The organism is Streptomyces hesseae (genome assembly GCF_031845785.1).
Lineage (GTDB): Bacteria > Actinomycetota > Actinomycetes > Streptomycetales > Streptomycetaceae > Streptomyces > Streptomyces hesseae.
The window spans coordinates 1-447620 of sequence record NZ_JAVRFI010000004.1 but is presented as its reverse complement, the minus strand read 5'-3'; the positions used below and the strand labels follow the sequence as shown (position 1 = coordinate 447620).

General features: G+C 72.5%; 365 protein-coding genes, 2 tRNA genes, 9 pseudogenes and 2 riboswitches. Of the genes and pseudogenes, 178 read left to right on the top strand and 198 right to left on the bottom strand.

Annotated features, from left to right (window positions below):
* Positions 1 to 2: 2 nt before the first annotated feature.
* Genes RM609_RS10045 through RM609_RS10035 form a run of 3 tightly spaced genes read right to left on the bottom strand, consistent with a single transcriptional unit; the run spans position 3 to position 2601 of the window.
* Entirely contained in the window at positions 3 to 1160 is a 1158-nt protein-coding gene (locus RM609_RS10045; protein WP_311609687.1) for an acetyl-CoA C-acetyltransferase, read from the bottom strand.
* Between the two features lie 8 nt (positions 1161 to 1168).
* Entirely contained in the window at positions 1169 to 1786 is a 618-nt protein-coding gene (locus tag RM609_RS10040; RefSeq protein WP_438828411.1) for a TetR/AcrR family transcriptional regulator, read from the bottom strand.
* Between the two features lie 14 nt (positions 1787 to 1800).
* Entirely contained in the window at positions 1801 to 2601 is an 801-nt protein-coding gene (locus RM609_RS10035; RefSeq protein WP_311609685.1) for an SDR family oxidoreductase, read from the bottom strand.
* Positions 2602 to 2646: 45 nt separating this feature from the next.
* On the opposite strand from RM609_RS10035, the gene RM609_RS10030 reads away from it, so the two are divergent.
* The 8 genes from RM609_RS10030 (at position 2647) to RM609_RS09995 (ending at position 9717) form a co-directional block, all read left to right on the top strand.
* Entirely contained in the window at positions 2647 to 3486 is an 840-nt protein-coding gene (locus tag RM609_RS10030; protein WP_311609684.1) for an enoyl-CoA hydratase, read from the top strand.
* A gap of 1 nt (position 3487) precedes the next feature.
* Complete coding sequence (locus tag RM609_RS10025) at positions 3488 to 4630, top strand: acyl-CoA dehydrogenase family protein (RefSeq protein ID WP_311609683.1); 1143 nt, start codon at positions 3488 to 3490, stop codon at positions 4628 to 4630.
* Complete coding sequence (locus RM609_RS10020; protein ID WP_311609682.1) at positions 4627 to 5646, top strand: acyl-CoA dehydrogenase family protein; 1020 nt, start codon at positions 4627 to 4629, stop codon at positions 5644 to 5646. Before RM609_RS10025 ends, RM609_RS10020 begins: the two co-directional genes overlap by 4 nt.
* 21 nt (positions 5647 to 5667) lie before the next feature.
* Positions 5668 to 7203 (top strand): FUSC family protein, encoded by a 1536-nt coding sequence (locus tag RM609_RS10015; protein ID WP_311609681.1) that lies wholly within the window; start codon positions 5668 to 5670, stop codon positions 7201 to 7203.
* 94 nt (positions 7204 to 7297) lie between these two features.
* The gene (locus tag RM609_RS10010; RefSeq protein ID WP_311609680.1) at positions 7298 to 7813 is read left to right on the top strand and encodes a MarR family winged helix-turn-helix transcriptional regulator; all 516 of its coding nucleotides are present in this window, start codon (positions 7298 to 7300) and stop codon (positions 7811 to 7813) included.
* 42 nt (positions 7814 to 7855) lie between these two features.
* On the top strand, positions 7856 to 8638 hold the full coding sequence (locus RM609_RS10005; RefSeq protein WP_311609679.1) for an AraC family transcriptional regulator: 783 nt from the start codon (positions 7856 to 7858) through the stop codon (positions 8636 to 8638).
* A gap of 55 nt (positions 8639 to 8693) precedes the next feature.
* Complete coding sequence (locus tag RM609_RS10000; RefSeq protein WP_311609677.1) at positions 8694 to 9029, top strand: FAD-dependent monooxygenase; 336 nt, start codon at positions 8694 to 8696, stop codon at positions 9027 to 9029.
* Positions 8992 to 9717 carry an FAD-dependent monooxygenase gene (locus tag RM609_RS09995; protein ID WP_311609675.1) on the top strand — a complete coding sequence of 242 codons (726 nt, stop codon included), beginning with the start codon at positions 8992 to 8994 and terminating at the stop codon, positions 9715 to 9717. Before RM609_RS10000 ends, RM609_RS09995 begins: the two co-directional genes overlap by 38 nt.
* Before the next feature lie 48 nt (positions 9718 to 9765).
* Here RM609_RS09995 and RM609_RS09990 read toward each other — a convergent pair whose 3' ends face one another.
* Both RM609_RS09990 and RM609_RS09985 read right to left on the bottom strand, forming a co-directional pair.
* On the bottom strand, positions 9766 to 10182 hold the full coding sequence (locus RM609_RS09990; protein WP_311609674.1) for a VOC family protein: 417 nt from the start codon (positions 10180 to 10182) through the stop codon (positions 9766 to 9768).
* Positions 10183 to 10192: 10 nt separating this feature from the next.
* A complete protein-coding gene (locus tag RM609_RS09985) occupies positions 10193 to 10669 on the bottom strand; it encodes a helix-turn-helix transcriptional regulator (protein WP_311609672.1) in 477 nt (158 codons plus the stop codon).
* A 121-nt stretch (positions 10670 to 10790) separates the two neighbouring features.
* Between RM609_RS09985 and RM609_RS09980 the strand changes: the two genes are divergently transcribed.
* On the top strand, positions 10791 to 13064 hold the full coding sequence (locus tag RM609_RS09980) for a heavy metal translocating P-type ATPase (RefSeq protein ID WP_311609669.1): 2274 nt from the start codon (positions 10791 to 10793) through the stop codon (positions 13062 to 13064).
* A 57-nt stretch (positions 13065 to 13121) separates the two neighbouring features.
* Here the strand turns inward: RM609_RS09980 and RM609_RS09975 are convergent, their stop codons facing one another.
* From RM609_RS09975 to RM609_RS09960, 4 genes are all read right to left on the bottom strand, one after another.
* Complete coding sequence (locus RM609_RS09975; protein ID WP_311609667.1) at positions 13122 to 13706, bottom strand: hypothetical protein; 585 nt, start codon at positions 13704 to 13706, stop codon at positions 13122 to 13124.
* Positions 13703 to 15217 (bottom strand): ATP-binding protein, encoded by a 1515-nt coding sequence (locus RM609_RS09970; RefSeq protein WP_311609666.1) that lies wholly within the window; start codon positions 15215 to 15217, stop codon positions 13703 to 13705. Before RM609_RS09970 ends, RM609_RS09975 begins: the two co-directional genes overlap by 4 nt.
* Positions 15218 to 15237: 20 nt before the next feature.
* A complete protein-coding gene (locus RM609_RS09965; protein WP_311609664.1) occupies positions 15238 to 15942 on the bottom strand; it encodes a response regulator in 705 nt (234 codons plus the stop codon).
* A 106-nt stretch (positions 15943 to 16048) separates the two neighbouring features.
* A complete protein-coding gene (locus tag RM609_RS09960; protein WP_311609663.1) occupies positions 16049 to 16789 on the bottom strand; it encodes a PaaX family transcriptional regulator C-terminal domain-containing protein in 741 nt (246 codons plus the stop codon).
* Positions 16790 to 16875: 86 nt separating this feature from the next.
* Between RM609_RS09960 and RM609_RS09955 the strand changes: the two genes are divergently transcribed.
* The 3 genes from RM609_RS09955 to RM609_RS09945 all read left to right on the top strand — a co-directional run bounded on the left by RM609_RS09955 (position 16876) and on the right by RM609_RS09945 (position 20851).
* Entirely contained in the window at positions 16876 to 18522 is a 1647-nt protein-coding gene (locus RM609_RS09955) for an acyl-CoA dehydrogenase family protein (RefSeq protein WP_311609716.1), read from the top strand.
* 14 nt (positions 18523 to 18536) lie between these two features.
* The gene (locus tag RM609_RS09950; RefSeq protein WP_311609715.1) at positions 18537 to 19307 is read left to right on the top strand and encodes a crotonase/enoyl-CoA hydratase family protein; all 771 of its coding nucleotides are present in this window, start codon (positions 18537 to 18539) and stop codon (positions 19305 to 19307) included.
* Between the two features lie 62 nt (positions 19308 to 19369).
* A complete protein-coding gene (locus RM609_RS09945; protein ID WP_311609662.1) occupies positions 19370 to 20851 on the top strand; it encodes a M20/M25/M40 family metallo-hydrolase in 1482 nt (493 codons plus the stop codon).
* Between the two features lie 4 nt (positions 20852 to 20855).
* Here the strand turns inward: RM609_RS09945 and RM609_RS09940 are convergent, their stop codons facing one another.
* Complete coding sequence (locus tag RM609_RS09940) at positions 20856 to 21974, bottom strand: M14 family metallopeptidase (RefSeq protein ID WP_311609660.1); 1119 nt, start codon at positions 21972 to 21974, stop codon at positions 20856 to 20858.
* 1 nt (position 21975) lies between these two features.
* The gene (locus RM609_RS09935) at positions 21976 to 25782 is read right to left on the bottom strand and encodes an NACHT domain-containing protein (protein WP_311609658.1); all 3807 of its coding nucleotides are present in this window, start codon (positions 25780 to 25782) and stop codon (positions 21976 to 21978) included.
* 190 nt (positions 25783 to 25972) lie between these two features.
* Here RM609_RS09935 and RM609_RS09930 point away from each other — a divergent pair, with 190 nt between their 5' ends.
* Positions 25973 to 26596, top strand: coding sequence for a hypothetical protein (locus tag RM609_RS09930; RefSeq protein WP_311609657.1), 624 nt, complete (start codon positions 25973 to 25975; stop codon positions 26594 to 26596).
* Between the two features lie 52 nt (positions 26597 to 26648).
* Positions 26649 to 27404: a bestrophin-like domain gene (locus tag RM609_RS09925; RefSeq protein WP_311609655.1), complete on the top strand. Its 756-nt coding sequence runs from the start codon at positions 26649 to 26651 to the stop codon at positions 27402 to 27404.
* Here the strand turns inward: RM609_RS09925 and RM609_RS09920 are convergent.
* A complete protein-coding gene (locus tag RM609_RS09920) occupies positions 27382 to 28704 on the bottom strand; it encodes a cytochrome P450 (protein WP_311609653.1) in 1323 nt (440 codons plus the stop codon). The genes RM609_RS09925 and RM609_RS09920 overlap by 23 nt on opposite strands.
* A gap of 182 nt (positions 28705 to 28886) precedes the next feature.
* Here RM609_RS09920 and egtA point away from each other — a divergent pair, with 182 nt between their 5' ends.
* From egtA to RM609_RS09870, 10 genes are all read left to right on the top strand, one after another.
* Positions 28887 to 30170 (top strand): ergothioneine biosynthesis glutamate--cysteine ligase EgtA, encoded by a 1284-nt coding sequence (gene egtA / locus RM609_RS09915; RefSeq protein WP_311609651.1) that lies wholly within the window; start codon positions 28887 to 28889, stop codon positions 30168 to 30170.
* Positions 30167 to 31498 (top strand): ergothioneine biosynthesis protein EgtB, encoded by a 1332-nt coding sequence (gene egtB / locus RM609_RS09910; protein WP_311609649.1) that lies wholly within the window; start codon positions 30167 to 30169, stop codon positions 31496 to 31498. Before egtA ends, egtB begins: the two co-directional genes overlap by 4 nt.
* Complete coding sequence (egtC, locus tag RM609_RS09905; protein ID WP_311609648.1) at positions 31498 to 32298, top strand: ergothioneine biosynthesis protein EgtC; 801 nt, start codon at positions 31498 to 31500, stop codon at positions 32296 to 32298. Before egtB ends, egtC begins: the two co-directional genes overlap by 1 nt.
* Positions 32295 to 33257: an L-histidine N(alpha)-methyltransferase gene (gene egtD / locus RM609_RS09900; protein ID WP_311609646.1), complete on the top strand. Its 963-nt coding sequence runs from the start codon at positions 32295 to 32297 to the stop codon at positions 33255 to 33257. The genes egtC and egtD overlap by 4 nt, the downstream gene beginning before the upstream one ends.
* Before the next feature lie 121 nt (positions 33258 to 33378).
* Positions 33379 to 35367 carry a WD40 repeat domain-containing serine/threonine protein kinase gene (locus tag RM609_RS09895; protein WP_311609644.1) on the top strand — a complete coding sequence of 663 codons (1989 nt, stop codon included), beginning with the start codon at positions 33379 to 33381 and terminating at the stop codon, positions 35365 to 35367.
* 26 nt (positions 35368 to 35393) lie between these two features.
* Positions 35394 to 37646 carry a WD40 repeat domain-containing serine/threonine protein kinase gene (locus RM609_RS09890; RefSeq protein ID WP_311609643.1) on the top strand — a complete coding sequence of 751 codons (2253 nt, stop codon included), beginning with the start codon at positions 35394 to 35396 and terminating at the stop codon, positions 37644 to 37646.
* A gap of 91 nt (positions 37647 to 37737) precedes the next feature.
* The gene (locus tag RM609_RS09885; RefSeq protein WP_311609714.1) at positions 37738 to 38187 is read left to right on the top strand and encodes a universal stress protein; all 450 of its coding nucleotides are present in this window, start codon (positions 37738 to 37740) and stop codon (positions 38185 to 38187) included.
* A gap of 89 nt (positions 38188 to 38276) precedes the next feature.
* Entirely contained in the window at positions 38277 to 38762 is a 486-nt protein-coding gene (locus RM609_RS09880) for an SgcJ/EcaC family oxidoreductase (protein WP_311609642.1), read from the top strand.
* 119 nt (positions 38763 to 38881) lie between these two features.
* Positions 38882 to 39259, top strand: coding sequence for a hypothetical protein (locus RM609_RS09875; RefSeq protein ID WP_311609641.1), 378 nt, complete (start codon positions 38882 to 38884; stop codon positions 39257 to 39259).
* A gap of 52 nt (positions 39260 to 39311) precedes the next feature.
* A complete protein-coding gene (locus RM609_RS09870) occupies positions 39312 to 39917 on the top strand; it encodes a cysteine hydrolase family protein (RefSeq protein ID WP_311609640.1) in 606 nt (201 codons plus the stop codon).
* Here RM609_RS09870 and RM609_RS09865 read toward each other — a convergent pair.
* Entirely contained in the window at positions 39867 to 40820 is a 954-nt protein-coding gene (locus RM609_RS09865) for an SDR family NAD(P)-dependent oxidoreductase (protein WP_311609639.1), read from the bottom strand. The two genes, RM609_RS09870 and RM609_RS09865, sit on opposite strands and share 51 nt — an antisense overlap.
* Positions 40821 to 40942: 122 nt before the next feature.
* On the opposite strand from RM609_RS09865, the gene RM609_RS09860 reads away from it, so the two are divergent.
* Positions 40943 to 41155, top strand: a complete 213-nt coding sequence (locus RM609_RS09860) for a dodecin (RefSeq protein WP_311609637.1) — start codon at positions 40943 to 40945, stop codon at positions 41153 to 41155.
* An 18-nt stretch (positions 41156 to 41173) separates the two neighbouring features.
* Here the strand turns inward: RM609_RS09860 and RM609_RS09855 are convergent, their stop codons facing one another.
* The 3 genes from RM609_RS09855 to RM609_RS09845 all read right to left on the bottom strand — a co-directional run bounded on the left by RM609_RS09855 (position 41174) and on the right by RM609_RS09845 (position 43426).
* On the bottom strand, positions 41174 to 42073 hold the full coding sequence (locus tag RM609_RS09855; RefSeq protein ID WP_311609636.1) for a phytoene/squalene synthase family protein: 900 nt from the start codon (positions 42071 to 42073) through the stop codon (positions 41174 to 41176).
* 161 nt (positions 42074 to 42234) lie between these two features.
* Positions 42235 to 42996, bottom strand: a complete 762-nt coding sequence (locus RM609_RS09850; protein ID WP_311609633.1) for a lysophospholipid acyltransferase family protein — start codon at positions 42994 to 42996, stop codon at positions 42235 to 42237.
* Positions 42997 to 43111: 115 nt separating this feature from the next.
* Positions 43112 to 43426, bottom strand: coding sequence for a hypothetical protein (locus RM609_RS09845; RefSeq protein ID WP_311609720.1), 315 nt, complete (start codon positions 43424 to 43426; stop codon positions 43112 to 43114).
* A gap of 121 nt (positions 43427 to 43547) precedes the next feature.
* On the opposite strand from RM609_RS09845, the gene RM609_RS09840 reads away from it, so the two are divergent.
* Together RM609_RS09840 and RM609_RS09835 are read left to right on the top strand one after the other, a co-directional pair.
* Positions 43548 to 44906 (top strand): NsdA family TPR-like regulatory protein, encoded by a 1359-nt coding sequence (locus tag RM609_RS09840; protein ID WP_438828409.1) that lies wholly within the window; start codon positions 43548 to 43550, stop codon positions 44904 to 44906.
* Positions 44907 to 44930: 24 nt separating this feature from the next.
* Positions 44931 to 45611 carry a (2Fe-2S)-binding protein gene (locus RM609_RS09835; RefSeq protein ID WP_311609629.1) on the top strand — a complete coding sequence of 227 codons (681 nt, stop codon included), beginning with the start codon at positions 44931 to 44933 and terminating at the stop codon, positions 45609 to 45611.
* On the opposite strand, the gene RM609_RS09830 is transcribed toward RM609_RS09835, so the two are convergent.
* Positions 45593 to 46198 carry a PAS domain-containing protein gene (locus RM609_RS09830; protein ID WP_311609712.1) on the bottom strand — a complete coding sequence of 202 codons (606 nt, stop codon included), beginning with the start codon at positions 46196 to 46198 and terminating at the stop codon, positions 45593 to 45595. The two genes, RM609_RS09835 and RM609_RS09830, sit on opposite strands and share 19 nt — an antisense overlap.
* A gap of 178 nt (positions 46199 to 46376) precedes the next feature.
* On the opposite strand from RM609_RS09830, the gene RM609_RS09825 reads away from it, so the two are divergent.
* From RM609_RS09825 to RM609_RS09805, 5 genes are all read left to right on the top strand, one after another.
* Entirely contained in the window at positions 46377 to 49586 is a 3210-nt protein-coding gene (locus RM609_RS09825) for a bifunctional cytochrome P450/NADPH--P450 reductase (RefSeq protein ID WP_311609628.1), read from the top strand.
* A 123-nt stretch (positions 49587 to 49709) separates the two neighbouring features.
* A complete protein-coding gene (locus tag RM609_RS09820; protein WP_311609626.1) occupies positions 49710 to 50462 on the top strand; it encodes a histidine phosphatase family protein in 753 nt (250 codons plus the stop codon).
* A gap of 83 nt (positions 50463 to 50545) precedes the next feature.
* Positions 50546 to 51565 (top strand): phosphatidylinositol-specific phospholipase C domain-containing protein, encoded by a 1020-nt coding sequence (locus RM609_RS09815; protein ID WP_311609710.1) that lies wholly within the window; start codon positions 50546 to 50548, stop codon positions 51563 to 51565.
* Between the two features lie 239 nt (positions 51566 to 51804).
* Positions 51805 to 54129 (top strand): GH92 family glycosyl hydrolase, encoded by a 2325-nt coding sequence (locus RM609_RS09810; RefSeq protein WP_311609625.1) that lies wholly within the window; start codon positions 51805 to 51807, stop codon positions 54127 to 54129.
* A gap of 133 nt (positions 54130 to 54262) precedes the next feature.
* On the top strand, positions 54263 to 55705 hold the full coding sequence (locus tag RM609_RS09805) for an amino acid permease (protein WP_311609624.1): 1443 nt from the start codon (positions 54263 to 54265) through the stop codon (positions 55703 to 55705).
* 18 nt (positions 55706 to 55723) lie between these two features.
* On the opposite strand, the gene RM609_RS09800 is transcribed toward RM609_RS09805, so the two are convergent.
* The 4 genes from RM609_RS09800 to uvrA form a co-directional block, all read right to left on the bottom strand.
* Positions 55724 to 56941 (bottom strand): MFS transporter, encoded by a 1218-nt coding sequence (locus tag RM609_RS09800; protein ID WP_311609623.1) that lies wholly within the window; start codon positions 56939 to 56941, stop codon positions 55724 to 55726.
* Positions 56942 to 57057: 116 nt separating this feature from the next.
* Positions 57058 to 57930, bottom strand: coding sequence for an Fpg/Nei family DNA glycosylase (locus RM609_RS09795; protein ID WP_311609622.1), 873 nt, complete (start codon positions 57928 to 57930; stop codon positions 57058 to 57060).
* Positions 57931 to 58370: 440 nt separating this feature from the next.
* Positions 58371 to 59573, bottom strand: coding sequence for an FAD-dependent monooxygenase (locus RM609_RS09790; RefSeq protein WP_311609620.1), 1203 nt, complete (start codon positions 59571 to 59573; stop codon positions 58371 to 58373).
* A 113-nt stretch (positions 59574 to 59686) separates the two neighbouring features.
* Positions 59687 to 62074, bottom strand: a complete 2388-nt coding sequence (uvrA, locus tag RM609_RS09785; protein ID WP_311609619.1) for an excinuclease ABC subunit UvrA — start codon at positions 62072 to 62074, stop codon at positions 59687 to 59689.
* Between the two features lie 151 nt (positions 62075 to 62225).
* Here uvrA and RM609_RS09780 point away from each other — a divergent pair, with 151 nt between their 5' ends.
* The 3 genes and pseudogenes from RM609_RS09780 to RM609_RS09770 all read left to right on the top strand — a co-directional run bounded on the left by RM609_RS09780 (position 62226) and on the right by RM609_RS09770 (position 64374).
* Complete coding sequence (locus tag RM609_RS09780) at positions 62226 to 62936, top strand: response regulator transcription factor (protein WP_311609618.1); 711 nt, start codon at positions 62226 to 62228, stop codon at positions 62934 to 62936.
* Positions 62929 to 64087: pseudogene (locus RM609_RS09775) on the top strand (sensor histidine kinase). The gene RM609_RS09780 and the pseudogene RM609_RS09775 overlap by 8 nt, the downstream one beginning before the upstream one ends.
* Positions 64088 to 64161: 74 nt before the next feature.
* On the top strand, positions 64162 to 64374 hold the full coding sequence (locus RM609_RS09770; protein WP_311609617.1) for a hypothetical protein: 213 nt from the start codon (positions 64162 to 64164) through the stop codon (positions 64372 to 64374).
* Positions 64375 to 64390: 16 nt separating this feature from the next.
* Here the strand turns inward: RM609_RS09770 and nicT are convergent, their stop codons facing one another.
* A complete protein-coding gene (gene nicT, locus RM609_RS09765) occupies positions 64391 to 65515 on the bottom strand; it encodes a Nickel transporter NicT (RefSeq protein ID WP_311609616.1) in 1125 nt (374 codons plus the stop codon).
* 30 nt (positions 65516 to 65545) lie between these two features.
* Positions 65546 to 65758, bottom strand: a riboswitch (cobalamin riboswitch).
* A gap of 149 nt (positions 65759 to 65907) precedes the next feature.
* Here nicT and RM609_RS09760 point away from each other — a divergent pair.
* Complete coding sequence (locus RM609_RS09760) at positions 65908 to 67500, top strand: APC family permease (protein ID WP_311609614.1); 1593 nt, start codon at positions 65908 to 65910, stop codon at positions 67498 to 67500.
* Positions 67501 to 67572: 72 nt separating this feature from the next.
* Positions 67573 to 68163: a YIP1 family protein gene (locus RM609_RS09755; protein WP_311609612.1), complete on the top strand. Its 591-nt coding sequence runs from the start codon at positions 67573 to 67575 to the stop codon at positions 68161 to 68163.
* A gap of 131 nt (positions 68164 to 68294) precedes the next feature.
* Here the strand turns inward: RM609_RS09755 and RM609_RS09750 are convergent, their stop codons facing one another.
* From RM609_RS09750 to RM609_RS09730, 5 genes are all read right to left on the bottom strand, one after another.
* Complete coding sequence (locus RM609_RS09750) at positions 68295 to 69494, bottom strand: cytochrome P450 family protein (RefSeq protein ID WP_311609611.1); 1200 nt, start codon at positions 69492 to 69494, stop codon at positions 68295 to 68297.
* Between the two features lie 215 nt (positions 69495 to 69709).
* Positions 69710 to 70921, bottom strand: coding sequence for an MAB_1171c family putative transporter (locus RM609_RS09745; RefSeq protein ID WP_311609610.1), 1212 nt, complete (start codon positions 70919 to 70921; stop codon positions 69710 to 69712).
* The gene (locus tag RM609_RS09740; protein ID WP_311609607.1) at positions 70914 to 71564 is read right to left on the bottom strand and encodes a hypothetical protein; all 651 of its coding nucleotides are present in this window, start codon (positions 71562 to 71564) and stop codon (positions 70914 to 70916) included. Before RM609_RS09740 ends, RM609_RS09745 begins: the two co-directional genes overlap by 8 nt.
* Positions 71561 to 72049: a helix-turn-helix domain-containing protein gene (locus RM609_RS09735; protein WP_311609606.1), complete on the bottom strand. Its 489-nt coding sequence runs from the start codon at positions 72047 to 72049 to the stop codon at positions 71561 to 71563. The genes RM609_RS09740 and RM609_RS09735 overlap by 4 nt, the downstream gene beginning before the upstream one ends.
* Before the next feature lie 327 nt (positions 72050 to 72376).
* Positions 72377 to 73882: an RICIN domain-containing protein gene (locus RM609_RS09730; protein WP_311609605.1), complete on the bottom strand. Its 1506-nt coding sequence runs from the start codon at positions 73880 to 73882 to the stop codon at positions 72377 to 72379.
* A gap of 290 nt (positions 73883 to 74172) precedes the next feature.
* On the opposite strand from RM609_RS09730, the gene RM609_RS09725 reads away from it, so the two are divergent.
* The 5 genes from RM609_RS09725 (at position 74173) to RM609_RS09705 (ending at position 81140) form a co-directional block, all read left to right on the top strand.
* Positions 74173 to 75057: a DUF4190 domain-containing protein gene (locus RM609_RS09725; RefSeq protein WP_311609604.1), complete on the top strand. Its 885-nt coding sequence runs from the start codon at positions 74173 to 74175 to the stop codon at positions 75055 to 75057.
* Positions 75058 to 75162: 105 nt separating this feature from the next.
* Positions 75163 to 76905 carry a CDP-glycerol glycerophosphotransferase family protein gene (locus RM609_RS09720; protein ID WP_311609603.1) on the top strand — a complete coding sequence of 581 codons (1743 nt, stop codon included), beginning with the start codon at positions 75163 to 75165 and terminating at the stop codon, positions 76903 to 76905.
* A gap of 30 nt (positions 76906 to 76935) precedes the next feature.
* Positions 76936 to 78234, top strand: coding sequence for an MFS transporter (locus RM609_RS09715; RefSeq protein ID WP_311609601.1), 1299 nt, complete (start codon positions 76936 to 76938; stop codon positions 78232 to 78234).
* A complete protein-coding gene (locus tag RM609_RS09710) occupies positions 78231 to 80639 on the top strand; it encodes a hydroxymethylglutaryl-coenzyme A reductase family protein (RefSeq protein WP_311609599.1) in 2409 nt (802 codons plus the stop codon). Before RM609_RS09715 ends, RM609_RS09710 begins: the two co-directional genes overlap by 4 nt.
* A 123-nt stretch (positions 80640 to 80762) precedes the next feature.
* The gene (locus RM609_RS09705) at positions 80763 to 81140 is read left to right on the top strand and encodes a hypothetical protein (RefSeq protein ID WP_311609598.1); all 378 of its coding nucleotides are present in this window, start codon (positions 80763 to 80765) and stop codon (positions 81138 to 81140) included.
* Between the two features lie 67 nt (positions 81141 to 81207).
* Here RM609_RS09705 and RM609_RS09700 read toward each other — a convergent pair whose 3' ends face one another.
* Both RM609_RS09700 and RM609_RS09695 read right to left on the bottom strand, forming a co-directional pair.
* Entirely contained in the window at positions 81208 to 83313 is a 2106-nt protein-coding gene (locus tag RM609_RS09700) for a hypothetical protein (RefSeq protein WP_311609597.1), read from the bottom strand.
* Entirely contained in the window at positions 83303 to 83689 is a 387-nt protein-coding gene (locus tag RM609_RS09695) for a hypothetical protein (RefSeq protein WP_311609595.1), read from the bottom strand. Before RM609_RS09695 ends, RM609_RS09700 begins: the two co-directional genes overlap by 11 nt.
* 242 nt (positions 83690 to 83931) lie before the next feature.
* On the opposite strand from RM609_RS09695, the gene RM609_RS09690 reads away from it, so the two are divergent.
* A complete protein-coding gene (locus tag RM609_RS09690; protein WP_311609593.1) occupies positions 83932 to 84948 on the top strand; it encodes a trypsin-like serine peptidase in 1017 nt (338 codons plus the stop codon).
* 27 nt (positions 84949 to 84975) lie between these two features.
* Here the strand turns inward: RM609_RS09690 and RM609_RS09685 are convergent, their stop codons facing one another.
* Positions 84976 to 85692 carry a hypothetical protein gene (locus tag RM609_RS09685; protein WP_311609591.1) on the bottom strand — a complete coding sequence of 239 codons (717 nt, stop codon included), beginning with the start codon at positions 85690 to 85692 and terminating at the stop codon, positions 84976 to 84978.
* On the bottom strand, positions 85692 to 86945 hold the full coding sequence (locus tag RM609_RS09680; RefSeq protein WP_311609589.1) for a VWA domain-containing protein: 1254 nt from the start codon (positions 86943 to 86945) through the stop codon (positions 85692 to 85694). The genes RM609_RS09685 and RM609_RS09680 overlap by 1 nt, the downstream gene beginning before the upstream one ends.
* A gap of 182 nt (positions 86946 to 87127) precedes the next feature.
* Here RM609_RS09680 and rox point away from each other — a divergent pair, with 182 nt between their 5' ends.
* On the top strand, positions 87128 to 88558 hold the full coding sequence (gene rox / locus RM609_RS09675; protein WP_311609587.1) for a rifampin monooxygenase: 1431 nt from the start codon (positions 87128 to 87130) through the stop codon (positions 88556 to 88558).
* A 53-nt stretch (positions 88559 to 88611) separates the two neighbouring features.
* Here rox and cobN read toward each other — a convergent pair whose 3' ends face one another.
* Positions 88612 to 92256: a cobaltochelatase subunit CobN gene (cobN, locus tag RM609_RS09670; protein ID WP_311609585.1), complete on the bottom strand. Its 3645-nt coding sequence runs from the start codon at positions 92254 to 92256 to the stop codon at positions 88612 to 88614.
* Positions 92257 to 92285: 29 nt separating this feature from the next.
* Positions 92286 to 92418: riboswitch (cobalamin riboswitch) on the bottom strand.
* 162 nt (positions 92419 to 92580) lie between these two features.
* On the opposite strand from cobN, the gene cobG reads away from it, so the two are divergent.
* From cobG to RM609_RS09655, 3 genes are read left to right on the top strand one after another with little or no spacing between them, the layout of a single operon-like run.
* Positions 92581 to 93969, top strand: coding sequence for a precorrin-3B synthase (cobG, locus tag RM609_RS09665; protein WP_311609584.1), 1389 nt, complete (start codon positions 92581 to 92583; stop codon positions 93967 to 93969).
* A 52-nt stretch (positions 93970 to 94021) separates the two neighbouring features.
* Positions 94022 to 94675 (top strand): precorrin-8X methylmutase, encoded by a 654-nt coding sequence (locus RM609_RS09660; protein ID WP_311609583.1) that lies wholly within the window; start codon positions 94022 to 94024, stop codon positions 94673 to 94675.
* An 11-nt stretch (positions 94676 to 94686) separates the two neighbouring features.
* Positions 94687 to 96264, top strand: coding sequence for a precorrin-2 C(20)-methyltransferase (locus RM609_RS09655; protein WP_311609708.1), 1578 nt, complete (start codon positions 94687 to 94689; stop codon positions 96262 to 96264).
* Between the two features lie 348 nt (positions 96265 to 96612).
* Here the strand turns inward: RM609_RS09655 and RM609_RS09650 are convergent, their stop codons facing one another.
* Positions 96613 to 97377: a cobalt-precorrin-6A reductase gene (locus RM609_RS09650; protein ID WP_311609582.1), complete on the bottom strand. Its 765-nt coding sequence runs from the start codon at positions 97375 to 97377 to the stop codon at positions 96613 to 96615.
* Between the two features lie 59 nt (positions 97378 to 97436).
* Here RM609_RS09650 and RM609_RS09645 point away from each other — a divergent pair, with 59 nt between their 5' ends.
* Positions 97437 to 98570 carry a cobalt-precorrin-5B (C(1))-methyltransferase gene (locus RM609_RS09645; protein ID WP_311609580.1) on the top strand — a complete coding sequence of 378 codons (1134 nt, stop codon included), beginning with the start codon at positions 97437 to 97439 and terminating at the stop codon, positions 98568 to 98570.
* Between the two features lie 27 nt (positions 98571 to 98597).
* On the opposite strand, the gene RM609_RS09640 is transcribed toward RM609_RS09645, so the two are convergent.
* The 4 genes from RM609_RS09640 to cbiE all read right to left on the bottom strand — a co-directional run bounded on the left by RM609_RS09640 (position 98598) and on the right by cbiE (position 102843).
* A complete protein-coding gene (locus tag RM609_RS09640) occupies positions 98598 to 99782 on the bottom strand; it encodes a serine hydrolase domain-containing protein (protein ID WP_311609579.1) in 1185 nt (394 codons plus the stop codon).
* A gap of 103 nt (positions 99783 to 99885) precedes the next feature.
* Positions 99886 to 100713, bottom strand: coding sequence for a MerR family transcriptional regulator (locus RM609_RS09635; RefSeq protein WP_311609578.1), 828 nt, complete (start codon positions 100711 to 100713; stop codon positions 99886 to 99888).
* Positions 100714 to 100757: 44 nt separating this feature from the next.
* Positions 100758 to 101552 carry a precorrin-4 C(11)-methyltransferase gene (gene cobM, locus RM609_RS09630; protein ID WP_311609577.1) on the bottom strand — a complete coding sequence of 265 codons (795 nt, stop codon included), beginning with the start codon at positions 101550 to 101552 and terminating at the stop codon, positions 100758 to 100760.
* A gap of 73 nt (positions 101553 to 101625) precedes the next feature.
* Positions 101626 to 102843 (bottom strand): precorrin-6y C5,15-methyltransferase (decarboxylating) subunit CbiE, encoded by a 1218-nt coding sequence (gene cbiE / locus RM609_RS09625; protein WP_311609576.1) that lies wholly within the window; start codon positions 102841 to 102843, stop codon positions 101626 to 101628.
* A gap of 142 nt (positions 102844 to 102985) precedes the next feature.
* Between cbiE and tsaD the strand changes: the two genes are divergently transcribed.
* The 8 genes from tsaD to RM609_RS09585 all read left to right on the top strand — a co-directional run bounded on the left by tsaD (position 102986) and on the right by RM609_RS09585 (position 113333).
* Complete coding sequence (gene tsaD, locus RM609_RS09620; protein WP_311609574.1) at positions 102986 to 104074, top strand: tRNA (adenosine(37)-N6)-threonylcarbamoyltransferase complex transferase subunit TsaD; 1089 nt, start codon at positions 102986 to 102988, stop codon at positions 104072 to 104074.
* 17 nt (positions 104075 to 104091) lie between these two features.
* A complete protein-coding gene (gene alaS / locus RM609_RS09615; protein WP_311609572.1) occupies positions 104092 to 106740 on the top strand; it encodes an alanine--tRNA ligase in 2649 nt (882 codons plus the stop codon).
* Between the two features lie 129 nt (positions 106741 to 106869).
* Positions 106870 to 107607: a helix-turn-helix domain-containing protein gene (locus RM609_RS09610; protein WP_311609570.1), complete on the top strand. Its 738-nt coding sequence runs from the start codon at positions 106870 to 106872 to the stop codon at positions 107605 to 107607.
* Positions 107608 to 107676: 69 nt separating this feature from the next.
* Positions 107677 to 109098, top strand: a complete 1422-nt coding sequence (locus RM609_RS09605) for a CoA transferase (RefSeq protein ID WP_311609569.1) — start codon at positions 107677 to 107679, stop codon at positions 109096 to 109098.
* Between the two features lie 47 nt (positions 109099 to 109145).
* A complete protein-coding gene (locus tag RM609_RS09600; protein WP_311609567.1) occupies positions 109146 to 110339 on the top strand; it encodes a CaiB/BaiF CoA transferase family protein in 1194 nt (397 codons plus the stop codon).
* Positions 110340 to 110354: 15 nt separating this feature from the next.
* Entirely contained in the window at positions 110355 to 111530 is a 1176-nt protein-coding gene (locus tag RM609_RS09595; protein ID WP_311609566.1) for an acyl-CoA dehydrogenase family protein, read from the top strand.
* Positions 111530 to 112600 carry an acyl-CoA dehydrogenase family protein gene (locus RM609_RS09590; RefSeq protein ID WP_311609564.1) on the top strand — a complete coding sequence of 357 codons (1071 nt, stop codon included), beginning with the start codon at positions 111530 to 111532 and terminating at the stop codon, positions 112598 to 112600. Before RM609_RS09595 ends, RM609_RS09590 begins: the two co-directional genes overlap by 1 nt.
* Before the next feature lie 166 nt (positions 112601 to 112766).
* Positions 112767 to 113333: a hypothetical protein gene (locus tag RM609_RS09585; RefSeq protein ID WP_311609562.1), complete on the top strand. Its 567-nt coding sequence runs from the start codon at positions 112767 to 112769 to the stop codon at positions 113331 to 113333.
* A gap of 28 nt (positions 113334 to 113361) precedes the next feature.
* Here the strand turns inward: RM609_RS09585 and RM609_RS09580 are convergent, their stop codons facing one another.
* Positions 113362 to 114915, bottom strand: a complete 1554-nt coding sequence (locus RM609_RS09580) for an SDR family NAD(P)-dependent oxidoreductase (RefSeq protein WP_438828408.1) — start codon at positions 114913 to 114915, stop codon at positions 113362 to 113364.
* Positions 114916 to 115260: 345 nt separating this feature from the next.
* Here RM609_RS09580 and RM609_RS09575 point away from each other — a divergent pair, with 345 nt between their 5' ends.
* Entirely contained in the window at positions 115261 to 115500 is a 240-nt protein-coding gene (locus tag RM609_RS09575) for a chaplin (RefSeq protein WP_311609561.1), read from the top strand.
* A gap of 63 nt (positions 115501 to 115563) precedes the next feature.
* Here RM609_RS09575 and RM609_RS09570 read toward each other — a convergent pair whose 3' ends face one another.
* On the bottom strand, positions 115564 to 115743 hold the full coding sequence (locus RM609_RS09570; protein WP_311609560.1) for a hypothetical protein: 180 nt from the start codon (positions 115741 to 115743) through the stop codon (positions 115564 to 115566).
* 66 nt (positions 115744 to 115809) lie between these two features.
* The gene (locus tag RM609_RS09565; protein ID WP_311609557.1) at positions 115810 to 116598 is read right to left on the bottom strand and encodes a sigma-70 family RNA polymerase sigma factor; all 789 of its coding nucleotides are present in this window, start codon (positions 116596 to 116598) and stop codon (positions 115810 to 115812) included.
* 413 nt (positions 116599 to 117011) lie between these two features.
* On the opposite strand from RM609_RS09565, the gene RM609_RS09560 reads away from it, so the two are divergent.
* The 4 genes and pseudogenes from RM609_RS09560 (at position 117012) to rbsK (ending at position 122481) form a co-directional block, all read left to right on the top strand.
* Entirely contained in the window at positions 117012 to 118001 is a 990-nt protein-coding gene (locus RM609_RS09560; protein ID WP_311609556.1) for a LacI family DNA-binding transcriptional regulator, read from the top strand.
* 31 nt (positions 118002 to 118032) lie between these two features.
* The gene (locus RM609_RS09555) at positions 118033 to 119661 is read left to right on the top strand and encodes a sugar ABC transporter ATP-binding protein (RefSeq protein WP_311609555.1); all 1629 of its coding nucleotides are present in this window, start codon (positions 118033 to 118035) and stop codon (positions 119659 to 119661) included.
* Positions 119651 to 121539 (top strand): annotated as a pseudogene (locus RM609_RS09550) (ABC transporter permease/substrate-binding protein). Before RM609_RS09555 ends, RM609_RS09550 begins: the two are co-directional and overlap by 11 nt.
* Positions 121540 to 121566: 27 nt before the next feature.
* On the top strand, positions 121567 to 122481 hold the full coding sequence (rbsK, locus tag RM609_RS09545; RefSeq protein ID WP_311609553.1) for a ribokinase: 915 nt from the start codon (positions 121567 to 121569) through the stop codon (positions 122479 to 122481).
* 26 nt (positions 122482 to 122507) lie between these two features.
* Here rbsK and RM609_RS09540 read toward each other — a convergent pair whose 3' ends face one another.
* Together RM609_RS09540 and RM609_RS09535 are read right to left on the bottom strand one after the other, a co-directional pair.
* A complete protein-coding gene (locus tag RM609_RS09540; protein WP_311609551.1) occupies positions 122508 to 123404 on the bottom strand; it encodes an AfsR/SARP family transcriptional regulator in 897 nt (298 codons plus the stop codon).
* A 97-nt stretch (positions 123405 to 123501) separates the two neighbouring features.
* The gene (locus RM609_RS09535) at positions 123502 to 124500 is read right to left on the bottom strand and encodes a ParB/RepB/Spo0J family partition protein (RefSeq protein WP_311609550.1); all 999 of its coding nucleotides are present in this window, start codon (positions 124498 to 124500) and stop codon (positions 123502 to 123504) included.
* A gap of 265 nt (positions 124501 to 124765) precedes the next feature.
* Here RM609_RS09535 and RM609_RS09530 point away from each other — a divergent pair, with 265 nt between their 5' ends.
* Together RM609_RS09530 and RM609_RS09525 are read left to right on the top strand one after the other, a co-directional pair.
* Positions 124766 to 125215 carry a helix-turn-helix domain-containing protein gene (locus RM609_RS09530; RefSeq protein WP_311609549.1) on the top strand — a complete coding sequence of 150 codons (450 nt, stop codon included), beginning with the start codon at positions 124766 to 124768 and terminating at the stop codon, positions 125213 to 125215.
* A gap of 48 nt (positions 125216 to 125263) precedes the next feature.
* Positions 125264 to 126025 (top strand): alpha/beta hydrolase, encoded by a 762-nt coding sequence (locus tag RM609_RS09525; RefSeq protein ID WP_311609547.1) that lies wholly within the window; start codon positions 125264 to 125266, stop codon positions 126023 to 126025.
* A 3-nt stretch (positions 126026 to 126028) separates the two neighbouring features.
* On the opposite strand, the gene panD is transcribed toward RM609_RS09525, so the two are convergent.
* The 4 genes from panD to RM609_RS09505 form a co-directional block, all read right to left on the bottom strand.
* Positions 126029 to 126445 (bottom strand): aspartate 1-decarboxylase, encoded by a 417-nt coding sequence (gene panD, locus RM609_RS09520; protein WP_311609705.1) that lies wholly within the window; start codon positions 126443 to 126445, stop codon positions 126029 to 126031.
* Between the two features lie 72 nt (positions 126446 to 126517).
* Positions 126518 to 128602 (bottom strand): SpoIIE family protein phosphatase, encoded by a 2085-nt coding sequence (locus tag RM609_RS09515; protein ID WP_311609546.1) that lies wholly within the window; start codon positions 128600 to 128602, stop codon positions 126518 to 126520.
* Positions 128603 to 128811: 209 nt separating this feature from the next.
* Entirely contained in the window at positions 128812 to 129375 is a 564-nt protein-coding gene (locus tag RM609_RS09510; RefSeq protein WP_311609545.1) for an ATP-binding protein, read from the bottom strand.
* A gap of 337 nt (positions 129376 to 129712) precedes the next feature.
* Positions 129713 to 130369 (bottom strand): DUF4360 domain-containing protein, encoded by a 657-nt coding sequence (locus RM609_RS09505; RefSeq protein ID WP_311609544.1) that lies wholly within the window; start codon positions 130367 to 130369, stop codon positions 129713 to 129715.
* 449 nt (positions 130370 to 130818) lie between these two features.
* Here RM609_RS09505 and RM609_RS09500 point away from each other — a divergent pair, with 449 nt between their 5' ends.
* A complete protein-coding gene (locus RM609_RS09500) occupies positions 130819 to 131169 on the top strand; it encodes a helix-turn-helix transcriptional regulator (RefSeq protein WP_311609542.1) in 351 nt (116 codons plus the stop codon).
* 40 nt (positions 131170 to 131209) lie between these two features.
* On the opposite strand, the gene RM609_RS09495 is transcribed toward RM609_RS09500, so the two are convergent.
* Together RM609_RS09495 and RM609_RS09490 are read right to left on the bottom strand one after the other, a co-directional pair.
* Positions 131210 to 132040: a hypothetical protein gene (locus tag RM609_RS09495; RefSeq protein ID WP_311609540.1), complete on the bottom strand. Its 831-nt coding sequence runs from the start codon at positions 132038 to 132040 to the stop codon at positions 131210 to 131212.
* Between the two features lie 310 nt (positions 132041 to 132350).
* Complete coding sequence (locus tag RM609_RS09490; RefSeq protein WP_311609539.1) at positions 132351 to 132911, bottom strand: NADPH-dependent FMN reductase; 561 nt, start codon at positions 132909 to 132911, stop codon at positions 132351 to 132353.
* A gap of 198 nt (positions 132912 to 133109) precedes the next feature.
* Between RM609_RS09490 and RM609_RS09485 the strand changes: the two genes are divergently transcribed.
* Entirely contained in the window at positions 133110 to 133916 is an 807-nt protein-coding gene (locus tag RM609_RS09485) for an alpha/beta hydrolase family protein (RefSeq protein ID WP_311609537.1), read from the top strand.
* A gap of 70 nt (positions 133917 to 133986) precedes the next feature.
* Here RM609_RS09485 and RM609_RS09480 read toward each other — a convergent pair whose 3' ends face one another.
* Positions 133987 to 134955 (bottom strand): LysR family transcriptional regulator, encoded by a 969-nt coding sequence (locus RM609_RS09480; protein ID WP_311609536.1) that lies wholly within the window; start codon positions 134953 to 134955, stop codon positions 133987 to 133989.
* A gap of 100 nt (positions 134956 to 135055) precedes the next feature.
* Between RM609_RS09480 and RM609_RS09475 the strand changes: the two genes are divergently transcribed.
* Both RM609_RS09475 and RM609_RS09470 read left to right on the top strand, forming a co-directional pair.
* Positions 135056 to 136024 carry an L-tyrosine/L-tryptophan isonitrile synthase family protein gene (locus RM609_RS09475; protein WP_311609534.1) on the top strand — a complete coding sequence of 323 codons (969 nt, stop codon included), beginning with the start codon at positions 135056 to 135058 and terminating at the stop codon, positions 136022 to 136024.
* Positions 136025 to 136063: 39 nt separating this feature from the next.
* Positions 136064 to 136927, top strand: a complete 864-nt coding sequence (locus RM609_RS09470) for a TauD/TfdA dioxygenase family protein (protein ID WP_311609533.1) — start codon at positions 136064 to 136066, stop codon at positions 136925 to 136927.
* A gap of 19 nt (positions 136928 to 136946) precedes the next feature.
* Here RM609_RS09470 and RM609_RS09465 read toward each other — a convergent pair whose 3' ends face one another.
* A complete protein-coding gene (locus RM609_RS09465; protein ID WP_311609531.1) occupies positions 136947 to 139562 on the bottom strand; it encodes a SpoIIE family protein phosphatase in 2616 nt (871 codons plus the stop codon).
* 285 nt (positions 139563 to 139847) lie between these two features.
* Here RM609_RS09465 and RM609_RS09460 point away from each other — a divergent pair, with 285 nt between their 5' ends.
* Complete coding sequence (locus RM609_RS09460; RefSeq protein ID WP_311609529.1) at positions 139848 to 140165, top strand: hypothetical protein; 318 nt, start codon at positions 139848 to 139850, stop codon at positions 140163 to 140165.
* Positions 140166 to 140371: 206 nt separating this feature from the next.
* On the opposite strand, the gene RM609_RS09455 is transcribed toward RM609_RS09460, so the two are convergent.
* Positions 140372 to 142591 carry an NADP-dependent isocitrate dehydrogenase gene (locus RM609_RS09455; protein ID WP_311609527.1) on the bottom strand — a complete coding sequence of 740 codons (2220 nt, stop codon included), beginning with the start codon at positions 142589 to 142591 and terminating at the stop codon, positions 140372 to 140374.
* 112 nt (positions 142592 to 142703) lie between these two features.
* Here RM609_RS09455 and RM609_RS09450 point away from each other — a divergent pair.
* Positions 142704 to 142961: pseudogene (locus tag RM609_RS09450) on the top strand (phosphotransferase); the annotation flags it as partial.
* A 125-nt stretch (positions 142962 to 143086) separates the two neighbouring features.
* Here the strand turns inward: RM609_RS09450 and RM609_RS09445 are convergent.
* Positions 143087 to 143707: a 2'-5' RNA ligase family protein gene (locus RM609_RS09445; RefSeq protein WP_311609525.1), complete on the bottom strand. Its 621-nt coding sequence runs from the start codon at positions 143705 to 143707 to the stop codon at positions 143087 to 143089.
* A gap of 347 nt (positions 143708 to 144054) precedes the next feature.
* Between RM609_RS09445 and RM609_RS09440 the strand changes: the two genes are divergently transcribed.
* The 12 genes from RM609_RS09440 to RM609_RS09385 all read left to right on the top strand — a co-directional run bounded on the left by RM609_RS09440 (position 144055) and on the right by RM609_RS09385 (position 155769).
* Entirely contained in the window at positions 144055 to 145299 is a 1245-nt protein-coding gene (locus RM609_RS09440) for a DegT/DnrJ/EryC1/StrS family aminotransferase (RefSeq protein ID WP_311609524.1), read from the top strand.
* Between the two features lie 55 nt (positions 145300 to 145354).
* Positions 145355 to 146200, top strand: a complete 846-nt coding sequence (locus RM609_RS09435; protein WP_311609523.1) for a DNA methyltransferase — start codon at positions 145355 to 145357, stop codon at positions 146198 to 146200.
* Between the two features lie 5 nt (positions 146201 to 146205).
* The gene (locus RM609_RS09430) at positions 146206 to 147441 is read left to right on the top strand and encodes a 2-deoxy-scyllo-inosose synthase (RefSeq protein WP_311609522.1); all 1236 of its coding nucleotides are present in this window, start codon (positions 146206 to 146208) and stop codon (positions 147439 to 147441) included.
* Entirely contained in the window at positions 147434 to 148444 is a 1011-nt protein-coding gene (locus RM609_RS09425; protein WP_311609521.1) for a GHMP family kinase ATP-binding protein, read from the top strand. Before RM609_RS09430 ends, RM609_RS09425 begins: the two co-directional genes overlap by 8 nt.
* Positions 148445 to 148489: 45 nt before the next feature.
* Entirely contained in the window at positions 148490 to 149320 is an 831-nt protein-coding gene (locus RM609_RS09420; protein ID WP_311609519.1) for a glycosyltransferase family 2 protein, read from the top strand.
* Positions 149317 to 150300 (top strand): radical SAM protein, encoded by a 984-nt coding sequence (locus tag RM609_RS09415; RefSeq protein WP_311609518.1) that lies wholly within the window; start codon positions 149317 to 149319, stop codon positions 150298 to 150300. The genes RM609_RS09420 and RM609_RS09415 overlap by 4 nt, the downstream gene beginning before the upstream one ends.
* A complete protein-coding gene (locus RM609_RS09410; protein WP_311609516.1) occupies positions 150300 to 151241 on the top strand; it encodes an NAD-dependent epimerase/dehydratase family protein in 942 nt (313 codons plus the stop codon). Before RM609_RS09415 ends, RM609_RS09410 begins: the two co-directional genes overlap by 1 nt.
* Positions 151238 to 152389: a DegT/DnrJ/EryC1/StrS family aminotransferase gene (locus RM609_RS09405; RefSeq protein ID WP_311609515.1), complete on the top strand. Its 1152-nt coding sequence runs from the start codon at positions 151238 to 151240 to the stop codon at positions 152387 to 152389. Before RM609_RS09410 ends, RM609_RS09405 begins: the two co-directional genes overlap by 4 nt.
* Before the next feature lie 16 nt (positions 152390 to 152405).
* Entirely contained in the window at positions 152406 to 153182 is a 777-nt protein-coding gene (locus tag RM609_RS09400; RefSeq protein ID WP_311609513.1) for a phytanoyl-CoA dioxygenase family protein, read from the top strand.
* Positions 153183 to 153246: 64 nt separating this feature from the next.
* Entirely contained in the window at positions 153247 to 153861 is a 615-nt protein-coding gene (locus tag RM609_RS09395; RefSeq protein WP_311609512.1) for an SIS domain-containing protein, read from the top strand.
* Between the two features lie 10 nt (positions 153862 to 153871).
* The gene (locus RM609_RS09390) at positions 153872 to 154888 is read left to right on the top strand and encodes a zinc-dependent alcohol dehydrogenase (protein ID WP_311609511.1); all 1017 of its coding nucleotides are present in this window, start codon (positions 153872 to 153874) and stop codon (positions 154886 to 154888) included.
* 20 nt (positions 154889 to 154908) lie between these two features.
* The gene (locus tag RM609_RS09385) at positions 154909 to 155769 is read left to right on the top strand and encodes a galactose-1-phosphate uridylyltransferase (protein ID WP_311609509.1); all 861 of its coding nucleotides are present in this window, start codon (positions 154909 to 154911) and stop codon (positions 155767 to 155769) included.
* Positions 155770 to 155843: 74 nt separating this feature from the next.
* Here the strand turns inward: RM609_RS09385 and RM609_RS09380 are convergent, their stop codons facing one another.
* Positions 155844 to 156980: a glycosyltransferase family 4 protein gene (locus RM609_RS09380; RefSeq protein ID WP_311609508.1), complete on the bottom strand. Its 1137-nt coding sequence runs from the start codon at positions 156978 to 156980 to the stop codon at positions 155844 to 155846.
* Positions 156981 to 157051: 71 nt separating this feature from the next.
* Between RM609_RS09380 and RM609_RS09375 the strand changes: the two genes are divergently transcribed.
* Entirely contained in the window at positions 157052 to 157597 is a 546-nt protein-coding gene (locus RM609_RS09375) for a D-glycero-alpha-D-manno-heptose-1,7-bisphosphate 7-phosphatase (protein WP_311609507.1), read from the top strand.
* Positions 157588 to 158556: a UDP-glucose 4-epimerase GalE gene (gene galE, locus RM609_RS09370; protein ID WP_311609505.1), complete on the top strand. Its 969-nt coding sequence runs from the start codon at positions 157588 to 157590 to the stop codon at positions 158554 to 158556. Before RM609_RS09375 ends, galE (RM609_RS09370) begins: the two co-directional genes overlap by 10 nt.
* Before the next feature lie 34 nt (positions 158557 to 158590).
* Here galE (RM609_RS09370) and RM609_RS09365 read toward each other — a convergent pair whose 3' ends face one another.
* Positions 158591 to 159583, bottom strand: coding sequence for a phosphotransferase family protein (locus RM609_RS09365; protein ID WP_311609504.1), 993 nt, complete (start codon positions 159581 to 159583; stop codon positions 158591 to 158593).
* Between the two features lie 113 nt (positions 159584 to 159696).
* Here RM609_RS09365 and RM609_RS09360 point away from each other — a divergent pair, with 113 nt between their 5' ends.
* The 3 genes from RM609_RS09360 to RM609_RS09350 are packed head-to-tail and all read left to right on the top strand — an operon-like array spanning position 159697 to position 163973.
* Positions 159697 to 161535, top strand: coding sequence for an ABC transporter ATP-binding protein (locus tag RM609_RS09360; RefSeq protein ID WP_438828407.1), 1839 nt, complete (start codon positions 159697 to 159699; stop codon positions 161533 to 161535).
* Positions 161532 to 163424: an ABC transporter ATP-binding protein gene (locus RM609_RS09355; protein WP_311609499.1), complete on the top strand. Its 1893-nt coding sequence runs from the start codon at positions 161532 to 161534 to the stop codon at positions 163422 to 163424. Before RM609_RS09360 ends, RM609_RS09355 begins: the two co-directional genes overlap by 4 nt.
* A 48-nt stretch (positions 163425 to 163472) precedes the next feature.
* On the top strand, positions 163473 to 163973 hold the full coding sequence (locus tag RM609_RS09350) for an AAA family ATPase (protein ID WP_311609498.1): 501 nt from the start codon (positions 163473 to 163475) through the stop codon (positions 163971 to 163973).
* Here the strand turns inward: RM609_RS09350 and RM609_RS09345 are convergent.
* Both RM609_RS09345 and RM609_RS09340 read right to left on the bottom strand, forming a co-directional pair.
* Positions 163970 to 165181, bottom strand: coding sequence for a glycosyltransferase (locus RM609_RS09345; protein ID WP_311609497.1), 1212 nt, complete (start codon positions 165179 to 165181; stop codon positions 163970 to 163972). The genes RM609_RS09350 and RM609_RS09345 overlap by 4 nt on opposite strands.
* The gene (locus tag RM609_RS09340; RefSeq protein WP_311609495.1) at positions 165178 to 165984 is read right to left on the bottom strand and encodes a MerR family transcriptional regulator; all 807 of its coding nucleotides are present in this window, start codon (positions 165982 to 165984) and stop codon (positions 165178 to 165180) included. The genes RM609_RS09345 and RM609_RS09340 overlap by 4 nt, the downstream gene beginning before the upstream one ends.
* A 158-nt stretch (positions 165985 to 166142) precedes the next feature.
* Between RM609_RS09340 and RM609_RS09335 the strand changes: the two genes are divergently transcribed.
* A complete protein-coding gene (locus tag RM609_RS09335) occupies positions 166143 to 166631 on the top strand; it encodes a hypothetical protein (protein ID WP_311609494.1) in 489 nt (162 codons plus the stop codon).
* A 3-nt stretch (positions 166632 to 166634) separates the two neighbouring features.
* Here RM609_RS09335 and RM609_RS09330 read toward each other — a convergent pair whose 3' ends face one another.
* On the bottom strand, positions 166635 to 169535 hold the full coding sequence (locus tag RM609_RS09330; RefSeq protein WP_311609492.1) for an AfsR/SARP family transcriptional regulator: 2901 nt from the start codon (positions 169533 to 169535) through the stop codon (positions 166635 to 166637).
* Entirely contained in the window at positions 169532 to 170002 is a 471-nt protein-coding gene (locus RM609_RS09325) for a hypothetical protein (protein ID WP_311609491.1), read from the bottom strand. Before RM609_RS09325 ends, RM609_RS09330 begins: the two co-directional genes overlap by 4 nt.
* 179 nt (positions 170003 to 170181) lie before the next feature.
* Between RM609_RS09325 and RM609_RS09320 the strand changes: the two genes are divergently transcribed.
* From RM609_RS09320 to RM609_RS09300, 5 genes are all read left to right on the top strand, one after another.
* Entirely contained in the window at positions 170182 to 171738 is a 1557-nt protein-coding gene (locus RM609_RS09320) for an MFS transporter (RefSeq protein ID WP_311609489.1), read from the top strand.
* 236 nt (positions 171739 to 171974) lie between these two features.
* Entirely contained in the window at positions 171975 to 172442 is a 468-nt protein-coding gene (locus tag RM609_RS09315) for a pyridoxamine 5'-phosphate oxidase family protein (RefSeq protein ID WP_311609488.1), read from the top strand.
* Positions 172443 to 172517: 75 nt separating this feature from the next.
* Positions 172518 to 175634 carry an amino acid adenylation domain-containing protein gene (locus tag RM609_RS09310; RefSeq protein ID WP_311609487.1) on the top strand — a complete coding sequence of 1039 codons (3117 nt, stop codon included), beginning with the start codon at positions 172518 to 172520 and terminating at the stop codon, positions 175632 to 175634.
* Positions 175631 to 176851, top strand: coding sequence for a cytochrome P450 family protein (locus RM609_RS09305; RefSeq protein WP_311609485.1), 1221 nt, complete (start codon positions 175631 to 175633; stop codon positions 176849 to 176851). Before RM609_RS09310 ends, RM609_RS09305 begins: the two co-directional genes overlap by 4 nt.
* A gap of 50 nt (positions 176852 to 176901) precedes the next feature.
* Positions 176902 to 178113, top strand: a complete 1212-nt coding sequence (locus RM609_RS09300; protein ID WP_311609483.1) for a cytochrome P450 — start codon at positions 176902 to 176904, stop codon at positions 178111 to 178113.
* A gap of 7 nt (positions 178114 to 178120) precedes the next feature.
* On the opposite strand, the gene abc-f is transcribed toward RM609_RS09300, so the two are convergent.
* The 3 genes from abc-f to RM609_RS09285 all read right to left on the bottom strand — a co-directional run bounded on the left by abc-f (position 178121) and on the right by RM609_RS09285 (position 181324).
* Complete coding sequence (abc-f, locus tag RM609_RS09295; RefSeq protein ID WP_311609482.1) at positions 178121 to 179773, bottom strand: ribosomal protection-like ABC-F family protein; 1653 nt, start codon at positions 179771 to 179773, stop codon at positions 178121 to 178123.
* A gap of 232 nt (positions 179774 to 180005) precedes the next feature.
* Positions 180006 to 180401: an MDR/zinc-dependent alcohol dehydrogenase-like family protein gene (locus RM609_RS09290; protein WP_311609481.1), complete on the bottom strand. Its 396-nt coding sequence runs from the start codon at positions 180399 to 180401 to the stop codon at positions 180006 to 180008.
* A gap of 35 nt (positions 180402 to 180436) precedes the next feature.
* A complete protein-coding gene (locus tag RM609_RS09285) occupies positions 180437 to 181324 on the bottom strand; it encodes an SDR family NAD(P)-dependent oxidoreductase (protein WP_311609479.1) in 888 nt (295 codons plus the stop codon).
* 71 nt (positions 181325 to 181395) lie between these two features.
* Between RM609_RS09285 and RM609_RS09280 the strand changes: the two genes are divergently transcribed.
* Together RM609_RS09280 and RM609_RS09275 are read left to right on the top strand one after the other, a co-directional pair.
* Positions 181396 to 182334 (top strand): LysR family transcriptional regulator, encoded by a 939-nt coding sequence (locus RM609_RS09280; RefSeq protein ID WP_311609478.1) that lies wholly within the window; start codon positions 181396 to 181398, stop codon positions 182332 to 182334.
* Positions 182335 to 182462: 128 nt separating this feature from the next.
* The gene (locus RM609_RS09275) at positions 182463 to 183488 is read left to right on the top strand and encodes an alcohol dehydrogenase (protein ID WP_311609476.1); all 1026 of its coding nucleotides are present in this window, start codon (positions 182463 to 182465) and stop codon (positions 183486 to 183488) included.
* A gap of 26 nt (positions 183489 to 183514) precedes the next feature.
* Here the strand turns inward: RM609_RS09275 and RM609_RS09270 are convergent, their stop codons facing one another.
* From RM609_RS09270 to RM609_RS09235, 8 genes are all read right to left on the bottom strand, one after another.
* Positions 183515 to 184699 (bottom strand): acyl-CoA dehydrogenase family protein, encoded by a 1185-nt coding sequence (locus RM609_RS09270; protein WP_311609474.1) that lies wholly within the window; start codon positions 184697 to 184699, stop codon positions 183515 to 183517.
* A gap of 18 nt (positions 184700 to 184717) precedes the next feature.
* On the bottom strand, positions 184718 to 185647 hold the full coding sequence (locus RM609_RS09265; protein ID WP_311609473.1) for a 3-hydroxyacyl-CoA dehydrogenase NAD-binding domain-containing protein: 930 nt from the start codon (positions 185645 to 185647) through the stop codon (positions 184718 to 184720).
* On the bottom strand, positions 185644 to 186399 hold the full coding sequence (locus RM609_RS09260) for an acetoacetate decarboxylase (protein WP_311609472.1): 756 nt from the start codon (positions 186397 to 186399) through the stop codon (positions 185644 to 185646). The genes RM609_RS09265 and RM609_RS09260 overlap by 4 nt, the downstream gene beginning before the upstream one ends.
* On the bottom strand, positions 186396 to 187160 hold the full coding sequence (locus tag RM609_RS09255) for a crotonase/enoyl-CoA hydratase family protein (RefSeq protein ID WP_311609471.1): 765 nt from the start codon (positions 187158 to 187160) through the stop codon (positions 186396 to 186398). The genes RM609_RS09260 and RM609_RS09255 overlap by 4 nt, the downstream gene beginning before the upstream one ends.
* Complete coding sequence (locus RM609_RS09250; RefSeq protein ID WP_311609470.1) at positions 187157 to 188368, bottom strand: CaiB/BaiF CoA transferase family protein; 1212 nt, start codon at positions 188366 to 188368, stop codon at positions 187157 to 187159. The genes RM609_RS09255 and RM609_RS09250 overlap by 4 nt, the downstream gene beginning before the upstream one ends.
* 157 nt (positions 188369 to 188525) lie before the next feature.
* Positions 188526 to 189434: a LysR family transcriptional regulator gene (locus RM609_RS09245; protein ID WP_311609469.1), complete on the bottom strand. Its 909-nt coding sequence runs from the start codon at positions 189432 to 189434 to the stop codon at positions 188526 to 188528.
* A gap of 95 nt (positions 189435 to 189529) precedes the next feature.
* Positions 189530 to 190330, bottom strand: coding sequence for a GNAT family N-acetyltransferase (locus tag RM609_RS09240; protein WP_311609703.1), 801 nt, complete (start codon positions 190328 to 190330; stop codon positions 189530 to 189532).
* A gap of 204 nt (positions 190331 to 190534) precedes the next feature.
* Positions 190535 to 191119, bottom strand: a complete 585-nt coding sequence (locus tag RM609_RS09235) for a TetR/AcrR family transcriptional regulator (protein ID WP_311609467.1) — start codon at positions 191117 to 191119, stop codon at positions 190535 to 190537.
* Positions 191120 to 191306: 187 nt separating this feature from the next.
* Here RM609_RS09235 and RM609_RS09230 point away from each other — a divergent pair, with 187 nt between their 5' ends.
* Positions 191307 to 192524, top strand: a complete 1218-nt coding sequence (locus RM609_RS09230) for a Cmx/CmrA family chloramphenicol efflux MFS transporter (protein WP_311609465.1) — start codon at positions 191307 to 191309, stop codon at positions 192522 to 192524.
* Positions 192525 to 192849: 325 nt separating this feature from the next.
* Here the strand turns inward: RM609_RS09230 and RM609_RS09225 are convergent, their stop codons facing one another.
* The 8 genes from RM609_RS09225 to RM609_RS09185 all read right to left on the bottom strand — a co-directional run bounded on the left by RM609_RS09225 (position 192850) and on the right by RM609_RS09185 (position 200404).
* Positions 192850 to 193197, bottom strand: coding sequence for a hypothetical protein (locus RM609_RS09225; RefSeq protein WP_311609463.1), 348 nt, complete (start codon positions 193195 to 193197; stop codon positions 192850 to 192852).
* Between the two features lie 158 nt (positions 193198 to 193355).
* Positions 193356 to 194747 carry an amidase gene (locus tag RM609_RS09220; protein ID WP_311609462.1) on the bottom strand — a complete coding sequence of 464 codons (1392 nt, stop codon included), beginning with the start codon at positions 194745 to 194747 and terminating at the stop codon, positions 193356 to 193358.
* Complete coding sequence (locus tag RM609_RS09215) at positions 194734 to 194943, bottom strand: hypothetical protein (RefSeq protein WP_235486446.1); 210 nt, start codon at positions 194941 to 194943, stop codon at positions 194734 to 194736. Before RM609_RS09215 ends, RM609_RS09220 begins: the two co-directional genes overlap by 14 nt.
* A 142-nt stretch (positions 194944 to 195085) precedes the next feature.
* Positions 195086 to 196018, bottom strand: a complete 933-nt coding sequence (locus RM609_RS09210; protein ID WP_311609460.1) for an MBL fold metallo-hydrolase — start codon at positions 196016 to 196018, stop codon at positions 195086 to 195088.
* Positions 196019 to 196068: 50 nt separating this feature from the next.
* Positions 196069 to 197289 carry an MFS transporter gene (locus RM609_RS09205; RefSeq protein WP_311609459.1) on the bottom strand — a complete coding sequence of 407 codons (1221 nt, stop codon included), beginning with the start codon at positions 197287 to 197289 and terminating at the stop codon, positions 196069 to 196071.
* Between the two features lie 83 nt (positions 197290 to 197372).
* Positions 197373 to 197951, bottom strand: a complete 579-nt coding sequence (locus RM609_RS09200) for a TetR/AcrR family transcriptional regulator (protein WP_311609457.1) — start codon at positions 197949 to 197951, stop codon at positions 197373 to 197375.
* Positions 197952 to 198437: 486 nt separating this feature from the next.
* Positions 198438 to 199910: an FAD-dependent monooxygenase gene (locus RM609_RS09190; RefSeq protein ID WP_311609456.1), complete on the bottom strand. Its 1473-nt coding sequence runs from the start codon at positions 199908 to 199910 to the stop codon at positions 198438 to 198440.
* A 101-nt stretch (positions 199911 to 200011) separates the two neighbouring features.
* Complete coding sequence (locus RM609_RS09185) at positions 200012 to 200404, bottom strand: nuclear transport factor 2 family protein (protein ID WP_311609455.1); 393 nt, start codon at positions 200402 to 200404, stop codon at positions 200012 to 200014.
* 118 nt (positions 200405 to 200522) lie between these two features.
* Between RM609_RS09185 and RM609_RS09180 the strand changes: the two genes are divergently transcribed.
* Both RM609_RS09180 and RM609_RS09175 read left to right on the top strand, forming a co-directional pair.
* The gene (locus tag RM609_RS09180; RefSeq protein WP_311609453.1) at positions 200523 to 200978 is read left to right on the top strand and encodes a MarR family winged helix-turn-helix transcriptional regulator; all 456 of its coding nucleotides are present in this window, start codon (positions 200523 to 200525) and stop codon (positions 200976 to 200978) included.
* A 479-nt stretch (positions 200979 to 201457) separates the two neighbouring features.
* A complete protein-coding gene (locus RM609_RS09175) occupies positions 201458 to 201691 on the top strand; it encodes a hypothetical protein (RefSeq protein ID WP_311609451.1) in 234 nt (77 codons plus the stop codon).
* A 299-nt stretch (positions 201692 to 201990) separates the two neighbouring features.
* Here RM609_RS09175 and RM609_RS09170 read toward each other — a convergent pair whose 3' ends face one another.
* The 4 genes from RM609_RS09170 to RM609_RS09155 all read right to left on the bottom strand — a co-directional run bounded on the left by RM609_RS09170 (position 201991) and on the right by RM609_RS09155 (position 206289).
* Positions 201991 to 202431, bottom strand: coding sequence for a hypothetical protein (locus tag RM609_RS09170; protein ID WP_311609449.1), 441 nt, complete (start codon positions 202429 to 202431; stop codon positions 201991 to 201993).
* Between the two features lie 404 nt (positions 202432 to 202835).
* A complete protein-coding gene (locus RM609_RS09165) occupies positions 202836 to 203336 on the bottom strand; it encodes a type 2 periplasmic-binding domain-containing protein (protein ID WP_311609446.1) in 501 nt (166 codons plus the stop codon).
* Positions 203337 to 203873: 537 nt separating this feature from the next.
* The gene (locus RM609_RS09160; RefSeq protein ID WP_311609445.1) at positions 203874 to 204674 is read right to left on the bottom strand and encodes a HisA/HisF-related TIM barrel protein; all 801 of its coding nucleotides are present in this window, start codon (positions 204672 to 204674) and stop codon (positions 203874 to 203876) included.
* Positions 204675 to 204966: 292 nt separating this feature from the next.
* The gene (locus RM609_RS09155) at positions 204967 to 206289 is read right to left on the bottom strand and encodes an FAD-dependent monooxygenase (protein ID WP_311609443.1); all 1323 of its coding nucleotides are present in this window, start codon (positions 206287 to 206289) and stop codon (positions 204967 to 204969) included.
* A 119-nt stretch (positions 206290 to 206408) separates the two neighbouring features.
* Here RM609_RS09155 and RM609_RS09150 point away from each other — a divergent pair, with 119 nt between their 5' ends.
* From RM609_RS09150 to RM609_RS09140, 3 genes are read left to right on the top strand one after another with little or no spacing between them, the layout of a single operon-like run.
* Positions 206409 to 207458 carry an NAD-dependent epimerase/dehydratase family protein gene (locus tag RM609_RS09150; RefSeq protein ID WP_311609442.1) on the top strand — a complete coding sequence of 350 codons (1050 nt, stop codon included), beginning with the start codon at positions 206409 to 206411 and terminating at the stop codon, positions 207456 to 207458.
* 59 nt (positions 207459 to 207517) lie between these two features.
* Positions 207518 to 208597 carry a Rieske 2Fe-2S domain-containing protein gene (locus RM609_RS09145; RefSeq protein ID WP_311609440.1) on the top strand — a complete coding sequence of 360 codons (1080 nt, stop codon included), beginning with the start codon at positions 207518 to 207520 and terminating at the stop codon, positions 208595 to 208597.
* Complete coding sequence (locus RM609_RS09140) at positions 208515 to 210542, top strand: prenyltransferase/squalene oxidase repeat-containing protein (RefSeq protein ID WP_311609439.1); 2028 nt, start codon at positions 208515 to 208517, stop codon at positions 210540 to 210542. The genes RM609_RS09145 and RM609_RS09140 overlap by 83 nt, the downstream gene beginning before the upstream one ends.
* An 18-nt stretch (positions 210543 to 210560) precedes the next feature.
* Here RM609_RS09140 and RM609_RS09135 read toward each other — a convergent pair whose 3' ends face one another.
* Both RM609_RS09135 and RM609_RS09130 read right to left on the bottom strand, forming a co-directional pair.
* On the bottom strand, positions 210561 to 211619 hold the full coding sequence (locus RM609_RS09135) for a glycosyltransferase (RefSeq protein WP_311609438.1): 1059 nt from the start codon (positions 211617 to 211619) through the stop codon (positions 210561 to 210563).
* Positions 211620 to 211666: 47 nt separating this feature from the next.
* Positions 211667 to 212842, bottom strand: coding sequence for a wax ester/triacylglycerol synthase domain-containing protein (locus RM609_RS09130; RefSeq protein WP_311609437.1), 1176 nt, complete (start codon positions 212840 to 212842; stop codon positions 211667 to 211669).
* A gap of 1110 nt (positions 212843 to 213952) precedes the next feature.
* On the opposite strand from RM609_RS09130, the gene RM609_RS09120 reads away from it, so the two are divergent.
* From RM609_RS09120 to RM609_RS09095, 6 genes and pseudogenes are all read left to right on the top strand, one after another.
* A complete protein-coding gene (locus tag RM609_RS09120) occupies positions 213953 to 214171 on the top strand; it encodes a hypothetical protein (protein ID WP_311609434.1) in 219 nt (72 codons plus the stop codon).
* A gap of 186 nt (positions 214172 to 214357) precedes the next feature.
* Positions 214358 to 215164 carry a biotin/lipoyl-containing protein gene (locus tag RM609_RS09115; protein WP_311609433.1) on the top strand — a complete coding sequence of 269 codons (807 nt, stop codon included), beginning with the start codon at positions 214358 to 214360 and terminating at the stop codon, positions 215162 to 215164.
* A complete protein-coding gene (locus RM609_RS09110) occupies positions 215161 to 217407 on the top strand; it encodes an NHLP family bacteriocin export ABC transporter peptidase/permease/ATPase subunit (RefSeq protein ID WP_311609431.1) in 2247 nt (748 codons plus the stop codon). Before RM609_RS09115 ends, RM609_RS09110 begins: the two co-directional genes overlap by 4 nt.
* Positions 217407 to 220286: an NHLP bacteriocin export ABC transporter permease/ATPase subunit gene (locus RM609_RS09105; RefSeq protein ID WP_311609429.1), complete on the top strand. Its 2880-nt coding sequence runs from the start codon at positions 217407 to 217409 to the stop codon at positions 220284 to 220286. The genes RM609_RS09110 and RM609_RS09105 overlap by 1 nt, the downstream gene beginning before the upstream one ends.
* Positions 220287 to 220313: 27 nt before the next feature.
* A pseudogene (locus RM609_RS09100) lies at positions 220314 to 220796 on the top strand (transposase); the annotation flags it as partial.
* Positions 220797 to 221459: 663 nt separating this feature from the next.
* Positions 221460 to 222146 carry a tyrosine-type recombinase/integrase gene (locus tag RM609_RS09095; protein ID WP_311609428.1) on the top strand — a complete coding sequence of 229 codons (687 nt, stop codon included), beginning with the start codon at positions 221460 to 221462 and terminating at the stop codon, positions 222144 to 222146.
* 430 nt (positions 222147 to 222576) lie between these two features.
* Here the strand turns inward: RM609_RS09095 and RM609_RS09090 are convergent, their stop codons facing one another.
* From RM609_RS09090 to RM609_RS09030, 15 genes and pseudogenes are all read right to left on the bottom strand, one after another.
* Complete coding sequence (locus RM609_RS09090) at positions 222577 to 223485, bottom strand: transposase family protein (protein ID WP_311609427.1); 909 nt, start codon at positions 223483 to 223485, stop codon at positions 222577 to 222579.
* Between the two features lie 38 nt (positions 223486 to 223523).
* Entirely contained in the window at positions 223524 to 224003 is a 480-nt protein-coding gene (locus RM609_RS09085) for a hypothetical protein (RefSeq protein WP_311609426.1), read from the bottom strand.
* A 177-nt stretch (positions 224004 to 224180) separates the two neighbouring features.
* Positions 224181 to 224519 (bottom strand): annotated as a pseudogene (locus tag RM609_RS09080) (transposase); the annotation flags it as partial.
* A gap of 169 nt (positions 224520 to 224688) precedes the next feature.
* On the bottom strand, positions 224689 to 225510 hold the full coding sequence (locus tag RM609_RS09075) for a carbon-nitrogen hydrolase family protein (RefSeq protein WP_311609424.1): 822 nt from the start codon (positions 225508 to 225510) through the stop codon (positions 224689 to 224691).
* A 227-nt stretch (positions 225511 to 225737) separates the two neighbouring features.
* Positions 225738 to 225869, bottom strand: a complete 132-nt coding sequence (locus tag RM609_RS09070) for a hypothetical protein (protein WP_311609423.1) — start codon at positions 225867 to 225869, stop codon at positions 225738 to 225740.
* Positions 225870 to 225974: 105 nt separating this feature from the next.
* Entirely contained in the window at positions 225975 to 226529 is a 555-nt protein-coding gene (locus RM609_RS34460; protein ID WP_369016229.1) for a transposase, read from the bottom strand.
* 18 nt (positions 226530 to 226547) lie between these two features.
* Complete coding sequence (locus tag RM609_RS09065; RefSeq protein WP_311609421.1) at positions 226548 to 227294, bottom strand: hypothetical protein; 747 nt, start codon at positions 227292 to 227294, stop codon at positions 226548 to 226550.
* Positions 227270 to 227458 (bottom strand): hypothetical protein, encoded by a 189-nt coding sequence (locus RM609_RS09060; RefSeq protein WP_311609420.1) that lies wholly within the window; start codon positions 227456 to 227458, stop codon positions 227270 to 227272. The genes RM609_RS09065 and RM609_RS09060 overlap by 25 nt, the downstream gene beginning before the upstream one ends.
* Positions 227406 to 227654, bottom strand: a complete 249-nt coding sequence (locus RM609_RS34455; RefSeq protein ID WP_369016230.1) for a transposase — start codon at positions 227652 to 227654, stop codon at positions 227406 to 227408. The genes RM609_RS09060 and RM609_RS34455 overlap by 53 nt, the downstream gene beginning before the upstream one ends.
* A 418-nt stretch (positions 227655 to 228072) precedes the next feature.
* A complete protein-coding gene (locus RM609_RS09055) occupies positions 228073 to 229488 on the bottom strand; it encodes a hypothetical protein (RefSeq protein WP_311609419.1) in 1416 nt (471 codons plus the stop codon).
* Entirely contained in the window at positions 229485 to 233357 is a 3873-nt protein-coding gene (locus RM609_RS09050) for a hypothetical protein (protein WP_311609418.1), read from the bottom strand. The genes RM609_RS09055 and RM609_RS09050 overlap by 4 nt, the downstream gene beginning before the upstream one ends.
* Entirely contained in the window at positions 233354 to 235711 is a 2358-nt protein-coding gene (locus RM609_RS09045; RefSeq protein WP_311609416.1) for a hypothetical protein, read from the bottom strand. Before RM609_RS09045 ends, RM609_RS09050 begins: the two co-directional genes overlap by 4 nt.
* Entirely contained in the window at positions 235708 to 241095 is a 5388-nt protein-coding gene (locus tag RM609_RS09040; RefSeq protein ID WP_311609415.1) for a DUF6603 domain-containing protein, read from the bottom strand. The genes RM609_RS09045 and RM609_RS09040 overlap by 4 nt, the downstream gene beginning before the upstream one ends.
* 10 nt (positions 241096 to 241105) lie before the next feature.
* Positions 241106 to 242326 (bottom strand): ComEC/Rec2 family competence protein, encoded by a 1221-nt coding sequence (locus RM609_RS09035; RefSeq protein WP_311609414.1) that lies wholly within the window; start codon positions 242324 to 242326, stop codon positions 241106 to 241108.
* Positions 242327 to 243783: 1457 nt separating this feature from the next.
* Positions 243784 to 244755 carry a hypothetical protein gene (locus RM609_RS09030; protein ID WP_311609412.1) on the bottom strand — a complete coding sequence of 324 codons (972 nt, stop codon included), beginning with the start codon at positions 244753 to 244755 and terminating at the stop codon, positions 243784 to 243786.
* 29 nt (positions 244756 to 244784) lie between these two features.
* On the opposite strand from RM609_RS09030, the gene RM609_RS09025 reads away from it, so the two are divergent.
* Positions 244785 to 245258, top strand: a complete 474-nt coding sequence (locus tag RM609_RS09025; RefSeq protein ID WP_311609702.1) for a tyrosine-type recombinase/integrase — start codon at positions 244785 to 244787, stop codon at positions 245256 to 245258.
* A gap of 562 nt (positions 245259 to 245820) precedes the next feature.
* Here RM609_RS09025 and RM609_RS09020 read toward each other — a convergent pair.
* On the bottom strand, positions 245821 to 246813 hold the full coding sequence (locus RM609_RS09020; RefSeq protein WP_311609411.1) for a helix-turn-helix transcriptional regulator: 993 nt from the start codon (positions 246811 to 246813) through the stop codon (positions 245821 to 245823).
* Between the two features lie 116 nt (positions 246814 to 246929).
* Here RM609_RS09020 and RM609_RS09015 point away from each other — a divergent pair, with 116 nt between their 5' ends.
* Together RM609_RS09015 and RM609_RS09010 are read left to right on the top strand one after the other, a co-directional pair.
* Positions 246930 to 247874 carry a Gfo/Idh/MocA family protein gene (locus tag RM609_RS09015; protein ID WP_311609409.1) on the top strand — a complete coding sequence of 315 codons (945 nt, stop codon included), beginning with the start codon at positions 246930 to 246932 and terminating at the stop codon, positions 247872 to 247874.
* A gap of 81 nt (positions 247875 to 247955) precedes the next feature.
* Positions 247956 to 250244 (top strand): excinuclease ABC subunit UvrA, encoded by a 2289-nt coding sequence (locus RM609_RS09010; protein ID WP_311609407.1) that lies wholly within the window; start codon positions 247956 to 247958, stop codon positions 250242 to 250244.
* Between the two features lie 44 nt (positions 250245 to 250288).
* On the opposite strand, the gene RM609_RS09005 is transcribed toward RM609_RS09010, so the two are convergent.
* The 3 genes from RM609_RS09005 to RM609_RS08995 are packed head-to-tail and all read right to left on the bottom strand — an operon-like array spanning position 250289 to position 253326.
* Positions 250289 to 251107, bottom strand: coding sequence for a VOC family protein (locus RM609_RS09005; protein ID WP_311609406.1), 819 nt, complete (start codon positions 251105 to 251107; stop codon positions 250289 to 250291).
* A 21-nt stretch (positions 251108 to 251128) separates the two neighbouring features.
* Complete coding sequence (locus RM609_RS09000; protein ID WP_311609404.1) at positions 251129 to 252832, bottom strand: MFS transporter; 1704 nt, start codon at positions 252830 to 252832, stop codon at positions 251129 to 251131.
* Positions 252833 to 252882: 50 nt separating this feature from the next.
* Positions 252883 to 253326 (bottom strand): VOC family protein, encoded by a 444-nt coding sequence (locus RM609_RS08995; RefSeq protein WP_311609403.1) that lies wholly within the window; start codon positions 253324 to 253326, stop codon positions 252883 to 252885.
* Between the two features lie 211 nt (positions 253327 to 253537).
* On the opposite strand from RM609_RS08995, the gene RM609_RS08990 reads away from it, so the two are divergent.
* Both RM609_RS08990 and RM609_RS08985 read left to right on the top strand, forming a co-directional pair.
* Positions 253538 to 254515: a helix-turn-helix transcriptional regulator gene (locus RM609_RS08990; protein ID WP_311609402.1), complete on the top strand. Its 978-nt coding sequence runs from the start codon at positions 253538 to 253540 to the stop codon at positions 254513 to 254515.
* The gene (locus tag RM609_RS08985; RefSeq protein ID WP_311609400.1) at positions 254512 to 255507 is read left to right on the top strand and encodes a radical SAM protein; all 996 of its coding nucleotides are present in this window, start codon (positions 254512 to 254514) and stop codon (positions 255505 to 255507) included. The genes RM609_RS08990 and RM609_RS08985 overlap by 4 nt, the downstream gene beginning before the upstream one ends.
* 29 nt (positions 255508 to 255536) lie before the next feature.
* Here RM609_RS08985 and RM609_RS08980 read toward each other — a convergent pair whose 3' ends face one another.
* Positions 255537 to 255992 carry a VOC family protein gene (locus RM609_RS08980; protein ID WP_311609398.1) on the bottom strand — a complete coding sequence of 152 codons (456 nt, stop codon included), beginning with the start codon at positions 255990 to 255992 and terminating at the stop codon, positions 255537 to 255539.
* 766 nt (positions 255993 to 256758) lie between these two features.
* On the opposite strand from RM609_RS08980, the gene RM609_RS08975 reads away from it, so the two are divergent.
* Positions 256759 to 257982 (top strand): tyrosine-type recombinase/integrase, encoded by a 1224-nt coding sequence (locus RM609_RS08975; protein WP_311609396.1) that lies wholly within the window; start codon positions 256759 to 256761, stop codon positions 257980 to 257982.
* Here RM609_RS08975 and RM609_RS08970 read toward each other — a convergent pair.
* Positions 257961 to 258037 (bottom strand) — tRNA-Pro (locus tag RM609_RS08970). The genes RM609_RS08975 and RM609_RS08970 overlap by 22 nt on opposite strands.
* A gap of 312 nt (positions 258038 to 258349) precedes the next feature.
* Here RM609_RS08970 and RM609_RS08965 point away from each other — a divergent pair.
* Positions 258350 to 261673 carry an amidohydrolase family protein gene (locus tag RM609_RS08965; protein ID WP_311609395.1) on the top strand — a complete coding sequence of 1108 codons (3324 nt, stop codon included), beginning with the start codon at positions 258350 to 258352 and terminating at the stop codon, positions 261671 to 261673.
* 65 nt (positions 261674 to 261738) lie between these two features.
* Here RM609_RS08965 and RM609_RS08960 read toward each other — a convergent pair whose 3' ends face one another.
* From RM609_RS08960 to RM609_RS08950, 3 genes are all read right to left on the bottom strand, one after another.
* Positions 261739 to 262614, bottom strand: coding sequence for a chitosanase (locus RM609_RS08960; RefSeq protein ID WP_311609394.1), 876 nt, complete (start codon positions 262612 to 262614; stop codon positions 261739 to 261741).
* 165 nt (positions 262615 to 262779) lie between these two features.
* Positions 262780 to 263952 carry an MBL fold metallo-hydrolase gene (locus tag RM609_RS08955; RefSeq protein ID WP_311609393.1) on the bottom strand — a complete coding sequence of 391 codons (1173 nt, stop codon included), beginning with the start codon at positions 263950 to 263952 and terminating at the stop codon, positions 262780 to 262782.
* 48 nt (positions 263953 to 264000) lie between these two features.
* The gene (locus RM609_RS08950) at positions 264001 to 264654 is read right to left on the bottom strand and encodes an alpha-ketoglutarate-dependent dioxygenase AlkB family protein (RefSeq protein ID WP_311609701.1); all 654 of its coding nucleotides are present in this window, start codon (positions 264652 to 264654) and stop codon (positions 264001 to 264003) included.
* Between the two features lie 166 nt (positions 264655 to 264820).
* Between RM609_RS08950 and RM609_RS08945 the strand changes: the two genes are divergently transcribed.
* Positions 264821 to 265381, top strand: coding sequence for a carboxymuconolactone decarboxylase family protein (locus RM609_RS08945; protein ID WP_311609391.1), 561 nt, complete (start codon positions 264821 to 264823; stop codon positions 265379 to 265381).
* Position 265382: 1 nt separating this feature from the next.
* On the opposite strand, the gene RM609_RS08940 is transcribed toward RM609_RS08945, so the two are convergent.
* The 3 genes from RM609_RS08940 to RM609_RS08930 all read right to left on the bottom strand — a co-directional run bounded on the left by RM609_RS08940 (position 265383) and on the right by RM609_RS08930 (position 267437).
* Complete coding sequence (locus RM609_RS08940; protein ID WP_311609389.1) at positions 265383 to 266234, bottom strand: SAM-dependent methyltransferase; 852 nt, start codon at positions 266232 to 266234, stop codon at positions 265383 to 265385.
* Positions 266235 to 266300: 66 nt separating this feature from the next.
* A complete protein-coding gene (locus RM609_RS08935) occupies positions 266301 to 266567 on the bottom strand; it encodes a DUF397 domain-containing protein (RefSeq protein WP_311609388.1) in 267 nt (88 codons plus the stop codon).
* 3 nt (positions 266568 to 266570) lie between these two features.
* The gene (locus tag RM609_RS08930; protein WP_311609387.1) at positions 266571 to 267437 is read right to left on the bottom strand and encodes a Sco1979 family transcriptional regulator; all 867 of its coding nucleotides are present in this window, start codon (positions 267435 to 267437) and stop codon (positions 266571 to 266573) included.
* A 136-nt stretch (positions 267438 to 267573) separates the two neighbouring features.
* Here RM609_RS08930 and RM609_RS08925 point away from each other — a divergent pair, with 136 nt between their 5' ends.
* Positions 267574 to 268035, top strand: coding sequence for an ATP-binding protein (locus RM609_RS08925; RefSeq protein ID WP_311609386.1), 462 nt, complete (start codon positions 267574 to 267576; stop codon positions 268033 to 268035).
* Positions 268036 to 268079: 44 nt separating this feature from the next.
* Here RM609_RS08925 and RM609_RS08920 read toward each other — a convergent pair whose 3' ends face one another.
* A complete protein-coding gene (locus RM609_RS08920; RefSeq protein ID WP_311609385.1) occupies positions 268080 to 268871 on the bottom strand; it encodes an SGNH/GDSL hydrolase family protein in 792 nt (263 codons plus the stop codon).
* A 142-nt stretch (positions 268872 to 269013) separates the two neighbouring features.
* Here RM609_RS08920 and RM609_RS08915 point away from each other — a divergent pair, with 142 nt between their 5' ends.
* Complete coding sequence (locus tag RM609_RS08915; protein WP_311609383.1) at positions 269014 to 269805, top strand: tyrosine-protein phosphatase; 792 nt, start codon at positions 269014 to 269016, stop codon at positions 269803 to 269805.
* A gap of 18 nt (positions 269806 to 269823) precedes the next feature.
* Here the strand turns inward: RM609_RS08915 and RM609_RS08910 are convergent, their stop codons facing one another.
* The 18 genes from RM609_RS08910 to RM609_RS08825 form a co-directional block, all read right to left on the bottom strand.
* Entirely contained in the window at positions 269824 to 271218 is a 1395-nt protein-coding gene (locus RM609_RS08910; RefSeq protein ID WP_311609382.1) for an aspartate aminotransferase family protein, read from the bottom strand.
* Positions 271215 to 273149, bottom strand: a complete 1935-nt coding sequence (gene dxs / locus RM609_RS08905) for a 1-deoxy-D-xylulose-5-phosphate synthase (protein ID WP_311609381.1) — start codon at positions 273147 to 273149, stop codon at positions 271215 to 271217. The genes RM609_RS08910 and dxs overlap by 4 nt, the downstream gene beginning before the upstream one ends.
* Before the next feature lie 68 nt (positions 273150 to 273217).
* A complete protein-coding gene (gene ispG / locus RM609_RS08900) occupies positions 273218 to 274384 on the bottom strand; it encodes a flavodoxin-dependent (E)-4-hydroxy-3-methylbut-2-enyl-diphosphate synthase (protein ID WP_311609380.1) in 1167 nt (388 codons plus the stop codon).
* A gap of 5 nt (positions 274385 to 274389) precedes the next feature.
* Positions 274390 to 275412 (bottom strand): adenosyl-hopene transferase HpnH, encoded by a 1023-nt coding sequence (gene hpnH, locus RM609_RS08895; protein WP_311609379.1) that lies wholly within the window; start codon positions 275410 to 275412, stop codon positions 274390 to 274392.
* A 5-nt stretch (positions 275413 to 275417) separates the two neighbouring features.
* The gene (locus RM609_RS08890; RefSeq protein ID WP_311609378.1) at positions 275418 to 276077 is read right to left on the bottom strand and encodes a phosphorylase family protein; all 660 of its coding nucleotides are present in this window, start codon (positions 276075 to 276077) and stop codon (positions 275418 to 275420) included.
* On the bottom strand, positions 276077 to 278095 hold the full coding sequence (shc, locus tag RM609_RS08885; RefSeq protein WP_311609377.1) for a squalene--hopene cyclase: 2019 nt from the start codon (positions 278093 to 278095) through the stop codon (positions 276077 to 276079). Before shc ends, RM609_RS08890 begins: the two co-directional genes overlap by 1 nt.
* 133 nt (positions 278096 to 278228) lie before the next feature.
* Entirely contained in the window at positions 278229 to 279323 is a 1095-nt protein-coding gene (locus tag RM609_RS08880; protein WP_311609699.1) for a polyprenyl synthetase family protein, read from the bottom strand.
* A 44-nt stretch (positions 279324 to 279367) separates the two neighbouring features.
* Positions 279368 to 280828: a hydroxysqualene dehydroxylase HpnE gene (gene hpnE / locus RM609_RS08875; RefSeq protein WP_311609375.1), complete on the bottom strand. Its 1461-nt coding sequence runs from the start codon at positions 280826 to 280828 to the stop codon at positions 279368 to 279370.
* A complete protein-coding gene (locus tag RM609_RS08870) occupies positions 280825 to 280959 on the bottom strand; it encodes a hypothetical protein (RefSeq protein WP_311609373.1) in 135 nt (44 codons plus the stop codon). Before RM609_RS08870 ends, hpnE begins: the two co-directional genes overlap by 4 nt.
* A complete protein-coding gene (gene hpnD, locus RM609_RS08865) occupies positions 280959 to 281897 on the bottom strand; it encodes a presqualene diphosphate synthase HpnD (RefSeq protein ID WP_311609372.1) in 939 nt (312 codons plus the stop codon). The genes RM609_RS08870 and hpnD overlap by 1 nt, the downstream gene beginning before the upstream one ends.
* A gap of 8 nt (positions 281898 to 281905) precedes the next feature.
* A complete protein-coding gene (hpnC, locus tag RM609_RS08860) occupies positions 281906 to 282805 on the bottom strand; it encodes a squalene synthase HpnC (RefSeq protein ID WP_311609371.1) in 900 nt (299 codons plus the stop codon).
* Positions 282806 to 283211: 406 nt separating this feature from the next.
* Positions 283212 to 284000: an ABC transporter ATP-binding protein gene (locus RM609_RS08855; RefSeq protein ID WP_311609370.1), complete on the bottom strand. Its 789-nt coding sequence runs from the start codon at positions 283998 to 284000 to the stop codon at positions 283212 to 283214.
* On the bottom strand, positions 283993 to 284928 hold the full coding sequence (locus RM609_RS08850) for an ABC transporter permease (protein WP_311609368.1): 936 nt from the start codon (positions 284926 to 284928) through the stop codon (positions 283993 to 283995). Before RM609_RS08850 ends, RM609_RS08855 begins: the two co-directional genes overlap by 8 nt.
* A 92-nt stretch (positions 284929 to 285020) precedes the next feature.
* A complete protein-coding gene (locus tag RM609_RS08845; RefSeq protein ID WP_311609367.1) occupies positions 285021 to 285917 on the bottom strand; it encodes a glycosyltransferase family 2 protein in 897 nt (298 codons plus the stop codon).
* Positions 285918 to 285928: 11 nt separating this feature from the next.
* Positions 285929 to 286708, bottom strand: a complete 780-nt coding sequence (locus RM609_RS08840; RefSeq protein ID WP_311609366.1) for a CDP-alcohol phosphatidyltransferase family protein — start codon at positions 286706 to 286708, stop codon at positions 285929 to 285931.
* Positions 286686 to 287747 (bottom strand): iron-containing alcohol dehydrogenase family protein, encoded by a 1062-nt coding sequence (locus RM609_RS08835; protein ID WP_311609365.1) that lies wholly within the window; start codon positions 287745 to 287747, stop codon positions 286686 to 286688. Before RM609_RS08835 ends, RM609_RS08840 begins: the two co-directional genes overlap by 23 nt.
* The gene (locus RM609_RS08830; protein ID WP_311609364.1) at positions 287735 to 288487 is read right to left on the bottom strand and encodes a phosphocholine cytidylyltransferase family protein; all 753 of its coding nucleotides are present in this window, start codon (positions 288485 to 288487) and stop codon (positions 287735 to 287737) included. Before RM609_RS08830 ends, RM609_RS08835 begins: the two co-directional genes overlap by 13 nt.
* Positions 288484 to 290310: a DUF5941 domain-containing protein gene (locus tag RM609_RS08825; protein WP_311609698.1), complete on the bottom strand. Its 1827-nt coding sequence runs from the start codon at positions 290308 to 290310 to the stop codon at positions 288484 to 288486. Before RM609_RS08825 ends, RM609_RS08830 begins: the two co-directional genes overlap by 4 nt.
* Positions 290311 to 290590: 280 nt before the next feature.
* Here RM609_RS08825 and galE (RM609_RS08820) point away from each other — a divergent pair, with 280 nt between their 5' ends.
* The 3 genes from galE (RM609_RS08820) (at position 290591) to idi (ending at position 293379) form a co-directional block, all read left to right on the top strand.
* Entirely contained in the window at positions 290591 to 291577 is a 987-nt protein-coding gene (gene galE / locus RM609_RS08820; RefSeq protein WP_311609363.1) for a UDP-glucose 4-epimerase GalE, read from the top strand.
* Positions 291578 to 291671: 94 nt separating this feature from the next.
* The gene (locus RM609_RS08815; RefSeq protein ID WP_311609362.1) at positions 291672 to 292646 is read left to right on the top strand and encodes a cation diffusion facilitator family transporter; all 975 of its coding nucleotides are present in this window, start codon (positions 291672 to 291674) and stop codon (positions 292644 to 292646) included.
* Between the two features lie 121 nt (positions 292647 to 292767).
* A complete protein-coding gene (idi, locus tag RM609_RS08810; protein ID WP_311609360.1) occupies positions 292768 to 293379 on the top strand; it encodes an isopentenyl-diphosphate Delta-isomerase in 612 nt (203 codons plus the stop codon).
* Here idi and RM609_RS08805 read toward each other — a convergent pair.
* Entirely contained in the window at positions 293354 to 293866 is a 513-nt protein-coding gene (locus RM609_RS08805; protein WP_438828406.1) for an ATP-binding protein, read from the bottom strand. The two genes, idi and RM609_RS08805, sit on opposite strands and share 26 nt — an antisense overlap.
* 192 nt (positions 293867 to 294058) lie before the next feature.
* Here RM609_RS08805 and RM609_RS08800 point away from each other — a divergent pair, with 192 nt between their 5' ends.
* Entirely contained in the window at positions 294059 to 294811 is a 753-nt protein-coding gene (locus RM609_RS08800) for an enoyl-CoA hydratase/isomerase family protein (RefSeq protein WP_311609358.1), read from the top strand.
* Between the two features lie 28 nt (positions 294812 to 294839).
* On the opposite strand, the gene RM609_RS08795 is transcribed toward RM609_RS08800, so the two are convergent.
* Entirely contained in the window at positions 294840 to 295469 is a 630-nt protein-coding gene (locus tag RM609_RS08795) for a DJ-1/PfpI family protein (RefSeq protein ID WP_311609356.1), read from the bottom strand.
* A gap of 54 nt (positions 295470 to 295523) precedes the next feature.
* A complete protein-coding gene (locus RM609_RS08790) occupies positions 295524 to 296504 on the bottom strand; it encodes a GlxA family transcriptional regulator (protein WP_311609355.1) in 981 nt (326 codons plus the stop codon).
* Positions 296505 to 296629: 125 nt separating this feature from the next.
* Between RM609_RS08790 and RM609_RS08785 the strand changes: the two genes are divergently transcribed.
* Both RM609_RS08785 and RM609_RS08780 read left to right on the top strand, forming a co-directional pair.
* Positions 296630 to 297496 (top strand): SCO6745 family protein, encoded by an 867-nt coding sequence (locus tag RM609_RS08785; protein ID WP_311609354.1) that lies wholly within the window; start codon positions 296630 to 296632, stop codon positions 297494 to 297496.
* A 96-nt stretch (positions 297497 to 297592) separates the two neighbouring features.
* Positions 297593 to 299992 (top strand): Tex family protein, encoded by a 2400-nt coding sequence (locus tag RM609_RS08780; RefSeq protein ID WP_438828410.1) that lies wholly within the window; start codon positions 297593 to 297595, stop codon positions 299990 to 299992.
* 97 nt (positions 299993 to 300089) lie between these two features.
* Here the strand turns inward: RM609_RS08780 and RM609_RS08775 are convergent, their stop codons facing one another.
* Positions 300090 to 301625: an FAD-dependent monooxygenase gene (locus RM609_RS08775; protein ID WP_311609352.1), complete on the bottom strand. Its 1536-nt coding sequence runs from the start codon at positions 301623 to 301625 to the stop codon at positions 300090 to 300092.
* A gap of 337 nt (positions 301626 to 301962) precedes the next feature.
* On the opposite strand from RM609_RS08775, the gene RM609_RS08770 reads away from it, so the two are divergent.
* Complete coding sequence (locus RM609_RS08770; protein WP_311609351.1) at positions 301963 to 303561, top strand: AMP-binding protein; 1599 nt, start codon at positions 301963 to 301965, stop codon at positions 303559 to 303561.
* Here RM609_RS08770 and RM609_RS08765 read toward each other — a convergent pair.
* The 3 genes from RM609_RS08765 to RM609_RS08755 are packed head-to-tail and all read right to left on the bottom strand — an operon-like array spanning position 303522 to position 306870.
* Positions 303522 to 304874 (bottom strand): hypothetical protein, encoded by a 1353-nt coding sequence (locus tag RM609_RS08765; protein WP_311609350.1) that lies wholly within the window; start codon positions 304872 to 304874, stop codon positions 303522 to 303524. The genes RM609_RS08770 and RM609_RS08765 overlap by 40 nt on opposite strands.
* Before the next feature lie 57 nt (positions 304875 to 304931).
* Positions 304932 to 305885 carry a dihydrodipicolinate synthase family protein gene (locus RM609_RS08760; RefSeq protein WP_311609349.1) on the bottom strand — a complete coding sequence of 318 codons (954 nt, stop codon included), beginning with the start codon at positions 305883 to 305885 and terminating at the stop codon, positions 304932 to 304934.
* A 19-nt stretch (positions 305886 to 305904) separates the two neighbouring features.
* A complete protein-coding gene (locus tag RM609_RS08755; RefSeq protein ID WP_311609346.1) occupies positions 305905 to 306870 on the bottom strand; it encodes an NAD(P)/FAD-dependent oxidoreductase in 966 nt (321 codons plus the stop codon).
* A gap of 144 nt (positions 306871 to 307014) precedes the next feature.
* Here RM609_RS08755 and RM609_RS08750 point away from each other — a divergent pair, with 144 nt between their 5' ends.
* From RM609_RS08750 to RM609_RS08730, 5 genes are all read left to right on the top strand, one after another.
* Positions 307015 to 307626 carry a hypothetical protein gene (locus RM609_RS08750; protein WP_311609344.1) on the top strand — a complete coding sequence of 204 codons (612 nt, stop codon included), beginning with the start codon at positions 307015 to 307017 and terminating at the stop codon, positions 307624 to 307626.
* Between the two features lie 29 nt (positions 307627 to 307655).
* On the top strand, positions 307656 to 309293 hold the full coding sequence (locus RM609_RS08745; RefSeq protein ID WP_311609342.1) for an ABC-F family ATP-binding cassette domain-containing protein: 1638 nt from the start codon (positions 307656 to 307658) through the stop codon (positions 309291 to 309293).
* Positions 309294 to 309627: 334 nt separating this feature from the next.
* Positions 309628 to 313827, top strand: a complete 4200-nt coding sequence (locus RM609_RS08740) for a Pls/PosA family non-ribosomal peptide synthetase (RefSeq protein ID WP_438828405.1) — start codon at positions 309628 to 309630, stop codon at positions 313825 to 313827.
* The gene (locus tag RM609_RS08735) at positions 313824 to 315230 is read left to right on the top strand and encodes a M1 family metallopeptidase (RefSeq protein WP_311609338.1); all 1407 of its coding nucleotides are present in this window, start codon (positions 313824 to 313826) and stop codon (positions 315228 to 315230) included. The genes RM609_RS08740 and RM609_RS08735 overlap by 4 nt, the downstream gene beginning before the upstream one ends.
* A gap of 100 nt (positions 315231 to 315330) precedes the next feature.
* Complete coding sequence (locus tag RM609_RS08730) at positions 315331 to 315699, top strand: MmcQ/YjbR family DNA-binding protein (RefSeq protein WP_311609337.1); 369 nt, start codon at positions 315331 to 315333, stop codon at positions 315697 to 315699.
* Between the two features lie 7 nt (positions 315700 to 315706).
* Here RM609_RS08730 and RM609_RS08725 read toward each other — a convergent pair.
* Positions 315707 to 317240, bottom strand: a pseudogene (locus RM609_RS08725) (alpha/beta hydrolase).
* A 180-nt stretch (positions 317241 to 317420) separates the two neighbouring features.
* Here RM609_RS08725 and RM609_RS08720 point away from each other — a divergent pair.
* From RM609_RS08720 to RM609_RS08705, 4 genes are all read left to right on the top strand, one after another.
* Positions 317421 to 318596: a CaiB/BaiF CoA transferase family protein gene (locus tag RM609_RS08720; protein WP_311609336.1), complete on the top strand. Its 1176-nt coding sequence runs from the start codon at positions 317421 to 317423 to the stop codon at positions 318594 to 318596.
* Positions 318593 to 319735 (top strand): acyl-CoA dehydrogenase family protein, encoded by a 1143-nt coding sequence (locus RM609_RS08715; RefSeq protein WP_311609335.1) that lies wholly within the window; start codon positions 318593 to 318595, stop codon positions 319733 to 319735. The genes RM609_RS08720 and RM609_RS08715 overlap by 4 nt, the downstream gene beginning before the upstream one ends.
* A gap of 48 nt (positions 319736 to 319783) precedes the next feature.
* Positions 319784 to 320998 carry an acetyl-CoA C-acetyltransferase gene (locus RM609_RS08710; protein WP_311609333.1) on the top strand — a complete coding sequence of 405 codons (1215 nt, stop codon included), beginning with the start codon at positions 319784 to 319786 and terminating at the stop codon, positions 320996 to 320998.
* 77 nt (positions 320999 to 321075) lie between these two features.
* Positions 321076 to 323247, top strand: a complete 2172-nt coding sequence (locus tag RM609_RS08705; protein WP_311609332.1) for a 3-hydroxyacyl-CoA dehydrogenase NAD-binding domain-containing protein — start codon at positions 321076 to 321078, stop codon at positions 323245 to 323247.
* A gap of 44 nt (positions 323248 to 323291) precedes the next feature.
* Here the strand turns inward: RM609_RS08705 and RM609_RS08700 are convergent, their stop codons facing one another.
* Positions 323292 to 324026, bottom strand: coding sequence for a MerR family transcriptional regulator (locus RM609_RS08700; RefSeq protein WP_311609331.1), 735 nt, complete (start codon positions 324024 to 324026; stop codon positions 323292 to 323294).
* 144 nt (positions 324027 to 324170) lie between these two features.
* Positions 324171 to 325703 (bottom strand): M1 family metallopeptidase, encoded by a 1533-nt coding sequence (locus RM609_RS08695; RefSeq protein WP_311609330.1) that lies wholly within the window; start codon positions 325701 to 325703, stop codon positions 324171 to 324173.
* Between the two features lie 168 nt (positions 325704 to 325871).
* Between RM609_RS08695 and RM609_RS08690 the strand changes: the two genes are divergently transcribed.
* Positions 325872 to 327857: a Xaa-Pro dipeptidyl-peptidase gene (locus RM609_RS08690; protein WP_311609328.1), complete on the top strand. Its 1986-nt coding sequence runs from the start codon at positions 325872 to 325874 to the stop codon at positions 327855 to 327857.
* A 31-nt stretch (positions 327858 to 327888) separates the two neighbouring features.
* Here RM609_RS08690 and RM609_RS08685 read toward each other — a convergent pair whose 3' ends face one another.
* From RM609_RS08685 to RM609_RS08675, 3 genes are all read right to left on the bottom strand, one after another.
* A complete protein-coding gene (locus RM609_RS08685; protein WP_311609327.1) occupies positions 327889 to 328236 on the bottom strand; it encodes a VOC family protein in 348 nt (115 codons plus the stop codon).
* Positions 328237 to 328340: 104 nt separating this feature from the next.
* The gene (locus tag RM609_RS08680) at positions 328341 to 329234 is read right to left on the bottom strand and encodes a dihydrodipicolinate synthase family protein (RefSeq protein ID WP_311609325.1); all 894 of its coding nucleotides are present in this window, start codon (positions 329232 to 329234) and stop codon (positions 328341 to 328343) included.
* Entirely contained in the window at positions 329234 to 330043 is an 810-nt protein-coding gene (locus RM609_RS08675; RefSeq protein ID WP_311609324.1) for an aldolase, read from the bottom strand. The genes RM609_RS08680 and RM609_RS08675 overlap by 1 nt, the downstream gene beginning before the upstream one ends.
* Positions 330044 to 330140: 97 nt before the next feature.
* Here RM609_RS08675 and RM609_RS08670 point away from each other — a divergent pair, with 97 nt between their 5' ends.
* A complete protein-coding gene (locus tag RM609_RS08670) occupies positions 330141 to 330722 on the top strand; it encodes a helix-turn-helix domain-containing protein (protein WP_311609323.1) in 582 nt (193 codons plus the stop codon).
* 185 nt (positions 330723 to 330907) lie between these two features.
* Here RM609_RS08670 and RM609_RS08665 read toward each other — a convergent pair whose 3' ends face one another.
* Entirely contained in the window at positions 330908 to 331267 is a 360-nt protein-coding gene (locus RM609_RS08665; RefSeq protein WP_311609697.1) for a DUF397 domain-containing protein, read from the bottom strand.
* A complete protein-coding gene (locus RM609_RS08660) occupies positions 331167 to 332108 on the bottom strand; it encodes a helix-turn-helix domain-containing protein (protein ID WP_311609322.1) in 942 nt (313 codons plus the stop codon). Before RM609_RS08660 ends, RM609_RS08665 begins: the two co-directional genes overlap by 101 nt.
* 120 nt (positions 332109 to 332228) lie before the next feature.
* On the opposite strand from RM609_RS08660, the gene RM609_RS08655 reads away from it, so the two are divergent.
* Together RM609_RS08655 and RM609_RS08650 are read left to right on the top strand one after the other, a co-directional pair.
* Positions 332229 to 332435, top strand: a complete 207-nt coding sequence (locus RM609_RS08655; protein ID WP_311609321.1) for a hypothetical protein — start codon at positions 332229 to 332231, stop codon at positions 332433 to 332435.
* Complete coding sequence (locus RM609_RS08650) at positions 332432 to 332620, top strand: hypothetical protein (RefSeq protein ID WP_311609320.1); 189 nt, start codon at positions 332432 to 332434, stop codon at positions 332618 to 332620. Before RM609_RS08655 ends, RM609_RS08650 begins: the two co-directional genes overlap by 4 nt.
* A gap of 12 nt (positions 332621 to 332632) precedes the next feature.
* Here the strand turns inward: RM609_RS08650 and RM609_RS08645 are convergent, their stop codons facing one another.
* Entirely contained in the window at positions 332633 to 333331 is a 699-nt protein-coding gene (locus tag RM609_RS08645; protein ID WP_311609318.1) for an endonuclease V, read from the bottom strand.
* Between the two features lie 80 nt (positions 333332 to 333411).
* On the opposite strand from RM609_RS08645, the gene RM609_RS08640 reads away from it, so the two are divergent.
* Positions 333412 to 333711, top strand: coding sequence for a YciI family protein (locus RM609_RS08640; protein ID WP_311609317.1), 300 nt, complete (start codon positions 333412 to 333414; stop codon positions 333709 to 333711).
* Here the strand turns inward: RM609_RS08640 and RM609_RS08635 are convergent.
* Positions 333708 to 334796 carry a WD40/YVTN/BNR-like repeat-containing protein gene (locus tag RM609_RS08635; RefSeq protein ID WP_311609696.1) on the bottom strand — a complete coding sequence of 363 codons (1089 nt, stop codon included), beginning with the start codon at positions 334794 to 334796 and terminating at the stop codon, positions 333708 to 333710. The genes RM609_RS08640 and RM609_RS08635 overlap by 4 nt on opposite strands.
* Positions 334797 to 334962: 166 nt before the next feature.
* On the opposite strand from RM609_RS08635, the gene RM609_RS08630 reads away from it, so the two are divergent.
* Positions 334963 to 336168, top strand: coding sequence for a sensor histidine kinase (locus RM609_RS08630; protein ID WP_311609316.1), 1206 nt, complete (start codon positions 334963 to 334965; stop codon positions 336166 to 336168).
* 269 nt (positions 336169 to 336437) lie between these two features.
* Positions 336438 to 336845, top strand: a complete 408-nt coding sequence (gene ssgD, locus RM609_RS08625; protein ID WP_311609315.1) for a spore wall synthesis regulator SsgD — start codon at positions 336438 to 336440, stop codon at positions 336843 to 336845.
* Between the two features lie 5 nt (positions 336846 to 336850).
* Here ssgD and RM609_RS08620 read toward each other — a convergent pair whose 3' ends face one another.
* From RM609_RS08620 to RM609_RS08610, 3 genes are all read right to left on the bottom strand, one after another.
* A complete protein-coding gene (locus RM609_RS08620) occupies positions 336851 to 338362 on the bottom strand; it encodes a hypothetical protein (RefSeq protein WP_311609314.1) in 1512 nt (503 codons plus the stop codon).
* A gap of 40 nt (positions 338363 to 338402) precedes the next feature.
* Entirely contained in the window at positions 338403 to 338903 is a 501-nt protein-coding gene (locus RM609_RS08615) for an inorganic diphosphatase (protein ID WP_311609312.1), read from the bottom strand.
* 181 nt (positions 338904 to 339084) lie between these two features.
* Positions 339085 to 340005 carry a DMT family transporter gene (locus RM609_RS08610; RefSeq protein ID WP_311609310.1) on the bottom strand — a complete coding sequence of 307 codons (921 nt, stop codon included), beginning with the start codon at positions 340003 to 340005 and terminating at the stop codon, positions 339085 to 339087.
* A gap of 385 nt (positions 340006 to 340390) precedes the next feature.
* Here RM609_RS08610 and RM609_RS08605 point away from each other — a divergent pair, with 385 nt between their 5' ends.
* From RM609_RS08605 to RM609_RS08595, 3 genes are read left to right on the top strand one after another with little or no spacing between them, the layout of a single operon-like run.
* Positions 340391 to 341914: a flavin monoamine oxidase family protein gene (locus RM609_RS08605; protein ID WP_311609308.1), complete on the top strand. Its 1524-nt coding sequence runs from the start codon at positions 340391 to 340393 to the stop codon at positions 341912 to 341914.
* Positions 341914 to 345231: a ferritin-like domain-containing protein gene (locus tag RM609_RS08600; protein ID WP_311609306.1), complete on the top strand. Its 3318-nt coding sequence runs from the start codon at positions 341914 to 341916 to the stop codon at positions 345229 to 345231. Before RM609_RS08605 ends, RM609_RS08600 begins: the two co-directional genes overlap by 1 nt.
* Entirely contained in the window at positions 345228 to 346490 is a 1263-nt protein-coding gene (locus RM609_RS08595; protein WP_311609305.1) for a cytochrome P450, read from the top strand. Before RM609_RS08600 ends, RM609_RS08595 begins: the two co-directional genes overlap by 4 nt.
* Positions 346491 to 346502: 12 nt before the next feature.
* Here the strand turns inward: RM609_RS08595 and RM609_RS08590 are convergent, their stop codons facing one another.
* The 7 genes from RM609_RS08590 to RM609_RS08560 form a co-directional block, all read right to left on the bottom strand.
* The gene (locus RM609_RS08590; protein ID WP_311609303.1) at positions 346503 to 348086 is read right to left on the bottom strand and encodes an FAD-dependent oxidoreductase; all 1584 of its coding nucleotides are present in this window, start codon (positions 348084 to 348086) and stop codon (positions 346503 to 346505) included.
* A 129-nt stretch (positions 348087 to 348215) separates the two neighbouring features.
* Positions 348216 to 349667, bottom strand: coding sequence for a uridine transporter UriT (gene uriT / locus RM609_RS08585; RefSeq protein ID WP_311609301.1), 1452 nt, complete (start codon positions 349665 to 349667; stop codon positions 348216 to 348218).
* A 249-nt stretch (positions 349668 to 349916) separates the two neighbouring features.
* Positions 349917 to 351101 carry a helix-turn-helix domain-containing protein gene (locus RM609_RS08580; protein ID WP_311609299.1) on the bottom strand — a complete coding sequence of 395 codons (1185 nt, stop codon included), beginning with the start codon at positions 351099 to 351101 and terminating at the stop codon, positions 349917 to 349919.
* 556 nt (positions 351102 to 351657) lie between these two features.
* Entirely contained in the window at positions 351658 to 353265 is a 1608-nt protein-coding gene (locus RM609_RS08575; protein WP_311609298.1) for an FAD-dependent monooxygenase, read from the bottom strand.
* 72 nt (positions 353266 to 353337) lie between these two features.
* Positions 353338 to 355713 carry an ATP-binding cassette domain-containing protein gene (locus RM609_RS08570; protein ID WP_311609297.1) on the bottom strand — a complete coding sequence of 792 codons (2376 nt, stop codon included), beginning with the start codon at positions 355711 to 355713 and terminating at the stop codon, positions 353338 to 353340.
* Positions 355714 to 355806: 93 nt separating this feature from the next.
* Positions 355807 to 356079 (bottom strand): hypothetical protein, encoded by a 273-nt coding sequence (locus RM609_RS08565; protein ID WP_311609296.1) that lies wholly within the window; start codon positions 356077 to 356079, stop codon positions 355807 to 355809.
* A 188-nt stretch (positions 356080 to 356267) separates the two neighbouring features.
* Positions 356268 to 356352, bottom strand: a tRNA-Leu gene (locus RM609_RS08560).
* Between the two features lie 106 nt (positions 356353 to 356458).
* Here RM609_RS08560 and RM609_RS08555 point away from each other — a divergent pair.
* Both RM609_RS08555 and fdhD read left to right on the top strand, forming a co-directional pair.
* The gene (locus RM609_RS08555) at positions 356459 to 357820 is read left to right on the top strand and encodes a DUF2254 domain-containing protein (RefSeq protein WP_311609294.1); all 1362 of its coding nucleotides are present in this window, start codon (positions 356459 to 356461) and stop codon (positions 357818 to 357820) included.
* Positions 357821 to 357875: 55 nt separating this feature from the next.
* Positions 357876 to 358706: a formate dehydrogenase accessory sulfurtransferase FdhD gene (fdhD, locus tag RM609_RS08550; RefSeq protein WP_311609293.1), complete on the top strand. Its 831-nt coding sequence runs from the start codon at positions 357876 to 357878 to the stop codon at positions 358704 to 358706.
* A gap of 34 nt (positions 358707 to 358740) precedes the next feature.
* Here the strand turns inward: fdhD and RM609_RS08545 are convergent, their stop codons facing one another.
* Both RM609_RS08545 and RM609_RS08540 read right to left on the bottom strand, forming a co-directional pair.
* Positions 358741 to 361218 carry a GTPase-associated protein 1-related protein gene (locus tag RM609_RS08545; RefSeq protein WP_311609292.1) on the bottom strand — a complete coding sequence of 826 codons (2478 nt, stop codon included), beginning with the start codon at positions 361216 to 361218 and terminating at the stop codon, positions 358741 to 358743.
* Positions 361219 to 361417: 199 nt separating this feature from the next.
* The gene (locus RM609_RS08540) at positions 361418 to 361897 is read right to left on the bottom strand and encodes a MarR family winged helix-turn-helix transcriptional regulator (protein ID WP_311609291.1); all 480 of its coding nucleotides are present in this window, start codon (positions 361895 to 361897) and stop codon (positions 361418 to 361420) included.
* A gap of 158 nt (positions 361898 to 362055) precedes the next feature.
* Between RM609_RS08540 and RM609_RS08535 the strand changes: the two genes are divergently transcribed.
* Together RM609_RS08535 and RM609_RS08530 are read left to right on the top strand one after the other, a co-directional pair.
* Positions 362056 to 362988, top strand: a complete 933-nt coding sequence (locus RM609_RS08535; protein WP_311609290.1) for a quinone oxidoreductase family protein — start codon at positions 362056 to 362058, stop codon at positions 362986 to 362988.
* A gap of 101 nt (positions 362989 to 363089) precedes the next feature.
* Entirely contained in the window at positions 363090 to 365072 is a 1983-nt protein-coding gene (locus tag RM609_RS08530) for an exo-alpha-sialidase (protein ID WP_438828404.1), read from the top strand.
* Between the two features lie 75 nt (positions 365073 to 365147).
* Here RM609_RS08530 and RM609_RS08525 read toward each other — a convergent pair whose 3' ends face one another.
* Complete coding sequence (locus RM609_RS08525; RefSeq protein WP_311609288.1) at positions 365148 to 366206, bottom strand: bile acid:sodium symporter family protein; 1059 nt, start codon at positions 366204 to 366206, stop codon at positions 365148 to 365150.
* 87 nt (positions 366207 to 366293) lie between these two features.
* On the opposite strand from RM609_RS08525, the gene RM609_RS08520 reads away from it, so the two are divergent.
* The 3 genes from RM609_RS08520 to RM609_RS08510 all read left to right on the top strand — a co-directional run bounded on the left by RM609_RS08520 (position 366294) and on the right by RM609_RS08510 (position 370087).
* Positions 366294 to 367226 carry a LysR family transcriptional regulator gene (locus tag RM609_RS08520; protein ID WP_311609287.1) on the top strand — a complete coding sequence of 311 codons (933 nt, stop codon included), beginning with the start codon at positions 366294 to 366296 and terminating at the stop codon, positions 367224 to 367226.
* 103 nt (positions 367227 to 367329) lie between these two features.
* Entirely contained in the window at positions 367330 to 369156 is a 1827-nt protein-coding gene (locus tag RM609_RS08515; RefSeq protein ID WP_311609286.1) for an AMP-dependent synthetase/ligase, read from the top strand.
* Between the two features lie 88 nt (positions 369157 to 369244).
* The gene (locus RM609_RS08510; RefSeq protein ID WP_311609285.1) at positions 369245 to 370087 is read left to right on the top strand and encodes an aldo/keto reductase; all 843 of its coding nucleotides are present in this window, start codon (positions 369245 to 369247) and stop codon (positions 370085 to 370087) included.
* A 48-nt stretch (positions 370088 to 370135) separates the two neighbouring features.
* On the opposite strand, the gene RM609_RS08505 is transcribed toward RM609_RS08510, so the two are convergent.
* Positions 370136 to 370441, bottom strand: a complete 306-nt coding sequence (locus RM609_RS08505) for a 4a-hydroxytetrahydrobiopterin dehydratase (protein ID WP_311609284.1) — start codon at positions 370439 to 370441, stop codon at positions 370136 to 370138.
* 175 nt (positions 370442 to 370616) lie between these two features.
* On the opposite strand from RM609_RS08505, the gene RM609_RS08500 reads away from it, so the two are divergent.
* From RM609_RS08500 to RM609_RS08485, 4 genes are all read left to right on the top strand, one after another.
* Positions 370617 to 372413 (top strand): hydroxysqualene dehydroxylase, encoded by a 1797-nt coding sequence (locus tag RM609_RS08500; protein ID WP_311609283.1) that lies wholly within the window; start codon positions 370617 to 370619, stop codon positions 372411 to 372413.
* 91 nt (positions 372414 to 372504) lie between these two features.
* Positions 372505 to 374049 (top strand): alpha/beta fold hydrolase, encoded by a 1545-nt coding sequence (locus RM609_RS08495; RefSeq protein ID WP_311609282.1) that lies wholly within the window; start codon positions 372505 to 372507, stop codon positions 374047 to 374049.
* Positions 374050 to 374114: 65 nt separating this feature from the next.
* A complete protein-coding gene (locus RM609_RS08490; RefSeq protein ID WP_311609281.1) occupies positions 374115 to 374813 on the top strand; it encodes a response regulator transcription factor in 699 nt (232 codons plus the stop codon).
* Positions 374813 to 376213, top strand: a complete 1401-nt coding sequence (locus RM609_RS08485) for a HAMP domain-containing sensor histidine kinase (RefSeq protein ID WP_311609694.1) — start codon at positions 374813 to 374815, stop codon at positions 376211 to 376213. The genes RM609_RS08490 and RM609_RS08485 overlap by 1 nt, the downstream gene beginning before the upstream one ends.
* Positions 376214 to 376339: 126 nt before the next feature.
* On the opposite strand, the gene RM609_RS08480 is transcribed toward RM609_RS08485, so the two are convergent.
* Positions 376340 to 378706: a collagenase gene (locus RM609_RS08480; RefSeq protein WP_311609278.1), complete on the bottom strand. Its 2367-nt coding sequence runs from the start codon at positions 378704 to 378706 to the stop codon at positions 376340 to 376342.
* A gap of 164 nt (positions 378707 to 378870) precedes the next feature.
* Here RM609_RS08480 and RM609_RS08475 point away from each other — a divergent pair, with 164 nt between their 5' ends.
* Both RM609_RS08475 and RM609_RS08470 read left to right on the top strand, forming a co-directional pair.
* A complete protein-coding gene (locus tag RM609_RS08475; RefSeq protein ID WP_311609277.1) occupies positions 378871 to 379452 on the top strand; it encodes a TetR/AcrR family transcriptional regulator in 582 nt (193 codons plus the stop codon).
* Positions 379453 to 379556: 104 nt separating this feature from the next.
* Positions 379557 to 380318 carry an SDR family NAD(P)-dependent oxidoreductase gene (locus RM609_RS08470; RefSeq protein WP_311609276.1) on the top strand — a complete coding sequence of 254 codons (762 nt, stop codon included), beginning with the start codon at positions 379557 to 379559 and terminating at the stop codon, positions 380316 to 380318.
* A 79-nt stretch (positions 380319 to 380397) separates the two neighbouring features.
* Here the strand turns inward: RM609_RS08470 and RM609_RS08465 are convergent, their stop codons facing one another.
* Both RM609_RS08465 and RM609_RS08460 read right to left on the bottom strand, forming a co-directional pair.
* Complete coding sequence (locus RM609_RS08465) at positions 380398 to 381798, bottom strand: amino acid permease (protein WP_311609275.1); 1401 nt, start codon at positions 381796 to 381798, stop codon at positions 380398 to 380400.
* A 281-nt stretch (positions 381799 to 382079) separates the two neighbouring features.
* Complete coding sequence (locus RM609_RS08460) at positions 382080 to 382337, bottom strand: hypothetical protein (RefSeq protein WP_311609274.1); 258 nt, start codon at positions 382335 to 382337, stop codon at positions 382080 to 382082.
* Between the two features lie 221 nt (positions 382338 to 382558).
* Here RM609_RS08460 and RM609_RS08455 point away from each other — a divergent pair, with 221 nt between their 5' ends.
* Both RM609_RS08455 and RM609_RS08450 read left to right on the top strand, forming a co-directional pair.
* Entirely contained in the window at positions 382559 to 383974 is a 1416-nt protein-coding gene (locus tag RM609_RS08455; RefSeq protein ID WP_311609273.1) for a CoA transferase, read from the top strand.
* Positions 383975 to 384032: 58 nt separating this feature from the next.
* The gene (locus RM609_RS08450; protein WP_311609271.1) at positions 384033 to 385916 is read left to right on the top strand and encodes a DUF5107 domain-containing protein; all 1884 of its coding nucleotides are present in this window, start codon (positions 384033 to 384035) and stop codon (positions 385914 to 385916) included.
* 62 nt (positions 385917 to 385978) lie between these two features.
* On the opposite strand, the gene RM609_RS08445 is transcribed toward RM609_RS08450, so the two are convergent.
* Positions 385979 to 386329, bottom strand: a complete 351-nt coding sequence (locus RM609_RS08445; protein ID WP_311609270.1) for a VOC family protein — start codon at positions 386327 to 386329, stop codon at positions 385979 to 385981.
* 10 nt (positions 386330 to 386339) lie between these two features.
* Complete coding sequence (locus tag RM609_RS08440; protein ID WP_311609269.1) at positions 386340 to 387152, bottom strand: class I SAM-dependent methyltransferase; 813 nt, start codon at positions 387150 to 387152, stop codon at positions 386340 to 386342.
* Between the two features lie 161 nt (positions 387153 to 387313).
* On the opposite strand from RM609_RS08440, the gene RM609_RS08435 reads away from it, so the two are divergent.
* The gene (locus RM609_RS08435; protein ID WP_311609267.1) at positions 387314 to 388513 is read left to right on the top strand and encodes an aminotransferase class I/II-fold pyridoxal phosphate-dependent enzyme; all 1200 of its coding nucleotides are present in this window, start codon (positions 387314 to 387316) and stop codon (positions 388511 to 388513) included.
* A gap of 85 nt (positions 388514 to 388598) precedes the next feature.
* The gene (locus RM609_RS08430; protein WP_311609264.1) at positions 388599 to 389627 is read left to right on the top strand and encodes an MBL fold metallo-hydrolase; all 1029 of its coding nucleotides are present in this window, start codon (positions 388599 to 388601) and stop codon (positions 389625 to 389627) included.
* A gap of 12 nt (positions 389628 to 389639) precedes the next feature.
* Here the strand turns inward: RM609_RS08430 and RM609_RS08425 are convergent, their stop codons facing one another.
* The 9 genes from RM609_RS08425 to RM609_RS08385 all read right to left on the bottom strand — a co-directional run bounded on the left by RM609_RS08425 (position 389640) and on the right by RM609_RS08385 (position 399709).
* A complete protein-coding gene (locus tag RM609_RS08425; RefSeq protein WP_311609263.1) occupies positions 389640 to 390905 on the bottom strand; it encodes an RCC1 domain-containing protein in 1266 nt (421 codons plus the stop codon).
* Between the two features lie 138 nt (positions 390906 to 391043).
* Entirely contained in the window at positions 391044 to 391592 is a 549-nt protein-coding gene (locus RM609_RS08420; RefSeq protein ID WP_311609262.1) for a GNAT family N-acetyltransferase, read from the bottom strand.
* Between the two features lie 105 nt (positions 391593 to 391697).
* Positions 391698 to 392384, bottom strand: coding sequence for a 4'-phosphopantetheinyl transferase family protein (locus RM609_RS08415; protein ID WP_311609260.1), 687 nt, complete (start codon positions 392382 to 392384; stop codon positions 391698 to 391700).
* Positions 392381 to 394951: a condensation domain-containing protein gene (locus RM609_RS08410; RefSeq protein WP_311609258.1), complete on the bottom strand. Its 2571-nt coding sequence runs from the start codon at positions 394949 to 394951 to the stop codon at positions 392381 to 392383. Before RM609_RS08410 ends, RM609_RS08415 begins: the two co-directional genes overlap by 4 nt.
* Positions 394948 to 395178 (bottom strand): phosphopantetheine-binding protein, encoded by a 231-nt coding sequence (locus RM609_RS08405; protein ID WP_311609257.1) that lies wholly within the window; start codon positions 395176 to 395178, stop codon positions 394948 to 394950. Before RM609_RS08405 ends, RM609_RS08410 begins: the two co-directional genes overlap by 4 nt.
* A 5-nt stretch (positions 395179 to 395183) precedes the next feature.
* Entirely contained in the window at positions 395184 to 395816 is a 633-nt protein-coding gene (locus tag RM609_RS08400) for an isochorismatase family protein (protein ID WP_311609256.1), read from the bottom strand.
* Between the two features lie 50 nt (positions 395817 to 395866).
* Entirely contained in the window at positions 395867 to 397516 is a 1650-nt protein-coding gene (locus tag RM609_RS08395; protein WP_311609253.1) for a (2,3-dihydroxybenzoyl)adenylate synthase, read from the bottom strand.
* A gap of 23 nt (positions 397517 to 397539) precedes the next feature.
* Positions 397540 to 398670, bottom strand: coding sequence for an isochorismate synthase DhbC (gene dhbC / locus RM609_RS08390; RefSeq protein WP_311609693.1), 1131 nt, complete (start codon positions 398668 to 398670; stop codon positions 397540 to 397542).
* Between the two features lie 244 nt (positions 398671 to 398914).
* Positions 398915 to 399709, bottom strand: coding sequence for a 2,3-dihydro-2,3-dihydroxybenzoate dehydrogenase (locus tag RM609_RS08385; RefSeq protein ID WP_311609252.1), 795 nt, complete (start codon positions 399707 to 399709; stop codon positions 398915 to 398917).
* A 153-nt stretch (positions 399710 to 399862) separates the two neighbouring features.
* Between RM609_RS08385 and RM609_RS08380 the strand changes: the two genes are divergently transcribed.
* Entirely contained in the window at positions 399863 to 400669 is an 807-nt protein-coding gene (locus tag RM609_RS08380; RefSeq protein WP_311609250.1) for an ABC transporter ATP-binding protein, read from the top strand.
* Positions 400670 to 400711: 42 nt separating this feature from the next.
* On the opposite strand, the gene RM609_RS08375 is transcribed toward RM609_RS08380, so the two are convergent.
* The 7 genes from RM609_RS08375 to RM609_RS08345 all read right to left on the bottom strand — a co-directional run bounded on the left by RM609_RS08375 (position 400712) and on the right by RM609_RS08345 (position 410831).
* Positions 400712 to 402709, bottom strand: coding sequence for a S9 family peptidase (locus RM609_RS08375; protein WP_311609249.1), 1998 nt, complete (start codon positions 402707 to 402709; stop codon positions 400712 to 400714).
* Positions 402710 to 402740: 31 nt separating this feature from the next.
* Positions 402741 to 404126 carry a M20/M25/M40 family metallo-hydrolase gene (locus tag RM609_RS08370; protein ID WP_311609248.1) on the bottom strand — a complete coding sequence of 462 codons (1386 nt, stop codon included), beginning with the start codon at positions 404124 to 404126 and terminating at the stop codon, positions 402741 to 402743.
* Entirely contained in the window at positions 404126 to 404335 is a 210-nt protein-coding gene (locus RM609_RS08365) for a hypothetical protein (protein WP_311609247.1), read from the bottom strand. The genes RM609_RS08370 and RM609_RS08365 overlap by 1 nt, the downstream gene beginning before the upstream one ends.
* Positions 404336 to 404423: 88 nt before the next feature.
* A complete protein-coding gene (locus RM609_RS08360) occupies positions 404424 to 405167 on the bottom strand; it encodes a methyltransferase domain-containing protein (protein ID WP_311609245.1) in 744 nt (247 codons plus the stop codon).
* Positions 405164 to 407563 (bottom strand): ATP-binding SpoIIE family protein phosphatase, encoded by a 2400-nt coding sequence (locus RM609_RS08355; protein ID WP_311609243.1) that lies wholly within the window; start codon positions 407561 to 407563, stop codon positions 405164 to 405166. Before RM609_RS08355 ends, RM609_RS08360 begins: the two co-directional genes overlap by 4 nt.
* A gap of 204 nt (positions 407564 to 407767) precedes the next feature.
* The gene (locus tag RM609_RS08350) at positions 407768 to 410161 is read right to left on the bottom strand and encodes an MFS transporter (protein ID WP_438828403.1); all 2394 of its coding nucleotides are present in this window, start codon (positions 410159 to 410161) and stop codon (positions 407768 to 407770) included.
* A gap of 211 nt (positions 410162 to 410372) precedes the next feature.
* Positions 410373 to 410831, bottom strand: coding sequence for an SRPBCC family protein (locus tag RM609_RS08345; RefSeq protein ID WP_311609242.1), 459 nt, complete (start codon positions 410829 to 410831; stop codon positions 410373 to 410375).
* 131 nt (positions 410832 to 410962) lie between these two features.
* Between RM609_RS08345 and RM609_RS08340 the strand changes: the two genes are divergently transcribed.
* Positions 410963 to 411496, top strand: a complete 534-nt coding sequence (locus tag RM609_RS08340) for a GNAT family N-acetyltransferase (protein ID WP_311609241.1) — start codon at positions 410963 to 410965, stop codon at positions 411494 to 411496.
* Here the strand turns inward: RM609_RS08340 and RM609_RS08335 are convergent.
* Positions 411466 to 412104, bottom strand: a complete 639-nt coding sequence (locus RM609_RS08335; protein ID WP_311609240.1) for a HEAT repeat domain-containing protein — start codon at positions 412102 to 412104, stop codon at positions 411466 to 411468. The genes RM609_RS08340 and RM609_RS08335 overlap by 31 nt on opposite strands.
* 325 nt (positions 412105 to 412429) lie before the next feature.
* On the opposite strand from RM609_RS08335, the gene RM609_RS08330 reads away from it, so the two are divergent.
* From RM609_RS08330 to pssA, 9 genes are all read left to right on the top strand, one after another.
* Positions 412430 to 414259, top strand: coding sequence for a 3-hydroxyacyl-CoA dehydrogenase family protein (locus RM609_RS08330; RefSeq protein ID WP_311609239.1), 1830 nt, complete (start codon positions 412430 to 412432; stop codon positions 414257 to 414259).
* A 100-nt stretch (positions 414260 to 414359) separates the two neighbouring features.
* Entirely contained in the window at positions 414360 to 415220 is an 861-nt protein-coding gene (locus tag RM609_RS08325) for a TetR family transcriptional regulator (RefSeq protein WP_311609237.1), read from the top strand.
* A gap of 371 nt (positions 415221 to 415591) precedes the next feature.
* Positions 415592 to 416929 carry a crotonyl-CoA carboxylase/reductase gene (gene ccrA, locus RM609_RS08320; RefSeq protein WP_311609235.1) on the top strand — a complete coding sequence of 446 codons (1338 nt, stop codon included), beginning with the start codon at positions 415592 to 415594 and terminating at the stop codon, positions 416927 to 416929.
* Positions 416930 to 416947: 18 nt separating this feature from the next.
* The gene (locus RM609_RS08315) at positions 416948 to 418960 is read left to right on the top strand and encodes a protein meaA (RefSeq protein WP_311609233.1); all 2013 of its coding nucleotides are present in this window, start codon (positions 416948 to 416950) and stop codon (positions 418958 to 418960) included.
* On the top strand, positions 418957 to 419934 hold the full coding sequence (locus RM609_RS08310) for an HpcH/HpaI aldolase/citrate lyase family protein (RefSeq protein WP_311609231.1): 978 nt from the start codon (positions 418957 to 418959) through the stop codon (positions 419932 to 419934). Before RM609_RS08315 ends, RM609_RS08310 begins: the two co-directional genes overlap by 4 nt.
* 3 nt (positions 419935 to 419937) lie before the next feature.
* Positions 419938 to 420450: a MaoC family dehydratase gene (locus tag RM609_RS08305; protein ID WP_311609226.1), complete on the top strand. Its 513-nt coding sequence runs from the start codon at positions 419938 to 419940 to the stop codon at positions 420448 to 420450.
* A gap of 1 nt (position 420451) precedes the next feature.
* Positions 420452 to 421657, top strand: a complete 1206-nt coding sequence (locus tag RM609_RS08300; protein WP_311609221.1) for an acyl-CoA dehydrogenase family protein — start codon at positions 420452 to 420454, stop codon at positions 421655 to 421657.
* Positions 421658 to 421858: 201 nt separating this feature from the next.
* Positions 421859 to 422515, top strand: coding sequence for a phosphatidylserine decarboxylase (locus RM609_RS08295; protein WP_311609211.1), 657 nt, complete (start codon positions 421859 to 421861; stop codon positions 422513 to 422515).
* Positions 422502 to 423356 (top strand): CDP-diacylglycerol--serine O-phosphatidyltransferase, encoded by an 855-nt coding sequence (gene pssA, locus RM609_RS08290; RefSeq protein WP_311609209.1) that lies wholly within the window; start codon positions 422502 to 422504, stop codon positions 423354 to 423356. The genes RM609_RS08295 and pssA overlap by 14 nt, the downstream gene beginning before the upstream one ends.
* 79 nt (positions 423357 to 423435) lie before the next feature.
* Here the strand turns inward: pssA and RM609_RS08285 are convergent, their stop codons facing one another.
* From RM609_RS08285 to uppS, 4 genes are read right to left on the bottom strand one after another with little or no spacing between them, the layout of a single operon-like run.
* Positions 423436 to 424554, bottom strand: a complete 1119-nt coding sequence (locus RM609_RS08285; RefSeq protein ID WP_311609207.1) for a glycerate kinase — start codon at positions 424552 to 424554, stop codon at positions 423436 to 423438.
* Between the two features lie 58 nt (positions 424555 to 424612).
* Positions 424613 to 425947, bottom strand: a complete 1335-nt coding sequence (locus RM609_RS08280; protein WP_311609205.1) for a cytochrome P450 — start codon at positions 425945 to 425947, stop codon at positions 424613 to 424615.
* Positions 425944 to 426957, bottom strand: coding sequence for a terpene synthase family protein (locus RM609_RS08275; RefSeq protein ID WP_311609690.1), 1014 nt, complete (start codon positions 426955 to 426957; stop codon positions 425944 to 425946). The genes RM609_RS08280 and RM609_RS08275 overlap by 4 nt, the downstream gene beginning before the upstream one ends.
* A gap of 2 nt (positions 426958 to 426959) precedes the next feature.
* A complete protein-coding gene (uppS, locus tag RM609_RS08270; protein ID WP_311609197.1) occupies positions 426960 to 427694 on the bottom strand; it encodes a polyprenyl diphosphate synthase in 735 nt (244 codons plus the stop codon).
* A gap of 253 nt (positions 427695 to 427947) precedes the next feature.
* Between uppS and RM609_RS08265 the strand changes: the two genes are divergently transcribed.
* Positions 427948 to 429633: a BCCT family transporter gene (locus RM609_RS08265; RefSeq protein WP_311609195.1), complete on the top strand. Its 1686-nt coding sequence runs from the start codon at positions 427948 to 427950 to the stop codon at positions 429631 to 429633.
* A gap of 79 nt (positions 429634 to 429712) precedes the next feature.
* Positions 429713 to 430453, top strand: a complete 741-nt coding sequence (locus RM609_RS08260) for an SIR2 family NAD-dependent protein deacylase (RefSeq protein ID WP_311609194.1) — start codon at positions 429713 to 429715, stop codon at positions 430451 to 430453.
* Positions 430454 to 430563: 110 nt separating this feature from the next.
* Here RM609_RS08260 and RM609_RS08255 read toward each other — a convergent pair whose 3' ends face one another.
* Positions 430564 to 431082 (bottom strand): methylated-DNA--[protein]-cysteine S-methyltransferase, encoded by a 519-nt coding sequence (locus tag RM609_RS08255; protein ID WP_311609192.1) that lies wholly within the window; start codon positions 431080 to 431082, stop codon positions 430564 to 430566.
* Between the two features lie 25 nt (positions 431083 to 431107).
* Positions 431108 to 432589, bottom strand: a complete 1482-nt coding sequence (locus tag RM609_RS08250) for a DNA-3-methyladenine glycosylase 2 family protein (protein ID WP_311609190.1) — start codon at positions 432587 to 432589, stop codon at positions 431108 to 431110.
* A gap of 124 nt (positions 432590 to 432713) precedes the next feature.
* On the opposite strand from RM609_RS08250, the gene RM609_RS08245 reads away from it, so the two are divergent.
* The 4 genes and pseudogenes from RM609_RS08245 (at position 432714) to RM609_RS34725 (ending at position 433565) form a co-directional block, all read left to right on the top strand.
* Positions 432714 to 432947 carry a hypothetical protein gene (locus tag RM609_RS08245; protein WP_311609717.1) on the top strand — a complete coding sequence of 78 codons (234 nt, stop codon included), beginning with the start codon at positions 432714 to 432716 and terminating at the stop codon, positions 432945 to 432947.
* Between the two features lie 6 nt (positions 432948 to 432953).
* Positions 432954 to 433130 (top strand): annotated as a pseudogene (locus RM609_RS08240) (Clp protease N-terminal domain-containing protein); the annotation flags it as partial.
* Between the two features lie 213 nt (positions 433131 to 433343).
* Positions 433344 to 433461: pseudogene (locus RM609_RS34730) on the top strand (hypothetical protein); the annotation flags it as partial.
* Positions 433458 to 433565, top strand: coding sequence for a hypothetical protein (locus RM609_RS34725; protein ID WP_498073163.1), 108 nt, complete (start codon positions 433458 to 433460; stop codon positions 433563 to 433565). The pseudogene RM609_RS34730 and the gene RM609_RS34725, both read left to right, overlap by 4 nt.
* A gap of 54 nt (positions 433566 to 433619) precedes the next feature.
* Here the strand turns inward: RM609_RS34725 and RM609_RS08230 are convergent, their stop codons facing one another.
* The 3 genes from RM609_RS08230 to RM609_RS08220 all read right to left on the bottom strand — a co-directional run bounded on the left by RM609_RS08230 (position 433620) and on the right by RM609_RS08220 (position 437776).
* On the bottom strand, positions 433620 to 435026 hold the full coding sequence (locus tag RM609_RS08230; RefSeq protein ID WP_311609689.1) for a phytoene desaturase family protein: 1407 nt from the start codon (positions 435024 to 435026) through the stop codon (positions 433620 to 433622).
* Positions 435027 to 435074: 48 nt separating this feature from the next.
* The gene (locus RM609_RS08225; protein ID WP_311609188.1) at positions 435075 to 435923 is read right to left on the bottom strand and encodes an inositol monophosphatase family protein; all 849 of its coding nucleotides are present in this window, start codon (positions 435921 to 435923) and stop codon (positions 435075 to 435077) included.
* A gap of 113 nt (positions 435924 to 436036) precedes the next feature.
* Entirely contained in the window at positions 436037 to 437776 is a 1740-nt protein-coding gene (locus RM609_RS08220) for a gamma-glutamyltransferase family protein (RefSeq protein ID WP_311609688.1), read from the bottom strand.
* A 159-nt stretch (positions 437777 to 437935) separates the two neighbouring features.
* Here RM609_RS08220 and lplAB point away from each other — a divergent pair, with 159 nt between their 5' ends.
* Entirely contained in the window at positions 437936 to 438991 is a 1056-nt protein-coding gene (lplAB, locus tag RM609_RS08215; RefSeq protein WP_311609187.1) for a lipoate-protein ligase LplAB, read from the top strand.
* A gap of 59 nt (positions 438992 to 439050) precedes the next feature.
* Here lplAB and RM609_RS08210 read toward each other — a convergent pair whose 3' ends face one another.
* Genes RM609_RS08210 through RM609_RS08195 form a run of 4 tightly spaced genes read right to left on the bottom strand, consistent with a single transcriptional unit; the run spans position 439051 to position 443619 of the window.
* Positions 439051 to 440052, bottom strand: a complete 1002-nt coding sequence (locus RM609_RS08210) for a TIGR03842 family LLM class F420-dependent oxidoreductase (protein WP_311609184.1) — start codon at positions 440050 to 440052, stop codon at positions 439051 to 439053.
* 14 nt (positions 440053 to 440066) lie between these two features.
* The gene (gene hydA / locus RM609_RS08205; protein WP_311609182.1) at positions 440067 to 441467 is read right to left on the bottom strand and encodes a dihydropyrimidinase; all 1401 of its coding nucleotides are present in this window, start codon (positions 441465 to 441467) and stop codon (positions 440067 to 440069) included.
* The gene (locus tag RM609_RS08200; RefSeq protein WP_311609181.1) at positions 441464 to 442780 is read right to left on the bottom strand and encodes an aspartate aminotransferase family protein; all 1317 of its coding nucleotides are present in this window, start codon (positions 442778 to 442780) and stop codon (positions 441464 to 441466) included. The genes hydA and RM609_RS08200 overlap by 4 nt, the downstream gene beginning before the upstream one ends.
* Positions 442777 to 443619 (bottom strand): nitrilase-related carbon-nitrogen hydrolase, encoded by an 843-nt coding sequence (locus tag RM609_RS08195; protein ID WP_311609179.1) that lies wholly within the window; start codon positions 443617 to 443619, stop codon positions 442777 to 442779. Before RM609_RS08195 ends, RM609_RS08200 begins: the two co-directional genes overlap by 4 nt.
* 173 nt (positions 443620 to 443792) lie before the next feature.
* Between RM609_RS08195 and RM609_RS08190 the strand changes: the two genes are divergently transcribed.
* On the top strand, positions 443793 to 444356 hold the full coding sequence (locus RM609_RS08190) for an isochorismatase family protein (protein WP_311609177.1): 564 nt from the start codon (positions 443793 to 443795) through the stop codon (positions 444354 to 444356).
* A gap of 18 nt (positions 444357 to 444374) precedes the next feature.
* Here RM609_RS08190 and RM609_RS08185 read toward each other — a convergent pair whose 3' ends face one another.
* From RM609_RS08185 to RM609_RS08175, 3 genes and pseudogenes are all read right to left on the bottom strand, one after another.
* Positions 444375 to 445418, bottom strand: a complete 1044-nt coding sequence (locus tag RM609_RS08185; RefSeq protein ID WP_311609175.1) for a ligand-gated ion channel — start codon at positions 445416 to 445418, stop codon at positions 444375 to 444377.
* An 88-nt stretch (positions 445419 to 445506) separates the two neighbouring features.
* Positions 445507 to 447375, bottom strand: a complete 1869-nt coding sequence (ggt, locus tag RM609_RS08180) for a gamma-glutamyltransferase (protein ID WP_311609172.1) — start codon at positions 447373 to 447375, stop codon at positions 445507 to 445509.
* Positions 447376 to 447520: 145 nt separating this feature from the next.
* A pseudogene (locus RM609_RS08175) lies at positions 447521 to 447620 on the bottom strand (SGNH/GDSL hydrolase family protein); the annotation flags it as partial.

The window sequence follows — 447620 nt, the reverse complement described above, 5'->3', positions numbered from 1 at the left end:
CCTCACACCCGCTCCACCACCGTCACGTTCGCCTGCCCGCCCCCCTCGCACATCACCTGCAACCCAAATCGCCCGCCCACCCGCTCCAGCTCCCCCACCAGCGTCGTCATCAGCCTCGCCCCCGTCGCCCCCAGCGGATGACCGAGCGCTATCGCGCCGCCGTTGACGTTGACGCGGTCCGGGTCGGCGCCGGTCTCCTTGAGCCAGGCGAGGACGACGGGGGCGAAGGCCTCGTTGACCTCGAAGAGGTCGATGTCGGCCACGCTCAGGCCCGCCCGGCGCAGCGCGTGGGCCGTCGCCGGGATGGGGGCGGTGAGCATGCGGATGGGGTCCTCGCCGCGGGCGGAGAGGTGGTGGATGCGGGCGCGGGGGGTCAGCCCGTGGTCGTGGACGGCGCGTTCGTTCGCGATCAGCAGGGCCGCCGCGCCGTCCGAGACCTGGGAGGAGACGGCGGCGGTGAGCCGCCCGCCGGGGACGACGGGCTTGAGGTCGGCCATGCGGGCGAGGGACGTGTCGCGGCGCGGGCCCTCGTCGGCGGTCATGTCCCCGTACGGCACGGTCTCCCGGGTGAAGCGGCCCTCGTCGGCGGCGCGTACCGCCCGTTCGTGGGAGCGGAGCGCGTACTCCTCCATCATCTCGCGGGTGATGCCCCACTGGTCGGCTATGAGCTCCGCGCCGTGGAACTGGTTGACGGGCCGGTCGCCGTAGCGGGCCCGCCAGCCGTGGGAGCCGGCGAAGGGGCCGTGCGTGAGGCCGAGGGGTTCGGCGGCGCGGTGGAAGGCGTAGCCGATGGGGATCTGCGACATGCTCTGGGTGCCGCCCGCCACGACGAGGTCCTGGGTGCCGGAGAGCACGGCCTGGGCGGCGAAGTGGACGGCCTGCTGGCCGGAGCCGCACTGCCGGTCGACGGTGACGCCGGGGACCTCCTCGGGCAGGCCGGCGGCGAGCCAGCTGGTGCGGGCGATGTCCCCGGCCTGTGGCCCGACGGTGTCGAGGCAGCCGAGGACGACGTCGTCGACGGCCGCCGGGTCGACACCCGTGCGCCGGATGAGTTCGGCGATGACGTGGGCGCCCAGGTCGGCGGGGTGGGCGGTGGCGAGGGCGCCGCCGCGGCGGCCTACGGGGGTGCGTACCGCTTCGACGATGAACGCTTCGGCCATGACGACTCCTAGGGTCGCGGGGCTCGTGGGGCTCGTGGGGTGATGCCGTCCAGGACCATGGACAGGTACTGCCCGGCGATCTCCTCCGGGCTGTGCGTCCCGCCGGGCCGGTACCAGGACGCGGCCACCCAGACGGTGTCGCGCAGGAAGCGGTAGGCGAGGCGGATGTCGAGGTCGGCGCGGAAGGACCGGTCGGCCATGCCGCGCCGGAGGACGCCCAGCCACATCTCCTCGAACTTCCGCCGGGAGTCGGCGAGGTAGGAGAAGCGGGGGTGTCCGGCGAGGTGCGGGGTCTCCTTCTGGTAGAGGGCGACCGCCGCGCGGTGCTGGTCGATCTCGCGGAAGGACTCGGTGACGAGCTCCGTGACGGTCTCGCGGGGGCCGAGCCCGGCGGCGAGGACGGCGTCGTAGCGGGCCCACAGGTCGTCGAGGAAGCCGGTGAGGATCTCGTCGAGCATCGACTCCTTGGAGTCGAAGTGGTAGTAGAGGCTTCCGGCGAGCATGCCCGCCTCGTCGGCGATCCGGCGGACGGTGGTGGCCCGGTAGCCGTGCTCGGCGAACACCTCGGCGGCCAGGGCGAGCAGTTCGGCGCGGCGTGCGGGAGTGGTCTTCTTGCTGGTCGGCACGGTGTCATTCTCGTTCACGCGCGCTGGCTGCTGACGGCGACGGTCTCCCCGGTCATGTACGAGGAGTAGTCGCTGGCGAGGAAGACGATGACGTTGGCGACCTCCCAGGGCTGGGCCGCCCGCCCGAACGCCTCCCGTTCCGCCAGCCGTTCCAGTAGTTCCGGGGTGGTGACCCGGGCGAGGTGGGGGTGGGCGGCGAGGCTCGGGGCGACGGCGTTGACGCGTACGCCGTGGTCGGCGGCCTCCAGGGCCGCGCAGCGGGTGAGGGCCATGACGCCAGCCTTGGCGGCGGCGTAGTGGGCCTGGCCGCGCTGGGCGCGCCAGCCGAGGACGGAGGCGTTGTTGACGACGGCGCCGCCGGTGCCGCGCGCCCGCATGCGGCGCAGGGCGGCGCGGGTGCAGCGGAAGGTGCCGGTGAGGGTGGTGTCGAGGACCCGGTGCCACTGGTCGTCGGTCATGTCGGCGAGTTCGGCGGTGCCGCCGAGGCCCGCGTTGTTGACGAGGACGTCGAGGGTTCCATGGCGTTCCTCGGCGAGGTCGAGGAGGGCGGCGATGCGGGCCTCGTCGGTGACGTCGCAGGGCGTCCCGGCGACGCGGTCCGCGCCGAACTCCTCGGCGAGCTCCGCCACCACGTGTGCGAGGCGGGGCGCGTGGGCGTCGCCCAGGACCACGCTCGCGCCCTCCTCCAGGAAGCGGCGGGCGGTGGCGCCGCCGATGCCGGTACCCGCGGCGGCGGTGATGACGGCGGTACGGCCGGTCAGCAGGTCGTGGCCGGGTGGCGGGGGCGGCGGGCCGGAGCTCTCGACGCTGCTCATGGCCCCACGCTAACCTACCAAACACTTGTTAGGGAAGGATGGTTGATGACCACTGACCCTGTGGTGCGTTACGAGAGCGACGGCTCTGTCGCGACCGTCACCATGAACCGGCCCGCGTACCGCAACGCGCAGAACTCCGCGATGACCTACGCCCTGGACACGGCCTTCTCCGAGGCGGCGGCCGACGACGGCGTCCGGGTCGTCGTCCTGGCCGGGGCGGGCGAGCACTTCTCGGCGGGGCACGACATCGGGTCGCCCGGCCGTGACGCGCATCTGCCGTTCCCCCGCCGGGCCGGGCTGTGGTGGGACCACTCCGGCAAGTCCGGCGCCGAGCAGCGCTTCGCCCGGGAGTCCGAGGTGTATCTCGGGATGTGCCGGCGCTGGCGCGAGCTGCCCAAGCCGCTCATCGCGAGCGTGCAAGGGGCGTGCGTGGCGGGCGGGTTGATGCTGGCCTGGGTGTGCGACCTGATCGTGGCGAGCGAGGACGCGTTCTTCGCCGACCCGGTCGTACGGATGGGTATCCCCGGCGTCGAGTACTTCGCCCACCCGTGGGTGATGCCGCCCCGGATCGCCAAGGAACTCCTCTACACCGGCGACCGGATGAGCGCGCGGCGCGCGTACGAGGTGGGGATGGTCAACCGTGTGGTGCCACGGGACGATCTGGCCGCCGAGACCCTCGCCCTGGCCGGGCGGATCGCCCGGATGCCCCGGATGGGCCTGGCGCTGACGAAACGGGCGGTCAATCAGGCCGAGGACCTCCAGGGGCTGCACAGCGGCCTGGACTCGGCCTTCGCCCTCCACCACCTCGCGCACGCGCACAACGCGGAGACGTCCGGCGATCAGCTCGCCGGGATGGACGCCAGAAGCATGAGAGCGGAGTCCTGAAGTGGACCTCGACTTCACCCCCGGGGAGTCCGCCTTCCGCGCGGAGGCGCGGGCCTGGCTGGCGGAGCACGTGCCCGCCGCGCCGCTCGCCCCGCCGGAGACCGCGCGGGGCTTCGCCGAGCACCGGGCGTGGGAGCGGACGCTGTACGAGGGCCGCTGGTCGGCGGTCTCCTGGCCGGACGCCTACGGGGGCCGGAACGGTTCACCGGTGGAGTCGCTGGTCTTCGAGGAGGAGTACCACGCGGCGGGCGCGCCCGCCCGGATCTCCCAGAACGGCGTCGCCCTGCTCGCCCCCACCCTCCTCGCGCACGGCACCGAGGAGCAGCGGACCCGGATCCTGCCGCCGATGGCGCGCGGCGAGACGGTCTGGGCCCAGGCGTGGTCCGAGCCGGAGGCGGGCTCCGACCTCGCCGCGCTGCGCTCGGTCGCCGTCCGTACGGACGGCGGGTGGCTGCTCAGCGGGAACAAGACATGGTCCTCGCGTGCGGTGTTCGCGGACCGGGCCTTCGGGCTGTTCCGCAGCCATCCCGGCGCGGACCGTCCGCACCGGGGGCTGACGTACGCACTGTTCCCGCTGGACGCGCCCGGGGTGACCGTACGGCCCGTCGGGCGTCTCGACGGGAAGCCCGTCTTCGCCGAGATCTTCCTGGACGAGGTCTTCGTGCCCGACGAGGACGTCGTCGGGGAGCCGGGGCAGGGCTGGCGCGTCGCGATGAGCACGGCGGGCAGCGAGCGCGGCACGGCGCTGCGCGCCCCGGGCCGGTTCACGGCGGCGGCCGGACGCCTGGTGGAGCTGTGGCGTTCGGCGGCCGGTCCCGGTGACGCGGCGCTGCGGGACCGGGTGGCGGACGCGGTGATCCGGGCGCGGGCGTACCGGCTGTACGCCTACGCGCAGGCGTCGCGGCCGGATCCGCCGTCGGGGGCGGAGGCGAGCCTGACGAAGGTGTTCTGGTCGGAGCTGGATCTCGCGCTGCACGAGACGGCCCTCGATCTGCTGGGCGCGGAGGGCGAACTCGCCGACGCCGCCTGGGCCCAGGGCTGGCTGTTCGCCCTGGCCGGGCCGGTCTACGCCGGGACGAACGAGATCCAGCGGGATGTGATCGCGGAGCGGCTGCTGGGACTGCCGAAGGGACGCCGGGGATGAGGTTCGCGCTGGACGCCGAGCAGATGACCTTCGGGCGCTCGCTGGATCGGATGTTCGCGGCGGCGGACACGCCCTCGGCGGTACGGGCGTGGGCGCGCGGCGAGCATGGGCCGGGGCGGGTGCTGTGGCGCCGGGCGGCGGACGCGGGTGTGTTCACGCTGGCGGCACCCGGGGCGTTCGGCGGGGTGGGGCCGCTGCCGGTGGAACTGGGTGTCGCCTTCGTCGAGTTCGGCCGGCACTGCGTGCCCGGCCCGCTGGTGGAGACGGTCGCGGCGACGGCCTTGCTGACACGCCTGGCGGCGGCCGGGGAGGCGGCGCCCGCGAAGGAGTGGGTGCCGAGGGTGTGCGCGGGCCAGGCACGGGTGACCCTGGCGGCGCCGGCGGCGGGTCCGTACGCGCTGGACGCGGACGCGGCGGACGCGGTGTTCGTGGTGACGGGCGGCGAGGAGAGTGCGGTTTTGCGGTTGGCGTCCGGCCATGGTCCCGTCCGGCCGTCCGTCGACCCCGCGCGGCGCCTGGCCCTTCCGGCGGTGGACGGGGAGCCGCTGGCGGCCGGGCCGGCCGTGCGGGAGGCGGCCGCGCATGCCGGTCTGTGGGCGGCATTCGCGACCGCCGCGCAGGCGCTCGGGGTGGGGCACGCGCTTCTCGACCGGACGGTGGCGCATGCCGGGCGGCGCGTCCAGTTCGGCGCGGTGATCGGTTCGTTCCAGGCGGTCAAGCACCGGCTGGCGGACGCGTTGATCGGCCTGGAGTTCGCGCGGCCGCTGCTGTACGGCGCGGCCGTGGCCCTGGCGGCGGACTCCCCGGGGGCCCGGGCGGAGGTGGCGGCGGCCAAGGCGGCCGCCTGCGACGCGGCGTACGCGGCGGCGCGCACGGCGCTCCAGGTGCACGGCGCGATCGGCTACACGTCCGAGTACGACCTGTCGTTGTGGCTGGGCAAGGCGCGGGCGTTGCGGCAGGCGTGGGGGGCGCCGGAGGACTGCCGCCGGGCAGCCCTGGAACTCTTTCACCAGTAAAACACCTGTTAATGTATTTGTATGGCGAAGCTCCCTCCCCTGCCCGTGCGCGGTCTGGTCCGGCTGAAGCCGGCAGCTGACATCTGGACCTGGCCCGCGCTGAGCGCGGCCGCCGCGATGGCCGTCCCCGACGTGACGCTCCTCGCACTCGGCCGCCTCGACCTCGCCCTCTACACCGCCGCCGGCGCGCTCTGCGCGCTGTACGGGCACGACCGGCCCTACGCCCGGCGCGCCCGGACGCTGGCCTGGCTGGTCCTGGGCGCGGTCGCGGGCATGGGCGTGGCCCTGACCAGCGCTGCCCTCGTCCATTCGGCCCCGCTGCTGGTCCTGCTCGCGGCGCTCGTCGCGGCGGTCCACAAGGCCGTGTGCGACGCGGCGCGGATCGGGCCGCCGGGGAACGTGGTGCTGACGTTCCTCACGTCGACGGCGTTCTTCGTGCCGCAACGGGCGGCGGAGGTGCCCGGGCATCTGGGGCTGGTCGCGGCGAGCGGGGCACTGGCCTGGCTGATCTGCATGGCCCCGGGCCTCGTCCGGCGGCACGGTCCGGAGCGGATCGCCGTGGCGCGGGCCCTGGAGGCGGCGGCCCGGGGCGACCGGCACGCGGTGCTGGTGACGGCGGAGGCGGCGCGCCGGGCGTGCGCGGGCCGGCCTGATCTGGAGGCGCTCGTGGCGTGGGCCGAGAGGGCGTCGTCGGAGGCGGAGGGGGAGGCAGAGGCGGGGCGACTGCGGGAGGTGGCGCGGGGACTGCGCGGGCGTTCCCCGGTCCCGGCCCTTCCCCCGGCCGGGGGCTTCGCCCCCGCACCCCCCTACCGCGTGCGGAACGGGCTGATCACCCTGGCCGCGACCCGCGTCGCGCTCGGCGCCGCCCTGGCCGGGTGGGCCTCCCTCGCACTGGGCAGCTCCCACCCCCACTGGGCCGTCGTCTCGGCCGCGTCCGTCGTCCAGGCCCACGCCTCCGCGTCGTGGCAGCGCGGCGCCCAGCGTGTGATCGGCAATGTGGTGGGGCTGGCGCTGTTCGCCGCGCTGCTTCCCATCGCCCGGACGGGCGAGGTCGTCATGGTGGCGGTCGCGCTCGCGCTCCAGGTGGCGGCGGAGGCGACCATGGCCCGGAACTACTGGCTGGGCAGCGTGTTCGTGACGCCGATGGCGCTGCTGCTGGGCGAGTTCGCCGGGGCGCACCCGGCGGGCGGGACCATGGCGGACCGGGGCGCCGACACGGTGGCGGGCGCCGCGATCGGAGTGCTGGTGTGCCTGCTGGTCGCCGACGGGCGGGCCGTGGAGCGGGTCGAGGCCGCCCTCGGCCGGGTCCGCGAGGCCCGGAACGACGCCGCGCGTGACGGCACTCAGGAGACCGCCCGCGTCCGGGAGCGGCTCGGGGCGGCGCTGCTGGAGCTGCGCGCGGCGGTGGACGTCGCGGCCGGGGAGCGACGGCGACACGCGCCGCCCGGGGAGCGGATCGCCGCACGGGTCGCCCACGAGGAACGCGAGGGGCACCGGGCCCTGGCCGCCCTCCACGCCCTGGCCCCCGCGCCGGCCCCCACGCCGGCCGGCGGCTGACAGCACACGGCCCTCCGGCGGGCCTCGGCTGATCCGCCCGCGCCCGTCGCGGCAGAATCTACCGGGGAACACCGACTGGAGAGGATCGAGAACTGTGGCCGAGGACGCCGAGGACATCGTCGCGCGCGTGCTGCGCCAGTGGCAGGAGGTCCACCCCGGACTCGACACCGCGCCGATGGCCGTGATCGGCAGGCTCAACAGGTGCGCCGCCCTGCTTCAGCAGGCCACGGACGCCCCGCTGGTGCGCGAGGGGCTGACGCGGGCGGAGTTCGACATCCTGGGCACCCTGCGGCGCACGGGCCGGGAGCTGACGCCCGGGCAGATCGCCCGGGAGACGTTCGCCTCGGGCGCGGCCGTCACCAAGCGGCTGCGGGTACTGGAGGAGCGCGGCCTGGTCGCGCGCCGCCCGGACGACCGCGACCGGCGGGTGGCCCATCTGTCGCTGACCGGCTCCGGCCGGGAGCTCATCGACATACTGATCCCGCGCCAGCTGGAGTACGAGCAGGCGCTGCTCGCGGGCCTCGGCAAGGACCGGCAGGACGAGCTCGCCGGCACCCTCGCCGAGCTCCTCGTCCACCTCGAAGGGCGGCTCGGCGGCCTCCAGCCGTAATGCGTCCGCCACCGGCGGCGGACAGGTCCTAGGCTCGAAACCGTGCCTGCCATCCGTCGGAAGCCTCACCTCGTCACCGCGATCGAGGACAAGCGCGGGCTACTCGCTCATGGAGACGGTGTGGCACCCCACCGTCATACCGACGGGCAGTTGCTGTATCCCTCGGCGGGCGTCCTTGCCACCACGACGGAGCGGGGCACGTGGGTCGCCCCGCCCAACCGTGTCGCGTGGACGCCGCCGGGTTTCGAGCATTACCACCGCGCTTACGGGCGGACGGAGGTCCGGGTGGTGGAGGTCTCCGGCGCGTTGTGCGCTTCGTTACCGGACCGGCCCACGGTCTTCGCCGTGTCACCGCTGCTGCGGGAAGCGTTGCTGGTCCTCACCGACGGGCGCGAGCTGCGGCCGGACGCGCGGAACCGGCTTCGGGAGGTGGTCGTCGACGAGCTCGTCGACGTTCCCGAAGAGGCCCTGTACCTTCCGGAGCCGGCCGATGACCGTCTTCGCGCGGTCACGGACCTTCTCCACGCCGACCCCGCGACCCCTTCGACGCTGGCGGAGCTCGGGCGGACGGTCGGGGCGAGCGAACGGACTCTGAGCCGCCTGTTCCGGAGCGAGCTGGGGATGAGCTTCCATCGGTGGCGGAGCCTGCTGCGCGTCCAGCATGCGCTGGTCAGGTTGGTCGAGGGGGACGCGGTCATCGACACGGCCACCCGGCTGGGTTGGGCCAATCCCGCCAGTCTCATCGAAGCGTTCACAGCGATCGTCGGCCAGACACCAGGGCGATATCAGATGGAGCTCCGTCGTCGACTGTTGATGGAGGCATGACAACGGCCCGACCGAAGTGCCCCGGTCAGCACCCGAAGCGCACGAGAACACCACCATGGTGATCGCGGGAGCGGGAGTCGCCGGACTCACCCTCGGAAACTTCCTCCTGCGCAGCGGGATCGACTGCGTCATCCTGGAAAAGCGCAGCCGTGAGTACGTCGAACAGCGACAGCGTGCCGGGGTCATCGACACCCGGGCGGCACGCATGTTCCGGGAGTGGGGACTCGAAGACCGGGTGATCGAAGGGGCCCCGGTCAAACCGGTGCTGAACTTCCGGATCGACGGCGTATGGGGGTGCCTCGTCGGCGATGTTGTGCAACGTTCGCTATCGGGACGGCACCGGATCGACAAAGGTGATCGGCTGCGAGTTCGTCGCCGGCTGCGACGGTGACCGCGGTGCGAGCAGGGCAGCCATCCCCGGCGAGAGCCTCACCCGGTACTCCCACGAATTCGGGTACGCATGGCTGACCGTTCTGGCGGAGGTGCCCGCCAACCACCAGTCCATGATGGCGCTGCACCCACGTGGATTCGCCGGGCAGTTCGCCCGCGGCCCACACGCGAGCCGGTTCTATCTGCAGTGCCCGCTCGACAGTTCCATGCCGCAGTGGACGGACGAACGGATCTGGGACGAGCTCGAGACCCGCTTCGGCGAACCCATGGCCACCAGGGGGCGGATCACCAGCACACAACTGGTGCCACTGCGAAGCCTGGTGCACAGCCCGATGAGCCACGGCCGACTGTATCTGCTCGGGGACGCCGCCCACATCGTTCCTCCGATGAGCGCGAAAGGAATGAGCCTGGCCCTGTACGACGCCGAGACATTCGCGAACGCCGTCATCCATTACCAGGCCAACAATCACGACTCGGCCCTGCTCGACGGTTACTCGTCGACGTGTCTTCATCGCGTGTGGAACTACCAGGCGTTCGCGACATGGTGGACCGAATTGATACACGACGCCGGTGGCGGCTCGCACCGAGACGAGTTCCGCCACCAGGTCGCCCGGGCAGATCTTGCACGCCTGTTCGAGTCCGGCTCGGCGAACCGTCTGCTGAGCGAGTTCATCGCCGGACTGAACTAGGGCCCGAGCCTCCCGGAGCCGACCGGTCCCGAGCAGACCGGTCCGGGGCTAGCCGGTACGCCGCTGGGTGAAGCGGAGCATATTGCCGGACGGGTCGCGGAAGGCGCAGTCGCGGACGCCGTAGGGCTGGTCGACCGGCTCCTGGAGGACCTCGCCGCCGGCGGACCGGATCCGCTCGAAGGTGGCGTCGCAGTCGTCGGTGGAGAAGATCACGCCGCGCAGCAGGCCCTTGGCCAGCAGTTCCGCCATGGCCTGCCGGTCGGCGGGCGAGGCGTTGGGGTCGGCGAGCGGCGGTTCGAGGACGACCTCCACGTCCGGCTGTGCGGGCGACCCGACGGTCACCCAGCGCATCCCCTCGAACCCGACGTCGTTGCGGACCTCCAGGCCGAGGATGTCGCGGTAGAAGGCGAGGGCCTTGTCATGGTCGTCGACTGCGATGAAGCACTGTGAAAGCTTGATGGTCATGCCCTCGACGCTACGAGGCGGCGGCCGGATCCGCTTCTCCGATCCTGACCGGTCCGCCGGCTCCGGCGGCTCCGGCCACTCCCCCGGTTCTGAGCGGCCGTGTGTAGATCTTGGCCACGCACGCCGGGATCGCGGCACCCGACTCGTGGCGGCGGGCCCGGTACGCGCTCGGGCTCTCGCCGACCAGCTCGGTGAAGCGTGAGCTGAACGAGCCCAGTGAGGTGCACCCGACCGCGAAGCAGACGTCCGTCACGCTCAGGTCGCCCCGCCGCAGCAGCGCCTTGGCCCGCTCGATACGGCGGGTCATCAGGTAGTTGTACGGCGTCTCGCCGTACGCGGCGCGGAAGCTGCGGGAGAAGTGCCCGGACGACATGAGCGCGACGCGGGCCAGCGCCGGGACGTCCAGCGGCAGCGCATAGTCGCGGTCGATCACGTCCCGCGCGCGGCGCAGCCTCACGAGGTCCTCGAGTGTCACGCGCTCCAGCATCGCACGACGGTCCGACAGAACGGCCTTGCGGCGGATACACCCCGGGGGTATAACTGGAGACCTGGATACCCCCAGGGGGTATAGATCAGCCCACGTCGCCCGGCGAGGAGCAGCGAAGACCATGACCATCGCGACGACCGGCAGCACCGGCAGCGCCCAGGTGGAGCTCGCCATCGGCGGCATGACGTGCGCCTCGTGCGCCGCCCGTGTCGAGAAGAAGCTCAACCGCATGGCAGGCGTGGCGGCGACGGTCAACTACGCCACCGAGAAGGCGAAGGTCACCTTCGACGAGGCCGTCACCGTGGCCGACCTGATCGCCACGGTCGAGGCCACGGGATACACCGCCGCGCCCCCGGCGCCCGTCCGCGCGCCCTCGACGGCCGTCGAGGGCGCGGGCGAGGACGAAGGCGCCGACGACGAGCTGCGGCCCCTGCGGCAGCGGCTGATCACCGCCGTCGTGCTGTCCGTCCCCGTGATCGCGATGGCGATGGTCCCCGCCTGGCAGTTCATGTACTGGCAGTGGCTGTCCCTGACCCTGGCGGCGCCGGTCGTCACCTACGCGGCGTGGCCCTTCCACCGGGCCGCCTTCACCAACGCGCGGCACGGCGCGGCCACCATGGACACCCTGATATCGGTGGGCACGTCCGCCGCGTTCCTGTGGTCGCTGTGGGCGCTGTTCTTCGGCACCGCGGGCATGCCCGGTATGCCCCACGCCTTCGAGCTGACGATCGAGCGCACCGACGGCGCGGGCAACATCTATCTGGAGGCGGCGGCCGGAGTGACCGCCTTCATCCTGGCGGGGCGCTATTTCGAGGCCCGCTCCAAGCGCCGTGCGGGGGCGGCGCTGCGCGCGCTGCTGGAGCTGGGCGCGAAGGAGGTCACGGTGCTGCGCGGCGGTCGGGAGGAGCTGATCCGCACGGAGGACCTGGCCGTGGGCGATCTGTTCGTGGTCCGGCCCGGCGAGAAGATCGCCACGGACGGCACGGTCGTCGAGGGAAGCTCGGCCGTGGACGCCTCGCTGCTCACCGGTGAGTCGGTGCCCGTGGAGGTCGGGGTGGGCGACGCGGTCGCGGGCGCCACGATCAACGCGGGCGGCCGGCTGGTCGTCGAGGCCTCCCGGGTCGGCGCCGACACCCAGCTGTCGCGCATGGCGAAGCTGGTGGAGGACGCCCAGAACGGCAAGGCGGCCGCGCAGCGGCTCGCCGACCGGATCTCGGCGGTCTTCGTCCCGGTCGTCATCCTCCTCGCGCTGGGCACGCTGGGCTTCTGGCTGGCGACGGGCGCGGGGCTGACCGCGGCGTTCACGGCCGCCGTGGCCGTGCTGATCATCGCCTGCCCGTGCGCCCTGGGCCTGGCCACCCCGACGGCCCTGCTGGTCGGTACGGGCCGGGGCGCGCAGCTCGGCATCCTGATCAAGGGCCCCGAGGTGCTGGAGACGACGCGCGCGGTCGACACGATCGTGCTGGACAAGACCGGCACCGTGACCACCGGCCGGATGACGCTGCTGGACGTCCGTACCGCCGAGGGCGTGAGCGAGGCCGAGGCGCTGCGGCTGGCGGGCGCGCTGGAGCACGCCTCGGAGCACCCGGTGGCGCGGGCGGTGGCCGCCGGTGCCGCCGAGCGGGTGGGTGAGCTGCCCTCCCCCACGGACTTCGCCAACCTCCCCGGCCTGGGTGTCCAGGGCATGGTCGACGGGCACGCGGTGCTCGTCGGCCGGGAGAAGCTCCTCGCGGAGTGGGCGTTGACGCTGCCGGAGGAGCTGGCGCGGGCCCTGCGGGCGGCCGAGGCGGCCGGGCGTACGGCGGTCGTGGTGGCCTGGGACGGCGCGGCGCGGGCGGTGCTGGAGGTCGCCGACGCGGTCAAGGAGACCAGCCCCGAGGCGATCCGGCGGCTGCGGGCGCTCGGGCTGACGCCGATCCTGCTCACGGGCGACAACAAGGCCGTGGCGGAGGCGGTGGCCGCCGAGGTCGGCATCGCCGAGGTGATCGCCGAGGTCATGCCGCAGGACAAGGTGGACGTGGTCAAGCGGCTCCAGGCCGAGGGCCGTTCGGTGGCGATGGTCGGCGACGGCGTCAACGACGCCGCGGCCCTGGCCCAGGCCGATCTGGGGCTGGCGATGGGCACGGGCACCGACGCGGCGATCGAGGCGGGCGACCTGACGCTCGTCCGGGGCGACCTGCGGGCGGCGGCCGACGCGATCCGGCTCTCCCGGCGGACGCTCGGCACCATCAAGTCGAACCTGTTCTGGGCCTTCGCCTACAACGTGGCGGCCCTGCCGCTGGCCGCCGCCGGGCTGCTCAACCCGATGATCGCCGGGGCCGCGATGGCGTTCTCCTCGGTCTTCGTCGTCGGCAACAGCCTGCGTCTGCGCCGCTTCCGGGCGACGGCGAGCTGACGACGGCGGATGTCACCGGGCCCGTACGAGCATCCCGCTCGTACGGGCCCTCGTGCGTCAGGGCGACGGCGAGATCGAAGGGGCCGGGGCGCCGGTGCCGACCCGGGGGGTGAGGAGGTCGTTGTCGCAGACCAGGTTCTTCATCGACTTGCCGTTGCCGAGGAGGTCGACCTTGACGTCCTCGGGCCGGCGGTCGTCGGGCACGCCGTTGTGGGAGGCCGTACAGACGAGCTGGTTGCGGGCGATGGGGCTGAACCGGGTGGGGTCCAGCGGCAGCCGGATGGTCACGGTGCCGGGGAGCGGGATGACGGTGACGGCGCCCTGCGGCAGCTTCGGCAGTTCCGTGAACAGGCCCTGCATCCGCTCGGCCTCGTTGGGGCCCTGGAGCAGCAGAACCACCGCCTCCTCCGCGCCGACCTCGCCGGCGGCGGGGCGGGAGCGGGGTTCGAGGCCACCGGGGAAGCCGAAGTACAGCCGGGCCTCCCGTACGGGGGCGCCGGGCTGCTTCGCGCCCTGCGCCGGCTGCCCCACCTCGATGACGTCGGTGGGCTCGACGCCGCACCCCGCCAGGACGCCCGCGAGGGCGCCGCACAGCGCCGCGGCGGCGACCACGCGCCGCTTCTCCGTATGTCGCCGCCTCATGATTCGTCACCTCCGCGCCGCAGCGGGAGGTCGACGGTGAACACCGCGCCTCCCCCGGGCCCGTTGGCGGCCCGTACGGTTCCGTCGTGCAGTCGTACGTTCTCCAGGGTGATGGCGAGTCCGAGGCCGCTGCCCTCGGAGCGGACCCGGGCCGCGTCGGCCTTGAAGAACCGGTCGAAGACGTGCGGCAGGACATCCGGGTCGATGCCCTCGCCCCGGTCGGCGACCTCGATCAGCAGCCGCTCCCCGCTGTGCTCCCCGCCGTCGTACCGGACCTCCGTGCGGACGGCGACGGCGACCGGCTCGCCGCCGTGCTTCAGCGCGTTGCCGACGAGGTTGGCGACGACCACGTCGACGCGGCGCGGGTCCAGCCGCGCCCGTACGTCCTCGGGGAGGTCGGCGGTGACCTTGTCCTGCCAGCCGCGGGCCTGGAGGGTCTTGCGGACCGTCTCGGCCACGTCGACCTCGTCGAGGTGGAGGGCGGCGGCGCCGGCGTCGAAGCGGGAGATCTCCATCAGGTCCTCGACCATGCGGGCGAGCTTGCCGGTCTCGCCGGCGATGAGCCGGACCGCGTGGGCGGTGTCGGCGTCCAGCGTGGCGGCGTCCTCGTCGAGGACGTCGACGACGGCGGTCATCGCGGCCAGCGGGGTGCGCAGCTCGTGGGAGACGTCGGCGGCGAAGCGGCGGGAGTTGGCCTCCATGCGGCGCAGTTCGGCGACGTTCTTCTCCAGGGTGGCGGCCATGTCGTTGAAGGTCCGTGAGAGGTCGGCGAGTTCGTCGCTGCCGGTGACCTTCAGCCGGGTGTCCAGCTCGCCCTCGGTGATCCGCTGGGTGGCGCGGCGCAGTTCGCGCACGGGCCGCAGCACGCCGCGCGCGGCGAGGAGGGCGGGCACGATGGCCAGCGCGGCGGCGGGCAGGGCGCCGCTCTGGGCCGCGTCGACCAGCGCCTGGACGTTCGCCTCGTCCTCGCGGAGCGGCACCTGGGCGTAGACCTCCAGGCCGGACAGCCGGCCGTCCTCGCCGCTGAAGGCGACGGGCAGGCCGATGGCGAGCCAGGGCTCGCCGTTTATGTCGACGCGCTGGAAGGCGGCGATGCCGTCCCGGACCTTCTGCTGCACGCCGTCGGGGATTCCCTTGGCGCCGGGGCGGGCCGGGGGGACCATGGCGCCGCCCTGGTAGCGGGCGTAGATGTTCCAGTGCTGCGCCTGGCCGGCCCGGGCGAGGTTGGTGGTGAATCTGACCAGGTCGCCGTGGTTGGGCGGGAAGCGCAGGTCGGGGACCTGGGAGTTGACCTGGGCGCGCAGCGCGGAGACGGACGTGTCCTGGGTGCGCTTGAGGATCGCGGTGCGCGCCTCGCGGAAGGTGAGCGCGGCCGTGGTGAGGGCGCTGAGCGCGGCGACGAGGAGGAACGCCACCACGAGCCGGGCCCGCAGGCCCCGGTAGAAGGTACGCAGGGCCGGCCGTCCCAGAGAGGGGCGGCGCAGGCGGACCGGGCGGTTCAGGAGGCTCATGAGGAGGGTTCTTCCACGGCTCACACGGGGCCGAAGCGGTAGCCGAAGCCCCGTACGGTCTGGATGTAGCGGGGGGAGCGGGTGGTCTCCTCGACCTTGGTGCGCAGTCGCATGACGCAGGCGTCCACGAGGCGGGCGTCGCCGTGGTAGCTGTGCTCCCAGACGTGCTCCAGGAGCTGCTGGCGGCTGAAGACCCGGCCGGGGGTGGCCGACAGGTAGAGCAGCAGCTTCATCTCGGAGGGGGCGAGCGGCAGGTCCTGGCCGTTCTTGGAGACGAGCAGCCCGGCGCGGTCGATGGTCAGGTCGCCGTGGGTCTCGGCGGTGGCCTGCGGGACGGCCGGGTCGGGGCCGCCGCCGTCGACGGGGGCGGCGCGGCGCAGGACGGCCCGGATACGGGCTTCCAGGACCTCGCCGCGGGCGGGCTTGACGATGTAGTCGTCGGCCCCGGCCTCCAGACCGAGCACGACGTCGATGTCGTCGCCGCGGGCGGTGAGCATGATGATGGGGATCTGCTGGATGACGCGGATGCGCCGGCAGACCTCGAAGCCGCTCATGTCGGGCAGCATCAGGTCCAGCAGCACCAGGTCGGGGCGGAAGTTCTCCAGCGCCGCCAGGCCGGCCCCGCCGGTCGGCGCGGCCTCGACCTCGTGGCCGCGGCGGCGCAGGGTGAGGGTGACCCCTTCCCTGACGGCCCGGTCGTCCTCGATCAGAAGCACGCGTGACATGAGGACCAGTATCGGTCGTTCGTATGCGCGAATGCGCCAGGGGGCTCGCCCGCGCCGGAACTGTCACCGACTCCTCATAAATCGACTCCTGTCACTTACACCCCGATTACACCCCGATGTACCGCAGCAGCAAGGACCGGAAGTCCCGGTCGAAGGCCTCGTAGCGCTGCCGCAGCCGCTCCCCCGGCCAGTCGGCGGGCAGCAGGGGCTCGGGCAGCACCGGGTCGGCCAGCAGGTGGCGCAGTACCGCCGCCGACACGGTGAACCGCTCCGCGAGGTTCCCGGGGCGGTCGCTGAGGGCCGCCTCCAGGGCCCGCGCCCGCCGGGCCCAGCCGGTGAGATCCCACAGAGTGGCCGCCAGCGCCGAGGGGTCCCCCTCCGGGGCGCCGGTGAGCAGTGTGCACTGTTCGGCCACGACCGGCGGCCGGACCGTCCGGACGAGGTTCGCCGGCCGCAGCCAGCAGCCCTCCCGCAGCTCCGCCAGGCGCAGCCCGGCCATCGCCTGGCGCAGCGCGGCCCGCTCCGGCGCGGCACGACGTTCGCCGGCGACGAGGGCGATCTCCCAGTCGCCGCGCCAGGGACGGGTGCGCGGGGCGCGGCTGTCGTCCTGCCGGGCCTGGCGCGCCAGCAGCCGCTCCGTGAGCCGGTAGGCGCCGTCGCGCTGTTCCACGTCCCCGGCGGCGAGCATCCGGGTCAGCGCCGTGCGGATCGTCCCCTCGGCGGTACCGAAGAGCTCGCCGACCCGGACCAGGGCGCGGGCGGGCAGGGCGGGCGGGTGGTGGCCGAGGAGCGTCGACAGCACGATCGAGCGCGCGGTCAGCGGCCGCAGCGAAAGCGTTTCATCCATGACCGGCCAAACCCTATCCATTACAGTCTTCCATCACGCATCATAAAAGTGTAATGCCCGATCCGACCGTGCCCCCGGAGGTCGCCGTGAGCGCCACACACGACGTGTTCAACCAGGCCCCGCCCCTGACCGGCTTCTCCACGGCGGAGGAGCCCGCGCTGCTGGAGGCGCTGCGCCGGGACGGCGGCGGCTGGGGCGAGGCCGAGGTCCGGGAGCTGGGGGCGCGGGCCGGCTCGGAGGAGGTACGGGAGTGGGCCCGGATGGCCGAGGCCAGCCCGCCGGTCCTGCGCACCCACGACCGCTACGGCCACCGGATCGACGAGGTCGAGTTCCACCCGGCGTGGCACCACCTGATGGCCGCCGCCGTCGGGAGCGGCCAGCACGCCGCCCCCTGGGCCGAGGCCAGGCCCGGCGCGCATCTGGTGCGGGCGGCGAAGTTCTACGCCTGGGCGCAGGCCGAGGCCGGTCACGGCTGCCCGGTGTCGATGACGTACGCCGCCGTGCCCGCCCTGCGCGCCCAGCCGGAGCTGGCCGCCGTGTACGAGCCGCTGCTGGCGTCCCGGACGTACGACTTCGGGCTGCGCCCGCCGCTCGGCAAGCGGGGCCTGATCGCGGGCATGTCGATGACGGAGAAGCAGGGCGGCTCGGACGTCCGGGCCAATACGACCCGGGCCGTGCCCACGGGCGACGGCTCGTACGCGATCACGGGCCACAAGTGGTTCACGTCGGCGCCGATGAGCGACGTCTTCCTGATGCTGGCGCAGGCGGAGGAGGGCCTGACCTGCTTCCTGATGCCGCGGGTGCTGCCCGACGGCACCCTCAACGCGATGCGCCTCCAGAGGCTGAAGGACAAGCTGGGCAACCGCTCCAACGCCTCGGCGGAGATCGAGTACGAGCAGGCGCTGGCCTGGCCCGTGGGCGAACCCGGGCGCGGGGTGCGCACGATCGTCGAGATGGTCAACATGACCCGCCTCGACTGCGTGATCGGCTCGGCCGCCGGGATGCGCGCCGGGCTGCGGGAGGCGCTCCACCACACCGCGCACCGGCGGGCGTTCGGCGCCGAGCTGATCGACCAGCCGCTGATGCGCAACGTCCTGGCCGACCTCGCCGTGGAGTCCGAGGCCGCGACGACGCTGGCCCTGCGGCTCGCGGCGGCGCTCGACCGCTCCGAGGCGGGCGACGAGGGCGAGGCGGCCCTGCGCCGGCTCGCGCTGGCCGCCGGCAAGTACTGGGTGTGCAAGCGCGGCAGCGCCCACGCCGCCGAGGCCCTGGAGTGCCTGGGCGGCAACGGCTACGTCGAGGAGTCCGGCATGCCCCGGCTCTACCGGGAGGCGCCGCTGCTGTCCATCTGGGAGGGCTCGGGCAATGTGGCCGCGCTCGACGTGCTGCGGGCGCTGACCCGGGAACCGGCCTCGCTGGACGCCTACTTCGCCGAGGTCGGCCTCGCCGCCGGCGCGGACGCCCGGCTGGACGCCGCCGCGGCCCGGCTGCGCGCCCTGCTCGGCGAGCTCTCCGACCCGCACCGCGCCCAGCTCCTCGCCCGCCGCGTCGCCGAACAGCTCACGCTCGTCCTCCAGGGCAGCCTGCTGGTGCGCCACAGCGCCCCACCCGTCGCCGACGCGTTCTGCGCCTCGCGGCTCGACGGCGAGTGGGGCAACGCCTTCGGCACCCTGCCGACGGGCACCGACCTCGGGCAGATCCTCGACCGGGCCCGGCCGAAGGACACCCCGTGACCCCCGTGACGCCCATGCCGACCGCTGTCCGCACCGAGCGCCGGGGTCCGGTGACCACCGTCGTCCTCTCCCGCCCGGACGCGCGCAACGCCGTGGACGGCCCCACGGCCGCCGCCCTCGCGGACGCCTTCCGGGCGTTCGACGCGGACCCGGCGGCGCGTGTCGCCGTGCTGTGGGGCGAGGGCGGCACGTTCTGCGCGGGCGCCGACCTCAAGGCCTTCGGCACCGGCCGCGCCAACCGCGTGGCGCCCGACGGCGACGGGCCGATGGGCCCCACCCGGCTGCGGCTGACCAAACCGGTGATCGCGGCGATCGCCGGGCACGCCGTCGCGGGCGGCCTGGAACTCGCGCTCTGGTGCGATCTACGGGTGGCTGAGGAGGGCGCCGTCCTCGGCGTCCTCTGCCGCCGCTGGGGCGTCCCCCTGATCGACGGCGGCACGGTCCGGCTCCCCCGGCTGATCGGCACCTCCCGGGCCATGGACCTGATCCTCACCGGCCGCCCGGTCCCGGCCGCCGAGGCGTACGTTATGGGGCTCGTCAACCGCCTGGTGCCGCCCGGGACTTCGCGGGCGGCGGCGGAGTCGCTCGCGGCGGAGATCGCACGGTTTCCGCAGACGTGCCTGCGGGGCGACCGGGCATCGGTGCTGGACCAGGAGGGGATCGAGGAGGAGCGGGCGCTGGCCGTCGAACTCACCCACGGGCTGGCTTCCCTCAAAGAGGCGGCCCGGGGCGTCGCCCGCTTCACCGCGGGAGAAGGGCGACACGGCACGTCTCCCGGTGCCTGAGTCCGCCACCGGGCCGAAACCGGACCTTGCGGGGGCGCTGAGGCGGGCGTGACGATGGCGGCATGACGCAGCCGGGCGAGGACGCAGGCAGCAGACACAGCGGTCACGACGGGAACAGCGCCAACAGCGGGCACAGCGGACGGGGTGCGGCGCGGCGTACCGTGCTCGGCGCGGCCACGGCCGGTGCGGCGGCCCTCGGGCTGCCGCCGGCGGCGGCGATGTCGTCGTCGGCGGCGGCCGGACCCGCCCGCCACCGGCCCACCGAACAGCCCCCTTCGCGCGAACTCCGCGCACTGCTGCGGGAGATCGACCCGCGCCGTATCGAGGCGACCGTCCGCAAACTGGCGTCCTTCGGCACCCGGCACACCCTGTCCGCCCAGGACGATCCCGTACGCGGCGTCGGCGCGGCCCGCGACTGGCTCCTGGCCGAGCTGCGCCACCGCGCGCGGGCCTCCGGGGGCCGGATGACCGTGGAGCTCCAGTCGTACGTACAGCAGCCCGCGCCCCGTGTGCCGGTGGCGACAAGGATCACCAACGTCGTGGCCACGCTGCGGGGTTCGGTCACGCCCGACCGGGTCTATGTGGTCTCGGGGCACTACGACTCGCGGAACAGCGACCCGATGGACGCGGCCGGCGACGCGCCCGGCGCCGACGACGACGCCTCCGGGGTGGCCGTCGCCCTGGAGCTGGCCCGGGTCTTCGCGACCCGGCGGCCGGCCGCGACCGTGGTGTTCGCGGCGGTGGCGGGCGAGGAGCAGGGGCTTTACGGGGCCGGGCACATGGCCCGGACGTACCGGGGCCGGCAGGCCGATGTGCAGGGCATGTTCACCAACGACATCGTGGGGAGCCCGACCGCCGAGGACGGTTCGCGCGACCCGTACACGATCCGGCTGTTCGCCGAGGGGGTACCGACCGCGGAGACGCCGGAGCAGGCCGAGGTGCGGCGCTCGGTGGGCGGCGAGAACGACTCGCCCTCGCGCCAGCTGGCCCGGTTCGTCCGGGACACCGCCGAGAACGACGCGACGGGGATGCGGGTGCGGGTGGTGTACCGCCGCGACCGCTATCTGCGCAGCGGCGACCACATCCCGTATCTCCAGCAGGGCTATCCGGCGGCACGGTTCACCGAGCCCGCCGAGAATTACGCGCACCAGCACCAGGACGTGCGGATGGTGGACGGCAAGCAGTACGGGGACCTGCCCGAGTTCTGCGACTTCGGCTTCATCGCCCGGGTGGCCCGGGTGAACGCCGCCGCCCTGTGGTCGCTCGCCCAGGCGCCCGGCACCCCGCGCGGCGCGAGGATCCGCACCGCCTCCCTCGGCAACTCCACCGAGCTGGCGTGGGAACGCGGCCCGGAGCCGGACCTCGCCGGGTACGAGGTGGTGTGGCGGGAGACCACCGAACCGGAGTGGACACATGTCATCCCGGCCGGGAACGAGACCCGGCACGTCGTCGACCTGTCCAAGGACAACGTGTTCTTCGGCATCCGCGCGCTCAACCGCTCCGGCCTGCGCAGCCCGGTCGCCTTCTGCGCACCCCAGCCGTGAGGCCTCACGGCTTCGCCTGATCAGGGGCCGGGACCTCCGCCGGCATGGCGGCCGCGTCGAGGCAGAATTGCAGGAGGCCCGCGCTCACATCCTTGATGACATGCTCCATCTCGTCCCACGGCGGCTGGAATTCCGTGCCCCATTCGACCGTGTAGGAGAGGATCTTCTCCTTGTCCTGGTCGGTGATGTGCCGGGAGAAGGCGTAGTCGTCGCTGGTACCGCACGTCGGGTAGAGGTCGAAGCCCGACTTCGGCGTGTACTTCGTGCCCCGTACGCCGCGCAGTGCCTCGCTGAAGCTCCGCGCCAGCGCGGTCGCGCTGTCGAGGTCGCTCTTGGGAATGTACTCGCGGTACTCGGTGTCGTCGGCCATGCCCCGGCGTCCGTTGTAGGCGGGGTTGAGGAAATTCATCGACTTGTCGTCGGACTGGTCCTCGTCGTCGCCCCATACGTAGAGCATGTCCTGGGAATAGCTGTGCACGTCCACGAACCAGCGCGTGCGCGGGAAGGCGTCGTCCAGGAGCCATCGCACGTTCCGGGTCTCGGGCTCGGAGAACGGATGCGGCCCCTGGTAGAGCTCCGGGTCGCACGGATCGCTCGATACGCGTACGCCCGCCGTGGGCGCGAACGCCGCGGCGACGTCGAACAGGAAGTCGTAATTACGGTTGATGTCGACGCCCACGCATTCGCCGTCTCCACCGGCGGGCGCGTGGGCGGGGTTGCGGTTCTTGCGCCACATCGGTTCGACGGTCTGGCTGTAGCGACGCCCGTCCGGATTGACCAGCGGGAAGACGACGATATTCAAGTGGTCCAGCAGTGTGCGTATGTCGTCGGCGGTAAAACTCTTGTTCCCGTAGCGGAGTCCGGATCCGGACTTGTACGCCTCCAGCAGATCGGCGGCGAAATCGACGAGGATCTCGCAGCTTCCCCACTCACGGGCGTGCACTCCTCCGATGAGTACGGCACAGTCATGGGCGCCGGCGTCGTGGTCGCCCATGCGCAGCGCGTGGCAGGTGACTCCCTCGACCGATGTCTCGGGGAGCTCGACGAGCTCGCAGAGATCCGGGTAGGCATGCGCCAGGTTCACCGACGCGGAGTCGACTTCGGCGATGTTGAGGTACGGCATCTCAGCGCTCCCGCTTCTCGTCCTTCGTCTTCTCCCCGAGCCCGTGCGGAACCGCGTCGGGGGCCGCGAACCGATTGCCGGTACCCACTTCCGCCTGACGGGCCCGGCCGGTGGCGGTCGCGTCCCGGAGCACGTGCACGGTGACTCCCTCCCGCCCGTCGATGTTCAGGGCTTTCTCTTCCGTGACATAGGCCTCGATGCTCACCTCGTCCCCGGGACCGCCGGTGCGGCGCGGGCCTCCGCCGATGTCCGGGCGCTCCTCCCGGAGCGTGGTGCGCAGGGTCTTCTCGTCCGCCGCCGTCACGCGTACGTGGAGCGTCTTCTCTCTGTCAGCCATGTCGATTCCTTTGCGCTGCAAGGAGAACGTGCTGCTCGAAGGAGTCCGGGATCTGATCGCCATGTCCTCCCAGAAACCCCGTAGCTCTTTGCACGTCATGCCCTGCCAGGGCGCTCGCTTGCGTCGCACCCAGGACAGGGGGTTCGCGTAGCTCAGCCGGCGGTACGGGCGCAGGAGCGCCTGCTGCTGCCGGCAGAACGTCTCGCGCACTTCCGCTCTCGGCAGGGACCCCATGGCGGGGTAGGGGCACAGCTCGAAGGGACAGTCGCGCAGACAGGCGCTGCCCGGTGGCGCGTTCTCGGCCATGCCGACGGTCTGTCTGGGGTCCAGGGTGCGGCGGTCCTTGGTGAGGCAGGGCGGCAGTACGGGCCTGTTCGCACGCTTGAGACGTACTTCCAGCTCGTCGACGTTCTCCCCGTCCCTCTCCGTGAGGTTGAGAAGGAGAATGACGTCGGCGAGCAGCTGCTGGGCGCGTGGGTGGAGGGTGGACCACCCCACCGAAGGCGGAATCCAGAGGTTGTGCTTGCGGTAGGCGCCGGGCTCGGCGGGCGAGGAGCCGATGTTGCCGACCGTCCCCATCTCGTCGATCCAGACGAACCGCTCGGGGTGACCGCTCTGCAGGGCGAGCACCGCCAGGCTCGCCGCTTCGGCCACGAAGGGATGCAGCCGGTCTCCTTCGGGGGTCCGGTCCTCGTCCTGGTTCCGCCCGTCCGTGTCCCGTTTGGTGCCCGACATCTCGAGCCAGCGCCGCACCGCCCGGACCGGATCGGCTTTCTTCCGCGAGTGGATACGGCCGGGCGTCCGGGGTCCGCTCCTTGTTGTGCTGTCCGGGAGTTCCCACAGGCACAGCGCCTGGATCAGTATCAGCTGTGCGGCCCAGGAGCGGGCATGGGCGAGCATGTCCTCCGCCTGCGCGATGAGGAATTCCCTGGCCTCCTCGTTCACATGCGGGTGCAACCTGCGGCGGTTGGCGGCGCTCTTGAAGCCCTGCGCCAGGGCGATCTCAAGGGAGAGCGGCAGATCCGCGTGATGGGAGTGGGTGCGTTCCGGCTCCAGATGGCCGAGCCAGAGCCGGACCCTCTCCTTCGCCTGGCTTCTGTGTGCCTCGCCGACGGATTCGGCCATCAGGGGCACCAGCCAGGCTCGTATGACGAACTTCCGCCAGATCTCGGCCCGGCGCTCGGCACTGTTCTTCTCGCACTTCGCGTACTGCTCACGGAGTTGGTCGTTGCCGGCCATCTGCCGGAGATAGAACTCCCTGGTCCGGTGCTCCCTGTACGACTCGTCCCGGGTCGCTCTTTCGTACTGAACCCAGGGGTCGTCGTCCAGGGACATCTCCTCCTTGGGCGGCAGGGGGAACATGATGCGAAGGGCGTCGAAAGCCTGGTCGCCCCCCGCACCCACCTCCTGTGCGATGGCGAGTCTGATGGGGTACGAGGGCTCGACGGTGGCTATGGAGAACAAGGAGTCGTAGCCCTTTCGGACCCGGTCGGCGATGTCGTCGCCGGGCTCGGCATCGGCGATCGCCCTCAGAACCTCGCCGAACCGGTGCACCAGCGTGAGCTTCGCCCCTTCGATGGTCCTCGGGTCGCCCGCCCTGATCCACTTCCAGCGCCGGAGGACGGACCGCGCGATGGCCTGGAGTTCGGCGCCTTTGCGGATCTGATCAATTTCGAGTGCGGCGGCGTACATCTCCAGCGCCTTGGGATCCGTACGCTCTTCGGCCGCGCGGAGAAGCCGCCGGATGACGTCCCTCCATTCGACGGCTCCCCACCGGGGGTCATCCCGGTCCGCCCGGGACCTGAGGACGAGCCCGATGAGCAGTTCCCGGCCCGGCCCCGGCTCTTCGAGCGCCTTGGCCAAGAGCTCACAGCGGGAGACGTCGAAATAGCCGGAACCGAGATACGCCTGGATGATGCTGTGCGGGAAGCGGACCCGATTGCCGTGCGCCTCCACCAGACCGAGTTGTTCGCCCTGGGTGGCACACAGGGCCAGAAGCACCCGGCACCGATGCAGATCCGTCTTCACGGGGCAACGTCCCCGCAGCCTCTCCGAGAGCCGCTCCCAGACTCCGGGGAATCTCGATTCCGCGTTGTCGTGGTCCTTCCCGATCAGTTCATCGAACCTGACCTCCAGCCGGTCCTGGAGCAGTCCTATCCCGGCCAGTGCGGAAATGACCTCGATGGTGGTCTCACGGTCCTCGGAGGACAGCGCGACATTGCCCCGGACGTGCCCTGATCTCAGGGCGCTCCGCCAGGTTTCCAGCAGCTGCAACCGCAGGCCCGCCCGGTCGGAGTCGCGGGTGTTCAGCTTCTCCGAACGCTTGGCTCCGCCCAGGTGGTCGAGCAGATGGCTGTCCCGTAGCTGCCGTGCGATCTGGAGGTACAAGGGGGATTCCGCCACGCACGCCGTTTCGACGATCCAGTCCAGTCGGTGGTCGTCCGGGTCGTCGCTGTCCTTCTCCAGATACTCCAGCGCCGCCTCCTCGCTGAGCGGCTCCAGATCGATGATCGCCGCCTGGGTGTTCTCCAGTGGCGAGTGGGGTCTGGAGGCGATGACCAGGGGGAGCTTCTGGCGCCGCGCCCGATCGATCGCGTGACGGATCTGGATGTCCCGTTCCTTCTGCTCCTCTCCTTCGGCGAAGGTCTCCTCAAGGCCGTCGGCCAGGATCACCACCTTGTCGTCGATGCACAGTTGCCGCCACACCCGCTCGCTCTGGTGGCTGGACAGCACACCGCGGTCCACCAGCTCGGCGAAGCGCTTCATGCCCATCTCATGGAAGTCCAGCCGTGACCCGTCCACCTCGGCGTCCCGCAGCCGTACCGGCACAGGAGTGACCCCTTTCCTGGCCAGCAGCTCCGTGAGCTGGACGAGCACCGACGTCTTTCCCGCCCCCACACCGCCGACCAGCAGGTAGGGCCGTCTGGTGCGCCGGTCGCGCAGTGCCCGCGCGATGACGAGGCACACTTCCTTCCGCCCGACCACATCCGCCATCGTCGGGCCGGCCGTCGGCACGAGTCGGCGGGGCTCCTTCTTGGCCGCCTTGTTCAGCGGTCTGCGCACCGAGAAGTACTGCACGACGAGAAAGAGGCCGGTCGCCAGCCCGATGCTCAGGAACGGTGCCAGGAACCCGTACACCACGGTGCAGCCGTTGCTTCCGCCCTGTTCGCAGAAGTTCTGCATGGGGGACTTCCGGTGGGTGAACATCCCGTACAGACCTTCCGCGACCCAGACGACGACGATCACGAAAGCGAGGTAGGAGAGACGCTGCACGAAGATCGCTGTCGACGGCTTCGCCCACCAGCGCCGGGCCGGTGCGACCATGCTGCGGGCGGCCATGCGCACGCGCAGCCTTCGGACGAACCGCTCGACGGCGCCGGTCGCTCGGAGCAGCCAGCGCCGGACACGGACCAGGGGCGGCCGACTCGGCGGGGCGACTTTTCCCTTGGGATGTCTGATGACGTAGTTCATGGTGTATCAGCCCTTGCCGATCGGCCCTGAACCCTCCGTCCCTTCCATCGTGCGCCGGGCCTCCGCCGCTGTCGAACGCTGCCGAACGCCGGGGTGTCACGGCAGCCGGGCCACCCCCGTGCTCACCCGATCGGAGTAATTCCGCCGTACAGGTGGAAATCAGGGCCACCGGCCCCGCAAGATCCACGTCGTGAATGCATGGCGCCGAGCGGGACGGACCGGATGCGCGACCTTGGTGGTCGCCTTCGCGACGGTGGGGGCCGGGGTGCTCCCGGAGTCGCCCGACGCGGCGGGGCCCGCGAGCGGGATCGTCGTCACCGACGAGCTCGTCGAATCCCGCACCGCCGAAACCTTCGTGCACGCCGGGCCCGGCTGTCTCATCGCCCGCGCGGAGGGCACACTCGGCGTGTCGTTCGCCGCGCTCTGCCCGGCGACCCCGGCACCCGCACCACCGCCGCCACCCCCTCCCCCGTCGCCGTCCCCGACGCCCGACCCCCCGCTCCCGCTGAAGGCCGCGCCCCCGCCCGCGCCGCTCGCGTCGCCCGAGCCGCCGCCGGCCAAGGAGCCCCCGCCGCCGGCCCCCGCGCCCCCGGCCCGGCCCGAGCCCGCGCCCACCCCGCCACCACCGGCTCCCACGCCCACGCCCACGCCGCACATCGCGCGGCGGCCGTACCACCAGGCCGTCGCCAAGCCGGCCCGGAACGGGGCCTCGCTCGTCACGCTCACGCTGGTGATCACCGCCCCCGCCGTGCTCGCCGCCGCCCTGCTGCGCCCGCGCGGCAGCGGTGGCGGGGGTGCCGGGGGCGGCAGCTGACCATCCGGTTCCCGGTTCCGACCCGCCGACCTACCCTCCTTGGAGGTATCCCTTGTCCGAGTGGCTGGTTCTGGCCCTCGCCATGGCCGCCGCGTGCGCGGTCGTCCTGTCGATCACCGTCCTCCGGCAGCGCCGGATCAGCGTGGACGACAACCCGCACGAGACCCCCGACGTCATCGAGTACATGACCATGATGGTCGGGGTGGTCTATGCCATCGTGCTCGGCCTGGCCATTGCCGGTGTCTGGGAGGCGCGCAACGGCGCGCAGGACACCGCCCGGGCCGAGGCACAGGCCCTCCACGAGGTGAGCGAGCGGGTCCAGGCGTACGCCCCGGCCGAGCGCGAGCAGGTGCGCGCGGACGTGAACTCCTATGTGAGCTACACGGTCAAGACGGAGTGGCCGTCGATGCTCAAGACGGGCGAGCTCACCGACAAGGGCGCCAAGATGCTCGACAAGGTGCGCGCCGAACTCACCTCGTACCAGCCGCGCGACGACCACGAGGGCCAGTCGTACCAGCCGCTGCTCGACCAGATCGGCGCGGCCGACGCGGCGCGCAACGCGCGGGCGGCCAACGCCGGGCCGTCGATGCCGGGCGTGGTCTGGTTCGGGCTGATCGCGGGGGCGCTGGTGGCGGTGGGGCTGATCTTCACGCTCCAGATCCGGCGGTCGCCGCGCGAACTGCTGCTCGCCGGGCTCTACAGCGCACTGATCGCCTTCCTCCTCTTCCTCATCTGGGACTTCAACTCGCCCTTCGGCCATCATGTGGCCGACGCCGCGGGCCCGTTCAGCGATCTGTTCTCCATCTGACGGGCAGGTACTTGAGGCCGTTCTGGAAGTTGGACGTCAGCCGGACCGGTTCGCCCGCCCGTTCGAGGCCGGGCAGCCGGTCCAGCGTCGCCCGCAGCATGGCCCGGATCTGGGTGCGGGCGAGGTGGGCGCCCAGGCAGAAGTGCGGGCCGAAGCCGAAACTGACGTGGTCGTTGGGGGTGCGGGTGATGTCGAAGCGGTCGGGGTCGGGGAAGACGCGCTCGTCGCGGTTGGCGGAGGCGTGGTAGACGACGACCTTCTCGCCGCGCCGGATCCGCTGCCCGCCGAGCTCGGTGTCACGGGCGGCGGTGCGCCGGATGTCCAGCACAGGCGGCCAGTGGCGCAGCACCTCCTCGACGGCGGAGTCGGTCAGCTCGGGCCGGCGGCGTAACGCCTCGTACTGTCCGGGGTTTTCGAGGAGCAAGTGGAGGCCGCCGGGGATGCCGTTGCGGAGCGTTTCGTTCCCGGCGACGGCCAGGAGGAAGAACATGGTCTCGAACTCGTCGCCGGTGAGCCCGCCCTCGCGCATCCGGGCCATGACGCTGCCGGGCCGGGGCGCGTCGGCGAGCGCGTGGGCGTAGGCGTACATGTCGGTGAGCGCCTCGGGCGAGCGCGGGTTCAGCGGGGTGCCGTCGGGTCTGACGAGGGTGGCGGGCCGGTGGGCGAGGGCGGCCCGGCCGAGGGGGCTGAGGGTGCCGGGGTCGGCGGTGCTGGAGCCGGCGTGGTCGGCGTCCTGGTAGCCGATCACCCGGTTGGACCAGTCGTAGAGCAGCCGCCGGTCCTCCTCGGGGACGCCGAGGATGTGGGCGAGGGTCCAGATCGGCAGGTCGGCGGCGAGTTCCACGTAGTCGGCCTCGCCCCGGCCGGCGACGCCCTCGACGAGGGCGCGGGCCCGGGCCTCGATGGCGGTCTCCAGTTCCCGGGTCGCGCGCGGGGTGAAGGCGGCGGCGACGATGCGGCGCAGCCGGACGTGGGCGGGCGGGTCCTGGTTGAGCATCATGGCCCGGACGAAGGCGAGGTCGCCCTCGGTATCCGGGTCCCGGATCTGGGTGGCGCCGAGGTGCGAGGAGAAGGTCCCGGTGTCGCGCAGGACCTGTTTGACGTCGGCGTGCCGGAAGACCGCCCAGTAGCCGGGGCCCGCCGGCCAAGGTCCGACGGCCGTCTCGGGCACCCGGCAGACGGGGGCGTGGTCGCGCAGCTCCCGGAAGAGGGCATAGGGGACGCCGCGGGCGTAGGTCGCCGGGTCGAACACGGCGGCGGGGCCGACGGGCGCCCCGGGGTGCGTCTGATGTGCGCTCACGGGCCGGACCGTACGTCTTCGGCTGGCGGGCCCGTCAAGGGGCCAACAGAATTGTCCGGATGCTCCTGGCTCCCACGCACCCCGGTCGTACCCCGGAATGACCGGTTCGGGGCTAGGTTCCCCGAGCGTCGACTGGTGCCGCCGGATTGGGGGTACTGAGGAACGGACGGGAGGTAGAGAGCGTGACTGACTGCTTTGCTGACAGGGAAGGCCTCACCCGGCCGGTCGGTGAATCGGAAGCCGACGCGTATGTGCGCGGCATCTCGTTCAAGACCGGACCGCCCCGCCTTCTCGGTGTCGAACTGGAATGGCTCGTCCACGATCTGCACGATCCCACCCGCCCCGTCGCCGCCCACCGGCTGGCGGAGGCCGCCGACCGGGTGGGCGCACTGCCGCTGAGGTCGCTTTTCACCGTCGAACCCGGCGGCCAGCTGGAGTTCAGCTCCCAGCCCGCGGAGTCCCTCGCCGCCTGTGTGACGGACGTATCCGCCGATCTCTCCCTCGCCCGCGCGGAGCTCCGCACGCTGGGCCTGACCCTGGCCGGGTACGGCAAGGAGCCGTGGTACGAGCCCCCGAGGGTCCGCAGCACCCCGCGCTACAACGCGATGGAGGTGTACTACGACCGCATCAACGGCGCCGGGCGCAATGTGATGTGCCGTACGGCGTCGGTGCAGGTCTGTGTGGACGCGGGGTACGAGGGGCCGGGGCCGATGGGGTATCTGCGGCGCTGGCGGCTCGCCCATCTGCTGGGCGCGGTGCTGTCCGCGGCGTTCGCCAACTCGCCGCTGGTGCACGGCCGTCCCAGCGGCTGGCGGTCGACCCGGCAGGCCTGCTACGCGCGGATGGATCCGGGCCGCACCCTGGCCCCGCCGGACTGGCACGACCCGCGGGCGGCCTGGGCGGCGTACGCGCTGGACGCGAAGGTGATGTTCGTACGGTCCGAGGACGAGCCGTGGGCCGTGCAGCGGGGGCTGCCGCTGCGGCAGTGGACGCGCACCGGCTCCCCCCGGCAGGTCACGGCCGACGACGTCGCCTACCACCTGACCACGCTGTTCCCGCCCATAAGGCCCCGGGGTCATCTTGAGCTGCGGATGATCGACGCGCAGCCGGGCGAGGACGGCTGGGTGGTGCCGCTGGCGGTGACGGCGGCGCTGTTCGACGACCCGTCGGCGGCGGAGACCGCCTACCGGGCGGTCAAGGGCCTGGCCGACGCCCCGGGCCGGCAGCCTCCGCCGAGGAACGCGCTGTGGCGGCGGGCGGCCCGGCACGGGCTGGCCGACCCCGAGCTCCACGCGGCGGCGGTCGGGTGTTTCGCCGCCGCGCGGGAGGCGCTGCCCCGGCTGGGGGCGCCGCCCCGGGTGCTGGACGCCGTCGAGGAGTTCACCGGCCGGTATGTCGAACGGGGCCGATGTCCCGCCGACGATCTGCTGGATCTGGTCGGGGCGCGGCAGGGGGGCGGGTCGTGAGGCCCGCCCCCGGGTCCGGCCCGGCCGCCCTGCGGGAGCGCGCCGCGAGTGCCCTGCTCGCCGCCCGCGCGCGCACCCGCACGCTGACGACCTGTGTGGACGAGCGCGAACTCGTCGCCCAGCACTCCCCGCTGATGTCCCCGCTGGTGTGGGATCTCGCCCACATCGGCAACCAGGAGGAGCTGTGGCTGTTGCGCGCCGTGGCCGGGCAGGAGGCGCTGCGCCCCGAGCTCGACCCGGTGTACGACGCCTTCGGGCATCCCCGGGCCGAGCGGCCGTCGCTGCCGCTGCTGCCCCCGCGCGAGGCGCACGCGTATGCGGCCGATGTGCGCGGCCGGGTGCTGGACGTGCTGGAGCGGGTGCCCATGGAGGGCGGGGGGCCGCTGCTCGCGGACGGCTTCGCCTTCGGCATGATCGCCCAGCATGAGCAGCAGCACGACGAGACGATGCTCATCACGCATCAGCTGCGGGCCGGCCCGGCGGCGCTGACGGCGCCCGAGCCGCCGGGCCCCGCGCCGGACGCCGCCCTGCTGCCGGCGGAAGTGCTGGTGGAGGGCGGCCCGTTCACCATGGGCACGTCCACGGAGCCCTGGGCGCTGGACAACGAGCGCCCGGCCCATCCCCGGCTGGTCGGGGCGTTCTTCATCGACACGCTGCCGGTGAGCAACGGCGCGTACACGCGTTTTATCGAGGACGGCGGTTACTCGGACCCGCGCTGGTGGCGTCCGGAGGGCTGGGAGCAGGTGCGCCGCCACTCCCTTTCCGCCCCGCTGTTCTGGCGGCGCGAGGGCGGCGCGTGGGTGCGGCGGCGGTTCGGGGTGACCGAGCCCGTGCCGCCCGACGAGCCGGTGGTGCATGTGAGCTGGTACGAGGCCGCGGCCTACGCGGAGTGGGCCGGGCGGCGGCTGCCCACGGAGGTCGAGTGGGAGAAGGCCGCCCGCCACGACCCGGCCTCGGGGCGCTCCCGGCGCTATCCGTGGGGCGATGACGATCCCACCCCCGAGCACGCCAACCTCGGCCAGCGCCATCTGCGTCCGGCACCGGTGGGCGCCTACGCGCGGGGCGCGTCCCCGCTGGGGGTGCGGCAGCTGATGGGGGACGTCTGGGAGTGGACGGCGAGCGACTTCCTGCCGTATCCGGGGTTCCGGGCGTTCCCGTACCGCGAGTACTCCGAGGTGTTCTTCGGCGACGGCCACAAGGTCCTGCGCGGTGGTTCCTTCGCCGTCGACCCGGTGGCCTGCCGGGGGACGTTCCGCAACTGGGACCTGCCCGTCCGCCGGCAGATCTTCTCCGGTTTCCGTACGGCGCGCGACGCGGAACCCGTCTGATGTGCCGCCACATCGCGGTTCTGGGCCCCGACGCCCCGATTGCCGAAAGCCTGGCCGATCCGCCGTACTCGCTGGTCCGCCAGTCGTGGGCGCCGCGTCACCAGCGCAACGGGACCGTCAACGCGGACGGCTTCGGCGTGGGCTGGTACGCGCCGGGCGACCCGCTGCCCGCGCGCTACCGGAGGGCCGGGCCCATCTGGGGCGACGAGTCGTTCGCCGACATCGCCCGGGTGGTACGCACCCGGGCGCTGCTCGCCGCCGTGCGCGACGCGACGTGCCCGGGCGGGGACGGGGAGGCCGCCGCGGCGCCCTTCGCGGGCGGCCCCTGGCTGTTCAGCCACAACGGGGCCGTCGTCGGCTGGCCGGACACGGCGGAGACGCTGATCCCCCTGCTGCCGCCGGGCGCGCTGCTGCGCCTCGTCGCCCGCTGCGACTCGGCGTTCGTCTGGGCGCTGGTGGAGCACCGGCTGCTGGGCGGTGAACCGCTGGGCCGGGCGCTGGCCGGGACGGTCACGGCCCTGGCGCGGGCCGCTCCCGGGTCGCGGCTCAATCTGCTGCTCACGGACGGCGCTTCGATCGCCGCCACGGCGTGGGGCGATTCGCTCTGGTACCGCGCCGGGCCCGGTGAGCGCACGGTCGTGGCCTCCGAGCCGTACGACGACGCCCCCGGCTGGACCGAGGTCCCCGACCGGTCCCTGCTGACGGCCGATCGCAGAGGCGTGTCCGTCTCTTCTCTCACCCCACCCACATCACGCACCGCACGCTTCCCGGATTCCGCGCGCAAGGAGCCCGTTCAGTGAGCCCGTTCGTCCTCACCCGTACCCTCCCCCTCGACGCGACGGCCGCCGCGCTGCGCGCGGACGTCTCCGAGGGACTGACCCGCTCACCGAAGGAGCTCCCGCCGAAGTGGTTCTACGACGCCCGGGGCAGTGAGCTGTTCGACGAGATCACCCTGCTGCCGGAGTACTACCCGACCCGTGCCGAGCGCGAGATCCTCATCGCCCGCTCCGGGGAGATCGCCGCCGCGACCCGGGCCCGTACGCTCGTCGAGCTCGGTTCGGGCTCCTCGGACAAGACCCGGCACCTCCTCGACGAACTGTCGGCGCTGGAGGTGTACGTCCCCGTCGACGTCAGCGAGTCCGCCCTGACCGGGGCGGCGGAGACGCTGCTGGCCGAGCACCCGTCGCTGACGGTGCACGCGCTGGTCGCCGACTTCCAGTACGGGCTCACGCTGCCGGACGCCCCGGGGCCGCGGCTGGTCGCGTTCCTCGGCGGCACGATCGGCAATCTGCTGCCGCCCGAGCGGGCGGTGTTCCTCGCGGGCATCCGCGCGGAGCTGGCCGAAGGCGACGCGCTGCTGCTGGGCACCGACCTGGTCAAGGACGAGAACGTGCTGGTGCCCGCCTACGACGACGCGCGCGGGGTGACCGCCGCGTTCAACAAGAACGTCCTCGCCGTCATCAACCGCGAACTCGAAGCCGACTTCGACCCCGACGACTTCGACCATGTGGCGCTGTGGGACGCGCGGCGGGAGTGGATCGAGATGCGGCTGCGCGCCCGCGGCCCGGTGGTGGCGAAGATCCAGGCGCTGGATCTGGCGGTCACCTTCGAGCCGGGCGAGGAGCTGCGGACGGAGGTGTCGGCGAAGTTCCGTCAGGAGGGCGTGCGAAGGGAACTGGCGGCGGCCGGCCTCGATCTCACCCACTGGTGGACGGACCGGGCGGGACGCTTCGCCCTGTCGCTGGCGGTACCCGTGTGACGGCAGGGGCTGCAGCACGCCGGTGCCGGTGAGATCACCATCTCATCGCACCGGCGCGCCGGGTCATGGTTCAATTCCGTGCGTGAAACCGCCCGTAGCCCCCCGCAGATTCGAGTAGCGCATGGTCGAGCCGCTGCGCCCCGGCGACCCCCGGCGTATTGGCCCGTACCGGCTGGAGGGCCGGCTGGGCGCGGGCGGCATGGGGCAGGTGTTCCTCGGCGCGTCGCAGTCGGGCCGGAAGGTCGCGGTGAAGCTGATCCTCCCGGAGCTGGCGGACGCCCCGCAGTTCCGGGCCCGTTTCAAACGCGAGGTCGACGCGGCACGGCAGGTCGGCGGCTTCCACACCGCCCAGGTCGTCGACGCCGACCCGGACGTGGCGTCGCCATGGCTGGTCACCGCGTTCATCCCCGGCCCCACCCTGCAACGGACCGTCACCGAACGCGGCCCGCTCGCCCCCGACGCCGTGCTCCGCCTCGGCGCCGGGCTCGCCGAGGGGCTCGCCGCCATCCACCGCTGCGGCCTCGTCCACCGCGACCTCAAACCCGGCAACGTCATCCTCGCCGACGACGGCCCCCGCATCATCGACTTCGGCGTGGCCCACACCCCGGGCGACACGATGACCCGCACGGGCTCGGTCATCGGCACCTACGCCTATATGTCGCCGGAACAGATACGCGCCGAGACCGTCACCCCCACCAGTGACGTGTTCGCGCTCGGCTCGGTCCTGGCCTTCGCCGCCACCGGGCGCAGCCCCTTCGACGCGACGTCCGTACCGGCCATCGTCCACCGGGTCACCAGCGGAGAGCCCCGGCTGGACGGCCTGGCGGGCGAGCTGTACGAGCTGGTGGCCGCCTGCCTGGCCAAGGAGCCGGCCGACCGGCCGTCCACGGAGGACGTCCTCAGGCTGCTGTCGGTCACGGGCGCAGGATTCGCGCCGCCCGGCGCGCCGCCGAGCACCGCGCCCGTCGTCCCCGTCAAGCCGCTCGCCCGGCGCTCGGTGCTGTTCGGCGGGGCGGCCGCCGCGGCGGCCGCGGTCGCCGTCCCCGCGTACCTCCTGTGGCCGGACTCCTGGACGGCGTCCGGTGGCGGCGGTGACGGCAGTGACGGCAGTGACGGCGGCGGCGCCAAGGACCCCACCCAGCCTGTCGCACGCCTCACCGGCCACACCAGCCAGGTGGAATGCCTCGCCTTCAGCCCGGACGGCAGGACCCTGGCCAGCGGCGACTTCAACGGGTCCGTGCGGCTGTGGGACGTCGCCACCAGCAGCGCGATCACCACGTTCAAGGGGCGGGCGCACACCGGGTGGGTCATGTCCCTGACCTTCAGCCGGGACGGGCAGACGCTGTTCTCCGGAAGCTTCGACAAGACGCTGAAGGGCTGGGACGTGCGCAGCGGCATACCGCGCGACGTCGTCTCGTACGACGGCCAGAACGACTACGTCGACTGTCTGACGCTCTCCCCCGACGGCACGACGCTCGCCGTGGGCGTGGGCGGCAGGGTCGAGCTGATGGACCCGTCCACCGGCCGTCGTACCGTCACGTACACCGGGCACCGCGGCAGCATTCGCGGCATCGCGTTCAGCCCCGACGGCAAGTCCGTGGCCAGCGTGGCCGCCAACAGCCTGGCGGAGACCTCGGTCCGGCTGTGGGACGCCGGCACCGGGCGTGATATCAAGAACTTCACCGGCACCGACGTCAAGAACTTCTCCTCGGTGATGTTCAGCGAGGACGGCAGCACCGTCATGGCCTCCGGGACGGGGGGCGTCCACGTGTGGAACGTCGGCACCGGCGGCCTCGCCGCGACGCTCACGGATGCCCACCCGGACCTGGAGACGGCGGCGTACCGCCCGGGCAAGGCGGTGATCGCGGGCGCGGGCGGTGTCCGAGCGCCCAACATCAAGGACGACACCGGCAAGACCGTCAGCCTCTGGGACGTGGCCACCAAGCAGGTGACCACGACGTTGAAGGCCGTCATGCCCGAGTCGCTGCACGACACCTCGATCTCGAAGCTGGCGTTCAGCCCGGACGGCAAGCTGCTGGCGGCCGGTGTCAGCCAGGTCGGCGCGGCCGACGAGAAGGCCACATCGGTCCAGCTCTGGAAACTCCCCTGACCAACCTCCCCCGACGGACGGTATTCATGGACGTGTTGTTGCCCGACGACCCCCGCTGGGTCGGCCCCTACCGGCTGGACGGCCGGCTGGGCGCGGGCGGCATGGGGCAGGTCTACGCCGGCACGTCGCCCGGCGGCCGCAAGGTCGCGGTGAAGCTGATCCGTCCGGAGCTCGCCGACACCCCGCAGTTCCGGGCCCGTTTCAAGCGCGAGGTCGACGCGGCACGGCAGGTCGGCGGCTTCCACACCGCCCAGGTCGTCGACGCGGACCCTGACGCGGCGTCGCCATGGCTGGTCACGGCGTTCATACCGGGGCCGACGCTCCACCAGGTCGTGAGGGAGCGGGGCCCGCTCACGCCGGACGCGGTCCTGCGGCTCGGCGCGGGGCTCGCGGAAGGGCTGGCCGCCATCCACGGGTGCGGCCTCGTCCACCGCGACCTCAAGCCCGGCAACGTCATCCTCGCGGACGACGGCCCGCGCATCATCGACTTCGGCATCGCCCGTGCGGTGGACGCCAGTTCGCTGACCGCCACCGGCGCGGTCATCGGCACGTACGCGTACATGTCCCCCGAGCAGATCCGCGCCGACCGCGCGGGCCCGGCCAGCGACGTCTTCGCGCTCGGCTCGGTACTGGGCTTCGCGGCCACGGGCCACAGCCCGTTCGACGCGCCGACGCTTCTGTCGGTCGTCCAGCGCATTCTGGACGACCCGCCCGCGCTCGACGGCATCGACGGCGAACTGCGCCGCCTGCTGACCGCGTGCCTCGCCAAGGAACCGACGGAACGCCCGCCGGTCACCGGCCTGCCCGAGCGCTTCGCCATCGCGGCGGACGGGGAGGCGGCCATGCCGCCGGCCACGGCGGCGCGGCCGGAGCGGACGATGACCTTGACGCCGGGGGAACGCGGCGTGCCGCCGACGCGGGCGGAGGGCGCGACGCCGGTGGCCCCGGCGGGGCAGGCCATTGCGGTGAACCCGCCGGGGCACAGCGCACCGTTGCGCCCGGGGGAACACACCACGCCGCTGACCCCGGGGGCCCAGGCGCGGCCCGCCGCCCCTGCGGGGCAGCCCCGGCCCGCGACGGTGGCGGACCCGGGCGCGACCCCGAGCGCAGGCCCAGGTGCGCCCCAGGGCGCGGGCGCGACCCCGGCCGCACCCGCCCACCCGTACGCCGCCACCCGGACGAGCCCGGCACAACCCGCGCACGCGTCCCCGGGCTCGGCGGCCCCCACGGCACCGGCGTCGGCCCCGGCCCCGGCCGTCCCCGCCCCGGCCGACGGCCGCAGGGTGTCCCGGCGCTCGCTGCTCATCGGCGGCCTCTCCGTCGTCGCGGCCGCCGCCGCCATCGCCGTCCCCGTCGTACTGCTGGACGACTCGGGCACCCCGTCCGACCCCGGGCCGGACGGCGCCACCCTCGACGGTGCCTCCAGCGTGTACGGGCTCGCCTACGGGCCCGACGGCAAGACGCTGCTCGTCTCCGCCGGGGACGGCACCGTCTGGCGATGGGACCTGGCCGCCGAGAGCCATACGACCGCGCAGATCGGCGTCCCCAAGTACGAGCAGGCCAACGTGTTCACCCGGGACCGCAAGACCCTCTTCCGGGCGGACGAGAACCGGATCCTGGCGTGGGACGTGACCTCCGGCCGTACGACCGGCACCTTCACCGGCCCCACGGACTACCGGCTCCAGGACGGCTTCATCAACTCCATGGACGTGAGCCCGGACGGCCGGACCCTGGTCGCGAGCACCGGGCAGGGCCTGTACCTGTGGGACGTGCCCTCGGGCCGCAGGCTCGCCGTCCACGACGACGTGAAGAACGGGCCGACGGCCTTCAGCTCCGACGGCAAGACGGTGGCGACCGGAAGCCCCGTCCAGCTGCGGCAGATGCCGGACGACCGGACGCTGCTCACCATCGACGGAACCGGCGGCGGGAGGGATGCGGTGTTCAGCCCGGACGGCCAGCTCCTCGCCGCGGTGAACGGGGGCTCCGTCCTGCTGTGGAACACCGCGTCCCGGCAGGAGGTCACCACCCTCAAGGGCGACGGGGAACTCATCCATGCCATCGCCTTCCACCCGGGCGGCCGGATCCTGGCCAGCGGCGCCATGGGCGGGAAGGTCGTCGTGTGGGACACGACATCGGGGCAGGTCACCACCACCTTCGACGCCCACGTCTCCGTCACGGCGCTGGCGTTCAGCCCGGACGGCAAGGCCCTGGCGGTGGGGCTCAGCCACGGCGCCGGCTCCGGTGGCAGAGACACCGTCCGTATCTGGCCGGTGCCCTGAGCACACCCGCGCGGCGCAGTATTAGCCTGCCTGTGTGAGCGAAAACGTGAGCGAGGGCACCGGGGGTACGAACGAGGGGCAGAGCGCCCCGCTGCCGGCCGGTTTCGAGCGCGGCACCGACGGCCCCAAGGTCATCGTCGTCGGCGTCGACGGCTCCGACACCTCCTGGCGCGCGGCCGCCTACGCGGCGGGCCTCGCCCGCCGGCAGAACGCCCTGCTGGCCGTCGTCTACATCCAGCCCCTCCTCGTGGGCGGCGCCGCCCTGGGCGCCCCGGTGGCCGAGACGACCGAGCGGGTCGCCGAGGAGCTGCTGGCCGAGATCCGCGAGACGACCGAGCGACTGCGCGGTGTCCACGAGGTCCGCTGGCAGTTCCACACCTTCCGCGGCGACCCCTACACCGGGCTGGTGGAGACGGCCGACCGGCTGAAGGCGGACGCGGTGGTCGTCGGGGCGTCGGAGCAGGCGGGCCATCGCTTCGTCGGCTCGGTGGCGGTCCGTCTGGTGAAGGCGGGGCGGTGGCCGGTGACGGTGGTGCCGTAAGCACCATCCCGATGTGCCGGATCGGCGGTGCCGGGTGAGGCTGAGGTGACACCCCCACCCGACCACCGACACCACACGGGAGGCGCCCCATGGGGCGACACACGTACACCGCCGGAGCAGCCGTCACCACCATCGCCGTCCTGTTCGCCGGAACGGGCACGGCACAGGCGAGCGGCCACCAGCCCCAGCGACCCACCGAGCGGCAGATCAGGGAATTGTTCGACCGGTGGAACGCCGCCCTGGCCACCCTCGACGCGAACCGCGTCGCCGACCTCTACGCCCCGGACGCCGTACTGCTGCCGACCGTCTCCGCCGAGATCCGCAAGACCCGGGCGGCGAGAGTCGACTACTTCAGGCACTTCCTGGAGAGCAAGCCCGTCGGCAGGATCCAGGAGCGGGTCGTCAACATCCTGAACCGCACCAGTGCCATCGACACGGGCCTCTACGAGTTCACGCTGACCGACGAACACGGCCACAAGTCCAAGGTCGACGCGCGCTACACCTTCGTCTACAAGCTGCGCGGCGGCAGGTGGCTCATCATCAACCACCACTCCTCGAAGGTCCCCACGGAGTAGTGCCGGCGGGACGCCGGTCGGGGGTGCCTCATCCCCGCTACCCTGCATGCTGCTGAGCGGCCCGGACGCCTGGGTGTCCCACGTCCTCCGGGTTGCTGCTCGAAGGAGGTCGTGCGCGGATGGAATCCGTTGGGGCTGCCTTGGAAAAGGCGTTGGCGATCGGCGGGGCCACCGGTGTCGCGATAGTCGATTTCAAGCAGCGCAGGGTCCTGGGCTCGCTGGACCACGGCAGTGGGCTGGACATGGACAAAGTCGCCTACGGGGACAGCGATGTCATGCGTGCCAAGCTCTATACGCTGGAGCTTCTCGGCTATGCGCCGGACAGCGTGGAAGACATTCTGATCACCCTGGCCGAAGAGTTGCACATGATCCGCCCGCTGCCCCGGCTACGCGAGGGCGGCATCTTCATCTACCTCGTCCTGGACCGCGACCGGACCCCGCCCCTGGACGAGATCCGCCGGCATCTGCGTTCCCTGGAGCCCCTTTTGACGCTATAGGCATCGTGCCCCGGTGCACCTGTGCGGTCACGGCACTGGCTAGGGTCGGGTGATGAACACCGCCCTTCTCGTGATGGACGTCCAACAGGCCATCGTCGACATCGCCGACGACGGCTCCGGTTACCTGCCCCGCGTGCGCAGGGCGATCGACGGGGCCCGGGCGGCGGACATCCCCGTGATCTACGTGGTCATCGCCCTGCGCCCCGGCTTCCCGGAAGTCGGCACGCGCAACAGGCCCCTCGCCGCCATCGCCCGGGCCGGCCTCTTCGTCGAGGGCGCCCCGGGCACCGAGATCCACCCCGACGTCGCGCCCCTGCCGGGCGACGTGGTGGTCACCAAGAGACGGGCGAGCGCGTTCTCGGGCAGCGACCTCGACGTGGTGCTGAGAGCACGCGGCATCGACAGCCTCGTGCTCACGGGCATCGCCACCAGCGCCGTGGTGCTGTCCACCCTGTGCCAGGGGAACGACCTGGACTTCGGCCTCACCGTCCTCTCCGACGGCTGTCTGGACACCGACCCGGAGCTGCACCGGGTCCTCACCGAGCGGCTGTTCCCGCAGTGGGCGGACGTCGTCACCGTCGACGAATGGCTCAAGACGATCGCGTCGTCAAAAGGCGCTCACCCCGGTGAGCTCGCAGGAGAGCTCCCACAGCCGTGACGCCGCCTCGGGGTCGACGGCCCAGGGCTTGACCCCGCCGACGAGCATGTCGTCGGACGCCGCCGGCCCGGCGATGTCGCAGTCCTGGCAGTAGGCGCCGCCGTGGGCGTCGAGCAGGGGCGAGGTCGCCGCCCATACGGCCGTCGCCGCGCCCTGTTCGGGTGTCTTGAAACCGTCGGCCGGGCGGCCGTCGGGGGTGATCCAGCCGAGCGACTGCCACTCGTCGCGGGGCACATGGCGCTGCAACGGCGTGAGGATGCTGCCCGGATGCGCGGAGAAGGCCCGTAGGCCGCTCGCGGCGCCGAGCCGGTCGAGGTGCGCCGCGAAGAGGGCGTTGGCGGTCTTGGACTGCGCGTACGCGAGCCAGCGGTCGTAGCCGGTGCGGAAGTGGATGTCGTCCCAGCGGATGTCCGACAGGAAGTGGCCCGCCGACGTCAGGGCCACCACCCGGGCGCCCGGAGCGAGCGCGGGGCGGAGCCTGCCCACGAGCGCGAAGTGCCCGAGGTGGTTGATGGCGAAGTGCGCCTCCCAGCCGGGGCCGACGCGGGTCTCCGGGCAGGCCATCACGCCCGCGTTGTTGATGACGACGTCGAGAGTGCGCCCGGAGTCCAGGAAGCGGTCGGAGAAGGTCCGTACGCTGTCCAGGTCGGCCAGGTCGAGCACGTGGACCTCCGCCCGTGGGAGGACGTCCGCCAGCGCCTCCTCGGCCGTCCCGGCCCGGCGGGCGGGCACGACGACCCGCGCTCCGGCCCGGACCAGGGCGCGCGTGGTCTCCAGCCCCAGCCCCGAATACCCGCCGGTGACCAGGGCGGTGGTGCCGGCCAGGTCGATGCCCGCGAGCACGTCGTCGGCCGTACTGTGCGCACCGAAGCCGGTGCCGAGCCTCTGCTGCTTGGTGATCATGCGGAGGACGCTAGAGGCTGGAGTGCGCTCCAGGTCAAGGCCCGGCTCCCCGTACCAGGGGCCCGTTCCCCCGATGGCCCACCCGCTTCGCGCCCGCACCGCCGCTGAGGCACGGTGGGGGCATGGGCAACCACACCTACCGGGTGACCGAGATCGTCGGCTCCTCGCCGGAGAGCGTGGACGCGGCGATCCGCAACGGAATCAGCCGCGCCGCGCAGACTCTCCGCGAACTCGACTGGTTCGTGGTGACCGAGGTTCGCGGTCATCTCGAGAATGGCGCGATCGCGCACTACCAGGTCGGGCTGAAGCTGGGCTTCCGGCTGGAGGACACCTGAGTCACCGGCCGCCGGCCCTCATCGGCGACCACGCCGCCGGTACTCGCGGATCAGGACGCCCAGAGCCGCGCGCGGAGACGGACCGGCCGATTCGTGCAGAACGCGGCCGCCCTTCGCCAGTGCCGCGTCGTTCGTGAGGAGCTCCAGCGCGACGAAGGCCCGGACGAAGGCACGGTGAGCGGGCGGCGCCAGCTCCGGCAGCGAGCGGCCGGCGAGAAGGTCGCGGCGGCTCTGTTCGAGGAGGTCCCGGAACAGGGCGCGGCAGTGCGGGGTGTCCCGCTTCCGTTCGAGATCGGAGCGGGAGACCTCGTGCCGCGTCAGGGTCTCCTCGGGAAGGGTGAGCCGGCCGTCCCCGAGGTCCTCGGCGAGGTCGTTGACGAAGTCCAGACGCTGGCTGCCGTCGATGTAGGAGCGGCACAGCGCACGGCTGTCATCGGCGTCGGCGTCGGGCGAGAGGACGAGGCACGCCACGAGCATGAAGGCCGGAAGCGAGTACGCGTCGACGTACCGCTGATAGCCCGCCTCGTCCGCGAAACCACTGAAGTCCCTGTCCATCGGCGCCCCGGCGAGAAACCGCTCGGCATGCTCGCGCAGGCCGGGGTGGACGGAGGCGGTGTGCAGCAGCGGGCGGAGCACGGGATGGGCGCTGTCACCGACAGCCAGCCCGTCGCGCACTTCCTTCTCCCAGGCCGCGAACCCGTCACCGCCGTCCGGCTGATCGGCGAGAAGATCGGTGTGATGCATGAACGCCGTGGCCGCGATGACGTGCGGAGCGAGCTCCGGGGGCAGCAGCAGCCGTACGGCGATGTAGGCGTTCCGCCTGTAGCCCGACACGAGTCTCCGCTGCCGGGTGTAGTCGTCACGCAGACGTGGGTCGTGGATGCCTGCGGTGGTGAGCGTCCTGCCCCACGTGTGCATGCTGATCGTTCTCTCCGGGAAACGGCGATGACAGCCGAGACTAACCTCCCGAGGATCCGGTGCCGGCCCGCCCCCGGAAGAGGCCGTCAGCCCGGGAACAGGCTGTGGGCCGTCTCTCGCGGGGGCGGGACGAGGAGGCGGTCGTTCTCCCGGAACCGGGCTCAGGCCGCCGCCGAACGGCCGACGGCCGCCTGCTCGCGCCCCGGAACCGAAACGGACGCCGGGCGCGCCCCGCCGCCGTCCACGGGCCGCAGGGCCGCCCTGGCCTCGGCCGCGTACGTGTCCACGTACTCCTGCTCGGACAGCCGCCAGATCGCGTACATGATCTCGTCCGTGACGGCCCGCAGAACGTCCCGGGAGTCCTCCATCCCCTCGTACCGCGAGAAGTCCAGCGGCGTCCCGAAGCGGATCGTGATGGGGACGACGCGCGGCAGCAGTTTCCCCGTCGGCTGGGCCTCGAACGTGCCGATCATCGCGCACGGGATCACCGGCGCCCCCGACTTGAGCGCCATCGCCGCCACGCCGACCTTGCCCTTGTACAGCCGCCCGTCGTGCGAGCGCGTCCCTTCGGGGTAGATGCCCAACAGCTCACCGGTGCCCAGCACGCCCAGCCCGGTGTCGAGGGCCGCCTGCGCCGCCTCCTTGCCGGAACGGTCCACCGGGATCGCCCCGATGCCCCGGAAGAACGCCGCGATGAGCTTGCCCTTGATACCCCGGCCGGTGAAGTACTCCATCTTGCCGAGAAACCGGATCCGGCGCTTCACCATCGTCGGCATCAGGAAGTGGTCGGAGAACGACAGATGGTTCCCCGCGATGATGGCCGCCCCCTGCTTCGGCAGGTGGTGGAGTCCCTCGACCTTCGGCCGGAAGACCCACCTCAACAGCGGTATCAACACCACGTTCTTGAAGAAGTAGTAGAACACCCAGCAAGCCCCTTGTCCGCTTGTTCGAGCGACCAGACCCCCGCGCCGACGCAGGCTAGTCGGCTGCGGGGATCATGGGGAGAGTGACTATTCAGCCACTCTCGGTTACCGCCGGTCAGTGCGCCTGGCGTTGATGGACGCCCATGCGCTCGGCCGCGTCGCGCATCCGCCGGGTGTCGCCCTGGGCCTCCGCCTCGCGCCGCTGATCCTTGATGCACGCGCAGACGGCGCAGCGCGGGGCGGGTGGCCCGGCGGGCGGGGCGAGCAGCTCGGCGGGCTCGGCGGCCCGGAGCGCATCCCTCGGGCAGTCCCATTCGATCCCGCCGCGAACGGGGCGGAGTTGATGGACGTCCGGCCCCTCACGCCCCATCAGCTGGCCGATCCTGCCGGTGCGCGTGTCCACGACGATGTCCCCGATACGGAAAGCCATGGCCAAGCCCTCATTCCCTGTCGCGTTCGGTGATCTTCCCTGCACACCAGGCAACCGGTTGTCAGTGGGCGGCGGTACTGTGGGCGACGGTGGCCGGACTTAAACCCTTTAAACGGGGGCCATGGGCGAGGAGTTGAGTGCCTTGACGAACCGAGAGCCGAACACGGGCCTGGTGCGGCTGCACCACGAGGCCGCGTGGACGCTGCGGCAGTTCGCCCGCGAGGTCAACCGCATAGGGACCGAGCGCGGCACCCCGCTCAGGTACCAGGAGCCCTCGGTCCACCAGTGGCTGAGGGGCTACGTGCCGAGGGAGGACGTCCGTCCGCTGATCCTGGAGGCGCTGTCCCGGCGTCTCGACCGCCCGGTCACGTACGCGGAGGCGGGGTTCCCGGCGCCGTCCCGGGACGACGTCGGCGACGGCACGGTGGAGGGGCTCGTCGACCTCGGCCGACAGGACATGGACCCGTCCCGCCGGAGCGTGCTCGGCTACAGCCTGTTCTCGGTGGCACTGACGGTGCCGGGTTGGCCGGATGTGGTGGGGCGGATGGAGGCCGTCCAGCACGGAATGATCGGTCGCATCGGAATGCCCGATGTGGAGATGGTCATCGCCATGACCGAGCGCGTCTCCGAGCTCGACGACCAGTTCGGCGGACGGCACGCCCGGCCGATGGCCGCGGCGTTCCTCGTGAATACGGTCGCGCCCTATCTGAAGGCCGACGGGCCCGAATCCGTGCGCAGAGCGATGATGTCCGCCGCTTCCGACCTCTGTTATCTCACGGGATATATGGCCGTGGATGAAGGACTTCACGGTCTCGCGCAGCAGTACTACCTCAAGGCCCTGCATCTGGCCGGTGCTTCGCAGGACCACCTGACGTTCTGCACGACTCTACGGGGAATGAGCGTCCAGGCCGTCGATCTGGGGCACGGTCCGCACGCCATGCGGCTGGCCGATGCCGCCGCAGCGGCGTCCCCGCAGGCCGGGCCGCGCATGCGGGCGTTCCTCGCCGGGCAGCAGGCGCATTCCGCCGCGCAGCTCGGGGATCGCAGCACGGCGCTGATGTATCTCAAGGAAGCGGAAATCGCCATGGACAAGGCCGAGTCCCAGGCGACGACTTTCGGCTCCTACAACCCGTCGTCTCTCACGTACCACGTCGGCCAAGTCCGTTATGAGCTCGGCGACCTGCGCGGGTCCATCGAAGCGTTGGAGGAGTCCGACCGGCTGCGCCACCATTCGCTCTGGCGCAATCGCGTGCGCTACCTCGCCATGCTCGCCGAGCGGCAGTGCCAGATCGGGCATCTGGAAGCCGCGTGCGACACCTGGGGCAGGGCCCTGGACATCTATCCACTGGTGCAGTCGGGGCAATGCGACGAGCGCATGACGGAGATGCTCACCCGGATTCGTCCCCACCTCAAGAACCCCCACGCCCGCCATCTCCACGAGCGTGCCCGGCTTGCCGTACCGGCCACGCTCAGCGCGTGACCAGGGGGGAGATAGGGTGCGCCCATGCGCCTGGACGAGCTCGCCGACGTGGGGCCGTTCTTCGCCCTGCGTACCGGCGAAGCCGGTCTCCCACTCCGCCACGAGGAGACGATCCGGCAGCGCATCACGACCGTAGCGGAGCGACTCCGCACCGACGACACTCGCGTCGCCGCGTCGATCGCCTTCCAGGGCATCGCCGGGCGGCTGTTGTCCATCGGGCTCGGCTCCGCCGTGCTGACCGGCGAGGTGCCCGACCTCGCCGCGGGCGGCCTCCGCTGGGACACCGCCCGTACCGCCCCCGACGACCTGTGGCTGCCCTCCCCCGCCGCGCTACCCGGCGAGGACATCCGCACGGCCGTCCTGCACGGGCTGCTCGTCCCGCTGCACGACCTCATCCGTACCGTCACCCCCATCTCCTCCCTCGTCCTCTGGGGCAACGCAGGCTCATCCCTCGCAGGCTCCCTGCGCGTCCTGCACACCTGGTGCCTCAGCCGGAACCGCACCGCTGAAGCCGCCCGTGCCGTCGCCCTCACCCGCGACCTCTTCACCGACCCGCTCCTCCACGGCACCGGCGAACTGAGCGACAGCGACAGCAACACCACCTTCATCCGCCGCACGTGCTGCCTCTACTACCGCGTGCCCGGCGGCGGCATGTGCGGCGACTGCGTGCTGCGGCACCCACCGCGTCACTCCGTCCGGCGCTGAGCCGGCGGCCACTGCCCCGGGGCGAGGACGCCGAGGACGTAGGCCTTGGCCACCAGCGCCGTACGGTTCGGTACCCGCCAGCGGCGGCTGAGGCGGGTGAGGTGGTAGTTGACGCCGTCGACGGTCAGGCCGACCGCCTTGCCGATCGCCGCCGTTGTGGCACCGGCGGCGGCCAGCTCCAGAATCCGCGCTTCCACAGCACTCACCTCCACCGCCGGGCCGGACGGCATCGAGGTTTCGGCCGGCCGAACGCGCAGCACGGTCAGCAGCGCCGGATACGCCGGGGACGCGTCCCCGACCGGTTCGACCACCAGCTCGCCCTCACGCCTCGCCCCTTCTCCCCCCGCCGCCGTCCAGCGCACGTCGATGGCGTAGCGGGACCGGCGGCCCAGGCGCAGTGCCTCGGTGAGCCGGTCGAGCTGAGGGGCCGCGGTGTCGCTGGGCCGGAAGAGGTCGAGGAGGTTGCGGCCGCGCACCTGGCCGGGGGCCAGACCCCACTCGGCGGCCATGGCCGGGTTGACGGCGGTCACCTCGCCGTTCGCACGGCAGATGGCGATGGGGGTGGGCAGCCGGTCCAGCAGCATCATGAAGTAGTTGCGCCAGGTGAAGTACGCCTCGTGCTCCGCGCTGCTCACGATTCCCGGTCCCCGTCCCCTCGTTCGTACGACGCCCGCCGTCGGCGCAAGAGCGACACGCCGCGAGTCACTGCACAATCATGCAGTGGCGCGTACCGACGGTTCGGTCCGGGGAGGTGACTCTGAAGACATGACAGCGACGTCTCTCACCACCGCCATCCCCCTGGTCGACATCACCGCCGTCGGGGCCGGCGACACCCCGCTTCAGCAGATCATGCGGCTGGCCCGGCACCACGGGCCGATATTCACTCGGCGGCTGCACGACTCGGACCGGCTCTTCGTCACCTCCCTCGATCTCGTCTCCGAGCTGGCGGACGAACAGCGGTTCACCAAGTCCGTGGGCCCGGCGCTGGAGAACGTCCGGGAGTTCACTGCCGACGGGCTGTTCACCGCCTACAACCACGAGGCGAACTGGGCGAAGGCGCACGACATCCTGATGCCCGCCTTCGCCCTCGGGTCGATGCGCGCCTACCACCCGGCCATGCTGCGCGTCGCCCGCCGGCTGATCGACGCGTGGGACGAGCGGCTGGTCCAAGGCGTGCCGGTCGATGTGCCCGAGGACATGACGCGGATGACCCTCGACACCATCGGGCTCGCGGGATTCGGCTACGACTTCGAGTCGTTCGCCCGGCCCGAGCCGCACCCGTTCGTCGGGGCGATGGTGCGCTGCCTGGACTGGGCGATGAACAAGCTGGGCCGCGATCCCGAGGGGGACTTCGCCGCCGAGGACGCGGCGTTCCGGGAGGACGCCGCGTTCCTGGCCGGTGTCGTCGACGAGGTCATCGCGGCCCGTACGGCGTCCGGTGACACCCGCACCGACGATCTGCTGGGGCTGATGCTGGGCGCCCCGCACCCGTCCGACGGAACCACCCTGGACGCCGCCAACATCCGCAACCAGGTCATCACCTTCCTGATCGCCGGGCACGAGACGACGTCCGGCGCCCTGTCCTTCGCCCTCCACCACCTCCTCAAGGACCCCGTCTCGCTGCGGCTGGCCCAGCGGGAGACGGACGAGCTGTGGGGGGACACCGAGAACCCCGAGCCGACGTTCGAGGACGTCGGGCGGCTGCGCTGGACCCGGCAGGTGCTGCTGGAGGCGCTGCGGCTGTGGCCGACGGCGGCGGCGTTCACGCGCGAGGCCCGGGAGGACACGGTGCTCGGCGGCCGCTACCCGCTGCGCGCCGGGGAGGGCGTCACCGTGCTCACGCCGATGCTGCACCGGGACCCGGTGTGGGGCGACAACCCCGAGCTGTTCGACCCCACGCGTTTCGACCCGGCGGTCGAGGCCGCTCGCTCGCCGCACGCGTACAAGCCGTTCGGCACCGGGGAACGGGCCTGCATCGGGCGGCAGTTCGCGCTGCACGAGGCGACGATGCTGCTGGGGATGCTGATCCACCGCTACCGGTTCGCCGACACCGCCGGCTACCGGCTGCGGGTCAAGGAGACCCTCACCCTCAAGCCGGACGGCTTCACCCTCACACTCGTCCGCCGTACGGCCGCCGACCGGGCCGTGAACCGGGCGGCGCTGCCGGCCTCGGCGCGGACGGAGGGTGTCCGCGCGGAGACGGGCGGCGGCAGTGCCACGACACCCACCCGCGCCCGCGCCGGCACCGGGCTCCTGGTCCTGCACGGTTCCAACTACGGTACGTGCCGCGAGCTGGCCCGGGATCTCGCCGACGAGGCCGCGCGCCTGGGCTTCGACGCCTCCGCCGCCCCGCTCGACGAACGCGCGGGCGAGCTGCCCACGGACACGCCGGTGGTACTCGTCGCCGCCTCGTACAACGGCCGGCCCACCGACGACGCGGCCCGTTTCATGGAGTGGGCCGAGCGTACGGCCGGGCCGGGTGCCGCCGACGGCGTCCACTACGCGGTCCTCGGCGTCGGCGACCGCAACTGGGCCGCCACCTACCAGCGCGTTCCCACCCTCCTCGACGAGCGGCTCGCCGCGCTCGGCGGCACCCGGCTGCTGCCGCGCGCCGAGGCCGACGCGTCCGGTGATCTCACCGGTGCCGTCGAGGGCTTCACCCGCTCCCTGCTCCGGACGCTGCTGGAACGCCACGGCGACCCGGAGAGCACGGGACCGGAGAGCACGGGAACAGCCGCGCCCCAGGACACGGACGGCCCCGCCTACGAGGTCGCCGAGGTCTCCGGCGGTCCGCTGACCGCCCTGGCCGAGCGTCACGGGATGCTGCCGATGACCGTCACCGAGGCGTACGAGCTCACCGACCCGGCCCATCCGCGCACCAAGCGTTTCCTGCGGCTGGCGCTGCCGGAGGGCGTCTCCTACCGCACCGCCGACCATCTGGCCGTGCTGCCCGCCAACGACCCGGAGCTCGTCGCACGCGCCGCCGCGCTCTTCGGCGCGGACCTCGACACGGTCCTGTCGCTGCGGCCGCGCCGCGCCGGCCGCGACACCCTGCCCGTCGACCGCCCGCTGACCGTACGGGAACTCCTCACCCACCACCTGGAACTGGCCCAACGCCCCACCCCTCGGCAGCTGGCGACGCTGGCGGAGCGCAACCCCTGCCCGCCCGAGCGGACGGCCTTGGAGTCCCTCTCCCCCGACGACCCTCGTACGCTCCTGGAGCTGATCGAGGACCACCCCGCCCTGCGCGGCGCCCTGGGTGCGGCGGCCCTGCCCGAGCTGCTGTCTCCGCTGCGCCCGCGCACCTATTCCATCTCCTCCTCCCCGGCCGTGGACGCCCGTCACGCCGACCTGATGGTGTCCGTGCTGGAGGCCCCGGCCCGTTCCGGCCGGGGTGTCTTCCGGGGGACGGGCTCGGGCCACCTCGCCGCGCTGCGGCCGGGTGACACGGTGCTCGCCCGGGTCCAGCCGTGCCGCGAGGCATTCCGGATCGCGGCGGACGAGCGGACGCCGGTGGTGATGGTCGCTGCCGGAACGGGGCTGGCCCCCTTCCGGGGGACGATCGCCGACCGCACCGCCCTCGCGGCGGCCGGCGCCGAACCGGCGCCCGCGCTGCTGTACTTCGGCTGTGACGCACCGGAAGCGGACTTCCTCCACTCGGCCGAGCTCCGCGCCGCCGAGGACGCGGGAGCCGTCTCCGTACGCCCGGCGTTCAGCGAACGCCCGGAGGCGGGCGGCGGCCCGTACGTCCAGCACCGGCTCGCCGCCGAGGGCGACGAGGTCTGGTCGCTGCTGGAGGCGGGGGCGCGGGTGTACGTCTGCGGTGACGGCGCCCGTATGGCGCCGGGCGTCCGGGCCGCGCTGCGCGACCTCTGCGCCCGCCGGACGGGCGCGGACGCCCGGGCCGCCGACGCGTGGCTGCGCGAGCTGACGGACGCGGGCCGGTATGTGGAGGACGTGTACGCGGCGGGGTGAGACCCGCGCGTCCGGCTCTGCCCCGAACTCCCCCGCGACGCGACAGGCCGCAGCGGCTACGCTGCGGCCTGGGCCGCGCGACATGCGCGGCCAAAAGCTGCTTCACGGGGGACAGGGGGTTCGGTGAGCGGTACGACCGAGACCACGGACACGACCACAAGCGGCGGCGGCCCGGCCCGTATCGGCCGCCGCCGGGTACTGGCCGTCCTGGCCGGCGCGACCCTGCTGCCGGTGACGGGCTGCGGGAGCGATTCCGGGCCCCGGGCGGCGGGGCCCTCGGAACCGCCGCCCGACGGCCGGTCCGGCCCCGACGCCACGATTATGATCATCCGGCATGGGGAGAAGCCGCGCGGCAGTACGCGCGGGATGGACGAGAACGGCGAGCCGGACAAGAAGTCGCTGACGCAGCGGGGCTGGGAGCGGGCCCGGGCCCTCCCGAAGCTGTTCGCCCCCGCGACGGGCACCTCCGGAGCGGACGCCTCCGGACGGACCGCGCTGCCCCGGCCCTCCACCCTCTTCGCCGCCGCCGACTACGGCCCCAACGCGGGCTCCCGCCGGATGCGGCAGACCGTCACACCGCTGGCCGAGGAGCTCAAGCTGCCGGTCAACACTTCCTTCTCCGAGACGGAGGAGGCGAAGCTGGCCACCGCCGCACTCATGTCTCCGCAGCCGGTACTCATCTGCTGGGAGCACTCCAGGATCGCGGACATCGTCAAGGCGCTGGGCGCGGCCAAGGCGCCCGGGGTGCCGAAGTCCTGGCCGGACCGTTTCGACCTGGTCTGGGTACTGACCCGGCACGGCGGCACCTGGTCCTTCCGGTCCGTACCGCAGCACCTGCTGGACGGCGACGCGGCGGCCACCCGGCCAAGTAGCTGACTCTTCGTCAGTTCCCGTACCCTACCGACCGTTCACATCGGCACATGGACGGGAACGAACGGAAGATGACCATACGCAGCGGAATGATCGCGTCCATAACGGCGGCGCTCCTGGCGGTACCGGCCGCGACGACGGACGCGGCCGCCGCGGAGCCCTCCGCGTCGTACGCGGCCACCACGTCCGTAGGAGTGCACAACGCCTACGACAAGGCCAAGTACCCCTACTTCGCCGACGCCCTCGACTCCGGGGCCGCCCTCCTCGAACTGGACGTGTGGTCCAACGGCTTCGGCGGCCGTGCCTTCCGCGTCTCCCACGCCAACCCGGTCGCGAACAACAACAACTGCGAAGGCGCCACCTCCGCCGCGCGGCTGCGCACCGGCTCCCGCAACCAGCCGCTGTCCGGCTGCCTAGCCGACATCCGCGCCTGGCACGACGCCAACCCGGGCCACCGGCCGGTACTGCTCAAGGTCGAGATGAAGGACGGCTTCAACGCCAACAGCGGGCGCGGCCCGGCCGAGCTCGACGCACTGCTGACGGCGAAGCTCGGCGACGCGCTCTACCGCCCGGGCGACCTGCTCGGCAAGCACGCGAACCTCGACGAGGCCGTACGGGCCGGCGGCTGGCCCGCGCGCTCGGCACTCGCGGGCAAGTTCATGGTCGAGCTCATCCCCGGCACGGTCGAGGAGGGCAACCCGGCGGACCGGCTGTGGACCGACCGTGAATACGCCACGCATCTGCGTGACCTGGCCGCCGCGGGGCGGATCGGGTCGGCGGCGGCGTTCCCTGCGGTGCACGGCGCTGCCGCCGGTGATCCGCGGACGCGGTACGCCGATCCGGCCATCCGGCCGTGGTTCGTCCTCTTCGACGGGGACGCGAGCGCGTATGTGAACGGCGGGATCGACACGGGGTGGTACGACGGGCGGCACTATCTCGTCGTGATGACGGACGCGCACAAGGTGGCGCCGGGGATCGATGGCACCCGGCCTACAGAGGCGCAGGCGCGGGAGCGGGTTGTGCTTATGGCGCGGGCGCATGCCAGTTTTGCCACCGCGGATTGGTATCCGCTGCCGCAGGTCTTGTCGACGGTGGTGTCGCGCGGCTGACCCGCCGCGGGGGTGCCCGCGCCTTCGGCGCGGGATTTCGCCCACCCTCCCCCAGCTACCGCTGGGAGGTGCCCCCAGCCCGATTGCCCGGAACGGACGGGGCACCCCCACGTCACCCGATCAGCCTGTCCGGAACACCACGCCCACCATCCGTCGCATCCTTGACTCCCCCACCCGCCCACGCGAGCCTCGGCGCTGACACCACTGTCACCTGAGGGGTCGTGGTCATGAGGGGTCACATGAGAGTGACGGCGGCGCTCGCCGTAGCGGCATTGCTGATCGCCGGCAACCCCCCGTCGGCCACGGCCACGGCCACCGCTCCCGACGGCGACCTCACCAGCCTCGTCAACCCCTTCATCGGCACGGAGAACGAAGGCAACACCTTCCCCGGCGCCGCCGTGCCCTTCGGGATGGTGCAGCTCTCCCCCGACACCGGTCACAACACCGGCTACGACTACAAGGACCACCAGATCCGTGGCTTCAGCACGGTCCACCTCTCAGGCGTCGGCTGCCGCATCGGCGGCGACCTCCCCGTGCTGCCGACCACGGGCGAGGTGACCCAGACCGACAACGCCCGCTACGCCGCAGAGTTCAGCCACCAAAACGAAACAGCCCGCCCGGGCTACTACCGGGTCCGGCTCGGCTCGTACGGCGGGATCACCGCCGAGCTGACGGCCACCGCCCGCACCGGCCGGCAGCGCTACACGTTCCCGGCCACCGAGCAGGCGAACGTCCTGCTCAACGCCGGCCAGTCGCTGCACCGGGCGGTCTCCAGCTCCGTCCAGGTCGTCGACAGCCGCACGGTGCGCACCACCGTCACCGGGCGCGGCTTCTGCCAGGACACCCGCCCGTACACCGTGTACACGGTCACCCGCTTCGACCGTCCGTTCCGCTCCTACGGGACCTGGAAGGACGACCGGGTGACGAAGGGGTCGCGGTCCTCGTCCGCCACCACCGGCCGCAACGGCGCGTGGGTGCGTTTCGACACCACCGACGACCGGGAGGTGGAGGCCACCACGGCGATCAGCTATGTGGACGCGGCGGGCGCGGAGCGCAATCTGCGTGCGGAGGAGGACGACTTCGACCGTACGGCGGACGCGGCGCAGGAGGCGTGGGAGCGGCGGCTGCGGGACGTCGAGACACAGGGCGGCACCCGGACACTGCGCCGCACCTTCTACTCCTCCCTCTACCGCTCCTTCCTCTCCCCCAACATCGGCAGTGACACGGACGGCCGCTACACCGGCTGGGACCAGAAGACGCACCGCACGCGGGGCTTCACCTACTACCAGAACTGGTCGCTGTGGGACACCTACCGCACGCAAGCCCAGCTACTGGCCCTGCTCGCTCCCCGCGAGGCGCGGGACATGGCCCTGTCGGTACTCCGCGTCGACGCCGAGGGCGGCTGGCTGCCGAAGTGGGGCTACGGGACGGTCGAGACGAACATCATGACCGGTGACCCGGTGACGCCGTACCTCACCAACGCCTTCCACCACGGGCTGCTGACGGGCCACGAGGAGGAGGCGTACCGCGTACTCAAGAGGAACGCGGACGGAGTGCCTCCGCCGGCGAACCCGGGAGTCGGCCGGGAGGGCAACGCCCAGTACCTCAAGAACGGTTACGTCCCGTACCTCCCGGACCGGCCGCGCAGCAAGCCGGGGGACTCGGACTTCCACGAGGGCGCCTCGGCGACGCTGGAGTACGCGCTGGCCGACGGGGCGCTGGCGAGGATGGCGCGGGCCATGGGCCATCGCGAGGACGCGCGCCGCTACACGGCCCGCTCCCGCAACTACCGCACCCTCTACGACCGGGAAACGGGCTTCTTCCGGCCGCGCGGGGCCGACGGGGCGTTCGCGGGGTCCGCCGACCCGGCGAAGAGCCCGGGCTTCCACGAGGGCACGGCCTGGCAGTACCAGTGGCTGGTGCCGCAGGACCTGCCGGGGCTGGTGGAGCTGATCGGCGGCAAGGACAGAACAGACCACCGGCTGGACTCCTTCTTCGCCTACGACAAGCTGCTGGCCGACCCCGCGCGCACGGCTCGCGAGGTGTGGGTGAACGGCCCGTACGACTACTACAACGCCGACAAGTACAACCCGCAGAACGAGCCGGACCTCATCGCGCCGTACACGTATCTGTCCACCGGGCGGCCGTGGAAGACGACGGACGTGGTGCACGCGGCGCTGACGCTCTTCACGGACACGCCGGACGGGATGACGGGCAACGACGACCTGGGGACGATGTCGGCGTGGATGGTGCTGTCGGCCATCGGGGTGTATCCGGTGCAGCCGGGGGCGGATGTGTGGGGCCTGAGCACACCGGTGTTCGAGCGGGTGGAGCTGCGGCTGGACCGGCGCTGGTATCCGAAGGGGCGGTTCACGGTGAGCGCGCCGGGCACCTCGCGCACGGACCGGTATGTGCGCTCGGTGCGGCTGGACGGGGAGGCGTACGACCGGACGTATGTGACGACGCAGGCGATTCGCGAGGGCGGGCGGCTGGACTTCCGGGTCGGGCCGCGGCCCGGTGACTGGGGCACGGGCGCGGCGGCGGTGCCGCCCGCCATCGGCTGATCCATCGGCTGATCCCCGGGCCCGGTGCGGGGCGGCGGCTTCCTTCGGCACCCGCGCTCGGCCATGATGACGGCGTTTCGCCGGAGGGCGAGCCGCCCCCGGGCCGACGAGAGGACGACGAGAGGACGAGACTATGGCCGGGCTCGGGATGGGGCGCGGTGTGCTGCGCCGCAAGCCGATCGAGACGATCGAGGAGGCGGAGGAAGCGGAGGCGCACGGCGAGCGGCTGTCCCGGACCCTGGGGTTGTGGCAGCTGACCGCGATCGGCGTCGGCGGCATCATCGGCGCGGGCATCTTCAGTCTGGCGGGCACCATCGCCAACGGTGTGGCGGGCCCGGCCGTGCTGGTCTCGTTCCTGATCGCGGGTGTCGCGAGCGCGGCGGCGGCGTTCTCGTACGCGGAGTTCGCGGGGCTCATCCCCCGGGCGGGCTCGGCCTATACGTACGGCTACGCGGTCCTGGGCGAGCTGGGCGGCTGGTTCATCGGCTGGGACCTGCTGCTGGAGTACACGGCGATCGTGGCGGTCGTGGCCATCGGCATCTCGGGGTACATCAACTTCCTGCTCGGGGAGACGAACGCCCAGTTGCCGCACTGGATGCTGGGGGCGCCGGGGACGGGGCACGGGCACCGGGTGGACCTGTTCGCGATGGTGCTGTGCCTGCTGATCGCCTATCTGCTGACCTTGGGCATCAAGAACGCGGCCCGGTTCGAGACCGTGGTGGTGGGCCTGAAGATCATCGTGGTGCTGCTGGTGGTCGTCGTGGGGTTCTTCCACGTCAAGAGCGCCAACTACCACCCCTTCTTCCCGTTCGGGCTGAGCGGCGCGTTCACGGGCGCGGCCACGGTCTTCTTCGCGGTCTTCGGCTATGACGCGATGTCCACGGCGGCCGAGGAGTCCAAGGACGCGCAGCGCCATATGCCGAGGGCGATCATCTATTCGCTGGTGATCTCGATGGTGCTGTACGTGCTGGCCTGCCTGGTGCTGACGGGCATGCAGAACTACAAGGACATCGACAAGGCGAGCGGTTTCTCCACGGCCTTCAAGTCGGTCGGGCTGCCGGGGCTCGCGGACGTGATCGCGGTGGGCGCGATCATCGGCATTCTCACGGTGATGTTCACCTTCATGCTGGGGGTCACCCGGGTCTGGTTCGCGATGAGCCGGGACGGGCTGCTGCCGAAGTGGTTCGCGCACACGCACCCGACGCGGCACGTACCGACGCGGGTGACGTGGATCGTGGGCGGCGCGTCGGCGCTGATCGCGGGGGTGATCCCGATCGGCGAGGCGGCGGAGCTCACCAACATCGGCATCCTGCTGGCCTTCGCGGTGGTGTGCACGGCGGTGATCGTGCTCCGCTACAAGCGGCCGGACCTGCCGCGGTCCTTCCGCTGCCCGGGGATGCCGGTGGTGCCGGCGATCGGGGTGGCGGCGTCGATCTGGCTGATCACCTATCTGGCGTGGCAGACGTGGGTGCGGTTCGCGGTGTGGTTCGTGATCGGGCTGGCGGTGTATTTCAGCTACTCGTACAAGCACTCGGAGCTGGCGCACGCCGACGAGCGCGGGATTCCGCAGGACTAGCCGGGGGGCGGGGCCGTCTCATACAGGTTCCGAGGCGGGAGCCCCTCGGCGCCGGCTGCCCGGGGCCGACAGTCCGACCGCCCCGGTGAGCAGGACCACCACGGTGCCGGCCGTGAGGAACGCGCCCGCAGGGGAGGCGTCGACGAGCGGTGGGAGAAGGAGTATCGCGGCCACGGTGCCCGCGCGCGTGGCGGTGTGTTCGACGGCCATCAGCCGCAGCCGTTCCGCCGGTGGGTACGCCCCCAGGCGCGCCCGCATGGTGACGGTCCCCACGGGCACCGCCAGTCCCGACAGCAGGCACAGCGACCCCAGCACCAGGTCGGAACGCGCCGCCGCCATACCGGCGGTCGCCAGGCCGTCGACCGCCCAGGCGGCGCAGCAGACGGTGAGCCAGGCGCGCGGCCGCAGGCCGCCGGCGACGGGGTTGCCGATGAGCGCGCCGATGCCGGAGACGGCGGTGATCAGCCCGTAGGCGCCCGCGCGGGTGTCGTGCCCGTGGGCGAGCAGCGCGGGCAGCCCGATGGTCGTCGCGGCGACGCACAGCGGCAGGGCGCCGTGCACTCCGATCGCCAGGCCGATGCCGGGCCGTTCCCGTACGAGCGCGGTGACGCGCACGGCCCGGAGCTGCTCGGCGGGGGCGGTGCGGGGCGGTGGGGGCAGCCGCCTGGCCATGCCGCCCAGGGCCACGGCGGAGACGGCGAACGCGGCGCCCACGCAGGTGAAGAGCTCGCTCTTGGAGATCACCAGCAGCAGCGCGCCCGCACAGGCGTGCCCGGTGGTACGGGCCACGCGGCTGGTGAGGTCGAACAGTCCGGTGAGGGACTGGATCTGCCCGGTCCGCCCGAGACCGGGCACCAGCGCCTCGAAGTTCGGGTCGAAGAGCGCCCCGAGTACCCCGAGGACGCATACTCCGCCCAGTACGAGGGCCGTGCCCCGTGCATCGGGCGACCAGACGAACGGCAGGGCCACGGCGACGCCCGCGCGCAGGGCGTCGACCGCGCACAGCGCTCCGTAGGAGGAGAAACGGGCGACGACGCGCCGGCCGATGACGCCGAGGACGACGTAGGGCAGCGACTCCAGGAGCGCCACGAGCCCGGTGAGCGAGGCCGATCCGGTGCCCGCCCAGACGCTCCACATCACCGCCATCGCGTACAGCCGGTCCCCCAGCGCGGACAGGCTGCGCGCCAGCCACAGGACCAGCACGGGGCGCTGTCGCAAGAGCCGCGCGTACTCCATGCCGTCCTCCCGCCCGGTCGTGACCACACCGTAGGAGGAGAGCGGAGGGACATGGCTGCTGGTATGCGACAGGTCACTCGACTACACGAGAAGTCATCACATGTGATGGAAGAGTGCTACTTGAGCAGCCGGGACAGTCTGCGGTCCGCCAGCGGTTTCCCGCCCGTCTGGCAGGTGGGGCAGTACTGGAGGGACGAGTCGCTGTAGGAGACCTCGCGGATGGTGTCCCCGCAGACGGGGCAGGGCTGCCCGGTGCGGCCGTGCACCCGCAGGCCGGTCTTCTTCTCCGCCTTGAGGTCGGCGGCGGCGTGGCCGCGCGAGCGCTCGACCGCCTCGCGAAGGGTGGTCTCCAGGGCCTCGTAGAGCGTGGCGCGTTCCTCGTCTGTCAGAGAGGCGGCGAGTTTGAACGGGGACATGCGGGCGGCGTGGAGGATTTCGTCGGAGTAGGCGTTGCCGATGCCGGCGATGACGTTCTGGTCGCGCAGGACGCCCTTGATCTGCCGGCGCTCGTCACGCAGCAGCCCGGCGAAGACTTCGGGGGTGAAGCCGGGCGCGAGCGGGTCGGGGCCGAGGCGGGCGACGCCGGGTACGTCCTCGGGGGCGTGGACGCAGTACACGGCGAGCCGTTTGCGGGTGCCCGCCTCGGTGAGGTCGAAGCCCGCGCCGTCGGCCAGCCGCACGCGCAGCGCCAGCGGCCCCTTGCCGGGGCGCGGCGGCGCGGCGGGGAGCGTGTCATGCCAGCGCAGCCAGCCCGCGCGGGCCAGGTGGACGACGAGGTGGGGGCCGTGGCCGCCGTCGCCGGTGGCCAGGGCGAGGAACTTGCCGTACCGGCGCACGGCCGTGACCGTACGGCCCTCCAGGGCGGACGGCGGCGGGTCGTAGGTCTTCAGGACGCTCACCGCGACCGGCAGGACCCGCTCGACCGTGCGGCCGACGAGCCTCTCGGCGAGGAAGCCCGCGAGGGCCTCGACCTCGGGCAGCTCCGGCATGGGTCCAGTCTGCCGCGACTTGCCTGGTCGGCAACTCCGCGACGGCCCGTGCGGGTCCGCGGCGGTGGGCGCGGACGGCGGGTCGGTGCCGCTACCGCGCACGGGTGGTGGGGCCACGACGCCCGGCGCACGGGCGGCGGCTTCCACGAGGGAGCCGCCACCGGGCGAGGACAGGGACCTGTCCCGGCGACGGGCCTCGGACAGCGGTTCCGCGACGGCGCGCACGGGCGGCGGAGCCACAACGCCCCGGCGCACGGGCGGCAGCTTCCGCGAGGGAGCCACCACCGGACGGGGACAGGAACCTGTCCGGGCGACGGGCCTCGAGCGGTGGCCCGTCAGGAAGAGCCTGCGGACGGGGTCGAGTCCGTGAGCGCGGGTACGGACGGGGTCGAGTCCGTGAGCGCGGGTACGGATGGCACCGGTCCGCGGCCGGCGCCGGGTCAGTGGACCGGTGCCGCCCAGTCGATGCGGTAGCCGGTGAGCCAGTCGCGGACCGGGCGGCCGGGCCTGGCCAGGCGGCGCTCCACCTCCGCGTCGCGGGCGCGGCGCTCCTCGGCGGTCACCGGTCTGCGGCGGGCGAGGGAGGCGCTCAGGGCGACGACGCGTTCGACGCGCTCGCGCCGCAGCCGCTCGTACCCCTCGAACGCCCGCCCCGTGCCCGGCAGGTCGCGCAGGCAGCGGGCGAGGACGACGCCGTCCTCGATGGCCAGGGAGGCGCCCTGGGCGGCGTTGGGCGCGGTGGCGTGGGCGGCGTCGCCGATGAGGACGGTCCGTTCGTCGTGCCACACGGGCGTGCTGGGCAGGTCGTAGCAGTTGACGCCGACGACGTCGTCGCCGGTGGCGGCCACGATGGCGGCGGCGGGGGTGTCGTCGGCGGCGAAGACCTCCCCGACGCGGCGGCGCCACCCGTCGGGGGTGGCGGCGGCGAGAACGGCCCGGGGCAGTTCCGGCCCGGGGACGTTGGCGAACCAGAAGGTGCTGCCGTCCGGGGCCGTGGTGCAGCCGAAGAAGCCGCCCCGCCCGTAGTACATCCGGAAGGTGCGCGGCGGGGCCGGTTCGGCGCCGTCGACGGTGGTGCGGGGCCCGGTGCGCCCGGACACGGTGAACTGGCCGGTGTGGCGGGGCGGCGGCGAGGCCGGGTCGAGGAGGGCGCGGACCCGGGAGCGGATGCCGTCGGCGCCGATCACCAGGGAGCCCTCGGCGTGGGTGCCGTCCGCGAAGGACGCCACCATCCGGCCGTGGGAGCGGGTGGTGAGGCCGACGAGCCGCTTGCCCTGCTCGACACGGATGCCCCGGCGGGCCGCCTCCTCCCGCAGCACCCGGCAGAGCACGGCCCGGGGGACGGTACGGGGGCTCAGCCCGGCCTCGCCCGAGCCGGACATGGGCCGCCGCCCGAGGAGCCGGCCGGTCTCGCTGTAGGACTCGACCGTGTCGGCCGCGCAGGAGACCGCGCGTACGGGCTCGTCGGCGCCGATGGCGCGCAGGGCCGAGAGCCCGTTGGCGAAGAGGGTGAGGAACGATCCGGACGGCCCGGCTCCGGCCGGGACCGCCTCGTAGACGGTCGCGTCGAGGCCGGCCCGGCGCAGGGCCATCGCGGCCACGGGTCCGGCGACGCCACCACCGATGATCAGGGCATGGGCCATGGTCCGGTTCAGTCCCCCCACATCGCGTCCGTTCGAACAAGTGACTAGGACGTGCTTGTGCCTAGGACGAAACCAGACGCGATGGGAGGCGTCCAGAGCGCGTGGCCCGCCCGTCAGCGCCCCAGGGCGGCGGCGAGATACGGCGCGGTGGCGCTCCCGGCGGCCCCCGCCACCTGTCCGGGGGTGCCGGCGGCGACGATCCGGCCGCCCTCCGCTCCCCCGCCGGGCCCGAGGTCCACGACGTGGTCGGCACCGGCCACCACGGCCATGTCGTGCTCGACGACCACCACCGAATGGCCCGCGTCCACCAGGCCGTGCAGCTGACGGAGCAGCACCTCGGTGTCGGCGGGGTGCAGCCCGGTCGTCGGCTCGTCCAGGACGTACAGGGTGTGGCCCCGGTGGGCGCGCTGGAGTTCGGTGGCGAGCTTGATGCGCTGCGCCTCGCCGCCGGAGAGCTCGGTCGCGGGCTGGCCCAGCCGCAGATAGCCCAGGCCGACGTCCTGGAGGGTACGCAGGCCGCGCCGGGCGGCCGGCACGTCGGCCAGGAACTCGGCGGCCGCGTCGACGGTCATGTCGAGGACGTCCGCGATGGTGGCGCCCCGGTGGGTGACCTCCAGCGTCTCGGGGTTGTAGCGGGCGCCCCGGCAGGCGGTGCACGGCGTGTAGGTGCCGGGCAGGAACAGCAGCTCGACGGCGACGAACCCCTCGCCCTGGCAGACCTCGCAGCGTCCCGCGACGACGTTGAAGGAGAACCGCCCGGCGGTGTAGCCACGGGCCCGGGCCTCGTCGGTGGCCGCGAAGACCTTCCGGACGGCGTCGAACAGCCCGGTGTAGGTGGCGAGGTTGGAGCGCGGGGTGCGGCCGATGGGCTTCTGGTCGACGCGTACGAGCCGGCTGACGGCCGCCGGCCCGTCGGCCTTCGCGACGACTTCGGTACCGTCGAGGTGCGCGGCGACGGTCTCCGCCAGCACCTGGCCGACGAGCGTCGACTTGCCCGAGCCGGACACGCCCGTGACGGCCGTGAAGACGCCGAGCGGGAAGTCCACGTCGAGGTCGCGGAGGTTGTGCCGGTTCACCCCGCGCAGCCGCAGCGCGCCGGACGGCTCCCGGGGCGTCCGGACGGGAGCGGGGGCGGCCTCGGGGAAGACGAACCGGCGGGTCGCCGACCCGGGTACGTCCGCGAGCCCCTCGACGGGCCCGCTGTAGAGCACCTGCCCGCCGTGCTCCCCGGCCCGGGGGCCGACGTCGACGATCCAGTCGGCGCGGCGCACGACGTCCATGTGGTGCTCGACGACGAACAGCGAGTTGCCCGCCGCCTTCAGCCGGTCCAGCACGGTCAGCAGGGCGGCGCTGTCGGCGGGGTGCAGCCCGGCGGACGGCTCGTCCAGGACGTACACCACCCCGAACAGCCCCGAGCGCAGCTGGGTGGCGAGCCGCAGCCGCTGGAGCTCGCCGGCGGAGAGGGTGGGGGTGGGGCGGTCGGTGCTGAGGTAGCCGAGGCCGAGCTCGGTGAGCACCTCGATACGGGCGATCAGGTCGCGGGCCAGGGCGGCGGCCACGCCGTCCCCTTGGAGGGTCGGGCGCAGCGTCTCCGCCAGCGCGGCCAGCGGCAGGGCGGCGAGCTCGGCGATGTCCCGTCCGGCGAAGGTGACGGCGAGCGCCTCGGGGCGCAGCCGCCGCCCCGCGCAGGCCGGGCAGTCCGCGCTCACCAGGTGCCGCTCGGCGCGGGCCCGCAGGGCGGCGCTCTTGGAGTCGGCGAAGGTGTGGAGGACATAGCGGCGGGCGCTCATGTAGGTGCCCTTGTAGGGCCGCTGGATACGCTCGGCCTCCCGGACGGGGTGCACGGTGACGACGGGCTGCTCGTCGGTGAAGAGGATCCAGTCGCGGTCGGCCCGCGGCAGCTCGCGCCAGGGCCGGTCGATGTCGTGGCCCAGCGTGTCGAGGATGTCGCGGAGGTTCTTGCCCTGCCAGGCGCCGGGCCAGGCGGCGATGGCGCCGTCGCGGACGGACAGCGACGGGTCGGGGACGAGGGAGTCCTCGGTGACGGTGTGGACCCGGCCCAGTCCGTGGCACTCGGGGCACGCGCCGGCGGGCGTGTTCGGCGAGAAGGCGTCGGAGTCGAGGCGCCCGGCGCCCTCGGGGTAGCTCCCGGCGCGGGAGAAGAGCATGCGCAGGGAGTTGGAGAGCGTGGTGACCGTGCCGACGGAGGACCGCGAGGTCGGCGCGGAGCGCCGCTGCTCCAGCGCGACGGCGGGCGGCAGCCCGCTGACCTCCTCCACCTTCGGCGCGCCGACCTGGTGGATCAGCCGGCGGGCGTAGGGCGCGACGGACTCGAAGTACCGCCGCTGGGCCTCGGCGTACAGCGTCCCGAAGGCGAGCGAGCTCTTCCCGGACCCGGAGACACCGGTGAAGACGACGAGGGCGTCGCGGGGGATGTCGACGTCGACGCCTTTGAGATTGTGCGTCTTCGCACCGCGGACGCGAACGTGGGGGTCGTGCATCAGCCCGATACTACGTCCCCGGAGGTTGTGGGCAATCGTCCCGCTGGGCTGGGGGCACCTCCCAGCGGTAGCTGGGGGAGGGTGGGCACAACCGGACCACCGGGCCGCACCCGACCCCGCACCCCCCTCGGCCGGCTGCGAAGCTGACCACATGCACCACATCCTCGTCGTGGAAGACGACCCCACCGTCGCCGAGGTCGTCACCGGCTACCTGCAAAAGGCAGGCCACACCGTCACCCGCACCGAGAACGGCGAAGCCGCCCTCACCGAAGCGGCGCGCCACCGCCCCGACCTGGTCGTCCTCGACCTCATGCTCCCCGGCGGCCTGGACGGCCTGGAGGTCTGCCGCGCCCTGCGCCGGACGCATGACCACCTCCCGGTCATCATGCTGACGGCCCGCGGCGACGAAGAGGACCGCATCCTGGGCCTGGAAGTCGGTGCGGATGACTACGTCACCAAACCGTTCAGCCCCCGCGAGCTCGTCCTGCGCGTGGAGTCCGTCCTCCGCCGTACCCATGCGGCGGCTGCGCCCACGAGCGCCCCGCCCCTGCGGGCCGCCGGGCTGGCCCTGGACACCACGGGCCGCCGCGCCACCAGGAACGGCACCGACCTCGCCCTCACCCTCCGCGAGTTCGACCTGCTCGCCTTCCTTCTGCGCCATCCGGGGCGTGCCTGTACCCGCGAGGAGCTGATGCGCGAGGTGTGGGGCTGGGACTTCGGGGACGTGTCGACGGTGACCGTGCACGTACGCCGGCTGCGCGCCAAGATCGAGGACGACCCGGCGAATCCCGTGCTGATCCGGACCGTATGGGGCGTCGGCTACCGCTTCGAGGCGCCCGGGGAGGCGGCCGGGAATGGGTGACACGCTGCTCATCGCCCTGTTCGCGTTCCTCGGCGCGGCCGCCGCCGGGCTGCTGGGGGCGCTGGCGCTGCGGCTCCTGCGGCACCGGTCGGTGACGGTCTCCCTCGCCGTGGTGGCCGCCGTGTCGGTGACGGCGATGCTGGCCGGGACGCTGGCCGTGGCCCAGGCGATGTTCCTGTCCGCGCACGACCTGACGGTCGTGACGACGGTGTGCGCGATGGCCGCCGTGGTCTCGCTCGCCACGGCCCTGCTGCTCGGCCGCTGGGTGGTGGCCCGTAGCGCCGCGCTGACCCGCGCGGCCCGGTCCTTCGGCGAGGGCGGCACCTTCGCCGCCCCCGGCGGCGGCGCCACGGCGGAACTCGACGCGCTCTCCCGGGAGCTCGCCGCCACCAGCGCCAAGCTGGCCGAGTCCCGGGATCGCGAACGCGCCCTCGACGCCTCGCGGCGCGAACTGGTGGCCTGGATCTCCCACGACCTGCGTACCCCGCTGGCGGGGCTGCGCGCCATGTCCGAGGCGCTGGAGGACGGCGTCGCCGAGGACCCCGCGCGCTACCACCGGCAGATCCGCACCGAGGTCGACCGGCTCAACACCATGGTGGGCGACCTCTTCGAGCTCTCCCGCATCCACGCGGGCGCCCTGCCGCTGCGCCCGAGCCGGATGTCGGTGTACGACCTGGTGGACGAGGCCCTGGCGGGTGCCGGGCCGCTGGCGCGGGAGCACGGGGTGCGGCTGGTGGGGGACGGTGTGGACGCCGCGCCGGTGGAGGTGGACGGCAAGGAGATGACCCGGGTCCTGGGGAACCTCCTGGTGAACGCGATCCGGCGGACCCCGCCCGACGGCACGGTCGCGGTGGCCGCGCGGCGCGAGGCGGACGCGGTGGTGGTGTCGGTGACGGACGGCTGCGGCGGCATCCCGGAGGAGGATCTTCCCCGGGTCTTCGAGACGGGCTGGCGGGGCTCGGCGGCCCGGACCCGGCCGGGGGGGCGCGGGGCTGGGCCTGGCGATCGTCCGCGGCATCGTCGAGGCCCACGCGGGCCGGGCGTCGGTCCACAACGTGCCCGGCGGCTGCCGGTTCGAGGTGACGCTCCCGACGGCCGTCAGCGCGGGGCCGCGCCACCCCGTGAAGGGGGATCACGGCCCAACACGCTGACGTGATCAGGGGTCGTGCGTCACGATGCACCCGCCGGCAGAGCGAGCAGCGACGACCGTGGAGCGGGATGGCCCATGTCCGACACCGGAGCCGAGTCAGATGTCGACGCCGACCCCCTGCGCAGGATCGCCGCGGCGATCGAGCGGGAGTGGGATCCCTCGACCCGGACGTGCCTGACCTGCGGCGGGCCGGCCCTGGTGGTCGTGCGGGAGGAGTCGGCCGGGAGCAGCCCCCCGGTGATCAGCGCCCGCAAGGCGTGCGCGAACCAGGGCTGCGAACGCCCCTGATCCCCCGGCCGGGGCCTCAGCCGTCCGCGCCCGCCCCGGCGGCAGCCGTCCGTGCCGCCCAGCGCTGTTCGACCTTGGCGAAGCGCCAGTAGCCGAGGGCGACGGCCCAGACCACCACGAACAGCCCGACGATGACGAAACCGACGTTGTCGAGGTTCAGCCCCGCGATCCAGCCGGTCACCGCGTCGTCCAGGCCGAGCTTCTCGTGGAGCACGCCCACCAGCTCGATGGTGCCGATGAGGAAGGCTACGGCGATGGACAGCCCGGTGATGGTGAGGTTGTAGTAGACCTTTCTGACGGGGTTGGAGAACGCCCACTGGTAGGCGAAGTTCATGAACGTGCCGTCGAGCGTGTCGAACAGGCTCATGCCGGCCGCGAACAGCAACGGCAGGCACAGGATCGCGTACCAGGGCAGCCCGGCGGCGGCGCCGCTGCCCGCCATGACCATCAGTGTGACCTCGGTGGCGGTGTCGAAGCCCAGGCCGAAGAGGAAGCCCAGCGGGTACATCTGGCCGGGGCGGCTGATGGAGCGGGTGAAACGGCCCAGGAGGCGGTTCATGAAGCCGCGCGAGTCGAGCTGCTTCTCCAGTTCGGCCTCGTCGTAGCGGCCCTCGCGCATGGCGCGGAAGACCCTCATGATGCCGGCGAGGGCGACGAGGTTGAGGATGGCGATGAGGTAGAGGAATCCGCCGGAGACCGAGGTGCCGACGACACCGAGGGCCTGATGGGTGGTGGAGTTCTCGTTCATCAGCGTCCCGGCCAGCCGGGTGCCGCCGGTGACCAGCAGCGTCAGCAGGACGACGACGCTGGAGTGGCCGAGGGCGAACCAGAAGCCGACGGAGACCGGGCGCTGCCCGTCCGCCATCAGCTTGCGGGTGGTGTTGTCGATGGCGGCGATGTGGTCGGCGTCGAAGGCGTGCCGCATGCCGAGGGTGTAGGCGGTGACGCCGAGGCCGACGCCGAAGGCCTTGGAGCCGACGGTGTAGTGGTTCGGCACGACCAGCAGGAAGAGCACGCCGAACGCGACGACGTGGAGGGCGACGACGACGGCCAGCAGGCCGGCGGTCCGCAGGGTGTCCTCACGCCGCCAGCGGAAGGCGGGCGGGGACGGTTCGGTGGATGTGGCTATGGATATGGACATCTTGGGGTGAACGCTCCAGCACCTCGTGGATCATTTCGAGATGCCGTGGCCGGTCTCCTGGCTTACGGGTGACTGGCGTTACCGTCCCGCCTTCCCGGCAGCCGGACGCTGCCAGTGGCTCCACGAGCCGGGGCGCGCGGAAGAGGACGGTCACTCCCCGATCACAGTGGCGAGGGCCGCTCCGGAATCGGCCCACGAGGGGCCTCACCGGTCTTCCCGAACACCACGGCCGGGCAACCATAACGTCCCGGCCGGGCTCCGGGGCGAGAATGTGGCACTTGCCATCTCCTCGCAGCAAGGTCCGACACTCCGCAGGTGATGGACGCGCCGGGCGGCCCGGTGTACGAGTGCAGGAAGACCTCGACGGACGGCCGAGAGAGGGCTGATCGCCAATGGCGGACACGGCAGGGGACATCGAGCGGGGGCCCGGGACACCGGAGCCCGGGGTTCCGGAAGAGCGGTCGGCGTTCGTCCGCCGTATCGGGCTGTTCCAGGCCACCGCCATCAATATGAGCCAGATGTGCGGCATAGGACCGTTCGTCACCATTCCGCTGATGGTGGCCTCCTTCGGCGGGCCACAGGCGGTCATCGGCTTTGTCGCCGGGGCGGTGCTGGCACTGGCCGACGGGCTGGTGTGGGCCGAGCTGGGCGCGGCGATGCCCGGCGCGGGCGGCAGCTATGTCTATCTGCGGCAGGCGTTCCAGTACCGGACCGGCAGATTGGTGCCGTTCCTGTTCGTGTGGACGGCGATGCTCTTCATCCCGCTGGCCATGGCCACGGGTGTGATCGGTTTCGTCCAGTACCTGGGCTATCTCTGGCCGGGCATGACGCAGACCCAGGGCGATCTGACGGGCCTGGCGTTCGTCGTGGTGGTCGTCGGGCTGCTGTGGCGGCGGGTGGAGAGCATCGCGCGGATCACGGCCGTGCTGTGGTGCGTGATGATCGCCTCCGTCGTCCTGGTCATCGTCGCCGCGTTCACCCACTTCAGCCCGGACCGGGCCTTCACCTACCCGGCGGGCGCCTTCGACCTCACGACCGGTCAGTTCTGGCTGGGCTTCGCGGCGGGCCTGACCATCGGCATCTACGACTACGGGGGCTACAGCACCGTCGCCTACATGGGCGCCGAGATCAAGGACCCCGGGCGTGTGATGCCACGTTCCATCATCTACTCGATCCTCGGCATCATGGCCATCTATCTGCTGCTCCAGATCGGCACCCTGGGCGTCGTCGACTGGCGGGAGATGCTGGACCCCGACTCCACGGCCGGGTCCTCCGTGGCCTCGGCGGTCATGGAGCAGACGTGGGGCAAGGGCGCGGCGGACGTCGTCACCGTGCTGATCCTCGTCACGGCCTTCGCGTCGGTCTTCACCGGGCTCCTGGGCGGCTCGCGCATCCCCGTGGACGCCGCGCGGGAGAACGTCTTCTTCCGCCGCTTCGGCGCCCTCCACCCGCGGCTGCGCTTCCCGGTGCTGCCCCTGACGACGATGGGACTGGTCTCGGCCGTCGGCTTCCTGATCGGCCGTCATACCGACCTGGCGACGATCATCCAGTTGCTGATGGCGGTCATGGTGATCCTTCAGGCGCTGTCGCAGGTACTGGCCTTGACCGTGCTGCGGCGCCGGCAACCGGGACTGCCGCGCCCGTACCGGACGTGGCTCTATCCGCTGCCGAGCCTGGTGGCGCTGGCGGGCTGGCTGGTGATCTACGGCTTCGCCGACCGGAACTCCCCCGGCCGCCATCCCATCGAGTGGTCGCTGGCCTGGGTGGGCGCGGGGTGCGTGGCCTTCGTGCTGTGGGCGGCGAGGGAGAAGGTGTGGCCGTTCGGGCCGCGGGAGATCAGTGAGGAGTACCTGCCCGGAGGGGTCTCCGCCATCGGGCTCGCCGAGCCCGTGACGGCCGTCTCCGGCGGGCCTGTCACCGACGCGGGGGACGACGATCCGGACCCCGGCACGGGCCCCGGCGGCGTGGCGCCCACCCCGGCCTGACGGGGCGTCCGCTCCACCGGCCGGGCCGCCCGGACTCCTGCGGTCCGGCCGAACGGTGATAAAACGGCACCCATGCCTGTGACCACTGCCCCTCCCCCACGCGCCCCCGGTGCCCAGCCGCGCAAGCTGCTCTGGCACCGCCTCATATTCGGGCTCTGGTACCGGCCCGTCGAGGTCCTCGACGAGGCGCGGGACCGGAGCGTCTGGGGAGCGGCGGCCTTCCTGTCCCTGCTGTGCGGGGCGCTGGGGACGCTGGCCAACGACTCCTTCTGGGTGCAGTGGGGGGTCAGCCCCCTGCTGGCGCTGGAGGCCATGGCCATCGGCTCGCTGGTGATGATGCTCGCCAGTCTGCTGCTGGGCGCCGCCACGCACGCCATCGCCCGCCGGCTCGGCGGCAACGGCAGGTTCGCCCCCACGGCGAGCCTGTTCGTCGTGCTGTTCTGGGCGAGCGATCTGCCCCGGCTGATCCTCGACACCTGGCTGCCGTCCGGTTCGGTGCCGGTGCGCGCCGCCGCGTCGGTGACGGCGGCCTTCGGCTACGCGCTCGCCACGCTGCTGATACGGGGTCAGCACCATCTGCCCACCCACAAGGCGGTGGCGGCGGTGAGCCTCCAGATGCTGGCGGCCGTGACGCTGCTCAAGTTCCCGCCCGGCAGCGCCTGAGCGAGCGGGCCCGAGCGATGGGGTGACGACGAAGGCCCGCCCGGTGCGACGGGGGATGCACACCGGGCGGGCTCGAGGACAGTTCTACCTCATCAAGGATGGGTTATGCATCAAAAACCTGTTCGGTCGTCCTAAGACCAACGAACGGGGAGCGAATTCAGGCCACGCGCCCGGATGGCCGGACGCCAGGTCAGCTCCTCCCTCGGAACGTCCAGTTCCAGATTTTCGAAGCGCTCCAGCAGCGCGGCGAGCGCGGTCTCCGTCTCCATCCGGCCCAGCGCGGCGCCCAGGCAGTAGTGGATGCCATGGCCCAGCGCGAGGTTCCCCGAGCGGTCCCGTCCCAGGTCGAAGCGGTCGGGGTCGGGGAATCGGGCCGGGTCGCGATTGGCCGAGGCCAGCGACAGCAGAACGGTCTCACCCGCCGGGACCGTCACTCCGCCGATCTCCACGTCCTCCACCGGGAAGCGCCGGATCGCCAGCGGAAGAGGTCCGTCCCACCGGCTGACCTCGTCCACGAGCGCCGCGAGACCGTCCGGATCCTTACGCACCGTCTGAAGCAGTTCAGGACGGTCCAGCAGGGCGAGAACCGTGTTGCCGATGAGGTGGGTCACGTTCTCGTATCCACCGAACACGATGAGGAACGCCAGGGACGTCAGCTCGTCCCGGGAGAGCGTGTCCCCGGCCTCCTGCACCGCGATCAGGTCCGAGAGCAGGTCGTCGCCGGGCTCGGCGCGCTTGGTCTCGATGAGTCCGGTGAAGAAGGCCATGAGGGAGCCGACCGCCTCCTTCATCAGATGAGGCCGCGTCCGGTCGGGGGTGATCATGGCGTCCGTCCAGGCCCGGAAGTCGACCCGGTCCGCCTGGGGAACGCCGAGCAGATGGCAGATCACGGCGACCGGCAGCGGGCCCGCGAAGGACTCCAGCAGATCCGCCCGCCCCACCGGCTCGACGGCGTCCAGCAGTTCGTCGGCGAACCTCCGCACCGGGCCGCGCAGCTTCTCCACCCGGCCCGGGGTGAACGCCTTCACCACCAGCCGGCGCAGCCGGGTGTGGTCGGGCGGGTCCATGTTCAGCAGGTTGGCGTCGAGCGCCGGGGGCAGCGAGAAGCCGCTGTAGTTGCCGGGCAGGGCGTTGCTCCGGTCGAGGGAGAGCCGGGGGTCGGCGAGGGCGGCCCGTACGTCGTCGTAACGGGTCACCAGCCAGGCATGCTTGCCGTCGGGGCCCTCGAACCGGTGCACGGGGCCGCTCTCACGGAGCCGGGCATAGGAGCCGTAGGGGTCGGATATCAGGTCCGCCGTCGTGGGTGGGGGTGGGGTGTCGGTCGATCGCATGGAATCCGACTCTAGACCGGACCGTCCGGTCCTTTTGTCCAGATCGGAGTGCCGGAGATCTCGATCGGGACACCGGAAAGAAGTAGGGGCGGAATCGCACAAGCGGCGCCGGATTCCGATGGATCGTCCGATCCGTCGGAATCCGGCGCCGGCCTGTGTCGTAGGCGGCCTTGACCCCCGTCCAGGGCCGCCTCGTCCATGGGCCGCACGCGCCGTCAGGGGCGGCGTGCCGCGCTGAGCTCCCGTAGTTCGGTGAGCACCGCGTCGACCAGCGGATCGTGGAAGACGTCGGCGACGCGCGCCAAGTGCTCGTGTTCCTCCGCCGGGTCGGCGCTCACGGTCATCACCACGCTGTCGGCGGACGGCCGTGCCACATGCCCCACGACCTGGTTGCCCAGGCCCCTGCGGAGCGCGGCGGCCTCCACCACCGCGGCGGTGCGGTGCTCGTCGAGGGCGGCGGCGCCGGCCTTCTCCCGGGCGATCTCCAGGGTGACGGGCTCGACATGGCGGCGGACGCCGCGCTGGATGTCCCGGATCTCGGCCATCTGACGGTTGGCCCGCCACTCCAGGTCCGCGAGCGGCCAGCGGGCCGTCCAGCGGGACTCGGGGATGGTGACCTCGGGGGCGTGGGCGGTGACCTCCCGCCACAGCGGCTCCAGTCGGCGCAGCCGGCGCCAGGCGGCGGCCCGGGGGCCGACGGCCGGCAGCGAGAAGCCGAGCAGGACCAGGAGCGCGGCCACCGAAGCGGTCATCGGGGCCACCCCGTTGGACAGCCAGTACTGCTCGTGCCCGGCCCAGCTCAGGGCGAACCCGGCGAGCTTGCAGGCGCAGTACACCAGACCCAGCCAGCAGCCCGCGGCCAGGGTTCGCAGCCCCCTGGCGAGCCAGGAGCGGCCCAGCTGGGCGGCGTAGCGCGGGCAGAGCGTACCGAGCCCGGCGAGGCTCACCCCGAAGATCAGCAGATAGATCACCAGGAAGGCGACGACGCCGGGGGCGTCGGCGTAGGCGGTGCTGAAGTCGCGCGGGTGCTCCACGTCGTCCGGGCGGCCGGCGAGGAAGCAGACGACGGCCACGGCCCAGGCCAGCCCGACCGCCCACACCGCGAGACGGCTGCGGGCCGCGGCACGAGCGTGGACGCCCTCGTCGCCCCGGCTGGTCCAGCGCAGCAGCAGGACGGTGGCGCCGGAGGCGAACAGCACGACGGCCGAGTAGAGGAAGACCATCGCCAGGTTCGCGACGCCCGTCAGCCGGTCGAAGGCGCGGTAGACGCTGGGCGCGGAGAACAGGAAGACGATCGGCACGCCGGAGGTCATCAGGGCGGTCAGGCCCAGGTCGACATTGCCCCGGTCGCGGAACCAGGCCCGGGCCTTGTAGCCGACGATGGCCCAGGTGACAGCGCTGAAGCTCAGATAGAGGGCGTCAAACACCGGCGCCCCTTCCGCCGGCCGACCCGTCCTGGATCTTCTGCCGGACGTGCTGGAGCGCGGGCCCCAGCGACGCGGCGAGCTCGGCGGCCTGACCCTCCAGCAGGACGTCCTGGCCCGGCGGCGGAGGCACCACCTTCGCCATGAGGAGGGTGCCGAGGATCTCCGTCTCGCGCTCGGTGAGGTTGTCGTAGCAGTGGTGCCGGGCGAGGCCCATGGTCAGGCCCATCCGCCGCATGGCGGTGGCCACGTCGACCGAGGGCGTCCACACCTTGAGGGCGTCCTCGGTGACGGCGGGGTCCTGGTCGTGGCCCAGCAGCAGATGGCCGATCTCGTGCAGCACGATGTGGACCTGGTGCCACGGGGAGGTCTTCTGCTCGTAGATGACCCAGTACGCGTCGTCCGTGGTGGCCGTCATACCGGAGACGACCCCGTCCAGACCCATGGGCACCAGATGGATGGGCCGGCCCACATGGCGCGCGACGGCGGCACACATACCCTGGAGATCGGTCGACGCGGGCAGGGCGAGCTCCTGGATGAGCTGCTTGCACCGGCGACGTATCCGTCCCACGCGCATGCTTGCACCGTCCTCGTCCTCGGTACGCCGCCAGTTGGTGAAGAGGCCGTCCTCCGCTGTCACGGTCACTGGCGCTCCACACCCCCCGCGTCGGGCGGGTCGGACGGAAGGTTCATCTGCTGCCGGAACTGACTGATGATCGTGGTCAGACTGTCCTGCACCTCGGGGGGCAGGCCCACCGAGCGCAGAGCGATGGCCCGGACGCGCTGGTCCCGCATCGCGACGAGGAAGCGGACCTCCTCCTCCACGCGCTCGGCCTGGGAGGCCGACAGATCGCCCATCAGATACCCCACCGGCACGGCGAAGAACTTCGCCAGCGCCCGCAGGACGTCCGGGCTGGGGTTGGCGCGCTTGCCGTTGCGCAGCATCGACAGATACTGCTCGGTGAGCGTGACGCCGCCGTACTCCTCCCCGCGGCCGATCTCCTCGGCCACGTGCCCGTTGGTGTACGGCGCGCCGGGCGGGTGCATGTTCGCGAACAGGTAGTTGAGCCGCTGCGCGAGCGGGCTGCCCGCGTCACCGGCCGATGCCGGCCTGTCCCCCCCGTTTGCCATCTGCCCCGTTCCTTCACACGCGCTGTGTCCCGCGGTCGCATGGCCTGGTACGACATACGACCAATTACTGCCTTTCACGGCCAGTTAAGTCCGTGGCGACTACGAGTGGCATCCTGCCATGACCGGAACTCCACGCACTAGTCCGCCGGGCATCACAAGCGGATGACGGGCTTAACCACGGGTTGAGCCGGGCCGGAGCGGCCGGATTCGCCTATGGCGGGGGCGGTGGCGGGGGTGGGGGCGCGGTGGCGCGAAAGGGTTGCGGGGAAAACACTGCGTCCCCCTGCCGGTCCATGGGCAGGGGGACGCGTCGTTCAGGTGGTCAGGTCACTTGTTTCTGCACATTACGACACCCTTGGCGATGCCCTTGAATGCGCCGGTCATCATACCGATGGCGACTCCTTCAGGTCCGCTTAGGGCGCCCACGAGACCACCCTTGACGATGCTGACGCCGATTTTCTCGGCCATGCACTTGTCGTGGTCGTCGCTGTTGCTGGAGGCGGGAGCGGCCATGAGGGAGTTCGCCGCTGCCATCGTCCGGACGGTCTTCATCGCGGTGGCGGGGGTGCCGTTGCCCAGGGAGAAGGTCGGGGGCGAGATCGTGCCGGTGACGGTGTCGTCGGTGACGCCTTCGATGGTCTGGGTGACGGTGTTGCCGTCCACCGCGAGATTGACCTTGTGGGTGGCGCCGTTGGCGTCCGTGACGGTGCCGGGCTGCACCGTCGCGATCGTGCTGCCGTCGGCGGCGTTGACCTGGACACCGCCCTTGTAGGCAGTCAGCTTGCCACCTTCGGGCACGTCCACGGTGGCCTTGGCGGTCTTCGCGATAGCAGCGGGCTTGACGTCGTCGCTGCCGGTGCCGGTGCCGGGCGGGGTCGTGCTGGTGTGGGCGACGTACATAGTGGAGCCGGCCGCCGAGTTGATGACGGGAACGGTCACGCTCGCGTCGGCGGTCCACGGCTGGTTGTCGGTGTCGAAGGTCCACGTGCCGGTGACCTTCTTGCCGACGGCCGCGAAGTCGACCCAACCGTAGTTCTTGGCCGGGACGTCGATCGCGATGCCGTTCACGGTGCTCTCGTCGGACTGGTAGGTCTGCGTCGCGGTGAGCTGACTGCTGATCATCGCCTGGACCGGGGTGGTGACACCGACGGAGGTCGACACGCCCGCGGAGTACGACTGTGCCCAGCCGGAGTGGTAGATCGTGGTGAAGACCTGCTTCATGCTGCCGCTGGTGTCGTTGTACCAGACCGACGAGGCGGGCTGACGCGGCAGGACTTCGGGCTGCCCTTCGGACTTCTGCGTCCACGAGCAGGTGGAGGTCTTCTTGGAGCACAGGTCGGCATAGAAGTCGAGGGCGAGCTTCCGCGCCTCGGCCGCCTTCGACGCGGGAACCGTCCATTCCTGGCTCGCGCTGCCGTTGCAGACGTTGGGCTGGGCGAGGATGCCCCACAGGTGGAGGCCGCCCCGGTTGTCCATGCACCACTCGGTGCCGCTGCGCTCGTCGCGGCGGACGATGCCGAACGTGTTGGGCTTGCCGTCGACGGGGCGGAAGTTCCACTGCTCGCCGTCCTTGCCACAGGACTGCTGAACGGCGGGCTGGGTGGCGTAGATGCACTTCCCGGAGGAGGTGCTGGCGATGTTGAACGTGCCGGGGGCGCCGAGCTTGATCAGGCGCCAGTTCCGGTAGTTGGTGCCGTCGGGGGTGACGGATATCTGGTTTCCGTCGTTGTTGCCTGTCGCGTTGAGGGTGCCGTCGGTGTTGGTGAACGTCCAGGCATCGGAGTCCGCGGCCTGCGCCGGGGCGGCGGTGGCGATGACGCCGGAGGTGAGCATGAGCAGGGCGAGAATCGGAGCCGTTAAGAGGCGTCTGACGCCCTTGGGGTGCCTATGTCTACGCATGTGACCTTCCGTGGTGAGTCCGTGAACCGTCAGTCGTCATTCCGTGAGTTTGTACGAGCCGATGAAATCGGACTGAAATACGGGAGTTCACTAGGAAGTGGGCCCAGCTGCCGGGGCAGGCCACCGCGCTCGCGCCCGAGCCACGCCCGCATTGGGCAATGAAATGGTAAAAGCGGCTGGTAGTGTCGTTGATCTGCCGATTCGACCTGCCTGAAGGACTTTGCATGACCATGCCCGCTCCGCCCGGCGACCAGAATCCTGTGGATCCTGTAGGCCAGGGGCCGGCCGGCCAGAATCCGTGGGGCCCCCGCCCGGCGGGCCCCGTCCCCTCGTACTGGCCGCCGTACCCGATACCGGTGCCGCAGCCACGCAACGGCATGGGCGTCACGGCCCTCGTCCTCGGCGTCACCGGCGTGGTCCTCGGCCTGTCCGTCATCCTGTTCTGGGTGTCCTGGCTGCCGGCCCTGCTGGCCGTGGTCTTCGGCTTCGTCGGACTGAGCTACGCGCGCAAGGGGCTGGCGACCAACAAGGCGATGGCACTGGCCGGGGTGATCCTGGGCGCGGCCGGTCTCCTGATCTCGGCCGGCGTCGGTGTGTTCTTCGCGGTGGTGGTGAAAGAGGTCGCCGACGACGCTCGTGCGAAGGACGAGAGGGTGAAGGCGTCGGCCGCCGCGGAGGAGGAGAAGGAGAAGGCGCGGGAGAAGGCCAGGCACCTGTCCTTCGGCCAGTCGTACACATTCGAGAACGGCTTGAAGGTCACAGTGGCCAAGCCGCAGCCGTTCACCCCGGACGACTATGCACACGGCCACGCGAAGGGGAACAAGGCCGTCGAGGTGACGGTCACCGTCGTCAACACCAGCACCAAGCGGCTCCCGGTCGAGACAGGGCTGCCCAATGTCAACGACGCCAACGGGGCCTCCACGGAGCTGGTGATCGACGGAAGCGGACGCCAGAAGGTCATCACCGGCTACGTCCTGCCCGGCAAGGAAGCCGTCGGCAAGTACGCCTTCTCGCTGCCGCCCGACGCGGCCGACAAGGCCGAGGTCGAGTTCAGCCCTGATGCCAAGCGGTGGCCGGACGCCTACTGGTCCGGCCCCACCTCTCCCTGACCACCCGGTCGAGAGGTGAGCCGGGCCGGACCGGCCGGATTCGCCTACGGTGGGGGGCGGCAGTGAAGCGGGGGCGCAGTGGCGCAAAAGGGTTGCGGGGGCGGCATGGCAGACGGTAAAGGCGGCGGGAGCATAGGGAGCCGGGAGCCGGGAGCCGGGAGCCGGGAGCCGGGCAGACCGGGTGAACCGGGCGATCTGCGCGTTCCGGTGGGGCCGGACGCCCGGCGGTGGCGGACGTTCCAGGGCGAACGGATCCTGGTCGCGGCGGCCCGTACCGTCACCTCCACCGTCCGGTTGCTGGACACCCTCCCCGCGCTGTGCCGCTCCGACCCGCGCGTCGACGTCGTCTTCGCCTTCGACCCCACCTCCGCCTTCAACGACGGCGTCCACGACCTCCTCCAGGCAGCGGGCGTCCGGGTCATGCCCTGGGGGCAGCTGGCCCGGACGGAGTGCCATCTCGTCGTCTCCGCCAGCGAGAACATCGATCTGACCCCCGTCCCCGCCGACTGCCCCGTCCTCGTCCTGCCGCACGGCGTCGGCTTCCACAAGTTGGTCCCGGACGCGCGCGGCACCGGCCGGCGGCTGTCGGGGGTCATGGACGACGAGCGCGCCTGGCACGCCGTCTCCCACCCCGACCAGATCACGCAACTCGCCGAGCACCACCCCGGACCGGCGGCCCGCGCCCGGCTGGTCGGGGACCCCTGTCACGACCAGCTCACGGCGTCCCGGCCGCTGCGCGACCGCTACCGCGCGGCGCTGGGGGTCCGGGACGGACAGCGGCTGGTGCTGCTGAGCTCCACCTGGGGTCCGCAGTCCCTGCTGGGCACCGACCCCGGGCTGCCCGCCCGGCTGACGGCCGAGCTCTCCCCCGACGACCACCGCGTCGCCGCGGTCGCCCACCCCAACGTCTGGTCCGCGCACGGCTCCTGGCAGGTCCGCCAGGTCCAGGCGGCGGCCCTGGACGCCGGGCTGCTGCTCGTCCCGCCGCAGCGCGGCTGGCAGGCCGCGCTCGTCGCGGCGGACGTCCTCGTCGGCGACCACGGCTCGGTGACCTTCTACGGCGCGGCGCTCGGCACGCCGCTGCTGTTCGCCGCGTTCGGCGAGGAGTCGGTGCCGGGGACGCCGATGGCGGAGCTGGGACGCGTCGTGCCGCGCCTCGACCCCCACGCACCGCTCGCCCCGCAACTGGAACGGGCCGTGGCCGAGCACGACGCCGAACGCGTGGTCAAGGTGGCGTCGGGCGCCTTCGTCGAGCCCGGGCGGGCGCTGGAGCGCCTGCGGTCGCTGATCTACAGCCTTTTGGCGCTCCCCGAGCCCGCCCTCGCCGGGCCCCCGCCTCTGTACGCGGCGCCCGAGCCCCGGACCGAGGGCCGGGAGGTGACGGCGCTGTGGGTCAGCGCGAGCGTGACCGCCGACGGCGCGGTGGAGGTGACCCGGCTGCCGGTCGTGACCGGGGGCGTCGAACCCGTCGAGGACGATGACGTGTTCGTCCACCTGGCGTGCGACGAGCGCGAGCGGGATCTGCGGCTGCTGGGCAGTGCGTCCGTGCTCACGTCCGACAGCGGGCACGGGTCGGTCACGGCGGCCGCGGCCCGGGCCCGCGAGACGCTCGCCCGGTGGCCGGGGTGCCGGCTGGCGACGGCGGGCTTTCCGGGTGGCTGCGTGACCGCGCTGCGGGACGGGCGGGTGGTGGAGTCCCGGGCGACCGGCCCCGTGAGCGAGCCGGGGCTTCATGCGGCCGTCGTGTACGGGCTGTTGCGGGCCGGGAGGGAGCCGGGTGGGGTGGTCGCGTTGCGGGTCGGGGTGCGGGAGGAGGACGTGGTGATTACCCCCTGGTCCCCGCCCTAACCCTTTCCCCTGCGGATCGTTGTCGTAGATATGACGGTACGACGCAGCCTCTGGCGGCATCCGGGCTTCGTCCGGTACTGGAGCGCGAACGCCGTCGACCTCGTGGGCAGCGGAGTCACGCAGGTGGCACTTCCGCTGATCGCGGTGGTGGCGCTCCACGCCTCCGTCTGGCAGGTCGCGCTGCTGTCGTGCGCGCAGAAACTCCCACCCTTGCTGGTGTCGCTCCCCGCCGGGGTACTCGCGGACCGGCACCGCAAGCGTCCCGTGATGGTGGGCGCGGCGCTGGCCAGTGGTGCCGCGTTCCTCGTCGTCCCGCTCGCCGATGCCTCGGGCCGGCTGTCCCTGGGGCTGCTGTACGGGGTGGCGATGGTGAGCGCGGTGTCGGAGGTGTTCAGCTCCACCGCCCGTATCAGCTTCCTTCCCTCCCTGTTGTCCCGTTCGCGGCTGCTGGAGGCCAACTCCAAGCTGAGCGGTGTCAATTCCCTGGCCGAAAGCGCCGGCTCCCAGCTCGGCGGCACCTTGGTCACCACCCTCGGCGCCACCCATGCCATCTATCTGGACGTCGCCTCCTACCTGGCCTGCGCCCTCCTCCTCACGCGCATCCGCGCCCACGAAGCGGCCGCCGCCCGGCCCGCGAGGAGCACGACCTTCCGGGCCGAGATGGCCGAGGGCATGCGCTATGTGTGGTCCCATCCCACGATCCGGCCGTTGGTGCTCGCCGCCACCGCGTACGTCGCCGTCACGGCTTTCCTCAACACGCTGTGGTCCGTTTACTTGCTGCGCCAACTGCACTATTCGAGTGCGGCACTGGGCACGACGCTCAGCGTGGGCGCGCTCGGCGGGTTGTGCGGCGCGCTCGTCGTCCGCCCGGTGGTCGCGCGCTACGGACCGGTGCGCGTGATGCTCACCTCCCTGGCCCTGGCCCCGTTCACCGAGGTGCCGCTCCTGTTCGCCATGCCCGGCCTCCCCTGGCAAGTGGCCGTCGATGTGGGGATGTTCGTGCAGTTGGGGTGTGCCGTCGTCCAGGGCTCCACCCAGCGCACCGTCCGTCAGGCCGTCTGCGACCCCGCGCTACAGGGCCGCATGCTCGCCACGAGCCGTTGGGTCATCTACGGCTCCCAGCCGGTGGCCGCACTCCTCGCCGGTGCCGTCGGGACCTGGCTCGGGCTGTGGAACGGCCTGGCCGTCGGCACCCTCGCCCTGGCCGTCCCGTTCCTCGTACTGCGCTCTTCCTCGCTCCCCGAGGTGCCCGAAATGCCCGAGGGCACCGCCGCCCCGAAGAAACCCGTCGGGCACGTGTGCCCGCAGAAGGAAAGTGATGCCGCATGAGCCCTGGAGGACTTCCGGGCCAGTCCCGTCAGTCCCGTCCCGTCGGACGGTACGTTCCCGCCAGGGGGATCTACACGGAGTCGGCACGCCTTCAGCGGCTCGGCTGGCTTCGCTCCATCACCCGGCTGGGGCTGGACTCCTTGCAGCACACACAGCTCGACGCCGGCAAACTCACCGGGAACGTCGAAGGATTCGTCGGCGCCGTCGAGATCCCGGTCGGTGTGGCCGGGCCCTTGCTGTTCCGCGGGGAGAACGTCCAGGGCGAGGTCTATGCCCCCATGGCGACCACGGAGGGCGCCCTCGTGTCGTCGGCGACGCGGGGAGCCCTGGCCGTCACCATGGCGGGTGGCGTCAGCACCCGCGCCGTCTCACAGGCGATGACGCGCGCACCCGTTTTCGCGTTTTCCCGGCTGTCGGCCGCCGGCCGTTTCGCCTCGGCGATTCCCCAGCACCTCGGCGACCTCCGCACGGCCGTCCGGCAAGTCTCCAACCATGCCGAACTCGTCTCGATCGAACCCGTGGTGCTGGGCAGGACCGTTCACCTGAGATTCAGGTACACCACCGGTGACGCGGCAGGACAGAACATGACCACCGCCTGTACCTGGCATGCCTGTCAGTGGATTCTGGAGCAGCGGCATCTGGTCGGGGACGGGGAACTCGAATCGTTCATCGTCGAGGGGAACACCTCGGGCGACAAGAAGGCATCGTCCCAGGCCATGGGGGAAGGCCGTGGAATCAGGGTGTCCGCCGACTGCCTCCTGCCAGGGGGCATTGTCGAGCGGGTCCTCAAGACCACCCCCGACGAACTGGTCAGGGGCTATCAGCACATCGCGGCCGGGGCTGTGCACAGCGGAGTGCTGGGCTCGAACGCGAACACCGCCAACATGGTGGCGGCCATTTTCACCGCGACGGGCCAGGACATCGCCTGCGTTCACGAGTCGAGCGTGGGACAGTTCATCCTCGAACGGACGCCGGACGGCGTCTACGCGAGCATGACCCTCCCCGGTCTGGCGGTCGGCACGGTCGGCGGCGGCACCCACCTCCCCACGCAGCACGAACTCCTGGAATCGATGGGCTGTACGGGCCGGGGAAGCGCGGCCCGGCTGGCGGAAATCATCGCCGGCTTCGCACTGGCCCTGGACCTCTCGACGGTCTCGGCAGCCGTCTCCGGGCAGTTCGCCAGCGCTCATGAACGCCTCGGGCGCAACAGGCCTGTGCGCTGGTTCCAGCTCGACGAGCTGGACGCCCAGTTCTTCGAGTCGGCGCTGGGCCATTCCGCAATGCCGGGCGTCAAGGTCACCGGTGTCGAGACCGTCCACATTCCCATGGGGCCCAGCGTCCTGTCGGAGCTGACGTCGCGGACGGTGAAGAAAGCCGTCGGGCTCTTTCCGATGCAGCTGAGGGTCGACCACGACGACGCGGAGCAGAAGCTCGACGTCATGGTCAAGGTCAAGCCCACCGACCGGGAGGTCATCAAGATGGCCGGGCTGGCAGCCGCCCTGTGCGGAGGCCCGGTGGCGACCCACTACCGCAGATTCGACCAACGCCTCGGATTCGTGGGATGCGATGTACGGGAACTGGCCCTGTACGAGCAGACCGACACCCGCTTCACCAGCCTGGTGCCGAAGCAGTACCGGACCTACCGCGATGACCGGCGAGAGGCGTATGTCATCGTCATGGAGTGTCTCGGCGGCATGGCGCGGATGGACACGTCGGATCAGGCGCTCGGCTGGTCACGCCGGCATCTCGAAATCGCCCTGCGCGACCTCGGGCAACTCCACTCCGTCTGGTACGGCAAGGAATCGGCGCTCCGCCGGATGCCATGGATCGGGCACGTTCCCAACGCCGGTGACATGGTGGAGATGAGGGACCTGTGGCTGGCCCTGGCCGACCACTCGGCGCAGGAGTTCCCCGAAGTCGTCGACGGACACCACCACGACCGGCTGGTTTCCTTTATCGGGACCATCGACCGCTGGTGGCCGCGGATCGAGGCGATGCCGAGGACCCTCGCGCACAACGATTTCAATCCCCGCAACCTCGCCATCCGGGCGGACGGAAGGCTGTGCGCCTACGACTGGGAACTCGCCACCCTGCACATTCCCCAGCACGACCTGGCGGAACTGCTCTGCACCGCCCTGGAACCCGCTGACATCAATGCCACGACGGTCGAGGAGCTTTCGGAAGTCCACCGGCGGTCGCTCGAGACGCATGCCCGGACCGTCATCGACAGGGACCGGTGGAAAACCGGGTACCGCCTCGCCCTCAGGGATCTGGCAGTCAACCGCTTCGGGCTCTACTTCGTGGCGCACACCGTTCGTCACTACGGCTTTCTCGAGCAGTGGTGGCGGAACCTCTGGGCCTTGATCGATCTGGCGGAAGCCAAAGCGGCCGGCGAAATCTCATAACACTGTCCATCTCGTCGGACCGTAACTCCGGTCACGCTGTCGCGTTGAGCCACGTGGGTGAGAGCCGGAAGCAGTGCTTCACCTCTCATCGTGCCGTATCCATCGAAAAGACAAGGCTGACCAGTGGGTTCTCTGAAGCGATTCGCAGTTCTGTCCGGCGTGGCCGTGGCCGTCCTGGCCTCCCCCGCCTGCATCGGGGCCGCGAGCGCCGACACGATCGACCTGGGGGCGGGCGGTCTGCTGTCCAACGTCGGAAGCAGGAACGCGGCGACGCACTCCAACCAGTGCGGCTCCAGCAGGGTCGGTCTCCTCAGCGACCGTACCTGTGTGGCCCGGTACGACTCCCACCACCGCCACAACGACAACCGTCAGGTGACCGGTCCGAGCGGCGGCCTGCTCTCCAACATCGACTCCCGCAACGCCTCCGGATTCAGTAACAACTGCGGGACGGACACCGTGGGAATCCTCAACCACACCACCTGCGTCACCGAAGAGAAGTAGGGCACACAGGCGGGCTTGCCGCACCCGGGACCGAGGGCCTTGCCCCCGGTCCCGGGAAGGGACGGGATCAGGACAGAGCCGACAGCCGTTCCCGAAGCTCCTCCGCCCTCGGGCCGCCCCCGGCGTCCAGCAGTTCGACGGCCCGCGCGAGGTGCGGCCGCGCACCCGCCCCGTCCCCAGCACGCTCCAGCAGCCCTGCCAGTTCCTCCCGTACCTCCGCCTCGTAATACGCGGCCCGCGTCTTCCGCAGCATCTCGGCCGCCCGGCCCAACGCCTCCGCGTTCTCCGCGAGCCGCCCCACGGCTGCCAGGGCGCGCCCCGCCATCCGTACGTCGCCGAGCGCGCTCAGCTGCTCGTACGCCTCCGTGAGGGCCGCGAGGCCCGCCTCGTGGTGGCCGGAGGCGGCGAGGGCGCCGCCCAGGAAGAGGCGGGCCAGGGCGGCGCCGCGCGGCTCGTCCGCCGCGAGGTTGAGGGCGAGGGAGTCCTCGTAGACCCGCACGGCGCGGGCGGGGTCGAAGCGGTCCCAGTAGCGGCCGGAGAACTCCCGGACGGACGCGCGGAGCACCGGGTGCCCCGAGGCATCGGCGAGGGCCACGGCGGCCTCCAGTTCCGCGCGGGCGCGGTCGTGTTGGCCCGTGTCCATCAGCGGGCGGGAGAGGAGGCTGCGCAGCCGGGCCTCGGCGGCGGTGTCGCCGGTACGGGCGGCGGCCGCGGCGCCGAGGGTGCCGGACTCGATCCAGTCGGCGAGGTGGCGGTGGTGGAGGTAGAGGGCGGTGAGGGACTCCGCGAGCTGCCAGACCCGGCGGTCCAGGCCGTGTTCGGCGGCGGCCCGCAGCACGGCCAGCGCGTCGGCGCGTTCGGCCTCCAGCCAGTCGAGGGCTGCGGCGCGGGCGTCCGGACCGGCGAACGGGTCGTCGTGGCCGGTCAGCAGCTCGTCGTGGTCGGTGAGGCGGAGCCGGGTACCCATCACGGCACGGTCGGCGAAGGCGGCGCGGACGGTGTAGTGGTCGACGATCCGGCGCAGGGCCGCCTCCCGTTCGGCCGCCGACTCGTCGGCCTCGGCCAGGTCGCGGGCGTGGCGCCGGACGAGGTCGTGGAGCCGGTGGCGGTCGGGCACGGTGTCCTCGTCGGGCACGGTGTCCTCCAGGAGGCTGGCCGTTTCCAGGACGTCGAGGAGCCGCCGCGCGGTGGCGGCGTCGCTGCCGTCGGCCGCGGCGGCGGTCTCCGCGTCGAAGCCGTGGCCGGGCAGCAGGCCGAGGCGCCGGTAGAGGCGCAGGGCGTCGGCGGGCAGGTCGCGGCAGGCGGCGCCGAGGAGCACGGACATGCCGTTCGCGGAGTCCAGGGACAGGGCGTCGAGTCCGCCGCTCTCCTTCTCCAGCTCGGCGACGAGCGCCGCGATGGTGAGCCGGCGGTGGGTCAGCAGCCGGGCGGCGGCGAGGTGCAGGGCGACGGGCAGGCCGCCGCAGCCCGCGACGAGCCGGGCGGCCGCCTCGGGTTCGGCGGCCACCCGTTTCGCGCCGCAGAGGTCCGCGAGGAGCCGGGCGCCGCTCTTGGCGCTGAGGGGTTCGAGGGGCAGTAAGCGGGCGCCGTCGAGGACCAGTTCGCCCAGGCGGCGGCCGCTGGTGGCGAGTACGGCGCTGCCGGGCGCGGCGGGGAGGAACGTGCTGACGTGGGCGGGGTGCGTGACGTTGTCCAGGACGACCAGGACACCGCGCTTCGCGGTGCGGGTGCGGTAGAGACCGGCCAGCTCGCCGAGGGACGTGGGGAGATAGCGGTCGTCCGTGCCGAGGCTGCGCAGCAGGCCGGTGAGCGCGGCGGAGACGTCGGCGCCGCCGCCCGTCGGGCCGCGCAGCTCGGCGAAGTCGACGTAGAGCTCGCCGCCGGGGTACCGGCCGCGGGTGTCCTCCACCCAGCGCCGTGCGGTGTTCCTCTTGCCGACGCCCGGTAATCCGGTGAGCAGGGCGATCCGGGGCGGTCCGCCCGCGTCCGGGTCCAGCCAGCCGCTGAGGCCGGCCAGGTCGTCGGTGCGGTTGACGAACCAGGGTGTACTCGGCGGCACTTGGTGCGGGTCCGGGACCGGGGGCGGCTCGGGTGCCTGGTGGTACGTCACGTCGCGGGCCTGGATGACGGTCTTCGCGCGGCCCGCGAAGTGATTGTTCGTCTCACCGGCCAATGTTGAAGTCCCTGCCCTGGTAGAGGTGGGTGGCGTGGCCGCCGGAGAAGGTGTTGTTGACCGTACTGTTGTCCACGGACACGCGTACGGCCTCGGCCTGCTCGGCCCACCGGCGGTACTCCTCGGCGAACGCGGTGTCCTGGTAGACCCGCCCGAAGATCAACGCGGCCAGCGACTGGACCTGCTGCTCGTCGCCCGGGTCGAGCGGCAGTACCGCCGTGCCCGTCTCGTCCTCGCCGGCGGGGCCCCGGCCGAACGCGCGGCGGGCCAGCTGCACCAGTGATCCCCAGACCTGGCGCCCCGCCTCCGTACCGACGGATCCCGCGGCGGCGGTGACCGCGCTCGTGATCGCCCCCAACGACACCGGATCAACCATCAGTCGACTCCCCCCTCGTGGGCCGGCGGACCGGACGTCCGCCCGTCCGCGACAGGCTACCGCCCACCTCCGACAGTCACGCCCCAAGTGCCCGGGGTCACTGTGCGGCGTCCCGGTGAATCCTGTCGCGTCGGCGACTCACCCCTCGCGCCTCCGCCGTAGGACGATGACACGCTCACCTCGTACGTGTCCCCCGCGCACCCGGCCCCCGCGGCCGTGCGCACACCAGGGAGGAACCGCTCATGGACAGACCCGGATCCAGACCGTTCGCCATACGCGGCGCCGTGGCGCTGCTGTCCGGCCTGATGGCGGTGGCGGCGTCCGTCGCCCTGCCGGGCCCGGCGCTGGCGGCGGGCGCCCCGCACGCCGGGCATCGCGCGTCGGCCGCGTCGGCCGACGCCTACTGGACGCCCGCGCGGATGCGGGCCGCCCTCCCCGCCGTGGCCGACGTCAAGCGGCAGGACGCGCCGGCCCCGGCCGCCGAGCCCGTGCCGCCCAGCCACCCCTTCGACGGACTGCCGCAGGTGGGGACGTTCTTCTGGACGGACGGGCACAACACCGGCCGGTTCTGCGGCGGTACGGTCGTCCGCAGCCCGCACCGCGACCTCGTGGTCAGCGCCGCCCACTGCCTGCGCTCGCCGGACCCGAAGAAGCAGTTCTCGTTCGTGCCGCAGTACCACGACGGCCTCAAGCCGCACGGCGTCTTCCCGGTCGAGGAGATCTACCTCGACCAGCGCTACTACGACCTGGGCACGAACGGCGGGGCGCGCTGGGACTACGCGGTGGTGCGGCTGGGCGACCGGGCGGACGGCACCCCGGTCCAGCGGGCCGTCGGCGGCTTCGGCCTGGGCATCCGGCCGGGGTACTCCCACGACGTGGTGCGGCTGATCGGCTACCCGGGCAACAGCGACGCCGTCTACCCCAAGCCGCTCGACTGCACCTCCTCCACGCACCGCTACACCAGTACGGATCCGGCCGCTCCCGGCGACTTCCTGGAGATCGCCTGCGCGGGGTACGTCGGCGGCACGTCGGGCGGGCCGTTCCTGGTGCGCGGCGAGGGCGGGTACGAGGTGATCGGTGTCATCGGCGGGTATCACACCGGCGGTGACACCCCCGACATCTCCTACAGCTCCTACTTCGGCGACGATTTGGTCGACCTGTACTCGGACGCGGTCGAGGGTGCGGCACCGCCGGGTGGGTACCTAAGCGATCCAGTCGCCGCAGGTCGGTGGGGGCTGGTCGCGCCCACGCGGCGGTAGCCGCATATCGACGCTGCCCCGCGCCCCTTACGAGCGCCGGTGCGGGTGGCGGGTCAGCTTGTAGCCGCCGATGGCCGCGAGCGCGCAGAGTACGGCGCCGCCGACCGTCCAGCCCCAACGGCCGGACCACCAGCTGCCGTTCCAGCCGCTGTCGGGCTCGGCGAGAGCCGCCGCGTGGAGCGGCTTGCCCAGTTCGCCGCCCTCGGCGTGGGCCCCGCCCATGTCCTCGGACGTGGCCTGGACCTCCGCCTTCACGGGCAGTCCGAGGTCGCGGTCGGGCGCGTCGGTGACGGTGAGCCGCACGTAGTACGCGCCGGGCAGCGGGTCGTTGGACCAGCGCTCGGACCAGGGGCGAACCGTGCGCAGCGTGCAGGTAAGGGCCACGGTGGCGGCCTGCTGCCCGGCGGTCGCGGCCTGCTCGCCCGCGGTGCAGGCCTGGCGGCGGCGCAGTCCGTCGTAGACGTCGAGGCGCCAGGTGGCGGCGCCGCTGCGGGTGGCCGCGTCGGGCAGGGTGACGGTGGCCTTCACCGTCGGCCGCTGCCCGGCGCCCGCCGGGAACTGCCAGTAGAGGTAGTCGCCCGTGGAGCCGTTGGCCGTGGCCTTCTGCCCCTGTTCGATGGCGACGGCGGTACGGAAGGCGGTACCGGCCTCATTGGGGGCGTCGTCGGCGACGGCCGTGGTGGCCGGGGCGAGCAGGGCCGCGCCCGCGAGCAGGACGGCGGTCAACGCGCGTTTCATCCGCATCAGTTCTCCCTCCACACAGCGATGCGCCAGCGGGCCAGCCAGCCCCACAGCAGGCCGGCGAGCAGTCCGGTCAGGCCCAGCACCAGCAGCAGCACCCAGCCGCGGCCGAGGCCGAAGGCGGCCAGGTCGGAGGGGTCGTCGGGCCCCTTGACCACGTCGACGGCCAGTTCCACCGGCAGTCCGGGGTCACGCTTGACGGAGGCGGGCGCGGAGAAGGAGTTGGAGACCTCCACGCAGACGGTTCTCGGCTGCTTGTCGTTCCCGTCCTCCGCTACGGGGTAGCGCAGTCCTGAGGCCATCACATCGGTGCGGCCGCTGCCCGCGTCGCTGCCGCGCACGAGTTCCTGCCCGTTCTCGCCCATCGCGCGGACCAGTACACCGTAGTCCCGGTCGACGGCGCGGTCGGCGCCCACGCTCGCCGCGAAGCGCAGCTCCTGGCCGGGCTTGACCTTGACCTTGTAGACGCGGTGCTGGGAGAAGGTCTCCCGGTCGGTCCAGATGCCGGCGCCGATCTCGGGCGCGGTCCGGCACTCCTCGGTGCCCGAGACGGGCTTGGGCGTCTCGACGGGCGTGTCCGCCCGCTTCACGAGCTGCTTGATGCGGCCGGAGAGCTCCTTGCGGTGCCGCACGGTGGTGTACGTGCCGCCGGTGGCCTCGGCGATGCAGCTCAGCTGCTCGCGGGTCTTGTCGTCGGAGGCGAGGCCGAGGGTGTCGATGGTCAAGTGCGTGCCCTTGGCGGCGAGTTCGCGGGCCACGTCACAGGGGTCGGGCAGGCCGCAGGAGTCCTCGCCGTCGGTGATGAGCACGATCCGGCGCGTTCCGCCGTCCGTCCCGAGGTCCTGGTCGGCGCCGCGCAGGGCGAGGCCGATGGGCGTCCAGCCGGTGGGCTGGAGCCCGGCCACGGACGCCTTGGCGTCGGCCTTGTCCACATTGCCGACGCGGTACAGCTGCTGGCTGTCGCGACAGCCGAGCGTCTTGTCCTCACCGGCGTAATTGGCACCGAGCGTGCGGATACCGAGCCGGACACCGGCCGGCACCGAGTCGATGACCTCGTTGAACGCCTCCTTGGCGGCCACCATGCGCGACTGCCCGTCGATGTCCGTCGCACGCATCGAGCCGCTGACGTCGAGGACCAGCTCGACCTTCGGCGAATCCTTCGAGGGCCCGTCCGCGGCGTTCGCCGGGGTGACGCCCAGGGCCAGGGCGGCGAGCAGGGCACAGGCCCCCGCCGCCAGCCGTTTTCTGATGATCATCCAAAGGATCCTAGTGCCCCCGAGGGGGGCCGTCGCCGGCGTACCGGCGCATGACAAAGGCGAGGAACGCAACCATTCCTCGCCATGTTCAACATATAGCGCACTGGGGGCCTTGCCGCAAGGCCCCGGTCATACCGCACAATCACCGACCGAAGCCCGGAACTGCGGAAATGAGATGTGTGATGATCGACGTGATCGTGGTCGGCGGCGGACCGACCGGCCTGATGCTGGCCAGTGAGCTGCGGCTGCACGGGGTACACGTGGTCGTTCTCGAGAAGGAGACGCAGCCCGCCAGGATGGTCCGCGCTCTGGGCCTGCACGTGCGCAGCATCGAGGTGATGGACCAGCGCGGCCTGCTGGACACCTTCCTCGCGAACGGCACGAAGTACGAACGGTTCCCCGGTTTCTTCGCCGGCATCGGCAAGCCGTGGCCCGAGCGGATGGACACGGCGCATTCGTACGTCCTCGGCATACCGCAGACCATCACCGACCGCCTGCTGGAGGAGCACGCCACCGCGGCCGGTACCGAGATCCGGCGCGGCTGCGAGGTGATCGGGCTGAGCCAGGACGAGGACGGGGTGACCGTCGAGCTGGCTGACAGCACACGACTGCGCTCGCGCTACCTCGTCGGCTGCGACGGCGGCCGCAGCACGGTCCGCAAGCTCGCCGGCGTCGCCTTCCCCGGCGAGCCCAGCAGGGTCGAGACGCTGCTGGGCGAGATGGAGGTGACCATGCCGCAGGAGGAACTGACCGCGGTGATGACCGAAGTCCGCAAGGTCCAGAAGCGGTTCGGCTTCATGCCCCTCGGGGACGGTACGTTCCGCGTCATCGTGCCCGCCGAGGGGGTGGCCGAGGACCGCGCGGTCCCGCCGGCCTTCGAGGAGTTCAAGCGGCAGCTGCGGGCGACCGCCGGGACCGACTTCGGCGTGCACTCGCCGCGCTGGCTCTCCCGGTTCGGCGACGCCACCCGGCAGGCCGAGCGCTACCGGGTCGGCCGGGTGCTGCTGGCCGGCGACGCCGCGCACATCCACCCGCCGACCGGCGGGCAGGGCCTCAACCTCGGTGTCCAGGACGCGTTCAACCTCGGCTGGAAGCTGGCCGCCGCGGTGGCCGGCTGGGCCCCCGAGGGCCTGCTGGACAGCTATCACGCCGAACGGCACCCGGTGGGCGCCGCCGTGCTGGACAACACGCGTGCGCAGATGCTGCTGATGTCCACCGAGGCGGGTCCCCAGTCCGTACGACGGCTGGTGTCGGAGCTGATGGACTTCGAGGAGGTGAACCGGTACCTGATCGAGAAGATCACCGCGATCGGCGTCCGCTACGACTTCGGCGACGGCCACGAGCTGCTCGGCAAGCGGATGCGGGACGTGCGGCTGAAGGGGGGACGCCTCTACGAGCTGACGCGCGGCGGCCGCGGACTGCTCCTCGACCAGACCGGCCGGCTCTCGGTGGAGGGCTGGGCGGACCGGGTCGACCACGTCGTCGACGTCAGCGAGGAACTGGATGTGCCCGCGGTGCTGCTGCGGCCGGACGGGCACGTGGCGTGGGCCGGTGAGGACCAGCAGGAGCTGATCGCTCACCTGCCGAAGTGGTTCGGCGCGCCCGTCGGCTGAAAGCGCGGCTCCGGGCCGGAGTGCTGGTGCGCTCCGGCCCGGAGCCGGCCGGCTCAGTCGTCCCCGCCCTCCAGGTTGCCCTCCGTCTCCAGGAAAAGCTGTCGCAGCGCTTCCAGCGTCTCCGCGTCCGGCTTGGCCCACATGCCGCGGCTCTCGGCCTCCAGGAGGCGCTCGGCGATGCCGTGCAGGGCCCAGGGGTTGGCCTCCTCCAGGAAGGCGCGGTTCTCCGGGTCCAGGGCGTAGGTCCGGGCGAGCTTGTCGTACATCCAGTCGGGGACGACGCCGGTGGTGGCGTCGTAGCCGAAGAGGTAGTCGACGGTGGCGGCGAGTTCGAAGGCGCCCTTGTAGCCGTGGCGGCGCATCGCCTCGATCCAGCGGGGGTTGACCACACGGGCCCGGAAGACGCGGGACGTCTCCTCGACGAGGGTGCGGGTGCGGACCGTCTCGGGGCGGGTGGAGTCGCCGATGTACGCGGCGGGTGCGGTGCCCTTGAGGGCCTTGACCGTGGCGACCATGCCGCCGTGGTACTGGAAGTAGTCGTCGGAGTCGGCGATGTCGTGTTCGCGGGTGTCGGTGTTCTTGGCCGCGACCGCGATGCGCTTGTAGGCCGTCTCCATGTCCTCGCGGGCCGGGCGGCCCTCCAGGCCCCGGCCGTAGGCGTAGCCGCCCCAGACCGTGTAGACCTCGGCCAGGTCGGCGTCGGTGCGCCAGTCACGGCTGTCGATGAGCTGGAGCAGACCGGCGCCGTACGTACCCGGGCGGGAGCCGAAGATACGGGTGGTGGCGCGCCGTTCGTCGCCGTGGGCGGCGAGGTCGGCCTGGGCGTGGGCACGGACGAAGTTCTGCTCGTCCGGCTCGTCGAGGGCGGCGACGAGCCGCACGGCGTCGTCCAGTAGGCCGATGACGTGCGGGAACGCGTCACGGAAGAAGCCGCTGATGCGCAGGGTGACATCGACGCGGGGACGGCCCAGCTCGGCCGGGGAGATCGGCTCCAGGCCCGTGACGCGGCGCGACGCCTCGTCCCAGACCGGGCGGACGCCCAGCAGCGCCATGGCCTCGGCCACGTCGTCGCCCGCCGTGCGCATGGCGCTCGTGCCCCACAGGGACAGGCCCACGGACTCGGGCCAGTCGCCGTTGTCCGTGCGGTAGCGCTCCAGGAGGGAATCGGCGAGGGCCTGGCCGGTCTCCCAGGCGAGCCGGCTGGGGACGGCCTTGGGGTCGACGGAGTAGAAGTTGCGGCCGGTCGGGAGGACGTTGACGAGGCCGCGCAGGGGGGACCCCGACGGGCCGGCGGGGACGCATCCGCCGTTCAACGCGTGGACGGCGTGGTCGAGTTCGTTCGTCGTCGCGGCCAGGCGAGGGACGACCTCGCGGGCGGCGAAGTCGAGGACGGCCGAGACAGCGTCGGTGCCCGGCACCGTGGGTTGTGCCCACCCGTCCCGCAGGGCGGGACGATTGCCCACAACGGTGGCCACCGCGGTCGGGTCCCAGCCCGCCGCCTCCATGGCCTCCACCAGGGCCCGGGCCTCCGCCTCCGCCTCGTCCGCCGTGGTGCGGGTGGCCGCCGACTCGTCGAGGCCGAGGGCCTCGCGCAGGCCCGGCAGGGCCGTCGTGCCGCCCCAGATCTGGCGGGCGCGCAGGATCGACAGGACCAGGTTGACGCGGTCGGCACCGGCCGGGGCGGCGCCCAGGACGTGGAGGCCGTCGCGGATCTGGGCGTCCTTCACCTCGCAGAGCCAGCCGTCGACGTGGAGGAGGAAGTCGTCGAAGCCGTCGTCGTCGGGGCGCTCCTCCATGCCCAGGTCGTGGTCGAGGCGGGCGGCCTGGATGAGGGTCCAGATCTGGGCGCGGATCGCGGGGAGCTTGGCCGGGTCCATCGAGGAGATCTGGGCGTATTCGTCGAGGAGCTGCTCCAGGCGCGCGATGTCGCCGTAGGAGTCGGCGCGGGCCATGGGCGGCACGAGGTGGTCGACGAGCGTGGCGTGGGCGCGGCGCTTGGCCTGGGTGCCCTCGCCGGGGTCGTTGACGAGGAACGGGTAGACCAGGGGCAGGTCGCCGAGGGCCGCGTCGGGGCCGCAGGCGGCGGACAGGCCGGCGTTCTTGCCGGGCAGCCACTCCAGGTTGCCGTGCTTGCCCAGGTGGACCATCGCGTCGGCGCCGAAGCCGCCGTCCTCCTGGGAGGCGGCGATCCAGCGGTAGGCGGCGAGGTAGTGGTGCGAGGGCGGCAGGTCGGGGTCGTGGTAGATGGCGATGGGGTTCTCGCCGAAGCCGCGCGGCGGCTGGATGAGGATCAGCAGATTGCCGCGGCGCAGGGCGGCGAGGACGATGTCGCCCTCGGGGTTGCGGCTGCGGTCGACGAACATCTCGCCGGGCGCCGGGCCCCAGTGCTCCTCGACGGCCTCGCGCAGCTCGGCGGGGAGCTGCTCGTACCAGCGCTTGTAGTCGGCGGCCGGGATGCGGACGGGGTTGCGGGCCAGCTGCTCCTCCGTCAGCCAGTCCTGGTCGTGGCCGCCCGCGTCGATGAGGGCGTAGATGAGCTCGTCGCCGTCGCCGGACGCGAGGCCGGGGACCTCTTCCGTGCCGAAGTCGTAGCCCTCCTCGCGCAGCCGGCGCAGCAGGGCGACGGCGCTGGCGGGGGTGTCGAGGCCGACGGCGTTGCCGATACGGGAGTGCTTGGTGGGGTACGCGGAGAGGACGAGCGCGAGCCGCTTCTCGGCGGCGGGGATGTGGCGGAGGCGGGCGTGGCGTACGGCGATGCCCGCGACGCGGGCGGCGCGCTCGGGGTCGGGGACGTAGGCGGGCAGGCCGTCCGCGTCGATCTCCTTGAAGGAGAAGGGGACGGTGATGATGCGGCCGTCGAACTCGGGCACGGCGACCTGGGTGGCGGAGTCGAGCGGGGAGAGTCCCTCGTCGTTCTCCTCCCAGGCCTTCCGGGTGCCGGTCAGGCAGAGGGCCTGGAGGATCGGCACGTCGAGGGCGGCGAGCGCGCCGGCGTCCCAGGACTCGTCGTCGCCCCCGGCGGAGGCGTCGGCGGGCCGGGTGCCGCCGGCGGCGAGGACGGTGGTGACGATGGCGTCGGCGTCGCGCAGGGCGTCGATCAGCTCGGGCTCGGGGGCGCGCAGCGAGGCGACGTAGAGCGGCAGGGCGCGGGCGCCCGCGTCCTCGACGGCGCCGCAGAGGGCCTCGACGAAGGCGGTGTTGCCGCTCATGTGGTGGGCGCGGTAGTAGAGCACGGCGACGAGCGGGCCGGACGCGCCGGGCTTGGGGGTGCGCTCCAGCGCGCCCCACGCGGGGGCGGGGGCCGGCGGCTCGAAGCCGTGGCCGGTGAGCAGCACGGTGTCGGAGAGGAAGCGGGCCAGCTGTTCGAGGTTGGCGGGGCCGCCGTGGGCGAGGTAGGCGTGGGCCTCGGCGGCGATGCCGACGGGGACGGTGGACGCCTCCATCAGCTGGGCGTCGGGGGCCTGTTCGCCGGTGAGGACGACGACGGGGCGGGGGCCGGCCAGGAGCTGGTCGAGGCCCTCCTGCCAGGCGCGCAGACCGCCGAGTAGGCGCACGACGACAAGGTCGGCGCCCTCCAGGAGCGCGGGGAGTTCCTCGAGCGCGAGCCGGGCGGGGTTGGCGAGCCGGTACGGGACCGGGCCGCCGGCCGAACGGGCGCTGAGCAGGTCGGTGTCGGACGTCGACAGAAGCAGGATCACGGCATGCCTTCCTCGGGGTCCGCGCCCCGGGCGGTGGGAGGACGGCAGGAGTTCCTGACTCACCTGGCATCGCTGCCGGGCACACAGTGGCGGGACCGTGCCGGGATCACACCGGCTTCCTCCCCTGTCGCCGTCGCTGGCGCTGCCATAGTAGCCATGCGGGGTGGGCCTCCAGGAGGGGAAGATGCCCCTGACCCGCCCTTTCGTCGTTTCCGAGCAGGGCTTCGCCCCCCGCGCGCCCCCTCCCGCCCCGTCCCGCCCCCTTGTCCGCGCTGACTCGCGTCGTCCTCAACGCCGGACGGGCCACTTCCACCCCCGGTCGGTATGCTCGCCGCCATGCCCACTCCCCCCGAACCCCCTGGTCGCGAGCGCGGCGATGCCTGTCCCGGCGCGCTGCGGCTGCACGCCGCGGACGACGGGGCACTGGCCCGCGTACGGCTGCCGGGCGGACTGCTGACGGACCGTCAGGCGAGCGCACTCGCCGACGCCGCCGACGACTTGGGCGACACCCGCCTCGACCTCACCTCCCGCGGCAACGTCCAGCTCCGCGGCCTCGCCGACGGCTGCGGCGCCGCCCTGGGCGCGCGGCTGCGGGAGGCAGGTCTGTTGCCGTCGGACCGGCACGACCGCATCCGGAATGTCGCGGCTTCTCCCCTGTCCGGCCTGGATGGAAAGGGCTTCTCGGACATCCTGCCCTGGGTGCGGGAACTCGACCGGCTGCTCTGCGCGTCGGACGATCTCACGGACCTCTCGGGCCGTTTCCTCTTCGGCCTCGACGACGGCCGGGGCGACATCACGGCCCTCGTACCCGATGTGACATTGATCGCAACCGGCGACGGCCGCCAGGCCCTCCTGTGTTTCGGCCCCGGCCCCGACGCCCTGCGCGTCGCCGCCCAGGACGCGCCGCGCGCGGCCGTTCTGGCGGCCCGTGAGTTCCTCGCGGTGCTGTGCGAGAGCGGCGGGAAGGCCTGGCGCGTCCGCGAACTGGCCCCCGGGCTGCGGCCGAGCACGGAGCGGCTCGCGGCCCGGCTGGCGGCGGCCGGCATCGGCTCCGCGCCCGTACCGCGCGCCGCGCTCCCCCTCGGCTCCCCGCCCGCGCCCGGCGCGGTCCAGGGGCCCGGCGGGCGGTGGGCCGTGTCGGTGGCCGCGCCCCTGGGCCGGTTCTCCTCCGCCCAGTGGCGGCTCCTCGCCCGTACCGCCGGCCAGGACGGCGACGGCGAACTCCGCGTCACCCCCTGGCGCGGCGTCGTCGTCCCGGGGCTCACCGCCCCGGTGGCCGCGGCGCGCCTCGCGGCGCTCGCGGACGCGGGTCTGGTCACCTCCGCCGCCTCCCCCTGGCACGGCGCGGGCGCCTGTACCGGCCGGCCGGGGTGCGTCAAGTCCCTCGCGGATGTACGGGCCGACGCGACCGCCTCCCTGGAGGCCGCGCGCCCTGGCAGCGCCGGGACGCTGCCCGTGTACTGGTCCGGGTGCGAACGGCGCTGCGGCCACCCCGGCGGCCGGTGGGTCGACGTCCTGGCGACCGGCGACGGCTACCGGATCGCCGTACGACGGGAGGCGGAGGACGAGACGGTCACGGCGCCCGCGGTGACGACCGTGACGACCGCCGCCGACCTGGCCGACGCGGTCACGGCGGCGCGAGACGCACGCCCCGACGCACACCCCGACACACACCCCACAGAGACGACGTCGCCCGACGGCCCCCGCGACTGAACGGGCCACGGCGGCGGCACCACGGCAGCAACACCCACGCAGAACCAGCGACATGCACCACCCAGCGAGCGAGGGCACAGTGTTCGACTACGACAAGGACGGCGCGTCCATCTACCGCCAGTCCTTCGCCACCATCCGCGCCGAGGCGGACCTCGGCGGGCTGCCGCCCGACGTCAGCAGGGTCGCGGTCCGCATGATCCACGCCTGTGGGATGACCGACCTGGTCCAGGACCTCGCGTACTCACCGGCGGTCGTGGCCCGCGCCCGGGAGGCGCTGCTCGCGGGCGCGCCGATCCTGTGCGACGCGAACATGGTCGCCAGCGGCGTCACCCGCAAGCGGCTGCCCGCCGGCAACGAGGTGGTGTGCACCCTCGCCGACCCGGCCGTGCCGGAGCTGGCGCGGCGCATGGGCACGACCCGCAGCGCGGCGGCGCTGGAACTGTGGCGCGACAGGATGGAGGGCGCGGTGGTCGCCGTGGGCAACGCCCCCACGGCGCTGTTCCGCCTCCTGGAGATGATCCAGGAGGGCGCGCCGCGCCCGGCCGCCGTGCTGGGCATCCCGGTCGGCTTCATCGGCGCGGCGGAGTCGAAGGACGCCCTGGCCGATAGCCCGCTGGGGCTGGAGTATCTGGTGGTGCGGGGCCGGCGCGGCGGCAGCGCCATGGCCGCGGCCGCGATCAACGCGATAGCGAGCGAGGAAGAGTGAACGAGAAGCCCATGCCCACCGGGCGGCTGTACGGGGTGGGGCTGGGGCCCGGCGACCCCTCGCTGCTGACCGTACGGGCCGTCGAGGTCATCGCGTCGGCGGACGTCGTCGCCTACCACAGCGCCCGGCACGGGCGGAGCATCGCGCGCTCCATCGCCGAACGCCATCTGCGCCCCGGCCAGATCGAGGAACCGCTGGTCTATCCGGTGACGACGGAGACCACCGACCACCCCGGCGGCTACCGGGGCGCGCTGGAGGAGTTCTACGAGGAGGCCGCGGCCCGGCTCGCCGCGCACCTGGACGCCGGGCGCGTGGTGGCGGTGCTCGCCGAGGGCGACCCGTTCTTCTACAGCTCGTACCAGCACATGCACAAGCGGCTCGCGCACCGCTATCCGACGGAGGTCGTACCGGGGGTGACGTCGTTCAGCGCGGCGTCCGCCCGGCTGGGCAGGCCGCTGGTGGAGGGCGAGGAGACGCTGACGATCCTGCCGGGCACGCTGCCCGAGGAGGAGCTGACCGCGCGGCTGGCCCAGGCCGACTCCGCCGTGGTGATGAAGCTCGGCCGGACGTTCCCCACGGTGCGGGGGGCGCTGGAGCGCTCGGGGCGGCTGGCGGAGGCGCGGTACGTCGAGCGCGCGACGATGAGCGGGGAGCGCACGGGCCGGGTGGCGGACATCGACCCGGAGTCGGTGCCGTACTTCTCGATGGCCGTGCTGCCGAGCCGGGTCGCGGGTGTCCCTTCGGACGCGCGTATGGATGCCGGTGCGGACGCCCGTACCGATGCCGAGACGGACGTCGCCGTCCAGGAGGCCGTCCTGGGGAACGACGCCGCCCCCGGCGAAGTCGTCGTCGTCGGCCTCGGCCCGGCCGGCCCGTTGTGGCTGACGCCCGAGGCCCGGGGCGCGCTGGCCGCGGCGGAGGACGTCGTCGGCTACACCACGTACGTGGACCGGGTGCCCGTACGGCCGGGGCAGCGCCGGCACGGCTCGGACAACAAGGTGGAGTCGGAACGCGCCGAGTTCGCCCTCGACCTGGCCCGGCAGGGCCACCGCGTCGCGGTGGTGTCCTCGGGCGACCCGGGTGTCTTCGCGATGGCCTCCGCCGTGCTGGAGGTCGCCGCCGAGGACCCCTATCGCGAGGTCCCGGTCCGGGTGGTCCCCGGGATGACCGCCGCCCACGCGGCCGCCGCCCGCGCGGGCGCCCCGCTGGGCCACGACTACGCCGTCGTCTCCCTCTCCGACCGGCTCAAGCCGTGGGAGGTCATCGCCGGCCGGCTGCGCGCGGCGGTCGCGGCCGACCTGGTGCTGGCCCTCTACAACCCCGGTTCCCGCAGCCGCCTCTGGCAGGTCGGCGCCACCCGCGATCTGCTCCTGGAACACCGCGCCCCGGACACCCCGGTGGTCGTGGCCCGTGACGTGGGCGGCCCCGAGGAGTCCGTGCGCGTCGTCCGCCTCGGCGAACTGGAGCCCGCCGAGGTCGACATGCGCACGCTCCTCATCGTCGGCTCCACCCAGACGCGCGTGGCGCAGCGGGGCGAGGGCGGCGCGGAGCGGATCGTCTGGACGCCGCGCCGCTACCCGGAGGGATGACGGTCGTGCCCGGGGCGGCGCACGCCGCGCCGGGCACGCCGCCCGCGCACCGGACGTTCGCCGTCTTCGCGCCCTGACGGCGCCGCTCCGCTCTCCCCGGCACCGGGACGGCCGCCGCCCTGGCCCACCTGCGGCGCGGCGGCCACGTCTCCCTCGGCGTACGGGCGGACGTGCAGGCCGCGTACAACGGCGCGGTCCAGGAGGCGCTGAGCACGACCGTCCACAACTCCGGCGGCTGATCCGCCGGCTGATCCGGTTCGACCCGGCGGCCTACGCGTGGTCCGCGCCCGCGCCGGCGGGTGGGCCACCGCCACCGTGTGCCGGACGGTCCCCTCCGCGCCGGCCGGGTCACCGTCCGCCGGGGGTCTCCCGCAGCCACGCCGCCGCCTCCGCCGGGCCCGGCACCTCCGGCACCCCCTCCGGTACCGGTGGCCGGCGGACCACCACCACCGGGACGCCCGCCTCGCGCGCGGCGGTCAGCTTCGCCGCCGTCGCCGCCGCGCCGCTGTCCTTCGTCACCAGCACGTCGATCGCATGGCGCCGCAGCAACTCCCGCTCGCCGTCGAGCGTGAACGGGCCCCGGTCGAGGAGGACCTCCATGCGCGGGGGCGCCGGCGGCTCGGGGGCGTCCACGGAGCGGACCAGGAACCACTTATCCTCAAGGTGCGCGAAGGCGCCCAGGCCCATCCGGCCCGTGGTCAGGAACACCCGCTCGCCCATCGCCGGCAGGGCCCGTGCCGCGTCGGCCAGGGAGGCGACGTCACGCCAGTCGTCGCCCGGCCCCGCCACCCAGCCGGGACGGCGGACGGCCAGCAGGGGCACCCCGACCGCGGCGGCGGCCCGCGCCGCGTTGAAACTGATCGTGCCGGCGAAAGGATGGGTGGCGTCGATGAGCGCGGCCACCTGCTGCTCACGCAGCCAGTGGGCGAGGCCCTCGGGGCCTCCGAACCCCCCGATCCGCACCTCCCCCGCCGGCAGCCGCGGCGCGGCGACCCGCCCCGCGAGCGAGCTGGTGACCCGGAGCGCCGGGTCGGCGGCCAGTTCTTCCGCGAGCCGTCGCGCCTCGGTCGTACCGCCCAGGATGAGGATGTGGCGCTCGGCGCCGGCGTTCACGATGCGATGCCCTTCCGTCGTCGTCCGGTCGTCGGCCCAGCCTACGGGCGGGGGCCGGCATGGCTGACGGCACGGCCACCGGAGGACGCGCCGCCCAGCTCCAGCACACCGGGATGCGGCACGGCTGGACGACGGGCGCCTGCGCCACCGCCGCCACCACGGCGGCGTACACAGCGCTGCTCACCGGCGATTTCCCCGACCCCGTGGGGATCACGCTGCCCAAGGGGCAGACCCCGGCCTTCGCACTCGCCGCGGAGCGGCTGGACGAGGACGGGCGCGCCGCCATGGCCGCGATAGTCAAGGACGCCGGTGACGATCCGGACGTCACCCACGGCGCGCTGATCCGGGCCACGGTACGGCTGCTGCCGGCCGGTTCGGGTGTGGTCTTCCGGGCCGGACCGGGCGTCGGCACGGTCACCCGGCCCGGGCTGCCGCTGGCCGTGGGCGAGCCTGCCATCAACCCCGTGCCCCGGCAGATGATGCGCGACCACGTCGCCGAGGTCGCCGCCCGGCACGGCGGCACGGGGGACGTCGAGATCGAGGTGTCCGTCGACCACGGCGAGGAGATCGCCCGGTCCACCTGGAACCCGCGCCTGGGCATCCTCGGCGGGATCTCCATCCTGGGCACGACCGGCATCGTCGTCCCCTACTCCTGCTCGGCGTGGATCGACAGCATCCGGCGCGGCGTGGACGTGGCCCGCGCGGCGGGCCGTACGCACGTGGCGGGGTGTACGGGATCGACGTCCGAGAAGGTCGCGGTGGCCGTGCACGGGCTGCCCGAGGACGCGCTGCTGGACATGGGCGACTTCGCGGGGGCGGTGCTCAAGTACATCCGCCGCCACCCGGTGGACCGGCTGACCGTCGCGGGCGGCTTCGCCAAGCTCTCCAAGCTGGCCGCCGGCCACCTCGATCTGCATTCGGCCCGCTCGCAGGTGAACAAGGAGTTCCTGGCGGAACTCGCCCGGCACGGCGGCGGTGACGACGCGCTCGCGGCCGCCGTCACCGGCGCCAATACGGGCCTGGAGGCGCTGCGTCTGTGCGAGGCCGCGGGCGTCCCCCTCGGCGATCTCGTCGCCGTGACCGCCCGCGACGAGGCGTTGGCCGTGCTGCGCGGGGCGCCCGTCGCGGTCGACGTCATCTGCATCGACCGCGCGGGCGAAATCGTGGGCCGAGCGGGCCCGAAGGGCCCGTAAGGGGCGCAGGGAACTGCGCGGCCCGGCCTACTTGGCCGCCGTACCGCAGAACGCCCCCTCAAACATGTTCTCGAACGGCGGCGACTGCTCCAGCCAGTCACCGTTGATGTTGAAGGCAAGCGCGTTCTTGCCGTCGCGAGTCACAGCCGCGCCGGACAGCGAGCCCCAGACCACCCCGTCGTGGCCCCAGACGGTCGTGCCGCAGGTGAGCGCGCGGGACATGATGCCCAGGCCGTAACGGAACTGCTGCCCCGTGTCCACGGTCGTGAGCATCTCGTCGAGCTGCTTGCGCGGCAGGAGCCTGCCCTGGAGCAGGGCGCTGTAGAAACGGTTGAGGTCGCCGCCGGTGCTGACCACCTCGCCCGTCGCCCCGGACCAGGAGGGGCGGTACTCGGTGGCGTCGTGGATCTCCGGGCCGGGGTTCTGGACGTAGAGCTTGGAGTAGCCCACCGGGTGCGGGGAGGGCAGCTTGGGGTCGGTGCCGGGGAAGGTGGTCTCCTTCAGACCCAGCGGCTTGACGATGCGGCGCTCGATCTCGCTCGCGTAGGGCTTCCCGGTGACCTTCTCGATGACCATTCCGGCGAGGACGAAGCCGGTGTTGGAGTAGGTCCAGCCCTGGCCCGGCGCGAAGTCGGGCTTGTGCCGGAGGCCGATCGCGACGATCTCCTGGGGCGTCTTGACGTCGTAGCGGTGCTGGAGGAAGCCGGGGCCGTTCATGGCCTTGTCCCACTCCTCGGTCGACACCATGTCGTGGACACCGCTGGTGTGGTTGAGGAGCTGACGGATCGTGATCTTGTTGCCGTCGTAGCCGTTGCCCTGGACGACGCCGGGCAGCCATCGTTCCACGGAGTCGTCCAGGCTCAGCCTGCCCTCGGCCTCCAGCTGGAGCAGGGTGGTGGCGACGAACGTCTTGGTGATGCTGCCCGCCCGGAAGTGGTCGGCGGCGGTCCGCTTCCGCTCGCTGCCGGTGTCGGCGTAGCCGGACGTACCGAACCAGGTCCCCTTGGGCGTACGGGTCTCGGCGGCGACGCCCGGCATCCCGGCCGCGACGAGGCCGTCGAGGGCGCGCTGCGTCGCGGCGCGGTTGTCGCCCCGCTCCCCCGCCGGGGCCGCGGCGCCGGCGGGCCCGGCCGCGACCGTGCCGCCGACGACGGCGACGGCCGCGGCGAGCGCGACGAGCCGGCCGCGCTTCTTCGTTGTGTGCTTCCGCATGGATTCCCCCCTTGGAATTGCGCGGTCCGGCCGACCGCCACATGATCATTCCAAGGTGAGCACACCATGCGATATGTGGCTATGACCGATCACACATCCGGTTTCACCCGGTTCGGGTGACCGGCTCCTGGAGCTCCGTGACCCATCCGGCCGGGTCGCCCTGGCCGTACGCGAGGTACACCTCGCGCGCGTAGCCCGTCGAGCGGTAGCCGTTGGCGTCGATCCAGCGGGCCAGGGCCTGGGCCGTGGGCATCACGTCGGCCATGGGCCCGTGGTGCACGACGGCCGCCACCATCGGCATGGCCGGCAGCTCGGTGATCTCGACTCCGCCGCCGCGCGCGGCGGCGGGAACGGGCAGCCCGGCGTGGACCATGACACCGTCGCCGTCGGGCGCGTCCTCGTACCACATGACCGACGGGCCACCCGTCGGCTCGATCCCCGCCGTCTCCAGCAGGCCGCACAGTTCCTCGAAGAGCCGGTCGGCGACCGGCCCGATCGCCTCCGGGCCGAAGCTCGCCACCCGTGCGCTCAGTTCCGCGACCCGGACGGCCGGCGTGCTCTTGACCACCACGTCGTCGGTGCTCATCTGTCCCTCGCTCTCGATCGTGCGGAGCCTCGCCTCGACCCGCGCCAGCCGGGCCGCTGCCGCCGCGGCGGCGGCCTCCAGCTCGGCACGGCGCAGTCTCAGCATCCCGCGCAGCTCCTCGGCGCTCACCTCGTCGTCCACGATCGCCTGGACCTGCTGGAGGGTGAATCCGAGGTCCTTGAGGGCGATGACGCGGTTGAGGCGGGCGAGCTGTCCGGCCTCGTAGAAGCGGTAGCCGCTGTACGGGTCGACACGGGCGGGGCGCAGCAGTCCGATGGCGTCGTAGTGGCGCAGCATGCGGATGGACACGCGGCCGTGGCGGGCGAAGTCTCCGATGGTGAACATGATGAGTTCAGTTACGGGCCTGACACTGTGGCAGGGTCAAGCGCTCAGTCGTTCAGCGGTCGGTCGTTCGCGTCGTCCAGGACCGTCCGGCCGCAGCGGTCCCGGTCCCGTTCGGCGGAGTACAGGAAGCTGTCGGGGAACTGGCCGGCGGCGAGGGCGCGGCCGACGAGGATGACGGCGGTGCGGACGACGCCGGCCTCCTTCATCTGTCCGGCGATGCCGGCGAGGGTGCCGCGCAGCACGATCTCGTCGGGGCGGCTGGCCATGGCGACGACGGCGGCCGGGCAGTCGGCGCCGTAGTGCGGGAGGAGTTCGGCCACGACGCGGTCGGCGTGGCGGGCGGCGAGGTGGAGGACGAGCAGGGCGCCGCTGCGGCCGAGGGTGGCGAGGTCCTCGCCGGGGGGCATGGGGGTGGCCCGCTGGGCGACGCGGGTGAGGATGACGGTCTGGCCGACGGTGGGCACGGTCAGCTCGCGGCCGAGGGCGGCCGCGGCGGCGGCGAAGGCGGGGACGCCGGGGACGATCTCGTAGGGGATGCCGTGGGCGTCGAGGCGGCGGATCTGCTCGGCGACGGCGCTGAAGACGGCGGGGTCGCCGGAGTGCAGCCGGGCCACGTCCTGGCCGGCCTCGTGGGCGCGGACGAACTCGGCGGTGATCTCGTCGAGGTCGAGGCGGGCGGTGTCGACGAGCCGGGTGCCGGGCGGGCACTCGGCGAGGAGCTCCGTGGGGACGAGGCTGCCGGCGTAGAGACACACGCCGCACCGGGCGAGGGTCCGGGCGCCGCGCACGGTGATGAGATCGGCGGCACCGGGCCCGGCACCGATGAAGTACACGGTCACAAGAGACCTCCTGACGTTTCGGGGTAATCGGGCGGGAGGGCGGGCGAAATCCGTGCCGAAGGCGCGGGCACCGTCACGGCCGTACGACGGCCCACTGCGTAACCGGCATAGCCGACCGCCACCCGGTGAACCCACCCACGGGCGCGGCACGCGAAACCGCCAGCCGCACGAGCTCTCCCCCATGGGCGCGGTACCACTCCCCCAGCAACGCCTCCGACTCGAGCGTCACCGTATTGGCCACCAGCCGCCCCCCGCGCGGGAGCGCCTCCCAGCAGGCTTCCAGCATCCCAGGAGCCGTGAGCCCGCCACCGATGAACACCGCGTCCGGCGTCGGCAGCCCGGCGAGCGCGTCCGGCGCGGCGCCGGTGACGACGCGCAGTCCGGGCACCCCGAGCGCCTCCGCGTTGCGCGCGACGCGCGCGGCCCGCACCGGATCGCGCTCGACGCTGACGGCCCGGCAGGAGGAGTGGGCGCGCATCCATTCGATGCCGATGGAGCCGGAGCCCCCGCCGACGTCCCAGAGGAGTTCGCCGGGCGAGGGGGCGAGCGCGGCGAGCGTCACGGCGCGTACGTGGCGCTTCGTCAGCTGGCCGTCGTGGTCGAAGGCGTCGTCGGGCAGACCGGGGGTGAGCGGCAGCCGGGGCGCGCCGGGGGCACGGCGGCAGTCGACGGCGATGACGTTGAGCGGGTCGCCGACGGGGTGCGGCCAGTCGTCCGCCGTGCCCTCGACGCGGCGTTCGCGGTCGCCGCCGAGTTGTTCGAGGACGGTGAGCGGGCTCGGCCCGTAGCCGCGCTCGCGCAGCAGCGCCGCGACCTCGGCGGGTGTTTCCGCGCCCGCGCTGAGGAGCAGCAGCCGGCGGCCGTCGTGGAGGGCGGCGGTGAGTGCCGCGAGCGGGCGGCCGACGAGGCTGACGACCTCTGTGTCATGCAGCGGCCAGCCGAGCCGGGCGCAGGCGTAGGAGGCGGAGGAGGGGTGCGGGAGGACGTTCAGCCGTTCCGCGCCGACGATTTCGGCGAGCGTGCGGCCGATGCCGAAGAACATGGGGTCGCCGCTGGCGAGGACGCAGACGCGCCGCCCCTCGTGCGCGGCGAGCAGGCCGGGGACGGCGGGGCGCAGGGGGGAGGGCCAGGCGACGCGTTCGCCGGGGCACTCCCCGGGCGGCAGCAGGCCGAGCTGGCGCGGGCCGCCGATGATCACCTCGGCGTGGCGCAGGGCCTCCCGGGAGGCGGGGGCGAGGCCGGGCCAGCCGTCCGCGCCGATGCCGACGACCGTCACGGGGGCTGGGGTCACAGGGCTTCTTCCCTCGGAGAGTCGGTGATCAGGAGCACCGGAACTCTACTGACCTGCGGTGACGGGGGGCACGGCCGGGGACCTTGCCGATCCTTGTTGCATAGACTATGCAATTACGAATCAGAAGCAGAAGGAGCAGGCCGTGGCGCGTTCGCCGGTGGTGCTGGGTATCGAGTCGTCCTGCGACGAGACCGGCGCCGGTCTCGTCCGGGACGGAAGGCTGCTGGGCCACGCGGTGGCGTCCAGCATGGACGAGCACGCGCGCTTCGGCGGCGTCGTGCCGGAGATCGCGGCCCGCGCGCATGTGCACGCCGCCGCGCCCGTGGTGCGGGCGGCGCTGGCGGACGCGGGGCTGGCCATGGGCGACATCGACGCGGTCGCGGTGACGACGGGCCCAGGGCTCTCCGGCGCCCTCCAGGTCGGGGTCGCGGCGGCGAAGGGCATCGCCTACTCGCTGGGCGTACCGCTCCACGGCGTGCACCACCTGGCCGGGCACGTGGCCGCCGACACCCTGGAGCACGGCCCGCTGCCGAACCCCTGCATGGTGCTGATCGTCTCCGGTGGTCACACCTCGCTGCTGCTGGTCCGGGACCTGGCCCGTGACCCGATCGTCCATCTCGGCGACACGCTCGACGACGCGGCCGGCGAGTGCTTCGACAAGGTCGCGCGGGTCTTCGGGCTGCCGTACCCGGGCGGCCCGGCCGTCGACCGGGCCGCGCGCGAGGGCGACCCGCGCGCGGTCCCCTTCCCCCGGCCCCTGACCGGGCCGCGCGACGATCCGTACGCGTTCTCCTTCTCGGGGCTGAAGACGGCCGCCGCCCGCTGGGCCGAGCAGCACCGGCAGGCGGGGCTGCCGCTGCCCGTCGCGGACGGCGCGGCCTCCCTCCAGGAGGCGATCGCCGACGTGCTCACCCGCAAGGCCGTCGCCGCGTGCGCCGGGCACGGCGTGGGCACGCTCGTCGTCGTCGGCGGCGTGGCCGCGAACTCCCGGGTGCGGGCGCTGGCGCAGTCGCGCTGCGATGCTGCGGGCATCGAGCTGCGCGTACCGCCGCTGCGGCTGTGCACCGACAACGGCGCGATGATCGCCGCCGTCGGCGATCTGCTGGTGCGGGCGGGGGCCGAGCCCGCGCCGCTCGATGTGTCCGTCGACCCGTCCGCGCCCCTCACATACGCGGCCCTCCACCCCGTGGCCCGGCCCGCCCGAGCCACCCGGTCCGTCCGAGCCGCCTGACCCGTCCGGAGCCCCCTGTGCGTACCGCCGACATCCGCAGCCGCTTCCTCGACTTCTTCGCCGGGCGTGGCCACACCGTCGTCCCCAGCGCGCCGCTGCCGACGCCCGACCCGACGCTGCTGTTCGTCAACGCGGGCATGGTGCCCTTCAAGCCGTATCTGACGGGCGAGGCGGCGCCGCCGTGGCCGCGCGCGACCAGCGTGCAGAAGTGCGTGCGGACGCTGGACATCGAGGAGGTCGGCAGGACCACCCGGCACGGCTCGTTCTTCCAGATGAACGGCAACTTCTCCTTCGGGGACTACTTCAAGGAGGAGGCCATCGGCTTCGCCTGGGAGCTGTCCACCGCGCCGGTGGCGGACGGGGGTTACGGCCTCGACCCGGACCGCGTCTGGGTCACCGTCCACCACTCCGACGACGAGGCCGCGGCGATCTGGCGGCGCGTGGCCGCGCTGCCCGAGGAGCGGATCGTCCGGCGGGGCGACGAGGACAACTTCTGGTCCATGGGCGTCCCCGGGCCCTGCGGCCCCTGCTCGGAGCTCTACTACGACCGGGGCCCCGCCCTGGGCCGCGCGGGCGGCCCGGCCGTGGACGAGGACCGGTACATGGAGTTCTGGAACCTCGTCTTCATGCAGTACGAGCGCGGCGAGGGCACCGGGAAGACCGGCTATCCGATCCTCGGCGAGCTTCCCCGCCGCAACATCGACACCGGCATGGGCCTGGAGCGCATGGCCACCCTCCTCCAGGGCGTCGACAACCTCTACGAGATCGACGAGACCCGGCCCGTCCTCGACCGCGCCGCCGAACTCACCGGCGTACGCTACGGCGCCGACCACCGGGCGGACGTACGGCTGCGCGTCGTCGCCGACCACGTCCGCACGGCCCTGATGCTGCTGGCCGACGGCACCGCCCCCGGCAACGAGGGGCGCGGCTATGTACTGCGGCGCGTCCTGCGCCGGGCCGTGCGCTCGGTACGGCTGCTGGGGTACCAGGACCCGGCGCTGCCGGAGCTGCTCCCCGCCGCGCGGGACTGCATGAGGCACAGCTATCCGGAGGTGGCCGAGGAGTTCGGCCGCATCTCCCAGCAGGCGTACGCCGAGGAGGACGCCTTCCGCGCCACCCTCCGGCAGGGCACGACCGTCCTCGACACGGCGGTCGCCGAGGTCAAGGCCGAGGGCGGCCGGCTGCTGCCGGGTCCGAAGGCGTTCCTGCTCCACGACACCTACGGCTTCCCCATCGACCTCACCCTGGAGATGGCCGAGGAACAGGGCGTCGAGGTCGACCGCGAGGGCTTCACCGCCCTGATGGCCGAACAGCGCGAGCGCGCCCGCGCCGACGCCCGCGCCCGCAAGTCGGGCGGCGCGCTCGACACCTCGGCGCTGCGGACGGTGCTGGACGCGCACGGGCCGACGGACTGGCGGGCGTACGACGGGCTGGAGACGGAATCCCGCGTCCTCGCCCTGCTGGGCCCGTCCGGCCCGCTGACGTCCGTACGCACCGGCGAGATCGCCACGGCCGTCCTGGACCGCACCCCCTTCTACGCCGAGTCGGGCGGCCAGGACAGCGACGCGGGCGCGCTGACGGGCGCGTCGGTCGAGACCGAGGTCCTCGACGTCCAGCGCCCCCTGCCGGGCCTGATCGTCCATCAGGTGCGGGTCACGGCGGGCGAGCTGGCGGTCGGCGACACCGTACGGGCCGCCGTGGACCCCGAGTGGCGGCTTGGCGCGCGGCAGGCGCACTCCGGCACCCACATCCTGCATGCGGCCCTGCGCCAGGTCCTCGGCCCGACGGCCCTCCAGTCCGGCTCGTACAACCGGCCCGGTTATCTGCGCCTGGACTTCCCCTGGCGCGGCCCCCTCGGCCCGGCCGCGCGGAGCGAGGTCGAGGAGGCGGCGAACCGCGCGCTGCGCCGGGACCTGCCGGTGGAGGTGCGCTGGATGCCGCTGCCCGAGGCCAAGGAGATCGGCGCCCTCGCCCTCTTCGGCGAGACCTACGGCGAGCGGGTACGGGTCGTGGAGATCGGCGGCCCGTGGTCGCGCGAGCTGTGCGGCGGCACCCACGTGGAGCACTCCTCGCAGGTCGGCGTCGTGGCCCTCACCGGCGAGTCCTCGGTGGGCGCGGGCATGCGCCGGCTGGAGGCGGCGGTCGGCTTCGAGGGCTTCGGCTACCTGGCCCGCGAACGCGACCTGGTCTCCCGGCTGGCCGAACAGCTCCAGGCACCCCGAGCACAACTGCCCGACCGTGTGGCGGTGTTGCTGGAGCGGCTGAAGTCCGCCGACCAGCGGGCGGAGGAACTGCGGCGGCGCGCCGCGCTGGAGCGCGCGGCGGAGCTCGCCGCGGCCGCGACCGATGCCCACGGCACGCTCGTGGTCACGGCGACGGCCGAGGGCGACGCGCGCGCCCTGGCCCTGGCGGTACGCGACCGCCTGCCCAAGGACCGCCCGGGCGTCGCCGCGATCGGCGCGCCGGCAGACGGCGGCCGAGCGGTCCTGACGATCGCCCTCAACGCCGCCGCCACGGCCGCCGGCCTGTCCGCCGCCACGCTGGTCAAGACCCTCCTCGGCGGCCGCGGCGGCGGCACGGCGGAGCTGGCCCAGGGCGGTGGCGTCCCGGCGGAGTCGCTACGGGCGACGCTCGACGGGGTGCCGGGGCTGCTGGCGGGGCGGTGACGTCCGCACGGGACCGGGGCCGGCTTGCTCGTCGGGGTGGCAAGGGAAAGGGTGGCAAGGGAAAGGATCGGCAGGCCGTGTCGGTACGAGCGGCCGGCGATGCGCGAGAAGGACAGAGTGGGGGGCGGAATGAGCGAGCACGGCCGGCGGCGGCGTCACCGCACGGTGGACCGGGTCGTCTGGATCCTGGAGGCCGCCGCGCGGGCGCCGGACGGGGTGACCGTGGCCGAGTTGGCGCGGACGGTCGGGGCGCCGGCCAGCTCGGTGCAGGATCTGGTCAACGGCCTTGTCGCCACCGGTTTCCTGCTGGAACAGCACCGGCGCTTCAGGCTCGGGCCCGCCCCGCACGTCCTCAACCTCATCGCCGGACGGGTCGTCCCGCGGATCAGTCAGGCCGAGCTCGGCGAAATGAGCCGCGTCGCGGGTACCCCGGTGCTGCTCACGGTGCGGGTCGGGCTCGACGCCGTGTACGTCGCGCGCGGCGGCGAGGACCACATTCCCCGCCTCGTGCCGCTCGCCGACCGGCACGTCGCCCGGCCGCTGCTGCGCACCGCCGCGGGCCGTCTGCTGCTGGCCTTCACCGACGAGGCGGAGCGCCGGGGGCTGCTCGACGAGCTCGCCCGCCACGATCCCGAGGCGGTCGCCGAGTTCCGCACCGCTCTTCCGGCGATCCGCGCGTCGCGGATCAGCCGTAGCGAGGGTCTCGCCGACCCCGAGGTCAGCGCGCTCGCGATCCCCGTCACCGACGGCCCCGTCGTCACGGGAGCCCTCGCCCTGATGCACCGACGCCGCGGCCGCTCGGAGCGGCTGCTCCTGGACCGTGCGGCGGCCCGGCTCCTCGCGCACATCCAGGAGAGCCGGATGTGACGTCCGCATCGATTCACGGATATCCGTGAATCCGGGCGCTCGTGCCGTACCGGGAACGAGCATCCCGGCATGACTTCGAACGCGCTGACCACGACCGGCGAGATCGTCTCCCGGCTGCTGCACACCCTCGGCGACCCCGATCCGGCCCGGGGGGCCGAGGACATCACCGTCGTCGGGGCCGACCCCCTGGTGCCCTCGGTGCACCGCCTCGCCGACGCCATGTCCGCCGCGATCGGTGTCTTCGGACGGCAGACGGCGGCACTCGGTGAACAGCGCGGTCACCGGCACCAGAAGGTGGAGGTGCAGGCCGGGGCCGCGATCGACCAGCTCATGGCGACGTATCACACGACGCTCTCGGGGCGCCCGATCGGTGTCCTGCTCGACGACCCGGCGCTGCTCGGCAACAACGACTTCTACCGGGCTCGCGACGGCCGGTGGATCTTCATCATCACCACCTATCCGCACCTGCGGGACGCGGTCCACTCCGTGCTGGGGTGCGGATCCGACAAGGTCGGGATCGCGCGGGCCACGGCCGGCTGGGACGCCTTCACGCTGGAGGAGGCCATCGGCGCACGGGGCGGCGTCGCCTGCGTGGTGCGCAGCCGGGACGAGTGGCTCGCGCACCCCGCGGGGCGGTATGTCGCGCGGCGCCCGGTCGTCGAGGTCGAACGCGTCGGTGACGGACCGGTCCGGCCCCTGGAGCCGATCGGTGAGGCCGACGAGGCCCTCGCGGGCGTACGGGTGCTCGATCTCACCCATGTCATCGCGGGTCCCGTATCGACGCGGCTCCTCGCCCAGTTCGGCGCCGACGTGCTGCACCTGACGCGTCCCGACCGGCCCGACCCGATCCCGATGATCGCCATGACCGGCGGCGGCAAGCGCAACGCCTACTGCGACCTGCGCGACGCCCACGACCGTGCGGCCTTCCACGAGGCGCTCCAGGACGCGGACGTCTTCGTGAGCGCCTACCGGGGACTCGCCCGGCACGGGGCATCGACCGAGGAACTCGTCCGGCGCCGCCCCGGACTCATCACCCTCGAATACCACGCCTGGGGCGCCGAAGGCCCCTGGGGCGAACGCGGCGGCTTCGACCAACTCGCCTGCTCGGCGACCGGATTCGCCGTCGCGGAGTGGACCGACCGGCCGTCGCTGCCACCGACGTACCTGCTCAACGACTACCTCGCCGCCTACCTCGGGGCCGCCGCCGTCGCAACGGTCCTGCGCCGGCGTGCGGTGGAGGGCGGCTCCTGGCGGATCCGCGTGACCTTGGCCGGGGTGTGTCACTGGGTGCAGGAACTCGGTCTCCTCGCGCGGGAGGACGTACTCGGCCTGCCCCGGCCCGGGCGCGCGCCGTTCGCCGCGCTGTCGACCACCGGGACCGACTTCGGCCCGCTCACCGAACCAGCGACGCCGTTCGCGTACAGCGGGCGCGCGGTCCCCCAGCCCGGCCGGCGCTCCCCGCTCGGGTCCGCCGCACTCCAGTGGCGCTAGGCCACTTCTTTCGTCCGTCCCATCAACTCCTCAGGAGGCACCGGAAGATGTCCGGGAGAACGAGCGGCCCGTCCGGCCGAGGACTCCTCGCCGGAGTCCGCGTCATCGAACTGGCCGGCGTGATCATGGCTCCGTACGCCGCCCAGCAACTCGGCGACCTGGGCGCCGACGTGATCAAGGTCGAGCCGCCCACCGGTGACATGACGCGCCACTACCCGCCGCGACGCCACCCCGGCATGGGCGGCGCGGCACTCAATCTGAACCGCAACAAGCGCAGCGCCGTCATCGACCTCAAGGCCCCGCACGGCCGCGACGCCCTGCTCGCCCTGCTGCGCACCGCCGACGTCTTCATCACCAACCTGCGCCCGCAGGCCCTGGAGAAGCTCCGCCTCGGCTACGACGACGTGGCGGCCGTCAACCCCGGCCTGATCTACGCAGGCGCCCAGGGCTTCCGCAGCGACAGCCGCTACGGCACCCGCGCCGCCTACGACGACATCATCCAGGCGGCCAGCGGCCTGGTCTGGCTCAACCACAAGGTCTCCGGCCGGCCGCACTACGTGCCCACCGTGCTGGCCGACAAGATCTGCGGCATGCAGATCGCGCAGTCGGTGCTCGCCGCGCTGCACTACCGGGAGCACGGCGGCACCGGCCAGCACATCGAGGTCCCGATGGCGGACACCATGCTCGCCTTCAACCTGGTCGAGCACCTGGGCGCGGCCGCCCTGGAGCCCGACGGCGAGTTCGGCTCGGCGCGCTCGCTCAGCCCGGAGCGCCGCGCCCAGCGCACCGCCGACGGCTGGATGTGCATCCTGCCGCACAGCGACCGCGACTGGCGGGAGTTCACCGCCTTCGTCGGCCGCCCCGAGCTGGCCGCCGACCCGCGCTTCGTCACCGGACCCGACCGGGCCCGCAACGCCGACCAGTTCTATCCGCTGCTCGCGGAGCTGACACCGCGGCACACCAGCGCCGAGTGGCAGGAGTTCTGCGACCGGGCGGGCATCGCCGCCGCCCCCGTGCTCGACCTGGAGTCCGCCGCCACCAGCGCCTACGCCCGGGAGGGCGGCCTGCTGTACGAGGCCGAACACCCCACCGAGGGCCCCTACCGGGTGATCGGCCGCCCCGTCCGCTACTCGGCCGACCCGGAGCCTGAGCTGCGGCCCTGCCCGGGCATCGGCCAGCACACCGACGAGGTGCTCCGCGAAGCCGGCTTCGACCCTTCCCTGCTGCACTCCACACACTGACGGAGCGAATCACTCATGTCTCCTTCGGCTTCGACGCTTTCACCGATCGCGTTCCCCGATGTCGCCCTGCCCGAATCGGCCCGTCTCCTGCGCGCCGAGGTCCGCGCCTTCCTCGACGAGGAGCGCGCCCGCGGCACCGTGCTCGGCCGTCCCGACTCCTGGCTGGCCGGCTGGGATCCCGGCTTCAGCCGCCGCCTCGCCGAGCGCGGCTGGGTCGGCATGGCCCTGCCCGCCGAGTACGGCGGAGCGGGCCGCGGCTTCCTGGAGCGCTACGTGGTGATCGAGGAACTGCTCGCCGCGGGCGCCCCGGTCAGCGCCCACTGGGTCTCCGACCGGCAGGCCGGCCCGTCCGTCCTCGGGCACGGCACCGAGGAGCAGCGCCGCTTCTTCCTGCCCCGGATCGCCGCCGGGCAGTGCTTCTTCTCCATCGGCATGAGCGAGAAGAGCAGCGGCTCCGACCTCGCCTCGGTGCGCACCCGCGCCGAACGCACCGCCGACGGCTGGCGGCTGACCGGCACCAAGATGTGGACCGGCGGCGCCCATGTCAACGACTACGCCATCGTGCTGGCGCGCACCGACGACACCGAGGACAAGCACGCCGGCCTCAGCCAGTTCATCGTCGACCTGCGCGCCCCGGGCGTACGGGTCGAGCCGATCAGGCTGATGAGCGGCGAGCACCGCTTCAACGCCTGCCACCTCGAAGGCGTCGACGTCCCCGACGGCATGCTGCTCGGGCGGCGGGGCGACGGCTGGAAGCAGGTCACCGGTGAACTCGCCTTCGAACGCAGCGGCCCGGAACGCTATCTGTCCACCTTCCCCCTGCTGGTCTCGCTGCTCCGCGAACTGGAGAAGCGCTCGACCACGGTCGAACAGCTCACTCAAGTCGGCATCCTGACGGCCCGCCTGCACGGCATCCGCCGGCTGTCCCTCGGCGTGGCCGCCGCACTGGACGCCGGTTCCTCGCCCGACGTTCAGGCCGCCCTGGTCAAGGACCTCGGCACCCGCCTGGAGGGCGCGCTGACCGACACCGTCCGCAGCGTCCTGCCGACCCCGGCCGACCCGCACGCCACCCCCGGCAGCCACTCCGAACTGCTCGCCTTCGCCCTGCTGCACAGTCCCGGCTACACCCTGCGCGGCGGCACCAACGAAATCCTTCGCGGCATCATCACTCGCGGTCTGGAGCAGCACTGATGAACAACACCCACACGATAGACACCAGCGCCCCCGTCATCTCCGCCGACGCCTACGACACCACCGCCTTCTACGCCGATCCGGACGCCATCGCCACCGTCGCCAACACCGCGACCGCCGACGCCGTGGCCCTCCCGTCCCCGGACGCCTCCACCGCCGAACTCCTCGCCGCCGCCCAGGAGGCGGGGCGCCGCGCCGTCCCCGCCCCGTTCGCCGAGACCGCCCTGGTGGCCCGCCCGCTGCTGCGCCGCGCCGGCCTCCCCGTCCCGGAAGGCCCGCTCAGCTACGCCATCGCCCCCGAGCTCACCTGCCATTACGCCCATCCGGCCGCCTCCCCCGTCGGCTCGGCCGGCTGCCTGGGCGACGACGACACCCTGCTGGTCACCGGCACCCTGCGCCGCGTCCCCTGGGCCCGCGCCGCCAGTGCCGTGGTCGTTCTGGCCACCGCCCCCTCCGGCCCCGTCCTGTTCACCCTCACCCCCGACCGGGCCGTCCTCACCCCCGGCGGCAACCTCGCCGGGGAACCCCGCGACGACCTGCACCTCGCCGCCCTTGAGATCCCCGCCTCGCGGGTCCGCCGGATCTCGCCCGAACTGCTCGACGAGGCCCGGCTCCGCGCGGCCCTGGCCCGCTCCGCCCTGATCGCCGGAGCCGCCGAACGCTGCGTCGAGCTGACGGTCGCCCACACCACCGCCCGCACCCAGTTCGGCCGTCCGCTCAGCCGGTTCCAGGCCGTCAAGCAGGAAGAGGCACGGCTGATCGAGGAGGCCGCCCTGGTGGGCGCCGCCGTCCAGGCCGCCGCAGCCCCGCTGGATGCCGGCGGCCCGGCCGCGCACTTCGCCGTCGCCGCCGCCAAGACCCAGGCGTCCGTCTCGGCCGCCGAGATCGCCCGGATCGCCCACCAGCTGCACGGCGCCATCGGCATCACCCTGCTCAGCCCGCTCCACCTCGCCACCACCCGCCTGTGGTCCTGGCGCGACGAGGACGGCGACGAGACCTATTGGGCACACCGCCTGGCCCGGTCTCTCACCGCCACGACCCTGTGGCCCACCCTCACCGCCGCACCCTGACCCCTGGACGGCGCCCGGCGACCCCGGCCCGCGCGAGGACCAGCGGAGCAGTGGGGTGCGGCGAGGCGCGCCCGGGCCGTGGTGGGCGCCGGACGGGCCACCGATGCCCCCGTGGGGGCGCCGTCGGCACTTCTCCGGGCGCGTGGCGGATTTCTGGACTGCCGCCATGGTTTCCGGGGGCTGGGGATGGTTCACGACCGTCGCGTCGATCCTGATCGGCCAGGCCACCGCGCTGACGATGGGCTTCGTCAACAACCGCTCCCAGACCAGGCGGGAAGCGCGGGCCAGGGCGGCGGAGCGGCGCAAGGTGGTCGCGGAGCGCCGTGAGACGTTCGAGCCGGCCCAGCTCGTCGAGGTGAACACGCTGCTGAGGGACGCCATGGCGTCCCTCCACGCCTTCGGCTCGGCCCGGCGGCAGTACAGGTCGCGCCTGCGCGAGGACCCGGCCGCGTCACCGGAGGCCTACCGGCAGCCGATGCGGGACGCGTCCGACGCGGCGGACGCCGCCCTCGACGCCCTGCGGTCGCGGATCGGCTTCATCCTCGCGGACGACGTCCGGGCACTGGCCGACGCCGCGGAGAAGGCACTGACGACGGCCGCGGCGGACATCCTGCGGGACGAGCCGGTCGACTCCGGTGCCCTGGGCGGCCATGCCAATGCGGCGTACGACGCTCTCTCCGCCCGGCTCCGGGACATCTACGCGACCCGGGAGCCGGCCGTGCCGACGGCTTAGCCGGCCGGCACGGCCGGTACGGACCGGCCTACCAGTTCGACTTGTGGTAGTCCTTCAGGAAGCACCCGTACAGGTCCTCCCCCTCCTCGCCGCGCACGACCGGGTCGTAGACCCGTGCCGCGCCGTCGATCAGGTCGAGGGGGGCGTGGAAGCCCTCCTGGGCCAGCCGCAGCTTGTCATAGTGCGGGCGCTCGTCGGTGATCCAACCGGTGTCGACCGAGGTCATGAGGATCTTGTCGGTCTGGAACATCTCCTGGCCGCTGGTCCGGGTCACCATGTTCATCGCGGCCTTGGCGGCGTTGGTGTTCGGGTGCCCCGCGCCCTTGTAGCCGCGGCTGAACACACCCTCCATGGCGGAGACGTTGACGATGTACGCGCGACCGCTGGCCGCCCGCCTGGCCGCCTCGGCCATCGCCGGGCGCAGCGCGCTGATCAGGATGAACGGCGAGGTGTAGTTGCACAGCTGGGTTTCGAGCAGCTCCACCGGGGAGATCTGGTCGATGGTCTGGACCCAGGTGTTGGTCTCGACGACGTCCGGCAGCAGGCCGCCGGCGTCGATGGCGGTGCCGTCGAGGTGCCGTTCGAGGCTGGCGTTGCCCGCGACCAGGGCGAGGTCGGCGACCTTCTGGGCGTCCAGGCCGCTCGCGCCCAGCGGCAGCGCCGCCAGGCCGTCGACCGCGCCGGAGTTGAAGGCGCCGATGACGTGGTGGGCGGGCAGCTCGCCGGCGGGCAGCGGGGCGCCCTCGCCCTCGACCAGTGCGGCGTACGCGCTGGGCAGCCGGCGCACGGTCTGGGTGGCGTTGTTGATCAGGATGTCCAGCGGGCCGGCCTCGGCGACCTGCTCGGCGAGCGCGACGGCCTGGGCCGGGTCGCGCAGGTCGATGCCGACGACCTCCAGGCGGTGCATCCAGTCCGCCGAGTCTTCCATCGCCTTGAAGCGGCGGATGGCGTCCTTGGGGAAGCGGGTGGTGATCGTGGTGTGGGCGCCGTCGCGCAGCAGCCGCAGCGCGATGTACATGCCGATCTTGGCCCGGCCGCCGGTGAGCAGCGCACGCTTGCCCGCGAGGTCGGCGCGGGCGTCGCGCTTGGCGCGGTTCTCGGTCGCGCAGCTCGGGCAGAGCTGGTGGTAGAAGTAGTCGACCTCGACGTACCGCGTCTTGCAGACGTAGCAGGAGCGCGGGCGCTGGAGAATCCCGGCGATCCGGCCGGCCTCGGTGATCGAGGACGGCAGGATGCCCTCGGTCTCGTCGTCGATGCGCTCGGCGGAGCCGGTGGCGGTGGCCTCGGTGACCTGGCGGTCGTTGGCGGTCTTGGCGGCGCGCCGCTCCTGGCGGCGGCGCTGCTTCACTGTGCGGTAGATGCCGGCGGTGGCGCGCCGGACGGCTATCGCGTCGGGGTGGTCGACGGGCAGCCGGTCGAGCTCCTCCAGCACGCTCAGGCAGGCGGCCATGCGCTCCGGGGCTATGCCCGGGACGTCGTCCAGGCCCGAGGCGTCATCCATGCCCGGGGCGTCCGTGATCTCCGGGAGATCGGTGATCGACAGGTGGCCTGCACCGTCGCGGTTCTCTTCAGTGACGGTCATGGCCGCTGTCGTATCCCAGTCCGCTTGTTCGACAAATCTTCCAGGAAACTGTACGTAGCCAAGCGCGGCAACGCCAAACCGCCGGCCGGGGGGCTTGTGGCCGGGCCGTGCGCCGGGCCTTCGCCGACGGCGCCCCCACCCCGGCCGGGCGCCGCCCGCCGTACCGCCGGGGGCGGGCCGGCCGCCTTCGCGAACTGCCGGGATCCGCACCCCCAACCACCGTGCATCACATACGACTTATTGATCTTTCCGGGTTAATTACTGACGTTCTTCAGCACATTTGCCCAATTCCCGCCGAAACGGCAGCCACAATCGTCTCTCAACACCCCTTAGAAAGGTTTAGCCATGTCGCGTATCGCCAAGGCTGCCGTCCTGACCGCCGCCGTGGGCACCGCCGTGACCGGCATCGCCGGCGTCGCCTCCGCCGACTCCGGCGCGCAGGGTGCGGCTGTGGGCTCCCCGGGCGTCGTCTCGGGCAACGTCATCCAGGTCCCGATCCACATCCCGATCAACCTCTGCGGGAACTCGATCGACATCATCGCCCTGCTGAACCCGACCTTCGGCAACACCTGCGTCGCCGACTGACGCGCCCCCCTTTCTGCGCGCGTCTCAGCCGGATCGCGCGCAGCGCCGGGGCCCGGGTCACAGTCAGCCGCCGGACCCGTCCCCCGCGCGTTCGTGGCGCCCATCTCCCTCCTGATGGGCGCCACTGCCGTGTCCGGACCCCGTCGGCACCGCGCCCTCGGCGCTGCCGGCGGCGCCGGGAAGGTCGGGGATCTCCACTATCGGCGGCAGGTCCGGGGTCAGCCGCGAGTGCTCTGACGTCATGGCGGTGCGCCTTCCCTCACGTCGGAAAGACCAGGTGGGAACGGGGGAACGGGGACCCCGGCGGGGTCAGGCGGCGGCGAGCAGTTGCCGGCGCAGCTGGGCGCAGGTGCGGCTGAGGATGCGGGAGATCTGCATCTGGGAGACGCCCAGGCGCGCCCCGATCTGCTTCTGGGTGAGATTGCCGAAGAAGCGCCAGTACAGGACGTACCGCTCGCGCTCGGGCAGCGCGTCCAGGAGGGGGCGCAGCGACTGCCGGTCGACGATCAGCTCCAGCGCCCGGTCGGCCCGGCCCAGGGTGTCGGCGAGGGGGAGGTCGTCGGTGCCGGCGACGGAATGGTCGAGCGAGAGCGTCTGGTGGACGCCGTCCGCGTCGAGCCCGCGCCGCACCTCCTCCTCCGACAGTCCGGTCTCGGCGGCGAGTTCGGCGGGGGTGACCCCGCTGCTCGCGCCCCGCTGTTCGAGCCGGGCGCGGGCGGCGCGGACGGCGGCCCGCAGCTCCTGGTCCCGGCGCGGGATGTGCAAGGACCACACATGGTCGCGGACGTGCCGTTTGAGTTCGCCGCTGATCGTGGGGATGGCGAAGGACTCGAAGGCGAAGCCGAGCCCCGGGTCGTAGCGGTCCACGGCGTGGACGAGGGCCAGCGCGGCCACCTGGCGCAGGTCCGCCGGGCTCTCCCCGCATTTTCGGAAGCGCAGGCTGACGCGTTCGGCCATGGGCAGCCAGGCGGCGATCACGTCGTTCCGGAGCCGGTCGCGCTCCGGGCCTGCGGGGAGGACCGCCAGCCGCCGGAAGGCGTCCTCGGTGCCGGGGGCGTCGGGGCGGCGCCTGCGGGGAGAGAGCTTGGGTTCGGCCATGGTCACACTTGTCCCCTCGCTCGTGCGTCAAGGAGTGCCTGCCGGCCGGGCGCCGTCGGGGGCGCGACCGCCCCAGGGGTCCGCCCGTGGCCGGGCCGGGTTCCGGGGGCCGGGCCGGCCGGTGTCGGCCACGGTCGTCCCAGCATGACCCCGGCCCGCGCCACTCGCGACTCGGAGCTCCCGTCCCGTCACTCAGAGCGAGACCGGCCACGAGACCGGCCGGGGCGCGGCGGGTGGCTGCCTTCCGGCGCACCGCGCCCGGTACGGACCCTGGGCCGGACGGGTGACGGACGGGTGACGGCGCCCCGGTGACGGGCGTCACACTCGCGGCGTCTTGACCGGTGATCCGTGCAATCGATTTCCTGTGGGCGCGAAATCGATTTCACGGATCGACTGCACAGACCGGGGGCAGTGTGGCGAACATCAAGGACGTCGCCCAGCGGGCCGGCGTGTCCGCGGCCACCGTCTCCCGCGTCCTGAACGGCCGCTCCCCCGTCGCCGAGACGCGCGAGCGCGTCCTGGCCGCCGTCGAGGAGCTCGGCTACCGCCCCAACGTCGTCGCCCGTGCCCTGCGCACCGCCCGGACCCGCACCCTCGGGCTCGTCGTCAGCGATCTGCGCAACCCGTTCTTCACCGAACTCGCCGACGCCGTCGAGCAGGAGGCCCGGCGGCTGGGCTACAGCCTGATCATCGGCAACGCGGGCGAGAGCCCCGAGCAGCAGGACGACTACATCCGCACCCTCCTGGACCGCCGTATCGACGGGCTGATGGTCAGCTCCGCCGGCACCGGCTCCCCCATGCTGAGCGAGGCGGTGGACGCCGGTACCCCGCTCGTCCTGCTCGACCGCGCCGTCCCCGGCATCGCCGCGCCCTGTGTCCGGGCCGAGGGCGGCGCCGCGCTCACCGAACTCGCCGCGCACCTGGCCGCGCTGGGCCGGCGCCGGCCCGCCGTGATCGTCGCCCCGGCGGGCACCCCGACCGGCGACGAACGGCTCGCCCGGTTCCGTACGGCCCTGGCGGCGCACGGCATCGCCCTGCCGCCCAGCCGCGTCGGGGCCTCGCCGGACCCGAGCCCCGCCGGGGGCCGGCAGGTGATGCGGCGGTTGCTGGCGACGGCCGAGCCGCCGGACGCCGTGCTCGCCACCGACAACCTGATGGCGCTCGGCGCCCTGGACGAACTCCGGGCGCGCGACCTGCGCGTCCCCGCCGACATGGCGCTCGTGGCCTTCGACGACGTGCCCTGGTTCGCCCACCTCGACCCGCCGCTCACGGCCGTCGCCCAGCCGACGGAGGCGCTCGGCCGGGCGGCCGTGCACACCCTGCTGGAACGGATCGCGGGACGCCCGGCGGGCTCGGTCCTGCTGCCGGCCCGGCTCGTACGCCGCCGCTCCTGCGGCGAGTGACCCACCCACCGCCGGCCGAGAGGGGCGACGCATGACCGGCGTCAACGACGACGCAGGCACAGACGCGGACGCAGACGCGCACGCAGACGCAGTCGACGCACCGGGCCGGGAGCTGCTGCGCGTGGAAGGCGTGGTGAAGACCTTCCCCGGCGTCCGCGCCCTCGACGGCGTGTCCTTGAGCGTGCGCGCGGGCGAGGTGCACGTACTGCTGGGCGAGAACGGCGCGGGCAAGAGCACGCTCATCAAACTCCTCGCCGGAGCCCACCGCCCGGACGCCGGCCGGATCCTGGCCGACGGCGAGGAGGTGACGATCCGCTCCGGGCGGGACGCCGAACGGCTCGGCATCGCCACCATCCACCAGGAGTTCACCCTCGTCCCCGGTCTCTCCGTCGCCGAGAACCTCTTCCTCGGCCGCCAGCCGCGCACCGCCCTCGGCCTGATCGACCGGCGCGCCCTGCGCGAGCGGGCCGCGGCGCTGCTGCGCCGGGTCCGCCTCGACGTGCCGCCCACCACGCCCGTGTCCGGGCTCGGGGTCGCCCAGCGGCAGATGGTGGAGATCGCCAAGGCCCTGAGCCTGGACGCCCGTGTCCTGATCATGGACGAGCCGACGGCGGTGCTCACCGCCGAGGAGACCGCCACGCTCTTCGGCATCGTGCGCGAGCTGCGCGCCGCGGGGACGGGCATCGTCTTCATCACCCACCATCTGGAGGAGATCACCGCCCTCGGCGACCGCGTGACCGTGCTGCGCGACGGCCGCTCGGTGGCCGAGGTGCCCGCGTCGACGCCCGAGGACGAGCTCATCCATCTGATGGTGGGCCGCGACATCACCGACCGCTACCCCCGCGAACGCCCCGGGGAGCCCGGCGCCCCACTGCTGCGCGTCCGGGGGCTGACCAGGCGCGGGGCCTTCGCGGACGTGGGCTTCGAGGTCCGGGCGGGCGAGGTCGTGGGCCTGGCCGGGCTGGTCGGCGCGGGCCGTACGGAGGTGGCGCGGGCGGTCTTCGGCGCGGACCGGTACGACGCCGGAACGGTCGAGGTCGACGGCGGGCGGCTGCCCCCGGGCGACGTCCGGGCGGCGATGCGGGCCGGGGTCGGGCTCGTCCCCGAGGACCGCAAGGGCCAGGGCCTGGTCCTCGGCGCCTCCCTGGACGACAACCTCACCCTGGCCCGGCTGGACCGCGACACCCGCCTGGGCCTGGTCGACCGGCGGGCGCAGCGACGGGCGGCGACCGCCGTCGCCGACCGGCTGAAGGTGCGGCACAGCGGCCTGGACCGCGAGGCCCGCACCCTCTCGGGCGGCAACCAGCAGAAGATCGTCATCGGCAAGTGGCTGCTGGCCGGGGCCCGGCTGCTGATCCTCGACGAGCCGACGCGCGGCATCGACGTCGGCGCGAAGGTCGAGATCTACCGGCTCGTCAACGAGCTGACGGCGGCGGGCCACGCCGTCCTGCTGATCTCCAGCGACCTGCCGGAGGTCCTGGGCATGAGCGACCGCGTACTGGTGATGGCCCAGGGCCGGCTCGTCGGCGAACTCCCGGCCGCGACGGCGACGCAGGACGCGGTCATGGAACTGGCGATCCGGCAGAACAACCACGACGAGCAGAACATCCAGGACAAGAGCTTGGACGAGAGCGCGATGGAGGGCTCCGATGTCGGCTGAGGTGCTTCGGGCGCCCGGGAGCACCCCCGGGCAGTGGTTCACACGGGCGGTGCTCCGCAACGGCCCACTGGGCGGGCTGCTCGCCCTGATCGCGACCATGACCGTCCTCTCCCGGGACTTCCTGAACGGACAGAACCTCCTCAATGTCGGGGTGCAGGCCTCCGTCACGGCGATCCTGGCCTTCGGCCTGACGTTTGTGATCGTGTCGGCGGGCATCGACCTGTCCGTCGGCTCGGTGGCCGCGCTGTCGGCGACCGTCGTCGCCTGGGCCGCCACCGGCCACGGCCTGCCCGTGTGGCTGGCCCTGCCACTCGGCCTCGCGGTCGGCGCGCTCGCGGGCCTGATCTCGGGCGCCCTGGTCGCGTACGGGAAGCTGCCCGCCTTCATCGCCACGCTCGCGATGCTGTCGGTCGCCCGGGGCCTCGCCCTGGTCGTCTCCGGCGGCTCCCCGATCGCCTTCCCGTCCTCGCTCGGCCACCTGGGCGACACGCTGGGCGGCCGGCTGCCGGTGCCCGTCCTGGTGATGGCCGCGGCGGGCCTGCTGACGACGCTGATCCTGACGCGTACCCCCACGGGCCGGGCGATGTTCGCGATCGGCGGCAACGAGGAGGCGGCCCGGCTGTCCGGCATCGCCGTACGCCGCCGCAAACTCGCCGTCTACGCGCTGTCCGGGCTCTTCGCCGCCGTCGCCGGCGTCGTCCTGGCCGCCCGGCTCACCTCGGCCCAGCCGCAGGCGGCCGCGGGGTACGAACTGGACGCGATCGCCGCCGTGGTGATCGGCGGGGCGAGCCTGTCGGGCGGCTCGGGGAAGGCGTCCGGAACGCTCGTCGGCGCGCTGATCCTGGCGGTGCTGCGCAACGGCCTCAACCTGCTGAGCGTGTCGGCGTTCTGGCAGCAGGTGGCCACGGGCGCGGTGATCGCGGTGGCGGTGCTGCTGGACACGCTGCGCCGCAGGAGCGCGCGATGAGGGTCCGGAAGAGCGTCCTCGTCGCGGCCGCGCTCCTCACGGCCACGACCGTGACCGGCTGCGACAGAGGTGGCCGCACGGACCTGGGCCTGGCCCTCTCCACCATGAACAACCCCTTCTTCGTGGGCATCAAGGAGGGCGCGCGGGCCGAGGCGAAGGCACGCGGCCTGAAGATCAACATCACGGACGCCCAGAACGACCCCGTGCAGCAGGTCAATCAGATGGAGACGTTCACCAGCCAGAACGTCAAGGCCGCCGTGCTCAACCCGGTGGACTCGGACGCGGCCGTCCCGGCCGTGGGCGTGGCGAACCGGGCCCGGGTGCCGGTGATCTCCATAGACCGGGGCGTCAACGGCGGCAAGGTCGGCACGACCATCGCCTCCGACAACGTCGAGGGCGGCAGACAGGCGGCGAAGGCTCTGGCCGACGCGCTGGGGGGCCGGGGCAAGGTGGCGTTCCTGGAGGGCCTGCCGGGCACATCGGCGGCCCGGGAACGCGCCAAGGGCTTCGAGGCGGGCATCAAGACCTACCCCGGCATCGAAGTCGTCGCCCGCCAGCCGGCCGACTTCGACCGCACCAAGGGCATGGACGTGATGGCCAACATGCTCCAGGCGCACCGGGACGTCACGGGGGTCTTCGCGGCCAACGACGAGATGGCGCTGGGCGCGGCGAAGGCCCTGGGCGCGGCCGCGGGGAAGAACGTCAGGATCGTGGCCTTCGACGGCACCCCGGACGGCGTCCGGGCCGTGCGCGAGGGGACGCTGACGGCGACGGTGGCCCAGCAGCCCAGGCTGCTGGGCCGACAGGCGGTGAAGTGGGCGGTCAGGGCCGCGCACGGCGAACGGCTGCCGGACCGGGTGAAGGTCCCGGTGGTACTGGTGACCCGCGGAAACGCGGCCGACTTCGAATGACGGCGGACTCCGGATGACGGTGAGGACATGAGCGACAGCCACCCCTACGACTACGAAGTCCTGGTGATCGGCTCGGCCAACGCGGACCTGACCGTCCGCGTGGACCGCCGGCCCGGCCCGGGCGAGACCGTGCTGGGCACCGACCTGGTGGAGTCCGCGGGCGGCAAGGGCGCCAACCAGGCAGCGGCGGCCGCCAGGCTCGGTGCCCGGACAGCGCTGCTCGCCCGGGTCGGTGACGACGCGTTCGGACAATTGCTGCTGGAGGCACAGCACGCGGCGGGCACGGAGCTACGGCACGTGCTGGTGGAGAAGGGCGCCCGAACAGGCACCGCGATGATCGTCGTAGGGCCGGACGGGGACAACACGATCGTGGTCTCCCCCGGCGCCAACGCCCGCCTCTCGCCCGCCGACGTAAGGGCCGCGCGGGAGGCCGTGGCCGCCTCGGCGGTGGTCTCGCTCCAACTGGAGATCGCCCCGGAGACGGTCCGCACAGCGGTGGAGACGGCGACCGAATCCGGAACGCGAGTCGTCCTCAACCCTTCCCCCGCCCCGGAGTCCCTTGATCCCGGACTCCTCGCGGCAGCCGACCCCCTGGTGGTCAACGAACACGAGGCCGGACTCCTCTCGGGCCTGCCCGACGGCACCCCGACGGACCAGGCCCACGCGTTGCGCGACCGAGGCGCCCGTTCAGTGGTGATCACCCTGGGCGCGGAGGGCGCACTGGTCCTGGACACGGGGGCACCCGTCCACGTCCCGGGCATCAAGGTCGAAGCCGTGGACACCACAGGCGCGGGCGACGCCTTCACCGGCGCCCTGGCCCTACGCCTGTCCCGAGGCGCCACCCTGGAGAACGCGGCCCGCTTCGCGGTCAGGGTGGGCGCGGCATCGGTAACGCGCCCGGGGGCACAGCCGTCGTACCCGACGGCGGAGGAGCTGGCGTAGGGAAACGGCGGCACCGGACCGACGGGCTAGGCCCGCCGCCCCTGACGAGGCACCAGGTCGACCGCCCCCGGTCCCTCCGCCTCGCACTCCGCCAGTGCCACGATCTCCGCCGAGGCCCTGCCCACCCCCGCCGCCGAGCCGAGCCGCAGGAAGGCGACGCGGGACGCCGTGAGGTGCCGTCCCGCGCGAGTCGTGCGCCGGAGCATCCGGCACAGCCGGCCGAGGGCCAGGGAGCCCTCGGCGATGAGCAGCAGATCGTCGAGGGCCTCGCCGACGCCCAACGCGTCCGCGAACGCCCCCTCCGCCTCGTCGAAGAGTCCGTCCGCCAGCAGCGTCTCGCCGACTTCGAGCAGCGCCCGCGCGGCCGCCGCGCGCCGGGTGTGGAGCCGGGCGGCCTCGCTCTCGGTGACGCGGCCGCCCACGCCGTCCAGCGCCGGGCCGCGCCACAGGGCGAGGGCCCGCCGGTACAGCTCGGCCGCCGGCTCGGACGCGCCCCGCCCGGCGGCCGAGGCCGCCGCGTCGGCCAGGGCGTCGAAGTCGTCGACGTCGACGCCGATGTGCGCGGTACGCAGCCGGTAGCCCGGTGAAGCGGCGACGATCAGCGGTTCCGTATGCCCGGCGGCCCGGAAGGCCCTGCGCAACGCCCGGACGCACAGGGCGATCTGGGGGCGCGCCGACACGGGCGGGCGTCCGCCCCAGATGGCGTCGGCGAGGGTGCCGACGGGGACCACCCGGCCCCGGGCCAGGGTGAGCAGGGAGAGGACGACGCGCTGTCTTCGGCCGTCGATGGCCACGGGCCGTTCGCCGACACCGGCGGAGACCGGCCCCAGCAGGGCGAGGGCTACGGGGGCGGCCTCGGGTGGGGCGGCCTGTGCCGCCTCGGTGGCCACGGTCGTCGTGCCGGTGACTGTGCCGGTGCTCATCGCTGTACCTGCCCCCGTGTGCGCGGCGTCGCCGCGTGCGTGCTCTGGTCCCCGCGCGGCCGGTGCCGGCGGGCTGTCCGTACGGACCGGTGTGCCGTCACCCGGCCCGGCGCTCGAGCTCGGTGGCGAAGCGCAGCCAGGAGGCGGCGCAGTGCCGGGCGGCCTGGGCGACGGTCTGCCGCCGGTGGGCGGGCACCGCCTCGAGGAGCCGGCGCCAGCGGTCGCCGCCCATGGCGTGGGCGTTGAGCAGGCGCAGCAGGACGCGGCCGCCCTCGGTGAGCCGGAGCGAAGGATCCATGCGGAGCCTCGACAGGGAGGACGAGCCGTCACCCGTCGCGGCGGCGACGACCGGCGTGGCCACGGCTACGGCCACGGCCGACCTGGCGTCTCCCACGGAGGCGGAGGGGGTCGCGTCGGCCGCGTCCCGCCGCTCCGCGTCCCGCAGTTTCTTCGGCACCGGGTCCTGACCGAGCGCCAGTCGCAGCCGGACGTCACGCGCGGTGCCGACGGCGATGCCGGCGTCGTGGGCGATCTCCCTGAGGCTGGCTTCGGGCCGGGCGGCGATGAGCGCTCCGGCGCGGCGCCGGCCGTCCGCCGCGTTGAGCGGGCGGACCCGGCCGTCGCGGCCGGTGCGGGTCGTGGTGGGTGCGGCGGGGTGGCCGGTGCGGCGGCGCAGGGAGGCCACCGTGCTGGCGGCCAGGCCCGCCGCCGATGCGATCAGCCGGTCCGACCAGTGCGGATGGCTCCGGATGATGCGCTCGGCGGCGGCCGACCGGTCCGCCCGGGTGAGGGGAAGGCCACCCGGCCGGGTGTTCGCCCGGACCGCGTGGACGAACGCGTCCTCCTCGCTGCCCTCGAAGAACCGGACCGCGATCCGCTCATCCCCCCGTAGACGAGCGGCTCGCAGCCGGTGCATTCCGTCGACGACCCGCAGGGTGGCGCGGTGGACGACGATGGGCGGCAGGGGACTGTCCAGCCGGGCGATGGCCTGGACGTGCCGGGGGTCCTCCCCCGCCAGCCGCGGTGACGCAGCGGGCAGCAGGGAGGCGAGAGGGAGCACGACGGTGTGCCGCTGTTCCGGCCCCGGAACCGTCACGAAACCCCCTCCAGAAGATCCTCCGGCCGACGGCGGATCAGGCCCGGTGGACGCGGCGCCCCAAGGCCCCGCACCCGCCAACTGGTGACCGACCACCCTCCGAGGCCGTCCAACACCAGTCGATCCGCCGACACCGAGGACGCTAGGCAGCGAGCGCGCTCGCTGTCAACCGCGTTATGCGTCCGGGCACATGACCACGCACGACGGCACATGGCCGTGCACGTCGGCCCGTAAGCTAGATTGACCGCGGGAGGGAGGTGCGATCATGAACGATTCCGAAGCCAGGGCCGCGCGGACGCTGGCCGACAAGCTCAACCACCTCTTCCGGACGGTGGTGCCCGACGGCCGGGAGCCGTACACCACTGAGGAAGTGGCGCGCGCGATCACCGCGGGGGGTGTGTCGATTTCCGGCAGTTACATCTGGCTGTTGCGTAAGGGGCAGCGCAGCAATCCGACGCTGCGGCATGTGGAGGCGCTGGCGAAGTTCTTCGGCGTACCCCCGGCCTATTTCTTCGACGACCAGGTGACGGAGACGGTCAACGCCGACCTGGGCCTCCTGGTGGCGCTGCGCGAACCGCAGGTCCAGCGCGTGGCGCTCCGCGCTGCCGGGCTGTCGGCGGAGAGCCTCCATTCCATCAACGAAGTGATCGAGCGCGTGCGCGAGTTGGAGGGCCTTCCGACGAACCGCGCCACCCCGCCCGAGAAGCAGCCCTGACCGGCCCCGACGCCTCCCGCACGACCGGAAAGAACCACGAGAAGCACCGTGACCGCCACCGCCCGCCCCGACACGAGCGCCGAGACGGTCACCATGCCGCACGGCAAGGCCCTCGACGTCCACCGCCCCGCGCCGGGTGCCGTCCGGCCGCCCGTCGTGCTGCTCTGGCACGGCGTCGGCCCCGACGAGCGGGACGTCATGCGGCCCTTGGCCGAGGCGGTCGCACGCGAGGGACTGCTCGTCCTCGTACCCGACTGGCGTTCCGACGAGCCCGACGGCGGCCGGGCGCAGTTGCTGGCGTCGCTGGAGTTCGCCCGTGCGCGGGCGGCGGAGCTCGGGGGCGATCCGGGGCGTTTTGTACTTGCGGGCTGGTCGGCCGGCGGATCGGCCGCCGTGGGTGTCGCGCTGCGTCCCGACATCGCCGGTGGCCCGCGCCCGGCGGCCGTGGTGAGCATCGCTTCGCGTTATGACCTGCCGAACCGGACGACGGGCACGGTCCCGCTGGCCGACCTGGCCGACCTGACCGATCTCGCGGAGACGTCCGTCGTACCGATCAGCCTCGTGCACGGCACGGCGGACGCCCTCATCCCCGCCGAGCGCTCGCAGGAACTGCGGGACGCCCTGGCCGCGCGCCACTGGCCGGTGCTGCTGGAGGAGCCGGTGACGGACCACGCGGGCGTGATCATGACGGAGTACGACCCGGCGGCGGGGCGCTGCCGGCCGAGCGAGGATCCCGGTGTGCTCACGGCCGGGCGGACGACGGCCCGGACGATCGCCAGGGCCGCCGGAAGGACCGCCGGAAGGGCATAGCCCTCAGACCGCGAGCCGGTCCCCCCGCGAGAGACCCGAGCCCTCCGGGACGGCGGCCGGGTCGCTGCCCAGGTCGACGGCCCGGTTCCGCTCGTCGACGAAGACGACGCTCGGCTGGAAGGTACGGGCCTCGGCGTCGTCCATGGTGCCGTAGGCGATGATGATGACGAGGTCGCCGGGGCTGATCAGCCGGGCCGCCGCGCCGTTGATGCCCAGGACGCCGGAGCCGCGCGGGCCCTCGATGACGTAGGTCGACAGACGGGCGCCGTTGTCGATGTCGACGATGTCGACCTTCTCGCCGGGCAGCAGGTCGGCGGCTTCCATCAGATCGGCGTCGACGGTCACCGAACCCACATAGTGGAGGTCGGCCTGGGTGACGGTGGCGCGATGGATCTTGGACTTCATCATGGTGCGCTGCATGGGCATGCTCGGCTACTCCTGGAACTCGGCTCCCTGCCTACGTTGTTGCAGGTCAAGGGCTGTGCCTTCACTCTACAACGGGCCGCGGACCCGGGCGATGAGCAGGGCGACGTCGTCCTGGTCGTTGCCCTCGCGGAGCTCGGCGAGCAGCAGGTCGCAGGTGGCCTCCAGGTCGAGCCGGTGGCGGTCGAGGAGGTCGACGAGGACCGCGAGGCGGGTGTCGATGTCCTCGTCGCGGGTCTCCACCAGCCCGTCGGTGTAGAGGACGAGCTGGTCGCCGGGGGCGAGCTCCACGCCGACGCTCTCGAAGGGGACGCCGCCCACGCCCAGCGGCGCGCCCGTGGGCAGGTCCAGCAGGACGGGCCGGGATCCCGGCCGCATCAGGACCGGGGGCAGATGGCCGGCGTTGGCGACGCGGCAGCACGCCTCGCGGTGGTCGTAGACGGCGTAGACGCAGGTGGCGATGGTCTGGTCGAGACCACTGGCGGTGCGGTCGAGGTGGTGGAGCACCCGGCCGGGGTCGAGGCCGAGGCCGGAGAGCGTACGGGCGGCGGTGCGCAGCTGGCCCATGGCCGCGGCGGCGTTGATGCCGCTGCCCATGACGTCCCCCACGACGAGGGCGCTCCGGGCGCCTCCCTGCGGGATGACGTCGAACCAGTCGCCGCCGACCTGGACGGCCGCCCCGGCGGGCTGGTAGCGGTAGGCGACCTCCAGGCCGACCAGGTTCTGGGGCCGCTGGGGCAGCAGGTTCCGCTGGAGGGTGAGGACGGTGGCACGTTCGCGCTGGTACCAGCGGGCGTTGTCGATGCAGACGGCCGCGCGGGCGGCGAGCTCGCCCGCGAGGACGACATCGTCCTCGCCGAAGGGCTCGGGGTTGGCGATGCGCTTGAGGTCCAGGACGCCGAGCACCTCGCCCCGGGCGATCAGCGGTACGGCCAGGTAGGAGTGGAGCCCGGCGCGGCCGAGGAGCCCGGCGGACGTGGCGTCGCGGGCGATCCGGCCCAGGTCCTCGGGTGCCACGCGGGCCAGCAGGACGGGCCGGGCGGTGTTCACGCAATGGGCGACCAGCCGGTCGGGGTCGTACTTGGCGATCTCCCCGGGCGGGTCGGCGGCCCGTACGGCGTCGGTCACGGCGCCGCCGCCGGCCGAGGCGACGGCGAGGGCCCGGAAGACGGCGGCCCGTTCGTTCGGCGGGGTGGCGTTGCCGTGGAGGGCGGTGTCGAGGATGTCGACGGCCGCCACGTCGGCCAGGTCGGGGACGACGACCCCGGCCAGTTCCCGGGCGGTCTGGTCGAGGTCGAGGGTGGTGCCGATGAGCACGGACGCGTCGGCGATCAGGGCCAGTCTGCGGCGGGCCGCGGTGGCGGCCCGGTGCCGGTCGGTGATGTCGACGTCCGAGGTGGCCAGCCCCATCGGCCGGCCGGCGGGGTCCTCCAGCCGGTAGCAGGAGACGAGCCGGGCCCGTTCCCCGGCGGCGGTGTCGGCGGTGGGACCGACGGTGAAGTGGTCCACCAGGGGGACGCCGGTCGCGAGGACCCGGCGCATGGCCCGTTCCACCGCGTCGGCCTCGTCGGCGGGCAGGAAGGGCAGCGCCTCGCGCACATGGCGGCCCACATAGGCCCGGGCGGGCAGGCCGTGGATGCGTTCCAGAGCTGGGTTGACCATGACGTACCGCAGCTCGGTGTCGAGGACGGCGAGCCCGATCGGGGACTGGGCCACCAGCCGCAGCGACAGGGCCAGGTCCCGCTCGACGTCCCGGAGGATCTCCTGGTCGGTGGCCATCCCGAGGGCGTAGACCCGGCCGTCCTTGTCCTCCAGCCGCATATTGCGGAATTCCAGCAGCCGGGTGGTGCCGTCCTTGTGCCGGGCGGGGAAGACCCCGGCCCAGCTGCCCCCGCCGCCCATGACCTTGGCGAACAGCCGCAGGACCTCGTCGAGGTTCTCCTCGTCCACCAGGAGCTGGGCGGCGTATTTCCCCAGGGCCTCGGCGGCGGTCCAGCCGAAGAGCTCCTCGGCCTGCGGGCTCCACAGGACGATCCGGCCGTCCTGGTCGAGGACCACCGCGGCGACGCTGAGCACGTCCAGCAGGCTGCCGGGCTCGTAGGGGGTGCCCCTGGCCCGGCCCGGGTCCGGCCGGGACGCGTCGGTCGTACCCATCCGAGGTCCTCCTTCCGCCCGCTCGGGGTGGTGCGGCGGCCTCGCGCCCGGGTGTGCGCCCGGTCCGTCCTCCCGGTCCTCCCTCGCCTCGCCGTCACGCCGCAGCGTCTTCCATGTTCTCTCCGAACCCGCCCACCGCCCACCGCGCGGGCCTGCGGCCGGACGAACGGGGGCGGCCCGGGAGCCGCCGGAGAGCGCCGGGAGGGTTCTCAGCCGAGGGGAACGGTTCCGGGCAGCGGAAGGGTGAACCAGATCGTCTTGCCGCCGCCGGAGGCGTGGTGGCCCCACTCGGTGGCCAGCTGCTCGACGAGCCAGATGCCCCGGCCGTTCTCGCTGTCCGCGCCGGCCTCGCCGCACAGCGGCAGCCGGCCGCCGCCGTCGGTGACCTGCACGACCAGCTGGGCGGGGGTGCGGCTGAGGGCGAGCCGGACCTCTCCGGAGCCCTCGGGAACGTGCACGATGGCGTTCGTGACCAGCTCCGAGAGGAGCAGGACGGCGTCGTCGGCGAGCTCGTGGAGGCCCCACTCGGCCAGCAGGCCCCGGGAGAAGCGGCGGGCGGCCGCCACGGAGCGGGGCGATGAGGGCAGACAGACCGCGCCGGAGGACGGCGGGCCCGGGGGCGTCCGGCGGGCCGTCCGGAGGGCCGGCGGGCTGTGCACACACCAGGGGACTCCGTGGCCCCACTCGCCGAGGACTCCCCGGGGGCGGGTCGTCCACTCGGCGATCGGCTCATGGGCACGCGGGAAGGCGTCGGCCGTATGCGAGGGACTCAAAGTGGCACGTCGGAATGCAGGCATCGGGCTCTGGGACGTTCGAGGGGGGACGCGAAGGTCGCCGGACGACGGGTCGTCCTGTGCCCCGCCACGGCTCGGGGGGAGCGCCGTGCGGGCCGTCTTCGCCAGGGATTCCCCCAACATTCGCCCCGTTTCCGTCATAGGTCTATACCCTTTGGGTCACCGTCTCCCCACGGAGTGCGATATCCGCAGGCCGGGAGGGGTTTCAGGGGCGTAAAGTCGATGTGAGCGAGGCCACGGCCCGCCCGATGCCATGCCATGCCGTCCCCCGGGGCCGCCGGGGCCCGCGGGGCGCGGGTCCCGGCGGGGCGTCCCGTCAGGATCTGGCCGGGCACTCCTTCCACGCGAGGTGGTAGGTGGTGTTGATGCTGCCGTCCGTGGAGTCCATGGTCATGAAGCTGGTGGACTTGCTGGGGTCGGAGGTGCCCGCGTTGACCCGCAGCTCGGTGTTGATGTTGAAGTTCCGCAGCTCGCCGCAGGGCGCCCAGACCAGCGCGGCGATGGGCACGCTGTCGGTGGCCTGCCAGTTGTCGGCGTAGTGCCCCTTGAACGTGTGGCTGCTCGGGGTGGTGACGGGCGAGCCCTGGAAGTAGTACGAGGCCTTCTCGACGCCCGAGGCACCCGGCTCGAGGCTCGCGTAGCCGCGGTAGTCGGCGGCGGCGATCGCGTAGGTGAAGCCCTGGGGGACGTGGACGTTCAGGTTGAGCTGGCAGTTCTTGCGGAAGTCGGTGGGCTTGGAGCCGACGCCGACCTGGGCGAGGTAGTCGCTGTAGGTGACCGTGAAGGCCGTGTTGTCGGGCGAGACCGCGACGGCGGCGGTCCCGGCCGGACAGCCCGAGCCGTTGACCGTGGCGACCTCGATCACGATCTTGTCCGGCGGCGGGTTGGTGATGACGGAGGAGGGGTTGTGCGTGGACAGCGGCGCCGCGAGCAGGGTCGCGATCGCACCCGCGGTGAAAAGACCGGTGGGCATGGCGCTCCAATCGATTGGGCGGCGGGAGTGACGACTGACTCGGGTGACTCAGGTGCCGGACGGCCGGGAGGGCGGGCGGCGGTGCGGGCCGCGACACGACTTACGGTGCGGATCGCGACACGACCCAAACAAGCCATGCACATGACAACCCACGCCCTCTTCCGGGGCCCGTAGGACTGGGAGCGTTGGCATCGTAGGGGGCGGGAAGGGGGTTGACCAGACTCTCCGCCCGCGCCCGGCGGCGACCCCCGCGACACGTCCGCCGGGGTGAATTCCCCGGATCTGGCCGAAAGTTGTCGTCAACCGTGTATCCCCTGGTCACCGGGCGGGAACCGGTTCCGCCCGGTTGTCGCGCGCGGGTCTTTGCGCCAGACTGGACTTTTAGTTAGGGCTAAAGGTGGCATGCTGCACCCAAGGAAAGCCCGGAAGACAGCTGGTGGGGGGACGACATGGCCTGGCGCAGGAGCGGTCACGAAGGCGGACACGGCGCGGCGCCGGCGGGAGCCCGGCTCGCCCGGCAGACGACGGCCTCGCTGGCCGGCCTGCTGGCCGAACGGGACATGACCCGCAAGGACCTGGCCGAGCAGCTCGGCGTCTCCCCCGGCCGGGTCAGTCAGATCCTCTCGGGCGACGAGAACCTCACGCTGCGCTCGCTGGCCGCGGTCGCCGAATCCCTCGACGCCACGATCGAGATCACCTTCCGGGACGCCTCCGGCGCCCAGAAGCACCACCACGACGACGCTCCCGGCCGTCTGGAGACCGCCCCCGCCCCTCCCCTGGCCCGCTCGCGCCAGCGCTGAGCAGCCGTCGCCAAACGATTGCCGAACGGCCTGAGCACGCTCAGAGCTGGGGAACGCCCCGGGTGTCCGCGTCCGGCGTGCCCGGCCCGCCGCCGAGGGCCTCGTCCATGTCCGAGGGGACCAGATAGCGCTCCTTCAGGGCGAGGATCTTCTCCCCGTCGCTGCGCTTGCCGTGCGCGTGCGCGAGCTCCAGCAGATGCCGCAGATACTGCTCGGCTTCCCCGAACGCCCGCTTCACCTGGCGGATCTCGTCGGGCCCGGGCAGCCGGCCCTGGAGCCGGGCGGCCTTCTTGACCTTCGTCTCCACGTTGATCCACTTCTGCGCCGCCACCCGCACCTCCTTGTGCCGCTCGTTGATCTCACGCTTGGCCAGCGCCCGGGCCCGGCTCGTACGGCCCTGGATGTCGACCCGCAGCAGCAGGTGGGACCTGATGTCGTCGGCGTAGTAGTCGAGGTGCCAGCAGTCCCGGAAGCCCTCGGCCATCCGCTCGCACCAGTCGGCCCGGTCCGCCCGCAGGCGTAGCGCCAGTTGGTGGAGCAGCAGGGAGTTGCCGAGCGTCAGAACGGCCATGGCGGGGCCGCCGCCGTTGCGCTCGCCGCCCCTGCCCCGGGGGCTCACCCCCCAGCCGGTGGCGACGCCCACGGCCATCGGGGGCACGCTGGGGGTGAGGGGCAGCAGGACCCCGCCGGCCAGGGCGGCCATGCCGGAGGTCCACAGCACGACGCACAGCGCCAGCGCCGAGGAGCGCGCCGTCCCCAGCAGCCTGCCGTCCTCCCGGAAGCGGAAGACCAGGCACACCCAGGTCACGGGCGCACAGACGGCGGCGGGCAGGACCCACTCGGAGATGATGGACGCCTGGTCCAGTGCCACATCGGCTCCCGGTCGCGAACTCAAGGGGGACGGCCGCGCCTTCGTGACACCCGCGCCGAGAAGCACGGACGGCGGCGCCGGACCGAGCGCTTGTCCCACTCGGCTCGACAGCTTTCACTCGGCGCGCACCGCGACGACCCGATGATGTTCCCACCGCGCCCATTACGGCGTGCGACGATCCGGCCAACCTCTGGGGGCGACCGAATGATTCACGCCATACCTGTCCGGCGGAACAGCTGTCCGGCGGACGCCGCCGGGCCGGGGGGGGCGGGGCCAACGCCCGGCCCGGCGGCGTCCGGTCGGCGGAGGATCAGCCGCGGACCTTGGCCACGACGGCCATGACCAGGGCGGTCAGGGAGGCGCGCAGCTCCTCGTCGACGGGCAGGCCGTCCTCGCCGAGGGCGGTGTGGGCCTTGGCCACGCACAGCTCGTCGCCGACGACGTCGGCGCCGCAGGCGGTCAGCACCTTGCGCAGCTCGGCCTGGGCGAACTTGGCGCCGTAGCCGCTGGGGCTGGCGCCGATGACGGCGGCGGTCTTGCCGTGGAGGGCGCTGGCCTGGTACGGGCGGGAGGCCCAGTCGAGGGCGTTCTTCAGCTGGCCGGGCAGGGAGGAGTTGTACTCGGGGGTGGCGAACAGCAGGGCGTCCGCGGCGAGCATCGCCTCGCGCATCGCCCGCACACCGGCGCCCGGCGCGGCCTCGTCGTCCTCGTTGAAGGGCTCGACGGCGGCGAGACCGTCCCACAGCTCCAGCTTCACCTCGGCGCCCGCCAGTTCGCCGGCCGCGCGCAGGATGGCGGCGTTGACGGAGGCGGTACGGGTGCTTCCGGATATCGCGAGGACGCGGACGGTGTCGGTGGTGGTGGCGGTCATGTAAACAAGTTCTCCTGTTGTGACAAAAATGCCGCCTGGACGACGGCTTGACGTACTGAGGATCTATCAACCAGGGAACGTAGCACCCGCACGGCCGCGTTCCGCCCCGGATGGGACGCGGCCTGCTCCGGAACGGCCGCGACGACCGGGGAGGAATGCGGTGAAGTTCCATGAATGGGACGGTCCGGTGGGTGCGCCATGAGCCGGGAGGTGCTCGTCCGGCAGGCCCCGCGCCCGTATCGCACCCTGGCCTACGGCACCCACCCGGACCAGGTCGTCGATCTGTGGCCCGCGCCCCGGGACGGCGCTCCCCTGGTGCTGATCGTCCACGGCGGCTTCTGGCGGGCCGAGTACGACCGCAGGCACATCCGTCCCATGGCCAACGCCCTGGCCGCGTCGGGGTACGCGGTCGTCGCGGCCGAGTACCGGCGCACGGGGACTCCCGGCGGGGGCTGGCCCGGCACCTTCGACGACATCGCGGCGGTGGCGGACGCGACGGCCGGGCTGGCCGCGCGCCATGGCGCGGACCCGCGCCGGCAGGTCTGGGTCGGTCACTCGGCGGGCGGCCATCTCGCGCTGTGGGCGGCGTCCCGGCACCGATTGCCGGAGGGTTCGCCGTGGCACGCCGCGCGTACGGACGCGGCCGTACTCTGCCTGGCGGGCTGCGCCTCGCCGACCCTGGCGGCGCTGTGGGACCTCGACGAGGGAGCGGCGCGGACGCTGCTCGGAGGGACGCCCGAGGGCGTACCGGAACGTTACGCCGCCGCCGATCCGGGGTGGCTGCTGCCCACGGGGGTACGGGTGACGCTGGTGCACGGTACGGCGGACGAGCAGATTCCGGTGGCGATGAGCCGGACGTTCGCCTCCCGGGCCCGACGGCTGGGGGATCCGGTGGCGCTGGTCGAGCTGCCGGGGGTGGAGCACTTCGCGCTGATCGACCCGCGCTCGGAGGCCTGGCCCGAGGTGCTCGCCGCGCTGGCCGCGCTGGCGGACCCGGCGCGGTAGCGGCGGGGCGGTCCGCGACGCCGGGCCGTGGGGGGCGCCGGTCCCCCAACGGCGGGTTCGCACCCGCCCGTCAGCACGGCCGTCGTTCCTCCAGTGGCGGGTTCTCGGCCAGCCAGTCGAGGTAGTGCGGACTGCGGCGCACGGCGGTGGCGTAGACGCGGTCGGCGCGGGCGGCGATGGCGGGGGCGTGCGCGCTGAGCGCGCCCTGCCGGTGCCACAGCAGCAGGTGCCGGATCCGTAGGGGGGTGCCCGTCAGGGGGCGGGGGACGATGCCGGGGGTGGCGCGGAAGGTGGCCTGGCCCAGGCCTACCGCCTGGCCGTCGGCGATGAGTTCGCGGGCCGCACCGGCCTCGGCGTCGTGCCGGACTCTCGGAGTGAAGCCCGCGCGGGCGCAGGCGGTGGTGAAGGAGTCGAACAGGCCGTTGCCCTGACTGGCCGGAAGGGTCCATTCCGCGTCGGCCAGTTCCGCCAGCCGGAGCTCCGGCCGGGCGGCCAGGGGGTGGACCTGGGGCAGCAGGACGAAGGCCGGTTCGGTGGCGACGATCGCCGAGCGCAGGTCGGGCGGCAGCTCGGAGGACGGCCGGACGTACTCGGCCACGGCGGCCAGGTCCTGCTGGCCGCTGACCACGAGGTCGGCGGCGGTGGCGAGGTTGGGCTCGGTGCGCAGGGTGGGCAGGGCGCCGGGGAAGAGCTCCTGGAGCTCGCGCACCAGGCCCACCGCGAGCGGGCCGGGGGTGGCCACGTACCGCAGGGGGCGGCGGCCCTCGGTGGAGCCGGCGTGCAGCGCGGACTCGCGCTGGATCGCCTCGATCGACGGGAGCACCGAGCGCGCCCTGGCGAGCACGAACTCGCCCAGCGCGGTGGGCGAGGCACCGTGCCGGGACCGGGCGAACAGGGCGCCGCCCAGGACCCGTTCGATCCGCTGGATCTGCGCGGTGAGGGAGGGCTGGGAGACTCCCAGCGCGGCGGCCGCGCGGGTGATGCTGCCGGTGTCGGCTATCGCGCAGACCACCTTGAGGTGGCGCACTTCGAGATCCATAACCCGCATCCTATGGACGAATGCGATTACTTGAAAGTTCTAGCTCTTGTCAGGATGGTGACGCCACACAGCCACCGAACGGGATCCTGGGAGGACACCGATGGCCGACAGGGGCGACGTGCTCATCGCGCGCCGAGTCATGGAGCTGGTCCTGCGTCATCAACGCAAGGGACAGCGGACGGGCGGCTGCGCCCACACCCCCTGCCCGGACTGCCGGGACGCCCATCTCGCCCGCGTCACGCGGTACGTCGAGGCCGGCGAGCCCGTGCGGTTCGTGCTGCCGGCCTTCCCCGGCAAGTCCCCCAACGCCGCCAAGGTGCTGGGGACGCTGCCCGACATGGCGGAGCGGCTGGCGCTGGGCTTCCTCGCCGGGCTGACCGCGCGGATCCGCGCGGTGTACGCGCCGGGGGCCGAGATCCTCATCTGCTCCGACGGCCGGGTCTTCAGCGACGCGGTCGGCATCCCGGACGAGCACATCACCGCCTATCAGCGGGAGACGCGGCGGATCGTCGACGCGCTGCCGGAGCCGAGCGGCATCGGCCTGTTCAACCTGGAGGACGTGCCGGAGTTCGCCGGACTCGGCCACGACCGGATGCGGGAGCTCCTCGCCGAGCGGTACGCCGAGCCCCTGGAGTCGCTGAAGGAGCGGGTGCGGGCGGGTGAGGAGGTCGCGCTCTACCGGGCCATGACGCGCTTCCTCTTCGAGGACGGCAACACCCCCGGCTACACCGGCAGCAGGGCCGCCCTCCAGCGCGACGCCCGGAGCCGCGCGTACACCGTGATGCAGCGCAGCAAGGCGTGGGGCGACCTGCTCGCCGAGCGGTTCCCCGGGGCCGTGCGGCTGTCCATCCATCCGCAGCCCTGCGGCGCGGAGAAGGTCGGCATCCATCTCGTGGACACCCCGGACAGCTGGCTGACGCCCTGGCACAGCGTGGCGCTGGACACCGGCGGCGGCCGGTACGTCCTGGTCAAGCGGAGCGAGGCCGAGGAGCGGGGCGCCGAGCCGGTCCTGGTGGCCGGCCGCCCGAGCCACTACGCGCTCCGCGTGCCCGTCACGGCCGCTGCCTGACCGGGCGCCCCCACCCCCGTATCCACCGAAGGGCCCGTCATGACCAGCAGCACCCTGGACACCACCGACCACCTCTCCGGCCACCCGGTCAGCGCGCTGGAGCCGTTCGGCGTCCGCGTCGACGCCGCCTCGCCCGGCGCCGGGCTCGCCGGCCTGCCCATAGCCGGGCTGCGTGAACTGGCCCGGCGTCACCACCTCGTGCTGCTGCGCGGCTTCACCGGCTTCGCGGACGCCGCGGCGCTCACCGAGTGGAGCGCCCGCTGGGGCGAGATCGGCATGTGGCCCTACGGGGCCGTGCTGGAGCTCGTCGAGCACGACGAGCCCGACGACCACATCTTCGACCACCGCCATGTGCCGCTGCACTGGGACGGCATGTACCGCGAGCAGATCGCCGAGTTCCAGATCTTCCAGTGCGTCTCCGCGCCGGGTGAGGGCGACGGCGGCCGGACCACGTTCTCACAGACCGAGGCCGTGCTCCGCGACGCCGCCCCGGAGCACCGGGAGCTGTGGGAGCGGGTCACCGGCCGCTACCGCCGGGCGGTCTCGGACTACGCGGGCGAGTGCGTCTCGCCGGTCGTCACCACGCGCCCGGGCGGCCGTGCGGTGATCCGCTACAACGAGCCGGTCGCGGCGGGCGAGATCTTCCTCAACCAGCCGGACCTGGAGTTCACCGGCGTGCCCGGGGAGCTGCTGCCCGAGTTCCACCGCACGCTGCGGGCCGCCCTGCACGACCCGCGCCACCTGTACGCGCACGGCTGGCGGGACGGGGACGTGGTCGTCGCCGACAACTACACGCTGCTGCACGGCCGGGAGGCCTTCACCAGCCGCTCGCCGCGCCATCTGCGGCGCGTCCATGTGCTCGGCGCCCCGCCGCTGGAGAACACCGCGCTGGTACGCCGATAGCCGGTACTCCGGCAAGCGCTCAGGCCAGCGGCAGCTCGGCCCAGATGACCTTGCCCTCGGGCGTGTAACGGGTGCCCCAGCGCTCGGCGAGCTGGGCGACGAGGAACAGGCCCCGGCCGCCCTCGTCCTCCGCCGCCGCGTAGCGCAGGTGCGGGGCCGTGCTGCTGGTGTCGGACACCTCGCAGATGAGGACCCGTTCGCGCAGCAGCCTTACCCGGATGGGGCCGGAGGCGTGCCGGATGGCGTTGGTGATCAGCTCGCTGAGGATCAGCTCCGTGGTGAACACCGCCTCCTCCAGCCCCCACTCGCTCAGCTGCCGGGTGACGTCGGACCGGGCGCGGCCCACCACGGCCGGGTCGGAGGGCAGCTCCCACTCCGCCGACCGCCCGGGCTCCAGGATCCGGGTGCGCGCGGCGAGCAGGGCGATGTCGTCGGTCTGCTCGGCGGGCAGCAGCGCCTCCAGGACGGCCTCGCAGGTCTGCTGGGGCGTGCGGTCGGGCCGGGCCAGGGTGTGGGAGAGGATGGTCAGGCCGGTGTCGAAGTCGCGGCGGCGGTCCTCGACGAGGCCGTCGGTGTAGAGCACCAGGCTGCTGCCCTCGGTCAGGGACAGCTCCATGGCCTCGAAGGGCATGCCTCCCACGCCGAGCGGCGGGCCGGCGGGCAGCTCGGGGAAGGTGACCTCGCCGTCCGGGGTGACCACGGCCGGCAGGGGATGGCCCGCGCGGGCCATGCTGCAGATTCCGGAGGTGGGGTCGTAGATGGCGTACAGGCAGGTGGCGCCCGCGATCGCGGCGTCCCCGCCGGTGTCCCCGCCGGCCTCCTCACCGGCCTCCGCCGCCTCCTGGTCGATGCGGGCGACCAGTTCGTCGAGGTGCCCGAGGAGCTCGTCCGGGGGCAGGTCGAGGGCGGAGAAGTTCTGCACGGCCGTACGCAGCCGCCCCATGGTGGCGGCCGCGTGGAGACCGTGGCCGACCACGTCGCCCACGACGAGGGCGACCCGGGCGCCGGGCAGCGGGATGACGTCGAACCAGTCGCCGCCCACCCCGGCCTGGGCGGGCAGGTAGCGGTAGGCGATGTCGAGGGCGCTCTGCTCGGGCACACCGCGCGGCAGCAGGCTGTGCTGGAGGGTGACGGCCATGGCGTGCTCGCGGGTGAAGCGGCGGGCGTTGTCGATGCACACGGCGGCGCGGGCGGCCAGCTCCTCGGCCAGGGACAGGTCCTCCTCCTCGAAGGGCTCGCTCCCCTCGGCGCGCCAGAAGTTGACGATGCCCATCAGCACGCCGCGCGCCTTCAGCGGCACGGTGATCAGCGAGTGGAAGCCGTAGTCCAGGATCTGCTGGGTGCGCATGGGGTCCTGGGTGCGCCAGCCGGTGGAGTCCGCGAGGTGCGGTACGAGCACGGGGTGCCCGCTGACGAAGCCCTGGGCCTGCGGGGTGGGCGACGCGAACCGGTGGAGCTCGCCCGCCCCGTACAGGGGGTGGTCGTCGTGGGCGCCGCTGACCGCGACCCGGCGCAGTTCCGGGGCGCCGGCCGTCGAGGGGCGGGGCTCCTCGCCGTGCAGGACGGGCTCGGCGAGATCGACGGTGGTGTAGTCGGAGAAGCGGGGGGAGGACACCTGGGTGAGCTCCTCGGCGGTGCTCTTGACGTCCAGGGTGGTGCCGACGGCCACGCTCGCGTCGTAGAGCAGCCGCAGCCGTTCGCGGGCGAGCTCGGCCTTGCCGGCGAGCGCGCGCAGCTCGGTGGAGTCACGCAGCGTGGCCACGCTGCCGGGCGGGCCGCCCCCGCGGTCGGTGCGCCGGTTGTTGACGGCCAGCATCCGCTCCCCGACGGGGATCACCTCGTCGGTGGCGACCCGGCGGGAGACCAGCAGTTCCGCCATCCGGGGGTCCAGGCCGAGCTCGTCGACGGGCCGGCCCTCGGTGTCCGGGGGCAGGTCCAGGAGCCGGCGGGCCTCGTCGTTGGCCAGCATGACGCGGCCGTCGCCGCCGACGATGACCACGCCCTCGCGCACGGCGTGCAGCACCGCGTCGTGGTGCTCGTACATCCGCGTCATCTCGGCCGGGCCCAGGCCATGGGTCTGGCGCCGCAGCCGTCTGCTGACCAGCCAGGTGCCACCCGTGGCCAGCAGCAGCGCGATGGCACCGGCGATCAGCACCACGGGCAGCAGCCGGTCGGCGGCACTGCTCACCCGGCTGACCTTCATCCCGGACGCGACCATGCCGACGACCCGGCCGCGGTCGGTCACCGGGACGACGACCTGGAGCTCCTCGCCCAGGGGGCCGTTGACGTCCTCGACGGTGGTGCGGCCCTCCAGCGAGGGCCCGATGGTGCCGACGAACTTCTTCCCGATCAGCCGGGGGTCCGGGTGGGAGTAGCGGATGCCCTGCCGGTTCATCACGACGATGAAGTCGACCCCGCCCTTTCTGCGGGCGTCCTCGGCCAGGGGCTGGAGCACGGCGGACGGGTCGGGGCCGCTCAGCGTGGCCACCATGCCGGGGCCGTGGGCGAACGCCTCGGCGGCGGCGAGCGAGCGGTCGCGCGCCGCCTGGAATCTGTCGCTCCGCGCCTGGAGCAGCAGGGTGACCGCCGCGGCCACGACGAGCAGCACAACGATCAGCACCTGCAGCACGAACATCTGTCCGGCAACGCTACGGGTGCTCGCCGCGGCGAACCAACGGCCCGAGGGCCTCCAGGAGCGGCCCTGGCTTCGGGCCATACCCCATGTCTACCCTGCCGCCTTCCGCCGCGCGAACGGTGCGCGGCCACGCCGGGCGACCACCGGCCACCGCCGGGCGGCCCGGAGGCGGTCCGGCGCGCCCGGGCGCGTGTCGGGACGGGCCGAGCGTCGTTGACCATATCGGGCCCAATCGCCCTCCCGCCCCGTAATCGAGACCAAGGAATCGAGACCAAGGAATCCGTGATGCGCCTGATCCGCACCGCAGTGGCCGCCCTCGGGGGCCTTCTCCTCGCCGTCACGCTGCCCGCCGGCACGGCGTTCGCCGCGAACGGCCAGTTCCTCTGGCTGGGCCCGAAGGCGAAGGCCTACTCCATCCAGAACCCGCCCGACAACAAGTGCTACGACATGGGTCAGGAGGCCCACGCCGCCCACAACGAGACGAAGACGCCGCTCGTCGTCTACGCCAAGAAGAAGTGCAAGGGGGAGGCGACCCGGCTCGCTCCGGGGCAGCAGGCACCGCAGGGCGCCGGCTTCCAGAGCGTGATCTTCAACCCGCGCTGAGCCCGCACCCACCGCTGCGCACCGACCGCTGCGCGCCGCCCGGGCCGGACACCGGCCCGGGCGGCGGCGTGTTTCCGGGGGCCGTGCCGGTCGGGAAACCGCGACGATACGAAACCGCCCCGACCGGCGGGTGCCGGTCGGGGCGGTGTGCCGGGCGGACGGCCGGACGGCGGTGGGCCGTCCGGGTCCGTCCGGTTCCGGGTGGGTCAGGCCAGGGTCGAGATGGCCTGGTTGAAGGTCGCGGACGGGCGCATGACGGCCTCGGCCTTGGCCGCGTCGGGCTGGTAGTAGCCACCGATGTCGGCCGGCTGGCCCTGGACGGCGTTCAGCTCGTCGACGATCTTCTGCTCGTTGGCGGAGAGCGTCTCGGCGAGCGGGGCGAAGGCCTTGGCCAGGTCCGCGTCGGCGGTCTGCGCGGCCAGCTCCTGGGCCCAGTACATGGCCAGGTAGAAGTGGCTGCCGCGGTTGTCGATGCCGCCGACGCGACGGGTCGGGGACTTGTCCTCGTTGAGGAAGGTCGCCGTGGCGCGGTCGAGGGCGTCGGCGAGGACCTGGGCGCGCTGCTCGCCGGTGGTCTTCGCGAAGTGCTCCAGGGACGGGACCAGCGCGAAGAACTCGCCGAGCGAGTCCCAGCGCAGGTAGTTCTCCTTGACCAGCTGCTGGACGTGCTTGGGGGCGGAGCCGCCGGCGCCCGTCTCGAAGAGGCCGCCGCCCGCCATCAGCGGGACGACCGACAGCATCTTGGCGCTGGTGCCCAGCTCCAGGATCGGGAAGAGGTCGGTGAGGTAGTCGCGGAGCACGTTGCCGGTGACGGAGATGGTGTTCTCGCCGCGGCGGATGCGCTCGACGGACAGCTTGGTCGCCTCGACCGGGGACAGGACGCGGATGTCCAGGCCCTCGGTGTCGTGCTCGGGCAGGTACTGCTCGATCTTGGCGATCAGGTTGGCGTCGTGGGCGCGGGTCTCGTCGAGCCAGAAGACGGCCGGGTCGCCGGTGGCGCGGGCACGGGTGACGGCCAGCTTCACCCAGTCCTTGATCGGGGCGTCCTTGGTCTGGCAGGCGCGGAAGATGTCGCCGGCGGAGACGGTCTGCTCCAGAACGACGTTCCCGGCCTGGTCGACCAGGCGGACGGTGCCGGTGACCGGGATCTCGAAGGTCTTGTCGTGGCTGCCGTACTCCTCGGCCTTCTGGGCCATCAGACCGACGTTGGGCACGGTGCCCATCGTGGCCGGGTCGAAGGCGCCGTGGGCGCGGCAGTCGTCGATGACGACCTGGTAGACGCCCGCGTAACTGCTGTCGGGCAGCACGGCGAGGGTGTCGGCCTCCTGGCCGTCCGGGCCCCACATGTGGCCGGAGGTGCGGATCATGGCCGGCATGGAGGCGTCGACGATGACGTCGCTGGGGACGTGGAGGTTGGTGATGCCGCGGTCGGAGTCGACCATCGCCAGGGCCGGGCCCTCGGCGAGCTCGGCCTCGAAGGACGCCTTGATCGCGTCGCCCTCGGGCAGCGCCTCCAGGCCCTTGAAGATGCCGCCGAGGCCGTCGTTCGGGGTGAGGCCGGCCGCGGCCAGGGTGCCACCGTGCGCGGCGAAGGTCTTCGGGAAGAAGGCGCGGACCACGTGACCGAAGACGATCGGGTCGGAGACCTTCATCATCGTGGCCTTGAGGTGGACCGAGAACAGCACGTCCTCGGCCTTGGCGCGGGCCACCTGCGCCATGAGGAACTCGCGCAGCGCGGCGACGCGCATGACGGAGGCGTCGACGACCTCGCCGGCGAGCACCGGTACGGACTCGCGCAGGACGGTGGTGGAGCCGTCGTCACCCGCCAGCTCGATGCGCAGCGCGCCGGCCTCGGCGATGATCGCGGACTTCTCGGTGGAGCGGAAGTCGTCGGCGCCCATGGTGGCGACGTTCGTCTTCGACTCGGAGGTCCAGGCGCCCATGCGGTGCGGGTGGGTCTTGGCGTAGTTCTTCACCGAGGCGGGGGCGCGGCGGTCGGAGTTGCCCTCGCGCAGGACCGGGTTGACGGCGCTGCCCTTGACCTTGTCGTAGCGGGCGCGGATGTCGCGCTCCTCGTCGGTCTTCGGGTCGTCCGGGTAGTCCGGCAGCGCGTAGCCCTGCTCCTGGAGCTCCGCGACCGCGGCCTTCAGCTGCGGGATCGAGGCCGAGATGTTCGGCAGCTTGATGATGTTGGCGCCGGGCGTCTTGGCCAGCTCGCCGAGCTCGGCGAGGGCGTCGGCGACGCGCTGGCCCTCCTCGAGGTACTCGGGGAAGCCGGCGATGATCCGGCCCGCCAGGGAGATGTCACGGGTCTCCACAGTGACGCCGGCCTGCGAGGCATAGGCCTTGACCACGGGCAGGAAGGAATGCGTCGCCAGGGCCGGCGCCTCGTCGGTGTGGGTATAGATGATGGTCGAGTCAGTCACCGGGTGCTCCGCTCCACGTCTATAACATTGCTTGACATCAAGATATCTCGTGCCGGGCGTCTCCTCGACAGGACCCCGCCTCCGGGGCGGGCCGGCACTCCGGCCCGCCCGGCGGGCCGGGCGGGAGCCGGCGGCCCTCGACGCGCTCCCCCACCTGACCGCGGCCGTGGTCCACGGCGACCTCGGTGGTGAGAACGTCCTGTGGGACACCTCCGGCGGACTGCCGCGGCTGAGCGGCGTGGTCGACTGGGACGAGGGCGTCCCCGCGCGGATCGCGGCGCGCGGCACGTTCGCCCTCCAGCAGGCCCTGTACGCACTGCGCGACGGTGACGAGGAGGAGCTGGCGGACGGCCTGACCGGCTACCGCTGAGCCCACGCCGGCCCCTCCTGCGCGGTCCGCTGCTCCCACCGGTGGGGCCCGCTCTCGTACGGGCCCGGTCCGCGAGCCGCACCGCGGCGTCCGCCGGGCGGACGGAGACGCGGCGGCACCCCGGCTCAGTTCCCCGGCTCGGTCCCCGGCAGCCGGACCTCGCCCGTGCCCAGTGCGATCACGGCCCGGGGCCGCATGGGTCCGTCGCCGCGCCGGGAGAGGAGGGCCACCTCCCCGACCACCGCCGACAGGGTGCCGAGCCGGGCGGCGCACTCGGCGGCCAGCTGCCGTGGGTCCTGGGTGCGGCCGAGGGACAGATGCGGGGTGAAGCGGTCGCCGCGTCCGTGACACAGCGGGAATCGCGACTCCAGCGCCCTGTGGAGGCGGGCCCACGGTGCCGGGCCGGCCGCGGCCGGGTCGAGCCATACCGTCGCGTAGTGCCGGTGCCGGAAGTACCGGACGCCCGCCAGTCGCGCCGTGAACGCCGCGCTCTCCGCCGCCCCGGCGGCGAGCAGCGGCACGGCACGCGCGAACTCCTCCTCCGGTACGAAGCCGAACAGCAGGTTCACATGCGGTGGCCACCGCCGTACCTGTGGATCGTGCTCCCAGCGGATGTCCTGGATCGGCGGCCACAGCTCCCGGGGCGGCAGCCAGGCCACCGCCGTCCGGGCCGTCGGCGCCGCCGCGAGCACGGCCGGCGGCTCGGCCCCACCGAAGGCTCCGTCGAAGGCCCGGTTCCCGTTCACACCGCCATGGTGTCCGGGGCCGCGCCCGGAGCGCACGCGATCACCCTGACCGCCGGTGTGCAATTCCGGTCAAGGACCGGTGATCGTCAGGGAGTTGACACAACGGTCAATAGTCACCGCTCTCAACCATACGCAGGACAATCAAGCTTCCCGCACATCCCAGGGCTCCCGGAGCCGAAGCGAATCAATGCGCCAACCACCTACCGGTCGTTGACGCGTGCCATGCGCACATGCGTACGCTTCTCGATATCCCGTTCAAGCTTCGGCGGAACGGCATGCGCGCGACACCGTTGGCGTTCGGCCCACTCCCCACACTCGTGGCCCGGTGAACACGGAGGTCCGGCAGTTTGAAGACACACACGCACTCATGGCCCGCATGGCCCAGGTACACCCCGCAGACCGAGGAACGCCTGCTCGCGGCGCTGCGGTCGGGCCGCTGGACGGTCAGCGGCGCCTATACGGGCGAGCAGTCCTTCGAGGAGTCCTTCGCCCGGGCCTTCGCCGGGTATCTCGGCGCCGCGCACGCGGTCCCCACCTGCAACGGCTCGGCCGCGCTCACCGTCGCCCTGGAGGCGCTGGACGTCGGTCCCGGTGACGAGGTGCTCGTCCCGGGCCTCACCTGGGTGGCCTGCGCCTCCTCCGTCCTGCGCGTCGGCGCGACCCCCGTGCTCGCCGACGTCGACCCGGACACCCTGTGCATGTCCGTCGCGGCGGCCGAGGCCGCGCTCACCCCCAGGACCAAGGTCGTCATGGCGGTGCATCTGTACGGGTCCGCCGTGGACCTCGACGCCATGGGCGCGCTGACCCGCCGGCACGGCCTGGCGCTGCTGGAGGACTGCTCGCACGTGCACGGCGCCACCTGGCGCGGGCGCCGCCTGGGGAGCTTCGGTGACGTGGCGGCGTTCAGCCTCCAGCAGACCAAGCTGCTCACCTCCGGGGAGGGCGGCGTCGCGGTGACCTCCGACCCGGAGATCCACTCCCGTCTCTACCGCAAACGGGCCGACGGCCGCCGGCACCGGACGGGCACCCCGGCCGGCGAGCTGGAGCTGGAGGAGCTGCCGGGCGTGCAGGGCTACAACTACTGCATGAGCGAGTTCAACGCGGCCGTCGCGCTGGACGGGCTCGGCCGGCTCGACGAGGAGAACGATCGACGCAGGGCCTCCATGCGGCGCCTGGAGGAGCTGCTCAAGGACGTCGAGGGCGTGTACCCCCTCGTCCGGCCCGCCGCGCTGACCGCCGAGGCCGCCTACCAGGTCTGCGTCCGGCTGCGTCCGGAGGTGTTCGGCCACGGGGCCAAGCACAAGGTCGCCGCCCTGCTCTCCCAGCAGCTCGGGGCGCACATCGAGCCCGCCGACTCGGCGCTCAACCGCAACGACCTCTACCAGCCGCTCAGTTCCGGCTGGGCCGGGGCCGGCGCCGACCCGCGGCGGGCCCGGGACCTGGACCCGGCGCGGTTCGAGCTGCCCGTCGCCGAGGCCGCGGGGGAGAACGCCGTCGTCCTCCCGCACTGGATGTTCCTCGCCCCGCCGGAGCACATGGAGCTCGTGGCCGCGGCGCTGGGGACGGCCCGGACCCGGCTGGGCGTCGTCTGACGCCTCGCGAGGTCCGCGTTTCCGGCAGCTCCGCCCCACGACGAAAGGGCATGCCATGACCCCCCGTACCGCGCCGGGCGACGCCGCCGTGCGCACGGTGACATCGACGGACGGCGGAACCCTCACCCAGGGCGACGCCGTCGGCTTCCTGCGCGCCCTGCCCGACGCCACCGCCCGTCTGGTGGTCACCTCCCCCTGGTTCACCGGCCCCTTCACGGCCTCCTCCACCGACCCCACCAGCCCCGGCTTCGTCAAATGGCTCGACCCGTTCCTGACGGAGATCGCCCGGGTGCTCCGGCCGGACGGCAGCCTCGTGATGGAGCTGGGCTGCTGCTGGGCGGAGGACGCACCGGTGCGCACCGTGCAGAACTTCTCCGCGATCAACAGCCTGCTCGCCGGCGGCGACTGGCATCTGCTCCAGGAGTTCTACTGGTACAACCCCGGCTTCCTGGACGCCGAGGTGGAGTGGTCCGACCGGCGCCGGGAGCGCTTCGAGGACTGCGTGAGCATGTGGTTCTGGCTGGCCAGGACACCCGATGTACCGGTGGACGTCCAAGGGGTGCGCGGCTTCCAGAACCACCTCACCCGGGCGTACGGCAACTTCCTCGTCCTGGGCGACTCCACGGCCGACGACCACGGACCGGGCCCCGGCCCCGGCGACGTACCCGGCGACCCGTCCGGCGAGCGGGCCCGGGCCCACGCCGAGCGCTTCCCGGTGGCACTGCCCGAGTACTTCATCCGCCTGCTCACCCGGGAGGGCGAGCTGGTGGTCGACCCCTTCGCCGGGACCGGTGCCACGGCCCTGGCCGCCGAGGCCACCGGCCGCGCCTGGGCGTGCAACGACTTCTCGGACGAGGCGACCGGGATCGCCCAGCGGCGCATCGACGCATTACGAAGGTGATGGTGATGGACTCCCAGTTCCCTCCCCCGGCCCCGGCCGACCCCCACGGCCCCCCGCCACCCCTGACCGAACGGCACTTCTCCCTCGGGGACCGGCGCGTCCGGGTGCTGCTCGGGCACGACTGCCTCGACGACGTGGCCCAGGTGCTCACCGCACTGGACGCGGACCGCTTCGTGTTCGTCACCGACGACACCGTCCAGGGCGTGGTCGCCAGCAAGCTCGCGGGGGTCGTCGAGCAGACCGCGCCCGCCCTGCTGCTCTCCCACCCGCCCGGCGAGGCCCACAAGAACCTGGCCACGCTCTCCCGGTTCATCGATCTGGCCCTGGACTTCAAGGTCACCCGCCGCTCCGTCGTCGTGGCCGTCGGGGGCGGCATCCCCGGCAATGTCGCCGGGCTGCTGGCCGGGCTGCTCTTCCGCGGCATCCGGCTCGTCCACGTCCCCACCACCGTCATCGCCGCCTGCGACTCGGTGATCTCCGCGAAGCAGGCCGTCAACACCGCGCACGCCAAGAACACCGTCGGGCTGTACCACCCGCCGGAGCTGATCGTCGTCGACTTCGGCGTGGTGGCCATGGGTTCCCCGCGCGACCTGCGGTCGGGCACCTGCGAGACCGTCAAGAACGCGCTCGCCATCGAGCCCGGCCAGATCCCCACCCTGCGCCGGCTGCTGCGCCCCCGGGCCGACTACACGCCGGCGGACCTGGAGGAGATCTTCGAGCTGAGCCTGGCGGTCAAGGGCCGGCTGCTGCTGGAGGACCCCCACGAGAAATACTCGGGCGTGCTGCTGGAGTACGGCCACACCGTCGGGCACGCCCTGGAGCTCGCCAGCGCCGCCCCCGGCTCGCGGGCCGTGCCCGTCAAACACGGCGAGGCGGTGGCCCTGGGCATGGCCGTCGCGGCCGACGTCGCCCACCGGCTCGGCGCGCTGGGCGCGGACGCCGTGGCCACGCACGAGGAGCTCATCGAGCGCGTCGGGGTGTGCCGCTGTCTGACCGCCGGGCTGGACACGGAGACGGTGATGCACCACATCGGCTTCGACAACAAGCGCGGCTACGAGGCGCACACCTCCTCGGACGTCCCGATGGTGCTGCTGGGCGCGCTGGGCGTCCCGCTCGGCCTCGGGCAGCACTACCTCACCCCGGTCCCCCGCCGGGAGGTCCGGGCCGCCGTCCACGAACTGCTGCGCCGGGGCCGCGAGTGCGGCGGGGACCACGACCCGGGACACGATGCGCATGACTGAGACCGTCACGGCCCGCGCTCCCCTGCGGATCTCCCTGGCGGGCGGCGGCACCGACATCCCCAGCTACTCCGCCCGCCACGGCGGACTGGTGATCGCCTGTGCCATCGACCGCTACGTCGGCGTGACCGTCCACCCCCGCGAGTTCCGGGGCCGGCTGCGCACCGCCACGGACTCCTGCGAGACCGTGGCGGAGGCGGCGCGGCACCCGGACCCCATGCTGCGGGCCTGCCTGACGCGCGCGGGGCTGGTCCGCGACCGCCAGGTCACCGTCTTCGGCGACGTGCCCAGCGGCAGCGGACTGGGCGGCTCGGCGGCCCTGGCCGTCTCCGTGCTGCACGCCGCCGCCCACCGCTGCGCCCCCGGAGCGGACGCGCTCGACGCCGACGCGCTCGCGGAGACGGCGAGCCGGATCGAGATCGAGGACCTGGGCCGGGCCGTCGGCAAACAGGACCACTACATGGCGGCCCACGGCGGCGTCCGGATCCTCCGCTTCGCCCCCTCCGGCCGGGTGGAGACCGAAAGCCTCGACCTCGACCCGGGCGTACGCGCCGAGCTGGAGGAGCGGCTGCTGCTCTTCTACACCGGCATCAGCCGCGACGCCGGGGACGTCCTCTCCGAACAGAACCGCCGCACCCTCCAGGGCCACGGCGACGCGCTGGAGCGCCTCCACGCGATCCGGCGCATCGCCGACGACATGGCCGACTGCCTGCGCAAGGGCGACCTCGACGGCGTCGGCCCCCTTGTCGAGGAGCACTGGCGGCTCAAGTCACGGCTCGGCTCCCGCGTCAGCAGCCCCTGGCTTCAGGAGCTCCACGACCGGGCGCTGGCGGCCGGCGCCGCCGGAGGGAAGCTGCTGGGGTCCGGCGGCGGCGGTTTCCTGCTGCTGGTCTGCGCCCGCGACCGACGGCAGTCGGTACGCCGGGCCATGACCGGCGCGGGCCTGACGGAACTGCGCTTCCGCTTCACCGAACACGGCTCCCGGGCCGTCGCCCTGCCCCTGTGAACCACCGGCCACACGAACGCACACCGAGCGAAGGGCGATCCAGCCGTGCTGGTCACCGTCGTCACCCTCACCAGAAACCGGCCCCGTCTGCTGGCGCGCGCCCTGCGCAGCGTCCAGCGACAGGACCTCGACACCCCCTTCCGGCACCTCGTCGTCATCGACGACTGCCATGAGACCTACGCGTACCTGCGCTCCCACGAGCCGCTGCCCGGCAACGTCCGCTGGCTGCTGGCCGGGCGCGGCCCCGACGACGTCTCGGGGCCGGGACGCTCGGCACGGCTGCGCAACATGGCCGTCCGCGCGAGCCGCGCCCAGTGGATCGGCTTCCTCGACGACGACAACGAATGGGAACCGGACCACCTCGGCAGCCTCCTGGAGTGCGCCGGGCGCACCGGTCACCGCGCCGTCCACTCCCACCTGCGGATGCTCGACGCGGACGGCACCCCCTACCTGGAGCCCCGCGAGCCCTGGGCCCGCGACCCGGCGGAGGGGCGCGCCCAGTGGGCGCGGATGCGCGCCAAGGGCGTCGTCTCCCCCGGCTCCTGTGTACGGCGGGACCGGCTCGACCCGCCGGGCACGGACGACCCGGTCGTCTCCGTCGACACCGGTGAATGGCTGCTGGCCCGCGACCTGCTCCTCGACGTGCCCTTCCGGGACGTCTACGACGCCCACGACGAGGCCGAGTCCATCGGCGAGGACGACAAGCTCGCCATGGACCTGCGCGACCGCGCCGAGCCGGTCTCCTGCACGGGAAAGGCCACCTTGCGCTACTACCTCGGCGGCTACTCCAACAACTTCTCCCTCCCCTTCGACCCGACCTTCTCCTGGCGGGACGCCGGAGACGCCTCCGATCAGAAACGCGAGGCGGTCCGATGAGCTACAGCGTCGAGAACGGAAAGGTGGTCACCCCGGAGGGGTGCGAACTCAACGTCGCCCACCACTGCAACCTCGGCTGCGCCTCGTGCAGCCACCTCTCCCCCGTCTTCACCCGCTCCTTCGTCGCGCCCGAGACGGCGGCCCGCGATCTGGACCTGCTGGCGAAGTCCTTCCGGGCGCGATTCGTGAAGGTGCTCGGCGGTGAGCCGCTGCTGCACCGCGAGCTCGTCCCCATCCTGGGCTCGGTGCGCGCCAGCGGCATCGCGCCGCGCGTCGTCGTGTGCACCAACGGCGTGCTGCTGCCGCGCATGCGCGAGGACTTCTGGGCGGCGGTGGACGAGGTGGAGATCTCCGTCTACCCCGGCAGGGAGATCCCCGAGGAGAAGATGGCCCGGATCCGTGCCCACGCGGCGGACCACGGGGTCACCCTGACCCTCCTCCACTACTCGCACTTCCGCTACTCCTACTCGGAGTCCGGCACCCGCGACGACCACCTGGTGCGGCGGATCTACTCCACGTGCCAGATCGCGCACGTGTGGCGCTGCCACACCGTCTTCGAGGGCCACTTCTTCAAGTGCCCGCAGTCCGTGTTCCTGCCCCGGGTCCTCGAGGGCGGAGCGGACCCGTGGGAGGACGCGCTGGAGATCACGGACGACCCGGGGTTCGCGGACCGGCTGCTGGCCTATCTCCGCTCCCCCGAGCCCCTGGCGGCCTGCCGCAACTGCCTGGGCAGCGCCGGGCGGCTCATGCCGCACGAGCAGCGCACCCGGCGCGACTTCCGGCTGCCGCAGCAACACCCCACCGAGGACCTCACCGACCGGGTGTTCCTGGACCTGCTGGACCGCACCCCCGACGCGGACGACGGCTGCGCCGTGGACAGCGCGGAGGAATGGCGCTCCCGGCTGGGCGAGACCGCCGGCGCGGCGGCCGCGGGCCCGGCGTCCGGCACCACCACCCACCACACCCCCGAGGGGACCTGATGCGAGCTCTGGTGACCGGCGGATCGGGCTTCATCGGCCGCCATGTGGCCCGCCGCTTCCACGAGGAGGGCCATGAGGTCCTCGTCGTCGACACGCGGTGGACGCCCGACGACCCTTTCCCGGGTGCGGCGCTGAGCGTGACCGCGCGGCGGGAGCTGACCGACCTGTTCGCCTCCTGGCGGCCGGACGTGGTCCTCCACCTGGCGGGCGTCGCCGACGCCCGCGCCGTCCTGGCCGACCCGGTGACCGCGATGGACGTCAACGTCACCGGCACCACCGCGGTGCTCGACGCGTCGGCCGCCAGTGGTGTCTCCCGCGTCGTCCTCGCGGGCAGCTGCTGGGTGTACAACGCGATGCGCGTCGAGGCCATCGACGAGGACGAGCCGTTCCTGCCCACGGGCGCGGGCCACTTCTACACCACCTCGATGATCGCCAAGGAGCTGCTGGCCCGCGACTACGCCCGGCTGCACGGCCTCGCGTCCACCGTCCTGCGCTACAGCCCCATCTACGGCCCCGGCATGTGGCCCGGCCTCGTCGTCTCCGCGTTCCTGCGCGCGGCGGCCGAGGGCCGGGAGCTGACCGTCTTCGGCGACGGCTCCGAGCGCCGGGCGTTCCTCCACGTCCACGACCTCGCCGACGCCTTCCACCGGGCCACGGCCCCCGTCGCCGCCAACCAGGTCTACAACCTGGAGGGCCCCGAGATCCTCACCACCGGGGAGCTCGCCGAGCGGGTCTCCGCGCTGTTCGGCGGGGTGCCCATCGTCTACCGCGAGGAGCCCACCCGGCGCGGTGAGCTCGTCTACTCCCAGCGCTTCGTCTCCACCGCCAAGGCCCGCGCCCAGCTCGGCTGGGCGCCCGGGATCACCATCGACGAGGGGCTGCGCATGGAGCTGGAGCACCGCGCGGACCGGAGCGGGCAGGCGGAGGTGAGCGGCCGATGACGCCTGCGCATGTGGTCCCCGTACGGCCGGACTTCTCCGAAGCGGACATCCAGGAGGTGCTCGCCGCCGTGCGCACCTGCCTTACGACCGGGCAGCTCACCCAGGGCGCGCAGGTCGAGGCCTTCGAGGCGGAGATGGCGCGCTACACCGGTGCCCGGCACGCCGTCGCCGTCGCCTCCGGCACGGCCGCCCTGGTCTGCGGGCTGCGGGCGCTGGCCGGCGAGGCCGGCGGCGAGGTGCTGGTACCGGCCAACTCCTTCTACTCGACGGCCGCCGCGCCCCTGCTGGCCGGGCTGCGGGTGCGGCTGACGGACGTGGACGCCGGCACGCTCGCGCCCGGCGTCCGGGAGCTGGAGCAGGCCGTCACCGACGCCACCACGGGCGTCCTGATCGTCCACATGGGCGGCATCGTCACCCCGGACATCGAGGACATCGCCGCCTGGTGCGCCCGGCGCGGACTGTGGCTGTTCGAGGACTGCGCCCACGCCCACGGCAGCCGCCTGGACGAGCGCCACGCCGGGACGTTCGGGGCGGCCGGGGCGTTCTCCTTCTTCGCCACGAAGGTCATCACCTCCGCCGAGGGCGGCATGGTCACCACCGACGACGATGAACTCGCCCGGCTCGTCCGTCTGTACCGCAATCTGGGCAAGCCCGAACCCTGGCGCAGCATCCACACCGTGCTCGGCGAGAACGCGCGGATGAGCGAGTTGCACGCCGCCGTCGGCCGGACCCAGCTGCGCCGCCTCGACGAATTCCTGGCCGTCCGCGACCGGCTCGCCCGGCGCTACACCGCCGGGCTGGCCGGGATGCGCGGCGTCCGCCCGCTGCTGCCCGGGCACTCGCCCGCGAGCTGGTACAAGTACGTCGTCGTGCTGGACCCGGGCGTGGACCGGCGGCGGCTGCGGGAGCGGATGCGGGACGCCGGGGTGCAACTGGGCGGCGAGATCTACGAGATGCCGCTGGACGCCCAGCCGGTGTTCGAGGGCCGGTTCCCGGCCGGGGAATACCCCGTGGCCGCGGACCTGTGCGCCCGCCACATCTGTCTTCCGCTGCACACCCGGATGAGCGAGCACGACACCGACATCGTCCTGCGCGCCCTCGACAAGGCCCTCGCCGACCCGGACGTGACCCTGCCCCCGCGGCACTGACGGAAAGGGAACCCCCGTGCCCGCCCTGTCACCGGAAGAGCTCTACCTCTTCGACACCACCGGATTCCTGGTCGTGCCGGGCGCCTTCGACCCCTCCGAGGTCGCCGGCCTCCGCGCGGAACTCGACCGGCTCCACCCCGTCGACCCCGGATTCGACAACACCAGCCGCTACAACGACCTGCCCCGCACCAGCGAGGCGTTCGCGAAGCTCGGCCGGGACGAACGCATCGTCGGCCGGGTGCGCGAGGTGGTCAACCAGCCGCTGCGCGTGCTGGAGGGCTACGCGCTGCGCCGCGGCCGGGACAGCGTCCTCTACCTCCACGGCGGCAACTCCGAACTCCTCGACCTCGACGGCGGAACCGTGGGCCGCGACCTGTCGATCACCCACACCTACCACGACGGCAAACTGTTCTGCCCCTATGTGAAGGCCCTGGTCTACCTCAGCGACATCCGCTCCCCGGAGGACGGCTCGTTCTGCTACATCCAAGGCTCGCACAAGGCCAACTTCCCGCTGCTGCGCCCCCGCGCCGAGCGCGGGGAGCGCGCCTCGCTGATCGACGAGGGCTTCCCGACGCTCAGCGACGTCTTCGTCGGCGCCGGCGACCTGCTGCTCCTCAACGAGGCGCTGATGCACGGCACCCGCCGCAAGCGCACCCCCGGCGACCGCGTCCTGGCCGCCTTCGGCTACGGGCCGACCTATATGGCCGACTGGAGCGAGTGGGACGGCGAGTCCGGCGACCTGCGCGGCACCGGGTACGTCGACCACGACGTCGAAGAGGACTTCGTCCGCTGACCCCGTACGACCGTGGTGTCCACCGCACCCCGGTGCTCCCCGACACGATTGCAGGTACGCAGAGATGACGCAGGACTCCATCGCCACGGGCCGTACGGCCCGTGGCCCGTGGGACGAGTACCTGGGCACCGCGGGCCCCCTGCTCGAAGCCATGGGCGACCAGGTGCACCGACTGATCGGCGAACTCGACGAGGTACGGCGCGACGGGGCCACGGTCTACCTGGCGGGCAACGGCGGCAGCGCCTCGGCCGCCTCCCACCTCGCGCAGGACCTCCTCAAGGGCACCTCCGCGGAGCAGAACCCGCCGCTGCGCGCGATCGCCCTGACCGACAACCTGTCCATGCTCACCGCCTACGCCAACGACTGCGGATACGAGCGGGTGTTCGTCGAGCCCCTGAGGCTGATGGCGCGCCCCGGCGACCGGCTGCTGGTGATCAGCTGCTCGGGCACCAGCCCCAACGTGGTGGCCGCGGCCCGCTGGGCCAAGGAGGCGGGGCTGCGGGTGATCGCGGTGACCGCGGGCACCGGAGGCATCCTGCGCGACCTGGCGGACACGGAGGTGAACGCCCCGACCAAGGACGTCGGCATGGCCGAGGCCATGCACAGCATGATCTTCCACTTCGTCACCCAGTTCCTGCGTGACAACAGCGGCAACTCCTGCCACTCCCACCAGGACTGAGAGGTCCCGTATGCGTGCAGCAGTGCTCAACGGCCCCCGCGACCTGTCCGTCGAGGCCGTCCCCGACCCGGTGCTCCCCGAGGGGTGGGCCCTGGTCCGCGTCGCCTACAACGCGATCTGCGGCAGCGACGTCTCCCTGTACAACGACGTGTGGCACGGCGCCGCCCTGCCGGCCGTACCGGGCCACGAGTGGAGCGGTACCGTCGCCGAGACCCGTAGCCCCCTGGTGTCCCCGGGGGACGTGGTGGCCGGGGACATCGCGCTGACCTGCGGCCACTGCTCGTGGTGCGGCAGAGGGCAGCCGGTGATGTGCCCGGAACTGCGCGAGTTCGGCTTCACCGACCCGGGCGGCTGCGCCGAGTTCATCGCCGTGCCCGCGCGGAACCTGGTGCGGCTCCCGCCGGACACCGACCTGCTGGCGGCCACGCAGACGGAGCCGCTGGCCGTGGCCCTCCACGCGCTGGACCGGGTGCGGCTGGAGGCCGGGGAGACCGTCGCGGTGCTGGGGTGCGGCGGCATCGGCCTGAACGTGCTCCAGGCGGCACGGGCGTCCGGCGGCCGGGTCGTCCTGGCCGTCGACCCGGTGGAACGGCGTGCCGCCGTGGCCGCGTCCCTCGGCGCGCGGACGGCGCTGTCGAGCGCCGGGGAGGTCGCGCGGTGGATCGAGGACGCGGGGCCCGCCGGGCTGCCGGACGTCGTCCTGGACGCCTGCGGGGAACCGGACGCGATCCGGCTCGCCGCGGAGCTGGTACGGCCCGGCGGCCGGGTCGGCCTGATCGGCTACCGGGTGGGCAAGCGGGTCGAGATGCCGGCCGCGCAGTGGCCGCTGAAGCTGATGTCGACGATCGGGGTGATGGGCCCGGGCCGGTTCATGCGCCGGGCGGCGGACCTGCTCGTGGACGGTGCCGTGCGCACCGACCAGGTCATCACCCACGTCCTGGGGTTGTCGGAGGCCGACAAGGCGTTCCGGCTCGCCGACCAGCCCGGCCCCGATGTGATCCGGGTGGTGGTCCGTGCCGACGGCTGAGCGCGGGGAGGGCGGTACGGGTGGCTGAGCTGCGTACGGACCCGCTGACCGGCATCACGGTGGCGGTCGACGGCCGCCGCCGGTCCCGGCCCCGCGTCCGGGGCGAGGACTGCCCGTTCTGCCCGGGCGGGCTGGAGGCGCCGGAGGACTACCGGGTGCGGCGGTTCCCCAACCGCTGGCCCGCCCTGGACGGGGGCCGGTGCGAGGTGCTGCTCCACTCGCCCGAGCACGGCGCGTCCTGGGCCACGATGGGCCTCCACCAGGCGGCGCTCGCGGTGGAGTTGTGGAGCGAATGCACCGCGGAGCTCGGCGCCCGGCCCGATGTGGCCTACGTGCTGCTCTTCGAGAACCGCGGCGCCGACGCGGGCGCGACCGTGGACCATCCGCACGGGCAGGCGTTCGGCCTGCCCGGTGTGCCGCCCGCCCCCGCGACACAGCTGGAGCGCAGCCGCGCGCTGGACCGCTGCCCGCTGTGCGAGGAGCCCGCGAAGGAGCTGGTGGTGGCGGAGGAGGGCGGCTGGCGGGCATGGGTGCCCGAGGCGCCGCTGTTCCCTTACGCGCTGCGGCTGGCGCCGCGCGCCCATCTGCCGGACCTCCCGGGCGCGGGGGCGGACGGGCGGCGGGAGCTGGCCGCGCTGCTGACGACCGTCCTCGGCAGCGTCGACGCGCTGTTCGGGCGGCCGGCGCCCTATGTGCTGTGGGTGCGTCAGCGGCCCACCGACGGCGGGGACTGGCCGTGGGCGCATCTGTATCTGGAGATCAATGTGGTCTGGCGGGCTCCCGGGACGCCCCGGTACATCGCGGCGGGGGAACTGGGCAGCGGGATGTACTTCACCCCGCTGGAGCCGGAGCGGGCCGCCGAGACGCTGAGGGAGGTGTGATGGCCCGGCGGCGGTGCGCGCCCCGGCCCGGCGGGCGTCCGTCCCCGGGCGCGGGGCGCCCGGGGACGGCGGGGTCAGGCGGCCAGTTCCGCCAGCTGGTCCACGAGGACCGCGATCGGGTCCGGCGGGATCTGCTTGCGGACGGCCACGGCGGCGCGCCGGCCCATCTCCTGCCACTCGCCGCGGGCCTGCCAGGCCCGTTCCAGGGCCTCGTCGAGGCAGGCGGCGGCCGGGGCGGCCGCGACGAAGCCGGTGACCCCGTCCTCCAGGAGCTCGGCGTTGCCCGCCACATCGCTGACGATCGCGGGCCGGCCGCAGAGCATCGCCTCGATGATCACGGTGGGCAGGCCCTCGGCCCGCGAGCACAGGACCAGGCCGTGGTGCTCGCGCCAGATCGCCTCGACGTCCGAGGTGTACCCGGCGAACTGGACGTTGTCCAGGCCGAACCGGTCGCGCAGGGAGCGCAGCACCCAGGCGTGGCTCCCGGCCCCGAACAGGGAGACGGTCAGCGGGCGTTCGCGCCACTTGGGCCGGGCGAGGACGTCGAAGAGCACGTCCTGCCCCTTGCTGACGGGGTCGAGCCGGGCCGGGCAGGCCAGCCGCAGCGGCTCGGCGTCGCCGGGCCAGGGCGGGGCCGCGTCGTAGTCGACCTTGAAGTGGCAGCGGACCACCCGGGCGTTGGGCAGGCGCGTGCCGACCTGGCGTTCGGTGATGTCCCGGTTGGCCTCGGACACGAAGAAGGACGCGCGGGCCGCGCGGTAGGCCACGGCCAGCCGCTGGGCGACGTCGTCCGCCGGCCACTCGAAGTCGGCGGCGGAGTTGGAGTAGGCGACGTACGGGTAGCCGCGCGTCCGGCACTCCTCCATCCAGCCCAGGCCCTCGTAGTTGTCGCCCTGGGAGACGACGACCAGGTCGGGGCGGACCTTGTCCAGGGTGCTCGACCGATATTCGGACCAGGGGAGTTGGTGGACGGGGCGAAGGTCGTAGGGGGGCTGCTCCCAGCGGCGGTGCACGACGCACCCGGCCCGCTCGGCGGCGGCCAGCTCCGCGGGGACCTCGTCCCAGCCCTTGACGCTGGCGTGGACCTCGGCGCCCCGCTCCAGCCAATGGCGCGCGGCCAGTGCCCAGTTCGTCTCACTGGGACCCCATGGCGCGGTTTCGTTCGCCGAGACGAAAAGAATACGGAGTCGTGCTCGATCGGCGGTGCCCATTCTCGCATTGCCTCCATTCCGGCTCCCTGGGGAGCCGAAAAGACCATAACAGCGAAAGCGGGTACGCAGAAGTGCGCACTTTCTTTCTGGACCGGGACGGCACCTTGAATGCGAAGCCGCCCGACGGCCGGTACGTCATGGATCCCGCGGAGCTGGTCCTGCTGCCGGGCGCCGCCGAGGCCGTGCGCGAACTGAACGCCCACGGCCGGCGCGTGGTGCTCGTGACCAACCAGCGGGGCGTGGCCAGACGCCTCATGACCAGCGCGGACCTGGCGGCGGTGCATGCGCGGCTCGCCGCGCTGCTGCGCGGGCACGGGGCGTTCCTGGACGCCGTTTACGTGTGCCCGCACGAGGTGGGTGAATGCGGCTGCCGTAAACCGCTGCCCGGGCTGCTCAGGGCCGCCATGCGGGATTTCCCGGACATCGACCCGGCGGATTCCGTGATGATCGGAGACTCCGAGTCGGACGTGCTGGCGGGCAAGGCGGCCGGCACCGGAACAGTTCTTCTCCAAGGCCCGGGAAAACCGCCGGACAATACCGCGGCGGACCTTGTCACAACGGATTTACGAATGGCCGTAGGTCTGCTGCTCACGTCCTCGAAAGGCGGTTGCGTGTGAAGATCCTGGTGACCGGCGGCGCCGGTTTCATCGGCAGCGTGGTGACGCGCCGGCTCCTCGACGAGGGGCACCGGGTCGTCGTCCTGGACGACCTGTCCACCGGCTTCGCCGACGCCGTCCCGCGCGGCGCCGCACTCGTACGGGGCACGATGGCCGAGGCGGCTCAAGTCCTCACCGGTGAGCGGGGCCCGTTCGACGCGGTGCTGCACCTCGCCGCGCGGGCCCTCATCGACGACTCGGTGCGCCACCCCGAGCGCTTCTGGCGCAACAACACGGTGGAGAGCCTCACCCTGCTGGACGCGGTGCTGCGCGCGGGCGTCGGCCGGCTCGTCTTCTCGTCCACGGCCGCGGTCTACGGCCAGCCGGAGCGGGTGCCGATCGAGGAGAGCGCGCCCACCGTGCCCACCAACCCGTACGGCGCGTCGAAGCTCGCCGTCGACCTGGCGCTGGATGCCTACGCCCGTGCCCACGGTCTCGCCTCCGTGAGCCTTCGCTACTTCAATGTGGCGGGCGCGCTGGGCGAGTCGGGCGAGCGCCACGAGCCGGAGACCCACATCATCCCGCTGGCGCTGGACGCGGCGCTGGACGGACGCGGGGAGTTCGCGGTGTTCGGCGACGACTACCCGACCCACGACGGCACCTGTGTGAGGGACTTCATCCATGTCGCGGACATCGCCGACGCCCACCTGGCCGCACTGCGCGGCGCGGTGCCCGGTGACCACCGCAACTACAACCTCGGCAACGGCAGGGGGTTCTCGGTGCGGGAGGTCCTCGACGCGGTGGGCCGGGTCACCGGTCGTCCCGTCCCCGCCCGGGTGGCGGGCCGGCGCCCGGGGGACCCGGCCGTCCTGGTCGCCTCCGGCGAACGCGTCCGTCGTGAACTGGGCTGGAAGCCGGCGCACCCGGGCCTCGACGGGATGATCGAGGACGCGTGGCGGTTCCGCCGGGCGCGCTCATGACGGCCACGCGCCCGGCGGACAGGTTCCGTTCCCGCTACCGCACGTCCCACAGGAGCCGGGCCAGTTCCCCGATGTCGTCGGTGCCGGAGAGGTCCAAGGGCACTTCCTCCAGGACGTCGAAGTCATGCAGGAAGGTGAACCGGAGCATGTCCTCGGCGAACGTGTCGGTCACCTGCCATTCCGCCCCTTCGAGCAGCGCGGCGAGCAGTCCGCGGTCGGCGCGGAAAGCGTTGAGGTGCAATTGGACGAGGCTGTACCGGGGGTCTCCCGCGTATACGTCCGTGAAATCGATCAGACCGGTCACCGACGCGTTCCCCGCATCGACGAAAAGGTTGGTGCCATGCAGGTCGCCATGTACGAATACGGGTTTCCCGCCGTCGAGCAGGGCGTCGACGGAGGGCAGGAAGTCATCGACCCGGTCCAGCAGTCGCGGGGAGAGATAACCCCATTCCCGGTGGTCCTCGACGGTGGCCGCGCGGCGTTCGGCGAGCAGTTCGGCGAAGACCGGGGAATCCGGTCGCAGGGCACCCGTGCCGCTCAGCGGTACGGAATGCAGCCGGCGCAGCACCTCGCCGAACCGCCGGGCCAGCGCCAGCTGGGTCGGCCGGTCCGCGCGGGCCGTCGCCTCCCGCCACGTAGCGCCGGGGGCCGCGGCCATCACCAGGTACGGCCATGGCCAGGCGTCGCCGCCGGGAAACAGCTCGCCGCGGCCCAACAGCGGGGGTACCGGCAGGCCCTGACCCGCCAGCACCTCATAGGCCTCGGCCTCCGAGGCGTAGTTCTCCGGGCCGCACCAGTGCTCGCCGTAGAGCTTGACGACCACGCCGGTGTCGGCGATCAGTACGGGGTTGGTGCTCTCCCCCGGGACCCGTAAGGCCCCCGGGGCGGGGAGGCCGGCCGCGGCCAGCGCCCGCCGGCCCCAGGGCTCCCAGAATTCCAGGTCGTTCCGGAGTTTCGCGTAGGTTTCGTCCGATGTAATTTCCATCGGCTGGGCGGGGTATTTATTGGGCACAGCATTCTCAGGCACGGCAGGTCCCCGGTTTCTCTGCGTGTGGTGATGCCTATCGAATTCGGTTCAGGATAACATGGCCGGCCTGCCGGGCAACGGTGAAGCCCGGCCATTCGACCCGTCATTGCGAGGTGTGCGCATTGAACGTCGAGGACGCCCCGATCCCGACGAACGCTTCCTCTCTCGCCGTACTCCGCCGGCTCGGCCCGTATTTACGGCCGGTATGGCTCCCCGTCACCGGGGCGGCCGGCGCCACATTCGGAGCCCTGCTGTGCGGGCTCGGCATTCCCCTGGTGGTGCAGCGCGTCATCGACGGCCCGCTCGGCTCCGGCGACTTCGGCCGGCTGCCCTGGCTGATCGCCCTGGTCTCCGTGCTCGGCACGGCGGAGGCCGGCCTGTTGTGGGCCCGCCGCAAGCTCATCGCCCGCCCCACCGCGCTGGTGGAGTCACGGATGCGGGCCGACCTCTTCGCCCATCTGCTGCGGCTGCCCGTCGCCTTCCACGACCGCTGGCAGACCGGCCAGTTGATGTCCCGCGCGGTCAACGACCTGGTGACGCTGCGCAAGTACCTGGCCTTCGCGGCGGTCTTCCTCGTCGTCAACTCCCTGACCCTGGTGGTGGGTCTGGGCATCCTGTTCACCATCGCGCCCGAGCTCGCCCTGGTCGGCCTGATCAGCGCCGCGCCGCTGCTGCTGATCACATACTTCTACGAGACCCACTACAAGAAGGTCGCCCGCCGGGCGCAGGACCAGTCCGGGGACCTCACCACCCTCGTCGAGGAAACGATGCTCGGCACGCGCGTCATCAGGGCGTTCGGGCGGTCCGGCGAGCGCACCCGGCTGTTCGTGGCCCAGGCCCGCCGGCTGCGGTCGACCGAACTGCGCATCGTCCGCATCCTCGGGGGGCTGTCCACCGGCCTCCTCATCCTGCCCGAACTCGGTATCGCCGGTCAGCTCGCGGTGGGCGGCTGGGGCATCGCCGACGGCCGGCTGACCCTGGGTCAGCTCGTCGCCGCGATCACGATCAGCACCTATCTCCGCTGGCCCACCGAGTGCATCGGCTGGGCGCTGTCGGAGACGAGCACGGCCGCCGCGGCCTGCGACCGCTACTGGGAGATCAGGGACTGCCCGCCGACGGTCACCGACCCCGCCCGGCCGGTCTCCCCGGCCGGACCCGCGCGGGGCCGGCTGCGCTTCGAGGACGTCCACTTCCAGTACCCGGGGCAGCCCCACCCGCTGCTGCGCGGCGTCGACCTGGAGGTACGTCCCGGCGAGACGATGGCGCTCGTCGGCGCCACCGGATCCGGCAAGACCACCCTGGCCTCCCTGGTCCCCCGGCTCGCGGACGTCACCGCGGGCCGCGTCACCGTCGACGGCGTGGACGTACGGGACATGCCCCTGGCCGAGCTGCGGGCGATGATGGGCTGCGCCTTCGAGGACGCGCTGCTCTCCTCCGCCTCCGTACGCGAGAACGTCGCCCTCGGCGCCCCCTCCGCCTCCGACGCCGACATCCGCGCGGCGCTGCGGGTGGCCGGCGCCGAGGGCTTCGTCGACGCGCTCCGCCCCCACGGGCCGGGCACCCGCATCGGCGAACGCGGAATGTCGCTGTCCGGCGGGCAGCGCCAACGGCTCGCCCTCGCCCGAGCGGTGCTGCCACGGCCCGCCCTGCTGGTGCTCGACGACCCGCTCTCCGCGCTCGACCTCCACACCGAGGCGGAGGTGGAACGGGCGCTGCGCGAGGTGCTGCGCGACGCCACCGCGCTCGTGGTGGCGCACCGGCCGAACACCGCGCGCATGGCCGACCGGGTGGCCGTGCTGGCCGACGGCCGCGTCCTCGCCGTCGGCACCCATCACGAACTCCTGGACTCCTGCCCCCACTACCGCACCCTGATGGCGACCCCCGGCGAACCCGGAGCGGCGGAGGCGGTACGGGCCGCCCCGCGGCCGGACAGCAAGGCGGTGACCCCGTGAGCGACACCACGTACGCCAAGCCGGACGAGCACGCCGACGAGCACGCTCCGGACCTGCCCGACGGCCTCTCCGCCGAGGACGCCCCCGTCCTCGACAAGGCCACCCAGGCGCGCGTCCACGCCCGTTCGCGGAAGCTGCTCGCCTCCCTGCTGCGTCCCTGGGTGCGCCGGTCCCTGCTGGCGCTGGCCGCCCTGGTGTTCGAGAACCTCGGGCAGCTCGCCGGGCCCCTGCTGATCGCCCGGGCCATCGACGTCGGGGTGCCGGGGGCCGTCGCGGGGCGGCCCGGCGCCCTGGTGTGGTGCGTGGCCGGCTTCACCGGGTGCGCCCTGGTCGCGGCCGGCGCGCGCTACGGCTTCTTCCGGCTGTGCGGCAGCGTCGGCCAGGCCGTCCTGCTGGACCTGCGCACCCGCATCTTCGAGCACGCGCAGCGGCTGCCGGTCGCCTTCCACGACGCCTACACCTCCGGCCGCGTCGTCTCCCGGCTCACCTCGGACGTCGACGCGGTGCGCGACCTGGTGGAGACGAGCCTGGACGGTCTGCTGACCTCGCTGCTGTCGGTGGGCGGCATCGCCGTCCTGCTGCTGTGGCTGGACCTGCCGCTGGCCCTGGTGGTCCTCGGGACGTCCGTCCCCCTCGTCCTGATGACCCGCTGGTTCCGCGAGCGGTCGCGGCAGGCGTACCGCAGGGCCCGCAACACCGTCGCGGAGATCCTCGTGGAGCTGGGCGAGACGCTGGGCGGCGTCAGGGCCGTCCAGGCGTTCCGCGCCGAGTCCCGCGCCGCCGGCCGGATGAACCGGCTCAACGACGACTTCCGCGACGCCCACACCGACGCCCTCCACGTGGTGGCCCGGTACACGGCGGGCGTCCGGCTGGTGGGCAACGTCTGTCTGGCGCTGGTGCTCGCGATCGGAAGCTGGCGGGTGGCCGACGACACCCTCCAGCTCGGCGTCCTGACCGCCTTCGTGCTCTACCTCCGCAAGTTCTACGACCCGCTGGACGAGCTCGCGACGTTCACCAACAAGTACGCCGCGGCCGCCGCGGCCCTGGAGAAGATCTCCGGTTTCCTGGCCGTACGGTCGTCCGTGCCCGAACCGGCCGCCCCGGACCGCCTGGACGCCGACCGCCCGGGCCGCGGCCGGCTCCGGCTCCGGGCCGTGGAGTTCGGCTACTCCCCCACGGGCCGGCTCGTCCTCCCGCGCCTGGACCTGACCGTGCCCGCCGGGCAGACCGTGGCCCTCGTCGGGGAGACGGGCGCCGGGAAGTCCACCCTGGCCAAGCTCCTCGCCCGGTTCTACGACCCGACGGCCGGTGCGGTGCTGCTGGACGGGGTGGACCTGCGGGACCTCGCCGAGGCGGATCTGCGCCGCGAGGTGACCCTCCTGACCCAGGAGAACTTCCTGTTCAGCGGCACGGTCGCGGAGAACGTCGCACTGGCCCGGCCCGGTGCGAGCGACGCCGACATCCGCGCGGCGGCGGCCGCGGTCGGCGCCCACGCCTTCATCGAGGCCCTGCCCGACGGCTACGACACGGACGTCAGCAAGCGCGGCAGCCGTCTGTCGGCGGGCCAGCGCCAGATGGTGGCCCTCACCCGCGCCTTCCTGGCCGACCCCACCGTGCTGCTGCTGGACGAGGCCACGTCCAGCCTGGACATCCCCACCGAACGCGCCGTGCAGGCCGCCATGGCCAAGGTGCTCGCCGACCGCACGGCCCTGATCATCGCCCACCGGCTGTCGACGGTCCTGGCCGCCGACCGCGTCCTCGTCATGGACGCCGGGCGGATCGTGGAGGACGGGCCGCCCGCGCGGCTCATCGAGGCCTCGGGGCCGTTCAGCCGGACGTACCGCACCTGGATCGCGGCGGTCGGCGAGGAGACCACGGACGGACGGTGATTCCGGGTGACGCCGCCCCACGCCACCGGAAGACCTGGAAGGCCCGGCATGCCGACGCTCCACCTCGTGACCGGCGCCCCGGGCGCCGGGAAGTCCACGCTGATCGCACACCTGGCGGCGTACCCGTTCGTCGCCGTCGACTTCGACGAACTGATCGACCCTGTCGGCGAATTGCTGGGCGTGGACGTCAGGTCCTCGGCGGCGAGCCGGGTGTGGCCCGGCTACAACAAGCTGTGGGTGGAGATCGTCACCCTGCTGCTGCGGGGCGGCGGGCCCGTGCTGGTCATGTGCCCGCTGGCGCCGGACGAATGGCGGCGCGCGGCGTCGGCCGCCTCGGCGGCCCTGCCGGAGGCCGTCTGGGCGCGGCTCGACTGCGCCGACGCCGACCGGCGTGCGCGGCTCGCCGCGCGTGGCTGGGACGACGGCCGGATCGAGGACGCGGTCGAGGACGCCGCCGAACTCCGCCGCGTCGTCGGCCGGGAGTTCACCACCAGCGGCCGCCCGGCCGCCGGGACCGCCGCGGCTCTGGCCGAGTGGGTCGGCGGCTAGGCGCGGAGCTCCTCGATCGCTTTCAGGGCCTGACCCGCCCCGTCCTCGGTCGCCATGTGTCGCGCAGCCGTAGCGGCCGCCTGCGCGTACGACTCCTGCTTCACGACCCGGTCGAGCGCGTCGGCGAGCCGTTCGGCGGTGAGGGACGGGAAGGGGATCGGGTCGGTGGCGGCGCCGAGGGCGGCGAGGCGTCCCGCCCAGAACGGCTGGTCCCCGGTGACCGGCACGGTGACCGCGGGAACCCCGGCGCGCAACGCGGCCGCCGAGGTGCCCGCCCCGGCGTGGTGGACCACGGCGGCCAGCCGTGGGAACAGCGCGGCGTGCGGTACGTCCCCGATGGTCAGGACGTCGTCGCCGTCGGCCGCGAGCCCGGCGCTGCCGGACTGGAGGATGCCGCGCAGCCCGGCGCGGCGCAAGGCGCGCACGGCGATCCCGCTCAGCCGTTCCCCTTCCCCGCCCGCCATGCTCCCGAAGCCGATGAGGACGGGCCGGGGTCCGGCGCCGAGGAAGTCCTCCAGCTCGGCGGGGAGCCGTTCGGCCGGGTCGTGGTGGGGCCACCAGGTCCCGACGACCCGCATGCCGGGGCGCCAGTCGGCGGGGCGCGGCACCAGCGCCGTGCTGTAGCCGTTCAGCACGGGCCAGTCGGCTTGTTCCTGCCGGCGGCGCATCGCGGAGGGGGCGAGCGGCGGCAGTCGGAGACGGGCGCGCAGGTCCGCGACCGCCTGCTCGTAGAGACGGTCGACCATGCGGAGGGCGAAGCGCCCCATCGCGCGGTTGCCGAGGCGGCCCAGTGAGCGGGTGCCGGTGACGGCGGGCGGGAAGTCGCCGGTCGGCGCGGTGGGCTGGAGGTACGCGCCGAGGCTCGGGATGCCCGTGGCCTCGGTGAGGTGCCAGCCGAGCGGTGCCGTGGTGGCCGACAGCAGAAGCAGTTCCGTGTCGTCGTCCACCGCGTCGGCGAAACCCTGGCCCAGTTCGGTGACGAACGCGGCGGCCGTGCGCATCAGCTCGCGTTTGCCCGTGCCGGCGCCGCGCCCCCGGGTGTCGGCGGGGAGGCTGCGGAATTCCAGCCCGGCGTCGCGTACGAGGTGTGCGTAGGCGTCCGTGGCGGCGATCGCGACGTCGTGCCCCGCCAGGCGCAGCTCGGCGCCCAGGCCGGTGTAGGGCGCGACGTCGCCGCGCGATCCGGCCGCGGCGATCAGGATCCTCATCGGTGCTCCTCGGATACGGAATCGGTGCGGCCGCCGGCGTGGCGGGCCGCGTTGGCGTGGACCGCCCTGGACACATAGGCGGCCAGCCCCGGGCGCTGCTGTGACGGCGGTACGACCAGGGCGAAGGCGCGGGGCTCGGCGACGAAGTCGTCCGCGATGCGCCGGTGCATGTCGGCGGGGCAGGAGGTGAACCAGCGCGAGATGTGCAGACGGTGCTCCTCGGCGAGGTCCATGGCCCGCTCGCCGTCGCTCGGCTCCCCCTCGTCGAAGGCCGCGAGCAGCTCCGCGCGCCAGGCGGCGGCCTCGCCCATGAGCCGCCGCCAGTCCTCCTTGGTGTGCGCCGCCGCGCGCGCCATCGCCTCGCGCCGGCCGTCCGAGTGCGCCCACTTCAGCTCCGCCTGGGTGGCGTAGCTCAGGTCGAAGGTGATGTCGCCGAAGACCTCGAAGCGCTCCTCGGGGGTCAGGGACACCCCGGTCTGCTGGACCTCGATGGCCCGTTCCGCCACCTCGGCCAGCCGCTGCAGCCTGGCGATCTCCTCGCTCAGCCGCCGCTGCCGGGCCCTCAGCTGCTCCAGGGCGTTGGCCTGCGGGTCCGCGAGGATCGCGGCGATCTCGTCGAGGGAGAAGCCGAGCTCGCGGTAGAACAGGATCTGCTGGAGCCGGGCGAGGTCGGCGTCGCCGTAGAGCCGGTATCCGGCGTTGCTGCGCTCGCTGGGCGAGAGCAGCCCCGCCTTGTCGTAGTGGTGCAACGTCCGCACCGTCACCCCGGCGAAAGCCGCGACCTGTCCCACGGAGAAGCTCATCCACCTGCCCTTTCGTCGGCCTACAGCCTCAGGCCTGACGTAGGGGGAGGGTCAAATCGCCGCTTGACGGACTCCGTCAAGCGGGTGTTGAACGGGGTGCCCCAGAGTCCCTGTTACCGCGGGAAACACTCGCGGAACCGCAGGGAATGAGGTTCCTCATGCGTCGCTTCACCCCCCGCCTGTTGGCCGCGGCCGGCGTGGCCGCGATCGGGCTCGGCACACTCGCCACCGGCACCGCCTCGGCCTCCTCCACCTCCTCGGCCGCCCTCTTCGCGGCCCGGAGCACCCATGTCAAGTTCCACAACGGGACCGGCTGCCAGCTGAACCGGCAGAGCTACGGCCTCGACCACGGCATCTGGAGCCAGGGACTGGAGCCGAATGCCACCGTGTACAACAAGGGGGACGACTACTGGCAGTCGGAGAGCAACGGGTTCATGACCGGCACCGAGGGTTCCATCACCTACAGGACGTCCAACTGCGAGGAGGGCTGGCGGAACGACCGGACCATCCGCATGCACTGGAACAACCCCTACGTCGGCAGCAACGGGCGCGACACGGACGGCACGGACAGCGCCTTCCGTTCCGTCTTCGAGGGCGGCGGCGGTGACAACGCCCTGCTCCTGTGGGGCGAGTACAAGAACCCCTGACCCTCACGCGAGGCCGGCCAGCAGCGTCCGGGTCTGTTCGGCGTCGGCCGTGGCCCCGCGTCGTTCGAAGAGGTCGAGGGCGGCCTCCAGGCAGGCCCGCGCCCTCGCTCCCTGTCGCAGATGACACAGGCCGCGCCCGAGTGCCCTGAGCAGGGCGCCCTCGAGCATGCCGCTGGTCCGCCGGGCCAGCGGCATGAACTCCTCGGCGGTTCGCGCCGCGAGGGCGTGGTGCCCCGCTTCCGCGTGGACCTCGGCCATCAGGGTGCCCGTGGCCGCCTCGAAGGCGGTCACACCCAGGGCGCGGAACATCTCCAGCGCGGCCCGGGCCCGGTCCAGCGCGGCGTTCCCGTCGCCGCACAGGCGCAGGACCCGGGCCAGGTAGTACAGCCCGATGGCCTTCGACACCGACTCCCGGCCGCCGACCAGCTCCGCGCCCCGCTCGGCGGCGGCCCGGGCCTCGGCGAGCCTGCCCTGGCGGGCGTAGTTGAAGGCCAGTTCGCCCAGTGCGGTGCCTTCCGCGATCTCCGCACCGAGCTCGCGGAAGAGCCGCACCGAGGCCTCGCCGTGGCCGACCGCCTCGGCGAAGTGGCCGTGGACGCGGGCGTTCGCGCACAGTGTGAGGTGCGCCGACGCCCGCAGCCGCGCGGAGCCGCCGGCGCACAGCTCCAGGGCGCGGGCGAGCTCGGGCTCGGCCTCGGCGTAGGAGTTCGCGTGCCACAGGGCGTTGCCCCGGACGTACCGGGCCAGGGCCTCGACATCCGGGCTGCCGCGGCGCGCGGCGGCACCGGCGACCCGCTCGGCCCGTTCGGCCACGGCGGACAGGTGGGTGATCCCCGACAGCACGGTGTTCAGCTTGTCCATGAGGTCGGCCGCCTGGGTCAGCGACAGGCCGTCGTCCTCGCAGGCGCGGTCGACCAGCGCGCGCTGCACGGGGATCTCCTCCCGCATCCAGTCGGTGGCGTCCTGGGCGGTGCCGAACGCGAGGCCCGGCGAGGTCATCGGCACGTCGATGAGGGAACGTTCCTCGGGTTCCACCGAGTGCGCGACGGCGTCGGCGTTGCGGGCGGTGGCCACGCAGAAGTCCAGGAGTCCCGCGAAGGCCCGGGTCGTCTCCCCGGGGGTGTCCTCGCGGGCGCTCCTGGCCCGCGCGAACGTACGGACCAGGTCGTGGAAGTGGTACCGGCCCGGCCTACGGGACTCCAGGAGGCTCAGGTCGACGAGCGATTCGAGGAGTTCCTCGGTGTCCTCCGGGTCGTGGGCGTCCCGGCCCAGCAGCGCCGCCGCGCACGACGGCCCGGAGTCCGGTACGTCCAGCAGGGCCAGGAGCCGGAAGGCCCGTGACTGTTCGCCGGTGAGCTTGGAGTACGACAGGTCGAACGCGGCCTCCACCGCCGCGTCCCCGCTGCGCAGCTCGGCCAGACGGTTCCGTTCGTCCGTGAGCAGACGGACCATGTCCGCCAGTGACCGGCCGGGCTCCGCGGCCAGGCGGGACGCGGCGATCCGCAGGGCCAGGGGCAGCGCCCCGCAGGCGTCCGCCAGCTCCGCCGCCGCCTGCGGCTCGGCGTCGACGCGGCGGTCGCCGATGATCCGCCGCAGCAGCGCCAGCGCCTCCTCGGGCGGCATCACGTCGAGCCGCATGTGCCGCGCGCCCTCCAGCCCGGTGAGCCAGGCGCGGCTGGTCACCAGCACGGCGCAGCCCGCCGCGCCCGGGATCAGCGGGCGCACCTGGTCGCCCGAGGCCGCGTTGTCGAGCAGCAGGAGCACCCGCCGTTCCGACAGTGACGAGCGGAAGAGCGCGACGCGTTCGGCCATGCCGTCCGGGACGTCGCTCGCTTCGGTTCCCAGCTCCCGCAGGAACGTGCCGAGCACGGAGTTCGGGTCGGCCGGGTCGTGGTCGGCGCCGCGCAGGTCCACGTACAGCTGCCCGTCCGGGTAGGTGTCGCCGAGCCCGCGGGCGGTGTGCACGGCGAGGGTGGTCTTGCCGACGCCGGCCATGCCGTTGATCGCGGAGACCACGACGGCCGGCGCGTCGCCGTTCAGCATTCCGGTGAGCGTCTCCACCTGCTCCCGGCGTCCGGTGAAGTCGTCGATGTCGCGCGGCAGTGCGGCCGGGCGCGGCCCCGCGGCCCGGATGCCGTGTGCCGGTCCGGGGAGCCTGAGGGAGGGGTCCGAGCGCAGGATCCGCCGGTGCAGCTCCCGCAACGCCCCGTCGGGCCGGGCCGTGCCGAGGTACCGCCGGGTGTCCTCGAAGACCCCCAGCGCCTCGGCCTGACGGCCCGACCGGTACAGCGCCAGCATCTGCACCCCGCGCAGCCGCTGGCTCGCGGGGTACTCCACCACCAGGGCGCCGGCCTCCGCGGCCAGCCCGGGGCGGTCCCCGAGCTCGGCGTCGAGCTCCAGCCGGGCCTCCAGCAGCGCCTGCCGGACGCCGCGCAGCCGGGTGCGCGCCGCCCTGGCGGCCGGCCCGTGGAGGCCCGCCAGCGGCTCGGCGGCCCACAGGGCGAGGGCCTCGTCGAGGACCTCGCGGGCGCGGTCCGCCCCGTCGGCGGACCGCGCCTCCTCGGCCGTGGCCAGGGCGCCCTGGAACGACCAGGTGTCCACGGCGTGTTCGGCGACCCGCAGCGCGTAGCCGTCGCCGACCGTCTCCAGCACCGCCGCGCCGGTCCCGTCGAGGGCCCGGCGCAGCCGCCAGATGTGGGTCCGGATCGCGTGCTCCGGTCTGGCGGGACGGTCGCCCTCGTCCCACACGCCGTCGACGAGCAGCGGCATCGCCACCGTCCGTCCGGCGGCGCCGAGCAGGACCGCGAGCACTTCCCGCTGCTGCGGTCTGCCCAGGTCCAGCTCGGCGTCACCGCTCCAGCCCCGCACCGGGCCGAGGAGGGAGAACCGGAGCTCCCGCGTCACCGGCTCGACCAGACCGGAACGATGTAGGGGGCCTCGCTGAAGACCTTCACCGTGCCGTCGGTGAACACACCGAGCTTCAGCTCCGGACTGTCCTCGCTGGGCCGGTACCGCTTGGTATCGCTGGTCCAGCACACACGGTTGTTCTGACCGTAGACCACGAAGTTGCCGTCGGACTGCATCATGGCGCGGTCCCCGCAACCCGCCGTGTCGGCGTGCCAGGTCGGCGTGCGGTGCGCCCAGTTGTCGTTGGTGGTGTAGGTGACGAGGTTGCCGTCGTCCTGCATCACCAGCTGGACGTAGTCGTTCTTGAGGCCCGAACCCTTGGTGAGGGTCTCGTTGTTCCAGATGAAGCCCCGGACGTCGTTCCGGTCGGCCGAAGCCGTTCCGCCGGTCGCCATCACTCCGGCGGCGGCGACCACCGTGGTCGCGGCGACGGCGGCGAGACGGCGGGAGAGTCTTCTGCGCATGGCTGGTCCTTCGGTCGTGGGGTGAGCGATCACCCCACGACTCTCGCGGCGGCCGATGCACAATCGATTGATGAGCGCTAAATGACCCCTTGCGCCTCTTTGGGACCGCCGGGCTCGTTTTCCCGCCAACCGTCGCCGAGTCCGACTCTCTCGACGATCTTCGGGGAAAGATCTTTTCCATGCCCGAACCCCGTACCGACGACCTGCCCTTATCCGCCCCCTCCGCCCCCGGTGAGCCCTCCGCCTCGTCCGGGCCGCCGCCCTACCGGTGGCGTTGGGCGGCCCTGGGGGTGATCCTCGCCGGCGAGGCGATGGACATGCTCGATTCGCTGGTGGCCACCATCGCGGCGCCGTCTATCCGGGCCGAGCTGGGCGGTGGGGCCAGTCTCACCCAGTGGCTGACAGCCGCCTACGCGCTCGCCATGGCCGTCGGGCTGATCACGGGCGGGCGGCTGGGGGACGTTCTGGGGCGCCGGCGGACGTTCCTGATCGGCACGGCCGGATTCACCGGCGCCTCGCTGCTGTGCGCGGCGGCCGTGTCGCCGGGGGTCCTGGTCGCGTCGCGGGGGCTCCAGGGGCTGTTCGGGGCGGTGCTGATCCCGCAGGGGCTCGGCCTCATCAAGGAGATGTTCCACGGCCGGGAGCTCGGCAGGGCGATGGGGATGTACGGGCCGGTGATGGGGCTGTCCTATGTGGGCGGTCCGATTCTGGCCGGCTGGCTGGTGGACGCCGACTGGTTCGGGGCCGGCTGGCGCATGGTGTTCCTGGTCAACCTGCCGCTCGGGGCGCTCGCGTTCCTCGGCGGGTGGCGGTTCCTGCCCTCGTCGGGACCCACGGCCACGACCAGGCTGGACCTGGTGGGTGCCGTGCTGGCCTCGGTCGCCGCGCTGGCGGTCGTCTTCCCGCTGGTGCAGGGGCGCGAACTGGGGTGGCCGGTGTGGGCCTTCGTGTCGATGGCGGCCGGAGCGGCGCTGTTCGGGGCCTTCGGCCGGCACGAGAGACGTGTGTCACGCGGTGGCGGCGACCCGCTGGTGGTTCCGGGGCTATTCCGCAAGAGGGCCTTCTCGGGCGGTCTGGTGACCGGTGCGGCGCTGTTCGCCGCGGTGGCGGGGTTCTCGCTGGTACTCAGCCTCTATTTCCAGTCAGGGCTGGGGGCTTCACCGCTGAAGGCGGGGCTGGCCGTGCTGCCCTGGTCCGCCGGTACGGTCATCGGCTTCGTGGTGGTGCAGGTGCTGGACAGTGCGGGGGCGCTGAGCCGGTTGGGGCGCCCGCTGGTGCAGACCGGCGTCGTGGTGATGGCGGCCGGCGTCGGCGCGTTCGCGTGTGCGCTGCGCTGGGCGGGCCCACAGGTCACGGTGTGGCAGGGAGCACCGGCACTGGTGGTCGTCGGGCTGGGGATGGGGCTGGTGATGGGCCCGTTCTTCCAGGCGGTGCTGGCCGCCGTGGAGCCGCACGAGACGGGTTCGGCCGCCGGGACGCTGACCGCGGTGCAGCAGTTCGGCAGCGCGCTGGGCAGCGCGGTGCTGGGCACGGTCTTCTTCTCCGTGCTCGCCGGCCGGGTCACGGCCGCGACCGAGGGCGATGCCTCCGGAACGGCGGCCCGCCTGGGCTACTCCCGCGCCATGGAGATCACTCTGGGCGCGGAGGCCGGGCTGCTCACGGTCACGCTCCTGGCGTCCTTCCTCCTCCCTGCCAAACCGGGCGGAACCACATCGACCAGAACTGACCGGACCTGACCGGAAATGACGTTGGTGATTGACACCTGGAAGAGAACCGTCCAGTCTCATCAGCCGAACAACCAGCCATAGCCTGACTATTGGCCGTAAGTCCCGTAAAAGAGCCGGATTATGGGCGATTTACCCGGGGTCAGGAAAGGTCACCAAGGGTTCGACAGAAGTCGGGAAACCCGGACCTCATCGGCCTGCCCCGAGGAGTCACCACCGAGACAGGAAGGCGCTTCATGCTGCCCACGATGCCGCACCACGAACGTGAACGTTTCCTCGCCGAGCCGCGCATCGGCGTGCTGGGCGTCACCGACCCCCGGGGCGAACGCGCCCCGCTGCTGGTGCCGATCTGGTACCACTACGAGCCCGGAGGGGACGTCGTCGTCCAGACCGGCCGGGAGATGGTCAAGACCCGGCTCCTGCGCGCGGCGGGCCGCTTCAGCCTCTGCGCCCAGGACGACAACCGCCCGTACCGGTACGTGAGCGTCGAAGGGCCCATCGTCTCGGTCACCGACCCGGCCGACCCCGAGCTGCGCGAGGCCATGGCCCACCGCTATCTGGACCCCGAGGAAGCGCGCGCCTACCTCAAGGCGACAGCGCATCAGCTCAAGGAAGACGTCACCTTCCGCATGCGCCCCCAGCACTGGCGCACCGCGAACTTCGCCGCCTTCGCAGCCGACTTCGCCGAGCAGGGCAAGAGCGACTCCGCCGGCTGAACCACCCACCCACCGGACCCACCACGGCGGATGACATGACACCCACACCCCCCGAACACGAACGAACAGGTCTTCATGACAGACATCGATGTTTCCGTCCGGCCGTCCTCCATCGGCCTCCCCGGGACAGCCGGTACGAGCGGCCCACACGATTACCCGCGTGACCGAAGTCTTCCCGAGCTGTTCGAGGAACAGGCGGCGGCCCGGCCACAGGCCCTCGCCGCCCGGCACGGGGACCGCACGCTGACCTACGGACAGCTCAGTGCCCGTTCCGACGCGCTGGCCGCCCACCTCCTCGGCCGGGGGGTCGAGCCCGGCACCCCGGTGGGCGTGTGCGGCAGCCGTTCCCTGGAGGCGCTGGTCGCGCTGCTGGGCATCCTCAAGGCGGGCTGCGCCTACGTCCCGCTCGACGAGGACCTGCCGCCGGCCCGGCTGCGGGCCATGGCCGAGGACGCCGGGCTGCGCGCCGCCGTCGTACTGCCGGGCAGCGCGATACCGGTGCGCGGACTGCCCGTCCGCGTGGAGCTGGACACCGTCGATCTCGACGCCCGGCCCGTTCCCACCCCCGCCACCGCCGCCACCGACTGCGCCTACGTGGTGTTCACCTCCGGCTCGTCCGGCCGCCCCAAGCCGGTGGCGATACCCCACCGCGGCGTGGCCCGTCTCGTCCTCTCCGACGGCGAGTTGCCCGCGCCCGGCCCCGGCGACGGCGTACTGCACGCCTACGGCCTGTCCTCCGACGCCTCCACCATCGAGATCTGGGGCGCGCTGCTGACCGGCGCCTGCCTGGTCCTGGCGGACCGCGAGGAACTGCTCTCGCCCACCGCGCTGGAGGAACTGTTCCGCGCCCGGGGCGTGACCGTCGCCTACCTGACGACCAGCGTCTTCCACCTCGTCGCCCGCACCCGCCCCCAGGCCCTCGCGCCGCTGCGCTTCGCCTCCGCCGGCGGCGAGGCGATGGACCCCCGCCTGGCGAACGAGGTACTGGCCGCCTGCCCCGGCACCACCGTGGTCAACTTCTACGGCCCGACGGAGAACTCCGTCGTCTCCACCGCGCATGTGGTGCGCGAGCTGCCCGCCGACGCCACACACGTCCCCATAGGACGCCCCTTCGGCGCCACCGTCTGCCACGTCCTGCGCGCCGACGGCTCGGCCGCGGCGCCGGGCGAGGAGGGCGAGCTGTACGTCGGCGGCGACGGCCTGGCCCTGGGCTACCTCGGCGATCCCCGGCTGACCGCCGAGCGGTTCGTCAGCCTGCCCGCCGTCCAGCCGGGCGGACCGCTGTACCGGACCGGCGACCTGGTCGTCCGGCGCGCCGACGGGCTGCTGGAGTACCGGGGACGGCTGGACCGTCAGGTGAAGCTGCGCGGTGTGCGCGTCGAACTGGACGAGATCGAGGCCCGGCTGCGGGCCCACCCCGAGGTCGGCGAGGCCGTCGTCCAGCTCGAGTCCGGCGCCCTGACCGCCTACGTCACCGCTGCCGTGCCCGGCGGCCCGCTGGACCTGTCCGGCATCCGCGCCTACTGCGCCGAGTGGCTGCCGCCTCAGACCGTCCCGGTGCTGGTGGCCATGGACCACCTGCCGGTGACCAGCGGCGGCAAGATCGATCGCGCCCGGCTGAAGGCCCTCGCGCCCCGGCCCGCGGAGCCCGGGGAGGCGGACCCGTCGAAGGTCGAGGGAGTGCTCGACGCCCTCGCCGAGGTGTGGCAGCAGGTGCTCCGGGTGCGCCCCACCCCCCAGGACGACTTCTTCCGGCTCGGCGGCGACTCGCTGCTCGCCTCCGAGACCGTCACCCGCACCCTCGCGGTGCTGGGCCTCGACGCCGCGCTGGGCTCCACCCTGATCAGGGCCCTGCTGGCGGCGCCCACCCTGGAGGGCTTCAGCACGGCCGTCCGCGAACTGCGTGGCGGCGGCTCCGCGCGGAACGACGGACCGGCGATCGACTTCGAGCGCGAGAGCGAGCTCGGCTTCGAGCTCCCGCCCGTCCAGGGCCCGGCCCCGCGCCCCGAGGACCCCCGGAACGTCCTGCTCACCGGCGCCTCCGGCTTCGTCGGCGCGTTCCTGCTCGACCGGCTGCTGCGCATGACGTCCGCGCGCGTCCACTGCCCCGTACGGGCGTCCGGCGTCGCGCACGCCACCCGGCGGGTGCGCAACACCCTCGCCCGCTACGGGCTGAGCCTGGACGAGGCCGCCTGGCAGCGAGTGGAGTGCTTCCCCGCCGACCTGACCGAACCCGACCTCGGCCTCTCCCCCGACCACGCCGCCGAGCTGTCCGGCGGCCTGGACCTCATCGTGCACAACGCGGCCCGGGTCAACTTCCTCTACCCGTACGAGGAGTTACGGTCGGCCAACGTCGAGGGCACCCGGCGGGTCGTCCAGCTGGCGGCGCCCCGCCGCGTACCCGTCCACTTCATCTCCACCGTCGCCGTCGTCGCGGGATTCGGCACGGCCGGCGTGGACAAGGTCGACGAGGACACGCCGCTGGCGCACGCCGACGGGCTCACCATGGGCTACGCGGAGAGCAAGTGGGTCGCCGAGGAGGTGCTGCGACGCGCGGCGGAAGCGGGCCTGCCGGTGGCGATCCACCGGCCGTACGAGGTGACGGGCGACCGGGCGACCGGCGCGTGCAACACCGAGACGGCCATCTGCTCCCTCTTCAAGACGATCGCCGAGACGGGGCTGGCCCCCGACATCGAGCTGCCGATGGACTTCGTCCCCGTCGACCACCTCGCCGAGGCCGTGGTCCACATCGCCACCCGCCGCCCGGCCGGCTGGCGCGTCCACCACCTCACCAACCCGCGCCCGGCCATGCTGTCGGACGTCCTGGACCGGATGCGCACGGCGGGCTTCGCGATCCGCACGATGCCCTACAACCAGTGGGTGGGCGAACTGGTGCGCCACGTCGCCCGGAACCCCACCAGCGCCACGGCACCGTTCGTCTCCCTGTGCGTGGACCGCAGCCGCAACGCCGACATATCGGTCAAGGAGATGTACCTCAAGGGCGTCTTCCCGGTCCTGGGCCGCCGCAACGCCGAGGAGGCGCTGGACGGCAGCGGGCTGCACTGCCCGCCCGTCGACACCGCGCTGCTGGACCGGTACCTGGAGTTCTTCTTCTCGTCCGGCTACATCCCGCGCCCCGCCCCCGGGCACCCGTCGCTTCCCGGAACTCCCGCATCGGAGCACACAGCATGAGCGGCCACGAGGAACTCACCGGCCTCATCCAGGTCCCGGAGGTCGAGCCGGGCACCGCCGGCCCGCCGTGCGGCTACGCCCGGCTGCGCGCCGAAGCGCCGGTGGTCAAGGCCGAGCTGCCCAACGGCGAGACGGGCTGGCTGCTCAGCCGGTACGAGGACGTACGGGCCGCCTTCGCCGACCCCCGTCTCGTCCGGCCGCTGCTCTCCGCCTGGCCGCCCCGCGAGGGCCCCGACGCCCCGCCCCCGGCCCTGCCGACGTTCCTGGAGATGACCGGCGCGCACCACGAGCGGGTGCGGCGCACCGTGCTGCCGCTGTTCGGCAGGCGCCGCCTGGAAGTCATGGAGCCCAGGATCCGGGCCATGGCCGGGGAACTGATCGACGCCATGGTGGAGTCCGCCGACGGCGGCACGGCCGACCTGGTCGCCGCCTACGTCGAACCGCTGCCGCTGCGCGTCCTGTGCGAGACCACCGGGCTGCCCCACGAGGACCGCGACATCTACCTGCCGCACACCCTCACCCTGCTCAGCGCCGCCGGGCTGTCGATGGACGAGGTGCTGGCGGCCCTGTACGCGCTCCAGGACTATGCCGACGACCTCATCTCCCGCAAGGAGAAGGAGGACGAGGGCGAGGACTACATCCACCTCCTGCTGGCGGAGAGCCGCCGCCCGGACAGCGGACTGACGCGGGACGACGTGGTCAGCTTCGTCGTCACCATGCTGATGGCCGGCTACAAGACCAACATCCAGCACACCGGCAACGCGCTGTACACCCTGCTCACCCACCCCGAGCAATTGCGCGAGCTGCGCGAGTCGCCGCAGCGGATGAGCACCGCGGTGGAAGAGCTGCTGCGCTACGTCCCGCTGATGAACGCCATCAACATCCTGGTCGCCCAGGAGGACTTCACCCTGCACGGGCAGCACATCCGGGCCGGCGACGCGGTCATCCCGGTGCCCGCCTCCGCCAACCGCGACCCCGCCGCGTTCACCGACCCCGACCGCCTGGACCTGACCCGCACCCCCAACGCGCACGTCGCCTTCGGGCACGGGCCGCACGCCTGCACCGGCGGACACCTGACCAGGCTGCAACTGGCCACCGCCATCGAGGTGCTGCTGGAGCGGCTGCCCGGTATCGAGCTCGCCGTGCCGGCGGAGTCGATCACCTGGGACGAGTCCACCCCCCTGCGGGCCCCCGCCCGGCTTCCGGTGCGCTGGTGACGCACCACCCCCTCGACGACGTGACGACCGGACGAGAAAGGCCCGAAACCGTGACCGCACCGAACGCGGAGCTCCCGCAGACGGAGCTCCCGCACTACCCCTTCAGCACCCAGGGCGACCGCCTCGCCCCCGAGCTCGGCGAGTTGCGGGGCCGCTGCCCCGTGGCCAGGGTGAGCACCAACTCCGGTGAGGAGGCCTGGCTGGTCACCGGCTACGAGCTGGCCCAGAACGTGCTGCGCGACCGGAAGTTCGCCCGGTCCGTGCTGGGCGACCCCGAGGGTCCCACCCAGGACGCCCCGATCCTGGCACCGGAACTGCTGGACGCCATGAACCACCTCCAGCAGGCCGGGCTGCGGGATGAGGTCCTCCAGGCGCTCGGCCGCAACCAGCCCGAGCTCCCCGCCGACTGGGTCGCCGGGATCACCCGTGAGGGCCTGGACGCCATGGTCCGGCAGGGCGGCCCCGGCGATCTCCAGCGCCACTTCGCGGAGTGGGTCGCCGCCCAGTGCATGTGCCGCTTCCTCGGCCTGCCCTTCGAGGACCACGAATGGCTCGCGGAACGGGCCGACCTCGACCTGACCATGGTGACCCCCACCAACGAGGAGCTCGCCCGCAACTGGGAAGAGATCCGCGTCTATATGAGCGACTACATGGCCTCCCGCGAAGCCGGCCGGCCACGCGGACTCGCCGACCGCCTCGCCGACCTCAACGAGGAGCGCAAGGGGCTGACCGACAAGCAGCTGTCGAACATCGTCTCCGTCCTGTTCGTCAGCGGCTACGAGGACTTCGCCAGCTTCCTGGGCGTCGCGGCGCTCAACCTCCTCCAGCGCCCCGAGGCGATGGACTCCGTGCGCGCCCGGCCGGAGACCATGCCCCAGCTGGTGGAGGAGCTGCTGCGCTACAGCGTCGTCCTGGGCAACGCCATCCCCCGTTTCGTCACCGAGGACGCCAAGCTCGGCACCGCGGACGTACGGCAGGGCGATCTCATCCTGCTCTCGCTGGACGCGACCAACCACGACCCGGCCGCCTTCGCCGACCCCGGCACCTTCGACCCCGGCCGCTCCCCCAACCCCCACCTCCGCTTCGGCTACGGCCGCCACCACTGCCCCGGCGCCCACCTGGTCCGCCGGCAGTCCGAGACCGCGTTCCGCGTCCTGCTCGACCGCCTGCCGGACATCCGTCTGGCGGTACCGGTGGACGAGGTGCCCTGGCACCCCAACCGGATGGCGATCATGCCGGCGGGACTTCCGGTCACCTGGTAGCGAAGGTTCACACCTCGGGAGCTCCCACCTCGGGAGCTCCCGTCTCCTTCAGCTCTCCGTCGGCCAGCCGCAACCACCGGTCGACGCGGATCTCCCACAGGAAGCGTTCATCGTGGCTGACGACCACGAAAGCCCCCTGGTAGGAGTTGAGCGCACTCTCCAGCTGGGCCGCGCTGACCAGGTCGAGGTTGTTCGTCGGCTCGTCCAGGAGCAGCAGGTGGGGGGCCGGTTCCGCGCACAGGACGCAGGCCAGGGTGGCGCGCAGCCGCTCGCCGCCGGAGAGCACCCCGACGGGCAGATGGGCGCGGGCGCCCCGGAAGTGGAAGCGGGCGAGCAGGTTCATCCGCTCGGCCTCGGAGCGCTCCGGGGCGTACTCGGCGAAGTTCTCGGCGACCGTACGGTCCGGGTCCAGCAGGTCGAGGCGCTGCGAGAGATAGGCGACGCGCCCGTCGGCCCGCTTGATCGCGCCGCTCTCCGGGGTCAGGCCGCCGTCGAGCAGCCGCAGCAGGGTGCTCTTCCCCGCGCCGTTGGGGCCGGTCAGCGCGATGCGTTCCGGGCCCCGGACGGTCAGGTCGATGCCGTGCCCGGCGAAGACGTCCTTGCCGCCGAGCCGGACGCGGAGTTGTTCGCCGAGGAACAGATTGCGTCCGGCGGGCACGTTGGTGTCGGGGAGGTCCAGCGTGATGCGCTGTTCCTCGCGCAGTGCGCGCCCGGCCTCGTCCAGCCGGGCCTTGGCCTCGCCGACCCGGCCGGCGTGCATCTGGCCGGCTCGTCCGGCGGCTTCCTGCGCGCCGCGCTTCATATTGCCGGCGAAGATGCGGGGCAGGCCCGCGTTCTTCAGGTTGCGGGCGGCGTTGCTCTGCCGGCGTTCGGCGCGTTCGCGGGCCTGCTGCATCTCCCGCTTCTCCCGCTTCAGCTCCTGTTCGGCGTTGCGGACGTTCTTCTCGGCGACCTCCTGCTCGGCGCGGACGGCCTCCTCGTACTCGGTGAAGTTGCCGCCGTGGAAGCGGATTTCACCGCGCGGGTCGAGTTCGGCGATGCGTTCCATGCGGTCGAGCAGGGCGCGGTCGTGGCTGACCAGGAGCAGGCAGCCGGTGAAGTTCGCCAGCACGTCGTAGAGCTTGTGCCGGGCGTCGAGGTCGAGGTTGTTGGTGGGCTCGTCGAGCAGCAGCACGTCGGGCCGCTTCAGCAGTTGGGCGGCGAGTCCGAGGGAAACCACCTGGCCGCCGCTGAGGGTGCTCAGTGTGCGGTCCAGGGCGACATCGGTCAGGCCGAGGCGGTCCAGCTGGGCGCGGGTGCGTTCCTCGATGTCCCAGTCGTCGCCGATGGTGGTGAAATGCTTCTCGTCGGCGTCCCCGGACTCCACGGCGTCGATGGCCTGGACGATCGCGGCGACGCCCAGCACCTCGGCGACGGTGAGCTCGCCGGTCAGGGGCAGGCTCTGCGGCAGATAGCCGAGGGTGCCGGACACCGAGACCGACCCGTCGCGGGCTCGCAGTTCACCGGCGATGAGCTTGAGCAGGGTGCTCTTGCCGGAGCCGTTGGGCGCGACGAGGCCGGTGCGGCCGGAGCCGAGGGTGAAGGACAGGTCCTGGAAGACGGGAGTGTCGTCGGGCCAGGCAAAGGACAGGTTCGAGCAGACGACGGAAACGCCGGACATGAAGGTGACCTCGTGGAGGGGAGGGAGGCAGGAACGACACTCCTGCCTCGGCGACAGCGGACAAGGGAAGACGGGACGCCGACGAAGCCACTGTCGGCGGTGCTTCCGCGCACCGGCCGGTGGCCTGTCGGGGCCGGGTGATCACCCGGAGATGTCGTCGTCCGCCACCATGTCCGAACTCTCCTCAACACATGACCCAACGCAAGATCAGAATCCGTGCCAGTGTAGCAACTTAGGCAAGGCTCACGGCGGGCATTTTTCGCAGGTGTGCGATGTCCCGGTCCGGGGCGGCCTCCAGGTGCTCGATGCCGCCCGTCGTCATGAGGATCACCACCCCGCCCTGGACCCCGGCCAGAAGGGCCGCCGCCTCACGGTCGGCGTCCAGGGCGGTGGGCACGTGGTGGTGCATCACCGGGTACGTCAGCAGAATGCTGTTGGGCAGGTCGGTCGGCCGGAGGGCCGGGACGCCCATGAAGGGGCCGTAATAGGCGTGCACCCCGTGGGGGCGCAGGGCGAGCTGCGAGGAGTGGAACGTCTCGACGCCGCCGTCGTAGACGACATCGGCTCCCCGGCCGCCGGTCAGTTCTCTGACCCGCCCCTCGAAGCCGCCGCCGGACCAGACCGGCACATGGTCGGCGCCGGCCTCCGGAGGACGCGCCCGTGTCAGGGCTTGAGCATGCGGTCCTGTTCCACCGGGGGCGTGCCGTCGCGCCAGTCCAGGGCCTTGCCGAAGCGGATCAACTCGCCGTACAGGACGGGGTCGACGTTCTCGGCGAACACGACGTCGAGCACGGCCCGGGCCGCGTCGGCGGGCGACTGGGCCTGGCTGAAGTCGCTGAACCACGGCCGGGAGGTCGCGGTGTCGACCATGCCGGGGCAGACCGAGGCGATCAGGGTGCCGGTCGCGAGGTCGCGCTCGCGGCGCGCGGCGGCGACCGCGCGTACGGCGGCGACCTGGGCCACCTTCGAGGGGACGTTCAGCCAGCGTGGCCACCCCGCCTCGGCGGAGGTGTTGTTGTGGATGGCGCTGCGCCACGACTCGACGGCGTACTCGACCTGGTCGAGGCTCGCGCCGTCGAACAGCTTGTGCAGCCGTGGGTCGAGGTGGCCGAGGGTGCCCAGGCCGCTGGCCACGACGAGCAGCCGGCCTCCCGGGCGCAGGACGGGGCCGAAGCGGCGCAGCACCGCGTGGGTGGCGGTGTTGGAGACGTCGATGAACTCGTCGGCCCGTTCGGCCTGCGAATCCTCGGGCAGCATGCGGGTGACCGCGTTGGAGATGACGATGTCGGCGCCGCCGTACCGCGTCCCGAGCTCGTCGGCGAGGCGGGCGATGGCCTCGGTGTCGGTGACGTCCAGGACCCGGCCCTCGACGCGGGCGCGGGTGCCGGGCAGCCGGTTGACCTCGTGGGCGGCGTCGGTGACACGTCGGTCGTCGCGCCCGGTGAGCAGAACCAGGTCGTCCGGGTGCATCCGGGCCGCCAGCCCTTCGACGAGGGCGCGGCCGAGACCTTGGTTGGCACCGGTGACGAGGGCGATGCGTGAGGTGTTCATGTCCTCCACGGTAGGAAGGCCGCTTCCATGCGTCCAACGAAAGTCATGCACAGGTAGCATGCGTAATCCTCATGGACTTCACTGATGTGTCACTGACCGCGCTGCGCGTCTTCCGCGCGGTGGCCGAACAAGGCACGTTCACCGCGGCCGCGGTGTCGCTGGGTTACACCCAGTCGGCGGTGTCCCGGCAGATCGCCGCGATCGAGCGGGCGGCGGGTTCGGAGTTGCTGGAGCGACGGCGCGACGGAGTGCGGCTCACCGCCGCGGGCCGCGTCGTCATGCGCCGCGCGACGGTCGTGCTGGACGAGATCGAAGCGACCGCGCGGGAGCTGTCGGGCCTGCCGGGGCAGGCCGGGACGGTCCGTCTGGGGTGGTTCCCCAGCGCCGGCGCCGTACTGATCCCCCGGGCCCTGGCGGCGCTCCGCCGGACGGACCCCGGCCTGCGCGTCGTCGGCCGGGAGGGCGGCACCCCGGCGCTCGTACGCGCCCTGCGGGCCGGCAGCCTGGACCTGGCCCTGCTCGCCTCGGCCCCGCCCTTCCGCCCGCCGGACACCGAGTCGCCCCCGCTCGCGCTGTGGACGCTCACCGAGCGCGCCCTGCTCCTCGCGGTGCCCACGGCCCACCCGCTCGCCCGCGGCGACTACGTCGACGTGGCCGACCTGCGCGGGCAACGCTGGATCGTCGGCTCCTCCTCGGGCGAGGACCAGGCCATGGGGGTCTGGCCGGGGCTGGACGAACGGCCCGAGATCGCCCACACCGCCCGTGACTGGCTGGCCAAGCTCCACCTCGTCGCCGCCGGCTGCGGCCTGACCACCCTGCCCGCCACCCTGGCCTCAGCCGTGCCGCCGGGTGTCCGCGTCCTCCCCGTGCGCGGCGGCCCCCAGGAGCAGCGCCGCCTGCTCCTGGCCCGGCTCCCCCACCCGCCGGCCGAGCCGGTCACCCGTCTGGCAGCCGCCCTCCGCGCGGCGGCCCTGGACACGGACGCGGCGGCTCCACCCTCGCCGGCCTGAGGCGGACTCGAGCTTCTACCGGGCCATTTTTCTGCCCTGAACGCTTCCCGAAGTGGACGCGCGTGCGTATGTCGAGAAACTCTGTTCCCGCGAGCACGGAAATACTCGATCCCCGAGGAGCGCCGAGAATGAGCACCTATCGAGTCGTCCAGGTGACCACCCCGAACGGCCCGTTCGAGCTGGCCGAGCGTGAGGTGCCGCGGCCGGGACCCGGCCAGGTCAGAATCGCCGTCGAGGCATGCGGCATCTGCCATTCCGACGCGATGTTCGTGAGCGGCGGGCTGCCGGGGGTGTCGTTCCCCGAGGTGCCGGGGCACGAGATCGCGGGGCGCGTCGAGGAACTGGGCGAAGGCGCCGGCGACCACGGCTGGCGGGTCGGCGACCGGGTCGCGGTCGGCTGGTTCGGCGGCAGCTGCGGCCATTGCGGGCCCTGCCGGAAGGGCGACTTCATCGTCTGCCGGAACCTGAAGGTCCCGGGATGGGCGTACGACGGAGGGTTCGCCGAGAAGGTGATCGCACCCGTCGACGCCCTGGCCCGGATCCCCGACGAGCTGACGGCGGCCGACGCCGGGCCCATGGCCTGCGCGGGCGTGACCGTCTTCAACGGCCTGCGGCGCAGCTCCGCCCGGCCCGGTGACCTGGTCGCGGTGCTCGGTCTCGGCGGCCTGGGGCACCTCGGGGTGCGGTACGCCGTCGCGATGGGATTCGAGACCGTGGCCATCGCCCGTGGCCCCGAGAAGGCCGGTTTCGCCAAGGAGCTCGGCGCCCACCACTACGTCGACAGCACCTCCGGCACCCCGGTCGCCGAGTCGCTGCAGTCCCTCGGCGGAGCCAAGGTCGTCCTCGCCACGGCCGGCAACTCCGAGGCCATCACCGCCACCGTGGAGGGTCTGGCCCCGCGCGGGGAACTGGTGGTCATCGGAGCGGACACCGCACCGCTGGGCATCAACCCGGCCCAGCTGCTCATGGGTGCCCACGTCCTCCGGGGACACCCGTCCGGCACCGCGCAGGACGTGGAGGACACCATGGCGTTCAGCGTCCTCCACGACATTCGCCCGATGACCGAGACCGTACCGCTGGAGCGTGCGGAGGAGGCGTACCAGAAGATGCTCGCCGGGAAGGCCCGCTTCCGGATGGTGCTCACGACCGGCTGAGACCCGCCCGCCACACGAAGGTCACGTCACACAAAGGCGCTGTGCCCGGTGATGGACTTGCCGACGATGAGGGTGTTCATCTCCCGGGTGCCCTCGAAGGAGTAGACGGCCTCGGCGTCGGCGAAGAACTTGGCGATCCCGTAGTCGAGAACGATGCCGTTGCCGCCGAAGAGTTCACGGGCCCAGGCGACGCACTCGCGCATCCGGGTGGTGGTGAAGGCCTTGGCGAGGGCGGCCTGTTCGGCGGTGTCCCGGCCGGTGGCGGAGAGCTGGCCGAGACGGACGACCATGCCGAACATGGCGGTGATGTTGCCGAGCATCTTCACCAGCAGGTCCTGGATCAGTTGGAAGGCGCCGATGGGCCTGCCGAACTGCTCACGCTCGACGGCATAGGCGCGGGCGAGTTCGTAGGCGCGTACCGCGACCGCCAGCGCCTGCCAGGCCACCCCGCCGCGCGTGCGCGCCAGGATGGCGGCGGTGTCGCGGAAGCCGCCGATCCGCTGGAGGCGGTCGGCCTCGGGGACCCGTACCCCGTCGAGGGTGATGTCGGCGTTCTGCACGGTCCGGAGCGCGATCTTGCCTTCGATCTTGGTGGCGGTGAGACCGGGGGTGCCCTTCTCCACCACGAAGCCCTTGACCTGGCCGTCGGCCGTATCGCGTGCCCAGACCACGACGAGGTCGGCGAAGGTGCCGTTGCCGATCCATCGCTTGGCACCGTCGAGGACCCACGTGTCGCCCTCGCGCCGGGCGGTGGTGCGCATGCCGCCCGCGACGTCGGAGCCGCCCTCGGGCTCGGTCAGGGCGAAGGCGCCGATCTTCCTCATCGCGGCCATGTCCGGCAGCCAGCGGTCACGCTGCTCCTTGCTGCCGCCCCCATGGATGCTGCCCATCGCCAGTCCGGTGTGGACTCCGGAGAACACCCCCAACGACGGGTCGACGCGGTTGAGTTCCAGGTTGAGGAAGCCGGAGAACAGTGGGCCGCGGTGGCGGCCGTCACCGTACTCGGGGTAGGCGTATCCGGCCAGGTGGAGCTTCGCGACCTTCTCGATCGCCGCGAAGGGGAATTCCGCCCGCTCCCAGGAGGCGTCGAACAGCGGCTTGATCTCGTTTTCCAGGTAGTCGCGGATAGTGGCCAGTTCGGCCCGTTCGGCGTCGCTGAGCAGGTCGGCGTATCCGAAGAAGTCGGGGGTGGGGTTGGCGGGCTTGGGCATGGGTTACTCCTTTGCGGTTCAGCGGTCGTCGGTCTGGCGCAACGCCGCGTCGAGCGCGAGCTGTTTGCGGTCGCGGAGGGCGGCACGTCGCCGGTACGCCTCGGGACCGCTGCCGTACGCGGCCTCCGTCTGGCCGACGAGCGTGGCGACGGCGGCGGCGTCCAGCTCCGGGTGGCCGAGGCGCTGCCAGCCCTCGGCGAGGCCGGGCCCGAGGTGCCGCATCATGTGCCGGATGCCGCCGGGGCCGCCGCCCAGGTGGAAACTCTCGAAGGGGCCGACAGCGGCGTAGCGGCCGCCCAGCGACGAGATCATCAGCGTGTCGAGTTCCGCCGCGTCGACGACACCGCTGAGGACGAGGTGGATCGCCTCCTGGAGCACAGCGCCCTGGAGCCGGTTGGCCGCGAATCCGGGGAGCTCCTTGCGCAGTCGCACCGGCGTTTTGCCCAGCGAACGGTAGAAGGCCATGGCCGTCTCGACGGTCTCCTCGGCGGTCCGCTCACCCGGCACGATCTCCACGAGCGGGACGATGTGCGGCGGATTGAAGGGATGCGCGACAAGCAACCTCGCGGCGTCCTCCCCCGGCAGCCGTTCGGCGATCCGGGTGGCGACGATGCCGGAGCTGGAGGTGGCCAGCAGCGCGTCGGCCGGGGCGTGGCGGGCGACGTCGGCGAACAGCCGCTGCTTGAACTCCAGGTTCTCCGGGCCGTTCTCCTGCACCAGGCGCGCTCCGGCAACGGCCTCGGCCAGGTCGTGGGTGGTACGGATGCGGCCGCGCAGGTCCGCCGCGTCACTGCCGGGCAGTCCGGCGGCGAGCATAGGCAGCGCCTCGTCCACAGCCTGCTCCAGATCCTCGCGCGGATCTGTGACGGTCACCTCGATTCCGTTCGCGGCGAACAGGGCGGCCCATGCGAGGCCGATGGTGCCGGCACCGACGACAGCGGTGGTCATGACGGGTCCTCCTCGGTCAGGTAGTCGTGGACGGGAACGGCCCGGCCCAGCGTGAGGTCCGTGACGATGTGGCTCGCCGAGACGATCTCGCGCACCGGCAGATCCGCCAGCGGCGCCAGCACATGCGCGAACAGTTGCAGCCGCGCGGGCCCGGTGTAGGCCTCCTTGACCACGAGATCGGTGATCCGGGTGCGGACGAGTTCGCAGACGCGCGGGGTGCCGTCGTAGTCCGGGACGGTCTTGAGCATGTACGTGGGGACGGCGATCTGCTCGCGGGCGAGCTCCGGGTCGAGCGGGTGGTGTTTGTAGCCCATCGTGGCGGTGGCCACCCGTACGCTCCCGTAGTCGAGCGTGCCGACCAGCGCGGCGTGTTCGGCGTACAGGGCGGGTGCGCCCATCGCCTTCGGGTAGGCGCTCACCTCGCGGCCCGCGGCGGTGGCGGCGAAGCTGTCCAGGTACATCGCGTGGAGGTACTCGCCGCGCTCGTCCCCGAAACGCACCGGGATGGCCTGCCCGGCCTCGACGTACGGGCCATAAGCCGTGGCGTCGCCCATCTTCATCACCTCGAACCGCACCAGCGGCTCGTCGAGGTCGACCTGGAGCGGCTCGGGCACCACGGCCCGCAGCGCCTCGGGGTCGGTGCGGTAGACGACGTTGAGGTACTCGCGGTCGGTGAAACGGACGGCGACGGGGGCGTACGCGGGCGCTGTGGCGGGCGTGCTGATGGTCCGCAGGATCTGTGCGCGGTTCATCGCCCGCTCCACCGCGGTGCGCGCTTCTCGGCGAAGGCACGGACCCCTTCGGCGAAGTCGGCGGAGCGCAGCAGCGCGCCGATCTCGGCGGTCTGCGCCGCGAACGCCTCCGGCTCGGGTACGCCGTCCGCCCGTTGGACGGTCCTCTTGACCGCGGCCAGGGCCAGCGGCGCGTTGGCCGCGATCTCCTCGGCGAGCTCCAGGGCGGCCGGAAGGGCCTGGCCGTCGGGGGCGACGCGGTTCACGACGCCGAGTTCGCGGGCGCGTTCGGCGGTGATCGTACGGCCGGTGAGGAGGAGTTCCATCGCCAGGTGGTAGGGGACGCGCTTGGGGAGTCGTACGGCGCCGCCGCCACCGGCGATCAGCCCGCGCTTGACCTCGGGGAGGGCGAACCGGGCGCCCTCGGCGGCTACCACCAGGTCGCAGGCCAGGGCGAGTTCGAAGCCGCCGCCCAGGGCGTGGCCCTCGACGGCCGCGATCAGCGGCTTGGCCGTACGCGCCTCGACGAGCCCGGCGAAGCCCTTGCCGGGCACGGTCACCTGCTCGCCGCGGGCGGCGGCCTTGAGGTCCATGCCCGCGCAGAACGTGCCGTCCGCGCCGGTGAGGACCCCGACCCGCAGGCCGGGTTCGGACTCCAGGCGGTCGACGGCGGCGGCGATGCCCCGGGCGACGTCGGCGTTCACGGCGTTGCGGGCCCGCGGCCGGTCGATCGTGACGACGAGGGCGCTGCCGACGGTGTGCGTGCGGACGCTGCTGCTCATCGCCGCACCTCGCCATGCTCGCCATGGGCGAGCTCGAGCTCGAGTTCATCGAGCACTTCGTCGGTGTGCTGGCCGGGCAGCGGCGCGTGCCGGCGCACCGAGGCCGGGGTGGCGGAGAACGCCAGCGGTATGCCGATCACCCGGTAGGCGCCCTCGCTGGGGTGCTCGGCGACGTCCAGCAGGCGGCCTCCCTGTACGTACGGGTCCTCGGCGGCCTCGTCGAGTCGCAGCACGGGGCCGAAGGGAATGCTGTGCTTGGCGCACACCTCGCCCCACTGCGCGGAGGTCAACCGGGGCGTCACCGTCTCCAGCAGCTCGGCCAGGGCCTCGCCGTCGCGCGTGGAGTCGATGAACTCGCCGTTGACGCGCGGGTCCTCGGCCAGATCGGGGCGTCCGGCGGCGGCGAACAGGTCGCGGAAGTTCTGCGGGCTGTACGGGATGACCATCGCCAGGCCGTCCTTGGTGGGGCGGGCCCGGTGCCCCTTGTTCATGGACAGCGGGAAGCCGGTCGGGCCCATCGGCGGCTCGAAGACGCGGCCCTGGAGATGCTCGACCAGGTTGAACGCCAGCAGGGTGTCCACCATGGGTATCTCGACGTGCTGGCCGCGACCGGTCGCCCGCTGGTGGACGAGGGCCGCCAGTGCCGCGTACACGATCGTCAGCGCGGCGACCTTGTCGCCGAAGATGCTCGGCAGCACGACGGGCGCCCCCACGTCGCCCGCGCGCTGCGCGAGGTCGATGAGCCCGGATGCGGCCTGCACCGTCTCGTCGTACGCGGCCAGCCGGGCCCGGTCGGAGTCCGGGCGGAACCCTTGCGCGTGGGCGTAGACGAGGCGGGGGTTGGCGGCGGCGAGGCTGTCGTAGTCCATGCCCAGGCGGCGCAGGGCGTCGATGCGCATATTGGTGATCAGGATGTCGGCGGTGCCGATCAGCTCCAGCGCCGTGGCGCGTTCGCTCTCGTCCTTGAGGTTGAGCGTGACGCTGCGCTTGTTGCGGTTGACGTTGAGGTTGAGGGGCGTCATGCCGGGCGTGCGGTGCAGCACGCCGATCCGGACGGTGTCGTTCGGCGACTCGATCTTGATGACGTCGGCGCCGAGGTCGCCGAGGATCTGTGCGGCGTACGGGCCCATCACCACGGTGGCCATGTCGATGACGCGCACTCCGGCGAGGGGGCCGGTGGGCGTGCCATTGTCTGCTGCGGATTCCATCACCACTCCAATTCGAGGGCAATACGGGGATTCCCCGTTCGCATGGAAAACGCTAGTCCGGCGCGGTGACGGAACCCAAGTGATCAGTGACACCGATGCACGAAAAACGGCGTGACCGCAGCGGTCACGCCGTTTTTGGGCTGCTGCTCAGTCGCTCTCAGCCGGATTCGACGGGAGCGGCGAACACGGCCCCCGCCTCCCGCACCAGCCCGTGCAGATCACCGTCCGGCTCGGCCCGGTCCCGGCGCCAGACCAGCCCGGTCGCCAGGGTGGGAGAGAAGTCCCGGAACGGCAGGACGACGCTGGCGCCCTTTCCTTCCTCACTGTTTCCCACGCTGAGCAAAGTAATTCCGAATACCGAACCGTTCGCCACGATCTCGCGCACGCTGGCGTAATCCCCGATATTGAGGCTGAGCTCCTTATGGATTCCCGCGGCTTTCAGGCGCACTTTGAGCTGGTCGAAATACGTGGGGAGCGTGCCGGGCGCGGAGGTCACATAGGTGTAGTCGGTGAGTTCGCTCAGCGACACCGAGCTCCGGCCGGCGTACGCGTCGGCCGGCAGCAGCGCGCCCAGCGGCTCGTGCAGCAGTTCCAGCACCTCGATCCCCTCGGCGTGCACGGGCAGGTGCACCAGCGCCATGGCGAGGTCGCCGCGCTGTACGGCGTTCAGAAGATTCCCGCTGTTCCCGGGCCAGCGCTTGACGTCGTACTCCTCGGCACAGCGTGTCTCGAGCCGCGCGAGCCGCTGCCGCAACCGCGGGTGCAGGGCGGGCACCACACCCACGTACGCCGCCCGCCGCTCGGGCCCCAGCGCCTGGCGCAGCTGCCAGGGAATGTCGTCGAACCGTCCGATGACGTCCTTGGCCGCCGGCAGCAGCGCCGCGCCGGCGCGGGTCAGCGCCACGTGGTGTGAATCCCGGTCGAACAGCTGCTGGCCGAGCTCTCGCTCCAGATCCCGTATCCGCTGGCTCAACGGCGAGGTGGCCATGTGCAACTGACGCGCGGCACGCGAAAAACTGAGATTCTCGGCGACGGCGACGAAGTAGCGCAGATGAAAGATCTCCACCACCGGACCCTATCCAGGGCGGGTGGGGGGCGGATCGGCGGGCATCCTCGCCGGGCCGGGTTGCCCGGCGAGCGCTATCGGGCCGTGTGGGCGGATCAGTCCTTCAGGCTGAAGAAGCTGATCGGTGAGTTCGGCCTGAAGCCGATACGCGGATACACAGGGGCCCCGGCGACGGTCGCGTGCAACGTGGCGCGGGTCAGCCCGGTGGCCCGGGCGCCCTCGTACAGCGCCTTGCGCGTGACCGCTTCGCCGTACCCCCTGCGCTGCCACTCCGAGTCCGTGGCGACGAGCACCACGAAGAGGCGGCCTTCCGCCTCGACCGCGCCGGCGCACGCCACCGGAACGTCACCCCGCATGCCCAGGTAGGCGTAGACCTCGTTCTTCCAGAGCGTGGATCCGACGACACCGTCGCGGCCGTCTTCCAACGGGAACCCGTAGCCGCGCGAGTTCAGGTCCGCATAGGCTCGCAAGTGTTCATCGGACGACACCCGCACGAACGTCAGATCAGGGTGGACCGGCTCGGGGATGGGGAGCAGATCCCCGGCCATTCCCGTACCGGGGAAGGCGTACCGCAGGCCCGCCCGCTCGGCCGCCGTCTCCAGCGCGGAGCGCGCCTCGTCGTCGAGGAGGTCCTCGAAGATCCAGAGGAAGCCCGGGTGCTTCTTCGAGCGCATGATGTCGGCGGCCTGGCCCAGACGTCGCCCGGCAAGCTCTGCGTCCGCACCCACGTCGGTCAAGGTGACGCAGTTCCAGAAAGCGAAGCGGCAGTCGGCCCAGCGAACGGCGATGCCCGGAAGGTCGCGCACGTCCGCGCCCTCGTCACGATCGAGCACCATGGCACGCCAGACCGCGGCGAGCTGCTCCACCGATTCGATGGACTCCACGAGATCAGACACCGTCACCCCACACATCGTCGAGATTGCAGAGACTCTTGACCAGGTGGCACACGACTCCGGGACACCCGGGACACCCGGGTCAGCGGGCACTCCACTCGCCATCGGAGTCAATGCTGCCAAGTAGCAAGTAGTCTATGCCGCACCGCTTTTGGCAGCCGGGCTCGTATTCACTCATCGCCTCCGGGCCACGGTCCGGCGGTCCGGCTACAGGCCTGCCAAGGTGCTGTCCACCACGTCCAGCAGCGCCTCCCGGTCGTCCCGGACCCTGCTGAGGACGCGCAGTCCGTAGTACGTGCTCAGCACGTGCCGAGCCAGGCTCCGCGCGTCGCGCCCGCTGCCGATCTCGCCCGCCGCCTGGCCCTCGGCGACGGTGGCGCACAGCGCGTCCTCGACGGTGGCGAAGGTCCGCCGGACTTCGTCCCTGACCGCGTCGTCGCAGGACGCCCGCTCCATCGCCGCGTGGAGGGCGAAGCACCCGTCGGGGTCGCCGCCTTCGGGCGCGAGGTCGAGGTCGATCGCCTGCACCATGAGGGCGCGCAGCCGCTCCTTGGCCGGTCCGGGGCCGCGCAGGAGCTCGACCTGGCGGGTGGTGCTGCGCTCGTAGTAGAACGCCAGCGCGCGCAGGTACAACGTGTGCTTGTCGCCGAACGAGTTGTACAGGCTCGAAGGGCCCAGCCCGGTGCTCTCGCTCAGGTCCCGGGTGGAGGTCGCCTCGTACCCATGGCGCCAGAACGTGTCCATGACCGCGCTGATCACGCGGTTCTCGTCGAACTTCCTCGGCCTCGCCATGGTCCGAACGGTATGCGCTGTGCGGCGTCCGTACAAAAGTCCGCAGGGCGCGGCAGGGGCGGAAGACGTTTTGAAGCGACTGCTTCAAAACGATGTTAGGGTCACCGCCGTGGAGGGCGCCGCCGCGCACCACACCGGATCGACGCATCCGGAATCCTGCCGAATTCAGTAACGGGGAGTTCCTGCCGTGCCACTTGCCGTCTACGCCCTGTGCCTGGGCATCTTCACCCAGGGGACCTCGGAGTTCATGCTTGCCGGGTTACTCCCGGACATGGCCGACGACCTGGGGGTCTCCATACCCGACGCGGGACTGCTGATCTCCGCCTTCGCCGTCGGCATGGTCGTCGGCGCGCCGCTGCTGGCCGTCGCCACACTGCGCTGGCCCCGCCGCACCGCGCTGGTCGCGCTGCAGGCCGTCTTCATCGCGGCGCATGTGGTCGGCGCGCTGGTGCCCACCTACGGAGTGGTGTTCGCGACGCGCGTGGTCGGCGCCCTGGCGTACGCCGGATTCTGGGGTGTCGCCGTCGCCACCGCGCTGAGCCTGGTCCCGGAGAGCGCCCGGAGCAAGGCCGTGGCCGTGGTCGCCGGCGGACTGACGCTCGCCACCATCGTCGGTGTGCCGGCCGGTACCGTGCTGAGCCAGTTCTCGGGCTGGCGGGCCGCGTTCTGGGGCGTCGCCGCGGCCACCGCGGTGAGCCTGGTCTGCTCGCTGTTCGCCATCCCGAAGGCCGGGCCGGGCACGGAGGAGCCCCGTTCGGTCAAGGCCGAACTGCGGGCCATGGCCAGGCCGCAGCTGTGGCTGTCGTACGCCCTCACCGCTCTCGGCTTCGGCGCCGTCATCGTCACCTTCAGCTACCTGGCCTCGGTGCTGACCGATGTCAGCGGGCTACCGGAGGGCTGGGTTCCGGCGGTGCTCGCGCTGTTCGGCGTGGGCGGGCTCATCGGCATGGCGATCGGCGGACGGACCGCGGGCACCCACCCGATACGAACCCTGTACCTCGGCATCGGCGGACTGGCCGTCTGCTCCGTGCTGCTGGCGCTGTTCGCGGACAGCGCTCCCGTCGCCGTGGTGCTCGTCTTCTTCCTCGGCCTGACCGGCTACCTCACCAACCCCGCGCTGCAGTCACGGGTATTCGTGATAGCGCCCGGCGCCCCGACGCTGGTCGGCGCCACCAACACGTCGGCCTTCAACGTCGGCAATACCCTCGCCCCGCTGCTCGGCGGCCTGGTCATCAACGCGGGCTTCGGCTTCGCCGCCGTCGCCTGGGTCGGCGCGGCGCTCGCCGCGACCGGGGTGGCGGTCCTGGCCTGGGCCGCCCGTCTACAGCGCCGTACGGAAGCGGCGCGGCCCGCGGGTACGGCCGGACGGGCGGCGCATCGCGAACCGGCGGATATGGGCGCCTGATACGGCCTCTGCCTCGCGTCGGCCAGGCGCCGGTAGCGTGACGTAGAGCCGTTGTGGCCCCGTGAGTTACCTGCGGCACCACGCCTCTAAGTCATAGATGCCCTGCGGGCACAGCCTGTCCGGCACCGGCTTGGCCCCGGCGACCGCTCCGGCCAGGGCGGCAGCAGCGGCTCGATCAGCAACCACAAGTCATCGTCCACGATCCACGGGCGCATACTCACCCCCCGCGAACGGCCGGATCATCACACCGGTCCCGCCCGACCGGCACATCTCCACAAGGTCGCGTGACGATCGAGATCGGCCAAGGCGGACCTTCGGGCCGGAATCAGAAGGCGGGAGCCCTCGGCACACAAGGAGCAGCCGGCGCTGAGGGGTCCAGGGCCCGCTTGACCAATCCGATCGCACGTGGGCTGTACGACATGCTCAGATGGGCGGAGAAGTCGACGAAGCAGCCCTCCTGCAAGGTGATGTTCCGCACCGTTGCTCCGGGGCCCGCCGTCATGAACGTGCTCTGCCAGGGGGTGGTGATCTCGTCGTACTTCGTGCCCACCGCGACGACGGCCACCCCCTCCACCCGGAATACGCCCTCGTCATGCTGCCGTGCCCCTCCACCTGCGCGCTCGAGCTCTACTACGGAGCGACCGACCCACCCGCCGGCCAAGCTCTTGCGCATGAATAGGTTGTCCAGGACCACGCAGACCGGGGAGCTGTCGGTCGGCTTGAGCACGGCCCGGGTGAGGCCGATGCAGTGGCCTCGCCTGCCGCGCCCGGGAGCGCGGGCGCGCTACCCGGCCAACGGGGTCCCGCGCGTTGGCCGGGTAGCGCGTGAGATCAGGCCGCTGTGGCGAGTGCCCGGGCGGGCTGCGTCTGCTCGTAGGCGTGGCCGACCCGCAGGAGCGTGGGCTCACCGAGGGGGCGGCCGAGCAGCTGCATGCCGATGGGCATGCCCGCCGCGTCGTGGCCGACCGGAACGGTCAGGGCGGGCACTCCGGTGATGTTGGCGGGGGCGCAAAGGCGCACGTAGGCGTCGGAGACGCTCTCGGTCGTGCCGTCGGGCCAGGTGACCGTCTCCTCGTCGGCCCCGGCCGCGGGCATCGGGACGCTCGGGGCCGCGATCACGTCGACCTCCTCCAGCATCCGTGCCCACTCGGTGCGCATGAGCGTGCGGGAGCGTTGAGCGCGCATGTAGTCACCGGCGCTCATCAACTCGCTTGCCTCCAGGAGGATGCGGACGTCCTCCTGGTACAGCTCGGGGACCGTGCGCAGGCTGCCTTCGTGGTAGGCGCCGGCCTCCGGGACCATCAGGCCCCACTGGGTGGCCTGGATGTAGCGGGTCATCGGGATGTCGACCTCGACGAGCTGTGCGCCCAGGGCTTCCAGCTGCCGGATCGCCTGCCGGACGGCGGTCTCCACCTGGGGGTGGATGTTGTCGAAGTAGTAGGTGCGCGGCACGCCGATGCGCAGCCCCGTCAGGTCCGTGCCGGCACCTGGCCGGTAGTCCGCGACGGGCACGGACAGCGAGGCGGGGTCGCGCGGATCGTGTCCGGCCAGCGCGGTCAGGACCAGGGCCGCGTCCTCGACGGTGCGGGTGACCGGGCCGACGTGGTCCAGCGACCAGGACAGGGAGGTGACGCCGTGACGGGGGACGAGACCGTAGGTCGGCTTGAGGCCGACGACACCGTTGAGCGCGGCGGGCACCCGGATCGACCCGCCGGTGTCGGTGCCCAGGGCGAAGGTCGCGGTGCCCGACGCGACGGCGACCGCGGAGCCGCCGCTGGAGCCGCCGGCGACCCGGCCGTGGTCCCAGGCATTGCGGGTCTGCGGGGTGGTCAGGCCGAACGCGAATTCGTGGGTGTGGGTCTTGCCGAGCAGGATCGCGCCGGCTGCGCTCAGACGCGCGGCGACCGTGCTGTCCGCTGTCGCGCGATGGTCGGCACGGACCCGGGAGCTGGCCGTGGTGGCCATCCCGCCGACATCGATCAGGTCCTTGAGCCCCATCGGGATGCCGTGCAGCGGTCCCCGGTAACGGCCTTGCGCCACTTCGTGTTCGGCTTCGCCCGCTGCCCGGCGCGCCTGCTCCGCGGCGACCGTGACGTAGGCGCCGAGGTGCGGCTCCGCCTTCTCGATCCGATCGAGGACGGAGTCGACCAGTTCGACGGGGGACAGTCGCCGGGTACGTATCGCGTCCGCGGCGGCGGCGAGGGACAACTCATACGGCTGCATCGTGCTTCTCCTCTCCGGCGCGGTAGGCGGCGGCGGGCGGGACGTCGGCGAAGTCCAGCTCGCGCAGGACCGAGACGACGCTGTGGATGTGGTTGGCGACCGCGGCGACCGCGGCGTGGCGCTCGGCGGGCAGCACAAGTCCGGCGCGGGCTGCCCAGCGGGCGGCCTCCGGGGGTGTGAGTTCGACGGCGGACATGGATGTTCTCCCTTTCGGTGGGGGCTTGGAGCGTCGGAGTAACCGAGGCCCCTAAAGGCCAAGGATTCACTTGAGGTAACTGCGGGCGCCGCGGCTGCTCGATGGCCGTGGGGGGCCTGGTCGAGCGGGGCCGGTCGCGTGGTCAGGCCGCGGTGGCCGGGATCTCGCTGCCGTGCTCGGGGAGCAGCCGGTAGCGGCCGTTCTCCCGGCGGACGGTGCCGGCCGTGGGCCGCGGGAAGTGGGTGCCCAGGAGCAGCGCGTCGGTGTCCGCCAGGGCGTCGAGCAGCCGGGCGCGGGTGCGGACCGCCTGGGCGGGGTCGATGTCGACGCAGCTGTTCACGTGGGGGTGGGACAGCTGCACGGGGTGGTGGATGCTGTCGCCGGTGATCAGCGCGCGGCGGTCGCTGCCGCGCAGTTCCACGGCGACCTGCCCCGGGGTGTGGCCCGGGGCCGGGACCAGGAAGACGCCCGGCGCCACCTCGTGCCCCTGATCGGGCACGTCCACGAGGTCGTACTGTCCGGCGTCGCGGACGGGGATGACGGAGTCGCGGAACATCTGGCTGCGAGCCTCGTCCAGGTCGGTGGCGGCCCAGTGGTCCCATTCGGTGCGGCTGGTGAGGTAGCGGGCGTTGGGGAAGGTGGGGACCCAGTCCTCACCGACGAGGCGGGTGTTCCAGCCGACGTGGTCGGTGTGGAGATGCGTGGTGATCACCAGGTCCACGGACTCGGGCGGGAAGCCGGCCGCCGCCAGGCGCTGCAGGAAATCGGTGTCGAGACCGTTCCAGGCAGGGTTGGCGCGCGGCTTGGCGTTGCCGATACCGGTGTCCACGACGATCCGCAGCCCGCCCGCCTCCACCGCGAAGCTGTGGCTCGCCAGCCGCGGGACGTCGGCGTAGGCGAAGTCGGGGCGCAGCCACGACGCCTCGTCCAGCACCTCCTTGGTGGCGTCCGGCAGCAGCCAGGGTCCGGTCTGGCGCGGCAGTTCGATCTCGTCGACGCGGCGTACGACGATGTCGCCGAGGCTCCATCCCGTGCTGGTGACGGGGGTGGCCTGACGGGGCGTGGCGGTGCTCATCGGTGGGGCCTTTCGAATGGGGCGGGGCGGTGCGGGAAGGCAGGACTCGGTCAGCCGGTGCGCGGCTGCCGCACGGCGCGGGCGAGGCCGATCAGGGTCAGCAGGATGACCGTCACGGCGTAGAGCGAGACGGCGGTCCGCAGGCCGTACAGGTTGGTCAGCAGGCCGGCGAGGACGGCGGGGATGCTCATGGCCAGGTAACTGAGGACGTAGTAGGCGGCGAGCGTGCCGGCGCGTTCGTCCGGGGCGGCCGGGGACAGCAGCAGGCGCAGGGCGCCCTGGGTGACGGCGCCGAAGCCGGTGCCCGCCAGGGCGGTGCCGGCGAACAGGGCGAGCAGGCTGTGCAGGTGGGGCGCGCTCAGGGTCAGCAGGGCCCCCGGGATCAGGACCGCGGTGCCGACGGAGCTCGCGGTGCGGGCGGGCAGCGGCCGCGCGGCGTGGACGGCGAGGCCGGCTGCGGCCGTCAGGGTGAAGAAGACCAGGCCGCCGGTGGCGCGGGACGTGTGCGGGGCGATGAGCCGGGCGAGCGAGGGACCGAGGGAGGAGTAGAAGCCGCCCAGCGCCCAGGCGGCGACGACGCCGGGGGCGAGAAGCCTCATGGCCGGGCGGGAGGCGGGGGCGACGGCGATGCCGGGACGCAGGGAGCGCCACGCACCGGAGTGGGGGTGTGCGGTCTCGGTGGTGAGAAGCACTGCGGCCGCCTGCGCGGTGAACAGCAGGAGCAGCAGGAGGTAGACGGTGCGGGTGGGAGCGGGGGCGTATTGCACGAGGGCGGTGGAGGCCAGCACGCCGGCCGCCATGCCGGCCACGGGGGTGATGCCGTTGGCGAGCGTCGCCCGTCCCGGGCGGTCGGGGTCCTCGAAGTCGAGCAGGGCGGCTCCGGCGGCGCTGGTGGCCACGCCGGTGGCCAGGCCCTGCAGGATCCGGGCGGCGATCAGCGCCGTCACGCCCTGGGCGGTGGCGAAGACGGCCATCGCGGCGGCCTCCGCGAGCAGCGCACCGGTGAGGACCGGGCGCCGGCCCAGGTGGTCCGAGAGGGTTCCCGCAGTCAGCAGCGCCACAAGCAGGGCGAGTGCGTAGGCGCTGAACACGACGGTGACCGTCATCGCCGAGAAGTGCCATTCGGCCTGGTAGAGGGCGTAGAGAGGGGTCGGCGCACTTGAGGCGGCCAACAGGCCGACGAGGACGGAGGCATGGAGGGGGAACGCGCTGCGACGGCCCAGCACGGGCAGGCGGCGGGGAGGGGACGGTGGGGCTACGACGCTGAGCATGGAGCACCTCTCATGCCTAAAGGCAAACCTTTTGCGTTAGACACAGTAGGGCCCGCGTCGCCCAAAATGCAAACCTTTAGCTTTTAGTCTCCGGAGGGAGCGGAACTCCGGCCGAGCGCCGTCGCCACGAGGCGGTCGGTGTAGGCCGCCGACAGATCCGAGGGACGGAACAGGATGCGGTACATCAGGGGGGCGACGACGACGTCCAGCAGGGTCTCCACATCAGGCACGGCCTCCCCGCGCCCGGCCGCGCGCACACCGATGGCCTTCAACTGCTCGGCGGCGTAATCGGAGCAGCGAACCGCATTGCCCTGCTCGGGGTCGCCCAGCAGGGCGTCGCGGATGTACGTGTGGCCCGCCGTCGAGGACATCTCCTCCGCGAACTGCACCACCCACGCCTCCAGATCCGCCCGCAGGCTGCCGTGGTCGGCCGGCGGGGTGTCGGGGCGCAACCGCTCGACGGCCACATCGGACAGCAGTTCCCGCAGATCCCCCCAGCGCCGGTAGACGGTGGACGGCGTCACTCCCGCACGGGCGGCGATCAGCGGCACGGTGAGCGCGTCCCGCCCCACCTCCGCCTCCAGATCACGGACGGCTTGGTGCACGGACTGCTGGACGCGGGCGCTGCGCCCGCCGGGGCGTGTGGTCGCTCGGGCACTCATGCACACATCTTAATGCGAAGAAGTTGCGTCTTGGCCGACCAGACCCCGGGGCCCTGTCCGTGCAGACCATCGCAGAGCCACCCGCCCCGCCGGCACAGCACCGCCCCGGACCAGGCACCACATACGGCTCCACCCGTCTCGGAGCCGCGCGCACAGCCTGGCCAACCACCCTCGCCCGAATCACGTGATCGGCTCGGACGCGGCCGGCGTGGTGGTGCGGACCGGCGCGGCGGTGCGCGGCGGTACGCCGGTGGCGGGCGGGAGATGCCGTGGTCGTGTCCTCGGTGGTCGTGGACGGCAAATTGCTGCCCAAACCCGCCCACTCGACATGGGAGAAGGCTGCGGCGAACCCGCTGCGCGCCGGTACGGCCTACCGCATGCTCGTCGGCGAGCACGGTGCCCGGATGAAACAGGGCGACGTGGTCCTGGTCCGGGGCGCGGAAGGGTCGCCGAGCGGGGCCGGCGGGTGGGCTCGTCGAGCGGCGTTCAGCGGCACAGGGTGCGCAGGGTGGTGAGGCAGTCCGCGGCCCGGCGCTGCGGGTCGGTGTCGGTGCTGGCCCAGGCGATCCGGGCGTCCGGCCGGATGAGGACGGCGGTGACGTTCCGCCAGATCGGATGGGCTGCCTCGGCGTTGACGGTTCCTGCCCGCTGCTCCAGGCCATCCGCGGGGCACGGTGTCCGCGTCCCGCCGAGGTCCAGCAGCAGTGGTCGGCCGTGGTGCATCAACGGGTGGGCGGTGGGTGCGCCGGCTGTGTCCAGGGCGAGGCCGGCCAGTCGGGTGCCGTTCAGCGGGTGCGCGCCGGGTGTGGTGCCGGCGGGGAGCGGGTCGTCGAAGCCGGCGATCCGGCGGGCCCACTGGCGGTTGGTCCGCGGTTCGGTGAGCGCGGCGGACCAGACCTCGCGCAGCGCGATCTGCTCCGGGCTCGCCGCCGCGAACAGGGCGAGCTGCGCGCGGGTGTTGTCGATGACGGCGCGGGCGGCCGGCCGGCGCTCCGTGTCGTAGCTGTCGAGCAGTCCGTCGGGCGCCCGGCCCTGGAGGGTGGCGGCCAGCTTCCAGCCCAGATTGGTGGCGTCCTGGATGCCGAGGTTCATGCCCTGCCCACCGGCCGGGAAGAACATGTGCGCCGCGTCCCCGGCCACCAGCACCCGTCCGGCCCGGTACCGCGCGGCCTGGCGGGTGGCATTGCCGTAGCGCGAGAGCCACCGGGGGTTGCGGATGCCCAGGTCCCGTCCCAGCAGTGCGCGGGTCTGCTCGCGCACCTCCTCCAGGGTCAGCGGTTCGCCGGTGCCGTGGTGCATGGTGGCCGTGGAGAGGCCCGCCAGCCGGTGGACGCCGTCGCCGATCGGGGCCGCCAGGAACGAACCGGCGGGCCCGGTGGCGGCGAGCGGCGCGGCGGGCGGATCGTCGAGTTCGACGTCGGCGAGCCACCCGGTCAGGGTGGTGTCCTGACCGGGGAAGTCGATACCGGCCGCCTGGCGCACCGCGCTGCGGGTGCCGTCGCAGCCCACCACCCAGCGGGCCCGCACGGTCCGGTGGGTGCCGCCGGCCCGGATCACCACCTCGACGGCGTCCGGCCCCTGGGTGAGCGAGACGACCTCCTCCCCGCGCAGCACCCGGGCGCCCACGGCGACCGCGTGCTCCTCCAGGAGCTGTTCGGTGACGGACTGACCGAGCGCCAGCATGAAGGGGTGCACCGCCCCGACGGTGGAGAAGTCCAGCCGGGTGGTCGCCGCGCCGAAGTGACCGGTCGGCACCGGGGTGCCGCGTTCTATGAACCGTTCCGCGAGGCCGCGGGTGGCGAAGGTGTCCAGCGTGCCGGCCTGCATGCCGACCGCACGCGACCGTCCGTCCGGCGCCGCCCGGCGTTCCACGACGGTCACCTCCACCCCCTGCAGGCGCAACTCCGCGGCGAGCCAGAGCCCCACCGGGCCGGCCCCGGCGATGAGCACGTCGAGCACGACAACCACTTCCTCTCACTTTTCGAATGATGCGCCAGGACGGTGGCGCGCCGATGCGCTGGGACCGGGGCGGGCCTCGTGGCCTCAGGGGGCGATGTGGCTCAGCGGGCGCTGCCGAGGTTCCGGTCGGCGTCGGCGCCCTCGAGCATGAGGGTGGTCTCCTCGACGCGGAGGAAGCGGCCGTCGGGGGCGAACTCGCCGAAGAGGTAGACCTCCATGCGGACGGTGGAGCCGTCGGTCTTGATGACCTCCATCGTGTGGCGGTCGGCGTAGCGGTCGCCGGACGAGAGCTCGTCGTGCACCTCGACCGAGCCGCCGGCGACGACCGTGCGCAGGTGGGCGATGTGGGCGAGGAACTCGGTGCGGTTCGCCCAGCTTCCGTCGGTGCGCTGGCGGTAGTCGGGGGCGAAGTGCCGGTCGGCGGCCTCGTCGAGGTCGAGGCCCGGGGTGAGGAGCAGGTCGGTGAGGGCAGCGCGGATGTCGGTGCGGTTCATGGGGATTCCTTCGGTTGGGTGCGGGAGCGGTCCGACGTACGCCGGGCCGAGATGCGTGCTTGAAGCACGCTTATGACCGTACAGGAAAAGCGTGCGCTGCGCACGCTAATCTGGAGGGGTGAAGAACTCGACGGGACACGACATCGCCGATGCACTGGGCCTGCTCCTGCGGCGGAGCACACGCGCCCGCCTCTACACCCAGCTGACCGAGGGGCTGGGGGAAGCGGTCGACGACCTCACTTACCCGATCCTCAGCGGCCTGGCCCGGACCGGGGCGCGCAGCGCCGCCGACCTGGGCCGCGAGATCGGGCTGGACCGCACCACCGTGACCCGCCGCGCCGACCGGCTGGAACAGGTCGGCCTGCTCCAGCGCCAGCCCGACCCGGACGACGGCCGCGCGACTCTCCTCGCACTCACCGAGCAAGGGCGCGACATCGTGTCGGTCACCCGCGAGCGACTGGCGGCCGGCATCGAGTCCTCGCTCGCCACCTGGCCCCAGGAGGACGCCCAGGCCTTCGCACGCCAGCTGCGCCGCTTCGTCGACGAGGGCCCGTTCGCCGCCGAACCCCACTGACCGCCACTGACCGCCACCGGTGCACCGGGGCCGGTCGGTTCGGCGTGCAAGCCCAGTATTCATGCGCAGATCCAGCGGTGCGAGCAGCGGCAGCAGCCGGGCGGCGGGGGCGGGCAAATGTGCCCTGCTGAGGGCGAGTTCGCGCGCAATGCCGAGCTCGTCGGTGACGCTGCAAGGGGCAGTCGGTCGCACAGCTCGACCGGGGGGCGGGAGGCGTTCGGGTCGCGCGCACCGGCGACACCACCGCCACGGCCGTCGTCACCCACGACTTCGAGACCCACGGCCCGAGCCTCGACGGCGCCGCCGTGATCCGCTACGACGTCGAACTCGTACAGGACCCGACCGAGCGGCTCCCACGCATCACCGCCTTCCCCGAACAGGTCCTCTCCGGCACGATGCGCCCTTCACTGAGGCCTACGGCGAGAACCGGGTGCGCGCCTTCCTCCACTACTGGCTCTCCCTGCTGGAGCAGCCGGCCGATGACCGCCCGCACCCGCCACGCCCGGACCCTGCCCGAGACCGACGAGCTCTACCTCCGCCTCTCCCGCTTCCAGGTAACCGCCCTGGACCCCTTCACCCCGGTCACCGCCGAACAGGCACTGTCCCACTTCCGGGCAGCCCGCTGGAGCGGGTCCGACGGGCCGGCAGCACACCCGCTCTCCGGAGGACGACACCGTATCCGGCCTCTTTACGAAAGGCCCTTCTCCACATGAAGATTCGCAAGTTCGCTTCCCGCTCCGCAACCACTGCCGCCGTCGCGGGGATCGTCCTGATCGGGGCGGCAGGCCTGGCGGCCCCCCACAGGCAACCTCCCAGGCAAGCGTTTCCCGGTCGTCGATCACAGTGGCCGTCTACGGCCCCCACGGCACGCCTCTTCTGGGCTCGAACGGCCGCCCCGTCACCGGCTCGAGTGGCCAGCCGATCTACGTTCCCGCTGGTTCCCGCATTGGCTGAACACAGGTTCTCTGCGCACCGGCCCGGCCGTGCCGTGGCCGGTGCGCTGCCGGCTGCGTCACCAGCGGTCGATGCCCATCGTCCGTGCTGCGTCGTGAATGGCCACGTAGTGGTAGGGCGTCATACCCGACCTCTTGATCGGGGCGTTCCGGTCCTTCCCCCGGAACTCGTCGCGCGAGCAGGCCAGCAGGGAGGTGCCGTAGCCGACCGGTACGTCGCCGGTGCCGTGGACGGGGTGTGACTTGGCTGCGGTCTCGCTGCCGGCCCTGGCCAGGATGCTCCGGGCCTGGTTGTACGCGGCGGCCTTGATCCTGGTCGGGTTCGCCGCCACACGGGCATCCACCGCGACGGAACGCACCCTGCAGAGCGCGGTAGCCGCCTGGCCGCTTCTGTCGTTGGCGGGGCTGGCGGCACTGGCGGCACTGGCGGAGGGAACGACAACAGTGAGGGCCGCGACCGCTGCCGCGGCAGTCAGGACGGTGCGCATGGCTGACTTCATGACTGCGAGTCCTTTCCGATCGGTGATGGTGATGCGAATCCCCGGCGACGGTGCACCTCGCGCCAGCCGCGAAGATGCGCAAGAGGACCGAACCGTCCGATGGTTGACGGAATTTGCCGCCGTCGACGATACTCCCGATGGCAGTGACAGTCATCAAGCAGACTGCTTGCAGGGGGAGCGACAGACTGCGCTGTCGACCGCGATCGCGGATGCCCTCCGCCGAAGCGGGGATCGCCGTCTTCACGATCGGTTTCGAGTGCGGGACCTCGGAAACCGAAAAACGCGAGATCGCGCCGTTGATGCGCGAAACACTGGATGAGCTCAAGGCCATGACAACGAGCAGCGGCATGCCGCGCCAGGCGCCGCAGTACCGTGCCGACCCGTCGGACACACCCCAATCGGCCTCATCGGGTCCGAATCAGACCGTGCCCGGTGAACGGTCGGCCGGTGGTGGGCTCGGGCAGGGGGTAGATGTGCAGGCCCGCGGGGAGCGCGTCCGCGCCGAGTAGCGCCGGGGCGACCGTGATCAGGTCGTCGGCGGCCACCGCACACATCGCCAGGACCAGGGTCGGTACGGTGAACGTGACGTTCTTGTAGATGATATGACGCCCATCAGATCGTTCAGGCGGTCGTGGGTGCGACCGCGCCGGGACACCACCACGTGCGGCAGAGCGGTGAAGCCCTCCCAGGTCGAGGGGTCGTACGGCAACGGTCAGGCTGGCGGTGAGCGCGGCGGCCGTGCGCGTGTCGGGATACTGCGGGGCCTCGTCGGAGGTCTGGAGATCGACGGTGCCCCGGCGCAATGCGTCCACGGTGGTGACGGCCTCGCCGAGCATGCGCAGGCAGACGCCGGGCGCGGTGGCGGTGAGCGAGCCCGTGAGGCGCGGCACCAGCGCGTCGGCCACGACGTCGTTGCACTGCAGGGTGAAGGTGCGCTCCAGGCGCGCGGGTCGCGCTGATCGGGGACGCCGCGCACGGCCTGTCCCCGCACATCTCCGCAGGCGGCACCTCGGCATCGAGGACACCGGTGTGCTGCGCGCCAACGGCGCAACCGCGACCCCGCTCGGCGAGTTCCCCGTTCGGGCTGTCGTAGCGGTCGAGCCCGGCCGACTCGGCTCCTGCGAGCATCGCCGAGAAGAACGGATGCAGCGGCTGCGCCGGCCGGACGCGCATCGGGCCCGCCGCGCCCCGCCGCTCCGGGTCGGGCTCGCCGCTCCGGGTCTCCAGCTCCCGGTAGACGCCGAGCGTCGAGCGGTAGCCCCACCGCGGGTCCCCGCGACCATCGATCCCGCGGAGCCCGCAGTCCGGAGTCCGGAGTCGATCTCACGGTCCGGGCTGGGGAGTTCCAGCCAGCCTCCGGGCCTTGTAGGCACCGCTGCTGCAGGTGGCGATGGAGACGGCTCGCAGGGGAGGCAGTATTAAGTGGGTTCGGTGTTTACCTTTCATGGACCGCCGACGCCAGGAAGGCTCGAGCGTTCACCCGGTGACGCGGTTGCCGCCTGCGCCGTCCGGGCCGGCACGGTGATGGCGGCCAGTGCCTCGGGGAGGCTGAAAGTGCCGGCATACAGCGCGCGCCCGATGAGGGCGCCTTCGACGCCCTGGTGCCGGAGGTCCGCGACGGCTTTGAGGTCGCTCAGGGTAGTGATGCCGCCGGCCGCGAGAACGGCTGCAGGGGTGTGGGCGCAGACGTCTTCGAAAAGGCGAAGGTTAGGGCCTTTCAGGGCGCCTTCTTTGCTGACGTCGGTGATGACGTAGCGGGAACAGCCCGCGTGGTCGAGGGCTGCCAAGATGTTCCACAGACCGCCCAGGTCGGCGCCTCGCAAGCCCACGACGCGGTAGCCGTCGTCGCGGATGCGCACCGGCAGGCTCACACCGAGCCGTTGGCCGTGGCGGGCGATGGCCTGGGCGCACCAGGCGAGATCCTCGAGCGCGCCGCGCCCCAGGTTCAGGCGAGCGCAGCCGGTGTCGAGGGCACGCTGGAGGGAAGCGTCGTCGTGGATCCCCGCACGGCACATCATCTGCACCTTGAGGTCGACGGCGCGGACGACCCGCTCGGCGGCATCGACGTCGAACCCGTCCGCTTCCTCGGTCATCACCAGGTGCAGCCACTGGGCACCCTCGTCCTGGAAGGCGCGTGCGCAGCCCACGGGGTCAGTGCGTGCCGGCTCGGGCACGTAGCCGTCCTCGACGAGGTGGACCACCTGCCCTGCGGCCACATGGACGGAGGGGAAAATCGTGAACACGGGCTCTGCCTGCTGCCTTGATCCATGCATCGACCGCTACCGCCAAAGCTCGTCCGAGGTCAGAGCAACTCTCGCCGCATTCGAAAGCCGCTGTCCCAGCATGCTGCTGCGCAGACGGCCGTAGTGCGAGTACTTCAGGACGCAACAGGCATGGACTCCTGTGCAACCTTTCCGACGCCTCCCCAGCCTTCCGGATGTCGGGCGGAACAGTCGCCCACCTCAAGGGATATCTGCCGGTCAGTCCCTGATCGACCGTGATGTGGTCGCATGGGTGGTCGGCGGGTGCCGCCTGTCATGGCCCCATGACGGCAAGCGTCGCCAGCCTCCTGCGGGGCGGGCGACGGGTGCCGACAGCGGGGCCGATCAGCCAGAGCAGCCAGTCGGCCAGTTCGGCCAGTTCGGCCAGCCCGCCCGACGGCTCGGCGGCGCCGCGGAGGACGGGGTCGACACGGGTGAGCTCGGCCAGCGCGCGGGTCGTCACATGCGCGAGGACATGGCACAACGCGCTGCGGCGGTCGTCCCGCATGCTCAACAGCCCCAGGACGAGGCCACGTTGACGGGCGTCGTTCCGCCACAAGCCGAAGGCCGCCCGGCGCAGCAGCAGGGAGGTGGGGTCGGTCCCGGTCAGGGCGCGGTGGAGTGCGGCGCTGAGACGTTCGGCCGACCAGGAGCGGGCTGCTCGTTCGGCGGCGTAGGAGGAGATGTCCCCGCCCTGACGGGCGAGGCATTCGCCGTCGAGGAGCGCGAGGGTCATGCCCTGGGCGGCCAGGGGGTGTCCGAGTCCGACTGCGTCGCCGACCAGGGCGCAGCGTCCTCTGCCGAAGAAGGAGCGCCGGCGGAATCGGGCAGCCGCCCACTGGACCTTGCCGCCGGTGAGCGCTTCGCGGAAAGCCGGGCGCAGGGCGTCGGGGAGTGCGGTGGCGTAGCCATGCCATAGGTAACCGCGGATGCCGGAGGGAGCCGGGTAGGGCAGGGGGACGTCGAGGCAGAGGCGGATGGTGTCCGGGGATACCTGGTAGGCCAGGACCGGGCCCGGCCCGCCGAGGAAGACGTGGCCGTACCCCTCACGCGGGAGCCGGGCGCCGCGCAGCAGGAGTCCGGCGATCCGGGACAGCGGTGCGGGCGGTGGTTCTCCGGGACGCAGGAGCCGGCGCACCGTGGAGGCACAGCCGTCCGCGCCGACTACGAGTCCGGCGCACAGCTCCTCCCGGGTCGTGACGGCCTGCCCGGCCGTGGTGACGGCGGTGACGCGTTCGCTCTGACGGAGGCTGATGCCGGGGGTGGCACGGACCGTGCGCATCAGCAGTGCGGTCAGGACGTGGTGGTACATGCTCACGGCGGTGCCGTCGGGGTAGGGGCAGTACAGTGGGAGGTTCCCGTCGCCGGTGTGCAGTTCGAACCCGTGGTTGGCGGTGAACTCCCATGTCTCAGTGGCTATTTCCATTCGGTGCAGTGCGCTCACGCCGGCCGGGTGGAGCCACTCCCCCGCCAGTCGCCGGGCGGGGGCCGAGCCTGGGTCCACGATGAGGACCGTGGCGCCGCGTCGGGCGAAGGCGAGCGCCGTCATGCAGCCCGCCGGTCCCGCGCCTGCGACCAGTACGTCCGCAGTCCGCACGAAATCCCCCCTGCGTCTTCTTGGCCCACTTCTGCTCGTGTTGGGGTGTCGCTAAACTGCAATATCGCGATGTGATCGCATATTCATGACATCTGGATAAGTGCGTGGGGGGCGGGGTGATGATCCTTGTCACGGGCGCGACCGGACACCTGGGTGCCAACCTGGTCCGTGAGCTCCTGGCCGAGGGGCAGGAGGTGCGCGTGCTGTTGAGGGAAGCGGCCGGGCCCGCGCTGAACGGCCTTGCGGTGCACCGGATGCCGGGTGATGTGCGGGACGCGGAGGCGGTCCGTCGTGCCGTCTCCGGCTGCGAGGAGGTGTATCACTGCGCCGCCCAGGTCTCCACGAGAAGCGGCGGCAAGCGCGAGATCTATGACGTCAACGTACTCGGTACGCACCATGTGCTGGCCGCCTCCCGGCAGGCGGGCGTCCGGCGGGTCGTGGTGACCGGGTCGTTGAGCGCGACCGGCCGGCGGCGCGGTGCCGCGTGCACCGAGGAGGATCTCTTCTATCCCTTTGGGGAGCACACGCCGTACACGGTCAGCAAGGTGCTGGCGGAGCACGAGTGTGCAAAAGCCGCGGCGCAGGGGCTCGATGTCGTCATCGCGACGTCCACGGCGATCATCGGCCCCCACGACTACCGGCCGTCGCGGATGGGCCGGCTGTTGCTGGACTTCGCCAACGGGCGGCTCCTGGCCTATGTCCCGGGCGGGTTCGAGTTCGTCTCCGTCAAGGATCTCGTCGCCGGGCATCTACTGGCGATGCGCCGCGGGGTCGCCGGCCGCAAATACCTGCTGTCCACCCACTACCACACGGTGGAGGAGATGCTCGGCTTCTACGGCGAGGCCTGCGGGCGCCGCCGGCTGTTGCGCGTGCCGTCGCCTGTGATGGCGGGCATCGCCAGGGCGGCCGCGCCGGCGGTGTCCCTGCTGGCCCCACGTCATGAGATGCGGCTGACCCCGGCCGCGGTGTCCTTCCTCCGCTCCCGGCGGCGCGCGGACTGCTCACGGGCGGTCGCGGATCTGGGGTTTCGGCCGACGAGTGTGGCCCGGGCCGTGGAGGAGGCCTACGCCTGCTTCGTGCGGCGCGGGCTGATCGACGGCCGCAGGGCAACGACCATGCCCCGGGGTTGCGTCGGCCGTCCGGCGCGACGCCGGGCGGGGCGGCCATGACCGGCCCGCCGGGTTTCGCACAGGCGCGGGGAAGGCGCCAGAAGGTTCTGGCGTCAGGCATGGATCCCGATCACTGGTATCCCGTGGAGTACGAGCGGGCCCTGCTCCCGGGGAAGACGCTCGCCACCTCGTTCTGGGACCGTCCGATCGTGGTCTGGCGCGGTCGGGACGGTTCGCTGCACGCGCTGGAGGACCGCTGTGCGCATCGCCAACTGCGGCTGTCCTCAGGGGTGGTGGATGGCTGCCATCTCACCTGCGAGTACCACGGCTGGACCTACCGCGGGGACGGCCGCGTGGTGCACTACGCGCACGACCTGTTCGGCCGCGCCGAACCCGAGGTGAGGGTACGGGACTTCCCCGTGACGACCCGCCACGGCCTGGTCTGGGTCTTCCCCGGCGACCCCGCCCGGGCGGGAGAGCGAGGCATCCCCGCCATCCCCGAGCTGGACGGGCCCCGGCCGTGGCCGCGCATGGACATCTCCTACGTCTGGCGGGCCCACCACTCCCTGATCATCGACAACACCAGCGATTTCACCCACGCCTACCTGCACCGCAGGTACCGGCCCTTCTGGGATGCCAAGTTGACCCATCGGGCCCCGACGGAGGACGGGGAGGGCGTCGAGATCTCCTACGCCGCCTTCATCGGCGGTGGCCGCTTCGTCCGGCACTTCGTCAACCGCAGGCGCGCCGACACCACCTCCATCGACATCACCTACCACTACCCGTACCAGTGCTCCGACACCGGCGGCTACATCAAGCACTGGCTCTTCATCCTCCCCATGGACCGCCGCACCACGCGGGCCTTCTTCCTCTTCTACTTCAAGGCCGACGGAATCCAGCTGCCCGGCACCGGTCTCGCCATGCCGTACCGGCTGACCGCGCCCCTGATGCGGGCGGTCAGCGCGTTCACCGCCCGCCCGACCCTGTCCCAGGACGGCGCGGCGGTGGAGGAGGAACAGCAGGGATACGAGCGGCACTTCGCCGCACCGGCCGTGGAGCTCAACCCGGCCGTCCGGCTGTGCCAGGACCTCACCATCCGCAAATGGGAGGAGTACCTTGCCCGCGACGCACACACCCGGCGACGCCCCGAGGACCGGCCCCGCCCCGGCCCCGGACCAGGCGCACCGCAAAGCCCTTGACCGGCTGCTCTCCCTCCAGGAACCGTCGGGCTGCTGGGAGGGCGAGATGGTGTGGAACACCATGATCCTCTCCCAGTACGTCATCGTCTGCCGCCTCGTCGGGCGCGACCTGCCGGAGCCGACCCGGGCGGCCATGACACGGCACTACCGCGGCACGGCCGCCCCGGAGGGCGGCTGGGGCCTGCACCCGGAGGCCGGCCCCTCCCTGTACTGCACCACCCTCGCCCACATCGCGCTCCGGCTGCTCGGCAACCACCGGGAAGACCCGCTGTGCGCCCGCTCGGCGGCCTGGCTCCGCGCCCGGCCGGGAGGAGTGCAGGCCGTGCCCACCTGGGGCAAACTCTGGCTGGCCTTCACCGGGCTGCACGACTACCGCGCCGTCAACCCACTGCCGCCGGAACTGTTCCTGCTGCCGCGCCGACTGCCGATCCACCCCGACCGGCTCTACTGCCACACCCGCACCATCTACCAGGCCATGGCCTACCTCTACGGCATCCGCTTCTCCGGCGACCTCGGCCACCCGCTCACCAAGGAACTACGAGACGATCTGCTGTTCGGCGAACAACAGCCCGTAGCGCAAAGGCCGTTCCGTACGCAGCGCCACCTGCTCGGCACTGATGCCGTGGTCCCCCCGGGCCGGGGGCTCCGGGCCGCGTTCGACGCTCTCGCGCTGTACGAACGTCGGCCTCCGCGCCGGACGCGGGCCCGCGCGCTGGCCCGCTGCCTGGAGCGCGTGACCCATGAGCAGGACATCACGCGGAACCTGGGGATCTCCCCGGTCAGCTCGCTCCTCAACGTCCTGGTGCTGTACGCCTCCGGGGCTCACCCCGCGGCCGTGGACCGCGCCCTGACAGCCCTCGATCACTGGCGCTGGGCGGACCCGGAGCGCGGCATCCGCTACGCGGGGGCCCGGTCCCAGACCTGGGACACCGCGTTCGCCGTCGAGGCCCTGCTGGCCCACCGGCCCACCCGGCCGGGCACCCAGGAGGCCACGATTCTCCGCGCCTGCGCGTATCTGCGCGAAGCCCAGGTCACCGAGGACGTACCGCGCCCCGAGGTGACCGCCCGCGCCCCCGCCGCCGGCGGCTGGTGCTTCTCCGACAGCGGTCACCGCTGGCCGGTCAGCGACTGCACCGCCGAGGCCGCGACCGCCCTCCTGCAGGCCCGCGCACTCCTGCCGGACGCACCCGTACCCGTACCCGTGCCCGACGAGCAACGCCTGCAGCAGGCGACCGCGTTTCTGCTCCACCGGCAGAACCGGGACGGCGGCTTCGGATCGTACGAACCGCGCCGGGGCAGCCGCCTGCTGGAGGCGGCGAACCCGTCCGAGATGTTCTCCCACTGCATGATCGAGGACTCCTACACCGAATGCACCGGCTCCGCCCTGGCCGCCCTCGCGGAACTCGGGCGCTGGGAGGGCCAAGCGCATCGGGAAGCGGTGACACGCGCCATCCGGCAGGGAGCTCGCTTCCTGCTCCGCACGCAGCGCAGGGACGGATCCTGGCGCGCCGCCTGGGGCGTCAACCGCATCTACGGCACCCTCTTCGCCGTCCGTGGCCTGCGCGCTGCCGGAGCGCCGCCCGGCCATCCCCGGCTGGCCCGAGCCGCGCACTGGCTGCAGTCCGTGCAACGGGCCGACGGCGGCTGGGGCGAACATCACCGCGGCTGCACTGAGGACCGCTACGTCGAACACCCCGAGAGTCAGCCCGTGATGACTGCGTGGGCGCTGCTCGCGCTGCTGCCGATCACCGACCCCGGCACGAAGTGCGTACACCGTGGCATCGACTGGCTGTGCGAGCACCAGGCGGCGGACGGCTCATGGCACCAAGAGGCGGTGACCGGCGTCTTCTTCGGCACGGCCATGCTCGACTACCGCCACTACGCCGAGTACTTCCCCCTCTGGGCACTCGGCGGCTACCTCACCGCCCTCGGCCAGGCCGGCTGAGGACTCGATGCCGCTCCGTCACCCCCAACGGCTCCGCCGTGCCAGCGCCTCGACGACATCTGCCGTCCGAGCCTCCGGCTCGGGCAGCAGGAACGTCCGGCCCAGGGACGCCTGCCGGTGCAGCGCCTCGGCCAGTTCCCCGGAGGTACGGGGCCAGGGAACGAGCCCGGCACGGGCGAGAGTCGCGGCGTTCTGCCTGCCGTGCCCCGCCAGCACCTGGTAACTGACCGCAGGCAACCCGGCGACCATCGCCTCGGTCAGCGCAAGGCCCCCGGCGTTATGGACCAGGACGTCGGCCGCGGCCATCAGCCGCGGCACGTCCTCACACCAGCCCAGCGCCACAACGCCGGGCAGAGCCGCTGCCCTGCGCCTGAGCCGATCGTTGCGGCCGCACAGGACGACGGCCACGGTCCCCGGCACCTGGCGCACCGCCGCGACGCCGGTCATCGCATCCCCGCTGCCCAGCGCCCCGCTCACCAGCAGCACCACGCGCACGTCCGGCGGCACCGCCAACCCGCGACGCACCGCGCGGCGCACGGCCTCGTCCACCGGCTGCCCGAACGCGGGAGCCACCAGCGGCCCGCCGACCGACATGGCGATCCCGTACCGCTGCGCTGCCTCCACCGCCGTCGCCCGCATGACGGTCAGATACCGGTCGATCCCCGGGTGCGTCCACAGCCGGTTCGGCGCGGGGTCGGTCAAGCAGCACACCGCCGGAACGCGCAGCCCGCCGTCCCGCCGGAGCATGCCCAGGGTCTGCGTGGCCAGGGGGAAGGTCGAGACCACGACATCGCACCCCCCGGCCGCCCACCGCGCCACCGCGTGCCGGGCCGCACGGCACACCCGCTGAGTCACCGCGCGGACGGCCGAATCGTGCTCCTCGCTACGGGCCAGCCAGTCGAACACCCGGGGCGTGTACTGGGCGGTGAGCTCATGCACCCCTCGCAACGGTGGCCGGTACGGCCGGGGCAACGCTTGGAGGAAATCACGCGAGACGGCCTCCACCCCGCGTTCCCGCAACTGGCGCACCAGTTCCCGCGCGACACCGTCGTGCCCGGCTCCCATACTGCCCGACACGACCAGCACCCGTGCCGGCCTGCCGGGCCGGGGCTCCCCTGGGCGCATCAGAGCGCGCCGCTCTCCGCGAGGCGGGCGATCTCCCGGATAAAGCCCTTCGCAAGCCGGCCGGCGTCACCGGGCAGGCGGTGGGTGGTCACGGCGACGACGGACGCGTCGGCGTATTGGCTGAGGACGAAGTGACAGACACCAAGAGGCGGTACGACGGGCCACGCCACGATCCGGACCACAGGATCCCCGTCGAGATCCCACCGGGTGTGCCCCCACGGCAGGCTCGTACAGCCGACAGCCGCGTGTGAGGGCCGCATGGCGCGGGCGAGCACGGCATCCATGGCCCGTGGCCCCAGAATCGACACCGCACGCCCCAACTGCCAGGGCAGGTCCAGAGCGCGGCGGCCGAAGGCGTCCACCAGGCCGCGGCACGCCATGAGACGGGCCGACGGCGTGTCGTGGTGTGCGGGCAGCGGCAGGCGGAGCGTACTGGCGTGGTTGCCCAGCTCGCCCGCGTTGCCGGCGGTGCGAGTACTCACGGGGACCCAGGTGAAGACGCGGCCACGGCCCCGGACGCGTCCCGGGGACCATCCGGCCGGATCCCCGAAGCACGAACGCAGCGCGCCGGCCGCGGCCGCCATCAGCGTCTCCGTGGTGGTCGCGGTGGTGTGGGGAAGGGCCCGGCGCGCCGCCCGGAATGCGCCCGCGTCAACCGGCTCCCAAGCCAAGTCGGGCTCGGGTGAACAGCGTTGAGGCAGCGGAACGGCAAGTCCCGGCTCCAGAAAGCTCTCGACAACGCGACGCAGATCGCTGCGATCGGGGTGCCGTCGGGGCCTGGGGAGCGCGCACCCCGGGCCGTCCAGGAGCAAACGCATCAGCGTCACCGCCGACTGGCCATCGGCCAGCGCATGATGCATCCGCAACAGCAACCCGTACCCGCCCTCCACCGGACACGGCATCAACCGCAGCTCCCACAAAGGCCGCTCCGGCGACAGCGGACGCACCAGATTTGCGGACGCCCACGAGTCGATCGTGAGCCCGGCCGGGTCCTGGACCACATGCTGCTCGACCGCGAAACGGTCATGCTCCGTCCACCGATACCGACCGGCACCACCCGTCCCGGGCGGCGGCGTCAACACCCAGCGCAGCCGCCTGAGTCGGCTCCACCTAGCCGCCACACGGCTCCGCAGATCGCCCAAAGCAGGCGGACTGCCGCTGAGCAGAAAGGACACGCACCAGATCAGAGGACTGCAGGTATGCCGGGCCACGAATTCGTCTGCCAACGAGAGGCGAGGGAAACGGCTCATCGACCTGATACTGCCTGCGCGGCGGGAGGACGAAACGCGGTGACCGAGGGGTGCCCGGCTAGACGGTGCACGCTGCGGGATGCAACGCGCTCGCCGTCCTTGACACCCGGAAGTCCGGACACCGGCCTGACCGCCCCGTCGACGCCACCTCCCGTGGTCACCGGCTCTTTGGAGGCGGTTGCCGGTGGCGAGGCCAGCAAACGCACTTGTCGCCCCGCCAAGGGACCTGCGCAGGTCAGAAGCAGTACGGATGCCTTTGTGGTCGCATGAATCGCCACCCGGAGATCGACACTGGGTAAGGCCGCGGCGTCAGCGACGTATGTGTCGGGCGTGAAGTCGCCGCCGTTGTCCGACAGTCCGTGTCCCCGCTGGTCGAGCGCGACGACGCGATAGCGCCCGGCGAGCGCGGCGGTCGACTGGCCGAAAATCCGCCCGCACCCGAAATGGCCGTGCAGGGCCGGGCCGGCAGTACGGGGCCGGGTCCCTCGAAGTCCAGGTAGATGAAGCGACGGCCGCGGAGCCGGATGAGGGACTCAACGGGCATCGCGGCCTCTCCTGCCGACGGTCAAGGGGCGTCGTGCTGCAGACGACACCCCCGCCCACCACGGTTTGTGACCCCTCCGCCACTGTACGTCGCTTCAAAGAATCTTTACAACTGCGACGCCCGGCCACCCCTCCCTCCAACCGCCCTACAAAATGCCGGTTATGACCGGCACGCTTGGTGGCGCTGTGTCCGTCTATGTTCCAGGAGCGCGACAGAGGGCGCGAATCTGTTACTCGATCCCATGGAGAAGTTGTATCGATACGGCAAAGGAATCGAAAAGTCGACCGCTCGAGCCACCCCTCTCCGCACCCGCAGCCGTCAACACGGTTGGCCGCGCGACCCATTCGCATGCTTATATCTGCGGCACCGCGGTGGTCCTGAGAACGGCGGTCGATTTCGACCGGACCGACGCGGGGCGGACGGACAGTTATTTCCCTTGTCCACCCGTCTATTTGAAAAAGTGTCAGACGAACGAAGGGTGCGCGAAAACCATGCGTAACGACATCGAGACCCGCGAGATCGCCGACGCCGAGCTGGACGGCATTGCCGGCGGCGTGGCCATCAACGGTGGTCTCCTCGGCGCCGTGACCGGCGACGTCCACAACGTGGTGAACACCGTGACCTCCCTGAACACGGTGGGCGCCGTCAAGGCCGTCCCCGCCGGGGTCGAGGGCATCATCGGCCTCAACGTCGGCGTCGCCGGCCTCTGAGCGTGACGTACCCCACCGGGCCGCACGGTCCGGGGAGTTTCACGGTCTGACCGTCGCTCCCGCGCCGCCGTGAGGCGACCCGGAAACCCATGAACCCCGGAACGCTCCCCTTGTTCCGGGGTTCATGGCCGTTCACTCGGTGCACATTCAGCACGCCCGCCGAGAACGCAGTCGAAGGAATAGTTCGTGCAGTTCCGCCAGAAGGCGCTTTCCAAGCTGCAATCGCCCGAAGAACTCGATTTGCCCGTACGCTTCGCCCGCCCGCAAGGACGGCTCGTCCTTGCCGTCACGCTCCTCGTCATGGCCGTGGCCGGCGTCTGGGTATTCACCGGATCGGTGTCCTCCAAACTGAGCGCACCCGGCATCCTCACCCACTCAGAAGGAAGTTATCTGCTGCAAAGCCCATTCGCCGGACAAGTCACCGCAGTCCTCGCCAAGGAGGGCCAGCTCCTCTCGGCGGGCACCCCTCTCATCCAGGTCGACACGGACCACGGCATGCGGACGGTGCGCGCGGTGGCCGAGGGACGGGTGACCACGCTGGCCGCCAAGACGGGCACGGTCCTCACCACGGGAGCGGACGTGGCGATCGTGGAGCACATGCAGAACCCGAACGAGCCGCTGGTGGCCATGCTGTACGTACCCGGCGAAAGCGGCGGGGTGATCTCCCCGGGCGCCGCGGTCGACCTGACGGTCCAGTCCGTCCCCCGCGAACGATTCGGTATGCTCCGCGGCCGCGTCACGGCGGTCGGCCGCGCCCCGCAGACGCAGGCGCAGATCAGCGGCTTCCTCGGCGACGGCCGACTCGCCGCGCAGTTCTCCCGGCAAGGCAACCCCGTTGCGGTGCTCGTGCAGTTGGAGCGCTCCTCCACCACCACGTCGGGCTACCGATGGTCCTCCGCGGACGGGCCCCCGTTCTCCCTCGGCTCCCCCACTCCCGTCACCGCAGCCGTCCACCTCGCCGCTCAGCGGCCCGTCGACTGGCTGCTCCCATGACCGCGGCACCGGAAGAGACCCCGCTGCGCCCGCCCGCACCCGGAGGACACCGGCACCGCCGAGGCACCGTGCAAGCCCCCAGAGGCCGAACGCCCCGGCCCGTGCGCACCCCCACCGTGCTGCAGATGGAGGCGGTGGAGTGCGGCGCGGCCGCTCTGGCCATGGTGCTCGGCCACTACGGCCGCTTCGTCCCCCTGGAGGAGCTGCGCATCGACTGCGGCGTCTCCCGGGACGGCTCGCGCGCCAGCAACCTGCTCAAGGCCGCACGCGGCCACGGGCTGCAGGCCAAGGGCATGCAGATGGACCTGGCCGCTCTCGCCCGCGTGCCCGCTCCGGCCGTCCTGTTCTGGGAGTTCAACCACTACGTCGTCTACGACGGCATGGGCCGCCGCTTCGGGCGCCGCGGCGTGTACGTCAACGACCCGGCCAAGGGCCGGCGTTTCGTGCCCATGGAGGAGTTCGACACCAGCTTCACCGGCGTCGTCCTCACCTTCGAGCCCGGCGAGGGCTTCCGCCGCACCCGCCGCACACCTGGTGTCCTCGCATCCCTGCCCGCCCGGCTGCGCGGCACGTCGGGCACCATGCTCGCCGCCGTACTCGCCAGCCTCCTCCTGGTGGTCGTCGGTGCGGCGGTGCCCGCGCTGAGCCGCACATACATCGATACGTTCCTGATCGGCGGCCGGACCTCTCTGACCGGTGTGCTCTTCGCGTCGATGGCGACCGCCCTGCTGCTGACCGCGACGCTCACCGCGCTGCAGCAGGCCAACCTGCTGCGCGGACGCGTCATTTCCTCCACCCTGGGCAGCGCCCGCTTCCTGCGGCACCTGCTCAGGCTGCCGGTCACCTTCTTCTCCCAGCGCAGCCCCGCCGACCTGGTCCAGCGCCTGCAGTCCAACGACGCCGTCGCCGAGACCCTGGCGAGGGACGTGGCCGCGGCCGCGGTGGACGCGGTGGTCGTGGTCCTCTACGCGGTGCTGCTGTGGACGTACGACCCACAGCTGACCGTCGTCGGCATCGGCATCGCGCTGCTCAACGTGGTCGCCCTGCGGGTGGTCGTCCATATACGCGCCACCGGCACCGAGAAGCTGCGTGCCGAGAACGCCCGGCTCGTCAACACCGCGTACAGCGGCCTGCAGCTCATCGAGACCATGAAGGCCACCGGCGGCGAGAACGGCTTCTTCCGCCGATGGGCCGGCCGGCACGCGATCACCCTCGACGTGCAGCAGCGGCTCGGAGTGCCCAGCGCGTGGCTCGCGGTGGTCGCGCCCACGCTGGCGGCGCTCAACAGTGCGCTCATCCTGATGATCGGCGGCCTGCGGGCGGTGGAGGGACATCTCTCGGTCGGCCTGCTGGTCGCCTTCCAGGCGCTGGTCACCGGGTTCACCGCGCCCATCGCCCGTCTCAACGGCGTGGCCGGGCGCGTCCAGGACTTCGCCGCCGACGTCGCCCGCCTCAAGGACGTCGAGAACTTCCCCGTCGATCCGCTCCATGCGCGGCGCGAGCCCCTCGCCGGCACCCGTCGCCTCAAGGGCCACGTCGAACTCGACGCCGTCACCTTCGGCTACAGCCCGCTGGACGCGCCCCTGTTGCGGGACTTCTCCCTCTCGGTCGGGCCCGGCCGGCAGGTGGCGCTCGTCGGCGGTTCGGGCAGCGGCAAGTCCACCGTCTCGCGGCTCATCTCCGGCCTGTACGCGCCGTGGGAGGGTGCCGTCCGCATCGACGGCATGCGGCTGGAGGACATTCCGCGCGGCGCGCTGGCCGCCTCCGTCTCCTTCGTCGACCAGGACCTCTTCCTCTTCGAGGGCACCGTGCGTGACAACGTCGCCCTGTGGGATCCCTCCGTGCCCGACGAGGACGTCATCGCCGCATTGCAGGACGCCGCGGTGTACGACGTCGTGGCCCGCCGCCCCGGCGGCATCCACAGCCGCGTCGAACAGGACGGCCGCAACTTCTCCGGCGGTCAGCGTCAGCGCCTTGAGATCGCGCGGGCGCTGGTCCGGCGTCCCGGCGTCCTGGTCCTGGACGAGGTAACCAGCGCCCTGGACGCGGTGACGGAGCAGGTCGTCATGGACAACCTGCGGCAGCGCGGCTGCGCTTGCGTGGTCATCGCCCACCGGCTGAGCACGGTGCGCGACAGCGACGAGATCGTCGTGCTCGACCGCGGCACGGTCGTCGAGCGCGGCCGGCACGAGGAGTTGCTCGCCGCGCAGGGCGCGTACGCCGATCTGGTCAAGGAGCACTGATGACCTCTCCGTACTACGCCGCAACTGCCACCGCCGGCGCGCGGCCGGGTCCGGTCCCCGACCCGGTCGTGGAATCGCTCGGCGGACTCGGCACGGCCGTCGACTGCACGGGCATGCGCAGCCTCTCCCTTGAGGGGCCGCACGTGCTGTGGCTCGTCTTGGACGGCGGACTGGACCTGTTCGCCGTCGACGCGGAGCAGGCGGGCCACTGGCACTTCCTGGGCCGACTGGCAGCGGGCACGCTGCTGTTGGGCCCGGCCCAAGGTCCACGGCACACTCTCATCGGCCGGCCCCTGCACGGCTGCCGGCTGCGCCGCGTGGAGCTGCGCGAACTGAACCGGCCGCCGTACGGCCATGACCCGTACGCCTACGACCCGTACGGCCATGCCCCGTACAACTCCACAGGCGGGGCACTGAGTCCGCTTGAGAACGCCTTCGCGCTCGGCGTGGGGCGCGGCCTGCGCGTCCTCTACCAAGCCCCCTTGGAAGGCCGTTCCGCCACCGGTCCGGACGCGGCCGACGACGACGTCCTGTGGATGCAGATCTCCCCCGGCGACGTGCAGTACGGCGCCGTCTACGAGGGTCACGACACCGCCGGCACGCTCCTCGTGGACGCGGGGATGTGGCAGGGCATGGTCGATCAGCAGTACCGGCTGCTGTACGCCCTGGACGACTGGATCGAGCAGCTCGAACGCGCCCACGAGGACCGTGCGGCGGCCGGCATCGAAGCCGGCGAGGCCGCCCGCGCGCAGGCCGACCGGGCACTGCTGGCCTCCATCGACCGTGCTCGCGGCAAGACGCACCGCGGCGCAGGCGACGACGCGACGTTCGCCGTGTGCCGCCTGGTCGCCGACGAAGCCGGCATCGTCCTGACCAAGCCCGTCGACAGCGGCCCCGCCGCCTCCGGGCGCATGGATCCTGTCGAGCGCATCGGGCTCGCCTCCCGGGTCCGTACCCGCGCCGTCAAGCTCGACGGCCGCTGGTGGCGGGAGGACAGCGGGCCCCTGGTGGGCCTGCGCGCGGACGACGAGGCGCCGGTGGCGCTGCTGTGGCGGCGCGGTGGATACCAGGCCGTCGACCCCGCCACCGGCACACGGGAACGCGTCGGCAAGGCCAACGAGGCCGCCTTCGTGCCGCGCGCCGTGATGTTCTACCGGCCGCTGCCCGAGGGGAAGCTGGGCCTGCTCCGGCTGGTGCGCTTCAGCCTGCGCGGGACGGCCCGGGAGGTGCGCTCCGTCCTCCTGGGCGGACTGGTCGCGGTGGGCCTGGGCGCGCTCGTGCCCGTCGCCACCGGCAAGGTGCTCGGCGCGTACGTGCCCCAGGCCGAGAACGGCCTCATCGTGCAGACCGCCGTGGCGCTCATCGCCACCAGCGTCGTCTCGGCTGCCTTCATACTGCTGCAGAACATCGCCGTCCTGCGCCTGGAGGGCCGTATCGAAGCCGCCCTGCAGCCCGCTGTGTGGGACCGGCTGCTGCGGCTGCCGACGCGGTTCTTCACCGGCCGTTCCACCGGAGAACTGGCCAGTGCGGCCATGGGCATCAGCTCCATCCGCCGTGTGCTGTCCGGCTTCGGGTCGGTGGCCGTGCAGGCGAGCACCGTCGGCACGGTGAACCTCGTCCTGCTGCTCGCCTACAGCGTGCCGCTGGCGCTGGTGGCGGTCGCGATGCTGCTGGTGATCGCCGCGGTCTTCCTCGGCCTGGGGCTGTGGCAGCTGCGTTACCAGCGGCAGCTGGTCAAGCTCGAGGACAAGCTCGGCAATCAGGCGTTCCAGACCCTGCGGGGGCTGCCCAAGTTGCGGGTGGCGGCGGCCGAGAGCTTCGCGTACGCCGCCTGGGCGCGGGAGTTCGCGCGGACCCGGGTGCTGCAGCAGCGCATCGGCCGGATCAAGAACGTCGTCACGGTGCTCAACGCGGTCTCTCTGCCGCTGTGCACACTCGTGATGTTCGTGCTGCTGGCCGGGCCGGCGCAGGGCAGCATGTCCGCCAGTGCATTCCTCACCTTCAGCACCGCCGTGACGATGCTGCTGTCCTCGGTCACCCAGCTGACCGGAGCGCTCCTTTCCGCCGCCGCCGTGCAGCCCATGTTCGAACGGGTCGGGCCGCTCTTCCGGGAGACCCCCGAGGTGAGCGGCACCAGTGCCCAACCGGGCGCGCTCAGCGGTGCTTTGGAGGCGAAGAACCTGTCCTTCCGGTACTCCGACGACGGCCCGCTCGTCCTGGACGACGTGTCGCTCCAGGTACGGCCGGGCGAGTTCGTCGCGATTGTCGGGGGCAGCGGCTGCGGCAAGTCGACCCTGCTGCGCCTGCTCATCGGCTTCGACAAACCGGCCGCCGGCAGCGTCCTGTACGACGGCCAGGACCTGGCGGCCCTCGACCGGGCCGCCGTCCGCCGCCAGTGCGGCGTCGTCCTGCAGAACGCCCAGCCCTTCTCCGGCTCGATCCTCGACTGCATCTGCGGCACCGAGGCGTTCTCGCTCGAAGAGGCGTGGGAGGCCGCCGCGATGGCGGGCCTGGCCGAGGACATCAAAGCCATGCCCATGGGCATGCACACCATGCTGTCGGACGGCGGCGGCACCGTCTCGGGCGGCCAGCGCCAGCGCCTGATGATCGCCCAGGCTCTCGTCCGCAAGCCGCGCATCCTGTTCCTGGACGAGGCGACCAGCGCGCTGGACAACGAGGCCCAGCGTGTGGTCATCGAGTCCACCCGCGCCCTGCGCGCCACCCGCGTCGTGATCGCCCACCGGCTCTCCACCGTCATGGACGCGGACCGGGTCGTGGTGATGTCGGAGGGCCGGATCGTGCAGCAGGGGGCGCCTGCCGAACTCCTCGCGGATGCGGGCGGGTTGTTTCGCGAGCTGGTGCGGCGGCAGATCACCTGACGAGGGGCGGCGAGGGTAGCGGAATCGGGGGAGCGGACCGTGGTTCGCGTGCGGGTGCGGCGTCTGGTGTGTCCCACCCGTGGCTGCTGCCGCCGCCGTACCTTCCGAGAGCAAGTGCCCGGGGCGCTGGAGCGATGCCAACGACATACCGTCCGTCTGACCAGCCAAGTCAAAGCCGTGGTGAAGGAGTTGGCAGGCCGCGCAGGAGTGCGTCTGCCGACGGCACCGGCGGTGGGTCTGTCGCGTCACACCGCTCTGCGCACTCTTCTGCGCATGTCGCTGTCCGCTCCGCGGGTGCCCCGCGTGATCGGTGTCGACGAATTCGCCCTGCGCCGACGTCACCGCTATGCCACCGTGGTGATCGACGCCGAGACCCACGAACGGATCGGGGTCCTGCCCGACCGCACGGCTGAGACGCTGGAGGCGTGGCTGCGCGAGCGTCCGGGCGTCGAGATCGTGTGCCGCGACGGTTCCGCGACCTACGCCGAGGCCATCCGCCGAGCCCTGCCGACACTGGGTGTAGCAGTTCAATGCGCAACCTCTGGAAGCGATCACCATGCGCTCCGCCACCTCTCGGGGGCGCGTCCACCGGCGCTGCGGCTGCCGGGACCACCTGCACCAACAGCTCGGATCACGCTGCCCACGACTCCTCAACGACCCTGATCACGGGACCTGGACGTTCCCCGTCGATCTCCCCTGCCCCGTCCGGAACACGGCCGCACAGGCTCTGCGCCGGATGGTCGACAGCGCCGGCGGCTTCCTCGCCGACCCCAACCAGACGGTCGCCGACTACCTGACTGCCTGGCTCCAGGCCAAGGCCATGACCCTGAAGCCGACGACTACGGTCCGCTACTGCCACTATGTCGTCGACGACCTCGTCCCGGCTCTGGGGAAGATCAAGCTCGACGACCTCGGGTACGGGCACATCGCCGCCTTTGTACGAGCACAGTTCGCGCGTGGCAGGGGTCCGGTCACCGCCCACCGCAGCCTCGCCACGTTGTCGAGTGCGCTCGGCGAAGCCGTCCGGCATCACCGGCTCGACCACAACCCCGCACGACCCACAATCATCCCCCGACCAGCAGCTGCCGAACGCCATATCTGGACCGTCGACGAGGCAGCCACCTTCCTGCAGTACTGCCTGGCGCGGAGCCGCTCATCACCGACCTCGTCGAGGTGCTGGTCGGGACCGGCATACGCAAGGGCGAGGCGCTCGGTCTGCACTGGGAAGACGTCCACCTCGACGACCGTGTCCTCTATATACGGCGCACGCCCTCCGCGATCGACAACAACCAGCTCGCGATCACGACGCCGAAGACACGCAGCAGCAGGAACTGGGTCGCAATCTCCGGACGCGTCGCCTCCGCACTCCGCCACCGCTTGCGCGAGAGGTCTCCGTCGACAATGGCGGGGCTCGAGGGCGACTTCGTCTTCCACCGGCCCGACGGCCGACCGCTACACCCGCAGTACATGCTCAACCACTTCCACTACCGCTGCCGACAAGCCGGGGTCTCCCGCACGACGATTCATGATCCCCGGCGCCTGTCGGCCACGATCTCGATCAACGCCGGAGTCCCACTCACCGTGGTATCGAAGACCCTGCGCCATTCAATGCTCTGCACGACCGCGAACATCTACAGCCACCTCACCGCCCAGGCAGCCCGCGAAGCCGTTGACGTTATCGACAAAACCCTCACCAGAGCCGACCAGCCACCTGCTCCCCCACGGCCTATCCCGGCACCGCGACCGCCCTGCGACCGCCTTGCGACCACAAGCCGACGAAACATCAAAAAGGCCGTCCTCGCATCATGCGAGAACGGCCTCCGACCTGCGAAAATCGCTGGTCGGGACGGCGGGATTTGAACCCACGACCCCTTGACCCCCAGAGGCACGGCGTTCAAATTGCCCAAACTAGCCCAAATCACTGTGAGCAAAGCTCTACAAACCGGACGGTGTTCACTAACGCGCGCTCCACATGGTCCCAGACTGGTCCCAGCGACAACCCGGATCCGAACCCACGCTGCAACTTGACCCACTCCCTCCATACGGGCTGGAGGCGTCCGCGGACGTGATCGAAGTCGCCATGATGAGGGCCTGCGTCTGTGGCCTGCATGGAACCGCCCCGCCGCTGCTGCGGCGTCTTCGTTCGGCTGCAGCGACCGCAGTGCTTGGGGCCTGTTATTACACTGCCACCAAGGCCTATCGAGCATCGCACTGGCCTTTGGCCCGTCGGCTCCACAGCCAGGCGCAGAGAGCGACGATCAAGGAAGCCCCGCCAACTTGAAGTTGCAGCTCAGCGGGGGTGGTGTGCTCGTTGAGCGTCATGCTCACCCAGGTCGTGGGCGGCGGTCTGGGCTCGATCATCCGTCAGCGGTTGACCTCGAGGTTCGTGAGTATCAGCAGGACGCGCAAGAGGCCGGTGGTGCGGGCGGGGTCGGTGCGAAGCTTGGTGAGGGTTCGCCACATTTTGAGGTGGGCGAAGCCGCGTTCGACGGGGGGCGTGTGCGGCGGCGAGCACACGGTTGGCTTTCTTTTGGCCGTCGGTGAGCTTGCGGGTGCGGGTGGCCTTGTAGCCGGTGACGACGGCCGGGGCGTCGGGATCGTTGTCCAGGCCGAGGAAGCCGAGGTCGGCCAAGGCGCCGAGACCGGTGGCACGCAGATGCTCGAGGATGTGGTCGTGGCGGGCGGCGGTGATGTCGTGGGTGCGGCCGGGGCGGGCCGCGGAGATCCGGATCAGGTGGCCCTTCTCGTCGGTCAGGGCGAGGAGGTGCAGGCCGTGACGTCGGTGTTTTCCCGGGTAGTTGGGTCGGTTGTCCTTGCCGACGCGGCGGACGGTGGGGATGAGGGTGCCGTCGATCAGGACGGCTTCGCCGCCCCGCCTGGCGATTCTTTTCAGGGCGCGGTCCAGGCGCGGGGCGCGGGCGTCGAGCAGCGTGATCAACTCGTCGCGCCGGCGCCGTATCGGCGTTTCGCCGGTCTGGTTGCCGCCGGCCATGTCGGCGATGCGCTGGTCGTGGCGGAGCACGGCGAGGACGATGACGACGATCTGCCCGGGCTCCAGGCGGCGCCGGCGGGAGCCGGTCGTCTTGAGGTGGCGGCGCAGCAGGCCGGCGCGGTATTCGTTGGTCTTCCGGGACACCGGCAGGCAGCACTGGTGGACAGGGAAGCCGGTGTCCCCGGCAGGCTCGTTGAGCTTCTTCATGCACACCTCGAAGTCAACGGCCGCCGGGGGCGCCCTGGTTATGGGTGCGGCCCTGGTTCTACAGGGTGAGCTGGAAGCGTCCGTCGGGCAGCTTGCGCAGCCAGCCGCGGCCGGACAGCTTGGTCAACTTGCCGCGCAGCGGCTCCAGCCGCCCCTTTGACCTCGACTTCGAGGCCGAGCACGGTGCCGACGTCTTTGACGCGTACCGGGCCTCCCGCCTCCTGCACGATCTGCATGATCCGCTGGTGGTCCGGCGGCAGCGTGTCCTCGCCGGCGCCCGCCTCCTGGTGCGGGACCAGCAGCACGCCACGGCCGCCTGCCTGCGCGGGCACCGCCTGCGTGGCCGCCTTCTCCGTCTGAAGCCGGGCGTGCATGCGCTCCCACACGCGCATCGCCGCGGCGAGGTCCTCGCGCTCGGAGCGGACCTTCCCGAGCTGCTCGGCCAGGAGCTTCTCGTCCTCGTCGGGTTCGGCCCGGCGGGCGGCGACGCGTTCGGCGGCTTTGCTGATCTCCGTCATCCCGCGTGCCTGCGAACCCGCTCTGCCCCGTGATCTGGAAACGGGCAGACCGCCCGTGGCCACTGCCCGACGATCAAGACGGCGGGCTACCGCCCGCCACCGGCCCGAGGACCCCTCAGCAGCAGCACACCAGCCCTCTTGACCAGCGAGAACCAAGTTGGCGGGGCTTCACTGCTTCCGCATGATCGAAGAGTCCACCGATACAACCCGATCCAGATTCCCCGTCGCGTCCGCGAGCGCGGTCAACGCCACCAACACCCGATCCCAGGTCCCGTCGGCGGCATAACGGCGGTGGCGCTTCGACACCGTCTGCCACGGACCGAACGCCTCGGGCAGATCCCGCCACGGCACCCCCGTCCGCAACCGGAACAGCATTCCCTCCACGACCAGGCGGTTATTGGCGAAGTTGCGGCCCATGCGGCCATCGGATTTCGGCAGCAACAGCTCGAGAAGCTCCCACTGCTTGTCCGTCAGAATCCGATACCGATCACCGGCCGCCGTCGCCACGGCGAACATGATGCCCGACGCAGCGACCTACCGGGCACAATCCGCGAAGACCGATTGGGAGACATGACCTAGCCGCGGCATTCACCGCTCCGGTCTTCAAGCGGGGCTTCGATTTTCATTCGTTATCAGGCGGGCGGCTCGGTGGACACACCGAGCTGATCGGACCTGCGCTGCGGAGTCAGAGGGCATAGGTGCTCGGCCGCCTGTCCTCGAGCGGGGCAATCGACGCTCCGTCGTCGAAGACGAGGCGTTTGCCACGGAAACGGTCGAGATCGATCCGAGCCGTCAGCACTTCCTCATGCCGGGCTTGCTGAGCAGCGAGGACTTCGCCGTTGGGTGCGACGATCTGGCTGAATCCGAGAAAGTCTGTTGTCTTTTCGCTGTCGGGTCGATTCGCGACCAACAGATAGACCAGGTTCTCGGCCGCGCGTACCCGCGCGAAATGCTCGGCCAGAATGCGCGACTGCGCCGACCAGACGGTGGGCACCGCGATTATGTCCGCACCAGAAAGTGCAAGCGTGCGAGCGATTTCGGGGAATCTCGTTTCATAGCAGATCATCACGCCCAAGCGCCCCAATGGCGTGTCGAAGACCGAGACACCCGACGCGGGAGGTTCGTCCACGAACCGGTCCGCCCCCAGCGGCGGCAAGTGAGCTTTGCGGTGGACCCCGACGTGCCCCTCGGGGCCGATTACGAACGCCGAGTTGTACAGGCCGTCACCGTCCTTCTCGAGAGCGCCGACAACCAGATGTAGATTCAGCCGGGCCGAGAGTTCGGCGACTGTTGCCAGTTCGGGGCCGTCGGCCGTGACGGCGACGGCCTCAGCTTCGCCGCGAGAATCGAATAAATAACCCGTCAGGCCGCATTCCGGAAATACAATCAGCTCGACCCCCGTGCTCGCCACCGCCTCGGCCGTTTCCGTTATTCGCCGTAGGTTTGCACCGATATCACCTGGCACACAACCGATTTGCGCCACAGCAACCGATCTCGAGCTGTCCACGATGCACCACTCCTCATCTCGCTGACCGGGTACGTGCTCCGCGGCTGCACGCAAGTGCTGTAACGGATCACATGCCGACAACCCACTCAGCAACGATGCATTCAAGATCGAAGAGTGTCAAGGAATCACACCCAGTTCACTCGGTAGCCTGCGGCCATCAGCCGCTGATCCACGCAGCGTGACAAGCTGTTGGGCACATGGCTTGCAGGTCTTCTCGCGGATCTCGATTACCCCTCAACAGCGGCGTCCTTCACCCCTTTGAACAGCGCAAATCCCTGGACTGGGCCCGGGGCTGGATCCATGTCGGGTTCGGCCCGGCGGGCGGCGACGCGTTCGGCGACTTCGCTGATCTCCGTCATCCCGCGAGCCTACGAACCCGCTCTGCCCCGTGACCTGGAAACGGGCAGACCGCCCGTGACCACTGCCCGACGATCAAGACGGCGGGGCTTTACTGTTGGTGATCTTCAGCGGTCGTGGGTTCGAGTGCCGTCAGTTAGTTGCTGGCAGAGACGCTGGAAACGGGTGGTCGGAGTGGTGCGGTGCCCCTCTTGGGGGTGCTGGGCAAGGCGGATGATGTTGGTTCCGGCGGCCGTGAGGATGTGTTGCACGTGTGTCTTGGAGATTCCGCGGTAGCGGCAGTGGCGCAGGCCGTGGGCACGGACAGTCTCGGACACTGTTGCCTCGCAGCCGGAGCGCAGGGCGTAACGCTGCTGCCATGCCTTGGTCTTCTGCTCTGCCCGTGCCTGGGTCTGGATTTCCTGGATGGGCTGGGGGAGCAAGGTGATGTAGCGGCCCTTGTCATCGGTGTTGCCCGTGCAGCGAAGGCGCTCTTCACACGCCCGGCAGGACTTTCGGGAGAAAAGGACGGAGAAGCGGGCGTGTCCATCGGTGTGGGTGGGCTTCCATGGCGGGCTGGTGACACCTCGCGGGCAAGTTACCGTCCTTTCTCCCCAGTTGACGTGGCAGTCCTCCTTGGTGAATCCGGGGTGGCCGCGGTCGCCGCGAGAGTCCAAGCGCACCGGGCCAATCAGTGGGATTTACCATCGCTGTTGCGCGTAGTGGATCACGTCAGGGCTGACGTATCCGGAATCGACGAGGCGCTCGCTCGGGTGGAAACCCTGGCCGACAATGCCTTCGTGAATCTGGTCGAGGGCGTCGATGTCCTGCTCGGGGGCCGGCCTGGTCGCCACGTGGACGATGATGTTCGCTCCTGAGTCACCGCAGGTCTCCGTCTGGTGATCGCGGTAGCCGATCCAGTCCTCCTTGCCCGCCTTGCGGCAGAATCGGGCCTCGGGATCGTGCGGAGTGACGATCTCCATTCCTGACCACGGCACCCGCGCCGTCGCCGGGTCGGGTCTGCCCGCGGCAGCGGCAGTGCCGGTGTTCCGGCGTTCAGTGGCGCGGCGGCTCTGCCGGTCGCCTGTGTCCTTCGGCCCCCGCCACTGGAGCTCGTCGTCCTCGTCGTACCAGTACTGCTGCACCCAGACCTGCCGAAGCACCTGGACCTGAGGAAGCAGCCACAGCCGGCGCGGGGCACCGTCGCGGAAGAGTTCGCGCATCAGGTGCATGCCGTCCTCTCCGACCTGCACGACGTAGGCCGACAGCGCCTCCTTGGTCCGAGGCAGGCGCTCGTAGCGGACCGGACGGCCGTAGCGATTGCCCCAGTCTGGCGTGGTTGCCGCCGCCAGCCACTCGTCGTCGGCCACGGCGAGTTCCTCCAGGGCCGCCCGCAGCGTTTCGCCCACCAGCTCGGCGCGGTTCAGCCGGCGGACCGCGGCGAGCACGTGGGTGGAATCCGTCCGCACCCGGCCCGGACGCCGCACCAGCCCGGCCTCGGCAGGCGCTCGACCATCAGCGCCAGGAGCCGGTCCGCCCGGTCGTCCTGGGCCAGCCGGTCACGGAACTCGCTGAGCACCGAGTGGTCGAAGCCGGAATCGTCCAGCTCCATCCCCAGGCAGTAATTTCCAGTCCAGTCGGCAGCGAACCGCCCCGGCCGCCTGACGGTCGCTGAGGTTTTCCGCGTACTGAAGCACCGACACCAGAGCCAGCCGAGCCGGCGAGATACCTCGACATCCATTCGCAGAGAACCAGTCGGCGAAACCACCGTCCGTAAATAGGCCGTCCAGCCGGTCCCGCACCCACATCGCCGCCGTGCCACGTGGGTTGCTCGCCCGAGCCACCCGTCCCGTCAGCGACGGGATCACCCGTCCGGACTCCGAGGCCATAGACATCGAACTACCCCTCCCGCGAGCCGAACCTCCCGATCAGCACAGCAGAAACCGCCACCCCAGATGCCCGGAAAGCCGCTACCACCACCCCCGCAACTGAAGATCACCAACAGCATCCAATAAATGGATCAGAACCGCTTACAGAAACCGCCGTCAGTACCGGCCGGGCCGGAAGAAAAGGCGCTGGAGAACCGGAGGCGCGGCCATAAGCCGCACCTCCGGTTCGGTGGCCGTCGGCAAGGACCCGAACCACGGGCGCCTCGTTGGCGGTCTACTTCATGTGAAGCGGCGGGGGCTGGAAACGGAACCTCAGCCGCCGCGTCAGCTCCCGGCCCTACTTTTCCAGGTACCACCACCAACGCATGTTGTTCCTATCGATTCCCTTAAGCGATACGCCACCGCTCGCCTTATTGTCCTCGTTCAGGCCCTCGGAATTGTGATACTGATTCCTGAGGGTTACCGCTGTACCAGAACGCAGGATTTCGCCGTTGTCGTTCACTTTGCCGCTGGTGGTGATGTTGCCGCTTCCGGCGTTGAGGCTGGATCCGGTGATGGCTCCATTGCTGGCGATTCCGTAGGTGGCACCGACCTTCAGGGCGGATCCCTGGACGGTCCCACTGGTCGTCAGGTTGCCGTTGACCTCCATGTCCTTGCCCACGACAAGCTTGCTCGGCGTGTACACCGTGACGTTGTGGTAGAAGACCGACTCACCGACCGTGCCCGTCTTGAACGTCTTGTTGACCTGGACGTCGCCGTCCGCCGTCAGCTTCCCCGTTACCCCGAGGGTCCCCCCGACCGTCGCGTTGCCGGTGACGCCCAGCGTGCTCTCCGCCGTCACCGCCCCCTTCGCGGTCAGCCCTCCGCTCACCGTCAGACTCGCCAGCGTCTGGTCCGTGACACACACCACCAGGTGATCCCACCGCGTCACGAACCCCCCACCCGGCGTCGGCGTCACCGTCTTCAGCGCGAACGCCGTGTCCCGCAGCACCTTCCCCGCCGGAACCGGATACACGCTCCCGCCCGCGATCGAGGCATCCGTGACGCGCTCCCCGTCCATGTACAACTCATGGTTGTCGCCCCGCACATGGTTCCACTCCAACCGCACCGGAGCCCCGGAAGCGATCCGCGTCGCCGGCGGCCCGCCCTGCTGTGTGACCGCCACCAGCGCCCGCCCGATGCCGGGCGACGGGTCTCCCCCGCTCCGGAACGGGAACTTCGCGACCTCCAGCGTCCGCGTGTTCGGCACGTCCGGGATCGTGGAACCCGTCGTCGCCCACTCCTCGATCCCGATCCGGGCGACGCCCGTCTTGTTGCTGACCGCGATGTTCTTCAACGTGATGTACAGCCCGTCGACGGTGACCTCGCTCGCCCCTCCCCTCGGCTCCACGCTGAACCGCACCTTCGACGACTCCCCCGTCGCCTCCCCCGCTGCCGGGAACACCGCCGTCTCCGCCGTCGGCACGGCGACCAGCACATCGGGCTGCGGCCCGACGATCGTCCACCCGGATTCGGGCTCGACGTACGGCGCGATGCCCTCGCCCGTGAGCGCGAGGTCCTGGGCGAGGGAGCCGACCGGCAGCACGATGGCGATGCGGCTGCAACGGACCGTCGTGTTGCCGCTGTTGGAGATGACGAGGTCGATGGCTCCGTAGGCGAGTTCGTCCTCGTTGCCGGGGACGGCCTTGGGCGGGCTGACGGTCAGCGGGTTGGGGACGGTCGTCAGGGCGTAGCTGAGCACGCAGTCGCTCATCGGCGGTCTCCTTCGGTCTCGGTCTCATCGGCGTGGATCGGACGGAGCGTCAAGCGACCCGTGCGCAGAGTGGGGGCGGGGTGCGGGTGGTGGGCTTCGCCGTCGGAGGCGTACGTGGCAGCCGTGCTCGGCGTGCCGGTGGTCTCGTTCTGCACCCAGGTCCACGCCCCGTACCGGTCGGACGGGCGGGGCAGGACGAGCGCGGGCGGCTGCTCCCCGGTGCGTACGCCCGCCGGATCCGGTACGTACTCGCTCACCGGCAGCGGCCCCAGCCGGAAGGACACCGGGAGTTCGGCCAGCGGCGGCTCCACGAGCCGGGCCGGCAGCCGGACCTCGGCGGCCGGCAGGACGTCCGTCGTGGCGTGCACGGTGCCGCGCGGGTCGGCGAGCAGCGTCAGGAACGCGGCGTTCCGGTTGTCGGGGTCACTGCCCGGTGGCCGGGCCGGGAGGGTCAGCGAGGCGCCCGTGCCGATCGGGGCGAAGTACTCCCGTGCCTCGTCGGGGAGTTCTGCCTCGCCCAGCACCGTGTGCAGGACGCGGTAGTCCGTGTCGTGGTGCTCGCCGTGGAAGTAGCCCACGAGCCCGTCCGTCAGCTCGTTGCGTTCGCCGAGCCGGACCGGCCAGCGGTAGCCGGGGTACGCGGGGGGCTCCGGGTCGCGCAGGTTCTTCCACGACGGGTCCGGGTACGGCGGCCCGTCGAGGTCGATGTCGAAGCGTACGCGCATCAGCGCGAGCGGCCGGCCGACGAGCACGCTCGGGGTGTGCGGAGGTGCGGCGTCGCCCAGGGGCGCGGTGGTGGAGAGGGTGCGGTCGATGACGGTCAGGAGGGAGCGCAAGGCGGCCGGGCCCCGGTCCGGGGCGGTCAGCGCTGTCAGGAAGCCGTGCAGAATCGGGTAGTTGCCGTGCAGATCGTCGATCGTGCGGTACTGCGAGTACGGCAGCGCGTGCCAGGTGACCCGCGGGATCCCGCTGGGCGGAAGGGTGATGCGGAGTTCGCCCAGCGGGGCGCCGTCGGGCCCGTACGCGTACAGCGCGCGGTCGAGATAGCCGGGGACGAGCCAGGCCGATACCGGGCTCGTGTCCGGGTCGCTCGCCGTGGTGAGCGGGTTGAGGTCGTCGCGGGCGTCGAGAAGGGTGAAGCCGGCCCGGGCGGGCTGGGTCAGACGTGGTGTGAGCTGGGTGAAGCGGTACCAGGTGGGCGGGTTGATGGTCCAGTGGCCCTGGTCCGGGTCCTTGGGGTCCTTCCAGGAGGGAGTGAGTTCCTCGGGCAGCTCGGGCGCGAAACGGCGCGCGGGCACGCCGACGCCGATGACGTCACCGGGCTCGTTGCCGGGGGCGAATCGCAGGGCGACCGGGTCCGGGAAGATCGCGGGCAGTGCGTGTCCGAAGCGGTCGATGACCGCGAGCCGCGCGAAGGCGAACTGCCCGGCCCGCAGGGGCTGGTAGAGGCTGTCGTTCCAGCCGATGAACGGGCGCGGGAGGGCGCCCGGGCTTGGCGGCAGGGTGCGGCCCGACGCCTCGGTGAGCGCGGTGCGCAGGTCTTCCGGCAGCTCGGAGTGGGGGTTGAGGGTCGCGGGACCGGCGGCCCGTGCGGCGAGCTGTTCGGTGAAGCCGACGAGGGGCTGGGAGAACCAGTCGGCGTCGTCCTCGATCTGCCGGGCGAGTGCCCGCAGCGCGGCGGCTCCCGGTCCCGGGTGGGTACGGGCGTACTGCCGCAGCGCTGCGGCCACCGTTTCCGAGGGTGTCGGGGTGAGGAACTGCCGGCCGCTGAGGGTGCGGGGAACGGGGTGGGCACCGGCACCGAGCCAGTGGTAACCGGTGCCGTCGAAGGCCCAGTTGTCGCGGCCGGCTTGGCCGCCGTCCGGGTCGTCCTGCCACTCGATGGGGAAGTAGTCGACCTTCCACTCGAAGAACAGTGGCTGCCAGGGCTGCCGCCACTGCGCGGTGTACGCGCCGGGGATACCGACGGCGTTGGCGTGCGGGTCACGCATGGCGGTGGCGAGCTCCGCCACGTCTCCGGGGTGGCCGGTGACCGTCGCGAGCGTCCGGGCGTTGGACGAGGCCAGGTGGAACAGCTCGCGCAGCAGGGCCGGCAGGATGCCGGACAGGCCGTCGGGGGACGGGAGACCGGTCGGCTTGGGGGTCTGCGCTTCGGTCGCCGAGACCGGCTTGCCCGCCACCTTCACGCCGGTGACGAGCGCGTCCGGCCAGCGGCACGCCAGCGGCGGGTCCTCGTCCTGCTCGGAGTCGTCGTACGTGCCCTCGCGCACCGCGTACGGGTCGGCTTCGGTCAGCTGCTCGGGGCCCGGCGGGACAGGCCGGTCCTTCGTCCCCCGGATGACGACGACGGGGTCGTTGGGCCGGTGGAAGTCGGGCAGGACGGCGCGTTTGAGGGCGACCTCGTCCTCGGGGAGGCCGTGGTCGTGCTGGTACTTCCCGATGGCGGCGGCGAGTTGCTCCGGGGTGTCTCCCCAGGGGATCGCGGCGCGCAGCCGCTCCACCCGGTCGCGTTGGTCCTTGGCCGCCTTGGTGGCGGTCTGTACGCACTCGCCGAGGTCCTCGCGGTACTTGCCGGCCGGCTCCCCCGGCGCGTCGGGCACCTTCGGCAGGTTCGCCGCCCACCACAGGTCGTACAGCCGGCGTTGTGCGGCGATGAGGTCCTGTACGGCGGCGTCGTGCGCGGCCTGGTCCTCGTTGAGCTTGGCGAGGGCCTGGGCGTACGCGGCGCGTACGGCCCGGGGCCGGCGGCGCCTGACCTCCGGGGCGGCGGACTTCTCGGCGTCCTCCAACACCCAGGTGTATCCGCCGGGCTCGGGGGTGAACCACGAGGCGTGCACGGCGCGTTCGGCCTGGAACTGGCCGTCGGGTTCTTCGAGCAGGTCGAGGACGCCGGAGTGCGCGGCCGACAGCAGGGCGGCGAGCTCGGGCGGGGATCCGGCGCGCCGCGCCGCGTACTCCTTGATGGCCTTGGTGGCGTGCTCGGTGTTGTTGCCGACGGCGACGGTGACGTAGTCGGGCCGGTCGGAGGCGGGCATGCCGCTGCCCTGGCGCTGCCACTGCACGTCGAGGGCGGTGCCGTGGCAGACCGTACGGGCGGTTTCGGGTGCCGTGCCCTTGGTCTTCCAGTTGTGCGCGGCCAGCCGCTTGATGAGGTTCCCGGCCAGCGGGTCCTCGTCAGGGTCGCTGTACCAGCCGGCGACCAGGTAGTTCAGCTGGTAGGCGGTGTGCGGGTCGAGGTCGTCCGTGCGGTCGTGCACGGAGAACACGTCGGTGTTGTAGGGCTGGTAGGCGGCGAAGGTCGGCAGTCCGGGGCCGACCGCGGTCAGGAACAGCCCGTCGGACGTGCCGGGTTCGCTCCACGCGCCGTCGACGAGGGCGATGCGGCGGCCGATGCGGGTGAGGCTGCCGTCCTTGTCCATGTAGGTGCTGGAGCCGAGGGCCGGGTCCAGGTAGTCGCTCTCGACGATCCAGCCGGTGTCGGTGCGGGCGCCGGTCGCGGTGGCGACGGCCTGGCGGACGACGAGCCAGCGGTTGGGGACGAGCGGGAAGACGGGGACGCCGTCGCCCTCCTCGTCCACGCCGTGGGTGAGCGCTTGTGGCAACTGCCAGTGCAGATAGATGCCTTCGCGGTCGGGGTCGGCGTTGAAGGCCGTATCGGTGTTGGAGAACGCGTGTGGTTCCGGGGACAGGTTGAGCCGGGTCACGGCGTAGTTGGCCTGCCAGCGCTGGAAGACCTCGGCGTGGCGGACGCGTTCGTTGACGGTGAGGGCTTCGATGCGCATCGGCACGACGAGCGGCTGGGAGCCCGATGCTGCGGAGGGTGGCGTCACGGCGCTGTTCTGCCCTTCCTTCGGATGGTTGGCGGTCATCGGGCCGTCGCGCGGGTGATGAGCTGGCGGCGGGGCGCGTTGACGAGCTGGACGGCGAGTCCGGCGGGGCCGAAGTCGGCGGCGGCCTGCTGGCCGAGTTCGGTGAGCCTCGTGCCGAGTTTCCGCAGCAGCCCGTCCGTGGCGGCGGGGCGCAGGTCGAGGACTGCCCGGCGTCCGCCGGGGTCGGGGCGCAGGTGGGCGTCGAGCCCGGCGGGGCCGACGGGATTCGGGAACGCCTGTCCGTCGATCTGCCGGGCCACGTCGGGTGCGTCCACACGCCGCAGGTCGATCACCCTCTTCGCCTCCCGGTCGAGATCGATGCCGAAGGACAGGCCCTCGGGCGGCTCGGCCAGTTCGACCTCGTCGGGTACCTGCTCGAAGAGGACCAGGAGGACGTCCGGGCCGAGGACGTCCTGCCGCAGTACGGCGATGGGTTGACGGCCGTCGCCGTGGCCCCGGTACGGGCGGACGAGCAGCCCCGGGCACTCCCGCACGAGCGCGGACCGGATGATCACGCCCGCGCGGGGTGCGGGCCCCTCATCGCCGGTCCGTGCCCAGGGTGCGGCGATCCGGGCGAGGGCGGCGTCGCTCTCGCCGGTGATGGCGATGCCGGCCGCGCCGGAGACGAGCGCGGTGAGCCAGCCGGGGTCGACGTAGAAGACCCGCAGCGACTCGGCGGGCAGGGCGCGCTCGTCGGGCACGAGGTCGGGGAAGGGGATGTTGTGCAGGAGCCGCAGCCGTCGCAGCCACTCGCTGACCGGGGCGGCGGCGTCGGCGAGTTGGGCGGTGAGGGCGGTACGGAGCACGGCCGGGGGGTCGGCGAGCAGTGCGGCGGTCCGCGCGGACCGCCCGGCCCCGCGCCGCCCGGCGACGGGGGTGCGGTGGAAGGGCTCGGGCGGGGGTGCGTGGCGGGTCTCGGCGGGGTGGGTGCCCGCGCGCAGGAGACGAGCGGCGGCACCGGTGGCGGCGAACTCTTCGAGGAGGGTGCCGAAGGGGCGGGGGGTGAGGGCTCGGGCGCCTGCATCGTCCGCGCCCGCCGCCAGCCCCACCGCCTCCAGCCCCGCCGCCGCCAGCCGCTGCGCCAGCATCGCCGCCCGCGTACGGGCCTTCGCGTGCCACGCCGTCAGCATCGCCGCGAAGTCCGCGTCGGCGAGGGCCAGGGCGCGGCCCAGGGTCCAGGCCGCGCCCCAGCCCGCGTCGAACAGGCCCCACGCCTTCTCGTACGCCATCAGCTGCGCGGCGCTCGTCCAGCCGGCGGCGGGCGGCGTCGGCAGTGGCCGCGCGGGCTCGGCCGTGAGCGGGCCCCGGTACCACGCGTAACCGCGTTCTCCGGTCTCCAGGCCGTGGGCCAGCGGCACCCGGCCCGAGACCAGCCGGGCGCGGGCCGTGGTGTACGCGGCGGGATCGGTTCCGGCGGGCGGCGCGGCCGGTGGCGTGGGGACGCGCAGCAGCAGATCGCGTTCCTTGCCGTCCGCGTCGAAGAGGAAGTGCCGTACCCGGCCCGGGAAGCCGCCGCCGGGTGCCGGATTGCTGGTGAAGGACCAACTGTGCAGCGCGGCGAGGCGGATGCGCACGTCGGCGGTCAGCCGCCCGGCGTCGGCGTCGGCGAGGATGGAGCGGCAGCCCTCCAGGGCGACGAGGTGAGCGGCGTATCGGACCTCGCGCTCGCGGTCGGGCAGCCGGTTGGCGAGGACGACCGCGTAGGCGCCCTCGGCGAGCTGTTCGCCGCGCAGCCCGGTGTCCGTGCGTACGTCCCGGACGTGGATCAGGTGCCGCAGCTCGTCGGTGCGCGGGACGACCGTGGCGAAGATGTCGCCGGGGATCGTGACAGTGTGGCAGAGCGCGGTCGGGTCGCCCTCGATCCGGGAGGGATCGATGCGCGGGTGGCGTACCCCGGTGGCGTCGGTGAGCAGTTCCTCCGCCGTCATGGGCACGGTCAGGGCCACGGACTCGGGGTCGCCGGGCAGCTCGCCCTCCGCGAACAGCAGCAGGGCGAGCCAGGGCTCTTCCGGTGCTTCGCCGAGGGCGGCGCCGGACTCGTCCAGGCGGCGCATCCAGGGCAGGAGCGGATCGGGGAGGGTGAGGTGGGCGAGGGTCGTGGAGTAGTCGGAGCGGGCCTCGGGTGCCGGGTTGACGGCGTGTACCTGCTCGTCGGCGAGCGCGAACTGCGGGGCGCGGACCTCGAAGGTCTCCTCGACGGGCACCAGGTAGTCGCCGGTGTCCACGCCGGGCAGGGTCTGGGTGGCCCGTACCCGGTAGAGCCCCGCGTTGATGGCGGGTTCGCGGTTGTCCTGGAAGCGCAGGACGAAGCTGGGGTCGGTGGCCGGCGCGGGGGCTCGGCGCTGGTCCGTCATTGGGCGGCCCCTTCCGAGGAGGTGGCGGCGAACACGGTGTAGAGGGCGGCGGAGGCGCGGGTGCCGGGCGGCAGCTGCCAGTGCTCGGCGGTGACCGGCGCGTTGTCGTGGATCTCGACGACGGTGACGGTCGCGTCGTCGCAGGCGACGAACGCGCGGGCGGCGTCGGGTGTGTAGGTGACGGACAACGGCACGGCGTCGAGGGCGAGTGCGCCCAGCAGCCTGCCGCCGCTGACGACGGAGACGGTGGAGTCGTGGAGCACCCAGGCACGATCGCGCGGGTCGAGGGTGAGGGAGCGGGGGTCGGGGCCGATGGCTACGACGGATTCCGCGATGGTGTCCTTGGTGGAGCCCTGGCGCTCGTACAGCGTCACCACCTGCCCGCCGTCGCCGACCTTGCGCAACAGGACGCCGCGTCGGCCCGAGTTGGTGAGCAAAGCCAGCGCGGTGCCACGCGCGGAGAGGTTGTACGGCTGGTACCACGCGCCGCTGCTCGGCACCGTCACGAGTTGCACTTGCCCGTTGCTGCTCGCCTCGGCCCCGTAGACGTACACCCGGCCCGGCTCGCCGGCGGTGACGAACGTGGGCGTCGCGGGCCCGGTGACGCCGTCGCCGACCCGGTCGCCGGTCGAAGTGTCGTAGGTGAACGTCTTGCTGAGGTCGTTGGCTGTGACGTACAGGCGGCCTGCCTCGACATCGACCGAGATCCTGCCGATCTTCTGCACGTCCTGACCGACGTCGGTGCCGACCGGCCCAGCGCTCCCGGTGAGATCGACCGAAGCGGCCGTGAGGCTTGCCGGACGGGCCACGACGGCACGGGAGTTGTCGTGCTTGACCGCGAGCACCGTCGGCGGCCCGGCGAGCTGGATTCCGGTATGCGGCGGACGTACCTGCTGGGCCACGACGTCGATGACCGCGAGCTGCTTCGGGTCCGGCCCGGTCGCGTAGAGCGTCGCCCCGTCCACCGAGGTCACCGCGAGGTATGGGCCGTGCTGACCGACCGGCACCCGTCCGACGACGGCCGTCGTGTCCGGGTCCACGGACAGGATGGTCCCGGTGGTGTCGTCGAGGACGAGGACGACGGGACCGGGTGCGGGCGGTACATGGTCCTCGGTGAGCAGCAGCGGGTCCGCGTCGAGTCCGGCGGTACAGGCCTGCTCGGCGTAGTCGCCGACCGTGCCGTTGGGCAACGGGATGTCGGGGCAGAGGCCGGCGAGGACGCCGTGCATGCGGGTACGGGCCGAGCCCGCCGCGAGGCCCGCGATCTGTTCCGCGAGTACGGTCACGCCCGCGCCGAGGGGTTCGGCGAGCTCGACGGGCGAGCCGGTGGGGCCGGCGTTCGGGTCGAGCGGGAGCGTGGCGTCGGGGTGGAGCTTCTCCCAGGCGAGGTCGCGTTCGGCGATGGGGCCGAGGTCCTGGCCGTTGAGCTTGGGGGCGGGGACGGTGACGCGCAGGCCGGTGAGGTGGTCGAGCAGCGGGTCCTGGCCGAGGGTCTTGTCCTGGGGGACGTCGGGGTCGCCCCACAGTGCGAAGGGCACGTTCCCGTGCTCGGCTTCGATCTGCCACTTGTCGTCGTGCGGCAGGGACTGCCAGGAAGCGGCCTGCCGGCGGCGGGTGTCGCTGTACTCGACGGTGACGTGGAGCAGTCCGTCGATGCCCTTCTCCTTCATGGGCCGGATGTCGACGGTGTGGCTGCTCTCCGGGGCGCGCTCGTTGAACCGCACCTGTGCCGTGGGCACGACGGAGGAGACCGCGAAGGAGAATCCCGCCGGGTCGGCGAGCCACGGTTCCTCACCGGCCTTGATGCGGGCGGCCCTCAGGGCCGGGTCGGCGTCGGGGTCGGTGAGGAGTCCGGTGAGCGGGTGGGCGGTGAGCGGGGCCTCGGCCGGCAGGAGTTGAGTACGGAACTCGCCCCAGGTGAGCGCGTCCGGACCGGACAGTGGGGCACCGAACTTGACAGTGACCTTGATGAAGACGAATTTCGCGGTGACCGTGCCGCCGGTTGGCGGCCCCCACAGGTCGAGGGAGGCGCCGATCTCGCCGCTGACGGTGAACAGCAGCTTGACGCGGGCGCCGACGCGGACGGAGATCCCGACGCGGAAGTGCAGGGGCGCCCACTGGATGAGCAGGTTGGCCTGCGCGGTCAGCCATGCCTCGACGTTTCCGGCCTTGTAGCGCACGTCCAGCGATCCGCCCGCCATCACGGCGTTCGGGGTGAGCGCGAAGTAGGCGCCGCCGCTGACGGTGACGGCCGAGCCGACGGACCAGGTGAAGCCGAGGCGGGGGACGACCGGGTAGTGCGCCGGGACCGGCTTGTAGTCGGGGTGGTAGCCGCCGACGGTCAGGACGAAGTCCCCGGCGTGCGGGCTCGGCCCGAACCACGAGTAGAAGGCGAAGCCGCCGGTGAGCACGCAGGACGGGTCGATGACGTAGGAGTCCACGAGCTGCGCGGTGGCGGCGAGTTCGCCGCGCGCGGACTGGTAGACGATGCGCAGGTCGACGCCGATGCGCGCGTACTTCTTGACGCCCTTCTGCGGGAAGCTCGCGCTGGCGCGGCCGATGAGCGCGAGGGTGAGGGAGTTGCCGACTTCGAGGAGGAGCAGGACGCGTGCCTGGATGAACTCGAAGGAGGTGAAGTCGATGCCGCCGGCGAGCCAGATCTGCCCTTCGGCGGGGCTGACCCAGGGGTTGGCTCCGCCGGTGAGCCGCGGGAGCATCTCGAGCGGGCCGTCGGGCAGACCGCCGTCCAGACCCGACACCAGCGGGAACTGGGCGATCTCCGTCTGCTCGGGGACACGGACGCCGCTGTTGTAGCCGAAGCCGAGGGCGAAGCCGGTGACGCGGAACGGCGGCGGCCCGCCGAACGTCCCGGTGAGCCTGCCGAAGGCGAAGAACGACGTCATGCCGTCGCCGCGCCGCTGGTACGCGCCGAGCGCGAGCGCTCCGAACTTCGGCATCTCGACGACGAGCAGGCCCTCGATGAGGATCTTGTAATCCTCGGGCGGGGGCTGCCGGTTGACGAGAGCGCCCGCGATGTGCAGCGGATTGCGGCGCAGGTCGACGGAGAGCCCTTGGAGGCGGGGTTCGGCGCTCATGGTGTCGAGGTCGAGGGCGATCCCGAGGCCGATGACGCCCAGGGTGAACCCGGCGGCGCCCATACTGGCGTCGAACATCACCAGCACCTTGCCGGAGTCGAAGCCCGCGCCGATGCGCTGCAGGTGCAGGGGCCCGAAGGAGCGGCCGATGTCGACCCAGGCAGCGGACTCCGGGGCGCTGCCGCTGCCGTCCCGTACGGCGAGCTGCTTCTGGCCTCCGCCGCCGAAGGAAACGGCGAGGGGGACCTGAGCCTGGCCGGCGATCTCGTAGGGGAGGGTGAGTACCACGCCCTTGGGCAGTCCGGCCCCGGAGTCGGGCAGCTTGCCGCCGGTCCAGTCGATGGCGTGGAGGTCGGCGTTGACCTGCTGGACCTGGGCGGTGGTCAACGCGTTGCTCGTGGCCAGGAATTGGATGCCGGTGATGCCGACGTCCACGCTCGGCGGGATCTGGTCGCCGACGAGCGGGAGCTGGGACAGTTTGGTGGGCTTGAGGTCGGAGATCTTCGCGGCGACGAGCAGCACGAGGGCACGCGGGGTGCCGGGGACGGAGGCTACGGAGGCGACGACGATTCCGCCGCCAGCCTCGGTGGTGGCGGACAGCAGCAGCCGCCTGGCTGTCGTGTCGTAGCGGAGACCGACGGAGGTGAGGGTGGGCAGGAGCCCGGCGGGGACACCGGCGGGGATGGACAGCCCGACGGCTCCGGCGAGTTCGCGGGAGGTGATGCCGGGGGCGCCGGTCCAGTGGGCGGTGAGGGTGCGGCCGGTGGGGTCACCGGTGTAGTCAACGGCGAACTCCAGGACGCGTTCTGTTTCGTTGGCGAGGGGGACGGTCAGCCGCAGGAGCCCGGTGACCTTGGTCTGCTCGGGCGTGCGGTCGACGGTGACAGTGAGGGAGACGGGGGTCTCGTCGACGGTGAGGGTGGTGGTGCAGGCGAAAACGAAGTGACCGTGGGTGTCGAAGGCGACGGAGAGTTCTTCGATGGTCAGGTCGCGCAGGGCTTCGGGCACGTCGATGCCCAAGTGGCTCATGATGACGGCCGGTTGCAGGCCGACCGCATGTGCGGTGAAGGCCCATCCGCCGGCGGAGGACCAGGCGCCGGCGACGTCCAGCACCCCCGCGTCGAGCTGCCACCGCGCCGCGAGCCCGGCCAGAGTCATCCCGGCCTGGTGCGAGACGGTGAGCACGACCTGGCTGAGCTCGACGCCGGGGACGGGCCGCCAGACGTCGGTGAGGGCGAGGTCGAGTCCGTAGCCGCGGTTCCCCGCGTCGGAGGCGAGTTCGGCCCAGAGGGTGAGTTCGCTGACGGTGAGGGTGTCGGGGATGGGGATGCCGGGGAAGCGGTCCTGGAGGAGTTGCCCGGCATTGACAGCCCGGGCCAGGGTGCCGGCCAAGGAGCGGTCGGGGAGGCCGATTTCGATGTCGACGGCGATGCCGTCCGCGAGCTGGACCGTCCCGCCGAGCGTGGTGAGGAGCTGAGGACTGTCGAAGGGGCTGAGCACGGAGAACTCGGCGTGCAGGTTCTTCACCGTGAGCCCGTCCACCGGGCTCCACTCCCGGTCGAGGCCCACGGCCGGCTGAATCGCGAGGATGCCGCTCGCGCCAGGGGCCTGCGGGGAGCCGTGGCCCACGGTGTAGGCGACGGTGAGGGCGGTGAGCGCCAGGCCGGTACCCGGTGCGAGATCGGACGGCAAGTCGAAGCCGCCCTTGCCGAGCGCCGCGAAGGCGCTCAGGTCGTCCAGCGCCGTGATGCGTACGGGCGGGAATTCGGCACCGAGCCGCCAGATGGCGCCGTGCCCGGGCGGGTAACCCCACAGATACGGTTTGGGGTCGGCCTGGGCGCTGGGGAAGTTCAACTCGGCTCCCGCGCCCACCAGGGCCTCGGACTGCTCGTTGAGGGCTGGCTCCACACCGAGTACGAGGTGCAGGGTGCCGAGCCCGAAGCGCTCCAGCGGGACAAGGGCGTCGCGGAGTTCTTTGGGCAGGTCGTGCGCGTCGGCGGGCAGGGCGGCGTCGATCCGTACGCCGACGACGAGGCTTCGGCGGTCGTCGGCCAGGAAACGTACGGCCGTGTGCGCCTCTGTGCCGCTCGCGAGTGGCACAGCGCCGACAGCCGTGAGCCGGTCCACGTCGATCTCAGGTGTGCGCACCTGGAGTACGCCGTCGGCGAGGTGGTCGCGGAACAGCCCTTCGGCGGGCTCCAGTTGGAGGAATTCCGGTGGGACGGTGAGCTCTGGTCGGCCTACGGCGGCCCGCAGGGTTGCGCGCAGCGTGTCGACGGTCAACGCCATGGCAAGCCTCCTATTCGAACGAGATCGTGTACGCGCCGGCGTCGTCCTTGCCGTACTCGTCGCGGCCGATCCACAGGGTCCAGTCGAGACCCGTCCATTCGCCCGCGGGGCTGCCGGGGACCGATGGGTCCGGGGGGAGCGGAGCCCCGCCGAGGGTGCTGAAGACGCCCCTACCGGTCATGTCCTCGAACTTGAACTTCCAGGGAAGGGTGCCCGTGTCGTCCTGGAAACCGAAGCCCCAGTGACCGATCCGCGGCTTCTTCCGGGTGACCTTGGGGTCCGGGATGTTGTGCGCGTCGCGGACGTCTTCCCAGTCGGTCAGCATGCGCTGGTGGAAATCGGTGTCGGTGCAGGTGGCCGTCTTGCCGCCGAAGAGAAGGGGTCCGGTACTGACGAACAGGGCGTCAGGGGTGGTGTACTCCAGCCACTGCCTGCAGGTCGAGGTCTTGCTGCCGTGGTGGCCGACCTTGAGCCAGAGGTTCTTCTCCCGTTTGAGGGAGGGATCAGTGGAGTCGAGCGTGATGAGGGCCTTCTCGTTCTGCACCAGGGCGTCGGCCATCAGCAGCGCCTTCTGGCGCTTGCCGGTGCCGTCGTCCTCGCCGACGACCAGGAAGATGAGGCTGCACAGGTTGGCGAGGCGTTCTTTCTCGGCGCTTGAGTAGCCGGGATGCGCGAACGCCCCGCCGTTCACCAGGTAGAGGTTCGCATCGGCGGAGGGGTGTCCGGTGAAGACCTTCTCCGGGAAACCCTCGTCCGGCTTCAGCTTCACCTCGGGCACATGTCCACCGGAGGCCACCAGCGCTGCCGGGTTGGTCAGCAGGGTTTTGACGAAGGTCTTGCTGCGCTCCTTGTAGTCGTCGGGCCCCATCGAGTACCAGACGTTGTTGAGCGTGCAGCGGAGCTTCCCGGTCGCGGGGTCGCACAGGACGTCTTCGAAGAGGTTGAAGTGGTCTTCGTCCGGGTGGCTGATCAGCAGGTAGTCGAGGACGCCGGGGTTCACGAGGTCCCGCAGGTGGTCGTCGATCCGCTTCCGGAGGTGGGCGATCAAGCGCTGCTTGGCCGTGCCTGCGGCAGGCGCCCCCGCCTGCGACCGTGGCGCCACCTCTCCCCCGGGTTTGGACCCGCAGTCCAGCAGCACCGCCGCGTGCGCCTTGGTCGCCCCCGGTTGGTAGAACGTGATGAGCGTGCAGTCACCCTGCCCCACATTGAAGAACACCACCTTGACCGGCATGTCGTCATCCCCTCGATGGCGTCGGTCCGTCACGGACCGCGCATCGCCGGACGACAGTCCGCAAGCGCGCGGTCGCCGGGCCATTCCACCGCACACGGAGAGGACTTATCCCCAAGAATCTCCGCCAATGGCGTGTTCTGGAGCCAATCTGGCTAGATGCCCGTCGATCCGTCCCTACGTCCGATTCCGACACCTCGTCAACTACCTTGTTACGCAAGCGCGTTGTAAGGGCGCGCTCGGCAACCGTTGGCCTCAGTGACCAGAACAGGCCCCATCCTCACCCACGGCCGCCAGAATGAGCTCTCGCAGCGCCCTGTAGAACACCTCGTGGTCGACAACGGCGTCCAGGCATGTTTACGCGGCCGACGTCAGCCGACGGCTCTCACACCAGGACTGACAGCGACAGAAAGGACATACAGGATGGGCGTTTACGTGTGTCAGAGGATGGCTGGAGTGCGACGAGACACAACTCGCCAGCATCCAGGAGATCATCTCGTCCCACGCGGACGATCACTACTCCGGCGGATGGAGCACACCTCGGCAGCAGGTCAACTGGACCCACTACATCTTCTACGGCGCCGACATCCGCGCATCGGCCCTGGACTGGTTCACGAACCAGCTCCAGGAGATCGCCCGGGTCGCAGCCTCCGACGACGGAGACCGCATCCGAGGCCTGTTCCTTGCCAGCCACGAAGTCGACGGGACGACAGAGTGGCAGGTCCGCGAAGGCCAGCTCGTCATCTCGCCCGCCGACACCAGACACCAGTACCTCGATGAATAGCCTCACCCATTCCGAGGGTTCCAATACTCGACTCCACCATTACACCCCGGCCGCCGGTCGATCCACCTGGCCGACGCCGCCCTCAACCGCTACCTCGCCGAAGGCCGCCTGTACCTCGCCGAGGGCCGCCAGGAACCCGCTGGTCCCAATCTGGTCCCGGAGACCGCGCCCGTGCGGCACCTGCGGCTCGTCCGGTGATCACATGAAAGAAGCCTCTGACCTGCGGTTTCCCGCCAATCAGAGACTTCTTTCGTACCGTCGGGACGGCGGGATTTGAACCCGCGACCCCTTGCCCCAGTCAAGTTGACACTTGATCAGATGCGGACAATATCCGCCAAATAGGGGTTCTCGACGTGGGGCATAAGGGGCATCGTTCGATGGTGTGCGGGTCGCGTGGTCCCAAACTGGTCCCAAGCCCAAGTCAAGGCGGGGGTGCCGCCCCAGCCGTCGCTGCTCACGCCAGGTGCCTCAGGAAGAGGTCAATGCCGAAGAATCATCTCATACGACCCTCCGTCCCTTAATGTCCTCGTGGTGTCGTTGTCCGTCGGAGTCGCATGGCGGCATCAGCTGGGCGCGGTCCGCACCGAGCTCAAAGAGGCGTTCCGGCAGGGCGCCCTACCCAGTCCAGCCAGTGAGGCAGAGCGAGCGTGGTCAGGAGCTGGTCGCGTGTGGGTGGTCATGGGATGTCATGGCGGCCGGCCTCGGCCTGGCCCTGCAGGCGGCGGACGATCTGCCACCACTGCCTCGCCCCCCGGGAGTACCAGTGGTCTTCGCCGATCGGCCGCCAATCGGCGAGTTCGCTCAGCTGGGAAATGATCGTCTCCAAGTCGGCCCGGCCGTATCCGGCTCGCTTCGGGTCGAGCCGCTGGGCGATGTCGTGGAGCTGGTGAGCTGCGCGGTAGTAGGAAAGCTGGGTATCGGTGAGCCGACGCGCCGCGTAGCCGCCGCACTTGCTGCACCAGTCGAAATCGTCCCGGGCAAGCAGGTCCCCTACGGTCAGCAAGTCGTCATCGTCGATGACGCCGCGCTCCCGGGAGTGCCTGCACAGCGGCGAGTGCCCCTTGCCCTCGATTCGCGGATCGGCGTTGGTGGTGTAGATCTGCACGTCGGCAAGCACGCCCAGCGGAATTCCGCTGCCTTCTCGCCACCGGTCGCTGGTGGGCGGTTCGAACGGCTCGAGGTCCAGGCGCCTGCTGGTGAGCAAGCCCTGCCACACATCGTGGGGCACTCCGCGCCGACGGCTCCCGCTGTCGAGGGTCCGGAGATCATGAACGCTCCGGGCCATGGCGAGACAGCGGAGGTTACGTTCGATGTCTTGATCCCTGAAGGTCAGCCACGCAGTCGTCCGCGCTCCATCGGCGAGGCCCAGCCAGTCCCCGAAGCGCGGGTCATGCACGTCGTGGACTTGCTCGGGCCAGATACTCTCCTGTCCTTCCGGCCTCCGGCCGATCTCACCGACCCATGGCTCGATCACACTCGAGGGAAGATCCGAGGCACCGGCGATGACGACGCCGTGCCAGCCGCTTGCCAGCCGCTTCTCGATGGCTGCCAGCGGCAGCACCTTGGCCCCATTGCTCGTCGAGAAGACGATGTAGAGCTGGTCGGCGTCGGGCGAGACAGTACCCAAGGCGCGGAAGTGATCGGCCATGACCGGAATACGCCCTCAACCGTTTCCACCTGCTCAGCCGCGAAGCCGGCGTCTCCCGCACCACGCTCCACGACCTGCGACACCTGGCCGCCATGATCTCCATCACCGCCGGCGTCCCCCTGACGGTGGTCTCCGAGGCCCTGCGCCACTCGACGCTCTCCACCACCGCGAACGTCTACAGCCACCTCACCACCCAGGCAGCCCGCGAAGCCGTCGACGTTATCGACAAAATCCTCACCCAGGCCGACCGGCCACCCACTCCCCCACGACCGATCCCGGCCCCGCGACCGCCCTGCGACCACATCCCCCAGCTGCACAACCAGATGACCATCATCAGCCAGCCCACCAGCACCAGGAATTACTGCAGAGCCGCCCCACCAGCCGCGAGAGGCTGCGACCACCTTGCGACCACAAGCCGACACAAAATCAGAAAGGCCGCCCTCGCATCATGCGAGAACGGCCTCCGACCTGCGGAAATCGCTGGTCGGGACGGCGGGATTTGAACCCCCGACCCCTTGCCCCCCAGCCGTCACCTCCGCGACAACCAGGGCAAATTGCCCCGGCAGTTCGTTCGGTAACGCACAGGATGTCCGATTACGCGCAGGGCGTGTGGTCCCCACGTGGCCCCCAGGATCTCCAGCACCTCGGCTACCGCCCTAAGTTCAGGGGTTTGTGAGCTGGGCACAACTCGAGCGTAACGCCGCACCAAGCGAACCCGTAAAGCACGACCATCACACGGGTATACACCCCCGCACCACCACGGGACTTCGCACCAATGAGCCTGCACGAGGTGCCCCCTCGCGCTGCCGGCCACTGTTCTTTCCCTGTCTGATGAGCCCGCGCGTGGGGCCTGTTATTAAGTTACCCGCTCCGAGCACGATCCGAGCGGCCAGAAGAAGAGCGCTGCGCCGGTGACGATGTCGAGATAGACGTATCCAACGGTTCCGCCGGACCGCCCGGAAAGGGGCTTCCGGGAAGATCTCCGGCGTCGGGGCCGACATTACGGTTGCAATAGGACATGGGGTGTCCTGTTGCCGGCCGAGGGCGGTCCCGGTGAACGGCCCGTCAGGATTCCGATGGCAAGTCGTCGCCGGATCCTGCGAGTTGCAGGGTCCGCCGGGCTGTGGCGCGCAGGTGGCGGAGGACTTCGGGGTCGGCGTCGAGGGCCGTGATGTCGCCGAGGGTGGCGAGGATCTGGGCGATGCGGGTGAGGGAGTCGCCGGAGAGGTCGACGGTGCAGGTGGTGGCGTCGAGTGCGGTGACGCGTTCCGGCAGGGACTGTGTGCGTGCGATGACCGTTTCCGCGGGGGCGTGGACTGTGGCAATGACTCGGTGGCGGGCGGGGGCGGTGGCGATCTTGGAGGCGACGTACGCGGCGGGGTCGGGGGTGGGCAGTTCGCGGGGTGGTACGCGGCGGCCGGTGGTGGCGGGGGTGGTGATGCGGTCGAGGCGGTAGACGCGCCAGTCGTCTTTCGTGGTGTCGTGGGCGACGAGGTACCAGCGGCCGGCGGCCGGGACCAGGCTGTGGGGTTCGACGCGGCGGGGGCCGGGGCTGCCGTGGCGGGTGGTGTAGTCGAAGGTGACGATCTCGTGGTCGCGGCAGGCTGCGGCGAGCAGGGCCAGCATCGCCGGGTCGGCGCGTACGCGGTCGGTGCCGCCGTAGGTGACGGGGGCGGCGGTGGCGCGCTGGAGGGCGGTGACCTGGGTGCGCAGCCGGGCGGGCAGGACTTGTTCGAGCTTGGCCAGGGCCCGGAGGGCGGTTTCCTCGATGCCGGTGATGTCGGTGGTGGCGGTGCGCAGGGCGACGGCGATGGCGACGGCTTCCTCGTCGTCGAGGAGGAGGGGCGGCATGGCGGTGCCGGCGGCGAGGCGGTAGCCGCCGGCGTGGCCGGTGGTGCCTTCGACGGGGTAGCCGAGTTCGCGCAGGCGCTCGATGTCGCGGCGGACAGTGCGGGTGGTGACGCCGAGCCGGTCGGCGAGCTCGGTGCCCGCCCATTCGCGGCGAGTCTGCAGGAGCGAGAGCAGGCGGAGCATCCGGGCGGGCATGTCGGTCGTCATGTTTTCCACTGTGCCCGTCTCTGCGGACGAGTGGTGTCCTAAAAGGCTCCTAGCGTGGAGTTATCGGCGGGGACGAACCAGGAGATTCCCGCACGGACCGTCCAGGAGATGACCCCATGAAGATCGGACTGCTGGGTACCGGATTCGCCATCGCCCACGCCGCCGCGTATGCGGCGCGGCCGGATACCGAGGTCGTGGTGTTCGGGCGCACGCCGGAGAAGCTCGCGCCCTTCGCCGACCGTTTCGGCTTCGCCACCACCACGGACCTCGACGCCGTCTACGGCGACCCGGCCGTCGGCCTGGTGGATGTCTGCCTGCCGACCGCCCTGCACAAGGAGCACATCCTGCGGGCGCTGGCGGCGGGCAAGCACGTGCTGTGCGAGCTGCCCATCGCCCCCACCGTCGCCGAGGCGGAGGAGATCACCCGTGCCGCCGAGGCGAGCGACAAGCGGGTGTTCATCGACATGTTCATGCGCATGCACCCCGCCGTCCAGCACCTGCACCGCGTCATACGCGACGGCTCGCTCGGTGAGCTGCGGGCGCTGCGCTCGTACCGCAAGGCCGGCCCGGTCTGGGGGCCGGTCGACCTGGGGGTGGACAAGCTCGCCCTGGAGGTGATGCTCTCCGACCTCGACTACACCGTGGCCGCCCTCGGCCTGCCGCGCACCGTCCACACCGCCGCAGTCGCCGCGGGCGCCGGGCGGGCAGCCGCCGAGACGGTCCTGCGCTACGACGACGTGGTCGTGGAGTACACCTCCTCGTCCATGGTCCCGGCCTCCTACGGCGTCACCCACGGCTTCGAGGCGACCTTCACCGAGGGCGTCCTGGAGCTGCACGAGAGGCCCTTCGACCCGGCGGGCCCGACGATGCGCCTGACCGAATACACCCCGGGCGGCTCCCGGGACATCGAGCTCACCCCGGCCGACAACTACAGCGCGGCGATCAACCACGTCCTGGACCGCCTCGCCGACGGCGCGCCGGACACGCTGCTCACCCCGCGCGCGGCGACCGAGACCCTGCGCCTGGCCCTGGACATCGACCGGGCCCTCACCGCGTCCTGACCCCTTTCCCCCGGGCCACCCCTGCAGGCCCGGGGCCCGCCCCGCACCCCGTTCGCCGCCCCACCTGCCAGGAGCACCGCCATGACCCGACACAGTGACAGCGGGATCGTCATCACCCGCGCCCGTGAGCACAACCTCAAGGACGTCTGCCTGACCATCCCGAAGGGGGTGATCACGGTGTTCACCGGGGTGTCCGGGTCGGGCAAGTCGTCGGTGGTCTTCGACACCGTCGCCGTGGAATCGCAGCGGCAGCTGAACGAGACCTTCCCCACCTTCGTCCGTAACCGTCTGCCCAAGTACGAGAAGCCCGAGGCCGACGGCATCCGCCACCTCTCCCCGGCGATCGTGGTGGACCAGCGGCCGCTGGGCGGCGGGAGCCGCTCCACGGTGGGCACGGTCACGGACATCGCCTCGCTGATCCGGCTGCTGTTCTCCCGTGCGGGCGAGCCGTCCGCGGGCATGTCCACCGCGTACTCCTTCAACGACCCCTCCGGCGCCTGTCCCGCCTGTCAGGGACTGGGGCGTACCGTCCAGCTGGACCTGGAGTGTTTCTTCGACAGGAGCAAGTCCCTCAACGACGGGGCGCTGCTGTTCCCGCTGTTCAACGTCGGGGGTGTGCAGTGGACGCTGTTCACGCGCTCGGGGCTGTTCGACAACGACAAGCCACTGCGCTCGTACACGAAGCGGGAGTGGCGGACGCTGCTGCACGGCGGTGCGGACGGTGAGGTGAAGATCGAGCTCGCCACCCGCATGGGCACCCAGAATGTCACCTACGAGGGCATCGTCGACCGCTTCAACCGCCTCTACCTCAACCGGGATCTCTCCACGCTGTCCAAGCGGACGCGGGACGCGGTGGAGAGGTTCACCACCGACGCCCCGTGTCCCGCCTGTCACGGGGCCCGGCTGAACCAGGCCGCTCTCGCGACGAGGATCAACGGGCTCGGTATCGCCGACCACATGGCCATGGAGGTCACCGACCTGATCGGTGTCCTGGAGAAGATCGACCATCCGCTGGGCACGCCGATCGCACAGGCGGCCGTCGAGGGGCTGCGGCGCATCGACGACATCGGGCTGGGCTATCTGCACCTGGGGCGGGAGACGGGATCGCTCTCCGGCGGCGAGGGGCAGCGGCTGAAGATCGTACGCAATCTCGGCTCCAGCCTCACCGGCATGACCTACATCTTCGACGAGCCGTCCACCGGGCTGCATCCGCGGGACGTGCACCGGGTGGGGCGGCTGCTGACGCAGCTGCGCGACCAGGGCAACACGCTGCTGATCGTCGAGCACGACCGGGACGTCATCGCGCTGGCCGACCACGTCGTCGACATGGGCCCGGGCGCGGGAGTACACGGTGGGCGGGTGGTCTTCGAGGGGAGTGTGGCCGGGCTGCGCGGGTCCGGGACGCTCACCGGCCGGCACCTGGGCCGTACGCTGCCGCTGAAGACCGAGGTCCGTACGCCCACCGGGCACGTGGCGGTCACCGGCGCAAGCTTGCACAACCTCAGGGACGTGTCCGTGGACGTGCCCACCGGTGTCCTGACCGCGGTCACGGGCGTGGCGGGTTCCGGCAAGTCCACGCTCATGTCCGAGGTGTTCACGGCTCAGCACCCCGAGGCGGTCTTCGTCGATCAGGGTGCCATCGGCGCGAACTCCCGTTCTACGCCCGCTACGTGGCTGGGCATTATGGACACGGTCCGCAAGCTCTTCGCCGATGCCAACGGTGTGCCCGCCGGGCTGTTCAGCTTCAACTCCACAGGCGCCTGCCCCGCCTGTGGCGGCAAGGGCAGCCTCACGGCGGACATGGCCTTCGCCGACCCGGTCACCACCGTCTGCGAGACGTGCGCGGGCTCGCGCTACAGCGCCGAGGCCCTCTCGTACAGGCTGCGCGGCAGGACGGTCACCGACGTGCTCGCGCTGACCGCCGAGGAGGCGTGCGCGTTCTTCACCGGACGGGGCGAGCGCGGTGTCCGGTCGGCGCTGGGGACGCTGGTGGAGGTCGGGCTCGGCTATCTCACGCTCGGGCAGCCGCTGTCGACGCTGTCCGGGGGCGAGCGCCAGCGGCTGAAGCTGGCCGGGCACCTCGGCGGCCGCGGCGGCCTCTATGTGCTGGACGAGCCGACCACCGGGCTGCACATGGCCGACGTCGAGATCCTCCAGCGGCTGCTGGACCGGCTCGTCGACGACGGCAACACCGTGATCGTCATCGAGCACAACCTCGACATCGTCAAACAGGCCGACTGGGTCATCGACATGGGCCCCGAAGGCGGCCGCCACGGCGGGCAGGTCCTCTTCACCGGCACACCCGCCCGGTTGCTGAAGCACCGCACGTCCCACACCGCGCGGGCACTGCGGCAGGGTCTGGACGGCTGAGAAGGGGCCCGGCGTCCGCGCCGGGCCCCTTGTCGTGGTGGTGATCAGGGCCGCGTCGGCATGGAGAAGAGGCCGAAGCGGTTGCCGTTCTGGTCCTTCAGGCGGGCGAAGACCAGCCCGTCGGGGTTGCCGTCCGGGCCGTGTTCGACCACGGCGCCTGCCTCGACGGCCGCGGTGACGGTGGCGGGGACGTCGGTGACCATGAACGAGGGCATGGTGTAGTCGGCGCCGCCCGGGCCCGAGGAGTGGTCGTACATACCGCCGGAGGGCCACTCGTTGCCGGTGAAGACGTTGTAGTACGGCTTGCCGCCGGCGCTGTCGTCCTTCTCGAAGCGCCAGCCGAACGCCTCGCCGTAGAATTCGCTCGACGCCTGCGGGTCGGTGGTGCCGATCTCGAACCAGGCGAAGGAGCCCGCCGCGGGCGCGTACGCGGCCTGTGCGAGGTGTTCCTCCGTGGCGGCCGCGCGCTCGGCCAGCTCGTCCGAGGCCGTGCGGGAGAAGAGGGCGAAGGTGTTGCCCAGCGGGTCCCGCAGCCGGGCGAAGACGGTGACCTCGCCGACCGTCGTGGCGGGGACGACGAGCGTCGCGCCCAGTTTCCGCAGCCGTTCGACGTCGGCGGGGACGTCGGCCGACAGGACGGACAGGTTGATGACCTCGCTGCCGCTGCCGCCCTGTTCGATCGCGCCCATGGGCCACGGCGCGCCGGGGGCGATGATGCGGGTGTAGGAGCGTCCGCCGGTGGAGGAGTCGGGGTCGGTCTCGAAGGTCCAGCCGAGCACGGCCCCGTAGAAGTCCTGGACGGGCTGCGTGTCGGTGGTGCCGATCTCGAACCAGACGACGGATCCGGGAGACATGAAGCTCATGACAGCATTCCTTTCGTGGCGTCAGGCTGCGCTGACGGTAGGGGTGGGGGTGTCCTCCTGGTCCGCGCCGGGTTCCGTCTGGCGGACCTTGCGGGGCAGGGCGAACATCAGCAGGAGGGCTGCGGCGACGAGTCCGGTGACGTACAGAACGCTCTCGCCGACCGTGTCGGTGTAGGTCTGGGCGTTGGCCTGTTCTCCGGCCCGGCGGAGCGCGGCCGCGGCGCGGGCATCGCTGTTCGCGGACGCGAGGGCGCGGCAGCTGGGCGGGATGCGGCTGGGGTCGGTCTGGTCCGAGCGGTCGCGGTGGCACATCGTGAAGGCGGTCACCGTTCGCTCGGCGTGCTCAGCGGTCAGGGAGCCGGCGGCCAGTTCCTTGCGGAGCTGTGCGGTGACGTCGTCGTTCGTCGCGTGGCCGGGGAGCAGTCCGAAGAAGACGACGGCGACCAGGGCCGCTCCGAAGGCGCTGCCGAGCTGGCCGGCCGTGGCGGTGACGCCGGAGGCGGCGCCCGCGTCGTGGGCGGGGACGTCGGTGAGGACGGTGTCGGCGAGCGGGGCGACGATCATTCCCATGCCGAGTCCGAAGACGGTCATCGGCCAGGCCATCTGCCAGTAGCCGATCGAGGCCCCGGCCTCGCCGGTCTGCCAGGCGAACAGCAGCAGGCCCGCGATCATCAGGACCGCGCCCGCCTGCAGGACCGTGCGGCCGAAGCGCGGTACGAGCGCGCCCATCGCCAGCCCGGCGCCGACCATGACGGCCACCGAGAACGGCAGTCCGGCAAGGCCCGCGCGCAGGGCGCTGTAGCCCAGGCCGATCTGTAGATAGAGCATCCACGCCAGGAAGAACACGCTCAGGCTCAGCGTGATCAGCAGCTGCACGCCGATCCCCGCGCTGAAGCTGCGGGCCGCGAACAGGCCGGTCGGCATCAACGGGCCGTCGTCGCAGACGGTCTTGGCCCGCTGGTGGACGGCGAAGACGGCGAGCACGGCGACGCCGGCGGCCATCATCACAAAACACCAGACCGGCCAGCCCAGCGAACGGCCTTCCGTGAGCGGGTAGATGACCATCAGCAGCCCAAGCGCCGCCAGGCCCATGCCGACGAGGTCCAGGCGCGGCGCCTTCTCGGCCTTCGACTCGCCCATGGCGCGGGCGGCGATCAAAAGGGCCACGAGGCCGACGGGCAGGTTGATCAGGAAGATCGGCCGCCAGGACAGGCCGAACAGGTCGGCCTGGACGAGAATGCCGCCGAGGACGGGGCCCAGGATGGTGCCCGCGGCACCGATCGCGCCGTGGATGCCGAAGACCTTGGCCCGCTCACCCTTGGGGAAGGTGACGTGCACGGTGGCCAGGACCTGCGGCACCATCAGGCCCGCCATGGCACCCTGCGCGACACGGGCGGCGATGAGCATGGGCGCGTTCACGGAGAACCCGCACAGCGCGGAGGCCACGGTGAACCCGGCGATGCCGAGCATGAACAGCCGCTTGCGGCCGTAGATGTCGCCGAGCCGCCCGCCGGTGATCAGCAGCAGCGCGAAGGTCAGCGCGTAGCCGGCGATCGTCCACTGCACGGCGGTGTAGGAGGCGCCGAGGTCCTCCTGGATGTGCGGAATGGCGACGTTGACGATCGTGACGTCGATGACGTCCATCAGCGTGCCGGCCAGCAGAGCGGTCAGGGCGAGCCAGCGGCGCGGATCGGGGGGCGCGTGGGAGGTGGCGGGGGGAATCATCAAGTGCTCCTGAAAAAGGGGTGGTGCGTGCGGGCGGGCCGTGAACGGGCTCAGCCGGTGCAGCAGTTCATCTCCCAGATCACGCCGTAGCGGTCCTGGACGATGCCGTAGGACGCGCCCCAGGGCTTGGGCTCCAGCGCCTCATGGACGACGCCGCCGGCGGCGAGCTTGCCGAATGCCGTCTTCTGCTCGGCGAGGTCGGTGTGCTGGAGGCCGATGTGGAGGTTGTTGCCGGTGACCGGGCCGTGCTTGGCGGTCGGGTCACCGAAGCGGTCGGCGACGCTGAGGCCGCTGCCGTCGGTGAACAGCAGCTTGGAGTAGACGACGGTGCGGTCCATGCCCGGCACGTCCGCCATGCCGGGGAGGTAGGAGGCCAGCATGCGGCTCCCGGCGACCTCCTTGGCATCGAGGGCGTCCTCGTAGAACGCGATCGCCTCCAGCGCGCCGTCGCAGTAGATCATCGGGGTGACGAAGAAGGTGGGGGTGCCGGCCATGACGTACTCCTGGTCGTTCAAGGGATGGGGGGAATGCCCGGGCCCTGGCACGGGCTCTCCGAAGCTCTGAAACGACCATAGGAACCCAATAGGTCAATTCATGACCTATTGCGAAACCTGTGCGACGGCGAGGCGGCAAGGCCCCGGCAAGCCGGTGGACGGTCGGGCAATAGGCCGGAAAATGTCCTATTGGAATGGGATGCTCCCGTCCATGAGTGACACCCCCGCCCGCCTCCTGCGGCTGCTCTCCCTGCTGCAGTCCCCGCGCGAGTGGCCCGGCCACGAGCTCGCCGAGCGCCTGAGCGTCAGCCCGCGCACCATCCGCCGCGACATCGACCGCCTGCGCGAGCTCGGCTATCCGGTGCACGCCACCCAGGGCAACACCGGCGGTTACCGCCTGACCGCCGGCAGCGCGATGCCGCCGCTGCTGCTGGACGACGAGGAGGCCGTCGCCATCGCCATCGGCCTGCGCACCGCCGCCGCGGGCGCGGTCACCGGCATCGAGGAGACCTCCGTACGCGCCCTGGCCAAACTGGAACAGGTGCTCCCCTCACGGCTGCGACGGCGCGTGACCGTGCTCCAGGAAGCGGCCGTCGCCGTGCCGCAAGGCGGACCCACGGCGGACGCCGAACACCTGGCGCTGATCGCGGCCGCCTGCGTCGCCCACGAGAAGCTCCGCTTCACCTACCGCGCCGCCAAGGGCCAGGAGACCCGCCGACTGGTCGAGCCCCACCAGCTCGTCGCCGCCGGACGCCGCTGGTATCTCGTCGCCCACGACTGCGACCGCGCCGACTGGCGCACCTTCCGCCTCGACCGCCTCACCGACCCGCTGCGTACGGGCGCCCGCGTACCGGCGCGCGCACTGCCCGGCGGCGTGGACGCCGCCACCTGGGTCTCCACCACCCTCAGCGGCACCGCCGGCCACCGCGCCCTGCTCCTCGTCCACGCCCCCGCCGAACAGGTCGCCGACCGCGTCCCGCCCACCCTCGGCGTCGTCGAACCCGTCGACGACCACACCTGCCGCCTGCTCACCGGCGCCGACTCCCTGGAGTACCTCGCCTACCGGGTGGCCGTCCTCGGCGTCGACTTCGACGTCCTCGACCCGCCCGGACTCGGCCCGCACCTGCGCACACTGGGAGAACGCGTCCTGCGCGCGGCCCGCTCCACGGAGAAGGGCGTCGGCGAGTGAACGACCACGACCAGCCCGGTCTCTTCGATGCCGCGTCGGTGGCCCCGCCGCCCACCCCAGCCCCCGGATTCCGCGGCATCACCTACCACGAACACCGCGCCCGCACCCTCCTCAACAAGATCCCCGGCGCCCGTCCCGGCGGCATGGCCTGGACCCTCAACCCCTACCGGGGCTGCACCCACGCCTGCACCTACTGCTTCGCCCGCGACAACCACGCCCGCCTCGGCCTCGACACCGGAGAAGGCTTCAACACCCAGGTCGTCGTCAAGACCAACGCCGCCGACGTCCTGCGCCGCGAACTGCGCGGCGGCAAGACCGGCGACGACTGGGTCATGGTCGGCACCTCCACCGACTGCTACCAGCGCGCCGAAGGCCACTACCGATTGATGCCCGGCATCCTGCGCACCCTCACCGACCACCGCGTCAACTTCACCACCACGACGAAGAGCGCCCTCCTGCGCCGCGACATCCCCCTCCTCGCCGAAGCGGCCCGCGTCGCGAACGTCCTGGTCATGACGTCCCTCGGCTCGCTCGACGAGCGCGTGTGGCGCGCCTTCGAACCCGGCGCCGCACCCCCGCGCGCCCGCCTCGCCACCATCGCCGCCCTCCGCGCCGCCGGCGTCGCCGCCGGCGTCCTCATCGCCCCCGTCATCCCCCACGCCGGCGACCGCCCCGCCGCCCTCGACGCGCTCGTCGACGCCTGCGCCGAAGCCGGGGCCGTCACCGTCTACCCCGACGTCATGCGCATCAGCCCCGGCGCTCGCGACTGGTTCCTCACCCAGTCCGCCGCCCACCTCCCGCCCCACCTCCACCAGCTCCTGGCCGCCTCCTACGCCAACAGCCGCTCCATGCCCGCCTCATACGTCCGTGAGGTCACCGCCCACCTCCACGCCCGGGCCGCCCGCCACGGACTGCCGCGTTGGGAGGACTACATACGCGATGTCAGCCGCCGCACCCCGGACAGCAAAAGCCCCCGCCAGCGGGACCGGTAGACGGTCCCGCGGGCGGGGGCATCAGTTGATCAGCCCTGCTTCAGGTAGCAGTTGGACTCCCAGATCACGCCGTACTTGTCACGGACGATCCCGAACGCCACACCCCAGAACTTCTCCTCCAGCGGCTCCAGCACCTCACCGCCCTCGGCAAGCTTGTCGAACTCCGCCTTCTGCACGGCGGCATCGGAGTGCTGCAGACCGACGTGAATATTGTTGCCGACGACGACGCCCTCCCGCGTGGTGGGGCCGCCCTCGTTCTGCTCCGCGACGTTCAGACCACTGCCGTCGGCGAACTGCAGCTTGGAGTAGACAACCGTCCGGTCCGCACCCGGAACGGCCTCCATGCCCGGCACCTGGGAAAGCAGCATGGTGCGCTCGGCGATCTCCTCCGTGCCGAACACCTCGTCGTAGAAGGCGACGGCGTCCTTGCTGCCGCGCACATACAGCATCGGGGTGAACCGCTGGATCGTTTCCTTGAGAGCCATGACAAACTCCTTTATCTCTCCACGGGCAAACCCGCATAGAACCAGAAGGGCAGGGATGTTCTCCCTGCGACGTGTCCCACGCTAGAAGTCCAATAGGCCAGAAAATGTCCTATTGCCTGGAAGCCCTCGGTTGTCTTTACGGCGATCAGCACCGGAACCCCGTCGCACTGCTATCCCTTCCGGTCGTATCTCGGCCACCCCCTGAACAGCCCCAAGGTCAGGACCGCCATGGCCGCCGGGCGGTACACCCCGTGCCGCTCGGACCGCAGACACAGAGTTGCTCCCCGCGGGAAATCCGCTCCAGCATCTTGAGCAAGTCCCGGACTGATGGGATATGGAGGACGCTTGCTCGCCCCATTCGCCACCGGTCTGCGGCCACTGGACGATGGCCCGCGTCTGCAGGCAGACGCACTTGGCGCCCCACCAAGGGATCGCCGCAGGTCAGAGGTCATGCGGATGGCGTTGTGGTCGCAGGTGGTCGCATGAATCGCCACTCGGAGATCGACACTGGGTGTAGCAGTTCAATGCGCAACCTTTGGAAGCGATCACCATGCGCTCCGCCATGTCTCGGGGGCGCGTCTACCGGCGCTGCGGCTGCCGGGACCACCAGCACCAACAGCTCGGATCACGCTGCCCACGGCTCCTCACCGATCCTGATCACGGGACCTGGACGTTCGCCGTCGATCTCCCCTCCCCCGCCCGTCGACGCACCATCCGCCGGGGCGGCTTCTCTGACCGGAACACGGCTGCACAGGCTCTGCGGCGGATGGTCGACAGCGCCGGCGGATTCCTTGCGGACCCGAACCAGACGGTCGCGGACTATCTGACCGCCTGGCTCCAGGCCAAGGCGATGACCCTGAAGCCGACGACCGTGGTGCGCTATCACGCGTATGTCGTCGATGACCTCGTCCCCGCGCTCGGGAAAATCAAGCTCGACGACCTCGGGTACGGCCACATCGCCGCCTTCGTACGAGCACAGTTCGCGTGTGGCAGGGGGCCTGTCACCGTCCACCGCATCCTCGCCACCCTGTCGAGTGCGCTCGGCGAGGCCGTCCGGCACCACCGGCTCGACCACAATCCGGCACGGCCCACGATCATCCCCCGGCCAGCGGCCGCCGAGCGCCACATCTGGACACTCGAGGAGACTGCCGTCTTCCTGCGGTACTGCCACACGGCCGATCCGCTCATGGCCGACCTCGTCGAAATCCTCATCGGAACCGGCATCCGCAAGGGCGAGGCTCTCGCTCTCCGCTGGGACGACGTTCACCTCGACAAGCGCGTCCTCTACATACACACCACGCTCTCGGCCATCGACAACAACCGCCTCGTAATCACCACGCCCAAGACCAGGAGCAGCAGAAGCTGGGTCGCCATCTCCGACCGCGTCGCCACCGCCCTACAGCGCCGCAGACGCGCCAGATGCCCGTCAACCGCCGAAGGCCTCGAGGGCGACTTCGTCTTCCACCGGCCCGACGGCCGCCCCATCCACCCGGAATACGCCCTCAACCGCTTCCACCTGCTCAGCCGCGAGGCCGACGTCTCCCGCACGACCATCCATGACCTGCGGCACCTGTCAGCCACGATCTCGATCAACGCGGGAGTCCCGCTCACCGTGGTCTCCAAGACCCTGCGGCACTCGACACTGTCCACGACCGCGAACATCTACAGCCACCTCACCACCCAGGCAGCCCGCGAGGCCGTTGACGCTATCGACAAAACCCTCACCAGAGCAGACCGGCCGCCCACTCCCCCACGGCCCATCCCGGCACCGCGACCGCCCTGCGACCACATCCCCCAGCTCCACAACCAGATGACCATCACCAGACAGCCCACCAGCACCAGGAATTACGGCAGCCCAGCCCTGAAGATCCCCCGCACCTGCGACCACCTTGCGACCACAAGCCGACACAACATCAGAAAGGCCGTCCTCGCACCATGCGAGAACGGCCTCCGACCTGCGAAAATCGCTGGTCGGGACGGCGGGATTTGAACCCACGACCCCTTGACCCCCAGTCAAGTGCGCTACCAAGCTGCGCCACGTCCCGGTGCTCGTCCGGCCCGGGCTTTCGCCCTCGCCGACCGCGCATGAGAACAATACCGCACTTCACGCGGTGCTCGCGCACCGCTTTCCCGCCCCTTCCCCGCCCCCTTCCCCGCCCCGCGACCGGGGCCCGCGCCCACCGCGGCGAGGGGGGTGTGACGTGGGTTACCCGTTCGGATGAAGAATCCCCCCGGGCCCGGGGCTCCCGGCGGGAGGCGTCGGGCGGGGGCCCCGGGAAACGTCCCCGCCCGGCATTCGTGATCGTCCCAGGGTGTTGACCCATGGCCTGTGGGGCGTGCAACCATCGGCTTCCGCCATGGGGGCTGCCGCCCCGTGCAACTCCCCCGACCCAGGAGGACAGTTGGACACCACCCTCTCACGACGCGGTTTTCTTCAGGCGGCGGCCGGTACCGCCGCCGTGGCCGGTGCGGCCGTCGCGCTGCCCGTGGACGCGATAGAAGCGGTGGCGGCCCCGCGGGCCGGGCACGACGTGCTGTCGTTCACGGGCGCCACCAATGGGGCGGGGTCGCTGGCCCCGGGCGGTGGGCGGCTGGTCGTCGAGGTGCAGAACGTGCTGTGGTCCGTGCCGCGCGAGGGCGGGGAGGCCGTCGCGATCACCCCGGCCGATCTGGAGCCGACCCGGCCCACGTACGCGCCGGACGGGCGGCTGCTGGCCGTCTGCGCCTACCGGGGCGGTGGCTTCCACATCTGGACGCTGCGGCCGGACGGCTCCGGGCTGCGGCAGCTGACGGACGGGCCGTGGGACGACCGGGGGCCCGCCTGGTCTCCGGACGGGACGCGGATCGCGTTCGCGTCCGAGCGCGAGGGCGATCCCGTGGCCGGCAGCCCTTACCGGGTGTGGGTGGTCGATGTCCGGACGGGGGCCCTGACGCGGATCACCGGGACCGCCGGGCAGGACGGGCCCGGGCAGGACGGGGCCTGGGAGGACTTCGACCCCGTCTGGTCGCCGGACGGCAAGCGGCTGCTGTTCGTCCGGGGGCAGGTGGCCGGGGGCGCCCTCCAGGCCCGTACGGTCGCGTCCGTGGCCGCCGACGGGCAAGGGCCGGTCCGCGTCGAGCACACCGAGAACGCGGCCGGCACGCAGATCATGACGCCGGCCGTCTCGCCCGCCGGGCGGCTGGCCTATCTGCGGACGACGCCCGCGCCCGCCGCGTCCTGCGTCCTCGTCGTGGACGGGGCGGTCGTGCCGGTCGACGGCGACGTGGAGCCCGTGCCGCCGCGCTGGGTCTCGCGGGACGAGCTGCTGCTGACCGTGAGCGGACAGTTCACGATCGTCAGACCGGGCGCCGCCCCCGAGCCGCCGCGCACGCCCGCCGCCGACTCCCTCCCCCACCCCTCGGCCGCCCCCGCGCCCACGCCCCCGGCCGGCGCCCACGGCGTGCCGGCGGTCACCATCCCCTTCCACGCGGAACTGCCCCTGGACCGGCCCCGCTACCAGGTCAAGCGGTACGACTTCGCGGACACCGGCGCGGTGGTCCGCCGCGTCCGCTCGCTCCACCTGCCCGCCCTCTCCCCCGACGGCCGCCAGGTGGCCTTCGCCGCGCTCAACGCCCTCTGGGTCTCGGAGATCGGCAAGAACAGCCCCCGGCAGGTCCTCGCCGCCTCCCCCGGGCGTTACGTCATGGCGCCCACCTGGACCCGCGACGGCCGTGCGCTGATCTTCACGGACGACCGCGACGGGCTCTACGCCGTCCGCCGCCGCGACCTCGCCTCCGGCGAGGAGACCGTGCTGGCCGACGGCGGACGCGTCCACCCGGCGCTCTCCCCCGACGGCAACCGGCTGGCCTGCGTCGACATGTCCGGCAACCTCATCGTCCGCGATCTCGCGGCGGGCACCGAGAAGCTGCTGGCGGCCCCCATGGGCGCGGGCGGCCTGCCGGGCCGGCCCACCTGGTCGCCCGACGGGCGCTATGTCGCCCTGTGCGACCGCAACCGCCTCAACCAGCGGTTCCGCGAGGGCTACAACCTGATCAGGGTCGTCGACGCCGACAGCGGGACCGCCCGGCTGCACGCCCTCGCCCCGCACGCCTCGGTCTCCGACCGCTACGACTCCGGGCCCGTCTGGTCGCCCGACGGGCGCTCCATGGCCGTGATCAACGAGTCGGCGCTGTGGCTGCTGCCCGTACGCCCCGACGGCACCCCCGACGGCGAGCCGCGCCGGCTGACCGACGAGGCCGCCGACCACCCCTCCTGGTCCGCCGACAGCCGCCGGATCCTCTATCTGTCCGCCGGGCGGCTCCGGCTGCTGGACGTGGCGGACGGCACCGCCCGCACGGTCCCCGTCACCCTCGACTACCGCCGCCCCACCCCCGCCGACACCGTCGTACGCGCGGGCCGCTTCTGGGACGGCACGGGCACGACCGTGCGCGAGGACGTCGACCTCGTCGTCCGCGACGGCCGGATCGCCGCCGTCGAGCCGCACCGGGCCCGCCGGGCCGCCCTCCGCACGGTCGACGCCTCGCACCAGACCGTGATCCCCGGCCTCTGGGACGCCCACACCCACCCCTGGCAGTACGCCTACGGCGGGCGCCAGACCACCCTCCAGCTGGCCTACGGGATCACCACGGCCGTCTCCCTCGGCGGCTTCGCCTACGAGCAGGCCCGCATCCGCGAGGCCGTGGCCGCCGGCACGCTGGCCGGGCCGAGGCTGCTGACCGCGGGCGAGCTGCTGGACGGCTCGCGCGTCGCCTACAGCATGGGCCGCGCCCACCGCACCGAGGAGGGACTGCGCCGCTCACTGACCCGCGCCGCCGCCCTGGACTGGGACTTCGTCAAGACGTACGTCCGCGCGCCGGGCTGGGTGATGCGGGAGGCGGCCCGCTTCGCGCACGAACGGCTCGGGGTGCGCACGGGCAGCCACCTGTGCTCGCCGGGCGTCCAGCTGGGGCAGGACCTCACCACACACCTCCAGGCGACGCAGCGGCTGGAGTTCGGCCACGCCACTACGGCGACCGGCCGGGCGTACCAGGACCTGGCGGAGATCTACACGGCCACGGACTTCCGTATGATCGCCACGATCTTCACCTCGGTGCCGCTGCTGGGCGAGACCCCGGATCTCGCCGAGGACCCCCGCGTCACCGTGCTGATGCCGCCGTGGGACGTGGCGACCGTCCGGCAGACCGCCGCGAAGGCGCCCACGGACGATCAGCTGACCGCGCTGCGCCGCGAGATCGACGTCTACCGGAAGGTGCTGTCCGGCGGTGGCATCGTGGCCCTCGGCACGGACGCCCCGCTCGTCCCCGTCGGCCTCTCCCTCCACCTGGGGCTGCGCGCCCTCCACCGGTACGGGCTGACGCCGGCCCAGGCGCTGCGGACGGCGACGGTGCTGCCGGCGCGGGCATTCGGGGCGGAGCGGGACCTGGGCACGCTGGAGGTCGGCAAGCTCGCCGACGCCACCGTGATCGACGGCGACCCGTTCACCGACTTCGACACGCTCGTACGGACGGCGTCGGTGCTGCGCGGCGGGGTCCGCTTCGAGCAGCGGGAGCTCGTCGCCTCGTTCGAGAGCACGGCGGGCGCGGCCCCGCGCCATGGGCTGCTCCACCGGGAGTGGCTGGAGGTCGGGCGGGAGCTGCGCAAGGACTCCTGCTGTGACCTGGGGCATCTCGACGCCCACTGATGACGCCCACTGATGACGGCGGTTGCTGACGGCGGTCGATGACCGCCGTCAGCAACCGCGTCGTCCTACTTGTCGATCCGGTACGAGTCGCCGTAGACCTTCCACTTCAGCGGCGGCCGGAGGTCGAAGTTGCCCTCGTTGAGGAAGACGCGCTGGGCGGTGTCGACGCGGCTGGTGTCGCTGTGGGCCTCCTCCTTCTTCATGACCTTCTTGCGGGCGTCGAAGAACGCGTTGAGGTAGTCCTTCTCGTCACCGCCCTGGGCCGGGGGCTTGGCCTTGGCGAGGGCGGCCTTGCGGATGCCGCCGAAGCTGTCCTTGCCGTCGCCGGGGCCGTGCATGACGATCGCGTCGTAGTAGACGAACTGGCCGAGGGTGCGCAGCCCGTCGTCCTTCGCCTGCTTGACCGCCGGGTCGAAGTAGACGCGGTCGCGCTCGGCCTCCTGGGCGTCCCGGAAGCCCTTGTCCTCGTCGGCGGCCTTCCGCCAGGCCTCCTCGAAGGGCTTGCCGAGCCCCTCGTGCGAATCGCTGCCGTTGGCCTTGCGCAGGGCGGGGAGGTACTTGGCGAGCGGGTTGCCCGGCTTCTTCTTGGTGTAGCGCTCGACGAGTTCGAGCATGTCGCCGGTGCCGGAGGTGAAGCCGATGATGCCGCCGGTGTAGCCCCGGCCGTCGGGATAGGGCTCGATGTACCGGAACTGCGCCCGCCAGTCCAGCGAGGAGTTCTCCGCGCTGGAGACCAGCCGCATGGCGATGTCCTTCTCGTACGGGTCGTCGAGAGGTGCGCCCGCAGCGGCCACGGCGGGGGCCGTGGCCGTACGGGCGTGGGCCGGCTGCGCCGCCTGGCCGGGGCCGGCCAGGACCAGGGACGCGGGCAGGGCCATCGCCAGGACCGGTAAGGCGAGGCGGGCGGTCTTCTTCGTCTTCGTCGAGGTGCGCGCGGGCATGCGGAACTCCGTTTCCCGGTGGAGGGATCGACAACTGTCAGGAAGGTTTCCTAACTGTCACCGGGAATTGAAGCCGCAGCTCCGTTTCCTCCGCAAGAGGAAACACGTACAGATATGCGGATTCACGCCATGCGCAAGGGCGTTGCAGGGATCACGCCTGGAGGCTCATGCCTGAAGGACGACCTCGGCGTCGGCCGGCGCTCCGGCCTCGGGGACCGCGTCGATGGGCCGCATCGCGATCGTCCGCCACCACGGGTCGAGCGGCAGCCCCGTACCGGGCTCGAACGGCTGGCCGGGCCTGGGCACCGCGATCCGCGACCCGGTCTCCCGAGCCGCCGCCACGCTCTCCTCGGCGGGCTCCTCCCACGGGTGCGGGGCGAGGTTGAACGTGCCCCAGTGGATCGGCAGCATGACGCCCCGCGCGGCGTCGCCGCCCTGGAGGTCGAGGTGGGCGCGCATGCCCTCCTCCGGGGTCATATGAATGTCGGGCCAGAACTCGGAGTACGCGCCGATCTGCACCATCGTGGCGTCGAACGGGCCGTACTGCTCGCCGATGGCGGTGAAGCCGGGGAAGTAGCCGGTGTCGCCGCTGTGGAAGATCCGGTGCTCCGGGCCGGCGACGACCCAGGAGGCCCAGAGGGTGTGCTGGGTGTTGCGCAGCGCGCGGCCGCAGAAGTGCCGGGCGGGAGTGGCGGTGAGGGTGAGCCCGCCGACCCGCGTCGACTCGTGCCAGTCGAGCTCGGTGATCCGGTCCGCCGGGACGCCCCAGTGCTCCAGGTGGGCGCCGACGCCGAGGGGGACGACGAAGACGACGCCGGTGCGGCGGGCCAGGGTCCGGACGGTCGGCATGTCGAGGTGGTCGTAGTGGTCGTGCGAGATGACCACGGCGTCCAGCGGTCCGGTCTCGGCCAGCGGCACCGGCACCGGGTGCAGCCGCCGGGGGCCCGCGAAGGCGAAGGGCGAGCAGCGCTCGGACCAGACGGGGTCGAAGAGCACCCGGTGGCCGTCGATCTCGGCGAGCACGCTGGAGTGGCCCATCCAGGTCAGCCGCAGCCCGGAGGCCGGGGGAACGGCCAGGTCGGCGACGGTGGTGGGGTGGACGGGCACCGGGTGGGCCGGGGCGCGCAGGGCGCGCTCCTCCTTGCGGAAGTAGGTGGGCAGGAACTTCAGCATGGAGCCGGACGGCGTACGGCGCGTTCCCTCGGGGTTGACGAACACCCCGTCGGCGAAGTGCGGCGACCGGCGGATGCGCGCCATCCGCTCCCCCGCCGGATCCGCGCCGAAGGCGGCGGGACGCAGCGCGTCCAGGGGCGAGCGGAACGGGCGGGAGCCGGTCACGGCACCTCCAGGGTCTAGCAGGCAGGTCGTCCCATTATCCGCCGGGGGTCACAGGCCGCTCACGCGCAGGGTGATGTTGAGCCGCCCCTTGAGCCCCAGCCGGGGCGGGGCGGTGCCGGGCAGGGTCCGGGGCACGCCGTGGTAGGCCAGGCGGGCCGGGCCGCCGAAGACGAAGAGGTCGCCGCTGCGCAGCTCGACGTCGGTCCAGGGGCGGGTGCGGCCGCCCGGATGGCCGAAGCGGAAGACGCAGGAGTCGCCGAGGCTCAGGGAGACGACGGGCGCCGGGGACTTCTCGTCGCTGTCGCGGTGGAGGCCCATTTTCGCGGTGTCGTCGTAGAAATTGACGAGGGCGATGTCGTAGTCGGCGGCCGAAGATCCCAGTTCGGTTCCGTATGCGTGGGCCACCGCCGACCGGGCCAGCTCGCCCAGCCACGGCGGGAAGGGTTTGACGGGTGCGCCGTCGCCGTCGACGACGGTGCGGGCGTAGCCGTAGGGGAACCAGTGCCACCCCAGGCAGACCGTCCGTACCGACATGTCGCCCCCGCTGGGCATCCGCACGGTGCGCAGCCCGGCGGGCGGCCTGGCCCACTCCCGGCAGGCGTCCAGCAGCCGGCGCTGCTCGGGCGCGGGCAGCCAGCCGGGCACGTGGACCGCCCCCGGGGCGACCTCGGCCGGGGGCCTCGGGAAGAGCTCACCGTCCATCTCGCCGTCCATGCGGCAAGCCTAGGCCGGACCACTGACACCCATCCTGACCTGCGGTTTCGAAGAAACTCAAAAGTTTTTCGGGAACGGTGTCACATTCCGGCGGGGCCGTTCCGTCGTACGGGCGACAGCAACCCGCACTCCCCTCTCGCAGGAGGCACCGGCCATGGCCCGCATCTCCCTCACCCCGCCCCGCACGCTGGTGAACCGGCTCACCGCCTGGTACAGCCGGCGCACCTACGGCAAGGTCATCGACCCGCTGCTGGCCCTGGGGCACAACCGCAGGGTGCTGATGACCGACGCGCGCTTCGAGATGTCGCTGGCCCGCTGGAAGGCGCTGGACAGCGGGCTCAAGGAGCTCGCCGTGATGGCGTCGGCGGCCGCGATCGGCTGCTCGTGGTGCATGGACTTCGGCTACTGGCTGAGCCACAACAAGCGCATGGCGCCCGACAAGCTGCGCGACGTGCCGCGCTGGCGGTCCAGCGACGCCTACACCCCGCTGGAGCGGGACGTCATGGAGTACGCCGAGGCGATGAGCGCCACCCCGCCGGCCGTCGAGGACGACCTGGCGGAGCGGCTGCGGCTGCGGCTCGGCGAGGCGGCGTTCGTCGAGCTGACCGCGATCGTGGCGGTGGAGAACCTCCGCTCGCGGATCAACTCGGCGCTGGGGCTGACCAGTCAGGGCTTCAAGGACAGCTGCGAGATCCCGGCCCGCCCCGGCGCCTGAGTCAGCCCTTGCGGCCCATGCCGCCGTAGAAGACGATGTCGCTGAGCTCCTTGGGCCCGGGGACCGGTCCGTCCGGGCGCCACAGCGGCACCCGGACCAGTCCCGGGTCGAGGAGCGCGAAGTCGCCGAAGAGGGGCTCGACGGCGGCGCGGCCGCGCAGGTTGAGGGCGGCGGTGGCGTTCCTGTAGACGTCCAGCACGCCGTCGCGGGCGGCGGTGTCGGTACGGCCCTCGGCGTAGCCCTCGTAGGGCTCCTCCGTGGCGTGGGACATCACCAGGAGACTGCCGGCGGGCAGGGCGTCGCCTAGGGTGGCGACGATGCCCGCCGGGTCCTCCTCGTCCTTGACGAAGTGGAGGACGGCGACGAGCAGCAGGGCCACCGGCCGGTCGAAGTCGATCAGCTCCCGGACGACCGGGTGCCCCAGGATCGTCTCCGGTTCCCGGACGTCGGCGAGGGCGAAGCCCGCCCCGCCCGCGCTGGTGAGCTTGGCCTCCGCGTGGGTGGCCACGATGGGGTCGTTGTCGACGTAGGCCACGCGGACGTCCGGGGCGGACTCGCGGGCCACCTCGTGGGTGTTGGGCGAGGTGGGGATGCCCGTGCCGATGTCGATGATCTGGCGGATGCCGCCGCGCACCGCCTCCCGCACGGCCCGGCGCAGGAAGGCGCGGTTGGCGCGGGCGGAGAGGCGGACCTGGGGGTGGGCCTCGATGACGCGCTCGGCGGCGGCCCGGTCGACCTCGTAGTTGTCCCAGCCGTCCAGGTAGTAGTCGTACATCCGGGCCGGGTGCGGCCTGCTGGTGTCGATCTCCTCGGCCGGTGTGCCGACCGGTCCGTCCACGCCGTGCTCGATCACGCCCTGTTCCCTTCGGTACGTCTGTTCGGGTACGCCTGTGAGATCCGTCGCGCGGGCCGCGGCCGCCTATTCGGCGGCGTTGACGCCCGGCACGGCCAGCAGGAAGTCGGCCTCGCCCGCCTTGGCGCCGCGGATGAAGGTCTCCATCTCGTGACGCGTGTAGATCAGCGCGGGGCCGCCGGGGTCGGTGGACTGGCGCAGGGCCACCCGGCCGTCGCACAATCGCATGGCCTCGACGCAGCTGCCGCCGTTGCCGCCGCTCCACGGCTTGCTCCAGCCCTCGGTGCCGAGGTCCGTCGCGGGCATGCCGTTGTAGACGCGGTCCGGATCCATGGTTCAGATCTCCTTACGAATGCCACCGAGGATCGCCTTGGTGGTGTGTGCCGGCGCGGCCTGCGCGCACATCCGGTCCAGCGCCTCCAGGAAGGACGAGACATCGTCACGCTGGTCGAAGTAAGAGGCTCCGACGAGGTTCTCGGCGTAGGCGATGTCCGGAAGCTCCTGGAGGGGGAACCGGAAGATGTGGAAGGGGCCGTACATCGCCGGGTGCGGCCCGGCGGCGAACGGCATCAGCTGGAGTCGTACGTTCGGCATGTCGGTGGCCTCGACGAGCCGGTCGACCTGGGCGCGCATCACGTCCGGCCCGCCGATGGGGCGGCGCAGCACCGTCTCGTCCATCACCACCCAGAGCAACGGGGCCCCGTCCTTGGTGAGCAGGCCCTGCCGTTCCCGGCGGACGGTGACGGCGCGTTCGATGTCGGCCTCGCGGGCGTGCGGCATCCCGGCGCGGAGCACGGCCCGGGCGTACTCCTCGGTCTGCAACAGACCGGGGACGTAGTGGGGTTCGTACGCGCGGATGAGATTGGCCTCTCCCTCCAGGCTCACGAACGCGCTGAACCACTCGGGGAGGACGTCCCGGAAGCGGTGCCACCAGCCCGGGCGGTTGGCCTCGCGGGTGAGGCCGAGGAAGCCCTCGATCTCGGCCGCGTCGAGCACCCCGTAGACGTGGAGGAGCTTCTCCACATAGGGGATCTTCAGCCCGACCTCAGCCTTCTCCATTCTCCGGACGGTGGCGTGGGTGACGTCCAGGGCGCGGCCCGCCTCCTCGTAGGAGAGCCCGGCCCGCTCCCTCAGGTGCTGGAGACGCTTGCCTAGCACGACCCTCAGGACCGTCGGGGCACCCGCCGGTCGCGAGTCCGCCACTGTCCACCCCCTCCAACTGCCGTCATATGCCAGCAGTGTGCCACGCGGTCTGTCGGCCCGACAGACTGTCCTTGCAATTCTGTAATTTGCAGGTTGAACCTTGCCACAGCTGATACGTATCGCACATAGTTGCGGAGTGGTCCTCTCCCATGACGCACCATCGCTCGGGCTCTGCGGCGGCTCTCTCCTCGGCCATCTGCGGCAGGACGCCTTTCACTTCCCGGCCCTCAACACCTCGGTGGCCGAGGCGCGCCAACGAGTCCTCGCGCGGCTGCGCGAGTGGGGAATAGACGAAGTTGCCTGCGAAGACGCCCAATTGGTGGTGTCGGAGCTGGTCACCAACGCGGTGCGGCACACGGACAGCGAGAAGGTCAGCTGCCAGCTGCGGGTGAGCGGTGTGGCGGTGCGCATAGAGGTCGCCGATCAGGGCGACGCCCCCACGGAGCCCCGGGCGCGCCGCAGCGGTGCGGACGAGGAGAGCGGGCGCGGGCTGCTCCTGGTCGGCGCGCTGTCCCGGGAGTGGGGGGTCCGGCCCGACGACAGCGGCCACGGCCGAGTCGTCTGGGCCGACCTGCCGCACGGGCGGCACCCCCACTGACCCCCTGGTCCTACAGCGGCGACGGTCCTACTGCGGCAACAGGCCTACAGCGGCAGCAGGTCCGGGCGCTTGGGCTCCACGTTGTCACCCGAGGACTCACCGCGCAGCCGGCGGCCGATCCACGGCACCAGGTACTCGCGCGCCCAGTGGACGTTGTCCCGGCGCACATCGGCGGCGGAGCGCTGCTCCTCGTCCGGCCAGGCCTGGTCGGGATCGGCCGGCACCTCGAAGCCCAGCACCTGGGCGGCCCGCAGCGCGACGCGCGTGTGTCCGTCGGCCGACAGGTGCAGCCGGTCGTCGCTCCAGGCCCGGCGGTCCTGGACCGAGCGCAGCGACCACAGGTCGAGGACCGGGCAGTCGTAGCGGTCGGCGATGGAGCGGACATGGGCGGTGTACGTCGCGATCTTGCCCCGCAGATGGCGCAGGACCGGGACGCCACGGGTGTCGAAGCCGGTGCACAGCAGGACCGTGCCGACGGAGGAGCACAGCTCGGCGACGGCCGCCTCGTAACGCTGGGCCACGTCGTCCGGGTCGCTGCCGGGGCGCAGGATGTCATTGCCGCCGGCGCAGAAGGAGACGAGGTCGGGGCCGAGTTCCTTGGCCCGGGGGACCTGCTCCTCGACGATCTGGTCCAGGAGCCGGCCGCGAACGGCGAGGTTCGCGTACCGGAAGGAGTGTTCTTCCTGCTGGTCGGAGAGGAGTACGGCCAGTCGGTCGGCCCAGCCGACGAAGGTGTCGCCGGGACCCGGGTCCCCGACGCCCTCGGTGAAGCTGTCCCCGACGGCTGCGTACGACCCGATCGCGCTCTTGATGAATGAATTCGAATCGTCTGCCACGTCAGTGCATGATTCACCTTCCTGAGTGACCTACGCCACCGTAACCAGGGGTTGACGTGCCGTGATGTATCCCACCCCGGCAATGTCGCGTGACCCGGAATACGATCGGCGCCGACGACCGGAACACCCCCGAGGAGCGCACGTGACACAGACGCCGCCCGCCCCGCAGGCCGAGCCCGAGCTGGTGGGGGTCCGCAACTTCCGCGACCTGGGGGGACTGCCGGCCGCCGACGGGCGGCGCGTCCGGCCCGGCGTCCTGTTCCGCAGCGGGCACCTGGCCCACGCCACCGAGGCGGACGCGGCGTTCTTCGCCTCGCTGGGCCTGCACACCGTATTCGACTTCCGCAATGCCGCGGACATCGCGCTGGAGGGCCCGGACGTGGCCCTGCCCGGGGTACGGAACGTCAACCTCCCGCTGAGCGACCCGGCCGACGGCAGCGAGTTCTGGCGGATGGTGCGCGACGGCGACCTGGCCACGCTGCGGTCCGTGCTGGGCGAGGGCCGCGCGGCGGACCGGATGGCCGCCTCGTACCACACGATCATCACCACGCGGACGGCCGAGCACGGGCGGGTCGTACGCGCCCTCGCCGAGGGCGACGTGCCCGCGCTGATGCACTGTGCCGCCGGCAAGGACCGGGCGGGGCTGTCCGTCGCGGTGACGCTGCTGGCGCTCGGGGTGCCGGCCGACGTCATCGAGGCCGACTATCTGGAGTCCAACGCGCCGCACCGGCGGTACCGGGTGCGGCGCGACGCGGAGGTTTCTGCGGAGGTTTCGGAGTTGCTCTCTCCGCTTTTCGAGGCGCGGGCGTCTTATCTGGAGGCGGCGTTCGTCGCGATCGGGGAGGTGTGGGGGTCGACGGAGCGGTATCTGTCCGAGGGGCTCGGGCTCTCCGCCGAGGGGCGGTCTGTGCTTCAGGAGCGTTTGCTGCACTAGGCCGGTGGGCACAACCCGTCAGCGTGTCATCGCCTGCTTCACCAGGTTCCGGCCGAAGTCCCACATCAGGCTGCCGCCGTTGTGGGCTTCGTCCATTACCGCCGTGAACGCTTCCACGAAGCGGTCGACCTCGGGTTCGCCGATGATCAGTGGGGGGATCAGTTTGATCACCTCCAGCTGGTCCCCCGAGACCTGGGTGAGGATGCGGTGCTTCTGGAGCAGCGGCACCACGACCATCTGCGCGAAGAGGCCCCTGCGGGCCGCCTGGAGCATCGTCCAGCGGCCGCGCAGGCCCAGCGACTTGGGTCTGCCGAACTCGATGCCGATCATCAGGCCGCGGCCGCGCACGTCGTGCAGCAGCTCGTACTTGCCGACCAGCGCCGCGAGGCGGGAGCGCAGCAGCTCGCCCGTGGCACGGGCGTTGGCGACGATCCTCTCGTCCTCCATCACGGCCAGCACCGCCAGCCCGGCGGCCATGGCCTGCGCGTTGGAGCCGAAGCTGGCCGAGTGGACGAGCACCCGGTCCATGGACGAGTAGACCTTCTTGAAGATCCAGTCCTTGCCGAGGGTGGCGCCCACCGGGACGTAGCCGCCCGAGAGGGCCTTCGCCACGCACACCAGGTCGGGCTCCACCCCGCTCTCGTGCTGGTGGGCGAAGAACGCGCCCGTGCGCCCCACCCCGGTCTGCACCTCGTCCGCGATGAGGAGTGCCTTGTGGCGGTGCAGCAGCTCCTGCGCCGCCCGGAGGTAGCCGGGCGGCGTGAGGTGGACGCCCTTGCCCTGGACGGGCTCGACGATCAGGCCCGCCACGTCGCCGCGCCGCAGCTCCCGTTCCAGGGCGTCCAGGTCGCCGAGCGGGACGGGGGTGTCCGGGAGCAGGGGCGCGAAGCCGTCCCGGAAGCCGTCCTCGCCGTTGACGGACAGGGAGCCGATGGTCAGGCCGTGGAAGGCGTGGGCGCAGTACAGCACGCGCGGTCTGCCCGTGGCATACCGGGCGAACTTCAGGGCGGTCTCCACCGCCTCGGTGCCGCTGTTGCCGAAGAACACCCGGTCCAGGTGCGGGGTGTACGACAGCAGCCGCTCGGCGAGCAGGCCGGGCAGCGGCGGGCAGTCGAAGCGGGTGAGGTCGGCGAGCGAGGCGTCCAGGACGTCGTGGAGCGCCTTGCGGACCACGGGGTGGTGGCGGCCCAGGCCCATCACCCCGAAGCCGGAGAGCATGTCGAGGTAGTCGTGCCCCTCGGCGTCCCAGAAGTACGCGCCCTCCGCCCGCTCGTACACCTTGTCGAAGCCGATGGTGCGGAGCATGCGCGGCAGCTGGTGGTTGAGGTACCGGGCGTGCAGTTCGTACCGTTCGCCGCCGCGCTCGGCCAGCAGCCGGGACAGGTCGAATCTCTCGGTGCCGTCGGCGGTCATGCCTCGCTCTTCTCCTTCTCCCTGTCCCCGTCCTTGTGCTTGTTCCGCTCCTCGGTCCTCACCAGGACGGCGCTGATCCGCCCGGCGATCTCGGCGGGGGTGAGCCCCACGTCCGCCAGCACCTCCGAGCGTTTGGCGTGGGCGAGGAACTGTTCGGGGATGCCGAAGGTCCGTACGGGCAGGTCGACGTCGGCGTCGCGGAGCGCCTGGGCCACGGCCCAGCCGACGCCTCCGGTGCGGCTGTTGTCCTCGACGACGGCGACCACGCGGTGGCGGGCGGCGAGCGCGGGCAGCGCCTCGTCGACGGGTTTGACCCAGCGCGGGTCGACGACGGTGCAGCTCGTGCCCCGGGCGCCCAGCAGGTCGGCCGCGTCCAGCGCCACCCGGGCCATGGCGCCGACCGCGATCAGCAGGACGTCCGCCTCCTCGGTGTCCGCCGGCCGCGCGAGCACGTCCATGCCGCCGATCCTGCCGACCGCCGGGAGTGCCTCGCCCACGTTCTCCTTCGGGAAGCGGACGACGGTGGGGGCGTCGGCGACGGCGACGGCCTCGCGCAGCTGGGCCCGCAGCTGGTCGGCGTCGCGCGGGGCGGCGATCCGCAGGCCGGGGACGACCTGGAGGACCGACATGTCCCACACGCCGTTGTGGGACGGCCCGTCGGTGCCGGTGACGCCGGCCCGGTCCAGGACGAACGTCACGCCGCACTTGTGCAGGGCGACGTCCATCAGCACCTGGTCGAAGGCGCGGTTGAGGAACGTGGCGTAGACGGCGAGGACCGGGTGGAGGCCGCCCGTGGCGAGCCCGGCCGCCGACACCGCGCCGTGCTGCTCGGCGATGCCGACGTCCCAGACCCGGTCCGGGTAGGCCACCGCGAACTTGCTCAGGCCCACGGGGTGGAGCATCGCCGCCGTGATCGCGACGACGTCGGGCCGCTCGGCGCCGATCCTGACCATCTCGTCGCCGAAGACCGACGTCCACGACGTGCCGGCCGAGGGGGCGAGGGGCTCGCAGGTCAGCGGGTTCATCGCGCCGACCGTGTGGAAGCGGTCCGCCTCGTCCTCCAGGGCGGGCCGGTAGCCGCGCCCCTTCTCGGTGCGGCAGTGCACGAGGACGGGCCCGTGGAAGCGCTTGGCCCGGCGCAGCGCCGACTCGACGGCGGCGATGTCGTGGCCGTCTATCGGGCCGAGGTATTTCAGGCCCAGGTCCTCGAACATGCCCTGGGGGGCGAAGGCGTCCTTGAAGCCCTTCTTCGCCCCGTGCAGCGACTCGTAGAGCGGCTTGCCGAGCAGGGGCACGCTCTGGACGGCGTCCTTGCCCCAGGACAGCGCGCGTTCGTAGCCGTCGGTGGTGCGCAGGGTGGCCAGGTGGTCGGCGAGGCCGCCGATGGTGGGGGCGTAGGAGCGTTCGTTGTCGTTGACGACGATGATCAGCGGGCGGTCCTTGGCGGCCGCGATGTTGTTGAGGGCCTCCCAGGCCATGCCGCCGGTGAGGGCGCCGTCGCCGATGACGGCGACGACGTGGTTGTTCCAGCGGCCGAGGATCTGGTTGGCCTTGGCGAGGCCGTCGGCCCAGCCGAGGACGGTCGAGGCGTGGCTGTTCTCGATGACGTCGTGCTCGGACTCCTCGCGCGAGGGGTAGCCGGACAGGCCGCCCTTGCCGCGCAGTTTGGAGAAGTCCTGGCGTCCGGTGAGCAGTTTGTGGACGTAGGACTGGTGCCCGGTGTCCCACAGGACGCGGTCCGAGGGCGAGTCGAAGGACCGGTGCAGGGCGATGGTCAGCTCGACCACGCCGAGGTTCGGCCCGAGATGGCCGCCGGTCCTGGCCACGGCGTGGACCAGGAAATGGCGGATCTCCTCGGCGAGGTCGGTGAGCTCCTCGCCGTCAAGTTCCTTCAGGTCGCGCGGACCGCGGATGTTCTCCAGCAACGACACGCCGGCCCCCTCCTCCTGTCGTCGGCCCGGCGGTGCCGGGCGCGTTGATCGGACTCCGCCCGGATCCCTCAGAGGACGGTGACGGCCGGCGGCCCCGAGGGGGTGCCGTCCTTCTCCATCCGTTCGGCGAGCTTCATGGCCTCGTCGATGAGGGTCTCCACGATCTTCGACTCGGGGACGGTCTTGATGATCTCGCCCTTGACGAAGATCTGGCCCTTGCCGTTGCCGGACGCCACCCCCAGGTCGGCCTCGCGGGCCTCGCCGGGCCCGTTGACGACACAGCCCATCACCGCCACCCGGAGCGGCACCTCCATGCCGTCCAGGCCGGCCGTGACCTCGTCGGCCAGCTTGTAGACGTCGACCTGCGCCCGTCCGCAGGACGGACAGGAGACGATCTCCAGCCGGCGCTGCCGGAGGCCCAGGGACTCCAGGATCTGGATGCCGACCTTCACCTCCTCCGCGGGCGGGGCGGAGAGGGAGACCCGGATGGTGTCGCCGATGCCCTCGGAGAGCAGGGCGCCGAAGGCGACGGCGGACTTGATGGTGCCCTGGAAGGCCGGGCCGGCCTCGGTGACGCCCAGGTGCAGCGGGTAGTCGCACTGGGCGGCCAGCTGACGGTAGGCGTTGATCATCACAACGGGGTCGTTGTGCTTGACGGAGATCTTGATGTCGCGGAAGCCGTGCTCCTCGAAGAGCGACGCCTCCCACAGCGCCGACTCCACGAGGGCCTCCGGGGTGGCCTTGCCGTATTTGCCCAGCAGGCGCTTGTCCAGGGACCCGGCGTTGACGCCGATGCGGATCGGGGTGCCCGCCGCGGCCGCCGCCTTGGCGATCTCCTTGACCTTGTCGTCGAACTGCCGGATGTTCCCGGGGTTGACGCGCACCGCCGCGCACCCGGCGTCGATGGCGGCGAAGACGTACTTCGGCTGGAAGTGGATGTCGGCGATCACCGGGATCTGCGACTTCCTGGCGATGACCGGCAGCGCGTCCGCGTCGTCCTGCGAGGGGCAGGCGACGCGGACGATCTGGCAGCCCGCCGCCGTGAGCTCGGCGATCTGCTGCAATGTGGCGCCGACGTCGGCCGTGACCGCCGTCGTCATCGACTGCACCGACACCGGGGCGTCCCCGCCCACCGGTACCCGGCCGACCTGGATGCGCCGTGCGGGACGGCGTGCCGCCAGGGGCCGGGCGGGTGGCACGGGGAGGCCGAGGGAGACCGGCTCCGTGATGGCCATCGCGGTCAGCCCCGGTTTCCGGCGACGCTCTCGCGGGCCGCGCGCAGCGACTCCTTGAGCGAGCCCATGGTGGCGAGGACGGCGGTGGGCTCGTAGCCGCAGTGCGCCATGCAGTTGTCGCACCGGGGGTCCTTGCCGCGGCCGTACTTGTCCCAGTCGGTCTCCTCGATCAGCTCCCGGTAGGTGGGCACGTACCCGTCGCTCATCAGATAGCAGGGGCGCTGCCAGCCGAAGAGCGAGTAGTTGGGGATGGCCCACGCGGTGCAGGGGAAGTCGACCTTCCCCTCCAGGAAGTCGAGGAAGAGCGGGCTGTGGTTGAGCCGCCAGCGGGAGCGGTTGCCCCCGGCGAACGCCTTCCTGAACAGCTCCCGGGTCTGCTCGACGCCCAGGAAGTGGTCCTGGTCGGGGGCCTTCTCATAGGCGTAGGCCGGCGAGATCATCATCTCGTCGACCCGCAGCTCGTCATTGAGGAAGTTGAGCACCTCGATGATGGTCTGGGGGGTGTCGGTGTTGAAGAAGGTGGAGTTGGTGGTGACCCGGAAGCCCCGTCGTTTGGCCTCCTTGATCGCCTCCACCGCCTCGTCGAACACCCCCTCCTTGGCGACGGACTCGTCGTGGCGCTCGCGCAGCCCGTCGATGTGCACGGCGAAGGCGAAGTACGGAGACGGGGTGAACTTCTCCATCTTCTTCCGCATGAGCAGGGCGTTGGTGCACAGGAAGACGTATTTCCGCCTGGCCACCAACTGGCGCACGATTTCGTGGATCTGAGGGTGCATCAGGGGCTCGCCGCCGGCGATGGACACCATCGGCGCCCCCGACTCCAGCACCGCGCCGACCGCCTGGGCCACGGGCATCCGCTGTTTGAGCACCCCGGCCGGATGCTGGATCTTCCCGCAGCCCTCGCACTTGAGGTTGCAGGCGTAGAGCGGCTCCAGCTCCACGATCAGCGGGAACTTCTCCCGACGGCGGAGCTTCTGTTCGAAGAGATAGGTCCCGACCCGGATGGTCTGGCGAAGCGGCATGGCCATCTGGCTCACCTCCTGGGGAGCAGCAAAGAACGGTGCCATTCGAAAAAGGCCGGCAGGACGGTGCGGAGCACGCGGAAAGCCGATATTCCACCCCGCAAGGTCCCGATTCGCACAAGTTCATGTTCGGGAGCGTCCACGACCACTCTTACGGCCGCAACGGGGCGGGCACCGGCCCGCACGGCGCTTCGGAGCGTGGCCGCGGACTCCATGTCCACCGCCAGCGCCCCGGCGGCGTGCAGCGCGCCCCGCTCCGCGCCCCGTACTACGTGGTCGGAGCCGACCAGCGGCCCGGTGTGGATGACGCGCCGGGGCGCCACCCGGGCGAGCTCCTTGGCCAGCAGCTCGACGCCGGCGCACTCCGTCCGGCCCTCCCGGTCGCGGGTCTCGTCGGCGACGACCAGATCGCCGGGGTGCATCCCCGGCGCCAGTCCGGCGCAGAAGCCGGTGGCGATCACCGCGGTCTCGGACCCGGCCCCGGCCGGAGCGCTGTCGGTGAGGGCCCGGGTCACGGCGCGTTCCGCGGCCTGCGGGCCCATGCCGGTGCGCAGGACGGTCACGGGTCCGGCCGCGCCGCCGAGGCCGCCGCGCAGGGCGAGGCGCTCGATGCCGAGCGCACAGGCGATCAGCAGCGGTGCGGGGGCGGGGGTACCCGTGCCGGTGGACATCAGCCCTCCAGTGGCGTCTCGGCGAAGGGCTCGCCGTGGAGGTAGCGGCCGAGGGCGGTGAGGGGGAACACCTGGCGGTACAGGTGGTAGTTGATGGAGAAGTCCCAGGGGAAGCCCGTGCCGGTGAAGTGCGGCTCGTCCCAGGAGCCGTCCTCCCGCTGGATGTCCGTCAGCCAGGTCACCCCGCGCTCCACGGCCTCGCCGTCCCGCTCCCCCGCCGCCAGCAGCGCCAGCAGTGCCCAGGCGGTCTGGGAGGCGGTGGAGGCGCCCCGGCCGATCCATTCGGGGTCCCGGTACGAGCGGAGGTCCTCGCCCCAGCCGCCGTCCGGGTTCTGGACCTCGCCCAGCCAGGCGACGGCCCGGCGGACGGCCGGGTGGGAGACGGGAATGCCGGAGGCCACCAGGGCGGGCACCACGGACCCGGTGCCGTAGACGTAGTTGACGCCCCAGCGGCCGAACCAGGCGCCGGACTCCTCCTGTTCGCCCAGCAGCCATTCGACGCCCCGGCGGGCGCGTGGGTCGTGCTGCTTGCCGAGGGCGGCCAGCATCTCCACGACGTGGGCGGTGACATCGGCGGACGGCGGGTCGATCACCTCGCCGAAGTCGCAGAACGGCAGCCGGTTGGGGAACGGGCTGGTGTTGTCGGCGTCGAAGGCGCCCCAGGCGCCGTTTCTCGACCGCATGCCCACCGCCCAGTTGGCGGCCCGCCGGACCGCCGTCTCCAGGCGCCCGGGGTCGGGGTGGCGGACCCGTTTGAGGGCGAGCACGACCTCGGCGGTGTCGTCGATGTCGGGGTAGTTGTCGTTGTCGAACTCGAACGACCAGCCGCCCGGGGTCAGATGCGGTCGTTTGACGGTCCAGTCGCCGGGGCGCAGGATCTGCTCGTCCAGCATCCAGTCGGCGGCCTTGACCAGCGCCGGGTGGTCGGGGCTCAGGCCCGCGTCGGCGAGGGCGATGGTGGCCAGGCAGGTGTCCCAGACCGGGGACTGGCAGGCCTCGATCATCCGGACGGGGGCGCCGTCCGCGTCCTCGTGCCAGACGGCGAAACGGTCCAGCGAGGCGAGCCCGGCGCGCAGCACCGGGTGCTGGAGGTCGTAGCCCAGCAGGTGGAGGGCGATGACCGAGTAGACGGCGGGGGGCTGGATGCCGCCCCAGCAGCCGTCGTTCTCCTGGCGCTCGACGATCCAGCGGGCCGCCGAGCGCAGCGCGGCCTTGCGCAGCGGGGCGACGGGGAAGCGGTGGTAGACGTGCAGCGCCTTGTCCAGGCGCTGGAAGAGGCCGTCCCAGCTGGTGGCGGGGGCGAGGGGGCGCGGCGGGTTCGGCCGGCGGGGGTCGGTGTGGAGCTCGTCGAGGGCGAACGGCGCGGGCCGGACGGGCCGCAGGGCGGAGACGATCGTCAGGGGGACGATGGTCTGCCGGGCCCACTGGCCGAAGTCGTAGAGGTTGAGGGGCACCCACTTCGGCAGGTACATGATCTCGGGCGGTAGCTCGGGCAGGTCCTCCCACCGCCACCAGCCGAAGAGGGCCAGCCACATCCGGGTGAAGACGCGGGTGGCGGCGATGCCGCCCTGTTCGCGGACCCAGGCGGAGGCGGCGGCCATGTGCGGGGCTTCGGGGGCGTCCCCGGCGAGGCGGAGGGCGGCGTAGGCCTCGACGGTGGCGGAGAGCTCGGCGGGCCCGCCGTGGAAGGTGGCCCAGGTGCCGTCGGGGCGCTGCCGCGAGCGGATGAAGCGGGCGGCGGCGGCCGTGGTCCGCTCGTCGTCGATGCCCAGGAACCCGCGCAGCAGCAGGTCCTCGGCGTCCATGGTGACGTTGGTCTCCAGGTCGCCCTTCCACCAGCCGGCCGCGTCCTGACGGGCCAGCAGGTGTTCCGTGGCGAGGGTGACGGCCCGCGCCGCGGCTTCACGCGTCTTCGGCGCTCCGGGGGACGCCGTGGCGGTCGCCGGAGCGGTGGTGCTGTGGCCGGCCTCGGCCTCGGGGAGCGGTGACTCCCCGGTGCCGTCGGTCGTCGCTGTCATGGTTTCCCCTAATGCAGTGAGTTCCTTCTCTGCCGTACTGCTGTGATGCCGTACTTCGGGGGGTTCCGTCAGCCGGTGCCGCACACACAGGGCACCGGCCGGAGACCGCGGGGCTAGTTCGCGTTAATCGTGATCAACTCTTCCGTACGACGACGAAATCGGCGAGCGCGACGAGCTGCGCGCGGATCTCCGCGGGCATGTCGATGCCGTCGAGGGCCTCGACGGCGGTGGCGTGCTGGCGGCGGGCCTCCTGCTCGGTCCACTCACGGCCGCCGGCCTCCTCGATCAGCGCCGCGCGGGAGGCGAACTCCTCCTCGTCGAAGTCGGCGAGCTGCGCGTCGGTGAGCCTGGCGTCGGCGGCGAGGATGCCGGCGAGCCGCTCGGAGGCGGGGCCGCCGGCCGCGAGGGCGGCGACCACGGGGAGGGACTTCTTGCGCTGCCGCAGGTCGCTCCAGGTCTGCTTGCCGGTGGCCTCCGGGTCGCCCCAGATGCCCAGCAGGTCGTCGACGGCCTGGAAGGCGAGGCCGAGGTGGTAGCCGTAGGCCTCCAGGGTGTCGGCCGTACGGTCGTCGGCGCCGCCGAGGACCGCGCCGATGGAGACCGCGCAGGCCAGCAGCGCGCCGGTCTTGTTGCCCTCCATCTCCAGGCACTCCGCGACGGTGACGCGCTCGCGGTGCTCGTAGGAGATGTCCTGGGCCTGGCCGTCGATGAGCTTGCGGGTGGCGGTGGTGAGCCGGCGGGTGGCCCGCCCGGCCTCGACGGTGCCGAGCTCCAGCAGGATCTCGTTGGCGAGCGCGAAGAGGGCGTCACCGACGAGGATGGCCTGGGCCGGCCCGTAGGCCTTCCAGACGGTGTCACGGTGGCGGCGCTGTTCGTCGCCATCCATGAGGTCGTCGTGCAGCAACGAGAAGTTGTGCACGAGCTCGACGGCGACCGCGCCGGGGATGCCGGTCTCGGCGGGGGCACCGGCGGCCTCGGCCGACAGCAGGGCCAGGGCGGGCCGGACGGCCTTGCCCGGGTCGCCGTGGGCGGGCTTGCCGTCGATGTCGATCCAGCCGAAGTGGTAGGCGGCGACGGTGTCCATGGGTGCAGCGAGCCTGTCCACGGCGGCACGCAGCACCGGAGTGGCAAGCGTCCGTCCGCGCTCCAGCAGGGCGCGCACGCCCGCGGTGTCGACAGCTGGGATCGCCGATGTCACGGTCTCTCCTCTGGTGGTGGTCGTGCTCATGCGCGTCCCGCTCGCGGGAACGCGCGCCTTGAGGGCTCGCTGGTTCATACCGCCGCCTCCCGCAGGGGGCTCCGGTGGGGCCGGCCCAGCTCGGAGAGGGCCGCGCCGGCGGCGGCGAGGCCGCTGCGCACCGCGCCCTCCATGGTCGCGGGCCAGCCGGTGGCGGTCCACGCACCGGCCAGGTAGAGGCCGGGCGCGTTCGTGGGGGCGTCGGGCCGGAGCCGGCCGACGCCCGGGGTGGGGGCGAATGTCGCCGTCCGCTCGCGGGTGACGAAGAAGTCCTTCACCCGCGCCGTCCGGGCGGCCGGCAGCAGCCGGGCCAGCTCGGGGAGGTAGCGCTCGCGCAGCTCGGCGACCGGCCGGTCGATGTCGTCCTGCGCGGCGGACTGGGACACGGCCAGGTACTGCGCGGCCTTGTCGCGGCCGGCCAGCCCGGAGGAGTCGGTGCGGTCGAAGACCCACTGCACCGGGCTGCCGAGCGCCGTGAAGAAGGGCTGCCGCAGGACCTTGCGGTCGTAGACGACGTGGAGGTTGAGGATGGGCGCGGTGTCGATGCCGAGCAGCCGGTCGGGATCGTCGAGGGCGCCCTCGGGCAGCAGGGCGTGGGTCTCGCGCTGGGGCACGGCGAGGACGACGGTGCCGGCCTCCAGCCGCTCGCCCTCGCCCGGCCCGGCCTCGGTGTCGATGTGCCAGCCGCCGTCGGGGCGGCGGGCGATCCGGGTGGCGCGGGTACGCAGCGCGACCTGGACGCCGGCGGCGTCCAGCGCGGCGCGGACCAGGCGATCGTGGAGCTCGCCGAGCGGCACATGGGCCCAGCCGATGTCGGCGGCGCCGGGGTCGGAGAGCAGGCCGGTCTTGAAGACCATGGCGGCCAAGGCCAGCGAGGAGTGGTCGGCGGTGGCGTTGAGGGTGGCCACGCCCACCAGGTCCCACAGGGCCTCGACCGTCCGGGGCGACTGGCCGTGGCGGCGCAGCCAGGTGCCGAAGTCCACGCCGTCGAGTGCGGGGTCGTCGAGGTCGAGGCCGCGCAGCGCCAGCGCGGCCCGCCCTACCGCGGCCCGTTCGGCGAGCGAGAGGTGTGGGTAGGTGGCGAGGCTGGCGGCCAGATGGAGGGGTACGGGCAGGCCGGCGCGGCGCAGCCGGCCGAGGCGGGCCCTGCCCGAGGGGTGGCCGACGTCCAGGACGGGTACGTCGAGCCGGTCCTGGAGGGGGGCCAGGTGGGTGCCGCCGATCCGGTCGAGGAACCACCGGTAGGCGGTGCAGCAGCGCAGGTAGACGTGCTGGCCGTTGTCGACGGTCAGCTCGCCGCGGCGGAAGGAGAAGGCGAGCCCGCCGAGGCGGGGCCGGCCCTCCAGCAGGGTGACGCGGAGCCCGGCGGCGGCGAGTTCGAGGGCCGCCGTGACACCGGCGAGTCCGCCCCCGATCACTACCGCGGCCGCCCCGTCGGGGCGGCCTGCTTGGTCCGTGCGGAGCCGGTCGGGCCGGGTTGTCGTTCGTTCCGTCATGCGCCCATCCCCTCGGCTGCTGTCAGGGACGCGTCCACCGGGCGGAGGGTTGCGCACCGGTTTCCGGTGCGGTGGAGCGTCTCGCCGGGCGTACGGCCGGTGCGGGTCGTCATGGTGCGGGCGCGGGTCATCAAACGCGCCCCCTGGCGGTCTGCCGGTGGACGCTGCGCGCGTCGTAGCCGGAGAGTCCGCGGACGGCGACGAGGGCCTTCTCGTGGCCCGGCAGCGAGACGCGGCCGCGCAGCACCGCCGTGGGCTCCTCGGCGATGCGGTCCAGCAGCCGGCGGTAGATGCCGGACATGGCCGCGACGCAGGCGCCGCTGCGCCGGTCGAGCATGGGCAGCAGCTTCATGCCCTCGGCGAACAGCGCGCGGGCGCGCCGGACCTCGTAGTGGACCAGGCCGGTGAAGTCCGCGCCGGCCGGGGGCAGGGCGGAGTGGAATCCGGCCGAGCAGCCGAACTTGGCGAGGTCGTCGGAGGGCAGGTAGGTGCGGCCGTTGGCCGCGTCCTCGCGGACGTCGCGGAGGATGTTGGTGAGCTGGAGCGCCAGGCCCAGCGTGTCGGCGTACTCCGGGGCGCGCGCGGCGTCCCGTGCGCCGGGCACGGTGCCGAAGACGCCCAGGGAGAGCCGTCCGATGGCGCCGGCGACACAGCGGCAGTAGCGGGCGAGGTCGTCCCAGGTCTCGTAGGTCTCGCCGCGGACGTCCATCTGGACGCCGTCGATGAGCTCGTCGAGGCCGCCGAGGGGGATGGGGAAGCGGCGCACGGCATGGGCGAGCGCGACGGCCACCGGGTCGGTGTCGTCCTCCTCGATGTCGCCCGCCCGGATCCGGTCGAGCGTGGTGCGGGCGTCCTCCAGCCGCAGCCGCTTGGACTCGGGGTCCAGGGGGCCGTCCCCGATGTCGTCGACGCGCCGGGAGAAGGCGTACAGCGCCGACATGGCCCGCCTCTTGGCGGTGGGCAGCAGCCTGATCCCATAGCTGAAATTGCCGGCCTGCTGTCCTGTGACGGCTTCGCAGTAGCTGTACGCGGCGAGTACCGGCGGCGACGCTTGTGGCGTTGCATTCACGTTCCGGCTCACCCCTCTCTTCGCAGTGTCGCCCCCACCTCGCGCAGCAGGCTGAGCTTGGTGGGCTTGGGCGGTCCGGGGAGAACGTCGTGCCCCGCGGCGGTGACCGCGGCGAGTGCGGCCCTCCCTCCGCCCACGAATCCCGCGAGCAACAGCTTCAGCCTGCCGTGGACGCTACCCACCAGGGGGGTGCCTTCATTCAGCAGGCGCCGGGCGCGTTCCGCCTCGTACGCGACCAGGGCGCGCACCGACGCGCCAGCGGTCGGGAGGGCGAGATCGGCCTCCGTGACGCGGAAACGCGCCATGTCCTCGGCGGGCAGGTAGACGCGGTCGCGCCGGAGGTCCTCGGCGACGTCCTGTAGGTGTTCGACGATCTGCAGGGCGGTGCAGACCGCGTCCGAGCGGCGTACCCGCTCGGGGCTGGTGGTGCCGGTGATGCCCAGGACGAGGCGGCCGACGGGGTTCGCGGACAGCTCGCAGTAGGCGAGCAGGTCGGCGTAGGTCCCGTAGCGGCGCACCCGCTGGTCCTGGCGGTTCGCCTCGATCAGCCCCAGGAAGGGCTCGGGGGTCAGACCGCACCGGCGGACGGTCGGACGCAGGCGGAGCAGCAGCGGGTGGCGCGGGCCCGTGCCGGTGGTGTCGAAGACGCGCCGGAGGTCGGCCTCGAAGGCGTCCAGCATGGCCGGGCGGTCGTCCGTCTGCTCGCGGTCCAGGCCGAGCAGCTCGGCGTCGCGGCCGCCGGGGGCGAGGTCGCCGTCGCCGATGTCGTCGACGAGGCGGGCGTAGCCGTAGACCGCCATGAGATCGGCACGCCAGGCGCGTGGCACGAAGAAGGGCGCCACGGGGAAGTTCTCGTGCGCGGCCTTGTCGAGCACGGCGCGCGCGTGCGCGTCCGTCCCCGCGGTCATCGCGGGCTGCCCGGACCGGGGACGGCGTACGCGTCTCTGATCTGGAGAGTTCCCGTAACCATTGCCGTCACATCTCCCGTTCTACACTGCCGACCCAGAACATCCTATTTCGGACACGCCGCAGGGCGGGCCGTGCCCCTGGCCTCCCTTCCGGGCCGCTCCGTCGCGGCTCCGGCGGCGGGGCCGTCCGCGTGTATCGCCACGCCCCGCCCCAAAACAGCCGCAAAAGAGCAGGCTACAGCGTACGCCGCACTGGTGTCCGACGCTCGCCGGGGTATGTGCACTGATCCATACCATGCCACGCGAGCGCCCAATCGGCCCTGGCAATAAGCCAGTTGATCGTCACGGAACGGTCAAGGCCCCCGCCGCGACCGCACCGGCGGGGGCCTTGGACGTCACGTCCGCGTCAGCGGGCCGTTTCCTTCTCATAGGCCCGGACGACCTCGTCCGTCGGCCCGTCCATCAGCAGTTCCCCGCGCTCCAGCCACAGCACCCGGTCGCAGGTGTCCCGGATGGACTTGTTGTTGTGGCTGACCAGGAAGACCGTGCCGGCCTCCTTGCGGAGCTCGCGGATGCGTTCCTCGGAACGCTTCTGGAAGGCCCGGTCACCCGTGGCCAGCGCCTCGTCGATCATCAGCACGTCGTGGTCCTTGGCGGCCGCGATGGAGAACCGCAGCCGGGCCGCCATGCCGGAGGAGTACGTGCGCATCGGCAGGGTGATGAAGTCGCCCTTCTCGTTGATCCCCGAGAAGTCGACGATGCCCTGGTAGCGCTCGCGGATCTGCTCCCGGGACATCCCCATGGCCAGCCCGCCGAGCATCACGTTCTTCTCGCCGGTGAGGTCGTTCATCAGGGCGGCGTTGACGCCCAGCAGCGAGGGCTGGCCGTCGGTGTAGACCTTGCCGCGCTCGGTGGGCAGCAGCCCGGCGATCGCCTTGAGCAGGGTCGACTTGCCGGAGCCGTTGGAGCCGATCAGGCCGATGGCCTGGCCCCGGTAGGCGGTGAAGCTCACACCCTTGACGGCGTGCACCTCCCGCACACCGACGCTCGGCTGCCGGCGGACGATCCGGTTCAGGGCGGCCGTGGCACTGCCCCGGCCGGTGTTGCCGCCGTAGACGCGGTAGACGATGTGGACATCGTCCGCGATCACGGTCGGGACGTTCTCGGAGCCCTTGGGGGTGATCTGCTCAGCCACGGCCGTACTTCTCCTCAGCCTTCCAGAAGTAGACGAAGCCGCCGACTCCGATCAGCACGGCCCAGCCGGCCGCCAGCGACCACACGTGCGGCGGCAGGTGCTTCGCCCCGTAGTTGTCGATGAGCGCGTAGCGCATCAGGTCGATGTAGACGGCCGCCGGGTTGGCCCCCAGCAGATCGATCACCCACTGGGACGCGTGGGTCCGCTTGAGGTTGTCGACCAGGCTGTACATGACGCCCGAGGCGTACATCCAGGTGCGCAGCAGGAACGGCAGCAGCTGGGCCAGGTCGGGGGTCTTGCTGCCCGCGCGGGCCAGGATCAGCGCCAGTCCGGTGTTGAAGAGGAACTGGAACGCCAGCACCGGGACGATCATCAGCCAGGCCATCGACGGCGTGTGCCCGCAGGCGACCAGGACGACGGCCAGCACGACCATCGAGTAGAGCAGCTGCTGGAGCTGCTGGAGCGCGAAGGAGATCGGCAGGGCCGCCCGGGGGAAGTGCAGGGCCCGCACCAGGCCCAGGTTGCCCGCGATCGCCCGGACGCCCGCCATCGCCGAGCTCTGGGTGAAGGTGAAGACGAACACACCGGTCACCAGGAACGGGACGTAGGTGTTCGTCGCCATCGCGCGCTTCTGGTCCATCATCACGCCGAAGATGAAGTAGTACACGACGGCGTTCAGCAGGGGCGTGGCCACCTGCCAGACCTGGCCCAGCTTGGCCTGGCTGTACTGAGCGGTCAGCTTCGCCCGGGAGAAGGCGGCGATGAAGTGGCGCCGCTCCCACAGCTGCCGCGTGTACTCGGCCAGGGACGGCCGGGCGCCGCTCACCGCGAGGCCGTACTTACGGGCCAGCTCGGCGGCGGGCAGTCCGTCGTCGGGTGACGACGGCACAGTCAGGGCGACCGCACTGTCGTGCGTTGTCTCGCTCACAGTTGACACTTTCGTCCTCAAGGCGCGCCCACCGGGGCCAGGCCCCGGTGCGCGCCCGATGCTCTTCGACACGACTCTCGGATACGAGCTTGTCAGATCACGGGCGGGCGACCCAGTCGGGTCAGGCGCCACACGGTACGCCACTTCATCGGACGCCGGGGTCCGCACGGGGTCGTCCAGCCCTCCCGGAAACCGCCCAGCCACGCGCGCAGCGCGGGCAGGGAGGGCCGCCGGGCCAGGGTCAGCAGCAGCCAGACCCCGACGTAGACGGGGACCAGCGGCGCGGGCAGATTGCGGCGGGCCAGCCAGACCCGGTTGCGGGCCACCATGCGGTGGTAGACGGCATGGCGGCTCGGGGCGGTCGTCGGGTGGTGGAGCACCATGTCCGACCGGTAGTCGATCATCCAGCCCGCGTCCAGGGCCCGCCAGGCCAGGTCGGTCTCCTCATGGGCGTAGAAGAACTCGTCCGGCAGCCCGCCCACCTCGGCGAAGACCCGGGTGCGGGTCGCGTTGGCGCCGCCGAGGAAGGTGGTCACGCGCGAGGAGCGCATCGGGTCGGACGCCCGCAGCCGGGGCACGTGGCGGCGCTGGGTGACGCCGGTGTCCGGGTCGGCGATCCGGAAGCTGATGATGCCCAGCTTCGGGTCGGCGGCGAACGCCTCCCGGCACAGCTGCGCCGTGTCCTGGCTCGGCAGGTGCCCGTCGTCGTCCAGGAAGAGCAGGACGTCGACGTCACGGCCGGCGGGGCCGAAGGCCTCGATGCCGACGTTGCGGCCGGCCGGGATGCCCACGTTCTCGGGCAGCTCGACGGTGCGCACGGCCAGGCCGGGCACGGACAGCTCGGGCAGCGGGGAGCCGTTGCCGACGACGACGACCTCGATGGGGTCGCCGGTCTGCTTGGCGACCGACTCCAGCAGGGCGCGCAGCTCGTCGGGGCGGTTGCCCATGGTCAGGACGACCGCGCCGACCTTCATCGTGTTCTCGCTCATTTCGGCCTGGCTCATTTCAGCCTGCTCGACGCCAGGATGGACACCAGGTGCAGCACCGTCTGCAGCAGCGCGATGCCGGCCAGGACGGCGGTGCCGAGGCGGGTGAAGAACAGGTCGCCCCGGGCCGCGTCCACGATCGCCAGGAGCAGGATCAGCAGGGACGCCTCGATGCCGAGGATCAGCCGGTGGAACTTCAGCGCCGCGGCGGCCTTGCGGGCCAGCGCCATGCCGGACGAGCGCGGCTCGGACGCGGCCTCCTTGACCGGCGGCAGCCCGGCCTGGTGGCGGGCGACGCCGACGAGGTCGGTCTCGGCCTTGATCAGGACGGCGCCGAGCGCGGCGAGCGTGCCCAGGAAGGCCCACAGCCAGTCGATCCGGCCGCTCCCCCACAGGTCGGCGGCGCGCAGGCCCAGGCCGACCAGGACCGCGGCGTCGCACAGATAGGCGCCGACCCGGTCCAGGTACACCCCGGAGTTCGAGTACTGCTTCTTCCAGCGGGCGATCTCGCCGTCGACGCAGTCCAGCAGCAGATAGAGCTGGACCATGACCACACCGAGGACGGCGCCCCAGATCCCCGGCACCAGCAGGGCCGGGAGCGCGAGGACGCCCGCCACGGTCATCAGGTAGGTGAGCTGGTTGGGCGTGACCCTGGTGTTCACCAGATGGCGGTCGACCCGCAGCGAGATCTCCCGCATGTACAGGCGCCCCATCCAGTGCTCGCCACTGCGCCGGTCCTTCACACCCGCGGGGTGGACGACCGGGCGGAGTTCAGCGACTGATGGTTTGTGCATAGTCGGCGTACGCGTCCCTGATCTGATCGGTGGAGAGGTCGAGGTGCTCCAGGATGGTGTATCTCCCGGGGCGGGTCTGCGGCGCGTACTCCACGACCGAGACGAACTCGTCGTCGGTGAAGCCGATGTCGCCCGGCAGCACGGGCAGACCGTGGCGGCGCAGTACCTCGACCATGAGCGCGGATTCCTCGTGGGCACCGCGCAGGTGCATCGCGAAGGCTGCCCCGAGGCCGCACTGCTCGCCGTGGCTGGCGGCGCGCCTGGGGAAGAGGAGGTCGAAGGCGTGGTTGATCTCGTGACAGGCGCCGGAGGCCGGCCGGCTGTCGCCCGCGACGGACATCGAGATGCCGGTGAGCACCAGGCCCTCGGCGAGCACCTGGAGGAAGGCGTCGTCGCCGACGCCGCCGGGGTGGCGCAGCACGGCCTCGCCGGCCTGCCGGGCCATGGCCGCGGCCAGCCCGTCGATGCTCTCGCCGCGCTCGCGGTGGGCGAGCTCCCAGTCGGCGACGGCGGAGATGTTGGAGATCGCGTCGCCGATCCCGGAGCGGACGTAGCGGGACGGGGCCTCGCGGATGATGTCCAGGTCGATGACGACGGCGATCGGGTTGGGCACGCCGTAGGAGCCGCGGCCCGCGTCGTTGTCGAGCGTGGCGACCGGCGAGCAGAGCCCGTCGTGCGAGAGGTTCGTGGCGACGGCCACCAGCGGAAGCCCTATGCGGGCGGCCGCGTATTTGGCGCAGTCGATGATCTTCCCGCCGCCGAGGCCCACGACCGCGTCGTAGCGCCCCTTCTTCATGCGGTCGCCGAGCCGGACGGCGTCGTCGAGGGTGCCGCCGCCCACCTCGTACCAGGAGGCGCCGGGCAGCGCCGGGGCGAGCCGCTCGCGCAGCTGCGCCCCGGAGCCGCCGCTGATGGCGATGGCCAGCTTGCCGGAGCTGGAGATCCGCTGGTCGTGGAGGAGCCCGGCCAGGTTGTCCAGCGCGCCGGGGCGGATGTCGACGACGACCGGCGAGGGGATGAGCCTCGTCAGTACTGGCACGCGATCTCCCGGCCCTTGGCGAGGTCGTCGTGGTTGTCGATCTCGACCCACTTCACTTCGCCGATGGGGGCCGTGTCGATCTTGAAGCCGCGGTGGACGAGCTCCTGGTAGCCGTCCTCGTAGTACAGGTCGGGGTCGCGCTCGAAGGTGGCCTTCAGGGCGTCGGCCAGCTCGGCGGCGGCGTCGGCCTCGATGAGGGTGACGCCGATGTACTCGCCGGTGGCGTCGCCGGGCTCCATCAGCTTGGTGATCTTCTGGACGCCCTTGTCGGCGTCCACGACGACCTTCATCTCCTCGTCGGCGAGGTTCTTCACCGTGTCGAGGGCGAGGATGATCCTCTTGCCGTCGCCGCGCGCGGCGAGCAGGGTCTTCTCGACGGAGACGGGGTGGACGGTGTCGCCGTTGGCGAGGATCACACCGCGGCCGAGCACGTCACGGGCGCACCACAGGGAGTAGGCGTTGTTCCACTCCTCGGCCTTGTCGTTGTCGATCAGGGTGAGCGTGACGCCGTACTTGGCCTCCAGCTCCTCCTTGCGCGCGTACACGGCCTCCTTGCGGTAGCCGACGACGACGGCGACCTCGGTCAGGCCGACCTCGGCGAAGTTGCCCAGGGTCAGGTCGAGGACCGTCAGCGAGTCCTCCGCGCCTTCGGGACCCACCGGCACCAGAGCCTTGGGCAGCGTGTCGGTGTAGGGGCGCAGACGCCGTCCGGCGCCGGCGGCCAGCACGAGGCCGATCATGCGGGTTCTCCTGTTTCGTCGTGGACTGCGGGCGCCCCGGAGGACACCCAGAACCGGATGCTCTCGCTGAGCACCACGAGCGCGATGGCGGCCGCCAGGACCGTCAGCGCGATGGTGAAGCCTCGGCCGTGCCACAGGGAGGCGGCGGCGGTGACCGCCAGCACACGTCCCTCGTGCCCGCCGATGGCCCTGACGAGCCAGTGCGGGGGCGCGCCGGTGCCGCCGCGGATGCGGTACACCGTGTCGTAGTGATGGTAGGCGACCGCGGCGACCAGCCCGAAAGCCGCGGGCAGGGCGCCGGGCGCTCCCGAGCGGGCGGCGAGCAGCAGGACGATCCCGTACTCGGTCGCCCGGAAGACGGGCGGCAGCAACCAGTCGAGCGGGTCCTTGAGGGCGTGCGCCACGGCGACGCCCGCGAGCAGCGCGTACACCACGGCGGACGGCAGGCCCCGCCAGGTGCCCAGGTTCCCGGCGGCCAGCGGCCAGACGAACAGGGCCGCGGCGGCGAGCAGCGACCAGTAGGGCGCGCTGTACGACCCGCCGGGCACCCGCCGGCCGAGGAAGCGGCTCACGGCCTCGGCCACCGGGCCGGAGTCGACGAGGTCCGCGAGCGCCCGGGCGGCGCGGTCGGTGCGCTTCGCCTTGCGGGTCAGCGAGCGCAGCACCCGGCCGGCGGTGGTGTAGCAGGCGGCGAAGGCGCAGCCGATCAGCAGCACGACGAAGACCACACGGGGTGTGGTGAGCGCCGTGAGCAGCGCTATCAGCGCCCAGCGCTCACCGATCGGCAGGATGATCATGCGCCGGGCCCAGACGGTCCAGCCGACGCTGTCGAGCCTGCCGGAGAGGGCGGCGGTGGGGCTGGTGTTGGCGGTGGCGTCGTGGTTGGCCTCGTTGAAGGCGAAGTCGACGACGTGCCGGCAGGTCTGGAGGACCATGGCGCCGAGCGCCAGGGCCCAGACGTCGTCGCCACCACGGGCGGCGCCGAGCGCCAGGCCCGCGTAGTAGGCGTACTCCTTGGCCCGGTCGAAGGTCGCGTCGAGCCAGGCGCCGAGCGTCGAGTACTGGAGCGAGTACCGGGCGAGCTGCCCGTCGGTGCAGTCCAGGACGAACGAGGCGATCAGCAGCACGCCCGCCGCGACGAAACCGGTCCGGGTGCCGGTGGCCGCGCAGCCGGCCGCGATCAGCGCGGTCAGCAGGGAGGCGGTCGTCACCTGATTGGGGGTGAGGCCGCGACGGGCACACCAGCGGGCGATGTACCGGGAGTACGGGCTGACGCAGAAGGTGGTGAAGAACCCGTCGCGGGACTTCACGGCGGCGCGCAGCCGTACGGCCTCGTCGTCGACGGCGTCGGTCTCGGCGAGCGTCTTGGCCCGGGCGTCCGCGTCATCGGGCACGGCGGCGACGAGCACGCCGAGCTCGGGGCGGTGCACGGCGACGCCTTCGGCTTCGAGCCGGGCGGCGAGCTCGTCGGGCAGGCTGCCGGCCGGCTGCGCCGGGCTCTCGGCGGCCGGTGCCGGGCCCGCGCCCGTCGGTTCGGTCAGCGCCAGCGCCAGCGCGCCGCGCGCCTCCGGCTGTGCCGTCAGGGCGCCGGGGACGGCGCCCGCCGGGAAGCGGGGGTCGGTGAGGGCCAGCCGCAGTGCGTGCCGGTGGCCTACGAAGCGGGGGTCGACGAGGGCGACCCGCTCGGCGGCCGGGACCGCGGCGAGCTCCTCGGCCGCGCCGGCGGCACCCGTCGTGGTGCGCACGTCGAAGCCGAGCGCCCGAAGGTCGTCCTCCAGCGAGGAGCCGGCGGGCGGCGGACCGATGAGGATGGCGGTCGACAGACGAACTCACTCCTTGCGGCTGGCGTGGCCGCCATGCGGCCGCGGGACGCGGCGGGCGGCTGACGTGCCGCGCCGGGCCCGGCTCTGCGGGGCGGCGCACGGCACGACGGCAGAGGCTATCGGATCACCGGAAGGCCGAGTTCACCGCACGTGCACCCGGGCGTTCCCGGCCCGGGCGGCGGCCCGGGAACCGGCCCCTATCAGGACGCCCCGGACACCCGGGCGGTTCCCACGGACGGACGAAACGTTTCCCGTCGGATGGCTGGAATAGGGTGCCGTCATGACGTGGCTGATCACAGGTGGAGCTGGGTACATCGGGGCGCATGTCGCGCGGGCGATGACGGAGGCCGGGGAGCGGGTGGCCGTCCTGGACGATCTGTCCTCGGGCGTGGCCGGCCGGCTGCCGGAGTCGGTCCAGCTGGTGCGGGGCTCGGTGCTGGACCGTGAGCTGCTCGACCGGACGTTCGCCGACCTCGGCGTGACGGGGGTGGTGCACCTGGCGGCGAAGAAGCAGGTCGGGGAGTCGGTCGAGAAGCCCCTGCTGTACTACCGGGAGAACGTCCACGGGCTGACCGTGCTGCTGGAGGCCGTGGTCGCGGCCGGGATCCGCAGCTTCGTCTTCTCCTCCTCGGCGGCCGTCTACGGCATGCCCGACGTGGACCTGGTCACCGAGCGCACGCCCTGCCTGCCGATCAACCCGTACGGCGAGACCAAGCTGGCCGGCGAGTGGCTCGTCCGGGCGACGGGCGCCGCGCACGGCATCGCCACGGCGTGCCTGCGCTACTTCAACGTGGCGGGCGCGGCCCGGCCGGAGCTGGCCGACACGGGCGTCTTCAACATCATCCCGATGATGTTCGACCGCGTCACCCGGGGCGAGCGGCCGCTGATCTTCGGCGAGGACTACGCCACCCCGGACGGCACCTGCGTCCGTGACTACATCCACATCGAGGACCTGGCGACCGCGCACCTGGCCGCCGCCCGCCGGCTCGCCGAGCGTCCGGGCGCGGGCGACCTGACGCTGAACGTCGGCACCGGGCTCGGCGTGTCCGTCCGGGAGATGGCCGACCTGATCGGCGAGATCACCGGGCGCCCGGAGCTGACGCCCGAGACGGCCCCGCGCCGTCCGGGTGATCCGGCGCGTGTCGTGGCCTCCAACGAGCTGATCGCGAAGGAGCTGGGCTGGAGCGCCCGCCACGGCCTCCGCGACATGGTCGCCTCGGCCTGGGAGGGCTGGTGCCTCCACCACCCCGGGGCACGCCGCCCCTGATCCCCGCGATCCCGCCCCCGCCCGTAGTTGACTGGGCCCGGCCGGCGGGTGCCCGCCGGCCGGGCGGCGACGACGGCTTCGGAAGGCGGCGGGCATGGGAGCGGGTCACCACCACGGCCACTCGCACGGGGGACCCCCGCCCGGTGCGACCGGCACGGCCGCGGCCGCCCACAAGGGGCGGCTGCGGATCGCGCTGGGCATCACCCTGACCGTCCTGCTGGTCTACACCGCGGGCAGCGCGCTGACCGGCTCGCTCGCGCTGTTCGCCGAGGCGGGCCATATGGCCACGGACGCGATCGGGGTCTTCATGGCCCTGGTGGCGATTCGTTTCGCCGCCCGCCCGGCCACCGGCAGACGCACCTTCGGCTATGCCCGGGCCGAGATCCTCGCCGCCCTGCTGAACTGCGTGCTGATGCTCGGCGTCGGCGGCTACGTCCTCGTCGAGGCCGTGGAGCGGCTGGCGGAGCCGGCGCCGGTCCCGGGCGCTCGGACGGTCGTCTTCGGCCTGACCGGCGTGGTCGCCAACGGCATCTCGCTGGCCCTGCTGACGCGGGGCAGCAAGGAGAGCCTGAATGTGCGGGGCGCGTTCCTGGAGGTCCTCTCGGACGCCCTGGGCTCCCTGGCCGTGGTGGTCTCCGCGCTGGTGATCATGGTGACGGGCTGGACGCGGGCCGACCCGGTCGCCTCCCTGCTGATCGGGCTGATGATCGTGCCGCGCACGGTGAAGCTGCTGCGCGAGGCGCTGGACGTGCTGCTGGAGGCGGCGCCGAGGAACGTCGACATCGACGAGGTACGGGCGCACGTCCTGGCCCTGCCCGGGGTGCGGGGCCTCCACGATCTGCATGTGTGGACGATCACATCGGGGATGCCGGTGCTGTCGGCGCATGTGGTGGTGGACCCCGGCGCGCTGGACCCGGCGGGGCAGGAGAAGATGTTGCACGACCTTCAGGACTGCCTCGGCGAGCACTTCGCCGTGGCGCACTGCACCTTCCAGCTGGAGCCCGGCGGGCACGCCGGGCACGAGGCCGGTCTCTGCCCACTGAGACCTGCCGCCGAGACCTGCCGCTGAGCCACGGCCGGCCGAGGGCCGGTCCGATCGGTCACCGATCGGACCGATGACTCATCCGCCGTGGCCGTGGGCATTCCGTACGGCAGACTTGAAGGTGGAAGACCGACAATGAGGATGGTCAATGCCGATCACATCTGCCAAGGGCCGCTCCGCCGACTCGGACCGGGTTCCCGCGGCCGCCGACACCACCGAACCGATCATGCTGGAGCTGGTCGACGAGGACGGCAGAACCATCGGCACCGCCGAGAAGCTCTCCGCCCACATCGCCCCGGGCCGGCTGCACCGGGCCTTCTCGGTCTTTCTCTTCGACGACGCGGGCCGGCTGCTTCTCCAGCGCCGGGCGCTGGAGAAGTACCACTCCCCCGGCGTGTGGTCGAACACCTGCTGCGGCCACCCCTACCCGGCCGAGCCGCCCTTCGTCGCCGCCGCCCGCCGCACCGGTGAGGAGCTGGGCCTGGCGCCCGCGCTGATGCGCGAGGCCGGGACCGTGCGCTACAACCACCCGGACCCGGCCTCGGGCCTGGTCGAGCAGGAGTACAACCACCTGTTCGTGGGCACGGTCGCGGCCCTGCCGGACCCGGACCCCTCCGAGATCGCGGAGACCGCGTTCGTCACCCCCGCCGAGCTGGACGCGCTGCGTGAGAAGTACCCCTTCTCCGCGTGGTTCATGACCGTGCTGGACGCCGCCCGCCCGGCGATCCGCGAGGTCACCGGGGACGCCGCAGGCTGGTAGGCCGGGGGCGCAGCGGCAGGGCGGCCCAGACCACCTTGCCGCCGCCGGCGGTGTGCTCGATGTCGTAGGCGCCGCCTGCCTCCTCCACCGTCGCCTGCACCAGCAGCAGGCCCCGGCCGCCGGTGCGCGGCTCGTCCTCGGGGCACACCTCCATGGGCGCGGGGCGGTACGGGTGGTTGTCCTCGACGGCCACCCGCACCCACTCCGGGCCCAGGGAGACCTCCACGGCCACCTCCGGGGAGAGCAGCGCCGCGTGCCGCACGGCGTTGGTGACCAGCTCGGAGACGATGAGCAGCAGCCCGTACAGCTGGTCCTCGCGCAACGGCACCGCGCGGCGCCGGATCAGCTCGCGGACCGCGCTGCGGGCCGCGGGGACGGACCGGTCGAGCGCGGGAGCGGTCCAGCGCCAGCTCCCGTCGTACTCGGCGGGCCTGCGGGGCGCGGCCGCCCGTCCCGGCCCGGGTGGGCGTCCCCCGCGCATCTCCATCTCCGCATCCCACCCCTCGCCGTGGCCCGACCACCTGTGCCGAGTGTTGGGAACCTTGGCATCCGCTCCGGTGAGCTGACCAGAAGTCATTGGCTATCGACGGATTCCGGCGGGGTTCGACCGATCACGCACACGGCTGTCGCCCGGCAGACTGTTTGATCATGACTTCCTGGTCCCGGTTAGCATCCGGCCATGGAACCCGCACTGCGTCTCGGCATCGATGGAGCCGTCGCCACCGTCCGCATCGTCAACCCCGCCAAGCGGAACGCCATGACCACCGGGATGTGGCGGGAACTGCCCGCGCTCCTCGCCCGCTGCGCCGCCGACCCGGCGGTCCGGGTGCTGGTGCTGACCGGTGAGGGCGACACCTTCTGCGCGGGCGCGGACATCGCCACGCTGGCCGCCGACGGCGGCGTGGGATCGCGGGACCTGGCGGTCGCGGCGGAGGAGGCGCTGGCCGCCTTCCCCAAGCCGACGATCGCGGTCGTGCGCGGCCACTGCGTGGGCGGCGGCTGTCAGCTCGCGGTCGCCTGCGACCTGCGCTTCGCGGCGGAGGGGGCGTCCTTCGGGGTGACCCCGGCGCGGCTGGGCATCGTCTACCCGGCGTCCACCACGCGGCGGCTGGTGGAGCTGGTCGGCCCGGCCACCGCCAAGTACTTGTTGTTCTCGGCCGAGCTGATCGACACCGAACGGGCCCTGCGCACCGGGCTGGTGGACGAGGTGTGGCCGGCGAACGAGCTGGACGGCCGGGTGGCGGAGTTCGCGGCGACGCTGGCGGCGCGCTCGCAGCTGACGCAGGCGGCGGCCAAGGAGTTCACGGCGGGGCCGGCCGGGCCGGACCGGGTGGCCCACTGGGCGGCGCGGGAACGCGGCAGCGGCGACACCGCCGAGGGTGTCGCCGCGTTCTTGGAACGGCGGGTGCCGCGCTTTGAGTGGTCCGTCTGAGCGCAGCGCCCCTGACGGGGCCGCCCGCCTAGCGGGGGACGTACGCGGCGCGCCACTCCGCGACGAGGTCGGCGGGGGCCTTTTCCGGGGAGCCCGCGTCGTACGGGGGCTGGGGGTCGTACTCGATCATCAACTGGACGGCCTGGGCCGTCCGGTCGCCCGAGATCCTGCCGAGGAGGGTGAGGCCCATGTCGATGCCCGAGGACACCCCGGCGGCCGTGACGTACTTGCCGTCGGTGACGACCCGCTCCCCCGTCGGCTCGGCGCCCAGGGAGCGCAGCTGCTCCAGGTGCAGCCAGTGCGAGGTGGCCCGTCGGCCCGTCAGCAGCCCGGCGGCGGCCAGGATCAGCGATCCGGTGCACACCGACGTCGTCCAGGTGGTGTGGCGGTCCACGGCCGTCAGCCAATCGTGCACGGGGCCGGGCTCGAGCGGCAGGAACCGGTCCGGGCCGCCGGGGACGACGACGATGTCGGGGCGGGGTACGTCCGCGAGGGCGCGCTCGGCGACGAGCGTGAGGTTGCCGCTCTCGTTGGGCACCGGGCCGGGCCGCTCGGCGACGAAGACGGTCTCGGCACCGGGGATCCGGCTGAGGGTGTCGTAGGGACCCACCGCGTCAAGAGCGGTGAAACCGGGATAAAGCAGGATGGCGATCTGCATGGCGAAGCCTTCTCTCGTGCTCAGTCAGGGTCGATCGAGATGTGACAGGAAAGGTCAGCCCGCGAGGGGCTGAACCGTGGTCATGGGACGGAAGCGGCGCCGGTATTCGGCCGGTCCAGCGCCCAGGGACCGGACGAAGGCCCGCCGCATCGCCTCCGGCGTGCCGTAGCCGCAGGCGCGGGAGACCTCCTCCACGCCCTGTCCAGTGTCCTCCAGCAGCCGGCGGGCGGCCTCCAGGCGCACCAGGTCGACATAGCGCCCCGGCGTCGTCCCCACCTCGTCCCGGAAGGCCCGGGCGAAGTGCCGGGGCGACAGGCCCGCGCGGTCCGCGAGCGCGTCCACCGACAGGTCGGCGCGGAGGTGCTCCACGATCCAGTGCTGGAGGTCGCGCAGCGTCGGCCGCCCGGCGGTCTGGGCGGCGAGCGGCACGCTGAACTGCCGCTGGTTGCCGGGGCGCCGGAGGAAGACGACGAGATGGCGGGCGATGGTGAGGGCCACCTCCCGGCCGTGGTCCTCCTCGACGACGGCGAGCGCCAGGTCGATGCCCGCCGTCACCCCGGCCGAGGTGGCGACGCGGCCGTCGCGCACGAAGATGGGCTCGGGGTCCAGCCGCACCTGCGGGAAGCGCTCGGTGAACCGGTCGCAGTACGCCCAGTGGGTGGTGGCGCGGCGGCCGTCGAGCAGCCCGGCGGCTCCGACCAGGAACGCGCCCGTGCAGACGGAGAGCAGCCGCCCGGCCCGGGGGCCGTTGTCGCGCAGCCAGGCCACGATCCGGGGATCGGGCTCCAGCGCGCCCTCCCCGCCGGGGACGACGAGGAGGTCCGGCACGGCGCAGTCGCCGAGCGCCGCGTCGGGGGCGAGCCGCAGCCCGCTGGTGCTGCGGACGGGCTCGCCGTCGATCGTCGCGGTGCGCACCTCATAGGCGCCCTCGCCGCCATGGGCGTGCCGCACCCCGGCGAACACCTCGTGGGGGCCGGTGACATCGAGGGGCTGGATCCCCTCGAAGAGGACGATCAGCACCGTGCGGGTTCTCATGGCAACCATGCTGGCGGCCCGCCCGCCATGGCCGCAATGACGGGTTCCCCACCTTTACTGCCATCGGTGGCGGCTGTGACCTTCACCCTTTCCTTCCGTACCAACCAGTACGTACGGTACGGGACATGACCTCTCTCCCCGCCGGCGCCGCACGGCGCTGCCAGTCCTTCATCAACCCCTACCACTCGGCCCAGTACTTCTCCCCGGAGATCCAGCAGGAGGTGGGCGCCCTCGGCATCGGCGGTACCGAGAGCTTCGGCGCCGTCTATCTGGCGGGCCGCGCCGCCGCCTTCGGCCGGGTCGGGCCCGGTGCGGTGACGGCCTCGTTCTTCAGCTTCAGCCATGAGCTGATCTCCCGGCACATCCCCGCCGTCTGGGACATCGCCTCCCCCGAGGACGTCCTGGCCGCGCGGCTGCGCGCCGCCGACGCCCTGCTGCGGCGGCTGCTCGGCGAGGAGACGGTGGCCTCCCCGGAGATGGCCGAGGCGGCGGAGCTCGCGCTGCGGGCCACCGAGGCCTGCGACCGTTCCATGCGCACGCTGTACGCGGCCCACGCCGACCAGCCCGTGCCGGACGCCCCGCACCTGGCGCTGTGGCACGCCACCACGCTGCTGCGCGAATACCGCGGCGACGGCCACCTGCTGGCCCTCGTCCGCGCCGGGATCGACCCCATCGAGGCGATCCTGACCCATTCCGCCACCGGCAAGGGCATGTCCCACAAGTGGCTGATGCGCACGCGCGGCTGGAGCGAGGAGGAGCTGGCCGCCGGCCGGGAGCGGCTGCTGGAGCGCGGGCTGCTGAACGCCGACGGCACGCTGTCGGAGGCCGGCGTCGCGCTGCGCGAGGAGCTGGAGGAGGAGACGGACCACCTGGACCGCGCCCCCTACGAGCACCTGGGCGCCGCCGGTGTCGCGCGGCTGACCGAGCTGATGCAGGGGTACACCACGACCCTGGTGCAGGGCGGCGCCTTCCCGTCCGACCTGCGGGGGTAGCCGACGCGCGGGCGCTGTCACCGGTACCTGCCACAATGCAGATCGCGGCTCAGCGCGGCGGGAACCGCCGCGGAACAGGGAAAGCGGAGCGTGATCGTGACGACGTCGACGTCGATCGAAGGCAGGATCGCCGAGGAGCTCGGCGTGCGGGAGCGGCAGGTGCGGGCCGCCGTCGAATTGCTCGACGGCGGGTCCACCGTGCCGTTCGTCGCGCGCTACCGCAAGGAGGCGACCGGGGCGCTCGACGACGCGCAGCTGCGCACCCTGGAGGAGCGGCTGCGGTATCTGCGGGAGCTGGAGGACCGCCGGGCGGCGGTCCTCGAGTCCGTACGGTCCCAGGGCAAGCTGGACGAGGCGCTGGAGGCCCGGATCCGCGAGGCCGACTCCAAGGCCCGCCTGGAGGACATCTATCTGCCCTTCAAGCCCAAGCGGCGCACCAAGGCGCAGATCGCCCGCGAGGCCGGGCTGGAGCCGCTGGCCGAGGGCCTGCTGCGCGACCCCGGTGCCGAGCCGTCGGCGGCGGCCGCCGCGTTCGTCGACGCGGACAAGGGCGTCGCGGACGCCGCCGCCGCGCTCGAGGGCGCCCGCGCCATCCTCACCGAGCGGTTCGGCGAGGACGCCGACCTGATCGGCGAGCTGCGCGAGCGCATGTGGACGCGCGGGCGGGTGGCCGCGAAGGTGCGCGAGGGGAAGGAGGAGGCGGGTGCGAAGTTCGCCGACTACTTCGACTTCGCCGAGCCCTTCACCGAGCTCCCCTCGCACCGGGTGCTGGCGATGCTGCGCGGCGAGAAGGAGGAGGTCCTCGACCTCGCCCTGGAGCCGCAGGCCCCGGAGGAGTCCACCGAGGGCCCCAGCGCCTACGAGCAGATGATCGCCCGGCGCTTCGGGATCGCCGACCGGGGCCGTCCGGCGGACAAGTGGCTGGGCGACACCGTGCGCTGGGCCTGGCGCACCAGGATCCAGACACACCTCGGCATCGACCTGCGGATGCGGCTGCGCCAGGCCGCCGAGGACGAGGCCGTCCGCGTCTTCGCGGCGAACCTGCGCGACCTGCTGCTCGCCGCCCCGGCCGGTACGCGCGCCACGATGGGCCTGGACCCGGGCTTCCGTACGGGCGTGAAGGTCGCCGTCGTGGACGCGACCGGCAAGGTCGCCGCCACCGAGACGATCTATCCGCACGTCCCGCAGAACAAGTGGGACGCCTCGCTGGCGACCCTGGCCCGGCTCACCCGTGAGCACGGCGTGGAGCTCGTCGCGATCGGCAACGGCACGGCCTCCCGGGAGACCGACAAGCTGGCGGCCGACCTGATCACCCGTCACCCGGAGCTGAAGCTGACGAAGGTGATGGTCTCCGAGGCCGGCGCCTCGGTCTACTCCGCGTCCGCCTTCGCCTCGCAGGAGCTGCCGGAGCTCGACGTCTCCCTGCGCGGCGCGGTCTCCATCGCCCGCCGGCTCCAGGACCCGCTCGCCGAGCTGGTGAAGATCGACCCGAAGTCGATCGGCGTCGGCCAGTACCAGCACGACCTGTCCGAGGTGAAGCTGTCCCGCTCGCTGGACGCGGTCGTCGAGGACTGCGTCAACGGCGTCGGCGTCGACGTCAACACCGCCTCCACGCCACTGCTCTCCCGGGTCTCCGGCATCAGCTCCGGCCTCGCCGAGAACATCGTCGCCCACCGCGACGCCAACGGCCCCTTCCGCTCCCGCAAGGCGCTCAAGGACGTGGCCCGCCTGGGCCCCAAGGCCTACGAGCAGTGCGCCGGCTTCCTCCGCATCCGCGGCGGCGACGACCCGCTGGACGCCTCCAGCGTCCACCCCGAGGCTTACCCCGTGGTGCGGTCCATGGTGAAGACCACGGGCGGCGACGTCGCCGCGCTCATCGGCAACACGGCGACGCTGCGCTCGATGCGTCCCGAGGACTATGTGAGCGACTCCTTCGGTCTGCCCACGGTGACGGACATCCTCCGCGAGCTGGAGAAGCCGGGCCGCGACCCGCGACCCGCCTTCAAGACGGCCACGTTCAAGGAGGGCGTCGAGAAGATCGGCGACCTGGCGCCGGGAATGCTGCTGGAGGGCGTCGTCACCAACGTCGCCGCCTTCGGCGCCTTCGTGGACGTGGGCGTCCACCAGGACGGCCTGGTGCATGTGTCGGCGATGTCGAAGACGTTCGTGAAGGACCCGCGCGACGTGGTCAAGCCCGGCGACATCGTGCGGGTGAAGGTGATGGACGTCGACATCCCGCGCAAGCGGATCTCGCTGACGCTCCGTCTCGACGACGACGCGGCGCCGGCCGCCCGCGGTGGCGGGGCGCCCCGCGAGCGCGCGGAGCGCGGCGAGCGTTCGGAGCGCGGCGAGCGCGGGGGCGCTCCGCGCCGGGGCAACGCCCCGCGCCCGCGCCGGGCGGAGGGCGGCGGCCGCCCGGCCGCCGCCCCGGCGGCCGACAGCGCGATGGCGGACGCGCTGCGGCGTGCGGGGCTGCTGGGGCCGCAGGGCCGGTAGCCCCCGCCGCGTGAGTGGGTGGGTACGGCCCGGTGGCCGGGTTGTGCCCACCCGTCCCGCCCAGCGGGACGATTGCCCACAATCTGCGGTCATGCGGTCATACGCGCTCCTTGACCGGACCGCCGAACCAATGAGTGGCGGCCCGCTCGAACTCTTCATGGTCAGGGGTGCGATCACCGGCCCAGGCGACTGTGCCGTCGGGGCGGACGAGCACGGCACCCAGTCCGAGGTCGTTTTTCGCCGGACCGGCCGCATACCGAATACGGCTCCCCCAGCGCAGCGCCGAGCCACGCAGGCATCGGCCGGGACCGAAATCGAGCGCGACGCCCTGCCCGTCCCGCATCAGGTCGGCGAGGCGAGTGCCGTCCTCGAGGCGGAAGTCCGGGGCGTTGCGGCCGACCAGTGGATGGTCGCTGCCGAGGTCGTGGCGGACCGACGATCCCGACATCCTCTCGAAGGCATAGGTCGTTCCGTCACGGGTCCCGATCAGGTCGCGGATCAGTGCCCGGACCGCCTGGCCATGCGGGTCCAGCCGCATGGTCGCCACCTGGGCGCGCGACCAGTCGAGCACCCGCGCGCCGATCGGGTGGCGCTCGCGGGTGTAGGTGTCGAGGAGCCCGTCCGGCGCGGACCCTCGCACGGTCGCCGCGAGCTTCCAGCCCAGGTTCACGGCGTCACCTATGCCGGTGTTGAGTCCCTGCCCGCCGAGCGGGGAGTGGATGTGCGCGGCGTCGCCCGCGAGCAGGACGCGTCCCCTCCGGTAGGTCGTCGTCTGCATCGCCCGGTCGGTGAAGGTCGACGCGAGGTGGATGTCGCTGAGCGTCACGTCGGTGCCGGACACCCGGCGCAGAACCTCCTGGAGATGGTCGCGAGTCGGCTGCCGCGAGCGGTCGAACGCGCCGCCGTCGAAGTCCATCATGCCGATGTGCCCTTCCAGGAGCCGGAGGTATGTGCCCGTCGGCGTCAGGTTGATCCCGGGGCGCAGCTTCTCGGGATCGGCGACGGTCGCATACATGGCGTAGCCGGTGAACCGCGGCTCGGTGCCGACGAATTCGAAGCCCGCCTGCCCACGCACCGCGCTGCGTCCGCCGTCGCAGCCGACGAGCCAGCGCGCCGCGTACTCGTGCTCGCCGGCTCGCGCGACCACGCCCTCATCGCTCTGGGCGACGGCCGAGACGGTGACGCCGCGCCTGATTTCCACACCGAGTTCGGACGCCCGTTCGGACAGCAGCGTCTCGACCGCTTCGAGATGTGTCAGCACGCCCTCCGTCGCCGGGCCGGGAAGCCGGTACGGCAGGGCGGTGACGTCGACCTTGGCCGGGTCGAGCACCATACCGGCGAAATGGCCCACGTCACGAGGCGGCGACGGCTCGTCATCGTCCGGGACGGCACCGGGATCAGCGGGATCAGCGTGGACGCCCGATGCCGTCAGCAGCTGGTCCAGCATCCCGCGGCGGTGGAACGCCTCGACCGAGGCGGCGGACATGCCCCGCATCCCGAGCGGCTTCGCCTTGAACGGGGAGCGGGGCTCGGGCTCCCGCTCGAGCACCAGGACGGAACAACCCGCGAGGCCGAGCTCGCAGGCAAGGAACAGGCCGACCGGGCCGGCGCCCACGATCACTACGTCATGCATGAGGGATCCCCTTTCACGAACCCGGCCGGACGGTCGCCCGGCGGGACCTCTCGAACGGTGCCGGGCCCCACCGACATCGGGCCGACAGCCCCGATACGCCACCGACACCGGCCCGATACCGGCCCGGCAGCCCCCCCGATACGCCCCGTCCCGCCCTCCTGACCCGCACGCCCGGCTCCGTCCTCCGACCGGATGAATGCGCGACGTTCCCGGTGAGACCCGCCGTGCCACCGGCCATCGATCACACGGGACGACGCGCGTCCGCGCCGTCGCCCCGCGATGTCCCGTCCTCCACCGACCAGGGGCGGTTACCGGAACCGGAAGAGGAGGCGGGCCCATGGACGGGTCGGACGGAGTGGCAGGGCGCAGCTACGCCGCTTGGCTGGTGGACGAGGTGTTCCCCGGGTACGGGAGCCGGGAGGCCGTGGTGCACGGCGGCCGCCGGATGACCTACGCCGAGCTGGCGGAGGCGATCCGCCGGCTGGCCGCAGGGTTCCGGTCGGTGGGCCTCGGTCCGGGCACCACCGTGGCCCTCGCCAGCGGCAACCGCCCCGAGGCGGTGTGCGTGCCCTTCGCCGCGCATCTGGTGGGGGCGCGGTTCCTGCCGATGCCGATGGACCGGGGCCCGGCCGAGTACGCGAGCATCACGGAGAACGCCCCCGCCGACGTCCTGATCATGGACGACCGGATTCCGGAGGCGGGCGCGCAGGCCGTCACGAGCGCGTTCTCCGGGGCCCGTCTCTGGTCGCTGGGCCCCGGCGGGCCGGCGCCGGACATCCTGGACGTGGCCCGGCGGGCCGGCCCCGCCCCGGGCCAGGGCTGGGCGGACGCCTCGCAGGTCGAGACCGTCCTGTGCTCCGGCGGCACCACGGGCCTCACCAAGTGCATCCTCCACCGGCACCGGATGTACCGGACGATCCTGGCGCACCCGTTCCTCCCGGAGCCGGTGCGGCTGCTGGTGACCAGCCAGATCGCCCACGTCGGCGGCCTGTACGCGCTGACAAGCCTGGCCCAGGGCAGCACGCTCACCCTTCTGGACCGCTTCACTCCGGAGGCCGTGATCGAGGCGCTGACGAACGAGCCGATCACCGCCATGATGCTGATGCCCCCGATGCTGTACCGGCTGCTCGACCACCCGGCGCTGGCCGGCGTCGACTGCTCCCGGCTGCGCCGGGTCATGTACGGGGCCAGCCCGATCACCCCGGACCGGCTCCGGCAGGCCCTCGACCGGTTCGGTCCGGTGCTGTGGCAGCTCTACGCCCAGACGGAGGCGTTCGGTCTCACAGCGCTGAGCTCCGCCGATCACGTCGTGGACGGCGGGAGGCTGCTGCGCTCGGTCGGCCGTTCCTTCCCCGATATGGAGACGGGCGTCCGCGACGACCAGGGCCGGCCCCTGCCGCCGGGGGAGGTCGGGGAGATCTGCGCGCGCGGGCCGCGCGTCATGGAGGGCTATCTCAACCAGCCGGAGGCCACCGCCGCCGCGTTCCACCCGGACGGCTGGCTGCGCACCGGCGACCTCGGCTACCAGGACGAGGAGGGCTACGTCTTCCTCATGGACCGGCGCAATGACGTGATCATCACGGGGGAGGGCGGGTCCACCATCTACTCACCGCTGGTGGAGAACGCGCTGACCACCCACCCCGCGGTACGGGCCGCCGCGGTGATCCCGGTACCGCACCCGTTCTACGGGCAGGCCGTGCACGCCGTCGTCGTCACCGCTCCCGGGGCTCGGGTCGAGCTCGACGAGCTGCGCAAGTGCGTGCTGGCCGAGCTGGAGCGGCCCGTCTATCTGCCCGCGAGCTTCGAGTTCGTCGACGCGCTGCCGCTGACCCCCATCGGCAAGGTCGACAAGACCGCCCTGCGCGCGCCCCACTGGGCCGGGCACCAGGGGCTGCTTCACGGGGACACGACGGCGCGGGCGGAGTCCGGGGGCTGATCGCCGGTGGGCCGGTCGCCGGCGGGCCGGGTGAAGGCGACGGTGGCCAGGGTCTCGCTGCTGGTGCTGTAGCCGATGACGTCGCCGCCGGTGGCGCGCTGCGCGCGGATGGCGTTGCCCCCGTATCCGTCGGGGGTGACGAACAGGCCCCAGACCGGCGTCCAGTCCTCGGTCGCCCCCGTCCCCGGGTCCACGACCGGCTCCGGCCGGGGCACGACCCGGCGTTGTACGACGAACCCGCCGTCCGCGGCGGAGCGCAGCGTGTCGCGCCACTCCCGTTCCGGGCAGGCCCAGCCCGCTACGACGCCCGAGCCCGCGAAGCCGCGGCAGGGCTTGAGGATCATCTGGTCGCGTTCCTCGACGCACCGGTCGACCAGTGGCGCGGTCAGCAGTCTGGTCCACGGCAGGATCCGTTCCGTCACCCGTCGCTCCCGCTCGGAGAGCACGGCGTCGCACCGGGGGTCCGACAGCAGCGCGAGGGCGCCCTTGTTGGTGAACAGGGCGCTGTCCAGGCCGGTCCACAGGACCGCGGTCCCCTTCTCGTGGGCGCGCGTGATCGCGTCGAGGGCGTCCTCGTGCCCGATGGTGTCGTCGACGGTGAAGAAGCGCAGCGCCACGTCGACGCGGGCCGTGCCCACGAACAGCTTCCCGGCGTCGCCCCGCACGTCGCCCAGTTCGCCGAGGACCACTTCCAGCCCCTGGCCCTCCAGCACCGCGACGGTGGGGGCGACGGGCCGCCGGTACCGGGCCAGCGCCCCGGGCGCGAACACCAGTGCCACCACGGGGGACGGGCGTGGCGCGACGGCCCGCAGCGTCGCGGCCACGCGTTCGGCGGTCCGCACATGGCGCAGCGCGTACCGCTCGGCGAACGCGGCGAAGGCGGGCACGGCTTCGAGGGAACGGGGCAGTTCGCCCAGTTCGAAGCCGCCCACTCCCCCGGCGATGTTGAACTCCAGCAGGGCGAAGCCGTGCTCGTCGCGGTAGAGGTCCGCCCGGCCGAAGCGGTCCGCGGGCCGTCCGGCGCGTACGTGGCGCCGTAGCAGCGGGGCCAGGCGGGGTTCGCCGCCCAGGGCCGCCCAGTACCGCTCGATGTCGCCGTCGAAGAGGCGGTCGGGCAGGGTGACGAGGACGTCGAAGAGGGCCAGCAGGTCGTCGGCCGCCGACCGCAGCCCGGGCTCGTCGGCGAACAGCGGCCGGGCCAGCAGCCGGGCGTCGCGCAGAGCGGCGGGCAGCTCGGCCTCGGCCACGGCCGCGCTCAGCCCACTGCTGTCGGCGCGGCACAGTTCCACGTAGCGCGTGGTCACCTCGTCCATGAGCGGCTCTCTCCCACCGGTCGGCGTTCACCGTTCGTCTTCGGCAGGAAGCCCGCGCTACGTGAGCAGTCCGCCCTCCGTCAGCCGTCGGCGGACCTCGGCCACGGCCTGTTCGGACAGCGGCCGCTGGGGCGCTGCCGTCGCCGCGCAGTCGATGACGCCGAGCGCGCGCAGGGCGGCCTTGAAGCCGCCGAGCGCGGCGGCGCCGCCGCTCATCGTGGTGGTGTCCCCCGCGTCGACGAGGGCGAACAGCGCCGCGAGCCGGTCCTGCTCGGCCGCCGCCTCCCGCCAGCGCCCGGCCCGCGCGTGGTCGTACAGCCGTACGTACCCGGCCGGGTCGACGTTGCCCAGCCCGGGGACGACGCCGTGCGCGCCCGCCAGCAGGGCCGCGTCCACGGTGAGTTCGGAGCCGGTGAGCACGGCGAAGGCGTGGTCGAGGCCACGTTCGCGCAGCGCGACCAGCAGGCGGCGAAAGGCGCCCAGGTCGCCGCTGCTGTCCTTGAGGCCGGCGAGGGTGCCGTCCTCGGCGAGCCGGAGGAGGACGGGGGCGGTGAGCTTGCTGTGGACGGTCTGGGGGATGTCGTAGGCGATCAGCGGGAGGCCCACGGCGGCCCGGATCCGGCGGAAGTGGTCGGCGGTCTCGGCGGGGTGGGTCCCGGCGTAGAAGGGCGCGGTGGCCACCAGCGCGTCGGCGCCGTGGGCGGCGGCGGCCAGGGCCCGGTCGACGACGCGGGCGGTGGTCATGTCGATGACCCCGGCCAGCACGGGCACCCGTCCGGCCACCGCCTCGACGGTGACCCGCAGCGCCTCGTCGCGCTGGGCGTCGCTCAGGAAGGCGGCCTCGCCGCTGGTGCCGAGGGCGAACACCGCGTGGACCCCGGCGTCCAGCAGGTGTTCGACGAGCGAGACGAGGGAGCGGATGTCCACCTCGCCGCCGGGGGTGAGGGGGGTGCAGAGCGGAGGGACGACGCCGGTCAGGGGTGTGGGCAGGTGCGTCACGCGGTACAGCATTCCGTCCGGGCCCGCGCTGTCAAGACGGCGTGGCCGCCTCCGCCAGGTCCGCCGCCGCCAGGGCGCATCCCCAGGAGACGGTGATGCCCGCGCCGCCGTGGCCGTAGTTGTGGACCAGCCGGCCGCCGCCCGGCAGGGGCTCGGCCTCCAGGCGGACGCGCGGGCGGGCCGGGCGCAGGCCCACGCGGTGGCCGAGGACGCGGGCGCGGGCGAGGCGGGGGAAGACGCGGGAGCAGCGGCTGATGATCGCCTGGGCGGTGCAGGGCGAGGGGGCCCGGTCCCAGACGTGTTCCTGGGCGGTGCCGCCGAGGACGGCGCCGTAGGGCTGGGGGAAGACGTAGACGGTGTCGGCGCCGGTGTCGTCGGCGGCGGTGAACCATTCGTCGATGCCGGGGTTCTCGACCACGACGAGCTGGCCGCGCACCGGGTGCACCGAGGGGTCGGGGACGAGGTCGCGGGCGCCCAGGCCGGTGCAGTTGACCACGACGGGCGCCGAGCGGGCGGCCTGTGCGAGCGAGGCGACGGGGCGGACGGCGACGGTGCCGCCCGCCGCGCGGAGCCGCCGGGTCAGATAGGCGAGGTGCGTGGCCATGTCCAGCAGCGGCAGGCGGGCGCGTACCCCGCAGTCGTAGGCGCGCGGCAGCTCGCCCGCGCCCGCGGCCCGCAGTCCCGGCACCCGGGCCGCCCACGCGCCCAGCTCCGCAGGGCCCTGGCCGGCGTGGGTCCCCTCGGCCAGGCGCACGCCGGTGCGTTCCGGCCCGTCGGCCAGGCCGGTCATGACCGCGAGCGAGGCGAGCGCCCAGTCGCCCGCCCGGTCGCGCGGCTCGATCCGGTACGGCCACCACAGGCCCCCGGCCACCGCCGAGGTGGTCTCCGCGGACGGCGAACGGGTCCACACCTCGACGCGCCTGCCGCGCTCCGCCAGGACGACCGCGCTGGTCAGGCCGATGACCCCGGCACCGACCACGATCACATCGCTTGCCATGCGCCGACGGTACCGGTGAATTCCCCGCCGCCGGGCTCGAAGTGGCACACCCGGGGGAATAGACAGGCCAGGCGACGCGGTGCGCTGTGCGAGGGAGGGTGCCGGATGTGCGAGGGGCGGCAAACCCACCGGGACGTACCGGACTTGACGGATGGAGGCGCCCCGGCGGTGCCGGACGAGCGGCGGGTGCTGCTGGTCGACTCGCCGGCGGGCCCACGCGCGGCGCCGCTGGCCCGGCTCGCGGTGGCCCTGCGGGCCGGCGGCAGGGGCGCCGAGATCACCCGGGACGCCGGCGCCGTGGACGCGGCGGAGCTCCGCGCGTACGGGGCCGTGGTGTTCGCCCCGGGGACCGGGGAGGCGGAACGGGCACAGGTGCGCGCGGCGTGCGCGGCGGCGGGCTGTGGCGCGGTGTTCGTCGAGGACCCGGCGCCGCTGCCGCCGGTGCTGCTGGCCCAGGTCGAGCAGGCGCTGTGGCGGGGTCCCGTCGACGGCCTCCGGCTCGCCCGGCTGACCGTCGTGGGCGGGCAGGCCCGGCTGGAGGTGACCGAGGCGTGCCGGGTGCGGGTGACGGGCTACCGGCCGGGGCCGCTGGGGCGGGTGCGGGCGCGCGAGCTGTTCGACGGGCGGGTCGGGCCGGGCGGGCGCCGGGTGGGGGTGCCGGTGCCATGGGGCATGTATGTGGTGGCGCGGTGCGGTGCCGAGGTGCTGGTGGCACGGGTGTCGCCCCAAGGGGCTCCGCCACACCGGACGGGCTGATTGTCGGACCGGATAAAGTCGGTGCTCTTATGAGTGCCACCCTCGTCGCCAAGGATCTCGTCGCCGGACACGGCGACCGCACCCTCTTCTCCGGGCTCGACCTCGTCGTCGCCCCCGGGGACGTCATCGGGCTCGTCGGGGCCAACGGGGCGGGGAAGTCCACCCTGCTGCGGATGCTCGCGGGCCTCGCCACGCCCGAGCGGGGCACGCTGCGGCTCAGCCCGCCCACCGCCACCGTCGGTCATCTGCCGCAGGAGCCGGAGCGGCGCGCGGGAGAGTCCGTCCGGGCGTTCCTGGCCCGCCGTACCGGGGTCGCCGCCGCGCAGACCGCTCTCGACGCCGCCACCCAGGCCCTCGTCGACGGCGCGCCCGGCGCGGACGACGCCTACTCCGTCGCGCTGGAGCGCTGGCTGGACCTGGGCGGCGCCGATCTCGACGAGCGGGCCGACGAGGTCGCCGCCTCGCTCGGCCTCGGCGTCGGCCTGGACCGGCCCATGACCGGACTCTCCGGCGGCCAGGCCGCCCGCGCCGGCCTCGCCTCCCTGCTGCTCAGCCGCTACGACGTCTTCCTGCTGGACGAGCCCACCAACGACCTCGACCTGGACGGCCTGGACCGGCTGGAGTCGTTCGTCACGGGGCTGCGCGCCGGCACGGTCCTGGTCAGCCACGACCGGGAGTTCCTGACCCGCACGGTGAACAAGGTCCTGGAGCTGGACCTCGCCCAGCAGCAGGTGAACCTCTACGGCGGTGGCTACGCCGCCTATCTGGAGGAGCGCGCGACGGCCCGCCGGCACGCCCGCGAGGCCTACGACGAGTACGCCGACACCAGGGCGGCCCTGGAGACCCGGGCGCGCACCCAGCGGGGCTGGATGGAGAAGGGCGTCAAGAACGCCCGTCGCAAGGCCACCGACAACGACAAGATCGGCCGTAAGTTCCGCTCCGAGGCGACGGAGAAGCAGGCCGCCAAGGCCCGCCAGACCGAGCGGCTCATCGAGCGGCTCGACGTGGTCGACGAGCCCCGCAAGGAGTGGGAGCTGCGGATGGAGATCGCCGCCGCGCCCCGCTCGGGCGCGGTCGTGGCGACCCTGCGCGGCGCGGTCGCCCGGCGCGGGTCGTTCGCCCTCGGCCCGGTGGACCTCCAGATCGACTGGGCCGACCGGGTCGCCATCACGGGCGCCAACGGCTCCGGCAAGTCCACGCTGCTCGCCGCCCTGCTCGGCCGGCTGCCCCTGGACGAGGGCGGCGCCGCGCTGGGCCCGGGAGTGGTCGTGGGCGAGGTGGACCAGGCCCGGGCACTGTTCTTCGGGGACGAGGCGCTGCTGGCGGCGTTCGGCGCGGAGGTCCCGGAGCTCGCCCCGGAGGACGTCCGGACGCTGCTGGCGAAATTCGGCCTCAAGGCGGCGCATGTGCTGCGCCCGGCCGTGACGCTCTCCCCGGGCGAGCGCACCCGTGCGGCGCTGGCCCTGCTCCAGGCGCGCGGGGTGAACCTGCTCGTCCTCGACGAGCCCACCAACCACCTCGACCTGCCGGCCATCGAACAGCTGGAATCGGCGCTGGCCTCGTACGACGGCACGCTGCTGCTGGTCACCCACGACCGCCGGATGCTGGACGCGGTCCACACCACGCGGCGGCTGGAGGTCGCGGACGGACGCGTGAGCGAGCGCTGAGCGGATCCCGAGCGGTTCCTCGGCGCTCACTGTGCGGAAGCTGTGTGAGGGCTGAGCGAACGGGTGAAGCCGCGTCCGAAAAGAATCCCAGGGGAAGGCCAACACTTCCCCAAGAGAAGGCCATGGCATCACCCTTGTTTGACCATTGAATCAGCGGCAATACCCCGGGTACGGCTGTGCTTTTGAAGTGTTGATGGGGTTACTCAGGGTCCGTTCGATTTACGGAACGTTGGGAACCGGCATACGAACCCCTCGTCGGCGAGTGCCGTCTGTGGTTGCGGGCGTCGTCCGATGGCGCCCGTGTCACCCACGTCGAATAGAGGCGCACCGACTGATGTCATCGACCCTCCCAGGACCCGCACCCGTACCCACGGGCTCCGAGACGGGCAGGGCGCGCTACCGGAGCGCCCCGCCACACCCGGAGCGCACCCTGCTCGACGTGTTCGATTCCACCGCCGCCGCGCATCCCGACGCCCTCGCCCTGGACACCGGCAGCGAGACCCTCACCTACCGGGCGCTGACCGCCGCGGTCGCCTCCCGCGCCGACCGGCTGCGCCGGGCCGGCGCCGGGCCGGGCGACCGGATCGGCGTCCGGGTGCCCTCGGGCACCGCCGAGCTGTACCTGGCGATCCTCGCCGTCCTCCGCTGCGGCGCCGCCTATGTGCCCGTCGACGCCGACGACCCCGACGAGCGCGCCACCACCGTCTTCCGCGAGGCCGGGGTCTGCCTGGTCATCACCGCGGACACGCTGCTGCCGGGCCCCGCCCCCGCCACCGGCGCGGGCCGTCCGGCGCTGCCCGACGACGACGCCTGGATCATCTTCACCTCCGGCTCCACGGGCGCGCCCAAGGGCGTCGCCGTCAGCCACCGCAGCGCCGCCGCCTTCGCCGACGCCGAGGCCGGTCTCTTCCTCAAGGACTGCCCGCTCGGCCCCGGCGACCGCGTCCTGGCCGGGCTGTCCGTGGCCTTCGACGCCTCCTGCGAGGAGATGTGGCTGGCCTGGCGGCACGGCGCCTGCCTGGTGCCCGCCCCCCGCTCCCTCGTCCGCGCCGGCCACGAGCTCGGCCCCTGGCTCGTCGAGCGCGGCATCACCGTCGTCTCCACCGTGCCCACGCTCGCCGCGCTGTGGCCGCCGGAGTCCCTGGACCGGGTGCGGCTGCTGATCGTCGGCGGCGAGGCCTGCCCCGCCGAGCTCGTCGACCGCTTCGCCGTGCCCGGCCGCGAGATGTGGAACACCTACGGGCCCACCGAGACCACCGTCGTCGCCTGCGCGGCCCGGATGCACCCCGGCGACCCCGTGCGCATCGGACTGCCCCTGGACGGCTGGGAACTGGCCGTCGTCGACCCGGCGGGCGAGCCCGTGCCCTGGGGCGCCGAGGGCGAGCTGGTCGTCGCCGGCGTCGGCGTCGCCCGCTACCTCGACCCCGTCAAGGACGCCGACCGCTACCGCCCCTCGGCCGCCCTGGGGACCCCCCGCGCCTACCGCACCGGCGACCTCGTCCGGGCCGACCCCGAGGGCCTGGTCTTCGCCGGGCGCGCCGACGACCAGATCAAGATCGGCGGGCGCCGGCTGGAGCTCGGCGAGATCGACGCCGCGCTCAGCGCCCTGCCCGGCGTGCTGGGCGCCGCCGCGGCCGTCCGCACCACCCCGGCCGGCGGCCGGCTGCTCGCCGGATATGTGGTGCCCGGCCCCGAGTACGACCGCGAGCTCGCGAGAAAGCTGCTGGCGGAACGGCTGCCGGCCGCGCTGGTGCCCGTCCTGGGCGAGGTCGCCGAGCTGCCCACCCGCACCTCCGGGAAGGTCGACCGCGACGCCCTGCCCTGGCCGCTGCCCACCGCCGGCGACGACGGGGCGGAGGGCGGGCCGCTGACGGGGACCGCCGCCCGGCTCGCCGACGTCTGGGAGGAGCTGCTCGGCACCCGGCCCTCCGCCGGCTCCGACTTCGTCTCCCTTGGCGGCACCAGCCTGGCCGCCGCCAAGATGGCCTCCGCGCTGCGCGAGCACTACCCCGGCGTCTCCGTCGCCGCCCTCTACCGCCATCCCGTGCTCCGCGACATGGCCGCCCACCTCGACTCCCTCGTCCCGCAGGAAGCCGTGCGGCGCGAGGTCCGGCCCGTGCGCCGCCGCATGGGCGCGGCCCAGATCGTGGTACAGACCGCCCTGTTCGGCGTCGCCGGGCTGCGCGGGCTCGTGGGCCTGGCCGTCGCCGACAACGTCCTGGGCCTGCTGGCCCCCGAGGCCTGGGCGCCGCACACCTCCTGGTGGCTGGTGCTGGCCGGCTGGCTGATCCTCTTCAGCGCCCCCTCCCGCTTCCTGCTGGGCGCGACCGCCGCACGCCTGCTCACCGGGAGCATCACGCCGGGCGCGTACCCGCGCGGCGGGCGGGTCCACCTGCGGCTGTGGGCCGCCGAACGCACCGTCGCCTCCTTCGGCGTCCCCGCCCTGCTCGGCACCCCCTGGGCCGTCTGGTACGCCCGCGCCCTGGGCTGCGCGACGGGCCGGAACGTCTCCCTCCACGCCATGCCGCCCGTCACGGGCCTCGCCGAGTTCGGCGACGGCTGCGGCGTCGAGCCCGAGGCCGACCTCGCGGGCTGGTGGCTCGACGGCGAGACGCTGCGCGTCGGCGCAGTCTCCATCGGCGCCGGCGCCCGCGTCGGCCACCGCACCATGCTGATGCCGGGCGCCTCCCTGGGCCCGAACGCCACCCTTGAGGGCGGCGGCTGCCTGGACGGCCACATCCCGGCCGGCCAGACCTGGGAGGGCTCCCCGGCCCGCCCGGTGGCGGCGGCCGGGCTCCCGGATGCCGAGGTCTCCTATAACGGGCCGCACACCGCCGGGCCTCTGGACGTGTCCTACGCGGGAACGGGTCACGGCGACCCGTCCCGGGCCGAGGCGTTCGGTACGGGACCGGCCCACGCCTGGTCCCCGTACCCCGGCGCGCCCGGCCACGCCGGTACGGCCGACGGCCGGTCGTTCCACGGCGGGAGCCCGGACGCCCCGGCGTTCGGCCCCGGCGTCTCCCACACCGGACCCCACCCCGCGCGGAGCGCCCACGTCCCCGGGGCGCGGCGCCCCGCCGAGTCCGAGCACGGCCGGCGGCACGCCCCGCGGCACCGCCGCTCGCGGCGCTGGTCCCTCGCCTACGGGCTGTCCCTCGCCGGGCTGCCGCTGCTGCCGCTGCTGGCCGCGCTGCCCGCGCTCGTCGGCACGTACTACCTGGTCAAGGGCTGCGCCACCCTCACGTCCGCCGGACTGTGGCTGCTGGCCGCCGCCCCCGCGTTCACCTTCGTCACCACCATCTGCTGGATGCTGCTCATCGCCCTGGTCGTCCGGATCCTCGGCCGTGGCATCACCCCGGGCAACCACCCCGCCGACGGCGGCGTCGCCTGGCGGGTCTGGCTGGTCACCCGGCTCCTCGACGGCGCCCGCGCCGGCCTCTTCCCGCTCTACGCGAGCCTGGCCACCCCCGGCTGGCTGCGCCTGCTGGGCGCGCGGATCGGCCGGCGGGCCGAGATCTCCACGGTCCTGCCGCTGCCCTCGCTGCTCACCGTCGACGACGGCGCGTTCCTCGCGGACGACACGCTCGTCGCCCCGTTCGAGCTCCACGCGGGCCGGATGCGGCTGGGCCGCGTCCGCATCGGGCGCCGTGCCTTCGTCGGCAACTCCGGCATCGTCGGCCCCGGCCGTGAGGTCCCCGACCACGCGCTGATCGGAGTGCTGTCCGACGCCCCCGCGCACAGCGAGCCCGGCAGCTCCTGGCTGGGCCGCCCCGCCATGCCGCTGCCGCGCGTCGCCTCCGCCGGCGACTCCGGGCGCACCTTCGAGCCGCCCCGACGGCTCGTCATGGCCCGCGCGGCCGTCGAACTGTGCCGGGTGCTGCCGCTGATGTGCGGCCTCGCGCTCGCCGAGGCCGTGATGCTGATCGAGCAGGACGCCCTGGACGCCCACGGCATCGGCTTCGCCGCGCTCATCGCCGCGCCCCTGCTGCTGGCCGCCGGCATCGTGGCCGCGCTCACCGCGACCGCCGCCAAGTGGCTGCTCGTGGGCCGCTTCAAGGCCGGGGAGCACCCCCTGTGGAGCTCCTTCGTGTGGCGCAACGAGCTCTACGACACCTTCGTGGAGTCCCTGGCCGTGCCGTGGCTGGCCGGTCCGTTCACCGGCACGCCGGTCCTCAACTGGTGGCTGCGCAGCCTCGGCGTCCGCATCGGACGCGGCGTCTGGTGCGACACCCACTGGCTGCCGGAGACCGATCTCATCTCCCTCGGCGACGGCGCCACCGTCAACCGCGGCTGTGTGCTCCAGACGCACCTCTTCCACGACCGGATCATGCGCATGGACGGCGTCGAGCTCGGCGCGGGCGCCTCGCTCGGCCCCCACGGCATCGTGCTGCCGGGCAGCACGGTCGGCGAGCACGCCGCCATCGGCCCGTCCTCCCTCGTCATGCGGGGCGAGACGGTGCCCGCCGGGACCCACTGGGCGGGCAACCCCATCGCCGGGGCGGAGCCCCGGCCCGCGCCCGAGCTGGTGGCATGAGCCTCCGGGACCGCTTCTCGTGCAGCCGCCGCGGCCTCCTCACGGCCGCGGCGGCCCTCCCGCTGGGCGCCGCCGCGCTCGCCGCCGGCGGCGACAGCCGCCGCACGGCCGACGTGCCGGGCTACTTCCCCCGGCACGGCTCCCACGGCCACCGCACCCTCGCCTACGACCTTCGGCTCGGCTACGACCCCGGCCGGGCCTGGCTGGACGGCCACGCCCGGATCCACGCGGTCGCCAACGACCGTACGCGCGTGGTGGCGCTGGACCTGGCCCGGCTGGCGGTGAGCTCGGCGCACCTCGACGGGGAGCCCGTCGCGGTCGACCGCCGCGACGGCAAGCTCCTCCTGACCGCCGCCCGGGCCCTCGCGCCCGGGCGGCCGTTCGTCCTCGACATCCGCTACGCGGGCCGGCCGAAGCCCGTCACCACGCCCTTCGGCGGCGTCGGCTGGGACCGCACCGGCGACGACCACGACGGGACGCTCGTCGCCTCCCAGCCCGTGGGCGCCCCCTCCTGGTTCCCCTGCAACGACCGCCCCGACGACAAGGCCGCCTACACCTTCACCGTCACCGTGCCCCGGGGCCACCACGCCCTGGCCAACGGCACGCTGCGCGAGCACGTGCCCGTGGGCGACGGCGCCACGGAGCGCTGGACGTACCACCACCCCGGCCCCATGTCCTCCTACCTCGCCGCCCTCTACACCGGCCGCTTCACCCACGAGGAACGCGGCGGGGTGCGCAACTCCTACCCGCCCCACCTCGCCGAACGGGCCCGTCACGACCTGGCCCGGCAGCCGGAGATGCTGCGCGCCTTCGCCGGGCTCTTCGGCGACTACCCCTTCGAGTCCTACGGGGCGGTCGTCGTCGACGCGGAGCTGGCGGCGCCGGTGGAGAACCAGACGCTGTCCGTCTTCGGCGGCAACCACATGGACGGGCGGCGCGGCTGGGAGACGCTCGTGGCTCACGAGATCGCCCACCAGTGGTACGGCAACAGCGTCGGCCTCGCCGACTGGCGGCACATCTGGCTCAACGAGGGCTTCGCCACGTACGCGGAGTGGCTGTGGTCGGAACACCTCGACGAGGACGACGCCGACACCCTGGCCCGCCAGGCGTGGCAGGACCTCTCCGGCCGCCGGCAGAACCTCCGCATCGCCGACCCCGGCCGGCGCAGCCTCTTCGACGACCGGGTGTACGTCCGGGGGGCCTGCACGCTGCACGCGCTGCGGCTGGCCGTGGGGGACGACGACTTCTTCCGCGTCCTGCGCACGTGGCACGACGCCCACCGGGGAGGCAGCGCGGACACGGACATGTTCCTGGCCCACGCCGAGCGCGTGACGGGCCGTGAGCTGGGCACGGTGCTGCGGCCCTGGCTGTTCGAGAAGCGGCTCCCGGACTTCCCGGCGTGAGCGGCGGCGCCGGCCCTGGGAGACGGGACTGGGCGGGATCGGGGATCATCTCCCCCACAGACCTCACAGACCCCAGCGACTCCCGGAGGCACCACCACTCATGCCCGCCCTCAAAGTCCGCGACCGCGTCCGCACGTTCGCCCTCTCCCTCCCCGGCGCCTTCGAGGACTTCCCCTGGGACGACGGGGCGGTCGTCAAGGTCAACAAGAAGATCTTCGTCTTCCTCGGCGCCGAGGGGGACGCCGAGTCCGCCGGCATCGGCCTCAAGCTCATGGACGAGGCGTCCCACGGCCACGCCCTGACCGTCCCCGGCGCCGCGCTCATGGGCTACGGGCTGGGCCGCTCGGGCTGGGTGACCATCCCGCTGACCGGCACCGATGTGCCCGTCGAGCTGCTCTGCGACTGGGTGGAGGAGAGCTACCGGACCATCGCCCCCAAGCGGCTCGTCGCCGAGCTCGACGCGGACTGACGTCGGCCTACTTGGCGCAGCTCCGGTCGTGTGAGGGCAGCTCGCCGGTGGCGAGGTAGTCGTTGACCTTGTCGTCGACACACGCGTTCTCGTAGAGGCCGTAGATCGCGTGCCGGTTGGCGCCCTCCAGGGTGAGCAGCTTGGAACTCGGCAGCAGTCCGTGGAGGGCGACGGCGCCCTTGTGCGGTGTGCGCGGGTCGCCGGTGGCCGAGACGATCAGCACCTTGGCGTCCTGGGTCACCTGAGTGGGTTCCTCCCGGGGCCGGTCCCAGAACGCGCACGGGCCGATGTTGTCGGCCAGTGCGCCGAAGCGCGGGTACGCGGCGCGGCCGCGCTCGATGTCCCGCCAGTAGACCTCGGGGTCGCGCGGGGCCGCCCGGTCCCCGCAGATGACCGCGGACTGCACGCTGCCGTGGGGCGACTGCTCGCCGGTCGTCGCGAGCCGCAGGATCCCCGCGAACTGGGGCGACAGCCGGTTGCCCGGCCGCGGCCTTGTTCAGCACGGACACCTGCTCGCCGAGCGCCGCCCGGGACGCATCGGTGTCGCTGTCGAGTCCGGCGAACAGGACGAACGGGATCTGGGTGTCGTCCAGCCGGAAGACCTCCGGGGCGGTACCGACGGTCAGCGGACCGCGCGCGGACGCCCTGATCACGCGGTCGACGGTCGCGAGTACCCGGGCACGGGTGCGGCCGAGGCGGTACGTATCGTCGCGGGCGGCGGCCCAGCCTGCCCAGTCGGCGAGCGCCCGCTCGTTCGCGCCGACGGCATCCTGGAGCAGCCGGGGGCCGAACTTACGCGGATCGAGGGCCCCGTCGAGGACCATGCGGTCGGTGCGTCCGGGGAACATCTGGGTGTAGACGGTGCCCAGGTAGGTGCCGTACGAGTAGCCGAAGTAGGAGATCTTCTTCTCGCCGAGCGCACCGCGGATGACGTCCATGTCACGGGCCGTGTTGCGCGTGCTGACGTGCGGCAGCACGGAGGCGTTGGTGGCGCGGCACTTGGCGGCCAGATCCTTCTGGAGGGCGACCTGCCGCTCGAAGCCCGCCCGGCCCGGACCGGCCGAGAAGAGATTGGTGCTGACCGGCCAGCCGCAGTCGAGCGGGGTGCTGCGGCCGACGAAGCGCGGGTCGAAGCCGACGATGTCGTAGCGCGGGCCCGCCTTCTTCATCCACCCGTGGAACTCGGGCGGGGACTCGACGGCGGAGCCGCCGGGACCGCCGTTGTTGAGCAGGATCGAACCGATGCGGTGGCGGGTGTCGGTGGCCTTGAGCCGGGATAACGCGACGGTGAGCGTACGGCCCCCCGGGTCGGCGTAGTCGAGCGGCACGACGACGTCCGCGCACTGCGCACCGGCCTTGTCCAGGTCGAGGCCCACGGTGTCGCCCGGGCCCTTGGCACAGCGGCCCCAGCCCAGCCGCTGGTCGTAGTAACGGTCGAGCCCGGCCCCGGGTTTGGAGGCGGCGGGGGCCGTGGCGGTGGGGGCCGAGCCGAGGCAGGCGGCGAGGGCAAGGCCGACGATGGAGTTCCGTGGATGTCTCACACCGTCAGACGCTAAGCGGAACAGCCATTCCCACTCACTACGACGGTCCCCCCACCCCCGGTGGGGCTATCCCTACCAGCGAACCCGCACAGACGATCCGCAAGACCCTTGTGGTCGGTAGAACGCGTTCTTAACATCACGAGTGTTACAGCGGTTGTGTCACAAGGACGTGGGGTCCGTATGGATGACGGGACAGGGACGGCAGTGAGCGGGCCGCTCGCCGGGGTGCGGGTGGTCGAGCTGGCGGGGATCGGGCCGGGACCGTTCGCCGCCATGCTTCTCGGTGACCTCGGCGCCGACGTGGTGCGCGTCGAACGGCCCGGCGGGCCCGGGCTGGCCATCGATCCGGCCCACGACATCACCAACCGCAACAAACGCTCCGTCCTCGTGGATCTCAAGTCCGAGGACGGCGCGCGCACCGTCCTCGATCTGGCCGCCCGCGCGGACGTCCTGATCGAGGGCTACCGCCCCGGCGTCGCCGAACGCCTGGGCGTGGGCCCCGACGCCGCGCTGGCCCGCAATCCCGCGCTCGTTTACGGGCGGATGACCGGCTGGGGCCAGGACGGGCCGCTCGCCCCCAGTGCCGGGCACGACATCGGCTATATCGCCGTCACGGGTGCCCTCGGCCTGACCGGGCCCGCCGACGGGCCGCCCTACGCCGCCGCCAATCTCCTCGGCGACTACGCGGGCGGCTCCCTCTACCTGGTCATCGGGATCCTCGCCGCCCTTCAGCACGTCCACGCCGGCGGCCCGGGACAGGTCGTGGATGCCGCGATCGTCGACGGCACCGCCCATCTCACCGCGATGCTCCACGGCATGCTCGCGGCCGGCCGCTGGCAGGACCGGCGCGGCGCCAACCTCCTCGACGGCGGGGTGCCCTTCTACGGCACGTACGAGACGGCCGACGGCGGATACATGGCGGTGGGCGCGCTCGAGCCGCGCTTCTACGCCGAGTTCACCCGTCTGCTGGGCCTCGGTCAGGAAGCGCCTCCCCGCGAGGACCCCGCCCGCTGGGGCGAGCTGCGGGCCGCCATCGCCGGGTGCTTCCGGCAGCGCACCCGGGCGGAGTGGACTTCAGTGTTCGAGGGCTCGGACGCGTGCGTGGCGCCCGTCCTGTCGCTGCGCGAGGCCCCGGACCACCCGCACCTCGCCGCGCGCGCCACCTTCACCGGCCACGGCGGCATCACCCAGCCCGCCCCCGCCCCCCGTTTCTCCGCCACCCCCGGCTCCGTGCGCCGGCCGCCCGCGCGGCCGGGGGCGGACACCGCCGAGGTGGCCCGTGACTGGGACGTCCCCGGTCTCGGACGGCACGCGCCGGGCGCCGGCGCGGCAGAGAAAGGCAGTCAGAACCGATGAAGCGTCAGCTCTTCACCGCCGACCACGAAGCCTTCCGCGAGACCGTGCGCACCTTCCTCGCCAAGGAGGTGGCCCCGCACCAGGAGCAGTGGGAGAAGGACGGCATCGTCTCCCGCGACGCCTGGCGGGCCGCCGGGCGCCAGGGGCTGCTGGGCCTCGCCGTGCCCGAGGAGTACGGCGGCGGGGGCAACCCGGACTTCCGCTACAGCGCCGTGCTCGCCGAGGAGTTCGCCCGCGCCGGCGCGGCAGGCCTCGCCGTCCAACTGCACAACGACATGGTCGGCCCGTATCTGGCGCGCCTTTCGACCGACGAGCAGAAGCGGCGCTGGCTGCCGGGGTTCTGCTCGGGCGAGACCATCAGCGCCATCGCCATGACCGAGCCCGGCGCGGGCTCCGACCTCCAGGGCATCCGCACCACCGCCGAGGACCGCGGCGACCACTGGCTGCTCAACGGCGCCAAGACGTTCATCTCCAACGGCATCCTCGCCGACCTGGTCGTCGTCGTGGCCCGGACGACGCCGGAGGGCGGCGCCAGGGGGCTGAGCCTGCTGGTCGTCGAGCGGGGCATGCCGGGCTTCGAGCGCGGCCGCAACCTCGACAAGATCGGGCAGAAGGCGCAGGACACCGCCGAGTTGTTCTTCGACGACGTCCGCGTCCCCAAGGAGAACCTGCTGGGCGAACCGCAGGGCGCGTTCGGCCATCTGATGGCCAATCTGCCGCAGGAGCGGCTGAGCATCGCCGTCTCCGCGATCGCCGCGGCCGAGCACCTGCTGGAGATCACCACCCGCTACGTCAAGGAGCGCGAGGCGTTCGGCCGGCCGCTGGCCAGGCTCCAGCACATCCGCTTCGAGATCGCCGAGATGGCCACCGAGTGCGCGGTCACCCGCATCTTCATCGACCGCTGCGTCACCGACCACGACCGGGGCGAGCTCGACGCCGTCCACGCCTCCATGGCCAAGTGGTGGGCGACCGAGCTCCAGAAGCGCGTCGCCGACCGGTGTCTGCAACTGCACGGCGGGTACGGCTATATGTCCGAGTTCCCGGTGGCGAAGGCGTTCACCGACGGACGGATCCAGACGATCTACGGCGGTACGACCGAGATCATGAAGGAGATCATCGGCCGCTCCCTGCTCTCCTGAACCTCTCCCCTCCCCAGTCCTCCCCAACCCCCCGAAAGGCCCACGCCCTTGAGCACCGAAGCGTACGTTTACGAGGCGATCCGCACCCCGCGCGGCCGTGGCAAGGCCAACGGCGGCCTCCACGGCACCAAGCCCATCGACCTCGTCGTCGGGCTGATCCATGAGCTCCGGCGGCGCTTCCCGGACCTCGACCCCGCCGCGATCGACGACATCGTGCTCGGCGTCGTCAGCCCCATCGGCGACCAGGGCTCCGACATCGCCCGGATCGCCGCCATCGCCGCCGGGCTGCCCGACACCGTGGCGGGCGTCCAGGAGAACCGCTTCTGTGCCTCGGGCCTGGAGGCCGTCAACCTCGCCGCCGCCAAGGTCCGCTCCGGCTGGGAGGACCTGGTCCTCGCGGGCGGCGTCGAGTCGATGTCGCGGGTGCCCATCGCCTCCGACGGCGGCGCGTGGTTCGCGGACCCGATGACCAACCTGGACGTCAACTTCGTGCCGCAGGGCATCGGCGCCGACCTGATCGCCACGCTCGGCGGCTTCTCCCGCCGTGACGTGGACGCCTTCGCCGCGCGGTCGCAGGAGCTGGCCGCCGCCGCGTGGAAGGACGGCCGCTTCGACCGTTCCGTGGTGCCCGTACGCGACCGCAACGGCCTCGTCGTCCTCGACCGCGACGAGCACCTGCGCCCCGGCACTACGGTCGACTCCCTCGCCGCCCTCAAGCCCTCCTTCGCGGCCCTGGGCGAGCAGGGCGGCTTCGACGCGGTGGCCCTCCAGAAGTACCACTGGGTGGAGAAGATCGACCACGTCCACCACGCGGGCAACTCCTCGGGCATCGTCGACGGCGCGTCGCTCGTGGCCATCGGCAATCGCGAGGTCGGCGAGCGTTACGGGCTGCGGCCCCGGGCCCGTATCGTCTCGGCCGCCGTCTCCGGCTCCGAGCCGACCATCATGCTCACCGGCCCGGCCCCCGCCACGCGCAAGGCGCTCGCCAAGGCGGGGCTGACCATCGACGACATGGACCTGATCGAGGTCAACGAGGCGTTCGCGGCGGTCGTGCTGCGATTCGTGGAGGAAATGGGCGCGGACCTGGAGAAGGTCAACGTCAACGGCGGCGCCATCGCGCTCGGGCATCCGCTGGGGGCGACGGGAGCGATGCTGCTCGGCACGGTCGTGGACGAGCTGGAGCGGCGGGACGGCCGGTACGGGCTGATCACGCTGTGCGTCGGGGGCGGGATGGGGATCGCGACGGTGGTGGAACGGGTGTGACGCCTGCGGCTGGCTGTGCCCCGGGCCCTGACAACCCAACCGACACGACAAACCCACCGGCACTTGGAGACCCCGAAATGACCATCCGTTACGACCGCGACGCGGACAACGTCGTCACCCTCACCCTCGACGACCCCGCCCAGTCCGCCAACACCATGAACGACGCCTTCAAGGCCTCCCTCAGCGCGGTCGCCGACCGCCTGGAGGCCGAGAAGGAGGAGATCCGTGGCGTGATCGTCACCTCCGCGAAGAAGACCTTCTTCGCGGGCGGAGACCTCCGCGAGCTGATCAAGGCCACCCCCGCCGACGCCCAGCGTGTCTTCGACGCCGGCATGGCCGTCAAGCGCGACCTGCGCCGCATCGAGACCCTCGGCGTCCCCGTCGTCGCCGCGATCAACGGCGCCGCCCTCGGCGGCGGCTACGAGATCGCCCTCGCCTGCCACCACCGCGTCGCCCTCGACACGCCCGGCACGAAGATCGGCCTGCCCGAGGTCACCCTCGGCCTGCTGCCGGGAGGCGGCGGCGTCACCCGCACCGTACGCCTCCTCGGCATCACCGACGCCCTCCTCAAGCTTCTCCTCCAGGGCACCCAGTACAACGCCCGCCGCGCCCTGGAAGCGGGCCTGATCCACGAGGTCGCCTCCGACCCCGAGGACCTGCTGGCCAAGGCCCGCGCCTTCGTCGACGCCCACCCCACCTCCCGCCAGCCCTGGGACGAGAAGGGCTACAAGATTCCCGGCGGCACCCCCGCCAGCCCGCGCTTCGCCGCGAACCTCCCCGCCTTCCCCGCCACCCTGCGCAAGCAGACCGGCGGCGCCCCCTACCCCGCGCCCCGCAACATCCTCGCGGCCGCCGTCGAGGGCTCGCAGGTCGACTTCGAGACCGCGCAGGCCATCGAGGCCCGCTACTTCACCGAGCTGGTCACCGGGCAGACCGCCAAGAACATGATCCAGGCGTTCTTCTTCGACCTCCAGGCCGTCAACTCCGGCCGCAGCCGCCCGCAGGGCATCGCCCCGCGCACCGTCGGCAAGGTCGCCGTCCTCGGCGCGGGCATGATGGGCGCGGGCATCGCCTACGCCTGCGCCAAGGCCGGCCTCGACGTCGTCCTCAAGGACGTCTCCGCCGAGAACGCCGCCAAGGGCAAGGCGTATTCGCAGCGGATCCTCGACAAGGCCGTCGCCAGGGGCCGGACGACCGAGGCCGAGCGGGACGCGGTGCTCGCCCGGATCACCCCCACCGCCGGCGTCGCCGACCTCGCGGGCTGCGATGTCGTCATCGAGGCGGTCTTCGAGGACCCGGCGCTCAAGCACAAGGTCTTCCAGGAGATCCAGCAGGTCGTCGCCCCCGACGCGCTGTTGTGCTCCAACACCTCCACACTGCCCATCACCCTGCTCGCGGAGGGCGTGGAGCGGCCCGTCGACTTCGTCGGGCTGCACTTCTTCTCGCCCGTCGACAAGATGCCGCTGGTGGAGATCATCAAGGGCGAGCGCACCGGCGCCGAGGCCCTGGCCCGCGCCTTCGACCTGGTCCGGCGGATCCGCAAGACGCCCATCGTCGTCAACGACTCGCGGGGCTTCTTCACCTCGCGCGTCATCGGCCGGTTCATCAACGAGGGCGTGGCGATGATCGGCGAGGGCCTCCCCGCCGCGTCCGTCGAGCAGGCGGCGGCCCAGGCGGGCTATCCGGCGAAGGTGCTCTCGCTGATGGACGAGCTGACTCTCACTCTGCCCCGCAAAATCCGCGAGGAGACCCGGCGGGCCGTGGAGGAAACCGGTGGCACGTGGACGCCGCACCCGGCCGACGCGGTCATCGACCGGATGGTGGAGGAGTTCGGGCGCACCGGCCGGAGCGGCGGCGCCGGGTTCTACGACTACGTGGACGGCGAGCGCGCCGGGCTGTGGCCGGGGCTGGCGGAGCACTTCGGCCGGCCGGACGCCGGGCCGGGCGCCGGGATCCCCTTCGCCGACATGGTGGAGCGGATGCTCTTCTCCGAAGCCCTGGACACCGTCCGCTGTCTGGAGGAAGGCGTGCTGACGTCGGTCGCCGACGCCAACATCGGCTCGGTGATGGGCATCGGCTTCCCCGGCTGGACCGGCGGCGCCCTCCAGTACATCAATGGCTACGAGGGCGGGCTGCCGGGCTTCCTGGCCCGCGCCCGCGAGCTCCAGGAGGCGTACGGCGAGCGGTTCGCGCCGCCCGCGCTGCTGGTGGAGAAGGCGGAGAAGGGCGAGACCTTCACGGACGCCTAGGCGGGCTGGGTGGCGAGTCGGGTGCCCCCGGGGGCACCCGACCGTCACTCGTCCGCGAACGTCGCCTTCAGCTCCTCGTGCATGGACCGCTGGAACGCCGTGACCAAGGCCTGCACCACCAGTGGCTGCATGTGCGCGGACAGCTGGCGCATCGACTCCACCTGGTCCGGATCGTTCTCCCGCCGCCGGTACGGTCCCCACACCTGCGACTGGAAGAGACGCGTCAGCTCCTTGGCCGTCGCTCGCGTGTGCTCCAGGACCACGGCCCTGGCCTGGCGCAGCGTCTCCAGCGGGACGGGGACGTCGAGCAGCCGGATGCCCAGGTGGAGGATGGTCGGGTCAACCTTGTACGTCGCCTGCGGAAGGTCTTCCCCGCGCTCCAGAACGTTCATGGCGGCCAGCCGGTCGAGGTCGTCCTCGGTCAGCGGGCGGCCCGCCCGGCGCTCCAGCTGCTCCAAGGTCGCCTCCTCCGCACGGTCCGGGGCCCAGGAGGCCACGAGGGCGCGGTGGAGGGCCAGGTCGTGGGGGTTCAGGTCCGGTGGGAGGCGGTGGAGATAGCGCTCGATGGCGGCGAGCGTGAGGCCCTGGTGCTGGAGTTCCTCGATCAGCGCGAGCCGGGACAGGTGGCCTGAGCCGTAGCGTCCGACGCGGCGGGGGCCTATCTCGGGCGGGGGCAGCAGGCCCCGGGTGCTGTAGAAGCGGACCGTCCGGACGGTGACGCCGGCGCGGGCGGCCAACTCGTCGACGGTGAGGGAGGGTTCCTCGGTCCCGGTGGCCATGTGGTGCCTCGCTCTCCTGTCGCGCCCTGCGGGTTCAACAGTATTGCTGTGTCACCACTGCTGTGAAACCCCCACCCGTACCGCAATGGCACAGGGCCCGTCGTCCGTGACGACGGGCCCTGCCACCGCTGAGGCGGGTGGTGATCAGTGCTGGTGGCCGTGGCCGTTCTGCGCGGCCTGGATCTTCTTCCAGGACTTGGGCTCGGCGGCCTTGGCCGGCGCCGCGAGCGCCTTGCCGGACTTGGCGGACTTGCCGGCCTTGCCGATGCCGTCCTTCGCGGCGACGGTGGCGCTCGGCTTGCTGTCCGTGAAGAGCCAGGTGTCGAAGAGGCTCTTCAGCTGCTTGCCGGAGGCCTTCTCGGCGTACGCCACGAAGTCCTGCACGGAGCCGTTGCCGAACTTGTTGTCGGTCTGCCAGCCCTTGAGGATCGCGAAGAACGCCTTGTCGCCGACGTTGTTGCGGAGCGCCTGAAGGGCTACCGCGCCACGCTGGTAGACGGCGGCGTGGAACTGGTTGTCCGCGCCCGGGTCGCCCGGCTTGACCTTCCAGAAGGCGTTGTCGGCCGGGATGCCGTCGTAGGTGTAGTCGGCGAGCTCCTGCGTGGTGCCCTCGCCCTCCTTGTCCGACCACAGCCACTGCGCGTAGGTGGCGAAGCCCTCGTTGACCCAGATGTCACGCCAGTTCTTCACCGACACGTTGTCGCCGAACCACTGGTGGGCGAGCTCGTGCACGATGAGGGAGGTGTTGGCACCGTTGGCGAAGCCGGAGGGGCTGTAGTACGGGCGGGTCTGGGTCTCCAGCGCGTAGCCCGTCTTGACGTTCGGGACGTAGCCGCCGATCGCGTTGAACGGGTACGGGCCGAAGATCTTGCTCTCCCACTCGATGATCTCGGCGGAGCGCTCGACGCTGGCCTTGGCCGAGGCGAGGTTGTCGCCCAGGTCCTTGCTGTAGGCGTTGAGGACCGGAAGGCCGTCCGCCGTCTTGTCGGTGGTGATGTCGAACTTGCCGATGGCCAGCGTCGTCAGGTACGAGGCCTGCGGCTTGGTGGCGCGCCAGTTGTAGCGCGTCCAGCCCAGCTTGGACGACTGCGACTTGAGCTCGCCGTTGCTGACGGTCTGGAGGCCGTCCGGCACCGCGATGGAGATGTCGTAGGTGGCCTTGTCGCGCGGGTGGTCGTTGCTGGGGAACCACCAGGCCGCCGCCTCCGGCTCGTTGGCCACGACCGCGCCGTCGGGGGTGCGCTGCCAGGCGGAGTAACCGCCGATCTTCACCTGCGAGGGGGTGCCGCTGTAGCGGACCACGACGGTGATCTGCTTGCCCTCGGGCAGCGGCGCGGAGGGAGTGATCTCCAGTTCGTGGTCGCCCGACTTGGCGAAGAAGGTCGGCTTGCCGTTGACCGTCACCTCGCTCACGTCCAGGGCGAAGTCCAGGTTGAAACGGGACAGCGCCTGGGTGGTGGTGGCGGTGAGGGTGGCCGTGCCCTCCAGCTTGTCCGTCTGCGGCTGGTACTTCAGCCGGAGGTCGTAGTGGGAGACGTGATAGCCGCCGTTCCCGGCCGTCGGGTAGTACGAGTCGCCGACGCCCGGAGCGCCCTGCGTGGGCTCGGCCGCCGATGCCGGGATCGCCAGCAGCAGGGAGGCGGCGGCCGCGGCCGGAACGATCAGTCTGTGACGCACGAGGCACTCCAACTCGTAGGGGGCGAGAGATCAATCGCAGCCTATGTACTCATTGGTGAGGCGGGTATGTCCATGGTGGTTTCTGTCATGTGATCGACACACCGGTGACACCGTAGACCCCGCAAACCCCCTTCTGCACAGCGGTTTTCCCGCGCTACCGTCCGCACCATGCCGATACCCGAGCGGAACTCCCGCATCCCCTGGACGAAATCCCTCCCCACAGCACTGACGGCACTGATCGCCCTGCTGGCCGTGCTCCTGCCGACCCCGGCGCTCGCCGCCCCCGCGGCGAACGGCGCGAAACCACCGGGCGAGAGCAGACCCGTCTACGACTACGGCCGGGCCGTCCGCGAGTCCATATGGGTCGACACCCGCGTCGACGGCGACCGCGACGGCCGCTCCGACCGGGTGGCCGTCGACATCGTCCGCCCCCGCGAGGCCGCCGAGCGGGGCCGCAAGGTGCCGGTCATCATGGACGCCAGCCCGTACTACTCCTGCTGCGGACGTGGCAACGAGAGCCAGAAGAAGACGTACGACGCCCAGGGGAACCCGGTGCAGTTCCCCCTCTACTACGACAACTACTTCGTTCCGCGCGGCTATGCCGTCGCCCTGGTCGACCTCACCGGAACCAACCGTTCCGACGGCTGCGTGGACATCGGCGGCCGCTCCGACGTCCAGTCCGCCAAGGCCGTCGTCGACTGGCTGAACGGCCGCGCCCGCGGCTACTCCTCACGCACCGGGACCACCGCCGTCACGGCGGACTGGACCACCGGCGCGGTCGGCATGATCGGCAAGAGCTACGACGGCACCATCGCCAACGCCGTCGCCGCCACCGGCGTCAAGGGCCTCAAGACGATCGTCCCCATCGGGGCCATCAGCTCCTGGTACGACTACTACTTCGCCAAGGGCGCCGCCCTCTACGACGGCGGCCCCGACGGCCTCGCCGACGGCATCGAAAGCCCCGAGGCGCGCGGCCGCTGCCAGGCCGTCCAGCGCCAACTCGTCGAGGGCGCGCCCCGCACCGGCGACTGGACGCGGCTGTGGAGCGAGCGCGACTACGTGAAGGACGCCGGCAAGGTGCGCGCCAGCGTCTTCGCCGTCCACGGCATGCAGGACCTCAACGTCCGCACCAAGCACTTCGGCCAGTGGTGGGACGCGCTCGCCGCGCACGGCGTCGAGCGGAAGGTGTGGCTGTCGTCGGCGGGTCACGTCGACCCGTTCGACCTCCGCCGTGACGCCTGGGTGACCACCCTCCACCGCTGGTTCGACCACTACCTCCTCGGCTACGACAACGGCGTCGAGCGCGAGCCGATGGCCGACGTCGAGCGGGCCCCCGACCAGTGGTCCACCGACCGCGTCTGGCCGCCGAGCGGCACGCGCACGACCGCCCTGCGACCGGGGACGGGCCCGGTGCCCGGCGTCGGCACACTGGGCACGGAGCCCGCGCCGCGCGGCGCGACGGCGGAGTTCACGGACGACCCGAAGACCGGTGAGACCGACTGGGCGACGCACGTCGACACACCCACCGGCGACAAGGCGGGCTTCATCACCCGCCCGCTCTCCCAGGACCTGCGCCTGGCGGGCTCCTCGACGGTCCGGCTGACGGTCACCCCGTCGACCGCCTCGGCGCACCTCTCCGCCGTCCTCGTCGACCTCGGCCCGGCCACGATCCGCAACTACGCGGGGGACGGCGAGGGCATCCTCACCCTCCCGGACAGCGACTGCTGGGGCGCCGGCACCCCGGGCGACACCGGCTGCTTCAAGCGGACGGCCGCCGACAAGGCCACCGTCGGCCACACCGTCTTCAGCCGCGGCTGGGCCGACCTGGGCCACTACGCGAACCTCTCCCAGGGCCGCCCCCTGACCCCGGGCAAGCCCTACACCATCACCCTGGACCTCGCCGCCACCGACCACATCGTCCCGGCGGGCCACCGCCTGGCCCTGATCGTGGCCGGCACGGACGCGGGCCTGATCGTCCCGGCGAGCACGACCCCGCACGTTTCGGTGGACCTCCACCGGGCGTCGGCCCAACTGCCGCTGGTCGGCGGAGCGGCGGCGTTCGCGCGGGCAACGCGGGGTGCTGTGGCCGAGGGCATCGCTCCCGTGTCGCCGCCGCACGGGCTGCGGGTGCCGGAGCTGACGCACCGGCCCTAGTCGCGCCGGGACGTCGGTCTCCGGAAAGGTGTCAGCGGTGGCCCAGCACGTTGATCACACGGCCGTTGGGGTCGCGGACGAAGAACCGCCGCACCCCCCACTCCTCGTCCTGCAAGGGGTGGACGATCTCCGCACCGATCCGCTGCATGACCGCGTAGGCCGCGTCCACATCGTCCACCTCCACGCTCATGTCGGGGGCGAGCGGCGCCGTCTTGTCGCTGGTCATGACGCTGATCTGCGCTGCCGGGCTGGACGGGGAGGCGAGTGTCATGATCCAGCCGTGGTTCATGACCTCCTCGAAGCCCAGCAGGCCGTAGAACTCCCGGCTCTCCTGCGCGGCCTCCGACTGGATGTTGGGCACAACGCGACGAACGGCCATCGGGCGACTCCAAGTGAGAACAGACGTGTCGTTGGAACTTCCAGGAGTACTACGGCGCATCCGCCACCGCACACGCTTTCGCGGCAGGACCCATCCGTCTCCGCTCAGGCGCCCAGCGCATCCAGCATGGCGCGCAGCTCCTCCCTGTCCCCGGCGGGCAGCGGCAGCAGGGGCGGGCGGGGCGGGCCCGCCGGGCGGCCCTGGAGGTCCAGCCCGGCCTTGACCGCGCGGGGCAGGCCGTGGCCGACGATGAACTTCAGCAGGGGAAGGAGCTCGGCCAGCAGTTCGTCGGCCGGCGGCGCATCGCCGACCCGGAAGGCCTCGTAGAGGTCCAGGCACCGGCTGGGCACCAGGCAGGGCGCCGCCGTGCACCAGCCGACGGCACCGGAACGGAACGCGTCGAGGGCGACGGGATTACTGCCGTTGTAGACGGACAGGGCGCCCTCGGAGCGGTCCAGGATCTCGCGGAAGCGCGCGACCTGCCCCGAACTCTCCTTCACCATCGTCAGGTTCGGTATCTTCCCGGCGAGCGAGACGATGGCCTCCGGCGACAGGTCGACACCGCTCGTGCCCGGGTTGTTGTAGAGCATCACGGGAAGGTCCGTGGCCGCCGCGACGGTGGTGAAGTGGTGGCGGAGCTCGTCCGGGGTCAGCTTCCAGTACGTCTGGGCCAGCACCATGATCGCGCTCGCGCCGTACCGGGCCGCCGTACGGGCCCGGCGCACGGTCGTCTCCGTGCTCCAGTGCGAGACACCGACCAGCGTCGGGACCCGGCCGGCCACGGTCTCCACGGTCGTCGCGCAGACGGCTTCCCACTCGGCGTCCGTCAGATAAGCGCTCTCACCGGTGCTGCCCAGCGGAGCGACCGCATGGCTGCCCGCGTCCACCAGATCGGTGGTCAGCCGGCGCAGGGCGTCGAGGTCCAGTCCTCCGGTGTCGGGCGAGAAGGGGGTGACGGGGTACGCGATGATCCCGGCGAGCGGTGGCGGTACGGACATCAGAGGGCCTTCCCTTCGGTGGTTCCGGTGGTGACGCAGTCGGGGTGGTTGCGCAGGGCGCGGCGCGCGTAGTACGCGAAGTTCGCCTGGCTGCGGCGGTCGGTGGAGGTCCAGTCGTGCGCCTCCTTGGCGAGCTCGTGCGGCAGGGGCTGAATCGTGCCGGCGGCCATGGCCAGCAGTTGGAGCCGCGCGGCGCGCTCGATGAGCATCCCGAGATCGCACGCCTCCTCCACGCTCGCGCCTGTGACGAGTTGCCCGTGGTGAGCGAGGAGAACAGCCCGTTTGTCGCCGAGGGCGGCGGTGATGATCTCGCCCTCCTCGTTGCCGACGGGCACCCCCGGCCAGTCCTTCAGGAAGGCGCAGTCGTCGTAGAGGGGGGTGGTGTCCATCTGGGAGACGACAAGGGGCACTTCGAGCATGGAGAGGGCGGAGGTGTGGAGGGGGTGGGTGTGGACGATGCAGTTCACGTCCTCGCGGGCCCGGTAGATCCAGGAGTGGAAGCGGTTGGCCGGGTTGGCCATGCCGTCGCCCTCCAGGACGTTGAGGTCCTCGTCCACCAGGAGCAGGTTGTCCTCGGTGATCTCGTCGAAGCCGAGCCCGAGCCGCTGGGTGTAGTACGTACCCGGGGCCTCGGCGCGGGCGGTGATCTGCCCGGCGAGCCCCGAGTCATGGCCGCCGTCGAACAGGATGCGGCAGGTGAGGGCCAGTTTCTGGCGGGTGGTCAGAGCGGATTCGCCGAAGTGCTCGCGCATCTGCCGCTGGGCGCGGGCCACGAGGGATCCCTTGGTGTCGCGCAGGGTCGTTGCCATGCGGTGCTCCAATCTCAGGAAACTTGGATCACCATATGACACCAGGTGTCATGCCGGAAGAGGGGGCGTACTAGGATTTCCACCGGTCGAGAGGGAGATGAGCACGGTGATCAATCGGGTGCGGCAGTTGCGCAAGGAACGGCTGATGACCCTTGAGGTCCTCGCCGAGCGCGCCGGTGTCACCAAGAGCTACCTGTCGAAGGTCGAGCGAGGCCAGAGCACGCCTTCCATCGCCGTCGCCGCCGCCCTCGCCCGCGCCCTGGAGGTCCACCTCGACAGCCTGTTCACGGAAGGCCAGCAGCTGACGGATGTCACGGTGACCCGAGCCGGGGAACGCACCCCCCTCACCCCCGAGCAGGAGCCCGGCTCCCGCTACGAGGGCATCGCCCTCCAGGCCAGCACGAAGCGGATGACACCGTTCATGCTGTATCCGCCGCATGACGCGGACGGGGTGCCCTTCCGGGACCACCCGGGCGAGGAGTTCCTCTTCGTCCACACGGGCCGGGCGGAGCTTCTGTTTCCCGCACGCTCCGTCGAGCTGGGCCCGGGTGATTCCGTCTATTTCAAGGCCACGATCCCGCACAAGGTGCGCTCCCTGAGCGCGGAGCGCGCGGCACTGCTCCTCATGGTCTGCGACGACCACGACGCGCCGGACACGCCGCACCCGCACCTCCCGTGAGGCGCGGGTGCGAGGTCGGCTACCGGCCTGGGGCGTGGTCATGACGGCGCAGCCGTTGTGACCGTTCGCGGAGGTCGCCGACACCGTTAAGGACACCCGCGTTCAAGGATGCGCGGCAGCGCGTAAGGGCGTGTACGCCAGAGAACGCGCCCCATCAGCATCAGGAGCCGCTTCGTGCGCTGCCTCTATCCGTCCACCGACCGACCCACCGGACAGCGCCTGACTCCCGCCACGAACGCGGACCAGGAAGCGACGGGGAGGGTGAGCACGGGCCCGTCGGGGCACCGCTTGCTGTCCCGGACGGGGACGATGCCGGTGGGGGCGATGATGGGGGCCCATTCGACACACATTCCCCCATTTCCTTCGCTGTAGCTGGACTTCTCCCACGCCACGAACGTGGACCAGGCGGCAGCAGGCACGGCAAGTACGGACCCGTCAGGGCGCTTACTGTCCCGGACGGGGACGACGCCGGTAGGCGCGTGTGCGGGGGCCCATTCGAGGCATTGCCCGCCATTGCCTTGGCTGTAGCTGGACTTCTCCCATATCGCGTGGGAGAGGTCGTGGATGGTGCTCATGAGCGTACGCCTCCAAAACGTGCCGGATGAGGGCCAGGGAGTTGGCGGGGGAAAGGGCATCAGCACGTAGGCGCTCGTATGCCGCGCGCGCTCGGGCCACTGCTTCCGCCGAGTCGTCTACCTGCCCCCGTTCATAGGTTTCCTCGTACAGGACTTCGGTCCCGTCCCGCCGCGTCAGCACATTAAACGGCACCCCTCGTGGCGGAGTACCCCCGTCGAAGCCGAGGACCTGGATGGTGATGTGCGGGGACTCTGTCACGTTGATCAGGTGCTGAAGCTGCCCCCGCATGACCTCGACGCCACCCACGTGGGACCACAGAACCGACTCATGCAGGATCACCCACAGCGACGGAGGGTTGGCGCTGTCGAAGAGTTCTCGCCGTCGCATTCGCTCGACTACCCGCTTCTTGATCTCGGTCGCCGAGTCGTCCGGGCGAGCGGACCGGTAGACGGCTTTGGCATACTCCGGCGTTTGCAGCATGCCCATCACGAATGTAGGGGAGTAATCGCAGACGGAACGCGCCTCGCGTTCGAGCTGAAGGTACGGGATGAACCAGATCGGATTCCCCGCATCCGCCGCCCGTTGCCGCATCCGCGCATAGACACCCGCCGTACCGAACACCTCGTCGCACATCTCCGCGAACTGCGGTGACGCGAGCTGCTGACCGCTCTCCACCTTGCTCACGTACGGTTGCCGACACCACAGCTTCTCGGCCAGCTGGGCCTGGGTCCACCCGCGCGCTTCCCGCGCGTGCTTGATCTCCTTGCCGAACATCGCTGCGGGCGTCTCGACTTCCGCGTCCTCGCTCACGTGCTCAACTCCCCCCATTCCAGAGCTTCCTGGAATGGAAAACTGTCTGGTCAGCCACATGTCACGGGTGGAGTCTTGATTCCCGTTCAGACAGCGTGGAACACCCGGAGGTTCGAACAAATGACGACGCAAACCGCTGCCACAATCACCTACCGCCCCGGCGTATGGCTGATCGACACCCGCCTCGACCGGCTCGGCTGCCTCATGGCCACCGAAGGCGGCCGCGCGCAGCTCCGCCCACCGGGCGGCGGGCGCGAGTGGGATGCCAGCCCCGATTCACTCCGGCTGGCGCGCCCCGACGAGAAGCGCGCGGCAGGTGTCCGGTGACGATCCCGCTCCCCCACACCGGCGGAGTGCCCGGCACGCCCTGCGCCCAGTGCGCGCTCTTCGCCCGCGCGAAGGCCGGTGCCGTGGAACGGTGCGACCCGATGGCCCTCGCCCAGTACCAGGCGGCAGAGAAGACGCACTGGGCCCGGGCGCACCCGGACCACCCGGTCAACCACCCCTCGTAAGGGGGCCCGGGGTCAGCCGGTTCCCTCTGCCAGCGCCCGTCGGCAGAGGGAGTCGGCCGCGCGGGTGGTTTCCGGCAGCCGGAAGCGGGGGGACAGTGCCAGCGACCACGCGCAGGCATGGTCGAGGCTCACGCGGTGGCCGACCGAGACGAAGACGGGCTTGACGCCCCGCTGGGTGCGCAGGGCCCGGCCGACCTCCTCCGCGCCGTCCAGCAGCGGGGACGTGTCGCCGCGCTCCGAACCCGGCGCGTCGTACGTGAACGTGAAGGGATTCTTCGCGACGCCGATCGTGGGCAGGCCCGTCAGGACGCCGAGGTGGCTGGCGAGGCCGAAGCGGCGGGGGTGGGCCAGGCCGTAGCCGTCGCAGACGACGAGGCCGGGGGTGACCGTGAGGCGGTCGAGGACGGCGAGGACGGTGGGGATCTCCCGGAAGGCGAGCAGACCCGGTACATAAGGGAAGGCGACCCGGCCCACGGCCGTCGCCTCCTCCACGACATCGAAAGTCGCGGCGTCGAGGGCGACGGCCGCCGCGACGACCACGTCCCGCTCGTCGTCGTACGCGACGTCCACACCCACCGCGATCAGCGGAGCGCCCGGCTCCGGGCCCGGCTCGTCGAGGATCACACGACCGCGCAACTCGTCCTGCACGGCGGTCGCTTCCGCCTCGGTCGTCGGCCAGCCGGTGGGCAGGGGGCGGGGTGCGTCGATCATGGTGGCCCACGGTACCGGGACGGCACCCCGCCGCCGGGGCGGGGGTGCCGTCCCGGGCGGCTGGGCGTAGCCTGGCGATCATGTTCGTACTGGAACTTACCTACATCGCTCCCATCGAGCGCATCGACGCCGCTCTGCCGGAGCACGTGGCCTGGCTGGAGGCCCACTACGAGACGGGCGTCTTCATCGCCTCCGGCCGCAAGGTCCCGCGCGACGGCGGGATCATCCTCGCGGTGGGCCTGGACCGGGCGAAGATCGAGGAGATCACGCGCAGCGACCCGTTCACGGTGGCGGGCGTGGCCGAGTACACCGTCACCGAGTTCATCCCGACGAAGACGTCCCAGGCCATGGAGCCGTACCGGCAGGAGCTGCCCTCCTAACCCTTCCGGAGCGCCAGCCGCGCTATTCGTCCCTTCTCCCCCGCCGCCCAGCAGCCCGCGCCCACCGTGGCGGCCGGGGCGCAGTCGACCGTGTCGTACGAGCCGGTGTCGAAGGTGCGCCAGGTGCGGCCACCGTCGGTGGTGAGGTCGCTGCCGGTGGGGCCTACGGCGAGGGCCGTGGTGCGGGTGTGCGGGAGCCAGGCGACCCCGGAGCGGTAGGCGGCCGGGGGTGTGGTGGCGACGTGCCAGGTCCTGCCGCCGTTGCCGCTGGCGGCGGCCGCGCGGGGCGACGGCTGCCCTGTGCGGTAGTCGCCGCCGACGGCCAGGCCGTGGGCGCGGTCGCGGAAGGCGAGGCCGAAGACGCCGCGGGCGGCGTCGCCCGCCGGCAGGGGTGCCTCGGTGGCGGTCCAGGTGCGGCCCCGGTCGGTGGAGTGCAGGACCCGGGAGACGTTCGCGCCGCCGGTGGCGATCCAGGCGTCACGGGGGCCGGAGCCGACCACGCACTGACCGCTCGCGGCGAAGGCCGCCTCACCGCTCAGTGCGGCGGGCAGTCCGGCGGCGGGCAGGGGCCGCCAGGCGCGGCCGCCGTCGTCCGTGGCCAGGAGGCGGAACCTGCCGTCGACGGGGTCGCCGAGCGCGAGGCCGTGGTGGCGGTCGAAGAAGGTCACGCAGTCGTAGAAGGCCTTGGGGTCGGTGTTCCGGAAGGCTTCCGTCCAGGTGGTGCCGCCGTCTTCCGTCCGCAGGATTCTTGATGCCTCGCCTTCGCCGATGGCGAGGACGACGGCGTTCCGGGCGTCAAAGGCCTCGATGTCCCGGAACTCCAGCCCGCGCTCCCCGGGCGGGGAGACATCGCGCCAGGTGGTGCCGCCGTCCCGGGTGAGCAGGACGGTGCCCTTGGTGCCCGCCGCCCAGGCGGTGGCGCGGCTGACGGCGGCGAGGCCCCGGAAGCGGGCGTCGGTGCCGGTGTCCTTGAGCTCCCAGGCCATATGACGGTCGGGGGCGGCGGCCCGTGCCGGTGCCGTCGCGCCCAGGGCGAGGGCGGCTCCGCAGGCCCCGGTGAGCAGGGTTCGTAAGGTCTTTCCCATGCGTCTCATGGGGCGGGAAGCTAGCGGAGGCGCGGCGGGACCGTCCATGACAAGGTCCACGACAAGGTCCACGGCGACGAGAACGTCAAAGTTTCATCCTTTTGGCCGGTGACCGGTGGCCGCACGGGCGATCCGGGGCCGGGGACGCCCTGCCTAGCGTGAAGCAATGACACAGATCCCCCTGCCCTCCTCCGCCCGCGCCGCCCGCACACCGGCCCGTACACCCGCCCGTACGCCGGTCCGGGGCCGGGGCTGGCTGGTGGCCGCGCTCGGCGGGCTGTGGATCCTGGAGGGCCGGGTGCTGAGCAGGGGCGCCGGGCATCCGGAGTACGCGGGCGGGCACCACGCGCATCTGGTGGTGTGGCTGGCCGGGCTGCTGGTGGCGGCCTGTCTGCTGCCCTGGGCAACGCTGGCAGGGCGGGCGGCGGCTGCCGTGGCGGTGTCGTGGTCGGCGACCGGCTATCTGCTGACGGCGGGGCAGCCCATGCCGGTCTGGGGGATCACCGAGAGCGCCGCGCTGCTGGCGCTGCTGGGCGCGGTCGCCTGGCGCACCCCGGTACGGCAGGCCGTACCGCTGGGGATCGCGCTGGCCGCCGGGATCCTGGCGGCGCCGGTGCGGGACGCGGACGCGCTGAGCACCACCGTCGTGGCGTACGCCCTGGTCGTGGCCGGGGTGACGGCGCTGGGTCTGTGCCTGCGCTGCCGGGACGCCGAGCGCGCCCGGGCGGTGGCCGCCGCGCGTGAGGCGGAGCGGCTGGAGCTGGCGGGCGAGTTGCACGACTTCGTCGCCCACCACGTGGCAGCGATGACCCTGCTGGCCAAGGCCACCGGGTCGCTGGCGGACGACGAGCGCGTCGCCGCGTCGCTGCGCGACATCCAGGAGGCCGGTGACGAGGCCATGACGACGGCCCGGCGGCTGCTGAAGGTGCTCCAGCAGGACCAGGCGCACCGCGCTCCGCCGCCCGGGCTGGACCGTACGGCCGAGCTGGTGGCGGCGTTCCGCGAGGTGCACCCGGAGGCGCGGGTCACGCTGAGCGTCGACCCCCGATTCGACGAGGGGCTGGCGCCCGGACTGGGCGCCTCCGTCCACCGCATCGTCGGCGAGGGCCTGGCCAATGTGGCGAAGCACAGCCCGGACGCCTCCGCCGTGGGGGTGTCGCTGCGGCGCTCCGGGGAACGGTTGTTCGTGTCCGTGCGGGACGACGGCGGGCCGGCGCGCACGCCTTCCGCGCCCCGCGCGCCGGAGGACAGCGGGGGGCTCGGGCTCGTGGGCGTCGGCGAGCGCGCGGACGCCATCGGCGGCTCGCTGACGGCCGGGCCGGTGCCGGACGGGGGCTGGGAGCTGCTGGCGGTCCTGCCGGCGCGGCCGTGAGGGGACCTGGCGCGACCGTGAGGGGACCGGATGCGGCTCGGGGTGGTCCGGGTCCGCCCATCCTTGGCCGTATTCCTTGGAGTTCATTGCCATCAATGACAAATGTCTTCTTTTTCAAGGGCCGTGACGCAGCTCACGCTTGATTCATGTGCACGACCACGATCGTTCCGCCGTCTCACTGTGTAAAGCAGAGGAAGTCACAACGGCACGGAAGCGCACCACCGGGTAATCACCGGGAACACCGGGAAACCAACGCAAGGGAGCCGGCATTGTCCACTGTCATCGAACAGGCTGTCCAGGCACGCATCATCGCGTCGGCTCCGCCTTCCCGGACGGTCCCCGCGCTCCTGCGCTACGAGAGCGCCGATCCGTTCGCCGTGCGCGTCGTCTTCCCGCCCACGGCCTCCCTCGACGGCGACGAGGTCGAGTGGGCCTTCGCCCGGGAGCTGCTGGCCCGGGGCCTGCTGCGCTCGGCGGGCGGCGGGGACGTACGGGTGTGGCCGTGCGGCCCGCACCGCACGGTACTGGAGTTCCACGCGCTGGAGGGGGTGGCCATGGTGCAGATCGAAACCCCGGAACTACGGGCCTTCCTGGCGCACACCTACGCCCAGGTGCCGGCGGGCGCCGAGGCCGGGCACCTCGACGTGGACAGCGACCTGGCCGCCCTGCTGGCCTGAGCACGTCAGGGGACGTACGCGAGCCAGTCGGTGCCCGGCAGCGGGTGGAAGTGCCACCGGCGCGCGTACGGCGGGAGGTAGGGGTGACGCGTGTCGTACAGCAGCGCGGTGGGGATCCGGGCGGCGGTGCGGACGATGTAGTCGGTGGTGTGGGAGAGGTTGTTGCCCGCGGTCTGGGCGGAGGCGCAGCCCGCCTCGTAGGCGATGGGCTGGGCCCGGGGGCCGGTGACGAGGCAGGGGGCCGTGACACCGAGGCGGCCGAGCTCGTTGGCGGCCCGGCGGTAGCGGACCGTGGTGTCGCGCGCGTCGGCGGTGTTCACCCGCAGCTCCTCGATCTGCACGGCGAGGTGGGCGGTGAGGACAGCGCACAGTAGGGCGCCGGAGGCGAGCCGGGCCCATCGGCCGCCGGACGCCCCCGCGGCCCGTACGGCGTGCGCGGCGAGACCGGCGACGGGGAGCGCGAGCAGCGCGTAGACGGGCAGCAGGAAGCGGGGCGCCGCGTAGTCGAGCAGGAGCAGATAGGGCGCGGCCAGGGCCAGGGCGCAGGCGACGGGCAGCAGGGTGGCGGCGGCCGCCTCCGGCTCCCGGTGGCGGGCGCGCAGCGCGAGGGCGCAGGCGGCCGCGATGAGGACGGGGAGCAGCAGCCACCACAGGGAGTGGGTGACGGAGGGGCCTGCGATACGGCAGGGGCGGCAGAGCTGAGGGCCGTTGAGGGCACGGTAGGAGGCACGGAGGCCGGCGCCGAGGTGGGCGCCCATGCCGCCCTCGGTGTCGCTGGAGAGGGCGAGCCGCCGGCCGATGCCGCCGAAGCGCGTGTACGCCTCGACCGCCCACTGCGCGCCGCCGGCCGCGAGCCCGCCGAGGACGGCGGCCGTGGTGCCGGGCGTCCGCCAGGCCCGCAGTCCGGCGCAGGCGGCGAGCAGGGGCAGGGCGAGCCAGACGGCGTCGGGGGCGCGCAGGAGCGCGGCGGCGGCGAGGGCGACGGCGAGCCCCGTACGGGCCCGGCGCAGGCCGGGGGCGTCGCGGCGGGCGCGCAGGAACCAGCCGACGGCGGCGACGGCGGCCAGCGCCAGCCAGAGGTTGGGCATGACCTCCGGGCCGTAGAGCACGGTGATCCACAGCCCGGCGAAAAGCAGCGCGGCGAGCGCGACGCGCCCCTTGCCCAGCAGCGGCTCCCACACCCGGAACGCGGCGAACAGCGCGAGCGAGGAGAGCAGTACCAGCACGACCCTCAGTACGGGGACGGAGGGGGTGAGGGCGATGACGGGCGCGACGAGGAAGCTGATGCCGCGTGAGCGCGGGGCGCTGAAGAAGGCGGCGGGGTTACGGGGGTCCACCTGTGAGAGGTAGACGCTTTCGTCCCAGCCGAGGTCCATGTGGGCGACGGCGTAGCACAGTTGCAGTACGGCGAAGGCGACGGCGACCGTCGCCAGGCGTACGTCGTGGTGCGGACCGTTTCCCTCCATGGCGGCGGAAGCGGTGGGAGCGGGCTCGGCGCGCCGGTCGGTGGTGGCCATGCCCCCTTCTTCTACCGCATCGCCGCCACCCTTGGCTCGGTTACCAGGGCGAGCCGGCCCCGGCCGCCTTGGCCCGGGCGCGGGCGGCGCTGATCTCGGCCTCGGCGGCGACCCGGCCCGCCCAGCAGGCGGCCTCGGCGGACTTGCCCGGTTCGAGCTCCTTGTAGACCTCGAAGAAGTGCTGGATCTCCAGCCGGTCGAACTCGGGCAGATGCCGGAGGTCGCGCACGTGCTCATGCCGGGGGTCGCCGGAGGGCACGCACAACACCTTGTCGTCCTCGCCCTGTTCGTCCCGCATCCGGAACATCCCGATCGCACGACACCGGATGACTATGCCGGGGAAGGTGGGATCCCCGGCGAGCACGAGCGCGTCGAGGGGCTCCCCGTCGGCGCCGAGGGTCTCGTCGATGTAGCCGTAGTCGGCGGGATAGCGGGTGGAGGTGAACAACATCCGGTCGAGACGGATGCGGCCGGTCTCGTGGTCCATCTCGTACTTGTTGCGGCTGCCTTGGGGGATCTCTACGACGACATCGAAATCCACGGGCTCTCCTCCGGAGGGGTTCGGCGAGGGCACCATGGTGGCGCGATCTGTGCTTCGCGCGCCACGGTGCGTTCGCCGTCGCACGGTGCGGCCCGGTGGGCCGGTTTGTGCCCACCCTCCCCCAGCTACCGCTGGGAGGTGCCCCCAGCCCTGCGGAACGATTGCCCACAAACCGGGGGCGTCAGCCCTGGTCGGGGTCTGCGCCGGCCGGGACGAGGCCGCGTTCGGGGCGGCGCGCCCGGGGCAGGGTGAAGCTGTCCGCAGGACGCTTCGCGTCCTGGAGCGTCAGCGTCACCACCCCCGTCGCCGCCAGCACACCCGCCACGGCCGCCAGCAGCGCGCCCGTGGCCCCGTAGCGGAAGACCTCGCCGAGTTCGGCGACGCCGATGGCCGCGGCGACCACGGGGTTGACGACGGTGAGGGTGGCCAGGGGGGCGGCGAGGCCCGCGCCTCGGTAGGAGGCCTGGGACAGCAACATCCCGGCCAGGGCGAGGACCGCGATCGCGGCGAGGCCCGGCAGCAGGGCCGGGACGCCGACGCCGCGCGTCGTCCAGTCCTCGGCGACGGCCTTGGTGAAGACCGACGCCATGCCGAACGCCGTGCCCGCCGCGGCGGCCAGCACGACGCCCCGGGCGCCCGGGTGGCGCAGCCGGCGGGCGCCGAGGGCCGCCAGTGCGACGGCGGCAAGGGCCACGACGGCGAGTAGGGGGCGTTCGGCGCCGGCGCGGTCGAGGGTGTCGCCGTGCGGCGTCCCGGTGAGGCTCAGCAGCCCCGCCAGCCCCACCGTGGCGAGGAGCGCGCCGCGCCGGCCCGCCGCGCCGACGGGGCGGCGGGCGAACAGCGCGGCCATCGGCAGGGCGAAGACGATCGTCAGCGCGCCCAGCGGCTGAACGAGACTCAGCGGGCCGTAGGCCAGGGCCACCACGTGCAGCCCGGCGCCGAGGCAGGTGAGGGCGACCGCGCCCCACCAGCCCGCACGCCGCAGCGGCGCGTACCCCCCGCCGGGGCCGGTGGCGGCGACGCGCTCCTGGGCGATGGCCGCTCCGGCGTAGCAGACGGCGGACACCAGGCACAGCAGCACCGCCACGGTGAGCGCGCTCACCCGCCACCCCCGCTCACGGCTCTCCGGCCCGTCACCTCGTGCTCCATGCCTCCACGATGCCTGTTCCGGGCGCCCACGTCGTCGTACTTGAGTACGGGCTTTTCGGTACTCCGCTGGGAGTACGACCGGATGATCCGAGGGGTTGCCGGGCGCCGTGGGACCCTCGTCGTTCACGTCCGGCAGGGCGAGCGCAAGGTCCATGGGATCTCCGGACGATCCCCGGCCGCATTTCTCCGTACCGCGTCTACGATTTCGTCGACGCCGGGGAAAAATCCGCTGCCGGATTTCGAGCGTCCTCAAATACCATTGCGTCCTGACGGCTCCGTATGAAATTTGTACGGTTGCCCGAACGGGGAAAGCACGGCATTAACGGGGGGAACCACCAATGTCCGCGAACTCCACAGTTTGGCATGCCCACGCATTCGATAAATTCGAACAGCGTGGGCGCCACGTCACCGTCATCGGCGCCGGTGTCTCCGGCCTGGTGACCGCCTACGAACTGGAGCGCCTCGGCTATCGCGTAGAAGTCCTCGAAGGAAACAACCGCATCGGTGGCCGCATCCTCACCCACCGGTTCGGCCCGGGCCCCGGCGCACCGTCCGTGGAGCTCGGCGCCATGCGCATTCCGGCCCACCACCGCCACACCCTCGAATACGTTCGAAAGATGGGGCTGGACGACAAACTCCGTACCTTCGACACGCTCCTCTCCGAGGAGAACGCCTATCTCCACACCCGGAACGGCTTCATTCGCATCCGGGACGCCGCCCGCCCGCTCCGCGAGGACTTCCGCGCCGAGCTCGCCCGGCAGCGCCCGGACCACCGGTACTCGACGGGCACCATCGTCTTCGGCACCTGGCTGACGGCCATCGTCGACGCCATCGCGCCCCCGGACCTGCGGGACGCGCTCCGCGCGGACCTCCACCGCCAGCTGCTCGACATGGTCGACCACCTCGACATCACCGAGCACATACACGGATCGGCACTGGACCGCGTCGACCTCCACGCGTTCTTCGCCGCGTATCCGGGCATCCGCGCCGGGTGCAGCGGACGGCTCAACAGCTTCCTCGACGACATCCTCACCGAGACCAGCCCCGACCTGCTGCGGCTGCACGGCGGCATGGACCAGCTGACCTGCCGTCTGGCGGGCCGCCTCCGGGGCACGGTGGCCCTCGGCCACCGGGTCACCGGGGTCGACGTCCGCGACGACGGCGTCCTGCTCCAGGTCAAGGCGGACGGCCGGACGGCCGTCAAGCGCTCGGACCTCGTCGTGTGCACCGCGCCGTTCCCCGCCGTACGGCGGATGCGGCTCAGCGGCCTGGACGCCGACAAGCTGGCCGTACTGCGCGACGTGCAGTACTGCCCCGCCACCAAGGTGGCCTTCCTCTGCCGCACGCCGTTCTGGAGGGAGAGCGGCATCCAGGGCGGCGCCTCCTTCACCGGGGGGCGGATCCGCCAGACCTACTACCCGCCCGTCGACGGCGAACCGGGGCGCGGCGCCACTCTCCTGGCCAGCTACACCATCGGGGACGAGGCCCGGAAGCTGGGCCGGATGTCGGCCTGCCGCAGGCACCGGCTGGTGCTGGACGAGCTCAGCGTGGCCCACCCCGAGCTGCTCTCGCCCGGCATGGTGCTGGAGGCCGTGAGCGTGGCCTGGGGGGACTCGCGCTGGCAGGCCGGCTGCGCCGTGCGCTGGGGCAAGAGCCCCGGCGAGGTCGAGGAGGAGCTGCTGCGCGCCGGCCGCCCGGCGCGCCGGCTGTTCTTCGCGGGCGAGCACTGCTCGACGTCGCCCGCCTGGATCGACGGATCGATCGAGTCCGCCCTCCGGGCCGTCGCACAAGTGACGGACTTCGCCAACGACCGCCGCCGCACGGCCGTCCCCGGCCGGGCCAACCCCGCGGGAGCCCTGTGATGAGCGTCTTCGATCTGCCCCGGCTGCACTTCGCCGGCACCGCGACGACCAAACTGCCCACGGGCCCGCGCAACGGGCTCGTCGACCTGGCCGTCAACCGCGCCCTCACCGGCGACGGCCGGCCCTTCCCGGCCGACCGGCCGGCCGCCGAGTACCACGACCACCTCCAGCGGCTCGGGCCGCACTTCGACCCCGCCGGGCGCCCCTGCCCGGCGGCGGCGGAGGGCGCCTTCAGCGCGGCCAAGGGCCGGCACTTCGACGGCAACGGCCACTTCCTGCTGGACGCCCGGATCGTCTCCGTCGAGGGCCCGGACGCGGTGGCCGGCGACCCGCCGGTCACCACCGACCCGGTCATCGGCCGCAGCGTCGACGTGTGGGGCCACTACAACGAGTACCTGCGCACGACCGTCAACCGGGCCCGGGTCTTCGACCTCGACCCGGCCTCCCGGTGGACCACCGCCCTGATGATCGGCCGGTTCGGCCTGGGGCGCCTGGGCCGTTCGCACGACGACGGCTACATGCTCAGCAACGCGGTCGAGGGCTTCCAGCCGCCGCGCTGGGTGGACTTCCGCCGTATCCAGGGCGTGGGCGAGCACGCGCTCGCCCGGGAGCTGGGCTACTGCGCCGTCCACCAGTTCGTCGTCACTCCCGAGGAGGGCGCGGACGGGCTGGGCTGGCTGCCGGACGCCCGGCTCTCCCCCGCCGTGCGCGCGCTGCGCGAGGCGGTGACGGGCGGCGGGGCGGACGGCCTGGTCGTCCAGTTCGCGCTGGACGACGTGACCTCGCCGCTCGCCCCGGACACACCGGCCCTGTGGCGGGTGCGGGGGACGATCGCGCCCTGGCACGCCGACGAGATGCGCGGCTACCCCGCCGGCCGGCTGCTCGCCCCCCTCCCGGGGGCGGGCGGCCCGCTCCACCACATGACGGTGGACGTCGGCCGCGGCCGGGCCGCGTTCAACATGATCTCCGCCGTGCCGCTCACCGGCCGGGCGCCCGAGGCCGGTCCGGGCCCGCTGCACCGGCTCGGCCCGCCGCTGGACGCCGGCGACCTGGAGCTGCGATCGGCCCGCTCCGGCCGGCTCCTCGCCCGGCTGCCCGCCGGGTCGTACGACGGGGAGCTCACCTCCGGCATCGTCACCGTGCCCGCCGAGGCGGGCTGGGAGGCGGCCCCCGACGAGCCCTTGGAGCTGGTGCGGGCCGGGAACGGGGAGCCGACGGTGCTGCTCGCGGAACGGGAGGTCAACGTCCAGAGCGACGAGTCACTGGTGACGCTCCATCACAGCGACCGGGCACACGACCGCGACCACTCCGTCAAAATCCCGCTGCGCGTGTTCGTCCGCGGCCGCCCGGCGAACGCCGGGACCGTCCACGCGCGCCAGTACTCCAACCCGCGCGCCCTGCCCGCCGACCCCGTCGCGGGCGGCGCCGGGGCGCGCTGCGGGGACGCGGTCCACCTCGGGATGCGCGGCGGGGACGACGGCTTCACCGCCGAGTGCGCCGTGGAGACCGACGAGAGGGGCCGGGGCCTGCTCACGCTGCGCGGCGAGCGGGCGGGCACCTGCCGGGTCCTGCTGACCACCGACCCCGCCGACCGGCCCGCCGCCGACCCCGCCGCCGAGGGCTCCGCCTGGACGGCCTACGACGACGAGGACGCCCTCGGCTACTGGGCGGGCGCGGGCAGCCTGTCCGTCCGCGTCCTGCCCGACGACTGGCACCTGGACGACGTCCCCCGCGAGGACGTCGACTTCACCCTGCTGCACCGCGAGGTCTTCGCGTTCTACGAGCACATCTCCACCTTCATGCGCTCCGACGTCTTCAGCCTCGCCGACCGCTGCAAGGTGGAGACCTACGCCGAGCTGGCCTGGCAGATGTGCGACCCGCGCAACAAGGCCAAGACCTACTACATGCCGCCCACCCGCGACCTGACCGACCCCAAGGCCCGCCTCCTGCTGGCCTACCTGCGCAACCAGCAGGAACGGCCGCGCCCGCCGCTGACCTCCCCGGCGATCCCCGTGACCGAGCCCGCGATCACCACGCGCGGCGAGCTGTGGACCGTCCTCAAGCAGGCCGCCGCGCTGGAGCTCGCGGTGATGCTCCAGTACCTCTACGCGGCGTTCTCGGTGCCCACGCACGGCGCCGGGCGGGAGTACGTACGGCGCGGACAGTGGACGGCGGAACAGCTGGATCTCGCGTGCGGGCAGGGCGGCGCCACCGTCGACGACGGGATCCGGGGCACCCTGCTGAACGTGGCCCGCGAGGAGATGATCCACTTCCTGCTGGTCAACAACATCATCACGGCCATGGGCGAGCCCTTCCACATCCCGGACATCGACTTCGGCACGCTCAACGCCGAACTGCCCGTACCGCTGGACTTCGCCCTGGAGGGGCTGAGCGTCGGCAGCGTGCAGCGCTACATCGCCATCGAACAGCCGGCCGGGCTCACACCCGAGGTGCGCCGCGAGAACGGCGCCCGGCCCGGGCCCGTCCGGCCGCTCGGCTTCACCTGGAACTCGGTGAGCGAGCTGTACGCGGGCATCCGGGAGGGGCTGCGCCGCGTCCCGGACCTCTTCCTCGTCGAGAAGGGGCGCGGCGGCGGCGAACACCACGTGTTCATGCGCGAATCGGTCAACACCACCCACCCCGACTACCAGCTGGAGGTCGACGACCTCTCCAGCGCCCTGTTCGCCGTGGACTTCATCACCGAACAGGGCGAGGGCGGCGCCCTCGGCGACGCCGGGCCGTCGGACTCCTCGCACTTCCAGAGCTTCCTGCGGATCGGCGAGGCCCTGACCACCGAGCGGGTCCCCGGCCCATACGGGCGGCTGCTGCCCTGGAGCCCGGCCTACCCGGTGCTGCGCAACCCCACGCTGGGCGTGGGCGACGCGGCGAAGGACCCGATCACGGACGAGGAGGCGCGCACAGTGGCGCTGCTGTTCAACCGCTCGTACCACGTGATGCTCCAGCTGATGGTCCAGCACTTCGGCGAGAGCCCCGACGGCAGCATGCGCCGCTCGAAGCTGATGAACGCCTCCATCGACGTGATGACCGGCATGATGCGCCCGCTGGCGGAGCTGCTGGTCACCATGGAGTCCGGTCGCCGCGGGCGGACCGCCGGGCCGACGTTCGAACTGGACGCCCCGCCCTCCTTCGTCCCCCGGCCCGACGTCGCGCGCCGCTCGCTGGCGCTGCGCCTCGACCACCTCGCGGCGGCGGCCCGCAAATGCGAGCCGGTGCCGTCCCAGGTCGGCGAGATGGCGGCCTTCCACGCCGACTTCTTCCGCCGGAACGTCCGCCGCAACGGAGGAGACCCGTCATGAGCCGAATATCGCCCCGGACCCTGCCCCCGTTCCGCCCGGAGGACGTCGATCCGGCGGACCCCTACGCGTCCTACCGGCCCTACCGGGAGCTCGACCCCGTCCACCGCTCCGGCGACACCTGGTACCTCTTCCGCCACGCCGACGTGGCCCGGGTGCTCACCAGCCGGCACTACGGCCGGGGCGCCCTGCCCGCGGCGCTGCCCGAGGAGTGCCCGCACCTGCGGCGCACGGTCACCAACTGGCTGGTCTTCATGGACCCGCCGGAGCACACCCGGGTACGGGCGCTGGTCGCGAAGAGCTTCACGCCCCGCATCGTGGAGGCCCTGCGCCCCCGGATCCGGCGGCTGGCGGCGGAGCTCACCGGGGAGCTCACGGCGGCGGACCCCGCCGATCTGGTGGCGGGCTTCGCCGCGCCCTTCCCGATCCTGGTGATCAGCGAACTGCTGGGGGTGCCGCGGGCGGACCGCCCCTGGTTCCGCGAGCGGGCCGTGGACCTCCAGCAGGCGACCAGCTCTCGGGCGGCCCGCCGGTCCGACGGGTTCGCGGTGGCGGAGGCTGCCGCGCGAGAGCTCGCCGGGTACTTCCGGGCCGAGCTGGCCGGGCGGCGGGCGGGGCGCAGCCCCAACGCGGCGGACCTGATCGCGGCGATGCTGGCGGCCGAGGAGAGCCTTCCGCTGGGGGACGACGTCCTGGTGGGCACCTGCATTCATCTGCTGACGGCGGGCCACGAGACGACCACCAATCTGGTGGCCAAGGGGCTCCTGGCCCTCTTCGCCCACCCGGAACAGCTCGCGGCGCTGCGGTCGGATCCGAAGCTGTTGCCGGGCGCGGTGGAGGAACTGGTGCGCTACGACCCGCCCGTACAGATGATCAGCCGCTGGGCGAAGGAGGACGACGAGATCGCGGGGCACGGCATACGCCGGGGCGAGAAGGTCGTCCTGGTGCTGGGCTCCGCCAACCGGGACGCCGGACACTTCCCCGACGCCGACCGCCTCGACATCCGCCGCGACGCGCTCCGGCACACCGGCTTCGGCATGGGCATCCACTACTGCGTGGGCGCGCCGCTGGCACGGGCCGAGGCGGAGATCGGCCTGACGGAACTGCTGAGGCTGCCGGGCCTGTCCCCGGCGGACGAGCCGGTCCGGTACACGGACGACCTGATCTTCCACGGTCCGGAGAGGATGATGGTACGAACGGGAGGGTGCGCCCCGAAGGGGCGCGGGGAACTGCGCGACAAGCCCCCACCGGCGCGCGGGTGACCGGACCGCGGCTCACCCCCGCCGGGTGAACCACCGCTCCAGATACGCGCCAAGCGCCCGGACATCCCCCGCCCGGGCGCGCAGCCCGATATGCCCATCAGGCCGAACAAGCAGCAGCGTCCCGGGCGCCGGCCCCTCCGCCGCCCCCTTCCCGGCCCGGATGCCGAAGACCTCCGCCCGCACCGCATAGCGCTCCAGCGTGCGGCGCAGCTCGGCCGTGTCGGTCGTCCCCGGCACCGTGCCGGTGGCCGCGCCGGTCGCCGCGTCCACCAGCAGCGTCCAGCGGTCGTAGGACAGCAGGTCGTGGAGCCTGCGCTGCCGTCCGCTCTCGGTGACGGGCAGGTCGGGCAGCCGGTCGCCGGCGCGGAGGGCGCCGCGGCCGCCCCGGTCGGCGGCGAGAGGCCCGGTGCGGTAGTGGCGGAAGAGTTCGCTGAGGAGGTTGCGGCCCTGCCGGTTGAAGGTCTCGCTCCGGAGGAGGGCGGGGCCCAGGAGCCGCATCGCGGTGAGGGTGGGGACGGAGGGTGGCAGCTCCAGGACGTTGTGCCGCATCTGCCGCATCACCTCCTGGGCGATGGCGCGCTGCTCGGCGGTGTAGGTGTCGAGCAGCGCGTCGCGGGCGTGCCCCTGGTGGACGGCGGCGAGCTTCCAGGCGAGGTTGTGGATCCCGCGCAGCCCGGTGTTGAGTCCGCGCCCGCCGACGGGTGCCCACAGGTGGGCGCTGTCGCCGGCGAGGAGGGCGGGGCCCACGCGGAAGGTGGCTGCGACGCGGTCGTGGAAACGGGCCCGGTTGAACCATTCCGGCTCCGTGGGCACCAGGCGGACGTCCGGGTCGTGGGTGACCCGGGCGACCAGCTCGCGCATCTCCTCGACGTCGGGCGGCGCGGCGTGCCCGGGGTCGGGGTCGTCGCGGAAGCAGAAGAAGCGGTACCCGCCGCCCGGGCGCGGCGAGACGATGAGGCTCGCGCGCCGCTCGATGAAGAAGTACGTGGTGTCGGGGGCGTAGGGGTAGGCCCACCGGGGGCGGGCGTTGATCTGCACGGCCTGGAGGCCGGTGCGGCGCTCGCCCTCGAAGAGGAGGCCCAGCGTTCTGCGGACGACGCTGTGCGCGCCCTCGCAGCCCACGACCCAGCGGCAGTCGAGGGTCTCCACCGTCCCGTCGGGCCCGCGTACGTCCACCTGGGCGGCTCGCTCGCCGGGGCGTACGGCGACCGCCTCGCTGCCCCAGCGGACCTCGGTGCCGAACTCGGCGAGGCGCTCGGCGAGCAGCGCCTCGATGGCGATCTGCTCGATGGACAGGGGCTGTGGGAAGGCCGTCCCGGACACGGTCATCGTGTGCCGTCCGATCTCCCGTCCCCGGACGTGGAAGACCGCCTGGCGCAGGGGCAGCCCCTGGTCCAGGAAGCGGTCCGCGCAGCCGAGGTCGCGCAGGACCTCCAGGGCCCGCTGCCAGACGACGCTGGCCCGCACCTGCCGTTTTGTGCCGGGCTCCTTCTCCAGGACGGTCACGCCCAGCCCGTACTGGCGCAGGGCCACCGCCAGGGCCAGCCCGGTGGGCCCGGCCCCGATGATCACGACGTCTCGGCAGAAGCGGCTCATGGGCCTCCCCATCGCTCGCCCTTCATGCTCGGGGATGCGAGGGGAGGCTTCAACGGTACGGACAGGACGGACACGGGGCATTGGCCCGTTCGGGCGCCCGTTCGGCGGCGGTGAGGGCGCCGGTGCGCCTCAGTGCGCCTCCGCCTCCACGGGCTTGGGGATCAGGAAGGACGTGCCGAGGGCGGCGGCCATGATGACCACTCCGGCGATCATGCTGGTGACATAGCCGCCGGCCGAGGCCGGGTCGCTGGGCATGGCCGCGGTCTTGACCGCGTAGAGCAGCGCGAAGCTCAGGCCCGCGCCGAGGTTGAAGGCGCCCGCGTTCAGGCCGGGCAGGAAGCCCGGGTTGTCCTTGGGCGACAGCACGATGCCCAGGCCGTTGAGGACGATGTTGGCCACGCCCGCGTAGGTGATGCCGACGAGGACCGAGGTGACCAGCAGCATGACGCGCGAGTGGGCCGGGACGGTGAAGATCATCAGGATGACGGAGGCGGCGGCGCCGACCAGGCCCAGGCGCAGGATCCGCCCGTAGCCGTAGGTGGCGGCCAGCCGGCCCGCGACCGGGCCCATGGCCAGGCCGGCCAGCGCGTAGGGCGTCAGCGTCCACCAGGCGGAGGCCTCGGCGCTCATGCCGAGGCCGGCCTTGGTGTCCTGGGCGAAGGCGGGGATCAGGCCGTTCATCACGGCGAACACGCCGGTCATGGTGAGCACGGTGGTCAGCAGGGTCGCCCAGGTGCCGCGCTGCTTGAGGTGGCGCGTGGCGACCAGCGGGTGGCGGGTGCGGTCCTCGGTCCGCCAGAACAGGGCGAAGGCGATCGCGGAGAGCACGACGAGCCCGCCGACCAGGCCCCAGTTCGCCGCGTCGAGCTTGCCGGCCTCGTTGAGGGCGATGAGCAGCGCTCCGACGGAGACGACGAGGAAGGCGACGCCCGGCCAGTCCATCGAGTGGGCGGAGGGGACCTTGGTCTCGCGGGTCAGGGTGGCGACGAGGGCGGCGGCGATGACGGCCACGACGGCCATGGCCCAGAAGACGGACTGGAAGCCGTGGTTGTCGGCGAGGTAACCGCCGGCCAGGGAGTCGACGCCGGCGATGCCGCCGTTGACGGCGGTGATCGCGCCCAGGAGGGTGCCGTAGCGCTTGGGCTCGGTGACCTCCATCCGCAGCATGATCAGGCACAGCGGCACGGTCGGCCCGGACGCGCCCTGGATGAGCCGGCCGACGAACAGCATGGGAACGCTCTCGGCCAGCGCGGCGACCACACAGCCGACGGCCATCAGCACCAGCATTCCCGCCAGCACCTTGCGCCGTCCGATGACGTCGCCGAGCCGGGGCAGGAACAGCGAGAACAGCGCCGCCGAGGTGAAGAAGGCCGTCTGGGTGAGGCCGATCTCCGCGGAGCTGGCGTGGAGGCTGTCCTCGATGCTCTTCAGCGCGGGGCTGAGCATGCTCGCGTTGAGCTGGAAGGCGACGCAGGCGGCCAGGAGTGCGGTGACCAGCACTCCCACGCGCACGGGACGGTGACCGTCCCAGGCTGCGTCGGCCTGGCCCCCGGTGGGGTGATCAGTGTGAGAAACGTTCATGCTTCGGCGTACCAATTCGTTCAAGGCTCGACCGCGACCAGTGTGTGGCAGACGGCGGGGACGGGCGACCTCGGACACGACCGGACCGGCTGCCGCAAAGTGTCCCCAAAAATAGAAAAACCCCAGTTGAACTGGGGTTTCCTCGGGGCCGCGGACAGCCGGGCGCGCTATAAGGGTACATGCCGCCCGAACCGGCCGTTACGGCCGGTCGGCCGTCGGGCGGCGGCCGGGACGGCCTGGGCGTGATGATCAGGCCGGGCGGGACGGTCGGGCCGGGGTGGACGCGGGTGCGGGTGCGGTCCCGGCTTCCGCGAGGTCCAGGGCGTGGGTGGCCAGCCACAGCTCGTGGCGGTCGCTGGGGGAACGCAGCAGGGAGCGCTCCAGGAGGTCCTCGATACGGGTGAGCCGCTTGCGGACGGCGGTGGCCGACAGTGCCAGCTCGGTGGCGGTGGGCCCGAGGCGGGCGTCGTTGCGCAGCCAGACGTCCAGCGTGTGGGCGAGGGCGGCGGCGGGCGGCGCCGTTCGTACGGGGCGGAGCAGGCCGTGGGCCCACGCGACGGCGGTGGGGCGGGTCAGGAAGTCGTCGAGGGAGAGCGACGCCGCGTCGCCCTCTGTCCCGCCCTTCGCCCTGTCGTGGGCCATGGGCCCCGGGCGGCAGGCCGCGGAGAGGCGTTCCGCGCGGAGGGCGAGCGCCAGGAGCGACTGGTCGGCGAGCCGGTCGAGGTCGAGGTCGAGCAGCTGCCCGGTCTGCCGGATCCGGGCGGACAGGGTGTTCCGGTGGATCTTGAGATGGGCGGTCGCCCGCGCGGAGAAGGCCAGCCATGAGGCGGCCGTGGTCGCGAGTTCCGCGCCGTCGGGGTCCTGGGGACGCCGGGGCGAGTGCCCGCGCAGGGGTGCGAGCAGCCCCTCCGCCCAGGCCGCCAGCGCCGGCCCGATCACCAGGACCGGATCGGGGCGGCACGCGAACGTGGCGTACCGCTGGGCACGGCCGCGCGCGGCGGCCAGGGCGTGGAAGGCCTGCCCGTACGCGATGGCCGTCTCCCGCAGGGGCACCGCCTCGCTCACGCCCACCGGATGGCCGCCGGTCGCCCCGGCGACGGCCGCGGCGAGGGCCACGGGCTCCCCGGCGGGCTCCCCGGGCGCGACCGGGGCCAGGACGAGGAGGTGGTCGGCGTGGACGGGGCACGGCACCACCCACGCCCCCGGTATCAGCCCGGCGCACCGGCGCACCAGGTCCGGGCGCAGCCGGGACGGGCACTCGACGACGAGGAAGCGCAGCACATCGGGCAGGGCCGGCCGCAGGACGCCGGCGATCCGGCGGGCGGCGGAGACCTGACCGTTCATCAGCAGGTGGAGGACGGCCTCCCGGTTGTAGGCCTCGACGAGCTCCAGCCGGTTCCGCCGGCGTTCGTTGTCCTCCGCCTGCCAGCACATGCGCGAGCAGCTGCGGCAGGCCGTCGGGGCCGGACCCGGGCAGGACGGCGGCGAGGGCCGGGGCGGCGGTCCGTCGCGCGCAGTCCAGGGAGTAGATCAGACCTGTGTACTCCAGGTCGTCGACGACCAGGGAGCCCAGGCCCCGGGAGACGAGCTCCTCCGTACCGCGCCGGGCCAGTTCGGCCGCCCGCTCCCCGTCCACCGCGCCGGTGCCGATGCCGGGGCCGCAGGAGGCCAGGATCGTCCCGTCCACGCCGACCAGGAACACCTGCGCCCGTGTGCGCGCCGCCAGCCAGCTCAGCACGGACCGGGTGCCGCCCCGGTGGGCCGACCGCTGCATGGCCAGCACGTCGTCGGCCCGGTGCGCCCGGCGGTCCGGTGCGGATATCCCCTGTGTCTCCTGTGTCCCCTGTGTCAGGACCTGCATGACTACCCCCCAGTAGATCCGGTCGCAGCGTACCGGGGGCCTCGGACACTGCGCGTTCCGGCACCGGAACGGCGGCTTCACTGCGCGGGGAGAACCCACTGACCACGCCACGCCGCCGCTCCGCCGCCGTCACCCCGGTACTACCGAACCGGTGACGGCGGCGAGGGCGTCGTGGAGGGCGGAGTCGCCCGGTGGGCGGTCGTGCCAGCGGGCGGCGATGTGACCGTCGGGCCGGACGAGCAGCGCTCCGTACGGGCCGAGGCCGCACGCGTCGGTGTGCTCGTCGGTAAGGGGTTCGACGCGCAACGGCCACGGTGCGGCGGTCCGGCGCACCCAGCGGGCGGGGTCCGGGGTCAGGAGCGTGAACCACTCACCGCACGCGTCGAGCGTGGAACGGTGCTCCGTGAGCCACAGGTGCGGCAGGCGACGGCCGGGCTCGGCGGTGGGGAGGTACTCTGTACCGCTGTCGGAGTCCGTACCGCCGCCGTCGGAGTCCGTACCGCCGCCGTCGGCGAGGACCGCGCCGGAACGGTATGTGACGCCGAGCACGAGGCCGAGCTGCGCGAAGTACCGGTCCGACCAGGGAAGTTCGACCCGTTCCGGCGCCGCCTCACCGGACCGGAGCTGTTCGCGGCGGCGGTTCTGCACCCGGAGCATGAGCTGGGTGTTGGCCACCGCCTGCTGAAGCGTCCGGTGGGCGACGGGGTGCCGTTCCGCCTCGTAGGTCTCCAACAGGCCTGGTCCGGCCCACCCGTTGAGCACACCGGCCAGTTTCCAGCACAGGTTGTGCGCGTCGGAGAGGCCGGCGTTCATGCCCAGGCCGCCCGTGATGGGCACCGCGTGCGCGGCGTCGCCGGCCAGCAGGATCCGGCCGTGGCGGAAGCGTTCGGCGACGAACGCGTTCATCACCCAGTGCTGGACCCGCGACACATCGACCCGTACCCCGGTGCCGGGGCCGAGGGCGCGTGAGACGAGGCCGGGCCAATCGGCGCTCGCGGTGTCCTCGGGGGTGGGGACGAACCAGGCCCAGCCCCCTTCGGGGTAGAGCGGGGCGAACATCCCGTGCGTGGTGAAGTAGACGCCGGCGGGCTGCTGGGCGCACCAGCGGTCGAGGTCGGCGTCGAAGACGACAGTGGTGAAATTCCCCATCGCCCCGGGGCCGGCGGTGCCGATGCCCAGCCGTTGCCGGACGGTGGAGTTCGCGCCGTCGGCGGCGAGGACGTAACGGGCCCGGACGCGAGTCTCCGTACCGCCGCGGTGGTCGACGAGCGAGGCCACGACGCCGTCGGTCTCTTCGGTCAGATCGACGAGCTCGGTCCCGAACCGCACCGGCGCGTCCGCCGGGTCCGCCGCGTCCGCCGCCGCGAGCAGCGTGGGTTCGAGGCGGTCCTGCGAGGTGACCACGCCGGTCACGGGGCTCTCGGGGACCGGGGCGTCGACCCCGACCATCGCCGCCGTCGCGAAGTCGCGGTCGTGGAGGGTGTCGCGGAAGCGGACGCGGCCGTACTCCGGTGCGAACCCGGCGGCAGTGATCGCGCCGGCGAGCCCGAGCCCGCGGAAGATCTCCATCGAGCGCACGTTGACCAGCCGGGACCGGGGGAAGGGCGACAGCTCGCCGCGTTTCTCGACGAGCAGGGTCCGTACGCCCCAGCGCTCCAGGAGGGCCCGGGCGGTGAGCCCGACCGGCCCACCGCCGACGATCAGTACCGGTACCTCGACTACCTCGGCGTCCGCCATGGGACCCATCATCCGCTCATCCGCGCCGGGCGGCCCGGCTCGACGACACGGCGCGACGACACGCCGTGCCGGTCAGACGCCGGCGTAGGCCGCGAGGTGCTCGCCGGTGAGGGTGGAGCGGGCGGCGACGAGGTCGGCGGGGGCGCCCTCGAAGACGATGCGGCCGCCGTCGTGTCCGGCGCCGGGGCCGAGGTCGATGATCCAGTCGGCGTGCGCCATGACCGCCTGGTGGTGCTCGACGACGATCACCGACTTGCCGGAGTCGACGAGCCGGTCGAGCAGGCCGAGCAGTTGCTCGACGTCGGCTAGGTGCAGTCCGGTGGTCGGTTCGTCGAGTACGAGGACGGATCGGCCGCCGCCCTTGTCGGCCATGTGGGTGGCCAGCTTCAGCCGCTGCCGCTCGCCGCCGGACAGCGTGGTCAGCGGCTGGCCGAGGCTGAGGTAGCCGAGCCCGACGTCGGCCAGCCGCTGGAGGATCCGGTGCGCGGCGGGGGTGCGCGCCTCGCCGGAGCCGAGGAACTCCTCGGCCTCGGTCACCGGCATCGCGAGCACCTCGCTGATGTCGCGGCCGCCGAGGTGGTGCTCCAGCACCGACGCCTGGAACCGCTTGCCCTCGCAGTCCTCGCAGGTGGTGGCGACGCCCGCCATCATCGCCAGGTCGGTGTAGACGACGCCGGCGCCGTTGCAGGTGGGGCAGGCGCCCTCGGAGTTGGCGCTGAACAGCGCGGGCTTGACGTCGTTGGCCTTCGCGAACGCCTTGCGGATCGGGTCGAGCAGCCCGGTGTACGTGGCCGGGTTGCTGCGCCGCGAGCCTCGGATGGGCGTCTGGTCGACCGACACCACGCCCTCCGAGGCCGGGATGGACCCGTGCACGAGCGAGCTCTTGCCGGAACCGGCGACACCGGTGACGGCGACGAGCACCCCGAGCGGGATGTCGACGTCGACGCCGCGCAGATTGTGCGCCGTCGCGCCGCGCACCGGCAACGTGCCCGTGGGCTTGCGTACCGTCTCCTTGAGCGCGGTCCGGTCGTCGAGGTGCCGGCCGGTGATGGTGCCGCCGGCCCGCAGCCCCTCGACGGTGCCCTCGAAGCAGACGGTGCCTCCTGCCGTACCGGCGCCGGGACCGAGGTCCACGACGTGGTCGGCGATCGCGATCGTCTCCGGCTCGTGCTCCACGACGAGCACCGTGTTGCCCTTGTCGCGCAGCCGCAACAGCAGGTCGTTCATCCGCTGGATGTCATGGGGGTGCAGTCCCGTGGTGGGCTCGTCGAAGACGTAGGTGACATCGGTGAGCGAGGAACCGAGATGGCGGATCATCTTGACGCGCTGCGCCTCGCCGCCCGACAGGGTGCCCGCCGGCCGGTCGAGCGCGAGATAGCCGAGGCCGATCTCCGAGAACGCGTCGAGGCTGTGCCGAAGCTTTCCGAGCAGCGGCCCCACCGACGGCTCGTCGAGGCCGCGTGCCCACTCGGCCAGGTCGCTGATCTGCATCGCGCACGCGTCGGCGATGCTGATCCCCGCGACCTTCGACGACCGGGCCCCCTCGCTGAGCCGGGTGCCGTCGCAGTCGGGGCAGGTGGTGAAGGTGACCGCCCGGTCCACGAACTCCCGGATGTGCGGCTGCATCCCCTCCCGGTCCTTGGCGAGCATCGACTTCTGAATCCTCGGGATCAGACCCTCGTAGGTCATGTTGATACCCGCGATCTTCATTCTGGTCGGCTCGCGGTGAAGGAAATCGTGCAGCTCCCGCTTGGTGTACTTGCGGATCGGCTTGTCCGCGTCGTAAAAACCCGACTCGCTGTAGAGCCGGTAATTCCAGCCGCCCGCCTTGTAGCCGGGAACGGTGAGCGCGCCCTCGGAGAGCGACTTGGAGTCGTCGTAGAGCTGGGCGAGGTCCAGATCGGTGACCGCGCCCCGGCCCTCGCAGCGCGGGCACATACCGCCGGTGCGGCTGAACGTCGCCTTCACCGCTTTCCTGGCACCGCGCTCCACCGTGATCGCCCCGCTCGCCCGCACCGAGGGCACGTTGAAGGCGTACGCGCTGGGCGGCCCGATATGCGGCTCCCCGAGCCGGCTGAAGAGGATGCGCAGCATCGCGTTGGCGTCGGTGGCGGTGCCCACCGTGGAACGGGGATCGCCGCCCATCCGCTGCTGGTCGACGCCGATCACGGTGGTCAGCCCGTCGAGGACGTCGACCTCGGGCCGCGCGAGGGTGGGCATGAAGCCCTGGACGAAGGCGCTGTAGGTCTCATTGATCAGCCGCTGCGACTCCGCGGCGATCGTGTCGAATACCAGCGAGCTCTTCCCCGAGCCGGAGACACCGGTGAACACGGTCAGCCGGCGCTTGGGGATCTCGATGCCGACGTCCTTGAGATTGTTCTCGCGCGCGCCGTGCACCCGGATCAGATCATGACTGTCGGCGACGTGCGGGGCGGGCGCCCGCGTCATAATCACCACCTCCGGGCGCCACTTCACCCTTGAGCCACCCTCCGCCTCACGCGGGGGCGCTTGCCGACCAATGGGAAGCGCAGCGATATGACCTCACGTACACAGCACACACATGGCGAAGTGGGAAGATTTGGTCCAGTCGTCGCGGATCGAGTGCACAATTTTGATGCCGCACGCGCAGTCACCTTCACCCAAGCGGGTATCAACGACAAGCCTGTTCACCTGACGGCCTTCACGATCGAGCAGCTCCCTCAGGTACTGAGGCGGATTCGCATAGAGCTCGGAAAGCTCGTCCTCACTCAGCTCGAGGTCGAACACCTCAAAACCGGGTATCTCTCCCTCAGTCGCGCGCTTCAGACTCGCCATGCGATCACCCGCTCACAGAAGGTGGAGTTACCTATGATTGTCCGCTCCGCCCCGGGGTGTGCAACCTCATGGGCACTCCCTCCGTGGCCACGGGAGTCCCCGGTTCACTGGTCACGCGCTGGTCGCACGGAGGCCCGATCCGGCCCGGAAAAACAGAAGAACCCCAGCTGAGCTGGGGTTCTTCACTGTGTCCGAGGGGGGACTTGAACCCCCACGCCCGATAAAGGGCACTAGCACCTCAAGCTAGCGCGTCTGCCATTCCGCCACCCGGACCAGGTGTGTGTCTCTGCGGGGCGTTCCCCGCGGCGACATGGATAACTCTATCAAGGATTCGGAGTGCCTTTCACCAGGGATTTCGTCCGGAGCATAGGGTCCGTACATGGGCAATCCGGGACACCCTCCCCGCTTCCCCGCGACCGGTGGCGCTTCCCGGCGCTCGCCGCGGCCGTTGTCGCCGTTGCGGGAGCATCTGCGGGACACCTTCTGGTTCGCCCCGACCGCGGGGCTGGTGGGGGCCGTCCTGCTCGGCACGGGTGCGCTGGAGCTGGACAGGCTGCTCGTCGACGCCCTGCGGGAGCAGCAGGCGTACGACGACATCGCCTCGCTGATCGCGGTCGCCGACGACCTGAAGACGATCATCACGACGGTGGGCTCGGCGATGCTCACCTTCATCGGTGTGGTGTTCTCGATCTCGCTGGTCGCCCTCCAGATGGCCAGTGGCCAGATGACGCCCCGCGTGGTGCGGCTGTACGTACGCAGCCGGATCACCAAGTGCACGTTCACGGTGTTCCTGGCGACGTTCCTGTTCTCGCTGCTGGTGCAGGCGGCGTACGAGTCCAATGACGATCCCCGGACGATCACCACGGTGCCGGTGATCTCCGCCTCGGTGTGCGGGCTGCTGGTGCTGCTGAGCCTGGCGCTGTTCGTCGCCTATGTGAACTCCACGCTGCGGCTGATGCGGGTGAGCCATGTCATCGACCGGATCACCCGGGAGTCGTTCCGGGTGGTCGACAGGCACGGGGTGGCGGAGGCCGGGCCGCCGGAGCTGCCGGCGGCCGGGGGTGAGGTGGTGCACCGGGGACGGGCGGGGGTGCTGCGGGACGTGCACATCGCGCGGCTGGTGCGGGTGGCGCGGCGGCACGGAGTGGTGCTGCGGCTGATCCCGCGCATCGGGGACTTCGTGGTGCCCGGGACGCCGCTGCTGACCGTGCACGGGGGTGCGCCGCCGCCCGCGCGGGCGCTGCGGTACACGGTGTCGGTCGGGGTGGAGCGCACGTTCCACCAGGATCTGGGGTTCGGGCTGCGGCAGCTGTCGGACATCGCCCAGCGGGCCCTGTCCCCCGCCGTCAACGACCCGACGACCGCCGTGGCCTGCCTGGACCGGATCACCCAGTTCCTGGCGGCCGTCGCCGTACGGCCGCTGGGGGCGCTGCACCACCGCGACCGCCGGGGCCGGGTGCGGCTGGTGCGGGACCTGCCGGGGTGGACGGACCTCGTCGACCTCGGCTTCGCCGAGATCCGCGGCTGCGCCACCCGCAGCCCGCAGGTCACCCGTCGTCTCATGGCCGCCCTCGACGACCTGCGGCTGCTGGCCCCCGAGGAGCGGCGGACGCCGCTGGAGCGGCACCGTACGCTCCTGATCCACGCCGTGGAGCGCACGGTGCGGGAATCGGCGGACCGGGCGTTCGCGCTGCGGCCCGACCGGCAGGGGGTCGGCAGGTCGGCGCCCGGCGACGCGTGAGAACGTTGCCCGGGACTGCCGATATCGCCGTATCCGACCGTGGGGGCTGATCGATTTGGGACGGGTGACCGCACGCCGCCGCGTGGTACGGGTCCGCGACGGGGCCGTGAACACCCGCCCGGACACCCTGGTGGCGGAGGAGCCGCTGGAGATCCGGCTGAACGGCAAACCGCTGGCCATCACCATGCGCACCCCGGGCGACGACTTCGACCTCGCCGCCGGCTTCCTCGTCAGCGAGGGCGTCCTGGGCCGTGCGGACGAACTGGCGAACATCGTCTACTGCGCCGGGGCGACCGCCGACGGCGGCAACACCTACAACGTCGTGGACGTCCGGCTGGCCCCCGGCGTCCCCGTTCCCGACATCGCCCTCGAGCGCAACGTCTACACCACCTCCTCCTGCGGCCTGTGCGGCAAGGCCAGCCTGGACGCGGTGCGCACCACCGCCCGCTGGCCGGTCACCGACGGCCCGGCGCCGCTGCGGCTCGCGCCGGAACTGCTCTTCGCGCTCCCCGACCGGCTGCGCGAGGCACAGCGCGTCTTCGACCGCACCGGCGGGCTGCACGCGGCGGCCCTCTTCTCGCCCGACGGCGAGCTCCTGGACGTCCGCGAGGACGTGGGCCGGCACAACGCCGTCGACAAGCTCGTGGGCGCCGCGCTGCGCCAGGGGCTGCTGCCGCTGGCCGGGAACGTGCTGATGGTCTCCGGGCGCGCCTCCTTCGAGCTGGCGCAGAAGGCCGTCATGGCCGGGATACCGGTCCTGGCGGCGGTCTCGGCGCCGTCGTCGCTCGCCGTGGACCTGGCGGCCGAGACGGGGATGACGCTGATCGGGTTCCTGCGGGGCACGTCGATGAACATCTACGCCGGGGAGCAGCGCGTGGCGCTGTGAGGGCCGTCGGCTTCGGGCGAGGCGGCGCGTTCCGCTAGGCGCGGGGCGGGCGGGCCCGCCAGCGGCCGCTGAGCCTGCCCAGCACCCCGAAGCGGTCCCACTCGTGGAACATCTCCGCCCACGGGCCGCCGACCTGCCGCAGACAGCGGCGGATCTCCTCGACGTCCTCGGTGGACATCCGGCGCACCTCGGGCCGCAGCACCGAGTTGAGCAGCTCGGCGCGGATCTCGTCCCAGACCGGGCTGACGTCGGGGGCGGTGTGCCAGGCGACGAAGCAGACGGCGGCGTAGGTGGGGGTGCGGCGCAGCAGGTCGCGCACCTCGTCGCCCTGTGCCTCGCGGGCGTAGGCGTACAGCAGGTACTCGTCCTCGGCGAGGACGAGGTCGGGCAGCTCGCCGGGGGCCGGGGGCGGGTCCATGCACAGCAGGTGGCGGGCGAGGACATCGCCGAGCCGTTCCTCGATGCCGGCCTCGAGCGGTTCGGCCTGCCGGCGCAGGCTCACCACGCGCGCGGCGCAGCCGGGCAGGGCGGCGCCGGTGGCGAGGTCCCCGGCCTGTTCGAGGAGGAGCAGGGCGGCGTGCTCGCGCGGCGGGAGCTCGGTGCCGTCGCCGAGGACGCTCTTGAGGAGGGTCTTGGCCAGGCGCGGCGCCACGGGGTCGTCGGGGGTGCCGGTGAGGGCCGCCCGGACGAAGGGCCCGTCCAGACCGGCGGCGTGGACGGCGCCCGGCGCGATGCCCTCCAGCAGGACGACGGCCTCCAGGGTGCCGAGCGGTTCGTCGCCCCAGACCAGGCGGTAGGCCGTGCGCAGGACGGACGGCGTGGCCTGGTGCTCGGGCCCGGCGGTCTTCACCAGGGCGTGCAGCAGGGCCGGGCGGTCCTCGTAGTCGGCGTACCGGCTGGTGGGGTCGTCGGCTTCGTACCCGCCCGGCGGTCCGTCCTCGGGCCCGCCGTCGTGGCCGGTGCCGCCGCCCGCCGCGCGCTCGGACCGCCGCAGGGCGCACATCGGCATGGCGGCGGCCATCCGGAGGTGGGGGCGCCCGGTGAGGTCGGCGCGGGGGAGCTCGGCGGCGAGGAGGCGGGTGATGGGGCGGGGGTCGTCGGTGGCGGCGGTGTGGTCGAGGGAGTCGAGCACGGCGGTGCGCAGCCGGGGGTGGGTGTCGAGGGCGGCCCGTACGACCTTGCGGTCGGGGGACGTCTCGTCGAGCAGGGCGGCGGTCAGCCGGGCGGTGAGCACGGGCAGGACGGCCTCGTGCTCGACCCGCAGGGCCTCGGCGAGGCGCAGGAGCGTGAGGAAGCGGACGAGGGGGGTGTCGGGCGAGTCGGCCGCTCGGGCCAGCTCCGCCCGCAGGTCGCGTCTGAGGGGGGCGGTGGCCGACCGGCAGGAGGGCGCGGAGAACTCCTCGGTGAGCGAGGCGAGGACCGTCCACTCCTCGGGCGTGCGGTCGGTGCCCCCGGCGGCGAGGGTGGCGAGCAGGCGGGCCCGCAGGGCGGTGTCGAGGCTGTCGCCGGGCGCGTGGCCACGGGCCCAGCGGGCGGCGGCCGTACGGCCGTTCGAGTCGAGGGGGATGCCCTCGCGGGCCGCGAGGGCGGCGAGCCGGTCGGCCTCGTCGCCGGGGCCGCGCCCGCCCCCGAGGCCCAGGGGGACGCCCGTACGGCGCGTGGCCTCGGCGAACAGCGCGGGCTGGCCCGCCAGCCAGATCCGGGCCGCGACGGACGCCCACAGGTCCCGCTCCGCGCGGGCGGGGCTGGAGGGGCCGCCGGCGCAGTCGTGGACGCGGTAGCGGTGCTGGGCGGAGGCGGAGACGTGGTCGAAGTCGGCGTCGGGGAAGGCGCAGACGATCTGCTGCCGGGCGAGCATGGGGTGCCGGGTGTAGGTGGTGAAGGTGAGCCGGTCGGCGAGGTCGCGCGGCAGGACGGCGCTGGCGACGGCGATCCAGTACGCCGTGGCGGCGCTGTCCCGCTCGATGACGAGGAGCTGCTGGGCGTCGGGGGTGCGGAAGAGCGTCCGGACGTCGGCGAGGAAGGGTTCGAGGCGGTCGGCGCGGGCGCGGACGAAATCGAGCAGTCCTTGTTTGTCGATGCGCCGGGCGGGGACGAACCCGGCCAGCGGCTCGGGGGAGCCGCCCTCGGGGGTACGGTCGGACCAGGAGGGGGACTCCCAGGCCTCGATGGGCAGCAGGCCGCCGGGCAGCCGGGCGCCCTCGGGCAGCCGCACGGCGTGGGCGTGGAAATTGCCGTGCCGGCCGCCGCGCCCGGGGCCGGTGCGTACGGTGCGGCACAGCAGCCGGCTGCCGTCGGAGAGGCGGTTGTGGCTGAACGCCACGGGGAAGTCGGCGAGTTCCTCGGTGGAGGGACAGTCGGGGGCATCGTGGGGCGGTTCGTAGCCGATGAGCTGCTCCGCCTCCCCCAGCAGGGTGATGGGCAGTTCGGGGCTGGCGGCGGTGAAGCGGAAACCGGAGCCGTCGGGGGCCGTGGTGGCGGTGGAGGTGTAGTGCAGCTGCTGGAGATTCACCTGACACCTCGTCTCGCCTCGGCCCACTTGTATATGTTCTCCAGCCCTGTGTAACGGGTGGTCGGCCCGGACGGGCCGTCGCCACGCCTCTGACTTACCACCGTCGCCCCACTTGCGGGTGACATCCCACCAGATCCGGGGCATCGGCGCCCGGGCTTTGGCGGGAAGTTCAGCCGCTGCCGCCGCCTCGGCCTCCGCCTCAGCCGGCGGCCGGCGGGGTGCCCGGCTGGGCTTCCGGCGGGGTGTCCGCCACGACGCGGGAGAGGAGGGCCAGGAAGAGCTCGCGTTCGGCGGGGGTGAGCGCGGCGAGGAGGGCCTCGTTCGCCTCGTCGCCGAGTCTGGTGAGGCGAGCGAGCCGGCGGCGGCCGGCGGGGGTGAGTGCGATGGCGTTCTTCCGGCGGTCGGCGGGGTCGGGGGCCCGGGTGATCAGCTCCTGGGCCTGGAGGTCGTTGAGGATGCCGACCATGTCCTTGGGGTCGAAGCCGGTGGTGCGGCCGAGCTCGGCCTGGGCGACGGGGCCGAGGTCGGCGACGGCGGAGAGCACGGCGTGGTGCGGCATGCGCATGCCGTCCTGGGCGAGCGCCTCGGTCACGAGGCGGCGGCCGCGCGCCGAGGCGCGGTTGAGCAGCCAGCTCGGGAGGGCCTGGATGCGGGGGAGGGCGGGCTCGTTGTCTGCCATGTCTGCCGTGTCCGCCGTGTCTGCCTTATCTGCCTTGTCTGCCATGGGACCGAGCCTAACCGAAACCGTTGGACTTCCCAATGAAGTCGTGTAGCGTAGGGACTACCAACGTTGGGGGTTCCAATGAATCCCCCGGCCTGACTGTGCGGAGGTGCGTCATGCGACGTGTCCGGTATGCCGAGACCGGCGGCCCCGAGGTCCTGCGGGTCGAGGAGACGGCCGTGCCCGTCCCGGGACCCGGCGAGGTGCTGGTGCGCACCGAGGCGATCGGCCTCACGCTCCCCGTCGTCCGCAAGGTCCGCGAGGGCGGGCTGCCACTGCCGACGGGGCCGGGCGGCGAGGTGGCCGGGGAGATCGCGGCCGTCGGGGCGGGGGTGACCGGCTTCGCCGTCGGCGACCGGGTGACGGGGCTGTGCTTCACCGACGCCTTCGCCGATTTCGCCCTCGTCCACACGGCGATGCTCTCGTCCGTCCCCGAGGGCGCGAGCGCGGCCGACGCCGTCGCGCTGGTGCGGTGCGGGCTGGTCGCCCTGGGGGCGTACGAGGCGGCGCGGCCGTCGGCCGGCGAGTCGGTGCTGGTGACGGCGGCGGCCGGGGGCTCCGGGCATCTGGCGGTGCAGATCGCCAAGGCGCGCGGGGCCGGCCGGGTGGTCGCGGCGGTGAGCTCGGCGGACAAGGCGGAGTTCGCGCGGTCGCTGGGCGCGGACGAGGTGGTGACGTACGGGGACGAGTCCTGGGGCGACCCGGTCGACATCGTGCTGGACGCGGTCGGGGGCCAGCTGCTCTCCCCGGCCATCGCCGCCCTCGCGCCGGGCGGCCGGATCGTGGCCTACAGCTCGGGCGGCGGGACGATCGAGGCGTACGACCTGCTGGTGGGCGCGAAATCGGCCATCGGCTTCCAGATGGCCCTCATAGCCCGTGAGCGGCCCGAGCTGATGGAGCGATGGCGGCGGGAGCTGTGGGAGCTGTTCGCGGCGGGGCGGATCCGGCCCCGGGTGGACTCCGTGCTGCCCCTGGAGGACGTGGCGAAGGCTTTCGGGATCATCGAGTCGCGCGCCAATCTCGGCAAGGTGATTCTGCGACCCGTGTGAGCGTATATGCCGTCTGGTCCTTGTGAGAGGAAGGCCCGCCCCGTACGTTGACCCACCGGACACGTGGGGCCTCGACGGCCTTGACGCGAAAGGGACGGGCCATGGCGGCGCATCCTTCCTCTCCCGGCGACAGACCCCTGGCGACCGCCCCGGCCGCCTTCCCATCCCCTTTCCCCTCCCCTTTCCGTTTCCGCTTCCGTGCTGCCGCCGTGTTCGTCCTCTCCGGCGCGTTGCTCGCTCTCGCTCTGGGGCCCGGGACGGCCGGGGCTGACGGGGCGACGGAGGATCCGGTCGGCACGGGGCGGGCCGGGTTCGACGAGCGGGTCCTCTTCCGGGCCGACCAGGACCCCGGCTACGCCTGCTACCGCATCCCGGCCATCGTCACCACCACCCATGGCACCCTCCTCGCCTTCGCCGAAGGGAGAAAGGACAACTGCGGTGACGCCACCGACATCGATCTCGTGCTCAAGCGGTCCACCGACGGGGGCCGCAGCTGGGGGCCGCTCCAGGTCGTCGACCCGGGCCTGGGCGACACCCATGGCAACCCCGCGCCGGTCGTGGACCGCCGGACCGGCCGGATCGTCCTGGCCACCACCTACAACGAGGGCCGTGAGGACGCCGGGAACTGCGATGTGCCCTGCGATCGCACCCCCCATCTCCAGTACAGCGACGACGACGGCGCCAGCTGGTCGTGGCCGCGCGACCTCACCGAGGAGATCCGGCCCCCCGGCTGGAACTCCTGGTACGCGACCGGCCCCGGGCACGGCGTTCAGCTCGGCCACGGCCCCCACGAAGGGCGACTGGTCATCGGCCTCAACGCGGAGAGCCATGACGGCACCCGCACCTCCGCCAACCACGCGGCGCTCGCCCTCAGCGACGACGGCGGGGCCCACTGGCGGCTGGGGGCCGTCGACACCTACCCCGTCGCGACCGACCGGACGTACCGTCAGAAGCCCTCCGAGCTGACGCTCGCCGAGCGGAGCGACGGCGCGGTCTATGCGGGAGGGCGCGAACAGGACGGCACGGAGCTGGGCAACCGGGACGACGCCGTGAGCTGGGACGGCGGGGAGAGCTTCGACGCGCCGTTCCGGCCCCTGCCCGACCTCTACTCCCCCATGGTGCAGGGGGCGGTGATCCCGCTGCGGTCCGGGCGCTGGCTGTTCTCGGCACCGGCCGACCCCGACCGCCGCCGCACGATGACCATCCGCTCCTCCTACGACGAGGGACGCACCTGGGAGAGCGCCGAGCGGGGGCGGCGGGTCACCGCCGACTGGTCCGGCTACTCCGACATGGCGGTCATCGGGCAGGACACGACCGGTCTGCTCTACGAGGCGGGCAAGACCGACGCGCGCCAGGAGATCCGCTTCGCGCGGTTCACCGAGGAGTGGCTCGGCCCCCGGCGCGGCGCGGACCCGACGACACCGGACCGGGCACCCGGCGGCACCGGCGCGTACGTCCTCGGGGGCGCCCGTCCGGTGGGGGGCCGGTTCGGGGGCGGGCTGGGCTTCGACGGGATGGACTCCGCCGTGCGCCTGCCCTACCGGACCGCGCTGCCCCTGGGCACCCGGGACTTCACGGCGGCCCTGTGGTTCCGCTACCGGGCGGCGGCGGTCAAGGGCGAGCAGCCCCTGCTGTGGATGGGCGGGGTCGGCGGGGCGCCCCAGGTGGCGCTGCGCGGGGAGCCGGGCACCGGCCGGGTCGTCGGCCAGGTGACGGCGCTGGCGCCCGGCCCGGGGCCGTCCCGTACGGCGACGGTGCGGTCGACGGGCGCGTACGGCGACGGCCGCTGGCACCACGCGGCCCTGCGGCGGACGGGCGGCCTGCTGACCCTCACCGTGGACGGCGCGTCGGTGTCGGTGCCGGACGTCCCGGGATCGGTGAGCCGCAACTCGACATTCGGGGTGCACCTCGGGCAGAAACCGGACGCCCGCGCGTTCCTGACGGGGGATCTGGACGAGGTCCGGGTCTACCGCCGGGCCCTGACCGACGGGGAACTGGCAGCCGTACGCGGGCACAACGCACCGGTCGGCCACCGGGACGCGGTGCTATGGCTGCCGCTGGACAGGATCGACGGTGCCCCGTAAGGGGCGCGGGGCAGTGTCGATATGCGGCTCCGCCGCGCGGGCGCGACCAGCCCCCACCGGCCCGCAGTGGAGCGCTCAGGCCCCGCCCCGCGCGGAGGCCGGTTCGGTCGCCGACCCCGGCGATCCCGCCGACCCCGCCGACCGGGTGACCGCCGGCTCCGCCGGAGGGGCGACCGACCGGCGGGCGAAGCGCTTCGCCAGCACCGCGCCCACCATCAGCTGAAGCTGGTGGAAGAGCATCAGCGGCAGGACGGCCAGGCTCGCCTGGGCGCCGAAGAGGACGGTGGCCATCGGCAGCCCGCTCGCGAGGCTCTTCTTCGAGCCGGCGAAGGTGATGGCGATCCGGTCCTCGCGGCCGAAGCCGAGCCCCCGCGAGCCGAAGGTGGTGAGGGTCAGCATCACGGCCAGCAGAACGGCCTCGACGCCCACCAGCACCACCAGCCGCCACGGCGACACCTGCTGCCAGACGCCGCGCACCATGCCCGCGCTGAAGGCCACATAGACCACGAGGAGGATGGAGCCCCGGTCGACCAGCCCCAGCACCTGGCGGTGCCGGGTCAGGAAGCCGCCGATCCAGCGGCGCAGCAGTTGCCCGGCAAGGAAGGGCACCAGCAGGCGGAGCACCACCGCCAGCAGCGAGTCCAGCGAGACCCCGGCGCCGCTGCCGCCCAGCAGCAGGGCCGCCAGCAGCGGTGTGAGGACGATGCCGGCGAGGCTGGAGAAGGTGCCCGCGCAGATCGCCGCGGCCACATTGCCGCGCGCCAGCGAGGTGAAGGCGATCGAGGACTGGACGGTGGAGGGCGTCAGGCACAGGAAGAGCAGCCCGGTGTAGAGCTCCGGGGGCAGGACGTGCGGGACGAGTCCCCGGGCGGCGAGGCCCAGCAGCGGGAAGGCCAGGAACGTACAGGCGAGGACCATCAGGTGCAGCCGCCAGTGGCGCAGTCCCTCCATCGCCTCGCGGGTGGAGAGCTTGGCGCCGTAGAGGAAGAACAGCAGCGCCACCGCGCCCGTGGAGGCCTCGCCGGCGAAGGTCGCGGCCGGGCCGCGCACCGGCAGGAGCACCGCGAGCAGCACCGTGCCCAGCAGCGCGGCTATATAGGGGTCGACGGGGAGGCGGGAGAGAAGACGGCGCATGCGTCCCACCCTGTCCCGCCCCATGCCCATCGGGAACCCCGCACACCACTCTGACTGTTATCACGAATGCCGATAAGCTCAGATGCCATGTTCGATCCCGCGCAGTTGCGTACGTTTCTGGCCGTCGCCCAGACCCTGAGCTTCACCCAGGCCGCACGGCGGCTGGGCGTGCGGCAGTCGACGGTCAGCCAGCAGGTGCGCCGGCTGGAGGACGCCGCCGGGAGGCAGCTGTTCTCCCGGGACACCCACAGCGTGCGGCTCACCGAGGACGGCGAGGCGATGCTCGGTTTCGCCCGGACGATCCTGGAGGCCCATGAGCGGGCCGCGCACTGGTTCGCGGGGGCGCGGCCCCGGGGGCGGCTGCGCTTCGGGGCGTCGGAGGACTTCGTACTGACCCGGCTGCCCGAGCTCCTGGAGGGTTTCCGGCGCCACCATCCCGAGGTGGACCTGGAGCTGACCGTGGATCTGTCCGGGCATCTGATGAAGCGACTCGCGGCCGGGCGTCTCGATCTCGTCCTGGCCAAACGTCACCCGGCCGACGAGCCCATGCCGGTGGGCCCCGGGGCCGACGGGCCCGGTACCGGCCCGGGCCCCGACGAGCCTCCCGGCCGGCTGGTCTGGCGCGACCGGCTCGTGTGGATCGGCGCCGAGGGCACCCGCCCCGACCCGCGCCGCCCACTGCCGCTGGTGCTCCTCCCGCCCCCGGCGGTGACCCGCGCCCGGGCCCTGGAGGTGCTGGAGCGGCACGGTCGCGCCTGGCGGGTGACCTGCACCAGCGGCAGTCTCAACGGTCTGGTGGCCGCCACCCGGGCCGGGCTCGGGGTGATGGCCCACGCCCAGGGGATGATCCCGCCGGGGCTCGTCCGTCTCCCGGCCGGCGCCGGGCTGCCGGATCTCGGCGCGATGGACATCGTCCTGCTGCACGGCGCGGGCGCCCGGCGGGACGGACCGGTGCGCGACAGCGCGGAGGCCCTCGCGGACGCGATCCTGGCGGCGGGCGACCGGCTGCACTCGGGGTGACCGGAACCGCTCCGGAATGGTTCATGCCGGTACGGGACCGGGTACGGTCACGGCGCTGTGCCACGTCCGCGAGGACTGTGCCACGTCCGCGAGGAGCGAGAGGTTGCGCGAGTTCACCGTGCCGTCCCTGGTGACGGCGCCCCCTGTCGGAGGGCTGGCGGACGTCGTCTTCGACCATGCCGCCGAGGACCCCGGCCGGGTGGCGCTGAGCCGGGCCGAGGGCGGTGTGTGGCGGGATGTGACCACGGTCGCCTTCCGGGACGAGGTGCTGGCGCTGGCCAAGGGCCTGCTCGCCCAGGGCGTCCGGTTCGGCGACCGGGTGGCCGTCATGTCCCGCACCCGCTACGAGTGGACGCTGTTCGACTTCGCGCTGTGGACCGTCGGCGCCCAGCCCGTGCCGGTGTATCCCACCTCCTCCCCCGACCAGGTCCTCGGGATGCTGTACGACGCGGAGGTCACCGCCTGCGTCGTCGAGCACGAGGACCACGCGATGACCATCGGCTCCGTCATCGACCGCCTCCCCCGGCTCACCCGCCTCTGGCAGCTCGACGCGGGCGCGGTCGACGAGCTCACCGAGGCCGGCGCCCGTATCCGCGACGAGGTCGTCCACCGCCACCGGATGGCGCTCACCCCCCGCTCCCCCGCGACGGTCGTCTACACCTCGGGCTCCACGGGCCGCCCCCGGGGCTGTGTGCTCACCCACGGCAATTTCATGGCCGAGAGCGACAACGTCCTCCGCCGCTACGAACGGGTCTTCCGCTCCCGCCCCGGCGAGCAGGCGTCCACCCTCCTCTTCCTCCCCCTCGCCCATGTCTTCGGCCGCATGGCGCAGGTCGCCGCGGTCAGGGGCCGGGTCAGGCTGGGCCACCAGCCCCGGCTGACCGCCGCCGCCCTCCTGCCCGACCTCCGGGCCTTCCGGCCGACGCTCGTGCTCGCCGTGCCCTATGTGTTCGAGAGCCTCTTCGCCGCCGCCCGGCGCGCCGCCGAGCGGGAGGGCCGGGGCGGGCCGTTCGAGAAGGCCGTCGACGTCGCGGTGCGCTACGCGCGGGCGGTGGAGGCCCGGGCCTTCGGCACCGGGCCGGGCCCCGGCACCGCGCTCCGCGTCCAGCACCAGGTCTTCGACAGGCTCGTCTACGCCAGGCTGCGCGAGCAGCTCGGCGGCCGGGTGCGGTACGCGATGTCGGGGGGCTCGGCGCTGGAGCGGCGGCTGGGGCTGTTCTTCGCCGGGGCCGGGGTGACCGTGCTGGAGGGGTACGGGCTGACGGAGACCACCGGCGCCGCCGTCGCCAACCCGCCCGAGCGGACCCGCTTCGGGACCGTGGGCCGGCCCGTGCCCGGCACGAGCGTGCGGATAGCCGACGACGGCGAGGTGCTGCTCCGCGGCGAGCAGGTGTTCGCGGGCTATCTGGGGGACGAGCGCGCGACTATCTCCGTGCTCCGGGACGGCTGGCTGGCCACCGGCGACCTGGGGGCGCTGGACGAGGACGGCTATCTGACGATCACCGGGCGGAAGAAGGAGATCCTGGTGACCTCCGGGGGCAAGAGCGTCTCGCCCCTCGCCCTGGAGGAGCGGGTGCGCGCCCACCCGCTGGTCGCCCAGTGCGTCGTGGTCGGCAACGACCGCCCGTACGTCGGCGCGCTCGTCACCCTGGACCGGGAGGGGGTGGCGCACTGGCTGGCCATGCGGGAGCTGCCCCGGCCCACCACCCTGGCCGAACTGGTGCACGATCCCGAGCTGGAGGCCGAGATCCGGCGGGCCGTGGTGGCCGCCAACACCCTCGTCTCGCAGGCCGAGTCCATCCGCGCCTTCCGGATCCTGCCCGGTCTCTTCACCGAGGAGCAGGGACTGCTGACACCGACCCGCAAGCTGCGGCGCAAGGCCATAGAGAAGGCCTACGCCGGCGAGGTGGAGGCGCTCTACTCCCCCTGACGCACTGATGGCGTGAGCGGGAATGCGGCGGATGGCGTTCCGGTTGACCCTGGAGCAAGTGCATTCGCGAACGTAAGGATCGACTGCTGTGAGCAAGGTCCCCACCATCACCCTGAACAACGGCGTCGAGATGCCCCAGCTGGGCTTCGGCGTGTGGCAGGTCGCCGACGACGAGGCGACCGCCGCCGTCTCGACCGCCCTCGAAGCCGGGTACCGCAGCATCGACACCGCCGCCATCTACGAGAACGAGACGGGCACCGGCAAGGCGCTCGCCGCCTCCGGCATCGCCCGTGACGAGCTGTTCGTCACCACCAAGCTGTGGAACAGCGCGAACGAGACGTGGACGCGCGACAACGTGCTGCGGGAGTTCGACGCCTCCCTGGCCAAGCTGGGCCTCGACTACGTCGACCTCTACCTCATCCACTGGCCCCGGGCCATGCGTGAGGACTACCTGACGATCTGGCGCGCCTTCGCGGAGATCGCCGAGAGCGGCCGCGCCAAGGCGGTCGGCGTGTCCAACTTCCACGCGCCCCAGCTGGAGCGCGTCATCGCCGAGACCTCCCTGGTCCCGGCCGTCAACCAGGTCGAGCTGCACCCCAACTTCCCGCAGACCGAGCTGCGTGCCGTCCACGCGCGCCACGGCATCGTCACCGAGGCCTGGTCCCCGCTGGGCCAGGGCCGCGGCCTGCTGGAGGACCCGGTCCTCGCCCGCATCGGCGCCAAGCACGGCAAGTCGGCCGCCCAGGTCGTGCTGCGCTGGCACCTCCAGGTGGGCAACGTCGCCATCCCGAAGTCGGTGACGCCGTCCCGCATCCGGGAGAACTTCGACGTCTTCGGCTTTGAACTGGACGCCGACGACCTCGCGGCGATCAACGGCCTCGACACCGGCACCCGGCTCGGCCCCAACCCGGACGAGTTCGACTGGAGCTGACCCGTTCGGCCGGTCCCGCGGGGCTCGCGCGCCCCACGGGACCGGTCGTCAGCGCGCCCCGTGCCCCGGGGCGACCGCCTCGATCCTGCGGGCCAGCTCCACGTCCAGCCCGGTGACCTTGCCGCCCACGCTGTGGGTGTTGACCGCGACGGTCACGGTGTTGTACCCGAGCGTCAGATCGGAGTGGTGGTTCAACTCCTCCTGGATCTGGGCGATGTGAACGACCATCGCCACCGCCTGGAAGTGCCCGTCGAAGGAGTAGCGGCGGGTGATCCGGTCACCGTCCGTGGACCAGCCGGGGAGCTCCTGGAGGCGGACCTCCACGTCCTTCTGCGAGAGCGGTTCGACTGCCATCGCACATCCCTTCGTCCTCGTCGTCCCACCAGCGTCCCACGAGGCGGCAGCGCTTTCACGCCAATGTGCGGCGGATGGCACGGACGCGTCGGCGGCGCCCTTCCGGGACCCGAGGGACTCTCTTATGCTCCTGCGCCGGACATGACACGTATCTGGGGTGGCAGGGGGCTGTGGCATGGCGGAACGCGCACGCAATCGCACACGCAGAGGGTTCATCGGCGGCGCGGCGGCCGTCACGGCGACGGCGGCGCTCACCGGGACGGCCCACGCCGCGCCCCGGCCGGCCGCCGGAACCATACGCAAGGGGAGCGCGGGACGGCGCGTCGCCGTCCTCGGGGGCGGTGTCGCCGGGCTCACGGCCGCCCATGAACTGGCCGAGCGCGGCTTCGAGGTGACGGTCTACGAGCGCAAGTCCGCGCTCGGCGGCAAGGCGCGCAGCATGGACGTGCCCGGCAGCGCGAAAGGCGGGCGCAAGCCCCTGCCCGGCGAGCACGGCTTCCGTTTCATCCCGGGCTTCTACCGCAATCTCCCCGACACCCTGCGCCGCATCCCGTTCAAGGGCAACAAGAACGGCTGCCACGACAACCTCGTGCCCTCCAGCGAGGTCATGCTGGCGCGCACGGGCGGCCGCGAGGACATCCGCATCCCCTTCGCCACCGTCGGCACGCTTCCCCCGGTCCTCACCCCGGACGCGCTGCTGCGCGCGCTGACGGCCTACTGCGAGACGTTCTCCAGGCTGCGGGCGCATGAGATCGCGTACTTCGCGAACCGGCTGCTGGTCTGGTTCACCAGCAGCGAGCGCCGCCGGCTGGAGGCCTGGGAGCGCGTCCCGTGGCTGGAGTTCACCGGTGCCGCGCGGATGTCGGCCGACTACCGGCAGCTGCTGGCCATCGGCATCACCCGCAACATCGTCGCGACCAAGGCCGAGGTCGCCAGTACCCGGACCGTCGCGACCTGCGTCGAGGCCTTCCTCTACAACGCGCTGGGCCGGGGCGCCGACGGCGAGCCCGACCGGGTCCTCGACGCTCCCACCAACGAGGCGTGGATCGACCCGTGGATCGCCCATCTGCGCTCGCTGGGCGTCGTGTTCCACACCGGCTGGTCCGTGCGGGACCTGCGGCTGGAGGGCGGGCGGATCACCGAGGCCCTGGTCGAGGACGCGAGCGGCACCCGGCAGGCGGTGACCGCGGACCACTTCGTCTCCGCGATGCCGGTCGAGCACGCCCGGCTGACCTGGAACGAGAGCGTCCGGGCGGCCGATCCCCGGCTGGCGCGCTGCGACAGGCTCAAGACGGACTGGATGACGGGCATCCAGTTCTATCTCACCGAACCCACCCCGATCATCCACGGCCACATCAACCACATCGACACACCCTGGTCGATCACTTCCGTCAGCCAGGCCCAGTACTGGCGCGGCCGGGACTTCCGGGCCGACTACGGGGACGGCACGGTCGCGGACTGCCTCTCCGTGGACGTCTCCGAGTGGGAGCGGCCCGGCATCCTCTACGGCAAGCCCGCCAAACGCTGCACCCGCGAGGAGGTCGCCCGCGAGGTCTGGGCCCAGATGAAGGCCGGGCTCAACGACACCGGGCGCACGGTGCTGCGCGACGCGACGCTCCACTCGTGGTTCCTGGACCCGGCCGTGGAGCTGGACGGCACCCGCGCGAACAACGACGAACAGCTCTTCATCCACCCCACCGGCACCTGGTACGACCGCCCCGAGGCCCGCACCGCCATCCCCAATCTCTTCCTCGCCGGGGACTACGTGGCCGTCGACATCGACCTGGCCACCATGGAGGGCGCCAACGCCGCCGCGCGCACCGCCGTCAACGCCCTCCTGGAGGAGACCGGCTCCCGCGCCGAACGCTGCTCCGTCACCCCCCTCTACCGGGCGCCGGAGCTGGAGCCGTTCCGGCGGCAGGACGAACTCCGCCACCGGCTGGGCCTGCGCAACGTCTTCGACCTGGGTTAAAGGTTCTTACACGCTTTTGCCGTCGCTCTGCCGTGGCAGCGAAATACGCCCGGCAACGTTGTGCCCGCACCCGATACGACAGGAGTGGGCGATGACGTACAAGAGCACGGCCCGGCGCGTGGGTCTGGCGGTGAGCATGACGGCGGTGCTGGCCTCGGTACTGCCGACGGCGGCCGCCACCGCCTCCGCGACCAAGGTCGGCCGGGCGGCCGCGCCGGTATCCGGCTGGTGCCCGGCCGTGGACGGGCACCGGGTCGACTGCGGCCGGCTGGACCGCCCGCTCGTCGCGGGGAAGCCGGAGCTCGGCGAGGTCGGGGTGAGTTACGCGGTCGTACGCCACAGCGCGCCCGGTCCCGCCGAGGGCACCGTCGCCGTCAACCCGGGCGGCCCCGGCGAGACCGCGATCGAGAAGGCCGAGGCGTTCGCCGGGGGCCTGGAGGGCCTGCTGAAGGACCACGACCTGCTGCTCGTCGACCCGCGCGGCACCGGGGCCTCGGAGCCGGTCCCGTGCGGGGTCACGGACGCCGAGTACCGCTTCGGCACGCGAACTCAGCAGCGGGCTGCGGTCGAGCGGTGTGCGAAGAACCTCGGCCCCAAGGCCGCCGGTTACACCTCGGCGGCCACCGCCGACGACATCGACGCGATCCGCGACCGCCTCGGAGTGGAGAAGCTCAGCCTGTACGGGCTGTCCTACGGCACCTACCTGATGCCGGTGTACGCCTCCCGCCACCCCGAGCACGTACGCGACATCGTCCTGTCCGGGGCCTTCCCCCTCGCGCTGGACCCGCTGGCGCGGCCCAGCGCCCAGGCGGTCTCGTCGAACCTGCGCCGGGTGTGCGAGCGCGGCGTCCCCGCCGCATGCGACGGCGAGCAGGCCGTGAAGGACCTGGCCACCACCGCCGCGCGCCTGCGGGACCGGCCCATCACCGTGCCGATCACCACCGAACATGGCGTCTACGAGAAGCAGTTCACCGAGGACAAGCTAGCCAACCTGCTCTTCGAGTCGGCCAGCAGCGGGGTCGGCCACGAGCCGGAGAAGCCCTCGCTGCTCGGGCAGCTGCCCCACGCCCTCGACCGCTTCGTCAAGGGCGACGCCGGCCCGTTGCGGAAACTGGTCCAGGAGGAGGGGAGCACGGGCAGCACGGTGGACCAGGCGCCGTACATCGCGGTCACCTGCAACGACTACCGCAAGGCCTGGTCGAAGGACGCACCGCCGTCGGTGCGGTGGCGCCAGTACGACGCCGCGCTGGCCTCCGTACGCCCCGGTGAGCACGGGGCGTTCAGCGCCAAGGGCTTCACCGAGGGCACCACGGACGCCGGCGACGTGTGCATCGGCTGGCCGCGTGAGCACACCCCCGACCCACAGCCCACGAAGCCCGCGTTGCCCGGCGTCCCGGTCCTCGTGCTGTCCGGCGACCTCGACGCCAACACGCCCGACGCGAGCGGAAAGAAGGCCGCCGGGCAGTTCCGCGACAGCCGGTTCTTCTCGGTCCGCAACACAGGACACGTGCCCGAGCTGGAGCCGAGCGGCTGTGTCACCGGGGTCTCCTCGCACTTCATCCGCACCGGCGAGCCGGGCGACACCTCCTGCCTGCGCGACCTCCCGCCGATCGCCGTCACTCCGGTCCACGGCTGACAGCCGGTGACGGGCACTGACGGGCCGGTGCCGTGACCGCGTCCGCCGCCGACGAAGATGATCACATGACGGATGAAACGGGGCACCGCCGGACGGTGCTGGTCGCCGAGGACGACCCGGGAGTGCGCAGCACCCTGGACCAGTTGCTGCGCTTCGAGGGCTACCGGGTGCTCCTGGCCTGCGACGGCCTGGAGGCGCTCGGTCTCCTCGAACAGGAGCGGCCCGACCTGGCGGTGGTGGACGTGGTCATGCCAGGCCTCGACGGCCTCGGCCTGTGCCGGATGCTGCGCAGGCGCGGCGACCGGCTGCCCGTCCTGGTCCTGACGGCCCGCCATGAGGTCGGCGACCGGGTGGCGGGGCTCGACGCGGGCGCCGACGACTACCTGGCCAAACCGTTCGCGACCGAGGAGCTCTTCGCCCGTATCCGCGCGCTGCTGAGGCGCACCGACCCGGCGGAGGACAGCGGGTCCCTGACGGTCGCGGACCTCACCCTGGCCCCCTCGTCCCGGCGGGCGTTCCGCGGTGAGCGGGAACTGGACCTGACGAAGACCGAGTTCGACGTGCTGGAACTGCTGCTGTCCCACGCGGGCGCGGTCCTCGGCCGGTCGCGGATGTACGAGCGCATCTGGGGCTTCGATTTCGACACCACGTCCCGCTCCCTCGACGTCTACATCGGCTATCTGCGCCAGAAGACCGAACAGGGCGGCGAGCCCCGGCTGATCCACACCGTCCGCAACGTCGGTTACACGATCCGGCCCGCGTGATGCTCAGCGCGCTCCGCACGCTCCGTACGAAGGTCACCGCTGTCGTCGCCGTGGCCGCCGCGCTCGCCATCTCCCTCGCCGCGTTCATGTCGTACCGGGGTGTGAGCGCCCTGGTCGCCGATGAGCTGGAGCGGGGCCTCGACGACCGCGCGACCATCGTCGTCGGCCTCCTCGCCGCCGGCCTGACCCCGCCCGCCCGGCCGGACATGATCGAGCAGATCGTGTCCGGTCAGGGGGCCGTGAGGCCGCTGGCACCCGGCCGCGACACCCTGCCGGTCCCGCCGGACGCGCTGCGCGTGGCCCAGACGGGGAAGGGGGCGAGCCGCGCGGACGTCGTCGTCTCCGGCACCGAGTACGGCACCCTGACCAGGCCCCTGCCCGGAGGCGGGGCGGTCATGGTCGGCCAGAGCTACGAGGGGGCCGCGCGCGTCGACGACCAGTTCCTGTGGCGGATCTCCTGGACGACCGCGGCGGCTGTCGGCTTCGCGGCGCTCCTCGGCTGGCTCGTCCTGGGGCGGATCCTGCGGCCGGTCCGCCGGCTGGCCGGCGCCACCGCGCGCATCACCACCACGCAAGACCTCGCCACCCCGCTGCCGCCCGCCGGGTCGGACGAGATCGGCCAGCTGACGCGCAGCTTCGAGCACATGCTCGCCGCGCTGCGCCGCTCCCGCGCCCAGCAGCAGCGGCTGGTCCAGGACGCCGGCCATGAGCTGCGGACGCCGCTCACCTCGGTGCGCGGGAGCGCCGAGCTGCTCCAGCGGGCGCGCGGCAGGCTGGCCCCCGAGGACGAGGAGCAGATCCTCGCCACCCTGGTCACCGAGGCAGCGGCTCTCGACGACCTGGTGCGCGAGCTCGTCGAGCTGGCCACCGACCGCCACTCGGACGAGGAGCCCGAGGCCGTCGACCTGACCGTGGTCGCGGAGGACGGCGTGCGGCGCTGCCGCCTGCGGACCGGGCGGGTCGTCCTCGTCGTCGAGGACGAGGCGAACCCGCCGGTGCCGGTGCGCGCCCGGCCGCGCGCGCTCCAGCGGTGCGTCGACAACCTGCTGAGCAACGCGGTGAAGTTCAGCCCCGAGGGCACGCCGGTCGCCGTGCGCGTCGGCGGGGGCAGGCTGGCCGTACGGGACCGGGGGCCGGGCATCGCGCCCGGCGAGGAGCACGCCGTCTTCGACCGCTTCTACCGCGGCCCCCGCACCCAGGCGACGCCCGGCTCCGGCCTCGGTCTGGCCATCGTGCACGACATCGTCACGGCGGACGCGGGAACGGTCTTCGCCACCACGGCGGCCGGCGGCGGCGCGGAGGTCGGCTTCGTCCTCCCGCCCCACGATCAGGACGCCGTGAACGGCCCGTCGGCACGCAGGCGTTCCCGCAGAGCCGCGCGGGTTGTGGCCGGGCCGTGACGCAACGGTCTCCCGGACCCGAGTGCGCGGGTCCGGGAGACCGTTCGTCCTCACCCTGCCCCAGGAGGGGCCGGGGCCGCGACGACCTCGGAGGTCATGGGCGCGTCGGCGGACCCGGAAAGGGACTCAGGACCGCAGCGGGCCCTCGCAGGTGAAGCCGGCGGTGCCCGCCGTGCCGTCGGACCAGATGTCGACGGAACCGAAGGAGCAGTTCATGTCGGCGAGGTTGTTGGCGGCCGGGGCCGCGCGGTCGAGGATGAAGTAGTCCACGGTGCCGGACATGTCGCTGAAGACCCGGTCGGGGCTGCCGGAGTCCGAGAGGTTGGCGGTGATCCGGCCCGTGCAGGTGAAGCGCGGCTTGCCGGTGGTGTCGCCGTTCCCGGCGCAGTCGGGGGTGATCCCGGTGGCGCTCGCGAAGGCCGCGCCGACCCGGTCGGCGGCGGCGTGGGTCAGCGAGCCCACGGGGGTGTAGTGGGTGTCGGGGACGTAGAGGTGGTCGACGTCGCGGATCTCCTCGTCGAGGAAGGCATCGTACTCGCGCTGGATCGTTGTGTCCCGGCCCATGCGGGTGCGCCAGGCGTCGAAGCCCTTGGGGTCGTCGGCGCGCTCGTATCCGTACATCTCCCGCAGCAGGGAGGGGTGTTCGCGCCACAGGAACTCGAAGAACGTGCCCGCGTAGTTGTAGAAGCGGAAGCCGTCGCCGTCGTAGGTGGCGTGGAGGAACCGGTCGACGGTCATCCGGGGCTTGCCGCCGGCGGTGTCGGCGATGATGCCCTTGACCAGGGACTTGCGGACCTTGATGCCCCCGTCGCGGGTGGCGCCGTCGAAGAACTCGGCCGTGCCCTCGTCCATGGCGGTGGTCAGGTCGCCCTGGTACCAGGGGCCTTCGCCGAACATGCCGGGGACGGCCCAGCGGCCGTTGAGGTAGTGGGTGTACTCGTGGCGGAAGAGCTCCTCGAGGGTGAGGCTGGAGTCCTGGGGGACGCGGCGCTGGTAGGTGTAGAAGGTGGCGCCCTGTTCGATGTAGACGCCGCCGTTCTTGGTGCCCATGCCGGTCAGGAGGGGGTGCAGCACCTCGTAGTCGGCGCGTGAGGCGTAGAGGTGGATGTGCAGGGTGGCGTTGGGGTCGCCGGTCAGCGGGACGTCGGTGCCGAGCACCCGGAAGAACTGGGCCTTGACCTGCTTGCTCGCGTAGTAGAGCTGGTCGACGGTGGCCTGGTCGAGGGCGGTGCGGACCTCGATGCCGCCCTTGTCGTAGGTGTAGGTGCGCGGGAAGACCCGGGCCTCTATCTGGGGCTTGCAGACATTGTAGGGCGCGCACGCCTCATAGGTGTTGAGCCAGGTGGCGAGGGAGGCCCAGGGAGCGCTGAGGTCGCCGAAGTTGGTCTCGGCGGTCTTCAGCTGCGCGCCGAGGTCGGCGGTGATCGCGGGGCGCAGGCCGTCGATCTGGCCGAAGCGCCCGTATTCGCTCAGGGCGTCGCGGACGGTCCAGGCGTTGGCCGTGCCCTTGAGGTGGGTGTGGCCGGAGAAGGCGCGGAAGGCGGCGCGATAGCCGGGGTCGGCGGCCACGGCCCGATGGAAGGCGGTGTCCTTGTTGCCGGGGTAGACGCCGAGGTAGTTGACGGTGAGGGCCGCGAGGGCGGCGCCGCCCCAGGCGGGGTCGGCGGCGGTGGGCCGGCCGGGGCCCATGGTGGCCAGCACCTTGGGGACGAGGCCGAGTTGGTGCTGACGCAGGCCGGGCGCGCTGCCGGCGGTGAGCGCCTCGCGCAGGGTCTCGGCGTTCTGCCGGGTGGGGTCGAAGGTGCGGTCGGCGGTGCCGTACGCGTCCGTGGCGCGGCGCATGGCGTCGACGGTCGCGGGGTCGGTGAGGTCGATCTCGTCGTGGGAGAAGTCGTGGAAGACGGCGGCGTGGAGGTAGGTGAAGAGCTCCAGTAGGTGGCTCGCGTCGTCGCCGGTGTGCCGGGGGGCGAGCTCGGCGGCGCGCCGGGCGACGGCCTGGACATGGGCACGGGAGAGGACGGGGACGAGGCGGGCGTCCCAGCTCCAGATGAGGCCGCGCAGACAGCCGTCGGCGGTGACGGCGGGGTCGGTGAGGAAGTCGGCGAGCTGGTCGGGGCCGAGCCGGGTGATGCCGTCGAGGGTGCAGGGGGTCGAGCCGCGCAGGGCCGGGGCGGCGGTGGGTCTGCCGGGTCTGTCGGGTCTGCTTTGCGCGAGGTCGCCGGGTATCCGGCCGGGTTCGCCGCGCTCGCCGCCGGGGACGAGGGTGCGGGTGGTCTGCCGGGGCGGCGCGGCGAGCCGGTCGACGTCGTCGCGGGGGTCGTGGACCGGGGCCGTACCGGTGGCGGTCCCGGAGGCGGACGTGGGGGTGGATGTGGGGGGCGGGGCGGATGGACGGGCGGGCCCGGCCTGGGCCGCCTGGGCCGTCGGCAGGGCCAGAGCGGCCGCCAGGGCGGCGGCGAGCAGCCCCTTGCGCACTGTACGTAGCGCGTACACCGGTTCTCCTCAGGGGGGTTGATGTTGCGTCAGCTACGAGGTGATGCGCGCCGTACCATAGTAATGTGACATTTCACTGACAACCCATAGGACCGCCATGGGCGAACTCTCGACCGACCGTTGATTCTTGACCGGTCGTTCTCGATACGCCTAGGATCGGCGATGTGGCCAGGACCAAGGAATTCGATCCGGACGCCGCCCTCCAGTCGGCTCTTGAGCTGTTCTGGGAGCGCGGCTACGAGGCGACGTCGATGGCGGACCTCGTGGAGCGCCTCGGCATCGCCCGGGCGAGCCTCTACTCGACGTTCGGCGGCAAGCACGACCTCTACCTCAAGGCCCTGGAGCGCTACGGCGAGCAGCAGAACCCTCGCATCGTGGCGGAGCTGTCCCAGCCGGGCCCGGCCCTGCCGGCCGTCCGCGCCCTGGTGCGCCGCTTCGCGGCCGAGGCGGCCGGCGACGCGCCGCGGCGCGGCTGCTTCGTGACCAATACGGCCGTCGAGCTGGGCCCGCGCGACCCGGCCGCCGCGCGCCGGGTCGAGGAGGCCTGGCACCACATGGAGACGGCACTGACCTCGGCCCTGATACGGGCCGCCGCCCAGGGCGAACTCCCCGAGGATCGCGACCCGGTGGCGCTGGCCCGGATGCTCCTGGTCCTCCTCCAGGGCCTGCGCGTGACCGGCCGGCTCGACACCGCGCCGGCCCTGCCGCGGGACGCCGCCGAGCAGGCGCTGACCCTGCTGGACTGACGCCGCGAGGAGCCCTTCCCCGCCCCTCCCGGCCCGCTTTTGTACCCAAATTCAAGACCGATCGTTCTTTTATCTTTGTTTCTGTTATCCGAGGAGTCATCGACATGACCACGCGTTTCTCCGGCAAGGCCGTCCTCGTCACGGGTGGCGGGACCGGCATCGGGCGGGCCATCGCCCTCGCCTTCGCCCGGGAGGGCGCCCGGGTGGTGGTCGCGGGCCGGCGCGCCGAGCCGCTCCGGGAGACCGTCGCCGCCATCGAGGCGGCGGGCGGCGAGGCCACTGCCGTCACCGCCGACGTGACCCGCCCGGCCGACGTCGAGGCCCTGGTCGAGCGGACGGTGCGGCGGTACGGCGGCCTCGACGTGGCCGTGAACAACGTCGGTGTGCTCACCCCGCCCGCGAAGGTCGCCGACATCCCGGAGGACGACTGGCAGACCGTGCTGACCACCAACGTCACGGGCGTCTGGCTGTCGATGAAGCACGAGATCGCGCACATGCGGGCCAACGGCGGCGGCGCCATCGTCAACATCTCGTCCAACCTCGGCGCCCACAAGCGCGTCCCGGGGCTCGGTGCGTACGCCACCAGCAAGGCCGCCGTCTCCGCGCTGACCCGCAGCGCCGCCCTCGACCACATCGGCGAGGGGGTGCGGATCAACGCGGTGAGTCCCGGCCCCGTCGACACCCCGATGTCCTCGCGCCCCGGCGAGTCGGCCCGTGACAAGGCCGAGCGGATGGCCCGCGACGTCCCGGCCGGCCGAGCGGGCAGCCCGGAGGAGATCGCCGCCGCGGTGCTCCACCTGGCTTCCGACGAGGCGGGCTACACGGTCGGCACGGAGCTCGTCCTGGACGGCGGCGTCACGGCCTGAGAGCGGACAGAGCGAACAGAGGAAGGGGCGGGCCCTCGGGCCCGCCCCTTCCTCGTACATCCCGCGTCCCGCGTCCCGCTTACGCGACCAGCTCAGGCTCCGGCTCGGCGGACTTCTCCGCCGCCACGGGCTCGCCCGCGCCGTCGGCCTCGGCCTCGGCCGCCGCCGGGCGGCGGGCCGCCATCCAGGCGTAGACGAGGATGCCGGCCAGGAGGAACAGCCCGCCCTGGTAGACCGCCGCGTAACCGGCACCGGCCACCAGCCAGAAGGAGAAGCCGAACCCGCCGAGCGCGAAGACCATGTCCCGCGTGAACCGGCCCGCGTGGACCTTGTCGCGCTCGCCCTTGAGCAGGAAGTACACCTGCGCGGCGGTGGCCAGGAGGTAGGGGACGGTCGCCGAGAAGGTGGTGATGAGGACCAGGATCTCGAAGACGCCGCCCGAGCCGGAGACGTAGTTGATGATCGTCAGCAGCGAGGCGAGCACCGCCGCGGCGAGCACGCCCGCCGTCGGCACGCCGCGCTTCTTCTTCCCGAACATCGCCGGGAACAGCCCGTCCTTGGCGGCCGCGTAGGGCATCTGGGCGCTCATGAGCGTCCAGCCGTTGAGCGCGCCCACGATGGAGACGACGGCGGCGAAGGCGATCAGTGTGCCGCCCCACTCACCGCCGAACATCGCGTCGACCGCGTCGGAGAACGGCGCCGTGGACTTGGCGAGCTTGTCGTGCGCGACCGTGCCGAAGACCGCCACCGTGCCGAGCAGGTAGACCACGGCGGCACCGATGGTGCCGAACACGCTGGCGCGGCCCACGTTGCGCTCCGGGTCGCGGACCTCGCCCGCGCTCATCGCGGCGGACTCCACACCGATGTAGCTGTAGAGCAGGATCGCCGCCGAGGCGGACAGGCCGCTGGCCCAGCTGCCACCGCCCTCGCTGAAGGAGCCGAGGTTCTTCGGGTCGAAGAAGAAGAGGCCGGCGACGGCGACGAAGAACAGCGGGATGAACTTCAGCACCGTGGAGACCACCTGCACCGCGCCCACCCAGCGGGTGCCGGCGAGGTTCGCCAGCGCCGGGAGCCACAGCATCAGCAGGGCGATCACCAGGTCCGTGCTCTTCGAGGACGAGCCACCGGTGAGCACATGGAAGTAGCCGACGCCGGCGACGGCGAGGGCCGCGTTGCTGACCCAGGTCATCGTCCAGTACGACCAGGCGGACAGGAACCCGGCGAAGTCGCCGAACGCCGCGCGCGCATAGACATACGGTCCGCCGGTGTGCGGATGGCGCTCGGCGAGCCGCCCGAAGACGAGGGCGAGGGCGATCGCTCCGATCGTGAGCACACCGAAGGCCAGCAGGCTGACGGTGCCGAACGGGGCGACCGAGGCGGGCAGCAGAAAGATGCCCCCGCCAATGATGTTGCCCATGACCAGGCAGATGGCCGTGGGGAGGCCGAAGCGGCGTGCGGGAGTGCCGTCGGTTTCTTGCATGGAAGGGTGCGCCTCTCGTACTGCGGGCAGGTCGCTGATTCTGTGGCGACTTCGCATGACTGTGCAAGAGCACAGGTATGTGCGACAGCACATATTGACCGCACTGTGAGATGGCGCAAAATTGAAGTTTTTTGTCCCGCGAGGTGCGCCCGGCGGCCGCAAAAGGTGTTGTGATCACCGCCGCGCACCGTGATTCGTCCACCGTCGCGCGATCAAGCGGAACGGGCGGTTCGCGTTCCGCGAGCGGGGGCGCGGCCTTGCCGGGCACCCTCCGGGGACGGTCAGCCGCCCTCCTCCGGGGCGGGCCCCTCGGCGGCCTCCCCGGTACGGTCGAGGGTCGGGTCCAGCGCGGAGTCGTACGTCCCGGACCCCCGGCAGTGGGCGCACTGCCCCGCGCGGTGGACGGTGTCGGCCGGACCGACGAAGGGGTCGGGGCCCGGGCAGTACGCCAGCGCCCGCGTCCCGTACCCGGAACCGTGACACCACTGACAGGTCCGCCCCGACGGATCCGGCCCGGACGGGGATGTGCGCTCACTCACGCTCGATCACGCTCACTCACCGGGCGTCGCCCACCGATCACCGTTGGTGCGCCCCAGCCTAGATCCCGGGGACCGCCGCGCCGGGCCCGCGCCGGATGTCACCCGAACGGGTTGTGCCGCCCATAGGACACCCATAGGACGCCCATAGGAGGGGACACCTCTGGGCAGGACGCCTGAAAGGGCCTCTTCCCAGACCTGGCACCCAGTGCCAGACTCGGGGGATGATCAAGCGATCGCCCGAAGCGGCGGACCACGTCTGGACGTTGCTCGGCGGGGATCCCGCGCTCATGGCCGCCGTGGAGTACGGCGGCCCGGAGACGGCCCTCCCCGCCCGTCTCCCGGTCCGGGAGACGGCCCGGGCCACGGTGGCCGTCTGCGCGCTGGCCGCCGCCGAACTGCTCGCCGCCCGGCGCGGCGGGCCGCCGCCGCGCGTACGCGTCGACGACGGCGCCGTCGAGACGGCGTTCGCCAGCGAGCGCCACATACGCCGCGACGGCCGCGCCCCGGCCTCCTTCGCCCCGCTCTCCCGCTTCTGGCGCACCGCCGACGGCTGGGTGCGCACCCACGCGAACTACCCCCACCACCGCGCCCGCCTCCTCGCCGCCCTCGGGCTGCCCGACCCGGGGCCGGACGCCGACGCCGCGCCCCTCGTCGAGCGGGTCGCCGCCGAGCTGGCGGGCCGGGAGGCCGCGCGGGTGGAGGAGCTGGTGTACGCGGCCGGCGGACTGGCCGTCGCCGTGCGCACCCCCCACGAGTGGGCCGTCCACCCGCAGGGCGCGGCGGTCGCCCGGCGCCCGCTGCTCTCCCTGGAGCGGATCGGCGAGAGCCCCGTCCGCGAGCTGGGGGCGCCCTCCGGGGCGCTGCCCGCCGAGGGGCTGCGCGTCCTCGACCTCACCCGGGTCCTCGCGGGCCCGGTCGCCACCCGCACCCTCGCCCTGCTCGGCGCGGACGTCCTCCGTATCGACTCCCCCTCCCTGCCGGAGAGCCAGGAGCTCCACGACGACACGGGCGCGGGCAAGCGCTCCACCGTCCTGGACCTGGCCCGCCCCGCCGACCGCGCGGTCTTCGAAGAGCTGCTGGCCACCGCCGACATCATCGTGACCGGCTACCGGCCCGGGGCGCTCGACCGGCACGGCCTGTCCCCGCAGGCCCTCGCCGAACGGCGGCCGGGCCTGGTCGTCGGCCAGCTGAGCGCCTGGGGCAGCTACGGGCCGTGGGGCGAGCGGCGCGGCTTCGACAGCCTGGTCCAGGCCGCCTGCGGCATCGCCGCCACCGAGACGGGCCCCGACGGCGGCCCCGGCGCGCTCCCCGCCCAGGCCCTCGACCACGGCACCGGCTATCTGCTGGCCGCCGCCCTGCTGCGCGCCGTCACCGAGCAGCGCGAGACCGGCGGCACCCGCCTGGCCCGCTTCGCCCTCGCGCAGACGGCGGCCTGGCTGACCCGCGACGTGCCCCACGACGACGGCGTACCCGAGCCCGGCGGCGACGGCCACGACCCCGCGCCCTGGCTGGCCGAGGGAGAGGGCCCGCTCGGGCGGCTGCGGTACGCGCTGTCGCCCGTGGAGTTCACGGGCTCCCCGCGCGACTGGGCCCGGCGGCCCGGCCGCTGGGGCGCCGACGCCCCCGTGTGGCTGTGAGAGAACCCCCGGAGCGAACCCCCGAAGCCAACCCTCGAAGCGAAAGGGAGACCGACGCGTGGCCACCACCATCCGCCGAGCCGTGCTGACCCTGCCCGCGGCCTCCCCCGGCCCGGAGAACCCGCTGCCGCAGCTGGGCACCCGCGGCGACGTCCACCGCCTGGACCGCGCCGCCATGGCGGGCCTGCCGCCCGCCATGGCCCGGCGGATGCGCCACGCGCCGCTGCGCTCCCTGCTGCCCGTACGCCGCCGCGACGACTACACCCGCACCCGGATCCCCACCGACCTCGACGCGATCGTCATCGAGAACGACCGGCTGCGCGCCACGGTCCTGCCGGGGCTCGGCGGCCGGGTGCACTCCCTCGTCCACAAGCCGACGGGCCGCTCGCTGCTCTACTCCAACCCCGTCCTCCAGCCCGCCGGCTTCGCCCTGAACGGCGCCTGGTTCTCCGGCGGCATCGAATGGAACATCGGCGCGACCGGCCACGGCACCCTCTCCGTCGCCCCGCTCCACGCGGCCCGCGTGCCCGCGCCCGACGGCGGCGACATGCTCCGGCTGTGGGAGTGGGAGCGGCTGCGCGACCTGCCCTTCCAGGTCGACCTGTGGCTGCCGGACGGCTCCGACTTCCTCTACGCCGGTGTGCGCGTCCGCAATCCGCACCACCGCGCCGCGCCCGTCTACTGGTGGTCCAACACCGCCGTGCCCGAGGGCCCGCGCACCCGGGTCCTCACCCCCGCCGAGCGGGCCTGGCACTTCGGCTACGACCGCGCCTCCCTGCGCCGGGTGCCCGTCCCCCACTGGGACGGCGCCGACCGGACGTACCCGGCGGACGGCACCCGTCACGCCGACTACTTCTACGACCTCCCCGACGGCGAACGCCGCTGGATCGCCGCGCTCGACGGGGACGGCCAAGGGCTCGTCCAGACCTCGACCGACGCCCTGACCGGCCGCAAGCTCTTCCTGTGGGGCGCGGACGAGGCCGGGCGGCGCTGGCAGGAGTGGCTCACCGAGCCCGGCACGGGCGGCTACGCCGAGATCCAGGCGGGCCTCGCGCCGACCCAGCTGGAACACGTCCCCCTGGAGGCGGGCGGGGAGTTCGCCTGGCTGGAGGCGTACGGGCCGCTGGCGGCCGACCCCGCCGCCGTCCACGGCACCGACTGGGCGGCGGCGCGGGCCGAGACCGCCGCCCGGCTGGAGGCGGCGCTGCCGCGCGCCGCGGTGGACGCCGCGTACGAGGCGTGGCGCCCGTACGCCGACCACGAGCCCAAGGAGACGCTGGCCACCGGCTCCGGCTGGGGCGCACTCGAGGTCGAGCGGGGGCGGCTGGAGCTGCCGGGGACGCCGTTCCCCGTGCTCGGGGACGCGGCCGGTGCCCAGCAGCGGCCCTGGCGGGCGTTGCTGCGCACCGGCACGCTGGGCGAGGAGGGGCCGGAGCCCGGCCCCTCCCTGGTCTCCCCCGCCTGGCGGGAGCTGCTGGAGACCACCGGGCCGGGCCCGCACGCCTCGTACCACCTGGGCGTCGCCCAGTGGCAGGCCGGCGACCGCTCGCAGGCCGTCCGCAGCTGGGAGCACGCGCTCCGGCAGGGCATGGGCTGGCCGGCGCGGCGCGCGCTCGCGGCGGCGGACGTGGAGTGCGGGCATCCGGAGCGGGCCGCCGACCGCTACGCGCGGGCGGTGGCGGAGGCCGACGAGGCGGGTGCGTCCCGGGCCGCGCGGACGGCGCTCGCGCGGGAGGCGATCGAGGCGCTGCTGGCGGCCGGACGGGCGGAGGACGCGGCGGCGGTGCTGGCCGGGGTGCATCCCGCCGCGCGGGCGCGGGGGCGGTTCCGGTTGCTGGAGGCGCGGATTCTTGAGGCGCGGGGGGATACGGCGGGGGCCAGGGCGATCCGCGATGCCGGGGTCGAGGTCGAGGACCTCGGTGAGGGAGAGACTTTCCCCTAGCCCACGCCCCCGGTCCTCAAGCGCCGGACGGGCTGACTTTGTCAGCCCGTCCGGCGTTGTGCTCAACCCGCCCGGCGGTCGACGTACTCGAATACCGATCCGTCCGGGTGACGGGCCACCAGGTTGCTGCCGATGGGCGTCCGCACGGGGCCCGCGATGATCTGCGCGCCCACCGCGAGCAGATCGGCGAGGGCCTCGTCGACGTCCGTGACGGCCAGCGTGGCCGTGATGTTGCGCAGGACGGAGAGTTCGGCCTCCGGTCCGCTCATCAGGAAGAAGCAGCCGACGGCCGCGACCGAGACCCCGCCGCGCCGGAAGCGCTGTGCCTCGGCGCCGGTCAGCCGTTCGTACACCGCGATCGCCGCTTCCAGATCGCTTACGCACACCCTTAGCGAAGTCCCCAGAATGTTCATGAAAAACAGGCTAGTTGACCCGGCAGAGCAGTTCGCCGTGGAGCACCGAGAACCACGCGTCCTCGTGACGCCCCCACTCGTGCCAGGCCTCCGCGATCGCCGCGAGGCCCGCCCGGTCCGTGTGGCCGCCCTCGACGGCGTGGCGGGCGTACGGGTCGGAAAGGGTGCGGTCGGCCCACAGGCCGCTCCACCAGGCGCGTTGCTCGGCGCCCGTGTAGCACCAGGCGCCCGCCGTGGCGGTGACGTCGGTCAGTCCGGCCCGCCGGGCCCAGGACACCAGCCGGCTGCCGGCGTCGGGTTCGCCGCCGCCGGCGCGGGCGACGCTCACGTACAGGCGCTGCCAGTCCTCCAGGCCGGGGACGCGCGGGTACCAGGTCATCGCCGTGTAGACGACGTCGCGGACGGCGACGATCCCGCCGGGGCGGCACACGCGGCGCATCTCGCGGAGGGCGGCCACCGGGTCTTCGAGGTACTGGAGCACCTGGTGGGCGTGGACGACGTCGAAGGAGCCGTCGGGGAAGTCCAGGGCGCGGATGTCGCCGACGGTGAAGTCCACGTTGGACACGCCTCGTTCGAGGGCGACGGCGCGGGCGGTCTCCAGGATGCCGGGGGCGGCGTCGAGGCCGGTGACCCGGCCCCGGTGCGCCAGGGTGGCCAGGTCGGCGGTGATGCTGCCGGGGCCGCAGCCTATGTCCAGGATCCGGTGGTGCGATCGGAGTGAAGGCAGCAGGTAGGCGGCGGAGTCGGCGGCCTTGCGGCGGCCGTGGGAGCGCAGTACGGACTCGTGGTGTCCGTGGATGTAGACGTTCTGTCGTTCCGGCATGGCGGCCCGTTCCCTTCGCGACGTCGTGAAGTGGTGTTTCCACCGTAGGCCGTTCTCTCGCATGGTGAGAAGGCTGTCTTACGATCCGGGACCAGGGGGTTTGTTCGCCCCGCCGCCCGTGTCGGGCCGTCACGCACCCGGTGATCTGCGAAGGTGTGAGGATGCAGCAGGTACCGCCCGCCCTCCCGCCGCCGGAGCGCGGGCTGCCCGTGCTTCCGGAGCTCGCCGAGCGGCTGGCGGGGGCGGCTGGGCTGACGGGCCCCGAACCGGTCGGCGGCGGACGGGCGCTGCGGGAGGCCGCCTGCGGGTACTGGGCGCGGCGCGGCATGCCGACCGAGCCCGGGCGGGTCCTCGCGGCGCCGGGCGCCCAGCCGTTGCTGCTGGCGCTGTTCGCCTCGGCGGGCGGCGAGGTGCTGCTGACCCGGCCGTGCTCGGCCTCGTACAGCCCGCTGGCGCGGCTCGCCGGGCGGCTGGCGTACCACGTGCCGGTGCCGGCCGAGTGCGGTGGCGTGCCCGACCCCTACGCGCTGTTGGAGACGGTGCGCAGGATCCGTGCCGAGGGCGGGCGGCCGCGTTTCCTGGTGCTGTCGGTGGCCGACGACACCACCGGCACGGTCGCCCCGCCGGAGATCCTCCACGAGGTGTGCGAGGCGGCGGCGGCCGAGGAGCTGACGGTCGTCAGCGACGAGACATGGCGCGACACCCTCCATGACCCGCACGGGACCGTGTTCGTGGGGCCCGCCGAGATGTACCCGGACCGGGTCGTCGTCCTCACCGACCTCGCGGGCCCGCTCGCCCCCTCCGGCTGGCCGGCGGCGATCGCCCGCTTCCCGGCCGGCGGATCGGGCCCGGCCCTGTACGCCCGTGCCGTCTCGCTGCTGACGGCGGTACGGGCCGAACTGCCGCCGCCGGTCGCGGCGGCGGTGGGCTGGGCGCTGACCGAGCCGGAGCCCGTACGGGCCCGGTCCGCCGCCGCCGCGCGGCTGTACGGGCTGCTGGGCGAGGCGGCGCGGGTACGGCTCGACGCCGCCGGGGTGCTCTGCCGGCCCCCGCAGACGGGCCCGCACCTGTACGCGGACCTGGGGGAGCTGAGGTCGGCCCTCGCGGCGCGGGGCATCACCGACTCCGTGGAGCTGGAGGACCGGCTGAGCGCGATGCTCGGTCATCCGGTGCCCGGCGGCCACCGGTTCGGGGACGACCCGGACGCGTTGCGGGTGCGGATCGCCACTCCCCCGTTCCTCGGGGCCGACGACGACCGGCGGCGCCGCGCCCTGGGCGCCCGGGATCCGCTGACGGATCCGGATGTCGCGGAGGCGTTGTCCACTTTTGGATCGGCGTTCAGTGAACTCGCCGCCGACTGATCTACCGTCAGTCGGTGGGGCGTGCGACGGCGCGAGCCCCGCGCCCGTACCGCCAGGTTCCGGTTCCCCATGAATGGAGCCCCAGATGACCGAACAGACCGAGCGCCCTCTCGCGGAGCCGCGTCCTCTCGGCGAGATCCGTTCCTGGCCCCGGTCGTTCGCCGACCGTCTCACCGCGCCGCTGCCCGGAGTGCGTGCCATGGCCCGGCTGGCCCGTGAGGGCCGACTGAGGCCGAGCGCCGAGGCGCTGCGCGAGGTCCCGCTGCTGCCGGTCGATCCGGGTCCGCTGCCGGCCGCCGACGCCACCGCGCTCGCCGTCACCTGGGCCGGGCACGCCAGCTGGGTGGTGCGCGTCGGCGGGCTCACGGTGCTGACCGACCCGGTCTGGTCCCGCCGGATCCTCGGCACGCCGCCCCGGGTGACGCCGGTGGGGGTACCGTGGGAGGCCCTGCCGAGGATCGACGCCGTCGTCATCAGCCACAACCACTACGACCACCTCGACGCGCGCACCCTCAAGCGGCTCCCCCGCGACACACATTTGCTGCTGCCCGCGGGTCTGGCGGGCTGGGCGCGCCGTCGCCGGTTCACCCGGGTCACCGAACTCGACTGGTGGGAGGCGGTCGAGCTGCCCGGCCCGGCTGGCCCGGTGCGCTTCGACTTCGTGCCGGCCCACCACTGGAGCAAACGCACCCTCACCGACACCTGCCGGTCGCTGTGGGGCGGCTGGGTACTGACCGCGCCGGACGGCCGCCGGGTGTACTTCGCCGGGGACACGGGCTACGGCTACTGGTTCGCGCGGATCGGCGAGCGCTATCCGGACATCGATGTCGCGCTGCTGCCCATCGGCGCCTACGACCCGCGCTGGATGCTGGGCCCGGTGCACACCGACCCGGAGGAGGCGGTGCGCGCCTGCGCCGACCTGGGGGCGCGGGTGCTGGCGCCGATGCACTGGGCGACGTTCCTGCTGTCCGCCGAGCCGCCGCTGGAGCCGCTGCGGCGGGTGCGGGCGGCGTGGGAGGAGACGGGCCGGGCCCGGGAGGATCTGTGGGACCTGCCGGTGGGAGCCTCGCGGATGCTTGCCGGGTGGGACCGGAGCGTCACGGGGCTGACGTGACGGGTATGCCGCTCACGCGATGCCGGTCCCGGCGAAGGCGAAGGTGAAGTGGTTGGCGCCGTGCCCGGTGCAGGTCAGACGGGAGGGGAAGCGGCTGGCCCGGGTGTCGATGCCGACGGTACGGGTGGTCTCGTCGTAGCTGAACCAGACGGTGCCGTCGCCCAGGACCTCGTCCCCGCCCCGCCGGATCTCCAGCGTCACGGGCACGCCCTCCCGGATGCCGAAGTCCTGGGCGGGCTGATGCGACGTCAGGGCCACGTCGAGGTTGTCCTCGCGGCGCAGGAGCCACAGGGTCACGTCCTGCCAGGTGGTGTCGGCGGCGTGGAACTCCGCCCGGATCACCCGGCCGCGGGGCCCGTCGGGGGCGACGACGGCGAGGCTGTGGTAGCCGCCCGCGGCGATCCGCACGGTGTGGTCGTGCCCGACGGCCTCCAGGATCCCCGACACCTGCCCGTCGCCGTCCTTGCCCGCGCCGAGGAGCTCGCCGTCCCGGGTCAGCGCCAGGCTGTGCAGATGGCCGGCGGCGGCGGCCGTGATCCTGCGGCCCTGGGCGAGGCGCAGGATGCCCGACACCTGGTGGTGCCCGTCCCGGCCGGCGGCGAGCAGCAGGCCGTCGTCGGTGACGGCCAGGCTCTGGAGGGCGGCGGCGGACACGGCGACGACCTTCCGGCCGTCCGCGGCCGCCAGGATCCCGGAGACCTGCCGGTCGTCGTCCCGGCCGGCGGCCAGGATCCGGCCGTCCTCGGTCACGGCGAGGCTGTGGAAGTCGCCCGCGGCCACGGCGGTGACCCGGTGGCCCCGGGCCGCCGTGAGGACGCCGGACACCTGTCCCTCGCCGTCGTGCCCGGCGGCCAGGAGCTCGCCGTCCTCGGTCACGGCGAGGCTGTGCACCGCGCCGCCGTCGACAGCGGTGACCTTCTTGCCCCGGGCCGCGTCACGGGCGCCGGTGACCTGGCCGTTCTGGTCCTTCCCGGCGGCCAGCAGCCGGCCGTCGCGGGTCACCGCCAGGCTGTGGAAGCCGCCCGCGGCCACGGCGCCGACCAGCTCGCCGCGCGCCGCCGCGAAGATCCCGGTCACCTGGGCGTGGTCGTCGAGCCCGGAGACGAGCAGCCGGCCGTCGTCGGTGACCGCCAGGCTGTGGTAGTCCCCGGCGGCGATCGCGCCGATCCGTTCGCCCTCGGCCGCCATGAGGATGCCCGGCACCTGCCCCTGGAGGCCCAGCCCCGCCGCGTGGAGCCGGCCTGCGGCGTGGGCGGATACGGGCGGGTCGACGGCCACGAGGGGCCTCCTTCGGCGCGGACGGGACGACGCGGACCGGACGGACGGCGTGTTGCCGCCGCCGTCCACGCTGGCCGCTCCGCCGGGCCGGGGCACGTGCGGGGCGGCCGAACGCGTGACACGGCCGCCCCCTGGACGCTAGGAGCGCGCCTCCAGGACGTGCACGCACAGGGGCCCGCCATGGGCCGGATGGGTGGTCCGGCGCTCGACGCGCATGCCGAGCTTGCGCATGACGCCCTCGGAGGCGTCATTGCCGACGGCGTGCACGCTCACCAAGCGGGCCAGGCCGCGGTCGCGCAGCGCGAAGTCCAGCACGGCGCGCGCCGCCTCCGTGGCGAGCCCGCGTCCCCAGAAGTCCTTCCCGAACCGCCAGCCGATCTCCACGGCAGGCAGGATCTCCGGCAGGAACGTGGGCACCGACAGCCCCGCGAAGCCGACGAACCGGCCGCTCTCCCGATCCTCCACGGCGAACAGCCCCACGCCGTATTCCTCCCACTCCCGCTCCCACGCGGCGATCCTGGCCACGGTCTCCGCCCGGTCGCGGACCGAGCCGTCGCCGATCCAGCGCATCACCTCCGGGTCGGCGTTGATGGCCGCCATGGGCTCGACGTCGTCCTCGCGCCAACGGCGCAGTGTCAGCCGGGGGGTTGTCAGTCGGGGCGTCGACGTGCGGAGGGTGGTGGTCATGTGCGAATGCTGCCCAGGGGGACGGGCTGCGATGCAGCCCGCGGCGGGGGTGTCAGGGGGCGGCAGCCCCCTGAGAAACGGTGAAAGGGCGGGACCGGGGCCTCCTCACCCCTCCGCCACCGCGATGGCGGCCGCGTGGCCCGCGCCCGCCTCGACGTCGGTCAGCGTCCATCCCGGCGGCGCCGCCGGCACAGCCCCCGTGCCCACATACGTGACCGCCGGGCTCTCCGCCAGCCCCGTCCCCGTCCCCTTGAGGTACGCCTCCTTCCGCGTCCAGCAGCGGGCGAACGCCGCGGGGCGTTCCGGCTCCGGGAGGGCGTCGAGTTCGGCCGTCTCCGACGGGTGGAGCATCCGGGAGACGTCGGCGACGACCGCCGCGGGCTGCTCCTCCTCGACGTCCGCGCCGACCGGTGTGTCCGCGAAGGCGAAGAGGGCCAGCTCCCCCGCGTGGGACAGGTTGAAGTGCAACGACGGCGCCGACGCGCCCGCGACGGCCGGGCGGCCGTGCGGGCCGCCGCAGCCGGGGCACGGTTCGCGTGTCAGGGCGACCCGCTCCGGCGGGAGGCCCAGGTAGGCCCCCAGGAGGCGGCGCAATCCCACGTGCGAGGCGACGAACCGCTCGCGGTGCAGGGGGCGCAGGAAGCCGGCTGCCCGGGTCCGTTCCTCCTCGTCGAGCTCGTCGACGGGCCATGACGAGCCGTCGGCGATCCTCAGCAGCCAGACGTCCGGCCCGCCGCCCGGGCGCCAGGGCCCGGGCAGCGGGTCGCGGCCGAGCTCCCGGGGGCGGATCACGGCGCCTTCGCGGGAGCGGTCGGACCGGCCTCGGCGGCGGCATCCGCCGAGGCCGGAGTCGTGGTGGCGGGGCGCTCCAGGTGGCCGTCCGCCGTCCAGCGGGCCGGGTGGCCCGTGCGGTACATCCGGCCGCCGGGCGGGCCGAAGGGGTCGCCGACGAGGCGTTCGCCGTGGCCGTCGGCCGGCCGGCCGGCGGCCACGTACAGCTCGCCGGTGACACCGGGCGGGCACGGCTGGAGGGCCGCGTCGAGCACGTACAGGCGGGTGTTCCACGCGGGCCGCCCGAGGGGGACGGGCCCGGACTCGCCCGGCTCGCAGCGGTGGTGGGCGGCGCCGGCCGCCTCCCCCGTCCCGTACACCAGGTGCAGCGCCACGCCCGGGAGGGCCCGGTGGAAGGCGTCGACGGCCGCGCGGGAAGGCGCGTCGCCCTCGCAGACGACCCGCCGCAGCGAACCGGCGCACGCCCCAAGGTCCACGAGGAGCGAGCCGAGGAACGAGCTGTCGCAGCGGATCGTCGTGACGCCCTGTTCGCGGATCGTACGGGCGAGGGTCTCCCCCGCCCCGGGCAGGACCACGGTGGCCCCTTCCCGCAGCGGCCAGAGAAGCTCCAGCACCGAGGCCTCCGAGCCGGCCGGGGCGTGGCGCAGCACGCGGTCGTCGGACGTCAGCCCGCATCGGTCGCTCAGCCAGCGCAGCCGGCCGTCGATCGTGGCGTGCGGGACGACGGTTCCGCCGGTGACGCGGGCCGGGTGCTGCGGGGTGAGCGCGCGGCCGGGGTCGACGGGCGGGTGGGCCGCGACGGCGGCCGTCACCTCGGGGTCGTCCAGGGCGACGAGGACCGCGTCCGTGCCGGGCGACGCGTGACGCGAGTCGGTCACGACGCACACGGCGGCGGGGTCGTCGGGCGCGGTGAGCGCGCCGCCCGCCTTGAGGACGGCGAGCACCGCCTCGGCCTCACGGACGCCGGTATCCAGCGCTACGGCGGCCCGGGCCCCGGGCCGTACGCCGAGGCCGGCGAGGTGCCGGGCGAGCCGGCAGGCCCGGGCGCTGAGCTCGCCGTACGTCAGGGTCAGGGCGCCCTGGACGAGGGCGGGGGCGCCGGGCGTACGGGCGGCGCGGGCCTCGACGGGGCCGATGAGGGTGGTCGGCGGCAGGGCGACGGCCGTGTCGTTGAACTCCGTCAGCACGCGGGCGCGCTCCTCGTCCGTGGCGATGCCGAGCCCGGCGAGCGGCCGGTGCGGGTCGCCGTCGGCGAGGCGGGCGAGGAGGTCGACGAAGCGGCGTTGGTGGGCGGCGAGTTCCCGCGCGTCGTACAGCGCCGGGTTGGCGTCGTGGTCGACGCGCAGGCCGGTGCCGTCGGCGCGGTCGTAGACGCTGACGGTCAGGTCCTCGACGGGGCCGCCGGACAGGTTGTGGGCGGTGGAGGGGGCGCCGGCGAAGGTGAGCCCGTAGTCGAAGGGCATCACATTGACCTGGGGGGCGCGGACCGGTTCGGCGGGGCGGTGGCGCTGATGGCGGCGGGCGGCGCGGATGCCGAGGTCGGCCTGGTGGGCGAGCTCGGCGAAGGTGGTGTCGGGGGTGACGGTGAAGCGCAGCGGCAGGACGTTCATGACCATGCCGGGGATGCGCAGGGCGACGGATCCCATGCGGCCCATCATGGGCAGTCCGAGGGTGACGCGCTCGCTGCCGGTGGCCCGGGAGAGGTAGAGGGCCTGGGCGGCGAAGAGGACGTCGGGCCAGGTGGCGCGGACGGACGCGGCGAGTTCGCGCAGCCGGGCGGTCTCCTCGGTGCCCAGGTGGGCGGTGCTGCGCAGGAAGATGGGGGCACCTCCCATGCCGTTCAGGCTATGGGGGAGGGAGGGGGGCGCGGTGCGTCCCGCGAGAGTGGGGCCGTCGTCGGCGGCGTCGCGGAGCCAGTGCTCGCGGTCGCGGTCGTGGGCGGCGGAGCCCCGGTAGGCGGCGTCCTCCTCGACGAGCGCGGCGAGCCGTCCGAAGGGGCCGGGGCCCGGGTCCGTGCCAGCGGCGAGGGCGGTGTAGACGTCGGCGGTGCGGCGGGCGAGGAGGGAGTGGCCGTAGCCGTCGAGGACGGCGTGGTGGACGCGCTGGGACCACAGCCAGCGCCGCTCGCCGACGCGCAGCAGGCCGTGGGCGAACAGGGGGCCGCGCGCGAGGTCGAAGGGGACGGCCAGGCCGGCGCGCATCCAGGCGTGGGCGGCGCCCATGGGGTCGCGTTCGGCGCGGAGGTCGGCGGTGTGCAGGGGGAAGCCGTGGCCGGGCGGCGGGACGTCGACGGGCAGCTGCCGGGGCCCGGCGGGCGTGTCCGCGATCCGTACGCCCAGGGTGTCCGCCTCGCGGGCGACGCGGTAGAGGGCCTCGGCGAACAGCTCCGGGTCCACGTCGCCGTGGATGTCCAGGTACTCGGCGGTGTTGAGCGCGGGGCTGCCCGGATCGAGGGACTGGGCGTGCCACATGGCCGACTGAGCGGCCGTCAGCGGCAGCCCTTCCGGCGCGACGCGCCGGTCGGGGCCGTTGCCGCTGACGGGCCGCTCGAGTGCGGTGATGGTCATGCCAGGGCCCCCAGCAGGGGTGCCCACTCCTCGATGGCCGGCTTCTCCGCGAGGTCGACGAAGGTGACCTCGGTGCCGTGGTCGCGCCGCCAGCGCTCGACGAGGGTCATGATGCGGACGGAGTCGAGCCCGTAGTCCACGAGGTTCTCGTCGTCGGGGATGTCGGCCGGGTCCTCGCCCAGCACATCGGCGACGTCGGCTCGGATCTGTTCCAGGGTCAGGGCCACGGTGCTCACTGTCCTTCGAAGACGCGGTCGGTGGTGGTGACGACCGCGCACTTGGCGGCCGCCCAGCGCAGTGCCATGGCGTGGTCGCCGGCGGAGAAGTCGGCGACGGCGTCGGCGACGAGGAAGGGCTGGATGTCACGCATCCAGGCGTCGCACGCGCTCATCATGACACCGATGTGGGCGTAGACGCCGACGACGATCAGCTGGTCGCGGCCCTGCTCCGCCATCCGCTCGGCGAGGTCGGTGCGGACGAAGGCGCTGTACTTCCACTTGGTGAGCACGGTGTCGCCCGCGTCGGGGGCGACGGCCTCCGCGATGGCCTTGGCGCGCTCGTCGTCGGGCAGGCCCGGGCCCCAGAAGTCCTGCTGGAGGCCGCGCTCGGCGGCGGTCTGGCCGCCGGGCTGGGCGGAGTAGACGACGGGAACGCCGAGGCGGGCGCAGTCCTTCTTCAGCCGCGCGATGTTGGCGAGCAACTCGGTGACGGGCGAGGCGCCGGTCTCGAAGGCGTCGAGGAAGTAGTTCTGGAGGTCGTGCACGAGCAGCACGGCGCGGCTGGGGTCGACCGTCCAGCCGACCTTGTTCGCGGGGAGGTCCGCGGCGGTGGGCATGGGATAGGGGGCGATGGCGGGGAGCGCCATGGTGGTGGGGGCCTTTCGTGGTTCCGGGATGCGTGCGGGGCGGCCGGTGCTCAGCCGCGGGCGGCGGCCGTGTCGCGCAGCCGTGCGGCGATGGCGGCGCGCAGGTCCTTCTTGGAGACCTTGCCGATGCCGGTCTGCGGGAATGCGTCGACGAACTCGACGCGGTCGGGCACCTTGAAGGCGGCGAGCCCGCGCTCGCGCACGAACTTCTTGATGGCGAGGGACTTCACCGGCTCGGCGTCCTCGCGCAGCACGACGTAGGCGCAGGTGCGCTCGCCGAGGTAGTCGTCGGGCATGGAGACGACGGCGGCGTCGTGGACGGACGGGTGGGCGAGGATGTGGTTCTCGATCTCCTCGGCCGCGACCTTCTCGCCGCCCCGGTTGATCTGGTCCTTGGCCCGGCCCTCGACGACGAGGTGGCCCGTCTCCGTGAGCCGTACGACGTCGCCGGTGCGGTAGAAGCCGTCGGCCGTGAAGGCGGTGGCGTTATGCTCGGGGGCCCGCCAGTAGCCGCGGATGGTGTACGGGCCACGGGTGAGGAGGTGTCCGGTGGCGCCCACGGGCAGGTCGTTGTCCTCGTCGTCCACGACGCGGATCTCGTCGTCGGGCGAGATGGGGCGGCCCTGGGTGGTGACGATGGTCTCCTCGGGGTCGTCGAGCCGGGTGTAGTTCACCAGGCCCTCCGCCATGCCGAAGACTTGCTGGAGGGTGCAGCCGAGGGCGGGGCCGACGCGCCGGGCGGCCTCCTCGCTGAACTTGGCGCCGCCGACGAGCAGCACCTCCAGGCTGGAGAGGTCGTGCGGGGTGCCGGCGGCCGCCTCGGTCCACACCAGGGCCAGCGGCGGGACGAGGCCGGTGAGGGTGACGCCCTCGGCCTCGATGAGCGGGAAGGCCACGTCGGGGCTGGGACGCGGGGCGAGGACGACCCGGGCGCCGGCGTACAGGGCGCCGAGGGTGCCGGGCGAGCTGAGGGGGAAGTTGTGGGCGGCGGGCAGCGCGCAGAGGAAGACGCTGTGCTCGTCGACGCCGCAGATCTCGTTGGAGCCCCACAGCGAGTAGATGTAGTCGTCGTGGGTGCGCGGGATGAGCTTGGGCACGCCGGTGGAGCCGCCGGAGAGCTGGAGGAACGCCAGCTCGTGGGGCCGGGGCGCGTCGTCGACGGCGACCGGCTCGGCCGGGACGTCGGCGAGGGCGGTGTGCTCGCCGGGGTCGCCGACGACGAATACGTGCTTCAGGGTGGGGACTTCGGCCCGCACCTTGGTGGCGAGCCCGCGGTAGTCGTAGCCCTCGGCGACGTCGGCGATGACGTAGGCGGCCGCCTCGGTGAAGGCGCAGAAGTGGCGGATCTCGGTCTCGCGGTGCGCCGGGAGGGCGAAGACGGGCAGGGCGCCGATGCGGAAGAGGGCGAAGACGACCTCGAAGAACTCGGCGACGTTCGGCAGCTGGAGGACCACGCGGTCGCCCTTGCCGATGCCCCGGGCGAGCAGGCCGGCGGCCAGCCGGTCGGCGCGCAGGTCGAGTTCGCCGTACGTCCAGCGGCGTCCCTCGCCGGCCGGGTCGACGATCGCGACCCGGTCCGGGTGCTTTTCGGCGCGCTCGCGCAGCATCTGGCCGAACGTTTCGCCACGCCAGTAGCCCTTGGCCCGGTAGCGCTCGGCGAACCCGGCCGGATAGCCGGGCGCGTCGTTGATGTCCGTCACCGGATTCTCCGGATTCACCGGGCTCACTGGTCAACCCCCACTGCCTGAAGGAACGTCTGGAACTTGGCGCCGGTCTCGGCGGTCTCCGCCTCCGGCGAGGACTGCTCGACGACACCCGCGCCCGCGAACAGGCGCAGCGTGCGCTCCTCGGCCTCGGCGCAACGGATGGTGACGACCCATTCGCCGTCACCGCTCGCGTCGCCCCATCCCACCATGCCGGTGTAGGCGCCCCGGTCGAACGGCTCGAGCTCCCCGATGACCCGGCGGGCGGTGTCGGTGGGGGTGCCGCACACGGCGGGCGTCGGGTGGAGGGCGCAGGCCAGCTCCAGGGCGGAGACGGAGGGGTCGGCCGGCTCGCCGACGACGGTGGTGGACAGGTGCCACATGGCGGCGGTGCGCACCAGGGTGGGGCGCGTGGGCACGTCGAGGGTGCGGCAGTAGGGGGCGAGGGCCTCGCGGACGGCGTCGACGACGACGGCGTGCTCGTGGAGGTCCTTCTCCGACTCCAGCAGCGCGGCCGCGCGGCGCACGTCCTCGGCGAGGTCGGCGCTGCGGGGGGTGGAGCCGGCGAGCGGGTTGGCCACGAGGCGGCCGCCGCGCCGGGAGACGAGGAGTTCGGGGCTGGCGCCGAGCAGGGTGCGGCCGGGGCCGGAGGGGACGGCGAAGGTGTATCCGGAGGGGTCGCGACGGGCGAGGCGCTGGAGCAGCGCGGGCAGGTCGAGGTCGCGCGAGGAGCGCAGTTCGAGGGTGCGGGCGAGGACGACCTTGCTGAAGTCGCCGCGCTTCATGCGCCGTACGGCCTCGGCGACCGCTCTGCCGTATGCCTCGGGCGCGGGGACGGGCCGGATGTCCCAGTCGGCCGCGGCGGGGGCGGCGGCGGGCAGGGCGACGAGCGGGTCCTCGGCGAGCGGCGGCGCCCAGCGGAGGGCCTCCGGCACGGCGAGCGCGGCGGGGGCGGTGTGGTCGAAGGGCACGGCCCCGACGACGACGGGCGCGGGGTTGCCCGCGCGGAGTTCGGCCTCGAGGGTCTCGGTGACCCGCCGGTGCAGCGGTGCCGGGCCGTGCGGGACCTCGGCGCGGGTGCCGTGGGCGAGCAGGGTGCGGGTGGGCGAGGCGAAGAACCGGGCGCGGCCGGGTTCGTAGGCGTCGAGCAGCGAGGTGGCGGCGCCGACGGTGGCCGCCGGGTCCGCGGGCCGCCCGTCCGGGCTGGCATCGGGCCCGCGCTCGGTCGGCCGGTCGGCGACGGGGTGAACCGTGGTCACCTGCTGCTCCGTTCCCCCGGTGGGTCGCACCGGGTGTGGGGTTGTGAGGGGGTGGTCGCCGCCGCGTTTTTGGGTGGCAGCGGCCGGGTGGGTGCGCGGCGGGGGCAGACGGGTGCGGCCCGGTGGGCGCAAAGCGCTACGCGCGCAGCGTCGCGCCGCCGTCCACGTAGAGGTCGTGCATCGTGATGTGCCGGGCGCGGTCGGAGACCAGGAAGAGGACGGCGTCGGCGATGTCGGAGGGATCGGCGATCCGGCCGAGGGGGATGCCGACGCGGTACGACCCGGGGTCGCCGTCGATGACGCCGGCGGGCGGCTCGTCGTCGACCCACAGGGAGCGCTGCATCGCGGTGTCCGTGGAACCGGGCGAGACGACGTTGCAGCGGACCCCGCTGCGGGCCAGCTCCAGCCCGAGGCACTTGGTGAACATGGTGGCGGCGGCCTTGGAGGCGGCGTACGCGGCCATGCTGGTGCGCGGCACTCCGGCGGCGTTGGAGCCGACGGTGACGATGCACCCGGAGCGGCGCTCGCTCATCCGGCGGGCGGCGGCGCGGGAGGTGTTGAAGACACCGGTGGAGTTGACGTCGAAGGTGCGCTGCCAGTCCTCGTCGGTGATCTCGACGACGGGCGAAGTGCGCAGCACTCCCGCGACATTGACAAGGATGTCGAGCGGCCCGGCGGTGCGCTCCACTTCCTCGAAGACGGCCTCGACGGCCCGGCTGTCGGAGACGTCGGCGGTGTAGTGGGTCACCTTTTCGGTGCCGTATTCCACCTCGAGCGCCTTGATGCCGTCCCGCGTCGCGTCGACGGCCGCGACCCGCGCTCCCTGGGCGACCAGGGCACGGGTCACGGCCTCGCCTATGCCCTGCCCGGCGCCGGTGACCAGCGCGATCCGGCCGGCCAGTGCGGACTGCTCCACAGCGGTTTCCCCCATTCCACTCGAATTAAGGTAAGGCTTACCTTACACAACATCCCCACCTGGGGGGAATTGGCGTGCGACCGGATAATCGGGCACCCCGTCAAAATCCAAGAGGGCATGGAAAAACCCCGGGGAAACGGATGCCAGCCATTAGGTTAGGCTAACCTCATGCGACTCGTCGTCGAACAGCTCACCGCCGGATACCCCGGCCACCCGGTCGTGCACGGCGTGGACCTGACCGTCCCCGAGGGGCAGGTCGTCGCCGTCGTGGGGCCCAATGGCTGCGGCAAGTCCACCCTGTTGCGCTCCATCGCCCGGCTCCACCAGCCGGACTCCGGCACGGTCCGGATCGGCGATGCCGACATCTGGGGGCTCAACCCCCGCAAGGCGGCGCACCGCATCGCGCTGCTCCCCCAGTCGCCGCAGGCGCCCGAGGCCGTGACCGTCGCCGGGCTCGTCCGCTACGGCCGCCACCCCCACCAGGGCCTCTTCCGCCAGTGGTCGCGCGAGGACGAGCGGGCCGTCGAGGAGGCGCTGGAGGCCACCGGCACCACCGCCCTCGCCGGGCGCCGGCTCGACCAGCTCTCCGGCGGCCAGCGCCAGCGGTGCTGGCTGGCCATGGTCCTCGCCCAGGAGACGCCCGTCGTCCTGCTGGACGAGCCGACGAGCGCCCTCGACCTGGGGCACGCCGTCGACGTCCTGGAACTCGTCCGCGAGGTCGCCGCGGCGGGCCGCACGGTCATGATGGTCCTCCACGACCTGGCGAGCGCCGCCCGCTACGCCGATGTGATCGTGGCCATGCGGGACGGGCGCGTCGTCGCCCAGGGCCCCTCCCGTGAGGTCGTGGACGCCGCCCTCGTCCGCGAGCTGTACGGGGTCGAGTCCGACATCCTCGCCGCCCCCGGCGACGGCTCCCCCGTCGTGGTCCCCGCGCCGCGCCGGCCCGCCGCCGCCCGGCCGGTCCGGGCGGCGTAACGGGGTAGCGGCGTGGCGGCGTGGCTCACCCCGGGCGGCCCGTCACTTGACGAGCTCCAGGACGGGTATGCCCGGCACCTCCATCCCGAAGGTCTGGGCGTAGAGGGAGAGTTCCGCCTCCAGCGCGCGCACGATGTTGCGCTGCTCGCGGAGGCCGTGGCCCTCGCCTTCGAACGCGAGGTACGCGTGCGGCACGCCCCGGCCCTCGACCGCCGCCAGGAACCGCTCGCCCTGCACGGGCGGGCAGACCGGGTCCTCCTTGCCCTGGATCAGCAGGAAGGCCGCGGTGAGCCGGTCCGCCCGGGATATCGGCGAGCGCTCCCGGTAGCGCTCGGGGACCTCGGCGAGCGGGCCGACCAGATACTCGGGATAGTGCGACTCCAGGTCATGGGTGCCGCCCGCCGCCATGGCCGGCAGATCCAGCACCGGGAAGCAGATGGCCCCGCAGGCGTAGAGGTCCGTGGCCACCAGCGAGGCGGCCGTCGTCCAGCCGCCCGCGCTGCCGCCGCGTATCGCCAGCCGGGCCCGGTCGGCGCCGCCCTCCTCGGCCAGCGCCTCCGCGACGGCGGCGCAGTCCTCCACGTCCACCACGCCCCACCGCTCCTTGATCCGGTCTCGGTAGGCCCGCCCGTAGCCGGTGGACCCGCCGTAGTTGACCTGGACGACGCCTATGCCCCGCGAGGTGAAGTAGGCGATCTCCAGGTCGAGCACCAGCGGCGCCCGCCCGGTGGGCCCGCCGTGCGCCCACACCACATACGGCGGCGCCTGATCGGCGGGGGCCGTGTGGTCGGGGCTGTGCGGCGGATAGACATGGGCGTGGACGTCCCGCCCGTCGGGCCCGGTGAAGGTACGGATGAGGGGCTCCGGGTAGTAGGCCGGGTCCACGACGTCCCGGTGCCGGGCGCCGATCGCGCGGGCCCTGCCCGTACGGATGTCGAGCTCCACCACCTCGTAGCCGCTGCGCGGACTGGCGGCGACCCCCACGACCCGCGAGCCGTCGGCCGCCAGGGTCGCGGCCCACTCCGTCCACGGCCCGGCGGCGTCCACCAGCTCGCCGGTCTCGGGGTCGAGGATCCCCAGCCGCTGGGCGCCCCGGCCGTGAACGACGGCCACCAGCCCCCCGGCCAGCGGGACGAACCAGCTCAGCCCGGCCCGCCACAGCGCCCCCGCGAACTCCTCCTCGCGCGGGCAGAGATTGACGCCCTCCCCCGTCTCCGGATCCACCCGGTACGGATTCCACCACCCCGTACGGTCGGTCATCGCCAGCAGCGACCCGTCATACGCCCACTCCACCTGGGCGACGGCCTCCGCCGCGCCGCCCAGCACCGTCCGCGCGCCCGTCAGCAGGGCGCCGCCCGCGGCCTCCGTGACCTCGGCGACCTTCAGCTCCGTGCCCTCCCAGGGCATCCGGGGATGGTCCCAGGCCAGCCACGCCGCCCGCCGGCCGTCCGGGGAGAGCCGGGGCCCGGTGACGAAACGGCTGTCGTCACCGGTGAGCTCGCGCACCGCCGCGCGGTCCCCGGCGGCCGAGCCGTCCAGCGGCACGGCGGCCATCAGCCGCCGCAGCCGGTCCGGCCCCTCCCCGGTGAACTCCTCCAGCACGCACCACACTTCGCCGCGCTCCGGCAGCAGCACCGGATCCGCCCAGCGCAGCCCGCCGCCCACCGATGACAGCGGGGTCAGCGGCCGGGGCTCCGCACCCGCCGGGCCGTCCGGCTCCCACACGTACAGCCGCTGATCGGCGAAGTGGACGAAGACCACCAACGGCCCCCCGGTCTCCCGGGGCACGGCCGCCCAGGGGCGGCCGCCGTACTCCATCACCCGGCTGCGGACGTTCCACGGCGCGGCCAGGGCCGAGCCCTCCTCGCCGCCGGTACGCCGGCGCACCAGGGTCGACCGGCCGCCCTCCGCCGGGCAGGAGGTCACCCACCACACTTCGTCACCGACCGTGCCCACGAACTCCGGCCGGCCGTCGTGCGCCGCGGCGAGCGCGGCGTCGATCGGGGACCGCCAGGCTCCGTAGGGCGCCGTGGACACCATGATTGCTACGCCTCCTCAAGAAAACTGCTCATCAAGCCGTACTCATCAAAAACTGGTCGAGCACCCGGACGCCGAAGTGCAGCGCCTCGACGGGCACCCGCTCGTCCACGCCGTGGAACATCGCCTGGTAGTCGAAGCCGACCGGCAGCCGGACCGGTGAGAAGCCATAGCCGACGATGCCCAGCCGGGAGAACTGTTTGGCGTCCGTGCCGCCCGACATACAGAAGGGGACCACATGCCCCTCCGGGTCGAACGTCTCGATCGCCGTGCGCATCCTCTCGAACACCGGGGCGTCCACCGGCGCTTGCAAGGAGACCTCTCCGTGGTGGAGCTCCCACTCCACGTCCGGCCCGGTGAGGCGGTCCATGGTGGCGCGGAACTCCTCGTCGCCGCCCGGCACGGTACGCCCGTCGACGAAGCCGATGGCGATCCCCGGGATGACGTTGATCTTGTAACCGGCGTCCAGCATGGTCGGGTTGGCGCTGTTGCGGACCGTCGCGGCCACCAGCGCGGCCGCCTTGCCGAGCTTGCCCAGCAGCTCGTCCAGGTCGAAGCCGGGGGCGTCCATGTCGACACTGATGCCGTGCACGGCCGCGATCTCCCGCAGCGCGGCCCGGACCGTCGGTGTGAGCCGCACCGGCCAGCGGTACTCCCCGATCCGGGTGATCGCCGCGGACAGATTGACGACGGCGTTCCGCCGGTTGATCTTCGAGCCGTGCCCGGCGGTGCCCCGCGCGGTCAGTTTCAGCCAGGCGGAGCCGCGCTCCCCCGCGCCCACCGGATACAGCCGCAGCCCCCCGTCGGCGTGGAAGGTGTACCCGCCGGACTCGCTGATCCCGGTCGTACAGCCCTCGAAGAGCACGGCGTGCTCATCGGCGAGGAAGCCCGCGCCGGGCACGCCGCTGTCCTCCTCGTCGGCGGTGAAGGCCAGCACGATGTCACGCGGCGGGCGCACCCCGGCCCGGGCCCAGGCGCGGACGACGGCCAGGACCATCGCGTCCATGTTCTTCATGTCTATGGCGCCCCGGCCCCACACCACGCCGTCCCGGATCTCCCCCGAGAAGGGGTGCACGGTCCAGTCGGCGGGCTCCGCCGGGACCACGTCCAGATGGCCGTGGACCAGCAGGGCCTCCGCGCCCGGGTCGCGGCCGGGCACACGCGCGACCACATTGGTGCGGCCGGGATCCTTCTCCAGCAGCACCGGCTCGATGCCCACTTCGGCCAGCCGCTGGGCGACGTACTCGGCGGCCGGCCGCTCCCGGCAGTCGCCGCCGCCCCGGTTGGTGGTGTCGATGCGGATGAGGTCCGAGGTGAAGCGCACCACCTCGGCCAGTGCCCGCCCGTCGATTCTCTCGCCCGGCGGCTCGGCCCCCGGCCCCGGCTCCCCGTCGCCCCCGCGCGTCTCCTCAGCAGCCATTACCGCTCCTCCACCGCGACCGGCCCGACGGCCGTGACGCCCTGGAGCGGCGGATTGCCTCGTCCATGACGATCGTCACCGGCCACCGGCACTATCAGCACACCGTATGCGCCGCCGACCGGTGAATCCGGCAGGCCCTCGCCCGCCCGCGCCCCGTTCACCCGGACGCCGGTGGTCCCCGCCGTGCCCACCGAGATCAGGATCTTCATGCCTCGTCACGTTACGCGTCCGTGAACACCCCGGCCAGGCCTGTGGATAACTCCGGTCCCGCGTACCGGCACAGGCGGCCCAGGCTGCTCAGCCGTCTCCCTCGGCCGGTGCGCCGGCGCGGCCCACCACGAACCAGTGGGCCGGCAGCAGGATCCGTCTGCCGTCCGCGTGGAAGCCGGTCATGGCCAGCTCCGTCGCCCCCTCGGCACGGATCGCGAGCCCCGCCCCGCGCAGCAGCCCGGCCACCTCGCCGCCGGACGCGGCGGCCGGCCGCAGGTCGTGCTCGAAGACGCGCCGGAACTTCTCCGCCGTACCGCCGGAGGCCCCGGCCGCCTCCGCGATGACGTCCTTGGCGGCCGGTTCGAGCTCCACCACGAAGGCCCGGCCCCGCGCGCCGACGAGCTCCGCGACCGCCGCCGCGACGGCCGGCCGGTCCTCGGGGTCGCTCTGGTGGATGACCGCCCGCAGATACACATGGCTGTCGCCCAGCCGCTCGTGGAGCGCCCGGACCGCCGCCGTGTCCACCAGGTCCAGCCGCTCGTACGCGGCGAGCCCCTCCGGGTCCGCGCGGCGGGCGTGCTCCACCGCCGCCCACGACAGGTCGACGCCGATCGCGCGCGGGAAGTGCCCGGCCAGCCAGCGGGTCCGGGTGCCGTTGCCGCAGCCCAGGTCGACGACGGGCAGCGGGAGTTCCCCGGGGAGCGCGAGCAGCGCCGGATGCGCCTCGGCGGCGGTCTCCGGCTCGGAGTCCCAGATCGCCTCGCCCGGTGCTCCGGAGGAGGCGCCCCAGTAGCCCTCCCACGCGTTCAAATAACGTTCCGTCACGCTCATGGGCGCACCAGCGGTTGCTCGAACCACACCGTCTTCCCCCGTCCCGAGTGACTGGCGCCCCATTCGCGCGCCAGTGCACTCACTACCCGCAGCCCACGCCCGTATTCGTCCTCCTCTCCGATGCTCAGCAGGGCCGGGAGCGTGTGGTCGTCGTCCGTGACCTCGCACAGCAGCACGTCCGTCCGCACCAGGCGCAGCCCCACCCGGCCGGTGCGGGCGTGCCGGACGGCGTTGCCGACGACCTCGCCGGCCAGGGTCTCCGCCGTCGCCACCGCCTCGTCCAGCCCCCAGGCGACGAGCTGTTCACGGACCAGCCGCCGGGCGCGGGGCACCTCGTGGGGCTCGGGCGCCAGCTCCCACTCGGCCACGTGGGCGGGCGGGATGCCGTTGAGACGGGCCATGAGCAGGGCCACGTCGTCGTCGCGGCCGCCATGGGTGTTGAGGGCGCGGATGATGGTGTCGCAGGCGTCGTCCATGGACGCGGCGGGATGGGCGGCGGACTCGCAGAGCGCGGCCAGGCCCGCGCCGATGTCCTGCCCGCGCACCTCCACCAGACCGTCGGTGCACAGCACCAGCCGGTCCCCGGGGGCCACCCGGACCGTAGCCGTCTCGAAGGGCACCCCGCCCACGCCTATGGGCGCTCCGGTGGGCAGCTCCAGCAGCCGGCTGCGCCCGTCCTCGGCCCGGACGAGCACCGGCGGGATGTGCCCGGCGTTGCCTATGGTCAGCTCGGAGCGGATGGGGTCGTAGACCGCGTACAGACAGGTGGCCAGATAGTGCTCGCCGAGCCGCTGGGCGAGGTCGTCGAGGCGGCGCAGCAGCTGCCCGGGCGGCAGGTCGAGGGCCGCCATGGTCTGCACGGCGGTGCGCAGTTGTCCCATCATGGCGGCGGAGTGGAGGCCGTGGCCCATGACGTCGCCGACGACGAGGGCGGTGCGGGAGCCGGGGAGCTTGATGCTGTCGAACCAGTCGCCGCCGACCCGGCCCAGGCGGGTGCCGGGCAGATAGCGGGTGGCGGTGTCGCAGCCCGGCATGCGCGGGGTGAGCTGCGGCAGCATGCTGTCCTGGAGGGTGTCGGCGACGTTCTCCTGGTGGGTGTACATCCGGGCGTTGTCGAGGACGAGCCCGGCGCGGGCGGCGAGTTCGGCGCCGGTGGTGCGGTCCATGTCGTCGAAGGGCGAGCGGTCGGCGCGGCGCAGGAGCACCATGAAGCCGAGCACGACGTTCCGGGCCTTGAGGGGCACCACGAGCAGGGAGCGCTCATTGATGAGGGGCCGCAGGTCCCGCTTCTCGAACTGGGCGGAGATCCGGTCGCCGAGCTCCTCTCCGATCCGGGGGATGAGCACGGGCTCGCCGGTGACCATGCACCGGAAGAACGGGGTGTGCTCGGGGAAGGCGATGGCCTCGCCGACGGGGACGGTGTCGTCCCAGCGGCCCGGCTCGTCGTTGTGCTCGACCCAGACGCGGTGCCAGACGGTGGTGACGTCGGGCGGCCCGTCGGGGAAGCCCTCGCCCGCGAGGACGGCTGCGCGCAGGTGCGTCCCGGCGAAGTCCGCGAAGCGCGGTACGGCCGCGCTGGTGACCTCGCGGATGGTGCGCTCGAGGTCCAGGGAGGTGCCGATGCTGCCGCTGACCTCGTTGAGGAACTCCAGGCGCTCGCGCACGGCCGCGTATTCGAGGTCGAGTAAGGAGGAGGAGCCGGTGGCGGGTGCTCCGGCCGTGGCTCTGCCCGGCTCCCCCGCCGTGGCCGCCCGCGCCGCCCGGGCCTGCCCGGACCGGCGCTCGGCGCGCCGGGGCACGCCCCAGTCCGGGGTGACGGGCACCTGATGGAACCGGTTGAACTCCAGGACCGGGTAGCCCAGTTCCAGTACTTGGGAGACGATGCGTCCGCTCGTGGCGGGCCCCATGGCGGGCAGGATGTCGGGGAGGCGCCGGGCGAGCTCCTCGGAGTCGGGGAAGGCGGTGTGCGGGGCGAATCCTGGCGCGGTCAGTTCACGGCCGGCGCGACCGCGCCCCACGCGGCCGTCCTCCACTCGGCCGGGGCCCGCCCCGCCCGGCTCGTCCTCGGCGGCGAGCACGAGGAGCCGTGCGGTGCCGCAGCCGACCAGGGGGTAGGCCCACCAGAGCACGTCGATCCGGCCGCGCCCGGGGGCGTCGCAGCGGGCCCGGCCGGCGCTGGGGTGGCCGGGCAGTCCGGAGAACGCGCCGCATATGGGCATGAGGTCCCCGGCGGGGCGGCCCAGGGCCTCCTCCTTGCCGTGTCCGAACAACCGGCTCGCTCCCGAGCTCCAGTGGGTCACCAGCCCCTCGGCGCCGACCACGGCCACCGCGAGCGGGATCCGCCCAGGGACGGGCCGTCGCCACGCGGGGGCGGACTCCGGCGTGCCAGGCTCCATGGGCGGTTGCTCCTTCGTACACGTACGCCAGATCTTCGCCACCATCCTCCACCGTAGGCCCCGGAGGGGCCGAGCGGACGGTATTCGGTGAAGAGGCCGTGCGCCGGGGCGTGTTCACCCCCGCCGGGGGCGCGCCTTCCCCTGAACCGGTGTGCTCAATCCGTCGTTTCCAGTGTCTGTACGGTCCGACCCGGCCCGGTGCGGTCAGTCGGCGTGCCCCAGCTGGAGGTCCCGTTCGGTGCGGCCGCCGCCCGCGACCTGGAGGACGGTGGCGACGGGCGGGTAGCCGGCGGCGACGACCGTGTACTCGCCCGCGGAGAGGTCCACGAAGCGGAAGGTGCCGTCGGCGCCGGTGATGGCGGAGTCCACGACGTTGCCCGCGGCGTCCAGCAGGGTGACGCGGGCGTCCTCGACGGGCCGGCCGCCGCTGGCCCGTACGGTGCCGCGCAGGACGGCGCCGCCCGCGAGTTCGATGTCCTGGCGGGTCTCCCGGGCGGACTGGACGCTCACGGGCAGGGCCGCGGGCCGGAAGGCGGGGGCGCTGCACGCGAGGGTGTACTCGCCGGCGACGAGTTCGTCGATGACGTAGCCGCCGTCGGGTCCGGTGCGGGTGGAGGCGACGACCTCGCCGTGGACATTGGTCAGGGTGACGAGCGCCTCGCGCACCGGTGTGCCGTCGGCGGTGGAGACGGTGCCAGCCAGCCGTCCGGCGCCGCCGAGGACGACGTCGAGCTCGACGGGCCGCTCCCCGACGGTGACGGTGACGGCCTGCGGCTGGTGGCCGCCGGCGGCGGCGATCAGTACGTAGCTGCCGGTGCCGGGTGTGCTCAGCGCGTACCGGCCGTCCTCCCCGCTGGCACCCCGGCCGATCTGGCGGCCCTGGATGTCGATGAGGGTGAGCGCGGCGCGCGGCACGGTGGTGCCGTCGTGGTGCTGGACGGCGCCGGTCACGGGGATGCCCGCGACGAAGTGCGGGGGCTCGGTCGGGGGGAGGACGGTGCGCGCGGAGGGAATGGCGGCTTCGGCTGCGTTGTGGGACACCAGTGGTTTCTCTTTCAGCAGGAAGGCGAGCAAAAAGCCCACGATGAGCACCGGTACGAGGTAGAGGAAGATCCGCGGCATGGCGTCGGCGTAGGCCCGGATATAGCCGTCGCGCAGCGGGGCGGGCAGGGCGTGCACCAGCTGGGGGGTGAGGGCGTCCGGGGCCGGGAGCCCGGTGCGGGGCGGCAGTTCGGCGGCGAGCGCGTGCTCGAGGCGGCGGGCGAAGAGGGTGCCGAAGACGGCCGCGCCGAGCGAGCCGCCGATCTGCCGGAAGTAGTTGTGGGCACTGGTGGCGGTGCCGAGGTCGGCGGGGTGCGTGGAGTTCTGCACGGCCAGGACGAGGACGGGCAGGGCGAGGCCGATGCCGACGCCGAGGATGGCCATCCAGAGGCTGTAGACCAGCCGGCCGGTCTGGACGTCCAGGTGGGAGAGCAGGTACATGCCCTCGGCGGAGAGCGCGCCGCCGAGGATGGGCAGGAGCTTGTAGTGGCCCGTTCGGCTGATGAGGTGGCCTGCGACGAGCGAGGCGACGACGATGCCGCCCATCATGGGCAGCATCAGCAGCCCGGACTCGGTGGCCCCCACGCCGTCGACCATCTGGAGGAACGTGGGCAGATAACCGGCCGCGCCGAAGAGGGCCACCCCGGTGACCGCGCCGACGAGCGCGGTGACGACGAAGACCGGGTCCCGGAAGAGATGCGGAGGGATGATGGGTTCGGCGGCGAAGTGCTCGACCATGACGAAGAGCAGGGCGGTGCCGAGCGCGCCGGCGGCCAGGCCGAGGACGGTCCGGGAGGACCAGGCGTAGGTGGTGCCGCCCCAGGTGGTGAGCAGCACGGCGCAGGTCGAGCAGGCCGTCAGCAGCAGCGCCCCCAGGACGTCGAAGCGGGCCCGGCGCACGGGCCGGGGCAGCCGGAGGGCGCCAGCGACGACGGCGAGGGTGATCAGCCCGAAGGGGACGTTGACGTAGAAGCACCAGCGCCAGGAGGTCCGGTCGGTGAGGAAGCCGCCGAGCAGCGGGCCGGCGACCGAGGCGAGTCCGTAGGCGGCGCTGATGACGCCCATGTGGCGGCCGCGCTCCCGGGGCGGGACGAGGTCGGCGACGATGGCCTGGACGCCGATCAACAACCCTCCGGCGCCCACGCCCTGGATCGCGCGGAAGGCGATGAGCTGGTCCATGGTGTGCGACCAGCCGGCGAGGGCGGAGCCGGTTACGAAGAGGGCGATCGCGAAGAGGAAGACGGTCTTGCGGCCCCGGAGGTCGCCCAGCTTGCCGTGGAGCGGGAGGGCGATCGTGGAGGTCAGCAGATAGGCCGTGACCGCCCAGGACATCCGGTCGAGGCCATGGAGCTCTCCGGCGATCCTCGGCAGGGCGGTGGCGACGACGGTCTGGTCCAGCGCCGCGAGCAGCAGCGTGAGCATCAGGCCGGCGAAGACGAGGCGCACCCGGGCCCGTCCGGGCTCGGGGAGTGGATCGGCCGCAGCGGGTGGCGAGGGGGGCAGGGTGAGCGTCCTGTCGCTCTTCTCCAAGGTGGCCTCGAAGGTCGTCCCGCCCACGTAACTACTCCCCTCGTCGCGCCTGCGTTGCCGCCCATTTCTCGCATTACGCGACAACGGCCAGCAAGCGCGACGATTTGTCGGGGAGCGTCCGGCACGGCACTTTCTGCCGGTCGGAGGCGGTTTGGGCACAGCGTGGCCGGGCCGGGAAAACCACTCGAACCGGTGAGCCCGGACCGGACCGGTCCGGGCGGTCCCGTCCGGCCCGCGCTCAGCCCGCGCTGGTCCCGCCCTCCACCTCGGCGGCGAGGCGGGCGAGCACGGCGTCGTAGATACGGCCGAGGCCCTTGGGGGCGAAGGCGCGCTCGAAGAAGCCGCCGATGCCGCCGGCGCCCTGCCAGGTGGTGGTGACGACGACCTTGGAGCTGCCCTCGCCGGCGGGGGTGACGGTCCAGGTGGTGACCATGGAGGAGTTGCGGTCCTTCTCCACGAGCTGTCCGTCGGTGGGCTCGTCGACCTCCAGGAGGCAGTCGCGCACCCGCTTGCTGGTGGCCTGGAGCTTCCAGTGCACGAGCGTGCCCTTGCCGTCGCCGCCCTCGCGCACCTCGTATTCGCTGAAGTGCTCGGGCAGCAGCTTGGCGCGCGTGCCGCTGTAGTCGGCGAGGGCGTCGAACACGTCCTCCGCGCCTGCCGCGATGATCCGCTCCGTCGTGGCCTCGACCTGACCCATGACTAGTCCTCCGGGACGTTGAAAGAAGTGCTGTCTTGCCGCTTACCGCGGGTGCGCGCAAAGCCAATCACCATCGGCGCGACCACCAAAATCCGGGGCCGTCCGACGGCGGCCCGCACTAACCTCCGCACATGGTGACCATACGGACGATGACCGCCGCCGACACGGACGCGGTGGCGGAGATCCGGGTGAGCGGCTGGCGGGCGGCGTACGCGGGGATCGTCCCGCGGGCGTATCTGGACGCGATGGACCCGGTGGCGAACGCGGCGGCGCACCGCGAACGGCTGGCCTCGGGGAGTGATCCGGCGGTGAACGCGGTGGCCGAGACTGCGGGGGCCGTCGTCGGCTGGGTCTGCTTCGGGCATTGCCGCGACGCCGACCAGCCACCCGCCTCGGGCGAGTTGTACGCGCTCTACATCCGCCCCGGCCTGATCGGCACCGGCGTCGGCCGGGCCCTGTGGGGCGCGGCGCTGGAGGGAATGCGGGCGCGCGCGGGGTGCTCGGAGGCGCGCGTGGTCCTGTGGGTCGCGAAGGACAACGCGCGCGCCCGTCGTTTCTACGAGCGCGCCGGCTGCCGGCCCGACGGCGCCGAACGGTCGGACGACTACGCCGGGACGGCCGTGCCGGAGGTCCGCTACGTACTGGACCCGGTCCGCGCCCCCTGAGCCCCGCCGCCGCGCCCGGCCAGCCGGGACAGGGCGGCGACGGCGGCCGGGCGCAGTCGTTCGTGTTCGCGGGCGGCGACGAGCGTGGCCTCGGCCCGGCGGTCGCCGAGGGCGCCCAGGCCCTCGACGCAGGCGCGGGCGATCGGCCAGCAGTGGTCGCGGGCCGCCAGCAGCCGCTCCAGGGTGGTGAGCAGCGCGGGTACGGACTCGGGGGCGCGCAGCTCGGTGAGCAGCCGGACGGGGTGGAGGGCGTAGGCGGTGCGCAGGGGGTTGGTGACGAGGGCGGCGGCGGCGCGGGCGGTGCGGGGGTCGCGCAGCCGGGCGAGGGCGTGGGCGGCGGTGGCGCAGCGCACGGGCTCGCGGTAGTTGAGGAGGAGGACGAGCGTCTCGAAGGCGCGGCGGTCGCCCTTGACGCCCAGGGCGAAGGCGGCGATCTCCCGGGCCCACAGGGGGCGTTCGGGGGCCACCAGGACCTCGGCGAGTTCGTCGCGCGCGGCGGCGTCGTCCGCCTTCACGAGCGCGAGCAGCCGTTCGTAGGCCGTGAACTCGGCCGGGGAGACCAGTTCGGCCCGGACCCTGCGCAGCAGCGCGCGGAGCTCTTCGTCCATGTCCCGCTCTCCTCCCCGAGTGGCCTGGGCCACATCGTAAGTCGCGCGTACGACCCCTGGCGCTCTTGGTTACCCGTGAGTTAATCTCCCGGCAAGAGCAGTACCCCCCGCTCTGGCGCCTGGTGACGCGGCCGCCACAGCGTTGACGTCGGTTCGGTTTTCCCGAGTACGGCGCGGTCCAGGGACAGGGCCCCGCCGGTCGTACAACTCCCTTCCGCGGACCTCCCTCCGTCCGTTCGCGGAACCCCCTGGCCGCCGCCCCGCGCGCGGCCGCCGACCGCCGTCCGCTCCCCTCGCGCAGGGGAACACCCTCTGGAGTCTCGCGATGGACCGTACGTCCACCTCTGAGCCGTCCTCCCTCAGTCCGGACCCCCGCCCGAAGTCTCTCAGGACCGTCGCCGTGATCGGGCTCGGCACGATGGGTACCGGCATCGCCGAAGTGCTCACGCTGGCCGGCCGCGAGGTCGTCGGTGTCGACGTCAGTGACGCGGCCGCCCTGCGGGCCGGCGCGGCGCTGGAGGCCGCCACCGCCCGTGCCGTGGAGCGCGGCCGGATCACCGAGGCCGAGCGCCGGGCCGCGCTGGGCCGCTTCCGGACCGCCACCGACCTGGCCGCGGCCGCCGACGCCGATCTGGTGATCGAGGTCGTGCCGGAGGACTACGACCTCAAGCACGAGGTGTTCACCGCCCTCGACGCCGTCGTGCGCCCCACCACGATCCTGGCGACCGGCACCAACGCCCTGTCGGTGACCCGGCTGGCCGCCGACTCGGCCCGCCCGGAGCGGGTCCTGGGCCTCCACTTCTTCAACCCGGCGCCGGCGATGAGACTGGTGGAGATCGTCTCCTCGGTGCTCACCGACCCCGCGGCCGTGGCCGCCGTCACCGATCTGGCCCATGAACTGGGCAAGGAGCCGGTCGCGGTGGGCGACCGGCCCGGATTCGTCGCCGACGGGCTGCTGTTCGGCTATCTCAACCAGGCCGCCGCGATGTACGAGGCGCGCTACGCCACCCGCGAGGACATCGACGCGGCGATGCGGCTGGGCTGCGGGCTGCCGATGGGGCCGCTCGCGCTGCTGGACCTGATCGGCGTGGACACGGCCCGTACGGTCCTGGAGGCGATGTACGCCGCCTCGCAGGACCGGCTGCACGCGCCCGCGCCGGTCCTGGGGCAGCTGGCGGCGGCCGGGCTGACCGGCCGCAAGGCGGGGCGCGGCTTCTATACCTACGAGGCCCCGGGCTCCTCGGCGATCGTGCCGGACGCCCTGACCCCGCCCCCGCCGGCCGCCCGGGCCGGGGGGCGCGCGGTGGACCGCGTCGGTGTGGTGGGCTCGGGGACGATGGCGAGCGGCATCGCCGAGGTCTTCGCCAAGGCGGGCCTGCCGGTGGTGCTGGTGGCGCGGACGCCCGAGAAGGCGGAGGCGGCCAAGGGGCGGATCGCGAAGTCGCTGGCGCGCGCGGTGACGAAGGGGCGGATGACGGCCGGGGAGCGGGAGGCCGCGCTCGCGGCCGTGACCCCGGCGGGCTCGCTGGACGCGCTGGCCGAGGTGGACCTGGCCGTGGAGGCGGTGGCGGAGGACCTGGACGTCAAACGGGAGCTGTTCGGCGCGCTGGACAAGGTCGTGAAGCCGGGCGCGGTGCTGGCCACCACCACCTCCTCGCTGCCGGTCGTCGCCTGCGCCCGGGCCACCTCACGCCCGCAGGACGTCGTCGGGATGCACTTCTTCAACCCGGCGCCGGCGATGAAGCTGGTCGAGGTGGTGCGGACGGTGCTGACCGCCGACGACGTCCACGCCACCGTCCGCGCGGTGTGCGCCCGGGTCCGCAAGCACCCGGTGGACTGCGGGGACCGGGCCGGCTTCATCGTCAACGCCCTGCTGTTCCCGTATCTGAACAACGCGGTCAAGATGGTCCAGGAGCACTACGCCTCGCTGGACGAGATCGACGCGGCGATGCGGCTGGGCGGCGGCTATCCGATGGGCCCGTTCGAACTCCTCGACGTCGTGGGCCTGGACGTCTCCCTGGCCATCGAGAAGGTGCTGCACCGCGAGTTCCGGGATCCGGGGCTGGCGCCGGCGCCGCTGCTGGAGCACCTGGTGGCGGCGGGCTGCCTGGGTCGCAAGACCGGCCGCGGCTTCCGCGAGTACGCGAAGGCCTGACCGGCCGGTGCCCGGTGAGGGGGCGGGGTGGGGCGGACTGCTCGAACCCCGGAAGGGTCCGTCCCGCCACGCCCATACGGACGCGTGTTACGTTCCCCACATGTCCCAGCCCGCCAAGTCCGCCCGCGTACCGCGCGGGGCCACCATCGAGTCAGGAGGAGCCCCGGGCCCGAAGGCCGCCAAGGCCCCCCGAGAGACCGGCCCCGGGAGCGCCGGCGCCCGCCGCGCCGCCGCCCAGCGGCTCACCATGCGCCGCAAACTGGCCACGGCTGCGATGGAGTTGTTCGCGTCCAAGGGCTACGAGGGGACGACCGTCGACGAGATCGCGGCCACGGCCGGGGTGGCCCGGCGTACGTTCTTCCGCCATTTCCGCTCCAAGGAAGAGGCGATCTTCCCCGATCACGACGACACGCTCGTCCGGGCCGCCGGCGTGCTGGACGCCGCACCACCGCATGAGAACCCGCTGGACACCGTCTGCCGGGGGATCAAGGAAGTGATGCGGATGTACGCGGCCTCCCCCGCCGTCTCCGTCGAGCGCTACCGGCTGACCCGTGAGGTGCCCGCGCTGCGCGAGCGCGAGATCGCCTCGGTGGCCCGCTACGAGCGGCTGTTCACCCGCTATCTGCTGGGCCACTTCGACGAGGCGGCGCACCACGCCGGGGACGACGACCCGCTGCTGGCGGAGGTCGCCGCCTCGGCGGTGGTCACCGCGCACAACCACGTACTGCGCCGCTGGCTGCGCGGGGGCGCCCAGGGCGATCTGGAGGTCCAGCTCGACCACGCCTTCGCCATCGTGCGGGAGACGTTCGGCACGGGCATCGGCGCCGGCCGGCCCGCCCAGGAGGAGACCCCGGCCGCCTCGGCGCGGACCGAGGGCGAGGTGCTGGTGACGGTGGCCCGGACGGACGCGCCGCTGGACGAGGTCATGCGCGCGATCGAGAAGGCGCTCAAGAAGACATAGGAAAAACCAGACAACTCACCACAATGGCCACCCCTTTGGGGTGGCCATTGTTGCTCATCCGTGCCCTCCGGATGACATCTGAGAGAAATTGTTGGCACGCAGTGTCTTGTCGAGTGGCACGCGGTGCCATACGTTGTCGGTGTCCGGGCGGCCGGCGCGAAGACCACCGTCGTGTGCCGGCTGTCCCCGCAGACCCTTTCGTGCTGCGCGCCCGGACGCCTGCGTCACCAGGCATCGCTTTCCTCCGCGCCACCCGCGCGGGAGCACCACCCGCCGGACCGACGGCACCGCCCCCTCGCTCCACCCGCAGCGCTCCACCCCCGACGTTCCCTCAAGCCCGTTTCCACGACGTGCTTCGCCGGAGGCAAACCGTGAACCAGATCCTGGACGCGATCCTCGCGCCCGACAGCCGCGCCGAGGACTTCGCCGCGCTCCCCCTGCCCGAGTCGTACCGCGCGATGACCGTGCACAAGGACGAGGCGGACATGTTCGCCGGGCTCCCCACCCGGGAGAAGGACCCCCGCAAGTCGCTCCACCTCGATACGGTCCCCGTTCCCGAACTCGGGCCCGGCGAGGCCCTGGTGGCCGTCATGGCCAGCTCAGTGAACTACAACTCGGTGTGGACCTCGATCTTCGAGCCCGTCTCCACCTTCGCCTTCCTGGAGCGCTACGGAAAGCTCTCCCCCCTCGGCAAGCGCCACGACCTGCCGTACCACGTCATCGGCTCCGACCTCGCCGGCGTCGTGCTGCGCACCGGGCCCGGCGTCAACGCCTGGCGGCCCGGCGACGAGGTCGTCGCCCACTGCCTCTCCGTGGAGCTGGAGTCCGCCGACGGGCACAACGACACCATGCTCGACCCGGAGCAGCGCATCTGGGGCTTCGAGACCAACTTCGGCGGCCTGGCCGAGATCGCCCTGGTGAAGTCCAACCAGCTGATGCCCAAGCCGCAGCACCTGAGCTGGGAGGAGGCGGCGGCCCCCGGGCTGGTCAACTCCACCGCCTACCGTCAGCTGGTCTCCCGCAACGGCGCCGGAATGAAGCAGGGCGACAACGTCCTGATCTGGGGCGCGAGCGGCGGACTCGGCTCGTACGCCACCCAGTTCGCGCTCGCGGGCGGGGCCAACCCCATCTGTGTCGTCTCCAGCGAGCAGAAGGCGGAGATCTGCCGGCGGATGGGCGCCGAGGCGGTCATCGACCGCAGCGCCGAGGGCTACCGCTTCTGGAAGAACGAGCACGAGCAGGACCCGCGCGAGTGGAAGCGGTTCGGCAAGCGCATCCGCGAGCTCACCGGCGGCGAGGACGTGGACATCGTCTTCGAGCACCCCGGCCGCGAGACCTTCGGCGCGTCGGTCTACGTCACGCGCAAGGGCGGCACCATCGTCACCTGCGCCTCCACCTCCGGCTTCAACCACCAGTACGACAACCGCTATCTGTGGATGTCGCTGAAGCGGATCGTCGGCTCGCACTTCGCCAACTACCGCGAGGCGTGGGAGGCCAACCGCCTGATCGCCAAGGGCAAGATCCACCCGACCCTGTCGAAGACCTACACCCTGGCCGAGACCGGCCAGGCGGCGTACGACGTCCACCGCAACCTCCACCAGGGCAAGGTCGGCGTGCTGTGCCTCGCCCCGGAGGAGGGCATGGGCGTGCGCGACCACGAGCTGCGCGAGCGGCATCTGGACGCGATCAACCTCTTCCGTAACGTCTAGAAGAGACGGCTGCGTTACATGACCGATCGTCTGAAGGATCGTCCGTGGCTGATGCGGACGTACGCCGGGCACTCCACGGCCGAGGCGTCCAACGAGCTCTACCGGCGCAACCTCGCCAAGGGCCAGACCGGCCTCTCGGTCGCGTTCGACCTCCCGACGCAGACCGGCTACGACCCCGACCACGTCCTCGCCCGCGGCGAGGTGGGACGGGTCGGGGTCCCCATCGCCCATCTCGGCGACATGCGGCGGCTGCTGAAGGACATTCCGCTGGAGCGGATGAACACCTCCATGACCATCAACGCCACCGCCATGTGGCTGCTGGCCCTGTACCAGGTGGTCGCGGAGGAGCAGGGCGCCGACATCGCCGAGCTCCAGGGGACGACGCAGAACGACATCGTCAAGGAGTACCTCTCACGCGGGACGCACGTCTTCCCGCCCGGGCCCTCCCTGCGGCTCACCACCGACATGATCGCCTACACGGTGGGCCGCATCCCCAAGTGGAACCCGATCAACATCTGCAGCTACCACCTCCAGGAGGCGGGGGCCACCCCGGTCCAGGAGATCGCCTACGCGATGTCCACGGCCATCGCCGTCCTGGACGCGGTCCGGGACTCCGGCCAGGTGCCGGCCGAGCGCTTCGGCGACGTCGTCGCCCGTATCTCCTTCTTCGTCAACGCGGGCGTCCGCTTCGTCGAGGAGATGTGCAAGATGCGGGCCTTCGGCCGCATCTGGGACCGTGTCACCCGGGAGCGCTACGGCATCGAGAACCCCAAACAGCGCCGCTTCCGCTACGGCGTCCAGGTCAACTCCCTGGGGCTGACCGAGGCCCAGCCGGAGAACAACGTCCAGCGCATCGTGCTGGAGATGCTCGCCGTCACCCTCTCCAAGGACGCCCGCGCCCGCGCCGTGCAGCTGCCCGCCTGGAACGAGGCGCTGGGCCTGCCCCGCCCCTGGGACCAGCAGTGGTCGCTGCGCATCCAGCAGGTCCTCGCCCACGAGAGCGACCTGCTGGAGTACGAGGACATCTTCGCCGGCTCGCATGTGATCGAGGCCAAGGTCGACGGGCTCGTCACCGAGTGCCTGGCCGAGATCGAGCGGATCCAGGCGATGGGCGGGGCGATGGCCGCCGTGGAGTCCGGCTACCTCAAGGCGCAGCTGGTCTCCTCGCACGCCGAGCGACGGGCCCGGATCGAGTCCGGCGAGGAGAAGATCGTCGGGGTCAACTGCTACGAGGCGACCGAGCCCAGCCCCCTCACCGCCGATCTCGACACCGCCATCATGACCGTCGACCCGGCCAACGAGGCCCGTGTGGTCGCCGCCCTCCACACCTGGCGCGACGACCGCGACGAGGTCCGCGCCCAGGAGTCCCTCTCGGCGCTGAAGAAGGCCGCGGCCGGCACGGAGAACCTGATGGCCGCCACCCTGGAGTGCGTCCGGGCGGGCGTCACCACCGGCGAGTGGTCCTGGGCCCTGCGGGACGTCTTCGGCGAGTTCCGCGCCCCGACGGGCGTCGGCGGCGCCCCGCTGGCCGTGGCCGCCGAGGCGGGCACCCCGCTCGCGGCCGTCCGCGAGAAGGCCGCCCGCACGGCCGGCGAACTGGGCGCCGGCAAGCTGCGGCTGCTGGTCGGCAAGCCCGGCCTGGACGGCCACTCCAACGGCGCCGAGCAGATCGCCGTACGGGCCCGCGACGCGGGCTTCGAGGTGGTCTACCAGGGCATCCGGCTCACCCCGGAACAGATCGTCTCGGCGGCCGTCGCCGAGGACGTCCACTGCGTGGGCCTGTCGATCCTCTCCGGCTCGCACGCCGAGCTCGTCCCCGACGTGCTGGCCCGGCTGCGCGAGGCGGGGTCGGACGACATACCCGTGATCGTCGGTGGCATCATCCCGTCCGCGGACGCCACCGCCCTCAAGGCGGCCGGAGTCGCGGCCGTCTTCACCCCCAAGGACTTCGGCATCACGGAGATCATCGGCCGTATCGTCGACGAGATCCGCAGAGCGAACAGCCTCGACCCACTGGAGGTCACCGCATGACCGGCACCACCCCCGCCCCCGGCAACCGTCTCCGCCCGCGTCGCTCCTGCCTCGCCGTCCCCGGCAGCAACCCGCGCTTCCTGGAGAAGGCCCAGGGCCTCCCCGTCGACCAGGTCTTCCTGGACCTGGAGGACGCCTGCGCCCCGCTGGCCAAGGAGGGCGCCCGGCACACGGTCGTCGACGCGCTGAACAAGGGCGACTGGACGGGCAAGACCCGGGTCGTGCGGGTCAACGACTGGACCACCCACTGGACGTACCGCGATGTGATCACGGTCGTCGAGGGGGCGGGGCCCAACCTGGACTGCATCATGCTGCCCAAGGTGCAGGACGCCCAGCAGATCGTGGCCCTGGACCTGCTGCTCACCCAGATCGAGAAGACCATGGGCTTCGAGACCGGGCGCATCGGTATCGAGGCGCAGATCGAGAACGCCAAGGGCCTGGTGAACGTGGACGCGATCGCGGCCGCCTCGCCCCGCCTGGAGACGATCGTCTTCGGGCCGGCGGACTTCATGGCGTCCATCAACATGAAGTCGCTCGTGGTCGGCGAGCAGCCGCCCGGCTACCCGGCGGACGCCTACCACTACATCCTGATGCGCATCCTGATGGCGGCCCGCGCCAACGACCTCCAGGCGATCGACGGCCCCTACCTCCAGATCAAGAACGTGGACGGCTTCCGTGAGGTGGCCGGCCGCGCGGCCGCCCTGGGCTTCGACGGCAAGTGGGTGCTCCACCCCGGCCAGGTCGACGCCGCCAACGAGGTCTTCTCCCCCTCCCAGGAGGACTACGACCACGCCGAGCTGATCCTGGACGCCTACGACTGGTGCACATCCGAGGCGGGCGGCAAGAAGGGCTCGGCGATGCTCGGCGACGAGATGATCGACGAGGCGAGCCGGAAGATGGCGCTCGTCGTCGCCGGCAAGGGCCGCGCCGCCGGGATGGTCCGTACCTCGGTGTTCGAGATCCCGGAGGCATGAGCGATGCAGTTCGGCCGCACCTATGAGGAATTCACGGTCGGTGACGTCTACAAGCACTGGCCCGGGAAAACGGTCACGGAATACGACGACCACCTCTTCTGCCTGCTGACCATGAACCACCACCCGCTGCACCTGGACGCCCATTACGCCGGGGAGACCACGGACTTCGGGAAGAACGTGGTGGTGGGCAATTACGTCTACTCCCTGCTGCTGGGCATGTCGGTGCCCGATGTCTCGGGCAAGGCGATCGCCAATCTGGAGATCGAGTCGCTCCGGCACATCGCGCCGACCTTCCACGGCGACACCCTCTACGGCGAGACCAGGGTGCTCGACAAGACCCCGTCGAAGTCGAAGAGCGACCGCGGGATCGTCCATGTGGAGACGATCGGCTACAAGCAGGACGGCACCGTCGTCTGCGTCTTCCGGCGCAAGGTGATGGTGCCCACCGCCGAGTACACCGACAAGCGCGGCGGGGAGCAGCCCGGCCGCCCCGAGCCGATCATCCGGGAGAAGTGAGATGGGCCGTCTGGCGCGCACCGAAGGACTGACGGACGTCCAGCGGGAGATTCTCGCCACGGTCCGGGAATTCGTCGACAAAGAGATCATTCCGGTCGCGACCGAGCTGGAGCACCGCGACGAGTACCCCACCCGCATCGTGGAGGGCCTCAAGGAACTCGGGCTTTTCGGGCTGATGATCCCGGAGGAGTACGGGGGGCTGGGTGAGTCCCTTCTCACATACGCCCTGTGCGTCGAGGAGATCGCCCGGGGCTGGATGAGTGTGTCGGGAATCATCAATACGCATTTCATCGTCGCCTACATGCTCAAGCAGCACGGCACTCAGGAACAGAAGGACCACTTCCTGCCGCGCATGGCGACGGGCGAGGTGCGGGGCGCGTTCTCGATGTCGGAGCCGGGCCTGGGCTCGGATGTGTCGGCGATCACGTCCAAGGCGGTGCGCGACGGCGACGACTACGTCCTGACCGGCCAGAAGATGTGGCTGACCAACGGCGGCTCGTCGACGCTGGTGGCCGTGCTGGTCCGCACGGACGAGGGGCGGCCCGAGGGCACGGCCCCGCATAAGTCGATGACCACCTTCCTGATCGAGAAGGAGCCCGGTTTCGGCCAGGTCAAGCCGGGGCTGACCATCCCCGGCAAGATCGAGAAGATGGGCTACAAGGGGGTCGACACCACCGAGCTGATCATGGACGGGCTGCACGTCCCGGCGGACCGGGTGCTGGGCGGCGCCACCGGCCGCGGCTTCTACCAGATGATGGACGGCGTCGAGGTCGGCCGGGTCAATGTGGCGGCCCGTGGTTGCGGCGTCGCACAGCGTGCGTTCGAATTGGGTGTCTCCTACGCACAGCAACGTCACACCTTTGGAAAACCCATCGCACAGCATCAGGCAATTCAGTTCAAGCTTGCCGAAATGGGGACAAAGGTCGAAGCGGCCCATGCGATGATGGTCAACGCGGCCCGGAAGAAGGATTCGGGGCAGCGCAACGACCTCGAGGCCGGTATGGCGAAGTATCTGGCCTCCGAGTACTGCAAGGAGGTCGTCGAGGACGCGTTCCGCATCCACGGCGGCTACGGCTTCTCCAAGGAGTACGAGATCGAGCGGCTCTACCGCGAGGCCCCGATGCTCCTGATAGGCGAAGGCACGGCCGAGATCCAGAAAATGATCATCGGGCGCCGGCTCCTGGAGGAGTACCGGATTCAGGGCTGAGACGGGGGTTGACCGGGGATTAAGTCCCATTTACGGTGAGATGGCGGTGATGGTGCAGAGAAGAAGATCACACCCTGTAGTCGTGGTTCGGCCATCGACTGGCCTTGGCGCTTAGCCAGTTGCCGCCCGCAACCGATAGCATCCCCGGAAAGCCGCCGTCCCCCGATCGTTATGCGGCACCCTCCGCTACGAAGGTCACCCATGCCCCACAGCTCTTCCTCTGCACCTCGCGACAGCCTCCGCGGTGTTCGCCTCGCGCGCGGAGCATCGCCGTGGCTCCTGCCGACCGTCGCCACGGCGGCGGTCAGTCTCACCAAGGCCCGCCGCTCCGGACGCTGGGCTGCGCTGGCCGTACCCACCACCGCTCTCGCGGCCGGCATGCTGTGGTTCTTCCGCGACCCCGATCGTGAGATCGGCCAGGGCCGGGTGATCTCCCCGGCCGACGGCGTGGTGCAGAGCATCATGCCCTGGAAGGACGGACGAACCCGCGTCGCGATCTTCATGAGCCCGCTCAACGTCCACGTCAACCGCGCGCCGCTGGCCGGCACGGTGACGTCGGTCGAGCACATCCCGGGTGGATTCGTGCCGGCCTTCAACAAGGAGAGCGAGAACAACGAGCGTGTCGTCTGGCACTTCGACACGGAGCTCGGTGACATCGAGATGGTCCAGATCGCCGGTGCCGTAGCCCGCCGCATCGTCCCCTACGTGGGGGCGGACACCAAGGTGGAGCAAGGCGATCGGATCGGCCTGATCCGCTTCGGTTCGCGTGTCGACATCTACCTCCCCGAGGGCGTCGAGATCGCGGTCGAGGTCGGCCAGGCCACCACGGCAGGGGTGACACGTCTTGACCGTGATTGATCCGGACACCCAGGCCGCCTGGGTTCCCGAGGCGGAGACCGAGGACACGGACCCCATGCCGCTGTCCACCCGGCTGTCGATAGCGGACACCCTCACCCTGGGCAACGCGATCTGCGGCTTCATGGCGGTCTACTTCACCACCACCGGCGTCCTCATCCCCCACCTCACGGGGAACGAGGACGGCGGAATGGCCCGCCACAGCGCGGCCACGGCCGTGATACTGATGCTGCTCGCGTCGGTCTTCGATCTCTTCGACGGGCTCGTGGCGCGCAAGCTGCGCAGCTCGGCGATGGGCGCGGAGCTGGACAACCTGTCCGACCTGATCAGCTTCGGCCTGGCGCCCGCGTATTTCGTGGTCGTCTGGGGCATGGTCGCCGACGACGCCCACCAGCGCGTCTCGGCGGTCGCCGCGATCGTGGTGCTGCTCGCCGTCGTCCTGCGACTGGCGCGCTTCTCGTGCGTGCCGATGCGGGACGGCATCTTCCAGGGCATGCCGAGCCCCTTCGGGGCGCTCACGGTGGTCTCGATCGTGCTGCTGGAGCTGCCCTTCGTCCCGACGCTGCTCGCGATCATGGGCGTGGCGTGGCTGATGGTCAGCCGGGTCGAGTACCCCAAGCCGCGCGGGCCGCTGGCGGTGGCCATGCTCAGCTGGATCGTGCTCAGCATGGGCCTGCTGGCCGCGTGGGCGTTCGACGCGCCCGGCGGTGAGCTCCTCCTCCAGACGGGCTGCGCGCTCCAGGTGGTCCTGGGCGCGGTGATCCCGCTCTTCGCGACGGCGCGCAGGGTGAACACCTTCCGCGACAACCGGCGCGAAGCCCGGGAGGCGGCGCAGCCGCAGTAGGAGTACCTCCCTGATGTACGTCGAGGGGCCCCGAGCTTTCACAGCTCGGGGCCCCTCGACGTACATCAGGGAGCTGGTGTCACAGGTAGTCGTGCGCGATACGGGCCGCGAGGCGCTCCAGCAGGGGCCCGGCGTGGGCCACGCACCGCTCCAGGTCGGGCTCCAGCTCGGTGAGGGCATACGCCCGCTCGATGCCCACGCCGGCGAGGGCGGCGGCATCCAGCGTGAGCCTCCCGCAGACGGCCACCACAGGCGTCCCGGACGCCGCCCGCGCCACCCCCACCGGCGCCTTCCCGTGCAGCGTCTGCTCGTCGAGCGAGCCCTCCCCGGTGATGACGAGGTCCGCTTCCGCCACCGCCGCGCGGAACCCCAGCACGTCGAGCATCACCTCGATACCGGGCCGGAAGGCCGCCCCCAGCCCGGCCAGGGCGCCGTAGCCGAGGCCGCCGGCCGCCCCGGCGCCCGGGGCGTCCGCGAGGCGGCCGCCGTCCAGCAGCCGCGCGTAGCGGGCGAGGCCCGCGTCCAGCGCGGCGACGTCCGCCGCGCTCGCCCCTTTCTGGGGCCCGTACACCGCCGCCGCCCCGCGCGGGCCCGTGAGCGGGTTGTCGACGTCGCTCGCCAGCACGATCCGGGTCCCGGACAGGCGGGGGTCCAGCCCGGACAGGTCGGCGCGGTCGAGCGCGGCGAGGGCGCCGCCCCCGGGGCCGAGGGGGCGCCCGGCCGCGTCCAGGAAGCGCGCCCCGAGCGCGGCGAGCATGCCCGCCCCGCCGTCGGTGGTGGCGCTCCCGCCGACCCCGAGCACGATGTCGCGCGCCCCCGCGTCGAGCGCGGCCCGCAGCAGCTCGCCCGTGCCGTACGTGGTCGCGGTGAGCGGCGCGAGGCGTCCGGGCGGCAGCAGCCGCAGCCCGGACGCCTCGGCCATCTCGACCACCGCCGTGCCGCCGTCGCCGCTCAGCGCGTACGCGGCCCCCACCGGCCGCCCCAGGGGCCCGGTCACCGTCGCCTCACGGCGCCCGAAGCCGGCCGCCAGGGCGGCGGCGACGGTCCCGTCACCGCCGTCCGCGACCGGCAGCGCCACGGGCACCACCCCCGGCACCACCCGCCGCAGCCCGGCGGCCACGTGCCGGGCCACCTCCACGGCGGTCAGCGATCCCTTGAACTTGTCCGCGGCGATCAGTACGCGTGTCGGTTCCGCCACCGTGCCGTCCTCGCTTCCCCGGCCCGGAGGCCGTACGGGTCGTCGCGCCGCGGCGACCCTACCGGGGTTCGGGTATGACGAGGAGACGTCGCGGCAGGACGTTGGTGCGGAAGACCGGACGGACCGGGGCGCCGGGCACCGGCGCGAGCCTCCACAACCGGGCGATGGTGCTCAGGACGATGACGAGTTCCATCCACCCGACCCGCTCGCCGACGCAGCCGTGGATGCCCCGGCCGAAGGGCATGTAGGCGTGCCGTTGATCCGGCCCGACCCGCTCAGGCAGCCAGCGGTCGGGGTCGAAGTCGTGGGGGCGGGTGAAGAAGCGCGGGTCGCGCTGTATGGCGTAGGAAGAGTGGAAGAGGGTGCTGTCGGCCGGGACAGTGTGGCCGCCGAGGCGAGTGTCGGTCACGGCTTGCCGGGTGAGCATCCAGACCGGCGGGTACAGGCGCACGGTCTCGGTCGCTACGCGCTGGGTGTAGGAGAGGTCCGCGAGGTGCTCGTAGCGAGCGGGCTTGCCGTGGAGGACGGTGTCGGCTTCGTGGCGCAGGCGTTCGCCCACCTCTGGGCGGTGGCTGACGAAGTAGGCGCACCAGGTGAGCGCGGTGCCGGTGGTCTCCCCGCCCGCAGTCAGGACGGAGACGACCTCGTCGTGGAGCTGCCGGTCGGTCATGGGCCGGCCGGTGCTCTCGTCGCGGGCCGCCAGCAGGGCGGAGAACAGGTCGTCGCCGCCCGCGCCGCGCTCACGGTAGCGGGCGACGACCGTGTCGACGGCCTCGTGCAGCTCTCGGGAGGCGGTGGCGAAGGCGCGGTTGGCGCGGGTGGGTACCTTCTCGAGCAGATCGGTCGGGGCCAGGGTGCGACGCATGACCGAGGCCAGGACGGTGGGAAAGGAACGCCGTATCACCGCCATCACCTGCGGGTCTATGCCGTCCGAGAAGAGCAGGTTCGATGCGACGTCGAAGCCGAGCTCCTGTAGTTCGCGCACGAGGTCGACCGGACGGCCCGGGGTCCAGGAGGAGAGGCGTCGCTCGGCGACGTCCTGGATCACCTCGGCGTAGCCGCCGAGCCTGCTGTGCCGGAAGGCGGGGCACACCATGCGGCGCTGGCGACGGTGGACGGCTCCCTCCGACATCACCAGGCCCTCGCCGAGCAGTGGTTTGATCTTCTGGAAGAGCCGTCCCCGAACGAACCGGTCCGCGTCGGTGACCAGCATCTGGTGCACGAGGTCGGGGTGGCTGACGAAGAACGCGCGCGTTGGCCCGAGGCGCACGGCTGACAAGTCACCGTAGCGGGACAGGGTGGACAGGAAGGCGTGCGGGCGGAGGGCGAGGTCGAGAGCACTGCCGACGACGGGCAGACCGGGCACGGTCGGGATGTCGGAGGGACGTGTCACGGGCGGACCTCCAGCGGACGGATGGCGCCGGAAAAGTGCGTGCCTACGCGATAGCGGTCGGTGGCCAGCCCCCAGTCGTAGAAGCCCCGCATCATCGACCGCAGTCCGCTCAGATAGCAGCGGAGCCGGTGGTCGGCGCGGGCCGACACGCGGGCTTCCAGACGGAGGTAGGCGGCGATCTCCTCGTTGTGCATCCGCGCGGACGCTTCCAGCGCCTCCTGGGCGGTCAGCGCGCGGGCGGAGGCGAGGACAGTGGGGAGGTTGAGCGCGACCTCGTCGGGTCCCGTGGCCTCCCGGCCATAGGAGAGAACGTCGTTGGCCCAGCCCGTGACGTGTGCGGTGATCCGGCACAGTCGCTGGACGTCGGGGTCCCGGTACTCCTCCTCGGGCAGTTCGAAGCCGTAGGCGGCGTCGAGCACCGCCAAGGCCACCGGGGTGCCGCACATGTAGTAACGCATGGTGATGTACTCGTCGACCGGCGGCGTCCTGCCGGTCGTGACGGTCGCGGACTGGGCCAGCGCTCCCAGCAGGTACATCCGCTCGGCGGCGAGGAACCGCTCGAGCTGCACCCGGCTTCCCATCGTCGCGAGCCGACGGCAGATGCCGACGAGCGCCCGGGCGCACGGATCGGCGGTGTGCCCGGGGGCGGCCGCGTGGCCGGCGGCGAGGCTCTCCTCGACTGCAGTCAACACGCGCAGCGCGGCCAGCCCCAGGTGGGCGGTGTCCCAGTCGGCGCCGGGCCGGTCACAGTAACGGTCGTCGAAGACGAACTGCCAGGCGTAGATCTCGCAGGCGAGCTCGAGCCCTTCCCGGGTGGCACCGGGAAACTCCCTGGCCACCAGTTCCCCGAAGCGGGCCCGCGCGAAGGCCGCGAACTCCCGCTCGTCCGTGATCAGCCCCTCGCGCCGCGCCCAGTCCAGCAGATGCGCCTCACCGGCGGCGGCCTCGGGGTGGATCTCGGGCGGGAAGGGATAGTGCAGAGCCGGCAGCCGCCAGCCGGTGAGTGGCATCGTCACAGCCCGCGCCTCCTGTCCCGTTCAGCGTAGGCCGTCAGTGCGTAACCGAAATGGCGCCGGTCGAAATCCGGCCAATACGTCGGTGTGAAGTAGAACTCGGCATAAGCCGTCTGCCAGAGCATAAATCCGGACAGTCGACTCTCCCCCGAGGTCCGGATCAACAAGTCGACATCGGGGTGTCCCGCCGTGCTCAGAAAGCTCTCCAGCCGCTGCTCAGTGAGCTCCCCGGCGAGCGAGCCATCGACATAGGCACAGATCAGCTCACGAACCGCGGCGACGATTTCCCGCCGTCCGTCGTATACGACCGCCACTACGAGCCGGGCCCCCGTCGCGATGGCGGAATCCCGCTCCACGGCCCGGAGGGCGGCCGCCTGCTCCTGGTGCGGAAGGTGCTCGAGCGAACCGATGATCCTGATCGACCAGCGGCCCTCCGCTGCGATCCGTCGCAGCCCCGCCGTGATCGCCTCCACGATGTGGTCGACGACCTTGGGCTCCCGGTACAGATTGTCCTGGGACAGCGCCCACACCGTGACATAGGGAATCCCCAGTTCGTCGCACCAGCAGAGCAGCTCGCGCACCCGGCCGGCTCCCGCCTGGTAGGCGTCCGCCAGGGGCAGGCCGTGTCGCTCCGCCCAGCGGCGGTTGCCGTCGAGAATGACCGCCAAATGCCGGGGTACCTTGCCCACGAGGTCGTGCCGGCACGAGGACCAGGAACGCGTTTCGGGCAGCATGACGGCTCCCCCAGCTCGATGGGCGATGGCTTATTTCTCTTTTCATCCTGACATCGCACGAACAGGGAGCCAGGGCGTAGCCGCAGGGCGCACGGACGCAAGCCGGGCGGCACGTGCGCCCCGCACGGACCGTGGAGGAGCCAAGGGGCTCACGCGCGTCGCACACGCTCATGGGGGAACTGCCGCACTACCCCCGCCCCGGGCGGCGCGCCCGCACGACCGATCGGGCCATTCCCGGCCATAGTGGGGCGTCATGAGCACCGAGCACACGGAGCGCGCGGAGGCCCCGGACCCGCCCCTCGTCGCCATCGGCATGGCCGCGGTCCTGGCGGTCGTGGCCTGGGCCGCGCTGGCCGGGAAGTCCTTCGACCGGGTCTCGTCCTCGGCCCTGGGCTGGGTGCTGTCCAATTTCGCCTGGTTGTTCGTGATCGCGGCCGACGTCTTCCTCGTGCTGTGTGTGGTGATCGCCTTCAGCCGGTACGGCCGGATCCGGCTGGGCGCGGACGACTCGACGCCGGAGTTCGGCAATCTGGCGTGGATCGCCATGATGTTCAGCGCCGGCATGGGCATCGGGCTGATGTTCTACGGCGTCGGCGAGCCGCTCCAGCACTTCGTCTCCCCGCCCCCGGGCAGCGGGGTGACGGCGGGCTCCCCCGCCGCCGCCCGTACGGCCCTGGAGTACTCGTTCTTCCACTGGACGCTCCACCCGTGGGCCATCTACGGCACGGCCGGGCTCGCGCTCGCCTACGCGGGATTCCGCAAGGGCCGGGGGAACCGGCTCAGTTCGGTGTTCGTCCCCCTGCTCGGCCAGGAGCGGGCGGACGGCTGGCCGGGGCGGGTCATCGACCTCCTCGCGGTCTTCGCCACGGTCTTCGGCACGGCGACCAGCCTGGGCCTGGGCGCCCTCCAGGTGTCCAAGGGGCTGAACATCACGGCCGGGGTGAAGGACACCACGGGCCTCGAACTCGTCATCATCGCGGCGCTGTCGGCGGCCTTCGTGCTCTCCGCCTTCTCCGGGCTCCACAAGGGCGTCAAATGGCTCAGCACGCTCAACATCGCGCTGGCCGCCGTCCTGATGCTCTTCGTCTTCCTCCTCGGGCCGACCGTCTTCGTCCTCAACACCATCCCGGCCGCCGCGGGCGGCTATCTCAACGACCTGCTCACGCTCGCCACCCGTACCGGCGCCTTCACCGACTCCCAGTGGCTGGGCGCGTGGACGATCTTCTACTGGGCGTGGTGGCTGTCGTGGGCGCCGTTCGTCGGCACGTTCATCGCCCGGATCTCCCACGGCCGGACGGTACGGGAGTTCCTCATCGGGGTGCTGCTGGTGCCCAGCGGGGCGACGGTGGTGTGGTTCTGCGTAATGGGCGGCAGCGCGCTGCGCCTGGACCTGACCGGGGCCGCGGACATGGCGGGCACGGTCAAGGAGGGCGCCGAGTCCTCCCTGTTCGCCCTCCTGGACACCCTGCCGCTGGCCACGCTCACCTCGTGGATCGCGATGGCGCTGGTCATGACGTACTTCATCACCAGCGCGGACTCCGCGTCGCTGGTGATGGGCTCGCTCTCCAGCCGGGGCGCCCTCCATCCGCGCACCTGGCTGGTGGTGGTGTGGGGCGTGCTGATGGCCGCGGTGGCGGCGGTGCTGCTGGTGGCGGGCGGGCTGAAGTCCCTCCAGTCGGCGACGATCCTGGTCGCGCTGCCCTTCGTGCTGGTGATGCTGGCCGTGTGCTGGTCGCTGGTGTCCGAACTGCGCACGGACCCGGGCGCCGGACCCGCGCGGCACCACGCCCTCCACGGGCTCCGGGACGCCCTGCGCACGATGGTCGGCGAGGCCGTCACCGAGCACGGGCCGGTGCGCCACCCCCGGCTGCGCCGGCTCGCGGACAGCACGCGGGACCGGGACGAGGACGGGCGCGGCGGCGGAAGCGGTCCGTCCTGACGCGACGGGAAAGCCGGCGCCGGGAATGACGCCGGGAAATACGCGTGCCGCCGCGCAGGGGCGCACGTACGCTCGCGGCATGACGGACAGACGACCTCTCGTGGCGATCCTCAGCGGCGCCGGGATCTCCACCGACTCCGGTATCCCCGACTACCGGGGCCCCAACGGCCTGTGGCGGCGGGACCCGGAGGCCGAGAAGCTCGTCACGTACGCGTACTACATGGCGGACCCCGAGATCCGCCGCCGGTCCTGGCGGATGCGCCGGGACGCGCCGACGCTGCGCGCCCGGCCGAACGCCGCGCACGAGGCCGTCGCCCGTCTGGAGCGGTCCGGCACCCCCGTGCGCGTCATCACGCAGAACGTCGACGGGCTGCACCAGCTGGCGGGCATGCCGGAGCGCAAGGTCCTCGAACTCCACGGCACGGCACGGACGGTGGAGTGCACCCGGTGCCACGCGCGTTCCGGCATGGCGGAGGCGCTGGAGCGGGTGGCGGCCGGGGACCCGGACCCGGCGTGCGAGACGTGCGGCGGGATCCTGAAGTCGGCGACGGTCATGTTCGGCGAGGGCCTGGACCCGACGGTCCTGGGTGAGGCGGTGGCCGTCGCCAAGGCCTGCGAGGTGTTCATCGCGGTCGGTACGAGCCTCACGGTGAACCCCGCCGCCTCCCTCGCCGGTCTGGCGGCCGACCACGGCGCCCGGCTGATCATCGTCAACGCCGAGCCCACGCCGTACGACGACCGCGCCGACGAGATCGTGCGCGAGCCGATCGGGAGCGCGTTTCCCGCGCTGCTGGAGCGGCTCGAAGGCGGGAACGGCTGAGCGTTCCGCTGGAATTGCGATCCGGTCACCGCGGGCCGGTGGGGGCTGGTCGCGCGGTTCCCCGCGCCCCTTACTGGGCGCGGTACCGCGCCGGACTTCGACAAGACCGCTCAGAACAGCCGCTCCGGACCGCTCTCGTGCGCCAGCAGCCGCCGTTTGCGCTCCAGGCCGCCGCCGTAGCCGGTCAGGTCGCCGCCGGCGCCGACGACGCGATGGCAGGGGACGATGATGCCCACGGGGTTCTTGCCATTGGCGAGGCCGACGGCCCTGGCGGAGCCCGGGGCGCCGAGGCGTTCGGCGAGCTCGCCGTAGGAGACGGTCCGCCCGTACGGGATCCGCCGCAGCTCCTCCCAGACGCGGCGCTGGAAGGGGGTGCCCTCCAGGCGCAGCGGGAGGTCGAATCCGGTGCGCCGGCCCGCGAAGTAGTCGGTGAGTTGGCGGATCGCCTCGGGGAACGGCCCGTCGGGGTCGAGGGGTTCGGTCGCGCGGTCGCCGAAGGTCTCCTGGGGAGGGCGGTGGCGCTGGTCGGTCATATAGAGGCCGGACAGGACGCCGTCGGTGGCGACGAGCGTGAGGGGGCCGTAGGGGCTGTCGACGACGGTGTGGACGTGGGTGCGGACGCGGGTCATGGGAGGTCTCCTAACGGAGCGGGCGTCAGGCGGGCATGCGGGTGGCGGCGTGGTCGTCGGCCGACCACAGGTACTGCACGGCGTACGCGCGCCACGGCCGCCAGGCCGCGGCGTGCCGGGTCAGGGCGGCCGGGGTCGCGGGCAGTCCGGTCCGGGCGGCCGCGCGCCGCACCCCGAGGTCGGTGGCGGGGAAGGCGTCGGGGTCGCCGAGGGCGCGCATCGCGATGATCTCCGCCGTCCAGGGCCCGATGCCCGGCAGCTCGGCGAGCCGCGCGCGGGCGTGCTCCCGGTCGCTGCCGGCGCCGAGGGCGAGTTCGCCGCCGGCGAGCGCCTGGACGGTACGGACGAGGGTGGCCCGGCGGCCCGCGGGCATGGCCAGGGCGGCGGGGTCGAGGGCGGCGAGCGCCTCGGCGGACGGGAAGAGATGGGTGAGGCCGGCGCCGGGGCCGCCCTCGGGCGGGGTCACGGGTTCGCCGTGCGCGGCGACGAGCCGTGCGGCGAGAGTGCGGGCGGCGGCGGTCGACACCTGCTGGCCCAGCACGGCCCGTACGGCGAGCTCGTCGGCGTCCACCGTGCGCGGGACACGGCGTCCGGGGGCGGCGGTGACGAGGGGCGCGAGCGCGGGGTCGGCGCGCAGCCGTTCGTCGACGGCCTCGGGGTCGGCGTCGAGGTCGAGCAGCCCGCGGCAGCGGCTGATGGCGCCCGCCAGGTCGCGCAGGTCGGTGAGGGCGAGCCGGCAGTCGATATGGCCGGGCCCGGGGGCGAGCGCGACCGTGCCCTGCCCGTAGGGGAGGCGCAGGGTGCGGTGGTAAGCGCCGTCGCGCCACTCCTCCACGCCGGGGACGGCGGTGGCGGCGAGCAGCCCGAAGAGGTTGTCGGGGCACAGGGGCGCCCGGAAGGGCAGCCGCAGCGCCAGGGTGCCGGGGGTGGCCGGGCCCCTGCCGCGCGCTGCGCGGGCGCGCAGGTCGGTGGGGGTGAGCGCGAAGACCTCGCGGACGGTCTCGTTGAAGGTGCGCAGGGCGGAGAAACCGGCGGCGAAGGCGACGTCGGCCATGGGCAGGTCGCTGGTCTCCATCAGGACGCGGGCGGTCTGGGCGCGCTGGGCCCTGGCGAGGGCGAGGGGCCCGGCGCCGAGCTCGGCGAACAGCCGGCGTTCGATCTGGCGGGTGCTGTAGCCGAGGCGGGCGGCGAGGCCGCCGACGCCTTCGCGGTCGACCGTGCCGTCGGCGATGAGGCGCATGGCGCGGGCGACGAGGTCGGCGCGTTCGTTCCACTGCGGCGATCCGGGGACGGCGTCGGGACGGCAGCGTTTGCAGGCCCGGAAGCCGGCCTGCTGGGCGGCGGCCGCGCTGGGGTAGAAGGACATGTTCCGTTCCTTCGGCGGAACGACGGGGCAGCTGGGACGGCAGTAGATGCGTGTGGTGAGCACGGCGGTGAAGAACCAGCCGTCGAAGCGCGCGTCCTTGGACTGGACGGCCCGTACGCAGCGGTCGAAGTCGGTGTGCATGCCTCAAGGGTCGATCGCCGGAGGGCCCGGTGCTGGCGGAAATCCGACATCAAGGTCGCCGGGCACCGACCCCAGCTTGTCAATGACGGTTGACAGAGGCTTCTTGTCATCCTAAGTTGACAGCATGGCCGGAACCGAAGCGACGGAATCCAATGACGCGGTGGGCACCACCGAAGCCGCGATGAGCCCGGACCCCCGGGTGGGGCTGCGCGCCGTCGCCGCGCTGCGGCGGCTGGTAGAGCGGCTGGAGGCCCTTCAGATCGACAGCGCCCGCCGGCAGGGCTGGTCCTGGGAGGAGATCGGCGGCGCCCTCGGGGTCAGCAGGCAGGCGGTCCACAAGAAGCACGCCAGGAGGTAGACAGGCATGTTCAACCGATTCACCAAGGACGCGCGGATCGCGGTCGTCGAGGCCCAGGAAGAGGCGCGCGCGCTGGGGCACACGCGGATCGGCACGGAACATCTGCTGATGGCGATCACCGGCCTCGCGGGGGCGCCGGTCGGCACCACCCTGGGCCGCTTCGGCGTCACCACCGAGGGCTGCCGTACCGCCTTCGACCCGGAGTCGGCGCCGGCGGCCTCGGACGGCCACTTCGACGAGGACGACGCGGAGGCGCTGCGCGCCTTCGGCATCGACCTCGACGCGGTGCGCGGCCAGGCGGAGCGGGCGTTCGGGCCCGGCGCGCTGGACGCGCCGCCGCCGGCACCCGAACCGGAGGGACGGCGGCTGTTCGGGCTGGGCCGCAACCCCACCGGGCCCGTCGGCCACATCCCCTTCGCGTCCCGCGCCAAGAGGGCACTGGAGGGCTCCCTGCGCGAGGCACGGACCCTGAAGAGCAATCACATCGGCCTCGAACACGTCCTGCTGGGCGTGCTCGGCTGCGACGACGAGACGACGGCGGACTACTTCCGGCGCCTCGGCGTGGAGCCCGCGGCGCTGCGCGCCGGGGTGCTGGCCGACCTGGGTCAGGCGGCGTAGCGGGCGCCCGGCCGTCCCTCTTACGCGAAGAGCCCCCTCACTCGAAGAGCCCGCTCACGCGAAGACGCTGCGCCAGACCGCCCGGGCCGCGTGGTGGCCGGACATGCCGTGCACGCCCGGGCCCGGCGGGGTGGCCGAGGAGCACAGGAAGACGGCCGGGTGCGCGGTGGCGTAGGGGACGCGGGCGAGCCTGGGGCGCAGCAGCAGTCGCAGGCCCGCGACCGAGCCCGTGGCGATGTCGCCGCCGACGTAGTTGGCGTTGCGCGCCGCGAGCTCGGGCGGCCCGGCCGTGGCGCGGGCGAGGACGCGATCGCGGAAACCGGGGGCGAAGCGTTCGATCTGACGTTCAATCACCTCGGTGGCGTCGCCCTCCCAGCCGTTGGGCACATGCCCGTAGACCCAGAAGGTGTGTTTGCCCTCGGGGGCGCGGGTGGGGTCGACGATGCTGGGCTGGGCGGTGATCAGGAAGGGGACGGCCGGGTCGTCGCCCTCGACGGCGGCCCGCAGCGCCTCCCCGATCTCCCCGAAGGTGGGGCCGACATGGACGGTACCGGCCCGGCGGGCGGCCTCGGCCGTCCAGGGCACGGGCGCGTCCAGCGCGTAGTCGATCTTGAAGACGCTGGGCCCGTAGCGGAAGTTCCGGTAGGCGTCGCCGAGTCCCGCGATCCGGGCGAGCGCGGTCGGCGAGGTGTCGAAGACGAACGCCCGGGCGGGCGGCAGGTCGTCGAGGTGCTTGACCTCGAAGCCGGTGTGGATGACGCCGCCCAGCTCGCGCAGGTACGAGCCGAGGGCGTCGGCGATGGACTGCGAGCCGCCGCGCGGTACGGGCCAGCCGCACTCGTGGGCGGCGAGCGCGAAGAGCAGGGCCATGCCGCCGGTGCCGAAGCCGCTGAGCGGGGCGATGCCGTGGGCGGCGAGCCCCGCGAACAGGCCGCGGGCCTTCTCGTCGTGAAAGCGGGTCCTGGCCAGCAGTCCGGCGGACTGCGCCGCGACCAGCCCGAAGCGGGCGTAGGTGACCGGGTCGCGGGGCAGCCCGTCCCACTGGGTGCGCAGAAAGTCGGCGGCCACGGTGTCCCAGCGGCCGTGGAAGGGCGCGACGAGCCGGCGGTAGCGGCCCGCGTCGCGCGGGCCGAACGAGGCGGCGGTCTCGCCTACCCTCCGGGAGAGCACGGCGGCCGTCCCGTCGGGGAAGGGGTGCGCGAGCGGCAGCTCGGGGTGGATCCACTCCAGGCCGTGGAGGTCCAGTGGCATGCCGGCGAAGGCGGGCGAGCGGACCGCGAGGGGGTGGACGGCGGAGCACGGGTCGTGCCGGAAGCCCGGCAGGGTCAGCTCCTCGGTGCGGGTGCCGCCCCCGATGGCGTCGGCGGCCTCGAAGACCTCGACGGCGAGACCGCGCCGGGCGAGTTCCACAGCGGCGGTCAGCCCGTTGGGCCCCGCCCCCACGACGACGGCGTCGAGCATGGTGGCCACCGGGGCTCCCCTCAAGTCGTACCCATCAGCACGGTTCTGTCAGCCGGCGGACGCCAGCAGCCCCAGGATATGCCGCAGCGTCTTCTCGTCCCGCGCGGCACTGAAGGGAAGGGCGTTGCCACCGGTGATCCGGAAGGGCTCGTCCGCGACGGTGGCGCTCGCCCCGCCCGCCTCGGCGACCAGCAGCAGACCGGCCGCGTGATCCCAGGAGTTCTCCCAAGAGAAAGCCAGCGCGTCCAGGGTGCCCCGGGCCACGGCCAGGTACTCCAGCCCCGCCGAGCCGCAGGGGCGGGGGACGACGCCGTCGGTGAGCAGCGTCCCGAGGACGCGCTTCTCCTCGTCGGTGGTGAAGTCGTAGTGCGAGATCGCGACGGTCAGGTCGCGGCCGGGCTCCGGGGAACCGCAGCGCAGCGGTACGCCGTTGAGCACCGCTCCCCCGCCGCGCCGGGCGACGGCCAGCTCGTCGAGCGCGGGGGCGTACGTCCAGGAGGCCAGCAGCTCGCCGCGGTGGGCGAGGCAGACGAGGGTGGCGAAGCCGGGGTCGCCGTGGACGAACTGGCGGGTGCCGTCGACCGGGTCGACGATCCACACGGGGGCGTCCCCGCCGAGGGCGCCGAGCACGGACGGGTCGGCGTGCACGGCCTCCTCGCCGACCACCACCGAGCCGGGCAGCAGGGCGGTGAGGGCGTGGGTGAGCTGTTCCTCGGCGAGCCGGTCGGCGACGGTGACGAGGTCGTGCGGGCCGTTCTTCTCCACGATCTCGTCCGCGGCGAGCTGCCGGAAGCGCGGCAGGATCTCGGTCGCGGCCGCCTTGCGGACCGCCTCCTCGACCTCGCTGAGGTCGCCCTCGAGGAATGCGGCGAGGGACTTTTCGATCGTCTGAACCATACGAATATCGAACCACGTGGGGTCGACCACCGGTGGTGTGGCGATGGCCTCACAATGACGTTCCGGTGAACGCCTGGACACCCGGCCGACTGCCCCGCCGCCTCACAGGCCTCTCACCGTCCCACCGCGTACCCCTGCATCCCGCGCGGATTGGCCGCCGCCGACAGCACGCCCGTCTCCGGGTCGCGTGCCACCGCGCACAGCCGCCCCTCCGACCACGGCCCGCCGACGGTCACCGCGTGCCCCCGGCGGCGCAGCTCGTCGATCGTCTCCCCACCGAGCCGCGATTCGACGGTGACGGCGCCGGGGCGGGCCGTACGCGGGTGGAAGGAACCGGGGAAGCCCTCCTGGTGCCAGTTGGGGGCGTCGATCGCGCCCTGGAGGTCCGGGCCGCCGCGCACCTCGGGGCGCAGCGCGACGGCGAGGAAGAAGTGGAGCTGCCACTGGTCCTGCTGGTCGCCGCCAGGGGTGCCGAAGGCCAGGACGGGCTCCCCGCCGCGCAGGGCCAGGGACGGGGTGAGGGTCGTGCGCGGCCGGCGGCCGGGGGTGAGGCTGTTGGGCAGGCCCTCCTCCAGCCAGGTCATCTGGAGCCGGGTGCCGAGGGGGAAGCCGAGTTCGGGCACGACGGGGTTGGACTGGAGCCAGCCGCCGCTGGGCGTTGCGGAGATCATGTTGCCCCAGCGGTCGACGACGTCGAGGTGGCAGGTGTCCCCGGAGGTGGCGCCGTCGGCGGCGACGGTGGGCTCTCCGCCGCCCGCGACGGCCGCCGGGCCCCCGGGGACGGGGACCCGGGCCAGGCGCGGGGCGCGTCCCCCGGGGCTGCCGGGGCGCAGCTCGTACGAGGCGGTGGCGCCGATCAGCTTCCGTCGCTCGGCGTTGTACGCGTCCGACAGCAGCGCGTCGAGCGGTATGTCGCCGGTGGCGTCGCCGTACCAGGCCTCGCGGTCGGCCATGGCGAGCTTGCTTCCCTCGATGAGGGTGTGGACGTAGTCGGGCGTTCCGTACGCGGGCGGCCGCTCGGGCAGCAGGGCCAGTTGCTGGAGGAGGACGGGGCCCTGGGACCAGGGGCCGGCCTTGCAGACGGTCCAGCCCTGCCAGTCGTGGGTGACGGGGTCCTCGTAGGAGGCGTGGTGGCGGGCGAGGTCGTCGCCGGTGAGGGTGCCCGCGTGGCGTTCCCCGGACGTGTCCAGGGTGGGGCGGGCGGCGGTGCGGACGAGGGCCTCGGCGATGAAGCCCTCGCGCCACACCCGGCGGGCGGCGTCGATCTGTGTCCCGCGGCCGGGCCCGGCCGCCTCGGCCAGGAGGCGGCGCCAGGTGGCGGCGAGGGCGGGGTTGCGGAAGAGGACGCCGGGGGCCGGGGGTCTGCCGCCGGGCAGATAGAGGGCGGCGGAGGACGCCCACTCCGGCTCGGTCTCGAACAGCTCCCTGACGGTGGCCACGGTCGCCCCGACCCGTTCGACGGGCGCGTGGCCGTGCTCGGCGTAGCCGATAGCGTACGCGAGCACGTCGCGCAGGGGCTTGGTGCCGTAGTCGCGCAACAGCAGCATCCAGGCGTCGAAGGCGCCGGGCACGGCCGCCGACAGGGGGCCGGTGCCGGGGACGAGCTCCAGGCCGAGCGAGGTGTAGTGCGCCACGCTCGCCCCGGCGGGTGCCGGGCCCTGGCCGCACAGCACCCGCACCGGTCCCCCGGCGGGGGCGAGCAGCGCGGGCACCTCCCCGGCCGGGCCGTTGAGGTGCGGCTCGACGACGTGCAGCACGAACCCGGCGGCCACAGCGGCGTCGAAGGCGTTGCCGCCGCTCTCCATGACCGCCATCGCGGACTGGGAGGCCAGCCAGTGGGTGGAGGACACCATGCCGAAGGTGCCCTGGAGGGTGGGGCGGGTGGTGAACGAGGGAAACGTCGGGGTCACAGCCCCCAGCAAGGCAGACGGTGGACGGGCACGCAAGGGTTACGGTTGATTCCGCCGTCGGCCGGGTGGCCGACCGGAGGGAACGAGCGGGAGGACGCGGCCGTGCACGGCGAATACAAGGTTCCGGGCGGAAAACTCGTCGTCGTGGACCTGGAGGTCGAGGACGGCTCGCTGCGTGACGTCCGGGTGGCCGGGGACTTCTTCCTGGAGCCCGACGAGGCGCTGCTCGACATCAACCGCGCCCTGGAGGGCGCGCCGGCCGACACCCCCGCCCCGGAGCTCGCCGCCCGCATCGACGCGGCGCTGCCCGAGGGCACGGTGATGTTCGGCTTCTCCTCCGAGGCCGTGGGCGTGGCGGTGCGGCGGGCGCTGGCGCAGGCCACCGACTGGCACCACTACGACTGGCAGCTCATCCACGACGGCCCCCAGTCCCCGGCCCTCCACATGGCGCTGGACGAGGTGCTGACCGCCGAGGTCGCGGCCGGCCGGCGGCCGCCCACGCTGCGGGTGTGGGAGTGGGCGTCCCCGGCCGTGGTCATCGGCAGCTTCCAGTCGCTGCGCAACGAGGTGGACCCGGAGGGGGCGGAGCGTCATGGGATGACGGTGGTGCGGCGGATCAGCGGTGGCGGGGCCATGTTCGTGGAGCCGCAGAGCACCATCACCTACTCGCTGTGCGTGCCGGACGCGCTGGTGCAGGGCCTGTCCTTCGCGGACAGCTACGCCTACCTGGACGACTGGGTGCTGGGCGCCCTCGGCGACATGGGCATCAAGGCCTGGTACCAGCCCCTCAACGACATCGCCACCGAGGCGGGCAAGATCGCGGGAGCCGCGCAGAAGCGGGTCGTCTCGGGCGACGGCGCGGTGCTGCACCACGTGACGATGGCGTACGACATCGACGCGGACAAGATGCTCGATGTGCTGCGCATCGGCAAGGAGAAGCTCTCCGACAAGGGGACGAAGTCCGCGAAGAAGCGGGTGGATCCGCTGCGGCGGCAGACGGGGTTGCCCCGGGAGGCCGTCATCGAGCGGATGGTGGCCTCGTTCCGGGGGCGGTACGGGCTCGTCGACGGTGCGGTCACTCCGGAGGAGATGGCTCGGGCGGAGGAGCTGGCCGCGACGAAATTCTCCTCGGAGGAGTGGACGGCGCGCGTGCCGTAGCGCCTGCGGCGGGCTTCCGTTTCCCGGGGGGCTGAGCCCCCTGGGAAACGGTGAACGATTCACCCCAGCGCGGGGATCACATGCTCCCCGTACGCCTCGATCGTCGCCTCCTTCGCGTCATGCATCGCATACACCGCGAACTGGTCCACACCCAGCTCCCTCAGGTGTTCCAGGCGTTCGCGATGCGCTGCCACCGGCCCCAGCACACAGAACCGGTCGACGATCTCGTCGGGGACGAAGTCCGTCGAGGGGTTCCCGGCCCGGCCGTGGTGGCTGTAGTCGTAGCCGGAGCGGCGCTCGATGTAGTCGGTGAGGGCGTCGGGGACGGCGCCGGAGTGGGTGCCGTAGCGGGTGACGAGGTCGGCGACGTGGTTGCCGACCATGCCGCCGAACCAGCGGCACTGGTCGCGGGCGTGGGCGAGGTCGTCGCCGACGTAGGCGGGGGCGGCGACGCAGATGGTGACGGAGGACGGGTCGCGGCCCGCGTCGGCGGCCGCGTCGCGTACGGCCTTGATCATCCATTCGGTGAGGAAGGGGTCGGCGAGCTGGAGGATGAAGCCGTCGGCCTCGCGGCCCGCCAGGGCCAGGGCCTTGGGGCCGTAGGCGGCCATCCACACGGGCAGCCGGCCGTCGCGGATCCAGGGGATCCGCAGTGTCTTCCCGTCGCCGACGTCGGCCTCGCGGCCCTCCGCCAGGTCGCGGATGACGCGCATCGCCTCGCCGAGCGTGGCGAGGGTGTTGGGCTTGCGCCCGGCCACCCGCATCGCGGAGTCGCCCCGGCCGATGCCGCAGACGGTGCGGTTGCCGTACATGTCGTTGAGGGTGGCGAAGGTGGAGGCGGTCACCTCGGGGGTGCGGGTGGAGGGGTTGGTGACCATGGGGCCGACGACCAGGCGCTCGGTGTGTTCCAGGATGCGGCTGTAGATGACGAAGGGCTCCTGCCACAGTACGGCGGAGTCGAACGTCCAGCCGTAGCGGAAGCCCGCGCCCTCGGCGCGTCTCATCAGGTCCACGACGGCGGTGGCGGGCGGGTCGGTCTGGAGGACGAGGCCGAAGTCCACGTGCGGGGTGCTCCTTAGCTGAGGTACTGGCAGGTGGTGCGGGGGACGTAGCGTCCGTGGCCCGCCCGTCCGGTGAACTTCCTTTTTTCGATGACGGTTTCGCCGCGCGAGAGGACCGTCTCCACCTGCCCGGTGATCTGTTTGCCCTCGTAGGCCGAGTAGTCGACGTTCATGTGGTGGGTGGACGCGGAGAGCGTCTGCCGCGCGTGGGGGTCGTAGATGACGATGTCGGCGTCGCCGCCGGGGGCGATGGTGCCCTTGTGCGGGGCGAGGCCGAACATCCGGGCGGGCGCGGCGCAGGCGATCTCGATCCAGCGGCGGCGGGAGATATGGCCGTCGACGACGGCCTGGTGGAGGAGGTCCATGCGGTTCTCCACGCCGGGCAGCCCGTTGGGGATCTTCGAGAAGTCGCCCCGGCCCAGTTCCTTCTGGCCGGAGAAGCAGAAGGGGCAGTGGTCGGTGGAGACGACCTGGAGGTCGTCGGTGCGCAGCCCGCGCCAGAGCGCGGCCTGGTGCTCGCGCGGCCGCAGGGGCGTGGAGCAGACGTACTTGGCGCCCTCGAAGCCCGGTTCGGCGAGGTTGTCGGTGGAGAGGAAGAGGTATTGCGGGCAGGTCTCGCCGAAGACCGGGAGGCCCTTGTCGCGGGCCTGCGCCAGCTCGGCGACGGCCTCCTCGGCCGAGACGTGCACGACGTAGAGGGGGCTGCCGGCGACCCGGGCGAGCTGGATGGCGCGGTGGGTGGCCTCGGCCTCCAGGAGGGTCCTGCGGACCTCTCCGTGGTAGCGGGGGTCGGTCCTCCCCGCCGCCAGGGCCTGTTCGACGAGGACGTCGATGGCGATGCCGTTCTCGGCGTGCATCATGATCAGCCCGCCGTTGCCGGCGGCCCGCTGCATCGCGCGCAGGATCTGCCCGTCGTCGCTGTAGAAGACGCCCGGGTAGGCCATGAACAGCTTGAAGGACGTCACGCCCTCCCCCACCAGCAGGTCCATCTCCTTGAGCGAGCTCTCGTGCACATCGGAGAGGATCATGTGGAAGGCGTAGTCGACGGCGCACCGGCCGTCGGCCTTGGCGTGCCAGGTGTCCAGTCCGGCGCGCAGGGACTGCCCGCGCGACTGGACGGCGAAGTCGACGACCGTCGTCGTACCGCCCCAGGCGGCGGCGCGGGTGCCGGTCTCGAAGGTGTCCGAGGCGGCGGTGCCGCCGAAGGGGAGCTCGAAGTGGGTGTGGGCGTCGACGCCGCCGGGGATGACGTACTTCCCCGTGGCGTCGATGACGCGGTCGGCGCTCCAGCGCCCGGCGTACGTACTGTCCGGGGCGGCCAGCGCGGCGACCTTGCCGTCCTCGATCAGGACGTCCGCGGTGATCTCGTCGGCGGCGGTGATGACGAGTCCGCCGCTGATGAGCGTGGTGGTCATGGGCCCTCCTCGGCGGCGAGGTCCTGCTGGGCACGGCTCAGCGCCTCTTCGAGGATGGCGGCGCCCTCCTCGGCCTCCGCGACGGTGAGCGTCATGGGCGGGGCGATGCGCAGGGTGTTGCCCTCGCGGCCGCCCTTGCCGATCAGCAGGCCCCGCTCCCGGGCGTGTTCGAGGGTGCGGGCGGCGGCGTCCGGGGACGGTGAGCCGTCGCGGCCGACGAGCTCGACGCCGGCCATCAGCCCTCGGCCGCGCACCTCGTGGACGATCGGCAGGCCCGCGCCGATGGCGCGCAGCCGCTCCAGGAGGAGGCCGCCGACGCGGCGGGCGTTGCCCTGGAGGTCGTGCTCGATCAGATAGGTGAGGTTGGCGAGGCCGGCAGCCATGGTGACGGGGCTGCCGCCGAAGGTGGAGATGGAGTTGGCGCCGAGGCAGTTCATGACGTCGGCGCGGGCGACGACGCCGCCGATGGACATGCCGTTACCGATGCCCTTGGCGAAGGTGAGCAGGTCGGGCGGGCCGCTCGCGGCGTGGGCCTGCCAGCCCCAGAAGTGGTCGCCGGTGCGGCCCCAGCCGGTCTGCACCTCGTCGGTGATCCACAGGATGCCGTGCCGTTTCAGGACCTCGCGGAAGGCGGCGTAGAGCCCGTCGGGCGGCGCGGTGAAGCCGCCGACGCCCTGGACGGGCTCGGCGATCAGCGCGGCGACGGTGCCGTGCGCCTGGCCCAGCACGTCCTCCAGGTCCGCCACGCACGCCTCGATGAACTGCCCGTCGCTCAGGTGGGCGTACGGCCCCCGGCCGCGGACGCCGCCGTGGACGTAGAGCGTCTGGAGGGGCGAGAGGCTGGTGGGCGACCAGCTGGTGTTCCCGGTGATGCCGACGGTGGAGAAGGAACGGCCGTGGTAGCTGTTGCGCATCGCCAGGATCTGGTTGGACCCGCGGTACGTGGTGGCCAGCAGGAGCGCGGCGTCGTTGGCCTCGGTGCCGGAGGTGGTGAAGAAGACCCGGGCGTCGGGGATGCCCGACAGGCTCGCGACGCGCTCGGCGAGCTCGACCATGTGCCGGTCGAGGTAGAGGGTGGAGGTGTGGAGGATGCGGCCTGCCTGCTCGCTGACGGCCTTGGTGACCTCGGGGAGGGCGTGGGCGGTCATCGTGGTGAGGATGCCGCCGAAGAAGTCGAGGTACCGCTTTCCGGAGGCGTCCCAGACGTGCCGGCCCTCGCCGTGGGTGAGCTCCAGCGGCTCGCTGTAGTAGAGGGCGAGCCAGGAGGGCATCACGGCCCGGTGCCGGTCGTGGAGCGGGGCGGCGGGGCTCATGGCCGCACCAGCCCGTCGTAGGCGTCGGGGCGGCGGTCCCGGTAGAACGCCCACTGCCGGCGCACCTCGTCGATCACGTCGAAGTCGAGGTCGCGGACGAGCAGTTCCTCCTTGGTGTCGCTGGCCGGGTCGCCGACGAACTGGCCGCGCGGGTCGACGAAGTAGGAGGTGCCGTAGAAGTCGTTGTCCCCGTACTCCTCCTGACCCACCCGGTTGATCGCGGCGACGAAGTACTCGTTGGCGACGGCGGCCGCGGGCTGTTCGAGCCGCCACAGGTGGGAGGAGAGGCCCCGTGAGGTGGCCGAGGGGTTGTAGACGAGCTGCGCGCCCGCGAGGCCCAGGGCGCGCCAGCCCTCGGGGAAGTGCCGGTCGTAGCAGATGTAGACGCCGATCCGGCCGACGGCCGTGTCGAAGACGGGCCAGCCGAGATTGCCGGGCCGGAAGTAGTACTTCTCCCAGAACCCCTTGAGCTGGGGGATGTGGTGCTTGCGGTACTTGCCGAGATAGGTGCCGTCGGCGTCGATGACGGCGGCGGTGTTGTAGAAGAAGCCGGCCCCCTCGGCCTCGAAGACCGGCACGACGATCACCATGCCGGTCTCGCGGGCGAGGTCGCTCATCCGGCGGACGGTCGGGCCGTCCGGGACGGGCTCGGCCCAGCGGTAGTGCTCGCTCTCCTGCACCTGGCAGAAGTAGGGGGCGTTGAAGACTTCCTGAAAACCGATCACCTTGGCGCCCTGCGCGGCGGCGGCGCGGGCGTGCTCCTCATGCTTGGCGATCATCGACTCGGTATCGCCGGTCCAGGTCGCCTGGACCAGTGCCGCACGGACAACGTTGGCCATGAGCTGCTCCTCAGCCGGGACTTCGAACAGGCTGCGCACGCGAAAGATCCGCGTGTGCATGCGACCGTAGGTCCCGTCACTCCCCGTGGCAAGACCATCGCGCATGTCCCGCGTCCACGCATTTCAGAAAGGCATCCTTGCAAGTTTACCTGTCTTTCTCTTAGGGTGGCCGTATGACAGCCACCACGCTCGACCCGAGGGCCGCCCTCGTCCTCGTCGACCTCCAGAAGGGCATCGTCGCCCTGCCCACCACCCACCCCGCTCCCCCGGCCGACGCCGTCGTCGAGCGCGGGGCCCGCCTCGCCGCCGCCTTCCGCGAGCGCGGGCTGCCGGTCGTCCTGGTACGTGTCGTCGGCGCAGCGCCCGGGCGCTCCGAGGCCCCGCTGCGCTCCGGCCGGCCCCCGGCCGACTTCGCCGAGCTGGTGCCGGAGCTCGGCCGCCAGGACACCGACATCGTGGTCACCAAGCACACCTGGGGCGCCTTCCACGCCACCGACCTGGACCTCCAGCTGCGCCGCAGGGGCGTCACCCAGGTCGTGCTCGCGGGCATCGCGACGGGCGCGGGCGTGGAGTCCACCGCCCGCGCGGCCCACGAGCACGGCTACCACGTGACCGTCGCGACGGACGCCGTCACCGACCCGGACCCCGAGGTGCACCGCTTCTCCGTCGAGAGGGTCCTCCCGCGCCTGGCCGAGACGGACACCACGGACAACATCCTCGCGCTGCTGGGTCGCTGACCCGCACCGGTCGCCGGCCTACACCAGACCGGCGGCGTACACCACCAGCGCGGCGGCGACGAGCGCGTACGCGGCGAGCCCGATCCAGGCGTAGCGGTGGTGGACCCGCTCCGCCCGCGCCGGACAGCCGCCCCGTACCGTCCAGCGCCAGGACAGCACGGTGGCCAGCACCGCCAGCAGCACATAGACGAGCGTCAGCAGATGCAGCCCGTCGATGAGCGTCAGCCCGACCGTGCTCGTGACGACCGTGCTCACCTGCTGAAGGTTCAGCATTACTACAAAGAGGCCCCCGCCCAACAGGGCCAGCCGGCTCTGCATCGAGTCCAGCCGCTCGGCCATGCCCAGCTCATCGCCGTGCGTGGGCAGCAGGAAGGCGGCGGTGGCGAGGAGCACCATGAGGTAGAGCGGCCCGGTCAGCCGCCAGAAGGCCGTGGGGTCGTCGCGCGCCAGGTCCATCTCGACGACCAGCCTGCTGCGGGTGCTGCCCTTGCCCCGGGGGAGCGTGGTGTCGCCGAAGTTCGTCGGGAAGTGCTGCTCGACCGCGGTCAGATGGAATCCGGTGAGCTTCCAGCCGTCGGGGGCGAGCCCCTCGTTGGCACCCGAGTCCTCGTTGTCGGGGGTGAAGCGGAACTTGTCGATCGTGGTGCGGGACGTGATGTTGATCGTGATCCGGTGGCGGTCGTAGGGGAACGCGCGCAGGTCCCAGTCCTGCCGGAAGACGCCCTGGATCCGCACCAGGTCCCGGAACATGCCGGCTTCCTGAGTCACCGAGGGCTCGCTCTTCTCGGCGTCGCTGGAGTTGGTGAACGCCACGTCGGGCAGCGGGTCCAGCTCGCGCTTCGGGCAGACGCTCCAGACCGTCAGCCGCGCCGAGAAGGCGTTCTTGGCGGGGTCGAGGTCGTAGAGGTCGCTGAGATAGGCGCCGACCCGGCAGGTCGGGGCCTCTTTCGCCGGTGTTCGTTCCACCGGGGCCGCGTCCGCGGTGCCGGCTGCCGACAGCCACACCGCGAACGCGCCGATCAGTACCGCCAGGACCCGTGTCAACCGCCGTCGCCCACTCATGACATCAGTGATCGTGGCCCGGCGGCGGCCGCCCCAATCCGCCCCTATCCGGCGCGGAAACGCGCGGCCCCCGCGCGCGCAGGAGCCGTCAGCGCACCGGCGGCTTCCCCTCGGGCCTCACCACCATCGCCGAGCCGCCCCCGCGCCGGCTCTTCTCGGCCGCGGCCAGCCAGCGCCCGTCGGGCAGCCGCTGGACGCCGGTGGCGGCGCCGATCTCCGGATTGAGCTTGAACACATGGCCCTTGGCCTCCAGCCGGCCGCGCAGCGGGCTGTTCCACAGCCCCGGCTCCAGCTCGGTGGCCGCCGCGTTGCGCTGGCTGGCGCGGGGCGCGGCGATGGCGTCGCCGAGCGGCATGCCGCGGTCCACGTGGTTGAGGAGCGTCTGGAGGACGGTCGTGATGATGGTGGCGCCGCCGGGCGAGCCGAGGGCGAAGGCGGGCCTGCCGTGCTCCAGGACGATCGTGGGCGACAGGGACGAGCGCGGGCGCTTGCCCGGACCGGGCAGGTTGGGGTCGTGGACGCCCGGGCTGACGGGGGTGAAGGAGAAGTCGGTCAGCTCGTTGTTCAGCAGGAATCCGCGCCCCGGCACGGTGATACCGCTGCCGCCGGTCTGCTCCAGCGTGAGGGTGTACGCGACGACGTTGCCCCACTTGTCGGCGACCGTCAGATGGGAGGTGTTCTCCCCCTCGTACGGGGTCGGGGCGGCCCGGCCTCCCGTCGCGCAGCGCGAGCCCGGGCGGCGCGGGTCGCCGGGCGCCAGCGGGCTGGTGAGCACAGCGTCGTCCTTGATCAGGCAGGCGCGCGAGTCGGCGAAGCGCTGGGAGAGCAGGCCCTGGACGGGCACGGACTCGAAGGCGGGGTCGCCGACCCAGCGGTTGCGGTCGGCGAAGGCGATCCGGCTGGCCTCGATGTAGCGGTGGAGATAGGTCTGCTGGTCCAGCCGCTTCAGCTCGGAGTTCTCCAGGATGTTGAGGGCCTCGCCGACGGTCGTCCCGCCGGAGGAGGAGGGGGCGATGCTGTAGACGTCCAGGCCCCGGTAGGAGGTGCGGGTGGGGTCCTGCTTGCGCGCGCCGTACGCGCGGAGGTCCCGCTCCGTCAGATCGCCGGGCCGGGCGACGCGTCCGGAGGCCGGGTCGACGGGCGGCTTGCGCACGGTCCGGACCAGGTCGCGGCCCAGCGCGCCCCGGTAGAGGGCGGCCACGCCCTGGTCGGACAGCAGGCCGTAGGTGCGGGCGAGGTCGGGGTTGCGCAGCGTCGAGCCGACGGCCGGGGGCTTGCCGCCGGGCAGGAAGATCTTGGCGGTGGCGGGGAAGTCCTTGAAACGGTCGTAGTTGGCGGCGGTCTGGTTGTGGAAGGTCTCGTCGACGGTGAAGCCGTCGCGGGCCAGCCGCCGGGCGGGCGCCAGGACCTGGCCGAGGCTACGGCTGCCCCAGGAGCGCAGGGCCGTGTCCCAGGTGGCGGGGGTGCCGGGAGTGCCGACGCTCAGGCCGCTGGTGACGGCGTCGGCGAAGGGCAGCGGGCCGCCCTTCTCGATGAAGAGGTCCTTGGTCGCGCTGAGGGGGGCGCGCTCGCGGCCGTCGATGGTGGAGACCTTGCGGGACTTGGCGTCGTAGTAGACGAAATAGCCGCCTCCGCCGATGCCGGCGGAGTAGGGCTCGGTGACGCCGAGGGCGGCGGCGGTGGCCACCGCCGCGTCCACCGCGTTGCCGCCCTTGCGCAGCACCTCGACGCCCGCGGCGGAGGCGTCGGCGTCGACGCTGGCCACGGCGCCGCCGTAGCCGACGGCCACGGGGGACTTGGCGGGGGTGCGGGTGGCCTCGCCGGTGGGCCCGGCGGGCGCGGCGGGCGCGGCGGCCGCGGCGGGCGCGGCGGGCGCCGCCAGCGCCCCGGCGACGAGCGCGGCGGTGGCCGCGAGAACGGGCAGGCTCCGGCGGGGGTTCGGTCTGGCGAGGGCCATGGGTGCCTCCGTGACGGACGAACGGGCCCCGGAGCCTACTCGCGGAGCGCGGCCGCCGACAGGGCACTTGCCCCTGCCGGGCGGGGCCGCCGGTCCGGTCTCACGGTGGGTGCGGGTGCGGCCGTCACGGCACCGCGGGCCGGTGGGGGCTGGTCGCGGACAGCACGGCGCAGCTGCCGATGATGGTCCCGAAGCCGATGTCGTTGCCGCCGATGCCGACGGTCACGAGGCGGGTCTGCTTGCCG

Bases quoted from the DNA above. Each gene is read 5' to 3' on its own strand.
- RM609_RS09895 (WP_311609644.1), top strand. From the start codon at position 33,379: ATGGTCGAGCCGCTGCGCCCCGGCGACCCCCGGCGTATTGGCCCGTAC.
- RM609_RS10035 (WP_311609685.1), bottom strand. From the start codon at position 2,601: ATGAGCAGCGTCGAGAGCTCCGGCCCGCCGCCCCCGCCACCCGGCCAC.
- RM609_RS09015 (WP_311609409.1), top strand. From the start codon at position 246,930: ATGAAGATCGGACTGCTGGGTACCGGATTCGCCATCGCCCACGCCGCC.
- RM609_RS09185 (WP_311609455.1), bottom strand. From the start codon at position 200,404: ATGAACCGCACCGACATCCGCGCTGCCCTCACCGACCTGCTCCTCACC.
- RM609_RS09395 (WP_311609512.1), top strand. From the start codon at position 153,247: ATGACGCAGGACTCCATCGCCACGGGCCGTACGGCCCGTGGCCCGTGG.
- RM609_RS08195 (WP_311609179.1), bottom strand. From the start codon at position 443,619: ATGGCCAACGTTGTCCGTGCGGCACTGGTCCAGGCGACCTGGACCGGC.
- RM609_RS08310 (WP_311609231.1), top strand. From the start codon at position 418,957: ATGACCGGCACCACCCCCGCCCCCGGCAACCGTCTCCGCCCGCGTCGC.
- shc (WP_311609377.1), bottom strand. From the start codon at position 278,095: ATGACAGCGACGACCGACGGCACCGGGGAGTCACCGCTCCCCGAGGCC.
- RM609_RS08265 (WP_311609195.1), top strand. From the start codon at position 427,948: ATGAGCACCGAGCACACGGAGCGCGCGGAGGCCCCGGACCCGCCCCTC.
- RM609_RS08685 (WP_311609327.1), bottom strand. From the start codon at position 328,236: ATGGCCGTTCGTCGCGTTGTGCCCAACATCCAGTCGGAGGCCGCGCAG.
- RM609_RS09435 (WP_311609523.1), top strand. From the start codon at position 145,355: ATGACCCCCCGTACCGCGCCGGGCGACGCCGCCGTGCGCACGGTGACA.
- RM609_RS09035 (WP_311609414.1), bottom strand. From the start codon at position 242,326: ATGCCGGTCAAGGTGGTGTTCTTCAATGTGGGGCAGGGTGACTGCACG.
- RM609_RS08295 (WP_311609211.1), top strand. From the start codon at position 421,859: ATGCCCCACAGCTCTTCCTCTGCACCTCGCGACAGCCTCCGCGGTGTT.
- RM609_RS09970 (WP_311609666.1), bottom strand. From the start codon at position 15,217: ATGAGCCTCCTGAACCGCCCGGTCCGCCTGCGCCGCCCCTCTCTGGGA.
- RM609_RS09950 (WP_311609715.1), top strand. From the start codon at position 18,537: ATGCCGACCGCTGTCCGCACCGAGCGCCGGGGTCCGGTGACCACCGTC.
- RM609_RS08420 (WP_311609262.1), bottom strand. From the start codon at position 391,592: ATGACCACCACCCTCCGCACGTCGACGCCCCGACTGACAACCCCCCGG.
- RM609_RS08770 (WP_311609351.1), top strand. From the start codon at position 301,963: ATGGACGGGTCGGACGGAGTGGCAGGGCGCAGCTACGCCGCTTGGCTG.
- RM609_RS09960 (WP_311609663.1), bottom strand. From the start codon at position 16,789: ATGGATGAAACGCTTTCGCTGCGGCCGCTGACCGCGCGCTCGATCGTG.
- RM609_RS08570 (WP_311609297.1), bottom strand. From the start codon at position 355,713: ATGACGCGGGCGCCCGCCCCGCACGTCGCCGACAGTCATGATCTGATC.
- RM609_RS08470 (WP_311609276.1), top strand. From the start codon at position 379,557: ATGACCACGCGTTTCTCCGGCAAGGCCGTCCTCGTCACGGGTGGCGGG.
- RM609_RS09200 (WP_311609457.1), bottom strand. From the start codon at position 197,951: ATGAGTGCCCGAGCGACCACACGCCCCGGCGGGCGCAGCGCCCGCGTC.
- RM609_RS09285 (WP_311609479.1), bottom strand. From the start codon at position 181,324: ATGAACACCTCACGCATCGCCCTCGTCACCGGTGCCAACCAAGGTCTC.
- RM609_RS08830 (WP_311609364.1), bottom strand. From the start codon at position 288,487: ATGATCGGCCTCGTGCTGGCCGCCGGCGCCGGACGGCGTCTGCGCCCC.
- RM609_RS09210 (WP_311609460.1), bottom strand. From the start codon at position 196,018: ATGAGCACCGCCACGCCCCGTCAGGCCACCCCCGTCACCAGCACGGGA.
- RM609_RS08385 (WP_311609252.1), bottom strand. From the start codon at position 399,709: ATGGGGGAAACCGCTGTGGAGCAGTCCGCACTGGCCGGCCGGATCGCG.
- RM609_RS08590 (WP_311609303.1), bottom strand. From the start codon at position 348,086: ATGAGCCGCTTCTGCCGAGACGTCGTGATCATCGGGGCCGGGCCCACC.
- RM609_RS08300 (WP_311609221.1), top strand. From the start codon at position 420,452: ATGGGCCGTCTGGCGCGCACCGAAGGACTGACGGACGTCCAGCGGGAG.
- RM609_RS08845 (WP_311609367.1), bottom strand. From the start codon at position 285,917: ATGAGCGAGAACACGATGAAGGTCGGCGCGGTCGTCCTGACCATGGGC.
- RM609_RS09170 (WP_311609449.1), bottom strand. From the start codon at position 202,431: ATGAAGTCAGCCATGCGCACCGTCCTGACTGCCGCGGCAGCGGTCGCG.
- RM609_RS08950 (WP_311609701.1), bottom strand. From the start codon at position 264,654: ATGGACGGTGAGCTCTTCCCGAGGCCCCCGGCCGAGGTCGCCCCGGGG.
- RM609_RS08305 (WP_311609226.1), top strand. From the start codon at position 419,938: ATGCAGTTCGGCCGCACCTATGAGGAATTCACGGTCGGTGACGTCTAC.
- RM609_RS08335 (WP_311609240.1), bottom strand. From the start codon at position 412,104: ATGGACGAAGAGCTCCGCGCGCTGCTGCGCAGGGTCCGGGCCGAACTG.
- RM609_RS09250 (WP_311609470.1), bottom strand. From the start codon at position 188,368: ATGGAATCCGCAGCAGACAATGGCACGCCCACCGGCCCCCTCGCCGGA.
- RM609_RS08815 (WP_311609362.1), top strand. From the start codon at position 291,672: ATGGGAGCGGGTCACCACCACGGCCACTCGCACGGGGGACCCCCGCCC.
- RM609_RS08505 (WP_311609284.1), bottom strand. From the start codon at position 370,441: ATGGCAGTCGAACCGCTCTCGCAGAAGGACGTGGAGGTCCGCCTCCAG.
- RM609_RS09880 (WP_311609642.1), top strand. From the start codon at position 38,277: ATGGGGCGACACACGTACACCGCCGGAGCAGCCGTCACCACCATCGCC.
- RM609_RS09105 (WP_311609429.1), top strand. From the start codon at position 217,407: ATGACCTCTCCGTACTACGCCGCAACTGCCACCGCCGGCGCGCGGCCG.
- RM609_RS08330 (WP_311609239.1), top strand. From the start codon at position 412,430: ATGGACCGTACGTCCACCTCTGAGCCGTCCTCCCTCAGTCCGGACCCC.
- RM609_RS08430 (WP_311609264.1), top strand. From the start codon at position 388,599: ATGACCGAACAGACCGAGCGCCCTCTCGCGGAGCCGCGTCCTCTCGGC.
- RM609_RS08880 (WP_311609699.1), bottom strand. From the start codon at position 279,323: ATGAGCACGACCACCACCAGAGGAGAGACCGTGACATCGGCGATCCCA.
- RM609_RS09485 (WP_311609537.1), top strand. From the start codon at position 133,110: ATGAGCCGGGAGGTGCTCGTCCGGCAGGCCCCGCGCCCGTATCGCACC.
- RM609_RS09595 (WP_311609566.1), top strand. From the start codon at position 110,355: ATGTCTCCTTCGGCTTCGACGCTTTCACCGATCGCGTTCCCCGATGTC.
- RM609_RS08370 (WP_311609248.1), bottom strand. From the start codon at position 404,126: ATGGCTGCTGAGGAGACGCGCGGGGGCGACGGGGAGCCGGGGCCGGGG.
- RM609_RS09110 (WP_311609431.1), top strand. From the start codon at position 215,161: ATGACCGCGGCACCGGAAGAGACCCCGCTGCGCCCGCCCGCACCCGGA.
- RM609_RS09415 (WP_311609518.1), top strand. From the start codon at position 149,317: ATGAGCTACAGCGTCGAGAACGGAAAGGTGGTCACCCCGGAGGGGTGC.
- RM609_RS09475 (WP_311609534.1), top strand. From the start codon at position 135,056: ATGGCCGACAGGGGCGACGTGCTCATCGCGCGCCGAGTCATGGAGCTG.
- RM609_RS09875 (WP_311609641.1), top strand. From the start codon at position 38,882: ATGGAATCCGTTGGGGCTGCCTTGGAAAAGGCGTTGGCGATCGGCGGG.
- RM609_RS09150 (WP_311609442.1), top strand. From the start codon at position 206,409: ATGATCCTTGTCACGGGCGCGACCGGACACCTGGGTGCCAACCTGGTC.
- RM609_RS08445 (WP_311609270.1), bottom strand. From the start codon at position 386,329: ATGAACATTCTGGGGACTTCGCTAAGGGTGTGCGTAAGCGATCTGGAA.
- RM609_RS09460 (WP_311609529.1), top strand. From the start codon at position 139,848: ATGCGCCTGATCCGCACCGCAGTGGCCGCCCTCGGGGGCCTTCTCCTC.
- RM609_RS09815 (WP_311609710.1), top strand. From the start codon at position 50,546: ATGATCGCGTCCATAACGGCGGCGCTCCTGGCGGTACCGGCCGCGACG.
- RM609_RS09325 (WP_311609491.1), bottom strand. From the start codon at position 170,002: ATGCGCAGAAGACTCTCCCGCCGTCTCGCCGCCGTCGCCGCGACCACG.
- RM609_RS08730 (WP_311609337.1), top strand. From the start codon at position 315,331: ATGCCCGCCCTCAAAGTCCGCGACCGCGTCCGCACGTTCGCCCTCTCC.
- RM609_RS08785 (WP_311609354.1), top strand. From the start codon at position 296,630: ATGACCTCTCTCCCCGCCGGCGCCGCACGGCGCTGCCAGTCCTTCATC.
- RM609_RS09505 (WP_311609544.1), bottom strand. From the start codon at position 130,369: ATGCCCACCGGTCTTTTCACCGCGGGTGCGATCGCGACCCTGCTCGCG.
- RM609_RS09730 (WP_311609605.1), bottom strand. From the start codon at position 73,882: ATGCTCACCTCCGGCGTCATCGCCACCGCCGCCCCGGCGCAGGCCGCG.
- RM609_RS09500 (WP_311609542.1), top strand. From the start codon at position 130,819: ATGGCCTGGCGCAGGAGCGGTCACGAAGGCGGACACGGCGCGGCGCCG.
- RM609_RS08440 (WP_311609269.1), bottom strand. From the start codon at position 387,152: ATGCCGGAACGACAGAACGTCTACATCCACGGACACCACGAGTCCGTA.
- RM609_RS09690 (WP_311609593.1), top strand. From the start codon at position 83,932: ATGGACAGACCCGGATCCAGACCGTTCGCCATACGCGGCGCCGTGGCG.
- hpnH (WP_311609379.1), bottom strand. From the start codon at position 275,412: ATGGCCATGCCGCTTCGCCAGACCATCCGGGTCGGGACCTATCTCTTC.
- RM609_RS09945 (WP_311609662.1), top strand. From the start codon at position 19,370: ATGACGCAGCCGGGCGAGGACGCAGGCAGCAGACACAGCGGTCACGAC.
- RM609_RS09980 (WP_311609669.1), top strand. From the start codon at position 10,791: ATGACCATCGCGACGACCGGCAGCACCGGCAGCGCCCAGGTGGAGCTC.
- RM609_RS09315 (WP_311609488.1), top strand. From the start codon at position 171,975: ATGCCGCACCACGAACGTGAACGTTTCCTCGCCGAGCCGCGCATCGGC.
- RM609_RS08630 (WP_311609316.1), top strand. From the start codon at position 334,963: ATGACACAGATCCCCCTGCCCTCCTCCGCCCGCGCCGCCCGCACACCG.
- panD (WP_311609705.1), bottom strand. From the start codon at position 126,445: ATGCAGCGCACCATGATGAAGTCCAAGATCCATCGCGCCACCGTCACC.
- RM609_RS09800 (WP_311609623.1), bottom strand. From the start codon at position 56,941: ATGGAGTACGCGCGGCTCTTGCGACAGCGCCCCGTGCTGGTCCTGTGG.
- RM609_RS09060 (WP_311609420.1), bottom strand. From the start codon at position 227,458: ATGGAGCTGGACGATTCCGGCTTCGACCACTCGGTGCTCAGCGAGTTC.
- RM609_RS09610 (WP_311609570.1), top strand. From the start codon at position 106,870: ATGAGCGAGCACGGCCGGCGGCGGCGTCACCGCACGGTGGACCGGGTC.
- RM609_RS09810 (WP_311609625.1), top strand. From the start codon at position 51,805: ATGAGAGTGACGGCGGCGCTCGCCGTAGCGGCATTGCTGATCGCCGGC.
- RM609_RS09470 (WP_311609533.1), top strand. From the start codon at position 136,064: ATGACCAGCAGCACCCTGGACACCACCGACCACCTCTCCGGCCACCCG.
- RM609_RS09725 (WP_311609604.1), top strand. From the start codon at position 74,173: ATGACCATGCCCGCTCCGCCCGGCGACCAGAATCCTGTGGATCCTGTA.
- RM609_RS09280 (WP_311609478.1), top strand. From the start codon at position 181,396: ATGGACTTCACTGATGTGTCACTGACCGCGCTGCGCGTCTTCCGCGCG.
- RM609_RS08690 (WP_311609328.1), top strand. From the start codon at position 325,872: ATGCCGATACCCGAGCGGAACTCCCGCATCCCCTGGACGAAATCCCTC.
- RM609_RS09695 (WP_311609595.1), bottom strand. From the start codon at position 83,689: ATGGTTGATCCGGTGTCGTTGGGGGCGATCACGAGCGCGGTCACCGCC.
- RM609_RS08380 (WP_311609250.1), top strand. From the start codon at position 399,863: ATGCGACTCGTCGTCGAACAGCTCACCGCCGGATACCCCGGCCACCCG.
- hydA (WP_311609182.1), bottom strand. From the start codon at position 441,467: ATGACCACCACGCTCATCAGCGGCGGACTCGTCATCACCGCCGCCGAC.
- RM609_RS09050 (WP_311609418.1), bottom strand. From the start codon at position 233,357: ATGACCGCCAACCATCCGAAGGAAGGGCAGAACAGCGCCGTGACGCCA.
- cobG (WP_311609584.1), top strand. From the start codon at position 92,581: ATGCTCGCCGCCATGCCCACTCCCCCCGAACCCCCTGGTCGCGAGCGC.
- RM609_RS09515 (WP_311609546.1), bottom strand. From the start codon at position 128,602: ATGGGTACGACCGACGCGTCCCGGCCGGACCCGGGCCGGGCCAGGGGC.
- uvrA (WP_311609619.1), bottom strand. From the start codon at position 62,074: ATGCACGACCCCCACGTTCGCGTCCGCGGTGCGAAGACGCACAATCTC.
- RM609_RS09990 (WP_311609674.1), bottom strand. From the start codon at position 10,182: ATGACCATCAAGCTTTCACAGTGCTTCATCGCAGTCGACGACCATGAC.
- RM609_RS08400 (WP_311609256.1), bottom strand. From the start codon at position 395,816: ATGGCGCTCCCCGCCATCGCCCCCTATCCCATGCCCACCGCCGCGGAC.
- RM609_RS08765 (WP_311609350.1), bottom strand. From the start codon at position 304,874: ATGGACGAGGTGACCACGCGCTACGTGGAACTGTGCCGCGCCGACAGC.
- RM609_RS08975 (WP_311609396.1), top strand. From the start codon at position 256,759: ATGGTCGACAGCGCCGGCGGATTCCTTGCGGACCCGAACCAGACGGTC.
- RM609_RS08555 (WP_311609294.1), top strand. From the start codon at position 356,459: ATGGGCAATCCGGGACACCCTCCCCGCTTCCCCGCGACCGGTGGCGCT.
- RM609_RS09215 (WP_235486446.1), bottom strand. From the start codon at position 194,943: ATGTCCGCCGTCGAACTCACACCCCCGGAGGCCGCCCGCTGGGCAGCC.
- RM609_RS34455 (WP_369016230.1), bottom strand. From the start codon at position 227,654: ATGTGGGTGCGGGACCGGCTGGACGGCCTATTTACGGACGGTGGTTTC.
- RM609_RS09735 (WP_311609606.1), bottom strand. From the start codon at position 72,049: ATGGCAAACGGGGGGGACAGGCCGGCATCGGCCGGTGACGCGGGCAGC.
- RM609_RS09465 (WP_311609531.1), bottom strand. From the start codon at position 139,562: ATGTTCGTGCTGCAGGTGCTGATCGTTGTGCTGCTCGTCGTGGCCGCG.
- RM609_RS09055 (WP_311609419.1), bottom strand. From the start codon at position 229,488: ATGAGCGACTGCGTGCTCAGCTACGCCCTGACGACCGTCCCCAACCCG.
- RM609_RS08720 (WP_311609336.1), top strand. From the start codon at position 317,421: ATGGATGACGGGACAGGGACGGCAGTGAGCGGGCCGCTCGCCGGGGTG.
- RM609_RS09145 (WP_311609440.1), top strand. From the start codon at position 207,518: ATGGATCCCGATCACTGGTATCCCGTGGAGTACGAGCGGGCCCTGCTC.
- hpnC (WP_311609371.1), bottom strand. From the start codon at position 282,805: ATGACCGCGGGGACGGACGCGCACGCGCGCGCCGTGCTCGACAAGGCC.
- RM609_RS08775 (WP_311609352.1), bottom strand. From the start codon at position 301,625: ATGCATGACGTAGTGATCGTGGGCGCCGGCCCGGTCGGCCTGTTCCTT.
- RM609_RS10000 (WP_311609677.1), top strand. From the start codon at position 8,694: ATGGTGATCGCGGGAGCGGGAGTCGCCGGACTCACCCTCGGAAACTTC.
- RM609_RS08755 (WP_311609346.1), bottom strand. From the start codon at position 306,870: ATGGCAAGCGATGTGATCGTGGTCGGTGCCGGGGTCATCGGCCTGACC.
- RM609_RS08485 (WP_311609694.1), top strand. From the start codon at position 374,813: ATGCTCAGCGCGCTCCGCACGCTCCGTACGAAGGTCACCGCTGTCGTC.
- RM609_RS09715 (WP_311609601.1), top strand. From the start codon at position 76,936: ATGACGGTACGACGCAGCCTCTGGCGGCATCCGGGCTTCGTCCGGTAC.
- RM609_RS09865 (WP_311609639.1), bottom strand. From the start codon at position 40,820: ATGATCACCAAGCAGCAGAGGCTCGGCACCGGCTTCGGTGCGCACAGT.
- RM609_RS08760 (WP_311609349.1), bottom strand. From the start codon at position 305,885: ATGCTGTACCGCGTGACGCACCTGCCCACACCCCTGACCGGCGTCGTC.
- RM609_RS08530 (WP_438828404.1), top strand. From the start codon at position 363,090: ATGGCGGCGCATCCTTCCTCTCCCGGCGACAGACCCCTGGCGACCGCC.
- galE (WP_311609363.1), top strand. From the start codon at position 290,591: ATGACGTGGCTGATCACAGGTGGAGCTGGGTACATCGGGGCGCATGTC.
- RM609_RS08465 (WP_311609275.1), bottom strand. From the start codon at position 381,798: ATGCAAGAAACCGACGGCACTCCCGCACGCCGCTTCGGCCTCCCCACG.
- RM609_RS08910 (WP_311609382.1), bottom strand. From the start codon at position 271,218: ATGACCGCCGACGGCACCGAGAGATTCGACCTGTCCCGGCTGCTGGCC.
- RM609_RS08575 (WP_311609298.1), bottom strand. From the start codon at position 353,265: ATGGCGGACGCCGAGGTAGTCGAGGTACCGGTACTGATCGTCGGCGGT.
- RM609_RS08705 (WP_311609332.1), top strand. From the start codon at position 321,076: ATGACCATCCGTTACGACCGCGACGCGGACAACGTCGTCACCCTCACC.
- RM609_RS08600 (WP_311609306.1), top strand. From the start codon at position 341,914: ATGAGCGTCTTCGATCTGCCCCGGCTGCACTTCGCCGGCACCGCGACG.
- RM609_RS08345 (WP_311609242.1), bottom strand. From the start codon at position 410,831: ATGGGTCAGGTCGAGGCCACGACGGAGCGGATCATCGCGGCAGGCGCG.
- RM609_RS08410 (WP_311609258.1), bottom strand. From the start codon at position 394,951: ATGACCATCACCGCACTCGAGCGGCCCGTCAGCGGCAACGGCCCCGAC.
- RM609_RS09255 (WP_311609471.1), bottom strand. From the start codon at position 187,160: ATGAGCAGCAGCGTCCGCACGCACACCGTCGGCAGCGCCCTCGTCGTC.
- RM609_RS08525 (WP_311609288.1), bottom strand. From the start codon at position 366,206: ATGCGCCGTCTTCTCTCCCGCCTCCCCGTCGACCCCTATATAGCCGCG.
- RM609_RS09225 (WP_311609463.1), bottom strand. From the start codon at position 193,197: ATGCGCAAGAGCTTGGCCGGCGGGTGGGTCGGTCGCTCCGTAGTAGAG.
- RM609_RS08535 (WP_311609290.1), top strand. From the start codon at position 362,056: ATGCGACGTGTCCGGTATGCCGAGACCGGCGGCCCCGAGGTCCTGCGG.
- RM609_RS09265 (WP_311609473.1), bottom strand. From the start codon at position 185,647: ATGACCACCGCTGTCGTCGGTGCCGGCACCATCGGCCTCGCATGGGCC.
- RM609_RS08740 (WP_438828405.1), top strand. From the start codon at position 309,628: ATGTCATCGACCCTCCCAGGACCCGCACCCGTACCCACGGGCTCCGAG.
- RM609_RS09175 (WP_311609451.1), top strand. From the start codon at position 201,458: ATGACCGCCCGCACCCGCCACGCCCGGACCCTGCCCGAGACCGACGAG.
- RM609_RS09935 (WP_311609658.1), bottom strand. From the start codon at position 25,782: ATGAACTACGTCATCAGACATCCCAAGGGAAAAGTCGCCCCGCCGAGT.
- RM609_RS09575 (WP_311609561.1), top strand. From the start codon at position 115,261: ATGTCGCGTATCGCCAAGGCTGCCGTCCTGACCGCCGCCGTGGGCACC.
- RM609_RS09320 (WP_311609489.1), top strand. From the start codon at position 170,182: ATGCCCGAACCCCGTACCGACGACCTGCCCTTATCCGCCCCCTCCGCC.
- RM609_RS09755 (WP_311609612.1), top strand. From the start codon at position 67,573: ATGCCTGTGACCACTGCCCCTCCCCCACGCGCCCCCGGTGCCCAGCCG.
- RM609_RS08490 (WP_311609281.1), top strand. From the start codon at position 374,115: ATGACGGATGAAACGGGGCACCGCCGGACGGTGCTGGTCGCCGAGGAC.
- RM609_RS09565 (WP_311609557.1), bottom strand. From the start codon at position 116,598: ATGGCCGAACCCAAGCTCTCTCCCCGCAGGCGCCGCCCCGACGCCCCC.
- RM609_RS08275 (WP_311609690.1), bottom strand. From the start codon at position 426,957: ATGCCACTCACCGGCTGGCGGCTGCCGGCTCTGCACTATCCCTTCCCG.
- RM609_RS09795 (WP_311609622.1), bottom strand. From the start codon at position 57,930: ATGCCGGAGCTGCCCGAGGTCGAGGCCCTCGCGGGCTTCCTCGCCGAG.
- RM609_RS08680 (WP_311609325.1), bottom strand. From the start codon at position 329,234: ATGTCCGTACCGCCACCGCTCGCCGGGATCATCGCGTACCCCGTCACC.
- RM609_RS09555 (WP_311609555.1), top strand. From the start codon at position 118,033: ATGACCGGCGTCAACGACGACGCAGGCACAGACGCGGACGCAGACGCG.
- RM609_RS09835 (WP_311609629.1), top strand. From the start codon at position 44,931: ATGCGCCTGGACGAGCTCGCCGACGTGGGGCCGTTCTTCGCCCTGCGT.
- RM609_RS08670 (WP_311609323.1), top strand. From the start codon at position 330,141: ATGAGCACGGTGATCAATCGGGTGCGGCAGTTGCGCAAGGAACGGCTG.
- RM609_RS08890 (WP_311609378.1), bottom strand. From the start codon at position 276,077: ATGTCCACCGGCACGGGTACCCCCGCCCCCGCACCGCTGCTGATCGCC.
- RM609_RS08565 (WP_311609296.1), bottom strand. From the start codon at position 356,079: ATGGCGAGTCTGAAGCGCGCGACTGAGGGAGAGATACCCGGTTTTGAG.
- RM609_RS09205 (WP_311609459.1), bottom strand. From the start codon at position 197,289: ATGCTCAGCGTCGTAGCCCCACCGTCCCCTCCCCGCCGCCTGCCCGTG.
- RM609_RS08635 (WP_311609696.1), bottom strand. From the start codon at position 334,796: ATGGGAAAGACCTTACGAACCCTGCTCACCGGGGCCTGCGGAGCCGCC.
- RM609_RS08790 (WP_311609355.1), bottom strand. From the start codon at position 296,504: ATGAGAACCCGCACGGTGCTGATCGTCCTCTTCGAGGGGATCCAGCCC.
- RM609_RS08375 (WP_311609249.1), bottom strand. From the start codon at position 402,709: ATGGTGTCCACGGCGCCCTACGGAGCCTGGCGGTCCCCGATCGACGCC.
- RM609_RS10020 (WP_311609682.1), top strand. From the start codon at position 4,627: ATGAGGTTCGCGCTGGACGCCGAGCAGATGACCTTCGGGCGCTCGCTG.
- RM609_RS08595 (WP_311609305.1), top strand. From the start codon at position 345,228: ATGAGCCGAATATCGCCCCGGACCCTGCCCCCGTTCCGCCCGGAGGAC.
- RM609_RS08980 (WP_311609398.1), bottom strand. From the start codon at position 255,992: ATGGCTCTCAAGGAAACGATCCAGCGGTTCACCCCGATGCTGTATGTG.
- RM609_RS08340 (WP_311609241.1), top strand. From the start codon at position 410,963: ATGGTGACCATACGGACGATGACCGCCGCCGACACGGACGCGGTGGCG.
- RM609_RS09270 (WP_311609474.1), bottom strand. From the start codon at position 184,699: ATGCCCAAGCCCGCCAACCCCACCCCCGACTTCTTCGGATACGCCGAC.
- RM609_RS09275 (WP_311609476.1), top strand. From the start codon at position 182,463: ATGAGCACCTATCGAGTCGTCCAGGTGACCACCCCGAACGGCCCGTTC.
- RM609_RS09070 (WP_311609423.1), bottom strand. From the start codon at position 225,869: ATGACGGAGATCAGCGAAGTCGCCGAACGCGTCGCCGCCCGCCGGGCC.
- RM609_RS08200 (WP_311609181.1), bottom strand. From the start codon at position 442,780: ATGAGCCCCGCCGCCCCGCTCCACGACCGGCACCGGGCCGTGATGCCC.
- RM609_RS08580 (WP_311609299.1), bottom strand. From the start codon at position 351,101: ATGTGCTGGCAGGCGGAGGACAACGAACGCCGGCGGAACCGGCTGGAG.
- RM609_RS08715 (WP_311609335.1), top strand. From the start codon at position 318,593: ATGAAGCGTCAGCTCTTCACCGCCGACCACGAAGCCTTCCGCGAGACC.
- RM609_RS08640 (WP_311609317.1), top strand. From the start codon at position 333,412: ATGTTCGTACTGGAACTTACCTACATCGCTCCCATCGAGCGCATCGAC.
- RM609_RS09345 (WP_311609497.1), bottom strand. From the start codon at position 165,181: ATGAGGATCCTGATCGCCGCGGCCGGATCGCGCGGCGACGTCGCGCCC.
- RM609_RS08700 (WP_311609331.1), bottom strand. From the start codon at position 324,026: ATGGCCACCGGGACCGAGGAACCCTCCCTCACCGTCGACGAGTTGGCC.
- RM609_RS09570 (WP_311609560.1), bottom strand. From the start codon at position 115,743: ATGACGTCAGAGCACTCGCGGCTGACCCCGGACCTGCCGCCGATAGTG.
- RM609_RS08455 (WP_311609273.1), top strand. From the start codon at position 382,559: ATGATCAAGCGATCGCCCGAAGCGGCGGACCACGTCTGGACGTTGCTC.
- RM609_RS08965 (WP_311609395.1), top strand. From the start codon at position 258,350: ATGGGGGCTGCCGCCCCGTGCAACTCCCCCGACCCAGGAGGACAGTTG.
- RM609_RS09890 (WP_311609643.1), top strand. From the start codon at position 35,394: ATGGACGTGTTGTTGCCCGACGACCCCCGCTGGGTCGGCCCCTACCGG.
- RM609_RS09805 (WP_311609624.1), top strand. From the start codon at position 54,263: ATGGCCGGGCTCGGGATGGGGCGCGGTGTGCTGCGCCGCAAGCCGATC.
- RM609_RS10030 (WP_311609684.1), top strand. From the start codon at position 2,647: ATGACCACTGACCCTGTGGTGCGTTACGAGAGCGACGGCTCTGTCGCG.
- RM609_RS09585 (WP_311609562.1), top strand. From the start codon at position 112,767: ATGGTTTCCGGGGGCTGGGGATGGTTCACGACCGTCGCGTCGATCCTG.
- RM609_RS09825 (WP_311609628.1), top strand. From the start codon at position 46,377: ATGACAGCGACGTCTCTCACCACCGCCATCCCCCTGGTCGACATCACC.
- RM609_RS08355 (WP_311609243.1), bottom strand. From the start codon at position 407,563: ATGGAGCCTGGCACGCCGGAGTCCGCCCCCGCGTGGCGACGGCCCGTC.
- RM609_RS09720 (WP_311609603.1), top strand. From the start codon at position 75,163: ATGGCAGACGGTAAAGGCGGCGGGAGCATAGGGAGCCGGGAGCCGGGA.
- RM609_RS09010 (WP_311609407.1), top strand. From the start codon at position 247,956: ATGACCCGACACAGTGACAGCGGGATCGTCATCACCCGCGCCCGTGAG.
- RM609_RS08260 (WP_311609194.1), top strand. From the start codon at position 429,713: ATGACGGACAGACGACCTCTCGTGGCGATCCTCAGCGGCGCCGGGATC.
- RM609_RS09685 (WP_311609591.1), bottom strand. From the start codon at position 85,692: ATGCGGATGAAACGCGCGTTGACCGCCGTCCTGCTCGCGGGCGCGGCC.
- RM609_RS09605 (WP_311609569.1), top strand. From the start codon at position 107,677: ATGACTTCGAACGCGCTGACCACGACCGGCGAGATCGTCTCCCGGCTG.
- idi (WP_311609360.1), top strand. From the start codon at position 292,768: ATGCCGATCACATCTGCCAAGGGCCGCTCCGCCGACTCGGACCGGGTT.
- ggt (WP_311609172.1), bottom strand. From the start codon at position 447,375: ATGGCCCTCGCCAGACCGAACCCCCGCCGGAGCCTGCCCGTTCTCGCG.
- nicT (WP_311609616.1), bottom strand. From the start codon at position 65,515: ATGTCCATATCCATAGCCACATCCACCGAACCGTCCCCGCCCGCCTTC.
- RM609_RS08520 (WP_311609287.1), top strand. From the start codon at position 366,294: ATGTTCGATCCCGCGCAGTTGCGTACGTTTCTGGCCGTCGCCCAGACC.
- RM609_RS09480 (WP_311609536.1), bottom strand. From the start codon at position 134,955: ATGGATCTCGAAGTGCGCCACCTCAAGGTGGTCTGCGCGATAGCCGAC.
- RM609_RS09860 (WP_311609637.1), top strand. From the start codon at position 40,943: ATGGGCAACCACACCTACCGGGTGACCGAGATCGTCGGCTCCTCGCCG.
- RM609_RS09120 (WP_311609434.1), top strand. From the start codon at position 213,953: ATGCGTAACGACATCGAGACCCGCGAGATCGCCGACGCCGAGCTGGAC.
- uppS (WP_311609197.1), bottom strand. From the start codon at position 427,694: ATGCTGCCCGAAACGCGTTCCTGGTCCTCGTGCCGGCACGACCTCGTG.
- RM609_RS09090 (WP_311609427.1), bottom strand. From the start codon at position 223,485: ATGAAGAAGCTCAACGAGCCTGCCGGGGACACCGGCTTCCCTGTCCAC.
- RM609_RS08500 (WP_311609283.1), top strand. From the start codon at position 370,617: ATGGCGGAACGCGCACGCAATCGCACACGCAGAGGGTTCATCGGCGGC.
- RM609_RS10015 (WP_311609681.1), top strand. From the start codon at position 5,668: ATGGCGAAGCTCCCTCCCCTGCCCGTGCGCGGTCTGGTCCGGCTGAAG.
- RM609_RS09845 (WP_311609720.1), bottom strand. From the start codon at position 43,426: ATGGCTTTCCGTATCGGGGACATCGTCGTGGACACGCGCACCGGCAGG.
- RM609_RS09660 (WP_311609583.1), top strand. From the start codon at position 94,022: ATGCACCACCCAGCGAGCGAGGGCACAGTGTTCGACTACGACAAGGAC.
- RM609_RS08735 (WP_311609338.1), top strand. From the start codon at position 313,824: ATGAGCCTCCGGGACCGCTTCTCGTGCAGCCGCCGCGGCCTCCTCACG.
- RM609_RS09405 (WP_311609515.1), top strand. From the start codon at position 151,238: ATGACGCCTGCGCATGTGGTCCCCGTACGGCCGGACTTCTCCGAAGCG.
- RM609_RS09965 (WP_311609664.1), bottom strand. From the start codon at position 15,942: ATGTCACGCGTGCTTCTGATCGAGGACGACCGGGCCGTCAGGGAAGGG.
- RM609_RS09655 (WP_311609708.1), top strand. From the start codon at position 94,687: ATGCCCACCGGGCGGCTGTACGGGGTGGGGCTGGGGCCCGGCGACCCC.
- RM609_RS08185 (WP_311609175.1), bottom strand. From the start codon at position 445,418: ATGAGTGGGCGACGGCGGTTGACACGGGTCCTGGCGGTACTGATCGGC.
- RM609_RS08495 (WP_311609282.1), top strand. From the start codon at position 372,505: ATGACGTACAAGAGCACGGCCCGGCGCGTGGGTCTGGCGGTGAGCATG.
- RM609_RS08840 (WP_311609366.1), bottom strand. From the start codon at position 286,708: ATGCACAAACCATCAGTCGCTGAACTCCGCCCGGTCGTCCACCCCGCG.
- hpnE (WP_311609375.1), bottom strand. From the start codon at position 280,828: ATGACGGAACGAACGACAACCCGGCCCGACCGGCTCCGCACGGACCAA.
- RM609_RS09985 (WP_311609672.1), bottom strand. From the start codon at position 10,669: ATGCTGGAGCGCGTGACACTCGAGGACCTCGTGAGGCTGCGCCGCGCG.
- RM609_RS09590 (WP_311609564.1), top strand. From the start codon at position 111,530: ATGAACAACACCCACACGATAGACACCAGCGCCCCCGTCATCTCCGCC.
- RM609_RS09380 (WP_311609508.1), bottom strand. From the start codon at position 156,980: ATGGGCACCGCCGATCGAGCACGACTCCGTATTCTTTTCGTCTCGGCG.
- RM609_RS08230 (WP_311609689.1), bottom strand. From the start codon at position 435,026: ATGCTCGACGCCGTCGTCGTGGGGGCGGGGCCCAACGGGCTGACCGCC.
- RM609_RS08365 (WP_311609247.1), bottom strand. From the start codon at position 404,335: ATGAAGATCCTGATCTCGGTGGGCACGGCGGGGACCACCGGCGTCCGG.
- RM609_RS09350 (WP_311609498.1), top strand. From the start codon at position 163,473: ATGCCGACGCTCCACCTCGTGACCGGCGCCCCGGGCGCCGGGAAGTCC.
- RM609_RS08620 (WP_311609314.1), bottom strand. From the start codon at position 338,362: ATGGCCACCACCGACCGGCGCGCCGAGCCCGCTCCCACCGCTTCCGCC.
- RM609_RS08315 (WP_311609233.1), top strand. From the start codon at position 416,948: ATGACCGATCGTCTGAAGGATCGTCCGTGGCTGATGCGGACGTACGCC.
- egtC (WP_311609648.1), top strand. From the start codon at position 31,498: ATGTGCCGCCACATCGCGGTTCTGGGCCCCGACGCCCCGATTGCCGAA.
- RM609_RS09680 (WP_311609589.1), bottom strand. From the start codon at position 86,945: ATGATCATCAGAAAACGGCTGGCGGCGGGGGCCTGTGCCCTGCTCGCC.
- RM609_RS09340 (WP_311609495.1), bottom strand. From the start codon at position 165,984: ATGAGCTTCTCCGTGGGACAGGTCGCGGCTTTCGCCGGGGTGACGGTG.
- RM609_RS09005 (WP_311609406.1), bottom strand. From the start codon at position 251,107: ATGAGCTTCATGTCTCCCGGATCCGTCGTCTGGTTCGAGATCGGCACC.
- RM609_RS09645 (WP_311609580.1), top strand. From the start codon at position 97,437: ATGGCTGACGGCACGGCCACCGGAGGACGCGCCGCCCAGCTCCAGCAC.
- RM609_RS08870 (WP_311609373.1), bottom strand. From the start codon at position 280,959: ATGACCCGCGCCCGCACCATGACGACCCGCACCGGCCGTACGCCCGGC.
- RM609_RS08800 (WP_311609358.1), top strand. From the start codon at position 294,059: ATGGAACCCGCACTGCGTCTCGGCATCGATGGAGCCGTCGCCACCGTC.
- RM609_RS09390 (WP_311609511.1), top strand. From the start codon at position 153,872: ATGCGTGCAGCAGTGCTCAACGGCCCCCGCGACCTGTCCGTCGAGGCC.
- RM609_RS08245 (WP_311609717.1), top strand. From the start codon at position 432,714: ATGGCCGGAACCGAAGCGACGGAATCCAATGACGCGGTGGGCACCACC.
- RM609_RS09425 (WP_311609521.1), top strand. From the start codon at position 147,434: ATGACTGAGACCGTCACGGCCCGCGCTCCCCTGCGGATCTCCCTGGCG.
- RM609_RS09780 (WP_311609618.1), top strand. From the start codon at position 62,226: ATGCACCACATCCTCGTCGTGGAAGACGACCCCACCGTCGCCGAGGTC.
- RM609_RS09305 (WP_311609485.1), top strand. From the start codon at position 175,631: ATGAGCGGCCACGAGGAACTCACCGGCCTCATCCAGGTCCCGGAGGTC.
- RM609_RS09600 (WP_311609567.1), top strand. From the start codon at position 109,146: ATGTCCGGGAGAACGAGCGGCCCGTCCGGCCGAGGACTCCTCGCCGGA.
- RM609_RS09220 (WP_311609462.1), bottom strand. From the start codon at position 194,747: ATGCAGCCGTATGAGTTGTCCCTCGCCGCCGCCGCGGACGCGATACGT.
- RM609_RS09640 (WP_311609579.1), bottom strand. From the start codon at position 99,782: ATGCGGAAGCACACAACGAAGAAGCGCGGCCGGCTCGTCGCGCTCGCC.
- RM609_RS09085 (WP_311609426.1), bottom strand. From the start codon at position 224,003: ATGACGGAGATCAGCAAAGCCGCCGAACGCGTCGCCGCCCGCCGGGCC.
- RM609_RS09410 (WP_311609516.1), top strand. From the start codon at position 150,300: ATGCGAGCTCTGGTGACCGGCGGATCGGGCTTCATCGGCCGCCATGTG.
- RM609_RS08745 (WP_311609342.1), top strand. From the start codon at position 307,656: ATGAGTGCCACCCTCGTCGCCAAGGATCTCGTCGCCGGACACGGCGAC.
- RM609_RS08220 (WP_311609688.1), bottom strand. From the start codon at position 437,776: ATGGTGTCCTCCACCCACTGGCTGGCCTCCCAGTCCGCGATGGCGGTC.
- RM609_RS08325 (WP_311609237.1), top strand. From the start codon at position 414,360: ATGTCCCAGCCCGCCAAGTCCGCCCGCGTACCGCGCGGGGCCACCATC.
- RM609_RS09260 (WP_311609472.1), bottom strand. From the start codon at position 186,399: ATGAACCGCGCACAGATCCTGCGGACCATCAGCACGCCCGCCACAGCG.
- RM609_RS10045 (WP_311609687.1), bottom strand. From the start codon at position 1,160: ATGGCCGAAGCGTTCATCGTCGAAGCGGTACGCACCCCCGTAGGCCGC.
- RM609_RS09975 (WP_311609667.1), bottom strand. From the start codon at position 13,706: ATGAGGCGGCGACATACGGAGAAGCGGCGCGTGGTCGCCGCCGCGGCG.
- RM609_RS08935 (WP_311609388.1), bottom strand. From the start codon at position 266,567: ATGGATCCGGACCGCGTCTACAACGGCATGCCCGCGACGGACCTCGGC.
- abc-f (WP_311609482.1), bottom strand. From the start codon at position 179,773: ATGTCCGGCGTTTCCGTCGTCTGCTCGAACCTGTCCTTTGCCTGGCCC.
- RM609_RS09580 (WP_438828408.1), bottom strand. From the start codon at position 114,915: ATGACCGTCACTGAAGAGAACCGCGACGGTGCAGGCCACCTGTCGATC.
- RM609_RS09335 (WP_311609494.1), top strand. From the start codon at position 166,143: ATGCGTCGCTTCACCCCCCGCCTGTTGGCCGCGGCCGGCGTGGCCGCG.
- RM609_RS08190 (WP_311609177.1), top strand. From the start codon at position 443,793: ATGACAGCCACCACGCTCGACCCGAGGGCCGCCCTCGTCCTCGTCGAC.
- RM609_RS09635 (WP_311609578.1), bottom strand. From the start codon at position 100,713: ATGTTCACCATCGGAGACTTCGCCCGCCACGGCCGCGTGTCCATCCGC.
- RM609_RS09430 (WP_311609522.1), top strand. From the start codon at position 146,206: ATGGACTCCCAGTTCCCTCCCCCGGCCCCGGCCGACCCCCACGGCCCC.
- RM609_RS08360 (WP_311609245.1), bottom strand. From the start codon at position 405,167: ATGAGCGTGACGGAACGTTATTTGAACGCGTGGGAGGGCTACTGGGGC.
- RM609_RS09310 (WP_311609487.1), top strand. From the start codon at position 172,518: ATGACAGACATCGATGTTTCCGTCCGGCCGTCCTCCATCGGCCTCCCC.
- RM609_RS08255 (WP_311609192.1), bottom strand. From the start codon at position 431,082: ATGACCCGCGTCCGCACCCACGTCCACACCGTCGTCGACAGCCCCTAC.
- RM609_RS08795 (WP_311609356.1), bottom strand. From the start codon at position 295,469: ATGCAGATCGCCATCCTGCTTTATCCCGGTTTCACCGCTCTTGACGCG.
- RM609_RS08250 (WP_311609190.1), bottom strand. From the start codon at position 432,589: ATGCACACCGACTTCGACCGCTGCGTACGGGCCGTCCAGTCCAAGGAC.
- RM609_RS08435 (WP_311609267.1), top strand. From the start codon at position 387,314: ATGCAGCAGGTACCGCCCGCCCTCCCGCCGCCGGAGCGCGGGCTGCCC.
- RM609_RS08805 (WP_438828406.1), bottom strand. From the start codon at position 293,866: ATGGAGATGCGCGGGGGACGCCCACCCGGGCCGGGACGGGCGGCCGCG.
- RM609_RS09830 (WP_311609712.1), bottom strand. From the start codon at position 46,198: ATGATGCTGCTGGACCGGCTGCCCACCCCCATCGCCATCTGCCGTGCG.
- rox (WP_311609587.1), top strand. From the start codon at position 87,128: ATGATCGACGTGATCGTGGTCGGCGGCGGACCGACCGGCCTGATGCTG.
- rbsK (WP_311609553.1), top strand. From the start codon at position 121,567: ATGAGCGACAGCCACCCCTACGACTACGAAGTCCTGGTGATCGGCTCG.
- RM609_RS08540 (WP_311609291.1), bottom strand. From the start codon at position 361,897: ATGGCAGACAACGAGCCCGCCCTCCCCCGCATCCAGGCCCTCCCGAGC.
- RM609_RS09940 (WP_311609660.1), bottom strand. From the start codon at position 21,974: ATGCCGTACCTCAACATCGCCGAAGTCGACTCCGCGTCGGTGAACCTG.
- RM609_RS09770 (WP_311609617.1), top strand. From the start codon at position 64,162: ATGTCCGACACCGGAGCCGAGTCAGATGTCGACGCCGACCCCCTGCGC.
- RM609_RS09530 (WP_311609549.1), top strand. From the start codon at position 124,766: ATGAACGATTCCGAAGCCAGGGCCGCGCGGACGCTGGCCGACAAGCTC.
- RM609_RS09040 (WP_311609415.1), bottom strand. From the start codon at position 241,095: ATGGCGTTGACCGTCGACACGCTGCGCGCAACCCTGCGGGCCGCCGTA.
- RM609_RS09045 (WP_311609416.1), bottom strand. From the start codon at position 235,711: ATGACGGACCAGCGCCGAGCCCCCGCGCCGGCCACCGACCCCAGCTTC.
- RM609_RS09540 (WP_311609551.1), bottom strand. From the start codon at position 123,404: ATGAGCACCGGCACAGTCACCGGCACGACGACCGTGGCCACCGAGGCG.
- uriT (WP_311609301.1), bottom strand. From the start codon at position 349,667: ATGAACGTTTCTCACACTGATCACCCCACCGGGGGCCAGGCCGACGCA.
- RM609_RS09840 (WP_438828409.1), top strand. From the start codon at position 43,548: ATGGGCGAGGAGTTGAGTGCCTTGACGAACCGAGAGCCGAACACGGGC.
- RM609_RS09870 (WP_311609640.1), top strand. From the start codon at position 39,312: ATGAACACCGCCCTTCTCGTGATGGACGTCCAACAGGCCATCGTCGAC.
- RM609_RS09855 (WP_311609636.1), bottom strand. From the start codon at position 42,073: ATGCACACGTGGGGCAGGACGCTCACCACCGCAGGCATCCACGACCCA.
- ispG (WP_311609380.1), bottom strand. From the start codon at position 274,384: ATGGCCATCACGGAGCCGGTCTCCCTCGGCCTCCCCGTGCCACCCGCC.
- RM609_RS09020 (WP_311609411.1), bottom strand. From the start codon at position 246,813: ATGACGACCGACATGCCCGCCCGGATGCTCCGCCTGCTCTCGCTCCTG.
- RM609_RS09790 (WP_311609620.1), bottom strand. From the start codon at position 59,573: ATGGCCCATGCCCTGATCATCGGTGGTGGCGTCGCCGGACCCGTGGCC.
- RM609_RS09235 (WP_311609467.1), bottom strand. From the start codon at position 191,119: ATGGCGAGGCCGAGGAAGTTCGACGAGAACCGCGTGATCAGCGCGGTC.
- RM609_RS08990 (WP_311609402.1), top strand. From the start codon at position 253,538: ATGAGTGACACCCCCGCCCGCCTCCTGCGGCTGCTCTCCCTGCTGCAG.
- RM609_RS09000 (WP_311609404.1), bottom strand. From the start codon at position 252,832: ATGATTCCCCCCGCCACCTCCCACGCGCCCCCCGATCCGCGCCGCTGG.
- RM609_RS08225 (WP_311609188.1), bottom strand. From the start codon at position 435,923: ATGGTTCAGACGATCGAAAAGTCCCTCGCCGCATTCCTCGAGGGCGAC.
- RM609_RS08655 (WP_311609321.1), top strand. From the start codon at position 332,229: ATGACGACGCAAACCGCTGCCACAATCACCTACCGCCCCGGCGTATGG.
- RM609_RS08945 (WP_311609391.1), top strand. From the start codon at position 264,821: ATGGCCCGCATCTCCCTCACCCCGCCCCGCACGCTGGTGAACCGGCTC.
- RM609_RS09710 (WP_311609599.1), top strand. From the start codon at position 78,231: ATGAGCCCTGGAGGACTTCCGGGCCAGTCCCGTCAGTCCCGTCCCGTC.
- RM609_RS08675 (WP_311609324.1), bottom strand. From the start codon at position 330,043: ATGGCAACGACCCTGCGCGACACCAAGGGATCCCTCGTGGCCCGCGCC.
- RM609_RS09760 (WP_311609614.1), top strand. From the start codon at position 65,908: ATGGCGGACACGGCAGGGGACATCGAGCGGGGGCCCGGGACACCGGAG.
- RM609_RS09490 (WP_311609539.1), bottom strand. From the start codon at position 132,911: ATGACCGCCACCACCACCGACACCGTCCGCGTCCTCGCGATATCCGGA.
- RM609_RS08645 (WP_311609318.1), bottom strand. From the start codon at position 333,331: ATGATCGACGCACCCCGCCCCCTGCCCACCGGCTGGCCGACGACCGAG.
- RM609_RS08605 (WP_311609308.1), top strand. From the start codon at position 340,391: ATGTCCGCGAACTCCACAGTTTGGCATGCCCACGCATTCGATAAATTC.
- RM609_RS08960 (WP_311609394.1), bottom strand. From the start codon at position 262,614: ATGCCCGCGCGCACCTCGACGAAGACGAAGAAGACCGCCCGCCTCGCC.
- RM609_RS08995 (WP_311609403.1), bottom strand. From the start codon at position 253,326: ATGGCCGGCACCCCCACCTTCTTCGTCACCCCGATGATCTACTGCGAC.
- RM609_RS09750 (WP_311609611.1), bottom strand. From the start codon at position 69,494: ATGCGATCGACCGACACCCCACCCCCACCCACGACGGCGGACCTGATA.
- RM609_RS09030 (WP_311609412.1), bottom strand. From the start codon at position 244,755: ATGGCCGATCACTTCCGCGCCTTGGGTACTGTCTCGCCCGACGCCGAC.